At 43.1% G+C, this 461,373-nt stretch carries 382 protein-coding genes, 82 tRNA genes, 16 rRNA genes, 2 other RNA genes, 2 pseudogenes and 1 riboswitch (1 of these 485 only partly in view); of the genes and pseudogenes, 219 read left to right on the plus strand and 265 right to left on the minus strand.

The window, feature by feature from the left end:
- Window positions 1-215 precede the first annotated feature (215 nt).
- The 31 genes from pth (at window position 216) to WAX86_RS11430 (ending at window position 5,633) form a co-directional block, all read left to right on the plus strand.
- Window positions 216-806, plus strand: coding sequence for an aminoacyl-tRNA hydrolase (gene pth, locus WAX86_RS11280; RefSeq protein WP_005298068.1), 591 nt, complete (start codon window positions 216-218; stop codon window positions 804-806).
- Between the two features lie 61 nt (window positions 807-867).
- Window positions 868-1,959 carry a redox-regulated ATPase YchF gene (ychF, locus tag WAX86_RS11285; RefSeq protein WP_044174787.1) on the plus strand — a complete coding sequence of 364 codons (1,092 nt, stop codon included), beginning with the start codon at window positions 868-870 and terminating at the stop codon, window positions 1,957-1,959.
- 332 nt (window positions 1,960-2,291) lie between these two features.
- Window positions 2,292-2,368 (plus strand) — tRNA-Met (locus WAX86_RS11290).
- Between the two features lie 41 nt (window positions 2,369-2,409).
- Window positions 2,410-2,494, plus strand: a tRNA-Leu gene (locus tag WAX86_RS11295).
- Window positions 2,495-2,514: 20 nt separating this feature from the next.
- A tRNA-Gln gene (locus tag WAX86_RS11300) sits at window positions 2,515-2,589 on the plus strand.
- 39 nt (window positions 2,590-2,628) lie between these two features.
- Window positions 2,629-2,705 (plus strand) — tRNA-Met (locus WAX86_RS11305).
- Window positions 2,706-2,730: 25 nt separating this feature from the next.
- A tRNA-Leu gene (locus WAX86_RS11310) sits at window positions 2,731-2,815 on the plus strand.
- Window positions 2,816-2,835: 20 nt separating this feature from the next.
- Window positions 2,836-2,910 (plus strand) — tRNA-Gln (locus WAX86_RS11315).
- A gap of 39 nt (window positions 2,911-2,949) precedes the next feature.
- Window positions 2,950-3,026: transfer RNA gene (locus WAX86_RS11320), tRNA-Met, on the plus strand.
- Between the two features lie 25 nt (window positions 3,027-3,051).
- Window positions 3,052-3,136: transfer RNA gene (locus WAX86_RS11325), tRNA-Leu, on the plus strand.
- Window positions 3,137-3,156: 20 nt separating this feature from the next.
- A tRNA-Gln gene (locus WAX86_RS11330) sits at window positions 3,157-3,231 on the plus strand.
- Window positions 3,232-3,270: 39 nt separating this feature from the next.
- A tRNA-Met gene (locus WAX86_RS11335) sits at window positions 3,271-3,347 on the plus strand.
- A gap of 25 nt (window positions 3,348-3,372) precedes the next feature.
- Window positions 3,373-3,457: transfer RNA gene (locus tag WAX86_RS11340), tRNA-Leu, on the plus strand.
- Window positions 3,458-3,477: 20 nt separating this feature from the next.
- Window positions 3,478-3,552, plus strand: a tRNA-Gln gene (locus tag WAX86_RS11345).
- Between the two features lie 39 nt (window positions 3,553-3,591).
- A tRNA-Met gene (locus WAX86_RS11350) sits at window positions 3,592-3,668 on the plus strand.
- Between the two features lie 25 nt (window positions 3,669-3,693).
- Window positions 3,694-3,778 (plus strand) — tRNA-Leu (locus WAX86_RS11355).
- 47 nt (window positions 3,779-3,825) lie between these two features.
- Window positions 3,826-3,910 (plus strand) — tRNA-Leu (locus WAX86_RS11360).
- Between the two features lie 44 nt (window positions 3,911-3,954).
- Window positions 3,955-4,029: transfer RNA gene (locus WAX86_RS11365), tRNA-Gln, on the plus strand.
- A 35-nt stretch (window positions 4,030-4,064) separates the two neighbouring features.
- Window positions 4,065-4,149: transfer RNA gene (locus tag WAX86_RS11370), tRNA-Leu, on the plus strand.
- A gap of 47 nt (window positions 4,150-4,196) precedes the next feature.
- A tRNA-Leu gene (locus tag WAX86_RS11375) sits at window positions 4,197-4,281 on the plus strand.
- 44 nt (window positions 4,282-4,325) lie between these two features.
- A tRNA-Gln gene (locus tag WAX86_RS11380) sits at window positions 4,326-4,400 on the plus strand.
- A gap of 35 nt (window positions 4,401-4,435) precedes the next feature.
- Window positions 4,436-4,520 (plus strand) — tRNA-Leu (locus WAX86_RS11385).
- Between the two features lie 47 nt (window positions 4,521-4,567).
- Window positions 4,568-4,652, plus strand: a tRNA-Leu gene (locus WAX86_RS11390).
- Window positions 4,653-4,696: 44 nt separating this feature from the next.
- Window positions 4,697-4,771, plus strand: a tRNA-Gln gene (locus tag WAX86_RS11395).
- Between the two features lie 35 nt (window positions 4,772-4,806).
- Window positions 4,807-4,891 (plus strand) — tRNA-Leu (locus WAX86_RS11400).
- Window positions 4,892-4,938: 47 nt separating this feature from the next.
- Window positions 4,939-5,023: transfer RNA gene (locus WAX86_RS11405), tRNA-Leu, on the plus strand.
- 44 nt (window positions 5,024-5,067) lie between these two features.
- A tRNA-Gln gene (locus WAX86_RS11410) sits at window positions 5,068-5,142 on the plus strand.
- A gap of 35 nt (window positions 5,143-5,177) precedes the next feature.
- Window positions 5,178-5,262 (plus strand) — tRNA-Leu (locus WAX86_RS11415).
- Between the two features lie 47 nt (window positions 5,263-5,309).
- Window positions 5,310-5,394: transfer RNA gene (locus tag WAX86_RS11420), tRNA-Leu, on the plus strand.
- Window positions 5,395-5,439: 45 nt separating this feature from the next.
- A tRNA-Gln gene (locus WAX86_RS11425) sits at window positions 5,440-5,514 on the plus strand.
- A 34-nt stretch (window positions 5,515-5,548) separates the two neighbouring features.
- Window positions 5,549-5,633: transfer RNA gene (locus WAX86_RS11430), tRNA-Leu, on the plus strand.
- 319 nt (window positions 5,634-5,952) lie between these two features.
- Here WAX86_RS11430 and WAX86_RS11435 read toward each other — a convergent pair.
- Entirely contained in the window at window positions 5,953-7,113 is a 1,161-nt protein-coding gene (locus WAX86_RS11435) for a 2-octaprenyl-3-methyl-6-methoxy-1,4-benzoquinol hydroxylase (RefSeq protein WP_341488829.1), read from the minus strand.
- A gap of 140 nt (window positions 7,114-7,253) precedes the next feature.
- Between WAX86_RS11435 and mtgA the strand changes: the two genes are divergently transcribed.
- The 7 genes from mtgA to WAX86_RS11470 all read left to right on the plus strand — a co-directional run bounded on the left by mtgA (window position 7,254) and on the right by WAX86_RS11470 (window position 14,562).
- A complete protein-coding gene (gene mtgA / locus WAX86_RS11440; RefSeq protein WP_341488830.1) occupies window positions 7,254-7,946 on the plus strand; it encodes a monofunctional biosynthetic peptidoglycan transglycosylase in 693 nt (230 codons plus the stop codon).
- A gap of 164 nt (window positions 7,947-8,110) precedes the next feature.
- The gene (gene miaB / locus WAX86_RS11445) at window positions 8,111-9,535 is read left to right on the plus strand and encodes a tRNA (N6-isopentenyl adenosine(37)-C2)-methylthiotransferase MiaB (RefSeq protein ID WP_005298064.1); all 1,425 of its coding nucleotides are present in this window, start codon (window positions 8,111-8,113) and stop codon (window positions 9,533-9,535) included.
- Window positions 9,536-9,657: 122 nt separating this feature from the next.
- A complete protein-coding gene (locus WAX86_RS11450) occupies window positions 9,658-10,776 on the plus strand; it encodes a PhoH family protein (protein ID WP_065171583.1) in 1,119 nt (372 codons plus the stop codon).
- A complete protein-coding gene (gene ybeY, locus WAX86_RS11455) occupies window positions 10,776-11,240 on the plus strand; it encodes an rRNA maturation RNase YbeY (protein WP_036763359.1) in 465 nt (154 codons plus the stop codon). Before WAX86_RS11450 ends, ybeY begins: the two co-directional genes overlap by 1 nt.
- A 77-nt stretch (window positions 11,241-11,317) precedes the next feature.
- Entirely contained in the window at window positions 11,318-12,190 is an 873-nt protein-coding gene (gene corC / locus WAX86_RS11460) for a CNNM family magnesium/cobalt transport protein CorC (protein ID WP_065171582.1), read from the plus strand.
- 6 nt (window positions 12,191-12,196) lie between these two features.
- Entirely contained in the window at window positions 12,197-13,750 is a 1,554-nt protein-coding gene (lnt, locus tag WAX86_RS11465) for an apolipoprotein N-acyltransferase (RefSeq protein WP_065171581.1), read from the plus strand.
- 116 nt (window positions 13,751-13,866) lie between these two features.
- A complete protein-coding gene (locus tag WAX86_RS11470; RefSeq protein WP_341488831.1) occupies window positions 13,867-14,562 on the plus strand; it encodes a lipid-binding SYLF domain-containing protein in 696 nt (231 codons plus the stop codon).
- Window positions 14,563-14,666: 104 nt separating this feature from the next.
- On the opposite strand, the gene WAX86_RS11475 is transcribed toward WAX86_RS11470, so the two are convergent.
- On the minus strand, window positions 14,667-15,149 hold the full coding sequence (locus WAX86_RS11475) for a zinc ribbon-containing protein (protein WP_044174772.1): 483 nt from the start codon (window positions 15,147-15,149) through the stop codon (window positions 14,667-14,669).
- Between the two features lie 359 nt (window positions 15,150-15,508).
- On the opposite strand from WAX86_RS11475, the gene leuS reads away from it, so the two are divergent.
- The 12 genes from leuS (at window position 15,509) to lipA (ending at window position 28,487) form a co-directional block, all read left to right on the plus strand.
- A complete protein-coding gene (leuS, locus tag WAX86_RS11480; RefSeq protein WP_239974039.1) occupies window positions 15,509-18,085 on the plus strand; it encodes a leucine--tRNA ligase in 2,577 nt (858 codons plus the stop codon).
- A gap of 127 nt (window positions 18,086-18,212) precedes the next feature.
- Window positions 18,213-18,914, plus strand: a complete 702-nt coding sequence (gene lptE / locus WAX86_RS11485) for an LPS assembly lipoprotein LptE (RefSeq protein ID WP_036763355.1) — start codon at window positions 18,213-18,215, stop codon at window positions 18,912-18,914.
- On the plus strand, window positions 18,911-19,939 hold the full coding sequence (gene holA / locus WAX86_RS11490; protein WP_044174766.1) for a DNA polymerase III subunit delta: 1,029 nt from the start codon (window positions 18,911-18,913) through the stop codon (window positions 19,937-19,939). The genes lptE and holA overlap by 4 nt, the downstream gene beginning before the upstream one ends.
- Window positions 19,940-20,122: 183 nt before the next feature.
- On the plus strand, window positions 20,123-20,440 hold the full coding sequence (rsfS, locus tag WAX86_RS11495) for a ribosome silencing factor (RefSeq protein WP_005298041.1): 318 nt from the start codon (window positions 20,123-20,125) through the stop codon (window positions 20,438-20,440).
- Between the two features lie 6 nt (window positions 20,441-20,446).
- Complete coding sequence (rlmH, locus tag WAX86_RS11500) at window positions 20,447-20,917, plus strand: 23S rRNA (pseudouridine(1915)-N(3))-methyltransferase RlmH (protein ID WP_036763353.1); 471 nt, start codon at window positions 20,447-20,449, stop codon at window positions 20,915-20,917.
- Between the two features lie 6 nt (window positions 20,918-20,923).
- Window positions 20,924-22,885: a penicillin-binding protein 2 gene (mrdA, locus tag WAX86_RS11505; protein WP_237033419.1), complete on the plus strand. Its 1,962-nt coding sequence runs from the start codon at window positions 20,924-20,926 to the stop codon at window positions 22,883-22,885.
- Window positions 22,882-24,003, plus strand: coding sequence for a peptidoglycan glycosyltransferase MrdB (gene mrdB, locus WAX86_RS11510; protein ID WP_005298036.1), 1,122 nt, complete (start codon window positions 22,882-22,884; stop codon window positions 24,001-24,003). Before mrdA ends, mrdB begins: the two co-directional genes overlap by 4 nt.
- Entirely contained in the window at window positions 24,004-24,873 is an 870-nt protein-coding gene (locus tag WAX86_RS11515; RefSeq protein ID WP_341488832.1) for a septal ring lytic transglycosylase RlpA family protein, read from the plus strand. It abuts the gene before it with no gap.
- Between the two features lie 235 nt (window positions 24,874-25,108).
- On the plus strand, window positions 25,109-26,284 hold the full coding sequence (locus tag WAX86_RS11520) for a serine hydrolase (RefSeq protein ID WP_065171576.1): 1,176 nt from the start codon (window positions 25,109-25,111) through the stop codon (window positions 26,282-26,284).
- A 195-nt stretch (window positions 26,285-26,479) separates the two neighbouring features.
- The gene (gene ybeD / locus WAX86_RS11525) at window positions 26,480-26,752 is read left to right on the plus strand and encodes a DUF493 family protein YbeD (protein ID WP_005298032.1); all 273 of its coding nucleotides are present in this window, start codon (window positions 26,480-26,482) and stop codon (window positions 26,750-26,752) included.
- Between the two features lie 119 nt (window positions 26,753-26,871).
- Complete coding sequence (gene lipB, locus WAX86_RS11530) at window positions 26,872-27,519, plus strand: lipoyl(octanoyl) transferase LipB (protein ID WP_086367374.1); 648 nt, start codon at window positions 26,872-26,874, stop codon at window positions 27,517-27,519.
- Window positions 27,519-28,487: a lipoyl synthase gene (gene lipA / locus WAX86_RS11535; RefSeq protein WP_036763347.1), complete on the plus strand. Its 969-nt coding sequence runs from the start codon at window positions 27,519-27,521 to the stop codon at window positions 28,485-28,487. The genes lipB and lipA overlap by 1 nt, the downstream gene beginning before the upstream one ends.
- 82 nt (window positions 28,488-28,569) lie before the next feature.
- On the opposite strand, the gene bamC is transcribed toward lipA, so the two are convergent.
- Window positions 28,570-29,583, minus strand: coding sequence for an outer membrane protein assembly factor BamC (gene bamC / locus WAX86_RS11540; RefSeq protein WP_005298028.1), 1,014 nt, complete (start codon window positions 29,581-29,583; stop codon window positions 28,570-28,572).
- 31 nt (window positions 29,584-29,614) lie between these two features.
- Complete coding sequence (gene dapA / locus WAX86_RS11545; RefSeq protein ID WP_044174750.1) at window positions 29,615-30,493, minus strand: 4-hydroxy-tetrahydrodipicolinate synthase; 879 nt, start codon at window positions 30,491-30,493, stop codon at window positions 29,615-29,617.
- 303 nt (window positions 30,494-30,796) lie between these two features.
- On the opposite strand from dapA, the gene WAX86_RS11550 reads away from it, so the two are divergent.
- From WAX86_RS11550 to WAX86_RS11565, 4 genes and pseudogenes are all read left to right on the plus strand, one after another.
- Window positions 30,797-31,354: an ACT domain-containing protein gene (locus WAX86_RS11550; protein ID WP_065171574.1), complete on the plus strand. Its 558-nt coding sequence runs from the start codon at window positions 30,797-30,799 to the stop codon at window positions 31,352-31,354.
- 27 nt (window positions 31,355-31,381) lie between these two features.
- Window positions 31,382-31,849 carry a thioredoxin-dependent thiol peroxidase gene (gene bcp / locus WAX86_RS11555; protein WP_284647993.1) on the plus strand — a complete coding sequence of 156 codons (468 nt, stop codon included), beginning with the start codon at window positions 31,382-31,384 and terminating at the stop codon, window positions 31,847-31,849.
- Window positions 31,850-32,258: 409 nt separating this feature from the next.
- Window positions 32,259-32,594, plus strand: coding sequence for a hypothetical protein (locus tag WAX86_RS11560; RefSeq protein ID WP_341488833.1), 336 nt, complete (start codon window positions 32,259-32,261; stop codon window positions 32,592-32,594).
- Window positions 32,595-32,754: 160 nt separating this feature from the next.
- Window positions 32,755-32,895 (plus strand): annotated as a pseudogene (locus WAX86_RS11565) (helix-turn-helix domain-containing protein); the annotation flags it as partial.
- A 131-nt stretch (window positions 32,896-33,026) separates the two neighbouring features.
- Here the strand turns inward: WAX86_RS11565 and WAX86_RS11570 are convergent.
- Window positions 33,027-34,106, minus strand: a complete 1,080-nt coding sequence (locus WAX86_RS11570) for an AI-2E family transporter (protein WP_341488834.1) — start codon at window positions 34,104-34,106, stop codon at window positions 33,027-33,029.
- A gap of 2 nt (window positions 34,107-34,108) precedes the next feature.
- Entirely contained in the window at window positions 34,109-34,333 is a 225-nt protein-coding gene (locus WAX86_RS11575; RefSeq protein WP_157132356.1) for a sulfurtransferase TusA family protein, read from the minus strand.
- A gap of 208 nt (window positions 34,334-34,541) precedes the next feature.
- Between WAX86_RS11575 and WAX86_RS11580 the strand changes: the two genes are divergently transcribed.
- From WAX86_RS11580 to WAX86_RS11595, 4 genes are read left to right on the plus strand one after another with little or no spacing between them, the layout of a single operon-like run.
- A complete protein-coding gene (locus WAX86_RS11580) occupies window positions 34,542-36,005 on the plus strand; it encodes a M48 family metallopeptidase (RefSeq protein WP_341488835.1) in 1,464 nt (487 codons plus the stop codon).
- Window positions 36,006-36,013: 8 nt separating this feature from the next.
- Complete coding sequence (arsC, locus tag WAX86_RS11585) at window positions 36,014-36,364, plus strand: arsenate reductase (glutaredoxin) (RefSeq protein ID WP_044174739.1); 351 nt, start codon at window positions 36,014-36,016, stop codon at window positions 36,362-36,364.
- Window positions 36,365-36,940 (plus strand): NAD(P)H:quinone oxidoreductase, encoded by a 576-nt coding sequence (wrbA, locus tag WAX86_RS11590; protein WP_068946190.1) that lies wholly within the window; start codon window positions 36,365-36,367, stop codon window positions 36,938-36,940.
- A gap of 39 nt (window positions 36,941-36,979) precedes the next feature.
- The gene (locus WAX86_RS11595; RefSeq protein ID WP_341488836.1) at window positions 36,980-37,411 is read left to right on the plus strand and encodes a DUF2069 domain-containing protein; all 432 of its coding nucleotides are present in this window, start codon (window positions 36,980-36,982) and stop codon (window positions 37,409-37,411) included.
- 122 nt (window positions 37,412-37,533) lie between these two features.
- Here WAX86_RS11595 and WAX86_RS11600 read toward each other — a convergent pair whose 3' ends face one another.
- Entirely contained in the window at window positions 37,534-38,658 is a 1,125-nt protein-coding gene (locus WAX86_RS11600) for a DUF2066 domain-containing protein (protein WP_341488837.1), read from the minus strand.
- Window positions 38,659-38,947: 289 nt separating this feature from the next.
- On the opposite strand from WAX86_RS11600, the gene WAX86_RS11605 reads away from it, so the two are divergent.
- Window positions 38,948-40,213, plus strand: a complete 1,266-nt coding sequence (locus WAX86_RS11605; protein ID WP_044174729.1) for a uracil-xanthine permease family protein — start codon at window positions 38,948-38,950, stop codon at window positions 40,211-40,213.
- A gap of 107 nt (window positions 40,214-40,320) precedes the next feature.
- Here the strand turns inward: WAX86_RS11605 and WAX86_RS11610 are convergent, their stop codons facing one another.
- Complete coding sequence (locus WAX86_RS11610; RefSeq protein ID WP_065171562.1) at window positions 40,321-43,431, minus strand: efflux RND transporter permease subunit; 3,111 nt, start codon at window positions 43,429-43,431, stop codon at window positions 40,321-40,323.
- A 16-nt stretch (window positions 43,432-43,447) separates the two neighbouring features.
- The gene (locus WAX86_RS11615; protein WP_065171561.1) at window positions 43,448-44,644 is read right to left on the minus strand and encodes an efflux RND transporter periplasmic adaptor subunit; all 1,197 of its coding nucleotides are present in this window, start codon (window positions 44,642-44,644) and stop codon (window positions 43,448-43,450) included.
- Window positions 44,645-44,811: 167 nt separating this feature from the next.
- On the opposite strand from WAX86_RS11615, the gene WAX86_RS11620 reads away from it, so the two are divergent.
- The gene (locus tag WAX86_RS11620; RefSeq protein WP_065171560.1) at window positions 44,812-45,246 is read left to right on the plus strand and encodes a MarR family winged helix-turn-helix transcriptional regulator; all 435 of its coding nucleotides are present in this window, start codon (window positions 44,812-44,814) and stop codon (window positions 45,244-45,246) included.
- A 62-nt stretch (window positions 45,247-45,308) separates the two neighbouring features.
- Here WAX86_RS11620 and upp read toward each other — a convergent pair whose 3' ends face one another.
- Window positions 45,309-45,935 carry a uracil phosphoribosyltransferase gene (gene upp / locus WAX86_RS11625; protein ID WP_005298011.1) on the minus strand — a complete coding sequence of 209 codons (627 nt, stop codon included), beginning with the start codon at window positions 45,933-45,935 and terminating at the stop codon, window positions 45,309-45,311.
- A 196-nt stretch (window positions 45,936-46,131) separates the two neighbouring features.
- Here upp and purM point away from each other — a divergent pair, with 196 nt between their 5' ends.
- Together purM and purN are read left to right on the plus strand one after the other, a co-directional pair.
- Window positions 46,132-47,172 carry a phosphoribosylformylglycinamidine cyclo-ligase gene (gene purM / locus WAX86_RS11630; RefSeq protein WP_341488838.1) on the plus strand — a complete coding sequence of 347 codons (1,041 nt, stop codon included), beginning with the start codon at window positions 46,132-46,134 and terminating at the stop codon, window positions 47,170-47,172.
- A gap of 3 nt (window positions 47,173-47,175) precedes the next feature.
- Window positions 47,176-47,823: a phosphoribosylglycinamide formyltransferase gene (purN, locus tag WAX86_RS11635; RefSeq protein WP_341488839.1), complete on the plus strand. Its 648-nt coding sequence runs from the start codon at window positions 47,176-47,178 to the stop codon at window positions 47,821-47,823.
- Between the two features lie 127 nt (window positions 47,824-47,950).
- Here purN and WAX86_RS11640 read toward each other — a convergent pair whose 3' ends face one another.
- The 3 genes from WAX86_RS11640 to dauA all read right to left on the minus strand — a co-directional run bounded on the left by WAX86_RS11640 (window position 47,951) and on the right by dauA (window position 51,151).
- A complete protein-coding gene (locus WAX86_RS11640) occupies window positions 47,951-48,730 on the minus strand; it encodes a class II glutamine amidotransferase (protein WP_005298005.1) in 780 nt (259 codons plus the stop codon).
- Between the two features lie 56 nt (window positions 48,731-48,786).
- Window positions 48,787-49,365, minus strand: a complete 579-nt coding sequence (lpcA, locus tag WAX86_RS11645; protein WP_005298003.1) for a D-sedoheptulose 7-phosphate isomerase — start codon at window positions 49,363-49,365, stop codon at window positions 48,787-48,789.
- Window positions 49,366-49,444: 79 nt separating this feature from the next.
- Entirely contained in the window at window positions 49,445-51,151 is a 1,707-nt protein-coding gene (dauA, locus tag WAX86_RS11650; RefSeq protein ID WP_376788104.1) for a C4-dicarboxylic acid transporter DauA, read from the minus strand.
- A 522-nt stretch (window positions 51,152-51,673) separates the two neighbouring features.
- Here dauA and fadE point away from each other — a divergent pair.
- Window positions 51,674-54,124 carry an acyl-CoA dehydrogenase FadE gene (gene fadE, locus WAX86_RS11655; protein ID WP_341488841.1) on the plus strand — a complete coding sequence of 817 codons (2,451 nt, stop codon included), beginning with the start codon at window positions 51,674-51,676 and terminating at the stop codon, window positions 54,122-54,124.
- A 28-nt stretch (window positions 54,125-54,152) separates the two neighbouring features.
- Here fadE and WAX86_RS11660 read toward each other — a convergent pair whose 3' ends face one another.
- Both WAX86_RS11660 and dnaQ read right to left on the minus strand, forming a co-directional pair.
- Window positions 54,153-55,388, minus strand: a complete 1,236-nt coding sequence (locus WAX86_RS11660; protein WP_341488842.1) for a TIGR03503 family protein — start codon at window positions 55,386-55,388, stop codon at window positions 54,153-54,155.
- A 1-nt stretch (window position 55,389) separates the two neighbouring features.
- Window positions 55,390-56,115, minus strand: a complete 726-nt coding sequence (dnaQ, locus tag WAX86_RS11665; RefSeq protein ID WP_005297995.1) for a DNA polymerase III subunit epsilon — start codon at window positions 56,113-56,115, stop codon at window positions 55,390-55,392.
- Window positions 56,116-56,166: 51 nt separating this feature from the next.
- Here dnaQ and rnhA point away from each other — a divergent pair, with 51 nt between their 5' ends.
- Window positions 56,167-56,628 (plus strand): ribonuclease HI, encoded by a 462-nt coding sequence (rnhA, locus tag WAX86_RS11670; RefSeq protein WP_044174711.1) that lies wholly within the window; start codon window positions 56,167-56,169, stop codon window positions 56,626-56,628.
- On the opposite strand, the gene WAX86_RS11675 is transcribed toward rnhA, so the two are convergent.
- Window positions 56,629-57,420: a methyltransferase domain-containing protein gene (locus tag WAX86_RS11675; RefSeq protein ID WP_341488843.1), complete on the minus strand. Its 792-nt coding sequence runs from the start codon at window positions 57,418-57,420 to the stop codon at window positions 56,629-56,631.
- Window positions 57,421-57,461: 41 nt separating this feature from the next.
- On the opposite strand from WAX86_RS11675, the gene gloB reads away from it, so the two are divergent.
- From gloB to WAX86_RS11690, 3 genes are all read left to right on the plus strand, one after another.
- Window positions 57,462-58,220, plus strand: a complete 759-nt coding sequence (gene gloB / locus WAX86_RS11680) for a hydroxyacylglutathione hydrolase (protein WP_005297992.1) — start codon at window positions 57,462-57,464, stop codon at window positions 58,218-58,220.
- 70 nt (window positions 58,221-58,290) lie between these two features.
- The gene (locus WAX86_RS11685) at window positions 58,291-59,841 is read left to right on the plus strand and encodes a LysM peptidoglycan-binding domain-containing protein (RefSeq protein WP_341488844.1); all 1,551 of its coding nucleotides are present in this window, start codon (window positions 58,291-58,293) and stop codon (window positions 59,839-59,841) included.
- 15 nt (window positions 59,842-59,856) lie between these two features.
- The gene (locus WAX86_RS11690; RefSeq protein WP_005297990.1) at window positions 59,857-60,549 is read left to right on the plus strand and encodes a YIP1 family protein; all 693 of its coding nucleotides are present in this window, start codon (window positions 59,857-59,859) and stop codon (window positions 60,547-60,549) included.
- On the opposite strand, the gene WAX86_RS11695 is transcribed toward WAX86_RS11690, so the two are convergent.
- The 15 genes from WAX86_RS11695 to WAX86_RS11765 all read right to left on the minus strand — a co-directional run bounded on the left by WAX86_RS11695 (window position 60,546) and on the right by WAX86_RS11765 (window position 73,972).
- Window positions 60,546-61,409 carry an endonuclease/exonuclease/phosphatase family protein gene (locus tag WAX86_RS11695; protein ID WP_065171552.1) on the minus strand — a complete coding sequence of 288 codons (864 nt, stop codon included), beginning with the start codon at window positions 61,407-61,409 and terminating at the stop codon, window positions 60,546-60,548. The genes WAX86_RS11690 and WAX86_RS11695 overlap by 4 nt on opposite strands.
- A 130-nt stretch (window positions 61,410-61,539) precedes the next feature.
- The gene (locus WAX86_RS11700) at window positions 61,540-61,875 is read right to left on the minus strand and encodes a DUF1904 domain-containing protein (RefSeq protein WP_188007738.1); all 336 of its coding nucleotides are present in this window, start codon (window positions 61,873-61,875) and stop codon (window positions 61,540-61,542) included.
- A 353-nt stretch (window positions 61,876-62,228) separates the two neighbouring features.
- Window positions 62,229-62,305, minus strand: a tRNA-Trp gene (locus tag WAX86_RS11705).
- Between the two features lie 35 nt (window positions 62,306-62,340).
- Window positions 62,341-62,417 (minus strand) — tRNA-Asp (locus WAX86_RS11710).
- Between the two features lie 42 nt (window positions 62,418-62,459).
- Window positions 62,460-62,575: ribosomal RNA gene (gene rrf / locus WAX86_RS11715) — 5S ribosomal RNA — on the minus strand.
- Between the two features lie 168 nt (window positions 62,576-62,743).
- A 23S ribosomal RNA gene (locus tag WAX86_RS11720) occupies window positions 62,744-65,635 on the minus strand.
- Window positions 65,636-65,890: 255 nt separating this feature from the next.
- Window positions 65,891-65,966 (minus strand) — tRNA-Ala (locus WAX86_RS11725).
- A 24-nt stretch (window positions 65,967-65,990) separates the two neighbouring features.
- Window positions 65,991-66,066 (minus strand) — tRNA-Val (locus tag WAX86_RS11730).
- Window positions 66,067-66,093: 27 nt separating this feature from the next.
- Window positions 66,094-66,169, minus strand: a tRNA-Glu gene (locus tag WAX86_RS11735).
- Window positions 66,170-66,267: 98 nt separating this feature from the next.
- Window positions 66,268-67,819, minus strand: a 16S ribosomal RNA gene (locus WAX86_RS11740).
- The 16S, 23S and 5S rRNA genes sit together here with 5 tRNA genes alongside, the layout of an rRNA operon.
- Before the next feature lie 485 nt (window positions 67,820-68,304).
- Window positions 68,305-70,134 carry an extracellular solute-binding protein gene (locus WAX86_RS11745; protein ID WP_341488845.1) on the minus strand — a complete coding sequence of 610 codons (1,830 nt, stop codon included), beginning with the start codon at window positions 70,132-70,134 and terminating at the stop codon, window positions 68,305-68,307.
- 24 nt (window positions 70,135-70,158) lie between these two features.
- On the minus strand, window positions 70,159-70,989 hold the full coding sequence (locus tag WAX86_RS11750; RefSeq protein WP_341488846.1) for an ATP-binding cassette domain-containing protein: 831 nt from the start codon (window positions 70,987-70,989) through the stop codon (window positions 70,159-70,161).
- 13 nt (window positions 70,990-71,002) lie between these two features.
- On the minus strand, window positions 71,003-71,890 hold the full coding sequence (locus tag WAX86_RS11755) for an ABC transporter ATP-binding protein (RefSeq protein ID WP_065171670.1): 888 nt from the start codon (window positions 71,888-71,890) through the stop codon (window positions 71,003-71,005).
- Window positions 71,891-71,900: 10 nt separating this feature from the next.
- A complete protein-coding gene (locus tag WAX86_RS11760) occupies window positions 71,901-72,944 on the minus strand; it encodes an ABC transporter permease subunit (RefSeq protein WP_341488847.1) in 1,044 nt (347 codons plus the stop codon).
- On the minus strand, window positions 72,941-73,972 hold the full coding sequence (locus WAX86_RS11765) for an ABC transporter permease subunit (protein ID WP_044174693.1): 1,032 nt from the start codon (window positions 73,970-73,972) through the stop codon (window positions 72,941-72,943). The genes WAX86_RS11760 and WAX86_RS11765 overlap by 4 nt, the downstream gene beginning before the upstream one ends.
- A gap of 341 nt (window positions 73,973-74,313) precedes the next feature.
- Here WAX86_RS11765 and WAX86_RS11770 point away from each other — a divergent pair, with 341 nt between their 5' ends.
- Window positions 74,314-75,321 (plus strand): DUF6929 family protein, encoded by a 1,008-nt coding sequence (locus WAX86_RS11770; protein ID WP_068968389.1) that lies wholly within the window; start codon window positions 74,314-74,316, stop codon window positions 75,319-75,321.
- Window positions 75,322-75,394: 73 nt separating this feature from the next.
- On the opposite strand, the gene gmhB is transcribed toward WAX86_RS11770, so the two are convergent.
- On the minus strand, window positions 75,395-75,949 hold the full coding sequence (gene gmhB, locus WAX86_RS11775; RefSeq protein WP_044174691.1) for a D-glycero-beta-D-manno-heptose 1,7-bisphosphate 7-phosphatase: 555 nt from the start codon (window positions 75,947-75,949) through the stop codon (window positions 75,395-75,397).
- Between the two features lie 347 nt (window positions 75,950-76,296).
- Here gmhB and metN point away from each other — a divergent pair, with 347 nt between their 5' ends.
- The 3 genes from metN to WAX86_RS11790 all read left to right on the plus strand — a co-directional run bounded on the left by metN (window position 76,297) and on the right by WAX86_RS11790 (window position 78,900).
- Window positions 76,297-77,331, plus strand: a complete 1,035-nt coding sequence (gene metN, locus WAX86_RS11780; RefSeq protein WP_065171673.1) for a methionine ABC transporter ATP-binding protein MetN — start codon at window positions 76,297-76,299, stop codon at window positions 77,329-77,331.
- Window positions 77,321-78,007 carry a methionine ABC transporter permease gene (locus WAX86_RS11785; RefSeq protein WP_005297974.1) on the plus strand — a complete coding sequence of 229 codons (687 nt, stop codon included), beginning with the start codon at window positions 77,321-77,323 and terminating at the stop codon, window positions 78,005-78,007. Before metN ends, WAX86_RS11785 begins: the two co-directional genes overlap by 11 nt.
- Before the next feature lie 68 nt (window positions 78,008-78,075).
- The gene (locus WAX86_RS11790; protein WP_005297973.1) at window positions 78,076-78,900 is read left to right on the plus strand and encodes a MetQ/NlpA family lipoprotein; all 825 of its coding nucleotides are present in this window, start codon (window positions 78,076-78,078) and stop codon (window positions 78,898-78,900) included.
- Window positions 78,901-78,981: 81 nt separating this feature from the next.
- On the opposite strand, the gene ykgO is transcribed toward WAX86_RS11790, so the two are convergent.
- Window positions 78,982-79,125, minus strand: coding sequence for a type B 50S ribosomal protein L36 (ykgO, locus tag WAX86_RS11795; RefSeq protein ID WP_036763324.1), 144 nt, complete (start codon window positions 79,123-79,125; stop codon window positions 78,982-78,984).
- Window positions 79,125-79,385, minus strand: coding sequence for a type B 50S ribosomal protein L31 (locus WAX86_RS11800; RefSeq protein ID WP_036763322.1), 261 nt, complete (start codon window positions 79,383-79,385; stop codon window positions 79,125-79,127). The genes ykgO and WAX86_RS11800 overlap by 1 nt, the downstream gene beginning before the upstream one ends.
- 122 nt (window positions 79,386-79,507) lie before the next feature.
- On the opposite strand from WAX86_RS11800, the gene tsaA reads away from it, so the two are divergent.
- From tsaA to WAX86_RS11825, 5 genes are all read left to right on the plus strand, one after another.
- A complete protein-coding gene (gene tsaA / locus WAX86_RS11805; RefSeq protein ID WP_237029748.1) occupies window positions 79,508-80,206 on the plus strand; it encodes a tRNA (N6-threonylcarbamoyladenosine(37)-N6)-methyltransferase TrmO in 699 nt (232 codons plus the stop codon).
- A 131-nt stretch (window positions 80,207-80,337) separates the two neighbouring features.
- Window positions 80,338-82,056, plus strand: coding sequence for a proline--tRNA ligase (locus tag WAX86_RS11810; RefSeq protein ID WP_044174680.1), 1,719 nt, complete (start codon window positions 80,338-80,340; stop codon window positions 82,054-82,056).
- 196 nt (window positions 82,057-82,252) lie between these two features.
- Window positions 82,253-83,113 carry a GGDEF domain-containing protein gene (locus WAX86_RS11815; protein ID WP_044174678.1) on the plus strand — a complete coding sequence of 287 codons (861 nt, stop codon included), beginning with the start codon at window positions 82,253-82,255 and terminating at the stop codon, window positions 83,111-83,113.
- A 140-nt stretch (window positions 83,114-83,253) separates the two neighbouring features.
- Window positions 83,254-83,457, plus strand: coding sequence for a YaeP family protein (locus WAX86_RS11820; protein WP_044174675.1), 204 nt, complete (start codon window positions 83,254-83,256; stop codon window positions 83,455-83,457).
- A 3-nt stretch (window positions 83,458-83,460) separates the two neighbouring features.
- On the plus strand, window positions 83,461-83,649 hold the full coding sequence (locus WAX86_RS11825) for a DUF4250 domain-containing protein (protein ID WP_065171675.1): 189 nt from the start codon (window positions 83,461-83,463) through the stop codon (window positions 83,647-83,649).
- 83 nt (window positions 83,650-83,732) lie between these two features.
- Here WAX86_RS11825 and WAX86_RS11830 read toward each other — a convergent pair whose 3' ends face one another.
- The 20 genes from WAX86_RS11830 to rpsB form a co-directional block, all read right to left on the minus strand.
- The gene (locus WAX86_RS11830) at window positions 83,733-84,944 is read right to left on the minus strand and encodes an aromatic amino acid transporter (protein ID WP_341488848.1); all 1,212 of its coding nucleotides are present in this window, start codon (window positions 84,942-84,944) and stop codon (window positions 83,733-83,735) included.
- A 203-nt stretch (window positions 84,945-85,147) separates the two neighbouring features.
- A complete protein-coding gene (locus tag WAX86_RS11835; RefSeq protein ID WP_065171677.1) occupies window positions 85,148-86,059 on the minus strand; it encodes a D-alanine--D-alanine ligase in 912 nt (303 codons plus the stop codon).
- A gap of 151 nt (window positions 86,060-86,210) precedes the next feature.
- Window positions 86,211-87,518, minus strand: a complete 1,308-nt coding sequence (gene tilS, locus WAX86_RS11840; protein ID WP_341489382.1) for a tRNA lysidine(34) synthetase TilS — start codon at window positions 87,516-87,518, stop codon at window positions 86,211-86,213.
- A gap of 160 nt (window positions 87,519-87,678) precedes the next feature.
- Window positions 87,679-88,638, minus strand: coding sequence for an acetyl-CoA carboxylase carboxyl transferase subunit alpha (gene accA, locus WAX86_RS11845; RefSeq protein ID WP_005297959.1), 960 nt, complete (start codon window positions 88,636-88,638; stop codon window positions 87,679-87,681).
- 65 nt (window positions 88,639-88,703) lie between these two features.
- Window positions 88,704-92,183, minus strand: coding sequence for a DNA polymerase III subunit alpha (dnaE, locus tag WAX86_RS11850; RefSeq protein ID WP_068968383.1), 3,480 nt, complete (start codon window positions 92,181-92,183; stop codon window positions 88,704-88,706).
- Window positions 92,184-92,300: 117 nt separating this feature from the next.
- Window positions 92,301-92,906 (minus strand): ribonuclease HII, encoded by a 606-nt coding sequence (gene rnhB / locus WAX86_RS11855; protein WP_341488849.1) that lies wholly within the window; start codon window positions 92,904-92,906, stop codon window positions 92,301-92,303.
- A gap of 5 nt (window positions 92,907-92,911) precedes the next feature.
- Window positions 92,912-94,054 carry a lipid-A-disaccharide synthase gene (gene lpxB, locus WAX86_RS11860; RefSeq protein WP_044174661.1) on the minus strand — a complete coding sequence of 381 codons (1,143 nt, stop codon included), beginning with the start codon at window positions 94,052-94,054 and terminating at the stop codon, window positions 92,912-92,914.
- A complete protein-coding gene (gene lpxA, locus WAX86_RS11865; protein ID WP_065171680.1) occupies window positions 94,054-94,842 on the minus strand; it encodes an acyl-ACP--UDP-N-acetylglucosamine O-acyltransferase in 789 nt (262 codons plus the stop codon). Before lpxA ends, lpxB begins: the two co-directional genes overlap by 1 nt.
- On the minus strand, window positions 94,839-95,294 hold the full coding sequence (gene fabZ / locus WAX86_RS11870; RefSeq protein WP_036763313.1) for a 3-hydroxyacyl-ACP dehydratase FabZ: 456 nt from the start codon (window positions 95,292-95,294) through the stop codon (window positions 94,839-94,841). Before fabZ ends, lpxA begins: the two co-directional genes overlap by 4 nt.
- Before the next feature lie 99 nt (window positions 95,295-95,393).
- Window positions 95,394-96,422, minus strand: a complete 1,029-nt coding sequence (lpxD, locus tag WAX86_RS11875) for a UDP-3-O-(3-hydroxymyristoyl)glucosamine N-acyltransferase (RefSeq protein ID WP_068968382.1) — start codon at window positions 96,420-96,422, stop codon at window positions 95,394-95,396.
- Between the two features lie 104 nt (window positions 96,423-96,526).
- A complete protein-coding gene (locus WAX86_RS11880; RefSeq protein ID WP_044174650.1) occupies window positions 96,527-97,036 on the minus strand; it encodes an OmpH family outer membrane protein in 510 nt (169 codons plus the stop codon).
- Between the two features lie 20 nt (window positions 97,037-97,056).
- Complete coding sequence (gene bamA / locus WAX86_RS11885) at window positions 97,057-99,480, minus strand: outer membrane protein assembly factor BamA (protein ID WP_065171681.1); 2,424 nt, start codon at window positions 99,478-99,480, stop codon at window positions 97,057-97,059.
- A gap of 36 nt (window positions 99,481-99,516) precedes the next feature.
- Complete coding sequence (gene rseP / locus WAX86_RS11890; protein ID WP_341489383.1) at window positions 99,517-100,872, minus strand: sigma E protease regulator RseP; 1,356 nt, start codon at window positions 100,870-100,872, stop codon at window positions 99,517-99,519.
- Entirely contained in the window at window positions 100,869-102,065 is a 1,197-nt protein-coding gene (gene ispC, locus WAX86_RS11895; protein WP_065171683.1) for a 1-deoxy-D-xylulose-5-phosphate reductoisomerase, read from the minus strand. The genes rseP and ispC overlap by 4 nt, the downstream gene beginning before the upstream one ends.
- A 62-nt stretch (window positions 102,066-102,127) precedes the next feature.
- Complete coding sequence (locus WAX86_RS11900) at window positions 102,128-102,976, minus strand: phosphatidate cytidylyltransferase (protein ID WP_065171684.1); 849 nt, start codon at window positions 102,974-102,976, stop codon at window positions 102,128-102,130.
- 105 nt (window positions 102,977-103,081) lie between these two features.
- On the minus strand, window positions 103,082-103,846 hold the full coding sequence (locus WAX86_RS11905; RefSeq protein WP_065171685.1) for an isoprenyl transferase: 765 nt from the start codon (window positions 103,844-103,846) through the stop codon (window positions 103,082-103,084).
- 80 nt (window positions 103,847-103,926) lie between these two features.
- Window positions 103,927-104,484 carry a ribosome recycling factor gene (gene frr, locus WAX86_RS11910; RefSeq protein WP_005297920.1) on the minus strand — a complete coding sequence of 186 codons (558 nt, stop codon included), beginning with the start codon at window positions 104,482-104,484 and terminating at the stop codon, window positions 103,927-103,929.
- Window positions 104,485-104,543: 59 nt separating this feature from the next.
- On the minus strand, window positions 104,544-105,272 hold the full coding sequence (gene pyrH / locus WAX86_RS11915; protein ID WP_005297918.1) for a UMP kinase: 729 nt from the start codon (window positions 105,270-105,272) through the stop codon (window positions 104,544-104,546).
- A gap of 92 nt (window positions 105,273-105,364) precedes the next feature.
- A complete protein-coding gene (gene tsf / locus WAX86_RS11920; protein WP_044174635.1) occupies window positions 105,365-106,210 on the minus strand; it encodes a translation elongation factor Ts in 846 nt (281 codons plus the stop codon).
- Window positions 106,211-106,323: 113 nt separating this feature from the next.
- Window positions 106,324-107,049, minus strand: coding sequence for a 30S ribosomal protein S2 (gene rpsB, locus WAX86_RS11925; protein WP_005297915.1), 726 nt, complete (start codon window positions 107,047-107,049; stop codon window positions 106,324-106,326).
- A gap of 324 nt (window positions 107,050-107,373) precedes the next feature.
- On the opposite strand from rpsB, the gene map reads away from it, so the two are divergent.
- Together map and glnD are read left to right on the plus strand one after the other, a co-directional pair.
- On the plus strand, window positions 107,374-108,201 hold the full coding sequence (gene map / locus WAX86_RS11930) for a type I methionyl aminopeptidase (protein ID WP_065171687.1): 828 nt from the start codon (window positions 107,374-107,376) through the stop codon (window positions 108,199-108,201).
- A gap of 79 nt (window positions 108,202-108,280) precedes the next feature.
- Window positions 108,281-110,902 carry a bifunctional uridylyltransferase/uridylyl-removing protein GlnD gene (gene glnD, locus WAX86_RS11935; protein ID WP_237033400.1) on the plus strand — a complete coding sequence of 874 codons (2,622 nt, stop codon included), beginning with the start codon at window positions 108,281-108,283 and terminating at the stop codon, window positions 110,900-110,902.
- 128 nt (window positions 110,903-111,030) lie between these two features.
- Here the strand turns inward: glnD and WAX86_RS11940 are convergent, their stop codons facing one another.
- From WAX86_RS11940 to WAX86_RS11950, 3 genes are all read right to left on the minus strand, one after another.
- Window positions 111,031-111,492 carry a flavodoxin gene (locus tag WAX86_RS11940; protein WP_341488850.1) on the minus strand — a complete coding sequence of 154 codons (462 nt, stop codon included), beginning with the start codon at window positions 111,490-111,492 and terminating at the stop codon, window positions 111,031-111,033.
- 97 nt (window positions 111,493-111,589) lie between these two features.
- A complete protein-coding gene (truC, locus tag WAX86_RS11945; RefSeq protein WP_341488851.1) occupies window positions 111,590-112,369 on the minus strand; it encodes a tRNA pseudouridine(65) synthase TruC in 780 nt (259 codons plus the stop codon).
- A gap of 1 nt (window position 112,370) precedes the next feature.
- On the minus strand, window positions 112,371-112,688 hold the full coding sequence (locus WAX86_RS11950) for a YqcC family protein (protein ID WP_341488852.1): 318 nt from the start codon (window positions 112,686-112,688) through the stop codon (window positions 112,371-112,373).
- A gap of 149 nt (window positions 112,689-112,837) precedes the next feature.
- On the opposite strand from WAX86_RS11950, the gene WAX86_RS11955 reads away from it, so the two are divergent.
- The gene (locus WAX86_RS11955) at window positions 112,838-113,878 is read left to right on the plus strand and encodes a DUF3549 family protein (protein ID WP_151182222.1); all 1,041 of its coding nucleotides are present in this window, start codon (window positions 112,838-112,840) and stop codon (window positions 113,876-113,878) included.
- 3 nt (window positions 113,879-113,881) lie between these two features.
- A complete protein-coding gene (locus tag WAX86_RS11960; RefSeq protein ID WP_065171692.1) occupies window positions 113,882-114,205 on the plus strand; it encodes a DUF3301 domain-containing protein in 324 nt (107 codons plus the stop codon).
- Here the strand turns inward: WAX86_RS11960 and norR are convergent.
- Window positions 114,191-115,711 (minus strand): nitric oxide reductase transcriptional regulator NorR, encoded by a 1,521-nt coding sequence (norR, locus tag WAX86_RS11965; protein WP_068968375.1) that lies wholly within the window; start codon window positions 115,709-115,711, stop codon window positions 114,191-114,193. The genes WAX86_RS11960 and norR overlap by 15 nt on opposite strands.
- A gap of 190 nt (window positions 115,712-115,901) precedes the next feature.
- Here norR and WAX86_RS11970 point away from each other — a divergent pair, with 190 nt between their 5' ends.
- The 3 genes from WAX86_RS11970 to WAX86_RS11980 all read left to right on the plus strand — a co-directional run bounded on the left by WAX86_RS11970 (window position 115,902) and on the right by WAX86_RS11980 (window position 120,874).
- Window positions 115,902-118,166, plus strand: coding sequence for a nitric-oxide reductase large subunit (locus tag WAX86_RS11970; protein WP_341488853.1), 2,265 nt, complete (start codon window positions 115,902-115,904; stop codon window positions 118,164-118,166).
- A 2,191-nt stretch (window positions 118,167-120,357) separates the two neighbouring features.
- Entirely contained in the window at window positions 120,358-120,588 is a 231-nt protein-coding gene (locus WAX86_RS11975; RefSeq protein ID WP_036763299.1) for a DUF2789 family protein, read from the plus strand.
- 16 nt (window positions 120,589-120,604) lie between these two features.
- The gene (locus tag WAX86_RS11980) at window positions 120,605-120,874 is read left to right on the plus strand and encodes a hypothetical protein (protein WP_068968374.1); all 270 of its coding nucleotides are present in this window, start codon (window positions 120,605-120,607) and stop codon (window positions 120,872-120,874) included.
- A 25-nt stretch (window positions 120,875-120,899) separates the two neighbouring features.
- Here WAX86_RS11980 and WAX86_RS11985 read toward each other — a convergent pair whose 3' ends face one another.
- Entirely contained in the window at window positions 120,900-121,673 is a 774-nt protein-coding gene (locus WAX86_RS11985; protein ID WP_065171723.1) for a Zn-ribbon-containing protein, read from the minus strand.
- Between the two features lie 2 nt (window positions 121,674-121,675).
- Window positions 121,676-122,230, minus strand: coding sequence for a SecY-interacting protein (syd, locus tag WAX86_RS11990; RefSeq protein WP_065171722.1), 555 nt, complete (start codon window positions 122,228-122,230; stop codon window positions 121,676-121,678).
- Between the two features lie 132 nt (window positions 122,231-122,362).
- Here syd and queF point away from each other — a divergent pair, with 132 nt between their 5' ends.
- The 5 genes from queF (at window position 122,363) to xni (ending at window position 129,722) form a co-directional block, all read left to right on the plus strand.
- Entirely contained in the window at window positions 122,363-123,211 is an 849-nt protein-coding gene (gene queF, locus WAX86_RS11995) for an NADPH-dependent 7-cyano-7-deazaguanine reductase QueF (protein WP_065171721.1), read from the plus strand.
- Window positions 123,212-123,329: 118 nt separating this feature from the next.
- Complete coding sequence (locus WAX86_RS12000) at window positions 123,330-125,606, plus strand: GGDEF domain-containing protein (protein ID WP_341488854.1); 2,277 nt, start codon at window positions 123,330-123,332, stop codon at window positions 125,604-125,606.
- Window positions 125,607-125,755: 149 nt separating this feature from the next.
- Window positions 125,756-127,306, plus strand: coding sequence for a diguanylate cyclase (locus WAX86_RS12005; RefSeq protein WP_138240685.1), 1,551 nt, complete (start codon window positions 125,756-125,758; stop codon window positions 127,304-127,306).
- 191 nt (window positions 127,307-127,497) lie between these two features.
- Window positions 127,498-128,874, plus strand: coding sequence for a nucleotide 5'-monophosphate nucleosidase PpnN (ppnN, locus tag WAX86_RS12010; protein WP_065171718.1), 1,377 nt, complete (start codon window positions 127,498-127,500; stop codon window positions 128,872-128,874).
- Between the two features lie 71 nt (window positions 128,875-128,945).
- A complete protein-coding gene (xni, locus tag WAX86_RS12015; RefSeq protein WP_044174599.1) occupies window positions 128,946-129,722 on the plus strand; it encodes a flap endonuclease Xni in 777 nt (258 codons plus the stop codon).
- A gap of 56 nt (window positions 129,723-129,778) precedes the next feature.
- Here xni and rlmM read toward each other — a convergent pair whose 3' ends face one another.
- From rlmM to WAX86_RS12035, 4 genes and pseudogenes are all read right to left on the minus strand, one after another.
- Entirely contained in the window at window positions 129,779-130,867 is a 1,089-nt protein-coding gene (gene rlmM, locus WAX86_RS12020) for a 23S rRNA (cytidine(2498)-2'-O)-methyltransferase RlmM (protein ID WP_341488855.1), read from the minus strand.
- A gap of 9 nt (window positions 130,868-130,876) precedes the next feature.
- Window positions 130,877-131,281: pseudogene (locus tag WAX86_RS12025) on the minus strand (DUF423 domain-containing protein).
- A 4-nt stretch (window positions 131,282-131,285) separates the two neighbouring features.
- On the minus strand, window positions 131,286-131,984 hold the full coding sequence (locus WAX86_RS12030; protein ID WP_341488856.1) for an alpha/beta family hydrolase: 699 nt from the start codon (window positions 131,982-131,984) through the stop codon (window positions 131,286-131,288).
- The gene (locus WAX86_RS12035) at window positions 131,974-132,885 is read right to left on the minus strand and encodes a transcriptional regulator GcvA (RefSeq protein WP_005297886.1); all 912 of its coding nucleotides are present in this window, start codon (window positions 132,883-132,885) and stop codon (window positions 131,974-131,976) included. Before WAX86_RS12035 ends, WAX86_RS12030 begins: the two co-directional genes overlap by 11 nt.
- Before the next feature lie 371 nt (window positions 132,886-133,256).
- On the opposite strand from WAX86_RS12035, the gene csdA reads away from it, so the two are divergent.
- From csdA to WAX86_RS12050, 3 genes are all read left to right on the plus strand, one after another.
- Window positions 133,257-134,477, plus strand: coding sequence for a cysteine desulfurase CsdA (gene csdA / locus WAX86_RS12040; RefSeq protein ID WP_341488857.1), 1,221 nt, complete (start codon window positions 133,257-133,259; stop codon window positions 134,475-134,477).
- Between the two features lie 17 nt (window positions 134,478-134,494).
- Window positions 134,495-134,920 carry a cysteine desulfurase sulfur acceptor subunit CsdE gene (gene csdE, locus WAX86_RS12045; protein WP_069530921.1) on the plus strand — a complete coding sequence of 142 codons (426 nt, stop codon included), beginning with the start codon at window positions 134,495-134,497 and terminating at the stop codon, window positions 134,918-134,920.
- Window positions 134,921-135,020: 100 nt separating this feature from the next.
- The gene (locus tag WAX86_RS12050) at window positions 135,021-135,197 is read left to right on the plus strand and encodes a hypothetical protein (RefSeq protein ID WP_153274593.1); all 177 of its coding nucleotides are present in this window, start codon (window positions 135,021-135,023) and stop codon (window positions 135,195-135,197) included.
- Window positions 135,198-135,285: 88 nt separating this feature from the next.
- Here the strand turns inward: WAX86_RS12050 and tcdA are convergent, their stop codons facing one another.
- On the minus strand, window positions 135,286-136,089 hold the full coding sequence (gene tcdA, locus WAX86_RS12055; protein WP_005297881.1) for a tRNA cyclic N6-threonylcarbamoyladenosine(37) synthase TcdA: 804 nt from the start codon (window positions 136,087-136,089) through the stop codon (window positions 135,286-135,288).
- Window positions 136,090-136,193: 104 nt separating this feature from the next.
- A complete protein-coding gene (gene mltA, locus WAX86_RS12060) occupies window positions 136,194-137,336 on the minus strand; it encodes a murein transglycosylase A (protein WP_081282997.1) in 1,143 nt (380 codons plus the stop codon).
- A 414-nt stretch (window positions 137,337-137,750) separates the two neighbouring features.
- On the opposite strand from mltA, the gene argA reads away from it, so the two are divergent.
- From argA to WAX86_RS12075, 3 genes are all read left to right on the plus strand, one after another.
- On the plus strand, window positions 137,751-139,076 hold the full coding sequence (gene argA, locus WAX86_RS12065) for an amino-acid N-acetyltransferase (protein ID WP_044174585.1): 1,326 nt from the start codon (window positions 137,751-137,753) through the stop codon (window positions 139,074-139,076).
- Window positions 139,077-139,181: 105 nt separating this feature from the next.
- Window positions 139,182-139,337, plus strand: a complete 156-nt coding sequence (locus tag WAX86_RS12070) for a DUF5993 family protein (protein WP_169303451.1) — start codon at window positions 139,182-139,184, stop codon at window positions 139,335-139,337.
- 10 nt (window positions 139,338-139,347) lie between these two features.
- Window positions 139,348-139,899 carry a disulfide bond formation protein B gene (locus WAX86_RS12075; RefSeq protein ID WP_341489384.1) on the plus strand — a complete coding sequence of 184 codons (552 nt, stop codon included), beginning with the start codon at window positions 139,348-139,350 and terminating at the stop codon, window positions 139,897-139,899.
- Window positions 139,900-139,967: 68 nt separating this feature from the next.
- Here WAX86_RS12075 and recD read toward each other — a convergent pair whose 3' ends face one another.
- The 4 genes from recD to WAX86_RS12095 form a co-directional block, all read right to left on the minus strand.
- Window positions 139,968-142,091: an exodeoxyribonuclease V subunit alpha gene (gene recD / locus WAX86_RS12080; RefSeq protein WP_341488858.1), complete on the minus strand. Its 2,124-nt coding sequence runs from the start codon at window positions 142,089-142,091 to the stop codon at window positions 139,968-139,970.
- Window positions 142,084-145,749, minus strand: a complete 3,666-nt coding sequence (gene recB / locus WAX86_RS12085; protein ID WP_341488859.1) for an exodeoxyribonuclease V subunit beta — start codon at window positions 145,747-145,749, stop codon at window positions 142,084-142,086. The genes recD and recB overlap by 8 nt, the downstream gene beginning before the upstream one ends.
- A gap of 293 nt (window positions 145,750-146,042) precedes the next feature.
- Window positions 146,043-149,498 (minus strand): exodeoxyribonuclease V subunit gamma, encoded by a 3,456-nt coding sequence (gene recC, locus WAX86_RS12090; protein ID WP_341488860.1) that lies wholly within the window; start codon window positions 149,496-149,498, stop codon window positions 146,043-146,045.
- Window positions 149,499-149,699: 201 nt separating this feature from the next.
- Window positions 149,700-150,686: a TDT family transporter gene (locus WAX86_RS12095; protein ID WP_044174574.1), complete on the minus strand. Its 987-nt coding sequence runs from the start codon at window positions 150,684-150,686 to the stop codon at window positions 149,700-149,702.
- A 153-nt stretch (window positions 150,687-150,839) separates the two neighbouring features.
- Here WAX86_RS12095 and WAX86_RS12100 point away from each other — a divergent pair, with 153 nt between their 5' ends.
- Window positions 150,840-151,727, plus strand: a complete 888-nt coding sequence (locus WAX86_RS12100; protein ID WP_044174572.1) for a LysR substrate-binding domain-containing protein — start codon at window positions 150,840-150,842, stop codon at window positions 151,725-151,727.
- On the opposite strand, the gene WAX86_RS12105 is transcribed toward WAX86_RS12100, so the two are convergent.
- Entirely contained in the window at window positions 151,724-152,413 is a 690-nt protein-coding gene (locus tag WAX86_RS12105; protein WP_148109522.1) for a DNA-3-methyladenine glycosylase I, read from the minus strand. The two genes, WAX86_RS12100 and WAX86_RS12105, sit on opposite strands and share 4 nt — an antisense overlap.
- Before the next feature lie 81 nt (window positions 152,414-152,494).
- Between WAX86_RS12105 and WAX86_RS12110 the strand changes: the two genes are divergently transcribed.
- The 6 genes from WAX86_RS12110 to WAX86_RS12135 all read left to right on the plus strand — a co-directional run bounded on the left by WAX86_RS12110 (window position 152,495) and on the right by WAX86_RS12135 (window position 159,435).
- The gene (locus WAX86_RS12110) at window positions 152,495-152,797 is read left to right on the plus strand and encodes a YebG family protein (protein WP_005297868.1); all 303 of its coding nucleotides are present in this window, start codon (window positions 152,495-152,497) and stop codon (window positions 152,795-152,797) included.
- 335 nt (window positions 152,798-153,132) lie between these two features.
- Window positions 153,133-154,164, plus strand: a complete 1,032-nt coding sequence (gene dapD, locus WAX86_RS12115; RefSeq protein ID WP_005297867.1) for a 2,3,4,5-tetrahydropyridine-2,6-dicarboxylate N-succinyltransferase — start codon at window positions 153,133-153,135, stop codon at window positions 154,162-154,164.
- A gap of 546 nt (window positions 154,165-154,710) precedes the next feature.
- Window positions 154,711-156,237, plus strand: coding sequence for a putative glutamine/gamma-aminobutyrate antiporter GadC (gene gadC / locus WAX86_RS12120; RefSeq protein ID WP_075984885.1), 1,527 nt, complete (start codon window positions 154,711-154,713; stop codon window positions 156,235-156,237).
- Between the two features lie 10 nt (window positions 156,238-156,247).
- Complete coding sequence (gene glsA, locus WAX86_RS12125) at window positions 156,248-157,207, plus strand: glutaminase A (RefSeq protein WP_044174569.1); 960 nt, start codon at window positions 156,248-156,250, stop codon at window positions 157,205-157,207.
- An 11-nt stretch (window positions 157,208-157,218) separates the two neighbouring features.
- Window positions 157,219-158,619 (plus strand): glutamate decarboxylase, encoded by a 1,401-nt coding sequence (locus WAX86_RS12130; RefSeq protein ID WP_005297864.1) that lies wholly within the window; start codon window positions 157,219-157,221, stop codon window positions 158,617-158,619.
- Window positions 158,620-158,820: 201 nt separating this feature from the next.
- Entirely contained in the window at window positions 158,821-159,435 is a 615-nt protein-coding gene (locus WAX86_RS12135) for a trimeric intracellular cation channel family protein (RefSeq protein ID WP_005297863.1), read from the plus strand.
- An 818-nt stretch (window positions 159,436-160,253) separates the two neighbouring features.
- Here the strand turns inward: WAX86_RS12135 and WAX86_RS12140 are convergent.
- From WAX86_RS12140 to rluD, 9 genes are all read right to left on the minus strand, one after another.
- Window positions 160,254-160,330: transfer RNA gene (locus tag WAX86_RS12140), tRNA-Asp, on the minus strand.
- A 42-nt stretch (window positions 160,331-160,372) separates the two neighbouring features.
- Window positions 160,373-160,488 (minus strand): 5S ribosomal RNA (gene rrf, locus WAX86_RS12145).
- Window positions 160,489-160,598: 110 nt separating this feature from the next.
- Window positions 160,599-163,491, minus strand: a 23S ribosomal RNA gene (locus WAX86_RS12150).
- A 236-nt stretch (window positions 163,492-163,727) separates the two neighbouring features.
- Window positions 163,728-163,803: transfer RNA gene (locus WAX86_RS12155), tRNA-Ala, on the minus strand.
- 44 nt (window positions 163,804-163,847) lie between these two features.
- Window positions 163,848-163,924, minus strand: a tRNA-Ile gene (locus WAX86_RS12160).
- Window positions 163,925-163,995: 71 nt separating this feature from the next.
- Window positions 163,996-165,547 (minus strand): 16S ribosomal RNA (locus WAX86_RS12165).
- Between the two features lie 470 nt (window positions 165,548-166,017).
- Window positions 166,018-168,591 (minus strand): ATP-dependent chaperone ClpB, encoded by a 2,574-nt coding sequence (gene clpB / locus WAX86_RS12170; RefSeq protein WP_065170627.1) that lies wholly within the window; start codon window positions 168,589-168,591, stop codon window positions 166,018-166,020.
- 167 nt (window positions 168,592-168,758) lie between these two features.
- Window positions 168,759-169,490: a peptidoglycan editing factor PgeF gene (pgeF, locus tag WAX86_RS12175; protein WP_237035076.1), complete on the minus strand. Its 732-nt coding sequence runs from the start codon at window positions 169,488-169,490 to the stop codon at window positions 168,759-168,761.
- A gap of 2 nt (window positions 169,491-169,492) precedes the next feature.
- On the minus strand, window positions 169,493-170,467 hold the full coding sequence (gene rluD / locus WAX86_RS12180) for a 23S rRNA pseudouridine(1911/1915/1917) synthase RluD (RefSeq protein WP_005297860.1): 975 nt from the start codon (window positions 170,465-170,467) through the stop codon (window positions 169,493-169,495).
- A gap of 168 nt (window positions 170,468-170,635) precedes the next feature.
- Here rluD and bamD point away from each other — a divergent pair, with 168 nt between their 5' ends.
- From bamD to pheA, 3 genes are all read left to right on the plus strand, one after another.
- Window positions 170,636-171,364: an outer membrane protein assembly factor BamD gene (bamD, locus tag WAX86_RS12185; protein WP_044174557.1), complete on the plus strand. Its 729-nt coding sequence runs from the start codon at window positions 170,636-170,638 to the stop codon at window positions 171,362-171,364.
- 404 nt (window positions 171,365-171,768) lie between these two features.
- Window positions 171,769-172,128, plus strand: coding sequence for a ribosome hibernation-promoting factor, HPF/YfiA family (gene hpf / locus WAX86_RS12190; RefSeq protein ID WP_005297857.1), 360 nt, complete (start codon window positions 171,769-171,771; stop codon window positions 172,126-172,128).
- Window positions 172,129-172,205: 77 nt separating this feature from the next.
- Window positions 172,206-173,378 (plus strand): prephenate dehydratase, encoded by a 1,173-nt coding sequence (pheA, locus tag WAX86_RS12195; RefSeq protein WP_341488861.1) that lies wholly within the window; start codon window positions 172,206-172,208, stop codon window positions 173,376-173,378.
- Window positions 173,379-173,428: 50 nt separating this feature from the next.
- Here pheA and tyrA read toward each other — a convergent pair whose 3' ends face one another.
- Both tyrA and WAX86_RS12205 read right to left on the minus strand, forming a co-directional pair.
- A complete protein-coding gene (gene tyrA, locus WAX86_RS12200; protein WP_005297855.1) occupies window positions 173,429-174,559 on the minus strand; it encodes a bifunctional chorismate mutase/prephenate dehydrogenase in 1,131 nt (376 codons plus the stop codon).
- Between the two features lie 20 nt (window positions 174,560-174,579).
- Entirely contained in the window at window positions 174,580-175,647 is a 1,068-nt protein-coding gene (locus tag WAX86_RS12205; protein WP_005297854.1) for a 3-deoxy-7-phosphoheptulonate synthase, read from the minus strand.
- A gap of 200 nt (window positions 175,648-175,847) precedes the next feature.
- Here WAX86_RS12205 and WAX86_RS12210 point away from each other — a divergent pair, with 200 nt between their 5' ends.
- On the plus strand, window positions 175,848-177,554 hold the full coding sequence (locus WAX86_RS12210) for a sensor histidine kinase (protein WP_068946615.1): 1,707 nt from the start codon (window positions 175,848-175,850) through the stop codon (window positions 177,552-177,554).
- Window positions 177,547-178,260, plus strand: a complete 714-nt coding sequence (gene btsR, locus WAX86_RS12215) for a two-component system response regulator BtsR (protein WP_341488862.1) — start codon at window positions 177,547-177,549, stop codon at window positions 178,258-178,260. The genes WAX86_RS12210 and btsR overlap by 8 nt, the downstream gene beginning before the upstream one ends.
- A gap of 3 nt (window positions 178,261-178,263) precedes the next feature.
- Here btsR and WAX86_RS12220 read toward each other — a convergent pair whose 3' ends face one another.
- Window positions 178,264-178,647 carry a DUF2799 domain-containing protein gene (locus WAX86_RS12220; RefSeq protein ID WP_044174546.1) on the minus strand — a complete coding sequence of 128 codons (384 nt, stop codon included), beginning with the start codon at window positions 178,645-178,647 and terminating at the stop codon, window positions 178,264-178,266.
- Window positions 178,648-178,881: 234 nt separating this feature from the next.
- Here WAX86_RS12220 and WAX86_RS12225 point away from each other — a divergent pair, with 234 nt between their 5' ends.
- Window positions 178,882-180,360 carry a carbon starvation protein A gene (locus WAX86_RS12225; RefSeq protein WP_341488863.1) on the plus strand — a complete coding sequence of 493 codons (1,479 nt, stop codon included), beginning with the start codon at window positions 178,882-178,884 and terminating at the stop codon, window positions 180,358-180,360.
- 115 nt (window positions 180,361-180,475) lie between these two features.
- Here the strand turns inward: WAX86_RS12225 and WAX86_RS12230 are convergent, their stop codons facing one another.
- The 6 genes from WAX86_RS12230 to ffh form a co-directional block, all read right to left on the minus strand.
- Entirely contained in the window at window positions 180,476-180,952 is a 477-nt protein-coding gene (locus tag WAX86_RS12230) for a glycine zipper 2TM domain-containing protein (RefSeq protein WP_069107426.1), read from the minus strand.
- Window positions 180,953-181,127: 175 nt separating this feature from the next.
- Window positions 181,128-181,478 carry a 50S ribosomal protein L19 gene (gene rplS / locus WAX86_RS12235; RefSeq protein ID WP_005297849.1) on the minus strand — a complete coding sequence of 117 codons (351 nt, stop codon included), beginning with the start codon at window positions 181,476-181,478 and terminating at the stop codon, window positions 181,128-181,130.
- A gap of 36 nt (window positions 181,479-181,514) precedes the next feature.
- Complete coding sequence (gene trmD, locus WAX86_RS12240) at window positions 181,515-182,261, minus strand: tRNA (guanosine(37)-N1)-methyltransferase TrmD (protein ID WP_005297848.1); 747 nt, start codon at window positions 182,259-182,261, stop codon at window positions 181,515-181,517.
- Between the two features lie 26 nt (window positions 182,262-182,287).
- Window positions 182,288-182,821 (minus strand): ribosome maturation factor RimM, encoded by a 534-nt coding sequence (gene rimM, locus WAX86_RS12245; RefSeq protein ID WP_036763274.1) that lies wholly within the window; start codon window positions 182,819-182,821, stop codon window positions 182,288-182,290.
- Window positions 182,822-182,847: 26 nt separating this feature from the next.
- A complete protein-coding gene (gene rpsP, locus WAX86_RS12250; protein ID WP_005297846.1) occupies window positions 182,848-183,099 on the minus strand; it encodes a 30S ribosomal protein S16 in 252 nt (83 codons plus the stop codon).
- Between the two features lie 171 nt (window positions 183,100-183,270).
- Entirely contained in the window at window positions 183,271-184,638 is a 1,368-nt protein-coding gene (ffh, locus tag WAX86_RS12255) for a signal recognition particle protein (protein WP_005297844.1), read from the minus strand.
- A gap of 201 nt (window positions 184,639-184,839) precedes the next feature.
- Here ffh and WAX86_RS12260 point away from each other — a divergent pair, with 201 nt between their 5' ends.
- Window positions 184,840-185,637: an inner membrane protein YpjD gene (locus WAX86_RS12260; protein ID WP_065170633.1), complete on the plus strand. Its 798-nt coding sequence runs from the start codon at window positions 184,840-184,842 to the stop codon at window positions 185,635-185,637.
- Between the two features lie 42 nt (window positions 185,638-185,679).
- Window positions 185,680-186,957: an HlyC/CorC family transporter gene (locus WAX86_RS12265; protein ID WP_065170634.1), complete on the plus strand. Its 1,278-nt coding sequence runs from the start codon at window positions 185,680-185,682 to the stop codon at window positions 186,955-186,957.
- Between the two features lie 105 nt (window positions 186,958-187,062).
- Here WAX86_RS12265 and luxS read toward each other — a convergent pair whose 3' ends face one another.
- The 29 genes from luxS to pncC all read right to left on the minus strand — a co-directional run bounded on the left by luxS (window position 187,063) and on the right by pncC (window position 204,525).
- Window positions 187,063-187,578 (minus strand): S-ribosylhomocysteine lyase, encoded by a 516-nt coding sequence (gene luxS, locus WAX86_RS12270; RefSeq protein ID WP_107200499.1) that lies wholly within the window; start codon window positions 187,576-187,578, stop codon window positions 187,063-187,065.
- A gap of 38 nt (window positions 187,579-187,616) precedes the next feature.
- Window positions 187,617-188,228, minus strand: coding sequence for a hypothetical protein (locus tag WAX86_RS12275; protein WP_341488864.1), 612 nt, complete (start codon window positions 188,226-188,228; stop codon window positions 187,617-187,619).
- 123 nt (window positions 188,229-188,351) lie between these two features.
- Window positions 188,352-189,917, minus strand: a complete 1,566-nt coding sequence (gene gshA / locus WAX86_RS12280; protein WP_065170636.1) for a glutamate--cysteine ligase — start codon at window positions 189,915-189,917, stop codon at window positions 188,352-188,354.
- Window positions 189,918-190,071: 154 nt separating this feature from the next.
- On the minus strand, window positions 190,072-192,918 hold the full coding sequence (locus WAX86_RS12285; RefSeq protein ID WP_341488865.1) for a pitrilysin family protein: 2,847 nt from the start codon (window positions 192,916-192,918) through the stop codon (window positions 190,072-190,074).
- Between the two features lie 12 nt (window positions 192,919-192,930).
- On the minus strand, window positions 192,931-193,377 hold the full coding sequence (locus tag WAX86_RS12290; protein WP_036763265.1) for a YqaA family protein: 447 nt from the start codon (window positions 193,375-193,377) through the stop codon (window positions 192,931-192,933).
- 20 nt (window positions 193,378-193,397) lie between these two features.
- A complete protein-coding gene (locus WAX86_RS12295; RefSeq protein ID WP_341488866.1) occupies window positions 193,398-194,351 on the minus strand; it encodes an NADP-dependent oxidoreductase in 954 nt (317 codons plus the stop codon).
- A gap of 395 nt (window positions 194,352-194,746) precedes the next feature.
- Window positions 194,747-194,823: transfer RNA gene (locus WAX86_RS12300), tRNA-Arg, on the minus strand.
- Window positions 194,824-194,865: 42 nt separating this feature from the next.
- A tRNA-Arg gene (locus WAX86_RS12305) sits at window positions 194,866-194,942 on the minus strand.
- 42 nt (window positions 194,943-194,984) lie between these two features.
- Window positions 194,985-195,061 (minus strand) — tRNA-Arg (locus WAX86_RS12310).
- A 42-nt stretch (window positions 195,062-195,103) separates the two neighbouring features.
- A tRNA-Arg gene (locus tag WAX86_RS12315) sits at window positions 195,104-195,180 on the minus strand.
- Between the two features lie 43 nt (window positions 195,181-195,223).
- A tRNA-Arg gene (locus WAX86_RS12320) sits at window positions 195,224-195,300 on the minus strand.
- Window positions 195,301-195,342: 42 nt separating this feature from the next.
- Window positions 195,343-195,419: transfer RNA gene (locus tag WAX86_RS12325), tRNA-Arg, on the minus strand.
- 42 nt (window positions 195,420-195,461) lie between these two features.
- A tRNA-Arg gene (locus WAX86_RS12330) sits at window positions 195,462-195,538 on the minus strand.
- A 42-nt stretch (window positions 195,539-195,580) separates the two neighbouring features.
- Window positions 195,581-195,657 (minus strand) — tRNA-Arg (locus WAX86_RS12335).
- A 43-nt stretch (window positions 195,658-195,700) separates the two neighbouring features.
- Window positions 195,701-195,777, minus strand: a tRNA-Arg gene (locus WAX86_RS12340).
- A 93-nt stretch (window positions 195,778-195,870) separates the two neighbouring features.
- Window positions 195,871-195,947: transfer RNA gene (locus WAX86_RS12345), tRNA-Arg, on the minus strand.
- Window positions 195,948-195,990: 43 nt separating this feature from the next.
- Window positions 195,991-196,082, minus strand: a tRNA-Ser gene (locus WAX86_RS12350).
- Between the two features lie 10 nt (window positions 196,083-196,092).
- Window positions 196,093-196,169 (minus strand) — tRNA-Arg (locus WAX86_RS12355).
- Window positions 196,170-196,226: 57 nt separating this feature from the next.
- Window positions 196,227-196,303, minus strand: a tRNA-Arg gene (locus tag WAX86_RS12360).
- Between the two features lie 44 nt (window positions 196,304-196,347).
- Window positions 196,348-196,439: transfer RNA gene (locus WAX86_RS12365), tRNA-Ser, on the minus strand.
- Window positions 196,440-196,450: 11 nt separating this feature from the next.
- A tRNA-Arg gene (locus WAX86_RS12370) sits at window positions 196,451-196,527 on the minus strand.
- A gap of 63 nt (window positions 196,528-196,590) precedes the next feature.
- Window positions 196,591-196,667: transfer RNA gene (locus WAX86_RS12375), tRNA-Arg, on the minus strand.
- Window positions 196,668-196,681: 14 nt separating this feature from the next.
- Window positions 196,682-196,773 (minus strand) — tRNA-Ser (locus WAX86_RS12380).
- Between the two features lie 216 nt (window positions 196,774-196,989).
- Entirely contained in the window at window positions 196,990-197,187 is a 198-nt protein-coding gene (csrA, locus tag WAX86_RS12385) for a carbon storage regulator CsrA (protein WP_005297826.1), read from the minus strand.
- Between the two features lie 83 nt (window positions 197,188-197,270).
- Entirely contained in the window at window positions 197,271-198,467 is a 1,197-nt protein-coding gene (locus WAX86_RS12390; RefSeq protein WP_065170639.1) for an aspartate kinase, read from the minus strand.
- A gap of 57 nt (window positions 198,468-198,524) precedes the next feature.
- The gene (alaS, locus tag WAX86_RS12395; RefSeq protein WP_237029723.1) at window positions 198,525-201,146 is read right to left on the minus strand and encodes an alanine--tRNA ligase; all 2,622 of its coding nucleotides are present in this window, start codon (window positions 201,144-201,146) and stop codon (window positions 198,525-198,527) included.
- Window positions 201,147-201,422: 276 nt separating this feature from the next.
- Window positions 201,423-202,655, minus strand: a complete 1,233-nt coding sequence (kch, locus tag WAX86_RS12400) for a voltage-gated potassium channel protein (RefSeq protein ID WP_005297823.1) — start codon at window positions 202,653-202,655, stop codon at window positions 201,423-201,425.
- A 188-nt stretch (window positions 202,656-202,843) separates the two neighbouring features.
- A complete protein-coding gene (gene recA, locus WAX86_RS12405; protein WP_138222828.1) occupies window positions 202,844-203,899 on the minus strand; it encodes a recombinase RecA in 1,056 nt (351 codons plus the stop codon).
- Between the two features lie 137 nt (window positions 203,900-204,036).
- Window positions 204,037-204,525 carry a nicotinamide-nucleotide amidase gene (gene pncC, locus WAX86_RS12410; RefSeq protein WP_044174512.1) on the minus strand — a complete coding sequence of 163 codons (489 nt, stop codon included), beginning with the start codon at window positions 204,523-204,525 and terminating at the stop codon, window positions 204,037-204,039.
- A 245-nt stretch (window positions 204,526-204,770) separates the two neighbouring features.
- On the opposite strand from pncC, the gene mutS reads away from it, so the two are divergent.
- Window positions 204,771-207,341, plus strand: coding sequence for a DNA mismatch repair protein MutS (mutS, locus tag WAX86_RS12415; RefSeq protein ID WP_376788114.1), 2,571 nt, complete (start codon window positions 204,771-204,773; stop codon window positions 207,339-207,341).
- 149 nt (window positions 207,342-207,490) lie between these two features.
- On the opposite strand, the gene rpoS is transcribed toward mutS, so the two are convergent.
- From rpoS to mazG, 10 genes are all read right to left on the minus strand, one after another.
- On the minus strand, window positions 207,491-208,492 hold the full coding sequence (gene rpoS, locus WAX86_RS12420; RefSeq protein ID WP_065170657.1) for an RNA polymerase sigma factor RpoS: 1,002 nt from the start codon (window positions 208,490-208,492) through the stop codon (window positions 207,491-207,493).
- Window positions 208,493-208,545: 53 nt separating this feature from the next.
- A complete protein-coding gene (locus tag WAX86_RS12425) occupies window positions 208,546-209,382 on the minus strand; it encodes a peptidoglycan DD-metalloendopeptidase family protein (RefSeq protein WP_107200416.1) in 837 nt (278 codons plus the stop codon).
- Between the two features lie 3 nt (window positions 209,383-209,385).
- Window positions 209,386-210,015 (minus strand): protein-L-isoaspartate(D-aspartate) O-methyltransferase, encoded by a 630-nt coding sequence (locus WAX86_RS12430; RefSeq protein ID WP_005297770.1) that lies wholly within the window; start codon window positions 210,013-210,015, stop codon window positions 209,386-209,388.
- A gap of 116 nt (window positions 210,016-210,131) precedes the next feature.
- The gene (gene truD / locus WAX86_RS12435) at window positions 210,132-211,187 is read right to left on the minus strand and encodes a tRNA pseudouridine(13) synthase TruD (RefSeq protein WP_065170658.1); all 1,056 of its coding nucleotides are present in this window, start codon (window positions 211,185-211,187) and stop codon (window positions 210,132-210,134) included.
- 3 nt (window positions 211,188-211,190) lie between these two features.
- The gene (gene ispF / locus WAX86_RS12440; protein ID WP_044174505.1) at window positions 211,191-211,664 is read right to left on the minus strand and encodes a 2-C-methyl-D-erythritol 2,4-cyclodiphosphate synthase; all 474 of its coding nucleotides are present in this window, start codon (window positions 211,662-211,664) and stop codon (window positions 211,191-211,193) included.
- On the minus strand, window positions 211,664-212,371 hold the full coding sequence (ispD, locus tag WAX86_RS12445) for a 2-C-methyl-D-erythritol 4-phosphate cytidylyltransferase (protein ID WP_044174503.1): 708 nt from the start codon (window positions 212,369-212,371) through the stop codon (window positions 211,664-211,666). The genes ispF and ispD overlap by 1 nt, the downstream gene beginning before the upstream one ends.
- A 42-nt stretch (window positions 212,372-212,413) precedes the next feature.
- Entirely contained in the window at window positions 212,414-212,701 is a 288-nt protein-coding gene (gene ftsB / locus WAX86_RS12450; RefSeq protein WP_036763251.1) for a cell division protein FtsB, read from the minus strand.
- A 304-nt stretch (window positions 212,702-213,005) separates the two neighbouring features.
- A complete protein-coding gene (eno, locus tag WAX86_RS12455; RefSeq protein ID WP_065170659.1) occupies window positions 213,006-214,307 on the minus strand; it encodes a phosphopyruvate hydratase in 1,302 nt (433 codons plus the stop codon).
- An 83-nt stretch (window positions 214,308-214,390) separates the two neighbouring features.
- Window positions 214,391-216,031, minus strand: a complete 1,641-nt coding sequence (locus WAX86_RS12460) for a CTP synthase (protein ID WP_065170660.1) — start codon at window positions 216,029-216,031, stop codon at window positions 214,391-214,393.
- A 232-nt stretch (window positions 216,032-216,263) separates the two neighbouring features.
- The gene (mazG, locus tag WAX86_RS12465; RefSeq protein WP_237029718.1) at window positions 216,264-217,070 is read right to left on the minus strand and encodes a nucleoside triphosphate pyrophosphohydrolase; all 807 of its coding nucleotides are present in this window, start codon (window positions 217,068-217,070) and stop codon (window positions 216,264-216,266) included.
- 95 nt (window positions 217,071-217,165) lie between these two features.
- On the opposite strand from mazG, the gene WAX86_RS12470 reads away from it, so the two are divergent.
- Window positions 217,166-217,369 (plus strand): hypothetical protein, encoded by a 204-nt coding sequence (locus tag WAX86_RS12470; protein ID WP_237035070.1) that lies wholly within the window; start codon window positions 217,166-217,168, stop codon window positions 217,367-217,369.
- Between the two features lie 156 nt (window positions 217,370-217,525).
- Here WAX86_RS12470 and WAX86_RS12475 read toward each other — a convergent pair whose 3' ends face one another.
- The 3 genes from WAX86_RS12475 to rlmD form a co-directional block, all read right to left on the minus strand.
- Window positions 217,526-217,723: a hypothetical protein gene (locus WAX86_RS12475; RefSeq protein WP_065170662.1), complete on the minus strand. Its 198-nt coding sequence runs from the start codon at window positions 217,721-217,723 to the stop codon at window positions 217,526-217,528.
- A 736-nt stretch (window positions 217,724-218,459) separates the two neighbouring features.
- Complete coding sequence (gene relA / locus WAX86_RS12480) at window positions 218,460-220,679, minus strand: GTP diphosphokinase (protein ID WP_065170663.1); 2,220 nt, start codon at window positions 220,677-220,679, stop codon at window positions 218,460-218,462.
- A gap of 62 nt (window positions 220,680-220,741) precedes the next feature.
- A complete protein-coding gene (gene rlmD, locus WAX86_RS12485; RefSeq protein ID WP_065170664.1) occupies window positions 220,742-222,067 on the minus strand; it encodes a 23S rRNA (uracil(1939)-C(5))-methyltransferase RlmD in 1,326 nt (441 codons plus the stop codon).
- A gap of 121 nt (window positions 222,068-222,188) precedes the next feature.
- Between rlmD and barA the strand changes: the two genes are divergently transcribed.
- Window positions 222,189-224,954, plus strand: coding sequence for a two-component sensor histidine kinase BarA (gene barA, locus WAX86_RS12490; protein WP_138240492.1), 2,766 nt, complete (start codon window positions 222,189-222,191; stop codon window positions 224,952-224,954).
- Between the two features lie 113 nt (window positions 224,955-225,067).
- On the opposite strand, the gene acpS is transcribed toward barA, so the two are convergent.
- From acpS to rpoE, 11 genes are all read right to left on the minus strand, one after another.
- On the minus strand, window positions 225,068-225,448 hold the full coding sequence (gene acpS, locus WAX86_RS12495) for a holo-ACP synthase (RefSeq protein WP_065170666.1): 381 nt from the start codon (window positions 225,446-225,448) through the stop codon (window positions 225,068-225,070).
- Window positions 225,448-226,179 carry a pyridoxine 5'-phosphate synthase gene (gene pdxJ / locus WAX86_RS12500; protein WP_065170667.1) on the minus strand — a complete coding sequence of 244 codons (732 nt, stop codon included), beginning with the start codon at window positions 226,177-226,179 and terminating at the stop codon, window positions 225,448-225,450. Before pdxJ ends, acpS begins: the two co-directional genes overlap by 1 nt.
- Window positions 226,176-226,886, minus strand: coding sequence for a DNA repair protein RecO (recO, locus tag WAX86_RS12505; RefSeq protein WP_005297751.1), 711 nt, complete (start codon window positions 226,884-226,886; stop codon window positions 226,176-226,178). Before recO ends, pdxJ begins: the two co-directional genes overlap by 4 nt.
- A 9-nt stretch (window positions 226,887-226,895) precedes the next feature.
- The gene (era, locus tag WAX86_RS12510) at window positions 226,896-227,801 is read right to left on the minus strand and encodes a GTPase Era (protein ID WP_036763249.1); all 906 of its coding nucleotides are present in this window, start codon (window positions 227,799-227,801) and stop codon (window positions 226,896-226,898) included.
- Window positions 227,798-228,472 carry a ribonuclease III gene (gene rnc / locus WAX86_RS12515; RefSeq protein WP_036763248.1) on the minus strand — a complete coding sequence of 225 codons (675 nt, stop codon included), beginning with the start codon at window positions 228,470-228,472 and terminating at the stop codon, window positions 227,798-227,800. Before rnc ends, era begins: the two co-directional genes overlap by 4 nt.
- 10 nt (window positions 228,473-228,482) lie before the next feature.
- Window positions 228,483-229,373, minus strand: a complete 891-nt coding sequence (gene lepB / locus WAX86_RS12520) for a signal peptidase I (RefSeq protein WP_005297748.1) — start codon at window positions 229,371-229,373, stop codon at window positions 228,483-228,485.
- A gap of 148 nt (window positions 229,374-229,521) precedes the next feature.
- Window positions 229,522-231,318, minus strand: a complete 1,797-nt coding sequence (lepA, locus tag WAX86_RS12525; RefSeq protein ID WP_068968300.1) for a translation elongation factor 4 — start codon at window positions 231,316-231,318, stop codon at window positions 229,522-229,524.
- Window positions 231,319-231,395: 77 nt separating this feature from the next.
- Window positions 231,396-231,893 (minus strand): SoxR reducing system RseC family protein, encoded by a 498-nt coding sequence (locus WAX86_RS12530; protein ID WP_065170669.1) that lies wholly within the window; start codon window positions 231,891-231,893, stop codon window positions 231,396-231,398.
- Window positions 231,894-231,907: 14 nt separating this feature from the next.
- Window positions 231,908-232,888, minus strand: coding sequence for a sigma-E factor regulatory protein RseB (rseB, locus tag WAX86_RS12535; protein WP_005297745.1), 981 nt, complete (start codon window positions 232,886-232,888; stop codon window positions 231,908-231,910).
- On the minus strand, window positions 232,888-233,538 hold the full coding sequence (locus WAX86_RS12540) for an RseA family anti-sigma factor (RefSeq protein ID WP_005297743.1): 651 nt from the start codon (window positions 233,536-233,538) through the stop codon (window positions 232,888-232,890). The genes rseB and WAX86_RS12540 overlap by 1 nt, the downstream gene beginning before the upstream one ends.
- A 23-nt stretch (window positions 233,539-233,561) precedes the next feature.
- The gene (gene rpoE / locus WAX86_RS12545; protein WP_005297741.1) at window positions 233,562-234,140 is read right to left on the minus strand and encodes an RNA polymerase sigma factor RpoE; all 579 of its coding nucleotides are present in this window, start codon (window positions 234,138-234,140) and stop codon (window positions 233,562-233,564) included.
- Window positions 234,141-234,553: 413 nt separating this feature from the next.
- On the opposite strand from rpoE, the gene nadB reads away from it, so the two are divergent.
- Window positions 234,554-236,170 carry an L-aspartate oxidase gene (nadB, locus tag WAX86_RS12550; RefSeq protein WP_237029714.1) on the plus strand — a complete coding sequence of 539 codons (1,617 nt, stop codon included), beginning with the start codon at window positions 234,554-234,556 and terminating at the stop codon, window positions 236,168-236,170.
- Window positions 236,171-236,217: 47 nt separating this feature from the next.
- On the opposite strand, the gene WAX86_RS12555 is transcribed toward nadB, so the two are convergent.
- On the minus strand, window positions 236,218-236,604 hold the full coding sequence (locus WAX86_RS12555) for a protein YgfX (protein ID WP_341488867.1): 387 nt from the start codon (window positions 236,602-236,604) through the stop codon (window positions 236,218-236,220).
- A 34-nt stretch (window positions 236,605-236,638) separates the two neighbouring features.
- Window positions 236,639-236,899 (minus strand): succinate dehydrogenase assembly factor 2, encoded by a 261-nt coding sequence (locus WAX86_RS12560; protein ID WP_044174469.1) that lies wholly within the window; start codon window positions 236,897-236,899, stop codon window positions 236,639-236,641.
- Window positions 236,900-237,167: 268 nt separating this feature from the next.
- Here WAX86_RS12560 and ygfZ point away from each other — a divergent pair, with 268 nt between their 5' ends.
- The 4 genes from ygfZ to WAX86_RS12580 all read left to right on the plus strand — a co-directional run bounded on the left by ygfZ (window position 237,168) and on the right by WAX86_RS12580 (window position 240,181).
- Window positions 237,168-238,139, plus strand: a complete 972-nt coding sequence (ygfZ, locus tag WAX86_RS12565) for a tRNA-modifying protein YgfZ (protein ID WP_341488868.1) — start codon at window positions 237,168-237,170, stop codon at window positions 238,137-238,139.
- Window positions 238,140-238,145: 6 nt separating this feature from the next.
- Window positions 238,146-238,613: an aminoacyl-tRNA deacylase gene (locus WAX86_RS12570; protein WP_036763236.1), complete on the plus strand. Its 468-nt coding sequence runs from the start codon at window positions 238,146-238,148 to the stop codon at window positions 238,611-238,613.
- A gap of 177 nt (window positions 238,614-238,790) precedes the next feature.
- A complete protein-coding gene (locus WAX86_RS12575; protein ID WP_341488869.1) occupies window positions 238,791-239,162 on the plus strand; it encodes a hypothetical protein in 372 nt (123 codons plus the stop codon).
- An 86-nt stretch (window positions 239,163-239,248) separates the two neighbouring features.
- Window positions 239,249-240,181 (plus strand): LysR family transcriptional regulator, encoded by a 933-nt coding sequence (locus tag WAX86_RS12580; protein ID WP_005297735.1) that lies wholly within the window; start codon window positions 239,249-239,251, stop codon window positions 240,179-240,181.
- Window positions 240,182-240,272: 91 nt separating this feature from the next.
- Here the strand turns inward: WAX86_RS12580 and nqrM are convergent, their stop codons facing one another.
- From nqrM to WAX86_RS12595, 3 genes are read right to left on the minus strand one after another with little or no spacing between them, the layout of a single operon-like run.
- Window positions 240,273-240,467 carry a (Na+)-NQR maturation NqrM gene (nqrM, locus tag WAX86_RS12585; RefSeq protein ID WP_036763231.1) on the minus strand — a complete coding sequence of 65 codons (195 nt, stop codon included), beginning with the start codon at window positions 240,465-240,467 and terminating at the stop codon, window positions 240,273-240,275.
- Complete coding sequence (locus tag WAX86_RS12590; RefSeq protein ID WP_238071319.1) at window positions 240,464-240,937, minus strand: NifB/NifX family molybdenum-iron cluster-binding protein; 474 nt, start codon at window positions 240,935-240,937, stop codon at window positions 240,464-240,466. The genes nqrM and WAX86_RS12590 overlap by 4 nt, the downstream gene beginning before the upstream one ends.
- The gene (locus WAX86_RS12595; RefSeq protein WP_036763230.1) at window positions 240,938-241,231 is read right to left on the minus strand and encodes a DUF134 domain-containing protein; all 294 of its coding nucleotides are present in this window, start codon (window positions 241,229-241,231) and stop codon (window positions 240,938-240,940) included.
- Between the two features lie 541 nt (window positions 241,232-241,772).
- Between WAX86_RS12595 and WAX86_RS12600 the strand changes: the two genes are divergently transcribed.
- On the plus strand, window positions 241,773-241,976 hold the full coding sequence (locus WAX86_RS12600) for a DUF1107 domain-containing protein (RefSeq protein ID WP_044174458.1): 204 nt from the start codon (window positions 241,773-241,775) through the stop codon (window positions 241,974-241,976).
- A 71-nt stretch (window positions 241,977-242,047) separates the two neighbouring features.
- Here WAX86_RS12600 and gcvH read toward each other — a convergent pair whose 3' ends face one another.
- From gcvH to WAX86_RS12620, 4 genes are all read right to left on the minus strand, one after another.
- On the minus strand, window positions 242,048-242,434 hold the full coding sequence (gcvH, locus tag WAX86_RS12605) for a glycine cleavage system protein GcvH (RefSeq protein ID WP_341489385.1): 387 nt from the start codon (window positions 242,432-242,434) through the stop codon (window positions 242,048-242,050).
- Between the two features lie 136 nt (window positions 242,435-242,570).
- Window positions 242,571-243,776, minus strand: a complete 1,206-nt coding sequence (locus WAX86_RS12610) for an FAD-dependent 2-octaprenylphenol hydroxylase (protein ID WP_065170676.1) — start codon at window positions 243,774-243,776, stop codon at window positions 242,571-242,573.
- Window positions 243,777-243,778: 2 nt separating this feature from the next.
- Entirely contained in the window at window positions 243,779-244,966 is a 1,188-nt protein-coding gene (ubiH, locus tag WAX86_RS12615) for a 2-octaprenyl-6-methoxyphenyl hydroxylase (protein WP_341488870.1), read from the minus strand.
- 43 nt (window positions 244,967-245,009) lie between these two features.
- Complete coding sequence (locus tag WAX86_RS12620; protein WP_036763222.1) at window positions 245,010-245,585, minus strand: YecA family protein; 576 nt, start codon at window positions 245,583-245,585, stop codon at window positions 245,010-245,012.
- Between the two features lie 326 nt (window positions 245,586-245,911).
- Here WAX86_RS12620 and zapA point away from each other — a divergent pair, with 326 nt between their 5' ends.
- From zapA to serA, 5 genes are all read left to right on the plus strand, one after another.
- Window positions 245,912-246,214, plus strand: a complete 303-nt coding sequence (gene zapA / locus WAX86_RS12625) for a cell division protein ZapA (protein ID WP_036763220.1) — start codon at window positions 245,912-245,914, stop codon at window positions 246,212-246,214.
- Window positions 246,215-246,222: 8 nt separating this feature from the next.
- Window positions 246,223-246,405: non-coding RNA, 6S RNA (ssrS, locus tag WAX86_RS12630), on the plus strand.
- A 133-nt stretch (window positions 246,406-246,538) separates the two neighbouring features.
- A complete protein-coding gene (locus WAX86_RS12635; protein WP_138242691.1) occupies window positions 246,539-247,120 on the plus strand; it encodes a 5-formyltetrahydrofolate cyclo-ligase in 582 nt (193 codons plus the stop codon).
- 201 nt (window positions 247,121-247,321) lie between these two features.
- On the plus strand, window positions 247,322-247,981 hold the full coding sequence (gene rpiA / locus WAX86_RS12640) for a ribose-5-phosphate isomerase RpiA (protein WP_005297720.1): 660 nt from the start codon (window positions 247,322-247,324) through the stop codon (window positions 247,979-247,981).
- Between the two features lie 290 nt (window positions 247,982-248,271).
- On the plus strand, window positions 248,272-249,501 hold the full coding sequence (gene serA / locus WAX86_RS12645) for a phosphoglycerate dehydrogenase (RefSeq protein WP_005297718.1): 1,230 nt from the start codon (window positions 248,272-248,274) through the stop codon (window positions 249,499-249,501).
- A 72-nt stretch (window positions 249,502-249,573) separates the two neighbouring features.
- Here the strand turns inward: serA and WAX86_RS12650 are convergent, their stop codons facing one another.
- The gene (locus tag WAX86_RS12650) at window positions 249,574-250,302 is read right to left on the minus strand and encodes an oxidative stress defense protein (protein WP_238071315.1); all 729 of its coding nucleotides are present in this window, start codon (window positions 250,300-250,302) and stop codon (window positions 249,574-249,576) included.
- Window positions 250,303-250,548: 246 nt separating this feature from the next.
- On the opposite strand from WAX86_RS12650, the gene WAX86_RS12655 reads away from it, so the two are divergent.
- On the plus strand, window positions 250,549-251,079 hold the full coding sequence (locus tag WAX86_RS12655) for a YbaK/EbsC family protein (protein ID WP_107200415.1): 531 nt from the start codon (window positions 250,549-250,551) through the stop codon (window positions 251,077-251,079).
- Between the two features lie 86 nt (window positions 251,080-251,165).
- Here the strand turns inward: WAX86_RS12655 and mscS are convergent, their stop codons facing one another.
- The 5 genes from mscS to tkt form a co-directional block, all read right to left on the minus strand.
- Window positions 251,166-252,050 carry a small-conductance mechanosensitive channel MscS gene (gene mscS / locus WAX86_RS12660; protein WP_005297712.1) on the minus strand — a complete coding sequence of 295 codons (885 nt, stop codon included), beginning with the start codon at window positions 252,048-252,050 and terminating at the stop codon, window positions 251,166-251,168.
- A 348-nt stretch (window positions 252,051-252,398) separates the two neighbouring features.
- Entirely contained in the window at window positions 252,399-253,475 is a 1,077-nt protein-coding gene (fbaA, locus tag WAX86_RS12665) for a class II fructose-bisphosphate aldolase (protein WP_044174442.1), read from the minus strand.
- Window positions 253,476-253,615: 140 nt separating this feature from the next.
- The gene (locus tag WAX86_RS12670) at window positions 253,616-254,779 is read right to left on the minus strand and encodes a phosphoglycerate kinase (RefSeq protein WP_065170679.1); all 1,164 of its coding nucleotides are present in this window, start codon (window positions 254,777-254,779) and stop codon (window positions 253,616-253,618) included.
- A gap of 74 nt (window positions 254,780-254,853) precedes the next feature.
- Complete coding sequence (gene epd / locus WAX86_RS12675) at window positions 254,854-255,894, minus strand: erythrose-4-phosphate dehydrogenase (RefSeq protein WP_341488871.1); 1,041 nt, start codon at window positions 255,892-255,894, stop codon at window positions 254,854-254,856.
- A 287-nt stretch (window positions 255,895-256,181) separates the two neighbouring features.
- A complete protein-coding gene (gene tkt / locus WAX86_RS12680; RefSeq protein ID WP_005297704.1) occupies window positions 256,182-258,194 on the minus strand; it encodes a transketolase in 2,013 nt (670 codons plus the stop codon).
- A 417-nt stretch (window positions 258,195-258,611) separates the two neighbouring features.
- Between tkt and metK the strand changes: the two genes are divergently transcribed.
- The 7 genes from metK (at window position 258,612) to ruvX (ending at window position 264,156) form a co-directional block, all read left to right on the plus strand.
- Entirely contained in the window at window positions 258,612-259,766 is a 1,155-nt protein-coding gene (metK, locus tag WAX86_RS12685; RefSeq protein WP_069531140.1) for a methionine adenosyltransferase, read from the plus strand.
- 102 nt (window positions 259,767-259,868) lie between these two features.
- Complete coding sequence (locus WAX86_RS12690; protein ID WP_341488872.1) at window positions 259,869-260,351, plus strand: SprT family zinc-dependent metalloprotease; 483 nt, start codon at window positions 259,869-259,871, stop codon at window positions 260,349-260,351.
- Between the two features lie 130 nt (window positions 260,352-260,481).
- Window positions 260,482-261,186: a deoxyribonuclease I gene (gene endA / locus WAX86_RS12695; protein ID WP_005297700.1), complete on the plus strand. Its 705-nt coding sequence runs from the start codon at window positions 260,482-260,484 to the stop codon at window positions 261,184-261,186.
- 131 nt (window positions 261,187-261,317) lie between these two features.
- Entirely contained in the window at window positions 261,318-262,049 is a 732-nt protein-coding gene (gene rsmE / locus WAX86_RS12700; protein ID WP_044174434.1) for a 16S rRNA (uracil(1498)-N(3))-methyltransferase, read from the plus strand.
- Between the two features lie 20 nt (window positions 262,050-262,069).
- Window positions 262,070-263,017 (plus strand): glutathione synthase, encoded by a 948-nt coding sequence (gshB, locus tag WAX86_RS12705; RefSeq protein ID WP_341488873.1) that lies wholly within the window; start codon window positions 262,070-262,072, stop codon window positions 263,015-263,017.
- Window positions 263,018-263,170: 153 nt separating this feature from the next.
- Window positions 263,171-263,734 carry a YqgE/AlgH family protein gene (locus tag WAX86_RS12710; protein WP_341488874.1) on the plus strand — a complete coding sequence of 188 codons (564 nt, stop codon included), beginning with the start codon at window positions 263,171-263,173 and terminating at the stop codon, window positions 263,732-263,734.
- Window positions 263,731-264,156 (plus strand): Holliday junction resolvase RuvX, encoded by a 426-nt coding sequence (gene ruvX, locus WAX86_RS12715; RefSeq protein WP_005297693.1) that lies wholly within the window; start codon window positions 263,731-263,733, stop codon window positions 264,154-264,156. Before WAX86_RS12710 ends, ruvX begins: the two co-directional genes overlap by 4 nt.
- 327 nt (window positions 264,157-264,483) lie before the next feature.
- Here the strand turns inward: ruvX and WAX86_RS12720 are convergent, their stop codons facing one another.
- Together WAX86_RS12720 and WAX86_RS12725 are read right to left on the minus strand one after the other, a co-directional pair.
- Window positions 264,484-265,590: a PilT/PilU family type 4a pilus ATPase gene (locus WAX86_RS12720; RefSeq protein ID WP_005297691.1), complete on the minus strand. Its 1,107-nt coding sequence runs from the start codon at window positions 265,588-265,590 to the stop codon at window positions 264,484-264,486.
- 11 nt (window positions 265,591-265,601) lie between these two features.
- Window positions 265,602-266,636, minus strand: a complete 1,035-nt coding sequence (locus WAX86_RS12725; protein ID WP_005297689.1) for a type IV pilus twitching motility protein PilT — start codon at window positions 266,634-266,636, stop codon at window positions 265,602-265,604.
- Between the two features lie 22 nt (window positions 266,637-266,658).
- Here WAX86_RS12725 and WAX86_RS12730 point away from each other — a divergent pair, with 22 nt between their 5' ends.
- From WAX86_RS12730 to hemW, 6 genes are all read left to right on the plus strand, one after another.
- A complete protein-coding gene (locus WAX86_RS12730; protein WP_341488875.1) occupies window positions 266,659-267,360 on the plus strand; it encodes a YggS family pyridoxal phosphate-dependent enzyme in 702 nt (233 codons plus the stop codon).
- Window positions 267,361-267,375: 15 nt separating this feature from the next.
- The gene (gene proC / locus WAX86_RS12735) at window positions 267,376-268,194 is read left to right on the plus strand and encodes a pyrroline-5-carboxylate reductase (RefSeq protein ID WP_005297684.1); all 819 of its coding nucleotides are present in this window, start codon (window positions 267,376-267,378) and stop codon (window positions 268,192-268,194) included.
- A gap of 11 nt (window positions 268,195-268,205) precedes the next feature.
- Window positions 268,206-268,763 (plus strand): YggT family protein, encoded by a 558-nt coding sequence (locus WAX86_RS12740; RefSeq protein WP_005297682.1) that lies wholly within the window; start codon window positions 268,206-268,208, stop codon window positions 268,761-268,763.
- On the plus strand, window positions 268,760-269,059 hold the full coding sequence (gene yggU / locus WAX86_RS12745) for a DUF167 family protein YggU (protein WP_036763214.1): 300 nt from the start codon (window positions 268,760-268,762) through the stop codon (window positions 269,057-269,059). The genes WAX86_RS12740 and yggU overlap by 4 nt, the downstream gene beginning before the upstream one ends.
- 101 nt (window positions 269,060-269,160) lie before the next feature.
- A complete protein-coding gene (locus tag WAX86_RS12750; protein WP_044174415.1) occupies window positions 269,161-269,754 on the plus strand; it encodes an XTP/dITP diphosphatase in 594 nt (197 codons plus the stop codon).
- Complete coding sequence (hemW, locus tag WAX86_RS12755) at window positions 269,754-270,914, plus strand: radical SAM family heme chaperone HemW (RefSeq protein ID WP_341488876.1); 1,161 nt, start codon at window positions 269,754-269,756, stop codon at window positions 270,912-270,914. Before WAX86_RS12750 ends, hemW begins: the two co-directional genes overlap by 1 nt.
- Window positions 270,915-270,986: 72 nt before the next feature.
- On the opposite strand, the gene WAX86_RS12760 is transcribed toward hemW, so the two are convergent.
- The 3 genes from WAX86_RS12760 to trmB form a co-directional block, all read right to left on the minus strand.
- A complete protein-coding gene (locus WAX86_RS12760) occupies window positions 270,987-271,391 on the minus strand; it encodes a DUF2884 family protein (protein ID WP_050787742.1) in 405 nt (134 codons plus the stop codon).
- Between the two features lie 45 nt (window positions 271,392-271,436).
- Complete coding sequence (gene glsB / locus WAX86_RS12765) at window positions 271,437-272,357, minus strand: glutaminase B (RefSeq protein WP_065170687.1); 921 nt, start codon at window positions 272,355-272,357, stop codon at window positions 271,437-271,439.
- Window positions 272,358-272,475: 118 nt separating this feature from the next.
- Window positions 272,476-273,213 carry a tRNA (guanosine(46)-N7)-methyltransferase TrmB gene (gene trmB / locus WAX86_RS12770; RefSeq protein WP_005297673.1) on the minus strand — a complete coding sequence of 246 codons (738 nt, stop codon included), beginning with the start codon at window positions 273,211-273,213 and terminating at the stop codon, window positions 272,476-272,478.
- A gap of 207 nt (window positions 273,214-273,420) precedes the next feature.
- Here trmB and mutY point away from each other — a divergent pair, with 207 nt between their 5' ends.
- From mutY to WAX86_RS12875, 21 genes are all read left to right on the plus strand, one after another.
- Entirely contained in the window at window positions 273,421-274,491 is a 1,071-nt protein-coding gene (gene mutY, locus WAX86_RS12775) for an A/G-specific adenine glycosylase (protein ID WP_341488877.1), read from the plus strand.
- Between the two features lie 113 nt (window positions 274,492-274,604).
- Complete coding sequence (locus WAX86_RS12780; RefSeq protein WP_005297669.1) at window positions 274,605-274,877, plus strand: oxidative damage protection protein; 273 nt, start codon at window positions 274,605-274,607, stop codon at window positions 274,875-274,877.
- A gap of 211 nt (window positions 274,878-275,088) precedes the next feature.
- Window positions 275,089-275,164 (plus strand) — tRNA-Phe (locus WAX86_RS12785).
- Between the two features lie 40 nt (window positions 275,165-275,204).
- A tRNA-Asn gene (locus tag WAX86_RS12790) sits at window positions 275,205-275,280 on the plus strand.
- 52 nt (window positions 275,281-275,332) lie between these two features.
- Window positions 275,333-275,408, plus strand: a tRNA-Thr gene (locus tag WAX86_RS12795).
- Between the two features lie 57 nt (window positions 275,409-275,465).
- Window positions 275,466-275,541 (plus strand) — tRNA-Phe (locus WAX86_RS12800).
- A gap of 4 nt (window positions 275,542-275,545) precedes the next feature.
- Window positions 275,546-275,621, plus strand: a tRNA-Asn gene (locus tag WAX86_RS12805).
- Between the two features lie 52 nt (window positions 275,622-275,673).
- Window positions 275,674-275,749 (plus strand) — tRNA-Thr (locus WAX86_RS12810).
- A gap of 57 nt (window positions 275,750-275,806) precedes the next feature.
- Window positions 275,807-275,882: transfer RNA gene (locus WAX86_RS12815), tRNA-Phe, on the plus strand.
- Between the two features lie 4 nt (window positions 275,883-275,886).
- A tRNA-Asn gene (locus WAX86_RS12820) sits at window positions 275,887-275,962 on the plus strand.
- A gap of 52 nt (window positions 275,963-276,014) precedes the next feature.
- Window positions 276,015-276,090 (plus strand) — tRNA-Thr (locus tag WAX86_RS12825).
- A 249-nt stretch (window positions 276,091-276,339) separates the two neighbouring features.
- A complete protein-coding gene (locus tag WAX86_RS12830; protein ID WP_341488878.1) occupies window positions 276,340-276,819 on the plus strand; it encodes a hypothetical protein in 480 nt (159 codons plus the stop codon).
- Window positions 276,820-277,176: 357 nt separating this feature from the next.
- Window positions 277,177-277,252, plus strand: a tRNA-Phe gene (locus WAX86_RS12835).
- 40 nt (window positions 277,253-277,292) lie between these two features.
- Window positions 277,293-277,368: transfer RNA gene (locus tag WAX86_RS12840), tRNA-Asn, on the plus strand.
- Window positions 277,369-277,420: 52 nt separating this feature from the next.
- Window positions 277,421-277,496, plus strand: a tRNA-Thr gene (locus tag WAX86_RS12845).
- A gap of 57 nt (window positions 277,497-277,553) precedes the next feature.
- Window positions 277,554-277,629 (plus strand) — tRNA-Phe (locus WAX86_RS12850).
- A gap of 4 nt (window positions 277,630-277,633) precedes the next feature.
- A tRNA-Asn gene (locus WAX86_RS12855) sits at window positions 277,634-277,709 on the plus strand.
- Window positions 277,710-277,761: 52 nt separating this feature from the next.
- Window positions 277,762-277,837 (plus strand) — tRNA-Thr (locus WAX86_RS12860).
- 57 nt (window positions 277,838-277,894) lie between these two features.
- Window positions 277,895-277,970: transfer RNA gene (locus WAX86_RS12865), tRNA-Phe, on the plus strand.
- A 4-nt stretch (window positions 277,971-277,974) separates the two neighbouring features.
- Window positions 277,975-278,050 (plus strand) — tRNA-Asn (locus tag WAX86_RS12870).
- A gap of 52 nt (window positions 278,051-278,102) precedes the next feature.
- Window positions 278,103-278,178 (plus strand) — tRNA-Thr (locus WAX86_RS12875).
- 256 nt (window positions 278,179-278,434) lie between these two features.
- Here WAX86_RS12875 and mrcB read toward each other — a convergent pair.
- Both mrcB and hrpB read right to left on the minus strand, forming a co-directional pair.
- Window positions 278,435-280,978 (minus strand): penicillin-binding protein 1B, encoded by a 2,544-nt coding sequence (mrcB, locus tag WAX86_RS12880; RefSeq protein WP_341488879.1) that lies wholly within the window; start codon window positions 280,976-280,978, stop codon window positions 278,435-278,437.
- 181 nt (window positions 280,979-281,159) lie between these two features.
- Window positions 281,160-283,652: an ATP-dependent helicase HrpB gene (hrpB, locus tag WAX86_RS12885; protein WP_341488880.1), complete on the minus strand. Its 2,493-nt coding sequence runs from the start codon at window positions 283,650-283,652 to the stop codon at window positions 281,160-281,162.
- Window positions 283,653-283,875: 223 nt separating this feature from the next.
- Here hrpB and sfsA point away from each other — a divergent pair, with 223 nt between their 5' ends.
- The 7 genes from sfsA (at window position 283,876) to panC (ending at window position 290,031) form a co-directional block, all read left to right on the plus strand.
- Entirely contained in the window at window positions 283,876-284,589 is a 714-nt protein-coding gene (gene sfsA / locus WAX86_RS12890) for a DNA/RNA nuclease SfsA (RefSeq protein ID WP_341488881.1), read from the plus strand.
- Between the two features lie 129 nt (window positions 284,590-284,718).
- Window positions 284,719-285,168 (plus strand): RNA polymerase-binding protein DksA, encoded by a 450-nt coding sequence (gene dksA / locus WAX86_RS12895; protein ID WP_005297660.1) that lies wholly within the window; start codon window positions 284,719-284,721, stop codon window positions 285,166-285,168.
- A gap of 265 nt (window positions 285,169-285,433) precedes the next feature.
- Complete coding sequence (gene gluQRS, locus WAX86_RS12900) at window positions 285,434-286,324, plus strand: tRNA glutamyl-Q(34) synthetase GluQRS (RefSeq protein ID WP_341488882.1); 891 nt, start codon at window positions 285,434-285,436, stop codon at window positions 286,322-286,324.
- Window positions 286,325-286,380: 56 nt separating this feature from the next.
- The gene (pcnB, locus tag WAX86_RS12905; protein WP_080551703.1) at window positions 286,381-287,829 is read left to right on the plus strand and encodes a polynucleotide adenylyltransferase PcnB; all 1,449 of its coding nucleotides are present in this window, start codon (window positions 286,381-286,383) and stop codon (window positions 287,827-287,829) included.
- Window positions 287,826-288,311: a 2-amino-4-hydroxy-6-hydroxymethyldihydropteridine diphosphokinase gene (folK, locus tag WAX86_RS12910; RefSeq protein WP_065171755.1), complete on the plus strand. Its 486-nt coding sequence runs from the start codon at window positions 287,826-287,828 to the stop codon at window positions 288,309-288,311. The genes pcnB and folK overlap by 4 nt, the downstream gene beginning before the upstream one ends.
- A gap of 25 nt (window positions 288,312-288,336) precedes the next feature.
- Window positions 288,337-289,131 (plus strand): 3-methyl-2-oxobutanoate hydroxymethyltransferase, encoded by a 795-nt coding sequence (gene panB / locus WAX86_RS12915; RefSeq protein WP_065171756.1) that lies wholly within the window; start codon window positions 288,337-288,339, stop codon window positions 289,129-289,131.
- A gap of 9 nt (window positions 289,132-289,140) precedes the next feature.
- Window positions 289,141-290,031: a pantoate--beta-alanine ligase gene (gene panC, locus WAX86_RS12920; RefSeq protein ID WP_005297652.1), complete on the plus strand. Its 891-nt coding sequence runs from the start codon at window positions 289,141-289,143 to the stop codon at window positions 290,029-290,031.
- Window positions 290,032-290,146: 115 nt separating this feature from the next.
- On the opposite strand, the gene WAX86_RS12925 is transcribed toward panC, so the two are convergent.
- Together WAX86_RS12925 and WAX86_RS12930 are read right to left on the minus strand one after the other, a co-directional pair.
- The gene (locus tag WAX86_RS12925; protein WP_065171758.1) at window positions 290,147-290,917 is read right to left on the minus strand and encodes an ABC transporter permease; all 771 of its coding nucleotides are present in this window, start codon (window positions 290,915-290,917) and stop codon (window positions 290,147-290,149) included.
- Entirely contained in the window at window positions 290,914-291,837 is a 924-nt protein-coding gene (locus WAX86_RS12930) for an ABC transporter ATP-binding protein (protein ID WP_237033358.1), read from the minus strand. Before WAX86_RS12930 ends, WAX86_RS12925 begins: the two co-directional genes overlap by 4 nt.
- A gap of 98 nt (window positions 291,838-291,935) precedes the next feature.
- On the opposite strand from WAX86_RS12930, the gene can reads away from it, so the two are divergent.
- Window positions 291,936-292,607 carry a carbonate dehydratase gene (gene can, locus WAX86_RS12935; RefSeq protein WP_005297646.1) on the plus strand — a complete coding sequence of 224 codons (672 nt, stop codon included), beginning with the start codon at window positions 291,936-291,938 and terminating at the stop codon, window positions 292,605-292,607.
- Window positions 292,608-292,681: 74 nt separating this feature from the next.
- On the opposite strand, the gene hpt is transcribed toward can, so the two are convergent.
- Window positions 292,682-293,218: a hypoxanthine phosphoribosyltransferase gene (gene hpt, locus WAX86_RS12940; RefSeq protein ID WP_005297644.1), complete on the minus strand. Its 537-nt coding sequence runs from the start codon at window positions 293,216-293,218 to the stop codon at window positions 292,682-292,684.
- A 220-nt stretch (window positions 293,219-293,438) separates the two neighbouring features.
- Here hpt and WAX86_RS12945 point away from each other — a divergent pair, with 220 nt between their 5' ends.
- On the plus strand, window positions 293,439-294,035 hold the full coding sequence (locus WAX86_RS12945) for a TetR/AcrR family transcriptional regulator (RefSeq protein WP_151171339.1): 597 nt from the start codon (window positions 293,439-293,441) through the stop codon (window positions 294,033-294,035).
- A 72-nt stretch (window positions 294,036-294,107) separates the two neighbouring features.
- On the opposite strand, the gene WAX86_RS12950 is transcribed toward WAX86_RS12945, so the two are convergent.
- From WAX86_RS12950 to WAX86_RS12975, 6 genes are all read right to left on the minus strand, one after another.
- Complete coding sequence (locus tag WAX86_RS12950; protein WP_238071158.1) at window positions 294,108-295,145, minus strand: ABC transporter ATP-binding protein; 1,038 nt, start codon at window positions 295,143-295,145, stop codon at window positions 294,108-294,110.
- Window positions 295,146-295,147: 2 nt separating this feature from the next.
- Window positions 295,148-296,773, minus strand: coding sequence for an iron ABC transporter permease (locus WAX86_RS12955; RefSeq protein WP_284647943.1), 1,626 nt, complete (start codon window positions 296,771-296,773; stop codon window positions 295,148-295,150).
- A gap of 156 nt (window positions 296,774-296,929) precedes the next feature.
- Window positions 296,930-297,943, minus strand: coding sequence for a Fe(3+) ABC transporter substrate-binding protein (locus WAX86_RS12960; RefSeq protein WP_065171762.1), 1,014 nt, complete (start codon window positions 297,941-297,943; stop codon window positions 296,930-296,932).
- A 190-nt stretch (window positions 297,944-298,133) separates the two neighbouring features.
- The gene (locus WAX86_RS12965; RefSeq protein ID WP_044174376.1) at window positions 298,134-299,363 is read right to left on the minus strand and encodes an ammonium transporter; all 1,230 of its coding nucleotides are present in this window, start codon (window positions 299,361-299,363) and stop codon (window positions 298,134-298,136) included.
- A gap of 63 nt (window positions 299,364-299,426) precedes the next feature.
- Entirely contained in the window at window positions 299,427-299,765 is a 339-nt protein-coding gene (locus WAX86_RS12970) for a P-II family nitrogen regulator (protein WP_005297633.1), read from the minus strand.
- A gap of 182 nt (window positions 299,766-299,947) precedes the next feature.
- A complete protein-coding gene (locus WAX86_RS12975) occupies window positions 299,948-300,316 on the minus strand; it encodes a YacL family protein (protein ID WP_068969023.1) in 369 nt (122 codons plus the stop codon).
- 55 nt (window positions 300,317-300,371) lie between these two features.
- Between WAX86_RS12975 and WAX86_RS12980 the strand changes: the two genes are divergently transcribed.
- The 3 genes from WAX86_RS12980 to WAX86_RS12990 all read left to right on the plus strand — a co-directional run bounded on the left by WAX86_RS12980 (window position 300,372) and on the right by WAX86_RS12990 (window position 304,070).
- Window positions 300,372-301,529: a sugar diacid recognition domain-containing protein gene (locus tag WAX86_RS12980; RefSeq protein WP_341488883.1), complete on the plus strand. Its 1,158-nt coding sequence runs from the start codon at window positions 300,372-300,374 to the stop codon at window positions 301,527-301,529.
- A 131-nt stretch (window positions 301,530-301,660) separates the two neighbouring features.
- The gene (locus tag WAX86_RS12985) at window positions 301,661-302,926 is read left to right on the plus strand and encodes a GntP family permease (RefSeq protein WP_036763204.1); all 1,266 of its coding nucleotides are present in this window, start codon (window positions 301,661-301,663) and stop codon (window positions 302,924-302,926) included.
- Between the two features lie 10 nt (window positions 302,927-302,936).
- The gene (locus WAX86_RS12990; protein ID WP_341489386.1) at window positions 302,937-304,070 is read left to right on the plus strand and encodes a glycerate kinase; all 1,134 of its coding nucleotides are present in this window, start codon (window positions 302,937-302,939) and stop codon (window positions 304,068-304,070) included.
- 109 nt (window positions 304,071-304,179) lie between these two features.
- Here the strand turns inward: WAX86_RS12990 and acnB are convergent, their stop codons facing one another.
- Window positions 304,180-306,777, minus strand: a complete 2,598-nt coding sequence (gene acnB / locus WAX86_RS12995) for a bifunctional aconitate hydratase 2/2-methylisocitrate dehydratase (RefSeq protein WP_341488884.1) — start codon at window positions 306,775-306,777, stop codon at window positions 304,180-304,182.
- A 400-nt stretch (window positions 306,778-307,177) separates the two neighbouring features.
- On the opposite strand from acnB, the gene WAX86_RS13000 reads away from it, so the two are divergent.
- The 3 genes from WAX86_RS13000 (at window position 307,178) to WAX86_RS13010 (ending at window position 311,901) form a co-directional block, all read left to right on the plus strand.
- Complete coding sequence (locus WAX86_RS13000; protein WP_341488885.1) at window positions 307,178-309,091, plus strand: methyl-accepting chemotaxis protein; 1,914 nt, start codon at window positions 307,178-307,180, stop codon at window positions 309,089-309,091.
- Between the two features lie 191 nt (window positions 309,092-309,282).
- Window positions 309,283-311,349 (plus strand): LruC domain-containing protein, encoded by a 2,067-nt coding sequence (locus WAX86_RS13005; protein ID WP_341488886.1) that lies wholly within the window; start codon window positions 309,283-309,285, stop codon window positions 311,347-311,349.
- 12 nt (window positions 311,350-311,361) lie between these two features.
- On the plus strand, window positions 311,362-311,901 hold the full coding sequence (locus WAX86_RS13010) for a hypothetical protein (RefSeq protein ID WP_341488887.1): 540 nt from the start codon (window positions 311,362-311,364) through the stop codon (window positions 311,899-311,901).
- A gap of 83 nt (window positions 311,902-311,984) precedes the next feature.
- On the opposite strand, the gene lpdA is transcribed toward WAX86_RS13010, so the two are convergent.
- The 5 genes from lpdA to ampD form a co-directional block, all read right to left on the minus strand.
- The gene (gene lpdA / locus WAX86_RS13015) at window positions 311,985-313,415 is read right to left on the minus strand and encodes a dihydrolipoyl dehydrogenase (RefSeq protein WP_005297617.1); all 1,431 of its coding nucleotides are present in this window, start codon (window positions 313,413-313,415) and stop codon (window positions 311,985-311,987) included.
- 177 nt (window positions 313,416-313,592) lie between these two features.
- On the minus strand, window positions 313,593-315,467 hold the full coding sequence (gene aceF / locus WAX86_RS13020; protein ID WP_341488888.1) for a pyruvate dehydrogenase complex dihydrolipoyllysine-residue acetyltransferase: 1,875 nt from the start codon (window positions 315,465-315,467) through the stop codon (window positions 313,593-313,595).
- Between the two features lie 12 nt (window positions 315,468-315,479).
- Window positions 315,480-318,140, minus strand: coding sequence for a pyruvate dehydrogenase (acetyl-transferring), homodimeric type (gene aceE / locus WAX86_RS13025; RefSeq protein WP_044174350.1), 2,661 nt, complete (start codon window positions 318,138-318,140; stop codon window positions 315,480-315,482).
- 80 nt (window positions 318,141-318,220) lie between these two features.
- Window positions 318,221-318,994, minus strand: coding sequence for a pyruvate dehydrogenase complex transcriptional repressor PdhR (pdhR, locus tag WAX86_RS13030; RefSeq protein WP_005297609.1), 774 nt, complete (start codon window positions 318,992-318,994; stop codon window positions 318,221-318,223).
- A gap of 359 nt (window positions 318,995-319,353) precedes the next feature.
- Window positions 319,354-319,932, minus strand: a complete 579-nt coding sequence (gene ampD / locus WAX86_RS13035; protein WP_086367527.1) for a 1,6-anhydro-N-acetylmuramyl-L-alanine amidase AmpD — start codon at window positions 319,930-319,932, stop codon at window positions 319,354-319,356.
- Window positions 319,933-320,386: 454 nt separating this feature from the next.
- Here ampD and WAX86_RS13040 point away from each other — a divergent pair, with 454 nt between their 5' ends.
- The 8 genes from WAX86_RS13040 to mutT all read left to right on the plus strand — a co-directional run bounded on the left by WAX86_RS13040 (window position 320,387) and on the right by mutT (window position 326,927).
- Window positions 320,387-320,782, plus strand: a complete 396-nt coding sequence (locus tag WAX86_RS13040) for a prepilin-type N-terminal cleavage/methylation domain-containing protein (RefSeq protein WP_138241975.1) — start codon at window positions 320,387-320,389, stop codon at window positions 320,780-320,782.
- Entirely contained in the window at window positions 320,782-322,473 is a 1,692-nt protein-coding gene (gene pilB / locus WAX86_RS13045) for a type IV-A pilus assembly ATPase PilB (RefSeq protein WP_341488889.1), read from the plus strand. Before WAX86_RS13040 ends, pilB begins: the two co-directional genes overlap by 1 nt.
- A gap of 65 nt (window positions 322,474-322,538) precedes the next feature.
- Window positions 322,539-323,765: a type II secretion system F family protein gene (locus WAX86_RS13050; protein ID WP_341488890.1), complete on the plus strand. Its 1,227-nt coding sequence runs from the start codon at window positions 322,539-322,541 to the stop codon at window positions 323,763-323,765.
- 182 nt (window positions 323,766-323,947) lie between these two features.
- On the plus strand, window positions 323,948-324,826 hold the full coding sequence (locus tag WAX86_RS13055; RefSeq protein WP_065170821.1) for an A24 family peptidase: 879 nt from the start codon (window positions 323,948-323,950) through the stop codon (window positions 324,824-324,826).
- Between the two features lies 1 nt (window position 324,827).
- Window positions 324,828-325,430, plus strand: coding sequence for a dephospho-CoA kinase (coaE, locus tag WAX86_RS13060; RefSeq protein WP_341488891.1), 603 nt, complete (start codon window positions 324,828-324,830; stop codon window positions 325,428-325,430).
- 67 nt (window positions 325,431-325,497) lie between these two features.
- Entirely contained in the window at window positions 325,498-326,235 is a 738-nt protein-coding gene (gene zapD, locus WAX86_RS13065) for a cell division protein ZapD (protein WP_005297594.1), read from the plus strand.
- Between the two features lie 8 nt (window positions 326,236-326,243).
- Entirely contained in the window at window positions 326,244-326,453 is a 210-nt protein-coding gene (gene yacG / locus WAX86_RS13070; RefSeq protein ID WP_005297592.1) for a DNA gyrase inhibitor YacG, read from the plus strand.
- A gap of 66 nt (window positions 326,454-326,519) precedes the next feature.
- Window positions 326,520-326,927 carry an 8-oxo-dGTP diphosphatase MutT gene (mutT, locus tag WAX86_RS13075; RefSeq protein ID WP_188007686.1) on the plus strand — a complete coding sequence of 136 codons (408 nt, stop codon included), beginning with the start codon at window positions 326,520-326,522 and terminating at the stop codon, window positions 326,925-326,927.
- A 196-nt stretch (window positions 326,928-327,123) separates the two neighbouring features.
- On the opposite strand, the gene secA is transcribed toward mutT, so the two are convergent.
- Window positions 327,124-329,844, minus strand: coding sequence for a preprotein translocase subunit SecA (gene secA, locus WAX86_RS13080; protein WP_065170824.1), 2,721 nt, complete (start codon window positions 329,842-329,844; stop codon window positions 327,124-327,126).
- Between the two features lie 470 nt (window positions 329,845-330,314).
- On the opposite strand from secA, the gene WAX86_RS13085 reads away from it, so the two are divergent.
- Entirely contained in the window at window positions 330,315-330,785 is a 471-nt protein-coding gene (locus WAX86_RS13085) for a DUF721 domain-containing protein (protein ID WP_065170825.1), read from the plus strand.
- A 103-nt stretch (window positions 330,786-330,888) separates the two neighbouring features.
- On the opposite strand, the gene lpxC is transcribed toward WAX86_RS13085, so the two are convergent.
- From lpxC to rsmI, 16 genes are all read right to left on the minus strand, one after another.
- Complete coding sequence (gene lpxC, locus WAX86_RS13090; protein WP_036763200.1) at window positions 330,889-331,806, minus strand: UDP-3-O-acyl-N-acetylglucosamine deacetylase; 918 nt, start codon at window positions 331,804-331,806, stop codon at window positions 330,889-330,891.
- A gap of 274 nt (window positions 331,807-332,080) precedes the next feature.
- Window positions 332,081-333,229, minus strand: a complete 1,149-nt coding sequence (gene ftsZ, locus WAX86_RS13095; RefSeq protein ID WP_005297584.1) for a cell division protein FtsZ — start codon at window positions 333,227-333,229, stop codon at window positions 332,081-332,083.
- A 35-nt stretch (window positions 333,230-333,264) separates the two neighbouring features.
- Window positions 333,265-334,524: a cell division protein FtsA gene (gene ftsA, locus WAX86_RS13100; RefSeq protein WP_005297582.1), complete on the minus strand. Its 1,260-nt coding sequence runs from the start codon at window positions 334,522-334,524 to the stop codon at window positions 333,265-333,267.
- A complete protein-coding gene (locus tag WAX86_RS13105) occupies window positions 334,524-335,315 on the minus strand; it encodes a cell division protein FtsQ/DivIB (RefSeq protein ID WP_065170826.1) in 792 nt (263 codons plus the stop codon). Before WAX86_RS13105 ends, ftsA begins: the two co-directional genes overlap by 1 nt.
- Before the next feature lie 272 nt (window positions 335,316-335,587).
- Window positions 335,588-337,048 carry a UDP-N-acetylmuramate--L-alanine ligase gene (gene murC, locus WAX86_RS13110; protein WP_036763197.1) on the minus strand — a complete coding sequence of 487 codons (1,461 nt, stop codon included), beginning with the start codon at window positions 337,046-337,048 and terminating at the stop codon, window positions 335,588-335,590.
- Window positions 337,049-337,063: 15 nt separating this feature from the next.
- Window positions 337,064-338,128: an undecaprenyldiphospho-muramoylpentapeptide beta-N-acetylglucosaminyltransferase gene (gene murG, locus WAX86_RS13115; RefSeq protein ID WP_237030053.1), complete on the minus strand. Its 1,065-nt coding sequence runs from the start codon at window positions 338,126-338,128 to the stop codon at window positions 337,064-337,066.
- Window positions 338,115-339,419, minus strand: a complete 1,305-nt coding sequence (ftsW, locus tag WAX86_RS13120) for a cell division protein FtsW (RefSeq protein ID WP_065170828.1) — start codon at window positions 339,417-339,419, stop codon at window positions 338,115-338,117. Before ftsW ends, murG begins: the two co-directional genes overlap by 14 nt.
- Entirely contained in the window at window positions 339,413-340,756 is a 1,344-nt protein-coding gene (gene murD, locus WAX86_RS13125) for a UDP-N-acetylmuramoyl-L-alanine--D-glutamate ligase (RefSeq protein WP_341488892.1), read from the minus strand. The genes ftsW and murD overlap by 7 nt, the downstream gene beginning before the upstream one ends.
- Window positions 340,757-340,759: 3 nt before the next feature.
- Complete coding sequence (gene mraY / locus WAX86_RS13130; RefSeq protein WP_065170830.1) at window positions 340,760-341,842, minus strand: phospho-N-acetylmuramoyl-pentapeptide-transferase; 1,083 nt, start codon at window positions 341,840-341,842, stop codon at window positions 340,760-340,762.
- A complete protein-coding gene (gene murF / locus WAX86_RS13135) occupies window positions 341,839-343,221 on the minus strand; it encodes a UDP-N-acetylmuramoyl-tripeptide--D-alanyl-D-alanine ligase (RefSeq protein WP_065170831.1) in 1,383 nt (460 codons plus the stop codon). Before murF ends, mraY begins: the two co-directional genes overlap by 4 nt.
- On the minus strand, window positions 343,218-344,735 hold the full coding sequence (gene murE, locus WAX86_RS13140; RefSeq protein WP_341488893.1) for a UDP-N-acetylmuramoyl-L-alanyl-D-glutamate--2,6-diaminopimelate ligase: 1,518 nt from the start codon (window positions 344,733-344,735) through the stop codon (window positions 343,218-343,220). Before murE ends, murF begins: the two co-directional genes overlap by 4 nt.
- A gap of 24 nt (window positions 344,736-344,759) precedes the next feature.
- On the minus strand, window positions 344,760-346,490 hold the full coding sequence (locus WAX86_RS13145; protein WP_065170833.1) for a penicillin-binding transpeptidase domain-containing protein: 1,731 nt from the start codon (window positions 346,488-346,490) through the stop codon (window positions 344,760-344,762).
- Between the two features lie 2 nt (window positions 346,491-346,492).
- The gene (gene ftsL / locus WAX86_RS13150; RefSeq protein ID WP_044174309.1) at window positions 346,493-346,816 is read right to left on the minus strand and encodes a cell division protein FtsL; all 324 of its coding nucleotides are present in this window, start codon (window positions 346,814-346,816) and stop codon (window positions 346,493-346,495) included.
- On the minus strand, window positions 346,813-347,760 hold the full coding sequence (gene rsmH / locus WAX86_RS13155) for a 16S rRNA (cytosine(1402)-N(4))-methyltransferase RsmH (protein WP_065170834.1): 948 nt from the start codon (window positions 347,758-347,760) through the stop codon (window positions 346,813-346,815). Before rsmH ends, ftsL begins: the two co-directional genes overlap by 4 nt.
- Window positions 347,761-347,984: 224 nt before the next feature.
- Window positions 347,985-348,412, minus strand: an RNA gene (gene rnpB, locus WAX86_RS13160) — RNase P RNA component class A.
- Between the two features lie 113 nt (window positions 348,413-348,525).
- Window positions 348,526-349,386, minus strand: coding sequence for a 16S rRNA (cytidine(1402)-2'-O)-methyltransferase (gene rsmI, locus WAX86_RS13165; RefSeq protein WP_237029683.1), 861 nt, complete (start codon window positions 349,384-349,386; stop codon window positions 348,526-348,528).
- Window positions 349,387-349,447: 61 nt separating this feature from the next.
- On the opposite strand from rsmI, the gene WAX86_RS13170 reads away from it, so the two are divergent.
- A complete protein-coding gene (locus WAX86_RS13170) occupies window positions 349,448-351,361 on the plus strand; it encodes a penicillin-binding protein activator (RefSeq protein WP_341488894.1) in 1,914 nt (637 codons plus the stop codon).
- Between the two features lie 49 nt (window positions 351,362-351,410).
- On the opposite strand, the gene nadC is transcribed toward WAX86_RS13170, so the two are convergent.
- Window positions 351,411-352,298, minus strand: coding sequence for a carboxylating nicotinate-nucleotide diphosphorylase (gene nadC, locus WAX86_RS13175; protein ID WP_341488895.1), 888 nt, complete (start codon window positions 352,296-352,298; stop codon window positions 351,411-351,413).
- A 236-nt stretch (window positions 352,299-352,534) separates the two neighbouring features.
- Between nadC and WAX86_RS13180 the strand changes: the two genes are divergently transcribed.
- The 3 genes from WAX86_RS13180 to WAX86_RS13190 are packed head-to-tail and all read left to right on the plus strand — an operon-like array spanning window position 352,535 to window position 354,043.
- Window positions 352,535-352,909: a YraN family protein gene (locus WAX86_RS13180; protein ID WP_086957281.1), complete on the plus strand. Its 375-nt coding sequence runs from the start codon at window positions 352,535-352,537 to the stop codon at window positions 352,907-352,909.
- Window positions 352,910-352,912: 3 nt separating this feature from the next.
- Window positions 352,913-353,503 (plus strand): phosphoheptose isomerase, encoded by a 591-nt coding sequence (locus tag WAX86_RS13185; RefSeq protein ID WP_005303734.1) that lies wholly within the window; start codon window positions 352,913-352,915, stop codon window positions 353,501-353,503.
- A 3-nt stretch (window positions 353,504-353,506) separates the two neighbouring features.
- Window positions 353,507-354,043 carry a BON domain-containing protein gene (locus WAX86_RS13190; protein WP_036764777.1) on the plus strand — a complete coding sequence of 179 codons (537 nt, stop codon included), beginning with the start codon at window positions 353,507-353,509 and terminating at the stop codon, window positions 354,041-354,043.
- Window positions 354,044-354,095: 52 nt separating this feature from the next.
- Here the strand turns inward: WAX86_RS13190 and sspB are convergent, their stop codons facing one another.
- From sspB to zapE, 8 genes are all read right to left on the minus strand, one after another.
- The gene (sspB, locus tag WAX86_RS13195; protein WP_044174296.1) at window positions 354,096-354,599 is read right to left on the minus strand and encodes a ClpXP protease specificity-enhancing factor; all 504 of its coding nucleotides are present in this window, start codon (window positions 354,597-354,599) and stop codon (window positions 354,096-354,098) included.
- Between the two features lies 1 nt (window position 354,600).
- Window positions 354,601-355,239 (minus strand): stringent starvation protein SspA, encoded by a 639-nt coding sequence (gene sspA / locus WAX86_RS13200; RefSeq protein ID WP_005303729.1) that lies wholly within the window; start codon window positions 355,237-355,239, stop codon window positions 354,601-354,603.
- Window positions 355,240-355,324: 85 nt separating this feature from the next.
- Complete coding sequence (locus WAX86_RS13205) at window positions 355,325-356,062, minus strand: cytochrome c1 (RefSeq protein ID WP_341488896.1); 738 nt, start codon at window positions 356,060-356,062, stop codon at window positions 355,325-355,327.
- Window positions 356,059-357,324, minus strand: coding sequence for a cytochrome bc complex cytochrome b subunit (locus tag WAX86_RS13210; RefSeq protein ID WP_005303725.1), 1,266 nt, complete (start codon window positions 357,322-357,324; stop codon window positions 356,059-356,061). Before WAX86_RS13210 ends, WAX86_RS13205 begins: the two co-directional genes overlap by 4 nt.
- Complete coding sequence (gene petA / locus WAX86_RS13215) at window positions 357,324-357,917, minus strand: ubiquinol-cytochrome c reductase iron-sulfur subunit (RefSeq protein ID WP_005303722.1); 594 nt, start codon at window positions 357,915-357,917, stop codon at window positions 357,324-357,326. The genes WAX86_RS13210 and petA overlap by 1 nt, the downstream gene beginning before the upstream one ends.
- Before the next feature lie 414 nt (window positions 357,918-358,331).
- Complete coding sequence (gene rpsI, locus WAX86_RS13220; protein WP_005303719.1) at window positions 358,332-358,724, minus strand: 30S ribosomal protein S9; 393 nt, start codon at window positions 358,722-358,724, stop codon at window positions 358,332-358,334.
- A gap of 15 nt (window positions 358,725-358,739) precedes the next feature.
- Window positions 358,740-359,168, minus strand: a complete 429-nt coding sequence (gene rplM / locus WAX86_RS13225) for a 50S ribosomal protein L13 (RefSeq protein WP_005303716.1) — start codon at window positions 359,166-359,168, stop codon at window positions 358,740-358,742.
- 268 nt (window positions 359,169-359,436) lie between these two features.
- Window positions 359,437-360,540 (minus strand): cell division protein ZapE, encoded by a 1,104-nt coding sequence (zapE, locus tag WAX86_RS13230; RefSeq protein WP_154139553.1) that lies wholly within the window; start codon window positions 360,538-360,540, stop codon window positions 359,437-359,439.
- A gap of 155 nt (window positions 360,541-360,695) precedes the next feature.
- On the opposite strand from zapE, the gene zapG reads away from it, so the two are divergent.
- The 3 genes from zapG (at window position 360,696) to degS (ending at window position 363,901) form a co-directional block, all read left to right on the plus strand.
- The gene (zapG, locus tag WAX86_RS13235) at window positions 360,696-361,157 is read left to right on the plus strand and encodes a Z-ring associated protein ZapG (protein ID WP_065170873.1); all 462 of its coding nucleotides are present in this window, start codon (window positions 360,696-360,698) and stop codon (window positions 361,155-361,157) included.
- Window positions 361,158-361,270: 113 nt separating this feature from the next.
- Window positions 361,271-362,638: a Do family serine endopeptidase gene (locus tag WAX86_RS13240; protein WP_171027371.1), complete on the plus strand. Its 1,368-nt coding sequence runs from the start codon at window positions 361,271-361,273 to the stop codon at window positions 362,636-362,638.
- Window positions 362,639-362,785: 147 nt separating this feature from the next.
- Window positions 362,786-363,901 (plus strand): outer membrane-stress sensor serine endopeptidase DegS, encoded by a 1,116-nt coding sequence (gene degS, locus WAX86_RS13245; protein ID WP_065170839.1) that lies wholly within the window; start codon window positions 362,786-362,788, stop codon window positions 363,899-363,901.
- A 106-nt stretch (window positions 363,902-364,007) separates the two neighbouring features.
- On the opposite strand, the gene murA is transcribed toward degS, so the two are convergent.
- From murA to mlaF, 7 genes are read right to left on the minus strand one after another with little or no spacing between them, the layout of a single operon-like run.
- Window positions 364,008-365,264 (minus strand): UDP-N-acetylglucosamine 1-carboxyvinyltransferase, encoded by a 1,257-nt coding sequence (gene murA, locus WAX86_RS13250; protein ID WP_065170840.1) that lies wholly within the window; start codon window positions 365,262-365,264, stop codon window positions 364,008-364,010.
- A gap of 10 nt (window positions 365,265-365,274) precedes the next feature.
- Window positions 365,275-365,529 (minus strand): BolA family iron metabolism protein IbaG, encoded by a 255-nt coding sequence (gene ibaG, locus WAX86_RS13255; protein ID WP_005303697.1) that lies wholly within the window; start codon window positions 365,527-365,529, stop codon window positions 365,275-365,277.
- Between the two features lie 19 nt (window positions 365,530-365,548).
- Window positions 365,549-365,860, minus strand: coding sequence for an STAS domain-containing protein (locus WAX86_RS13260; protein ID WP_341488897.1), 312 nt, complete (start codon window positions 365,858-365,860; stop codon window positions 365,549-365,551).
- Between the two features lie 2 nt (window positions 365,861-365,862).
- Entirely contained in the window at window positions 365,863-366,498 is a 636-nt protein-coding gene (mlaC, locus tag WAX86_RS13265; protein WP_065170841.1) for a phospholipid-binding protein MlaC, read from the minus strand.
- 9 nt (window positions 366,499-366,507) lie between these two features.
- On the minus strand, window positions 366,508-366,987 hold the full coding sequence (mlaD, locus tag WAX86_RS13270; protein ID WP_036764769.1) for an outer membrane lipid asymmetry maintenance protein MlaD: 480 nt from the start codon (window positions 366,985-366,987) through the stop codon (window positions 366,508-366,510).
- A 25-nt stretch (window positions 366,988-367,012) separates the two neighbouring features.
- A complete protein-coding gene (gene mlaE, locus WAX86_RS13275) occupies window positions 367,013-367,795 on the minus strand; it encodes a lipid asymmetry maintenance ABC transporter permease subunit MlaE (protein ID WP_005303692.1) in 783 nt (260 codons plus the stop codon).
- A gap of 28 nt (window positions 367,796-367,823) precedes the next feature.
- Window positions 367,824-368,636 carry a phospholipid ABC transporter ATP-binding protein MlaF gene (gene mlaF / locus WAX86_RS13280; RefSeq protein ID WP_068945523.1) on the minus strand — a complete coding sequence of 271 codons (813 nt, stop codon included), beginning with the start codon at window positions 368,634-368,636 and terminating at the stop codon, window positions 367,824-367,826.
- A 442-nt stretch (window positions 368,637-369,078) separates the two neighbouring features.
- Here mlaF and WAX86_RS13285 point away from each other — a divergent pair, with 442 nt between their 5' ends.
- The 12 genes from WAX86_RS13285 to mgtE all read left to right on the plus strand — a co-directional run bounded on the left by WAX86_RS13285 (window position 369,079) and on the right by mgtE (window position 378,455).
- Window positions 369,079-370,044, plus strand: coding sequence for a calcium/sodium antiporter (locus tag WAX86_RS13285; RefSeq protein WP_115426302.1), 966 nt, complete (start codon window positions 369,079-369,081; stop codon window positions 370,042-370,044).
- 16 nt (window positions 370,045-370,060) lie between these two features.
- Window positions 370,061-371,029, plus strand: coding sequence for a KpsF/GutQ family sugar-phosphate isomerase (locus WAX86_RS13290; RefSeq protein ID WP_005303683.1), 969 nt, complete (start codon window positions 370,061-370,063; stop codon window positions 371,027-371,029).
- Window positions 371,029-371,586: a 3-deoxy-manno-octulosonate-8-phosphatase KdsC gene (gene kdsC / locus WAX86_RS13295; RefSeq protein WP_068968345.1), complete on the plus strand. Its 558-nt coding sequence runs from the start codon at window positions 371,029-371,031 to the stop codon at window positions 371,584-371,586. Before WAX86_RS13290 ends, kdsC begins: the two co-directional genes overlap by 1 nt.
- A complete protein-coding gene (lptC, locus tag WAX86_RS13300) occupies window positions 371,583-372,146 on the plus strand; it encodes an LPS export ABC transporter periplasmic protein LptC (RefSeq protein ID WP_068968344.1) in 564 nt (187 codons plus the stop codon). The genes kdsC and lptC overlap by 4 nt, the downstream gene beginning before the upstream one ends.
- Window positions 372,127-372,633, plus strand: a complete 507-nt coding sequence (gene lptA / locus WAX86_RS13305) for a lipopolysaccharide transport periplasmic protein LptA (protein WP_036764766.1) — start codon at window positions 372,127-372,129, stop codon at window positions 372,631-372,633. Before lptC ends, lptA begins: the two co-directional genes overlap by 20 nt.
- 9 nt (window positions 372,634-372,642) lie before the next feature.
- The gene (gene lptB, locus WAX86_RS13310; RefSeq protein ID WP_005303670.1) at window positions 372,643-373,368 is read left to right on the plus strand and encodes an LPS export ABC transporter ATP-binding protein; all 726 of its coding nucleotides are present in this window, start codon (window positions 372,643-372,645) and stop codon (window positions 373,366-373,368) included.
- 113 nt (window positions 373,369-373,481) lie between these two features.
- Complete coding sequence (locus WAX86_RS13315; protein ID WP_376788115.1) at window positions 373,482-374,903, plus strand: RNA polymerase factor sigma-54; 1,422 nt, start codon at window positions 373,482-373,484, stop codon at window positions 374,901-374,903.
- A gap of 36 nt (window positions 374,904-374,939) precedes the next feature.
- Window positions 374,940-375,227 carry a ribosome hibernation promoting factor gene (hpf, locus tag WAX86_RS13320; RefSeq protein WP_036764763.1) on the plus strand — a complete coding sequence of 96 codons (288 nt, stop codon included), beginning with the start codon at window positions 374,940-374,942 and terminating at the stop codon, window positions 375,225-375,227.
- 2 nt (window positions 375,228-375,229) lie between these two features.
- The gene (ptsN, locus tag WAX86_RS13325; RefSeq protein ID WP_036764760.1) at window positions 375,230-375,679 is read left to right on the plus strand and encodes a PTS IIA-like nitrogen regulatory protein PtsN; all 450 of its coding nucleotides are present in this window, start codon (window positions 375,230-375,232) and stop codon (window positions 375,677-375,679) included.
- 36 nt (window positions 375,680-375,715) lie between these two features.
- A complete protein-coding gene (rapZ, locus tag WAX86_RS13330) occupies window positions 375,716-376,567 on the plus strand; it encodes an RNase adapter RapZ (RefSeq protein ID WP_005303663.1) in 852 nt (283 codons plus the stop codon).
- The gene (locus WAX86_RS13335) at window positions 376,564-376,836 is read left to right on the plus strand and encodes an HPr family phosphocarrier protein (RefSeq protein ID WP_065170847.1); all 273 of its coding nucleotides are present in this window, start codon (window positions 376,564-376,566) and stop codon (window positions 376,834-376,836) included. The genes rapZ and WAX86_RS13335 overlap by 4 nt, the downstream gene beginning before the upstream one ends.
- Before the next feature lie 260 nt (window positions 376,837-377,096).
- A complete protein-coding gene (gene mgtE / locus WAX86_RS13340; RefSeq protein ID WP_036764754.1) occupies window positions 377,097-378,455 on the plus strand; it encodes a magnesium transporter in 1,359 nt (452 codons plus the stop codon).
- Between the two features lie 95 nt (window positions 378,456-378,550).
- On the opposite strand, the gene pmbA is transcribed toward mgtE, so the two are convergent.
- Window positions 378,551-379,894 carry a metalloprotease PmbA gene (gene pmbA / locus WAX86_RS13345; protein WP_065170848.1) on the minus strand — a complete coding sequence of 448 codons (1,344 nt, stop codon included), beginning with the start codon at window positions 379,892-379,894 and terminating at the stop codon, window positions 378,551-378,553.
- Between the two features lie 111 nt (window positions 379,895-380,005).
- Between pmbA and yjgA the strand changes: the two genes are divergently transcribed.
- A complete protein-coding gene (gene yjgA, locus WAX86_RS13350; protein ID WP_044174256.1) occupies window positions 380,006-380,530 on the plus strand; it encodes a ribosome biogenesis factor YjgA in 525 nt (174 codons plus the stop codon).
- 98 nt (window positions 380,531-380,628) lie between these two features.
- Here yjgA and tldD read toward each other — a convergent pair whose 3' ends face one another.
- The 26 genes from tldD to WAX86_RS13480 all read right to left on the minus strand — a co-directional run bounded on the left by tldD (window position 380,629) and on the right by WAX86_RS13480 (window position 412,020).
- Window positions 380,629-382,077 carry a metalloprotease TldD gene (tldD, locus tag WAX86_RS13355; protein WP_005303649.1) on the minus strand — a complete coding sequence of 483 codons (1,449 nt, stop codon included), beginning with the start codon at window positions 382,075-382,077 and terminating at the stop codon, window positions 380,629-380,631.
- A gap of 12 nt (window positions 382,078-382,089) precedes the next feature.
- Entirely contained in the window at window positions 382,090-382,911 is an 822-nt protein-coding gene (locus WAX86_RS13360) for a carbon-nitrogen hydrolase family protein (protein ID WP_005303645.1), read from the minus strand.
- 27 nt (window positions 382,912-382,938) lie between these two features.
- Window positions 382,939-386,823 carry a YhdP family protein gene (locus WAX86_RS13365; protein ID WP_341488899.1) on the minus strand — a complete coding sequence of 1,295 codons (3,885 nt, stop codon included), beginning with the start codon at window positions 386,821-386,823 and terminating at the stop codon, window positions 382,939-382,941.
- Between the two features lie 13 nt (window positions 386,824-386,836).
- Window positions 386,837-388,306: a ribonuclease G gene (gene rng, locus WAX86_RS13370; RefSeq protein ID WP_005303638.1), complete on the minus strand. Its 1,470-nt coding sequence runs from the start codon at window positions 388,304-388,306 to the stop codon at window positions 386,837-386,839.
- Window positions 388,307-388,314: 8 nt separating this feature from the next.
- Window positions 388,315-388,896 carry a nucleoside triphosphate pyrophosphatase gene (locus WAX86_RS13375; RefSeq protein WP_005303635.1) on the minus strand — a complete coding sequence of 194 codons (582 nt, stop codon included), beginning with the start codon at window positions 388,894-388,896 and terminating at the stop codon, window positions 388,315-388,317.
- 70 nt (window positions 388,897-388,966) lie between these two features.
- Window positions 388,967-389,455 carry a rod shape-determining protein MreD gene (gene mreD / locus WAX86_RS13380; protein WP_044174248.1) on the minus strand — a complete coding sequence of 163 codons (489 nt, stop codon included), beginning with the start codon at window positions 389,453-389,455 and terminating at the stop codon, window positions 388,967-388,969.
- Complete coding sequence (mreC, locus tag WAX86_RS13385) at window positions 389,445-390,407, minus strand: rod shape-determining protein MreC (protein WP_005303632.1); 963 nt, start codon at window positions 390,405-390,407, stop codon at window positions 389,445-389,447. Before mreC ends, mreD begins: the two co-directional genes overlap by 11 nt.
- A 41-nt stretch (window positions 390,408-390,448) precedes the next feature.
- Window positions 390,449-391,492 (minus strand): rod shape-determining protein MreB, encoded by a 1,044-nt coding sequence (gene mreB, locus WAX86_RS13390; protein ID WP_005303629.1) that lies wholly within the window; start codon window positions 391,490-391,492, stop codon window positions 390,449-390,451.
- A gap of 359 nt (window positions 391,493-391,851) precedes the next feature.
- Window positions 391,852-396,135 carry a DUF6701 domain-containing protein gene (locus WAX86_RS13395; protein ID WP_341488900.1) on the minus strand — a complete coding sequence of 1,428 codons (4,284 nt, stop codon included), beginning with the start codon at window positions 396,133-396,135 and terminating at the stop codon, window positions 391,852-391,854.
- Window positions 396,135-396,560 (minus strand): MshP protein, encoded by a 426-nt coding sequence (locus WAX86_RS13400; RefSeq protein ID WP_341488901.1) that lies wholly within the window; start codon window positions 396,558-396,560, stop codon window positions 396,135-396,137. The genes WAX86_RS13395 and WAX86_RS13400 overlap by 1 nt, the downstream gene beginning before the upstream one ends.
- A complete protein-coding gene (locus tag WAX86_RS13405; RefSeq protein WP_341488902.1) occupies window positions 396,550-397,275 on the minus strand; it encodes a prepilin-type N-terminal cleavage/methylation domain-containing protein in 726 nt (241 codons plus the stop codon). Before WAX86_RS13405 ends, WAX86_RS13400 begins: the two co-directional genes overlap by 11 nt.
- Entirely contained in the window at window positions 397,275-397,931 is a 657-nt protein-coding gene (locus WAX86_RS13410; RefSeq protein WP_341488903.1) for a prepilin-type N-terminal cleavage/methylation domain-containing protein, read from the minus strand. Before WAX86_RS13410 ends, WAX86_RS13405 begins: the two co-directional genes overlap by 1 nt.
- Window positions 397,921-398,424: a prepilin-type N-terminal cleavage/methylation domain-containing protein gene (locus WAX86_RS13415; RefSeq protein WP_341488904.1), complete on the minus strand. Its 504-nt coding sequence runs from the start codon at window positions 398,422-398,424 to the stop codon at window positions 397,921-397,923. Before WAX86_RS13415 ends, WAX86_RS13410 begins: the two co-directional genes overlap by 11 nt.
- A 92-nt stretch (window positions 398,425-398,516) precedes the next feature.
- The gene (locus tag WAX86_RS13420; protein WP_158135370.1) at window positions 398,517-399,032 is read right to left on the minus strand and encodes a type II secretion system protein; all 516 of its coding nucleotides are present in this window, start codon (window positions 399,030-399,032) and stop codon (window positions 398,517-398,519) included.
- 23 nt (window positions 399,033-399,055) lie between these two features.
- Window positions 399,056-399,658 (minus strand): prepilin-type N-terminal cleavage/methylation domain-containing protein, encoded by a 603-nt coding sequence (locus tag WAX86_RS13425; protein ID WP_065170856.1) that lies wholly within the window; start codon window positions 399,656-399,658, stop codon window positions 399,056-399,058.
- A gap of 28 nt (window positions 399,659-399,686) precedes the next feature.
- The gene (locus WAX86_RS13430) at window positions 399,687-400,157 is read right to left on the minus strand and encodes a hypothetical protein (RefSeq protein ID WP_341488905.1); all 471 of its coding nucleotides are present in this window, start codon (window positions 400,155-400,157) and stop codon (window positions 399,687-399,689) included.
- Window positions 400,147-401,364: a type II secretion system F family protein gene (locus WAX86_RS13435; protein WP_341488906.1), complete on the minus strand. Its 1,218-nt coding sequence runs from the start codon at window positions 401,362-401,364 to the stop codon at window positions 400,147-400,149. The genes WAX86_RS13430 and WAX86_RS13435 overlap by 11 nt, the downstream gene beginning before the upstream one ends.
- 9 nt (window positions 401,365-401,373) lie before the next feature.
- Window positions 401,374-403,089 (minus strand): GspE/PulE family protein, encoded by a 1,716-nt coding sequence (locus WAX86_RS13440; RefSeq protein WP_065170859.1) that lies wholly within the window; start codon window positions 403,087-403,089, stop codon window positions 401,374-401,376.
- 4 nt (window positions 403,090-403,093) lie between these two features.
- On the minus strand, window positions 403,094-404,260 hold the full coding sequence (locus tag WAX86_RS13445; protein ID WP_341488907.1) for a tetratricopeptide repeat protein: 1,167 nt from the start codon (window positions 404,258-404,260) through the stop codon (window positions 403,094-403,096).
- Window positions 404,257-405,105, minus strand: a complete 849-nt coding sequence (locus WAX86_RS13450) for an AAA family ATPase (protein WP_341488908.1) — start codon at window positions 405,103-405,105, stop codon at window positions 404,257-404,259. Before WAX86_RS13450 ends, WAX86_RS13445 begins: the two co-directional genes overlap by 4 nt.
- Before the next feature lie 3 nt (window positions 405,106-405,108).
- Window positions 405,109-406,803 carry a pilus (MSHA type) biogenesis protein MshL gene (gene mshL, locus WAX86_RS13455; RefSeq protein WP_065170862.1) on the minus strand — a complete coding sequence of 565 codons (1,695 nt, stop codon included), beginning with the start codon at window positions 406,801-406,803 and terminating at the stop codon, window positions 405,109-405,111.
- A 13-nt stretch (window positions 406,804-406,816) separates the two neighbouring features.
- Window positions 406,817-407,140, minus strand: coding sequence for a hypothetical protein (locus WAX86_RS13460; RefSeq protein ID WP_065170863.1), 324 nt, complete (start codon window positions 407,138-407,140; stop codon window positions 406,817-406,819).
- The gene (gene pilO / locus WAX86_RS13465; RefSeq protein ID WP_065170864.1) at window positions 407,133-407,768 is read right to left on the minus strand and encodes a type 4a pilus biogenesis protein PilO; all 636 of its coding nucleotides are present in this window, start codon (window positions 407,766-407,768) and stop codon (window positions 407,133-407,135) included. The genes WAX86_RS13460 and pilO overlap by 8 nt, the downstream gene beginning before the upstream one ends.
- Entirely contained in the window at window positions 407,765-409,216 is a 1,452-nt protein-coding gene (locus WAX86_RS13470) for a PilN domain-containing protein (protein ID WP_068968327.1), read from the minus strand. Before WAX86_RS13470 ends, pilO begins: the two co-directional genes overlap by 4 nt.
- A 164-nt stretch (window positions 409,217-409,380) precedes the next feature.
- Entirely contained in the window at window positions 409,381-411,321 is a 1,941-nt protein-coding gene (gene csrD / locus WAX86_RS13475; RefSeq protein WP_341488909.1) for an RNase E specificity factor CsrD, read from the minus strand.
- Between the two features lie 150 nt (window positions 411,322-411,471).
- The gene (locus WAX86_RS13480) at window positions 411,472-412,020 is read right to left on the minus strand and encodes a single-stranded DNA-binding protein (protein WP_044174221.1); all 549 of its coding nucleotides are present in this window, start codon (window positions 412,018-412,020) and stop codon (window positions 411,472-411,474) included.
- 266 nt (window positions 412,021-412,286) lie between these two features.
- Between WAX86_RS13480 and uvrA the strand changes: the two genes are divergently transcribed.
- Together uvrA and WAX86_RS13490 are read left to right on the plus strand one after the other, a co-directional pair.
- Complete coding sequence (gene uvrA, locus WAX86_RS13485) at window positions 412,287-415,112, plus strand: excinuclease ABC subunit UvrA (RefSeq protein ID WP_341488910.1); 2,826 nt, start codon at window positions 412,287-412,289, stop codon at window positions 415,110-415,112.
- Window positions 415,113-415,264: 152 nt separating this feature from the next.
- The gene (locus WAX86_RS13490) at window positions 415,265-417,016 is read left to right on the plus strand and encodes a PglL family O-oligosaccharyltransferase (protein WP_115426285.1); all 1,752 of its coding nucleotides are present in this window, start codon (window positions 415,265-415,267) and stop codon (window positions 417,014-417,016) included.
- Between the two features lie 53 nt (window positions 417,017-417,069).
- Here WAX86_RS13490 and WAX86_RS13495 read toward each other — a convergent pair whose 3' ends face one another.
- Entirely contained in the window at window positions 417,070-418,188 is a 1,119-nt protein-coding gene (locus tag WAX86_RS13495) for an alanine--glyoxylate aminotransferase family protein (RefSeq protein WP_069530784.1), read from the minus strand.
- 245 nt (window positions 418,189-418,433) lie between these two features.
- Window positions 418,434-418,619, plus strand: a riboswitch (Lysine riboswitch).
- 119 nt (window positions 418,620-418,738) lie between these two features.
- On the opposite strand from WAX86_RS13495, the gene lysC reads away from it, so the two are divergent.
- The gene (gene lysC / locus WAX86_RS13500) at window positions 418,739-420,118 is read left to right on the plus strand and encodes a lysine-sensitive aspartokinase 3 (RefSeq protein ID WP_341488911.1); all 1,380 of its coding nucleotides are present in this window, start codon (window positions 418,739-418,741) and stop codon (window positions 420,116-420,118) included.
- Between the two features lie 60 nt (window positions 420,119-420,178).
- Here lysC and metH read toward each other — a convergent pair whose 3' ends face one another.
- Entirely contained in the window at window positions 420,179-423,844 is a 3,666-nt protein-coding gene (metH, locus tag WAX86_RS13505) for a methionine synthase (protein ID WP_341488912.1), read from the minus strand.
- Between the two features lie 196 nt (window positions 423,845-424,040).
- Here metH and WAX86_RS13510 point away from each other — a divergent pair, with 196 nt between their 5' ends.
- A complete protein-coding gene (locus WAX86_RS13510) occupies window positions 424,041-425,321 on the plus strand; it encodes a sodium:proton antiporter (RefSeq protein ID WP_005303562.1) in 1,281 nt (426 codons plus the stop codon).
- A 125-nt stretch (window positions 425,322-425,446) separates the two neighbouring features.
- On the opposite strand, the gene metA is transcribed toward WAX86_RS13510, so the two are convergent.
- From metA to WAX86_RS13615, 21 genes are all read right to left on the minus strand, one after another.
- Complete coding sequence (metA, locus tag WAX86_RS13515) at window positions 425,447-426,388, minus strand: homoserine O-succinyltransferase (RefSeq protein ID WP_238071156.1); 942 nt, start codon at window positions 426,386-426,388, stop codon at window positions 425,447-425,449.
- Between the two features lie 171 nt (window positions 426,389-426,559).
- A 5S ribosomal RNA gene (gene rrf / locus WAX86_RS13520) occupies window positions 426,560-426,675 on the minus strand.
- A gap of 9 nt (window positions 426,676-426,684) precedes the next feature.
- A tRNA-Thr gene (locus tag WAX86_RS13525) sits at window positions 426,685-426,760 on the minus strand.
- 54 nt (window positions 426,761-426,814) lie between these two features.
- A 5S ribosomal RNA gene (gene rrf, locus WAX86_RS13530) occupies window positions 426,815-426,930 on the minus strand.
- Window positions 426,931-427,090: 160 nt separating this feature from the next.
- Window positions 427,091-429,982: ribosomal RNA gene (locus tag WAX86_RS13535) — 23S ribosomal RNA — on the minus strand.
- A gap of 236 nt (window positions 429,983-430,218) precedes the next feature.
- A tRNA-Val gene (locus WAX86_RS13540) sits at window positions 430,219-430,294 on the minus strand.
- Between the two features lie 29 nt (window positions 430,295-430,323).
- Window positions 430,324-430,399: transfer RNA gene (locus tag WAX86_RS13545), tRNA-Lys, on the minus strand.
- Window position 430,400: 1 nt separating this feature from the next.
- Window positions 430,401-430,476, minus strand: a tRNA-Glu gene (locus WAX86_RS13550).
- A 98-nt stretch (window positions 430,477-430,574) separates the two neighbouring features.
- Window positions 430,575-432,126: ribosomal RNA gene (locus WAX86_RS13555) — 16S ribosomal RNA — on the minus strand.
- 386 nt (window positions 432,127-432,512) lie between these two features.
- Window positions 432,513-432,628 (minus strand): 5S ribosomal RNA (gene rrf, locus WAX86_RS13560).
- A 111-nt stretch (window positions 432,629-432,739) separates the two neighbouring features.
- Window positions 432,740-435,632: ribosomal RNA gene (locus tag WAX86_RS13565) — 23S ribosomal RNA — on the minus strand.
- 255 nt (window positions 435,633-435,887) lie between these two features.
- Window positions 435,888-435,963, minus strand: a tRNA-Val gene (locus tag WAX86_RS13570).
- A 29-nt stretch (window positions 435,964-435,992) separates the two neighbouring features.
- Window positions 435,993-436,068: transfer RNA gene (locus WAX86_RS13575), tRNA-Lys, on the minus strand.
- Between the two features lies 1 nt (window position 436,069).
- Window positions 436,070-436,145: transfer RNA gene (locus WAX86_RS13580), tRNA-Glu, on the minus strand.
- Between the two features lie 98 nt (window positions 436,146-436,243).
- Window positions 436,244-437,795 (minus strand): 16S ribosomal RNA (locus WAX86_RS13585).
- A 387-nt stretch (window positions 437,796-438,182) separates the two neighbouring features.
- A 5S ribosomal RNA gene (rrf, locus tag WAX86_RS13590) occupies window positions 438,183-438,298 on the minus strand.
- A 111-nt stretch (window positions 438,299-438,409) separates the two neighbouring features.
- Window positions 438,410-441,302, minus strand: a 23S ribosomal RNA gene (locus WAX86_RS13595).
- Between the two features lie 236 nt (window positions 441,303-441,538).
- Window positions 441,539-441,614: transfer RNA gene (locus WAX86_RS13600), tRNA-Val, on the minus strand.
- Between the two features lie 29 nt (window positions 441,615-441,643).
- Window positions 441,644-441,719, minus strand: a tRNA-Lys gene (locus tag WAX86_RS13605).
- Between the two features lies 1 nt (window position 441,720).
- Window positions 441,721-441,796 (minus strand) — tRNA-Glu (locus tag WAX86_RS13610).
- Between the two features lie 98 nt (window positions 441,797-441,894).
- Window positions 441,895-443,445: ribosomal RNA gene (locus WAX86_RS13615) — 16S ribosomal RNA — on the minus strand.
- A gap of 502 nt (window positions 443,446-443,947) precedes the next feature.
- Here WAX86_RS13615 and WAX86_RS13620 point away from each other — a divergent pair.
- From WAX86_RS13620 to WAX86_RS13680, 13 genes are all read left to right on the plus strand, one after another.
- Entirely contained in the window at window positions 443,948-445,084 is a 1,137-nt protein-coding gene (locus WAX86_RS13620) for a glycosyltransferase family 4 protein (RefSeq protein WP_239974414.1), read from the plus strand.
- Entirely contained in the window at window positions 445,081-446,430 is a 1,350-nt protein-coding gene (locus WAX86_RS13625) for a polysaccharide biosynthesis family protein (protein ID WP_341488913.1), read from the plus strand. Before WAX86_RS13620 ends, WAX86_RS13625 begins: the two co-directional genes overlap by 4 nt.
- Window positions 446,427-447,749 (plus strand): O-antigen ligase family protein, encoded by a 1,323-nt coding sequence (locus tag WAX86_RS13630; protein ID WP_341488914.1) that lies wholly within the window; start codon window positions 446,427-446,429, stop codon window positions 447,747-447,749. The genes WAX86_RS13625 and WAX86_RS13630 overlap by 4 nt, the downstream gene beginning before the upstream one ends.
- A complete protein-coding gene (locus WAX86_RS13635; RefSeq protein WP_341488915.1) occupies window positions 447,750-448,853 on the plus strand; it encodes a glycosyltransferase family 1 protein in 1,104 nt (367 codons plus the stop codon).
- Between the two features lie 99 nt (window positions 448,854-448,952).
- Complete coding sequence (locus WAX86_RS13640; RefSeq protein ID WP_065171802.1) at window positions 448,953-449,303, plus strand: hypothetical protein; 351 nt, start codon at window positions 448,953-448,955, stop codon at window positions 449,301-449,303.
- Window positions 449,303-450,742: a sugar transporter gene (locus WAX86_RS13645; RefSeq protein WP_341488916.1), complete on the plus strand. Its 1,440-nt coding sequence runs from the start codon at window positions 449,303-449,305 to the stop codon at window positions 450,740-450,742. The genes WAX86_RS13640 and WAX86_RS13645 overlap by 1 nt, the downstream gene beginning before the upstream one ends.
- A gap of 3 nt (window positions 450,743-450,745) precedes the next feature.
- The gene (locus WAX86_RS13650) at window positions 450,746-451,816 is read left to right on the plus strand and encodes a glycosyltransferase (RefSeq protein ID WP_065171800.1); all 1,071 of its coding nucleotides are present in this window, start codon (window positions 450,746-450,748) and stop codon (window positions 451,814-451,816) included.
- The gene (locus WAX86_RS13655; protein ID WP_341488917.1) at window positions 451,813-453,591 is read left to right on the plus strand and encodes a sugar transferase; all 1,779 of its coding nucleotides are present in this window, start codon (window positions 451,813-451,815) and stop codon (window positions 453,589-453,591) included. The genes WAX86_RS13650 and WAX86_RS13655 overlap by 4 nt, the downstream gene beginning before the upstream one ends.
- Window positions 453,592-453,648: 57 nt before the next feature.
- Entirely contained in the window at window positions 453,649-453,957 is a 309-nt protein-coding gene (locus WAX86_RS13660) for an STAS domain-containing protein (protein ID WP_044174190.1), read from the plus strand.
- A gap of 47 nt (window positions 453,958-454,004) precedes the next feature.
- Window positions 454,005-454,739: an OmpA family protein gene (locus WAX86_RS13665; RefSeq protein WP_237029657.1), complete on the plus strand. Its 735-nt coding sequence runs from the start codon at window positions 454,005-454,007 to the stop codon at window positions 454,737-454,739.
- Window positions 454,736-457,414 (plus strand): SLBB domain-containing protein, encoded by a 2,679-nt coding sequence (locus WAX86_RS13670; protein ID WP_341488918.1) that lies wholly within the window; start codon window positions 454,736-454,738, stop codon window positions 457,412-457,414. The genes WAX86_RS13665 and WAX86_RS13670 overlap by 4 nt, the downstream gene beginning before the upstream one ends.
- Entirely contained in the window at window positions 457,414-458,097 is a 684-nt protein-coding gene (locus WAX86_RS13675; RefSeq protein ID WP_068969051.1) for a tyrosine-protein kinase family protein, read from the plus strand. Before WAX86_RS13670 ends, WAX86_RS13675 begins: the two co-directional genes overlap by 1 nt.
- Window positions 458,094-459,566, plus strand: coding sequence for a response regulator (locus WAX86_RS13680; protein ID WP_341488919.1), 1,473 nt, complete (start codon window positions 458,094-458,096; stop codon window positions 459,564-459,566). The genes WAX86_RS13675 and WAX86_RS13680 overlap by 4 nt, the downstream gene beginning before the upstream one ends.
- On the opposite strand, the gene WAX86_RS13685 is transcribed toward WAX86_RS13680, so the two are convergent.
- The 3 genes from WAX86_RS13685 to WAX86_RS13695 form a co-directional block, all read right to left on the minus strand.
- Window positions 459,540-460,514 (minus strand): glycosyltransferase family 4 protein, encoded by a 975-nt coding sequence (locus tag WAX86_RS13685; protein ID WP_068969049.1) that lies wholly within the window; start codon window positions 460,512-460,514, stop codon window positions 459,540-459,542. The genes WAX86_RS13680 and WAX86_RS13685 overlap by 27 nt on opposite strands.
- A 91-nt stretch (window positions 460,515-460,605) precedes the next feature.
- Window positions 460,606-460,992: a 50S ribosomal protein L17 gene (gene rplQ, locus WAX86_RS13690; RefSeq protein WP_044174177.1), complete on the minus strand. Its 387-nt coding sequence runs from the start codon at window positions 460,990-460,992 to the stop codon at window positions 460,606-460,608.
- Window positions 460,993-461,025: 33 nt separating this feature from the next.
- A protein-coding gene (locus WAX86_RS13695) for a DNA-directed RNA polymerase subunit alpha (RefSeq protein WP_005303523.1) crosses the window boundary here: on the minus strand, window positions 461,026-461,373 show its 3' portion. The gene runs 642 nt beyond the window's last position; only the last 348 of its 990 coding nucleotides appear in the window; its start codon lies beyond the right edge, outside the window; the stop codon is at window positions 461,026-461,028.

Here is a 461,373-nt window from a genome sequence, read left to right on the forward strand (position 1 = left end):
TCTGAATTTGGTATAACATATCGCCCGTTTTCGCCCCTTATCATGGGCAATACAGCTGGTAATTACCTTTTGTTTTTGAATATCAAGACAAGGTAACGCATTATTTTTTATCTATTTTCGATTAGATAATGTTTGATATACCCAAACGACTTCGAGAGAAGAAATGGCTCTTTATTCTTTAAGCCGCTTGGGTATATATAACAAGAGAGACAAGTGTGAGTAATAATATTCGTCTACTTGTTGGCTTGGCAAATCCAGGCCAAGAGTATGCCAAAACCCGTCACAATGCGGGTGCATGGGTTGTGGAAGAGTTAGCGCGAGTTCATAACGTAACGCTACGTGAAGATGCAAAATATTTTGGTTTAACGGGTCGAATTACGACTAATGGCCAAGATCTGCGTCTTTTAATTCCAACAACTTTTATGAATCTGTCAGGTAAATCTGTTGCAGCGCTCGCTAAATTCTTCCAAATCCAACCGGAAGAGATCTTAGTGGCTCACGATGAATTAGATTTACCACCAGGTGTTGCTAAATTTAAGAAAGGTGGCGGTCACGGAGGCCATAATGGTCTGCGAGATATCATCAGTAAAATGGGCAACAACAAAGATTTCTATCGCCTGCGTATTGGTATTGGCCATCCAGGGGATAAAAACAAAGTCGCAGGTTTTGTATTAGGCAAAGCTCCAGCCAAAGAACAAGAACTTATCGATGCAGCGGTAGATGAAGCCGTTCGCTGTATGGATATCTTATTGAAAGATGGTTTGAGCAAAGCGCAAAATCGCCTCCATTCATTTAAGGCAGAGTAAGATTTATATCTATACTGTTTTAAATTGTTACATAGAATAATCACCAAAAGGGTTTCAAACCATGGGTTTTAAATGCGGTATCGTAGGCCTACCAAACGTTGGTAAGTCAACTCTATTCAATGCCTTAACTAAAGCAGGTATCGAAGCAGCGAACTTCCCGTTCTGTACTATCGAACCAAACACAGGTGTTGTACCTGTGCCAGATCCACGTATGGATGCATTAGCTGTTTTTGTTAAGCCAGAGCGCATTCTGCCAACAACAATGGAATTCGTTGACATCGCAGGTCTTGTAGCTGGCGCGTCAAAAGGTGAAGGTCTAGGTAACAAATTCCTAGCCAACATCCGTGAAACAGATGCAATTGGTCATGTTGTTCGTTGTTTTGAAAATGAAAATATCGTTCACGTTGCAGGTCGTATTGATCCATTAGAAGATATGGACATCATCAACCTAGAGCTTGCAATGGCTGACCTTGATACGTGTGAGCGTGCTCTTCAGCGTCTGGCTAAACGAGCTAAAGGTGGTGATAACGAAGCAAAATTTGAGATCAAAGTTCTTGAGAAAATGCTTCCTCACCTAACTGAAGGCGGCATGCTACGTGCACTTGAGCTAACAAAAGAAGAAAAAGTAGCTATCGACTACCTACACTTCCTAACGCTTAAGCCAACCATGTACATTGCAAACGTGAACGAAGATGGTTTTGAAAATAACCCATTCTTAGACGCAGTAATGGAGCGTGCAGCACAAGAGAACGCAGTTGTTGTTCCTGTTTGTGCCGCAATCGAGTCTGAAATTGCTGAACTTGATGATGCAGACCGCGAAGAGTTCCTAGCAGATCTTGGTATCGAAGAACCAGGTCTAAACCGTGTAATTCGTTCAGGTTACGAGCTACTGTCTCTACAAACTTACTTCACTGCAGGTGTTAAAGAAGTTCGTGCATGGACTATCCCTGTTGGTGCAACAGCACCAAAAGCAGCAGGTGTTATCCACACTGACTTTGAAAAAGGTTTCATCCGTGCAGAAGTTATCGGCTATGACGACTACATCGAGTGTGGCGGTGAAGCTGGTGCGAAAGAAGCAGGTAAGTGGCGTCTAGAAGGTAAAGAATACATCGTTAAAGATGGTGACGTTGTTCACTTCCGCTTTAACGTATAAGATTTAAGCAAAATCGACTGACTCGTTATTTGCTTCGAGATCAATATTATAAGCCAGCCGTAAGGTTGGCTTATTTTTTTGATATTTATCTAAAATCCAGCCATAATCTCTGCCTAGTTATTGCGCAGCAAAAAATGCGTAAATATCCGAAAAACAGTCATTTCAGTTTGTCGAACATGCACATCGCCCAAATAACAATCGAACAAACGAATTTTCTGAATATATTCAAAAAAACTATTGACGGTCATAGTTCTGATAAGCATAATGCGCCCCGTTCCCGACACAACGGCTCACTAAGAGCGCTGGTTGATGAACTGAAAAAACTTAAAAATGGCTACGTAGCTCAGTTGGTTAGAGCACATCACTCATAATGATGGGGTCACAGGTTCGAATCCCGTCGTAGCCACCATTTCTATTTCTCCTTGAAGAAATACGAAAATTAAGTATTATGCGGAAGTGGCGAAATTGGTAGACGCACTAGATTTAGGTTCTAGCGCCGCAAGGTGTGAGAGTTCAAGTCTCTCCTTCCGCACCATATTCTCTTTATGAGACTGTAGGTCTATCGCCAAGCGGTAAGGCAACGGGTTTTGATCCCGTCATCCCCTGGTTCGAATCCAGGTAGACCTGCCATTATTTCTGATAACGATCTATTTCGGTATCACACAAGTTGGCTACGTAGCTCAGTTGGTTAGAGCACATCACTCATAATGATGGGGTCACAGGTTCGAATCCCGTCGTAGCCACCATCTTCTTTTGAAGATAACAAAATTTGCGGAAGTGGCGAAATTGGTAGACGCACTAGATTTAGGTTCTAGCGCCGCAAGGTGTGAGAGTTCAAGTCTCTCCTTCCGCACCATATTCTCTTTATGAGATTGTAGGTCTATCGCCAAGCGGTAAGGCAACGGGTTTTGATCCCGTCATCCCCTGGTTCGAATCCAGGTAGACCTGCCATTATTTCTGATAACGATCTATTTCGGTATCACACAAGTTGGCTACGTAGCTCAGTTGGTTAGAGCACATCACTCATAATGATGGGGTCACAGGTTCGAATCCCGTCGTAGCCACCATCTTCTTTTGAAGATAACAAAATTTGCGGAAGTGGCGAAATTGGTAGACGCACTAGATTTAGGTTCTAGCGCCGCAAGGTGTGAGAGTTCAAGTCTCTCCTTCCGCACCATATTCTCTTTATGAGACTGTAGGTCTATCGCCAAGCGGTAAGGCAACGGGTTTTGATCCCGTCATCCCCTGGTTCGAATCCAGGTAGACCTGCCATTATTTCTGATAACGATCTATTTCGGTATCACACAAGTTGGCTACGTAGCTCAGTTGGTTAGAGCACATCACTCATAATGATGGGGTCACAGGTTCGAATCCCGTCGTAGCCACCATCTTCTTTCGAAGATAACAAAATTTGCGGAAGTGGCGAAATTGGTAGACGCACTAGATTTAGGTTCTAGCGCCGCAAGGTGTGAGAGTTCAAGTCTCTCCTTCCGCACCATATTCTCTTTATGAGACTGTAGGTCTATCGCCAAGCGGTAAGGCAACGGGTTTTGATCCCGTCATCCCCTGGTTCGAATCCAGGTAGACCTGCCATTATTTCTGATAACGATCTATTTCGGTATCACACAAGTTGGCTACGTAGCTCAGTTGGTTAGAGCACATCACTCATAATGATGGGGTCACAGGTTCGAATCCCGTCGTAGCCACCATCTTCTTTTGAAGATAACAAAATTTGCGGAAGTGGCGAAATTGGTAGACGCACTAGATTTAGGTTCTAGCGCCGTAAGGTGTGAGAGTTCAAGTCTCTCCTTCCGCACCATCTTTCTTTATGTTGTTTCGTACAACTTAAAGTGACAATCTGAATACGCGGAAGTGGCGAAATTGGTAGACGCACCAGATTTAGGTTCTGGCGCCGCAAGGTGTGAGAGTTCAAGTCTCTCCTTCCGCACCATTCTCCAGGTTGTTTTAAATCTTAGTAATAACTAAGTACTCTGCAGGTCTATCGCCAAGCGGTAAGGCAACGGGTTTTGATCCCGTCATCCCCTGGTTCGAATCCAGGTAGACCTGCCATTATTTATGTTTAACGAGTTATCTCGGTAAGCATTGCGGAAGTGGCGAAATTGGTAGACGCACTAGATTTAGGTTCTAGCGCCGTAAGGTGTGAGAGTTCAAGTCTCTCCTTCCGCACCATCTTTCTTTATGTTGTTTCGTACAACTTAAAGTGACAATCTGAATACGCGGAAGTGGCGAAATTGGTAGACGCACCAGATTTAGGTTCTGGCGCCGCAAGGTGTGAGAGTTCAAGTCTCTCCTTCCGCACCATTCTCCAGGTTGTTTTAAATCTTAGTAATAACTAAGTACTCTGCAGGTCTATCGCCAAGCGGTAAGGCAACGGGTTTTGATCCCGTCATCCCCTGGTTCGAATCCAGGTAGACCTGCCATTATTTATGTTTAACGAGTTATCTCGGTAAGCATTGCGGAAGTGGCGAAATTGGTAGACGCACTAGATTTAGGTTCTAGCGCCGCAAGGTGTGAGAGTTCAAGTCTCTCCTTCCGCACCATCTTTCTTTATGTTGTTTCATACAACTTAAAGTGACAATCTGAATACGCGGAAGTGGCGAAATTGGTAGACGCACCAGATTTAGGTTCTGGCGCCGCAAGGTGTGAGAGTTCAAGTCTCTCCTTCCGCACCATTCTTTAGATTGTCTTAAATCTTAGTAATAACTAAGTACTCTGCAGGTCTATCGCCAAGCGGTAAGGCAACGGGTTTTGATCCCGTCATCCCCTGGTTCGAATCCAGGTAGACCTGCCATTATTTATGTTTACCGAGTTATCTCGATAAACATTGCGGAAGTGGCGAAATTGGTAGACGCACTAGATTTAGGTTCTAGCGCCGCAAGGTGTGAGAGTTCAAGTCTCTCCTTCCGCACCATCTTTCTTTATGTTGTTTCATACAACTTAAAGTGACAATCTGAATACGCGGAAGTGGCGAAATTGGTAGACGCACCAGATTTAGGTTCTGGCGCCGCAAGGTGTGAGAGTTCAAGTCTCTCCTTCCGCACCATTCTTTAGATTGTCTTAAATCTTAGTAATAACTAAGTACTCTGTAGGTCTATCGCCAAGCGGTAAGGCAACGGGTTTTGATCCCGTCATCCCCTGGTTCGAATCCAGGTAGACCTGCCATTATTTATGTTTAACGAGTTATCTCGATAAATATTGCGGAAGTGGCGAAATTGGTAGACGCACTAGATTTAGGTTCTAGCGCCGCAAGGTGTGAGAGTTCAAGTCTCTCCTTCCGCACCATTTTTCTTTATGTTGTTTCATACAACTTAAAGTGACAATCTGAATACGCGGAAGTGGCGAAATTGGTAGACGCACCAGATTTAGGTTCTGGCGCCGCAAGGTGTGAGAGTTCAAGTCTCTCCTTCCGCACCATTCTCTAGATTGTTGAAGAAATCTTAGTTATACTAAGAATTCGTTAGGTCTATCGCCAAGCGGTAAGGCAACGGGTTTTGATCCCGTCATCCCCTGGTTCGAATCCAGGTAGACCTGCCATATTTAAGTTTAACGAGCTATCTCGGTAGACATTGCGGAAGTGGCGAAATTGGTAGACGCACTAGATTTAGGTTCTAGCGCCGCAAGGTGTGAGAGTTCAAGTCTCTCCTTCCGCACCATCTTTTAAAACCCACCTTCTGGTGGGTTTTTTATGACCTGTCGATAATTCGATATGGCATTTATTGTTTAACAGCCTTTATATGATCGTATCTCTCTGGTTGTTAGCCGATGGTGTAAACCCTCGGCTTTTTCTTTATCTCCACTCTCAAATCCAATCTTAATTCTTTTCGACCTATCACTACCTATTGCTCTGGCTATATTGCACTACTTTAGGCATACAATAACTAGTCACAAAAAACGGGTGAGCGTTCTACCCAAATTATTAGGTATCCCATTCACCCGCTTTAATCGTGCGATTATTTGCCAAGTTTTGCCGTACTAAATGCCCATTGCATACTTAAGTACTTGTTTTTTGATTGGCCCAGCTTTATCAGCAAGTCGCAATCCCACATTTCGCAACAGTTGTAATGGCGGTAATGTGTTACTAAAGACGGTATAAAATAAATCCATACCTGACTGCATTAATAAATTATCAGGTCGGCGACGACGTTCATAACGTTGATAGGTTGTCGCTTGAGCCCAATTTGCCCCCGCCTTTTCTACTTCCTCAAGCAGAACAAGCACATCTTTAAAGCCTAAATTAACCCCCTGACCCGCTAGTGGGTTTATGGTATGAGCTGCATCACCAAGCAAAACAACACCCGATTGTGCGTAACACTGAGCATGGCGACGAGTCAGAGGGAAAGATCCTCGATTAACAACCGTCACTTTGCCTAACTCAGCAGGGAAATGACGATAAATTTCTTGCTCTAGCTGCTCGGCAGGCATATGACTTAACTTTCGAATACGTTCTGGTGCGTCGTACCAAACAAGTGAGCCTTGGTGCCCTGATAATGGAAGAAAAGAACGTGGTCCTTGAGGCGTAAATTGCTGCCAAGTAATGTCTTGTTGTGCTAATTCAGTTTCAACATGAATCAACATACAGTGTTGGCGATAATCCCACGCAGTGATCCCGATCCCCGCTTGCTGGCGTACAAATGAATTAGCCCCATCAGCACCAATTAGAATCTTCGTTGAGAGTTGCAGCTCATTATCTAGTAACAATTGGTAACCATTATCGACCGATTGCATCGTAACAATCTTATTTGGACACAATAGCGTTATATTCGGATAAGACTCAAATTGCTGCCATAACGCTAGCTGGATCACTCGATTCTCGACGATGTATCCAAGCCAAGGGACATTAAGCTCATCAGCATGAAAGCGTGTACGGCATTCAGGAGCATCCCACGTTTCTAAGCGTTTAAAAGGACAAACTCGCATGGCCATCACTGTGTCCCAAGCTTCTAGCTGTTGTAATAACGAGATAGAGTTAGGTGAGATTGCAGAGACTCGGAGATCGGCAGGCTGAGAGGAATGAAATGGGACAGGTTGATGACTTTCCACCACTGCTACACGAAAACCTTGTTGAGCTAGCCCTATTGCCGTTGCAGCGCCAACCATGCCGCCACCTGCAACAACAAAATCAAATGGTTCCATACTTTTACCTTTCTGTTATGCTCGGCAAATAAGAAATCTATCTAAAATTTTGAGAACAGACTCAAAGTCAATAATAGATAGAATACATTTTATCTGGTGCTATTTTACGAGAAATTATCGACTAAGGAATCATTTGTCGCATGCTGGATCGCATTAAACGTTATCTTCTCATTTTGCTGCTTAGCCTTCTGACCATTCCTGTTATTCAAATTGCGAGTCTAAAATATATCGATCCTCCATTTTGGGGCTGGCAAATTCACCGCAGCTTATTTCCACCTAAAGGCTATCCAACACATCGACAACACACTTGGGTCGACCTTAATCGAATTTCAAAGAATATGCACCTGGCGGTTATTGCCTCAGAAGATCAACTGTTTCCCTCTCATTATGGTTTTGATATCAACGTCATTTTGACGGTAATTAAACAAACAGGAGCCAATGGTCCCAAACGAGGCGCCAGTACGATTACGCAACAAACCGCTAAAAATGTCTTTTTATTTCCAGCCCACTCAATGATTCGAAAAGCAATTGAGCTCTATTACGCTATTTGGATGGAAGTTATCTGGGGAAAACAACGCATTTTGGAAATGTATTTAAATGTCATTGAATTTGGTCCCGGTATTTTCGGAGTTGAAGCGGCAAGCCAACACTTTTTTAATACTAAAGCTCGCTATCTGACGGCTCAACAAGCTGCACAATTAGCCGCAGTTCTGCCCAACCCATATAAGTTAAAAGCCAATCCACCAAGTCGCTATGTTCTTGAACGTAGTCGCTGGATTCGCAAACAGATGCGTCAATTATCTATGGCAGCAGTGAACAAACTCAGTCAATAAACGAATACCCACAATTTATTCGGGGTGGTGATGATCTAGTCATAGTCGGCGTAAAGCAGTACAATACGCGGCTTGCTACAGGTCGCGGCCTTCTATGGGCTAAAAATCCTGTAAAATTGGCAATATGAATGCAATGTTAAACCACGATTAGTGAAGAGTTAGAGATGGCAAAGAAACTGCTTATTAAAACCTGGGGCTGCCAGATGAACGAATACGATTCATCAAAGATGGCGGATCTTCTTAATGCGGCTAACGGCTTCGAATTAACAGAAGACCCAGAAGAAGCAGATGTACTACTGCTTAATACCTGCTCTATCCGCGAAAAAGCACAAGAGAAAGTTTTCCACCAGCTTGGTCGTTGGAAAACGCTAAAAGATAAGAAGCCAGGTCTTGTAATTGGTGTGGGCGGCTGTGTGGCAACCCAAGAAGGTGACTCTATTCGCCAACGCGCACCTTATGTTGATGTAATCTTTGGTCCTCAAACCCTACACCGTTTACCAGAGATGATTAAGCAGTCGCAATCAACTGAAGCTCCAGTAATGGATATCTCTTTCCCTGAGATTGAGAAGTTTGATAGCCTGCCAGAACCTCGCGCTGAAGGCCCAACAGCATTCGTATCTATTATGGAAGGCTGTTCAAAATACTGTACTTACTGCGTAGTACCATATACTCGTGGTGAAGAAGTTAGCCGTCCTTTAGATGATGTTCTATTTGAAATTGCACAACTTGCAGCACAGGGCGTACGTGAAGTAAACCTACTAGGTCAAAACGTAAACGCATACCGTGGTGCAACTTATGATGGCGAAATCGCAACATTTGCAGAGTTACTGCGCCTTGTCGCGGCAATTGATGGTATTGACCGTATTCGTTATACCACAAGCCACCCAATTGAATTTACAGACGATATCATTGAAGTCTACCAAGACACACCTGAACTAGTAAGCTTCCTACACTTACCAGTACAAAGTGGTTCAGACCGTATTCTAACTATGATGAAGCGTCCGCATACAGCAATTGAATACAAATCAAAAATTCGTAAGCTACGTAAAGCACGCCCTGATATCACTATCAGCTCAGACTTTATCGTCGGTTTCCCAGGTGAATCAGATCAAGACTTCCAAGATACTATGAAGCTGATCCGCGATGTTGATTTTGATATGAGCTTTAGCTTTATCTTCTCACCACGCCCTGGTACACCTGCAGCAGACTACCCATGCGATCTGACTGAAGAAGTGAAGAAAGAGCGTCTATACGAGCTACAACAGCAAATTAACAGCCAAGCAATGCGTTTCTCTCGTCAAATGCTAGGCACTGAGCAGCGTATTCTTGTTGAAGGTCCATCGAAGAAAAACGTTATGGAGCTTCGCGGTCGTACTGAAAACAACCGTGTAGTAAACTTCGAAGGCTCAGCAGACCTAATCGGTCAATTTGTTGATGTTAAGATTACCGATGTTTTTGCTAACTCACTACGTGGTGAACTGATTCGTACCGAAGCTGAAATGGATCTTCGTGTCGCGATGTCACCAACAGAAGTGATGGAAAAAACACGTAAAGAAGATGATTTGGGTGTTGGCGTATATACACCTTAGTCGTTGCTGCTAACCTAATGTAGCAATAATTAAGTGGTGCCCAAGCAATTTGGGCACCATACGCTTGCCCAACAATTGGTTTTTGATCATAGTTATGAAAAACCCCTTGATGAGAGGCAACCTTGAGTAAGATTATTACAGAAGAACTGACTCTGGAACCCGCTAACAATCAGCGCCTTTCCAGCCTTTGTGGCCCTTTCGACGACAATATCAAACACCTTGAGCGCCGTTTGGGTGTAGAAATAAATCACCGTAGCAATTTATTTACTGTAGTGGGCCAGCCTCATACGGTAGCTGCAACAATCAACATCATAAAAGATCTGTATGTTGATACGGCTCCAGTACATAACAATATTCCAGATATTGAACCTGATGCCATTCACCTTGCAATTAAAGAATCAGGAGTCTTGGAACAAAATGTGGAATCTTCTATTCCGTACGGTAAAGAAGTTCACATTAAGACTAAAAAAGGCATCATCAAGCCCCGCACACCGAATCAAGCGCAATACATTACCAATATGGTCACTCATGACATTACATTTGGTATTGGTCCTGCCGGTACGGGTAAAACCTACTTAGCCGTTGCTGCTGCTGTTGATGCGTTGGAGCGTCAAGAGATTCGCCGTATCTTACTGACTCGTCCTGCGGTAGAAGCGGGAGAAAAGCTTGGCTTCTTACCGGGTGATTTAAGTCAGAAAGTGGACCCTTATTTACGACCACTGTATGACGCCCTGTTTGAGATGCTCGGTTTTGAGCGAGTTGAAAAATTAATTGAACGAAATGTCATTGAAGTTGCCCCATTAGCATATATGCGTGGCCGAACTCTTAATGATGCTTTTATTATTTTGGATGAAAGCCAGAATACGACTGTTGAGCAAATGAAAATGTTCCTAACTCGTATTGGTTTTAATTCAAGAGCCGTTATTACTGGCGACGTGACTCAGATCGACTTACCTCGTGGTGCTCGTTCAGGTCTACGTCATGCAATTGAAGTATTATCGGAAGTTGATGATATAAGCTTTAACTTCTTCCAGGCTAACGATGTTGTCCGCCACCCTGTCGTTGCACGAATCGTACAAGCTTATGAAGTCTGGGAAAGCGAAGATCAAAAACAGCGAAAACTTGCCGAGCAGCGTCGTCGCCAAGAACAAGAAGCCAAGCAAGCAGAGCAATTAGCGGTTGCTATGGCAAATATCCAGAATCCGGCTACTAAGCCAACAGAACCACAACAGAGTAACTAATGGCAATTTATCTCGATTTACAATATGCCACTGAAAGCGAAACAGGCTTACCAACAGAAGCTGATTTTCAATCTTGGTTAGAAGCGGCAATTACTCCGTTCCAAGCCGACGCTGAAGTGACCATACGCTTAGTTGATGAAGCAGAGAGTCACCAGCTCAACTTAGAGTATCGAGGCAAAGATCGCCCAACCAATGTGCTCTCCTTTCCTTTTGAAGCCCCTCCAGGCATGGAAATGGATCTCCTTGGTGATTTAGTTATTTGTCGTCAAGTCGTTGAACGTGAAGCACCAGAGCAAAACAAAACGCTCACAGCTCACTGGGCACATATGGTTGTTCATGGTAGCTTACACCTACTGGGTTATGACCATATTGAAGACGATGAAGCCGAAGAAATGGAAGCATTAGAGACGGAAATCATGGAAAAAATGGGTTTTCCTGATCCTTATGCAGCCGAAAAGCAGTAATATAGCTAACAGCGCCACTTGCCAAGGAGGTGAGTGGCATTTCCGTGGCACAGACCACATACTTTTGAAACTGAATAATGAACGACGATAACACGCAAAATTCTGAAGGTCCGAGTAGAAAATCCTTCTTTGAACGTATTGGCCAACTATTTCAAGGCGAACCACAAAATCGTGAAGAATTAGTTGAAGTATTCCGTGATTCAGAAGAAAACGCTTTAATTGATCACGATACCCGTGACATGCTTGAAGGCGTAATGGAGATTTCTGAAATGCGAGTTCGTGACATCATGATCCCGCGCTCACAGATGACTACCATTGAACGTTCTCAGAAGTTAGAAGATCTAGTAGATCTTATTGTTGATGCTCAACACTCCCGCTACCCAGTTATCAGTGATGATAAAGATCATGTTGAAGGTATTTTACTTGCCAAAGATCTTCTTCGTTATCTTCTTCCTGATAGTGACGCTTTTGATATCGATAAAGTCTTGCGCCCTGCTGTTGTTGTACCAGAGAGCAAGCGTGTGGACCGCCTATTAAAGGAGTTCCGCGAAGAACGTTATCACATGGCTATTGTAGTCGATGAGTTTGGTGGAGTATCAGGTGTTATTACCATTGAAGATATTCTTGAGCAAATCGTTGGTGAAATCGAAGACGAATTTGACGACGATGAAGAACAAGATATCCGTCAGCTAAGCAAGCATACCTATTCGGTGAAAGCGCTTACTACCATTGAAGACTTCAATGAGCTGTTCCATACCAACTTCAGTGATGAAGAAGTGGACACCATTGGTGGTTTAGTGATGACAAGCTTTGGTCATTTACCAAGTCGAGGTGAAGTGGTAGAGCTTGATGGTTATGCATTTAAAGTAACAGCTGCTGATAACCGTCGCGTTATTCAATTACAGGTTACTGTACCTAATGACGCGCAATTACCGACAACGTCTGCATAACAAAGAATGACAACAAAAAAATTTAATCTTCTGGGACGGCTGATTGCAGCTGTCCCTGCTGGTGCCCTAGCCACCTTCTCATTTGCGCCTTATAGCCACTGGTATTTGGCTCCTATTTCACTGATTTTATTTTTCCTATTGCTGCAAAAACAAACAATTAAACAGTCAACTTTGATTGGTTTTTTTTGGGGATTAGGAATCTTTGGTACTGGAATCAGCTGGGTTCACGTCAGTATTGATAATTTTGGTGGTATGCCTAAAATTGCCAGCGTATTCTTAATGACGCTGCTTATTAGTTATCTTGCCCTCTATCCAGCCATCTTTGCCAATCTTTACCACCGATTTTTCCGTCAAAAACCTGTGCTGCAGTTACTTGTTTCAGGCCCAGTTCTTTGGCTCTTGCTCGATTGGTTTAGAGGTTGGTTCTTAACAGGATTTCCATGGCTGTGGATGGGCTATAGCCAAATTGAAAGCCCCCTAAGAACCATTGCGCCAATTCTTGGAGTAGAAGGCATTACTTTAGCTCTGGTACTGATCAGTGGTGCCATTGTTGCAACTCTGTATTATCGAGCATGGAAAACCCTCCTAATCCCAGTGGTTATCGTCGCAAGCTGTCTTGCTCTTAAACCTATCCAGTGGGTTAAGCCAGATCCTTCTCGAACTGTCTCGGTTGCTCTTATCCAAGGTAATATTCCTCAAGAGCTAAAATGGCTACCAAGTCAACGATGGCCAACCTTGATGAAGTATATGGACCTGACCGAGCAAAACTGGGATGCCGATATTATTATTTGGCCAGAAGCGGCAATTCCGGCTCTAGAAGAGCAGATCCCAACGTTTCTTGAAAATCTGGATAAAACCGCTCGTGAGCATCACACTACGTTGTTAACAGGCGTGTTGGATCAAAAAGCTGACGGTGAGTTTTTCAATAATATTCTCACTCTTGGCGTCAATCCAGCAGGCCCTTATAACTACGCAACCGCTCACCGTTATAGCAAACATCACTTGCTGCCTTTTGGTGAATTTGTTCCATTTGGTGATTTACTAAGACCGATTGCGCCGTTTTTCAATCTGCCAATGTCATCGTTCAGTCGTGGAGCTTATATTCAACCGAACTTACAAGCTCATGGATTATCGATAGCGCCAGCACTTTGCTACGAAGTTGCTTTTAGTGAACAAGTTAGAGAGAACGTTCATCCTAATACTGAACTACTGTTGACCTTATCCAATGACGCATGGTTTGGCCGATCTATCGGTCCATTCCAACATATGGAAATTGCTCAGATGCGCTCGCTGGAATTAGGTAAACCTCTGCTACGTGCAACCAATACGGGTATCACCGCAGTGGTAGATGCTGATGGTAATATCACTAAAAAGATCCCGCAGTTTGAGACTGCAGTATTGCGAGATAAAGTGGTCCCGACCTTAGGTACAACGCCTTACGGTCATATGGGTAGCTGGCCTCTCTATGTATATTGCGCCTTAATCAGTGTTATCGCCCTATTGTTTGGCCGAAAATACAGCCAGAAAAAAGCAGCGAAAGTGACAACGGAAGCTGAATAAAATCTGAAAAGGCGAAGTTTAACACTTCGCCTTTTTTATTTGTTATGATAAAAAACAGTATTGAATTGGAATAATGGAGCATTCAACCAGCTCCATAACAGTAAGGAATCGCCCAAATGAAACCAGTTTATCGACTCTTTTCTATGTTATGTGCAGCAGCTCTGTTGTGTATCTCATCACTCTCTCACGCCAGTAGTGACCCAGACACGGAAGCAGCATTAAATAAATTTAAACAAGCGCCGCAAACCTGGCCTTTATTTCATTCATCTTACGGCTATGCGATTTTCCCAAGCGTTGGTAAGGGTGGATTCTGGATTGGTGGAGCATACGGCTCTGGTACGGCCTATCGTGGAAATACCATTACAGGTTATGCCAAATTATACCAAGTCTCTATTGGCCTTCAGTTTGGTGGGCAAGCTTACAGTGAAATTATCTTCTTCCAAGACAAACGTGCTTACGACCGTTTTACCAGTGGTAGCTTTGAGTTAGATGCTCAAGCCTCTGCCGTTGCCATTACAGAAGGCGCTCAAGCCAAAGCGGGAACCACAGGTGTGAACGCAAGTGCTGGTAATGACTATGCTAATGCCAGCTATGTTAATGGCGTTGCTATCTTTACTCTGGCAAAAGGTGGCTTAATGCTAGAAGCCTCAATTGCAGGACAAAAATTTGATTATGAACCAATTTCAGACATCACTCGAAAAGTAAAAGGTTTAGATGCACCATCGCCAGCAAAAGCTGCAAAACCAACCGCTCCGGTAGAGAAAAAATCGGAAGCTGCTGTGATTGTCGATACGGTAGAAGAGCTGCAATAAGTTATTGATAATAAAAACATCTAGTATGAAAACAAAAAACGCAGCGAAATCATCGGCTGCGTTTTTTATTGACTCTAATCAGAGATAGGTACTTTTCTCAATCGTTATGGCGCCAGTGGTTTACGAGTAAATTCAATGCCACCACATTTAATACAAGGCTCGATACGGGTTACATGAGTAATAACCTGTTTATGGCCACATTTTTGGCAAACCAACTCACCTAATCCAATTAGCTCACCGGCTTTATACACGCCATGATGCTCAAGGTCGGCCGTGACTTCATGCCATTCAACTTGAGTTTTATCGGTAATATCTGCCAAGCCTTGCCAGATAGATTCAGAAACCAACTTATAGAATGGGCTCTCGGCAAAAGGCTCAGAGCTTTTTTCAACGTTATCAGCAAATTCTTTCATATCAGACTTTAGATAAGCTTTAATTAACGCCAACTCATCTTTGGTCATATCACTTGCCGCTTCACCATATTTTTCGGTGACTTCAAGAAACTCTTTGAGCTTTTCGGGGCTATGCTTAAGCGCCTCGGTAGCTTTATCCAGTAATAGCTCATATTCAGCTTTTTGTTTTGGCATAGCATTTCTCCTTCGGCTATGGGCTGTTACGTTTTCACCGCCATATTTTGTTGTTACGTATGTAATAACATCGATTCACGGCTAAGCATACGATTTTTCGCTGTGAGTAATGCAATCTGAATCTGCCTTTTTGCAATAGAATCGCCATTGACTTAAACAGACCTTCAAATAGCTGGAGCAATGAAAAATCGTGCTACTCGCTTAAGTATCGCTCTAAATTACGACTTATATCCGGTTTATCGCTACAATTAATTGGGTGATTTGCCATCAGCTATTGTTGACACACCTCCCTTTCGCTATTCTATGTCGATTCTAAGTAATGTGTTTGTACTTAACTCACAAAATCCCGGATGTCATCGATGCAAGAACAATATCGTCCACAGGACATTGAACAGAAAGTTCAAGAACATTGGGACAACAACAAAACGTTTGTTGTTAGCGAAGATCCTAATAAAGAAAAATTCTACTGTCTCTCTATGTTCCCGTACCCAAGTGGTCGACTGCACATGGGTCACGTGCGTAACTACACCATCGGTGATGTAATTTCTCGTTACCAGCGCCTACAAGGTAAGAACGTAATGCAACCAATCGGTTGGGATGCATTTGGTCTTCCTGCAGAGAACGCAGCCGTTAAAAATAAGACTGCGCCAGCGCCTTGGACTTACGAAAACATCGAATACATGAAAAACCAGCTTAAACTGCTAGGTTTTGGTTACGATTGGAACCGTGAATTCGCAACATGTACCCCTGAGTACTACCGTTGGGAACAAGAGTTCTTCACTAAGCTGTATGAAAAAGGCCTAGTGTATAAGAAGACCTCTTCTGTGAACTGGTGTCCAAACGACCAAACCGTTCTTGCTAACGAGCAGGTAGAAGATGGTTGTTGCTGGCGTTGTGATACTCCAGTTGAACAAAAAGAGATCCCACAGTGGTTCATTAAGATCACTGAATATGCCGAAGAGCTACTAAACGATCTTGACCAACTAGATGGTTGGCCAGATATGGTGAAAACCATGCAACGCAACTGGATCGGTCGTTCTGAAGGTGTAGAGCTTGAATTTAATGTGGTTGGTCAAGACAAACCACTAGAAGTGTACACAACACGTCCTGATACACTAATGGGTGTAACATTCGTTAGTATCGCAGCAGGTCACCCTCTTGCGGCACAGGCAGCAGAAAACAATCCAGCACTTGCTGATTTCATCCACGAATGTCGTAACAACAAAGTGGCAGAAGCTGATCTTGCGACCATGGAAAAGAAAGGCATGGATACAGGTCTTACGGCTATCCATCCACTAGACGGTCGTGAAGTTCCAGTTTACGTTGCTAACTTCGTACTTATGGATTACGGCACAGGTGCGGTAATGGCGGTTCCTGCTCACGATCAGCGTGACTTTGAATTTGCAACTAAGTACGGCATCGACATCATGGCGGTTATCAAGCCAGAAGATGGTAGCGAGCTAGATATTTCAGAAGCAGCTTACACAGAGAAAGGCATTCTATTTAACTCTGGTGAGTTCGATGGTCTGGATTTCCAAGGCGCATTTGATGCTATTGCAGCAAAACTAGAAGCAGAAAACAAAGGCAAGAAGACTGTTAACTACCGTCTACGTGACTGGGGTGTATCTCGTCAACGTTACTGGGGTGCTCCAATCCCAATGCTAACTACTGAAGATGGCGAAGTACATCCAGTACCTGCTGATCAGCTACCAGTTATCCTACCAGAAGATGTGGTAATGGATGGCGTAACTAGCCCAATCAAAGCAGATAAAGAGTGGGCGAAAACAACCTTTAACGGTGAACCAGCACTACGTGAAACCGATACGTTTGATACCTTTATGGAATCATCTTGGTACTACGCTCGTTACTGTAGCCCACAAGCTGACGATATTCTTGATCCAGAAAAAGCGAACTACTGGCTACCTGTAGATCAGTACATCGGTGGTATCGAGCATGCTTGTATGCACCTACTATACTCTCGCTTCTTCCACAAACTGCTTCGTGATGCAGGTTATGTGACTTCTGACGAACCATTTAAGCAACTACTATGTCAAGGCATGGTATTGGCTGATGCCTTCTTCTACACCAATGAAAAAGGTGGTAAAGAGTGGGTTGCACCAACAGAAGTAACGGTAGAACGTGACGGTAAAGGTCGCATCACTAAAGCAGTAAACACTGAAGGTCGTGAAGTTGAACACTCAGGCATGATTAAGATGTCTAAGTCGAAAAACAACGGTATCGACCCACAAGAGATGGTTGAGAAATACGGCGCAGATACAGTACGTCTATTTATGATGTTCGCATCACCTGCTGATATGACACTTGAGTGGCAAGAGTCTGGTGTTGAAGGTGCTAACCGCTTCCTAAAACGTGTTTGGAAACTGGTTCACGAACTAACAGCTAACGGTGCAATTGAAGCTCTTGATGTTGCTGCGCTAACAGGCGATCAAAAAGCACTTCGTCGCGATGTTCATAAGACTATTGCTAAAGTAAGTGATGATATTGGCCGTCGTCAAACATTCAACACAGCAATTGCTGCGATCATGGAGCTAATGAACAAGCTAACTAAAGCTTCTCTAGAATCAGCTCAAGATCGCGCTCTAATGGATGAAGCATTAAAAGCTATCGTTCGTATGCTTTACCCTATCACTCCACACGTATGTTTCACTATGTGGGAAGCATTAGGTGAATCAGATATCGACCACGCTGTATGGCCTCAAGCTGACGAAAAAGCATTGGTTGAAGATGAGAAGCTAATCATTGTTCAGGTTAATGGTAAACTACGCGCTAAACTGACTGTTGCAGCAGATGCAACTAAAGAGCAAGTAGAAAATCTAGGTCTTAACGATGAGAACGTAACGAAGTTCACTGATGGTCTAACTGTTCGTAAAGTAATTTACGTACCAGGTAAACTACTGAACATCGTAGCAAACTAATCTTTTAGCTACTGTAATACCCAAATCCCTGCCTAAGTGCGGGGATTTTTTTTATGTGCTCGGTTGGAACTCGCATCTTGAACAGGTTTGGGTATAATCACAACTATACCCATTTTATATACTATTCATGGAGCTGACTTCAGTGACACGCTATTTCTCAATGAAACAGGCCAGCCGCTTTTTAATGGTAACGCTACTAGCTCTGGCTACGGCTTCTTGTGGTTTTCACCTTCGTGGTAACTATATGCTGCCAGAAGGTATTGCGAAGCTATCACTAACAAGTTTTGACCCATACGGCCAACTGACTCGACAAGTGAAATCTCAATTTAAGATGCACGGTATTCAGCAGGTAACTCCTGCTAAAAACGTACCAAACTTAAATATTGTTAGTGAATCAGATGGCGACCGCACTCTTTCTCTCTATCAAAATAATGGCCGAGCAGAATACGAACTGACTTATAGTGTGAACTACAGTGTATCAATTCCAAATCATGGCGTTGAAAACTTCACCACTCGTGTCACTCGTACTTTCCTTGATAACCCATTAACTGCTCTTGCTAAATCGGTAGAAGAAGACGAATTAAAACAAGTTATGCGTCAACAAGCGGCACAACAAATTATGCGCCAACTTGCTCGCTTAACGGTGACTTTCAATAAGATTGCCGAAGAAGAACACAACGACGCACTTGCTGACACTCTACCTGGTAAATCAAGCGTCACAACCGAGAAACTGTCAGATAAACAAGCTGCTGATACTATGTTCGCTCAGCCGCAATCGCAGTCACTACCACAAATTAATAGTATCTCCGAAGGCACCAACCTAGAATGAGAATCTATCCTGAACAACTGACGCAAACCTTAAATAAAGGCTTGCGTCAGGCCTTCTTATTATTTGGCAATGAGCCGCTACTCAAACTGGAATGCAGTGATGCCATTCGTCAATGTGCTGAGCAACACGGCTTTTTAGAACGACATAGTTTCACCGTTGATAATCAGCTCGATTGGAATCAGGTACTCGACTGCTGCCAAGCGCTCAGCCTTTTTTCCAGTCAGCAACTAATTGAGCTAGATATTCCAGAAACAGGGTTAACGCCGACTCAAACCAAAGCATTGCAGCAAGTTACCGCAGCGCTAAATCCTGATATTTTATTGGTATTAACCGGGCCGCGTTTAAACAAAAAACAAGAAGCGGCAAAATGGTTTAAAGAGCTAGAGCCAAATGGTGTTTATATTCCATGTAATACACCAGAAGCAAAGTTCTTACCCCGCTTTATTCAAGGTCGCTGCCAGCAATTGGGGCTCAAACCCGATCACGAATCGGTACAATTATTGGCCCAGTGGCACGAAGGTAATTTACTGGCTTTAGCGCAAAGTCTGCAAAAATTAACGTTACTCTACCCAGATGGTGAGTTAACCGTTATTCGATTGCAAGAAGCGTTAAGTCGAAATAATCACTACACCCCGTTTCAGCTAGTAGATGCATTACTTGCAGGTCAAGCCAAGCGTAGCCAGCGTATTTTACGCCAGCTCCAAGGTGAAGGTGTTGAGCCAACGATTTTGCTGCGAACCATTCAGCGTGAACTGACCCAGCTTTACAAAATGCAGGAGCTGGGGAAAAAAGGCACCTCATTGAATGTGATTTTTGAGCAGTTTCGAGTCTGGCAAAATCGTCGTGAAATTTATATTGGTGCATTTCAGCGCTTACCACTAACAACACTTATGCTATTGATAAAACGCCTAAGTTTGCTAGAAATAAAGGTAAAGACCGATTTTGATACCAATCCATGGCCTGAGCTAAGTGCGTTATGTGCTGAAATGTGTGGCATCAAGACGGTTATTTTTCATAACTCATAATGGCGCAGCTAACATTTTTTCATTTTGATGGTCGAAGAGAGAGAAAGCGATAAAATCCCATGAGATTTGCGCCTATTTGACTAGCAGCAGCCATAGAGCGTGATATACTGCGCCGCTCATAATTCCTTGCTTATGATTTGACATAAGCAAACCTAGTAACAACATCCAACTGAGGGAAATCCTTTGCAGGTTCAAGAATTACACGACTTCATCGTAGACAAAGTTGATGACATCAAAGCACAAGATATCGTGACTGTTGACGTACGCGGAAAATCTAGCATCACGGATATGATGGTTATTTGTACGGGTACTTCGAACCGTCACGTTGCATCTATTGCCGATCACGTGAAAAAAGAGTCAAAACTGATCGACTACCCTCCTTTTGGCATTAGCGGCGAAGAAGATGGCGAGTGGGTTATTGTTGATATGGGCAACGTAATGCTGCACGTAATGCAAGAAGACGCACGTCAGCTGTACCAACTGGAGAAACTTTGGGGCTAAGTTACGATGAAGCTTCAATTAATCGCCGTTGGCACCAAAATGCCCAAGTGGGTTGAAGAAGGCTACAAGGAATACAGTCGTCGCTTCCCGAAAGATATGCCACTAGAGCTTGTTGAAATTACAGCAGGTAAACGTGGCAAAAATGCTGATATTGCTCGAATTCTGCAAAAAGAAGGCGAAGCGATGCTGGCTGCTGTACCAAAAGGCAATCGCATTGTAACGCTAGATATCCCAGGTAAACGCTGGGATACCGAGCAACTTGCTGAACAGCTAGAGAGCTGGAAGCTTGATGGTCGTGATGTGTCTATCTTAATCGGTGGACCTGAAGGACTGGCTCCGGCTTGTAAAGCGGCAGCTGATCAGAGCTGGTCTCTATCGCCACTAACTCTGCCACACCCTCTTGTTCGAGTGGTTATGGCTGAGAGCTTATACCGTGCATGGAGTATCACAGCTAACCATCCGTATCACAGGGAATAAGTCACAATGAGACAAAAGCGAACCCAGATCCGCGATCATCGGGCTGAGTCGGCTCTTTTCTTTCGTCGAGCTCTTGTCTCATTTATCGGCATCGCTGTGCTGGTAGGTGTTCTACTGACTAATCTTTACCATATTCAAGTTCAAGAACACGAAGACTACCAGACACGGTCGAACGATAATCGTATCAAGATCGTTCCAGTTTCCCCTAACCGCGGTTTAATCTACGACCGTAACGGGGTATTACTGGCAGAAAACCGTCCAGTCTACTCACTCGAAATCACTTCAGAAAAAGTTCCAAATCTTGAAGAAACATTACTGGCACTTCAAGAGATTATGGGCGTAACTGAAGACGATATCACCAAATTCCAAAAAGAGCGCCGTCGTACCCGTCGTTTTAAATCGGTTCCAATTTTAGACCAATTAAACGAAGAGCAAGTGGCACTTTTTTCTGTTAATCAACACCGTTTCCCAGGGGTTGAAGTAAAAGCATACCTAAAACGTCACTACCCATACGGTGATGCGCTTACACACGTATTAGGTTATGTAGCGAAAATTAATGACCGCGATATTAAACGGTTAGAAAAAGCAGAAAAACTCAGTAATTACAAAGCGACCCGAGACATTGGTAAGCTGGGTATAGAGCGCTATTACGAAGATCAACTGCATGGCACTTCAGGCTATCAAGAAGTGGAAGTCAATAGCCGTGGTCGTGTGATCCGAACCCTTAAATATGTACCACCTATTCCAGGCCAAGATCTTAAGCTCAATATAGACATTGCGCTGCAACTGTATGTGCAAGAATTACTGACCGAGCGCTCTAAGGATCCTGCAACAGGCGAAGAGGTGGTAAAACACAAACGCGGCTCTGTTGTGGTTCTTGATCCAAAAGATGATTCAATCTTAGCCATGGTATCGAGCCCAAGCTACGACCCGAACCTGTTTGTAAAAGGTATTTCAGGGAAAAACTACCGAGAACTGCTCAATAACCCAGATCGCCCTCTGGTAAACCGAGTCACTCTTGGTATCTACCCACCCGCATCAACAGTTAAACCTTTGATCGCGGTTGCTGCATTAACCGAGGGGGTTGTGACCACCAAAACCACTCGAAATGACCCGGGTTGGTGGGTGATCCCAAATTCAACCAGTCGTAAATTCCGAGATTGGCTACGTTGGGGTCATGGCTCAGTAAATATCTATAAAGCGATTGAAGAGTCAGTGGATACTTACTTCTATCAAGTGGCCTATGATATGGGTATCGACCGCCTATCGACTTGGATGAATAAGTTTGGTTATGGCGAATACACAGGTGTTGATATTCACGAAGAGAGTAAAGCCAATATGCCAACTCGTGAGTGGAAACAAGCTCGTTATCGTCAACCTTGGTATCAAGGCGACACCATTCCTGTCGGTATTGGCCAAGGCTATTGGACTGCAACGCCACTGCAAATAGCGAAAGCAACATCAGTTTTGGTTAACAATGGTGTCGTTCATCGCCCGCACTTATTGCAAAGTACTATAGAAGATGGCGTTGAAACAAAAACCGAGTTTAAAGATTTCCCACCTATCACAGGGGTAAAACAGTCTACTTGGGATGTCGCCAAAGAAGGTATGCATCGAGTGCTTTACGGTCATCGTGGTACGGCGCGTAAAGCCTTCTATCACACCCCCTATCAAGCTGGCGGTAAATCAGGTTCAGCTCAGGTATTTGGTCTGGCTGAAAACCAAAAATATAACGCAGATGAGTTAGAAGAGCGCTTGCGTGACCATGCGCTATTTACTGCTTTTGCGCCATTTGAAGATCCAAAAGTTGTGGTTTCTATGGTTTTAGAGAACGCAGGTGGCGGTTCAAGTAATGGTGGTCCGATTGCTCGTAAGATATTTGATCACATGTTATTGGAACCAAGTGCCGTAAATGATCTCTCAAAGACTGAGAATAATAAAACCGCAAGTACTGAGGAGACTCAATGAGTATCATGGCGGAAACGGGTAACAAGCGCACACTAAGTGATCGCTTACATATTGATGTCCCGTTACTTCTAGGACTTTTAACATTAATGGGTTTTGCCCTTGTGATCATGTGGAGTGCCAGTGGGCAAAACTTGCCGATGATGGAACGCCAAGGGATGCGTATTTTGCTCTCTCTTGCCATTATGTTTGCTTTGGCTCAAGTGCCACCTCGTCATTATGAGGCTTGGGCTCCCTATCTGTTTGGTGTCGGGCTTGTACTCCTAGTCGGGGTATTGGCCTTTGGTGAAGTATCCAAAGGGGCACAACGCTGGTTAAACTTAGGATTTGTTCGCTTTCAACCATCAGAACTGATCAAACTGGCTGTCCCCTTGATGGTGGCACGATTTATTGGTAACCGACCGCTACCACCGAGTTTTCGTAACTTAGTGATTGCGCTGGTTATGATTTTTGTACCCACTATTTTAATCGCAAAACAGCCCGATTTAGGTACCTCGATTCTAATTGCCGCATCCGGTATTTTTGTGCTGTTTTTATCAGGCATTAGCTGGCGCATTATTTTAGCGGCCTGCTTACTGCTTGGTGCCTTTGTGCCAATTTTATGGTTCTTCTTAATGCACGATTATCAGCGAACCCGTGTTATGACGCTGTTTAATCCAGAATCAGACCCCTTAGGTGCCGGATACCATATTATTCAATCCAAAATTGCGATTGGCTCAGGTGGATTACATGGCAAAGGTTGGCTACATGGTACTCAGTCACAATTAGAATTTGTGCCAGAGCGACACACTGACTTTATTTTTGCCGTAATTGCTGAAGAATGGGGCCTATTAGGGGTGCTATTTTTACTTGGCGTTTACCTATTTATCATAGGTCGTGGGTTATTATTGGCAAGTCGAGCTCAAACTGCATTCGGTCGAATGATGGCAGGTAGTATCGTCTTAAGTTTCTTTGTTTATGTTTTTGTAAACATTGGTATGGTAAGTGGCATTTTACCCGTAGTAGGTGTCCCACTGCCGTTGGTAAGTTATGGGGGGACATCCATGGTGACCCTTATGGCGGGATTTGGCATCTTGATGTCGATTCACACTCATAGAAAAATGCTGTCTAAGGCAACATAAATGCGTTCAATATTTTTAATTTTCCTTCTTATTTTGGCAGGTTGTAGTTCATCACCAGAGACTACCGAACAGTCAAAAGCCAATAAACCTGAAGTGACTCAGCCGCCGAAAAAGCATGATCCGGATAATATGGATCCCAATGCAGGTCGCTACTCCTTAGAGCATGATAAAGCACCAGATGTTATTCCAGTGTTGAAAAACATCAAAGATGCAGTACCACGTTATGAACCACGTAGTTTAGCCGGAAATAAAGACTATACGCTTCGTGGTAAGCGCTATCACATCATTAAAAATCCAAAAGGCTTTACTCAAACGGGTTATGCTTCTTGGTATGGTATGAAGTTCCACGGCCATAAAACAGCCAATGGTGAAACATACGATATTTATGATATGACAGCAGCGCACAAAACCTTGCCGATCCCAAGTTATGTCAAAGTGACCAATACTCGTAATGGCAAAACCGCGATTGTTCGCATTAATGACCGTGGTCCATTCCACGATGGTCGTATCATCGATTTAAGCCTTGCTGCGGCAACAAAGTTGGATGTGGTAAACCACGGTACAGCACCCGTTAAAATCGAAGTGATTTCAGTACCAAAACCGACAACAGTTCAAGGTTGGCATGCAGTAACACCACATTACTATTATGTTCAACTTGCGGCAGTAGCAGGTGAAAGCAAAGCTGAAGAAATGAAGGCAAACCTACGTAAAAAGTATGGTGTGCCAGTAAATACTCAACGTGTTAATACCTCAACAACATATCGTGTACGCTTAGGCCCTTACTTGGATCACGATGCGGCACAACATATGTTAGATCGCGTTAAAGTGAACCAATATCCAAAAGCATTCATCACTACAGTGAATCGCTAGCAGGGAACAAAATACGTTTCTACTGCTCTAACTAACCGACTTATATTGTGCTGCAATATTAAGTCGGTTTTTTTGTATCCGAATCACTTGGATATCTATGTCGCCTATGCACGCTATTTATGCGCATTTTATGTCAAGATTTGGGAATCTTCTCTGCCCTCGGGTGGCTGATATTTTTCAATCTGTTATAGTGTGTAAGAATTTTTCACCTTTAAACCGATTAAGTTACAACACCATGAAAAAATCTGCTGCACTTTTATGTTCTGTTGCCGTTTCAGCATCTTTGCTGGCTTCAGCTACTGTTGCTGCTTCTCCAGCTGTAGTACCTGAAGCACCACAAATCGCAGCCAAGGGCTATGTTCTTGTCGACTATAACTCTGGCAAAATCATCGCAGGTCATAATGAGTATGAAAAACTGGCTCCGGCAAGTTTAACAAAAATGATGACCAGCTATGTAATTGGCCAAGAGATTAAAAGTGGCAATATCTCACCTGATGATACGGTTGTTGTAAGTAAAAATGCGTGGGCTAAGAATTTCCCAGGCTCATCCAAGATGTTCCTTGAGGTGGGCAAAACAGTTAAAGTTTCTGACCTTAACCGCGGTATTATTGTTGATTCAGGTAACGATGCCTGTGTTGCAATGGCAGAGCACGTTGCTGGCTCTCAAGAGTCATTTGTTGACCTAATGAATGCATGGGCAAAAAATGTTGGCATGAAGTCAACTCACTATGCAAATGTCCACGGTTTAGATAATCCAGATCTTTACACAACGCCGTACGACCTATCACTGCTGGCTCGCGCTATTATTCGTGATACACCAAACGAATTTAAAATCTACAGCGAAAAATCATTCACCTACAACGGCATTACTCAATACAACCGTAACGGCCTATTGTGGGATAAAAGCCTTAACGTAGATGGCATGAAAACTGGCCATACCAACAATGCAGGCTACAGCCTAGTTAGTACAGCAACCGAAGGCAAAATGCGCCTGATCTCTGTTGTTATGGGTACTAAGAGTCCAAATGCACGTAAAGCTGAGAGCAAAAAGCTCCTCAACTACGGCTTCCGTTTCTTTGATACTGTTTCACCAAACAAAGCTAATGCCCCACTAGTATCAGAAAAAGTGTGGATGGGTGATACCGATACCGTTGAGCTAGGTGTAACAAAAGATACCTATGTGACACTGCCTCGTACTCAAACCAAAGATCTAAAAGCAAGCTTTGTGATCAACAAAGAGCTACGCGCACCCATTAAGAAAGGTGAGCAGCTAGGTACACTATACTACCGCGTTGGCGATCAAGATGTGGCTCAATACCCATTGGTTGCACTTAACGATGTCAATGAAGGTAGCCTATTTAGCCGTCTTGTTGACTATGTGATGATGCTATTCCAAAGCTGGTTCAACTAAGCCCACAGCTTAACAAAATCTCACCAAAAGGCAGCCATTGTGCTGCCTTTTGTTTTTTTATCCATCGGCAACGAACGGTTTATACGGTCTAAACTTGTTTTGCGGCTTACAACCCATTAATATTCAGCCATTGATGCAAATCATTTTTTGATGAGTTTGTATTATTGCTAATCTCAACGAACCTTGGAGTTCACGATGCAAAACGAACAACCAAAACTACGAGATCTTCTGGAATTCCCTTGTAAGTTCTCATACAAAGTCATGGGTGAAAACAAGCCAGAACTTGCTGATCTTGTTGTTGAAGTAATTCAACGCCATGCACCAGGTGATTACCTACCAACGGTTAAGCCAAGTGCAAAAGGCAACTACAGCGCTGTGTCTGTAACCATTAATGCAACTCATATCGACCAAGTTGAAACGCTATACAAAGAATTAGCTGAAATCGACATCGTTCGCGTTGTATTATAATCCTCATAAATTTAGCGGCTGAATACTTAGCCGCTAAATTTTATGTCGCAGCAAAGATAATCTAGGCTGCACCGCTCTTCGAGCACACCAGGATAACCCAATTTATCAAGGTGATAATTTTGCAAACATCTCTAATCGTTAGAAACCTAGGTCGCCAAGATTACGCGACTACGTTTCAAGCTATGCATACTTTTACTAATGAACGTTCATCAGAAACGACCGATGAAGTATGGCTAGTTGAACACAATCCTGTTTTTACTCAAGGACAGGCAGGCAAAGAAGAACATCTGCTCAACACAGGTGATATTCCTGTAGTTCAAAGTGACCGAGGTGGACAGGTAACTTACCATGGTCCAGGTCAACAAGTTGCTTATGTGTTAATCGATTTGAGAAGGAAAAAACTCGGTGTTCGTGATTTAGTCACTCACATTGAAAACACAATAATCAACACCCTATCCCGCTTTGGAATTACGGCAGTTTCGCGCCCTGATGCACCAGGAGTGTATGTGAACGGAAATAAAATCTGTTCACTTGGACTTCGCATTCGCCGCGGATGTTCATTCCATGGGCTGGCACTCAATATTAATATGGATCTCGCTCCATTTTTGCGAATTAACCCATGTGGTTATGCGGGTATGAATATGACTCAAACCGCGCAATTAAATGGTCCAACGACACTTACGGAAATACAGCCAGTACTCGTTGAAGAATTAACTAAACTACTCGACTACCAAAATATCGAGTGGCAGACGGAAAGCAAAGAATAATGAGCAAACCAATTAAAATAGAGCAAGGCGTCAAATACCGCGATGCCGACAAAATGGCGTTAATCCCAGTACGCAACGTTGCAGAAGAAGCACCAAAAGAAGTGTTACGTAAGCCAGAATGGATGAAAATCAAACTTCCATCTGATAGCCAGCGAATCCAAGATATTAAAGCGGCTATGCGTAAAAACAAACTCCACTCTGTGTGTGAAGAAGCCTCTTGCCCTAACCTTGCAGAGTGCTTTAACCACGGTACTGCAACCTTTATGATCTTAGGTGCTATCTGTACCCGCCGTTGCCCATTTTGTGATGTAGCCCATGGCCGCCCACTGCCTCCTAGTGCTGAAGAGCCAAGTCATCTAGCACAAACTATTGCGGATATGAATCTTCGCTATGTTGTAGTGACATCGGTTGACCGTGATGACCTTCGTGATGGCGGAGCAAAACACTTTGCCGATTGTACTCGTGAAATCCGAGCGAAAAGCCCTAACATTCGCATCGAAACTCTAGTACCCGATTTCCGTGGCCGTATGGATCGCGCCCTAGAAGAGTTGCAAGACAATCCACCGGATGTGTTTAACCACAACTTAGAAACGGCTCCGCGCCTATACCGCAAAGTGCGCCCAGGTGCGAACTATCAGTGGTCGCTTGATCTGTTGAAAAAATTCAAAGAGCAACATCCTGAGATCCCAACTAAATCGGGACTAATGATGGGCCTTGGTGAAACCAAAGAAGAGATTGTTGAGGTACTTAAAGACCTTCGCGCTCATGGTGTAACTATGCTAACTCTAGGTCAGTATCTTGCTCCTAGCCGTCACCATCTGCCTGTTGAACGTTATGTTCCACCAGAAGAGTTTGATGAACTAAAACAAATTGCCCTTGATTTAGGCTTTACTCACGCAGCATGTGGTCCATTTGTTCGTTCGTCTTACCATGCCGATCTTCAGGCTCAAGGTGTTGAAGTTAAGTAATCCTTAGCAAAACACAATTGACGAGATATAAAAAAACCGCTGTGTCACTGACAGCGGTTTTTTATTATCTCAATAGCGCTTATTAGTTTGAGTGAGCTAATTGCGCAGCAAGAACAGGTGCTAATGATTGTAACGCTTGAGCTGTTACTGGCTTACCGTCATCATCATTCACGCTGATAGAAGTACGATTACCTAGATCACCTACCTGAATCTTGTAAGTGTCATTATCCAAGTTGATTGGCTGCACACCGAGTTTTTCCCAATAATCATCATCTGGTGCACTGTACTTAACGGTCATAGTGCCTTGTGATTCGTTTTTATCTTCCACACTAAAGCCTAGTTGCTCTAATACTGTTGGAAGTCGATCCCAGAATAGATTGTATGGCGCACGAGCGATAATTACAGGAAGACCTGCGTTATCGGTACTCATTGTAATTGGTACGTGTTTTAGCATTTCCTGTGCACGTGCAGCAGCTTCATCGCGTAGCTGTTGATCGTATGCTACAGACACAATGTTCGCTACCGTAATACTTGAACGAGCTTGAATTGCTGGAGTAATCGCAACATCTTTACCGTCTTGTTGCATTGCCGCTAGCTTAACTCGGAAACTGTTTTCAGCTGGTGAACGAACAATATCAAAACGGCTACTGATCTTGGCATCTTTTTCTTCATCGGTCCAAGATACCCAATCGGTCTTGATTTCGTTGGTTGTATCAGACAATAGCTTCACATCACGCTTGGTGATCATCTGCTTTGTTACATTCCACAAACGATTCATTTCCGCAGAACTTGGTAACAACATAGTTACCCCTTCCTGATCGTGGAAACTACGAGCACCAGGGATCAGATTCAAAATTTCAGCTGGCGGACGAATATCCACTTGCGAGCCGATCTCACCAGAAAATGACTGAGTTGGGATAGCATAAACATTAGTGTCAAACGCTCTTGCCCCTTCAGGCTGGGTCCAACTTTCTAACGGTTGTGTGTCCAAGTAATTAAAGTCGTTATTTGCCTGACGGCGACGATCTGCGCTTGAACACGCAGTCAAAGTGGTAACAATAACAGCTGCGATTGCTAGCTTATAATTATGATTCATTTATGCTCCTGCGCTCCTACGCTTTAGCAGTTTACAGCAAGTTGGCATCCTTAAGAGCCTGTTTCACAACAGGTTGCGCTGTTGCACTTAATTCGGTTAACGGTAGACGAAGTGTACCATTATTAATCATTCCAAGCTGCAATGCTGCCCACTTAACTGGAATTGGGTTAGCTTCTACAAACAACTTTTCATGAAGAGGCATTAACTGTTGGTTGATGTGCTGAGCTTGCTCAAAATCACCATCTAGAGCAAATTGGTACATTGCAGCCATTTCTTTCGCTGCAATATTGGTTGTCACAGAAATCACTCCATGACCGCCTTCAGCCATAAACTCAATACCAGTCGCATCATCGCCGCTTAGTTGGATAAAGTCCGGGCCACAAAGTTCCCGAGTTTTCTTCACTCGCGCTAAATCAGCGGTTGCATCTTTAATGCCGATAATATTATCTAACTTAGCTAAACGTGCAACGGTTTCAGGTAATAGGTCAACTCCGGTACGGCCCGGTACATTATAAAGAATTTGCGGAATCTCTGTTGCTTCAGCAATCGCTTTATAATGCAGATACAAACCTTCTTGAGTTGGCTTATTATAATATGGTGTCACGCTTAGGCACGCAGCAACGCCTGTACCAGCGAACAGTTTCACCATAGTAACAGCTTCATGAGTTGCATTAGCGCCAGAACCTGCAATAACAGGGATTCGACCATTGGCAAACTCGATAGTTTTTAATACAACTTTAATGTGCTCATCAACGGTTAATGTTGCTGACTCACCTGTTGTACCGACAGCTACAATGGCGGTAGTGCCTGCTGCAATATGATATTCAACCAATGACCTTAAATTGTCATAGTCAACTTCACCTGCCGCATCTAATGGCGTAATAAGCGCTACTATGCTTCCTGAAAACATGACTATTTATCCCCTTTGACTGATACCCAAACCATTCTCAGTTTGAACTTGTGTTTATAAAAATACTTTGGGTATATCCCATCCATGGTACTTTTGCCTGTAGATAAACTCAAGCATACAAGGAGGTTAACGATTTGATGAACCATGTTTATCGAAATTACACCACTTTTTGGCTTATTCTTTAATCACATCACAAATTTTAAGCTCATTCTCTTAGCTCTTGATAAGATGCTAAATACCTCTTTCTCATCGGCTTGTCTGTGCTACCATGACAAAATAAGTCAATAACATATGTGTATTAGTATGGAACATTACCTTGTTATCACTGCCGTGGGTACCGACAGACCGGGAATCACAAATGAAGTGACCCAGCTCGTAACTCAATGCGGCTGCAATATTGTCGATAGCCGAATTGCTTTATTTGGTTCCGAATTTACGCTTATCATGCTGTTATCTGGCAACAACAATGCAATAACTCGGGTCGAATCAACTTTACCGCTTAAAGGCCAAGAGCACGATTTGATCACGGTCATGAAGCGAACTAATAAGCACAAGCCCCGCTTTTTCCCTTATACCGCCGATTTCTATATTGAAGCCCGCGATACTCCGGGGCTCATTGAGCACTTTACCAAGTTTATGGCTTCTCGCCAGCTTGATATCTCATCATTGAGTGCTCATACCCAAGAAAATCAAGATCCTAGTTGCGATTTTGATACGCTCATTCTACAAATTAACTCGAATCTGCCAGAGAGCTGTAACACCGAGTTTCTTGAGCAAGAATTTCAAGCGCTATGCCACCAACTAGAGGTGATCGGTTCCATTAATATTACCGAGCACCAACAAATTCATAGCGATAATTAAAAAGTCAAAGAAAGGAAGTTTTCCACCATGCAAACATTAACCGCAGGTACTCCAGCGCCGCAATTTAGTTTACCTAATCAAGATAATGAGATGGTGAGCTTAAGTGACTTTAAAGGCAAAAAAGTCTTAGCTTATTTTTACCCAAAAGCGATGACTCCGGGCTGTACGGTGCAAGCTTGTGGACTGCGTGATAGCAAGAGTGAACTGGATGCTCATAATGTTGTGGTTCTTGGTATCAGCATCGATCCCGTTAAGCGCCTACCTAAGTTTATTGAACGAGACCAGCTAAACTTTACCCTGCTTTCTGATGAAGACCATGCAGTTGCCGATCAGTTTGGTGTCTGGGGTGAGAAGAAGTTCATGGGCAAAATATACGATGGTCTACACCGCATCAGCTTCTTAATTAATGAAGATGGCGTGATTGAGCATGTGTTTAATAAATTTAAAACCAAAGATCACCATGAAGTGGTTTTGAATTACCTAAACAATAAATAACCGGCCTTGAAGAATTAACTCTTCAACTTGGGGCAGGCATAATTGGTTACATTCGAGTCTCAGATAAAATCGAAGAACATGTGTCTGCCACCAAACCAAAACAGAGTAAACAAAAGTTATCTTTCCTTATTCCCCGCCCAACAAAGCATCATTTTAATTTCCGGTTAATATATTCTTTGAAGTGCTTTTAGAGTCGCAACTTGGTGATCAATATACAACTATTCACCTACTCTCTTTACAAGATATTTTTAGTTATTCGGAAAATTACTTATCAGTATCGGCTGATATCCCACCTCATGAGGGCGGTCAGATTAATTGGAATAGGTTTTTTGTTTAATTACAATTGTGGCTAACAAGAAAATTCAGGTGATGCCTACGGTGCACCTGATTTAAGCATTAGGGAACAAGTATGTCGAATGTGATTGTGCTAGAAACTGAGTCAAAACAAATGATTGGTTTCTTACTATTTGCTTCAAATAAGCCTATTTTTACCAATTTAGGATGGGAAGGTGATTGCATATTTACTGGTGTACCAAAAGATCCAATCGTGTTTGATAATGCACTGTGCGAATACTTACAAGACAACAAGAACATCGAATTCAGTGCAAAGATTACCAGCACTGACGAAGGTTACTCTTTAACAATTAATAAATTACTCTCTGCTGAGTTATCGAAAAGCTTAGAGGGCATTTGGTTGCCAATTGATAAAAAAATGAAAGGTTGTTGTTTTGTTCCCAGCGAATAACCCCCTAACAAGAGAATAAATGAAGACGTTTACTCGTGGCGCATTTTTTCAAGGAAATGCTGTGATTCAGGCGTTTAAATCAGTTTGGGCTAGTAAACGCCTATTATTCAAATATTATGTGCTTGGATGCTTAAAAAAGGCGTAGTGATTACGTTTTGATGAAGTTGCTGCAAAAATAGGAACAAAAGCCCCAAACATTTCACGCTTAGAATCTGGACGCTCAAACCCTAGTCTAAAAACATTAATCAGTTATGCTCGAGCATGTGGGTTTAAACTCAATCTTGGTTTTAAACATGTCTAATAAACTTACCTTCAAAAGGTAAAACGAGCGACATGACACAATCACCACACAAAAAAACCGAGGGATCTCATCAATCCTCTCGGTTCTTTGTTCGCTATTGATCACCTACAAGCGTAATCAAATATTGAAAATCACGACTTAGCGGAAGAGTCAGAACTTATAGGTTCAAGATCAGGCAATGCGCCCCACACAGCTTTCACCAATGTTGCTAATGGAATGGCAAAGAACACACCCCAGAAGCCCCACAAGCCACCGAACACAAGTACTGCTACAATAATTGCAACAGGATGTAGATTCACCGCTTCTGAGAACAAAATCGGCACTAATACGTTACCATCTAGAGCTTGAATGATGCCGTAAGCGACCAGCAACCACCAAAACTCTGGTGTTAGTCCCCACTGAAATAACGCCACCATCGCCACAGGTACGGTAACTGCTGCTGCACCAATGTAAGGGATCAGAACCGATAAGCCCACCAGCACACCCAGTAATACCGCATACTGCAAACCAAGCAGAACAAAAGTGATATAACTAACAATACCAACAATAAAGATTTCGGTTACTTTACCACGAATATAGTTTGAGATTTGCTCATTCATCTCAACGCCCACTTTACTGGCAAGACGACGGTTTTTAGGTAACAGGCCACGCAGCATATTGAGCATTTCATCTTTATCTTTTAATAAGAAGAACACCAACAGCGGCACTAAAATTAGGTACACCCCTAACGTTGCCAAACTCACTAAAGAAGAAAGAGAACCTTTAACTACGCTTTCACCCAAGCCGAGCACTTTACCTTTTAGGGTATCCATAAACATACCAACCTGGTGCGGCTGCACAAATTCAGGATAGCGTTCAGGCAAGCTTGAAATATAGTTTTGGAAACCGTTAAACATATTCGGTACATCTGCCAGTAAGTTACTGACCTGATGCCAAATAGTTGGAACCAAACCGAAGATTGCCATTACCATAAGGCCAGCAAACAGAACGAGCACCACAGCCACGGCAATGGTTCTTGGCATACCCAAACGGTTTAAGCGCATTACCGGCCATTCAAGCAGATAGGCAAGCACAATCGCAACCAGTAAAGGCGCAATTAAATGGCCGAAAAAGTAGATAGTTAAAAAACCACCTAGAAGAATCATCACCAGACTGACAGCATGTGGGTCTGAGAATCGGCGCTTATACCAGCGATTAAGCATGTCGAACATAGTTAGGAGTTGTCCTTTGAAACTTGAATAATGAGCTTATCTTGAGTGTCCGTTATTATCGTCACTACAACTTGTTGTTCCGTTAAGAAGCGCAGGATATCGCGCCTTGAACCAGAATCAGCAATAGAAAGTTGTAAAGATTGATGAATGCCTAAGGTATGGAGAGCACGTTTAGCAAGTAAAAGTGCCATAGGACAAGAAGTTGTCGTCAGATCTAACTCTTCCATTTGCATACTGACAATTAAGATTCATCGGGTTATTGTATACTTAAATGGCTGCAATAAGCGAGATGTAAGCCAAATCGCAGCTTAACAAAAGCGTGTTTTTGCGGGTAAGCTCGGAAACCTGTTCTGTATTTTGTTGTCTTAATTTTAATTAATAATAAAAATCAACAAAATCAATACACTATTATTTTTAAGGCGGTTTATAGGGATCATGTTTCGATTAAAGAAAGCTCCAGTGTACACCCTGATCACCAGCTTACTATTAGGCTCTGTACCCAATATTGCGCTGGCAAGTAACAGCATCATGCTGCCAGACATGGGGACAACTGCCGCCTCAACCTTAACCATAGATAAAGAACTTGAGTATGGCGATGCGTATATGCGGATGCTGCGCTCAAGTAAGCCTATTATTAACGATCCGGTATTAACTGAATATGTGCAGGATCTCGGTCATAAGTTAGTGGCCAATGCCAGCGATGTGCGCACCCCATTTACTTTCTTTTTAATTCGCGACAAAGAAATTAACGCCTTTGCTTTTTTTGGTGGTCACGTAGCCATTCATTCTGGCCTATTTCTTTATGCGCAAAACGAAAGTGAATTGGCCTCGGTTCTGGCACACGAAATTGCTCACGTTACGCAGCGTCACTTAGCCCGTAGTATGGAAGAGCAAGCCAAACGCTCTCCTGCTACGATGGCGGCGTTAGTCGGTTCATTAATGTTAGCCATAGCCTCACCAGAAGCAGGTATTGCGGCAATGCAGGCAACCACAGCGGCATCAATGCAGGGGCAGATTAACTATACCCGTAGTAACGAAAAAGAAGCGGATCGAATCGGAATTGCTACGCTGGCAAAAGCAGGATTTGATCCTAAAGCCATGCCACGATTTTTCGAGCGACTAGCCGATCAATATCGCTATGTCAGTAAGCCACCACAAATGCTACTGACTCACCCATTACCAGAGTCACGTATTACCGATAGTCGTCAACGCGCCAGCCAATATCCTACGGTTCGTCTGCCACCATCAGAAAACTATCTATTGGCTCGATCACGCATTGTCGCCCGCTACGCTAATTTTAGTGAAAATGCAGCACTTGCTTGGTTTGCTCATCAATTGAAAAAATTCCCCACTCAACGAAAAGAGCTCAATTATGGTAAAGCGCTCGTCTATATTGATAACGGCAAATACAAAGAAGCAAACGGATTGCTCACCCCACTGCTTGCCGCAGAGCCTAATAATCCGTTTTATATTGATGCCATGACAGACCTTGACCTGTATCAGCAGAAGTTTACCCCTGCGATTCAACGTCTAAAAACAGCCATTGAGCAAAATCCAGATAGCACAGTGCTGCGCTTAAATTATATTAATGTGTTGCAAGAACAAGGCAAATATCAGCAGACCATTCCGCTGTTAGTTCGCTATACCTATGACCAACCTGACGATATTAACGGTTGGAGTATGCTAGCCAAAGCCTTTGCCAAAACACGTCAGCGTCCAAGCGAACTTGCAGCCTTAGCCGAAATTTATGCTCTGCGAGCGCAGTGGGATAAAGCCATTACGAACTATATGCAGGCCAGCCAATTGGCTCCGCTCAACTCTATGGATCAAGCGCGCTTTGATGCCAGAATTGACCAATTGCGCCGTGCCAAAATGACATTTGATAATTTAAAAAACTAAGGAAATGTATGTCAGTTACTATTTATCATAATCCTCGTTGTTCTAAGAGCCGCCAAACTTTAGCATTACTGGAAGAACAAGGCGTAACCCCAGATGTTGTCAAATACCTTGAAACACCACCGAGCGTTGATGCCTTAAAAGCTCTATTTACTCAACTGGGTTTTGCTCAGGTTCGCGATATGATGCGCACCAAAGAAGATATCTACAAAGAACTCAATCTGGGTGATGCAAGTGTTACCGATGAGCAATTGTTTGAAGCAATGCATAGTCATCCGAAACTGATTGAACGTCCAATTGTGGTGAACAACAACCAAGCGGCAATGGGCCGTCCACCCGAGAACGTATTGAGCGTACTATAGATGCTAAAAATTCTGATCTTGTATTACAGCCAACACGGTAACACACGTCAGTTGGCACGACATATCGCCCGCGGCGTTGAACAGATTGCAGAGTGCGAAGCTGTTTTACGCACTGTTCCGACGTTAGAAAATGGTCAACTGCAACAACAGAGCACTACCGACCCTTTTGTCTGTAAACAAGATCTAGAGCAGTGTGCAGGGTTAGCCTTAGGCAGCCCTGTCCACTTTGGTAATATGGCAGCGCCACTGAAATGGTTTATCGACTCCACCAGCAGCCAATGGTTAGCTGGCACCTTAATTGATAAGCCAGCCTGTGTTTTTACCTCATCCAGCTCTCTTCACGGAGGGCAAGAAACCACACTGCAATCTATGATGTTACCGCTGTTTCATCACGGAATGATGGTATTAGGATTACCTTATAGTGAGCCCGCCCTGCATCATACACAAGCAGGTGGCACGCCTTATGGTTGCTCTCATGTTAATCATGGGGTTCGTCAATTGGATTCTAGCGAAATAGCACTAGCACAAGCGATGGGAAAACGTCTGGCTCAAACAGCGAAAAAACTGGCTTCATAATTACTGTTATTTTGATCAACCAGCAACAAGGAGTGTTTGATGGTTAATCTTACTGATTCAAGTCGCCGTTGGTACTACCTTGCCTTTAGTACCCATTTGGGATTGCTTCTTTGGGTGATCATTTGGCAATTCTGGCTCTCACCTCATCCTCATTTCAATGCCATCACTATGACTTTGCTTTGGGCCGCTCCACTATTACTACCGATAAAAGGTATGCTAAAAGCTCAACCTTATACCTTTGCTTGGGCCAATTTCATTTTGATGCTCTATTTTCTTCATGCTCTCATTTTACTGACATTAGCAGGAGAGCAAATTTTTGCGGCTGTTGAATTAGGATTATGCTTAGGGGCTTTTGTCGCCAATATTGTCTTTGCCCGCATCCGTGGTCGAGAGTTGAAAACCCACTTACCGCGCCTATCTCAAGTTGAGAAAGAAGAACAAGAGCGCTTTTCAAATCACTCAAAGTACTAACGGTCTGTACGAACAAATAGAAATATAGAAATCGTTGATACAAAAATGGCTTGCGATATCACAAGCCATTTTAATATTTGAACTCTATTTACTGTAAAAATCCTTTATTACAGTTGATATAACTAGTTCCAAATAAAGGTATTTTCAGGCGCTATCTGTAAAGTCGATGCAGTTTGAGTCGCCGTTACATCTACCTGATTAGGATCGGTTGCAGTATCTACCAGAGTAGGTGCTTGAGTATTAGCTTGATAAGCTTGCACGTGACGATTATTCATCAGCTCACGGCGAAATGCATCTTCAGAGCCCAATAGATTCACATCAAAGATAACCTCATCACCCTTTAGTTGCACAACATTAGCAGAACCTACCGTGGTCATTTGCTCAAGCAGACGCTCTAAACTGAAGAAATCGTCGCTGCTGCGAATATTATGTACCGCAATATCAAAATCGCCCGCCGCTTTGGTACCTGACTGTACAGCGTATTTCTGAGCTAAAGCATCGGCAACTTGGTTGATCATTTTATTAGCTGCCCCGCTATCACTACCGATAGCCGTACCAGCTAAAGGCGCAGAAGTATTTGCTGCAAGATTATTGATATTTTGTGTAAATAGCTGCCATTTCAGTGCAATTTGACCATTATCAGCGGCTTGTTCTTGCACTAATAAAATCGCATCAGGGTGATAACGTTGACTGGCTTTGGTTATTGGATCAGCAAATCCACCCCAAAGATCCGATGCGCTAATAGCAGTCACATCGTCAAAATCGCCAATCGGTAGAGTCAACGGAAGACCGCGTTCTTTCGCCATTTGACGCATATCGGTAAGTGCCGTATTCGAGCTTTGATCCCAAACAATTTGACGATCTTGGTGCGCATCATCAACCATCCAAACCAACACATTTGGACGCTGATTCCAGATAGGAGCACGAGCACTACTTAATAACTTTTGAATATCACTCTGACTAAAAGCCAGATTTAACACTCGTTGCCCTTGCTGTTGAGCGTAACCGTACTGGCTAATATAGCTGTCAGGCTTTGCCATTGCTTTTTTGATATAGCTATTTTTTGCAATATCACGCTGGCCCGATACCTTAATCAAAACCTGCTCTAACCCCTGCTGGCGTGCTTGAGTATCGGCTTGCTGATCATTACTTGGCAATACTACCTGTGCGTTATACAGATCAGTTACTGTTGCAGCTTTTAGCGGAAGTGCGATTACCGCAAGCAACAGAAATAAAATTCGCAACATATATTTTTCACTTCTTATAATGATAGACAGCGCTAACGCCATCCTAACCTTTTATCACTGGCGCTAATCATACCAATAGCGTCGCTTGGTGTAATCGGACAAATAAAAATAAATCATACAAGTTAAACAAAGGTTGAATTTCATCCCATTACTATATCTATTTAATTGCATACAATTTACAAAACAACTTTCGTGCCAGTATCCAAATTTTTTTACTTTTCACCCTAGGTAATCGATTGCATCTGTGATAGCATTCCGCGATTTTTATTTTTGATAGGTGGAAAACGACATGTTGCAGGTCTTACAAGGCGCACAGATGCTATTCGTCGCATTCGGTGCATTGGTTCTTGTCCCTCTTTTAACCGGACTCGATCCTAACGTTGCCCTCTTTGGTGCTGGTGTAGGCACCCTCCTTTTCCAACTTATTACTAAACGTTCTGTTCCTATCTTCCTCGCTTCTTCCTTCGCTTTTATTGCTCCTATTCTTTACGGTATTCAAACTTGGGGTGTTCCTAGTACCCTTGGCGGTTTAATGACTGCAGGTGTGGTTTACGTCATTCTTGGTGGAATCATCAAAGTACGAGGCGTAGGTTTTATTCATAAACTATTACCGCCTGTCGTTGTTGGGCCAGTCATTATGGTGATCGGTCTAGGTCTTGCCCCTTCTGCTGTCAATATGGCAATTGGTAAAACAGGTGATGGTGCAGCTCAACTAATTAACCACGATACCGCTCTTTGGATCTCCGCTATTTCCCTTCTTGTCACAATCACTTTAAGCGTATTTGCCAAAGGCATGCTGAAGCTAGTACCAATTATGGGCGGCATCGTTGCCGGCTATGTAACCAGCCTTTTCTTCGGGGTCGTTGATTTTGCTCCAGTTCGTGAAGCCAGTTGGTTAGCACTTCCTAACTTCACCTTCCCAGAATTTAACATCAATGCGGTGCTATTTATGATTCCGGTTGCGATTGCTCCGGCGGTTGAGCACGTTGGCGATATGTTGGCTATTTCGAATGTGACCGGAAAAGATTATCTGAAAAAACCGGGCCTACACCGTACTATGGCGGGTGATGGTGTTGCGACAATCTTTGCATCTATGTTTGGTGCACCGCCAAATACCACTTATTCAGAAGTAACAGGTGCGGTAATGCTAACTCGCGCATTTAACCCTGTAATCATGACTTGGGCTGCAGTAACTGCGTTAGTTTTAGCTTTTGTGGGCAAACTTGGCGCTATCTTACAAACTATTCCTGTCCCTGTAATGGGTGGCATCATGATCTTACTGTTTGGCTCAATTGCCACAGTTGGTCTCAATACTCTGATCAAAAACCAAGTGGATCTGCACAAAGCACGTAACCTTGTTATTGTGGCGGTAACTTTGGTATTTGGTATCGGTGGTATGGCATTTGGTATTGGCGAGTTTAGCCTACAAGGTGTTAGCCTATGTGGTATCGTTGCGATTTTGCTAAACCTTGTACTGCCACACGATTTAGGTGAAAACCACGTGGTAGATAATGCTCAGATGGAAGAAGCAGCTATCGAGCCAGAACACAAATAATTGAGTCATCACTCGGCTATTTATAGTTATAGCAACTTATAGCAGCGCGTTATATAAAAACGGCAACCATTTGGCTGCCGTTTTTGTTATCTATCGTCTGTTATTAATTACTGTTCTGCTTTTTTACGAGTAAACAGTTTGGTAATTAAAACAAAGAATAACGGCACGAAGAAAATAGCCAGCACAGTGGCCGAAATCATACCACCCATTACCGATGTACCAATCGCATGACGTGAATTAGCACCTGCACCAGAACTCATAACCAGAGGTAATACCCCTAAAATAAAGGCAAGAGAGGTCATAATAATCGGACGTAGACGCATACGACACGCTTCGACCGTTGCCTCAATTAGCCCCATTCCTTTCTCATGCAGTTCTTTAGCAAACTCCACAATCAAGATGGCATTTTTCGCCGACAAACCAATTGTGGTTAACAAACCAACTTGGAAATAGACGTCGTTTTCAAGTCCTCTAAACATAGTGGCAGCAAGTGCACCAAGCACACCTAGCGGAACAACTAAAATAACCGCAATCGGCACTGACCAGCTCTCATATAACGCGGCAAGACAGAGGAATACAACCAGCATTGATAGTGCATACAACATTGGCGCTTGAGAACCAGCTAAACGTTCTTGGTAAGACATACCCGTCCAACTCACAGTGATACCTTCTGGTAACTTAGAGGCGATTTGTTCAATTGCCGCCATCGCTTCACCTGTACTGTAACCAGGTGCTGCTTCACCTAAGATCTCAAATGCTGAGTTACCGTTATAGCGGGCAAGCTGAGGAGAACCAAAGCCCCAATGCGACTGGCTAAAGGCACTAAATGGCACCATTTCACCTTTATTATTTCGCACATACCAATCACTGATGTCTTTTGGTGACATGCGATAGGGAGCATCAGCCTGAACATACACTTTCTTAATACGACCACGATCAATAAAGTCATTGACGTAACTTGAACCCCAAGCAATCGACAATGTTTTATTAATATCATTAATATCAATACCTAGTGCTTTGGCTTTTTCATAGTCTAAATCGATAAAAAATTGCGAGTTATCTTCAAGACCATTTGGACGCACTTTTTGTAACGCAGGATTTTGATTAGCCATACCAAGTAACTGATTACGGGCTTGTAACAGCTTCTCATGACCAAGGCCGGCGCGATCTTCTAAGAAAAAGTCAAAACCAGAAGCCTGACCCAGTTCTCGAATAGCGGGTGGGTTAACGGCAAAGATCATCGCATCTTGATTGTCTTTAAAATGGATCATTGCACGTTTAATAATGGAATTTACATCGGTTCCGGGCGCTGTTCGCTCAGACCAATCTTTTAGCCCAACAAACGCCATACCCGCATTTTGCGCCTGACCAACAAAACTAAAACCAGATACAGTAAATACAGACTCTACAGTTGATTTTTCTTCTGTTTCGAAATAATGCGTCACCTCATCCATAACCTTTTGCGAACGCTCTAAAGAAGCGCCAGGTGGTAACTGCACCATTACCATAAAGTTACCCTGATCTTCATTAGGTAAAAATGAACTTGGAATAGATTTAAACATCCAGCCAATCACAGGTAACAAAAGCAAGTAGACAATGACAAAGCGGCCTGAGCGTTTTAGGATCCCGGCAACAGAACCTTGATAACCATCGGCTGTACGATCAAAGATACGGTTAAACCAACCAAAGAAACCTTTTTTCTCTCCATGATCCGCATCTCCAGCTTTTAGCATCGTCGCACACAGAGCTGGAGTTAAAATCATCGCAACAATAACAGACAGCACCATGGCTGCTACGATGGTTAACGAGAACTGACGATAAATCGCACCTGTTGAACCTGTCATAAAGGCCATAGGTACAAATACCGCCGAAAGAACCATAGCAACACCCACTAGTGCGCCACTGATCTGTCCCATGGATTTCTTGGTCGCTTCAACGGGTGATAAGCCCTCTTCACTCATCACACGTTCAACGTTTTCTACCACAACGATGGCATCATCCACCAGCAAACCAATGGCCAACACCAAACCAAACATAGTTAGGGTATTAATGGTGAAGCCACAAGCGGCCATAACACCAAAAGTACCTAACAACACAACAGGTACTGCGATGGTTGGAATTAAGGTAGCTCGGATATTCTGTAGGAACAGGTACATAACTAAGAATACCAAAACAATAGCTTCAAACAGGGTTGAAACCACTTCTTCAATCGACAGCTTCACAAATGGATTGGTGTCCATTGCCTTATACATTTTAAGGCCCTGTGGGAAGTTAGCCGAAAGTTCTTCCAATTTCGCATCAACCGCTTTTTGGGTATCGAGCGCATTGGCACCTGTTGCTAATTTAATACCGATACCAGAGGCTGGTTTTCCATCAAAGCGGGTAATAAAGTCCGAACTTTCACCGCCAAGTTCAACACGAGCGACATCTTTAATGCGAATTTGAGAACCATCTTTGTTTACTCGCAATAAGATGTCTTTAAATTGCTGAACGCTTTCAAGACGGTTACGAGCGGTGATCGTTGCATTGATCATCTGCCCTTTTACCGCTGGCGCACCACCAATTTGGCCCACAGTTACCTGCGTATTTTGCTGTTTAATTGCGTTTACAATATCGATAGGTGTTAAGTTATAACTGTTCAGTTTGGCAGGATCGAGCCATATACGCATCGCATATTGAGTACCGAACACCATTACATCACCAACGCCTGCAACACGGCTTATAGGATCTTTCACTCGTGAACTTACATAGTCCATGATGTCTTGACCTGTCATGCTGTTATCGGTCGACACAAAGGCCGTCACCGACATAAAGCTTGAAGTACTCTTACGCACACTGATACCCAACTGTTGTACCTCTGTTGGTAACTGGCTAGTTGCGCGTTGTAAGTTATTTTGTACTTGTACTTGAGCAATATCAGGATCGGTTCCAGCTTCAAAGGTTAGAGTGATTGATGCATTACCCGATGAATCACTGGTTGAAGACATGTACATTAAGTTATCAAGGCCTGTCATGTTCTGCTCAATAACCTGAGTCACACTGTCTTCTACAGTTTTTGCTGATGCACCTTGATAAGTCGCACTAATTTGGATTGCTGGTGGAGCAATGGTTGGATACTGGGCAACAGGCAATGTTAAGATCGCCATCGTACCTGCCAACATAATAATAATCGCGATCACCCAAGCAAAAATTGGGCGTCCGATAAAAAATCTGGACATACTATTCCTACTGGGATTAACCGTGATTTACTTTAGCTTGAGAAGGTGCGGATGTTTGAGTCGTAGCCGCTTGGGTATCATCTGCCGTAATAGCCACTTTCATACCCGGTTTAATACGCATTAGGCCACGCGAGATCACTTGATCACCAGCATTTAGACCGCTAAGTACTAACCAATCACTTTTGATCGACTGACCCACATTAATGGCTCGACGCTCTACTTGGTTTTGTGGATTAACAACATAAACAAAGGCTTTACCCTGCTGATCACGTTCGACACTTTGTTGTGGAACCAACAGGCTTGTTTGTGCCATAGGCTGAGGAAGTTGAGTACGAACAAACATACCCGGCAATAATTCATTATCTGGATTTGGCACAATGGCGCGCAGGGTTACGCTGCCTGTTGATTCATCAACAGTAACACCAGAAAATGCCAATTTACCTTTATGGCCATAGACTGAACCATCTTCTAACTTCACAGTGACGGGTAATTTACCGTTATCATCAAGTTTATTGGCCATGCCTCGCTTGAGTTTGATCATTTGCGTTGACGATTGCGTCATATCAACGTAAATAGGATCTAACTGCTGAATTGTAGTTAAGTAATTAGCTTGATTTGCAGTAACCAATGCCCCTTCTGTGACTTCAGATAAGCCGATACGACCAGAAATAGGAGCCTTTACTTTAGTATAAGAAAGCTGGATTTTTGCGTTATCTAAATTTGCTTGAGCAACACCAACCTGAGCCTTTGCTTGCTGCCACTTTGAATAAGCGGTATCAAAATCTTGTTGACTGATCAGTTTACGTTTCACCAAGTCTGCATAGCGTTGCTCAGTTTTATAAGCACTAGAAGCATCAGCTTTCGCTTTATTCACTTCAGCAACGGCACTATTAACAGCGGCTTTGTACGTAGCAGGATCAATTTGATATAGCACATCGCCTTCTTTTACATCACTACCTTCGGTAAAAAAGCGATGCAAAATAATGCCTGAAACCTGAGGACGAACTTCTGCAATCTTATATGCAGAGGTACGACCCGGCAGTGCCGATGATAACTGGATTGACTGTGGCTCCATGGTTACCACACTCACTTTTGGTGCATTTCCCGCCATGGCTGCTTGCGGATTAGCGCCTGTATTTGATTCATTACACCCTGTTAGCGCCAAAGCAACGCACAAGGACACACAACGCAACGAGATATTGGGTTTGCGCATAAAGACTTTCACCATTTTAAACTGTTTTGTGATCTATTTATGATTATTCCCGCACCTTATACTATATAAGCCAAACCAATACTTAACAGTGTTAACAAAAAATGATGCATACAGACATATACCCATTAGGTAAAATGATTTAAAAACATAAACCATTAAATACAATAATGAATGATGAGAAGAAAATTGAGTTAGTCAAAGAGCTGGCTCGACTAATGATGATGACTCGTTCACAAATTCAGCAGCAGATGAAACGTCATGATCTTCCTTGTAATGTTGAATCTGTTCGAACGCTTGATGAGCTACTCAACCATCCGGGGATTAATAGCCATCAACTTTGTCAATTAACAGGATTTGATAAAGCGCACATAGCAAGAAAAGTAACTGAATTTGAACAGAAGCAGCTGGTATATCGCCAAAAAGATCCTAAAGATAAACGGATAACCCAACTTTATCTGACGGCGGAAGGAATGGATGTTGCGCGCTGTTGTATTACGTTGAGAAACCAGACTGTTTTAGAGTTAATGGCAGGTATTCAACCTAATGCGTTAGAAAGCTTAAATATTTTTCTTGAAAGTTTTAAAGCAGAAAATCAAAAGTGAAACCAAGAAAAAAGCCGAACCTCAATAGGCTCGGCTTCGAAAATTAAATCGGTAGTAATAACTTATTTAGTACCAAAGATCTTATCGCCTGCGTCACCAAGACCAGGAACAATATAACCTTTGTCGTTTAACTTCTCATCAATCGCTGCTGTGTATAGCTCGATATCTGGGTGTGCTTTTTCAAGCGCAGCAATACCTTCAGGGGCTGCAACAAGAACAAGAACTTTAAACTGTTTACAGCCGTGCTCTTTTAGTAGATCTAGTGTTGCGATCATTGAGCCACCCGTTGCTAACATTGGGTCAACAACCAGAGCAATACGCTCATCAATATTTGAAGCCAGCTTGTTAAAGTATGGTACAGGCTCTAGAGTCTCTTCATCACGGTAGATACCAACAACGCTGATACGTGCACTTGGCATATGCTCAAGTACACCATCCATCATGCCTAGACCAGCACGTAGAATTGGCACTACAGTTACTTTTTTACCTTTGATCTGATCAATTTCAACTTGACCATTCCAACCTTCAATAGTAACCTTTTCCGTTTCGAAGTCTGAAGTCGCTTCATAAGTCAGCAAGCTACCTACTTCCGTTGCTAGTTCACGGAAACGCTTAGTGCTGATATCGCCTTCGCGCATAAGACCAATCTTATGTTTAACCAGTGGGTGTTTAACCTCAACGACTTTCATGCCTGACTCCTAAGCAAACTCTGTATAAAAAAATCGCGACATTGTATACCAATTTATCACTAGACTGGTAGCCCGATTTAATCGTTTGCTTAACTTTTGCACAACTAAAAAAATTGACGCAAACGTTTTCCTTTACGCCACATCTGCTGTTATCATACCGCCAGATTTTTTCTTTAATACGTTGAGGGACCTTCCTGTGAGCGACAAAAACTCTTCTCTTAGTTACAAAGATGCTGGTGTTGATATCGATGCAGGCAATGCATTAGTGGATCGTATTAAAGGCGTAGTTAAGCGCACCCACCGTTCGGAAGTGATGGGAAATATAGGTGGTTTTGGTGCTCTGTGTGCCCTACCAACTAAATATAAAGAGCCTGTTTTGGTATCAGGCACCGATGGGGTTGGCACAAAACTTCGTCTCGCAATGGATCTAAAACAACATGACACCATTGGTATCGATCTAGTGGCAATGTGTGTAAACGATCTGATTGTTCAAGGTGCTGAGCCACTCTTTTTCTTAGATTACTACGCAACAGGTAAATTAGATGTTGATACGGCAGCAAGTGTTGTAACAGGCATCGGTGAAGGTTGTTTGCAATCTGGTTGTGCTCTTATCGGTGGAGAAACGGCAGAAATGCCAGGCATGTATCATGGTGAAGACTATGATGTCGCTGGTTTTTGTGTTGGTGTAGTCGAGAAAGCTCACATCATTGATGGTACAAAAGTTGCCGCGGGTGATGCGCTAATTGCAGTAGGTTCTAGTGGCCCTCATTCTAATGGTTATTCATTAATTCGTAAGATTATTGAAGTATCACAAGCCGATCTTAACCAAGAGCTACATGGTCGCACTTTGGCTGAGCACCTACTTACTCCAACAAAAATCTATGTTAAATCAGTCCTTAACCTGATGGAAAAGTGCGATATCCATGCGATTTCTCATATTACAGGCGGTGGCTTCTGGGAAAATATTCCACGAGTACTACCTGACAATACGAAAGCGGTCGTTGATGGCAGCAGTTGGCAATGGCCGGCAATCTTTAATTGGCTACAAGAAGCTGGTAATGTTGATACTTACGAAATGTATCGTACCTTTAACTGCGGCGTAGGTTTAGTCATTGCTCTTCCACAACAACAAGCACAACAAGCGATTGATATCTTAAATGCACAAGGTGAAAACGCTTGGCTATTGGGCCATATCGATCAGGCCACTGATGGTGAAGAGCAGGTGGAGATTCGCTAAGCCATGAAAAATATTGTGGTCTTGATTTCAGGTAATGGCAGTAATTTACAAGCGATTATGGACAGTTGCGCCAATGGCACGATTAAAAATGCTCGTGTTGCAGCCGTAATTGCCAATAAAGCCGATGCCTATGGTTTAACACGCGCCCAGCAAGCAAATATTGATGCTATCACTTTGTTGGCTTCAGATTTTGCCGATCGCCAAGCTTATGAGCAAGCATTGGCAAAGACCATCGATGGTTATCACCCTGATGTAGTGGTGCTCGCAGGATTTATGCGAATATTAGATTCTGCGTTTGTTCACCATTATCAAGGCCGCATATTTAACATCCACCCTTCACTCTTACCCAAATATCCTGGGCTTAATACCCACCAGCGAGCTCTGGAAGCCGGTGATAGTGAACATGGCACTACAGTTCATTTTGTGACCCCGGAGCTTGATGGAGGCCCTGTTGTATTGCAAGCCAAGGTCCCCATTTTTCCACAAGATAGTATTGCGGAAATTGAACAGCGAGTTCAACAGCAAGAATATGCTATCTATCCATTGGTTATTAATTGGTTTTTAAGCCAACGGTTAGTAATGGATGAAGCGGGAAAAGCGCTATTAGATGGGCACAACTTACCTCTAAACGGCTATGCCAGTGATGACTGATGTAAACATAACTGTCATCAAAGATAAGCATCAAGAGCAAGCCTAAAAAGTGGCGTAAAGAACCAATAATATAAATAAAAACGGCTGAGTTTGTGCTCAGCCGTTTTTCATTCTTTCGATTTTGCCATTAAGCTTGGGCTTGATAAACAACTTCACCAAAATAGAAGACGTTAAACTCACCTGGTTGCATTTTATGCCACTGCTCATTATTGGTTAGAGGCTGAGTAGCAATCACGGTTACCACATCATTTGGCGTAGTCTCTTGCTGAAAATCAATCGTAACATCTTCATCAATTAATGATGCACAACCAAATGGTGCCCTACGGGTAATGCTATGTAAGTTGTTAGTACAAAAAGTAAGTACATACTCACCATCACTCAACAACATATTATAAACGCCTAATTGGCGTAGTCGCTCACAGCATTGATGAATAAACGCAAACGCCTCCGCCATATCCTGAGGTGGTTTAGGATATTTAGCTTCAACTTGATTAAGCAACCAACAAAATGCAATCTCACTGTCGGTATCGCCTACCGCCTGAAAGCGCCCCGTATCTAAAGCATCATATCCTGTTAATTGACCATTATGAGCAAAAGTCCAATAACGCCCCCATAACTCGCGGGTAAAGGGGTGGGTATTTTCAAGATTGACGCCACCACGGTTCGCTTGACGAATATGGCTGATCACAGCACAGCTTTTTATCGGATATTCTTGCACTAATTCGGCAATACGAGACTGACAACTTGGGTTTGGATCTTTAAAGGTACGGAAACCCTTCCCTTCATAAAATGTAATACCCCAACCATCCCGATGTGGGCCAGTATTACCACCACGCTGCATTAACCCAGTAAAACTAAAACAAATATCCGTTGGAACATTGGCACTCATGCCAAGCAATTCACACATAATAAGCGATACCTACAACTTACTTTGCCCTTTGGCTTAACGAAGAAATAACGAGCTTACTTAGCCATCTCTTTTTCAACTAACATAATAAGGATATGGATAATCTTAATATGCACTTCTTGAATGCGGTCTGCATAACCAAAATGAGGAACCCGAATTTCCACATCAGCCAATCCTGCCATTTGACCGCCATCTTTACCCGTTAAAGCAATCACCTTCATATCTTTTGCACGAGCAGCTTCAATGGCTTTAAGAATATTGCCTGAATTGCCAGAAGTAGAGAGACCAAAGAGAACATCGCCTTCACGACCTACAGCTTCAAGATAGCGCGAAAATACGTACTCATAACCGAAGTCATTACTTACACACGATAAATGGCTTGGGTCTGAAATCGCAATACCAGCATAACCTGGGCGATTATCACGATAGCGACCTGTCAGCTCTTCCGCAAAATGCATTGCATCACAGTGAGAGCCACCATTACCGCACGATAAAACTTTACCGCCTTGCTTAAAAGACTCAGCCAGTAATTTTGCGGCCGCTTCAATATCAGCAAGGTTTTTATCATCGCTAAGAAAACGATTAAGAACCTCTGCAGCCTCAGTCAGTTCAGCTCGAATCAAATCCTGATACATAAGTCTTTCTCACTTTATAGTTAATAGATAAAAAACAAGCGGGTATATTACCCGCTTGTTTTTTGATTATCTGTGCAGTTTACATAGAAACTGGAGAAAGTGTCGACTTATCTGCAGAGTTATTTTCATGGCTCAAGGTTAAATGACTACGCAGTGCCTCAGTTGATGAGAACACGCTGACATTTTGAGCATTGAAGATACCTGCATTACGTAATTTCTTCTCAACATGAGGAGCAACACCAAGTAAACACACAGGGAAATCACTTAGACGATCCAATGCAGCTTCAAAAGCATGAATCGCAGTAATATCAATCGTAGTAACATCACTAAAATCTAATACCACGGCACGAGTGTCAATAGTTGAGTGCTCAATTGCAGAGAATGCACGCTCACTGGCCGCAAAAAATAGTGGGCCATTAATATCGTACACCACTACATCGGGGCCAAAATCTAAATGCTCTTGCTTATCTTGAACCACGGTAACCGTAGTCAAACTTGCAATACGCTGAATAAATAGCAGGCCAGCTAACAATAGACCCACAACCACAGCAACCACCATATCAACCACAACAGTCAAAATGAAACAGGTTAATAGAACCGCAACATCACGACGAGGGGCAACTTTTAATGTGTGAACAAAGTGAGGGGCTTCAGACATGTTCCAAGCCACCATAATTAGCAAACCAGCTAGTGCACACATAGGTACATAAGAGAGCACTGGTGCTAACGCAATCATTGCCGCAAGTACAAAGAGTGAGTGTACGATTGCAGAGATTGGAGAGAATGCACCAGCACGAATATTGGTTGCTGTACGTGCAATTGCTGCTGTTGCTGGAATACCACCAAAGAACGGCACGATCATATTCGCCAAACCTTGACCAACTAATTCCGCATTAGGGTTATGCTTAGTACTGGTCATACCGTCAGCAACAACCGCACACAATAATGACTCAATACTGCCTAGCATTGCGATAGTGAAAGCTGCAGGTAATAGCTCAACAATTAACGACCAATTAAGACCATCGTGTTGCCATAATGGTACAAACTGAGGTAACACCTGAGGAATACCATGGCCAACTAAATCGCCAATGTGGTAACTGAATTTCTCACCTAAAAGGCTAACATGCACAGGACCAAACTTATTAATAGCAAGCGCTAACACTGTACCCACAACCAAAGCCACAACGTGTGGTGGAATACGGTTTTTCAACTTAGCCCAACCAATAAAAGTAAAGATAGTTACCAAACCTACCGCAGCATCAGCATAGTTAATAGATGGTAGTGCATCGGCATATGCCATTACTTTTTCTGGAAAATGAATTGGACTGGTTAATACATGTAGTCCTAGTAAATCTTTAAGCTGCAGAAAAGCAATAACAAAACCTACACCCGCGGTAAAACCGGTTGTTACTGGATAAGGTACATATTTTACTAATTGGCCTAAACGAAAGACCCCCATTAGTAACAGAATAATACCCGACATCATGGTCGCAACCATCAAGCCTGTTAAGCCATACTTTTGTGTAATCGGTAATAAGATAACCACAAAAGCCGCCGTTGGCCCAGTAATATTAAAGCGAGAACCACCTAATAATGCAGCTAAAAAGCCCGCAATAATTACGGTATAAAGACCATGCTGAGGAGGAACCCCAACCGCAATAGCCAACGCCATACCAAGAGGGATCGCTACGATACCAACGGTAATACCTGAAATAATATCAGAACGAAATTTTGAGAAGGAATAACCATCCTTCCAGGCTTCAGATAAAGCTTGAAATAACAACACGACAAACTCCTGCACTTTACGTACATACAAAAACAGGAATAGCTGTCATCCCGAATGAGGGATCCGGCGGGCATGTGTCAGTCGGAGATCGGGAAAGGCAACAAATGAATAACGACCATCCACGGCATGATTGCTCAAAAATCCATCAGAGCAATTACGTGAACTATATCACAATGGGGCCCTATGTTAATCACATTTCATAAATTCGCAACAATAAATATGTCTGTGCCTGATCTTGATCAACCATAGAGATTTCAAGGCGTCTCACGCAATTGGTCATTAACCAAGAAATTTCATGCGAGAAAATCATTTTACATTTTATTAAAAAAAGAATTACACTTGTAACAAGTGGTAAGACCTCTTACCTAATAAAAATGTACCCAACTTATTACAATAAAGCATCAAAGCGATAACCAAATAAAAGCGGAAACAATTGCATTGGATGAAAAGCGATTTATTGGTGTGGAGTTGAAACAATAAATCAGGTGTCCAGTTTGGTTATCCCCGACAAGGAGAATCAACATGGTCACGCTCGCGTATTTATTAGGGTGTATCTTGGCTATCGCAATATTGGCTTATCATCGCGTTGGCCTAAAGATATTTACCGCAGCCATTACATTGCTTCTGGTATTAGGGACGGCTTTGTCTATCACTGGAGTAATGAGTTGGATCATTTTTGCTGCTATTGCGCTTCCCCTTAATCTACCGAAAATCCGTAAGCCTTATTTGACAGCCCCTGCTCTGCGCGCTTTTCAAAAAGTCATGCCTGAAATGTCCTCTACAGAAAAAGAAGCCATTGATGCAGGTACCGTGTGGTGGGAAGCCGATCTCTTTCAAGGTCAGCCTGATTGGCGCAAACTCCATGATATCCCAGCTCCAAGTCTCACTATAGAAGAACAAGCCTTTCTTGATGGCCCCGTAAATGAAGTCTGCCGCATGGTAAATGATTACCAAGTCACTCATGAACTTGCCGATCTCCCCCCTGAAGTATGGCAATATTTAAAAGATCATAAGTTCTTCGCCATGATCATTAAAAAGCGCTACGGCGGGCTCGAATTTTCCGCTTATGCTCAATCTCTCGTACTACAAAAACTAACAGGGGTGTCTGCTGTACTCTCTTCCACTGTTGGCGTACCTAACTCTCTTGGCCCAGGCGAACTCCTGCAACACTATGGTACGGAAGAGCAAAAAGATTATTACCTGCCTCGCCTTGCTCAAGGATTGGAAATTCCCTGCTTTGCGCTAACCAGCCCAGAAGCGGGATCCGATGCTGGAGCGATTCCTGATTTTGGCGTGATAAAAACGGGTTTATGGCAAGGAGAAGAAGTGCTGGGTATGGAATTAACTTGGAACAAACGCTACATAACCCTAGCCCCTATCGCCACCGTGCTTGGATTAGCTTTTAAACTTTACGATCCAGATCATCTATTGGGCGATCAAGAAGAGCTTGGGATCACCTGTGCTCTGATCCCAACCGATCTTGATGGTGTGATCATTGGTCGTCGTCATTTCCCTCTAAATGTGCCTTTCCAAAATGGTCCAACTCAAGGCAACAAAGTTTTTGTACCTCTCAGCTTTATCATCGGTGGACAAGAGATGGCAGGACAAGGTTGGCGCATGCTGGTTGAGTGTCTCTCCGTTGGCCGAGGAATTACACTGCCTTCCAACTCAACAGGTGGGTTAAAAACCGCAGCACTTGCTACAGGGGCTTATGCTCGCATTCGTCGTCAGTTCAAAATGCCAATTGGTAAAATGGAAGGAATAGAAGAGCCGCTAGCTCGTATCGTGGGTAATGCATATGTTATAGATGCTGCGAGTGCTTTCACCGTAACTGGTATCGACCTTGGACAAAAACCTGCAGTGATCTCTGCCATTGTGAAATACCATTGTACCCATCGTAGCCAACGTGGTGTTATTGATGCGATGGATATTGTTGGCGGTAAAGGAATCTGCATGGGGCCTAGCAACTTTTTAGCTCGCGGTTATCAAGGAGCACCGATTGCAATTACTGTAGAAGGGGCCAATATTCTTACCCGCTCTATGATTATATTCGGTCAAGGGGCTATTCGCTGTCACCCTTATGTATTAGATGAAATGGCAGCAGCTTATAATCCAGACCAAAAACAAGCACTCGATCAATTTGATCAAGCCTTGTTTAAGCATATTGGTTTTGTGATCACCAATATGACTCGATCTTTCTGGCTTGGCTTAACCGATGGCCGAGGATCGTCTACTCCACACCAAGATCCTACCGCTCGTTATTATCAGCAACTCAATCGTTACAGTGCCAACCTTGCGCTACTGGCTGATATTTCTATGGCAGTCTTAGGCGGCTCACTCAAACGTAAAGAACGTCTTTCTGCTCGCCTTGGTGATGTATTAAGTCAGCTTTATTTAGCCTCTGCGACACTAAAACGCTTTAGTGATGAAGGCCGACAAGTTCATGATCTGCCATTAGTACATTGGGGGATGCAAGATGCGTTATACCAAACAGAACAAGCGTTACTGCAGTTTTTGGCTAACTTTCCAAATGCCATCATTGGAAGCACATTAAAATGGTTAATGTTCCCACTTGGAAGTTGCCGCCACCAGCCAAGTGATACCTTAGATCATCAATTGGCACGCATTGCACAAACCCCATCAGAAACACGCTCTCGCCTCGGTCGAGGACAATATCTTGAAGCGCAGCCAAATAACCCTGTCGGTATGATTGAACAAGCTCTTCAGGATATTCTCGCCGCCGAGCCGATTTACGATAAGCTCTGTCAGCATGTAGGGCATAAGCTTCCTTTTATGCAGTTAGGTAAAATTGCCCAATGGGGATTGGATGAGCAGGTTATTTCAGAACAAGAAGCACAAGTTCTTCGCCAAGCAGAAGAGAGTCGTTTACGAACCATTAATGTCGATGACTTTGAGCCAGAAGAGCTTGCGGCAAAACCAACATCTAAATTGAATATGGGTAATGCCGCTTAAGTCGATATAGCGTAAAAATTAAGGGAAACTAAGGCAGCATTAAATCATCTGATTTGTGCTGCCTCTTCTTTTTCCACCAACGAAGTCCATACCAACCAATCAGTATCACAAGCACCATCACGCTATTACCAACAATCAACCATAACAACGCATCATCTCGTTGTTTTGCTTCAGCCAATTGTTGCTGCTTTATCTTCTCTTGCTGCTGTTTTACTAACTCTTCTTGTTTGAGCTGTTGCAAATCTTTTGTCAGTTGCATTTGAGCGGCAAGGGCAAAACTACGCTCTGGCAGAGAAAATATGAGTTCTCGTTGGTTAAAATTATCCGTTGCGTACAGCCAGCCATACCAACGATAACGCCCAACCTTATCCATTGCAGGAAACGTCAAGTTCAGTTGCTTCTCTTCATCCTGAGTGGTCCCTTGAACTATATATTCTTTACCACTAGGACCTTTTACCGCGATATGCCCAGCAAGAGAACCGGCTTGAAGCTGATCATCTGTTACTTTTGCAACAAATTCACTGTTGTCTTTGACCGTCTCTCCTGCCATAAAGCTGTAAGTTAACGGGGTTGGATATACTAAAACCGTTTGTTCTAACTGACGTAAAAATACCCCATTCTCGGTCGCTATCGTTGCTTGATAACGGCCAGGGGGAATATCCACTTTAAGATTGGCGGTAAAAATACCATCTCCAGCTCGTTCATCTCTTTTCTGACCATCATCGAAGAACTCAGCCAAAACAATTGCGGGAAGAATCTGCCCATCTTTGGGTTTTGAAGTTAGATCGGTAAAACTGATTTTTAATTTAACGTGGGATAAATACGCAGCCAATTGTAGAGGTTCGTTTCCTTGCCAAAGTTGCGCACTAAATTTGAGGGTTTCCCCTTGATATAAACGCTCGGGTAACTGCTGAGCACTGAGGTGAACATCAGATAATACCGTAATGCTATTATGAGGCGAAATCTTGCCTAACGCCTGCCATGGACCAGCCATTGGCTTTTCTATAGAAACGATATCTAAATCAGGCTGCTGATACCAAGTGACATTATTGGGATGACGCCATGCATAGTATTTTTGACCATCAGGACGCACTAAGATGGCCGCTTCACTTGATTTCTGGCGATGAATAATAAAAGAAACCGATTGCACATCTTGATCAATACGAAAGCGATTATCCAGCAAACTCATGCTTGTGCTATCTTGAGCCCAAGAAAATGGGGATATCCATATTAATAACAGCAATAACCGCTTAAGTACGCTCATATTATATTCGCCAAATTACGTCCGCTTTTTTACCAATAAGATCCAATCTATCTTCATGGGCTGCTATTTCATCGGCCGATGCACGAATAACCTTTAGCGCTTTTCGTCCAGAAGTTAAACGACGGATCTCATTTTCTGCCCCAGCAGCACTCGATTCACCAGAACTTAATTGCAACGATGTCTGGCCACCGGTCATCATTAAGTAAACGTCGGCAAGGATCTCGGCATCGAGTAATGCCCCGTGGAGAGTACGGTGTGAGTTATCAATGCCATAACGGGAACACAAAATATCTAAGTTATTGCGTTTACCCGGGAACAGACGTTTCGCCATGTCTAAGGTATCGGTAACCTTACACATCTCGTCAGTCTTAAGATCTTTGAGTCCTAGTTTACGAAACTCATAGTCCATAAAACCGATATCGAAGGGCGCGTTATGAGCAACAAGCTCAGCCCCTTGAATAAAGTCCATAAACTCCTGATGAATCTCAGCATAAGTAGGTTTACCCACTAAGAACTCATCAGTGATACCATGGACTTCAATCGCTTCAGGATCAATGGCACGATCTGGTTTAATATATACGTGGAAGGTGTTTCCCGTTAATTTTCGATTGATGATTTCCACGGCACCAATTTCAATAATCCGGTGCCCCTCATAATGAGGACCGGACATATTCATACCCGTGGTTTCTGTATCGAAAACAATAATTCGTTCGTTAGTGGCTTTCATAGTGGCTAATATGTGAGACAAACAGTTAATTAAAGGTTAATACTACCAAATATGATGAAACAGGTAGAAATTTTCACCGATGGTTCTTGCTTAGGGAATCCAGGTCCAGGTGGCTATGGCGCGGTATTACGCTATAAACAACACGAAAAAGAACTCAGCGCAGGCTTCTATCGTACCACGAATAACCGGATGGAGTTATTGGCAGCTATCGAAGGTTTGGCAAGTTTAAAACAATCTTGTCAGGTGGATCTTACCACCGATAGCCAATATGTTCGTCAGGGTATTACCCAATGGATCCATAATTGGAAAAAACGGGGCTGGAAAACCGCAGATAAAAAGCCTGTTAAAAATGCCGACTTATGGAAGCGCTTAGATACAGAAACCCAACGCCATCAAGTAAGTTGGCATTGGGTTAAAGGGCACGCTGGACACCCTGAAAATGAGCGCTGTGATGAGTTAGCACGCACCGCTGCCGAAGCACCCACTCAAGATGATATTGGTTATCAAGAATAGCTAGCTTGATGCTTTTTTAGAATCAGATGAAAGTGACGATTGAGGTAATAATTCATTCGTCATTTCTTTTACTTGGGTTCGACAATTCACCCCAATTGGTGCCAAGTGACGACGTAATTTCCAGGTCGGTTTAATCGGCTTCAATGGACATGTCCGCTTTCGGGCTACCATAAAATAAAAACTACTGAACGCATTTAATGGTTCAGCAATCATATTTTCAAGCCATGCAGCACACGCACTATGTCGAGCAGAAGGCAAGATAGCAAAATCATCATGATAGATGACTTCATAATTGAGCAAAGCCAACCAATCTTGCACCCTCGAGGGTAAAAACATCCGTCCTAACCATGGGTTCTTCTTTCGATTCCATGGTAATAAACCTTGAAAGCCAAGCAAACTTAATGGGTTACTACCACTTAAGATTAAATAACCATCATCGACCATCACTCTGTCAATTTCTCGTAATAATCGATGTGGATCGGTGCAATAGTCTAGCTGATGCAGCAAAATACAGGCATCAAACGACTTTTCAATAAATGGCAACTGGAAATAGTCAGCCACGAGCGTTCGATAATCACTGCATTTATCAATACATACTTGATGTTGAATGCTACAATGCTGGCTAGAAACTTCACCACTTAAGCCACCCAGCTTTAACATATGATAACCAAAAAGCTTGGGACTCCACTCATCAAGTCGAGTCTGAAGCAATTCAGCTACCCATGTCCCATTGGTCACATCAGACCAAGAATGTGGTGGCTCGATATGTTCTAATGTACGTGCTGGTTTCATAAGTCAATGCTCAACACCTAACCTAGGCTGGAGACAACAATATGCTAACGGTTCAAAGCATACCCGCATTTAAGGACAATTACATCTGGCTACTTCAAAGTCCAGAGAAACATTGCATCGTTATTGATCCAGGGGATGCCAAACCTGTTATCGAGGCTATCGAAAAACAACAACTCACTTTAGATGCCATCCTAATCACTCATCACCATAATGATCATTGTGGCGGTATTAGCGAGCTAAAACGTCGTTATCCATCAATTAATGTTGTCGGCCCTCAAAACGATCCCATTCCTGGCCTCACCCAATCGGTTGAAGATGGCGATCAGGTCGATATCTTTGGTGAACGTTTTATGGTGTTAGCGGTACCAGGTCATACTCATGGCCATGTCGCTTATGTTGGTGACGAAAAACTGTTTTGTGGTGATACATTATTTTCTGCAGGTTGTGGACGTATATTTGAAGGCACACCAGAAGAGATGTACGCCTCTTTACAAAAAATTGCTGCTCTGCCCGATGAAACCGAAATTTATTGTGCCCACGAATATACCGCAGGCAACATCGCTTTTGCCTTAGTTGCAGAACAAGATAATCCTCATCTTCAACGTTACCGAGAAGAAGTTAATCGCTTACGTGCTAATGGCGAAAGCACCCTTCCATCTACGCTGGGTAAAGAGAAATTGGTTAATCCATTTTTACGATGTGATCAGCCAAGTATTAAAAAAGCGGTGGCAGATAAAGCAACAGATAGCTCAGATCTTGCAACTTTTACCGCTCTAAGAAGCTGGAAAGACGATTTTTGACCTAGGTCACTTGTAACAACTGTGGTTGGGCAAGTATTATCAGCAGCTATTTTGGCTAAAGACAGACCTTATGAAATCGCGAATTTTATTAGCGAGTGCGCTATTACTGGCTGGTTGCCAAAGCACGCAACAAGTTAATGCCCCAAGCACAACGACAAAAAAGACCATAATTATTGAGAAGCCGGTAGCAACAGTACCGACTTCTCCTTCTTCAGTACTTGAAACACAACCACATCAAGTGCCAAAGCAAACAAAATCTCAGCTATCACCACAACAACAGCAAGATTTGTGGGATCGCATTGCAATGCAAATCGACACTCCTATCCCAGAGAATAAACGCATTCGTTACTACCGTAATTGGTACTTAAAGCATCCTCGTAACTTACAAATTATTGCAGAGCGTTCTAAGCCTTTCTTGTATTACATCACACAAGAAGTCGAAAAACGCAATATGCCATTGGAACTTGCGCTTCTTCCTATTGTTGAAAGTTCGTTTGACCAATACGCTTATTCATCAAGTGCCGCAGCAGGGCTATGGCAGATTATTCCCGATACAGGTCGCCGCTTTGGGTTAACCATTAACTCATGGTATGACGGGCGTCGTGATATCGTAAAATCAACTCAAGCGGCTCTAAACTTATTAGAGTATCTTCATAACAAGTTTGGTAACTGGCAATACGCTCTTGCAGCTTACAATACAGGTGAAGGCCGGGTATTTAATGCCATAGACAAAAATAAGCGCCTAGGTAAATCGACCGATTATTGGAATCTTGACCTACCAGATGAAACCAGTGCTTATGTACCAAAACTGTATGCAGTTGTAGATATCCTTCGCGATCCACAAAAGTACGGTATTCGTATTCCTGCGGTAGCCAATAAACCTGTACTGCAAGAGATCAATCCTGGTGTTCAAATGGATCTGGCCGTAGCTGCACGTTTTGCTGGAATTTCAACGCAGGAACTCAAAGATCTCAACCCGGCATATCATAAGTGGGCAACAGCGCCGAATGGTCCATATCACCTATTATTGCCAATCAATAAAGTGAAAAGCTTTAAGGTTGCATTAGCCAATAATAAACGTGAAAACTTACGCACTGTTCGCCATACAGTTCGAAGCGGAGATACTCTTGGCGCCCTTGCAGTTAAATACAACACCACGGTTAAAGACATTCAGCGGGCTAACAACTTAAAATCGACTCAATTGCGCATTGGACAGCACCTCTCTATCGGCGTTAAAGGTGCCAGTTTAGTCTCTAAGCCCAAGGTTTCGCCTTCTCATATATCTTCACAAACTCATACCGTGAAATCTGGTGAGTCACTGTGGAATATTGCGAAGAAATACAATACAAATGTAGCGAACTTGCGCCGTTGGAATAACTTAAGCGCAAATTCAACACTGCGTATCGGTCAGAAATTAACGGTAAAACACTCTGTATCTAACACCTCTACGAAACAGAGCAGTGTGCGTTGGACACAATACAAAGTGCGTTCTGGGGACAGTTTAAGTGTTATTGCTCAGCGCCACGATGTCAGCGTTTCAGAACTTATGAAATGGAATAACATCAGTAAACGCCACTACATTAAACCTGGACAGACGTTAAAGTTACGTACAAAAGCTTAAGGGAAAAGTATCACCATGACGCCATCTAAAAATCCATTAATTGCTGTATTGGATTTATTTCGCTCTCCTATCGACTGTTTTGCTGCAGTTTATGAGCGACCTAAATGGGCATTTTTTGCTTATTTGATCATTATTTTTGGCCCATTTATTTTATGGGGCGGCTATTTTGACCATGTTGATATGCCATGGCTACAACAATCGCTGGCAGCCCAACTCAGTAATGTTGACCATGAAATTCAACAAGCTTGGATGACAAAAGAAGTTTTATTAGCAGGAGAAGTGTTTAGTGATGTGCTAGGCCGAACCGCGATGATTTTTTTGTTAGCGTTATGGTTGTACTTTTCAACAAAAGCAAGCACCTACTCACATGGATACGGTAAGTGGTTAGCAGCATCATGTTTTATCATGCTGCCAGCATTTTTAGGTGATATCGCAAGTTATGTGAATATTCTATTCAATACTCACAATATCCTACCAAATGCTGCAGATCTAAACAGTTTAAATGGTTTACTTAAGTTACCACTAAACAGCCCATGGTCACCATTTGCCACCACAATACCACTCTTAACCCCTTGGTACATTGCACTCACCTATGCTGCAATCACCGCTTGGACCGACTATGACCGAGCCAAAGCAGTGATTGTAGCGCTGTTACCTTGGGTTATGACCATTATTATTTGGCCAATTATGATTTTAGTTAGCCGTTAATGTGTTGTTGCAGCGCTTCTTAGGCGAAACGTTGCAATAATTGGATTATGATCAGAGGCATCAGTTTTGGGTGCCTCTGCTGTTTCTAAAACAAGCCCACGATAGAATAGGTGGTCTAACGGTTTACCAAAAACTTTAATTCTCTGATCTTGTCTAAATTGGACTTCTTTTAGCCCTAATTGATGAGCAAATTGCTTTACCACATCCATTCGGCCTTTACGCCAAGTATTAAAGTCACCCGCCAAAATAACAGGCCCAACATGCTTTTGTAAGGCCGAAGCTAAGCTTTTAAACTGCGCCTTATACTCTTCTAGCCCCATTGCAAAGTTAACCCCGTGTAGGTTCACTACGGCAAGAGTCTGACCATTAGACAGCGCAAATTGTGACAATAATGCAGATTTAGGCAAACGTAGCCAAGGTTCCATTGCCAGATAAGCACAAGTCTTCATTGCCTCAACTTTAGACAAGTTCATAACGCCTGCTGGTGTATCTAAAAATCGGAAAGCGTTAGCCATTCGAACTTTCCATGGCTTGTCTTGTAGATACTGTTTTAACTCAGGCTTTAATGTTGCTTCTTGTAATAGCACCAATTCACTATGTTGAGAAATATTATCCAGTGCTTGCTGCCAGTTTGGTCGCTGCTGCTTATAAATATTCCATACTGACACGGTCAATTGCCCATCATGATCCAGAGGCTGAACACCATGAGCTTCCATACAGTGGTAAGAAAACTTAGGAGCGATGATTTCGTTGGTCACTTCAGGTTCTGGAGCTACATCAAAAGTGGAATTAAATGCGGTAAAGCCCAGAGCACCAGCAACCACGCTGATCCCTGCAACAACCTTTGCATAACGAGCCATATATTATTTATACCCTTAAACAAAAACAGCCCATTCTTAGAATCGGCTGTCCATAACACTTCATACTATTCCACAGTTTGAAACAGTATCTCATTCCCAGTTTTAAATTTTAAACTCTGGTACTTATCAATTAATAATGTTCACCATTATCGTAATAAGCGGCAGGCGTTAGGGCTGTAAATATAACCGCTACGTCTTGCTCTGGCGCGTCCATGGCTTTACGTACTGCTGCTGTGATTACTTTAGCTACGCTATCTTGGATCTCTTGACCTCGATGAAACCAAAACACCTCAACAAATGGATAAGCTTCAGAAACGTCTCCATCAAAGATAAAAGAAGCTGGAATATGCTCTAGAGTAAAGTCTTCGCGAGGGCAGTCCATTAATGGTTGCAACTCATCAACAAGCTCAGTAGAAAGCGCTTTTACTGTATCAAAGTCAATGGCGCGAAAACGAAGGTGAGGCATATTAACTCCTATAATTTCTGAATATTTAACCTAACTACCATACCACTGTTCCCTGTTTAGGTGCAGTATTTTATTCATCAATTGTCAGAAATGATTCAGTATTTACATACCATCACCATCAAAATAGAGGTAAAAAGGGCATCGATAAAAACTAAAAGAGAAAGTGATAAGCAATTACCAAACTAGAGCAAATTTGATAAGTAAGAGTCAGTTACGAAAAGAAAGTTAAGATTAAACAGCACATCTGCAGTAATCATTATCTGCATAATGCTATTTTTAATGACAAGTATTAAGATGATTTTTACACCTATAGCAAAAAGGCCCATATCTTTCGATATGAGCCTTTTTAAAGATGGCAGGGGTGGAGAGATTCGAACTCCCAACACGCGGATTTGGAATCCGCTGCTCTGCCAATTGGAGCTACACCCCTGTTGTTCGTATTTAATGAGACGACTCTCAAATAAGTGGCGGAGCGGACGGGACTCGAACCCGCGACCCCCGGCGTGACAGGCCGGTATTCTAACCAACTGAACTACCGCTCCACTCAAACTACCGTATGTTCAGTACGATAGTTTAAATTGGGCGCTTGGCGATGTCCTACTCTCACATGGGGAGACCCCACACTACCATCGGCGCTGCTGCGTTTCACTTCTGAGTTCGGCATGGATTCAGGTGGGACCACAGCGCTAAGGTCGCCAAGCAAATTCTTTTTCGTTACGAGTGTCGAGATTTCTCGATACGAGACTCCTAACGTTACAATCTTAAAAACTGACTATCGCGATACTCGATAACTCGATAACTCGATTCTCGCGCTCTCAAACTTACATTCAAGTGTTTGTGGAGTCCGATAAAACCCCTTGGGTGTTGTATGGTTAAGCCTCACGGGCAATTAGTACAGGTTAGCTCAACGCCTCACAGCGCTTACACACCCTGCCTATCTACGTCGTAGTCTCCAACAACCCTTTAGGATACTTATAGTATCAGGGATGACTCATCTTGAGGCTCGCTTCCCGCTTAGATGCTTTCAGCGGTTATCGATTCCGAACTTAGCTACCGGGCAATGCGTCTGGCGACACAACCCGAACACCAGAGGTTCGTCCACTCCGGTCCTCTCGTACTAGGAGCAGCCCCTCTCAATCATCCAACGCCCACGGCAGATAGGGACCGAACTGTCTCACGACGTTCTAAACCCAGCTCGCGTACCACTTTAAATGGCGAACAGCCATACCCTTGGGACCGACTTCAGCCCCAGGATGTGATGAGCCGACATCGAGGTGCCAAACACCGCCGTCGATATGAACTCTTGGGCGGTATCAGCCTGTTATCCCCGGAGTACCTTTTATCCGTTGAGCGATGGCCCTTCCATACAGAACCACCGGATCACTATGACCTGCTTTCGCACCTGCTCGAACCGTCATTCTCGCAGTTAAGCGGGCTTATGCCATTGCACTAACCTCACGATGTCCGACCGTGATTAGCCCACCTTCGTGCTCCTCCGTTACTCTTTGGGAGGAGACCGCCCCAGTCAAACTACCCACCAGGCACTGTCCTCACCCCAGATGATGGGGCTAAGTTAGAACATCAACACTACAAGGGTGGTATTTCAAGGACGACTCCACGCAAACTGGCGTCTGCGTTTCAAAGTCTCCCACCTATCCTACACATGTAGGGTCAATGTTCAGTGCCAAGCTGTAGTAAAGGTTCACGGGGTCTTTCCGTCTAGCCGCGGGTACGCTGCATCTTCACAGCGATTTCAATTTCACTGAGTCTCGGGTGGAGACAGCATGGCCATCATTACGCCATTCGTGCAGGTCGGAACTTACCCGACAAGGAATTTCGCTACCTTAGGACCGTTATAGTTACGGCCGCCGTTTACCGGGGCTTCGATCAAGAGCTTCGACTTACGTCTAACCCCATCAATTAACCTTCCGGCACCGGGCAGGCGTCACACCGTATACGTCATCTTTCGATTTTGCACAGTGCTGTGTTTTTAATAAACAGTTGCAGCCACCTGGTATCTGCGACTCTCGACAGCTCCATCCGCGAGGGACTTCACCGTTAAGAGCGTACCTTCTCCCGAAGTTACGGTACCATTTTGCCTAGTTCCTTCACCCGAGTTCTCTCAAGCGCCTTGGTATTCTCTACCCGACCACCTGTGTCGGTTTGGGGTACGATTTCTTACTATCTGAAGCTTAGAGGCTTTTCCCGGAAGCATGGCATCAATGACTTCGCTACCGTAGTAGCTCGACATCGTATCTCAGTGTTAATGATGAACCGGATTTGCCTAATTCATCCACCTACGTACTTGGACCTGGACAACCGTCGCCAGGCTCACCTAGCCTTCTCCGTCCCCCCATCGCAATAGTAAGAAGTACGGGAATATTAACCCGTTTCCCATCGACTACGCCTTTCGGCCTCGCCTTAGGGGTCGACTCACCCTGCCCCGATTAACGTTGGACAGGAACCCTTGGTCTTCCGGCGAGGGAGTTTTTCACTCCCTTTGTCGTTACTCATGTCAGCATTCGCACTTCTGATACCTCCAGCATGCTTTACAACACACCTTCAACGGCTTACAGAACGCTCCCCTACCCAATGTGCAAAGCACATTGCCGCAGCTTCGGTGTATAGCTTAGCCCCGTTAAATCTTCCGCGCAGGCCGACTCGACCAGTGAGCTATTACGCTTTCTTTAAATGATGGCTGCTTCTAAGCCAACATCCTGGCTGTCTGAGCCTTCCCACATCGTTTCCCACTTAGCTATAACTTTGGGACCTTAGCTGGCGGTCTGGGTTGTTTCCCTCTTCACGACGGACGTTAGCACCCGCCGTGTGTCTCCCGGATAGTACTTACTGGTATTCGGAGTTTGCAAAGGGTTGGTAAGTCGGGATGACCCCCTAGCCTTAACAGTGCTCTACCCCCAGTAGTATTCGTCCGAGGCGCTACCTAAATAGCTTTCGGGGAGAACCAGCTATCTCCGAGTTTGATTGGCCTTTCACCCCTAGCCACAAGTCATCCGCTAATTTTTCAACATTAGTCGGTTCGGTCCTCCAATTGATGTTACTCAATCTTCAACCTGCCCATGGCTAGATCACTCGGTTTCGGGTCTAATCCTAGCAACTATGACGCCCAGTTAAGACTCGGTTTCCCTACGGCTCCCCTAGATGGTTAACCTTGCTACTAAAATTAAGTCGCTGACCCATTATACAAAAGGTACGCAGTCACAGGACAAGCCTGCTCCTACTGCTTGTACGTACACGGTTTCAGGTTCTATTTCACTCCCCTCACAGGGGTACTTTTCGCCTTTCCCTCACGGTACTGGTTCACTATCGGTCAGTCAGGAGTATTTAGCCTTGGAGGATGGTCCCCCCATATTCAGACAGGATAACACGTGTCCCGTCCTACTCGATTTCACTGATAAAGCGTTGTTGGTTACGGGGCTATCACCCTTTATTGCCATGCTTTCCAGCATGTTCACCTAACGCAAGATTAGCTTAAGGGCTAATCCGGTTTCGCTCGCCGCTACTGCCGGAATCTCGGTTGATTTCTCTTCCTCGGGGTACTTAGATGTTTCAGTTCCCCCGGTTCGCCTCACAATGCTATGAATTCACATTGAGATAACTGCTTATGCAGTTGGGTTTCCCCATTCGGAAATCGTAGACTCAAGTGGCTCTTACTGCCTCATCTACGCTTATCGCAAGTTAGTACGTCCTTCATCGCCTCTGACTGCCCAGGCATCCACCGTGTACGCTTAGTCACTTAACCATACAACCCCAAGAGGTTTCGTATGTTCAAACAACCAAGGTTGTCTATCTGAGTTGTGATAGACGTTGTTTCGCCGGACTCTTACACAAGACACTTGAATGTGTTTGTTTTGAGAACTCGTTTTTATCTTTCGATAAAAACTTAAAATAAATCAATCATTCGATTGAATTTACTAGTCAGCTTTCCAGATTGTTAAAGAGCATTGTGTTTCTTTCGAACCACTTCTTAAATACACTAGGTAGTGTGTTTAAGAAGTGGTGGAGCTATGCGGGATCGAACCGCAGACCTCCTGCGTGCAAGGCAGGCGCTCTCCCAGCTGAGCTATAACCCCATCGAAAAACTTCTTAATAAAGAATGGTGGGCGATACCGGGCTCGAACCAGTGACCCCCTCCTTGTAAGGGAGGTGCTCTCCCAACTGAGCTAATCGCCCATAACTTTTACTTCTTTATGGTAGAAGTGGCGTCCCGTAGGGGAGTCGAACCCCTGTTACCGCCGTGAAAGGGCGGTGTCCTAGGCCTCTAGACGAACGGGACACTGTTCGTACTTAATGTTGTTGGGCAACACTAAGTGGCTCTTTTACATTTCAACCAAGCAATCTGTGTGGACACTACGCAAAGCGCAGTCTTTTTTGTAAGGAGGTGATCCAGCCCCAGGTTCCCCTAGGGCTACCTTGTTACGACTTCACCCCAGTCATGAACCACACCGTGGTAAACGCCCTCCCGAAGGTTAAGCTATCTACTTCTGGTGCAGCCCACTCCCATGGTGTGACGGGCGGTGTGTACAAGGCCCGGGAACGTATTCACCGTGGCATTCTGATCCACGATTACTAGCGATTCCGACTTCACGGAGTCGAGTTGCAGACTCCGATCCGGACTACGACATACTTTCTGGGATTCGCTCCACCTCGCGGTCTTGCTGCCCTCTGTATATGCCATTGTAGCACGTGTGTAGCCCTACTCGTAAGGGCCATGATGACTTGACGTCGTCCCCACCTTCCTCCGGTTTATCACCGGCAGTCTCCCTGGAGTTCCCACCCGAAGTGCTGGCAAACAAGGATAAGGGTTGCGCTCGTTGCGGGACTTAACCCAACATTTCACAACACGAGCTGACGACAGCCATGCAGCACCTGTCTCAGAGTTCCCGAAGGCACACTCGAATCTCTTCAAGCTTCTCTGGATGTCAAGAGTAGGTAAGGTTCTTCGCGTTGCATCGAATTAAACCACATGCTCCACCGCTTGTGCGGGCCCCCGTCAATTCATTTGAGTTTTAATCTTGCGACCGTACTCCCCAGGCGGTCTACTTAACGCGTTAGCTCCGAAAGCCACGGCTCAAGGCCACAACCTCCAAGTAGACATCGTTTACGGCGTGGACTACCAGGGTATCTAATCCTGTTTGCTCCCCACGCTTTCGCATCTGAGCGTCAGTCTTTGTCCAGGGGGCCGCCTTCGCCACTGGTATTCCTTCAGATCTCTACGCATTTCACCGCTACACCTGAAATTCTACCCCCCTCTACAAGACTCTAGCCTGCCAGTTTCAAATGCAATTCCGAGGTTAAGCCCCGGGCTTTCACATCTGACTTAACAGGCCACCTGCATGCGCTTTACGCCCAGTAATTCCGATTAACGCTCGCACCCTCCGTATTACCGCGGCTGCTGGCACGGAGTTAGCCGGTGCTTCTTCTGTAGGTAACGTCAAATAATGCAGGTGTTAACTACACTACCTTCCTCCCTACTGAAAGTGCTTTACAACCCGAAGGCCTTCTTCACACACGCGGCATGGCTGCATCAGGGTTTCCCCCATTGTGCAATATTCCCCACTGCTGCCTCCCGTAGGAGTCTGGACCGTGTCTCAGTTCCAGTGTGGCTGATCATCCTCTCAGACCAGCTAGGGATCGTTGCCTTGGTGAGCCATTACCTCACCAACAAGCTAATCCCACCTGGGCTAATCCTGACGCGAGAGGCCCGAAGGTCCCCCTCTTTGCTCCGAAGAGATTATGCGGTATTAGCTATCGTTTCCAATAGTTATCCCCCACATCAGGGCATATTCCCAGGCATTACTCACCCGTCCGCCGCTCGCCGCCCTTAACGTTCCCCGAAGGTTCAGTTAAGTCGCTGCCGCTCGACTTGCATGTGTTAGGCCTGCCGCCAGCGTTCAATCTGAGCCATGATCAAACTCTTCAATTAAAGTTTTGTTGTATCTAACGATACGGCTCAATGAATACTGTTAATTCATCATAAATGATGAATGAATTGACTGTGCTGATACTTACGTATCACTTGGTCACTCAGTTTCATTGATTAAATCTTTTAGACTAAATCATTTCACGAGTGCCCACACAGATTGCATGGTCAAATTGTTAAAGAACAATATTATCACAACAGCTCTTAATTCAGTGCTTTGTCGTGACAACGAGAGCGGATTATAGAGATTAAATTTTTACTGGCAAGCCTATTTTTATAGTTTTTTCTCTTTTTTGATTTGAATGCTTATTTTTTAATCCATCTTGAGTTTTTATGCTTAAAAAACGAAAAGGTGCAGCCCACGCTGCACCTTTTATACCGATTAGAAAGCATCTATTCTTAGCCCATGCTACTTTTCAAAAGCTTTAATGGATAACAACGCTTTTCATCTCGTCTCTTAAAATAACCTAAGACCATAAAATGAGGCTTTACTTATAAGATTCATCCACGATGACTTTAGGTTTAAAGCTCTTATTTTGTTTTATTGCAGCTAGAGTCTCTTTCTTTATCTTTTCATCAATCCAATAGGTACCCAAATCACTGTTCATCCCAACACTAAACAGTTGTTCAGTCTTCTTCGTCATCGCAGGGGTCGGATATTTCATCCAGCGCCAATAACCAACACGGGTATAAGGCACCATATAGCCAGGTATAATTAACGCCTCATCTGCCACTATTTGTTGAATCTCTTTTGATAAAGCCTTTTTCTTGCTGACATCAAATTCATTGCGATAGGCCATAATCAAGGAATCCATATCACGGGATGCATAGTTGGTAAAATTATTGGTTTGAGGTTGATTGGCATTACTACTGTGAAGATATTCCCAATAGGCAGGAATTTCGCTCGACCCCATTGTATGGAAAGAGAGTTGATGCTTATTTTCTAATACATACTTAAACGCAGAAGAGCCATCGACTAAGTTGAGTGTGTATTCCACCCCAGCCTGTTTTGCCTGCTCTTTAAGATAAGCTAAACGTGGTGTGTGCTCAGCATAAGCATAGGTAATGGCAAAAGATAAGCGCTCACCTTTCTTATTCATTCGAATACCTTGCACATCGAACTGATCAAATCCTGCTTTAATAAAATATTCATTGGCTTTTGTTAAATCAAACTTAGGTGCTTGAATATCTTTATTAGTGTAATCACCCTGTCCAACTCCCATACCATTGGCTTGACGTACGTAATCACCTCGCAACACTTTTTCGATCATGCCATCAAAATCTGTAGCGTATCCAAGACCTTTTCGTACATCAATATTGTTCAACAATGGTTTTTGAGTATTGATCCAAATACCACCAGCCCCTTGTAAGGTTTGGTTATAGCCCCAGAATTTTTCTATATATCCTTTTTGATACGGCTCAGTATTCGACTTATCGTGCCACAATGACGGCATAACCAGATTAAACGCATCAAGTGAGCCTTTTTCATAATGCTTACGGGCAATATCATTATCACGAATAACCGTTAAACGAATTTTTTCAACATTATAACGGTGCTTATAATATGGGTTTTGATACCCCCACCAATCTTGCCCTACGTGCCGAAAAGTGACAGATTTCCCTTTCTTAACTTTATCTAAATAATAAGGACCTGTGACAGGTTCTGGTTTGAAGTTATAACGTCGAACATAATTATCATCGATTCCATCACTGTTTTTATCCGTTTTTACTTTATAAAAGTGCTTAGGTCTGGGCTGAAGGTTACTGTAATACAAAAGATCATCTGGATTTTTGGGCTCAGCTTGCTTAACCGCAATAGTGTGATCATCAAATTTCACAATATCGACAATCTGCTTACTGTAATATTCATTATACCAAGGCGCGACAATGTCTTTTGAACGCATCATTTGCAGCATAAAAAGATAGTCATCTGCAGTAACTGGTTTTCCATCAGACCATTTTGCTGCCGGGTTCAAACGAAAATACACCGTTTTATGATCGTCTGCTAATGCCCAGTGGGTGGCTAAATTTGGCAGCCAAGCTTCAGTATTTGGATGTTTAGCAACTAAAGCGGGTTGATAATCGACTAACCAGCCACGAAAAGAACCGTTAGAATCAGGACCAACAACTCGAAACGTTTGGGGAAAGCTCGCAATATAAGTGCGAAATGTTCCACCAAACTGAGCGTCAGGTGAGGCAAAAAGTGGCTCATCTAAATTGGTTTGCCATTTAAGATCATCAGGCAGTGTTGTAGCCCAACTTGGCGCTATCATTAACCATCCTAGCGCAGCTACCGTCATTACAATGGGTTTCATCATCTAACATCCTTGTTATCTATTTAATTACGCCACTTGATCTCGTTGCAATCTTCTTTTTTTGCGATCGCGTGGATGAGTAACGGGAATGGCTGCTAACAACTGTTTGGTATAACTGGCTTTGGGTCGGAGGAATACCTGTTCAGCTGGGCCTGTTTCCACTATTTTGCCAAAATACATCACAGCAACTCTGTCGGAAATATGCTTAACCACAGAAAGATCATGGGAGATAAAGATCATGGCTAAATTCATCTCCTGCTGTAGCTGTAACAGTAAATTTAAGATCTGAGCTTGCACCGAGACATCTAAGGCTGAAACAGATTCATCACAAATAAGTAATTTAGGTTTCAAAGCAATGGCTCGTGCAATACCGATACGTTGTCTTTGTCCACCTGAAAATTCGTGGGGATATCGTTCTTTTGCTGAAATGGGCAGTCCAACCTTAACCAATAATTCATCAACCCATATTTGCCGCTCCGCTTTGGTTCCTAACTTATGAATAATAAACGGCTCTTCTAAAATCATTTCAACGGTATGGCGAGGGTTTAGAGACTCCATAGGGTCTTGAAACACAATTTGCATCTCTTTTCGCAGTGGGCGCATCTTTTTCACACTGAACTGAGTAATATTCTGACCTTGGAAAAATATCTCACCGCGACTGGGCTGGTATAGTTTGAGTAAAGCCCGTCCTAAGGTACTTTTACCACAGCCAGACTCACCCACTAAGCCCAAAGTTTCTCCCGCATTAACAATCAATGACACGCCATCAACGGCTTTGATTTCCTCACCTTTACGAAAGAAACCACCTCCGCTGTAAAAATATTGGCAAAGATCTGTTGCTCGTAATACTTCACTCATACCTTCTCCTTGCCTATCCTTGGAACTCAGGAAATAACGTAGTATCAATCGGCTTAATATCAATAAGTTGTTTAGGTTTATCCGTAAGTTTAGGCATTAATCCTAATAAACGCTTAGTATATGGGTGTTTAGGGTGATCAAAGAGCTCAAAAACATCTGAATATTCAACAATTTTCCCACCATACATCACAGCAACATCATCACAAATTTCAGCGACTACGCCTAAGTCATGAGTAATAAAGATCATCGCCATTTGAGTCTCTTGCTGTAGATCGTGCATTAAATCCAAGATAGAGGCTTGAACTGTCACATCAAGGGCTGTGGTTGGCTCATCGCAAATTAAAATATCAGGCTGACAAGCTAACGCCATAGCGATCATCACTCGCTGACGCATACCACCCGAAAGATGGTGCGGGTATTCACGAATGCGTAATTGAGGATTGGGAATTTGGACCTTTTCCAGCAACTCTATCGCATGATGCCAACGCTGCTTTTTCGCTAATTCTGGCCGATGCAGAGCTAAGACTTCGCAAATTTGTTGACCGATAGTCTGAACAGGATTGAGCGCTGTCATTGGATCTTGGAAAATAATTGAAATTCTATCGCCACGTAGTTGATATCTTTGCTGAGATGGTAACTGAGTCAGTTCTTGATTCTGATAAACAATAGAGCCCGAGGTGATTTTACTGTAAGGCTGAGGTAATAACCCCATTATAGACAACGCTGTAATGCTTTTCCCACAGCCTGATTCCCCAACCAACCCAAGAGTTCGGCCTTTATAGACGGAGAAACTGACACCATGCAGTATTTGCTGCCACTGGTTCTGCTTATCACCACTTTCATTAGCAAAAGCGACTGTTAAGTTTTTTACCTCTAATAAAGGTGATTGCAAATCGTTCATAAGCAGCCTCTCATTGGTACCGAGTCAAACGTTTAGGATCAAAAGCTGCACGAATCGCTTCACCAATAAAAGTAACCATAACAAGTACTAACACAATGGCGGTAACAACTGAGGTAGCGATCCAAGGTGAATCTAGATTTGACTTACCTTGCTGTAATAGCTCCCCCCAACTTGGGGTTGGTGGCATAAGACCAAGTCCAAGGTAATCCAATGCCGTTAAAGCAGTGATATTGGCAGCAATCGTAAAAGGGGCCAGAGTTACTATCATAACCATAGTATTAGGCAATATATGGTGGCTGATAATACGCCACGTTGAGGCTCCTAGAGCTTTGGCTGCAAGTACATATTCTCGGGCAGATTCTTTGTAGGTCATAGTACGCATATACCAAGTCATCCCCATCCAGCCAAATAACACATTAATTGCGACAAAGAGGGCAAAGGTTGGTTGAGTGATAGAGACCAAAATCATAATGACGTAAAGAAAAGGCACCATAGACCAAATCTCAATCAAGCGATGAACAATCAAGTCAAACTTGCCACCAAAAAATCCCATTGCACAACCAACCACCGCCCCTATCGCATAAGAGATTGCCATCGTTATTAAAGCAAACCCCATTGCAGTGCGAAAACCATAAACCAAACGAGCCAATATATCGCGCCCAATAACATCCGTACCTAGATAATGCTGATCGGCAATACTGGGCGGTGTCGGAGGATAAGCACCTGAAAAATCTTGTTCATATGGGTTCCATGGCACCAGCGGCATAATGACAAAATCCCCCACATCTTGTTGACGAAACTTTTGTTGCAATAAGCGATAATCCGTCTCACCATGGGTTGCTAAACCAAACTTTTGTCCTTGAATTACCTGTGAAAAAACGGGAAAAAAATACTCACCTTGATAGCGAACTACCAAGGCTTTGCTGTTAATTAAGACTTCTGCCATCAGCGAGAGCAACAGACATAGACTCAATAAACAAAAAGAGAAATACCCTCGTTTAAGAGACTTAAAGCGGTCAATTTTTTTCTTGGTTAAGGGATTGAGTTTTATCATGCTGGCGCTCCAAATCTTACCCTAGGATCCACCATGGCCACGCACATATCCGATAAGATATTGCCCACTAGCAACATGGCCGCATTAATGGCGACAATTCCCATCACTACAGGATAATCACGCTCCATAACCGATTCATACCCCAATAACCCAATACCATCGATGTTGAAAATCACTTCGATAAGAAAAGAACCACTCATGAAAAAAAGTAAAGAATTACCAAAATGACTGGCAATGGGAATTAAGCTATTTCTTAGGGCATGTTTACGTACCGCTGTTCGAAACGGCAATCCTTTTGCCATAGCAGTGCGAAGATAATCGGCCGATAGGTTCTCCATCAAATTGTTTTTCATCGTCATAGTTAAAGTTGCAAAGTCACCGATGAGATAACAAATAAGAGGTAGTACCGCATGCCACATAAGATCTTTAATTTGAGCCCACAAAGACAGATGATCATCAAAATCATCACTCACAAAGCCCCCCATCGGAAACCACTCTAAGTGATAACTAAACCAAGTAATTAATAGCACTCCAACAACATAGCCAGGTAAAGCAAAGCCTAAAAAAATTAAAATAGAAGAGCTGGAATCAAACCAAGAGCCATGTTTAAGTGCTTTGTAATAGCCAAGTGGGATCGATATGAGATAACTAATGACAAATGTCATTGCACCATAAAAGAGAGAGACAGGAAGGCGCTCAGCAATCATCTCTGTGACAGGTTCATAATAGCGGGTCGATTCACCCAAATCTAATGTAACTAATTTGGTGAGCCAATTGATATAAGCAGTCGTAACAGGCTGATCAAGACCATAAAAAGCATTGAGTTCAGCCAATTGATCTTGTGACAGAGCAGAACTCTCGCCCGATTGAGATAACGATACTCCGCCATCCATCTGACTGTGCATGGATGCTAGCATTCGTTCAACAGGACCACCGGGAACCAAACGGGTGATCGCAAAGATAAGCAAGGTAATACCCAAAAAGGTTGGTATCACCAAAAATAAACGCCGAATAAAATAGTGCAACATTACTAGACAGCTCCTTGTCTTATCGCAACCTAGCCAAAAAACTCGTTACCAACGACGAATCCGTTTCACCGCTCTATTTTTAGAATCAAATAGCAAATTTAGTAACAACTACAACATTAACACAACCGTTTTAAATTAACTGGACTATATCGTTACCAATTTTTCATTCAGTCAGCGGTATATAAATATAGGCAAAAAAAGTACCAATTTTACAAAAAACACCGACAAACATTAATTCCAAAAAGGAATATAAAGTATCCTGATTAAGCACTTTCTGTTTATTTAGGATAAGAGTAGGATGCTCGCCACGTTGAATACGTACTAATCATTTAGGAATAAAAATGAAAATAAAAAAACAGCATGTCGTTGGTCTAGTAAGCTCATTAGCATTAGTGATTGCTGGTATTGCTAATGCTCAAGTGAATAATCATGGCTTTTCACTTGAAGTCACTCATGAGGGAATTAATAAGCAACTTTCTTCTGGCTCGGCAATGGTAATCAATCAAAATCATTTAATGGTTGTTGGCGATGACTCTCCTTATTTATTCACCGTTTCGCCTGATTACCATATTCTTCATAAACAAACTATCGCACATTTCCCTACCCAGAAAAACGGTCGCATTGACTACCACATTAAACCTGATTTTGAATCCATGACTTTGTTAAACAATCACAACCAAATGGATTATCTGATTTTAGGTTCTGGCAGTAAAAAAACCGTTCGTGAACATGCTTATTTAATTCCAGTTGATGGCAGCCAAATACACACTTATTCACTATCTCAGCTCTATCACTATTTGCATAAAGCTGCAGGTTTTACCTCAGAGCAAAAAATTAATATTGAAGGCTTAGCAAATACAGCAACAGAAACGTTTATTTTTAACCGTGGAAATGCGGGTAAAAACGCAATATTTGCTATGAAAACTTCTGATTTACTAAATTATCTGCAACAAAAACAAGAGTCTCTTCCTTCTCTTCATGTTTACCAAGCTCATTTACCATCACTAAATGGTGTTCAAGCTTGCTTCTCTGGTGCAGATTATTGGCAACAGGGAAACAGCCTACTCTTTACAGCATCGGTAGAAGGCAGCAGTAATCACAGTATCAAAGATGGCGCGGTACAAGGCAGTTATATTGGCGTACTTCCATTACAGGATTTACAAGGGGTAAAAAGTATAGACCTAACGCCTTATAGTGAAGAAATTGGTAATCACGGAAAGCCTATTATTACCAAAGCAGAATCTATTGCTATTACACACCAGACAACAAAACAAGCAAAGGGTTACATCGTTAGCGATAATGACAATGGAACAAGCCAATTTTTCCAATTTGCAATAGATAAACAATAACTCATCCCTACTGATACAAAAAAGCCGAGATCATCATAAATCTCGGCTTATTCTATTAGGCTTAGGTAAAATGTTATTTTTGACTCGCCAACCAAGCAGGAACATCTGCCACACTGTCTAGCACAACATCAGCAAGTTGCTCACCAACTTCAGTAACAGGCTTACCAGTGCGAACTAAAATTTTCGTTCCAACTTCAGCCGCTTTTGCTGCTGTCATATCATCTGCTTTATCACCGATCATAACAGATTGTGTCATATCGATTTTTAAGTAATCGCGTGCTGAAATTAACATACCAGGCTTAGGCTTACGACAATCACACTCCTGGCGATAGTCCCCTTGACCTTCCGGATGGTGTGGACAGTAATAGATACCATCAAATTCCACGCCATTATCAACAAAGTTCCAATCCATCCACTCGGTTAGAGACAAAAATTCATCTTCAGTGAACATACCACGAGCAATGCCCGATTGATTAGTTACTAAGACTAAAAGATATCCCATCTCTTTTAGTTTTTTACACGCAGCAAAAACACCTTCTACGTATTCAAAATCATCCGTAGTGTGAACATAGCCGTGATCGACATTAATAACGCCATCACGATCAATAAAGACAGCAGGTTTGGCCAAAACTTAGCCCTCAAAATTATCGGTTTGCTAGATTATGGCACGACAGCCCCCAAAAGAGCAGTGCTTCTGACGATTTATCCAAATCACAATCAATCCAATAATGGTATTTTAACGCATAAAGACATATGGACGTCTAGACGTAAAAATATCTATTGACTTAAAAACAGAGAGACCATAGCATGATTGTTACAGCGAGCGACATTTCTTAACGTATCAGCTCGTACAATTAGCAAATTAATACAATAACAACACCGTAAACACCACTATTTTGTTACAAGCCATAACATTTTTGGCATAAGAAAAAGCAAAGAGAACAATTAACGCTCTCCCAAGGATTAGGAAGTACGATGATAGAAATCAACAATGTTAATAAAATATTCTATCAGGGTGATAAAGCGATAAGCGCACTCCGTGATATTAATTTAACCATAGAACAGGGCAACATCTTTGGGGTTATTGGCTCATCGGGCGCAGGAAAAAGTACTCTCATTCGCTGTGTCAATTTGCTTGAGCGACCAACCAGTGGCGATATTATCGTTGATGGAGTCAAGCTAACCCAATTATCCAATCAACAATTAACACTTGCTCGACGCAAAATCGGCATGATCTTTCAACATTTTAACCTACTGGCTTCTCGCACCGTTTTTGCCAATGTGGCCCTCCCTCTAGAGCTTGCTGGGGTTAAGAAAAATCAGTTAGAAAATAAAGTTAATGAATTGCTTGAATTGGTTGGATTAAGTGAGAAAAAACACAGTTTTCCCGCCAATTTAAGCGGTGGACAAAAACAGCGTGTGGCTATCGCAAGAGCACTGGCTTCCGATCCTAAAGTTTTGCTATGTGATGAAGCAACCAGCGCACTCGATCCAGCAACAACACAATCAATTTTACAGCTACTAAAGAAAATCAACCGCCAGCTTAATATCACCATTCTTCTTATTACCCATGAGATGGATGTCGTAAAAAGTATCTGTCATCAAGTTGCCATTATTGGTGATGGTGAATTAGTAGAAAAAGGCCCTGTTGGTGATATCTTTGCGCACCCTAAAACAGAGTTAGCAAGAAACTTTATCCGCTCAACTCTCGATCTCTCTATTCCGGAAGATTATCAGGCCAGAATGAGCTTAGAACAACGCGAAGGCAGTTATCCATTAGTTCGACTTGAATTTACAGGTGATTCTGTTGATGCACCATTAATTAGCCAAGTAGCCCGTGAATTTAATATTGATATCAGCATCTTAAGCGCCGATATGGATTATGCTGGCGGGGTAAAGTTTGGCTTAATGTTAGCTGAATTTTTTGGTACTGAAACCGCGGCCAACAAAGCGATTGCTTTCTTACGAGATCACAAAATAAATGTAGAGGTGCTGGGCTATGTCGCTTAATTCTATTTCATCTTGGTTTGCTAACAATGAACGCCTAACAGCCCTCTTGATTGAAGCATTAGGTCAAACCTTGGTTATGGTTCTCGTTTCAGGACTCATTGGTTTTATTATTGGTATTCCTCTTGGCGTAATGCTGCACCTTAGTAAAAAAGGCGGATTATTAGAGAATAAAGCACTCAATAAAAGTTTGGGATTTATCGTTAATATAGGTCGTTCTATCCCATTTATTATTCTGTTAGTTGCCATTATTCCATTTACTCGTTTTGTTGTTGGCAGCTCAATTGGCACTGCAGCCGCAATAGTGCCACTCACAGTCGGAGCCATTCCTTTTATTGCTCGCTTAGTTGAAGGCGCATTACTTGAAGTGCCAGCAGGACTTGTTGAAGCAGCACAAGCTATGGGAGCGACACCAAAGCAGATCATTACCAAAGTGCTACTACCTGAAGCATTACCCGGCATCATAAATGGTGTGACCATCACTCTTGTTACTCTCGTTAGCTATTCGGCGATGGCTGGCACCGTGGGCGGTGGAGGTTTAGGTGATGTAGGAATTCGTTATGGCTATCAACGCTTTGATGGCACAGTGATGGCAATTACTGTTGTCATGCTCATTATTCTTGTGCAATTAATTCAATCTATTGGTGATTACTGTGTAAAACGTGTCGATCATCGATAACTAAAAGCAGCAAAAATATTAAAAAAGACCAAACACAACATCTGGAAATATCGTCAAGGAGACACATTATGGCAGTATCATTAAAACACCTTTTTGCCGTTGCTGGCATCGCCTCTACATTGGTACTCACAGGCTGTGGCGAAAAAGAAACGGCAACAACTGCAGTAGATCAAAATAAAGTAAAAATTGGGGTAATGGCTGGGGCTGAAGAGCAAGTCGCTGAAGTGGCCGCAAAAGAAGCAAAGGAAAAATATGGCTTAGATGTCGAATTGGTCACCTTTACTGATTATGTTTCGCCTAATGCCGCTCTTGCTGATGGTTCTATTGATGCCAATGCTTTTCAGCATAAGCCGTATCTCGATCAGCAGATCAATGACCGTGGCTATAAGTTCACAGTAGCAGGTAATACCTTTGTTTATCCAATTGCTGCTTATTCAAATAAAATTAAATCGTTAGATGAGCTAAAAGATGGCGCGATTGTTGCCGTGCCAAATGACCCAACTAACTTAGGCCGTTCTCTACTGTTATTACAACAAAAAGGGTTACTTAAACTGAAAGAGAATTCAGGGTTATCAGCAACGGTACTTGATATTGTAGAAAATCCAAAGAACCTACAAATCAAAGAGCTTGAAGCCGCGCAACTACCGCGCTCATTAGATGATGTTGATTTTGCAATTATCAATACAACTTACGCGAGCAGTTTAAACTTAACGCCAGAAAAAGACGGATTGTTTGTAGAAGATAAAGAGTCGCCATATGTAAACCTAATTGTGGCTCGTACCGATAATGTTAACGCTGAAAACGTACAGAAATTCGTTAAATCTTATCAGTCAGATACCGTTTACAACTCAGCTAAAGACATCTTTAAAGGTGGTGTAGTAAAAGGTTGGTAATCTCATAGATAAATTCATTTAGTAGCAAGCCCCCGTTCATTATCTTTTCGCAACGATAAAGTTCGGGGGCTTTATTGATCCTTAAGATTTCTTTTTCACCCGTCCTTGCACAGCTTTAAATCTTGGGTTTGATTTACAAATCACATATAAGCGCCCTCGACGTTTAACAACCTGACAATCTCGATGTCGTAATTTGGCGCTCTTTAATGAACTTAACACTTGCATTAGCGTGCTCCTTTCGCAAATTGTTTATAGCGACGATTGAAGTTCGCCATTTGTCCTTCTGTTTTCACAATGCGCTGTTTCCCGGTATAGAACGGATGAGAATCTGATGATACATCCAATGTGACATAAGGATATTCTTGGCCATCTTGCCAAACTTTAGTTCTCTCAGTTTTTATTGTTGAACCAACTAAGAAGTAGCTATCTGCACTCGTATCGTGAAACAAAACTGGTCGATAATGAGGATGGATTCCTGGTTTCATTGGCTTACCTTTATAGCTCAAACGAAATGTTATAACATAACAAATGATAATAATTCTCAAACTTACGTCAAGCTATTTTTTTATGCTAAGGTAATACCATTCTCAGACGGCGTTCATTTATCATGTCTTATCAAATTGATCCTATTGGTATTATCCACTCTCCTTATAAAGAAAAATTTGCTGTTCCTAGACAACCGGGACTTGTACCCAGTGCTCGTTCTGAAATCTATTTACAAGGTGATGCAAACGCTATGGAGGCGGTTCGAGGTATTGAGCAGTTTAGTCATTTATGGCTGCTGTTTTTGTTTGATCAAAATCTTGAAGCAGGTTGGCGTCCAACGGTTCGCCCTCCTCGGTTAGGTGGAAATGAGCGAGTTGGTGTTTTTGCAAGCCGAGCGACCTTTAGACCTAATGGTATCGGTATGTCGGCCGTTGAACTTAAAGGGGTTCGACAACAGGACGGGCAGGTAATTTTAGAGCTTGGTGGTGTTGATCTGGTTGATGGCACCCCGATTATAGATATTAAGCCTTATATACCTTACTCCGACAGTATCGCCGATGCCTGTGGCGGCTTTGCCAGTGAAGAGCCGACTAAACTTGAAGTTATCTTTACTCCACAAGCACAAGCTCAACTCGCAGGGCCTCGTTCTGCAGAATATCAAGCCGTGATCAGTGAAGTCTTAGCCCAAGATCCTCGTCCTGCATATAAAAAGAATAAAGCAGACAGTAAAGAATATGCGGTTCATCTTTACCATTTTAATGTCAAATTCACAGTTCAAGACTCACAAGTTACCGTCACAACGGTGGAAACTGACCAATAAATCGCTATTTATGACCAGTTCTTTTTGGCTAAAACTTGATTGACTGGTAATATACACGGTTGCCGCACTCTTGCGGCAAGAGAGTTTTCTCTCTTTACTTTTCCTATTTCACTAATCAACGGATACCATCAATGCGTACCAGTAACTATCTTCTTTCTACTCTGAAGGAGACTCCAAACGACGCAGAAATCATTAGCCACCAGCTAATGCTTCGTGCAGGTATGATCCGTAAGCTGGCTTCAGGTCTATACACCTGGCTGCCTACAGGTCTGCGTGTTCTGCGTAAGGTCGAAAACATCGTTCGCCAAGAAATCGACAATGCAGGTGCAGTCGAAACCTTGATGCCCGTTGTTCAGCCGTTTGAACTATGGGAAGAAACAGGACGCTCAGAAAAAATGGGCCCTGAACTACTTCGCTTTACTGACCGTCACGCGCGTCCGTTTGTACTGAGCCCGACAGCAGAAGAAGTTATCACTAGCTTAGTGCGTAACGAAGTAAGCTCTTACAAACAACTTCCGTTGAATCTGTACCAAATCCAGACTAAATTCCGTGATGAGCGTCGTCCTCGTTTCGGTGTAATGCGTGCACGTGAATTCTGCATGATGGATGCTTACAGCTTTGACATTGATAAAGAAGGTCTACAAAAATCTTACGATGCAATGCACGATGCTTACTGTAAAGCATTCGATCGCATGGGTCTTGAGTACCGTCCAGTATGGGCTGACTCTGGCGCAATCGGTGGTAATGGCTCTCAAGAGTTCCACGTACTGGCTGAAAGCGGCGAAGATTTAATCGCATTCTCAACAGAATCTGACTACGCAGCAAACATCGAAAAGGCAGAAGCACTAGCTCCAGCTCACGATCGTGCAGCACCAACTGTAGAGCTTTCTGTTATCGACACACCAAATGCAAAAACTATCGATGAGTTAGTTGAGCAACACGGTATCGCTATCGAGAAAACAACTAAGACGCTATTTGTTAAAGCTTCTGATGAAATCGATGCGCCTATCGTAGCGCTATTGGTTCGTGGCGATCACGAGTTAAACGAAATTAAAGCAGAAAACCTAGACTGGGTTGCTTCTCCACTAGAAATGGCAACAGAAGAAGAAATTCGCCAGTTCGTTAACGCCGGTCCAGGCTCACTAGGTCCTGTAGGTCTTGAACTGCCATTTATCGTTGACCGTACTGTTGCTGTAATGAGTGACTTCGCAGCGGGTGCAAACATCGATGGCAAGCACCATGTTGGCATCAACTGGGATCGTGACGTTGCACTAGGCCGTGTTGAAGATCTACGTAACGTAGTTGAAGGCGATCCAAGCCCATGTGGTCAAGGTACGCTAATGCTTAAGCGTGGTATCGAAGTAGGTCATATCTTCCAACTAGGTACTACGTACTCTGAAAAGATGAACTGTGGCGTTCTCGATTCAAACGGTAAAAACGTTATCCTAGAGATGGGTTGTTACGGTATTGGTGTATCTCGTGTTGTTGCTTCTGCTATTGAGCAAAATAACGATGAAAACGGCATTATCTGGCCTGATGCTATTGCACCGTTCCAAGTGTCTATCGTTCCTATGAACATGGCTAAATCAGAAGAAGTTAAAGAAGCTGCAGAGAAACTGTATGCCGACCTAACTGCTGCTGGTATTGATGTCCTGTTTGATGACCGTAAAGAACGCCCTGGTGTTATGTTTGCAGATCACGAATTGATCGGTATTCCACACACTATCGTTATTGGTAACCGCAGTCTTGAAAACGGTGAGATGGAATATAAGAACCGTCGCACTGGTACAAAAGAAAATGTTGCAGTTACTGATATTGTAGAGTTTGTTACAAACAAGCTAGCAAACTAATTGTCAGTAATTTGATGATTTATAAAGCCTCGTGATAAACGGGGCTTTTTTTTTGACTACAGATCACAAAAAAACGAGACGTAACGCAAAATTTGACACATTTTACGCCATAAAGCCGACAAATAAGTAACTTAACATTGATTCACAAGACAAATTCCATATAGTTATCCATCCTGTTCATCAATAAGCATAATGTATGGATTCAAAGCTAAGGGATTACACCACAGCCCCTCTCTTTACCCATCAAAAATCGTCTTTTCTTGGCGCAGATACGCGACTGTTATTTTTACAACAGCTGCAAGGAAAACTCGACTTATATGATGTATTTCAGATATTTACTCAAGAAATCGATAAATATATTGATGTATCAAAGTTAAGTTGGCACTTCGATAATGAGTGCGCCTTAATTAAATCAACAGATATGCCAAAATATCATACTTACTGCTTTTCTCTCTCCTTTGATGAACGAGTATTAGGCGAATTACATTATCAAACCCCTTATACCCTAGAGCCTGAAGAACAGACGCTGCTTCACCATTATCATCGTTTATTTGCAGGCACTTTAAATAATGCTCTAGAGTTTCGCCGCATAAAAAAAATGGCTCTACGCGATCATCTCTCTGATCTTGGAAACCGTGCTTGTTTCGAACAAGATATTCATCACGCACTGGCTATTAGTGAACGCCGTACTATTGGCCTTACCTTAGTTATTTTTGATCTCGATAACTTTAAACAGGTCAATGATCAACATGGTCACCTAAATGGTGATAAGGTTATTCGGAGTTTTTCAAAAGCATTGAAAGAGTCGGTGCGAGCCTCTGATCGCTGTTATCGTTTAGGTGGCGATGAATTTATTGCTCTTCTACAACCATCAACAGAGCAATCAGCTGAAAAGGTCACCTTACGAGTCATTGAAGCACTGTCGAGCCACCCTATTCTCCAACATTTTAATATCGGAACATCTTTTGGTTACGCCAATTACCATAATGGTGATACTTCTGCATCTTTGATTGAACGAGCAGACCGAAGACTCTACTATCACAAGCGCAATAAATAATCATTTAACTCCTTATCTGATGTTATTTATTCTTAATTAATCAGTAACTCGTTATAGTGTTCTTTAAGAATAGTTCTCATCCAATTATCTCGTTATCCATAATAGATAATCGAATGAGTTTAGACTGAAGGATAAGTACGATGAAAATTTATGATTGCTGTGAGCTAGTTCGAATGAGTTACGCTCAAATCGGTAGTGGTGATCTGGGCTATATTCCTAAAGCTATTACCTGTGCGGTAAAGACACTAAATCACATAGCAGCTGATGAATCTCTACCTATGGAGACTCGCGAAAGAGCTGCTTTTGCTGTTGCAAACTTATTAATGAGTGATCACGAGGATTAAATAATGGATTTAAGTAAATTTGAAGCCATGGACCCTATCATGTTAATGAGTATCGTTAATATGAAAATCCGTGATGAATTTGGTGATTTAGAGAACCTAGTAAAGTTTTACGATATTGATAAAGACAAACTAATCGAAAAGTTAGCAAACGCAGGTTTTGACTACCTTCCTGAAGCAAACCAATTTCGTTAATACAATCTGTAAGACAACAAAATAACAAAGGCGGCCTTTTTATCTTAAGGCCGCCTTTTTCGTAACAAATCGCAATCTTTTACTTATCCTTTAAAGACAGGCAATAAATTGGCCATGGCAAGTAGATGGAATGCTGCAGTTAGGACACCAAAACCAATTACTACATAAATCGTGATATTACCGCCAGGTACAACAAATCCTTGCTGGACAGGCTCTCGATTACGCAGCTTTTTAGCTAACATAGCAGGAATAATACAAGCCCAAATTGTCGCAGCAGCACCCGCTAAGCCAATAGCAGTAACAAAACCAAATGGCGCAATAAGAGAAAAGATTAATGGTGGTAAAAATGTCACAGACCAGGTTTTTAATCGACCTTGCTTAGTATCGGCAAAACCAAAAAAGTCCGCTAAGTAATCAAAAACCCCTAATCCCACACCGATAAACGATGAAACTACAGCTGCAATAGAGAAAATATGTAAAGCTTGTTTTATGCTGTTTGAATCAATGGCGCTATTAAGTGCAGACATTAAGACATCAACTCCACCACCAGCACTAACAACTGGACCAAACGAATCGCGTGGTAAGTTACCAAAAATACAGATAACCCAAACCAAATAAAAAGTCAGAGCAATCATGGTTCCACCCAAAATGGCTTTCTTTGCTCGATGCTCATCTTGGTAATAATCACGCATAGTACTAACAGAATGATGATAGCCAAACGAGGTTAATGCGACAGGTAACAACGCTAAAGCATACGCAGAATAATGCGTTTCGCCTTTTGCATTATCGAGTAAAACCGGAACACTGACATGTGAAGCAAGTCCTGAGATCCCTAAAATAAAACTGATGATCATAAATAAGATCAATACAATAGAGATACGATCAACGGCTCGTGTTGAATGCAAAACAAAGGCTGAACAGATAGCGACAAAAATAACGGATGCTACCTGACGACTAACACCAATAATCTCACTGAAAATCATGCCCGATGTTGATATATAAGCATACAGTAAAATACCACCAACAAAATAAAGTGACAGATTATTGATAAAGTTTACTTTTTTACTTAATACATCTTTTGCGACCGTATTAAATGAAGATTTAAATTCATAATGTTTTAAAGCTTCTAATAACAACCAACCTGATAGTGTCATCATGATCATGGTAAAAGAGATGGCAGCCATACTCCATAATGTCCATGCACCCGCCCCAGCACTTGGTAAGCCAAGCATGCCTGCTCCAACACAAACACTGGCAATAATACACGCTCCTCCGAGGGTGGATGGTTTACTCATGATAACTCCTTACGACTCTCTGTATCAGCAGACTAGTACACTAATATGTTTTATATAATGTCGCAATAAAAAATTGCTAAGCAGAGTAAAAAAACAGCAAAAGAGCACAGAACAAAAAAATACGTTAACCATTCATGATTTTTAAGCATAAAAAAACACCACGTTAGACAAGCTACCCGTGGTGTTTTATAAACGCTTATACTTTAAAATGTATCGAATTTAGCGTGATCTAATAATTGTTCAATCAATGCTTCATAGCTTAGCCCTGCTTGAGCTGCTGCCATTGGAAATACACTACGCTCAGTCATACCTGGGATGGTATTCATCTCAATTAAGTAAACGTCATTATGCTCTGTTAGTAACACATCAATGCGTCCCCAACCTCGACAGCCTAATGCTTGGTAAGCTGCCTGTATTGTCTCTTGCATTGCTTGTTCTTCAATCGCGGTTAAATCGGATGGGCAGTGATAAGTTGCACTCTGAGTACCAAATTTTGCATTCCAGTCAAAAAATTCTTCAGAGCAAATTTGAACAACAGGTAGAGCCTCGCCATTTAACACAGCGCAGGTATATTCTCGGCCAACAATAAACTGCTCAACCAAAACCTCAGTATCATATTCAAAGGCCGCTAATAGCGCATCCCATAGCTGAACGTCATTGTCCGCTTTTGCAACACCAATACTGCACCCTTGATTTAAAGGTTTCACCACAACAGGGAAAGTAAGCTCAGAGCAAAGGGTCATAATATCCACTTGCGACATCGTTTTTTGGATTAAAACCCAAGGCGCAGTGATAAGACCATTTGCTTGCCATATTTCTTTAGTCTTTAGCTTATTAAGAGAAATAGCAGAAGCCAGTACGCCGCTGCCAATATAAGGAATTTGTAGAATATCTAATAAAGATTGGACATGGCCACTTTCTCCCATGCCGCCATGTAAAGCAATAAAGACCTTATCCAGTTTGTAGAACCCAAGCATTGATAAATCAATATAGCGAGGATCTAAATGAATGGCCTCATGCCCTAATGATTCAATTGCCGCTATGATTCGAGTTCCAGATTTCAATGACACCTCACGTTCACTGGAATCACCACCATATAAGACGCCAATTCTCATGCACCTTCCTCTATATATTGCCCATAATTGGACATAAAAATGGAAGGCAATTTTTAGCTAAGATCGAAAAAACACATACAGCAAAAATATAACTTTGCGTGATAAGTCACTAGTCACATATTAGCAATGTGATCAAATCGACAAATATGGCTCAAAACTCATTTTCTAGAGCAATAGTGATATCAGATCCAGAAAATTCAGCCACAACAAAGATACCAACAACAGCAACTAATTTGTCATTATAAAAAATCAAAGGCGTTCGGTTTCTCATCCAACTTGGTACTTGATACTCTTGGTACAGTTTTTTGATTTTTCGACTACCACTACGACCTAAAGGTTTAATGGCATCCCCTTGATAATGAAAACGAACAGAGACGGTTTCATCAGGTTTAGGTTGTCTTAATAATGGTTCTTCACCTTGCAAAGTTAAGGTTAGCTTTCCTAAATTTTGTGGCAGTTGATAAGTTTGCTCTAGTGCTATCGTTTGCTGCCATGAACTAATATCATCCCACTGCTCTAAGACATACAAACGACCTTGATAACGTCGTATTTCATATTGGCTCCAACACAATTTCGGATTAGCATCTTCTTTAGCATGCACTACAGAAGACCAAATTTGTTGCAACTGTGCAAGAGATGGCATAACAACGGCTAACGATTTTAACCATTGGCGAATCAAAGCAAACCCTAGAGATTTACTGCAAGGCGATGGTAATAACAAGCTTTTATCACTCTGAATCGCTTGGTTAAGTGTTTGCCCTAACAGTTCAGCAAGTAACCCTTCTTGTTCACCACATAATTGAGCGCTGCGACTGACTGCTGCAACCACACCAGGCCAACGTTGTTCTAATTCAGGTACGATTTGATGACGAAGAAAATTACGATCATAACGAGTATCTTGATTACTTTCATCTTCGACCCAATCGAGCTGATGAGTGAGAGCAAACTGAACAATCTCAGCCCGACGAGTAGTCAATAATGGTCTGGCATGAAAACCCTGCTCAAATGCGTGCCACTGTGGCATCGCGGCAAGTCCTGCAGGACCACTTCCGCGCTTAAGAGCCAGCATAAACGTTTCAATTTGATCATCAGCATGTTGCGCAGTTAACAAAGTATCACCCGTATTCATATGGGTAGATAAAGCATGATAACGAGCTTGTCGAGCCGCTTGTTCAACACTTACTCGCGATCCTGTTTCTAACTGAACATGCTCAAGTGTAAATGAGATACCATAAGATTCAGCCCACTGTTGACACTTTATTCCCCACTCATCCGCATGGGCACTTAGTCCATGATGAACATACACAGCATGAGCTTGATAGTCTGGATGTTCTGCAATAAAACGAGCTACTAATTCAAGGAGAACCCGAGAATCAACGCCGCCACTAAAAGCAACAATCAACCGCTTTGAGTGATGAGGATAAGCTAATAAGGTCTGAGCAAAAGAGGGATACAGCATGATAGTTAGACAGTTAAATGCAACAACGGTTTTTGAGTATATACCCAAACGGTACTGATTCCCAAGCAGGCTCTCGGTTGATAGAAATCGAGCTAATAAAAAAGGATAGCTCTCGCTATCCTTTTATTATTGATACTTTTATTTGGTTAAAAATCTAGGATTAACAGTAACCGTAGCTCATTAGGCGCTGATAACGACGCTCTAATAACTCTTCAGTATCTAGCTGATCTAACTCTTCTAATTTAGCCACAATTTGAGCTTTTAGATTATCAGACATCATAGCAACATTACGGTGAGCACCACCTAGCGGCTCATCAACAATATTATCGATTAGCTCGAGCTCTTTTAGACGTTGTGCCGTCATCCCCATAGCTTCAGCTGCTTGTGGCGCTTTATCTGAATCACGCCATAAGATAGAAGCACAACCTTCTGGTGAGATAACCGAATAAGTAGAGTATTGCAGCATATTTACGCAATCACCTACGCCGATAGCTAATGCACCACCAGAACCACCTTCACCAACAACGTTACAAATAACAGGCACTTTCAGACCTGCCATCACTTTTAAGTTAGTTGCAATTGCTTCAGATTGTCCGCGCTCTTCTGCACCAACACCTGGGTATGCACCCGCTGTATCAATAAAGGTAATAATTGGCATCTTAAAGCGCTCAGCCATTTTCATTAGGCGTAGGGCTTTACGATAACCTTCAGGCTTAGGCATACCAAAGTTACGTAGTACCTTCTCTTTGGTTCCGCGACCTTTTTGGTGGCCAATAACCATCACAGGACGACCATCCAAACGTGCAATACCGCCTACTAATGCTTTATCATCAGCAAAAGCACGATCTCCTGCTAGTTCATCGAACTCATCAAACATGTGTTCAACGTAATCAAGCGTATATGGGCGCTGTGGGTGGCGAGCGAGTTGTGCCACCTGCCATGCGCCAAGATCACCAAAAATCTTTGTTGTTAGCTCAAGGCTCTTCTTTTCTAGTGATGCAATTTCTTTTTCAAGATCAACAGACTCAGAGCCTTCGCGACGAGAGACATCACGTAATGCTTCAATTTTTGCTTCTAGTTCTGCAATCGGTTGTTCAAAATCAAGGAAGTTCAGGCTCATACCACTTTAAATCCTTTTGCTTATGGACCCTCTAGCCTACCACTAGATAAGCCCTATAAGCTAAATTAATTAAACTCAAGCTCGACCTGCTTCTCACCCAGTAGGATTTTTAGATCCGATATCAGTTGATCGGCAGGCGTAATACGCCACTCTGTTCCTAAAGTAAGTTTGGCACGGGCATTCGAGCGCTGATAATACACATTAACAGGTACAGTTCCTGCTTTGTGTGGTTCCAGTATTTCACTGAAACGGGCAAAAAATTTGTCATCAATTTGCTGTTCGGTTACCGAAATGGCTAATCCCCGCAAATGTTTTTCACGTGCATCGGAAATATCGAGCACTTCACGGGCAGACATTCTAAGTCCCCCGTTGTAATCATCAAAGCTGACCTGTCCGGTTACAACAACAATTCGGTCAGTTTCAATCAAATCAAGATAACGTTCTAACGCCTCAGAGAATAACATGACTTCCATTCGACCTGAACGATCATCTAAGGTTAAAAGTCCAATTCTCGTTCCACGCTTAGTCGTCATCACACGAGCGGCTATCACCAGGCCTGCAACCGTTGCCGCCCCATCGCGACGAGTTGGCTGGGCATCTTTCAAACGCCAAGTCGTATAGTGCTTCAGCTCCGATAGATACGCATTAATAGGGTGACCAGTTAGGTATAGTCCTAAAGTCTCCCGCTCGCCTTCCAACCAAACTTTATCTGGCCATTCTGGAATATTTGCGTATTTGTGTTCAACCTCTTCAGGTGCTTCAGTCAACACGCCAAACATATCAGTTTGACCAAATGCTTCTGCTTGATGGTGCTGACTGGCGGCTCGAATAGCATCATCAAGCGAAGCCATCATTGAGGCACGGTTTGGCCCCAATCGATCCATTGCTCCTGATTTTATTAGACGCTCAAGAACACGTTTGTTCACTTTTTTAGTATCGATGCGAGCACAGAAATCAAATAAATCTTTAAAGTGCCCACCTGCTTCACGTGCTGCAATGATGTTTTCAATAGGTCCTTCACCAACACCTTTTACTGCGCCAATACCATAAACAATGGCACCTTGGTCATCAACGTTGAAACGATATAGACCTTTATTTACATCTGGTGGCAGAAGTTTTAGCTTCATACGGTGACATTCATCAACCAAGCCAATGATCTTATCGGTATTATCCATATCCGCAGTCATAACCGCAGCCATAAATTCAGCTGGATAATGCGCTTTTAGCCACAAGGTTTGATAAGAAACCAAAGCATAAGCTGCTGAGTGGGATTTGTTAAAACCATAACCGGCAAATTTCTCTACCAGGTCAAAGATCTTCATCGACAGTTCACCATCGACGCCATTCTTAATCGCACCAGCTTCAAAAACAGCACGCTGTTTCGCCATCTCTTCTGGTTTTTTCTTACCCATCGCACGACGAAGCATATCGGCGCCACCAAGAGTATAACCAGCCAAGACCTGCGCAATCTGCATTACCTGTTCCTGATACAAGATGATGCCATAGGTTGGATCTAGAATGTCTTTTAGTGACTCATGTTGCCACTTTTCATCGGGATAAGAGACCGCTTCTCGACCATGCTTACGGTCAATAAAGTTATCTACCATGCCCGATTGCAAAGGACCAGGACGGAACAAGGCCACAAGTGCGATCATATCCTCAAAACAGTCTGGTTGAAGACGTTTGATCAGATCTTTCATACCACGAGATTCAAGCTGGAACACCGCGGTAGTTTCTGAACGCTGCAGCATAGTAAATGACTTCTGATCCGCCATTGGAATTGCTGCGATATTAACGGGGTCTTTACCTTGAGCTTCTAGGCGTGGGTTGATCATACCCAATGCCCAGTCAATGATGGTTAATGTTCGTAGACCCAAAAAGTCAAATTTAACTAGACCGGCACTTTCAACGTCATTCTTATCAAATTGGGTAACCGGATGATGACCTTCTGCATCACAATACAGTGGAGCAAAATCTGTAATGGTCGTTGGTGAGATAACCACACCACCTGCGTGCTTACCTGCGTTTCGGGTCACACCTTCAAGGATACGGCACATATCAATCAGATCTTTGACTTCTTCATCAGAATCATAAGACTGTTGAAGTTGAGGTTCGGCATCAAATGCTTTTGCCAGCGTCATACCCGGTTCTGCTGGTACTAGCTTTGAAATACGATCAACAAAGCCGTATGGGTGCCCAAGAACACGACCGACATCTCGAATTACCGCCTTCGCCGCCATGGTACCAAAGGTGATAATCTGAGATACCGCATCTCGACCATACATATCCGCAACGTGATCGATAACCTGATCACGCTTATCCATACAGAAATCGACGTCGAAATCGGGCATGGATACACGCTCAGGGTTTAGAAATCGTTCGAACAGCAAATCAAATTCAAGTGGATCAAGGTCAGTGATCTTAAGTGCATAAGCCACTAAAGAGCCCGCACCTGAACCACGACCTGGACCTACTGGTACCCCATTATCTTTTGACCATTGGATGAACTCCATTACGATCAAGAAGTAACCGGGGAATCCCATTTGGTTAATTACTTCCAGTTCAATATCCAAACGCTCATCATATTCAGGACGGCGCTCAGCACGAATATCAGGATCTGGGAAAAGAAACTCTAAACGCTCTTCTAAGCCTTCTTTTGACTTAACAATAAGGAAGTCTTCTGTGCTTAGCTCACCAGTTGGAAAGTTGGGCAGGAAGTACTCACCAAGACGTACAGTAACATTACAACGCTTAGCAATTTCGACACTATTTTCAAGCGCTTCTGGAATATCAGCAAACAGCTCACACATTTCTTCTTCACTGCGAAGATACTGTTGAGCACTGTAGTTTTTAGGGCGGTTTGGATCGGCTAGCGTGTAACCATCGTGAATGGCAACTCGAATTTCATGGGCTTCAAATTGATCAGCCGACAATAATCGAACATCATTGGTTGCTACAACAGGTAATTGTGCTTTTTCTGCTAACTCAATAGCAAAATGCAAATACGCCTCTTCATCTGAACGACCAGTTCGTACTAATTCAAGATAGTAACTGTCTGGGAAATAGGTCTGATAAAACGCCACACACTGCTCAACCATATTCTGGTTACCTTTGAGCAGGGCCTTACCAACATCACCGGTTTTACCACCTGATAAAAGAATTAAGCCATCTTTATGCTTAATCAACCACTCTTTATCAATCACAGGTTGATGTTGAACATGACCACGTTGATAAGCTTCTGAAATAAGTAGAGTTAAGTTTTTATAACCCTCGTTATTAGCAGCAAGGATTGTTAAATCAAAAAGTTCATCACCTAACTCTTCACTCTGAACCTTAAAGTCAGCGCCGATAATTGGCTTAATGCCCGCATCATGCGCAGCATAATAGAACTTCACTAAACCACATAAGTTAGTAAAGTCAGTTATAGCCAAGGCTGGCATCTGAAGTTCAGAGGCTTTTTTGATAATTGGTTTGACTTTCGCCAGACCATCTATCATCGAGAAATCACTGTGTACTCGAAGGTGAATAAAACGTGGTTCTGCCATGATGACCTAAATCAGTTTTGTTACATAATGGGAAAGATTATACCTGAGAATGCGTAATCTATGGATGGTATAAGAAGAAATAGCCGCAAGGATGCCGTATCTTGCGGCAAGGAGTGTTTAATCGAGACCTAAAATACGCTTAACAGGCTTAAAGCTTTTGCGATGCTGTTCGATAACGCCATGCTCTTCTAGGGCAGCAAAGTGCGCCTTAGTTGGGTATCCTTTATGTTTGGCAAAACCAAATTGAGGATATTGAGCATCCAACTCATCCATTTCACGATCTCGTGTTACTTTGGCTAAAATAGAAGCGGCACTGATCTCAGCAACTCGCAAATCCCCTTTCACTACAGCCTGTGCTGGCATAGGTAATTCAGGAGTCTTATTACCATCAATCAACACAAAATCAGGAGCAATATTCAATCCAGCGACAGCACGCTGCATAGCCACCATTGTCGCTTGTAAAATATTGAGCTCATCAATTTCATCAGCTTCACAGCGACCTAACGACCATGCCAACGCTTTTTCTTTGATTTCATCAAACAGTGCGTTACGTTTTTTTTCTGATAATTTTTTAGAATCTGTTAACCCTTCAATTGGGTTATTGGGATCTAAAATCACAGCGGCGGTAACTACTGCGCCAACTAAGGGCCCTCGACCCACTTCGTCTACGCCAGCAATCAAGTTCGCTGTTGGATATACAAATGGCTCTAGTTCTTTTGTCATTACGATTACGCTTTGTCTATTAATTTAAGCACCGCTTGTGCTGCTTGTTTATCCGCATCACAACGAATCCACTGATGCATTTGGTTAAATTCTGCAATCAGGTCTGAATTATCTTGAGCTAAAAAGCGATTTACTTGTTCAGCCAATTTGGCCGGTTCACACTCTTCTTGCAGTAATTCAGGAACCAGCTCTTTATCCGCTAAAATATTTGGCAATGAAACATACTTGGTCTTAAGCATTCGTTTCGCAAGCCAAGCGGTTAACGGTTTCACTTTGTATCCCACTACCATTGGGCGCTTAACTAGCATGCACTCTAATGCAACTGTACCCGAAGCAAGCAGTACCGCATCAGAGGCAATCATAACATTTCGCGCAGTGTCATCCACTAACACAAAATCAAGCTCTGGAGCAATGCTTTGCCACGCTTGTTCAAACTGTTCTCGGCGCTTTTGATTCACCAAGGCAACCACAAATCCCAAATCAGGATGTTGCTGTTTCAACAAGCGACAAGTCTCAATAAATGGCGGAGCAATGAGCTCCATTTCTCCACCTCGGCTACCGGGTAATACTGCGAGATAGCGCTGATTAGGATCAAGATTGAGTAATTGACGTGCAGCTAATTTATCGGTTTCAAGAGGAATTGCATCAGCCATGGTATGGCCAATAAATTCACACGGAACATTAAATTTATCGTAAAACGCTTTTTCAAATGGCAGAAAAGCCAACACTAAATTTGTCGCTTTCTCTATTTTAAAAATACGTTTCTGTCGCCAAGCCCAAACAGATGGACTAACGTAATGAACAGTTTTAATACCGTGATCTTTAAGATCGCGTTCAAGGCGTAAATTGAAATCAGGAGCATCAATACCGACAAACACATCTGGTGGGTTGTCTGTAAAATAGCGAACTAACTCCGCCTTAATTTTAAACAGACGAGGCAAGCGACCTAAAACTTCAACAATACCCATTACTGCCAACTCTTCCATATCAAAAAGAGCCTGACAGCCAGCAGCCTGCATTCGAGGCCCTGCAACACCAACAAATTCAGCATCTGGATATTGAGCTTTAATGGCTTCAATAAATCCAGCACCTAAAATATCGCCGGAGATTTCCCCGGCGACAATTCCTATACGAAGTGGTTTCGTCATTAGCGAATAATACCGCGACTTGAGTTATCTAAAATTTCGATAAAACGAGACACTGATGGCCACTCTTGCGCCATCTCTTCTAGCACTGGCTTCACTTCAGCCAACGTTTTACCTGAACGATAAATTTCTTTATAGGCACGACGTAGAGCATGCAGCTCTTTTTTCTCAAAACCATTACGCTGTAGGCCAACTAAGTTCAGACCAAATGGTGACGCATGGTTACCTTGAGCAAGGACATAAGGTGGAACATCTTGCACAACAGCAGAACAACCACCAATATAACTGTATGCGCCCACTCGACAAAATGGGTGCACTGCTGATAACGCCATAACACCAGCATAGTCATCAACAGTAACATGGCCACCTAAAATAGAGTTGTTACCAATGTGAGTATTGTTACCAACAACCACATCGTGTGCAATATGAGCACCAACACACAATAGGTTGTCGTCACCAATAACGGTTACGCCTTTATCTTGTGTCGTACCACGGTGGATCTGAACGCTTTCACGAATAACGTTGCGATCACCGATTTCAAGGCGCGTCTGTTCACCTTGATATTTCTTGTCTTGGCACTCTTCACCAACAATAGCAAATGGGAAGATACGGTTATCTTTACCAATTACTGTTGGGCCTTTAATTACAACATGTGACATAACTTCGGTGCCATCACCGATCTCAACATTTGTTGCAATATAAGTGAAAGGGCCAACCGTTACATTCGCACCAATCTTAACACCATCTTCAATAACGGCTGTTGGGTGGATATTTGCGGTTTCGTGGATCATGAGAACTCTCGTCTTGCACATTTCAGTTCAGCAGAACAAACAACATCGCCATCAACTTTAGCAACGCCATTAAACATCGCAATACCGCGACGCTCTTTTAGAAATTCAACTTCTAAAACTAGCTGATCACCTGGCATTACAGGCTTACGGAATTTTGCGTTATCGATACTTGCAAAGTAGTACAATTCGTTTTCTTTTGGTGCACCAAAGGTTTTAAATGCTAGTAAGCCAGTTGCTTGAGCCATTGCTTCTAGAATAAGAACACCAGGGAAAACAGGCATGTTAGGAAAGTGACCAGTGAACTGAGGTTCATTGATTGACACATTTTTGATCGCAGTTAAAGTTTTACCTTCTTCGTAATTTACCACGCGATCGATCATCAAAAATGGGTAACGGTGTGGAAGAAGTTGTTGAATTTCTGTGATATTCAGTGTTTTATTTTCACTAGTCAAAACTGAATTCCTGTTTGATATAGTTAAAAAATAGCGTTCAGTTAAAAGACAAAACGACCTACACTAAGGTAGGCCAGTTTTCTTATTTCAGCAATAAACTTACTTGCTTGGTTCTTCGAGTTTTTTCTCGACTGCTTTAAGGCGCTTATTCATCTCATCAATTCGATGAACACGGGTTGCCGTCTTACGCCACTCTTTATTTGGCTGCAATGGAATGCCCGAAGAATACATACCTTTCTCTTCGATGCTGCGCATAACCATACCCATTCCTGTGATAGTAACACCATCAGCAATTTCGATATGACCATTAAGAACGGACGCACCACCAATAATACAATACTTACCAATTTTCGTACTGCCAGCGACAATAGTACCACCAGCCATTGCTGTACCATATCCGATCTGCACGTTATGCGCGATTTGCATTTGGTTATCAATAATCACGTTATCTTCAATAATCGTGTCATCCAATGCACCACGGTCGATCGTTGTACAAGAACCAATTTCAACACGGTTACCAATACGTACGGTACCTAGCTGCGGGATCTTAACCCACTCACCTTTGTCGTTAGCATAACCAAAACCATCAGCACCAATCACGGTGTTAGATTGAACTAAACACTGCTCACCTAATACGACTTCATGATAAATGGTGACATTAGCCCACAATTTTGTGTTTGCACCAATTTGGGCATTTTTACCAATAAAACAGCCAGCGCCAATTTGTACGTTATCGCCCAACACGACACCCGATTCAATAACCGCATTATGACCAATACAGACACCTTGGCCTAGTGTTACATCGGTAGCAATTTGTGCAGTGGCTGCAATTTCAGTCGCAGCGGCAGGTGTTGTATCTAGCTCTTGCGCAGTTAAGGCGTAAGCTAAATAAGGGTCGTTGACAATCAGCTTATTACCAGCGAAATACTCAGCATCGCCAGCACGTAAAATCACAACAGAAGCTTGGCAGTCTGCTAAGTGCTTACGGTATTTGCTATTTGATAGAAAAGTTAATTGGCCTGATGCCGCTTTTTCCATATTAGCAATTGAGGAAACCTTTACAGAACCGTCTCCTTGTAGTTCTGCACCTAATTTTTCTGCTAGTTCAGCCAGTGTGATTACAGCCATTGTTAACCTTATATCTTTATGCAACTACAGCCACACTAGGTGGCTGTGATGATCATTAGGCTGTATTGTAAACGATACAGCCTATTTGATAATAGCAGTTTAGATTATTTAACTGCTGAGATAACTTTCTGAGAAAGGTCATCTTTCTTGCTTGCAAATAGTACCGCATTTGCATCAAGAACTAAGTTGTAACCTTCTTTCTTCGCTACAGAATCGATCGCTGTACGGATCTTCATAACAAGTTTTTGCTCTTCTTCTTGACCACGACGACGTTGATCTTCTGCTAGAGCTTGTGCTTTTAGCTTGTAATCAGATTCAAGAGAAGCTAGTTCACGCTGTAGTTTAGTACGATCGCTATCGCTCATTACTGCACCATCACGCTTTAGCTTGTCGATCTTAGCTTTCATTTTTTTCTCAAGAGAACGAAGCTCGTTTACACGACCGCTGAACTCTTTACGAAGCTTATCTTGTACATTGTAGCGTTTAGCTAGCTGAGCCATAGCCTGACCAGTTGCTACATAGCCAATCTTTTGTGCAGCTTCCGCTGCATTGGCATACATAGATGAAGAAAGAATTACTAGGCTTAGACCTGCTGCTTTAACCCACTGTTTCAAAAGATATCTCCTTAAATTTCTTAGAATGTTTGACCAATGGTGAATGTGAATAGTTCTTCATCATCCCCATCATATTTCTTAATTGGCTTAGCCAACGAGAATACAAGTGGACCCATTGGAGACATCCACTGTAGCGCTGCACCATATGACGCACGGATCATACCTGGATCAGAGTAATCATATAGGTACTTACCACTTGAATCTTTCAGATCGTATTCAGTATCCCAAACCGTACCTGCATCAACAAAGATACTTGTGCGGATCTGGTTGCGGAACTCTTCTGATACAAATGGTGTTGGAACAATCAGCTCCATACTTGCTAGAGCCTGGGCGTTACCACCGGCTGCATCATCAGTACCAGTATAACAATCATTATTACCACTGATACCGCCACCAGCAGGACAACCGCCAACATAAACAGCTTTCGGACCTACGGTATTAGAACGGAAACCACGTAAGGTAGAGAAGCCACCTGCATAGAAGTTCTCATAAAATGGTAATAACTGATCACTGCCGTTATCTGTCTTACCATAACCGTTACCGTAACCTAGACGGCCACGCAGTAATAAACTGAAATCTTGCGATTGAGTTAATGGAATATACTGGCGAACATCGTATTGAGCTTTGTAGTACTGAGCATCAGAACCAGGAATGGTCATACGAAGTGACGCACGCTGGTAGTTACCTGATGTTGGGAAGTAGCCACGGTTTAGATTATTACGAGTCCAAGATGCTGACCAGTAAAAATCATCCAGTACAATCGAACCGTCATCACGGTCAAAGCCATGAGCTTGCTTAAACTTCTCGATCTGATAATACTCTTGAGTATTGGAGATCTTGTTATGGTCATAGCCTAGACCAAAATCAAAGAAGTTCAGCTCATTAAATGGGAAACCCCACGTTAGGCTTGTACCATAACTCTGGTTGGTATAGTCAGAGATGTTCGCATTCGATGCTTCAAACTCGTTGTAATAAACCTTACCACCTAAGCTGATGCCATCAATGGTGAAGTACGGGTCTTTATATTCAAGACTTATGTTCTTCTGGTAATCGTTCATCATGGCATTAATACCAAAACGGTTACCAGTACCTAAGAAGTTATCTTGGGTTAAACCAGCTTGGAAACTAATACCTGATTCGGTACCGTAACCAACACCAAAGTTCACGCTACCCGCATTCGCTTCTTTAACTTTATAGCGAACATCAACCTGATCGTCAGAACCAGGTACTCGTACTGTTTCTACATCAACATTTTCAAAGAAACCCGTACGATTTAGACGTTGTTTACCGGTTTCAATGTTCTTCGCATTAAGCCAAGTACCTTCCATCTGACGCATTTCACGACGCAGTACTTCATCTTTTGTCGATGCGTTACCAGCAAACTCGATCTTACGTACATAAACACGTTTACCAGGATCGATGTTAACTACTAAAGAAACTTCTTTGGTTGCATCATCAAATTCAGGGATAGTTTGAACTTGAGGATACGCGTAACCAGCTTCACCCAGTTTACGTTTTACCGCTTCTTCAAGTGCCGTTACTTTCGCGCCGTTATAAACATCACCCGCTTTAAAGTCGACCAGTTTATCAAGCTCTGCCTGACTGTTTACCGTATCACCACGGAACTGAACGCTTTTCACTTTGTATTGCTCACCTTCGTGAACCTTCAATGTGATGTATACGCCTTTTTTATCAGGTGAAATCGATACTTGCGTTGAGTCTAAACGATACTTTAAATAACCATCATTTAGATACATAGTACGCAGAGCTTCAAGGTCACCAGCCAGTACTTGTTTCTGATACTTTTCATTAGCCATGAAGTTCCACCATGGCACATTCGCTTTAAGATTAAACTTACTACGAATATCAGCATCACTAAATACATGGTTACCTAAGATGTTAATCTGCTTAATTTTCGCTGATACACCTTCGGTAAAGACAAATTTAAGATCAACACGATTACGAGGCAGAGGCGTCACAACGGCTTCTACTGTTGCATTGTACTTACCAACGCTATAGTAGAAGTCCTCTAACCCCTTCTCGATTTTACTCAGTGTTGTGCGGTCTAACGCTTCACCAACACGTAAGTCTGCCGAGTTTAGATTCTCTTTAAGCTGATCTTCTTTGATCGCCTTATTACCTGCAAAAGTAATACTTGCGATAGTAGGACGCTCATGCACTTGAATAATAAGTGTATTGCCATCACGGTAAACTTGAACATCTTCAAAGTTACCAGAAGCATATAAAGATCGGATAAGCGATGATACGTCTTGGCTATCAACCGTGTCACCCACACGTACCGGCATTTTTAACAATGCAGCACCTAATGTGACACGCTGAAGGCCTTCAAAGCGAATATCATCGACAACAAAATTTTGTTCCGCACTATGCGCAACGCTACTACCTAAAAGTAGGGATGCAACCAACAGTTTTTTCATCGCCATTACTGTTCTGATTATTCCTTGCTAAAAATGCATTTATTAAAGGCGGGTAAAATCATTGAATAGCGCAATGGCCATTAACGCAACCAAAATGGCTGATCCCACTCTATAGCCTATGTCCTGAATCTTTTCTGATACAGGACGACGAGTTACCGCTTCAATGGCAAAAAACATCAAATGTCCACCATCAAGCACTGGCAGCGGCAATAAGTTTACAATACCTAAGTTCACACTGATCAATGCTAAAAAGCCAAGGAAATAAACCAAACCAAAATCGGCGGTCATACCAGCACCTTTTGCAATTGAAATAGGACCACTTAGGTTCTTAATTGCTACATCACCCGTCACTAACTTAGTTACCATGTCAAAGGTGAGTGTCACCAATTGCCATGTTTTCTCTGTCGCCTTAGCCACAGATTCGATAGGTCCAAATTGTAAGTTAATTCGGTAATCTTCAGGCCAAGCATCAACTTTTGGCGCGATACCGACATAACCTACTTTTGAACCATCTTTTAAATCTTTTACTGCTGGTGTTAGCGCTAAGGTTAAAGGTGCATTATCTCTTAACACTTCAACATTTAGCGTCTTACCTGGATTTTCTCTTACAAGATCTGCAAAAGTTTGCCACTGTTTAATTGGCTCTCCATCGACCGCAATAATTTTATCATTTAACTGGAATCCTGCATTAATTGCAGCGCCATTATCTACAAGTTGTGAGATAACTAGCGTTATTGCTGGCGTATATGGCGTTAAACCCAAAGTCGTTAAAACATTTTCACGCTCAGGATCATAAGACCAATCAGTCAAATTAAGCGTACGCTTTACATCAATATTGGAGTGAGGCTCTGTGAGCGTCACTGCCATTTGCTTATCGCCAATATGAGATATCATCGCCATATTAACAGATTCCCAATCAGGGGTTTCGATTCCTGAAATAGATTTTAGTTCCATTCCAGGCGCAATTCCGCCCTGTGCAGCAATAGATTGTGGCGCTACTTCACCGATGACAGGCTTAACCGCGGGAACACCAATAAGGTACACCACCCAGTAAGCAAAAACGGCAAAGACAAAGTTTGCAAAAGGACCAGCGGCAACAATCGCGCTACGTTGCCATAGCTTTTTGTTATTAAACGCCATATGACGCTGGTGCTCGGGAACGGCTTCAACGCGCTCATCGAGCATTTTAACGTATCCACCCAGTGGAATCATTGCAAGAGTATATTCGGTGCCATCTTTCCCTTTTCGTTGCCAAATTGCTTTGCCAAAACCAATAGAAAAACGTTCGACATAAACACCACAGCGACGAGCAACCCAAAAATGACCAAACTCATGCACGGCAATAAGAATGCCAAGAGCCAATAAGAATGCCCCTAGATTCCACAAAAATCCCATTATGCTAATACCTTTTTAATTTCATCCAGAGCTAACTGACGTGCTTGACGATCCAATTCAAGCACATCATCAATATCCTTAGGCTCTTCCTTGCTCGCTACCGCTAATACAGCAGCATTAATTCGAGCAATGTCGGTAAAACCAATTTCGTTATCTAAAAATGCCCCTACGGCAATTTCATTTGCAGCATTTAACGCGGTTGTAGCAGCCTGCCCCTGATAACACGCATCCATTGCCAGTTTCAAACAAGGATAACGATCATAATCAGGCTTCAAGAATGTAAACTCACCTATCTGACTAAAATCAAGAGGTGCAACACCAGCATCAACACGATTAGGATAAGCCATCGCACAAGCAATCGGCGTGCACATATCAGGCATACCCATCTGAGCAATCACAGAGCCATCTTTATATTGCACCATAGAGTGAATAACAGATTGAGGATGAATGATCACTTCCATCTCTTCGCGGCTAGCATTAAACAGCCATCGAGCTTCAATATACTCAAGACCCTTATTCATCATAGTTGCTGAGTCGACTGAGATCTTTGGCCCCATAGACCAATTAGGGTGAGCAATTGCCATCTCAGGCGTTACGGTTTCAAGTTCTGCAATGTCCGTATAGCGGAATGGACCACCAGAACCGGTCAGTAATACTTTACTTACTCCGTGCTTTGCTAAATCACAACGGCCCATACGAACCTGAATATCTACCGGTAAAGACTGAAAGATAGCATTATGTTCACTATCAACCGGCAGTAATTCTGCACCATATTGCTCACAAGCATCAATAAAGATTTGCCCTGTCATTACCAAAGCTTCTTTATTGGCCAGTAAAATGCGCTTACCCTTTTTAACCGCAGCCATCGTTGGAACTAAACCAGCAGCACCAACAATTGCAGCCATTACAGTATCAACTTCTTCTAATTCAGCAACTTGGCACAATCCTTTTTCACCAGATAATACCTTTGTCGTGAGTCCTTGCTCAATTAATTTTTCAGTCAGTTCATTTGCGGCTGTCTCTGATGCCATTGCCGCAAACTTTGGCTTCCAATAACAACACAATTCCAACATTTTTTCTACATTGGAACCTGCAGCAAGCGCTGTAACTTCAAATTGTTCAGGATTTTTTGCAACTACAGCTAAGGTACTGCTACCGATTGAGCCAGTTGCTCCAAGAATCGTCAACTTACGCATAAAATCACTTTATTTAACTAAAAGGGCCGCCAATATGGCCGCCCTTAAAAAAAGAAGAGAGCTTACATCCACCATAAGTAGAGTAAAGCAAAAACAGGGAAGGCTGCGGTTAGGCTATCGATACGATCTAATATTCCGCCGTGACCAGGAAGAATATTACCACTATCTTTAATGCCAGAAACACGTTTGAACATGCTCTCAACAAGGTCACCCAAAACAGATGAAATCACTGTAATTACCGCAATGGTCAGCAAGCTAGCAACAGAATGGAATGGAATACTCATAATATGAGCGCCTCCCCATGCAACAAATACGGCTAAAATTACGCCACCAGCTAAACCTTCTAAAGTTTTATTCGGGCTAACAGCGGGAGCCATTTTATGTTTACCAAAACGCTTTCCGCTAAAGTAAGCACCAGTATCTGCTGCCCATACAATCAAACACACAAGTAGAACTAATTTCGCCCCATGGGTTGAATCGACTTCATAGTTCACCGCTCGAAGCAGTAAAATACTCCAAAAAAATGGAATTAAGGTCAATAAGCCAAAAAGGTGTTTTAAAGGGGGGGTCTTCGACCAAAGTGATGTGCTAGATGGATATGTTAGCGCTAATATCGACGCAACCAACCACCAGATCCCACCAATAAGTAACATTCCATGATGAGATGCACTTAACGTTGCCATCGATTGATAATTTATTGGCAAGGCTAACATGCTCAATCCAAGTGCAACAACTGGAACAATCATCGCCTGAATACGTGACTTGGCCTCAACAAATTGAGTCCACTCCCAAAAACCTATTAGGCTAATTGCCGCAATCGCAATCATAAATGCTGAGAACGGTAAGAAAAAAATTCCAGCAATAACTAAAGGTGCGAGGATCAATGCGGTAATGATTCTTTGCTTTAACAAGCTGCTTCCTCTCGTATATCAAACATTATTGTTTAGATATATTTCTCATATGACCTAAACAATAATGCCAATGCAGCAGATTCGCCACATTGGCTTCTATTTATATTATTTTTGCATTAATGCTTTAATTTGTTCACCTGTACAACCAAAACGGCGTTCACGTGTAACAAACCAAGCAATAGCATCAGTCAAACTTTGTTCATCAAAATCAGGCCAGTGTTGCTCGGTAAAATACAGCTCGGCATAAGCCGTCTGCCAGAGCATGAAATTACTGATTCGGCATTCGCCACTGGTACGAATAAGTAAATCAACATCAGGCTCCCCTGCTGTTGATAGTTCCGCAGAAATCATATCTTCAGTCATAGAGTCAGGATCTAATCCTTGCTCTATTAATTTCTGCATCGCCTTTTTAGTCGCTTGGAGAATATCCCACTGACCGCCATAGTTTGCAGCGACATTTAATACCATTCCAGTATTATTTTCAGTAAGAGCTTCTGCGGAAGCTATTTTATCTTGAAGGCGCTGACTAAAACGGCTTTTATCACCAAGAATCTTTAACTTAATGTTATTTTTGTGCAGACGTTTAACTTCGCGACCAAGTACAGTGATAAAGAGTTCCATCAATAGAGAAACTTCATCTTCTGGTCGACGCCAATTTTCGCTACTAAATGCAAATAAGGTTACAGCCTTAATACCAAGACGATTTGCAGTAGAAACGGCTTTACGAACCGCTTCGACTCCCGCCTTGTGGCCAAATACTCGAGCTTTACCCTTGGCTTGAGCCCAACGGCCGTTACCATCCATTATTATGGCAATATGCTTAGGCAAACTGTCTGCACAAAGTCCAGTTTCGATCATTTGCTCTGCCATATTTCTCCCTCAAAAAAAAAGCGCTGTACTGCACGCACAGCGCTTCAAATTTCAAAAAGCTAAAGCGCTAATAGAATGGATTATACTTCCATTAACTCTTTTTCTTTAACTTCTAGAACTGCTTCAATTGACTTGATAGCGTCATCTGTCAGTTTCTGAATTTCGTCTTGTGCACGACGATCATCATCTTCTGAGATTTCTTTGTCTTTTAGTAGAGCTTTAACATTCGCGTTAGCATCACGACGAATATTACGTACAGCTACACGACCTTGCTCAGCTTCTGCGCGAACGATCTTAACAAGATCACGACGACGCTCTTCTGTTAGTGCTGGCAATGGAACGCGAATTACTGTACCTGCAGACATTGGGTTTAAACCAAGGTCTGACATCATGATTGCTTTTTCTACTTTAGGAGCAAGCTCACGGTCAAATACAGTAATAGCAAGAGTACGAGAATCTTCAGCAACTACGTTAGCTACTTGATTCAACGGAGTGTTTGCACCGTAGTACTCAACGTAGATAGTATCCAATAGGCTTGGGTGCGCACGACCAGTACGAACTTTAGCTAGTTGGCTCTTAAGCGCATCAACGCTTTTTTCCATACGCGTTTTAGCGTCTTGTTTGATTTCATTAATCACGATTAATACCCTTGATCATTCGGTCAACAATAGCATGTCATCCAACATGCTAGCTTGAATTAGTCGTTTGAAATTAGTGTGCCTTCTTGCTCACCCATCACCACGCGGCGAAGAGCACCTGGCTTGTTCATGTTAAATACACGAATTGGCATGCCATGGTCACGAGCAAGAGTAAATGCAGCAAGATCCATTACTTTCAGTTCTTTTTCAAGAACATCTTGATAGCTTAGCTGAGTATATAGCGTTGCTTCTGGGTTCTTAACCGGATCGGCTGTAAATACACCATCAACTTTTGTCGCTTTTAATACTACATCGGCTTCGATTTCAATACCACGTAAACACGCCGCAGAATCGGTTGTAAAGAATGGATTGCCTGTACCTGCCGAGAAGATCACCACGCGACCTTGACGAAGCTGGCTAATTGCATCAGCCCAGTTATAGTTGTCACACACACCATTTAAAGGAATTGCAGACATCACTCGAGCGTTCACATAGGCACGGTGTAGTGAATCACGCATAGCTAAGCCGTTCATCACAGTTGCTAGCATACCCATGTGGTCGCCCACAACTCGGTTCATACCTGCTTCTGCAAGGCCTGCGCCACGGAATAGGTTACCACCACCAATAACAAGACCGACTTGAACACCTAGCTCAACAAGCTCTTTAATTTCTTGCGCCATACGATCAAGTACATTCGCATCGATACCAAAGCCTTCTGCACCTTGTAGTGCTTCACCGCTTAGCTTTAAAAGAATACGTTGGTAAGCTGGTTTTGGGTTTGTGGTCATAAATTTTACCTTCCAGGGTTACTTAAGAGATATGGAGTTGTAAAAAGACCGTAGCCATGGCCACGGTCTTCTATCAGCAATTCACTCAGGAATTAACCTTTCTGAGCTAGTGCAACTTCTTCAGCGAAGCTTAGGCCTTCTTGTTTCTCGATACCTTCACCAACTTCTAGGCGAACGAAACCAGAAACAGTAGCGCCAGCTTCTTTAAGCACTTCACCTACAGTTTTCTTAGGTTCCATGATGAAAGCTTGACCAGTTAGAGAAACTTCGCCAGTGAACTTCTTCATGCGGCCTTCAACCATCTTCTCAGCGATAGCTTGTGGCTTGCCTTCGTTCATTGCGATTTCTACTTGAACTTCACGCTCTTTAGCAACAACTTCAGCTGGTACATCTTCAGGAGTTACGTACTCTGGGCGAGATGCAGCAACGTGCATTGCGATGTGCTTAAGAGTTTCTGCATCACCGTTACCAGCAACAACAACACCGATACGTGCGCCGTGGCTGTAAGTTGCGATGTTTTCGCCTTTGATGTACTCAACGCGACGGATAGAAACGTTTTCACCGATCTTAGCAACAAGAGCTACGCGAGCTTCTTCGAACTTAGCTTGTAGTTCTTCAACAGAAATTTGCTCAGCTAGTGCAGCTTCAGCTACTTCGTTTGCAAAACCAAGGAAGTTGCCATCTTTAGCAACGAAGTCAGTTTGGCAGTTCACTTCTACAAGTGCAGCTACACCTTCACCTTCTTTGATGATGATGATGCCTTCAGCAGCTACGTTACCTGCTTTCTTAGCAGCTTTAGCAGCACCGCTCTTACGCATGTTTTCGATTGCTAGCTCGATGTCAGCGTTAGCTTCAACTAGCGCTTTTTTACATTCCATCATGCCTGCGCCAGTACGTTCACGCAGTTCTTTAACTAGGGCAGCTGTAACTGTTGCCATTGTCATATCCTCAGATTGAATTCTTTTATTAAAAATCAGGGGCCATTAGCGGCCCCTGGTAACCATTCTTAGTTTACACAAGGTAACTTAAGATGCTCAAATGGAGCTGGCTATTATTCAGCTTCTACGAAACCGTCTTCAGCTTGAGCAACGATGTCTTGGTTACGACCTTCGTTAACAGCTTGTGCTACTGCACCAGTGTATAGCTGGATAGCACGGATCGCGTCATCGTTACCTGGGATAACGAAGTCAACACCGTCAGGATCTGCGTTAGTATCAACTACTGCGAATACTGGGATACCTAGGTTGTTAGCTTCTTTAATTGCGATGTGCTCACAATCTGCACCAACTACGAAGATAGCGTCTGGTAGGCCACCCATGTTTTTGATACCACCAAGAGATTTCTCTAGCTTCTCCATTTCGCGAGTACGCATTAGAGCTTCTTTCTTAGTTAGCTTATCAAAAGTACCGTCAGTAGATTGAGTTTCAAGATCTTTTAGACGCTTGATTGATTGACGAACTGTTTTGTAGTTAGTCAACATACCACCCAACCAACGGTTGTTCACGTAGTACTGATCACAGTTGATAGCAGCTTCTTTAACTGCTTCGCTTGCTGCACGCTTAGTACCAACGAAAAGAACTTTACCTTTGCGAGCTGCAATCTTGTTGATTTCAGCTAGCGCTTCGTTGAACATTGGTACAGTTTTCTCAAGGTTGATGATGTGTACACGGTTACGAGCGCCGAAGATGAATGGCTTCATCTTAGGGTTCCAGTAACGAGTTTGGTGACCGAAGTGTACACCAGCCTTAAGCATGTCGCGCATTGATACAGTTGCCATTATAAATTCCTCTATGGGGTTAGGCGTCCACATATCCCATTCAGCCGACCCCACTAAAGCTTTGCGAAAGCTAAGGAGCACCCCGGAGAATGTGACGATATGTGTGAATGATTAAAAATAGTTTAGTTAACTCACCAATAAGTTCCTACTTTTAAAAGGTAAGAGACAAATTAGCGAATTACGGCGCGCTTTATACCATATATTGCTACCAGTAATCCAGCTTAATATGCATATGAGAACGAATCTTACTTTCCATAACCTAGCTTGGACTGGTAAGATAGTGGCAGGAGCAATTCCATTAAATAACGCTTAAGAGACGATTATATGAGCATTAAGATCAAGACGGCTGAAGAAATTGAAAAAATGCGCGTCGCAGGCCGTTTGGCTGCTGAAGTGCTGGAAATGATCGAACCACACGTTAAAGCCGGTGTGACCACGGAAGAATTGGATCGTATTTGTCACGATTACATCACCAAGGAACAAGGTGCGATTCCAGCGCCACTGAACTACCATGGTTATCCAAAATCTGTTTGTACTTCTATCAACCATATTGTATGTCATGGTATTCCAAGCGAAATTGATGAAAACATGGGTAGCAAATACAGCAAACCAGCTGTATTACAAGATGGTGATATCATCAATATTGATGTAACTGTTATTAAAGATGGTTACCATGGTGATACATCTCGTATGTTCGAGGTGGGTGAAGTATCAATGGAAGATAAGCGTCTTTGTCGTGTTGCTCAAGAAAGCTTATACATTGGTATGAAGAAAGTGAAACCAGGTGCTACAGTTGGTGATATTGGTACTGCAATCCAAAAATTCATCAAAAATGGTACAAGTCGCTTCTCTATCGTAAAAGACTACTGTGGTCATGGTATTGGTGACGAGTTCCACGAAGAACCTCAAGTTGTTCATTACAAAAACAACGACCGTACCGTACTTAAAGAAGGTATGTGTTTTACCATTGAGCCAATGATCAATGCTGGTAAATTTGGCTGTGTAACAGATGATGATGATGGTTGGACTGTTTACACTGTTGATGGCAAAAAATCAGCACAGTGGGAACATACTCTACTTGTGACTAAAGACGGTTGTGAAGTGCTGACTCTTCGTTCAGATGAAAGCATTCCTCGTCTAATGCATAACTAATTCTAGTTACAATGATAAGGCCGGCTATGATGCCGGCTTTTTATTATCTTGCGCCACCTTTGCACGGACAGCCTATATTATGGAATCATTAATCTCTGCAGTTGCTCACTACACCCCCTCTCAACTCAATCAAGATTCTCTTCGTCAAGCTTTGGAACAATTTGGCGAACAACAGAAAATCTTATTTAAGCGCCATCACTCAATTGCAGATCTGGTTCATGCCCGAGCAAAATTTATCGATCAGTTACTGATTAGACTGTGGCATCATTTTGATTTTGCAAAACACCAAGATTTAGCGTTAGTCGCAGTAGGCGGATATGGTCGAGGTGAGCTACATCCCCTCTCTGATATTGATTTATTAATTCTTAGCCACCAGCCTTTAAGTGATGAGCTTGGTGAACAGTTGTGTCAATTTCTCACACTACTGTGGGACTTAAAACTTGAAATTGGCCATAGTGTGCGTACCGTTGATCAGTGTATTGATATCGGTAGAGAAGATCTCACTGTTGCAACCAATTTAACCGAATCAAGATTACTATTTGGAAATCCTTCAGCATTTGAACAACTCAAACAACGCATATCGCTACCAGATTTCTGGCCCAGTGAACCTTATTATCGAGCCAAAGTAGACGAACAAATAGCCCGCCACGCTCGCTATCACGATACTACGTACAATTTAGAGCCCGATATTAAGTCTAGCCCTGGTGGTTTAAGAGATATTCATACGTTAGGTTGGGTTGCTCGTCGCCACTTTGGTGCAACAAACCTACTTGAAATGAGTCGGTTTGGATTTCTAACCGATGCTGAGTATCGAGAGTTAGTTGAATGCCAAAATGCTTTATGGCGTATCCGCTTTGCCTTACACATTGAGCTCAGACGTTATGATAATCGCCTGACCTTTGCTCACCAACCCTCTGTCGCCGAAAACCTAGGGTACAAAGGTGAAGGCAACCAAGCCGTTGAAATGATGATGAAAGAGTTCTATCGCACCTTACGTCGTGTAGTTGAACTGAACAAAATGTTATTGCAACTGTTTGATCAAGCAATCTTAAATAATGGTTTAGAAATTGAACCCACCCCACTTGATGATGATTTTCAATTACGCGGCCATTTAATTGAAGCAACTAAACCGGCACTGTTTCAAGCTCGACCTGAAACCATCTTAGATATGTTTCTCCATATTGCTAAAAACTCAACCATTGATGGTATTGCGGCACCAACGCTAAGACAATTGAGAACAGCAAGACGTCGACTTAACCGCTTCTTAGTTGAAATCCCCGCTGCTCGTGAAAAATTTATGGAGCTGGTTCGCCAACCGAATGCTCTGCAAAAAGCGTTTCGTCTGATGCATCGTCATGGTGTATTAGCCGCGTATCTTCCTCAATGGAGCCAAATAGTCGGTCAGATGCAATTTGATCTGTTCCATGTTTATACCGTTGATGAACACAGTGTGCGACTTCTAAAAAATCTGAATAAATTTAATGATCCTGAAAATCGCACACGCCATCCTATTTGCTGCGAAGTCTTTCCTCGTATTATCAAGAAAGAAATTTTAATCCTTGCTGCTATCTTTCACGATATTGCCAAAGGTCGCGGAGGCGATCACTCTGAATTAGGTGCGATTGAGGCTCATGATTTTTGTCTGCAACACGGCTTATCACGACCAGATGCAAAGTTAGTCGCTTGGCTGGTACAAAAGCATTTATTAATGTCTGTCACCGCTCAACGACGAGACATCTATGACCCAGAAGTGATCACCGAATTTGCGAAAGAAGTTCGGGACGAAGAGAGATTGGATTATCTGATCTGTTTAACGGTGGCTGATATTTGCGCGACGAACCAAGAGCTATGGAATAGTTGGAAGCGAACTTTATTGGCAGAGCTTTATTACGCCACGCAAAAGTCCCTTCGTCGCGGATTAGAAAATCCACCTGATATGCGAGAGCGAATTCGTCACAATCAGCAAATGGCCTCAGCATTATTACGAAGCCAAGGATTCGCTCAGCGTGATATTGATGTGTTATGGCAAAGATTTAAAGCTGATTATTTTTTACGTCATACCCATAAGCAGCTGGCCTGGCATGCTGAAGCTTTATTGAATCATGACCATGAAAAACCGCTTATATTAATCAGTAAAAAGCCAACTCGAGGTGGAACAGAGGTTTTTGTTTACAGTAAAGACAAAGCCAAACTGTTTGCGATTGTTGTGGCTGAGCTAGATAAGAAAAATCTTAGCGTTCACGATGCGCAAATCATGAATAGCAAAGATGGCTATACCTTAGATACCTTTATGGTGCTCGATCCTAATGGTAAAGCGATCAGTGAAAACCGTCATGCTGTTATCAGTAAAGCCCTGAAAAAAGCCTTAACAGAGATGAAGTTTGAGCGTAAAAAACGCCGAGCTCGACGCCAGTTACTACACTTTAACGTGAAAACCCGGGTCGATTTCTTAGCGACCAAAAATGGTAAAAAGACCATGGTAGAACTGGTTGCTCTTGATACCCCTGGGCTATTGGCAACGGTAGGTTCGGTATTTGCCAATCAAAACCTAAGCTTGCAAGCGGCAAAGATAACAACAATCGGTGAGCGCGCCGAAGACTTCTTTATACTGATCAATGAACATGGCCAGCAATTAACCGAAGAAGAACAGATATTATTGCGCAATGAACTAATCGATAAAATTAACCAAATTCAGCAATAGTTATCCAACCACTAAGTTTATAACCAAATAGAAAGCCAAACCCTCAGACCATACAGATATTAATTATGGTCTGGTTTGGCTTTTTAAGCTTTAGCTAATTGAACTACAGCAAACGGGTAATAATGGCTCTACTTTAGAAGTTGCTGCTGCCATTTGGCTAACCAAGGCTCGGCCACTACTAAAGGGTCAAAGTGTATACAAGCATCAACATCCAGTCTTGGTATTAACTCTTTGGCTTGTAGCTCTTGCAACAGCGCCTCAAACTGACGTCCACCACCACAAAAGCGCTCTTCCCCATAACTTGCATCTCCTAACGCAATCACTCCATAGCTTAAATTAGGAAGCAAAGGAAATGCCTCGCGCAGATGAACAAACAGAGGCAATAACGTTTCAGGGATCTCTCCCTGCCCTGTGGTCGACGTTACGACCAATACCACATCATTTTGATAAGAGAGAAATGACTCAAGTGTGCTCTCATCAATAAAACATTCGGCTTGATGGCCTGCTTGCTGTAATTGCTCTTGAGCCCACAGCGCCACATCTTCTGCCCCACCGTATACAGTACCAACAAAAATTCCAATCTTAGCCATAGTACATCCTTGTCTATTTAATTACATTTACTGTGGCACAGATAAGGAAATTTACAATAAGATCCAAGGTATTACACAATACAGAGCACAATTTCCCTTAAGCTTGTGGTTGTAACAAAGCGACATCCCAATTAAAAGCGGCCATAACTCGTAACCAGGTTTCATCAACCTGAGCTCGAATATCAAGCATCTGTTTTGTTATAGGATGCTCAAATTGAATTCTTGAAGCGTGCAACATTAGACGATGGCAATCATAGTTATCTCGGAACATTCGATTATGACGACCATCACCATGGTTTACATCACCAATAATATGATGACTTAAATGGTGCATATGACGACGCAACTGATGTTTGCGGCCGGTCTCAGGCTTCATTTCAACTAGGCTATAACGACTACAGCTATAACGCCCAACAGCAATAGGTACTTCAACTTTAGCAATCGGCGCATAAGCTGTAACTGCAGGCTGGGCTTCCTGTTCTTTGTTGGCATTTTTATCTGCAATTTTATCGAGCTCTTTTTTAAGCGGATAATCCAGAACTGCCGCCTCTTTTACCCAACCTCGAACGACAGCGTGATATGTTTTATGAACATCGCGACCTGCAAACTTAGGCATCATCTCCGCAGCCATTTCACTTGAAAGGGCAAACAGTAAAACACCCGATGTTGGTCGATCCAAACGATGGAGTGGAAAAACATGCTGGCCAATTTGATCGCGCAGCGTCTGCATCACAAATACCGTTTCATGACTATCTAACCAAGAGCGGTGCACTAACATACCCGATGGCTTATTAACAGCAACGAGATACTCATCTTGATACAAGATCTCAAGTTCTATTTTTGGAATTAGTGGTGTATCTAGCGTGGCATCATGCATCTTAGGAACCTAATATCTGTTCAATTTGACGAGTAATAGTTAACAATTCGCTTTGGCCCGGCTCGGATTTCATCGCTTCTTCAATATAAGGGGAGATTTCAAATCCAGTTGGTAGTGGCCATTGTTCTAAGATAAGTTGGTTAAACTTGGGAATAAAAATCCACTGCAGCCACTGGGAGCAAGAGAGCGTATCAACGGCAAAAGGCAAGGTACTCGCCAGAGCTTGTGCATCCGGACTTTGCGGTTGCCAATGGTTGTGTTCTCGCAATACCGCTTCTAATGCGCTCAGTAACTCAGCTGTCTGATGATAACAATTCATAGTCAATCCAACCTTCTATATTAAGGTGCGCAAGAATACCTTGCCTAAAAGAGAGACTCAATCAACCCCGGTGTGAAAAAGTGAAAAGGTGGGATTTCACGTTTCCTCTCGCTATACTGATCTCCTTGTTTGCAGTTCGGATATTTTCCATGGATCAATTTCATACTCTTACCCAGCTACTGGATAACGCTCAATGCCAGTACGCAATTTATGATTTAGGCCGTCGAGTGACTCAGCTTGATGTCGACCAATTTAAAGCGGTTGAAGAAAACCGTCAGCCTTACCCATGGCCGCTGCAACAGCATGCAAATTTAGCTCTTTCGTTTTGGCAACCCAACCACACACCGTGGATCTGGTTTTTACGCTTACCGTTAGATGAGAGAGGCTTATTAAAACAGGCCGCTGTTGGCGATTTTATTAAATATGTCATCGAAGCGATGGGGGCTACGCTCAACCGCACACCAAGCGAAGAAGAGCAGAAAAAGCTGGCCAATAACCCTTATACCTTTAAGCCTAATGACGACAAAATGGCGATGTTTCATGGCAAGTTGCGATCTCAACTACAATTAGAGCCTAGTCAATATTATGCAGGAGCGCAGCAATATTTAACCGGTGAGTTAGGTTGGGATAATTGGCAACAACTAGGGTTACAGGGCCTTGCAGATGTCTGTTCGCGCTTATCTCAAGAAAATAACGCCACTTTAGTTCGTAAGGCAATTAATCATCTGCCTATGACACCATTGTATGCACTATTGGGTTGCCTCGAGCACATTGAGTTACCTGATAATTTAACGTCAAGAATAAGTGAACGCCTTGCCACAGAGATGGCTCAATCTGCTCCTGATATTTTTCTTATTTCGGCGTTAATCAGAGCGCTATCAGGTAGCAACGAAACTGTACTCCAAGGTGAAATTGCTCAACTATTGGCGCAACCGCATTTATGTCACCCTGAGATTCTAATTGCGATTGCAGGTCGATGCTGGCAAGGGTTAAACCAGCCTAATAATGCAGAATTATTCTTGCTACGCCTTGCCCAAAGCCAAAACCAAGCACTATTTAACCAACTCTTTAGTGATCTGGTGATGCTCCCTATGCTAAGAGGCATTATGCTCCAACTCTTGCATGGTCAAGCCAATCCCGAATTGATCCAAGCGATTGCTGAACTGCAGCAACATGCTAGAGGTCAATAAATAATGAGTAATTTGCTATGGATTTTCATTGTTGCTCTCTTTGCCTTTTTGTTTTTTCAGCAAAGAAAGCAGACAGAGTTAGCCCAACAGTTTGTTGAACAACGCTGTAATACAATGGGATTGCAGCTGCTTAGTGTGGCAAGAGGCAGCCATAAACTTAAAGATCATAATGATGAGTGGGGCTGGCGTACGCTGTATCACTTTGAGTTTTCGACCAATGGCATTGACCACTACCAAGGCTTTATTGAAATGAAACGATTTAGAGCCAGTTATTTTTATCTACCGCCTCACCATATGCCTGAAATAGACTCATCATTTGAGCCCTAGTCGTTTTGCTAATCGGTGTAAGTTAGCGCGATCCAACTGCAAAGCTTGCGCCGTTTTAGCCCAATTACCTTGTAGCTCTGTGAGTTGTTGCTCGATTAACTGACGCTGAAATTGATCAGTATTTTCTCGTAAAGAACCCATAATAGTCACCTTGCCTCCCCTATTTGGCGTTTGCCTTGTCTTTTCAGTTACCGATGGTTGTTGAGTAAAATTAAAGTATTCAGGTTGAATGGTCACATAATCTACGCCTTGTTCAGAGCGTGCGATTAAGGCCGCTCTACGCAATTGATGTTCAAGTTCTCGAATATTCCCCGGCCACGAATATTGCTCAAGAAGCGGCAAACAACTGGGAGCAAGGCGTAAAACAGATAAACCTAATCGGCAACGGGATAACTCTAAAAAATAACCTGCCAATAGCACAATATCACTTTGTCTATCTCGCAGTGGCGGTACTTCAATCGGATATACACTCAAGCGGTGGTATAGATCAGCACGAAAAGTCTGATCTTGTACAGCTTGAGCTAATCGCTTATTTGTTGCGGCAATAACTCTAACATCCACGACTCTATGTTGATCATCACCCAGACGCTGTAAGTCACCATACTGTAATACACGCAATAATTTAGCTTGTAAGTTTAAAGATAATTCGCCTATCTCATCTAAAAAGAGCGTACCACCATCAGCTTGCTCGAACTTCCCTTTTCGATTTTGGATAGCCCCGGTAAATGCTCCTTTTATATGCCCAAACAACTCACTTTCTGCTAAGTTTTCTGGCAATGCAGCACAATTTAGATACACCATAGGCTGCTGATTACGATTGGAGTAGCGATGAATTTTTTCAGCTACCAACTCCTTACCTACCCCTGTTTCACCTTCAATTAATACGTTTAATTCTGATTGAGCGACCACTTGAATAGAATGTTTAAGTTGTTGAATGGCATCTGACTCTCCAACCATCTCTTTAACCATCTGCTTTGAAATAGGCTTTGATTTTCCACCAAAGACTTGAACTTCCAATAGTTGCTGCTGTTGGTAACAGTACAAGGCTAAAGCAAAAGTAGACATTAAGACTCGCAGTGAATCTTGCGAAAAACGATGAAAATAATTGGGTTGTAAAGCTTCAAGAGATAAAACCCCAATAAACTCACGCCCATACAAAAGAGGCAGTCCCAGACAGGCATGTATATGAGGCTCAGGGCAATTTAATAATAAGCCATCAAAAGGGTCTGGCAATTCATCAGCGGCATGAAAACAGATAAGATCTTGAACCTTAGCAACAATCTCAAATCTGGGATGTTCCGACAATTTAAACTGGCGGCCCATCACATCTTGATTCAATCCCACTGTCGCCACTGGGATCAACCGATCCTGGCGATAAAGCAACAAAGCCGCCGCATCACAACCCAATATATTAGTAAGGTGATATAAACAGGTCTGCAGGCCATGCGCATGAGAGCTATGTAAAGTAACAAGACGAGCAATTTGGGCTAATTCAATCGAATTCATAACAACCAAGTTTTATTGCGTTCAATAACATGTATTTATGATGTCACATTAACACACTCGTTGTCATTTTAACGCCTTACCAAGAGGTCAAATTAACAACATCACAAAACAAAATGCTTAAAAATCATAATATTAATTATTGGCACGATATCTGCCTTTAAGGAGCGAATTTATTTTACAAGGACATACTGTGAGCAAATTAAAACTCAGTGCACTGGCACTACTGATTGTTTGCTTCGCGTCATTTACTGTCTTACTGAGTTTAGGCAGTGATATCTACCGCGAAGCGCCACCGATTCCAACTCAAATAAAAACAACCTCAGGTCAGATCATTTTTACTCAGCAAAATATTGAACAGGGTGAGATGGTATGGCGTTCTATGGGTGGACACCAATTAGGGTCTATTTGGGGTCATGGCTCTTATGTCGCTCCCGATTGGACCGCAGATTGGTTACACAGAGAAAACCAAAACTGGTTAAATTTATTAGCGCAAAAGCAATTTTCATTACCTTATTCAGCGTTAACTCGACCACAACAAGCGGCTTTGCAACAACAAGTCACTGATGAGATGCGTAAAAACACTTATAACCCGCAAACAGGGGTTATTACTCTGTCTCCACTTCGAGCACAAGCCATTGCTCAGCTTGAGCAGCATTATATTGCGCTATTTGGCGATGATTCGTCACTTAATCAGTTGCGCGAAGATTACGCGATAAAAACCAATACATTGCCATCATTAGAGCGTCGCCAAGAGCTGAATGCGTTCCTATTTTGGGGGGCATGGGCTGCAATCACTGAGCGTCCTGATCAAAATTACACTTATACTAATAACTGGCCTTATGATCCGGCACTGGGTAATACGCCAACCTCTGATAATGTTGTTTGGTCTATTTTAAGTATTGTGGTACTGCTTGCAGGTATTGGGGCATTAGCGTGGTACCAAGCAGCACAACGCCACGATCCATTACCAAAATTACCAGCACAAGATCCATTATTTGGTCAAAAGCCAACGCCATCACAAAAAGCGGTTGGTAAATATTTTATTACTGCTATTGGTCTATTTTTATTGCAGATCGTATTAGGCGGTATTACTGCCCATTACGGTGTTGAAGGGCAAGATTTTTACGGTATTCCTCTAGCTAAAATTTTACCTTACTCATTAACCCGTACTTGGCATACTCAACTGGCTGTCTTTTGGATTGCAACTGCTTGGTTAGGTACTGGCCTTTATATTGCGACATCACTATCAAAGCATGAGCCTAAATACCAAAAACTTGGAGTTAATTTACTTTGGGTTGCTCTCGTCTTTGTTGTATTAGGGTCTATGGCAGGTGAATGGCTCGCTATTCAACAATACTTTGACCTTGATACTAGCTATATCTTTGGCCATCAAGGTATGGAATATATCGACCTTGGTCGTCTATGGCAGGTACTGCTGCTTATTGGTCTTTTACTCTGGCTCACTCTAGTGACAACAGCAATTCGACCAGCACTGTCAGAACGTAGTGATAACCGTCCAGTAATTTGGGTGCTGTATGCTTCTTGTGTGGCGATTGGTCTGTTCTATGGTGCAGGCTTATTCCAAGGCAAACATACCAATCTAGCTATGGCCGAATACTGGCGTTGGTGGGTGGTACATCTCTGGGTTGAAGGCTTCTTTGAAACCTTTGCAACTTCAGTTATATCTCTAATGTTTGTTCGTCTAGGTTTGATTCGTGCGAAATCTGCAAACAGTGCGGTTTTATTTACGACCGTTATTTTCTTAACTGGCGGCTTGCTCGGTACGCTACACCACTTATACTTCACCGGAACTCCAACAGCCGTTATCGCTTGGGGTGCAATCTTCTCTGCGCTTGAAGTTGTACCATTAGCATTAATTGGTTTTGAAGCCGTTGAAAGTTACCGCTTACGTAAAGCAACACCTTGGATGCAGCGTTATCATTGGGCAATTATGTTCTTCGTTGCCACTGCATTTTGGAACCTTGTTGGCGCAGGTATTCTAGGTTTCTTAATCAATCCACCTATTGCCTTATATTATATTCAAGGTTTAAACACGACAGCGACTCACGCTCATGGCGCCTTTATGGGTGTATACGGTATGTTGGGTATTGGCTTAATGTTAACTTGTCTTCGTGGACTTGCAGGCCAAAACAAGGCTTGGAACGATAAAACCTTAAAATATACATTTTGGTGTTTAAATATCGGTTTGGCAGCTATGATTTTCTGTTCGTTACTGCCGGTTGGTTTAACGCAATTTTTTGCTGTTATCGAACATGGTTACTGGTATGCCAGAACGCCAGAAGTTCTACACAGCCCATCAGTTCAAGATCTTATTTGGGCAAGAATGCCAGGTGATATGCTATTTGGTCTAGGTGGGGTATTGATGGGATGGTTCTTACTTCAGCTTATCGTATCAAAGGTCAAACACAATTCGACCGTAACAAATAACCAATAAAAGAACGGGGGCAACTTTCGTTGCCCCCTTAGGTCTTACTTGCAGCATTCCCGCTACTATGGTGCTCCCTGCATCATTCCTTTGACTGCTGTAATCCGTCAGCAATTGTCCTTTATACTTCGTCCTGAAGTTATTCCTATGGTCATCCTAACCCGTCACCGCTTCCTGCTATGACTCTCATTCTCCATCCTGGAGGTGTCCCTTGCTTTATCCTTAAAGCGTTCCTTTATGCCCCTATCCTAGAGGTGTTCCCTGACTTCTTCCTGAAGTTGTCCTTTGTCTTCCTGACCAGTAAACATCCTATTTACTGCTACTACATCCTGTAGTTATCCCTTCACAGTCCTTGTTGATATACCATCCTAGTACATCATGTCTCATCCTAAGACTCACCGTAATCCTTGGTGATAATTCCTGTTCCGTTTGTCAGTTCCCTTCCGACATGATTAATAATACGCGACACCCAATAAAAAAGAATTAGGTAAAAATGAATTGTTTTGCCATCTGTTTATTTCCACAAAAAAACAGAAACAAAAAACACATATAAAACAATAAATTAAAATTAATATATGACTGATTTTCTATAACAAATAACGCTATATCCCACAATCTTGTAAGAGATATCGCACAAGACGATCAGCATAAAATACATCACAAGATGTGCAGCTAAAAATTTAAAGTTTAATTGCATGATTTGTAATGATTTTTAAAAGAGGTGCGAGGTGCGAGGTGCGAGGTGCGAAAAAAAATACTACAAAAAAGAACGGGCGCAACATCCGTTGCGCCCTTAGGTCTTACTTGCAGCAATCCAGCTACTACTGTGCTCCCTGCTATCAATCCATGACTTGCTTAATCCCAGCGTAATCCTAAACTCTTTCCTAGAGTAGTCCTTTGGTTATTCCTTAACCCATCAAGCCATCCAAGCTTAATTCTCTCGACCATCCAGTGGCGGTGTCCCTGACCTATCCTTAGGCTGTTCCCTTTACTTCGTCCTGAAGCTATCCATTCACATCATCCTGATGTCAGTCCTACTAAATCCTTTTCTGTAAACATCCTATTTACAGTCTGCATCCAGCAGTGTTCCTCTCTGTCCCTAAAAGCAAGTCTACCCTAACTTACTTCCTCTAATCCTTAGAGTTCCAACTGGTGTCGCCATCCGTTCGACAGGATTAATATTACTGATATTTTCTGTTCTCACAATCGATTACATGACCATAAATTCATGCAAATACAATTTAAATATTAATAGAAAATATAAATATATGAACAAACAATGAGTTACAGAACAATGATTCAATTTGTCGCAAAAACGAATAGCATAACTCTTACAGGTTTGTAAGAGATCTCTTACAAGACGATCAGAGAAGTAGAGAATAGAGCAAACCAAAGACGGTCTAACACCATGAAAACAAAATGAATCTATACTAGAAAGGGATGAAATAACGAGAAGAGAAAAAGGTTGGGAAGAACCAATAAAAGAACGGGGGCAACTTTCGTTGCCCCCTTAGGTCTTACTTGCAGCATTCCCGCTACTATGGTGCTCCCTGCATCATTCCTTTGACTGCTGTAATCCGTCAGCAATTGTCCTTTATACTTCGTCCTGAAGTTGTTCCTATGGTCATCCTAACCCGTCACCGCTTCCTGCTATGACTCTCATTCTCCGTCCTGGAGGTGTCCCTTGCTTTATCCTTAAAGCGTTCCTTTATGCCTCTATCCTAGAGGTGTTCCCTGACTTCTTCCTGAAGTTGTCCTTTGTCTTCCTGACCAGTAAACATCCTATTTACTGCTACTACATCCTGTAGTTATCCCTTCACAGTCCTTGTTGATATACCATCCTAGTACATCATGTCTCATCCTAAGACTCACCGTAATCCTTGGTGATAATTCCTGTTCCGTTTGTCAGTTCCCTTCCGACATGGTTCATATTACCGTTTTCATAACTTATCACAAGCGTTTAAATTCACATTATTTTTGCGCAATAAATGAATAACTAAGCAAAAAACAATTAAATCATTAAATATCAAATAGATAATAAAAATGATGTCGATTACACTGACAAGATAGAGTGAATATCTCTCACTTTCTTGTAAGAGATCTCGCACAAGGTGAAAAGATATTTCCCATTATGAAGGATTTTTAATAAAAGAATCTATACTCAATAGAATACCAATATACTCAATATGGGGATGAGACTATGGAGCCATTTAGCCATGATATTTCGCATTTATTCAAACAGTTAGGAATGCAAAGTTCCCAAGAATTTATTGAAGAGTTTATCGCTACACATCACTTATCAGCCTCTGAACAATTGAGTGATGCTTCTTTCTTGCATCCAGCCCAAAAAAGATTTATCAAAGAAGCTCAAGAACAAGATGCTGACTGGTGCGAAGTGATCGACCAGTTAGATGCATTACTTAGAAAATAATAGGATCCAAAAAGTTATGACATCCGCTATAAGCCAAGACTTGCAACAAGCTATTCAATCTTTAGTGTCAGAGGGAAAGCAACCTAGTGTGGCTCTTGTGAAAGCTCGTCTGGCGCAAAATGTTCCAATGCCCATAATTATTCAAGCACTACAGAGTTGGAAAAAGAACGCAAAAGTACCCAAGATTACCGAACATAAAAGAGAGATCAGCTTAGAGCAAAGAATCGAACAATTAGAGCAGCAAGTTGCGATATTGACACAACGCTTATCGCAACTTGAATCATAAGAAAGGCGAATTCAGATTTCGAGAACTAAATAAATTCCCAAGAAATATTAGAGACAATTCGGCATTGGTCACACTTAAAATGGAAAATTCCGTGGATTGCCTCCCCCACAAACCATTGGCCACCACAACTTGGGCATAAACGCAGCCGTTCTTGCTCAAGTGATTCACCACCCACTTGATATTGATAATAGTAAGTAGGAACTTCACTTAAGGTTTCGATCTGACTACGCAGCATCATACCGCGTTGAAAAAGATCACTATCAATATCTCGGATCTCATGAACCACCGCTTGCTCTACCTGGCTACTGCCTGCCATTTGAATTTCATCACAAGCTTGCCATTCAGTTTGCCATTTCACTGCCGTTTTATGATCCCCTTCTAGCGTTTTTCCTAAACGGTAAAGAGGAATAGGCATCAATGTTTCCCCACATCGTAGAGGAGAACAGGTATGAACATAGGTGGTATAAAGCACTTGCCAGCTAGGTTGGAAATCTTCTGCTGCCGCTTCTGAATTGAGATCTCGCCCCAGTATTTTAATCTTTGGCGTTAATAGACCAGCAGCGGCTAATTTATCTAATCGAGCGCTAACTTGCGGACTATGAAATTGAGGATGCAAACTCTCTTTTTCAGGACAAACGGCACGGACACGAAAGATAGCATCATCAATTATGGCGGGAAACTCACGCCCAATGACTTGTCCATTGTAGCGAAAAGCATCCATTAATCCGTTAATAGCACCATCAACGGCAGAAATAGTAGTATCAGTAAAGCATTCAAAACTCAGTTCAACAACGTACACGGCTATACCTCACGTACAATGGGTTGTAACTGAGTCAAGAAATGCTCTACATCAGCAGCCAACACTTGATGATCGAGTTTACCTAATGTCTCTAACACGACCTGTCCGGTCAGATTACAAATCGAAATAACCTTAGACTCATCCTCAACAGTAGCAATAAAAACAGTCGGTTTTAATTTGAGACGACGCTGTGTGACTAAATGGCCTAAAATATTTTCTTGTAAGCGCTTTGCATCTGATTCACAAAATACTTGCAGCAGATCAAGCTCTAACTCACCAAAACAAGCACTCATATCACCACTAAATTGGGAACCATAAAACGCAACAATATCTTCATGTAAACGTAATTCGATACCACGCTCTACCGCAGATAATGGCTGTATAGTTTGATGTTGAACCGGTTTCCAACTCACCCAGTGTGAATTTTCTTCAACAACACATGGCGAATCTAAACCAATCAGATCCTCACTTTTTGGCAAACCGAGATCTGCATCACACCATGTTTGTAAAAAACGAGAAGAAAAGTCAGATAAAGCTCGACTAACAGGATGATTCATTCGCAACCTCTAAAAAGATTCAGTAAACTTTAGGTAAACCATAAACGGTTCAACTCAATACCTATTGTTGTTTATCACTAAGTATTGAGTTGAGTCGTTTTCCTATTCTAATCCAAGAGTGTCATAGACAGTATGAGTAAATATCAAGGCGCTAAAGAATTAGCCGGTTTAACCTTAGGCCAAAAAACCGAGTATAAAGATCAGTATGACCCTTCGCTACTGCAACCTGTTCCTCGCAGTCTAAACCGCGATGATCTCCATATTACTGACGATAACCTACCTTTCACAGGTTATGATATCTGGACGTTGTATGAACTGTCTTGGCTAAATAGCAAAGGACTTCCTCAAGTGGCGATTGGTGAAGTACGTCTACCAGCATCGAGTCCAAACTTAATCGAATCAAAGTCATTTAAACTTTACCTAAACAGCTTAAATCAAACACGTTTCGCTAGCTGGCAAGAAGTAGCTGATGTACTACAAATTGATCTTTCAGCTTGTGCAGGTCAAGACGTTGATGTAACGATTCAACCGCTGAGTGATTTTACTGAAGAACAAATCGTCGCTTTCTCTGGACACAATATTGATGATCAAGATATCGAAATTGATGATTACCAATTTAATCCAGCATATCTTGAAGATGCGATCGATGATGAGATTGTTACCGAAGAGCTAAACAGTAATTTGCTAAAATCAAACTGCCTGATCACTAGCCAACCAGACTGGGGCAGCGTACGTATTTCCTACAAAGGGAAACGTATCAATCGTGAAAAATTATTGCGTTATATTATTTCATTCCGTAACCATAATGAGTTTCACGAACAGTGTGTTGAACGTATCTTCACCGATATTATGAAGTACTGCCAACCTGAACTATTGACAGTTTATGCGCGTTATACTCGTCGTGGTGGTCTAGACATCAACCCATATCGTACAAATCAGGGCAAAACACCAAGCAATAATTTCCGTATGGCTCGCCAATAAAATTAGATAAATCTAGCTATTTAGATAATTAGTCCAGCAAAAATGCCCTCTTTGCTGGACTTACCTTTCCAAGCCAGTAATATTAGACGTCTGTTTTTTTTGTGGTACGAATAAAAAAATGAAGCTGCGTCGCTGGGTTCTAACTGGTTTACTTCTGTCCTCTTTGTCTTTTTCAACTCAGGCTAAACTTTACTCTACGCCAATTTTAGGCGAAGCCAGCGATCTTCTGCAAACCAACCCAGAACAGTCTCTTGTCATTACTAAACGGTATTTATCTCAACGCCGTCTTAGTGAGCCAAGTGAGCAGTCTCGTGTTCATACCAATAATGAAGTCGACCACACTATTCGAACCCCTCTAAATACCATCAATGCCATTCAAATCGAGGCTCAAGCTTATTCTGAACTAAATCAGCCGCAAAAAGCGATCAGTCGAATCAAAGAAGCGGAAAAAATGGCGGAAAAAAATGGCTTAACCTACTCGGTTTTTGAAAGTCGTTTGCTCCAAGCTAAATTTTACTGGGTGAACTTACGAAATAGTGCTATCGCGCTTAAAATGCTAGATGGTATTGATCAAGATATTAGCCATTCTGAACAATTAAAGATGACCAAACAGGTTAAATACCTGCAATATGAGTCTTTAATGCAACGTGCGATCATCGAATCTCAATTAGGTGATGATGACAAAGCAACAAAGCTGTTCTTAAAAGCCAAACGTTATTTAGTCTCAATAGATGACCAAGTAGAACTGATTAACTATCAACTTACTGTTGGTCAGCACTATTTACTGCATCATCACTATGATTTGGCACTAGATCGACTATTGAGTGGTTATTGGCTTGCGGTTGAAAAAGAAAATAGTGCCAAGATTGCTCTTGCAAATTATCACTTAGCCCTTCTGTTTGAAGAACGTAAAGTTTATGACAAAGCATTAGAGCACGCGACTCAAGCTGGTGATTTTTTTGAACGCTATAAACGCAGCCAGATGTTAGCAAAAACCTTAACACTTATTGCCTCAATTTATGAAAAAGAAGGGCGCTACAACCTAGCTCTCGTTCACTACTTTAATGCGTTAGACCAAGAAAATCAGATGCTACACTATACACGTTCAGCACGCTTGCGCCTGAATATCGCCCGTGTATACCTGCATTTGTATAACTATGACAAAGCGGAACAGTACCTAACCCAAGCTCGAAAATTAGCTCAACAAACTGGTAATGAAACCATTCTTGCAGAGTCGCAAATTATTCAAGGTCAACTTGATCTTGCTGAAGGTCATAGCGATCAAGCCATCACTCACCTTCAATCTGGATTAATTGCAGCCAGCCGCATCGGTAAAGTGAACTTACAACTTGATGGCGAATCACTTCTTTCTGAAGCGTTTGAAAAACAAAATGATTATTACAATGCACTACTTAGCCAACGTCGTTATGAACAGCTCTTTGCCGCCCAACAAGAAAGCCAAGTTCGTAGTAATGTAGAGGTGTTTAAACAACAACAACGCATGCTAGAGCGATCCCTTCGTTTAGAAGAGATGGAACGGCAACAATTTGAGAGTCAAACAGCGCTCTATAAGCAGCAAAAAGTTAGCTTAGCAATGCTGGCGCTGTTTATTTTTACCTTGCTCTTGCTGGCTCGTCGTTACAAGATTTCTAAACAATTACAAAGCCGTTTAACCCGTTTACGTAGTGAATTTTACACTCATCCTCGCAGCGGCTTACGTAATTTACGCATGCTCAATGCACGACTACCTAACTCTTTACAACAGAGTAGTGCTAACTTTGAGCAATGGCATCTTGGCGAGATTATCAATGAACCATTGAGTGATCGCCTCCGTTTTGCTCTGTTTGAAGTGCCATTTTTAAAACATATTTATCTGGAGCGTGGCTACCAATTTGGCCTTGAGATTGAACGTAAGTTTGGTGATTACTTACAACAACAAGTTTGTGAACCTGCTCGGGTTTACCACTTCTCCGATGCGATGTTCTTATACATTGAACCTAATTCACGTCTCAATGGTGAACCAAATTCATTGGCAGATTCAATTCAGCAACTGGTTGATGAGTTTGCACAACAAAATGGATTAGATAATAGCATTCGCATTGGTATGGCAGAATATCCATTTTTACCAAGAGCTTACACTGCAATTAATGACCAAGAGCTTATCGATATTTTATTGATGGCCACCAACACAGCTCGTTTAAATAGTAAGTTACAGCCAGGCAGTCAATGGGTTCACCTCAGTGCGATTGATGCGGCACCAGCGGCTAGTTTTGCTTGTGACAATATTCGCATTGCCTGCATTCAAGCAATCAAAAATGGTTTAGTCAAAGTTCAAACCAGTTACGTTGGCGAAATCAAATGGAATGCAGATCACGAATTAGAATCGAAAAAATAATAAAACCTTCGAGTTATATCGATTGGTGACGATATATAATCAAGAAACTTTTTTAGCGCTGCATATTATGCAACTTGCTTTTTATTGCTATTTTTTAACTAAGCCTATATTTTTAAAGGCTTATTTTAAAGATCAGGTATAATAACGACGTGACTAACTTGCTCAATGTTGCTTCAGAAATCAGTGAACTGAAACAACGCTTAGATCAGGCTCAGCTAAACTATCGAGATCAAACCTTTAAATCTCGTCGTGAGTTGACGATCCTAAAACGCCTGATTTCACGTCTTATTGCAGTTTGTATTGGCCTTGATAGCGAATTAGATAGCAAACTATTAGAGCTAAAAGCCGAACTTGAACAGCCCAAAGAGATAACTCAACTTATCCCTCGCCTCGCTATCATCGAACGCTTAGTTATACTCCAAGCCGAAAAAAATAAAAAATCATCACACCAACTACAACAACAGTTTCAACACAGTGGTGAAGCACTCACCCGATTTGGCGGACTACCAGCACCTCTTAAACGTGATGTCCTTGAGTTAATGCAGCAATCGACTCAGGATAGACATGGTTTGCGTTTACATGTTTCTCAGCTCCTTGCGCTTTATCAACGAGCATTGACGCTAAAAGCGACCACAAAGCAAAATAGTGAACTGTCTGTAAGCTATTGCCAACAGTTGCAACAGCTATCTGCAGAACTAATGCAGCTGACAACCGAAGTCGATGTATCAGGAGAAACATTTCAACAATTGCAAACGATCCAGCATCAATTATTGCAAGATGTTGAACCTGATAAGCTAATTGAAATGGCTCTTACTGTCTTACAGATGGAGCTCAAACATAACAAACAACAACGCAAACAATCACAGCACTTTATAAATCAACTGCACGGAGATCTGGCTGCGGCACAAAAAAATACTCAGCATAGCCATGAACAATTTCATTATCTTCATCAACAACGTCAAACGGTTAATGTTGAGCTAAGCGATATCACGACAACACTAACAAATAACTTACAACAGCAAAATTTAGAGACCTTAAGGCCTGTATTTGAACAATTAGCTCAAGAGTTAAAAATCTTAACGGAACGTAATCAAGCGCTCGAAAAGCGAGAACAAACGATCATTGAGCAACTCAATTACAGCGGTAATAAGCTACAACTGGTACTCGATCAAACCGAAACCTATCACCAACAGCTTGAAGATGAAGAGCAACGCCTTTATCTTGACCCGCTCACTCAACTGCATAACCAAGCAGCACTGCGCCACCGACTGGAGCAAGAGTTTCAACGTTGGATTCGCTATAAAAATACGACAGTTGTGGCCATCATTGATCTTAATCGGTTTAGAAAAATCAATGAACTATATGGTTATGGTGCAGGTGATAAGGCTCTAAAAATTATCGCAAAATCATTACGTAGCCATTTGCAATCAACCGATTTTATTGCTCGTTCACATGGCGATGAGTTTGTAATTATTTTACCCGATACCACAAAAGATCAAGCGCATAAGATTTTGGAGCAGATTCAGAATAACACTCAAAATCTACCATTTCGTTTTCGCCAACAAGGGGTCACAATTACAACTACGGCATGTGCTAGTATTATTTCAGCACAATACTCTCCTGATGAGTTATTACAACAACTCAAACTGACAGTTATACAACACAACAGTGATGCCTCTACTGCGCTTACTTGGCTCTAAGTAAAAAACTGCCAGTAACGTCATCTTTCTCACTTAATCTGGCGATGTCGCTTTATTTGACACTGGTAAAACAACTCAACTCTGTGTATGGTGAAATAACCATCCCAATCAACCTATTGGGCTAAAACATCAACAATAATGAAGAGTTAGCACCAACAAAAACACATCAGATTGGGATTAAGAGAGGTTGTATGATTACACACATTAGTCCTGTTGGAACTATGGCTTTGCTCTCTCAATTGGAAGTTGATCGTCTTAAAGCGACTGCTTCTAGCGATCTCTATCGCTTATACCGTAACTGCTCACTTGCGGTATTAAATTCAGGAAGTCATACCGACAGCTCAAAGGAACTACTTGAGCAATACAAGACATTTGATATTAATGTTCAACGCCGTGAACGTGGCATTAAACTGGAGTTAGTTAACCCACCCGAGCACGCTTTTGTCGATAAAAAACTGATCCGTGGTATCCAAGAACATATGTTTTCGGTATTACGAGATATTGTTTACGTCAATATGCATCTAGAGCTTCATAAAGAGCTCAATCTTACCAGTAGCACTCATATCACAAACTTTGTCTTTAGTATTTTACGCAATGCCAAAGCGCTGCATGCAGGGGAAGATCCCAATATTGTGGTGTGCTGGGGCGGGCATTCCATTAACCCAACCGAATACCAATATACTCGCGAAGTAGGTAACGAATTAGGGCTTCGCGAGCTGAATGTCTGTACGGGTTGTGGGCCAGGCGCGATGGAAGGTCCGATGAAAGGAGCCGCTATTGGCCATGCGAAGCAACGCTATCCAAGCAGTCGATTTATTGGGTTAACCGAACCATCCATTATTGCAGCGGAGCCACCAAATCCCATTGTAAATGAATTGGTTATCATGCCAGATATTGAAAAGCGGCTTGAAGCCTTTATTCGCCTAGGAGATGGGATTGTTATTTTCCCGGGAGGGGCAGGAACTGCAGAAGAGTTTTTATATATTCTCGGAATTTTAATGGATCCAAGTAATGCTGACCAACCAATGCCAGTCGTATTAACCGGACCAAAAGAGAGTGAAGAGTATTTTAGAACCTTAGATTCATTCATTCGCGATACTCTAGGTGAAGCGGCAACAAAACATTATCAGATTATCATTGATGATCCTGCAGCCGTTGCCAAAGTAATGAAAAAAGCCATGCCAAAAATTAAAGCGCATCGCCAAGAAAAAGAAGATGCTTATTGCTTTAATTGGTCTTTGAATATTCCATCGGATTTTCAGCACCCATTTGAACCAACCCATGAAGCAATGGCCAGCTTGGATCTTCATACCAACCAAAAGCCAGAGCAATTAGCCGCTAATTTACGTCGTGCTTTCTCTGGTATTGTGGCGGGTAATGTTAAAGAAGAAGGCATTCAAGCAATAGAAAAATACGGTAAGTTTCAAATCAATGGCGAAGCTTCACTCATGAAACGAATGGATAAACTTCTGCAAAGCTTTGTCGATCAGCAACGAATGAAACTGCCCGGTTCTAAATACGAACCATGCTATGAGATCATCACAGAAAGTGAACCTACAGCTCACTAGCACTTCACACGATTATCAGTACAATAAGGAGCCATTGCGCTCCTTATTTTTTTGAACCAAAGTGATTATTTATGGCTATTCATCTTGTTGTGATTGACGCACTAAATCTAATTCGCCGAGTCCACGCCGCCCAACATGGCGAACCAAACGTGGAAAATACCGCTCAAGTGTGTTGTCAGGCACTAACGAAGATCATTGCGATGTCACAGCCAACTCACATTGTTGCTGTCTTTGATCACAACGGTGAAGATCGTGGCTGGCGAGCTGAGTTATTGCCAAAATACAAAGAAGGTCGAAAACCTATGCCTGAAGAGCTTGCTCAAGGTATGGATAAGATCCAAGATGCGTTTATGGCGATGGGAATAGACTCTCTATTATCCAGCGGTGATGAAGCAGATGATTTAGTCGCGACTTTAGCGATTAAAGTCGCCTCTCATAATGAACAAGTGACGATTATCTCAACCGACAAAGGATACTGCCAACTGCTGCAGCCAACCTTACGCATTCGTGACTACTTTCAAGAGCGTTGGCTAGATAGTCCTTTTATTGAACAAGAGTATGGTGTAAAACCAGAGCAATTACCCGATTACTGGGGCTTAGCAGGAATAAGTTCAAGCAAAATACCAGGGATTCCAGGAATTGGCCCGAAAGCTGCGGTTGAACTACTTTCTCAATATGGTGATTTAGAGTCGGTTCTATCTGCCGATGATTTGGCTGAAAAATGGCAGAAAAAAATCCTAGGTAATGAAGATTTGGCTCGAGCTTGTAAACAGGTTGCCAGCTTAAAAACAGATCTAGAATTAGGCTTTAATTTACAAGATATCCGTTACACTTCACCCACAGAATAACCCCTTATAAAAAATGCCACTATCGTCTGATAAGTGGCATTTTTACAATATTTATCTTAGTTGATGTGCAGACGGTTATCTAAACAACGAAGATGAACTGTAATCTCTTCACGGTCATGATATAAGTGCTTAGCCTGTAGTGAAAACTTCACACCGTTTTTAATTAAAAATAGCTTTAGATTTTCAATGTCTTGCAGCACTTCATCATAACGGCCTTTCATTGGCAATTTTAGGTTAAAGATCGCTTCACGCGCCCAACCTTTACAGATCCACTCACCCATCAAATGCGCAACACGAGCTGGTTTTTCTACCATGTCACAAACAATCCAAGTCACGTTTTTACGTGGTGGCTCAAACTTAAAGCCATCTACTTCATGGTGACGAACTTGTCCGGTATCCATTAGGCTTTGAGCCATCTGGCCATTATCAATTGAGTGAACGAACATTGATCGCTTCACTAACTGATAAGTCCAACCACCTGGACATGCACCTAAGTCAACACCCCACATACCAGGAGCTAGACGCTCATCCCACTCTTCACGAGGAATAAAGACATGAAATGCCTCTTCCAGTTTTAGTGTTGAACGGCTTGGCGCATCTGCTGGGAACTTAAGACGAGGGATCCCCATAAAGAATGGCGAGTTATTGTTTGAGTATGAGTAACCAACATAACAACAGCCAGGCGCAATAAAGCAAACATGCAGTACAGGCTTCTTCGGATTATCTTTCGTGTATAGAACATCCGCTTTTCGCAGAGCCGCACGCAATGGCACAGTAAACTTACGACAGAACTTTGATAGCTCTTTTGCATCATTAGTATCTGGTGTCTCGATGCGGATATCGCCACAACGAGGAAAATCATCGCTGATTGCAGACAAAATAGGACTGATACGATCATCGGCAGGAAGATCAGCCAACAATGGTGAAACTGCAATCATTTGACGAGCAAAGATCAACTCAGAAAACGGTTGAAGTTGGATAAACTTATCGCCATCACCTTGCTGATAAAATTCAAAAACTACATAGCCGGTATTGTTTTTTACCCGAGGGAAACCATACAACTCCAGTTTATTCGCTTTGTCTTGAACTTCACCGGCACATTCTTTTTCAAAGCCTGGACGACAGTACAATAGAACTTGATTCACGTTGAACCCTCAAGCAGAACGCCAAGCAGCCACAGCAAGGACTACCCAGCCAATAATAAAACATATTCCCCCCATCGGAGTGATGGGGCCAAACCACTTAACACCTGTTAAAGCAAGGGCATAAAGACTGCCACTAAAGAGTACAATACCAAGTGCAAATAACAGGGCCGCGTATAATACCTGTTTTACAGGAAAAAATCGTGCCCATAATCCACATCCAAGTAAAGCGAGCGTATGCCAAGCCTGATATTGCACGCCAGTCTAAAAAACATCGAGTAAATATGGCGACAAATGATGGCTCAATCCGTGGGCTGCAAAAGCACCTAAAGCCACAGTCACCGCACCACTGATTGTGGCAAAGAGTAAAATCGCCCGAGCATAAGATGAAGATGATGATACCGTAAAATCTGACATCTTATTATTGCTCCTCATTTTGCAGGGGATTCCAACACGCACCAACACATTGATATATAAACTGAGCTAATCCATTAGCAGCTTGAGCCATATTTTGTTGCAACGTATATCCAGACGCTTTTCTTGGCTTAAAGCTGTGATCACCATCGGGCAAATATTGAATGCTCACATGTGAAGAGAAAACTATCGTATCCACTTCAGTGCGCGTCCCAAACGTATCACGCTCACCTTGTAAAATCAGAGTAGGTGTTTGCATATTGGCAAAATGGTCACCGCGAAAGTTATCAGGCTTGCCGGGTGGATGAAACGGAAATCCAAGACAAGCAACACCTTTAACAATGTCACAGCAGTTAGCAATATTTGCAGCTTGTGTTGCTGTATCGGTTACCATCAAGCTTGCCATTCGCCCTCCCATGGATTTACCGCCAATCACTAACTTGCCATTATCAACAGCGTCAATGTGCTGTTTAAAATCATGTAAAAGTTTAGGCTGACGATCTGGTGGGCGCTTTTTACCATCTTCAGCCCGCTTCACCATGTAAGGAAAATTAAAGCGAATAACCTGAATACGGTATTTAGCAAGTTCTACAGCCATCTCAGTCATAAACTCATGGTCCATACCAGCTCCGGCACCATGAGCAAATAAGAAGGTTGCAACAGCATCAGAGCTTTCAGGACCACAGATTAGATACTCACTCGACATCAGGCATATCCTCTTGCTCACTGCGAGCTTTTGCTAATACCCAATCTCGAAATGCTTGAATACGTCCACTATCGGCTTGTTTTTCTTGGCATACTAAATAGAAAGCATTTTTACTCATCAAGACCTCATCAAATGGGCAAACAAGTCGTCCTGCTTCTAATTCTGGCTGAGCTAACACATTGTTTCCTAATGCGATACCCTGCCCATGTGCTGCAGCCTGTAACACCATAGTTGAATGGCTAAAAATAGGTCCCTGGTTAACATTAACGCCTTTAATATCGTACTGACGAACATAGTTTTTCCACTCTTTACGAGAAGTATCGTGCAATAGCGTATGATTTTTAAGGTCGTCTAATGTTCGTAGTGGCTTAGGTCCTGTTAGCACCATTGGTGAACAAAGAGGCATCATAAACTCTTGGTATAATTTATCCGCGCGCAGACCTGACCAGTTACCACGGCCATAATAAATAGCAACATCGACATCATCGGTAAGAGAGCCTTCATCCAAATCTACCGCTTTAATACGCACATCAATGTCAGGATGTTGCTCATTAAAATCAATTAAGCGCGGCACTAGCCATTGAATGGCAAAGCTTGGTGGTAAACTAATGGTTAATGCCCCTTTAGCTCCACGCTCTAATACTTTGTCTGTCGCATCAGCAATGGATGAAAAAATGTCCTTAATGTCGAGAAAATAACTCTGCCCTTCTTCTGTTAGCAAAAGAGAACGGTTGCGACGTCGGAATAATTTAAGACCTAGAAATTCCTCTAATGCTTTGATTTGATGGCTAACTGCGGCTTGGGTCACAAAAAGCTCTTCTGCCGCGCGAGTAAAGCTTAAGTGGCGAGCAGCCGCCTCAAAAACTTTTAATGAATTCAATGGTGGTAAACGTCTAGACATACTTATTCAAACTTATTTATACATTAGTTTTTTTTATGGTGAACATTATAAATTGTCCATTGTTCAAGTGCCACAGAAAACCTATGATTCGACTCGCAACGCAGGCTAATGTGTCTCGATGATTTCAATTTGGAATCCCATAAGCCTACGCTGCGATGTTGTGTTTGCATATTGTCCGAACCCTGTCGGACTGGTAGATGATTCTACCGATTTACTTCCTGTATTTTTGACCTGTCTGTCAAAGTTTCTATTGTTAGCACTGCGCCCCAACGCAGTGCTATTTTTTTATCTCTGAGCCAGAAAATATTCGCGTTCTTTGGTAACATAGCAGATATACCCAATAACACCGTTCCTTTTTAACAGTATCTGCCATGACCTCTCAATTTAATGTCGACGCTATTGTTGCTCAATTTCCTGCTCTTAATGACAGCAGTAATTCGCACGCTATGGTTTATCTAGATAGCGCTGCAACGGCCCAAAAACCTCAGGTTGTTATCGATACCCTGACACGCTATTACAGTGGTCATAATGCCAATGTGCATCGGGGCAGCCACAGTTTAACGGCAAATGCTACGGCACTCTTTGAACAAGCAAGAACAAAGGTCCAACAATTCCTTCATGCCCAAAGTAGTAAAGAGATCATCTGGACTCGTGGAGCAACAGAAGCTCTAAATTTAATTGCGCAAACCTATGGTCGCCAGAATTTACAAGTGGGTGATGAAATCTTAGTCAGCGAATTAGAGCATCACGCTAATATCGTTCCATGGCAGATGATTGCAGAGCAAACTGGCGCGGTCGTAAAAAAAATTCCAATGCATTCAGATTGCACATTAGATATGGATGCTTATAACCAACTTCTGAGCCATAAAACCAAAATCGTTGCTGTTGCTCATATGAGTAATGTCACAGGGACTCGCAATCCTATTGAGCAGATGATTCAATTAGCTCATCAATATGGTGCTGTTACGGTTATTGATGGGGCTCAGGGTATTGCTCATGAAGCTGTCGATGTTCAAACATTAGATTCTGATTTTTATGTGTTCTCTGGACATAAAATTTATGCCCCAGCAGGAATTGGGGTTCTTTATGGCAAACAAGCTCTACTGGAAGCGATGCCCCCTTGGCACGGTGGCGGCAAAATGGTGGAAAAAGTCTCATTTGATGGCACAACTTACGCCCAATTACCCGGTAAATTTGAAGCGGGCACTCCTAATGTTGCAGGCAGCTTAGCCCTTGCAGCAGCGATTACTTGGTTACAATCTTTAGATCGAGAAGCCGCTGAAGCGTATGTGCTGCAATTACGTCAAAAAGCCATCAATGGTATTAAAGAGATCGAAGATCTACGTATTATTGGCTTACAACCTAACGCGAGCCTTTTCTCATTTGTTGTCGATGGTGTCCATCACCAAGATATTGCAACACTACTGGATCAACAAGGTATCGCGCTTCGTGCAGGTCATCACTGTGCACATCCAATGCTTGATGCTTTAGGTCTAAGTGGCACATTACGTGTTTCTTTAGCTATGTATAATACAGAACATGATGTTGAACGCTTTATTGCAGCGCTGAAAAAAGCCTGTGATCTTCTTTAATTATGAGTAATCGATAAATGACTTTTCCAACACACCCTTTTGGCTTAGAAATTACGGCAGAAGATATTGCTGCTATGATGCAAAATGCAACAGGCTGGGAAGATCGCTACCGCACCGTGATTCAGCTAGGTAAAAAACTGCCTGTACTTGGTGATGAATTTAAGCAAGAACAAGTAAAGGTCAGTGGCTGCGAATCTCAAGTATGGTTACACCATGAGGTAAGAGATCAACACTTTTACTTTATTGCTGATTCTGATGCTCGTATTGTGCGAGGCTTAATTGCTCTTGTATTAGCCGCATTTAATGGTAAAACCGCAGTACAAATTCAGCAATTTGATATTGATGCCTATTTTGATCAATTAGGTTTAATCAATCATCTAAGTCCTTCTCGTGGTAATGGACTCAAGGCAATTGTTGAAGAGATAAAAGACTTAACAAAATAGCAAAATACTTATCCGATAATTCTGATATTTTTGCCTGTAATACGAAATGTCCTTTGTTTATCAAAAAACTACACTAACAGAGATAACAAAGGACAATAATATGCATGAGTTTTACATCGGAATGAAATTATTGGCAGCCTATTTACTGGTAATGGCAGCCATCTTTCTCCTCTTTAAACCTGTTTTTCATTACTCTCTGGGCTCTATCATCAACAAAACCTTACTCTCTATTCCATTTGGATTTCTGGTTCTCATCGCCCTTTCTATCGCTTTTTAATTGATTTTTTCTTAATTAATTTCATCCAATAAAAAGCCCAGAACAATCGTCTGGGCCCAATCAATCTTATTGTTTGTATAACGGATACTTAATTTCGTTTTTGTTCAGTTAATTTTTGAATAATGCGCGATACTGCTACAAAACCAAATGTTGCAGTAACAACCGTAGCCGCACCAAAACCGCTGGCACAGTCCATTCTCTTAGGGCCTTCTGCCGTTGCTTTTGCATTACAGACTGAACCATCCGCTTGAGGGTACTTTAGTTGCTCAGTTGAAAACACACACTCAATACCAAACTTACGAGTTTTGCTGAAATTATAAAAACGACGTAATGTATCACGTAGCTTTTTCGCCAACGGATCTTGAATCGTTTTTGTCAGATCAGCAATTTGAATTTGAGTTGGATCTGTTTGACCACCAGCACCACCAGTTGTAATCACTTTTATTTTATGGCGCTTACAGTAAGCCAGAAGTGCTGCTTTTGGCTTCATGCTGTCAATAGCATCTAACACATAATCAAACTGAGGCCCAATGTATTCAGCTAGGTTTTCTGGCGTAATAAAGTCATCAATAAGATTAACTTTACACTCAGGGTTAATCAAAGCAATACGCTGTGCCATCACTTCAATTTTGCTCTGTCCGACGGTACCTGTCATCGCATGGATTTGACGGTTAATGTTCGTTACACACACATCATCCATATCAATTAAGGTAATTTCTCCAATACCAGAACGAGCTAACGCTTCAGCAGCCCATGAGCCTACACCACCAACACCGATAACGCAGACATGAGATGCACGTAAGATCTCAACTTCGCTGTTACCATAAAGTCGACGAGTGCCACCGAAACGTTGGTTATAACTGTCAGATGCTGGAGTGTCTAATTCACGCATGCTTTACGCCTGTTTAAGTCGATTCAAAAAGAAAGAGTGCGTTTTTATACGCACTCTTATCGTTGTTGTCCAGTCACTCGCAATAATACGAATCTGAAATTAATTTAGTCAGAAAGTCGACCATTAGCCATCAGCCAAGGATCTTGAGTCGCTGTACCTTTTAAACCCAGCTTCCATACGCGACCAAAATGCTTGTAGTGACCCGCGGCAATACCCGCTTTTTCGCCTCGACCATGGTAAATATCAAAGTGATTACGTTTTACTGCACCACCTGTATCTAACACAATAAATAGCTGTAGCTGATGCTTACCCGTCCAGTGACCAGCTTCATTCAATTTTGGAACTTCAGCTAAAATGACACTACCCATTGGGAAATATTTACGATCACCGGCCACTGCTGAATCTGCCAGTAGAGGAATACCAGCACTGCCCTTAACATCTAAACTTGGGCGACGCTCAAAGAAGACATACGATGGGTTTTGTTCCAATAGCTCACGAAGCTTAGCTGGACTCTGTTTTTCGGCCCAATCGTGGATTGCTTTTAATGACATTTTATCACGAGGCACTTCACCACGGTCGATCAGTACCTTACCAATACTGACATAGCGATGGCCGTTCTTACCTGCATAGCCAAAGTACTGCATTTCATCGTTATCACCATAATGAACAAAACCGCTACCCTGAACTTCCATCATAAAGACGTCAATCATCGACTTACTATAACCAAGTTCAAGTCCCTGACCTTTTAGCGCACCAGCATAAATTTGGGCACGAGATGGGCAACGACCTTTACATTTAGGCATTGCGTATACTGGGTATTTATATTCAGCATCTGGGTAGTGACGGATCTCTAATACAGGAGAGTAGTAACCAGTAAACATTACGTTACCACGATCATCACTGCCACCTAATTGAGCAGCTTGAATGCCGTATTTAGTTAAGTCTTGTACCTTACCATCGGTCTTGATCCACTTTTCAAGCTGACGATAAAGAGGACCATATTTGCGATCCATTGAGGATGAATTTACTGTTACTTCATCTGCTTGATCGGCAAAATTACTGTAATCAGAAGGCTTATTCGACGTCACATGGCTGACACGGTTTAATACTCGACTAAAGTAATTACCCGTATATTGATGACCAAATTCATTTGGACGGGAAGTTGAGACTTGTTGTTGCTTTTCTGGTGCAGATGAACACCCCACCAAACCAAGCATAATCATTGCAATAGTAGCTTTACGTAACACAGTAAAATAAGCCTTAAATAAAAACAGCGAAAACCGATCTTCCAATGGTAGCAAAAACTTACTGACCCAATGGAGTATAATTACTTTTTAAATTGTTTCTGAATATCAACGCTCATCAAAACAAGAAAAAACGACAGTAGCTTACCGTAACCTAGAGAAATTCCGATAATACCAAGCAAAAATATTCATTTTACGAATGATAAAATATGCTCAAAATGATAAACAAAAACAGTGTACAGCAGAGACAATCATAGAATATAAAAGTTTCATCACCATACTATTTATCAGCAGAGTTTGACTGAAACCTAACACAATCCCCATGATTAAGATCCAATAAAATTTCTTGTTTACCCTCTGTACAAATCAGAAAAATCATTTAACTTAAATGAATAAATATTGATATGGACATCAATCATGAAATTAAGAAGTATGGCTCTGGTCAAAGGATTTCGCCAATCAGCCCCTTATCTCAATGCTCATATTGGCAAAACCATGGTGATAATGTTAGGTGGTGAAGCCATTTATGACCGCAATTTTAATCATATCGTTAATGACTTAGCACTTCTCAATCGACTCGGAATCAAATTGGTGATTGTGTATGGTGCTCGACCTCAAATATCCGATCTCCTTGCGCAACATGATTATGCAACGCCGTATCATAAAGGGATTCGAGTTACCGATAATCGAGCCCTTGAAATCGCAAAACAAGCCGCTGGACAATTACAACTCGATATTACGGCTCGTTTTTCTATGGGGCTGAATAATACCCCTATGGCGGGTTCACAAATTAACGTTATTAGTGGGAATTTTATTATTGCTCAGCCTCTTGGAATCGATGATGGCGTTGATTACTGTCATAGTGGTCGTATTCGCCGAATCGATATTACGGGTATTGAACGCCAGTTAACCCAAGGATCTATTGTTCTTCTCGGTCCCATTGCCAGTTCGGTAACTGGAGAATGCTTTAATCTTATGTCAGAAGAAATTGCCACTCAGCTTGCTATTCGTCTGCGAGCCGACAAGTTAATCGGCTTTTGCTCTGAACAGGGGGTACTCAACAGCCAAGGAGAGGTTCATTCCGAACTGCTACCTAATGAAGCTGAATATTGCCTGGAACAATTAACCCAACAACAAGCAGATAATACAGGAACCGCCCGCTTTCTTCGTGGAGCCATTACTGCATGCCGAGCCGGCGTTCCCCGTAGTCACCTCATCAGTTACAAAGAAGATGGTGCATTAATTCAAGAGCTGTTTTCTTTGGACGGAATTGGAACCCAAATAGTAATGGCCAGTGCAGAGAAGCTTCGGAGTGCAAGTATCGATGATATTGGTGGTATCTTGGATTTAATTCGCCCATTAGAGCAAGAAGGAATTTTGGTCCGACGCTCTCGTGAACAACTGGAGCAAGAGATCAACCAATTTACCATTATAGAAAAAGATGGTTTGGTTATTGGCTGTGCTGCTCTATACCCTTTTCCTGATGAGCAAATGGCAGAAATGGCATGTGTTGCTATTCACCCTGACTATCGTGATGCAGATCGTGGCGTTGTACTACTTCAACGGTTATGCCAACAAGCCCGCAGACAGCAACTAAAACATTTATTTGTATTAACAACCCGTAGCCTGCACTGGTTCTTAGAGCAAGGTTTTGTTGAATCGAATATCGATGCATTACCTGTAGCTAAAAAGGCTCTGTATAACTTTCAGCGTCGATCTCAGGTCCTCATGATAAAGCTGTAAATAAACTGAACAAAATGTAACAAAATTAGCAATATATTATTAATACGCATACACTCATAATCATCAGCTTTAACATTAAATAATAATTAAGGTTACAAAACTGCTATGATGAGCTTAATTCTATTGGTTGTATTTTGCGCAATGCTCAGCGCTTATCGCCACAAAAAATCACTGAGCTATATTTTGTTTACCCTTGCTGTAGTTTTAGGTCTGTTCTGGTTCCATCACCATGCAACAGATTCACTCAGTATCTTACTTTAAGGAGAGCATGATGAATCATAAACATATCACTCTCCTTAATATTTTGGGTCTGCTGGGTATTACTGCGATACTCTTTGGCGGTGTAATTTTACAAGTTGCATGGAATGAACTTCCTTGCCCGCTGTGTTTATTACAACGTATTGGATTTGGTTTAGTCATGTTTGGCTTCATGCTTAACGTTATTTATGGTACTCAACAGCGCCATTATGGGATTATTCTAATTGGAGCCCTCTTTGGTGCCGCGACAGCCCTACGCCAAGTATCCTTACATGTTATCCCAGGTACGCCCCCCTTTGGTTCAGCCATTTTAGGTTACCATTACTACACATGGGCATTTATTATTTTTGCACTTACTGTGTTTGGTGTTGCTGTCCTACTCCTACTTTGGAAGAAAGAGTGGCAACAAGATAACTATCAGATATCAGCTTTAGGCCGCACAGCCTGCTTATTAGCAATGGCAACGGTATTGATTAATGTTATTTCAACCTTTATTGAGTGTGGTCCATATCAGTGCCCAGATAACCCGGTTAGCTACTGGCTCCTAAATCTACTCAACTCATAGATAATAAAAACGTCAACTTCATCGCTGACAGTTGACGTTCTTTTCACAATCCTAAAATCAAACCATAGTTAGCTAAGTAGATGACTCAATCCACTGGCTCGCAAGGTTTTCGTACGAATACCCCGAGCCATCACCTCTTGTTGGCCATACAGATATAAACGCGCTTTTGCACGGGTCACTCCGGTATAGACTAATTCTCGAGTTAAAATAGGACTGTAATCTTTCGGTAAAACCATCACAGTATCAGCAAACTCCGAGCCCTGTGACTTATGAATGGTCATAGCATAAACCGTTTCATGCTCAGGTAAACGACTAGGTAAAAAGCCTTTTACTTCGCCATCTGACATTTCAAAGTAGACTTTCATTCTTGGGGTTGAACCCGGTGCAATATCTGTATTTGGTTCAAGCATCGCAATACCAATATCACCGTTATATAAACCTAAACCGTGATCATTTTGACTGATCATAATAGGTCGGCCAATGTACCAAGTTTCATCACTTTGCTTAATCTTACCAATACGACCTAATTCATGCTCAATCCGTTGATTTAAGCCAACAACACCGAAGTCCCCTTCCCGTAATGCGCACAGCAGGCGAACTTGAGCAAAGGCTTGTAAAACCTCTCGAGGTGATTGTGATTGCTCTATGGCATCGAGATAATTTCGATAAAACATCACAATTTGATTGATCATACTTTTGTAACTGTCAGTCGATAATGGATAAAAATTAATATCTTTAAATCCTTGCTGCCACACTGCTTGAACTTTATTTTCTCGACCACCATTGATCGCTTTTGCTAACTGGCCAATGCCCGATAAAGCATGGAAACGATAACTTTTTTGTAGCATACAGAGACAATCAGCAACCACATTCGTCTTGCTGGTATTGCTGGAAAGATCAAAGCCCGTTAACTGACTCAACACCTCAGCTTGTTGCTTGCTATAACTTAGAGCCGAGAAAGAGCAGATATCCCCCAGTACCGCACCCGCTTCAACAGACGCTAGCTGATCTTTATCGCCCAATAAAATTAATTTAGCGTGAGCTGGCATCGCTTCTAACAATCGAGCCATCATAGGTAAATCTACCATTGAGGCTTCATCTACTACTAGCACATCTAAGTGAAGCGGATTACCTTTATGATGACGAAAATCCACACGCCCAGGAATCGCCCCAAGTAAGCGATGAATCGTACTTGATTGGGTTGGAATATGCGCTTTTATCTCATCGGTCACAGGCAGTGATTTCACCGCATTGGTAATCGACTCGGTCAAACGAGCCGCAGCCTTACCCGTAGGAGCCACCAGCATAATATTAGGAATATGCTGCGGATTTTCCATCACCAAAGCCGCCAACAGCTTGGTTACCGTAGTTGTTTTACCCGTACCTGGGCCACCAGAAATAACCGCAAACTGTCGGGTTAATGCTACCGCAGCCGCTACTTTTTGCCAGTTTAAACAAAACGAAGATGGCACAAGCGTATCAAGAACCTGTAGATCCGAGATAGTTTGGGCTTGAGCTAAAACGGAATCAATCTGCTTCCAATCTAGCTGTGATATTTTATCGGCAACGATATCGAGCTTATCGATCACTTCCAATCGACGGGCTTCTTCACTGTCTACTCTTGTTGTTTCACCCAAGCGTAATGCTTGTAAACTGCTAAGTAGATAGTGATAAACTCGAGGAAACAATTGATCTAAGTTCTGCTGCAGTTGATCAATATGATGTGATGATAACGCTTGAGCTGCAGTATCCACTCCCTTAGCCGTTGCCATGGCTAAGATTCGCCCAGCGACACTCTGTTCAAACTGCCAATAGCGATTAAGATACAAACGTCCGTCACTTAATACTAATGGCGTTGGCTGACTACCATCAGACACGGCATGGGATTGAATCAGCGCTTCTGGCCAACATTGAGGATGATGTAATGCCTCAGGTAACAGTTGAACCACCTGCTGCGCCAACTCACCATGTAAACCAAACATTCCCATACTTTGCTGATCTTCTGCCGTTAGCGGCAAACAGACATGACCTCGTCCCAACTCACTACTGAGCCAAGCTGAAGCAAGTGAGACTAATTGTACTACCTCTGGCGTATCAATATTGGTCACTGAACGAGCCATAAATTTGGCAAATTGAGAATCTATCGCTCGAAGCACACCCTGCTCAGTTAAACGATCCAACATATTAAGCATGGGATGACTCCTGTTTGTTCTCAATTAACTGCTCAAGCTCAGTAAGCAGTTCCAGACTTGGCTTGGCGTGAAAAATACCACTATCTTCATTGGCTTTCACTCCACGTAAAAAGAGATAATACACGCCACCAAAATGCTGCTCATAATCGTAATCCGACAAGCGATTTTTTAAGAAACGGTGTAACGCTAGTGCATAAATTTGATACTGAAAATCATAGCGGTGATCGCGCATCGCCTCTTTTAGCATCTCACCTCGATAAAGCTCTGGATCATCACCTAAGTAATTAGATTTCCAGTCTAAAACGTAATACTTTCCTTGGTATTCAAACACTAAATCGATAAAACCTTTTAACATACCGCTAACAGTCGCAAATCCTAATTCGCCTGCTTTGGCTGATAATTCATCATGACGAGCTAGTGCTTTATTAACCAAACGAGATGAGAGTAACTCAATCGGCAACATAAACTCCATCTCGGCTAAACGACGGTTAGCACCAATTTGCCCCAATCGCAGCGCTTGTCCATCTAAAGGACACTGCATAACATCCACAATTAGTTGCTGCAAAATAGGTAACCATTCCGGCTCTAGATTTTCTAACCGTAATAGCTCCAACAAAATCTGTCGCGTCTCATCACTATCAGCAGATGTTGTAAATTCGATCTCTTCAAAAATGGTGTGTAAAAACGTACCCGGACGCGCCCCTTTCGGGAAGGTATAGATAGAACGCTCAGGCACTAACACAGGTTCGTCATCGGCTTTATCTTGCGACGAATCAACGTCAAATCCCGGCGCTTCAAACGAGGCGTCATGGTGCTTGTTACCTTGTTTTACCAACCCTGAATAACTTGTGATCCACCAGTTACGTTCAATATCACGCTGAAAACGACTTGCAACTAACTCTTGAGGAATTTCTTCATCAGCTTGCCAAAGCTCTGAGCTACACTTAGGAGGTTCTGCTATGGTCATCACTTGGGCGTTAGTTTGCAGCAGATTCAGAGCCGCAGTAAGATCGGCAACACCGCCTTCTTTACCATTTTGAACTAACCAGCCAATGGCACAATGGTGTAATCCGGTTGGATCTTTACGACTCATGCCATTACGAACAGGAGCCATTCCAATATAACAACCATACACTGCTCGGGTTAGGGCTACATAAATCAAACGTAAATCTTCAGCCAAACGTTCTTGTTCAGCTAAAGCCATGCTCGCCTCATCCCCTTTTACATCGAAAATTGCCTGCTGGGTTTCTTCATCATGATATAACGCACGATCAACGGCTCGATAACCACAAACAAAGGGTAAAAAGACTAAATCATATTCCAACCCTTTGGATTTATGGATAGTAACAATTTGAACTAAATTACGGTCTGACTCTAAGCGCAATTGCTCTTCATCCAGATTACCATTAGGCGATTCAATGCGCTCAGCCAACCAACGAATCAAGCCATAGTCACTATCAAGCGTTTGGCTGGCTTGTTGCAATAACTCACCAATATGCAAAATATCAGTCAGTGAACGTTCACCACCATTATGAGTGAGTAACCGCTCAGCTATTTGATGCTTTGCAATCACATGGCGTAACATCGGCAATACCCCACGGTTTTGCCATAAGGTACGATAATCACGGAAAGCCCCAACCCAGCGTTCCCATTCATCTTCTTCTTGGTTTAATCGATCAAGTTCGGTTGCGGTTAACGCAAAAAAGCTTGATGCTAAAGCCGCACGTAAGGTTCGCTCATTTTCCGGCAATAAAACCGCTTGTAGTAATCGCTCGATATCTGCCGCTTCAATCGATGAGAAAACACTATCACGATTAGAAAGATAGACACTGGCAATACCTTGTTGAGCTAATACTTGGCGGATCATTGCGCCTTCACTGCCCGTTCGTACCAATACCGCAATATCGCCAGCTTGAATTTTGTTTTGCTTACTGCCATTAACAAAATGGGCTTTATCTTGTTGCGCCAAAGTCAAAATACGCTGAATTTCGCTCGCGGTTGCTTCAGCCATTTGCTTGTTGTAATCCCCTTTACTGATAGGGGCAGTTGGCGCTTCCTCTTGCGCGAGCCAAAACGTCAGAGCTTTTTGGTCTACGCCATCGAGTATCCAACCTCGTTCTGTTGCCTTAGAGCTATGATTTACAGCAGCAAATGGAATATCGCTATCATAAATAAAGGGTCTATCTGGTGTTGCAAAAATAGTGTTCACCGCCGCGATCATATCGGCACTGGAACGCCAGTTCGTCGCCAATGTGTAATGAGCACTAACCTGACGACGAGCTTGAATATAGGTAAAAATATCGGCACCACGAAACGCATAAATTGCCTGTTTCGGATCACCAATCATAAACAGACCAGATGGTCCCCTTGCTGCATCACTGTCAGAACCCTCAGATAAATTCTCATCTTCTACAAGAGAGCTATGGCCATAAACCGTATTAAAAATATAGTATTGCAATGGATCCGTATCTTGGAATTCATCGATCATGGCAACTGGATATAACGTCCGGATTCGCTGTGCTAATGTGGATGCTGAAGCGTTATCATTGGCTTGCAGAGCTGCGGCTAATTGGGTTAAGAGATCATCAAAAGAGAGCCATCCTTTGCGCAATTTCGCTTCTGCTAACAGTTCGCGGCACGACGTAATTGCATCAGCTAAAACAGGGTCTTTAATATTCGGTGGATTTTGTAATAGCTCCCCAATAGCTCGAAATGCTTCATGCTCTGGCACTTCACCTTTGCTGGTTTTTTCACGCAATACCGTTTGATCAAATTTCTCTAACGATTTCGGTAATTGATAACCGTAAGTCGCACTTTGTGCCCATTCACCTACCTCTGCTAATGCCTTTGGTAAACTGGTTTTGGTATAGCTACGTTTATTAACCCCAGAATTGGCAATCAGATCATGAAAATCCCCTTCGCCCTCACGCCACAATTTTTTAATGTGCTCAATTCGACGAATATTTTCTTGATGTACATTTTCTAAATTATCACTCAGCGTTGGAGCCACAATCTTAACCGGCGCTCCAGATAAAAATGGATTGATCTCTTTTAATAACGCCTGTGGAGTTTGCCAAAAGCTACGAATCTCTCCAGCTAAAGAGCGTGAAAGAGGATAGAACTGACGACGCCAATAGTCAGCCACTACCTGTGCTCGTAGTTGACTCTCTTCAGTGACAAACTCATTGGTAAATAGACTGCCCGACTCAAAGGCATTTTGTGTCAACATTCGTTGACAGAAACCGTGAATGGTATAGATCGCAGCCTCATCCATCTGACGTTCTGCTTGCAATAAGGTAGCTGCAGCCGCTTTATGATCAGCAATATCTTCTAATAAAGGAGCAATTACAGGGTCTGAACTGTTTCCGCGAGCAAACGCAATACGAGCATCATGAATACGACGACGAATACGGTCGCGCAGCTCAGCCGTTGCCGCTTCGGTGAAAGTTACCACCAAAATTTGATCGACCGTCAACGGATAAGGAAATCGACTCTGCTCATCACCGTGGCCCAACAGTAAGCGCAAATATAAGCTGGCAATGGTAAAGGTTTTTCCTGTACCTGCTGAGGCTTCAATTAAGCGACTACCATGTAGAGGAAAGCTCATTGGATGGAGCACTTGCGGCTCTATAGTGGTTAATAGATTGTCTGGCGTCATGACGTATGCTCTAAATTAGGAGATCAAATCGATGCTAAAAATTCGCAGCGAAAAATAAATCAGTTTTGTGATCAATAGCTTATAACGTTAAATTGATAGAATAAGCCAAGCAAGATGAGAGATCTTTCACGGTTTACAATCGTGCTATTGCGTACTATTCGCGGCACGAAATCAAGGTCACCTCTGGACCTGTGGCCGTACGGCGAACACCCTACATCAATAATGATTTGCCGGCGGCCACCCTACATTCAACTCCAATCTTACTTGCTTATCCCCTTGGTTATATGGCTGTTTTATTTAACTTCACTCAATTGTGAAATAGCAGGCTTTAACAGTTTCTCCGCCATTTCATACACTTCTTGAGCAAGTTCTTGTGACCATTCAGGCCATACACGGGCGATATAATGGTTGATCCCTTCACCATCAAACATATAGCCACCGTTAAACCCTTCTGCCATTTTATTAAATATTTTCTCAATGCTGGCTTCGTCAGTTAACCAATTTCCTTGCTTATCTCGCCCCGCTTCAAGTCCAGCTAATATTGTGCGAGGGAAATACGGCAACGGTTGTACAAGTCCTTGGAAATAGTGCTCTAACAAAGCTTCAAGTTGCGGCATTGCGACTTCACGAGAGAGTGGATTAAAAACCAGATGCTGATCGACACCGATCAAATGCGTTGACTTTTCGATCCCTGCACAAGCTAAACAAAGGTGCTCGATCCAACCACTTAAAATATCGTTGCTGCGGATCTTACCAGGGCGATAGCGAATTAATCCTTGTTGATAATATTGCTTTAACCACCCTTGAAGTTGCACTTGTCGCCCTGCTATTGATACCAATAGATTCACTTCTACATCAGGTTGCTCATGATCCATCAACTGAACCACTTTCTCTGCTAATTGCTCTATCTGCGCTCGCTCTTCCAATAAGGTTAATTGGCCAAACTCAGCTAACGGTAAGCCACCAGCAGCATTTTGATAAGCAGTAAAGCGTTCAAACAATTGGTCTTTAGTCAGTTGCCCTTGAGAAACTTGGGTCATTACTTGATGATTTAAAAATTCACTTAATAAAGCTTCACGTACCTGATAACGTCCTAACCCATCTAAAGAGAACGGCTCATCATCAGCTAATGCACCTTGGCTTGGGTCAAAGAAGACTTTTAACCTGCGATTAAAGAAATATTGCACTGGTAAGCGCCAAAAACGCACTAACTCCGATAGCTCAAGTAGTTGAGGTATATGCGGTGTCACCAATTCGGGTTCCAGTGGTTGCTGATAAAAGTGAGAGGTTATTATCTGCTCACGATTTGCAGCGGGTAACCACTCAGCAGCAAAGCTTGGTTGCTCCCCTAAAAAGGCTTGAGGGCTAAACGGTGTAAGTGGATGCGTATAAATACGTGATTTAACTAAGCGCTCTGCGGAATCATCAGCAGTTAAGGCTTCATCACCTTCTAAACAGTAACCTTGACCGCAATATTCAAGTAACTCACTAACCAAAACTGATGGCATTTTTTCACTATTATCTTGAATTGAACGGCCCACATAGCTGATATAAAGCTTCTGCTGCGCCGATTGAATCGCTTCTAAAAATAGGTAACGGTCATCATCACGACGAGAACGATCCCCAGCTCTATGATCATGACTCATTAAATCAAAACCTTCAGGCGCAATAGAGCGTGGGTAAACACCATCATTCATCCCAAGTAGACACACCACTTTAAAAGGGATTGAACGCATTGGCATCAAGGTACAGAAATTCACTTGTCCGGCAAGAAAACGTTGACTAACTCGCTCACCAGATAACTTACCCATTAAATAATCGCGCATTACAACGGGGGTGATCTTTTCACCAAATCCCGCATCATCAAGCTGTTGTTCAAGTTGCTGCAATTTATCACGGATAAGATGAAGAACTCGCTCACCTTCTAACTCAACGCTAAAGAAATCATCCAACAACTGATTAAGTATTAAGGTCCACTCGGTAACACCTTGCTCTTGAGCTAACTGCATCCGGTAATGCATTAACTTTTCAATAAACAAGCCTAATTGTCCTGCAAGAACCGCATCCATTCCTTGTACTTCATCATAGGCCAGTGTGCCTTGATAAAGCCCTAATTCTTGCGGCATTGCATAACCTAATAGCATGCGTTGCAAACCAAAAAGCCACGTATTTTGTTGCTGTTTCGGTAAAGAGAACTCACAAGCGGTACTGTCGTCCAATCCCCAACGAATTCCGACTTCTTCAATCCATTGTTTAATCTGCTCAAAGCTATCGGCATTAAAACCAAAACGAGCCATTACAGCGGGAACTTCAAGTAGTTCTAACAATTCAGAAGCTTGGCAACGACTTTCCGGCAAGGCAATAAGTTTTAAAAACGCCAGTAGTATCGGGTTTTCTTGGTCAGCACTGCGGTCAGAAATAGAAAATGGAATATAGCGATCGCCTGGAGCATTACCAAATACGGCCTGAATATACGGACTGTAGTTATTGATATCTGCCACCATCACCACGATATCGCGAGGCGTCAAACTTGGGTCCTGCTCCAACATAGCCAAAATATTATCGTGTAATACTTCAACTTCACGCATTGCAGAATGACAAGCGTGAATGGTCAAAGAGTGATCTTGGCTATTAATTGCAAGTTTATGGTGACTGTTTTCAGTTAGATGATCTTGAATACGATCTTCAAGATTTAAAATATCAGCCTGAATGGCATGGAGCAGTGAGTCATGCTCAATATCAACAAAGGCTTCAACGTCAAACGCTTCCAGTTCTGACATAAGATATAAGTTATCTCGTCCCAACTTACCTAACGAGGCCAACAAAGTATTGCCAACCGATGCTTCTTGGGTTTCATCAAAGACATTGTCATCCACCGAGCCTTTTAATGGGCTAACTTGAGCACCTAGCTCACTGTGTTCCCCTTGAACCTGTAATTGCTGACGGTGTTTGGCCGCCAAGCGTGCAATATATTTACGATCGCGAACATCGCCCCAGTAATGACGACAAGGATTAGTAAACATCAGATGAACATCAATGTGTTTGCCAAGTGCTGCTAATGCGTCCAAATAACGTGGCGGTAATGCAGAAATACCAAAGACAAAAAGACGCTTTGGTAAGCCTTGCGGTAATGCTGTACCCGTTTGACTGTAATTCTCTAAGGTCTCAATAAAATGTTGGTACAAGTTAGCACGGTGATATGGCGACTGCCCCAAGCTTAAGGTGTGATCGTACAGAGCTTGCCACAATAAGGGTTGCCACGGATGATCTGCACAAATCTCAGGGTCTATCTCGCCCCCTTCCCAAGCTTGAATCCATTCTGGGCGATATACCAAATATTGGTCAAAGATATCGGCTATCTTTTCAGCCAATTGATAACGCTTTTGTCCTTGCGCATCTTGTTCTAAGTAGCGTTGTAGTGGCTCAAATTCTGGTCGTTCAAGTTGATCAGGAAGAATTTGCATTAACTTCCAAGTCATGGACTCTTTGTTAAAAGCACTGCGTTTAGGTACATCACTCAAGACTTGGGTAAACATATCCCAAATAAATGTCGCAGGTAGCGGAAAAGTAATATTGGCAGCAATACCCATAGACTGAGCCAGCTCTAATTTTAACCACTGAGACATACCTGGGCTTTGCACTAAGATTTGCTCTGGTGTGAAAGGATTATCGAGCGGATCGAGGCGAATAAGCTCAACGAGGAGGGATTTTAGCAAATCTAACTGGTTAGAGTGATAAATGGTAAACACACAGAATTCTCAATCGCTTGAAGACAATAAATAAATTGTCTACCAAGCCATCGAGAGTGTAAACCTATCTTATGTATATCGGCTCAAAATTTAGAACGAAAAAAGGCCCAAGTTACCTTGGGCCAACACACTAAATCTTTACAACATTCTAATTGGTATTACCCGGTACACAGTGTGCAACCCAATCAGATGCTATCGCCATTAAAGATTCTGTGGGCTGTTTGGACAGCGAGTAAATAAACGTGATAATGGGCGGTAGAACATTTTGTAACGAAGAGCCACATAACCTACCACAACAGTTGCCACGTAAAGTTCAATTGTTGCAAGAGTATGAACCTGATTTACATATTGTTCTGCAAAGCCGTAATGAGTCATCCAAGCCGCTGTTTTAAATAGTGCAGTAGAACCAATAACCATAGGGAAGGTAAAGGCTGCGTAACCTGGGCTAAACTCTAAACGCATTAAGCGGATGAACGCTAAGTAAATAATAAATGTCATCAGAACTGCAATACCACCAAGTAGGGCAATAATTACAGGTGATGGCGTTTGACATACAGTTAAGTAACCAGCCAAAGAGAGACTTGCAGGTGCTGCTAAGATTGCAATAGTTGGTTTTGCAGCATCAGGTACTTCATGACTGAAAATAAGGCGGTAAATCATAATTGGTAACATGATTGCGTAAGCGACCATACCAAAAATTAATAGACCTTCCGCTAATGGACGTAGTGCACCACCAGGGAAAGCAACGTCCGCCACAATAATACCAACTGGTGGTACGAACCAACTTGGAACCATGTGGTGTAATTCAAATTCAATAACACGGTGGTAGGTAAATAAAGTTAGGAATACAAGATGTAAAATTACCGCAAAGAGCCAAATCGCTTGAGCTAGTACCGGAAAGTACATACCCACAGCCTTTGACACCACCATTAATGCCATTGCAAAAGTAGGAACAACACTACCTACAACATGATGACGTAAATCACCCAACAATAGATTAGGATGAAGAACGAACTTAACAACGAGAATGGCTAATAATACCGCCGCAATCGATGCACCAATAATCTGTCCAGTGCCGTGTAATGAGGCACCATTTTCCCAACACCAACCAAGGCTACCAATCCCTAGTGCCAAACCAGCCATTGGCGTTGGCGCTCCTGCAACTTTTCTTTTAGTAGCTTGAATCATTTTTTTCTCTCCACTTCTATTTCTAGAAGGTATTCTTAATTTGCGATAGCTGTTATTTCTTGGAATAGGTGTAGTGTATTAGGTTTGTATGATTTATCATAATTGAATATATTTAAATATAGATTCAATTAATGTGAACATTTGACTATGAGAATGAATATAGCCCTTAAGCAACTGAATGTCTTTGTGACCGTTGCCCAAGAAAGAACCATCACAGCCGCAGCTGAAAAGCTATTTTTATCTAAACCCGCCGTCAGCATGGCATTATCAGAATTGGAAAAACAGCTCGATCATAAATTGTTTGATCGTAATAACAACCGATTGATTATTAATGAACAAGGAAAGCGCTTACTGCCTCTTGCGGATGAGCTACTTGCCCGATCTCATGCCATTGAGCAGCTCTTTGATCAAGATAGCGTCGTTACAGGAAAAATTCGTATCGGTTCTAGTGACACCGTTGGTAACCAGGTAACGCCTTTTCTTCTTCGCGATTTTCGCCAACATACCGACCATAAAGAACAATCCTTATTTATTTCCAATACCGCGCAAATCTGTCAAAAATTATGTGAATTTGAACTGGATGTAGGCTTGGTCGAAGGTAACGTACAAGATCCAGAGCTAGAAGTTATCCCGTGGCTAGAAGATGAAATGGTGATAGCTTGCCATCCAAATCATCCCCTAGCGCAACAAGATCATGTGACATTAGCGGATCTAGAAAATTATGACTGGGTATTACGCGAAACCGGATCTGGTACCCGTGAATTTTTCTTAAATCGAGTGGCACCAAGGCTGAATAAATGGCGTCCAGCTTTTGAGCTCAATACAACGGAAGCGATCATCAATTGCATTGCCGCTGATCTAGGCATTACCTGCATTTCAAAGCGTGCGGTTAAATACGCCGAGATGGATTATCGGGTTCATACGCTTTCACTTCCATTGGATATGCATCGCCAATATTGGCTACTGTTCCATAAAGAAAAATATCAAAGCCCACTGCTTACATTATTTATCGATTTTTGTAAGCAGTGGCAACAGCCTTAAAATACATGATTATCGCCGCAACTAAACGAAATAATCTGGCTTACTTGACACATTGGTCGGCCAGATTCTTGTTGCCAATCATTAAATGCTTTTTGAGTCGCTTTTAATGATTTTAGTGATGATTTTCCACCTTCAATCACCCCTATATTACGTAAATAAGCTTCAACATCTTGGCTAATAATAAAAGTATCTTTTCCCATGGTTCGCAGCGCATAAGGCCCTGTATTTCCACCTAGTCGAGCCCCTTTTTTCTTAAGGTATTGCCACAACCCAATAATATCTTCACAAGGCCAATCAGCAACCATCTGAGCGAAAGAACCATATTCAACTGCAGCTCGATGAATCATGTCAGCATTAGCAGGAATGGTCATCACCTTACCCAAATGACGAATAATCGCCGGATCCGTGGCTTTTCTTTCCCACATTTCATCAGGTACTAACAACATCTTTTCAATGTTAAAGCCAAAGAAAACATCTTCAAAATTTGGCCATTTATTACGAACAACTTGCCAGGTCATTCCCGATTGAAAAATACGTAATGTAAATGTCGCTAACCAGCGGTCATCCGTTATAAGAGCCAACTCTTGCTGACTTTTAGGAACGACTAATAATTTTTCAAGAGCTTGTATCCCCCCTTTTCGCTCTGCTGCACGATCGTATATTTGATTAAATTTTTCTCTTACCATCACAGAAACTCGCTTATCACTGGACGAACCGTTTAGGGTACTGTATAAACAACCAGTTTATCACTTTGGGAGAGGATGACCATGGCAGTTATCGTCAAATATGTTGTTGAGCGAAACGGAGAAGAGAAAATGACTTTCACCTCTAAGTCAGAAGCCGACGCATACGACAAAATGCTTGATATGGCAGATGAGATGTTTGAGCTGTTAAGCACAAGCGACCTGTTTGCCGAAGATGAAGCAAAACAAGAAGAGCTATCATTGTTCTTAGCACAAAAGCGCGAAGAAGTACTTGTTGCTCTTGGTGCTAAAAAAGCAAAACCAGCAGCCAAGAAAAAGGCAACAAAGCCAGAACTTGTTGCTGATGAACAAGAAGAAGCAGCTTAATTCTGTTTTGCGAAGCCTCCTACTAGGGAGGTTTCTTTTTCGCTCACCTTTTTACCTCAACCATCCTCACTTCTTTTATCTTGCAACAATCTAAGCGACTCAGCCCTTTTATCCCAGTTTAACATGCTGCTATTGGTAAGTTTTGCGTCAATATTTCATGATTTTAAACGGATTCTGATATCTAACCTTGCTATCTGTTTCGAACTGCTTTTATGATGGGAGCATCTTACTCATTGAAAAAACCAATGGGTTAATCGATTTTTATCAGCTGACCCTAATTCACTTTTATGGTTTTATGTCAGCTGTATTTATTTTGACACGGAGAACCAAGAATCATGGCTCGCTTTTCTCTTGCCCTAGGCACTGCAACTAAAAACCGCGATGGAAAAATCATTGAAGCTTACTTCCCAACGCCAATCCTAAACCCATCGGATGCATTGGTAGATGAGATTGCAGCCGTTGTTACTTACAAAGAAGGTAATCAAGCTGTTGAAGTAACCTCTGAGCAATGTGTCGCGCTTGCCTCTATTTTTGCTGCTCATGATCAAGCAGAAAGTGCACTATTTGCATCTAAAGCGGTAAATTCAGCTCAACCGCTTGTTTTAGTGATTCTTGCTAATGATGAAACACCGGTTTCTGTGGCTGAAGCATTTTTAAAACTGCAACTTATTTCTCACCGTTTAGTAAAACCTCATGGTCTAGTATTAGATGGTATTTTTGGTCTACTTCATAATATTGCATGGACCAACAAAGGTGCGATCGACCTACCTGAGCTTGCAGAACGTCAAATGGAAGCTCGTTTAAATGGCGAAACCATTATTGTCGATTGTGTGGATAAATTCCCTAAAATGGTTGATTACGTTGTCCCAACAGGCGTTCGTATTGCTGATACATCACGTGTACGTCTTGGTGCACATGTTGGTGAAGGCACAACCGTTATGCACGAAGGCTTTATTAACTTCAACGCAGGTACGACTGGCGTAAGCATGGTAGAAGGTCGTATTTCTGCTGGTGTGGTTGTTGGCAATGGTTCAGATATTGGTGGTGGTGCATCTATTATGGGTACCCTATCTGGCGGTGGTAAAGTGGTTGTCTCTATTGGTGAGAACAGCTTACTAGGTGCTAACGCAGGTCTTGGTTTCCCAATGGGCGATCGTTGTACTATCGAATCAGGCCTATACGTAACAGCAGGCTCAAAAGTTCAGATGCTCGATGCTTCTGGAAAGCCGGTAGAAGTCGTTAAAGCTCGCGATCTAGCGGGTAAACCAGACCTTCTATTCCGTCGTAACTCAATGACAGGCCAAATCGAATGTTTAACGAACAAAACTGCGATTGAGCTAAACAGCGAACTGCATAAGAACAACTAATCACTTATTCTCATTGTGATTAGACTGTGATTTGCATAAATGCCGCATAATATTTGCGGCATTTTTATATTCATTCGCTATATTTGAGCACATAAATGCGTCCATTTAGCCCTCTACTTTTAATGCATATTTTTTGCATAATCCATTAATTTATGCAATTTCAATAAAAGCTTAAATCTACTAGCAAATTTAATTCCAACTCTTCACAAAATACCTTATTAGCAATTCTGTGATCCCTATCTCATACCACGTAAATATTCTATTTATCACAATAGAACAATTTACAGGCTAAATAAATCAACAATAAAACATAAGAAAAACAACATAAGATCATGCTAAATGCAAATAAGATCAAATATGGAATGTTATATAACCATATTGAGCATACCTTATACAAAACCATGGTGCTACTTTTTGTCCACTGTTCAATTTAACTAAAAATTCATTCGGTTAAATAACATAACATTCGAAAAAAAGGGAAAGTTGACTTCAAGCAGTACTGTGGAGCCGCTTTGTTTAGCGCACTATGTATAAGGGTTTTAAATTATGGCAAATTTAAACTCAGCGAATAAAAAAGGGATCAGTATCTTTGCCCTTGCGATGTTGAATATTGTCGCTGTGGTAAGTTTACGTGGATTACCAGCCGAAGCTGAATATGGTTTAAGTTCGATCTTCTACTATATTTTTGCAGCAGTGGTATTCCTCGTTCCGGTATCTCTTGTTGCCGCTGAATTAGCAACTGGTTGGTCAGAAAAAGGCGGTGTTTTCCGCTGGGTTGGTGAGGCGTTCGGTCCCCGTTTTGCTCTTATCGCTATGTTTATGTTATGGATTGAAGTTACAGTTTGGTTTCCAACCGCTCTAACATTCGGTTCTGTTTCTCTTGCTTTTGTTGGCCCAGATCAAACTTGGGACCAAGCCCTATCTCAGAATAAATTCTTTGTCTTAGGTATTGTGTTAGCCATCTATTGGATAGCAACCTTTATTGCCCTTCATGGTACAGCAGCTTTCTCAAAAGTGGCTAAATGGGGCGGCATGATTGGTACTGTAATTCCAGGTATCATTCTGATTGTTCTTGGCTTTTCTTATGTCTTTGCCGGAAATACGCCACAGATTGATTTAAGCTGGGATAAAGTGATTCCAGACTTTACCAACTTCAATAATGTGGTTCTCGCTGCCAGTATCTTCTTGTTCTATGCCGGTATGGAAATGAACGCCATCCACGTAAAAGAAGTTGATAATGCACCTCGAAACTACCCTATCGCTATCGCTATTGCAGCCATTGGTACCGTTTGTGTTTTCGTATTAGGTACATTAGCCATCGCTTTTGTTATCCCACAAAAAGACATCAACTTAACTCAAAGCCTATTAGTTGCATATGATGATATGTTTGCTTGGGCGGGTATCAGCTGGGCCGCACCAATTATGGCGGCATGTTTGGCTCTTGGTGTTCTAGCAGGTGTTGTTGGCTGGGTTGCAGGTCCTTCATCTGGTCTACTTGTGGTCGCAAAAGGTGGTTATCTTCCACGTTTTTGGCAATACACTAACAAACACGGTATGGCAACTCACATCATGCTTGCTCAAGCTCTATTGGTTACCTTGATTTCAACCGTATTTGTTGTCTTACCATCAGTACAAGCGGCTTACCAAATCCTTAGTCAGTTAACGGTTGTTTTATACCTCATCATGTATCTATTGATGTTTGCAGCGGCGATTCACCTTCGTTATAGCCAACCAAACCGTCCACGTCCATACCGTATCCCAGGTAAAGAAAACTCAGGTATGTGGTTAATTGGTGGTCTTGGCTTTATTGGTTCATTAACCGCGTTTCTATTCTCATTCATCCCACCAAGCCAAATCTCTGTTGGTAGCCCTGCAGAATATGTTGGCTTCTTAGTGGTACTAACTGTTGTCTTTGTTTCTGTTCCACTATTTATTTACAAAGCTCGTAAACCACACTGGAAAGATCCCGAAGTCACCGACTTTGCACCATTTACGTGGGAAATTGAAAATATCCACCCAGGGGTGATTAACCCTTCTGATAAAGCAACTCATACACTACATAATGCAAAATAAGGAGTGGAGTATGTCCAGTTGTCAGCATGATATTAGAACAGTAATGGAACAAGCGTTTGAACACTATAAGGATAACCATGAAGGTAAAAATGCCTCTTATATTCCTTATTTAGATTCCGTACCCAGTAATCTTGGTGGTATTGCGTTTGTTTCCGTAACCGGTGAAATCATTGATCTTTACGATGCTCATTACCCATTTGCCATAGAGTCAATCTCAAAAATTATGACAATGGGTCTAGCATTAGAACAAGTTGGTGCCCATTCAGTTCAAAGTAAAATTGGGGCAGATCCAACAGGGTTACCTTTTAATTCAGTTTTAGCTTTAGAACTGCATAAAGGTAAACCACTGACTCCATTGGTCAATGCAGGTGCAATTGCAACTGCAAGTCTTATCGATGCATCAGATAAAGAAGATAGATGGCAACAAATTATTGAGTTCCAAAGCCGATTAGCTGCGACTCAAATCCTACTCTCTGAAGAAGTGAATAATTCAGAACAAACAACAAATTTACATAATAGGGCAATAGCTTTACTGCTAGCTTCATCAAATCGAATCTATTCCGATCCATTAGAAGCTTGTGAAGTCTATACCCGTCAATGTTCAACCCTATTTGATTGCGTCAGTCTAGCAACAGTAGGTGCAACATTGGCAAATGGTGGTGTAAACCCTATCAGTCAAGAACAAGTATTACATCAAACTAACGTTCCCCATATTCTTGCCGAAATGGTTATGGAAGGTCTTTATGATACTTCTGGTGATTGGGCATATAGCGTTGGTTTACCAAGTAAAAGTGGTGTTGGCGGTGGATTACTTAGCGTGATTCCAAATGTTGGTGCAATCGCCGCATTCTCACCTCGATTAGATAAATATGGCAATAGTGTTCGAGGCCAGTTGATGATTAAGCAAGTTGCTAAAACCATGGGCTGGAATCTATTTAACTGTACTCAACACTTCGCAACAACCAAATAGGACACATAATTATGGCTATTCATGAAGTTAACCGTGAACAAGGCGCAGACCCTATTTTTGGATCCGATGCACTTTCTCATATTGCCTCTAGCAAAAAAATGCCTCAGCAAGAGCAATCACCACAAGCTATCTATCAAATGATTCGAGACGAACTCTATCTTGATGGTAATGCTCGTCAAAACCTAGCAACCTTCTGCCAAACTTGGGAAGAAGATGAAGTACATAAATTGATGGATCTTTCTATCGACAAGAACATGATCGACAAAGATGAATACCCTCAATCTGCTGAAATTGAAAACCGCTGTGTTCATATTCTAGCGGATTTATGGAATTCACCTGATTCAGTTACGACCATTGGTACTTCAACAACCGGTTCAAGTGAAGCGTGTATGTTAGGTGGTTTGGCCGCTCTTTGGCGTTGGCGTGCAAAACGTCAGGCTGAAGGTCAACCAACTGATAAGCCAAATATGGTATGTGGCCCAGTACAAGTCTGTTGGGAAAAATTTGCCCGTTACTGGGATATTGAAATGCGTCAAACCAAAATGGATGATGGTCACTATATGATGACACCTGAAGACATGTTGGAGCTGGTTGATGCCAATACTATTATGGTTGTCCCAACCTTCGGTCAAACCTTTACGGGTCTATATGAAACTGTAAAACCATTGTCTGATGCACTTGATACTTACGAGCATGATACTGGTAACTCTATTGATATTCACGTTGATGGTGCCAGTGGTGGTATGTTAGCACCATTCTGCGCGACTGATATTGAGCCATGGGATTTCCGTCTAGAGCGTGTGAAATCTATCAGTACCTCAGGCCATAAGTTCGGTTTAGCTCCTGTCGGTTGTGGTTGGGTTGTTTGGCGTAGTAAAGAAGATCTTCCTGAAGGTTTGATTTTCCACGTGAACTATTTAGGCGGAGACATGCCAACTTTCGCATTGAACTTCTCTCGCCCTGCAGGACAAATCATTGCTCAATACTATGATTTTCTTCGTCTAGGCTACGAAGGTTACCAACGTATCCACAATTCAAGCTATGACGTATGTCGCTACCTAGTACAAGAGCTCAATAAATTCGATCTCTTTGAGTTTATTTTTGATGGTAACCCTAAAAAAGGTATTCCTGCTATCTCGTGGCGATTAAAAGATCATGCGAATGTTTCATTTAGCCTATACGATCTTGCAGATCGACTACGTACCCGTGGTTGGTTAGTGCCTGCTTATAGCTTACCTGCCAACGCACAAAATATTGTGGTGCAACGTATTTTGGTTAAACAAGGATTCTCACAAGACCTTGCAAATCTACTCATTAAAGACTTCACTCGCAGCATCGAGTTTCTACAAACTCACGGTACAACTAAATGCAGTGAAGCCGATGTAAAATCATTTGATCATAGTGGTCGCTAAGACTTCTTACTGCTCTTTAAAAAACCTAACTTATTTATTAAATTAGGGTAATTGAAAGGCCAATTGTCTCTACAGTTGGCCTTTAGCATTATAAAAACAACATATTGTTTATCACTAAATTGTGAGGTGGTATCTCATAAAACGTAGATAGAGCAGGTTTAGTTCTATTTCTGTCTTGAAATTTTCCATGAGATCTCAACTATGTTTGTCCATATCATAGAACTTATCTGTATTTGCGCTTTTGCACTGAGTGCTGTGATCAGTGAAGCCAATCGGGGAAAAGATATCATCAGTGTTTTAGTGCTGGGATGGGTAACGGCATTAGGTGGCGGTACAGTTCGCGATGTTATCTTATCGACTGACCAAGTTTTCTGGATCAAAGATCCTTCGTATTTTTGGGCCGCTTTAATTAGCTCTTTAATTGGCTTTTTTATTGCAGGATCCTTACGGAAATTAAAAGCTGAGCGTCTTATCATCGTCTTGGATGCGATTGGTATTTCGATGTTTTCAGTACTTGTAACAAAAAACATGATTCATCAAGATTATGCCGCTTATGTCGCAATAACTATGGGTATGGTAACAGCCGTATTTGGTGGTGTTGTCAGAGACATTATTGTTAACCGCCCCACCATGTTTAATAACACTGAGTTTTATGCCACTCCTGTTATCTTAGGCTGCACCTTATTTGTGGTGTTCTCTCATTTGGGGATGAATGCTGATATCAATACCATTATCTGTATTGCTCTCATTATTTTCTTACGTATGTATATTGTGGTTAAGAAAAAAACGTTTCCAAGTTATCTACTATTGAAATAAAACTGAACTACCGCTCAGCTTTTATCTATCTTTTATTTCTAAAGCATATAACGAAAAAAAGCCTGACTCTTTCGAATCAGGCTTTCTCTAAATAAGTGGCGGAGCGGACGGGACTGCTATACCGAACATCAGCGCGTCCCCCTGCGTGACAGGCCGGCTTGCTCTTAAACAAAAAGCAAACCAACTGAATTACCGCTCAACTTTTATCTATCTTTATTTCTAAAGCATATAACGAAAAAAACCTGACTCTTTCGAATCAGGCTTTCTCTAAATAAGTGGCGGAGCGGACGGGACTGCTATACCGAAAATCAGCGCCCCCCGGCGTGACAGGCCGGCTTGCTCTTAAACAAAAAGCAAACCAACTGAACTACCGCTCAACTTTCATCTATCTTTTATTTATAAAGCATATAACGAAAAAAAGCCTGACTCTTTCGAATCAGGCTTTCTCTTAATAAGTGGCGGAGCGGACGGGACTGCTATACCGAACATCAGCGCGACCTCCGGCGTGACAGGCCGGCTTGCTCTTAAACAAAAAGCAAACCAACTGAACTACCGCTCAACTTTTATCTATTTTTATTTCTAAATCAATATAACGAAAAAAAGCCTGACTCTTTCGAATCAGGCTTTTCTAAATAAGTGGCGGAGCGGACGGGACTGCTATACCGAACATCAGCGCGACCTCCGGCGTGACAGGCCGGCTTGCTCTTAAACAAAAAGCAAACCAACTGAACTACCGCTCAACTTTCATCTATCTTTTATTTATAAAGCATATAACGAAAAAAAGCCTGACTCTTTCGAATCAGGCTTTTCTAAATAAGTGGCGGAGCGGACGGGACTCGAACCCGCGACCCCCGGCGTGACAGGCCGGTATTCTAACCAACTGAACTACCGCTCCACTCAAACTACCGTGTGTTCAGTACGATAGTTTAAATTGGGCGCTTGGCGATGTCCTACTCTCACATGGGGAGACCCCACACTACCATCGGCGCTGCTGCGTTTCACTTCTGAGTTCGGCATGGATTCAGGTGGGACCACAGCGCTAAGGTCGCCAAGCAAATTCTTTATTTCAAGCAGCGCTTGAAATAGCAATCTGGGAAAGTTAACTGGTTCTTAAACTTACATTCAAGTGTTTGTGGAGTCCGATAAAACCCCTTGGGTGTTGTATGGTTAAGCCTCACGGGCAATTAGTACAGGTTAGCTCAACGCCTCACAGCGCTTACACACCCTGCCTATCTACGTCGTAGTCTCCAACAACCCTTTAGGATACTTAAAGTATCAGGGATGACTCATCTTGAGGCTCGCTTCCCGCTTAGATGCTTTCAGCGGTTATCGATTCCGAACTTAGCTACCGGGCAATGCGTCTGGCGACACAACCCGAACACCAGAGGTTCGTCCACTCCGGTCCTCTCGTACTAGGAGCAGCCCCTCTCAATCATCCAACGCCCACGGCAGATAGGGACCGAACTGTCTCACGACGTTCTAAACCCAGCTCGCGTACCACTTTAAATGGCGAACAGCCATACCCTTGGGACCGACTTCAGCCCCAGGATGTGATGAGCCGACATCGAGGTGCCAAACACCGCCGTCGATATGAACTCTTGGGCGGTATCAGCCTGTTATCCCCGGAGTACCTTTTATCCGTTGAGCGATGGCCCTTCCATACAGAACCACCGGATCACTATGACCTGCTTTCGCACCTGCTCGAACCGTCATTCTCGCAGTTAAGCGGGCTTATGCCATTGCAACTAACCTCACGATGTCCGACCGTGATTAGCCCACCTTCGTGCTCCTCCGTTACTCTTTGGGAGGAGACCGCCCCAGTCAAACTACCCACCAGGCACTGTCCTCACCCCAGATAATGGGGCCAAGTTAGAACATCAACACTACAAGGGTGGTATTTCAAGGACGACTCCACGCAAACTGGCGTCTGCGTTTCAAAGTCTCCCACCTATCCTACACATGTAGGGTCAATGTTCAGTGCCAAGCTGTAGTAAAGGTTCACGGGGTCTTTCCGTCTAGCCGCGGGTACGCTGCATCTTCACAGCGATTTCAATTTCACTGAGTCTCGGGTGGAGACAGCGTGGCCATCATTACGCCATTCGTGCAGGTCGGAACTTACCCGACAAGGAATTTCGCTACCTTAGGACCGTTATAGTTACGGCCGCCGTTTACCGGGGCTTCGATCAAGAGCTTCGACTTACGTCTAACCCCATCAATTAACCTTCCGGCACCGGGCAGGCGTCACACCGTATACGTCATCTTTCGATTTTGCACAGTGCTGTGTTTTTAATAAACAGTTGCAGCCACCTGGTATCTGCGACTCTCGACAGCTCCATCCGCGAGGGACTTCACCGTTAAGAGCGTACCTTCTCCCGAAGTTACGGTACCATTTTGCCTAGTTCCTTCACCCGAGTTCTCTCAAGCGCCTTGGTATTCTCTACCCGACCACCTGTGTCGGTTTGGGGTACGATTTCTTACTATCTGAAGCTTAGAGGCTTTTCCCGGAAGCATGGCATCAATGACTTCGCTACCGTAGTAGCTCGACATCGTATCTCAGTGTTAATGATGAACCGGATTTGCCTAATTCATCCACCTACGTACTTGGACCTGGACAACCGTCGCCAGGCTCACCTAGCCTTCTCCGTCCCCCCATCGCAATAGTAAGAAGTACGGGAATATTAACCCGTTTCCCATCGACTACGCCTTTCGGCCTCGCCTTAGGGGTCGACTCACCCTGCCCCGATTAACGTTGGACAGGAACCCTTGGTCTTCCGGCGAGGGAGTTTTTCACTCCCTTTGTCGTTACTCATGTCAGCATTCGCACTTCTGATACCTCCAGCATGCTTTACAACACACCTTCAACGGCTTACAGAACGCTCCCCTACCCAATGTGCAAAGCACATTGCCGCAGCTTCGGTGTATAGCTTAGCCCCGTTAAATCTTCCGCGCAGGCCGACTCGACCAGTGAGCTATTACGCTTTCTTTAAATGATGGCTGCTTCTAAGCCAACATCCTGGCTGTCTGAGCCTTCCCACATCGTTTCCCACTTAGCTATAACTTTGGGACCTTAGCTGGCGGTCTGGGTTGTTTCCCTCTTCACGACGGACGTTAGCACCCGCCGTGTGTCTCCCGGATAGTACTTACTGGTATTCGGAGTTTGCAAAGGGTTGGTAAGTCGGGATGACCCCCTAGCCTTAACAGTGCTCTACCCCCAGTAGTATTCGTCCGAGGCGCTACCTAAATAGCTTTCGGGGAGAACCAGCTATCTCCGAGTTTGATTGGCCTTTCACCCCTAGCCACAAGTCATCCGCTAATTTTTCAACATTAGTCGGTTCGGTCCTCCAATTGATGTTACTCAATCTTCAACCTGCCCATGGCTAGATCACTCGGTTTCGGGTCTAATCCTAGCAACTATGACGCCCAGTTAAGACTCGGTTTCCCTACGGCTCCCCTAGATGGTTAACCTTGCTACTAAAATTAAGTCGCTGACCCATTATACAAAAGGTACGCAGTCACAGGACAAGCCTGCTCCTACTGCTTGTACGTACACGGTTTCAGGTTCTATTTCACTCCCCTCACAGGGGTACTTTTCGCCTTTCCCTCACGGTACTGGTTCACTATCGGTCAGTCAGGAGTATTTAGCCTTGGAGGATGGTCCCCCCATATTCAGACAGGATAACACGTGTCCCGTCCTACTCGATTTCACTGATAAAGCGTTGTTGGTTACGGGGCTATCACCCTTTATTGCCATGCTTTCCAGCATGTTCACCTAACGCAAGATTAGCTTAAGGGCTAATCCGGTTTCGCTCGCCGCTACTGCCGGAATCTCGGTTGATTTCTCTTCCTCGGGGTACTTAGATGTTTCAGTTCCCCCGGTTCGCCTCACAATGCTATGAATTCACATTGAGATAACTGCTTATGCAGTTGGGTTTCCCCATTCGGAAATCGTAGACTCAAGTGGCTCTTACTGCCTCATCTACGCTTATCGCAAGTTAGTACGTCCTTCATCGCCTCTGACTGCCCAGGCATCCACCGTGTACGCTTAGTCACTTAACCATACAACCCCAAGAGGTTTCGTATGGCTCAACAACCAAGGTTTTTATGTTTTCGCCGGACTCTTACACAAGACACTTGAATGTGTTTGTTTTGAGAACTCGTTTTTATCTTTCGATAAAAACTTAAAATAAATCAATCATTCGATTGAATTTACTAGTCAGCTTTCCAGATTGTTAAAGAGCATTGTGTTTCTTTCGAACCACTTCTTAAAGACACTAGGTAGTGTGTTTAAGAAGTGGTGGAGCTATGCGGGATCGAACCGCAGACCTCCTGCGTGCAAGGCAGGCGCTCTCCCAGCTGAGCTATAACCCCATCGAAACAAAAGACTTAACCATCACTTTCTCTGGGAGAGAAAGTGGTGGGTCTGAGTGGACTCGAACCACCGACCTCACCCTTATCAGGGGTGCGCTCTAACCACCTGAGCTACAGACCCAAGTCTTTTTGCGTTCTTTACTATTAACCAAGCAATCTGTGTGGACACTGCGTAAAACGCAGTCTTTTTTGTAAGGAGGTGATCCAGCCCCAGGTTCCCCTAGGGCTACCTTGTTACGACTTCACCCCAGTCATGAACCACACCGTGGTAAACGCCCTCCCGAAGGTTAAGCTATCTACTTCTGGTGCAGCCCACTCCCATGGTGTGACGGGCGGTGTGTACAAGGCCCGGGAACGTATTCACCGTGGCATTCTGATCCACGATTACTAGCGATTCCGACTTCACGGAGTCGAGTTGCAGACTCCGATCCGGACTACGACATACTTTCTGGGATTCGCTCCACCTCGCGGTCTTGCTGCCCTCTGTATATGCCATTGTAGCACGTGTGTAGCCCTACTCGTAAGGGCCATGATGACTTGACGTCGTCCCCACCTTCCTCCGGTTTATCACCGGCAGTCTCCCTGGAGTTCCCACCCGAAGTGCTGGCAAACAAGGATAAGGGTTGCGCTCGTTGCGGGACTTAACCCAACATTTCACAACACGAGCTGACGACAGCCATGCAGCACCTGTCTCAGAGTTCCCGAAGGCACGCTCGAATCTCTTCAAGCTTCTCTGGATGTCAAGAGTAGGTAAGGTTCTTCGCGTTGCATCGAATTAAACCACATGCTCCACCGCTTGTGCGGGCCCCCGTCAATTCATTTGAGTTTTAATCTTGCGACCGTACTCCCCAGGCGGTCTACTTAACGCGTTAGCTCCGAAAGCCACGGCTCAAGGCCACAACCTCCAAGTAGACATCGTTTACGGCGTGGACTACCAGGGTATCTAATCCTGTTTGCTCCCCACGCTTTCGCATCTGAGCGTCAGTCTTTGTCCAGGGGGCCGCCTTCGCCACTGGTATTCCTTCAGATCTCTACGCATTTCACCGCTACACCTGAAATTCTACCCCCCTCTACAAGACTCTAGCCTGCCAGTTTCAAATGCAATTCCGAGGTTAAGCCCCGGGCTTTCACATCTGACTTAACAGGCCGCCTGCATGCGCTTTACGCCCAGTAATTCCGATTAACGCTCGCACCCTCCGTATTACCGCGGCTGCTGGCACGGAGTTAGCCGGTGCTTCTTCTGTAGGTAACGTCAAATAATGCAGGTGTTAACTACACTACCTTCCTCCCTACTGAAAGTGCTTTACAACCCGAAGGCCTTCTTCACACACGCGGCATGGCTGCATCAGGGTTTCCCCCATTGTGCAATATTCCCCACTGCTGCCTCCCGTAGGAGTCTGGACCGTGTCTCAGTTCCAGTGTGGCTGATCATCCTCTCAGACCAGCTAGGGATCGTTGCCTTGGTGAGCCATTACCTCACCAACAAGCTAATCCCACCTGGGCTAATCCTGACGCGAGAGGCCCGAAGGTCCCCCTCTTTGCTCCGAAGAGATTATGCGGTATTAGCTATCGTTTCCAATAGTTATCCCCCACATCAGGGCATATTCCCAGGCATTACTCACCCGTCCGCCGCTCGCCGCCCTTAACGTTCCCCGAAGGTTCAGTTAAGTCGCTGCCGCTCGACTTGCATGTGTTAGGCCTGCCGCCAGCGTTCAATCTGAGCCATGATCAAACTCTTCAATTAAAGTTTTGTTGTATCTGACGATACGGCTCAATGAATACTGTTAATTCATCATAAATGATGAATGAATTGACTGTGCTGATACCGAAGTATCAATTTGGTCACTCAGTTTCATTGATTAAATCTTTTAGACTAAATCATTTCACGAGTGCCCACACAGATTGCATGGTCAAATTGTTAAAGAACAATACTGACTTTCGGTAACCGCTTGCGCCGTCGTCCGTGTCAGTGAGGTCGCATTATAGGGAGATTTTCTTTTCTGACAAGCATAAAAACCAAATAATTTACCAACCGCTTAAGATGCAACCAAGATTGCACTAATTTGCAGAATATCCGCCCTATTCGACGATAATTATCAAGTGAAGCATTCAAATGAAAGCATCAAAACCGACTTCAAATATTACTCAACCGCAATAAAAAAGCGCCCTACTCCATATGAATAAGGCGCTTTTCCAGATGACATTAATTAAAGATTACTGTTTAGCGACAATCTGGCCGTCTTCAGCACTCACCACAATCACTTTACCAGGAAGTAATTTACCGGAAAGAATATCTTGTGCTAATGCATTCTCAATATATTGCTGAATCGCACGTTTAAGTGGACGAGCACCATATACAGGGTCAAAACCAGCTTCAGCGATCAAATCTAAAGCACTTTCATCAACATCAAGGCGGTAATCTTTTTCCGCTAAACGTTTCTGTAAACGTGCCAACTGAATATTTGCAATATGCTTAATATTGTCCTGACCCAATGGGTGGAATACAACAGTCTCATCAACACGGTTAATAAATTCTGGACGGAAATGTTGACCAACAACATCCATAACCAATGCTTTTAAGCCTTCATAATCCAAGCTACCAAAATGCTCTTGGATACGATCTGAACCTAGGTTTGACGTCATAATGATCACCGTATTACGGAAATCAACAGTACGACCTTGACCATCAGTTAGACGACCATCATCTAATACCTGAAGTAAAATATTAAATACATCAGGGTGTGCTTTTTCAACTTCATCAAGTAGAACAACAGAATAAGGGCGACGACGAACCGCCTCGGTTAAATAACCCCCTTCTTCATAACCCACATAGCCTGGAGGCGCACCAACAAGACGAGATACAGAGTGTTTCTCCATAAACTCAGACATATCAATACGAACCATGGCATCTTCACTATCAAATAAGAAGTTAGCCAGTGACTTACACAGTTCGGTTTTACCAACCCCTGTTGGACCTAAGAATAAGAAAGAACCAATTGGACGATTTGGATCAGCAAGACCCGCTCGACTACGGCGAATCGCATTGGCAACCGCATCTACCGCTTCATTCTGACCAATGACTCGACGGTGCAACTCTTCTTCCATACGAAGTAACTTATCACGCTCACCTTCCAGCATTTTAGCCACAGGAATACCCGTTGCTTTTGATAGCACATCAGCAATTTCAGTATCCGTTACTTTATTTTTCAGTAACGTCATCTCCTGCATTTCTGCTTGAGCGGCTAAATCAAGTTGCTTCTCTAATTCAGGAATACGTCCATATTGCAATTCGGACATACGATTTAGATCGCCTGCACGTCGTGCGATTTCAACATCGGTACGAGCCTGTTCAAGTTCAGCCTTAATATGTTGAGTACCAGATAGTGCAGCTTTTTCAGCATTCCACACTTCTTCAAGCTCAGCATATTCACGCTCTTTAAGATCCAGCTCTTCTAGCAAATCACTCAAACGTTTTTGACTTGCTTCATCACTCTCTTTTTCTAACGCCTGTTGCTCTATCTTAAGTTGAATAATACGACGCTCAAGACGATCCAAAGACTCAGGCTTAGAGTCAATCTGCATACGAATACTTGATGCAGCCTCATCAATTAAATCAATCGCCTTATCAGGTAACTGTCGATCTGAGATATAACGATGAGACAGTGTTGCCGCAGCAACGATTGCAGGATCCGTAATTTCAACATGGTGATGAAGCTCATAACGCTCTTTCAAACCACGTAAAATTGCAATGGTATCTTCAACACTTGGCTCTTCCACCAGCACTTTTTGGAAACGACGCTCAAGAGCTGGGTCTTTCTCTACGTACTGACGGTATTCATCAAGCGTTGTAGCACCGACACAGTGAAGTTCACCACGAGCTAGCGCAGGCTTTAACATATTACCTGCATCCATTGAGCCTTCGCCTTTACCCGCACCAACCATAGTATGGATCTCATCGATAAAGAGAATCACACTACCGTCTTCTTGCGATAGCTCATTGAGCACGGCTTTTAAACGCTCTTCGAATTCACCACGGAACTTAGCACCAGCAATCAGTGAACCCATATCAAGGGAAAGAACACGTTTATTACGCAATCCTTCTGGTACTTCACCATTGACGATACGTAAAGCCAAACCTTCAACGATGGCTGTTTTACCCACACCTGGTTCACCAATAAGAACCGGGTTATTTTTAGTACGGCGTTGCAACACCTGAATAGTACGACGAATTTCTTCATCACGACCAATGACAGGATCTAACTTACCTTGTTCAGCTCGCGCAGTTAAATCAACAGTGTATTTCTCTAACGCTTGGCGGTTCTCTTCTGCATTAGCATCATCCACTTTTTGACCACCACGAACTTTATCTATCGCCTGCTCTACTGTATTGGCAGTAAGGCGGAATTCTTTCAGTAATTGACCAAGCGGCCCTTTATCTTCAACTGCAGCTAAAATAAACAACTCAGAAGAGATAAACTTATCTTGTCGCTTTTGTGCCAATTTATCGCACATATTAAGCAGTGCGCCCAAGTCACGAGATAACTGAACCTCACCGCCAATGCCTGTTACTTTTGGCATGCGATCTAACATTTCAGCAAGACGAGAGCGAAGCTGGGTAATATCTACCCCCAACATGGTTAGCAATGGACGAATCGTGCTGCCATCTTGGTTAAGAAGAGCCACCATAAGGTGAGCAGGTTCGATATACTGATGGTCGCGGCCAAGAGCTAGCGACTGCGCATCAGAGATCGCTGTTTGAAACTTGCTAGTAAATCTATCTAGACGCATAAATGTCCTCCAGTATTGGAAATCTTGTATCGAAATAATTTCGTTATATTTCTTATATGGATTCGGAGAAGGTATTTTTCAAGCGTAATAATCGATAGAAATTAAAAATAAAAAAAGGCGTACATAATCCGGTACACCCTTTGAGATTTTCGCAATGTTATGAGCGGTTAACGCAACCAAATTAAGGAAGCCTGACGACCCGTTCTTGCAGCCCTACGATAAGAAAAGAACTGCGGGTCTTGGTAAGTACAATATTCCCCACCATAAACCTGAGTAACACCATGACGAGCCAGACGTTGACGAGCTAATTGGTAAAGATCGGCAAACCATTTACCTTCAACAGCAGGATTTGCTACAAAAGCAAGATGTGCTTGAGGATCTTCAGCCATAAATTGCTCTCTTACCTCTCCTCCAACTTCAAAAGCTTGAGGGCCAATAGCAGGGCCTAACCACGCCATTATCTGCTCTGGTTCAGAACTAAATTGCGCTATTGCATTATCAATCACACCACCAGCAAGCCCTCGCCATCCAGCATGAACCGCAGCGACTTCAGTCCCTTCGCTATTACACAACAAAACAGGTAAACAATCTGCGGTCATTACTACACAAGCAAGTCCTGATACTCGGGTAAAACTCCCATCAGCATCAGGCGTCTCGGTTAATGGCTGTGATAAGTTTAACACTGTCGGGCTATGGATCTGATTTAACCATGCTGGTGTTTGTGTTAATTGACAACTTTGCATTACCCGTTGACGGTTTTGTTCAACCGCTAACGGGTTATCATCAACATGAAGACCAAGATTTAACTGATCAAATGGTGCCAAACTTACACCACCAACTCGTGTTGTGCTTATTGCTGCGACATTTGTTGGCGCGGGCCAGTTTGGTTTAATCCACATAATCAGTAATCATCCTCATCGTTGAGCTCTTTGTCTTTACGAAGAATATCAATCATCGCCACCATATCATTTGGTAACGGAGCGTGCCATTCCATTAACTCACCAGTAATTGGGTGAGTTAGACGTAACATACGAGCATGAAGCGCCTGTCGGTCAAATGCGCGCAATGCTTGGATTAACTCATCAGAAGCGTTACGCGGCGGACGTGGACGACCACCATAGGTAGCATCACCAACTAACGGGTGAGTCAGATATGACATATGAACACGGATCTGGTGCGTACGACCTGTTTCCAGACGCAGAACAATACGAGTGTGCTCACGGAAATGCTCTGCAACACGGTAATGGGTGATTGCAGGCTTACCCAATTCGTGGACTGCCATACAAGTACGCTTAGTTGAGTGACGACCGATCGCCTTTTCAACCGTACCACCACCTGTCATCTTGCCCATTGCAATGGCTTCATACTCACGGGTGATATTGCGTTTTTGTAGTGCACGAACCAAACGAGTTTGTGCCTGAACGGTTTTCGCAACCACCATCAGACCCGTAGTATCTTTATCTAGACGGTGAACGATACCCGCACGAGGCACTTCAGCAAGAGAAGGACAGTGCCATAATAAAGCATTAAGTACCGTACCATCTGGCGTACCAGCACCAGGGTGTACAACGAAGTCACGAGGTTTGTTAATAACAATGATATCGTCATCTTCATAAACAATATCAAGCGGGATATCCTGAGCTTCCCAACGAACTTCATCTTCGATTTCAGCGTTAATAACAAGTTGCTCACCACCCATCATTTTGATACGAGGTTTATCGATGATTTCGCCATCGACCGCAACTTTGCCTGCTAAAATCCAATCTTTAATGCGCGTTCGCGAATAATCTGGATATAATTCAGCGATAACCTGATCGAGACGCTTGCCTAGTTGGCTATCATTTACTGTATTTGTTAATTCTATTTGCTGTGCCATAGAGAACTTTTTCAAAAAGCGTGAGACTAATTGCCATACGCTGCGTAAAATATATCAACCCAAACGACTGCTTGGTGTTAACCTAATAGTAGTATTGTATCTGTTAACGGGTCAGACCGTAATGGATCCGTAGAAATAAAATTTTCAAACAAGGAAACTGACGCCGCAATGAAACGCCTGACACTGACGACTCTTCTTGCCGTAGCCATTCTTTCAGGCTGTTCTAGCACTGAAGAAGTTGTGCCGGATGTACCACCTTCAGAACTATACGCTACTGCGCAAGAATCACTGCAAAGCGGTAACTGGTCGCAAGCGATTGAACGCCTAGAAACTCTAGACTCTCGTTATCCATTCGGTGCGTATTCAGACCAAGTTCAATTGGATCTGATTTATGCATACTACAAAAATGACGATCTTGCTATGAGTGAGGCTACCATAAATCGATTTATGCGCCTAAACCCAATCAATCCAAAATCGGATTGGGTATTATACATGCTTGGCCTAACTCATATGGCACAAGATCGCAGTTTTATGCATGATCTGTTTAATGTTGACCGTAGCGATCGCGATCCAACCGCAGCTCGCCAAGCATTCCGCGACTTCCAAGTCTTATTACAGCGCTACCCTAATAGCGAATATTCTGCCGATGCTAAAGCTCGTATGGTGTTCTTGAAGAACCGTCTAGCAAACTATGATCTTGCTGTTGCCGATTTCTACATTCGTCGTGGCGCATGGATTGCGGCGATTAATCGCTGTGAACAAGTCCAACGTCTATACGATGATACAGAAGCGGCTCGTAAATCACTGCTACTAGAAAAGAAAGCTTACGAAAAACTGGGAATGCAAAAAGAAGTCGAGCGTACACAAAAGTACATTGACTTAAACCCGGTCAAATAAGTGTTCTCAAGAAATAAAAAATGGCAGTGATAAGTTCACTGCCATTTTTATATCTGTAACAATCAGAGATGAGATATCTCATTAAATTGAGATTTTTATTTAAAAAAACGAAAGTTAAGCCTGAATAAAATCTGCATATTTTTCATACAAGCTTTTGTTTTAAATCGGATAAAATCCCTAGTCAGCACCAGCCGCTAGCAATCTTGATTCCTCCATACTGCCTCAAAATCAAATCTAAACTCAAGAACTTTTTATCAACTTTTTTGCTACATTATTGAATGAGTCACAGAATTTTCGGTTTAAATTTATTAAAAACCAAAATGTGATCTACATCACATTATTAAAGCCTAATTTTAGTAATCTGAACTCAACCCAACGGAGGGTAGCAATAGAGGAAGTTACTTATGACACTAGAAATTACTGGCAAAAACATTGATGTTACCCCTGCTATCCGTGAGCGCTTTGAGTTTAAGTTTAATAAACTAGAAAAATTCCAAGTGCCATTTATTAAGAAACATGTGGTAATTGGACAAGAGCCGAACAAGCTATTTAAAGTAGAAGTGACTACTGCAATTCCAGGCGGCCAACTTGTAGCTTCAGCTGAACACGAAGACCTATTTGGTGCAATCACCGAGGTATACCAAAAACTAGAGCGTCAGCTTAAAAAGCAAGCTCATAAACCAACAGCTCGTCGCGCAAGCCACAGTGAGAAACCAGAACTAGCAGAAGAAGAAGTAGATCTGACTGAAGAGTTCGAAGAATAATCGTATAGATAAAGGAATTTAATAATGACCCCGCCATTGAGCGGGGTTGTTTGTATTGGAAACAGGGAACAATGACCATGACTGAACCGACCTACTCTCTTGATGAAATTCGCTTGCGTGTCAGCCAGATCGATAACCAATTGCTAGAATTACTTGCTCAACGACGTCAACTCAGCTTAGAAGTTGCGAAAAGCAAAATAAGCACGGCGAAACCTGTACGAGACAAAGCGAGAGAGCATGATTTACTACTTAAACTGATCGAAACAGGAAAAGAAAAACAGCTCGATCCTCAATACGTGACTCAACTGTTTCATACCATCATTGAAGATTCTGTCTTATACCAACAAGGCTTTTTGCAGCAGTTGATCAATCCAGAAAATGCACAGCCATCAGCACGAATAGCCTTCTTAGGCAGTAAGGGCTCATACTCACACTTGGCTAGCTTAAATTATTTTAGCCGTAAGCAAACTCAACTATTAGAGATGAGCTGCTCCTCATTTCGAGATGTGATTAATGAAGTTGAGTTGGGCCATGCCGATTACGGTGTTCTTCCAATTGAAAATACTAGTTCAGGTTCGATTAACGAGGTATACGATCTCCTGCAACATACTAGCTTATCGATTGTTGGAGAAATTACTCAACCGATAGAACATTGCTTATTAACAGCCGTCGAAACTCAATTAGAGGCTATTGATACGCTCTATTCTCACCCACAACCCCATCAACAGTGCAGCGAATTTGTCCACCAGCTCGGTGAGATCAAACAAGAATATTGCTCAAGTACAGCCGATGCGATGAAAATTGTCGCCGAACTGTCTCAGCCCAATATTGCAGCAATAGGTAACGCTACCAGTGGTGAGATGTATGGTCTTTACTCATTAACCGAACACATCGCCAATCAAGAACAAAATTTTACCCGCTTTATTGTGGTTGCTCGTAAAGCCATTGATGTGACACCGCTAATTCCTGCAAAAACCACTTTTATTATGTCTACAGGTCAAAGCGCAGGTTCTTTAGTTGAATGCTTACTGATCTTGAAAAATCATAATATCAATATGGCCAAACTTGAATCTCGCCCAGTGATGGGAAATCCATGGGAAGAGATGTTCTATGTTGATGTAGAAGAAAATATAAAATCAGAGATGATGCAACAAGCAATGGAAGAGTTAAGTCAGGTCACTCGATTTATTAAGGTACTGGGGTGCTACGCCACAGAAAACGTGAAGCCAACAGAAGTGACTATCGACTAAGCCCCATAAAACAAACCCGCAACTTCTCAACGAAATTTGCGGGTTTTTCTTTATGCTTTTCTATGAGTAGAATCGTTCGCCTGCCGCAGCAATCCTTGGCTCTCTAATAAAAAATGTTCAGCGTAATCACCAAACCAATTATCGACTTGAGTAAATGCCTGAGTAAACATTGCCTTGTCTTTATTTTCTAACATAGCAATCGCCTCACCAAAGCGTTGGTGGAAACGTTGGATCATCGCTAAGTTTTGCGGTGACGACATAATAATATCGGCATACAGTTCCGCATCCTGAGCAAACAAACGCCCAACCATGGCCAATTCAAGACGATAAATCGGTGAACTTAACGATAGTAGTTGATCAAGGTTTGGATCTTCTTCTGCCAAATGAACCCCATAAACAAATGAAGTAAAGTGGCGTAGAGCCTGGATCAATGTCATCCCTTGGTCATGTTCAATGGCACTGATGCGATTTAAACTCGCGCCCCAAATCTGAAACTGTTCCAGTAGCCATTGATACTCTTCAGGATTGCGACCATCACAATACACAATAACCTGTTTCGCTAAACTTGAGATATCAGGACCAAACATCGGATGTAAACCTAAAACAGGCCCGGAGTGCACCTCTAACATTGCCTGTAACGGTTCACTTTTAATCGATGTCAAATCAGCCAAAATACAATCATCAGGCAAAGCATTTAATTTACTAATAACATCAACAGTTAGGTTAATTGGCACCGTTACCACAACCATACCCGCATCACTTAATAGTTCATCAGCCCGATCCCAATCTTGTGAACCAAGCTTACGAACTTGATAACCTGATAACTCAAACAAACGGCAGAATAAACCACCTAACTGACCATAACCGCCCACAACCACAATAGGACGCAGTGTCGGTTTTAGGCACTTAAACCCCGAGTCATTTTCACTAGAATACGACTCTCGCATTGTGCGACGTAAAATATCTTCAATGAGATCTGGCGGAACACCCTGACTTTCAGCTTCTGCTCGACGTGAGGCTAACATTGCCGCTTCGCGATCAGGAGCATAAATAGGCAGACCGTGTTGGCTTTTAACGTGACCCACTTCTTCAACTAAAGCCAGACGACGCGCCAATAATGCCACCATCTGCTGATCAACCTCATCGATTTGATCTCTTAATTTGCTCAGTTCAGCAACCATGGTTTTACTATTTCCATCTATTAAATTCGATTTTGTAAAAACGGAACTAACTCTTGTTTAGCATGACGCAATAGCTGTTCCGTTGTCTGCCAGCCGATACAGGCATCCGTTATGGATTGACCATACACCATATCTGCTCGTGGCAGGTCTGCGCTCTGATTCCCTTCTTGCAGATGACTTTCTATCATCAAACCTATGATGGAACGATTCCCCTCTCGAATTTGGTGAATCACATCTTCAGCAACCAAAGGCTGACGACGAAAATCTTTACGCGAGTTGGCATGACTGCAGTCTACCATTAAGGATGGTGAAAGACCCGAAGCAATCATCTCTTGTTCACACTCCGTAACCGATACTGAATCATAATTAGTTTGCTTACCACCACGCAAAATAATATGCCCATCAGGATTTCCCTGAGTGCTCAGCAGTGCAACCTGACCATCTGGGTTGATCCCCATAAACTTATGACCAGATGCCGCAGCTTCCATCGCATTAATAGCCGTTGCTAAGCTACCGTCGGTCCCATTTTTAAATCCAACAGGAAGTGATAAGCCACTGGCCATTTCACGATGGGTTTGTGATTCGGTGGTACGAGCACCAATTGCAGCCCAACTAAACAGATCGCCTAAATACTGAGGACTAATAGGATCTAACGCTTCAGTCGCTAATGGGATGCCCATTTCCACTAAATCAATCAATAACTGACGCGCAATATGCAGCCCTTCTTCGACTTCAAACGAACCATCTAAGTAAGGATCATTGATTAGCCCTTTCCAGCCAACTGTTGTTCGAGGCTTTTCAAAATAGACTCGCATTACAATATACAGTTGATCCGATAATTCCTCGGCTAACGCTTTTAGTTTTTTGCCATACTCTTTTGCCGCTTCCACATCGTGTATTGAACAAGGTCCACAAACAACCAATAAACGGTGATCTTTTTTATGAATAATATTGGCAATGGTTTGACGGGACTGTTGAATAAAAGATAATGCTGATGCGCTAACGGGTAACTTACTTTTTAGCTGGGTTGGTGTGATTAATACCGACTCATCTTGAATATGTATATTATTAAGTTGATCTTTATGCATAATACTTCCCTGTGCTCTAGCTGGCTTTTTGTTTATTATTTCAACGTAATTTAGCCATAAATACAATTTAGCGATGAATTCAACATACCAATCTCATTTGACCAAAATCAAGCCAATGTAAACAAAAAACACCATATGTAAAAATATATTTACACTAAGTGATAGTGAATTCATCATCGCAACAGGATCTAATCGAAATCATGGAATTGATTTTTTCATTGCTACAACAGCTCAGCGTCTACTTAGTTATCGCTTATCTACTGAGTAAAACCCCGCTGTTTATGCCCATTACCACCATTTCAGGACGACTTTCTCAACGCTTCTCCTGCTATATCTTGTTCTCTTTATTTTGTATTTTAGGCACCTATTTTGGTCTCAACATTGATGATGCTATCGCAAATACCAGAGCCATTGGCGCGGTAATGGGCGGCGTTTTGGGGGGGCCGATTGTAGGTTTTGCTGTTGGCTTAACAGGCGGGTTGCACCGTTACTCCATTGGGGGTTTTACTGATCTAGCCTGTGCTATTTCCACCACCGCAGAAGGCATTTTAGGTGGCTTAGTTCATAGTTACTATGTTCGGCGTAATCACATTGACCAACTTTATCGGCCCAGTATTGTTTTTGGTATTACTTTAATTGCTGAAGTGCTGCAAATGGCCATCATTTTGTTAGTTGCTAAACCCTTTGATCAAGCTTTAGAACTGGTCAATGCCATCGCCCTTCCCATGGTGATTGCCAATTCAGCAGGCGCAGCTCTTTTTATGAGTATTATTCATGACCGAAAAACCATTTATGAAAAGTACTCAGCTGCTTTTTCTAGCCGAGCGCTTACCATTGCTCAGCGAACCGTTGGCATCATGAGTAAAGGTTTTAATGAGCAAAGTGCCAAGAAAATTGCTCGGATTGTTTATGAAGAAACTGAAGTGGGTGCCGTTGCGATTACTGATAGAGAAAAGATCTTAGCCTTTATTGGAATTGGAGATGATCATCATTTACCTGGAACGCCAATATCATCCATGCATACCTTACGTTCGATTAATCGCAGCGAACTGGTCTATGCCGATGGTTATGATATTCCGTATTGTTGTTCGATTCATGATAAGTGTAAATTGGGTTCGGCTTTAGTGATCCCGTTATTGGGGGGAAATAACGAAGTGCTGGGCACCATAAAACTCTATGAGCCAAAGCACAAACTCTTCTCAACCGTAAATGTCACACTCGGTGAAGGGATCGCAAAACTGCTTTCTAACCAAATACTAACGGGTCGTTACGCCCAGCAACAAGCTCTGTTACTCCAAGCAGAACTCCGTCTATTACAAGCACAAGTTAACCCACACTTTTTATTTAATGCCCTCAATACCATCAGCTCAGTGATTCGTCGCGATCCAACTCGTGCCCGACAGTTAATACTGCATCTATCTCAATTTTTTCGCTCTAATCTCAAACAAGATATTGAGCAGGTTACGCTTGCAGAAGAACTTAACCACGTAAAGGCTTACTTAGAAATTGAATTAGCACGATTTTCAGATCGACTGAATGTTGAGATAGATATCCCAGATACCCTACTCAGTCTCAAATTACCCACTTTTACCCTACAGCCACTGGTTGAAAATGCGATCAAACATGGCACCGCTCACTTGCTTGAAAATGGTAAGATCACTATTTATGCAACAGAGACCCAAGATTACATTGAGTTAGTAGTCGAAGATAATGCAGGAAACTATCAAGTTACGCATGAGTCTACTGGGCTTGGCATGAAGATTGTCGATAAGAGATTACGTAATAAATTTGGTCAAGAATTTGGATTAATAATGCAGTGTCAGCCACAGCAATGGACCCGAGCCACGATCCACTTACCTCATATAATAGCCCCGTTAACCCGCAATGGAGAGCAGACAAATGCTTAAAGCCCTGGTCATTGATGATGAACTTTTTTCCCGCGAAGAGCTAATCGATCTACTCGAAGAAAGTCAGCAAGTTCAGGTACTCGATAGCAGTCACAATGCCATTGACGGACTAAAGAAGATCCATAGTTTAAAACCTGATGTCGTTTTTCTTGATATTGAAATGCCACAAATATCAGGCATTGAGCTTTTGACTATGCTCGATCCTGAAACCATGCCAAAGATCGTTTTTGTTACTGCCTATGATGAATATGCTCTGCAAGCGTTTGAAGACAATGCCTTTGACTATCTACTAAAACCCGTTGAGCCTCAGCGTCTAACAAAAACATTAACCCGTTTAACCAGAGAGCTTGAGCCCAAAGATTACAGTCCTTTGATCCAAGAGCAGCTTGAACTGATCCCGTGTTGTGGTCATAACCGTATTTTGTTATTGAATATCAAAGAAATTGAGATCGCCTTTTCCGATTTATCTGGCGTTCATATTGTTACGAAAGAGACCAAGGCCAGTTCTCAGCTTTCGCTTAAAATTTTAGAGCAAAAAAGTTTACTGATGCGCTGTCATCGACAATACCTGATCAACCCAACCGCGATCAGAGAAATTCGATTGTTGGAAAATAATCTGGCTGAAATCATCACCATTAGCGGCCACTCAGTACCTGTTAGTCGCCGCTACCTTAAAACCCTCAAAGAGCGTCTTCAGATCAATTAAACCTTATAGATTGGGCTCTTTACCAAAGCGTTCAAAACCGCGCTGCCAGTTCAGTAAATAGAGCCCATCTTGTTCTCGACGATACTCACAAACGCCCCAATTAACTTTACCTTGTTCTCCTAAGGCAAATAGATGCTCAGTTGTGCAATATTGGTCTCTTCCTTGCACATACCCAGTTTGATAGTCGACAAAAGCTGTCGTAACTGGCTTTCCTTTTGCGGAATCAATCAAATGATTAAACTGTGGCTCAGTTAGGCTGGTACTGCCATTTAGCCCATCGTAATAGCCCAGCTTTTCATAATTACCTTGGCTGATGAGATCGGTTTGCGTTACACAACCACTTAATATTCCGACACTTAATATCGCAGCAAAAGACTTACGTTTCATGTTATCTCCCTTAAACATCGTGTAGTTATAATGATTAATAGACAATATCTTAGATAATTCCTAATTTACTGAAGCTACTGCACAAAAACTAAAACCACTAAAATAGCCACAGAAACCACTTATCTCACTATATAACCACTGAGCTTATCCGTTACTGAATCTTGTCTTAAAAGATCTATGATGTAGCAGTGAAATTCCCTACATTTTTTATTTACGGACAAGAGAGAAAACAAAATGACTTGGTTTCTATTCTGCGTAGCGGCATTGATTGGCGGCTATTTTATTTACGGAACATTTATTGAAAAAATCTTTGGCATTAATGAAAAACGTCAAACACCCGCTTTTACAAAACAAGACGGTGTTGATTACGTACCAATGTCAAATAAACGTGTCTATCTTGTACAACTACTCAATATTGCAGGCGTGGGTCCTATCTTTGGCCCAATCATGGGTGCCCTTTATGGCCCAGCGGCAATGCTATGGATTGTCTTAGGTTGCATTTTTGCAGGTGCAGTACACGACTATTTCTCAGGAATGCTCTCTATCCGTAATGGTGGTGCATCTGTCCCAACAATTACTGGACGCTATCTTGGCAACGGTGCAAAACATTTTATGAACATTTTTGCTATCGTACTGTTGCTGCTTGTTGGTGTGGTCTTTGTTTCGGCCCCTGCTGGTATGATCACTAACCTAATCAATGAACAAACCAGCTTCAACGTTACCATGACTTCAATGGTGGTGGTGATCTTTGCTTATTACGTACTTGCGACCATTGTACCAATTGACACCATCATTGGTCGTTTCTATCCATTATTTGGCGCATTACTGATCTTCATGTCAGTTGGTCTTATCACCGCAATTGCTTTTTCTAGTGAACATACTTTACTTGGCAATTTTGAAGTAAGCCAAATGTTCTCTAATCTTAACCCGAATGACATGCCACTCTGGCCAGCTCTATTTATTACTATTGCTTGTGGTGCTATCTCAGGTTTCCATGCAACACAGTCACCACTTATGGCTCGCTGTCTTGAAAATGAAAAGAATGGCCGCTTTGTTTTTTATGGAGCGATGATTGGTGAAGGTATTATTGCTCTTATTTGGTGTGCAATTGCGCTCTCTTTCTTTGGTTCTCTAGAAGAGTTGTCAAATGCCGTCAGCAATGGCGGTCCTGGTAATGTCGTTTACAGTGCTTCATTTGGCTTATTGGGTCTATTTGGTGGTGTGATTGCATTCTTAGGCGTAGTTATCTTACCGATAACCTCTGGTGATACTGCGTTCCGCTCAAGCCGTTTGATCTTAGCAGAATACTTTAATATGGAGCAGAAAACGCTTCGCAATCGCCTACTAATTGCCACCCCACTGTTTATACTAGGAGGCATCTTAACTCAAGTAGACTTTGGTATTATCTGGCGCTACTTTGGCTTTGCTAACCAAGTCACTGCCGTAATGATGTTATGGACTGCATCGGCATATTTACTGCGTCATAATAAGCTACATTGGATCACAACAGTTCCAGCGTTATTTATGACGACCGTATGTATTACCTTTATCTTAAATAACCATCAATTAGGCTTTGGTCTACCGATGGGGGTCTCAACCGGGCTTGGAGTTACAGGTGCTATTGGTGCCATGTTTATGGTGATTAAACGAGCCAAAGCATCTGCAAATACTGATGATGCAAAAGAAGAACAAGAAAGTTTTGAGACCGTATAACCGCTCTAAACGCAAGTGAGTTATAAACTAAAAAACCAGCACATATGAACTGCCCCCCAATAGTTGGACACCAATTATTGGGGGTCTTTTTATTTATTCGTTATCAATCTAACGATTAACTTGCAGGGACTACTCGCGTTGTTGAACCTTGCTGATAAATATCAACTCGCTCACCAACTCGGAAGATCACATTTGGATCAACTTGCTGAACAACAGCAATAGTACGGCCACTATCTAGTTTAATAACAATGTTTACGCCCTGACGAGTATCCGCAGCTTGTCCAGCTTTACTACCCACCATACTACCAACAACACCGCCACCAATTGCAGCAATATCAGAACCTGTACCACCACCAATTTCAGAACCCAATAGTGCACCAATTGCACCACCAGCTAATGTACCGATGGTATTACCTGCATCACCTTGAATGGTTACCGCATCCAATTTAGTAATAGTACCGGTTAAAACGGTTTGTACTTGACGAGCATCACCCACACTGTATGCATTACCATAAGGGTTTTGAGCACAACCAGTTAACCCCAACCCCAGTGTTGCAACAACAAGTAGAGGTGCAATCATTTTGTTATTCAAAGTAGCCTCCAATGAGCAACTAATCAGCATAATGCTTAGAGTATAAATTCAACGCACTAAATTACAATGATTTTCTACACTGTTTTATATCTGTTCAGCATAGATTCACTTTTATTTAGCACAAAAAAAGCCCACCAAACGGTGGGCTTTTTCAATAAACGTCTTAATGACGCTATTACTTAGCAAGCTTCTCGCGAATACGCGCAGCTTTACCAGAACGGTCACGTAGGTAGTACAGCTTGGCACGACGTACTGCACCACGACGTTTAACAGTAATGCTGTTAACAACTGGAGAGTGAGTTTGGAATGCACGCTCAACGCCTTCACCGTTAGAGATCTTACGAACAGTGAATGCAGAATGTAGACCACGGTTACGCTTAGCGATTACAACGCCTTCGAACGCCTGTAGACGCTCACGGTCACCTTCTTTTACCTTAACCTGAACAACAACAGTGTCACCTGGTGCGAATGCAGGTAGGTCTTGTTTCATTTGCTCTTGCTCAAGAGCTTTGATGATATTACTCATTGGTTAATACCCTAGAATAAACTGATACTAAATAAATTAATTGCTTGCTTTATATTCGCGAATAAATTCTGCGAGCAAGAATTCCTGATCGTCAGTCAGAGCTAGGTTTTCCAGGAGCTCCGGTCTTCTTAACCAGGTCCGGCCTAGCGACTGCTTAAGTCGCCAACGACTAATGTCCTTATGATTTCCAGACAACAGTACTTGTGGCACTGTTTGACCGTCTAATACTTCAGGACGCGTGTAATGGGGACAATCTAACAAACCATTGGCAAAAGAATCTTCTTCTGCCGACGCAAAATCACCCAGAACGCCCGGAACAAACCGAACAACTGCATCAACAAGCGTCATGGCTGGTAGTTCACCACCCGTTAGCACAAAATCTCCGATAGACCATTCTTCGTCTACCTCTTGTTGGATAATGCGCTCATCTACCCCTTCATAACGACCACAAATAAGAATCAAATTCTCATTTTGTGCTAGTTCCTCAACACCAGCCTGATCGAGCTTACGGCCCTGAGGAGAGAGATAAATCACTTTAGCCTTACCTTTTGCCGACTGTTTGGCTGTATGAATAGCATCGCGCAGAGGCTGTACCATCATTAACATGCCAGGTCCGCCACCGTATGGTCGATCATCTACCGTACGATGTTTGTCGAGCGTGAAATCACGAGGATTCCATGTTTCGACAGTCAAAAGGCCTTTTTTTACTGCCTGACCTGTAACCCCAAAGTTAGTAATGGAGTCGAACATCTCAGGAAAAAGGCTGATAACACCAACCCACATTGTTCGCCTCACTTGATTACTGGAGGTTAAAATCCAGGATCCCAGTCAACTTCGATCCGCTGAGCAGTGCGATCAATCGACTTGATGACCTGCTCATCGAGGAACGGGATTAAGCGTTCCTTTTGCCCGAAAGCATCTTTCAGGTTAGCTTTCACAACCAGAACATCATTAGAACCTGTTTCCAGGATCTCAGTAACTACACCAAGGTCGTAACCTTCGGTAGTCACTACAGACATTCCATACAGCTCACGCCAGTAGAACTCGTCATCTGACAGTGCTGGAAGTTGTTCGGCTTGTACGGCTACTTCAGCGTTAGTAAAAATCTGAGCGTCCTCACGAACATCCAAACCTTCTAACTTCACAACCATACCCTGACCATGGCGTTTCCACGATTCAACGTTGAACGCCTGCCACTCACCTTTCACTTTGATAAGCCAAGGAGAGTAAGCAAAGATGTTTTCCGACTGTTCGGTGTAGGAAAAAACTTTGAGCCAACCTTTGATACCATAGGAGGCACCCAGTTTACCGACAACAATAATGTCTTGGTTATCTGTACTCATCGCTTTTCTCTATAACCCAAATCTAATTAAGCCGCTGCTTTAGCTGCGTCTTTGATTAGCTTAGCTACGCGGTCAGATACTGCTGCGCCTTGACCAACCCAGTGATTAACACGGTCTAGGTCTAGACGTAGAGCTTCTTCTTGACCCTTAGCTAGTGGGTTGAAGAAACCTAGTTTCTCGATGCTACGACCTTCGCGAGATACGCGAGCGTCAGCAACAACGATGTGATAGAATGGACGCTTTTTAGCGCCGTGACGTGCCAAACGAATGGTTACCATATCGTCCTCTTTGCATTACTGTAAATTAAATTGGCCCCGCCAAAATAACGGGGCCCGTGCCAAAATAAAGCCCCGGAATTTTACTCTTTAAACCGACGAATGCAACCGCTTTAGTTAATTTTTCGCCGATAAAATAAAATCTGAGCTTTAATATCTATATTTATTAAGGTATTAACGACCTGGGAACATACCGCCACCAGGCATCATGCCTTTCATCTGACGCATCATATTCTTAATTCCACCCTTTTGCATCTTTTTCATCATCTTCTGCATCTGAGTGAACTGCTTCAATAGGCGGTTAACATCTTGTACTTGAGTACCAGAACCGGCAGCAATACGCTTTTTACGTGAACCCTTAATCAGATCTGGACGCTCACGTTCACCTGGTGTCATCGAGTTAATGATAGCTTCCATTTGGACAAAAATTTTATCATCAACTTTATCTTTTACATCACCAGGAAGTTGTGACATACCAGGTAGCTTATCAAGCATACCCATCATGCCACCCATTTTCTTCATCTGCTGTAGCTGAGAACGGAAGTCTTCAAGATCAAAACCTTTTTTCTCTTTAAACTTCTTAGCCAGCTTTTCTGCTTCATCTTTATCTACGTTACGTTCGATATCTTCAATTAATGAAAGAACATCGCCCATACCTAAGATACGAGAAGCAACACGGTCTGGATGGAAAGGTTCTAGGGCGTCGGTTTTCTCACCCACACCTAAGAATTTAATTGGCTTACCTGTGATATGACGAACAGATAGTGCCGCACCACCACGAGCATCACCATCAACTTTAGTCAGGATTACACCCGTTAAAGGTAGAGCATCGTTGAATGCTTTTGCCGTATTTGCCGCATCTTGACCTGTCATTGCATCGACAACAAACAGAGTCTCAACTGGGTTTAGCACCTGATGAACGTCTTTGATCTCATCCATCATTTCACTGTCAACATGCAGACGACCTGCTGTATCGACAATTAGAACGTCATAGAACTTCAACTTAGCATGAGCAACGGCCGCTTTTGCAATATCGACCGGCTTTTGATCTGGCGTTGAAGGGAAGAAATCCACTCCAAGATCAGTCGCTAACGTTTCAAGCTGCTTGATTGCCGCTGGACGATAAACGTCGGCAGAAACAACCAATACTTTCTTCTTGTTACGCTCTTTTAATACTTTACTTAACTTACCGACACTGGTGGTTTTACCTGCACCTTGAAGACCGGCCATTAAGATCACAGCTGGCGGCTGACTTGCAAGATTCAGCTCTTCATTTTGCTCACCCATAACCGCTTCAAGTTCAGCTTGAACAATTTTGATGAACTCTTGACCAGGGGTTAAACTTTTAGATACTTCAGTACCAACAGCGCGCTCTTTAACGCGGTTAACGAACTCACGAACAACTGGAAGCGCAACATCGGCTTCGAGTAACGCCATGCGGACTTCGCGCAGTGTATCTTTGATGTTATCGTCTGTTAGGCGACCACGACCGCTGACATTTTTCAGCGTTCGCGATAGACGCTCGGTTAAATTTTCGAACATGTGCTACTCGCTTGTTACGCAACTAAATCTTTATATTGAATATGAATTATTGAAGACAGTATACCGCAATTTTGTGTCTTCTTTCATGTTATCCCGGATGTTATTGGCTTTACATTGGCGACACTGGTGTCTGCAAGGTATAATTGCCACTCCAGATCATCGAAAACTAGCTATGTTTGCTATGGAGTCTTCTCAGTAATTATGGATATCTTAATCGCTGTTGCAGCTATTGGCTGCTATATCGCTGCCCTCGTCTTTATTATTCCCGGGCTGAGCAACAGTAATGGCATCAAAACACGACCTGTGTTTATTTCGGCATTGCTAGCGATTGCCTTACATATCTTATTGCTAAAAGATCTCATATTAGGTGTTCACGGCCAAAACTTAAGTATTCTCAACGTCGCATCGTTAATCAGTGTGATCATTGCGATTATCACCACTTTTGCGATGTTGAAAATGAGAATATGGTTTGTCTTACCTGTGGTTTATAGCTTTGCTGCCATCAATCTTGCAGCGGCAACCCTGTTACCAGGTGCCTTTATTACCCATTTAGAGGCCAATCCGCAAGTATTGCTCCATATTTCTCTTGCGTTGTTCTCATATTCCACCCTAATGATTGCTACTTTATATGCAATTCAGCTGGCGTGGCTAGATAACAAACTAAAAAGTAAGAAAAGCCTACAACTCAATCCTAACATTCCCCCATTAATGATGGTGGAGAGGCAACTTTTCAAGCTTATTTTAGTCGGTAATGGTTTATTAACCGTAACTTTACTTACTGGCCTGCTGTTTTTACAGGATATGTTTGCCCAAGGAAAGACACATAAAGCCGTGCTCTCTATTCTGGCATGGCTGGTTTATAGTGTGCTGCTTTGGGGCCATTATCGCCAAGGGTGGCGTGGTCGTCGTGTGATTTGGATCAGCCTTGTAGGTGCATTTTTATTAACACTAGCCTACTTTGGCAGCCGATTTGTAAAAGAAATTATTATTGGTGGGTAATTTGCTCGCCATTTACAGCTTGTCATTTAAAGGAAACAATTTTTGGAAGATATATCGACTGGCGTCTTATTTGCGCTATTGATTTTAATGCTCGTTCTCTCAGCCTACTTCTCAGGTTCTGAGACGGGTATGATGGCGCTCAACCGCTACAAACTGCGCCACTTAGCCAACCAAGGACATAAAGGAGCACAGCGAGTAGAAAAACTATTAGCTCGCCCAGAACGCCTTATTGGCCTAATTTTAATTGGTAATAATCTGGTTAATATTCTTGCCTCTGCCATAGCAACCATTTTAGGTATGCGACTCTATGGTGATGCTGGAGTTGCTATTGCAACAGGTGCTTTAACTTTAGTGGTACTGGTATGCTCTGAAGTCACACCAAAAACCTTAGCCGCTCAATATCCAGAACGTATCTCTTATGCCAGTAGTATCTTACTTAACGCATTAATGAAGATACTCTACCCTCTGGTATGGATTGTTAATGGTATTACAGCATCTTTTCTCTTCTTATTTGGCCTTCGCAATAAAAACGACGGTGGTAATCCACTTACATCAGAAGAGTTACGAACAGTAGTTAACGAAGCAGGCAGTCTTATTCCACGCCGTCACCAAGATATGCTGTTGTCCATTTTGGATTTAGAGAATGTCACCGTAGTTGATGTAATGATCCCTCGCAATGAAATCGCGGCGATTAACATCAATGATGACTGGAAATCCATTGCTCGCCAACTCAGTCACTCAGCTCACGGCCGTATCGTTTTATATCGCGATACCATTGATGAAGTCGTTGGTATGCTTCGAGTCCGTGAAGCTTATCGCATGATGCTAGATAAAAACGAATTCAGTAAAGAGAACCTGTTGCGCGCAGCCGATGAGGTGTATTTCATTCCCGAAGGTACTCCGCTTAATATCCAGTTGCTCAAGTTCCAACGCAATAAAGAACGCATTGGTCTTATTGTTGACGAATATGGTGATATTCAAGGATTGATTACTTTAGAAGATATTCTTGAAGAGATTGTAGGAGAATTTACGACTTCTATCGCACCAACGTTAGCTGAAGAGATTACTCCGCAAAGCGACGGGAGCTTATTGATAGAAGGCAGTGCCAATATTCGAGATCTGAACAAGAGCCTGAAATGGAAACTACCTACCGATGGACCGAGAACGCTAAACGGACTTATTCTAGAATACTTAGAGTACATCCCCGATAGTCCAATCAGTTTCCGTATCGGTAATAAAAAAATGGAAGTAGTCGAAGTCTCAGACAACATGATTAAATTAGTTAAAGTGTTGCCAATGAGCCGTAAAAACGACAAATAACAGGTTCGGTAATCATCACTATTAAACAGAACGATAAAGCCAGCGATAATAGCTGGCTTTATTTTTGGCGCTCTCAATAAGTTTTATCTAGAGATCCCACGCAAACTACACTTTTAGCTGAACTAACATCTCAGCGGGCAGAGCCAAATCATCATTTTGATTTACCCCCACACCAGCAGTAACAATACTTTGCGCAATAGCTTGTGCCTCTGCAAGTGAATGCATCGCATACGTACCACACTGATATTCATTAAGCTCTGGAATTTTATCTTGAGAGTCCACCGATAACACATCTTGCATAGCATCAAGCCAAGCCTGTGCCACAACTGTCTCTTGCGGCTCACCAATTAGGCTCATATAAAATCCCGTTCGACACCCCATCGGTGAAATATCAATAATTTCAACTGTATCTGAATTAAGGTGCTGACGCATAAACCCTGCAAATAAGTGCTCTAGAGTATGAATTCCGCGCTCAGATAAAATCTCATTATTTGGGCGACAAAAACGTAAATCAAACACAGTAATCGTATCGCCTTTTGGGGTCTGCATGGTTTTTGCCACGCGAACGGCGGGAGCCTGCATCTTAGTATGATCTACGGTAAAACTGTCTAATAGTGGCATAACATCTCCTTGTTATTTCAATAGCCTATTACTGGTAATTAAAAGGGCCACCAGCTACGTTTAGATTCCAACTCCTGACGACACTGCTTCAATTGCCAGCCATACTCTTTTGAGTAGCGGTCAACTTTACGAGCCACTTGCATCAAATTAGGTTTACGACGGTATGTACCACGCTGATATCCACCTCTCCCCTCGTGATAGGCTAAATACTGGCGATAAGCATCCCATTTTGAAATACCCAATTGACGTTGAGTTTCATAAGTATACCAACCCACAAATTGCAATGAATCGTAAAAGTCGGTTCGTGAGCCACCATTATTGGTCGCGCGTTGGAAATCTTCCCAAGCAGGGTCTTGTGCCTGAGCATAACCGTATGCGCTACTCACACGTCCCCATGGAATAAAGCCTAAAACATAATCTTTAGGGGGGCGAGCATCATGACGAAAGCTACTTTCTTGTTTAATAATAGCCATTGCGACATGAATTGGTGTTCCCCATTTATTTTCCATCTTAACGGCATCTTTGTACCAATCAGGATTTTCCCGGAAGATGCTGCAAATATTAGACTGATTCTTAGGTGGCGGAGTGGCGCAGCCTGTTAATGCTAAAGCTAGTGCGATAAATACAATCAAGCGTGGTGGTGAAATCATCTTCTCTCTTGCTCATCTGGTCATCAGGGCAAAACCGTGTCCCTACATACGAAAAAAGGTGATCCTAAGATCACCTTATCTACTCTAACATGACCTTCCGTAATAAGATCAAGCAATCATCAATTATTTGATATCAGCAAAGTACGCCGCTAAATAATCATCAAAAGAGACCGTATCATTGGCTTCAATTTGCTGCTGTTTTGCAATTGACTCCTTCGCTTCAGTTTCAAACTGGGCTTCGTTATAGAATTGATACTGACGATGAGCCATATATTCAGCATGCTGTTTTGCTAATTCATCACCCACTTTACCAATCCCATCAAACTGTTTAATTTGCTCTAGCAGTTGGGCCGATAGCGTACGCTCAGGGTGTTCAATCCAACCAAGTAAACGCTCACAAGTCTCTTGATAAGCCGTGGTACCATTAGCTTCATCTAACATTTTCGCAACTTGGGCAAAGTCAGCAAAGACACGAGAGCCCCACTCTTTAAGCGTCAATTGCTCACCATGACAACCAATAGTCAGAACTAGATCTGGGTTACGACCATCTAAGATCACTTTACTCCAGTTTTCACGCCAGCAGCCAAGTTCACAATCGGTCATATCACTCGATGGCGACAGCACCGCCCAAGTTAAGAATATATCCAAGAAACGAATTTGATCTTCAACCACACCAATTGGGCTAAATGGGTTAACATCAAGTGAGCGAACTTCAATATATTCAACACCAGCACGTTTCAATGCCTCTGATGGTTTTTCACCACTTTTTGCTACACGTTTAGGACGAATTGGGGCATAAAGCTCATTTTCGATCTGTAACACATTGCTATTAAGCTGACGGTATTCATCCCCCACCTTAACACCAATATCAGCAAATTCTGCTGACGGCGTACGAATGGCTTTATTTAATCCATCAAGATACTGCTCTAAGCTATTAAAACCAATTTTAAGGCCACTTTGGGCATTATTGGTATAGCCTAAATCACTCAAGCGTAGTGCCGTGGCTTTCTCTAAATAATAGGTACCTTGGCCAATTTTGCTGAACTTATCTTTAATTGGCTTCCCTTGTAAGAAAGAACCACATAGAGCAGGTGAAGATCCAAATAGATATGGGATCAACCAGCCAAAACGGTAGTAATTTCGGATCAAGCCAAAGTAAGCCGCCGAACGAGATTCTTGACGCTCTTGTTCGTTTTGCGGGCCAAATAATTGATCCCAAAACTCATCAGGGAATGAAAAGTTAAAATGCACACCAGAGATGATTTGCATCACGCTACCATAACGACGCTTCAAACCTTCGCGATACAAGGTTTTCATCCGGCCCACATTCGATGAACCATATTGCGCTAAAGTAATATCGTCCTGGTCACCGACAAAACAAGGCATTGACATCGGCCATAGACGCTCGCCATCCATCTTGCTGTAGGTAAACTGGTGGATATCACTAAGTTGAGCAAGAAGATCATCAACAGAGCGAGAAACTGGTGTAATAAACTCTAATAGGGATTCCGCAAAATCTGTCGTGATCCACTTATTTGTTAGTGCAGAACCGAGCTGTACGGGATGAGGTTGATCCGATAATTGGTGATCTGTGGTAATACGCAGAGCTTCGCGTTCCAGACCACGACCAAACTTTTTCAGAGCATCTTTATTGGCTGAAACTTGCTGCAACCTTTGTGAAAAATCCATCAAGGTCATTCTCGTCATTATCAAAATTAGAAAATAGAGTAATCATAATTGATTCTGATTACCATGTTTTATTATTGCATCAAATCGATAAACAGTTTTACGAGACAGAAAAAACCGACGCAGTGATACGTCGGCTTTAATCTATAAACACTCGTTATTGTTGTGGCTTAATCACATGGATTGGTAAGCCTAACGTTGCAAATTGAGGCTTTAATTTTGCCACATCACCCACCACAATAATCTGATAATCTTGTGGGTTAAACCACTTCTTAGCAAGCTTATCTAATTCTGACTTAGAAATTGTCGCTGCAATCTTATTTCGCTGCTCAACAAAATCTTTTGGCAAAGAGTAGGTTAACATTTGTCCCAATAACTGAGCTTTTTTCGCTGGCGTCTCATATTTCAATGCATCTTGTTGACCGACGGCAAGGCGCATAAATTTCATTTCTTTATCAGTTAATCCACCTTGGCTTATTTTTTTCAGTTCCGCGAGAAATTCTTTGGTTGCAGCCAAACTTGCATCAGCACGTACCTGAGCATAGAAAGTAGCTAAACCAAGCTCTTTTCCTCCCGTTAGGTAGCCTCCGGCACCATAGGTATAGCCTTTATCTTCACGCAAATTTAAGTTAATGCGACTGTTAAAGTTACCCGCCAGATTAAAGTTAGCTAATTGAGTTTTGTAGAGCTCACCAGTTGCATCATAAGGTAGACCTTGACGAACTAGGCGAATGATAGTTTGTGGTGCTCCTGGCTTATCAACCATCCAAATTGCCGGCTTCTCTATGCTTGGTAATTTTGGTGTGTGATATGTTGGAGCCGCCTGTCCTTTCCACTGACCCAAAGATACAAGATCTTGCTGTAGTGTCTGTGGTTTAATATCACCAACAACAACCATATCAGCCCCATTAGGCGTGTAATAGCGCTGATAAAAATCTTTCACATCCGCTAACGTTATGCTCTCAATTGATGCCTTGGTACCTTCTGGTGCCTGACTAAATACGGTGCCTTTAAACATCACATCACGAGTAGCTTGTCCTGCTAACCACTCTGGACGTTGATGTTCATACACAAGACCTTCTAACGCCAATTTCTTTAAACGATCAAAATCGGCTTGAGCAAATGCCGGATGGAACAATCGCTGCTCTAGTATTGCTAACGTTGGCTTAAGGTTTTTCGCAAGAGAAGACAAGGTGATGGTTGTGCCATATAGACCAGCATCAAAACTCACACTAGAACCCAATTTATCCAATTCTGAAGCAATGTGTTCAGCAGAAGCTTTTGTGGTTGCTTCATTCATCATCGCAGCAGTTAACTGAGCTAGACCTGCTTTACCTTCAGCTTCATATCGACGACCAGCAGGAACCACAAGTTGAAGCTCAACAGTAGGCGTTTCATCATACTGAGTACCAAGGAGCTTAATGCCATTTGCCAACGTTACGTCATACAAACTTGGCATCATTGCTTCAACGGGCTTTGATGGCTGAGGCATAACACTACGATCAAAATTATCTTTTGCCGTGCGAAGCGTCAGTTGATCATCGTTAATCTTTTGATGTTCAGGGATCTTACGCGGCTCGGGAGTAAAGTTCGTTTTTGCGGCAACCAAATCTAACTTACCTTGAGGCACCACACTTAAAGTGACATTGGGATGCTGATAAATATATTGATTGTATGCCGCTTCAATACTACTTGGTGAGACTTTGCGAATATTATCAAGCTCAACACCAAGATGATTTGGATCGCCATAAAATGTTTGATAAGCCGCTAACTGGGCAACCTTACCACTGACACTCTGTAAGCCAAAAATGGCACTCGATTCTGCCACACCTTTAATTTCATCTACGGCCTGTTGTTTCACACCCTGCTTTTCCAGACTGTTCACTATCTCCATCACTTTGCCACGAATCGACTTTAAGTTGCCTTTTTCACCGCTAGGACCAATTGCGTAGACATACATGGTACATGCAAGCTCTGCACAATCATTAAAGGCACCTGCATCAACCACTTGTCCAGTCTTAACCAGTTTTTGATACAACAAGCTATTGGTACCATCACCAATAATTTGAGCCAGCATATCTAATGAAGCTTCATCTTTTGCACCACGATAAGAGGTTGGCCACCCCATCATCAACATTGGCTGCTGAACTTTATCTTCTAGAGTGATATAGCGATCAGCCTTAAGTGTTACTGGCTGTTTTGGTGCATTGTTAACCTCAGGACCTCGTGGAATAGAACCAAAATATTTCTCTACCCAGTCTAAGGTTTGCGCGATATCTATATCACCACCAATAGTAAGCGTGGCATTATTCGGGCCATACCAGCGGAGGAAGAAAGCTTTAAGATCATTAACATCAACACGATCTAGATCGGCAACATATCCGATTGTCTGCCATGAGTATGGATGGTTACGAGGAAACAGCGCTTCTCCCATACGCTCATACACTAAGCCATAAGGTCGGTTTTCATAACGCTCTGCTCGTTCATTTTTGACCGTTGAACGTTGGATCTCAAATTTTTTCTGGGACACGGCATCAAGCAAAAAGCCCATTCGATCCGATTCAAGCCACAGTACTTTTTCTAATTGGTTGGCAGGTACGGTTTCGTAATAGTTCGTGCGGTCTCGGTTAGTTGAGCCATTTAAAGTACCGCCTGCTTCTGTAATTAAACGAAAATGCTCTTGGTCACCTACGTGTTTTGAGCCTTGAAACATCATGTGCTCAAAGAAATGTGCAAAACCTGATTTCCCGACTTCTTCTCGTGCCGAGCCTACATGGTAGGTCATATCAACATGAACTAAAGGATCTGACTTGTCTTGATGCAGAATAACGGTTAAACCATTGCTTAATTCGTATTTGCGAAAAGGAATAACCGCCTTTCCATGCTCTGGCTTAACTTGTTCAATAAAAGAGACACCTTTCGGCAAGGGAATATCGCTCTGTTTTGCAGCCCATGTTGTATTAGTTACAGACAATAGAGCAAGGGGGAGAATCCACTTTTGCACAAATACATTCCTTTAGTGAGAAAACGTTGGGAAAAGACCTAACACGATCACAGCCAGCACGCTATAACGCGCAGCCTTACCAACCACAATAATAACAAAGCTCAGCCACGGGCGAAGTCGAAGCCAGCCGGCAGCTAAACACAAAGGATCGCCGATGATGGGCAACCAGCTAAAAAAGAGACTCCAGTAGCCATATTTTTTCACCCATCTAATAGCTTTATGACCATGTTTTTCTTGAGAAGTTTTATCAGGTATCAGACGACCTAACCAATAGTTAGTCATGCCGCCTAAACTATTACCTAACGTAGCAACCAGCACCAACAACCAGGGTGCATTGTCACCTAAGTTTAAACTGGCAATCAGATTGGCTTCAGAGCCACCAGGGAGCAGTGTGGCACTTAAAAACCCAGTTGAAAATAATACCCATAAACCCGATTGCCCATTAACTAAATCTAGCATTTATTTATCTTTTTCTACCATTAACTCAAGGTTGCAAGAACCAACTTTCCTCGCGTACGTCCCGACTCAATGTGCTGATGCGCTTGAGCGACAGAAGAAAAATCAAACTGTTGATCGATATGAACTCGAAGTTTCTTCTCTGCAATAAGCTGCAATAACATATCTTGCTGAATCTTATCTGGCTGCACCACCATACCTTGAGCATAAAAACCAAGATCTTGAGCTTGAGCGATGATCTCAGCCTGAGTCACTGTTGGTACTGTAATGATACGGCCAGACGGTTTCAGTGCAGCTAATGCCGCAAGTCCTGTTTTCCCACCAACCAAATCAATAATGACATCTACTGGTTCAAGTGAAACAAAATCTACGTTGTCATAATCAATTGCCTCTGCACCTAAAGAAGCAATAAAGGCTTGATTAGTTGAGGAGCCAGTTGCTAATACCTGACACGGCAATGCCTTAAGAAGTTGTAATGCTAAATGGCCAACCCCACCGGACCCAGCTAGCACTAAAACACGTTCTTGCGGTTGAATATCTGCAAGCTCGATAGCCTGCATTGCAGTAAGTCCGGCCAATGGAACGGCTGCGGCTTGGCGTAAGTCAACCTGTTCCGGTAATACCGACAACGCTTGCCAATCCACTACACAATATTGGGAATAGCCTCCACCTTGTAGCGGAAAACCTATTAACCCCGCAACTCGTTGGCCCGTTTTAAGAGCTGAAATCGTTGAACCTACAGATACCACTTTACCCGCGATGTCATAGCCTAAGCCCCACGGTAAAACATCTTGAATTTGCTGAGCGACAAAGTTACTGCCTTGACGAATTTTGGCATCAATAGGATTTACTGCGCAGTAATCTACTTTGACTAATACTTGATGAGGCTCTAATACAGTTGGAAGCTCTGTTAACTGGCACTGAAGCACATCAACGCCACCAAATTGTGAAATTACGACCTGCTGATATGTACTCATCGCGTCACCTCTTATTTGATATAAAAAAACGGGTCACTTCACGCAACCCGTTTTCTTTTAATAGCAATATGTTAGGTTGCTATCCTCACCATACATCAGCTTCCGACTCGAGCCAACAAAATACCCGCAGCAAATAAGCCCTAGCCCTTCAAGATTATTGTTACAAAACTTATCAACGGATTTTGTATCGTTCTGAGTAATAGTAAAAACGTGAGCAAACACCGCACCCAAAAACAGCAAGATATATAGACAACTATTTAATTTTAAATAGAAAAAATAATTAGAGTAAAAAGAGAAAGTAATAAATATAGATAAAGCAGAGGGTGGAATATCAAATAACAGGCAGAAACAACAGATAGAAAAAAAGCCCAGCAATAAGCTGAGCTTTTAAATAATGGCGCGCTCGGGAGGATTCGAACCTCCGACCGCCTGGTTCGTAGCCAGGTACTCTATCCAGCTGAGCTACGAGCGCGCAGAGTTGTTTGACAATTTTATCTTCATCAAACTTGAAGAATGGCGCGTCCGGGAGGATTCGAACCTCCGACCGCCTGGTTCGTAGCCAGGTACTCTATCCAGCTGAGCTACGGACGCGCAGGCTAATATCAATCGGTTAGATCAATACTATTTAAATAATGGCGCGCTCGGGAGGATTCGAACCTCCGACCGCCTGGTTCGTAGCCAGGTACTCTATCCAGCTGAGCTACGAGCGCGCAGGGTTGTTTGACAATTTTATCTTCATCAAACTTGAAGAATGGCGCGTCCGGGAGGATTCGAACCTCCGACCGCCTGGTTCGTAGCCAGGTACTCTATCCAGCTGAGCTACGGACGCGCAGGCTAATATCAATCGTTTAGATCAATACTATTTTAAATTATGGCGCGCTCGGGAGGATTCGAACCTCCGACCGCCTGGTTCGTAGCCAGGTACTCTATCCAGCTGAGCTACGAGCGCGCAGGGTTGTTTGATAATTTTATCTTCATCAAACTTGAAGAATGGCGCGTCCGGGAGGATTCGAACCTCCGACCGCCTGGTTCGTAGCCAGGTACTCTATCCAGCTGAGCTACGGACGCGCAGGCTAATATCAATCGGTTAGATCAATACTATTTAAATTATGGCGCGCTCGGGAGGATTCGAACCTCCGACCGCCTGGTTCGTAGCCAGGTACTCTATCCAGCTGAGCTACGAGCGCGCAGGGTTGTTTGATAATTTTATCTTCATCAAACTTGAAGAATGGCGCGTCCGGGAGGATTCGAACCTCCGACCGCCTGGTTCGTAGCCAGGTACTCTATCCAGCTGAGCTACGGACGCGCAGGCTAATATCAATCGTTTGGATCAATACTATTTTAAATTATGGCGCGCTCGGGAGGATTCGAACCTCCGACCGCCTGGTTCGTAGCCAGGTACTCTATCCAGCTGAGCTACGAGCGCGCAGGAGTTTAAACAACAATAAAATCACTAACCCTACCAATATCGAATTCGATATCAGTATAAGTAGCAATCCATTGTTACTTAAAGAAATAATGGCGCGTCCGGGAGGATTCGAACCTCCGACCGCCTGGTTCGTAGCCAGGTACTCTATCCAGCTGAGCTACGGACGCGCAGGCAATTCTGACTCAAGAATTGATCTTGGGGGAGAATAAATGGCGGTGAAGGAGGGATTCGAACCCTCGATACGGGATAAACCGTATACTCCCTTAGCAGGGGAGCGCCTTCAGCCTCTCGGCCACCTCACCACTCAAATTATGGCGCGCTCGGGAGGATTCGAACCTCCGACCGCCTGGTTCGTAGCCAGGTACTCTATCCAGCTGAGCTACGAGCGCACACTTAATTCGGTTTGTACTATACCACTTGAAGAACAAGTCGTACATTTTAAATAATGGCGCGTCCGGGAGGATTCGAACCTCCGACCGCCTGGTTCGTAGCCAGGTACTCTATCCAGCTGAGCTACGGACGCGCAGGCTATTCTGATTTAAGACAGCAGTCTTAAAGAAGAATGAATGGCGGTGAAGGAGGGATTCGAACCCTCGATACGGGATAAACCGTATACTCCCTTAGCAGGGGAGCGCCTTCAGCCTCTCGGCCACCTCACCACACAAATTAATGGCGCGCTCGGGAGGATTCGAACCTCCGACCGCCTGGTTCGTAGCCAGGTACTCTATCCAGCTGAGCTACGAGCGCACACTTAATTCGGTTTTTATACACCGCTTTGAACAAAAAGCAAAGCCATGTATTTAAAAATAATGGCGCGTCCGGGAGGATTCGAACCTCCGACCGCCTGGTTCGTAGCCAGGTACTCTATCCAGCTGAGCTACGGACGCGCATTGTGCAAGAATGGCGGTGAAGGAGGGATTCGAACCCTCGATACGGGATAAACCGTATACTCCCTTAGCAGGGGAGCGCCTTCAGCCTCTCGGCCACCTCACCGTCTTGCGGGGGCTCATATTACTGTTAAGCAAAAATAAGTCAAACACTTTATTGCTAAAAAATGAGGTTTATTGCACACATGAACACTTAATAAACAATACGATAAATTATGCAACGTACCCGTTGAAATATTTAATTGTTTTTATAATTTGCTCACAAATAAATTCCAAATTTTAGGCATAAAAAAGCCAGCTATCAAAGCTGGCTTTTTCGCGACTAGTAGTTACCAGTACTTGGAGTACCAGTTTCTTTTTCCGCTTGAATTCGCATATAAATTTCTTCACGGTGTACAGAAACTTCTTTAGGTGCGTTAACACCAATACGTACTTGGTTACCTTTAACACCTAGTACAGTTACTGTAACTTCATCACCAATCATAAGGGTTTCACCTACGCGGCGAGTCAAAATTAGCATTCTTGTGCTCCTTGAGTAATCTCTGTCTTATCTTTCTTTAAAACTATTATCCCTTAAAAGCAATAATTCCGTAAACACAGGATTTAAGAAACCACGACTTTTTGTGGATCTTTTTGCTTCACATTAGCTAAAACATAGTGTTCATGAATTATATTTGCTGCTTTATTGACCGAGTCAGGTTCGAACAACATTAATAGGCACTGAATACCAGGTTCGGTTGCTAATACACTAATGTTATATTCACCAAGCAATTGATTCGCTTTGGTTATAACTGATTCGACGTTATTACCAACACAAGTCAACGAGCTAACATCAACACTATTACGAATTTTTTCAGCAAATACCAGATTTAACTTAGCATAAGCATCTTGTTTGATCACAACTCCGGCACGTTCTGCCTCAGAGATCACAGTCCAAACTTTAATACCTAATAAATAGCACTGTTTTTCCAGTGCTGCTAAATCTTCGTGAGCAACCTGAACATGAAGCAAATCACGCTGTAGCGCAATACCACTAATATCATGGATACACTCTTCTCCTGTGACAAGGGTTCCCCCTTGCTTGGTAAAAGAAGATAGCACACGTAGTGGCACTCGGTTTTTCCATGCAAATTGAACAGAAGGTAAATGCAGTACTTTAGCACCCTGCTTTGCCATTGCTTCCATCGTTGGAAAATCGATAGTATGCAAACGACACGCCTCAGGTACGACTCTAGGGTCACAGCTGTATACGCCATCCACATCAGTAAAGATTTGGCATTCAGTCGCGTTTAACGCTCCAGCTAAAGCCACTGCCGTGGTATCGGAACCGCCACGACCTAATGTCGTAATGTCACCTTCATCAGTAATACCTTGAAAGCCTGCAACAATAACAATTTTATCTTGTTCAAGTAACGACTGAATACGCGTGGTATCAATCGAATCGATGCTCGCATTATTAAATTGCTGGTTGGTAACAATACCCGCCTGCCATCCAGTTAGCGACACCGCTTCATGACCAAGTTTATTTAATGTCATTGCCAACAGCGCCATCGACATCTGTTCGCCAGCCGATAACAAAACATCCAGTTCACGATCGGTTGGAACCGAATCTATCTTCTGCGCTAAATCAAGTAATCGATTGGTTTCCCCTGCCATAGCAGAGACCACAACAACCAGCTGTGATCCTGCTTCTTTAGCTTCGATAACTCGTTCAGCAACAGCGTGAATGCGCTCAATTGAGCCTACTGATGTTCCGCCAAATTTTTGCACTATTAGCGACTTACACGCTTTTTGCGTCACGTTACTTTACCTTCCTAAGGCCTAAGCCTATTGCTTTGCAATGCCGATGAGAGCGCCTTACAGACGCTCTTCAATCCATGCTTTAGCTGATTCTAGCGCTGCAGGAAGTGCACTTGCGTCAGTACCGCCTGCTTGAGCCATATCAGGACGACCGCCGCCTTTACCGCCAACTTGTTGTGCAACCATATTAACAAGCTCACCCGCTTTTACTTTGCCGATAAGATCTTTAGTTACACCAGCGATTAGACCAACTTTGTCATCACTCACATTGCCTAACACCACAATACCGCTTGATAGCTGATTCTTAAGTTCATCTACCATTCCGCGTAATGCTTTGTTATCTGCACCATCTAGCTTAGCAATAAGAACTTTAACGCCGTTAATTTCTTGTGCCTGATTGATAAGACCTGCGCCCTCTTGAGCTGCAAGCTTATCTTTTAGCTGTTGGATTTCTTTTTCTAATTGCTTGCTATGAGAAACAAGAGCTTCAACCTTGTTCACCACAGAAGCAGTATCAGATTTCACTAAACGAGCCGCTTTTGCTAATTGCTCATCTTGTGCGTGTAGAGCTTCGATTGCCGCAGCGCCTGTTACCGCTTCAATACGACGAATACCAGCTGCGATACCACCTTCAGATACAATCTTAAATAGACCGATATCACCAGTACGTTTAGCGTGAATACCACCACATAGCTCAGTTGAGAAATCGCCCATGCTTAACACACGAACTTGATCATCATATTTCTCACCAAATAGTGCCATTGCGCCTTTTTCTTTCGCCGCTTCGATATCCATAATTTCAGTATCGATAGCATGGTTTAAGCGAATTTGGTCGTTCACCATACGCTCAACTTCACGAAGTTGCTCTGGCTTAACCGCTTCTAGGTGTGAGAAGTCAAAACGTAGGCTATCTGGCTTAACTAGAGAGCCTTTCTGAGCTACGTGCTCACCTAATAACTTGCGAAGTGCTGCATGCATTAAGTGCGTTGCTGAGTGGTTTAGGCTAATCGCGCCACGACGAACATGGTCGACAGTAGCAGCTAACTTATCGCCAACTTTTAGTGCACCTTCAGTTAGCGTACCTTTGTGACCAATTGCATGGCCAAACTTCTGAGTATCAGCAACAGTAAATGCAACACCCGCTGCAGCTAATGCGCCTGTATCACCACATTGACCACCTGATTCTGCGTAGAATGGTGTTTGGTCAAGTACAATAATCGCTTCTTCACCTGCTGCTAAAGCGTCAACTTCTTCACCATCACGGTAAATTGCAACAATAACACCTTCGCCATCAGTTGCTTCATAACCTTTAAATTCAGTGTTTGCATCAACTTTAATTACGTTGTTGTAGTCCACACCAAACTGGCCAGCATCACGAGCACGTTGACGTTGCTCTTCCATTGCAGCTTCAAAGCCTTCTTCGTCAATGGTAAAGCCACGCTCACGCGCAACGTCATTAGTTAAGTCAGCTGGGAAACCGTAAGTATCGTATAGTTTAAATACTGTTTCGCCATCTAAAATAGAACCGTCTAGGTTATCTAGAGCTTCATTTAGAATTGTCAGACCACGGTCAAGTGTACGACCAAAGTTTTCTTCTTCGATCTTAAGTACTTTCTCAACCATCTCTTGCTGTTTCTTCAACTCACTACCCGCGGTACCCATAACATCAGCTAAAGGACCCACTAGTTTGTAGAAGAATGCACCTTTTGCACCTAGCTTGTTGCCATGACGAACTGCACGACGAATGATACGACGAAGTACATAGCCACGACCTTCATTAGATGGCATTACACCGTCTGCGATTAGGTAAGCACATGAACGGATGTGGTCGGCTACAACACGTAGCGATTGGTTAGAAAGATCATCATAACCAATGATGTCAGCCGCATCTTTAATCAGTGTTTTAAAGATGTCGATTTCATAATTAGAGTGAACACCTTGCATGATTGCAGCAATACGCTCAATACCCATACCTGTATCAACAGATGGCTTAGGTAGTGGTTCCATAGTACCGTCAGCTTGACGGTTGTATTGCATAAATACGTTGTTCCAGATCTCGATGAAACGGTCACCATCTTCTTCTGGTGTGCCAGGACGACCACCCCAGATGTGATCACCATGATCGAAGAAAATTTCAGTACATGGACCACAAGGACCTGTATCACCCATCTGCCAGAAGTTATCTGAAGCAAAAGGCGCGCCTTTGTTATCACCAATGCGAACGATACGATCCGCAGGGATACCTACTTCTTTATTCCAAATTTCAAATGCTTCATCATCAGACTCATAAATAGTTACAAGTAGACGATCTTCTGGTAGCTCAAGAACCGTTGTTAAAAACTCCCAAGCATATTTAATAGCATCATGCTTGAAGTAATCACCGAAACTAAAGTTACCTAGCATTTCGAAGAAAGTGTGGTGACGAGCAGTAAAGCCCACATTTTCAAGGTCGTTATGCTTACCACCAGCACGTACACAGCGCTGTGCGGTTGTCGCTCGCGTGTAGCTGCGCTTTTCTAAACCTAAGAAAACATCTTTAAATTGGTTCATACCCGCATTGGTGAACAACAGCGTTGGGTCGTTCGCAGGAACTAGAGATGAGCTTTCCACGATTTGGTGGCCTTTGCTCTCAAAAAACGCAAGATACGCACGGCGGATCTCATCAGTGCTCATGTACATTGGCAAATCCTGAAATTAATGCTTTTTGTAAAAAACGAAAATGACACTTAGTCAATCGGCTAGAGTTCGGCTTCCCTACCCTAGCTAGCTTAGTGCGACGTGATCAGACTAAGATAAATATTTTGGGCGTAATTGTAAAACAACGCCCCTCATTTGGTGAAATGTTATATACAGAAATTCAGCAAATAATAAGTTATAAGCTCAACATCACCACAAAACCAAGGATAAGAAAGCCATTTTAGTTAAAACTTTTAACCTATACTGACTAACTCACCCTTAATCTTTGCTGATCTGCTTTTCATTTAACCCTTGAACCGAATTAAGTAGTGATGAAACAATCGACTCGCTATCGATAGTTTCGCCATTTAGAACTCGCGCTAAGATATCACTCGCAAACTGCTGGGGTGAAATTACGATGTCAGGATTAACACTTTTTACTTTGTTGATATTTTTACTGTCGTTCACTAACGCGACATTATGGGCGTCAGTTTTTAATTCAATGGCAGATAACACAATAAAAGCATTATCAGCATCATCATCACTAAGAGCTAATAGTGCTTTGGCATCCATAACACCTGCTTGTTTTAAAACACTGCCATCACTGTAATCACCAACAACCACATCCAAGTCTTCAAGTAAATCTTTTGCCGCCTGCTGTGTTCGCGGAGAAACAATCACAGTCACTGGTTGTTTTCTTTGTATTAGCTGTTGAATGGTATTGAGCGCAAGACTCGATAAGCCGCAGATAATAAAATGGTTTTTACGCTTCATTTTCTTCGTTTTTCCCTTTGTTAATCGCTCATAACCACTTTGCACCGCAGGACCTAACACCGAGGTAAGTGAGGTTGCAAATACAGTAATACCCGCAATGATAACGGAAATTGTAAATAATCGAGCGGGCTCAGAAACAGGAACAATATCGCCATAACCGACTGTTGTCATGGTTTCGATGGCGTAATAAAGTGCGGTTGATAAATCGTTAATCGGAGGCTTATAACCATCACCAAAATACAATGCCCCATACGTCGACGTCAGCATTAAGGAAATCATACTGATTAAGGCAAAAATGGTACCTGCCGCAACGCTGCTTTTGGAAAAATGTTTTCGATTAAGAAATAGTACCGCTATCGTAAAGAGGCTGTAATGAAAATTATACTCTTCTGACGGCCTTAACTGCATTGCATAAAAGGCATTAATAATCAGCAAGGTAAAACATATTACCCAGGATATTCTGGCTCGAAAAAACAAACCAATCGTACTCATTGCAATAAATACACCTAACATAAAATACGGTGCGTTTATTAAAAAAGTGAGATTGAGGTCTTCGTAATTCTTAACATTAAAAATCGAGACTAGATCGATTGGTAAGCCATATATTACATGTAAAATGAATGCACTATTACCTAAAACAAGCAGCGCAATAAAAATATGTCTAATGGCATATAACGTCGTAAAACTTTCCCTGATAAAGCGCCAACATCGGTGCCAAAACGTACGGCATGAACTCATATAATGTAACTTCGCAATAGTATTAGTTGTCTGTTTATGTCTAGTTATATCTAGAGATAACCATAAGTTTATATACTAATTGCACATATAGCGATAATGAATCATTAAACATAATAAATTTTGCTAAAAATGAAAAAACCCAACACTTAGGTTGGGTTTTGATTCAATCTTGTTATCAGCAGCAATGCTTAAAATGCTTTATCTTCACCAGCTTCGATAGCATCAAGAGAAGCATCTTCAGTTGTTTCTTCTTGCGGTGGTGTTAATAACAACTCACGAATTTGTTTTTCGATCTCATCGGCAATAGCTGGATTCTCGGTTAAGAATTTACCCGCATTTGCTTTACCTTGACCAATCTTATCGCCTTTATAACTGTACCAAGCACCAGCTTTTTCAATTAGCTTTTGCTTAACACCAAGGTCAATCAGCTCACCAACACGGTTAAAGCCTTGTCCGTACAGAATTTGCGTTTCAGCTTGCTTAAATGGTGCAGCGATTTTGTTCTTCACCACTTTAATACGAGTTTCATTACCAACAACTTCTTCGCCATCTTTGATTGAACCTGTACGACGGATATCAAGACGAACAGAAGCGTAAAACTTAAGTGCATTACCACCAGTTGTTGTTTCTGGATTACCGAACATCACACCGATCTTCATACGGATCTGGTTGATGAAAATACACATACAGTTAGACTGCTTTAGGTTACCCGTTAGCTTACGCATTGCTTGAGACAGCATACGAGCTTGCAGACCCATATGTGAGTCACCCATTTCGCCTTCAATTTCTGCTTTTGGTGTTAATGCAGCAACGGAGTCGACAACAATAAGGTCAACAGCACCAGAGCGTGCTAATGCATCACAAATCTCTAACGCTTGCTCACCAGTATCTGGCTGAGAAACCAAAAGTTGGTCAATATCTACGCCTAATTTCTTAGCATAAATAGGATCCAGTGCGTGCTCGGCATCAATAAAGGCACAAGTTTTACCTTGGCGCTGAGCTGACGCGATGGTTTCTAATGTTAATGTTGTTTTACCTGATGATTCAGGACCAAAAATCTCAACGATACGGCCCATAGGTAAACCACCAGCACCCAATGCGATATCAAGAGCTAACGAACCAGTTGATACGGTTTCGATATCCATAGTACGGTTATCGCCAAGCTTCATGATAGAGCCTTTACCGAACTGCTTCTCAATTTGGCCTAACGCAGCGGCAAGAGCCTTTTGTTTATTCTCGTCCATTCGACTCTCCATCGGATGCTAATGTGTGAAAATCTGAATTTATTTAACTGGGTTTAGTATACTGTTTATTCATACAGTGTCTAGCACTGAATAAAAATTTTTTTGAAACAGGTATCAGTTCTGACGTAACTTTTGTTTTAAAGTTCAGCCAAGTGGTGAAGCATGCCTAAGATTGCTTGTGTGATAGCCTGATAACGTACTTGACTACGGTTACCGCTAAACTGACAAACCATCGTCTTACGCCAGCCCTGCTTATCAGCCCATGCAAACCAAACTGTACCAACTGGCTTTTCTTCTGTTCCACCCGTTGGTCCTGCAATACCACTAATCGCGACACTAATATCGGCCAACGAGTTTGTCAGCGCCCCTTCAGCCATTTGTTCTACGACAGGTTCACTGACCGCGCCATGGTTTGCTAATGTCTCAGCTTGCACACCCAGCATCTGCATTTTCGCTTCATTACTGTAGGTGATAAATGCTCGATCAAACCATTGAGAGCTTCCCGCTATATCTGTGATAGCTGTTGCAACTCCACCACCGGTGCAAGATTCTGCCGTTGTGGCAACCCACTGCTGTTTTGCTAGCGCGTCTCCCAGTTGATTTGCTAGCGCTTGAATGTGTTCCATAACTGATTCCTCACGGCCATAGTGGATAACTGATCCAATATTTTCTTCTCTCTAGTTATGGGGGTTTTGCGCACAATAAACAAGTTTCGCAAATAAAATTGTGGTCGCCACTTTGCCCAATGACCCGATTCACGTATCCTAAGCAACCAGAATTTTATACCTCAGAAACAACTTGGTTGCTGAGTCATTCATTAGCGAAAGCAGGCGTAATCGTGACAGTACAAGGCTTAGAAAAACATACACCAATGATGCAACAGTATCTAAAAATCAAGGCGGAAAACCCTGATGTACTGTTGTTCTATCGCATGGGCGACTTTTACGAACTTTTTTATGATGATGCAAAACAAGCGTCGCAATTGCTGGATATCTCACTCACTAAACGTGGTGCATCCAATGGTCAGCCAATTCCTATGGCAGGAGTACCACATCATGCTGCTGAAGGCTATTTAGCCAAGTTAGTACAGCAAGGTGTTTCTGTTGCGATCTGTGAGCAAATTGGGGATCCAGCAACCAGCAAAGGCCCCGTTGAGCGTCAAGTTGTTCGCATTGTTACGCCTGGTACTGTGAGTGATGAAGCCTTACTTAATGAACGCCGCGATAATCTCATTGCTGCCATTTTTGCGCACAATAATGGTTTTGGTTATGCCACATTAGATATTACCTCTGGTCGCTTTATGTTGACCGAACCGAGTACAGAAGAGGAAATGCAGGCAGAACTACAACGAACAATGCCTGCAGAACTGCTTTATCCTGAAGACTTTACTTACCTTCATTTAATTGAAAGTTTTAAAGGTAAACGACGTCGCCCAGTATGGGAATTCGAACTTAGTACAGCGCGCCAACAATTAACCATGCAGTTTGGCACTCGCGATCTGGTTGGTTTTGGTGTTGAACACGCTGAACGCGGCCTATGTGCAGCAGGCTGCTTACTGCAATATGTGAAAGATACACAGCGTACCGCGTTACCTCATATTCGAGCGATTACATTAGATACTAAAGATCATGCTGTTATCTTAGATGCAGCAACACGTCGCAACCTAGAGCTGACCCAAAACCTTGCTGGCGGCTTTGATAACACACTGGCTTCTGTTTTAGACCAAACGGCTACACCCATGGGTAGTCGCTTATTAAAACGTTGGTTACATCAGCCTATTCGTGATCCTAAACAGCTTAATGGTCGATACAACGCTATCGGTGCGTTTAAAGATAGCGGCCTATTTAGTGAGCTAGCTGGCGTATTACGTCACATGGGGGACTTAGAGCGTATTCTTGCCCGTCTAGCACTGCGCTCAGCTCGACCTCGCGATTTGGCTCGTATGCGTATCGCGCTACAAAATCTACCAGAGCTTGCAGATCTTTTAGCAGAAGTTTCTGACCCTCGTATTGGTGAGTTAGCAGCTCTTGCCGCTCCAATGGATGAGGTATGCCAACTTCTTGAACATGCCATTATCGAGAATCCGCCAGTTATTATCCGTGACGGTGGCGTACTAGCTCCTGGATATAATGCCGAATTGGATGAGTGGCGTGACCTTGCCGATGGCGCAACAAAATACTTAGAAGAGCTAGAGGCCCGCGAACGTGAGCGCCATGATATCGATAGCCTTAAAGTAGGATTTAACCAAGTACATGGCTTCTATATTCAGGTAAGCCGAGGCCAAAGCCATCTGGTACCGAGTCACTATATCCGTCGTCAAACCCTAAAAAATGCTGAACGCTATATTATCCCAGAGCTTAAAGAGCACGAAGATAAAGTGCTTAACTCCAAATCAAAAGCGTTAGCTCTTGAGAAGAAACTGTGGGATGAACTGTTTGATCTGCTAATGCCAAACCTTGAGCAATTGCAGAATATGGCTAACTCGCTATCGGAATTAGACGTACTTGCCAACCTTGCCGAACGTGCCGATACACTTAACTATTGCCGCCCTCAGTTGATGGATGAAACCGGTATCGAGATTGAAGCTGGTCGTCACCCTGTTGTAGAACAAGTACTGAGTGAACCGTTTATTGCTAACCCAATTTCGCTCAATCATGATCGCCGTATGCTGATCATTACAGGTCCGAATATGGGTGGTAAATCAACCTATATGCGCCAAACCGCACTTATCGCTCTACTGGCACACGTAGGATCATTTGTACCCGCAGACAGCCTTAAGATTGGACCGCTAGATCGTATCTTTACTCGTATTGGAGCATCTGATGATTTAGCTTCTGGCCGTTCAACTTTTATGGTCGAAATGACAGAGACGGCAAACATTCTTCATAATGCGACTCAACACAGTTTAGTCTTAATGGATGAAATTGGCCGAGGCACCAGTACTTATGATGGTCTCTCTTTAGCTTGGGCAAGTGCCGAGTGGTTAGCGGATAAAATCGCGGCTATGACGCTGTTTGCTACCCATTATTTTGAGCTTACAGAACTGCCAACCTTAATGAGTGGACTTGCTAATGTTCATTTAGATGCGGTTGAACATGGGGATGAAATCGCCTTTATGCATGCCGTACAAGAAGGGGCAGCAAGTAAATCCTATGGTTTAGCCGTTGCCTCATTAGCTGGCGTACCAAAATCTGTTATCAAGCGTGCGAAAATTAAATTACAGCAACTAGAAGCATCGGGCCATCAACAAGCAACTGATGCCCCGAACCCAACAACTACTGATACCCCAGCATCAGCAAAAGCGGTTCGTCAGGAACATCAACTTAGTCTGATCCCTGAATCAAGCGAAGTAGAAGAAGCGGTTGCTCGTCTCAACCCCGATAACATGACACCACGAGAAGCATTAGATGAGCTTTATCGCCTTAAAGCCCTGCTAAACTAAGTTCTCGTAACTTTTCATGAAAAATAAAAAAGACGCTTATATTATGCGTCTTTTTTACTACCTGCTTATTATCGACTTTATGGCTTGTTATAATGTCTCAAGCAATGAACTCACTGGATACGGAGTGAAATAAGAAGTGACTTAAAAAGTTAGTTTTCATCCGGATCAAATAAAGATTCAATGCTCAACCCCTCATGGGTTAACATATCTCGCAAGCGACGTAAGCCTTCAACCTGAATCTGCCTCACTCGCTCTCGCGTCAGTCCTATCTCACGTCCAACATCTTCTAGTGTAGATGCCTCGTAGCCTAACAAGCCAAAACGTCTTGCTAACACCTCTCGTTGTTTTGGATTTAACTCATCTAACCAATCAACAATAGAGGACTTAATATCATCTGTTTGTGTCGAAACCTCAGGAGTACCACCTTTTTCATCAGGAATAATATCAAGCAGAGCTTTGTCTGCATCTCCACTTATCGGGTTATCAACAGAGCTGACTCGCTCATTGAGACGCAACATACGATTGACATCATCAACCGGTTTTTCCAATTGAATCGCAATATCTTCAGCGGTCGGTTCATGATCGAGCTTTTGTGCTAACTCACGGGCAGTACGTAAATAAACATTAAGTTCTTTTACAACGTGGATGGGTAAACGAATGGTGCGGGTTTGGTTCATGATGGCACGTTCGATGGTCTGTCGAATCCACCATGTCGCGTAAGTAGAAAATCGGAAACCTCGTTCGGGGTCAAACTTCTCAACCGCTCGAATAAGACCAAGGTTTCCTTCTTCGACCAGATCGAGCAGAGCCAGTCCTCGATTACTGTAACGGCGAGAAATTTTCACCACTAAACGTAAGTTACTTTCAATCATACGTTTACGGGCAACATCATCGCCGCGTAGTGCTCGCCTTGCATACAGCACTTCCTCTTCGGCTGTAAGTAAAGGAGAAAACCCAATTTCACCTAAATAAAGTTGGGTTGCATCGAGAACTTTTTGAGTCTGGTTATTACTTCCAGTACTCAATTCTTCTGCTGAGTCATCATCTGCCGTTGCGGTATTTTTAGCATTTACCGCATCGCCAGTATCTAACTCTATCTCGTCATCGAAATCGAATGAATCAAGGTTTGTGACTGTACTGCTTTTACTCATAGCGCCTCCCAGATGGCGAGTTAGCAAGACATTACAACTGTTTCATGTCGTCTCTATTGTCGAGGTAAATAGCGTAGTGGATCGACTGATTTACCTTTATAACGAATTTCAAAATGCAATTTAACGCTATCGGCACCCGTATCCCCCATCAGAGCGATCTTCTGGCCAGCGGTAACTTGCTGTTGTTCCTTCACCAATAACTTATCGTTGTGAGCATAAGCACTTAGGTAATCGTCATTATGCTTAATAATAACTAAGTTACCGTAACCACGTAAGGCATTACCGGCATAAACGACTTTACCAGCAGCGGTTGCATTAACTGCTTCACCACGACTACCTGCAATATCGATACCTTTATTGGTAGAAGAGAAGCGTGAGATCACTTTTCCTTTTGCAGGCCATAACCAACCAGTGACGGCTGGCGCAACCGGTTTTGGCACTGGTTTTGTTACAGGTTTGTTATCAGTTGCTTTTTGAGAGTACTCTTTTGCTTGATTCTGATCAACTTTTTTATTGTTCGTTTTTTGCTCTGTTGGTTTCGATTGTGTCGTTGGCTTAGTTACAGTCGTACTTGTTGAGCGAGAAGCCGTACTATAACTGTTTGAACCACGAACATTTAATCGCTGTCCAGGATAGATAGTATAAGGTGGAGTCAAATTGTTATAAGCAATAAGATCTTTCACATCTTGACCAGCAATATAGGAAATAAAATAAAGTGTATCCCCTTTTTGCACTACATAATCACTACCGTGAAAACTGCCGCGAGCAAGTTGCGAATAATCTTTAGTTAAACTGGTGACAGGTGCAGGTGTATGACTACTACAACCTAAGATCACACTGCTTAGTGCAATCAGACCAACGGGCTTTACTATCTTTTGAATGACACTCATTACTTATGCTAACTCCCCTGCAATTAACGGCACAAATCGAACGGCCTCAATAGAATGATGAACAAAGCGATCACCAATACGGACAATTTTCTTTAATACCTGTGAGTCTTCACCAACAGGTAATACTAAACGTCCTCCATCAGCTAATTGAGCAAGCAAATCTGATGGAACACATTCAGGCGCAGCAGTCACAATAATGGCATCAAAAGGACCACGATTAGCCCATCCTTGCCATCCATCACCGTGCTTAGTTGAGACATTATGCAGATCTAAACTCTTTAAACGTCGTTTGGCTTGCCACTGCAGCACTTTAATGCGCTCAACAGAACAAACGTGATCAACCAAATGCGCTAACACGGCAGTTTGATATCCACTTCCTGTGCCTATTTCCAATACACTAGAGCTAGGCTCTAACTCTAACAAAGACGTCATTCTCGCCACCATATATGGCTGCGAGATTGTTTGACCATGTCCAATTGGTAACGCATTATTTTCATAGGCTTGATAAGAAAATGCTTCGTCCACAAACCGCTCTCTGGGAACAGCAGCAATGGCATGAAGAACACGTTCGTTATCAATCCCTTTGTTTCTTAGAAATGCCACCAAGCTATGTCGCTCACTTAAATAGCGCATCTTGATGTTGTCTCCACTTATTGTTATACGCATCAACTCTACAATAAAATTGATGCGTATAAGAATGCCCAATAACAGGAAGAGGTCAACATATTCACCTCTTCCTATTTCACATATTAATCGTGAGAAAACTCACGCTCAGGTTCACGAGCATCAAGTAATTCACGAACAACAGCAGTTGCAAATGCTCCAGCTGGTAAGCTAAATGATAGTGTCAGTGTATTTTCATCAAACTGCCAAGTCATTTGTTCAGGAACAAGCAGTAACTCACGGCGCTCATGGCGCATACGATTGTCACGCACAAGCTTAACTAAGGCTGGTTCTTGCTCAACAATAGTCAACTCAAACGCTTGAGCATCGGCCTTAGTTGGTAATTCATTATCACCAAGTAGTGGCGCTGAAATAGCAAGTTCACCAGATGCTACTTGCTGTTCTAACTCAGGCGTTATCTCTGTCACAACCATAGGACGGCTATCGTTAGCAGCAAGTAGACAATCGCCTAACATCAGTTGGCTAACTTTACCTTGTTCAATACGCTGTGATAGCACCTGATTAAACATCCATGAACGGGCAGCAGACAGATAAAAACTGCGTTTGCTTTTATCACGAACACGAAATTCATCATTACCCCATGCACGAGCTTTCACTACGTTATTACCATTATGGCCAAAACGCTGCTCACCAAAATAGTTTGGTACGCCGCCTTGAGCAATTTGCTCCAAGCGAGCGTTTAATTCATCACAGTTTTCTAATTCGGTAATACGCAAAGTGAAGCGGTTACCCTGTAAATCGCCTGGGCGCAGTTTCTTATCATGTCGGGCTGTTGCTAACACCTCAATACCTGGGTGTTCAGCAACAAAGTCAGTCAGATCCGGATCACTTTTGCCAGGTAGTTGTACACTGAGCCATTGTTCAGTTACCGCATGACGATCTTTAAGACCTGCCCAGCTCACATCACGAGATTTGACACCGCATGCTTTTGCCAGTTCATTTACCACATATTTGGTGTTTTCACCGCTCTTGCGGATCAGCACCATAAAATGCTCACCGTGGCCGGCAAAGTCATAACCTAATTGTTCAACAACTTCAAAATCACTGTCTTGTGCTTTTAAAAGACCTTTCGCTTCTGGCTTACCGTAAAGATAAGCAAAAGAATCCATAATATCAGCCATCTGTTATGCCTTTTTAATTAATACAACCGCTTCGCACGCAATGCCTTCTTTACGGCCTGTAAAACCTAAACGTTCTGAAGTCGTTGCTTTCACATTCACGTTGCTTATCTCGGTTTCAAGATCGTCGGCAATAGCCTGACACATAGCTTCAATATGAGGAGCCATTTTAGGTGCTTGAGCAATAATGGTGACATCCACATTACCTAACACATAACCCTTTGCTTTTACTTTCTTATATACATCACGCAACAAAAAGCGACTGTCTGCCCCTTTCCATTCAGCGTCTGTATCAGGGAAATGACGGCCAATATCACCAGCCCCAATAGCACCCAGTAATGCATCACAAACAGCGTGTAAAGCGACATCACCATCAGAATGAGCAATTAAACCTTGTTCGTAAGGAATTGCTACTCCACCGATAATGACCGGACCTTCGCCACCAAACTTATGTACATCAAAGCCATGACCTATACGCATTATGGCAATTCCTTCATGAGTTGTTCTAAATAAAAACCGGCAAGAGCAAGATCTTCTGGCTGAGTCACTTTCAAGTTATCAGCTCGACCTTTTACCAGTAAAGGAGCATAGCCGCAGAACTCTAAAGCCGAAGCTTCATCAGTTATTGTTGCGCCTTGCTCTAAAGCATAGGTTAATGCTGCTTTTAATTGTGCAGCTTTAAACATTTGAGGGGTTAAGGCATGCCATAAATTATTACGATCCACAGTCGAACATATCGTACCGTGCTCGCTATCTGAGGCCGCCCCTCTTTTCATCGTATCACGGACCGGTGCCGCTAAAATGGCACCCGATTCACTTAATAGTGCAGCATCAATCAATTGGGAGAGATCAGAGGTTCGCACACATGGGCGAGCCGCATCATGAACCAATACCCAATCATTATCATCCACTACAGCGAGGGCTGAAAAAACAGAATCTGCACGCTCTGCCCCACCATCCACAACGGTGATACGAGGATCTGACGCCAGCGGTAATGTCGGGAAATAAGGATCCCCTGCACTAATTGCAATGACGATTCGACCAATACTTGGGTGGCTAAACAATCTATCTACTGTATGCTCTAAAATTGTTTTACCTGCAATTTCAAGATACTGTTTCGGTCGATCTGCTGCCATTCGGCTACCAACACCAGCGGCGGGAACAATTGCCGTTAAAGAGAGAGTCATATTAAATACGATTATTATTTGATGATAAATACATGACGGCGATTAAGAATCGTCATTGTCATCGCCTACAATTCGGAAAAAGGTCTCATTGGGCTTAATTAATCCCAGATCACTACGAGCTCGCTCTTCAACAGCTTCATTACCGCCATGAAGATCGTTGATCTCTGCATACATCTGCTGGTTTCGTAGCTCTAATTCCGCATTCGCACGCTCTTGGATTTGAATGTTATTTTGTACTGAACGATATTCATCCATACCATTTTTTCCAGTCCAAAAATCATATTGAAGCCAACACAATAACCCCAGCAGTACAATTGTCAGCAAACGCATGCGTCTTCCTAATATCCGCGAAATTTAAGAATAAAAAATGGTTTTGTCTCGCAATGAGCAACATGATGAGCGTCGATTGATAGATAAAACCACTCTTAGTCAGGTGAGTAATAATCCCATAAACGAAGTTATGTGACCACAATTATAAGGGGTTAGTTCCTTTGATTGTCAGAGATCCCCTGCAATTAGGTTAAATATCAGCAAAATTATGTTGATAACAATAAGTAGTAAGAATAAAAAAACCGCCTCTGTTGAGGCGGTTTATTAATAACTAGAGAATAAATCTCTTAAGCTAAGCTAAAAATTAAGCTTGGCCTTTAACTTCTTTAAGACCGTTGAAAGGAGCACGCTCACCTAGTGCTTCTTCGATACGGATTAGCTGGTTGTACTTAGCAACACGGTCAGAACGGCTCATAGAACCAGTCTTGATTTGGCCTGCAGCAGTACCAACAGCTAGGTCAGCGATAGTTGCATCTTCAGTTTCACCAGAACGGTGAGAGATAACTGCAGTGTAACCAGCGTCTTTAGCCATCTTGATTGCAGCTAGAGTTTCAGTTAGAGAACCGATTTGGTTGAACTTGATAAGAATAGAGTTAACGATATTCTTCTCAATACCTTCAGCTAGGATCTTAGTGTTAGTAACGAATAGATCGTCACCTACTAGTTGGATCTTGTCGCCTAGAAGTTTAGTCTGGTGTGCGAAACCATCCCAATCAGACTCGTCTAGACCGTCTTCGATAGAAACGATTGGGTACTGATCAACTAGCTCAGCTAGGAAGTGGTTGAATTCTTCAGAAGTGAATTTCTTACCTTCACCCTTAAGATCGTAGATGCCTTCTTCTTTGTTGTAGAACTCAGAAGCAGCACAGTCCATAGCTAGAGTTACGTCTTTACCTAGCTCGTAACCTGCAGCTTCAACAGCTTCTTTGATTACTGCTAGTGCTTCAGCGTTAGAAGAAAGGTTAGGAGCGAAACCACCTTCGTCACCAACAGCTGTGCTCATGCCCTTAGCTTTAAGAACTTTAGCTAGGTTGTGGAATACTTCAGCACCGATACGTAGAGCTTCTTTAAGAGTCTTAGCGCCAACTGGCTGGATCATGAACTCTTGGATGTCAACGTTGTTGTCTGCGTGCTCACCACCGTTTAGGATGTTCATCATAGGTAGAGGCATAGAGAACTGACCTGCAGTACCGTTTAGCTCAGCGATGTGCTCGTATAGAGGCATGCCTTTCGCAGCAGCAGCAGCTTTTGCGTTTGCTAGAGATACAGCTAGGATTGCGTTAGCACCGAAGTTAGATTTGTTTTCAGTACCGTCAAGGTCGATCATGATCTGGTCGATTGCAGCTTGATCTTTCGCATCTTTACCTAGTAGAGCTTCAGCGATTGGGCCGTTAACAGCTGTAACAGCTTTAAGAACGCCTTTGCCTAGGAAACGAGACTTGTCACCGTCGCGTAGCTCAAGAGCTTCACGAGAACCAGTTGATGCACCAGATGGCGCAGCAGCCATACCTACGAAACCGCCTTCTAGGTGAACTTCTGCTTCAACTGTTGGGTTACCACGTGAGTCAATGATTTCACGACCTAGAATTTTAACGATCTTAGACATTGTGTTTCCTCTTTGCTTTATCTTCAAATTAAAAGCTAAAAAAATAGCTGCGGCTAAGTCGCTACAGCTATTATCCGTAATCCTTACTTGTTAAGCTCACCACGCTGGTGTTGACCAGCCGCCTTCACAAAGCCCGCAAATAGAGGGTGGCCATCGCGAGGCGTTGAAGTGAACTCAGGATGGAACTGAGCAGCCACAAACCAAGGGTGGTTAGGGATCTCAATGATTTCAACCAGTTTCTTGTCTGCAGATAGACCTGAAACTTTAAGGCCTGCTTTCTCTAGCTTAGGAAGCAGACTGTTATTCACTTCGTAACGGTGACGGTGACGCTCATAGATAGAAGGCTGAGCATATAAGTCACGAGCTTTTGTGCCATCTTGTAGATGACAAAGCTGTGCACCTAGACGCATTGTACCGCCTAGATCAGACTTTTCACTACGCTCTTCAACGTTACCTTCATTATCAACCCATTCTGTGATTAGACCAACAACTGGGTGAGTTGTATCTTGACTAAACTCAGTAGAGTGCGCGTCAGTCATACCCGCTACATTACGAGCGTATTCAATTAACGCTACTTGCATACCTAGACAAATACCTAGGTAAGGAATCTTGTTTTCACGAGCGTACTTAGCCGTTAGGATCTTACCTTCTACACCACGGTTACCAAAACCACCAGGTACAAGGATTGCATCTAGACCTTCAAGGATCTCAGTGCCTTTTGACTCAACATCTTGAGAGTCGATGTACTTAATCTTAACAGATAGGCGGTTCTTAAGACCTGCGTGCTTAAGCGCTTCGTTTACTGATTTATAAGCATCTGGTAGTTCAATGTACTTACCAACCATACCGATAGTTACTTCACCGGTTGGGTTCGCTTCTTCATAAATCACTTGTTCCCACTCAGCTAGGTTTGCTTCTGGAGCTGTAATACCAAAGCGCTGACATACAAGATCATCTAGACCTTGAGCTTTAATTAACTGAGGGATTTTGTAAATAGAATCTACGTCTTTCATTGAGATAACAGCTTTCTCTGGAACGTTACAGAATAGTGCAATCTTCGCACGCTCGTTCGCAGGGATCATACGATCTGAACGACAGATCAATACGTCAGGCTGAATACCGATAGACAGTAGTTCTTTAACAGAGTGTTGAGTTGGCTTAGTTTTCACTTCGCCCGCAGCTGCAAGGTAAGGAACTAGAGTAAGGTGCATAAACATCGCACGCTCACGGCCTAGCTCAACTGCTAGCTGACGAATAGCTTCCATAAATGGTAGAGACTCGATATCACCTACAGTACCGCCCACTTCCACGATAGCCACATCGTGACCTTTCGCACCCGCGATAACGCGAGATTTGATTTCGTTAGTGATATGAGGAATAACCTGAACTGTAGCACCTAGGTAATCACCACGACGCTCTTTGCGTAGTACGTCTGCATACACACGACCAGCAGTAAAGTTATTACGCTTAGTCATCTTAGTGCGGATGAAACGCTCGTAGTGACCTAAGTCAAGGTCGGTCTCTGCACCGTCTTCCGTAACGAATACTTCACCGTGCTGAATTGGGCTCATAGTGCCTGGATCAACGTTGATGTAAGGATCTAGTTTCATCATAGTCACGTCTAGACCACGTGCTTCTAGAATAGCCGCAAGAGATGCTGCAGCAATACCTTTACCTAGAGAGGAAACAACTCCGCCCGTAACAAAAATGTAATTCGTTGTCATGTTTAACCTGGAAGATTGGTGTAGAGGAATTAAAAAGTATCTGGACGGGAAATTAGTATACCAGACACCTTTTATTGCTACAACGTGAAAACTATCACAGCTACCCACGTTTTTTTTTGTTTCAAATCAATTAAGCTAACTAGTCACTCTAATTGCTTATTTTTGCAGCCATTAACCAATAAAAATTGGCAAATTAGCCTCAACCAAATTCTTTATTACGACCTGTGAAAAATCATTTTAGTTCCATTTTTTTCACTATATTCCACTCTTGGTCTAACTGCTCTAGTGAACAATTTGAAATTTCCATACCTTGTTCTAGCACATTTTTTTCAACTTTGCGAAATCTGCGCTCAAATTTTTTATTGGCTTTTTGCAGTGCTCGTTCCGGATTCACATTAAGGTGACGACTTAAATTCACCACTGAAAATAGGAGGTCGCCCATCTCCTCTTCAATTCGATTTTGATCAAGGGTGACTTGCTGAAATTCATCCATCACTTCATCTAGCTCTTCGACAACTTTTTCAGCAACAGGAGCTACACTATCCCAATCAAAGCCAAATTGGGCACATCGTTTTTGAATTTTATCGGCACGAGTAAGAGCAGGCATCGCCAACGGCACATTAGCCAATATACTATTATCGACCGCTTTATCTGCTCGCTCTTTGGCTTTTTCAGCCTCCCAATTAGCTTTCACTTCGGCTTCTGATGCAAACTGTTTATCGGCAAAGACATGAGGATGACGACGAGTAAGCTTTTCACAAATTCCGGCAACGACCTCATCAAAATCAAACAAATCTTGCTCTTTTGCCATTTGGCTATAGAACACGACTTGAAATAATAAATCCCCCAACTCTTCTTTTACATCGAGCCAATTTTGTTTTTCGATCGCATCAGCCACCTCATACGCCTCTTCAAGAGTATAAGGGACAATAGAATCAAAGCTCTGCTTAATATCCCAAGGGCAACCACGTTCTGGATCTCGCAATTGAGACATAATCACTAATAATTGTTCCATTTGAGATGATTTTTTATTGCCCATACCATTCACATTCTAAAAGGGCGCTTGCAATACTAGTTGCAAGCGCCTAAACATCGATAGTTAATACTAGAAAACTAATCTAGAAATTCATAGCGATGATCAATCATCATGGTGGCAATAGTCATTTTGATTACGTTCTTGACTATGATGGCAATGTTGATGATGGCTATTATTCTGATCATGGTGATGTTCACATGGATTTTGATGTGAGTGGTGATGGCCTCTACATCCTTGATGATGTGAATGATGATATTGGCAATCAGAATCATGTTCACAGTCAGAATCATATCGACAGCTAGAGTGATGGGAACAGGTATAACTATCATCGTTAGATGACTGAGCTAATGCATAGTGCGGCATAAGCAGTGATACAAGCAGCAACAAAGAACTTGTAAGACGCTTTTCAATCATAAGATTAAACAGTTTCGACTTCATAATATATCCTTTCATATTCATTATTTTGCTTGCTCCGCCATAAAAATATCGGACCCATTTTTCATCCCTTGCACACATAAAATAAAGGCCAATAACTGCTTTATTTCATGAGTTGGTATATTCATAAAATTATTATCAGGGATAAGAATTACCGAAATAAGTAAAAAAACACTTACAACGTTATTTTTTGCTAATAATTTAAATGGTGATTTTTTCATAATAGTTCTCTTGCAGCCTTATGAATAAGGTCACATTATTAATTCATCTTAATTATTACCCATGAATATAATTCATTAGAGTAACATTCTAAAACTAATCCTTATTCTGAACGTAAGAACACTCAGAAATAAATGAACTATTCTATTATTGGGGGGCGATATATTGATTTTATTACCGCAACTACAAGTGGTTCTTGAAGATATTCAATCGGTAAAAGATCACTGATCATCGCAATAACTAATGGAGGAAAATACAAGAGATGAAAGACATTACTACTAGAACGAGGCAATACGTGGCAACATGGGCAGTTTGCACAATCATGGCAACCATTGTCACACTGTAAGCAACAATGATCAGATTGTTGAGTCACATTCTGTTTTATCTGCTGTATATTTTTTATATTGAAGGAAGAAGAGACTAGATTATCAATTGAAAAATTTTGACTCATATATACAGAACTCACACTACTACTTAACAGTAATATTGCTGTAAATAATGCATAGAATATTTTATGTGAATTTGAAAAATACATATTGAGTCTTTATTTTTAAGTCAATCAAATATTATAGAGCTTATATATATGAGTCAACATCAAAAATTATTTAAGATCATTTAGTAATGATATTTATTTAACTAATAAATTAATACTATAATTTAATATTTTATAATAATCATTATGTTGTATAAAAAAACGGGTAGCACTGTGGCTACCCGTTATCTAATTATTGTGATGTTCTAGTATAGACGTTTAGCTTCTGCTACATCTTTAACTTGTTCGATTCGCTTTAAGACTCGACCAAGCACTTCTAGATCGGTTAATTCAAGTTCAAAGTCCATAATCGACATCTGTTTCTTAAAGTCAATTCGGCTCTTCATCCCAGAAACTTTCACCTTTTCATTAGAAAACGTATTGGTTAAATCTTTAATTAAACCGTTTCGCTCAGAGGCCGTCACTCGAACCGTGATGGTGTAGTTACCGGCATAACCGCCACCCCATACGGTATCAATGATTCGTTCTGGTGCATGATGGCGTAACTCATCTAACTGTTCACAATCACTACGGTGTACTGAAATACCTCGACCTTGAGTGACAAATCCTTGAATATCATCACCAGGAATTGGCTGACAGCAACGCGCTAAGTGCGTCATTAGGTTATCAACCCCTTCGACAACCACCGCATCACGTTGTGGTTTCTTGGCGGTTCGAGCTTTTACCTCGGTCAATTTCTCCAACAATTGCTGATCTTCTTCTTCAGCAGTTGGTTTATTTACCAGGGCATTAATATGGTTGATAACTTGGTTGATTCGGACATCACCACTACCGATGCCGGCAAACAGTTCATCTGGCGTTTTCACATTAAAGCGCTTAATCGCATACGCTTCCGCATCTTTTAATGTTGCACCAATTTTGGCTAACTCTTGCTCAAGAATTTCACGGCCAGCAATGATGTTTTTATCGCGATCTTGTTTACGGAACCAAGCATGAACCTTAGCTCGGGCACGACTCGAATTAACAAAGCCTAAGTTAGGGTTTAACCAGTCGCGCGATGGGTTGGGCTCTTTTTGGGTGATAATTTCAACCTGATCCCCCATCTGTAGGTGATATGTGAAAGGTACAATACGCCCTTCGACTTTAGCACCAATACAGCGGTGTCCCACTTCAGAGTGGATGTGATAAGCAAAATCTAATGGCGTTGCATTAAGCGGTAAGTCAACGACATCTCCCTTGGGAGTAAAAGCATACACGCGATCATCAAACACCTGGCTGCGTAACTCATCAAGCATTTCACCAGAGTCTGACATCTCCTCTTGCCATGCTAGAAGCTTACGTAGCCAGTTAATTTTTTCATCATACGCCGACTTAGCACCCGAAGAGGATCCTTCTTTGTATTTCCAGTGTGCCGCTACACCCAATTCAGACTCTTCATGCATCTGTTTAGTACGGATCTGAATCTCAATGGTTTTGCCTTCTGGGCCTAACACTACCGTATGAATTGATTGGTAACCATTTGGTTTTGGGTTAGCCACATAGTCATCAAATTCTTTTGGTAGATGACGATATTTGGTATGAACAACCCCGAGCGCGGCATAACAATCTTGCAATTGATCAGCAATAATACGCACCGCACGAACATCAAACAGTTCATCAAAGGCCAAATTTTTCTTCTGCATCTTACGCCAGATACTATAGATATGCTTAGGTCGGCCTTGTACTTCGGCTTTAATATTTGAAGCTTTCATGGCTTCAGATAAATCAGTCACAAAATGAGTAATGTAGTTTTCACGATCGATACGGCGCTCAGATAACTGCTTTGCTATCTGCTTATAGGTATCTGGGTGTTGATAGCGAAAAGCGTAGTCTTCAATTTCCCACTTGAGCTGACCGATACCTAAACGGTTTGCTAGCGGCGCATAGATATTGGCACACTCTTGTGCTGCAGTACGACGAACGGCATCTTCTTCATCTTTAACTTCGCGAAGATGACAAATACGTTCGGCTAATTTAATCACTACGCAGCGGAAATCATCCACCATCGACAGCAACATGCGACGAATATTATCAACTTGTCCAGGTTGCGCCGTTTCTTCGGTAGTTGATTTTAGTTGGCTAATGGCACACATCTGCTCAACGCCAACAACCATATGAGAAATTGTAATGCCATAGTCTTCAGTTAAAGCTTCGTGGCTATATAACCCCGCTTCAACCAAAGGAAATAGCATCGCAGCGACCAGTGTATCGGTATCCATACTTAGGGTAACTAAGATTTCCACCATCTCGCGACCGCGCCATAACAATAACGCGGCTGACTCTTCCTCTGTCACCAAGCTTAAACATCGCTCATAGGTAGACTTAATTTGCTCTGCCGTTGCCGACTCTTGCTGCAAACTATCAACCCATACAGCTAATTCAAACTTGGAATTTTCCTTTAAATGCGCCCCACGAACTGCGACCATTTTTCTATCCTGCTATCTTCTAAAATAGTGAAAACACGCCGTTCTGATACTGTTGTTTATTATTACTTAGAACGAACAAATAACGCCATTGACTCTAAATGTCCGGTATGAGGGAACATGTCCATCATACCCAATTGAGTTAGCTGATACCCTTTATGCAAAAGTATCTGACTATCACGAGCCAATGTGGCTGGATTACATGACACATAGACCACTTTTTCTGGAGCAAGTTTAACTACGTGTTCCATTACACCTGCAGCGCCAGCACGAGCAGGGTCAAGTAAAATCTTGTTAAATGGCTTCTTTGCCCAACTAAACTCAGTCACATCCTGTTCTAAGTTAGCTTGGAAAAACGCCGCATTATTAATTTGATTATATTGAGCATTGTCTTGTGCACGATGAACCATTTCATCAACACCTTCAACACCTACCAGTGTGTTTGCTCGTTTTGCCAGCGGTAAACTAAAATTACCTAAGCCACAAAATAGATCTAACACACGGTCATCAGCTTGAACATCTAGCCAATCTATTGCTTGCTTAACCATGGCAATATTGACGTCACGATTGACTTGAATAAAGTCTTTTGGTGAAAAATATAACTTTTGGCAGTCTAATTCATAATACGGGCGATCACCAAAAATCTGCTCAATTGAGTCTGCTGTTGGGGCCATAAACAACATAATTTGCTGGGATTTTGCAAACTCAAGTAGCTTACTCATATCAGCATCAGAGAAAGGTTGCAGATGACGAATCATCACCACTCGACCATTATCCGCTTCTACCAATTCCACATGGCCTAAGTGTTTGCGCCCTTTTAAACTGTTTAATAGCTCGCGCAATACAGGTAACAGTTCATTCAGTGATTGAGCAAGAACCATGCATTGCGGCACATCTACAATCTCTTTACTCTGCTTTTTACGGAAACCAAACTGCAATTGACCGCGATTATCTAACCGGATACCAAATCGAGCACAGCGGCGATAGTGCGTATCGGGACCGACAATCGGTTCAGCTTGAGTAATTGCTTGATCAGCCCCGGCAAACTTAGTCATTAACTCAGTCAACGACTGCTGCTTGGCCGTAACCTGACCTTGATGAGATAAATGCTGCAAGTTACAGCCACCGCACTGGTCATAGATAGGACATTGAGGTTTAATACGCGCCTGACTATCAGTTAAACGCTTTATCACGCGGGCACGCGCATATTGCTTTTTATCTTCAGTGAACTGAACAACCGCACTTTCACCTGGAAGTACTCCCTCAACAAAAACAGGTTTATTGTTGAGATGGCCGATACCCGCTCCTAGATGGTCAAGGCGAGTAATGGTAATTTCCTTATGTTTAGTATCGGTAATTTTACGTTTTTGAGGCTTAAAAAAGCGTGCCATAGTGTTTTGCTCACTGTTCAGACATTGAGTGTTTGTCGAATGGCCCTTGATTCTTTAAGCTAAGGGCCTCTAATGGGCGACAATTCTCCCACAGAATCGCATTCTTGTAATTAAGAGAACCATGACCAGATACGGACTTCGTGCTCGGGTTTTTACCCTAACATTAGCACCCACACTGATTATAGGCTTGTTATTAAGTGCCTTTTTTACCCTGAGTCGCTATCAGGATCTTGAGCACCAATTAATATCAACAGGCACCAGTATTATTGAGCCGTTGGCGATCTCCGCAGAATATGGCATGACAGACAAAAACCGCGAAGCAGTTCGTCGTCTGATCAGCTATGCCCATCGCAAACATTCTAACATAGTCCGCAGTATTGCGGTGTTTGATGCGCATAATCAGCTCTTCGTCACGTCTAATTTCCATCGCAATTTTGAAGCGCTGATGTATCCACCTGATAAACCGATCCCCCCGTTATTGGAAACGGAGTTGCGCGACAATGCTTTAATTATGCGAGCCCCGATTCTAACCGAAGGGCAATTTGGTCCCCATGCAGACCCTAGCTTACGAGGTACACCACTTGGCTATATCTCGCTTGAATTAGATCTTAGCGCACTACGATTACAACAATATCAAGAGGTCTTTACGGCTTTAATGGTCTTGTTATTAGGACTAACCTTATCATCGTTATTTGCCTATCGTTTGATGCAAGATGTGACTCGCCCTATTTCTCATATGGTTAGTGTGGTTGACCGTATTCGTCGCGGCCATTTAGATATTCGAATTGAAGGCCGATTATTGGGTGAATTAGACACACTAAAAAATGGCATCAATGCAATGGCAATTTCATTGTCTGAATATCATGTAGAGATGCAACAAAGTATCGATCAGGCAACATCCGATCTTCGAGAAACCTTAGAGCAGTTAGAAATCCAAAACGTTGAGCTTGATATTGCGAAAAAACGTGCGCAAGAAGCGGCCCGAGTAAAATCAGAATTCTTGGCCAATATGTCACACGAACTTCGAACTCCACTCAATGGTGTGCTGGGCTTTACTCGCCAGATGCTAAAAACACGGCTCAACCCAAGTCAGCAAGACTATCTGCTTACCATTGAAAAATCGGCCAATAATCTCTTAACCATCATTAATGATATTTTGGACTTCTCTAAGCTCGAAGCCGGTAAACTATTACTGGAAAATATCCCATTTGATTTTGCTGAATCCTTAGATGAAGTCATGCGCCTTCTGGCCCCAACAGCCCATGAGAAAGGATTAGAGCTTACCTTAAAAGTCGATGATCGCATTCCACCAAGTCTTATTGGTGATGCCCTACGTATTCAGCAAGTGTTGACCAACTTAATTGGCAATGCGGTGAAGTTTACCGAACGTGGCAATATTGATGTCACAGTAGAGCTCAAATCAGACAAAGATGATGAAGGGATTGAGCTGCAGTTTATGGTGCGAGATACCGGTATTGGTATTTCTGAACGACAGCAAGCGCAACTGTTCCAAGCCTTTAGCCAAGCAGATGCCAGTATTTCACGTCGCTATGGCGGCACAGGATTAGGACTGGTTATTACTCAAAAACTGGTCTCTCAAATGGGTGGTGAAGTGAGTCTAACCAGTCGTTTGCATCAAGGATCAACCTTCTGGTTTACTGTCCGCCTAACCAAAACTGATTTGCCTGTATCACAACTTATTGATACTTCATCACTTAGTGGTAAAAAAGTACTACTGATTGAGCCGAACATGCAGGCAGCATCTGTGATTCAACAGCGCTTAATTAATGTGGGAGTTCATGTTACCTACCGCTCTGTTATGCCAGAAGATGTGGAACGCCACGATTACACCCTATTGTGTTTATCACCTGGTGAACAACCACCGATTGCAACATTAATCGACCAGGTCTTTAAGGCCGAACAAATGACCGATAACGTCATTGTCTGCTTACCAACAACAGAGCTGGCGCTATCTGAACGTTTGGTGAACGCGGGAGTGAGCGCCTGCTTAGGTAAGCCATTAAGTCAGCGCCGACTGTTTGAAGTGATGTGTGGTGATAATGAGCAGATGGAACCTGAACAGCCACTACTTCCAGAACCGGCTAGCCCAATTCAACCTCTTACTGTGATGGCTGTGGATGATAACCCAGCTAACCTTAAGCTGATCTCTGCCCTTTTGTGTGAACGAGTAGAAACCGTCATTACCGCAACAGGTGGTCGCAAAGCTGTTGAGTATGCAAAACAGAAAGCCTTTGATCTTATCTTTATGGATATTCAAATGCCTGAAATGGATGGGGTTACCGCATGCCAGCAGATTCACGATACCGAACTCAACCGCACCACGCCAGTTATTGCAGTAACGGCCCATGCAATGGCTGGTGAAAGAGAGCGCTTAATTAACGCTGGAATGGATGACTACCTCACCAAGCCGATTGAAGAGCACATTCTACAACAAGTATTGGGACGCTGGATTGCTCCTATTGAATCTCAAATAGAGCCTCAAGCTTTAATTGCGCCATTACCGACATCGGTTGAGTCAGTACCCAAACAAGATGTCAGTTTTGATTGGGATCTGGCTCTAAAACAAGCAGCAGGCAAAGAAGATCTTGCTCGCGATATGATTCAGATGCTGCTTGATTTTATGCCTGAAGTTGAAATGTTGGTTAATGAAGCCTTAGATGGCAAAGAGGTCGATCTCTGGCCTCCAATTCATAAATTGCACGGCAGCTGTGCCTATAGTGGTGTGCCACGCTTAAAAAATCTCTGTCACACCATAGAAACAGCCCTTAAAGGCAACGCATCGAATGAAGATATTGAACCAGAGCTGTTTGAGTTAGTCGATGAAATGGAAAATGTGGTCCGCGCTTCCAAAGCTTATCGGACTTAATTCTAATTTATTGTTTTAATAGCTTAACAACAAAAAAACGAGTACTTACCGATAATAGGAAGTACTCGTTTTTTATTGGCTGGGAACAAAAAGCGCAAACTAACCGGGAAATTTCAGCACTCTAAAATAACCGTTGCTACCGCATAATGACGCTCATCAGCAATGGTTAAATGAACGTGGTTAACCAAACGTTGTCGAGCAAACTTCTGTGCTTGCCCGGTTAGGTTTAGTAACGGCTTACCGAACTCATCATGACCAACTTCAAAGTCTTGAAAACTCACGCCCGCGGCAATACCCGTTCCTAACGCTTTAGCCGCCGCTTCTTTTACCGCAAAACGTTTAGCAAGAAATCGTTCTGGACGTTTGGTTTGACTCAGCTCGATTAATTCACTGGCAGTTAGAATGCGCTCAGCAAAGGCCAGCCCCTGTCGTTGCCATACTTTCGCCACTCGCTCAATTTCAGCGATATCGGTTCCCAGTCCAACAATAGCCATTAGCGACGTGCATCCAACATCAATTGACGCATATCAGCAACCGCGGTGCTTAAACCATCAAACAGAGCTCGTCCCATAATAGAGTGACCAATATTAAGTTCATATAGCTCAGGAATTGCAGCAATGGCCGATACATTATGATAAGTAAGACCATGCCCAGCATTGACTTTAATACCGAGATCAGCGGCATAACTGGCAGCTGCAGCTATCTTTTTCAACTCAGCTAACTGCTCACATTCATTGGTTGCATCGGCATAATGGCCAGTATGAAGCTCAATAAATGGCGCACCACACGCTTTTGCCGCATCAATTTGCAAACGATCTGCGTCGATAAATAGAGAAACTTTAATACCGGCTGCGGTTAGTTTTTCTGTCGCAGATTTCACTTTATCAAGTTGGCCAGCAACATCTAATCCACCTTCGGTTGTCAACTCTTCACGTTTTTCTGGGACGAGACAGACATATTCAGGCTTTATTTCTAATGCAATGGCAACCATCTCATCGGTAACCGCCATTTCAAGATTCATGCGAGTCTGAATGGTTTCTCGTAAAATACGCACATCGCGATCGGTAATATGACGGCGATCTTCTCGCAAGTGAACGGTAATACCATCGGCGCCAGCACGCTCTGCAATTTCCGCTGCATGAACTGGATCTGGGTAACGTGTACCGCGGGCATTACGAAGAGTGGCGACGTGATCAATATTAACGCCAAGAAGAATGTGGCTCATGTTCTGGTACTCCTTCCTCGCGGGATAAACAGCTCCCGACTTTTTAACGGCTTCGACCCTAAATAAGGTTTTAAAGCAATCCGTGTAAAACGTTTAGCCGCTCGCAACTGTTCTGGGGTTTCAAAGCGTCTTGCATCAATGGCTTTAAGTTGCTCACCGGTAAAAGTGAGTTGACCCATTTTAATCGATGCAATGAATCCCTGCTGCTCACGGTAGTTATAAGTCATATTATCTTCGACAGGCAATCCGCTGCCTGCACAATGAAGAAAGTCGATACCATAACCGAGATGTTGTAATAATGCTAATTCAAATCGGCGCAGAGCAGGTTCTGGATTATCAGCTTGGGCAAGCTCACGCAATACATTGAGATAATCCAGAAACAGCACAGGATAAGGGGTTTGTGCTTCTAAAACTCGACACAAAACCTCATTAACATACATAGCAGAATAGAGAATATAGCTGCGCATCGGCAGACCGATACTGATAGGTTCAGCATGGGTGAGGACAGGCATACTTCCTTTACCCGACCATTTCATAAATAGTGGTGTAAAAGGTTGCAAAGCCCCTTTAAGATTAGAACGCTTACGTCGCGCCCCTTTTGATAAGATAGAGAGACGGCCTGAATCTTCACTAAAGACATCAAGAATCAAGCTCGTCTCACTGTAAGGACGAGAATGAAGGACAAAACAGCGTTGAAGCCCTTCCATTAAAGCCCCTTATAGATCGTCGATATAACCTAGACTGCGAAGTGCTCGCTCGTCATCAGCCCAACCAGATTTCACTTTAACCCAAAGTTCTAAATACACTTTGCGTTCAAAAAGCTCTTCCATATCGATACGAGCTTCGCGACCAATCACTTTGATCTTTTGGCCCGCTTTACCGATCACCATCTTCTTCTGACCAGTACGCTCAACCAAGATCAGACCGTTAATATCAAAACCGTCAGTTTCTGGGTTGTAGTCAAAGCGCTCAATTTCTACGGTAACTGAGTAAGGAAGCTCATCACCAGTAAAACGCATCAGCTTTTCACGAATGATTTCTGATGCCATAAAGCGCTGAGAGCGATCTGTTACATACTCTTCTGGGAAGTAGTAATCACACTCTGGCAGATGATTGCGAACGATTTTTTCTACCACCTCAATGTTAGTACCGTGCTTAGCAGATACTGGAACTACATCAACAAAATTCATTTTGCTGGCAATTTCTTGCATATGAGGGAATAGATCGTATTTCTCTTTTACGTTGTCGACTTTGTTAACCAAAAGAACCGTTGGTAGCTGAGCTTTTTCAAGCTTACGCAGTACCATCTCGTCATCTTGTGTCCACACAGTGCCGTCAACAAGAAACAGTACTAACTCAACATCGGTTAATGAACTGCTTGCTGCACGGTTCATTAAACGGTTGATAGCACGTTTTTCTTCAATATGAAGTCCTGGAGTATCAACATAAACCGCTTGATAACCATCGCGCGTATCCACCCCCATAATACGGTGGCGGGTCGTTTGAGGCTTACGCGAAGTAATAGACAATTTCTGTCCTACTAAGCGGTTTAAAAGTGTCGATTTACCTACATTTGGGCGACCGACAATGGCGATAAAGCCACAATGTTGTTTATCTGTCATGATTCCAACTGTTGAAGAGCTAATTCTGCCGCAGCCTGTTCAGCCTTGCGTCGACTGCCGCCTTTACCGACAACAGGCTTATCCAAACCTGTTACTTCACATTGTACTGTGAACTCTTGGTTATGAGCTTCACCATGTACCTTAGTTACAGTATATGCAGGTAATGGTAGACGGCGACCTTGCAGACACTCTTGTAAACGTGTTTTAGGGTCTTTTTGGTTTACACCCGGCTGGATGGTTTCCAGACGAGACTGATACCAATCCAGTACGATGTTGCGTACTTTTTCAATATCACTATCCAAATAAATCGCGCCAATGATTGCTTCAACACAGTCAGCTAGGATTGAATCACGACGGAAGCCGCCACTCTTTAGCTCACCAGGGCCTAGCAGTAAATGATCGCCTAGTTCGAATTCACGACCTAATTCGGCAAGTGTTTTACCACGGACCAGTGTTGCACGCATACGGCTCATATCACCTTCATCCACATTAGGAAAACGGTGATATAAGTCATCAGCAATTACAAAGCTCAAAATCGAGTCGCCAAGAAATTCTAAACGCTCGTTGTGAGTACCATTAGCACTGCGATGTGTCAGTGCTAATGTCATCAACTCACTCTTGTTAAATTGGTAACCCAGCTTGCGCTGAAGTCTATTCGCTGGAGTTGTCATTTTATCTCAATTAAATAATTTTACCGATGCGGTTAAAACGCACACCTGTAGGAATCCAAGATGGCAAAATACTATCTGGACTACGATCAAATTCGAAACTGATCCAAATTGCGACCGCCTTACCTACTAAGTTTGCCTCCGGTACAAAGCCCCAATAACGGCTATCTGCACTGTTATCGCGGTTATCACCCATCACAAAGTATTCACCCTCAGGTACGACCCATTCAGCCACACCAGGACGAGGTTGATACGCTAGCGTACGATCTCGACGTAGTGGGTTGATCAGAATATTGTGGCTCACATTACCTAACTGTTCTGTTAACTCAATCATACCCGGCATTGGCGGATACTGACGAGGATCAGTTTGAGGTACTGGAGTACAAACATCTGAACCCTTAGGCGCAATACACAGCTGCTTATTGCCATTGTAACGTACGGTATCGCCAGGAAGGCCAACAACACGCTTAATGTAATCAATTTTAGGCTGTGGTGGATATTTAAATACTACTACATCTCCACGCTTTGGTTCACCTAAGCTTAGGAACTTATCGTGGAAAACAGGATCGCGTAAACCATACACATGTTTATCAACCAAAATAAAGTCACCCACCAACAGAGTTGGCATCATAGACTCAGATGGAATCTGAAATGGCTCATAAACAAATGAACGGAAGATCATGATTAATGCAATAACCGGGAACATTGAGCTTGCCGATTCAACCCAACTAGGTTGTGGGGCAATTTGCTCTAGGGTTTTAGCATCTACTTGATCGCCTGCATTAGCCGCCGCAGCTTCAATCTTTGCTCGTCGTTTTGGCGCCCAAACAAATTTATCCAACGCCCAGATGATTCCGGTAACTAAGGTTGCTAACACCAGAATAATCGAAAAAGTATTTGCCATATGTTTCCCTAATTAATGTAACGGGCAGAGCACGATACTCTACCAAACTTATTTCCGTTTAGAGCGCTTAAGAGAAAGAAAGTGCCATTTAATAAATTAAATAAGCACTTTCTTGAGTCTTTATTCCGCAAAAACAGAAGTAAGGTTACTACTTATCTTTACCTACATGCAAAATTGCAAGGAACGCTTCTTGAGGCAGTTCAACGTTACCGATCTGCTTCATACGTTTCTTACCTTCTTTCTGCTTCTGTAGCAGTTTCTTCTTACGACTTACGTCACCACCGTAACATTTTGCGATAACGTTCTTACGTAACTGTTTCACCGTAGAACGCGCAATGATGTGGTTACCGATTGCCGCTTGAATTGCGATATCAAACATCTGACGAGGAATGAACTCTTTCATCTTCTCAACTAAATCACGACCACGACCTTGAGAGTTATCTTTGTGGGTGATAATAGCAAGAGCATCAACACGCTCGCCGTTTAGAAGAATATCAACACGAACCATGTCGGATTCTTCATAACGTTGGAAGTTATAATCTAGTGATGCATAACCACGAGAGGTTGATTTTAGACGGTCAAAGAAGTCTAGAACCACTTCAGACATTGGAATGTCATAAGTTAGAGCGACTTGATTACCGTGGTAAACCATATCAACCTGTACGCCACGTTTTTCAACACACAGAGTAATTACGTTACCTAGGTAGTCACTTGGAACCAGAATATTACAGCGCGCAATTGGCTCACCAATCACTTCAATGTCGTTTACTGCCGGCAATTTTGCTGGGCTATCAACATACAGAGTCTCACCACTGGTCTTCTTCACTTCGTACACTACTGTTGGTGCCGTTGTGATCAGATCAAGGTCGTACTCACGCTCTAGACGCTCTTGGATAATTTCCATGTGCAGCATACCCAAGAAGCCACAACGGAAACCAAAGCCAAGTGCACTTGAACTTTCTGGTTCATAAAATAGCGATGCGTCGTTTAGGCTTAACTTACCTAGTGCATCACGGAAGTTTTCATAATCATCAGATGATACTGGGAACAGACCGGCATAAACCTGAGGCTTCACTTTCTTAAAGCCAGGAAGCGCAGTTTCACAACCGTTTTTAGCCAGTGTTAAGGTATCACCTACTGGTGCACCTAGGATATCTTTGATACCACAAACAACCCAGCCCACTTCACCAGTATTCAGTACTGTTTTATCAACCTGTTTTGGTGTGAAGATACCTAAACGGTCTACACCCCAAGTTTGGCCAGTACTCATTACTTTGATCTTGTCATTTTTCTTTAGTTGACCGTTTTTAATACGTACTAAAGAAACAACACCTAAGTAGTTATCAAACCATGAGTCGATGATTAGAGCTTGCAGCGGCGCATCAGGATCACCTTCAGGAGATGGGATCGCCTCTACAATTTTTTCTAATACCTCATCAACACCTAGACCTGTTTTCGCAGAACAGCGAACAGCATCAATAGCGTCGATACCAACAATATCTTCAATTTCTTCTGATACACGCTCTGGTTCTGCAGCAGGTAAGTCAATCTTGTTTAAGATTGGCACTACCTCTAGATCCATTTCAATAGCGGTGTAACAGTTCGCTAGAGTCTGAGCTTCTACACCCTGACCAGCATCAACCACCAGCAATGCACCTTCACAGGCTGCAAGAGAACGAGATACTTCGTAAGAGAAGTCTACGTGTCCTGGAGTATCGATAAAGTTTAATTGATAAGTTTCACCATCTTTTGCCGTATAGTCGAGCGTCACGCTCTGGGCTTTGATGGTGATACCGCGTTCGCGTTCAAGATCCATGGAGTCTAGAACCTGTGCGGCCATTTCGCGATCAGAAAGGCCACCACAAACTTGGATTAGACGGTCGGATAAGGTCGACTTACCATGGTCGATATGTGCAATAATCGAAAAGTTACGAATGTGCTTCATGAATTGGCGTGACTAACTCGTAATTAAAATGAATGGGATCGTAAGATCGAGTGGGCGGATTCTACCGAATTTCACCGCTAGTCGCTATCTTTCAATGCAGCATTTATCAGATTATCGGTAGAAATAGGTTGTCCCAGTACTCGAATCAAACTTGGTTTATAGGCGGAATTCCCTTCCAGCTGCTTCGCATAATAGCGTGCAACTGCCAATCCCACCCCAGTACTAACTATGGCGCAAAGTATAACACCGAGCTCACCTTGATAGTGAACAGTATTAAGTACCCACTGACTAAACACCGTACCTAGCACCAAAAATAACAGCGGCAGCATATAAACCAGCAAGGCTGAACTTAACATACTGCGCTCTGATAGGCCGATTTCAACCACCTGACCTATCGATACTTTTTCATTGCTATTTAATGTAATCGAGTGAGCTCGGCCCGGAATGGCTTTGCTCACAATCCCCGTACCGCAACTGTCTCGCGAGGCACAATGACCACAGCTAGTTTGTTGCTGACAACTGACGGTGATTTTTCCCGGTTCAACGGCAACCACCGTTGCAAGTGTTTGCATCATAGGACTATCGTCTCTTACTTGGTTGTATCTTGTGCACTTGTGGCATTAAACACAACTGAATCGGCAACACGACGTGCTGTTGATGGCGGAATATCGCCGACAACCGTCACTTCCTTATTACCCATTGCTACGCTGGTGAGAGTACGTCTTCCTTGGCGAACCAATTGTTCTCTTACAGTATAGTTATCAATACTTGATACATAGACTGAAAAGCTAAATAAGCCATCACTGAACATCTTACTTTCAACAGGACGTTCAGTCAGCATTAAACGGTGACGACTGCCAGACATCGCCTCAAACCCCTGAGGAAGCCAATCAACTTTCCAATCTAGGTTTTGTTTTTGCTGTGGCGGTAAATGTACCACGGCTGGCAATTCTACCGTTTGGAGCTGCTTTAAGATCTGCTGGACTCTTGAATTAATCACAAAAGCAACCACTCGATACTGTTCCAGTGGTTCACCATCGCGATCTAAGAGATCAGCTCGCATCACCAAATGATTTTTCTGGTCAATCCAAAGTAGATAAGAGTAACGCAAACCATCTTTAGGTGCGATACGAACCACATCACAGGCCACACCGGCTTCGCGTGCTTTTCCCATCGAAATAAAGTCGTAAGATTGCGCTAAGCTTTTCAAATCTGTTCCCATCACAGGAGGCAGAGGCGCAACCATTTTATTACTTTCAATGGTAAAAGGATCAATCCCTGGTTCAAAATAGCTTACTTCGTTACCACGTTGAATCACTTCTCGTGGTGGTCCACTTAAATACATCAAGTGAGCATACGGTTCGCCATTTTCTAAAGCATGGCGATAGCGAAGCGGTTCTATACTATTTTTCTTAATTAGGATGTATGACAGTTCATAGTTAAGGTTTTGGCTAGCCTCGTCCATTTGATGCAACAAAGCCTCTGACGAGGCTGTTATACCTTCGGCAGAGGCTTGCAATGGCATCGCGAGACTGACCAGTGCAAATGCACCGACCAGAAATTTTTTCATTAATGAGCCACTGTATTATCAGTTTCAAGCTTAGTTTTATCGATGCTACCATCTTCTGCATTAAAGCGTAACTGCAATTCATAATCTTGCAACATCGCATTAATTCGGCGGCGCTGTTCCATTAATTGAGCTTCACTTGGTGCACTGCTATGCGAGTTACGCAAAGAGTCACGAGTAAAGCTTACTGGTTCAGCTTTGCCTGCAAATGGAATAGTCTGCAATACAGGCATAGTTTCTGGCGCATTGGTTGCGTTCGAATCGGAGCCATTGTATTGCTGAACACCAACAATAACCGCAAGCGATACACAAGCTGCAACGGCAACTTGACCAAATTGAGTAAGCCATGCAGGCAGAAAACGTTTTGCTTGTTGCGGTGTTGGTTGAGATTCAACGATATCTTTAGCAACTTGAATGTCAACAACCTCAGCAGTAGATACTGAATGTGCAGGTTCAGCGTCTAGTGCTAATGCGACATTAGCAGCAATATCCCATTCCTTGCATTGTGGCGCATCACCTCGCATAACATCACCAATTAGGTTGTAGTCATGCCAGCTTAATTCGCTTTCCTTATCAACTGTCAGGGCATTAATGATGCTCTGATCAAGATCTTCGCCATCCAATAACGCCGAAATCTTTTCTTTATCAGCCATTTTATTCACCGTAAGGCTAAACATTATCGCTGCAAGAGAGGTTGAATGCGTTTTTCAACAGCTTCTCGAGCTCGGAAAATACGAGAGCGTACTGTACCTACAGGACACCCCATAACTTCGGCAATTTCCTCGTAACTAAGTCCATCTAGCTCACGCAGTGTAATCGCCATTTTTAAGTCTTCAGGTAAAGATTCGATGGTACTAAAAACCACCCTCTTCAGTTCATCAGACAACATTTGGTTCTCAGGGTTCGAAATTTCTTTCATTGCACTACCGGTTTCGTAGTACTCCGCATCATCGGCATCAATATCGGATGCAGGCGGACGGCGGCCCTGAGCAACTAAGTAATTTTTTGCTGTATTAACGGCAATACGATAAAGCCAAGTATAAAAAGCACTGTCGCCTCGAAATGTTGGAAGCGCACGGTAAGCCTTTATAAAAGCTTCTTGGGCAACGTCGGGTACATCACCTGAATTACTCACATAACGTGAGATCAGGTTACAAACTTTATTCTGGTATTTTATGACCAATAAATTAAAAGCTTGTTTATCTCCTCGCTGCACTCGTTCGATTAATACCTGATCGGTTTGCTGCTCGCTCATTCGAGCGTGTACTCCTATAATCTGTGTTCACTCGTGATTTCACTATTACTGAGTTCGCTTATGGGGTTACATCGTAATAAAAGCAACGCCTTGCTTGATAACTCATGCTTTTGCAGTCTTAGTTTTCAAAAATTTAGAACGTAAAACTTTGCAATAAAAACAGTGTAATATGAAACGGTTATGAGCTTGAGCACTATTTAAGACTCAGGAAAAAAGACAAAGTTCCTGACAAGAGCGATTTTTTTTGTATTAATAGTGCTCAATATGACTAACGCTAATTCGGATTATATAGCGTTAGCATGCATTATGGTGATAGTCCTAGCATACATTTGCTAACTATCACGCGAATTTGCCTCATAATGACAAATTCCGCGCAAAATGGGAAACAACAACCACAGGGACTGGGAATAAATATGACCGACACTCCCCAACATCAGTGCGATGTACTCGTCATTGGTAGCGGCGCAGCTGGCCTATCTTTAGCACTTCGTTTAGCCTCAATTGGTAACATTACAGTTTTAAGTAAAGGCCCGCTTAGCGAAGGGGCAACCTATTACGCACAAGGTGGAATTGCCGCTGTTTTTGATGAATCAGACAGCATAGACTCTCATGTACAAGATACCTTAGTCGCCGGAGCTCACCTTTGTGATGAAGCCGTAGTGCGTTTTATCGCTGAAAATGCAAAAAATTGTGTTCAATGGTTAATTGACGGTGGCGTTCCATTTGATCAAGAAGAAGCCAGTGATGAGCAATCTCCTCGTTATCATCTCACCCGAGAAGGCGGTCACAGCCATCGTCGAATTTTACATGCGGCAGATGCCACCGGAATGGCGATGCAGAAATCACTGCAAGAAAATGTGATCGACCATCCCAATATCAATTTGTTAGAAAGACACAATGCGCTCGATTTAATCACCACACACAAACTGGGACAAACGGATAAGCCCAATCGTGTTCTTGGGGCCTATGTATGGAATCGAAATCAAGAGCAAGTGGAAACCATTCGCGCACGTTTTGTTGTTCTGGCAACGGGCGGAGCATCCAAAGTCTATCAATATACCTCCAATCCAGACGTCTCTTCAGGTGATGGTATTGCAATGGCATGGCGCGCAGGATGTCGTGTTGCTAACTTAGAGTTCAATCAGTTCCATCCAACATGTTTATACCACCCTGATGCTCGCAACTTTCTGTTGACCGAAGCACTTCGTGGTGAAGGGGCCTATCTTCGCCGACCAGATGGCTCCCGCTTTATGCTTGAGTTTGATGAGCGAGCAGAGTTAGCCCCACGAGATATTGTTGCCCGAGCTATCGACTATGAAATGAAACGTCTAGGCGCCGATTGTATGTACCTAGATATCAGTCACAAACCGGCTGATTTTATTATTAAGCATTTCCCGACCATCTATGAAAAACTGCTGACCTTTGGCATTGATATCACCCAACAACCCATTCCTATTGTGCCAGCGGCTCACTATACTTGTGGTGGTGTGGTCGTTGACACCGAAGGTCATACCGATCTGGCTGGTCTTTATGCAATTGGCGAAGTCAGTTATACCGGTCTACATGGCGCCAATCGCATGGCATCAAATTCATTACTTGAGTGTGTGGTTTACGCCTACGCCGCAGCACAAAGTATCGGAGAGCAATGGTCTGAAATTGCGATGCCAGATTCTTTGCCAACTTGGGATGAAAGTCAGGTTTCTTGCTCCGATGAAGAAGTGGTTATTCAACATAACTGGCATGAACTTAGATTATTTATGTGGGACTATGTGGGTATTGTCCGCTCAACCAAACGGTTAGAACGGGCGATGCGGCGTATTCAGCTCCTTAAACAAGAGATTGACGAATATTACGGTAATTTCCGGGTATCTAATAACCTATTGGAGCTACGTAACTTAGTTTTGGTTGCCGAGTTAATTGTTCGCTGTGCCATGGAACGAAAAGAGAGTCGAGGCTTGCACTATACGCTAGATTATCCTGATCTTGAGCCTAACTCACGCCCAACGATTCTAACGCCACACCAAGAGTAATACTGCACCAGCCGCTAGCTAAATGGCTTATACGTAAGTGTATTGAGCTAGCGGTAGTGCTGATTAAGCCATAATGCTAAAGTTCGATACTGCTCATCGGTTGTCATGCTTGGATCTAGCCAGAGCCAACCTTGAGCACATTCAAATAGTTCGATCTTCAATAAATAGCCCCATCGAGAACGAAAGCGAACCTCAATAATCGTCCCCCAATACCCTTGCCAGCAGATACTCTGATCCATAGAGATAATAAGTACCCCTTGCTGAGACATAATGGCCTGATAACGTCGCCACCACTCGCACAATAGGTACTCTCCCCACAGCCACAGTAATGCAATAGTTAAGTAGGAAAATAGATAACGGTGATCTGAGAAAAGCAGAAAATAGGCAGATAAAAAAAGAGCAAAAGCAACGCTCAAATAACCGAGGTTGAGCATTACTTTTGCGCGATAAGAGGGCGTAAAGTGAAGACTAGCGAAGCTTACTGTTGTTATGGGCGACAATTTTATCCACCATTGCAGCAAGAGCAGGATCTTCACTGCGACCATGATTCATAACCCACTTAAAGAGATCTGGATCATCACAACCAAGTAATGCAATAAAGTCTTGCTGTTCTTGCTCCGATAAACCATCGAAACACTCTTCAAAAAACGGCATGATGATCACATCAAGCTCTAACATACCACGGCGACATGCCCATTTTACGCGCGCTTTATCATCGGCACTTAACATACAAAACCTCAGTTCATCCCTGCGAAATATTCTGCTGCAGGCTTATTTTTTCTAAGTGCTCATAGTAGCAAGAGCTATCATTTTCGACCATGAGATAGCTCAAGCAATCGACTAAGTTGCGATCTTAGATCAATTTTATTCAAGAAAGTCTTAATGTCGCGTTTCTTAAAAAGGTTTGTTCATTCTTAATCTCTACCTCGATACTCGCATCTAATAGGGGTTTAGGTATAACATAACGCATAACTGATTTAATTTAGAGAATACCCTTATGAGCACTCCGTTTAATTTCTCATCATTAGCCTTGAGCTCGCAAGATGCTCTACCGTCATTGGCAGTGATCGATTTACACGATTGGGCAGCGGTTACCTTAGTTGGCCAGGATGCTAAGTCTTATTTGCAAGGTCAGGTAACCTGCGATGTGGTTTCATTACCTGAGCAAGAATCAACGCTTGGCGCTCATTGTGATGCCAAAGGAAAAATGCGTACTATATTTCGTCTTTTCCACCACCAACAAGGCTATGCCTATATTCAACGTCAAAGTGTGATGGATTCACAACTGCCTGAATTAAAAAAATATGCGGTATTCTCCAAAGTAGAGATCAAGCCTAGCAATGAGGTTATTTTAGGTATTGCGGGCAGTGATGCTCAAGCCTTTATTGATCAACACTTTAATGGCACGAGCAATGTACGCCATCATGACCAAGGCAGTGCCATCAAAATTGATGAACAGCGCTGGCAATTACTGATCAGTTCGGAACTGGCCGAGCAACTGATCCACGCTCTACCAGAAGAAGCCACTTGTTGTGATAGCACGCTATGGGATCTTTATGATATTCGCGCCGCTCTTCCTCGTATTGATAGCGCGATCGAATTAGAATTCATTCCTCAAGCACTTAATCTACAAGCGGTCGATGGCATAAGCTTTAAAAAAGGCTGCTATGTGGGGCAAGAAACCGTGGCTCGAGCAAAGTATCGCGGTATTAATAAGCGTGCCATGTTCATTGTTACTGGCCATGCCGACCATGCGCCTCAAGCTGGCGATAGTATTGAACGTCAAGTCGGTGAAAACTGGCGTAGCGGTGGTACTGTTATTGCAGGCTATCGCTTTAGCGATAATCATGCTCTTGCGCTTGTGGTTTTACCCAACGATCTAGAGCCTGAAACCTCACTACGTTTTGCAAGTGATGAGAATGCCCATTGGCAGTTAGCACCACTACCATATTCATTGGCTGATGCCTAATCAAACATGAAGACTACCGTAACGCAATTGCTTGAGCTAGAAGGGGTTAATTACCGTCTTCTACCCCATAGCAAACCAGCAAAAACCATAGCAGAAGCGGCAACAGAGCGAGGCGTTGCCGCAGAACAAATGGTCAAATCGATTCTATTGCGCGATATGTCTGGCTTTCATGTCTTAGCTTGTGTGCCAGGCCCTTGCTCGGTCGATCCCAAAAAAGTTCGAGCACTCCTTGGTTGTCGTAGAATGACCTGTGCTGATGCCACCGATGTTGAGAAAATTACAGGCCTGGTCATTGGTACCGTTGCTCCTATCGGCCTTAAATCGCCCCTACCTATTGTGTTTGATCACCAGATAAAACAGCACAACTTGGTTAATATTAGTAGCGGTGATCGTATGGCGGGAATTGAACTTGAAATGGATGATTTAGAACTGCTATGTGATCCTATTTTTGCTGATATTTGCCGCGACGAATAACCCATTGTAGATCACATTTTAACTAAACCTCTCTAAGGTGATTTCATCCTATTGTGAAGTCACCTTAATTTTAGTCTCAAGTTTCAACTGGGATCGTAATTACAGTTTTGCATAGAGTTGCATTTATGTAGAATATCCTTTCAATAATCATTTGCTTGTATTATTGAGGAAACCATTATGAGCCACCATTGCAACCACTGCGACTTTCAAACTGAACAACTGCTTCCCCAAGATTATGTCATTACCCCACAAGGGAAAAGAGTTACCACCCAGTCTGTTACTTCTACCTTTTCTTCTCTCTACCACATCAACGATCAGCAACTCCATCAAGCGTTAAACCATCAAACCCCAGAAGCGACAATTATTCAGCAAATGCTAAACCAGCTAACGGGCCAACTCCACCCTCACCATTGCCACCAATGTGCTCGTCCATTTAGCTTAGATTTACAACGAGATAAACATGCTTGCCCACACTGTTGGTCACAAGATATTAGCTCTACCAATATGGATAATACTTGCCCGAAATGCCATCAAGGCCAAATCAGTTGAGTAAAGCTGTTGGTCTAATAATCGGTTGTTTCGTACAATCATATTACCGTTACATGGCAAACTAACTGATTATGGCGCAAGGAAAAATGCAACGAATTAACTGGCGAGGAGTTGATCTTAATTTACTCATCGCCTTTTCTGCTTTAATGGAAACCCGCAGTGTCACCAAAGCGGCGCAAAAGCTATCGATTGGTCAGTCAGCAATGAGTCATAATTTGGCTCGACTGCGAGAATTGCTCGATGATCCTCTGTTTGAACGACAGGGGCACTCTATGTTGCCAACGCAAAAAGCCTTAGAGCTTATCACCAGTGTTGAAAACGTACTGAATATTATCACTCAAGATATTTTACGACCTGATGATTTTGAGCCTTTGGACTATGAGGGAATTTTTAAGATTGGTTTGACCGATTATGCCGAATTGCTATTTGCCCCGGCCCTATTTGATGCGATCCATCAAGCAGCACCGCACTGCCAATTGAGCTTTTTTAATATCGACCGCCATAACTACCTAGATCGTTTTAACCAAGATAATCTGGATCTAGTAATCGGTTCGATGACTCAGATACCAAAAGAGATTGAGTATCACCATCTTTATACTGAAGATCACGTCTGCTTATTTGACCAAGGGGCAACCCAAATTCAACCGCCGATCAGTATTGAACAATACGCGGCCATTCCTCACGCTCTTGTTAGCCCTGATGGTCAGCTTTTTACTCAAGTTGATAACCAGCTACATGAGCAAGGTCTGAAACGACAAATTGCGGTAGGTTCCCGGAATTTTCTGACCATTCGTCATCTGCTTAGTCATCGCCGATTGATCTGTGTAGTATCGCGACTTATGGCGCAGTTGGATATTTTTAACGACAAACTTACGCAGTGCCCACCGCCGGTTCATATCGCTGATTTTGATATCAATCTGCTCTGGCTCAGACGTAATGCCCCCCATCCTCGTAATAGTTGGCTACGAGAGACTGTGACAGGCGTTATTACAGAACAAGTTAGGTTGCTACGGGGCTAACTAACAAAACAAGCAGAGATTTATCATCAGTAAAAACTAAGATAAATTCTGCTTGTCGGTGGTATATAACCAGATTTGTTAAAGCGTTTGTTTACTTCTGACCAGGTTCTTGGATTTGATACAACTTGTGCTCATCACAAGGTTTATCGCAATCACACTCTTTTTCGATACCAACACCCGCCAAACCGCCACAACTGCCGGCAATGGTCTTTTTCTTTAGAATCCAACCAATTGCCATCGCAATCATCACAATAAAAAATACTGCTGCAGTGAGTAAATATGTCATAGCTTAAATCCTCCTAATGTTTTTAGCCCACGGATTACACCTTGTGGTTGCATAACCGTCCCTATTTTAGGTGCAGTCTCTTTTTTCGAACCACAACCACAGCCGCACTCCCCTTTCTCACGCTTACAAGGGCGACCTTGCTCCGGAGCTAATAATGGAACCTTTGCCACCTGTTCATTTAAAACATCAGAAAGCTCACTACGATTAGGAACCTGGTAGACAGCAAAACCCGCATTAAGTAATCGAGCCAATGAGCGTTGACCAATGTTACCCAATACAATTTGAGTAACACCGAGATCGCTTAATTGACGTTGAATACGTTTTTTATGTTTACAGCCAATGGCTTTGGTATTGTGATTTTCAACCAAGGCCACTTGCTGACCTTGCTCATCAAACACCACAAATGCTGCTGCCTTACCAAAATGGCCAGCAACTTCATGACGCCCAGTTACCGCAACTGCCATCATCATTTACTTATCCTCTATCACGGGTTTGGCCATTTCTAGTGCCATTCCCTCAACTAATGCTTGCGCTACTTTTTGTCGTGCTCTTGCGACCGTATTACCGAGAGTTTGTCGAGAGACACCAAGCTCTTTTGCCGCCTCTATTTGCTGGAGCTTTAGATGATCGACCAAGCGTAGTGCTTCTAATTCATCAGGCTCTAATACTAATGACTGTAATTGTGTCATCGGCACTCCATTCGGTTTAAAACAGCTATATGGAGGGCGGCAACAAATTCGACGAGCAATTTTTGGTCTAGCCATATCAACTCATTTTTAGCTTATGCCAATAACTACATTATTAGCCTATGCCAAAAACAGATCTTTGATCTTGTACAAGATGCATAAATAAAAGTGAAAATTAAAAATTTTTTGCTATCAATGAAAGAGGAAGAAAAAAGAAAGGTCTCAAGGAAGAAGGCGACCAATGTAGGAAGACATCTTTTCACAAAATATCTTCATCCATGTGGTCGCGAATGACGTGTGTCAAAATAGGCGTAATGGCCTAAAATACAATCATTAAACAGGCTTAGCTATTGTATTACAAATGATTTGTAATACAAACCAAAGCCTTGGTTATAAAGAAAAATAAAATAATACCCTGTAAATTAACTATTAATAGAATAATCAACTAACATTTAATTGGATAATTCAATTCGCTGCTATAACTATCACAGAAGCGTCATAAAGGTTCTGTTATAATAGAGCTCAGATTGGATTATAAGAATTGGATTCCGATACCGATCTGCTACATCAGATTGGTGTAACAAGTAGTTTTACCTAGCAACAAGGACTCAGTGTAATTATGCGCATGTTCAAACACTACCTGCCGAAGCTTATTGCCAAGCATGTCAGTCGTTTATTTAGTGGAAGGATCTACATCAATGGTCGAGGTGGATATCATTTTGATAATGGCCTACTTCTCGTACCCATAAAAGCTCAGCAACAACATTTTGATACGGTTAATGAAGTCAATCAGGAGATTCGTCGCTTACGTCAATTTGATTAAAATTTCATTCAATACGTTATCAATAAGCCCATCTTGCCATGGGCTTATTAGAATCGAGCTTATATCCTCACTTAATCGTCATCGTCGGCAATTGCTTCTAAGTAATCCTCGCCATCGAGTAACTCACCAAGTTCAATATCATCCTCTACCTGTAATTGAAACAACCATCCATCGCCATAAGGATCACTATTAACTAATCCTGGCGCGCCATCTAAATCTTCATTGATCGCAACGACTACACCTGTTAACGGCGCATAAATATCGGAAGCCGACTTTACTGATTCCACAACCGCACAATCATCCCCAGCTTCTAGCTCATCTTCTAACTCAGGTAGATCAATAAAAACCATATCACCTAATAAAGACTGGGCATGTTCGGTAATACCGATTGTATATATCCCATTACCTTCATCCCTTACCCATTCGTGGCTATGGGTAAATTTCAAATCAGATGGCACATAACTCATAACGACGCTTCCTAATCATTGATGGATGTTTTAAAAATAGCAGAGGATTTCAGGGATGAAAAAAATAAAAAACCACCAATTTCAATCGATGAAAATGGTGGTTTTTTGTGGTCAATACGTGACTCAATTATTTGGCAAGTTCTGGCAGTTCTCCTGATAAGCCGAGTGCTTTTCGCATTAACTCATCTTTGAGTCCTGGAGCCTTATCAGCCACTAGCATACCAATATCACGTAATAGTTTTTTCGCCGGATGAGAGCCAGCAAATAAATCTCGAAAACCCTGCATTGCAGCAATCATTTTGGCCGCTTCAGCTTTACGCCAACGTTCAAAATGACGAAGATTGGCTTTACTTCCAATATCCTTTTGCTCTAGCCACAACTGTTTTAATTCTTGAGCCAAGGCGACTGCATCCAATAAACCGAGATTAACACCTTGCCCTGCTAATGGATGGATGGTGTGGGCCGCATCACCAATTAATGCCACTCGATCTTTAACAAAATCACGAGCGTAGCGCATTCGTAATGGAAATGCTTGACGTTGACCTTCAATTTGACAAAGCCCTAAGCGGCCATCAAATGCAGTAGTTAAATACTGATTAAATTGTTCATCAGACATCGCACATAAACGCTCTGCTTCTTTTGGCTCGGTAGACCAAACTATAGAACATAAATTTGGCTCAGATAATGGCAGAAAAGCTAATGGTCCTTGCGGGCGAAAAATCTGGCGTGCCGTTGCTAAATGAGGTTCACCGCAACGAATATTTGCCACAATAGCACTGTGACCATAATCCCAATGAGTCAATGGAATGTTTAACGTATTGCGTAACCAAGAATTTGCCCCATCAGCCCCAACAACCAATTTAGCAGTTAAATGCTTGCCAGAGCTTAAAGTTAACCAGGCTTCTGATTCACCAAACACAATGTTATCACAGCGTTCTGGAGCTAATAATGTCACATTATGCTGCTTTTTCACCTGCTCTAGCAGTGCTAATTGAATCACTCGATTCTCAACGATATGGCCGAGATTTGGCTGTGCTAATCGCTCTGCACTGAACTGAATATTGGCAAAGCTATCTTGCTCCCACACTTCCATATGTTGATATGGACTTAAACGACGAGACTCGATTCCAGACCAAGCACCAACTCGACGTAAAATACGCTCGCTAGCACGACTTAACGCCGATACTCGAAGATCGGGCAATTCTGCTAATGTTTCATCGGGTAATTGGCCTTCAATAACTGCGATGCGTAATTCAGTGTCAGCCAAAGCCGCTGCAAGAGTCAGCCCAACCATACCGCCACCAATAATGGCTATGTCTACATTTTGCATCATAATTATCGTTCTACCTGTCCCATCGCACGACGCAGCAGCGGTGCTTGTAATGAATGAAAAGCGTTCATTGCCATCAATCCTAAATTTCGACCAACAACTAATGGTGCATAGTGATTAGCAAAGAGATGAACCAAACCTGTTGTCATCATAACAGTTTGTTGTCTATCGTTTTCTCGACGCTGACGATAGCGACTCAGTACACTTTGACTACCCACATCATGATGATGACGATATTGATACGCGACTTCCTCAGCAAGCGAAATCACATCACGAATACCTAGGTTAAATCCTTGCCCGGCAATTGGATGAAGCGTTTGAGCCGCATTACCAACCACAGCGACACGGTGTGAGGTTATTTGACCGCTTTGCCGCAACAACAGAGGATAACAGGCGCGTTTTCCTGTGTGTTGAAGCTTTCCTAATCGCCAACCGAATGCAGCTTGTAACTGAGAAAGAAAATCATCATCAGACCAACTCATAACTTGATGTTGTTGTTCAGGATTAATACACCACACTAATGAACTGCGTCCTTGAGACATTGGCAGTAATGCAATAGGCCCAAACTCGGTAAAACGTTCAAACGCTTGCCCTTGATGTGCTTGCTCAGTTGTGATGTTGGCAATAACCGCTAGCTGATCAAAATCATGCTCCGTACGCCCTATATGGACCATGTCACAGCAGTGAGAAAGCGCACCATCGGCGGCAACCAATAATTGCGTACGAAGTTGCTGCCCCGAAGATAATGTGATCGTACAACCTTGAACATCACGCTCAATCTCAGCAACAGAGTCGGGACAATAGAGTGTGACAGAGCTAAGTTGAGCTAATTTGTGATGGAATATTTGGCCAATATCCGCTAATTCCACCACATAACCTAAGGCATCGACGCCCTGCTCTTGAGCCGACATATCAACTCGTCCTGCATGACCTCGATCAGAAACATGAATATCTTTAATTGCAGTGGCGACAGGAGCAATCTCCGCCCACATTCCCAACTGCTGTAAAATCTCACTTGAGCCGTAAGATAATGCAATCGCCCGAGAATCAAAGCCCGGATGCTGATCTAACTGAGGAGCAACAGCTTCAACGACAGCAACCGATAACCCTTGGCTACTTAATTTATCCAGTGCGATGGCTAAGGTTGCACCAGTCATTGCACCACCAGCAATAACCACATCAAACTGCTTCACTTTCTATCCTTCTTAAATGACCAACACCGCTCTATTTTTATTGTTAGTGTAGCGTCGGCTTAGAGTCGTTTTCATCAACTACGGATTGACCTAATTCCGCATGACAGGTCAGCACACACATACGAACATGCTCTGTCACTTGTTCAAATAATGCCGCTTGCTCTTCCATATCATCATCTTCATCAATACCTAGCTGAGTAATATCACGTAAATCAGCCAGAGCTTCTGTTACGGCCTCAGGAAGCTGGCTAGTATTAACGCCAACTAAGCCAAAACCTGACATAAAGCTGCTGACCCACTCAGTTAATGCTTCAGCACGTTCAAACAGATCAGCTTCATCGCTAGGAAGTAGTAACGTAAAGTCAAAATCGCCACCAACCAGTTCTTGAGAGGTTGTCGCAAATAGGGTTTCAGTAAAGGTTTTCGCCCCATCAGTTAAAGGCTCACCTTCATTAGCATAATCACACACAGGACCTAACCACATTTGATTATCAAGCGCCAAGCCACCACAGATCATACCCGTGAGTAAACCATGAAGTTCAGCTGGAGAAACCGCAAGCTGATAAGATTTTAATGTTGCTGCTGCCGTTTCGTACGAGGGTAATGTCATGTCTGTCATTTTCTTTACCTTTTACACTAACTGGATGTTTGAAGTTCCAGCATCGAAATGAATGCCTCCATGCTACCATTAGAGAGCGAAAATCCCCAACCAAGCCGATGGGTATTTTTAGCAAGGTAAGCTAAGTAGCGGGCTGTAATTGCCTAATGATTAGACAATATGAAAGCAATATAAAATAACCACTGTTTAAGAACTGTTAAGTCAGTATCGAATCCTCGTCAAGCCTTGGTCAGGATACTTGATTGTTGCATAGGCTTTTTCTATAGTTAGAGCCAATTACAAGCCAAATGATTACCCATTATGGCAGGAGCTAAACAAGATTTTTTATGAGTACTCAGGCAATTGAAATTCAAGTAATGGGCCGTAAGCTAAAGGTGAATTGCCCTGCAGGTCAAGAAGAAGCGTTACATGCTGCAGCAGCCGATTTTGATCAGCGCTTGAAGGATCTGTCGGATCGTACCCGTTTGACCAATGTTGAGCAGCTATTACTGTTTACAGGTCTTAATATTTGCAATGAATTGCATTTAGAGCGCCAGCAAAAGCAACTAGGTGATTCAAATTTATCCAATCGTATTACCGCGCTCACAGATTTTTTAGATAAAGCATTGCAAAATCAACCAAAGCGTTGATAATGGAATTAACCCTGGGGTGTGCGTCAGCGGATTAACGTCCCCGAGCCGATAAGCAAATACCCAGGATCTACTTTTATTAGCTACTGAGCATGCTCAGCTCGTACTGAGAAGCCTACGGTTAGTGTTGTAGATCCACCTTGAACTTCTGGTTCAAGGGCCACAATTCGCAACGGCACCCTGGGGTACACCTTTCTTATTACTTTTCTGTTACTGCTTTCCCTGCTATTTTTCTTTGATCTCTAATCATTATTATTAGATCCAAGCAAATTCTATTTTAAGCGCTAGTTGTATGAATCTGTGCGCAATCAGGGATGAATTATCATGTTATTACGGCAACAACTTCGCCAACAAATACGGCAAAAGCGACGTCAATTGTCCACCCAACAGCAACAAGAAGCAGCACAACAACTGTTGCAACAGTGCCAAAATGCATCTTGCTTTAGCCAAGCTCAACATATTGCTTTATACCTGTCTAATGACGGTGAGATTGATACTACCCCACTCATTCATTGGCTATGGCAACAACACAAACAAGTTTACCTTCCGGTGCTACACCCTTTTTCTAAAGGACACTTACTGTTCTTACACTATTCGCCTCACAGCCAGCTTATTTGCAATAAATACGGCATTTCCGAGCCTAAACTCAATATTGAGCATGTTATTCCAACTCAGCAACTGGATCTGATTGCGACCCCTTTAGTGGCTTTTGACCAGCAAGGACAACGATTAGGAATGGGGGGCGGCTACTATGATCGAACTTTGCAACATTGGCATACCCATAAAGAGGGCCCTATGCCAATCGGGTTAGCACATCATTGCCAACAAGTTCAAGCCCTTCCCTCTGAAGTGTGGGATGTTCCCTTACCTCAAATTATTACACCCACACAACACCATATTTGGTAATCAGGGTATTATTTAACGCCTTTACGCAAACGTTTGTATTTTTTTGTGCCACAAACAAATTCTTAAGTTTATGTTATTAAAAAGATTATGTTTTTTAGCAAGATTATGTTTTGCGAAAAGCGCAATTTATCTCCTGACGTAGTGCTTACTCTTAGTTATAATTGCTACTTCGCATATATGGGTCATCACTAGGAGAAAAGCATGACACAAGATGAAATGAAAAAAGCTGCTGGCTGGGCTGCACTGGAATACGTTAAGAAAGGCAGCATTGTCGGTGTAGGTACAGGCTCAACCGTCAATCACTTCATCGATGCTCTTGCCACTCGTAAAGAAGAAATTAAAGGTGCTGTATCAAGTTCAGTTGCATCAACCGAGCGCCTTAAACAAATTGGTATTCCAGTATTTGATGCAAATGAAGTTGCAAGCCTAGATATCTATGTTGATGGTGCCGATGAAATCAATGGCGAATTTGACATGATTAAGGGCGGTGGCGCAGCGTTAACTCGTGAGAAGATCGTAGCAGCCATTGCGAAAACATATGTATGTATCGTAGATAACACCAAGGAAGTAGACGTACTTGGTCAATTTCCCCTACCTGTAGAAGTGATCCCAATGGCTCGTTCTTATGTTGCGCGCGAATTGGTAAAACTAGGTGGTGATCCAGTTTACCGTCAAGGTGTTACAACCGATAACGGTAACATTATTCTTGATGTTCATAATATGCAAATTACCAATCCAAAAGCGATGGAAGATGCAATTAATGGTATTGCAGGTGTAGTAACTGTCGGTTTATTTGCTCATCGTGGTGCTGATATCTTATTAGTTGGCGCACCTGACGGTGTAAAAAAAGTAGAAAAATAAGCTAACAAACGAGCACAATCCTGCTCATCATGTTGCTTAATTACAAAACGGCATAGTTTTATCACTAAAGATATTGCTTATGCCGTTTTTTATACTCTTTTTTGTAATGTTCTTACCCTAGTTGATTATTTTTTGATACCTTAGTTAGCAACAGCGATCACAGTTTTAATCGATATGGACGCTAACCGGGTTTGCCAATCTCACAAGATTTCCGATACACCGACTAAACGATCAAACTCGATTGAATCTATGATGCTTTCATACTTTATGTTTTTAAGGATAAGAACAACATGGTTAAAGTATCTCTCAATAAAGATAAAATAAAGATCCTCTTATTAGAAGGATTGCACCCATCAACAGTTGAGGTTTTTAAACAAGCAGGTTACAACAATATTGAATATCATAAAGGCTCTCTTGCTGACGATGAGTTACGCGAGGCGATTAAAGATGCGCACTTTGTCGGTATTCGTTCTCGTACTCAACTTAGCGATGATGTTTTTGCCATTGCTAATAAACTAATAGCTGTTGGCTGCTTCTGTATCGGTACCAATCAAGTTGATCTCAAATCCGCAACCCGCCGCGGCATCCCCGTTTTCAATGCCCCGTTTTCCAATACTCGCAGCGTGGCCGAATTAGTCTTAGGTGAAATCCTATTACTGCTTCGAGGCATTCCAGAGAAAAATGCTAAAGCCCATCGAGGTGAATGGTTTAAGTCTGCCGATGCATCCTTTGAAGCGCGCGGTAAACGCCTTGGTATTATTGGTTATGGTCATATTGGTACTCAGCTTGGTATCTTGGCTGAAAATCTTGGTATGCGCGTCTACTATTACGACATTGAAAATAAACTGTCACTAGGTAATGCAACTCAAGTGCTTTCTATGACCGAGCTGCTAAATAAATGCGATGTGATCAGCCTTCATGTACCAGAAACGCCAGAAACCAAAAATATGATGGGAGCCGATGAATTTGCCCGCATGAAACCAGGAGCGATTTTCATTAATGCAGCACGAGGTACAGTCGTTGAAATTGATGCATTATGCTCGGCTCTAGAAAGTAAGCATATTGCAGGTGCGGCTATTGATGTATTCCCAGTTGAGCCGAAAACAAACAATGACCCATTTGAGTCACCTTTAATGCAATATGATAACGTATTGCTGACACCTCATATTGGCGGTTCAACTCAAGAAGCACAAGAAAACATCGGCTTGGAAGTCGCTGGAAAACTGGTGAAATACTCTGATAACGGCTCAACCCTATCTGCAGTTGGTTTTCCTGAAGTATCTCTACCCGAACAGCGTGAATGTTCTCGCTTGCTACACATTCATCAAAATAGACCTGGAATCCTAAATCAGATCACAGCTATTTTTGCCGATGATGGTATCAATATCGCAGCACAGTTCCTGCAAACAGGCCCTGAGATTGGCTATGTTGTTATCGATGTAGAAACCGAACATGCACCGCAAGCACTACAAAAACTAAAGGCTATTGAAGGAACCATTCGCGCTCGAATTCTTCATTAAGTGCCAGACAGACACAAATAGAAAAGGGAGAGCATCAACTCTCCCCCCCCCCTTTATCTTCGCGCTATATAATTATTGAGCACTATCTTTAAGCTTAAAGATCACATTGACTTCATCACGGATCTTAATGGATGCGTCGTTATAACTGGCATTGACCGCAGCTTCATCGGCCATTGCACTACGAGGCGCAGCAGCAAAATTCACCATATATGGTTGAGGTCGATAGTCATTACGATATGAGATCTGCCATACCCCATCTAAGCTATCACCAAAGCCCTGAGCTAAAGACTTAGCGGTTGAGATCGCATCTTTGATTGCAGCCTGACGAGCTTGTTCTTGATACTTAGCTTCATCAGCCACTTTTAGCTGAATATTATCGATACGGTTAATACCATCACCTAACGCATCATCTAAATAGGTATTGAGCTTATCAAGCGCATGAACTGTCACGGTAACTTGGCGCGATGCTTTATAGCCTGTTAACTCAGGCTTAGCGTCTTTAGGATATTTATATTGTGGTGTTAGGTTGATATTAGCGCTGTTGATATCGCTACGTTCAACGCCAACTTGAGTTAAACGCTCTACAAATTTAGCGACAGCACTGTCTGCAGCTTCTTTCGCTTCTTTTGCTGTTGCTTTGGTCTCAACCACACGAACAGAAAAAATAGCCATATCTGGCTGAACTACAATTTCACCCGATCCTTGAGTTTCAAGATGAGGAAAGGACAGATCCGCAGCCATTGTATTAATAGATAGCAAAGATGACATACTTAATACGGCAGCAAGTACTGTTTTTTTCATATAAATATCCTCTATATCCTAATGTTATTTCCACAGTCTTGTTATAAGTGGAAGGTAGGTAAACCATCAATAAAACTGCTTGATACCTCCTCAAACTAACAAAAAAATTTCTTCTACGCAAAGAAATTATGAACATTGTTCAGTTTTGATTTAGGAATGGATCACAGATACCACTTAGATACTCAAGGTAAGATATATTTGAAATTACTTGGGTATACATTAGGGTTAATCACAGGAGGATAGATTTTGCCTACAGAACAGCAAAAAAAACTTGATACTCTATATCAAGCAAACTGGACGCTATTTAATCAAGCGGGTATCCCATACCAAGAATGGCAACATGAAGATATCTTAGACTTTACAACCGATGCTATTGTAGCAGAGCGTTTAGGCTGGACAGCGGCACCAACCAAAAGCTTATTCCTAAAAATAAAAGGCGGAGGCTATTGCCTTTTGCTGACCCATAGAGATAACCGCCTCAATAGTAAGCAAATTAAACAAGCCATTGGCAAGCGTGTTTCTGTGTGCAGTGATGAAGAAATGATAGAACAAATCCATTGTGTACCGGGTGCTGTTTGTCCGTTTGCCCTACCTCAACATATCACGTTACTGGTTGATCCTGATATCTACAATTATCAAGAAATTATGTTTACTCCAGGAAAACCTGATCATACTTTTGCCTTTGCAACCGAGCAACTTCCTCTACTTTTAGGTCAACTAAACAATCCTGTCGTATTACTTACACCCGATAAATCAGAATCAATAACAACGCTCTAAATCCTGTAACTTGAATTTACCGGATACATAGTAAAGATCAAAAAAAAGGAGCTGAAATCAGCTCCTTTTTTATTAACTAATTAGAATTAGCCTTCAATTTTATTTAGGTGTACATCCATTTGTGGGAATGGAATTTCAATGCCTTCTTTATCAAGCTCTTCTTTAATTGCTTGAGTTAGGTCGAAGTATACAGCCCAGTAATCAGCAGTTTTCACCCATGGACGAACCACAAAGTTTACAGATGAGTCAGCAAGAGCAACCACACCGATTGTTGGTTCTGGATCTTGAAGTACACGCTCATCTGCTTTAACTACGCGAGTTAATACTTCTTTAGTCTGCTGAAGGTCGGCCTTGTAAGACACACCAATAGTTAAATCAACACGGCGAGTCGCATTACGAGAGTAGTTAGTGATTGGGTTGCCAATAATTGAGGAGTTTGGCACCACTACCGTCTTGTTATCAGGAGTGCGAAGTTCAGTTGAGAAAATTTGGATAGATTCAACAGAACCAGAAACACCTGCAACTTCAACAAAGTCACCTGATTTAAATGGACGGAAAGCAACAATCAATACGCCAGCAGCAAAGTTAGATAAAGAGCCTTGAAGAGCAAGACCCACAGCAAGACCTGCTGCACCGATCACCGCAACCACAGATGCAGTTTGAACACCAACTCGGCTAAGTGCTGCAATCAGAACGATCACAAATAAAGTGTAGCGAACTAGACCATGGATAAACTCAACAACAGCATTATCCATATCTTTTTTACGTAGCATTTTAGCTACACCGCCAGCGATCATTTTCACTGCGATGTTACCAATAAATAGGATCAGCAATGCTGAAACTAGGTTTACTGCGTATTGAATTAGTAGATCTTGGTTATCAGCAATCCAATTGCCCGCGTGCATTACGCCATCAGTTAGCGAATTATCAGTGATTTTATCTACCACTTTTTCTGCAACGTTCTCACTCATTGATCATTACTCTCTAAAAATTATAGTTAGTTAAGAAAGCATCGCTAGTGATAGTCAATCATCCTACTGTGGCAATCAGAGTGATGAGGACTATAGCCAGCGGAAGGCTCGTCCTAATATAACAGCGTTTTTTTCAACGACTGTCAAATATCTGTCATAGATCACTATTATTGATATTTTGCACGATCAAGGGTAGTAAAAAATTCAGTAGATTTGATAAATTAAAATAAAAATAGTGATATTTACTGATTAAATGTTTTTAAGCTTTTGTTTTAGATATAAAAAAAGGCTCATCTTTACGATGAGCCTTTTTCACGTTTTCGATTATATAATCAGCAAGAAGCTAAATTATAGTACGTCGATTGCGTTAAGGTCTGCAAATGCTTTCTCAAGACGAGCAACCATAGAAGCTTGACCTGCACGTAGCCATACGCGTGGATCGTAGTACTTCTTGTTAGGAGCGTCAGGACCAGTTGGGTTACCGATTTGACCTTGTAGGTAGTCGTGGTTTTCAGCTTCGAACTTACGAACGCCATCCCAGCTTGCCCACTGTGTATCAGTATCGATGTTCATTTTGATAACACCGTAACCGATAGACTCTTGGATTTCAGCTTCAGTAGAACCTGAACCACCGTGGAATACGAAGTTTAGAGAGTTAGCAGGTAGGCCGAACTTCTCTGAACAGTATGCTTGAGAATCACGTAGGATAGTTGGAGTAAGAACAACGTTACCTGGCTTGTAAACACCGTGTACGTTACCGAAAGATGCAGCGATAGTGAAACGTGGGCTGATAGCGTGTAGTTTCTCGTATGCGTATGCAACGTCTTCTGGAGAAGTGTAAAGCTCTGACTGATCCATGTGAGAGTTGTCAACGCCGTCTTCTTCACCACCAGTACAACCTAGTTCGATTTCTAGAGTCATGTTCATCTTAGCCATGCGCTCTAGGTACTTAGAAGAGATTGCGATGTTATCTTCTAGAGACTCTTCAGAAAGGTCGATCATGTGAGAAGAGAATAGAGGCTTACCAGTTTGAGCGAAGAACTCTTCACCAGCGTCTAGTAGACCGTCGATCCATGGAAGAAGTTTCTTAGCAGCGTGGTCAGTGTGAAGAATTACAGGCACACCGTAAGTTTCAGCGATAGCGTGAACATATTTAGCACCAGCTACAGCACCTTTAATTTGTGCTTCTTGACCTTCAAGTTTTAGACCTTTACCAGCGAAGAATGCAGCACCACCGTTAGAGAACTGAACGATAACTGGAGCTTTAACTTTAGCAGCAGCTTCTAGAACACCGTTGATTGTATCAGTGTTAACTACGTTTACAGCTGGAAGAGCAAATTTGTTTTCTTTTGCTACTTCAAATACTTTCTGAACGTCATCGCCAGAAATAACACCAGGTTTTACGAAATCGAAGATCTTAGACATAACAATAGTCCTATTTGCCTTGTTGTCTGTTTAAAATAAAAATCTGTGCAATCGTTTGCGATAGGCTCCTATTTTAGTCGAAGCCGATATGATTCACAAACGATTAAAGCGCGAAAGACTAAGCTTTCGCGCCAGAATCATTATGCTTTAGCGCGAGTCTCAAGCATTTCAACTGCAGGAAGTTTCTTGCCTTCAACGAACTCAAGGAACGCACCGCCACCAGTAGAGATGTAAGATACTTGATCTTTAATACCGTACTTGTCGATAGCTGCTAGAGTATCACCACCACCTGCTACAGAGAAACCTTCAGATTCTGCGATTGCTTTAGCAACAACTTCAGTACCTTTACCAAATTGGTCGATTTCAAATACGCCTACAGGGCCGTTCCATAGGATAGTTTTTGCATCTTTGATGATACGAGCAAGTTCTGCTGCAGAGTCAGGACCGATATCTAGTACCATGTCATCAGCGGCAATTTCAGTTGCTGCTTTTACTGTCGCTTCTGCAGACTCAGAAAACTCTTTTGCACATACAACGTCAGTTGCAACTGGGATGCTAGTTTGAGCCATAAGCTCTTTAGCTGTGTCGATAAGATCTGCTTCGTATAGAGATTTACCAACATCGTTGCCTTCTGCTGCGATGAATGTGTTTGCAATACCACCACCAACAACGATCTGGTCAGCAATCTTAGATAGAGACTCAAGAACAGTTAGTTTAGTAGAAACTTTAGAACCACCAACGATAGCAACCATTGGGCGAGCTGGGTTATCCATTGCTTTGCCAAGTGCTTCTAGTTCGTTAGCTAGTAGAGGACCAGCACACGCGATTGGCGCGAACATACCAACACCGTAAGTTGATGCTTGTGCACGGTGAGCAGTACCGAATGCATCCATTACGAATACATCACAAAGAGCTGCATATTTCTTAGATAGCTCGTCTTCGTTCTTCTTCTCGCCTTTGTTAAAACGAACGTTTTCAAGAACAACTAGCTCACCTGCGTTTAGCTCTAGGCCGTCTAGGTAATCTTTAGCTAGTTTAACGTCACAATCTAGTGCATCGTTTAGGTAGTTAACTACTGGCTGTAGAGAGAACTCTTCTGCATATTCACCTTCAGTTGGGCGGCCTAGGTGAGAAGTAACCATTACTTTAGCGCCCGCTTCTAGGCAGTGCTTGATAGTAGGTAGAGATGCAAGAATACGAGCATCAGAAGTTACTTTGCCATCTTTTACTGGCACGTTAAGGTCAGCACGGATGAATACACGTTTACCTGCTAGATCCAGGTCAGTCATCTTGATTACAGACATGGTTTGTCCTCTCAACATTATTAAAGTTAAAGTTTTGTCGGTTTAGCGTCACTGCCAAACCCTATAATCCTTCGTTAGCTGTCCAAATAGCCGACAGCGTGCATTGCTAACGCAGTATCTAACATACGATTAGCAAAGCCCCATTCATTATCACACCACACCAGCACTTTAACTAAATGCTGATTACTGACACGGGTTTGAGTACCGTCAACAATCGCGCTATGGGGATCGTGATTGAAGTCAATCGAAACCAGTGGTGCTTCTGTATAATCGATGATGCCCTCTAATGTACAACGAGAAGCATTTGATAGTGATTGATTTATGTCATTAACTTTCAAATTTGTTTTAACAGTAACGCTTAAATCCATTGCGGTCACGTTAATTGTGGGCACTCTCACAGAGATCGCCTCAAATTTGTCAGAAAATTTCGGGAAAATACGGCCAATTCCAAGATGAAGTTTAGTATCAACTGGAATAATAGACTGACTTGCAGCTCGAGTTCGGCGCAAATCTGGATGATATGCATCAATCACTTGTTGATCATTCATTGCCGAATGAATCGTGGTAATAGTTCCTGATTCAATGCCAAAGGCTTTATCAAGAACATCAATAATTGGAACAATACAATTGGTGGTGCAAGAACCGTTAGAAACAATACGCTGCGATGGCGTTAGAGAGTCATGGTTAACACCATAGATAATGGTATTGTCGATATCATGAGTAGCAGGATGAGAAAAAAGAACTTTGCGCGCGCCAGCATCAATATGAGCTAAGCCATCAGGACGTGAACCGTAGACACCGGTACAATCTAAGACAATATCGACATCCAATTGATGCCAAGGAAGTTGTTCTATCTGATCATGATGGAGAATAGCGATACGGTCTTGTTGACCATTTTCATGAGTGACAACAAGATGCTCCCGGTCGTATGAGACAGGCTTTGTAAATCGTCCATGGCTGGAATCATATTGTAAAAGGTGAACCATAGCTTCTGGCTCAGCCAATTCATTGACTGCCACGACGTTGATATGTCGGTATTTGTCACTTTCGTACAGTGCTCTTAATACACTGCGACCAATGCGACCAAATCCGTTAATTGCGACTCTTAGTGTCATATCCGTGCTACAAAAATACCAAGCGGCGTTAGTGTATAACATCGAAAAGAGATTATCACTTAAATTGTGAACTAATGATTATTTATTGTAACAACAGATAAGAATCAATAAGTTATAGTTTAAAAATATGTAAAAAATGCAATTTCAGTGACCAATTATGTCTTTTATTTCTACAAATAGATAAAAAAAGGGCCCATTCTCAGGCCCTTTTTTTCACTCAGCGAAATAAATCGTATCACTTTTGAGACACAGATCTCGCCTTGGTCAACAATTTAAGTGCGATTTAATTAAGCAAGTAGCTCTTTTGCAGTATCAACCACGTTTTCTACGGTAAAACCAAATAGCTTAAACAGTTGATCGGCTGGCGCTGATTCACCAAATGATGTCATACCAATGATGCGGCCTTCAAAACCAACATATTTGTACCAGAAGTCTGCAATGCCAGCTTCAACAGCGATACGGGCAGTTACATCAGATGGTAGTACAGATTCACGGTAAGCAGCATCTTGCTTGTCAAATACATCGGTTGCTGGCATAGAGACAACGCGTACTTTACGACCTTCAGCAGTAAGTAGAGCATAAGCCTCTGTTGCAAGTTCAACTTCAGAACCCGTTGCAATCAGAATTAACTCTGGCTTGCCATCACAATCTTTAAGCACATAACCGCCTTTTGTGATGTCTGCTAATTGCTGAGCATCACGCTCTTGTTGAGCTAGGTTTTGGCGAGAGAAGATAAGTGCAGTTGGGCCATCTTTACGCTCGATAGCAAATTTCCAAGCAACAGCTGATTCAACTTGGTCACACGGACGCCATGTGCTCATGTTTGGTGTTAAACGCAGAGAAGCAATTTGTTCAACCGGTTGGTGTGTTGGGCCATCTTCGCCCAAACCGATAGAGTCGTGTGTGTAAACTTGGATGTTTTGCACTTTCATTAGTGCAGCCATGCGCATTGCGTTACGAGCGTATTCCATGAACATTAGGAATGTTGCACCGTATGGTACGAAGCCACCGTGCAGAGCCATACCATTGATAATCGCAGTCATACCAAATTCACGCACACCGTAGTGAATGTAGTTACCCGATGCATCATCAGCGGTTAAAGCTTTAGAGCCCGACCACATAGTTAGGTTTGATGGTGCAAGGTCAGCCGAACCACCCATAAATTCTGGCAGTAATTTACCAAATGCTTCTAGTGCGTTCTGTGATGCTTTACGAGAAGCAATATTCGCTGGGTTTGCTTGCAGATCAGCGATGATTGCCGAGGTTGCTTCTTCCCAGTTTGCAGGTAGTTCGCCATTAACACGACGCTTAAACTCAGCCGCTAATTCTGGGTATTGTGCAGCATATGCCGCAAATTTTTCATCCCAAGCAACTTCTTTTGCACTACCCGCTTCTTTTGCGTCCCACTGAGCATAAATATCAGCAGGAATTTCAAATGGGCCGTGTTCCCAGCCAAGGAATTCACGAGCCGCTTTAATCTCTTCAGCGCCTAGTGGTGCACCGTGACAGTCGTGAGAACCTGCTTTATTTGGTGAACCAAAGCCGATGATGGTTTTCGTACAAATCAGTGTTGGACGTGTAGTTTCTGCTTTTGCCGCTTCAATTGCAGCATTGATTGCTTCAGCATCATGACCATCAACAGCAGGGATAACATGCCAGCCGTATGCTTCAAAACGTTTTGGCGTATCGTCAGAGAACCAACCTTCAACATGACCATCGATAGAAATACCGTTGTCATCCCAAAATGCGATCAATTTACCAAGACCTAGAGTACCTGCTAGAGAACACGCTTCATGAGAAACGCCTTCCATCATACAACCGTCGCCCATAAACACATATGTGTGGTGGTCAACAATATCATGACCTTCGCGGTTAAATTGTGCAGCCAATGCTTTTTCAGCTAATGCCATACCTACAGCATTAGTAATACCTTGGCCTAGAGGACCTGTTGTTGTTTCAACACCTGGTGCATAACCGTATTCTGGGTGACCAGGCGTTTTTGAATGCAGTTGACGGAAGTTTTTCAGATCATCGATAGCTAGATCGTAACCTGTTAAATGAAGCAGAGAGTAGATAAGCATAGAACCATGACCGTTTGATAGGATAAAACGGTCGCGATCAGCCCAATTTGGGTTTTGCGGGTTATGGTTCATATGACCACGCCATAAAACTTCAGCGATATCAGCCATACCCATAGGCGCACCAGGGTGACCAGAATTTGCCTGTTGAACCCCATCCATGCTCAATGCGCGGATTGCATTAGCCAACTGTTTACGAGAAATCGCGTTGCTAGAAGTCATGTCTGCTCCAAGAAATACCTAGACTTATATAAAAGAAGAAAAATGATCTTATTTCCCTTCATCAACGGTGCAATATTGTCGCAAACCCATTTCACCACTGCAAACGATTTCCTGTAAAAAATCGGTACATTTTCAGACAACTAGCAACATTTTTATTAAATTAGCGCGAATAACCAAACAGTTAAGTAATCGTTTGCTTTTATCTATTGGAAACTAAACCTGACACTTATTCCTACTCCTTTCTCTTTTCCCCACAGTTTGTGTTGTTGATTTTATCTCGATTCTGCGTATTATAGACGTCTAGACGGAGGTAGCTCTAAACGTATAACCATACATACGTCACTACTGCTAAGTAAGAGTTCACAGTAAAACGCTACCTAGTTACCTTATTTAAGAAATAAAAAAGTGAGATCTTTCATGGCTAAACACCTGTTTACTTCTGAATCAGTATCAGAAGGTCATCCTGATAAAATCGCAGACCAAATCTCAGATGCGGTACTAGATGCAATTTTAGAACAAGACCCGAAAGCACGTGTGGCGTGTGAGACTTACGTAAAAACCGGTATGGTGATGGTTGGTGGTGAGATCACTACTTCTGCTTGGGTTGATATTGAAGAACTGACTCGCGAAACTGTTCGTGAAATTGGTTATGTTCATTCGGATATGGGCTTTGATGCAAACTCTTGCGCTATCTTAAACACCATCGGTAAGCAATCACCAGATATTAACCAAGGTGTTGATAAGACAGATCCTAAAGAACAAGGTGCTGGTGACCAAGGTATTATGTTTGGTTATGCAACTAACGAAACTGATGTGCTAATGCCAGCTCCTATTACTTATTCTCACCTACTAATGCAGCGTCAAGCAGAAGTACGTAAGAATGGTACCCTACCATGGCTTCGTCCTGATGCTAAATCTCAGGTAACGTTCCAATACGACAACGGTAAGATTGTAGGTATCGATGCAGTAGTGCTTTCTACTCAGCATAGCGATTCAATCTCAACACCGGATCTTCGTGAAGCGGTAATGGAAGAGATCATTAAGCCAGTCCTACCTGCTGAATGGTTAAGCCGTGATACTAAGTATTTCATCAACCCAACAGGTCGCTTCGTTATCGGTGGACCAATGGGTGACTGTGGTCTAACAGGTCGTAAGATCATCGTTGATACATACGGCGGTGCAGCTCGTCACGGTGGCGGTGCATTCTCTGGTAAAGATCCATCAAAAGTTGACCGTAGTGCTGCTTATGCTGCTCGTTATGTTGCGAAAAATATCGTTGCGGCAGGCATGGCAGATCGCTGTGAAATCCAGCTTTCTTACGCAATCGGTGTGGCAGATCCAACATCTATCATGGTAGAAACTTTTGGTACTGAAAAAGTAGCACAAGAGATCATCATCGAAGCAGTACGTCAGCACTTTGACCTACGCCCATACGGCCTACAAGAGATGCTAAATCTTCTTCAGCCTATTTATAAGAAGACTGCAGCATACGGTCACTTTGGCCGTGAAGAGTTCCCTTGGGAAAAAACAGATAAAGTTGCAGCGCTGCGTGACTTCGCTAAATTAAGCTAAGTCAGCCGTTAAAGACCCAAATTTAAAAGGGAGCTTGCGAGCTCCCTTTTTGCATTAAATTGATTTATTCTAATCAAGTGTCTCCCCTTTTCACTTCATCGTATGTCAGCTCTACAACAACAGATCATTGCCCAAGTTACTCATTGTATTCAGCACGCCAATACTCGATTGCAAAAGCATTTTTCAGTCCCTAAAGTCACCTTTACCCAGCGCGGTAAGATTGCCGGTAGTGCCCGACTGCAGAGCTGGGAAGTACGGTTTAATCCGGTGCTATTACAAGAAAATCCTGACGCTTTTATTAATCATGTTGTCCCCCATGAGATTGCTCACCTCATCGTATTTAAACTGTTTGGTCGAGTAAAACCCCATGGTCGAGAGTGGCAATTAATCATGACTCAAGTGTTTAATATTCCCGCTCAAGCCACCCACAGTTTTGATGTTTCTTCAGTTCAAGGTCGAATCTATCTCTACGATTGCCAGTGCCAAGAGCATCAATTGAGTATTCGTCGTCATAATAAAATTCAGCGCCAACAAGCGGTATATCACTGCCGAAGTTGCAAACAACCACTCAAAGCCCGCCAATAGAAATCACTAGAATAAATCGCAAACTTACTTATTTATAACGCGATCTATCCTCTTTTATGGTGTAATTGTGCTAACTCACAATACATCTTGATGTGATATCACTCGCATTAAATAAGTAAAAGGACCGGATATGAGACCATCCCTGCGCTTGTTGGTACTCGGCGCACTATTACCGCTTACAGCATTTGCCAAAGCACCCGCTAACTTCTCCAGCGCTAAGCGTGTCGCTTCTGAGCTATACCAAGAGCATCCCATTACGTTTTACTGTGGCTGTGATATTAAATGGCAGGGTAAAAAAATGGTGCCCGACCTTGAAAGTTGTGGCTATCAAGTCCGTAAACAGGAAAAACGAGCAAACCGAATTGAGTGGGAGCATGTTGTTCCAGCATGGCAATTTGGTCACCAATTACAGTGTTGGCAAAATGGCGGACGCAAAGAGTGTGGCAAAGATAAAACATTCAAAAAAATGGAGTCGGATCTGCATAACTTGACCCCAGCTATTGGTGAAGTCAACGGCGATCGTTCTAATTTCCAATTTATGCCGTGGAATGGCAATGAAGGCGCTTATTATGGTCAATGTGAAATGAAAATTGACTTTAAAGGTCGTCGAGCCGATCCACCAACACGAGCCCGTGGAGCCATTGCTCGTACCTATCTATATATGAACAACAAATACAAATTTAACCTATCAAAACAGCAACGACGCCTGATGGAAGCCTGGGATAAAATGTATCCAGTGACAGCGTGGGAATGCCAACGTGACCGTGAAATTGCAAAAATTCAAGGTAATCACAACCCATTTGTACACAACGCCTGTCAAACCGCTAAATTATAATTGAAACAACAACCCAGTGAGCCCCACACTCACTGGGTGTTTTATTCTTTACCATTACGATTTGATCTGTTGTGATTCGTGATACTATTTATCCCTTAACAAGATTATAAACATAGGTTGATCAGCGCCTCATGAGAATTCCACGTATTTACCACCCAGAATCGTTACCAAGCCAAGGCTCAGTTATGTTGAGTGACGATGCGGCAAACCATGTTGGTCGCGTTATGCGAATGCAAGCAGGTCAAGAAATCATGCTGTTTGATGGAAGTAATGCTGAATTTCCCGCGATCATCACCAATGCCAGTAAAAAGAACGTTGAAGTTGAAATCCAACAACGTATTGAATGCAGCATTGAGTCGCCACTGAATATCCATTTAGGTCAGGTTGTCTCTCGTGGCGAAAAAATGGAATTTACCATTCAAAAGTCGGTCGAATTAGGCGTAAATACCATTACCCCACTGATTTCTGAACGTTGTGGCGTAAAACTTAACGGCGAACGTTTTGATAAAAAACTGGCGCAATGGCAAAAAATTGCGATTGCTGCGTGTGAACAGAGTGGCCGTAATGTGGTCCCTGAGATCCGCCCAATTATGAAATTAGAAGACTGGTGTGCAGAAGAATTTTCCGGGTTGAAACTGAATCTTCATCCTCGAGCGAAATACTCAATTAATACTCTGCCAACACCTGTTACTGATGTTCGTCTCTTAATTGGCCCAGAAGGCGGCCTCTCTAGTGATGAAATCGATATGACAGAAAATTATAACTTTGATGAGATATTGCTAGGTCCTCGCGTATTACGAACTGAGACCGCAGCAATGACAGCCATCACCGCACTGCAAGTTCGCTTTGGTGATTTAGGCTAATCCACAACAAGGAGATACTAATGATCAAACTGGGTATTGTGATGGACCCTATCGAGTCTATCAATATCAAGAAAGATTCAAGCTTTGCTATGATGATGGAAGCTCAGCGCCGCGGCTGGGAAATCCACTACATGGAAATGAATGACTTGTCATTAGAGCAAGGTCAAGCGGTTGCGCGTACTCGTGTGGTTAGCTTAAAAGAAGATCCAAATGGTTGGTTTGAATTCCAATCAGAGCAAGAGATCGCGCTATCTGAACTAGATGCCGTTTTAATGCGTAAAGATCCTCCATTTGATACCGAATACATCTACGCAACATATATCTTAGAGCGTGCAGAAGTTGAAGGTACACTTATCGTCAATAAGCCTCAAAGCTTACGTGATTGTAACGAAAAACTTTTTACCGCTTGGTTCCCAGAGCTAACGCCAACCACTATGGTGACGCGCCGTGCCGATAAGATCAAAGCTTTCCACCAGCAACACGGTGATGTGATCTTAAAACCGCTTGATGGTATGGGTGGCTCTTCTATTTTCCGCGTAATGAATGGTGATCCAAACGTTTCGGTTATCATCGAGACCCTAACAAACATGGGACAAAATTACTGTATGGCACAAACCTTTGTTCCAGATATCAGTAATGGTGATAAGCGTATCTTAGTGGTTGATGGTGAACCAATGCCATACTGCCTAGCGCGTATTCCTGCTAAAGGGGAAACTCGCGGTAATCTAGCGGCTGGCGGTCGTGGTGAAGCTCGCCCACTGAGCGAAACAGATCGTCGTATCGCAGAAGCTGTAGCCCCAACACTCAAAGAAAAAGGCCTTATCTTTGTTGGCCTTGATGTGATTGGCGATAAGCTAACTGAAATCAATGTAACGAGCCCAACCTGTATTCGAGAAATCGAAGCGGCATTTGATATCTCAATTACAGGTAAATTGATGGATGCGATTGAACGCCGACTTGGCCGTTAATCTCTCATCAAAGTTTCGTAAATCAATCAAACGCAGCACTTATTGCTGCGTTTTTTATTCTTTATCGAAAACCAATACCAATTATGGCTAAGACTCGGCATACTAATAACACGGTAAGACAACTCTGTCTCATTTGTGTTTTGGGAAACCTTCATGAACCTCACCAACCATTTTTTAATTGCGATGCCATCGCTACAGCAGACACTGTTTGAAAAAACGGTTATTTATATTTGTGAGCATAATGAAGATGGGGCGATGGGCGTTATCATCAACCAACCTATCGATGTATCCATTGCTGAAATGTTCGAAAAGATCGAAGTAGAACCAAGTTATTTGATCACTCAGCCAAGTAAACTCACCGCGCAAGTCCTTAATGGCGGGCCTGTTTCCGAAGATCGTGGTTTCGTTTTGCATTCAGGCCATCACAACTATACTTCAAGTATTTTAATTACAGACCAACTTGCTCTTACCACATCGCTTGATGTGCTCTCTGAGTTAGGATCTTCTCAAGGTCCGCAACAATTTCTGGTGGCATTAGGTTATGCGGGCTGGGATGCGGGACAATTAGAGCAAGAACTGGCAGAAAATAGTTGGTTAACCGTTGAAGCCGATCCTGAGATCATTTTTAATACCCCACTTAATCAACGCTGGCAGCACGCCATTAGTAAAATGGGCTTTACTGCCAGTCAGCTTTCAACAGATGTAGGACACGCATGAGTCAATCTCGTACAGTATTAGCTTTTGATTACGGCACAAAAAGTATCGGTGTTGCTATCGGGCAAGAAATCACAGGTACCGCTCAACCATTAAAAGCCCTTAAAGCGCGCGATGGGATTCCAAGTTGGGAAGCCATTGAGCAAATTCTAAAAGAGTGGCAGCCAGATTTAGTCGTCGTTGGCCTACCGCTTGATATGTCTGGTCATGAACTCGAAACCATCACGCCACGAGCGAAAAAATTTGCCAATCGTCTGCATGGCCGTTTTGGTTGTCAGGTAGAACTCCACGATGAGCGTTTATCAACAGCAGAAGCTCGTGCTGAACTGTTTGAGTTTGGTGGTTACCGTAATCTAAGTAAAGGCAACATTGACTCACAGTCAGCGGTTGTCATTTTAGAAAGCTGGTTTGAAAACCAATATTAATCTGCAAATTTTTATCCGATCTTTTTCCTAAGCAGCAGATCTCTTTCTGCTGCTTAAATCCACTTTTGATCAACAAAGATCATCCTTTACAGCCAAAAGCTGACCACTCCTTAAACATTCTGAGTTGATCTTCCCCAAACCCGCAGCAGATCTATTGTGTACAGCTTGTACAGCTTTTAGACTATTTGTACTCAAAAACCCCATTTGCTGAACAATAAAAAAGGCATCGAACTTATACAATAATAAATTCAATACCTTATATCTTATTGTAAACTTATTTACTTTTTAGCCTATGATGACCTATTAGTAAGTAGATCATCATGAACCTTAATTAAAATCTACCGTAACCCCATCCAACGCATTGATCGCCGTTTTATCTTTACTCCCTACTTTGATCATTAAACGTAAATCATTTGGAGAATCCGCATGATGAAGAGCATCTTGTTCTGTAATGGCACCTTTAGTGAATAACTCATACAACGATTGATCAAAAGTCATCATTCCCGATTCACCTGATTTGGCCATCACATCTTTGATCTCATAAAGTTCACCACGACGAATAAGATCCGCCACTCGCGGTGTATTAATTAACAGTTCAAAGGCAGCATGCCGTCCTTGACCATGAGCATCAGGGATAAGTTGCTGAGCTAAAATGCATTTAAGGTTCAAGGATAAATCAAACAAAAACTGATGTTGCCGCTCTTTCGGTACCAGATGCAGAATGCGCTCTAACGCTTGGTTAGCATTATTGGCATGCAATGTGGCCATACATAAATGACCGGTTTCTGCAAAATTCATCGCATATTCCATCGTCTCTTGCGTACGAATTTCGCCGATTAAGATCATATCAGGCGCTTGTCGCAAAGAGTTCTTAAGCGCCACTTCATAACTCTCAGTATCGAGACCAACTTCACGCTGAGTCACTATGCATTTATCGTGTTTGTGGACAAATTCAATCGGATCTTCAACCGTTAAAATATGGCCACTGCGATTTTGATTTCGAAACCCGGTCATTGCCGCCATCGAAGTCGATTTACCCGACCCTGTTGCACCAACCACTAAAACTAAACCGCGTTTAGCTAGAGCCATTTTTTGCATATCCATCGGCAATTTCAGGCTAAAGATATCTGGAATATCGGTTTCAATCCGACGAACAACCATGCCGGGTAATTCTCGCTGCCAAAACGCACTAACACGAAACCGCCAATCGCCCCGAACTAAAGCAAAATTCGCTTCTCGGGTATCAACAAACTCTTGATATAAAGCACTGTCCATCGCCTCATCAAACAGTAAATCAACCCCAGTACGATCTAACGTATCGCCAATGGGATGCAACACACCATCCACTTTTAATAGGCACGGAGAATCCACGGTGATATAGAGATCCGACGCTTTACGTTCAACAACCTGATTTAAAATTTCTTGTAGTTTCATCCCATCAACTCTTAGATCTGTTGGGCACTGTCGACTATACGACGACCTTCTTCTGCTTCCACTAGTCCTTGGGCAACCAGCATCTTCACACTCTGTTCCATTGTCTGCATTCCCATTGCCGATCCGGTTTGGATCATGGAATACATCTGAGCAATCTTATCTTCACGGATCAAATTTCGAATCGCAGGGGTTGCCATCATGATCTCATGGGAAGCCACACGACCACCGCTAATGCATTTCAACAAACTTTGGGAAACCACTGCACGTAATGACTCAGATAACATGGAGCGAACCATGGATTTATCACTACCAGGAAATACATCGATAATACGGTCAATACTTTTGGCTGCGGAACTTGTGTGTAGCGTACCTAAAACCAAGTGTCCGGTTTCTGCAGCAGTTAACGCTAAACTGATGGTCTCTTGATCACGCAATTCCCCCACAACAATCACATCGGGATCTTCACGTAATGCCGAACGCAAAGCGGCTTGAAAACTGTGGGTATCACGATGCACTTCTCGTTGGTTAATCAAACAACGTTTACTGTGATGCACAAATTCAATTGGATCTTCAATCGTGAGGATATGACGATTGGTATGCTCATTAATATAATCAACCAATGCCGCAATGGTGGTGGATTTACCAGAACCTGTAGCCCCTGTAACTAATACCAATCCACGCTGACATTGTGCTATTTTGTAGAAAACATCGGGCACATTCAGAGATTCCAAGGTTGGAATGGTCATAGGGATAGTACGAAAGACCGCAGAACAACCTCGAGATTGGTGAAAGGCGTTAACACGAAAACGGCCAACATCGGGTAATTCAAATGAGAAGTCGACTTCCAACTCTTCTTCAAATTGACGACGCTGGGCATCATTCATGATATCAAAAATCAGACGATGAACCTCTGAGTGCTCTAATGCAGGTAAACTTAACTTGCGTACATCACCATCTACACGGATCATAGGTGGAACACCTGCTGAAAGATGCAGATCCGATGCGTTATGTTTTACACTGAAGTCTAATAATTCGGTGATATCCATACTTTTTCCTTAAGACGTAATTATGACTAGTATCAAACAAAATATTGAGCAGGTCATCAGTGAGATTGATGCTGCAGCAAAAAAATGCGGTCGAACCGCCGATTCTGTGCAACTTCTAGCCGTGAGTAAAACCAAACCAATCGCGGCGCTCGAAGAAGCAATTCAAGCGGGCCAATTTGCTTTTGGTGAAAACTACGTCCAAGAAGGTGTCGAAAAAATTGAACACTTCCGCGCTCATCCTCAAGCCGATGCGCTTACTTGGCACTTTATCGGCCCGCTACAATCAAATAAAAGCCGCCCGGTTGCAGAAAATTTTGATTGGGTTCATTCAGTTGATCGCCTTAAAATTGCTCAACGACTCAATGACCAGCGACCAACCGATCTGCCACCACTAAACGTATTACTGCAAATTAATACCAGCGGAGAGGCAAGTAAGTCAGGTCTGGACTTTGAACAAGTAGCAGAGCTGGCTAATCAAGTCGCTCAAATGCCAAATCTGGTTTTACGTGGTTTAATGTCGATTCCAGAACAAGCTGATGACTACGAGAGTCAATTGGCTGCTTTTCGCTCTCTGGCACAAGCACTAGAGCAACTTAAACCCCTGCACCCTCAACTGGATACATTATCTATGGGTATGAGTGGTGATATGGATGCCGCAATCGCAGCAGGTAGCACCATAGTTCGTATTGGTACGGCTATTTTTGGCGCTCGCAATTATAACTAAGTTAAGGATTAACTCATGACACAACGCTCTATCGCTTTTATCGGCGCGGGCAATATGGCTAAATCCATTATTGCCGGACTGGTAAATAGTGGTTATGACCCAAAGAAAATTACCGTAACAGCGCCAAGTGCGACACGTCGTCAGCCATTAGCAGAAGAATACGGTGTCCAAACCAGTAGCGACAACTTTGCTAGTGCAGCTGCCGCTGATGTGGTTGTTTTAGCCGTTAAACCTCAGCTTATGGCCGAAGTGTGTAAACCGCTACAAAAGGTAGACTTTAGCAATAAACTGGTGATTTCTATTGCCGCAGGTGTTTCATCAGCTCGCCTCAACGAAATGCTCGCTTGCCAATTAAATCTGGTTCGAGTAATGCCAAATACACCGGCTCTTATTGGCCAAGGCATGAGCGGCTTATTTGCTGTTGATGGATTAGCTCAAGCTGATAAAGCTTTTGCTGAGCAGCTACTGACTGCCGTTGGTAAAGTCTGCTGGGTTAGCCAAGAAGCTGACATTAATGGCGTGATTGCCGCAGCAGGTAGTGCGCCGGCTTATTTCTTCCTATTTATGGAAGCTATGGAACAAGAAGCGATACGCCAAGGGTTTGATCCAGAAACGGCTCGCCTACTCGTTCAACAATCAGCACTAGGTGCGGCACACATGGTAGAAGCAAACCCTGCAACTTCCCTTGCCACACTGCGAGAGCAAGTAACATCGAAAGGTGGAACTACCGCAGAAGCAATTGCTACTTTTAATCAACACCAGCTCAGTGATACTGTAGCGCAAGCTATGCAAGCGGCCGTCGCTCGCGCACAAGAAATGGAACAACTGTTTTAAGGTCTTATGCTATGAACTCAATTGGCTTTCTAGTCCAAACTGTATTTAATCTTTACATCATGGTGGTGTTGCTTCGTGTCTGGCTTCAATGGTCACGAGCAGACTTCTACAATCCGTTTTCACAATTTGTCGTAAAGGCTACTCAGCCTGTTATTGCACCGCTGCGCCGAGTGATCCCATCTATTGGCTCGGTTGATATGGCAACACTGCTATTTGCTTACGTGCTTAGTGTACTTAAATTTGTTCTGCTACAGATGATTTTCACTGGCGGCAACATGCTATTTAGTCCTGACTTCCTATGGATTGGTCTACTTTCTATGATCAAAGCCGCAGGTGGTTTACTATTTTGGGTACTATTAATCCGCGCTATTATGAGCTGGGTGAGCCAAGGCCGCAGTCCAATTGAATATGTAATGCATCAATTAACTGAGCCGCTAACAGCCCCTATTCGTCGCGTTATTCCTGCAATGGGTGGTCTAGATTTAAGCGTTCTTGTGCTCTTTTTAGCTCTGCAGTTTGCAAATTACCTAATGGGTGATTTAATTGGACCTATTTGGTTCCAGCTATGAGTTGTCCAGCGTTAAGTCTTATGGGAGACGATCTTATTATTCGTCTGTATATTCAACCCAAAGCCAGCCGCGATCAGATCGTCGGTATTCATGGTGAAGAGTTGAAAATCGCCATTACCGCACCACCGGTAGACGGAAAAGCGAATGCCCATTTGACCAAGTACTTATCAAAACAATTTAAAGTTGCTAAGGGTCATATCGTTATCGAAAAAGGCGAATTAGGTCGCCATAAACAAGTTCGAGTCGAAAGTCCAAGAGAGATGCCAGCCATAATAACTGAGCTTCTCAATAGCTAGATAAGTCACTTACCGCTATCTTACAAAAGCGAATCCCCACCTTGGGCATTCGCTTTTTTATTTGTATCATACCCATTCAATCGACATAACAAGGCTACCCCATGAGCAAACTAGTATTAGCAACGGGAAATCAAGGTAAAGTAAAAGAGATGGCCGATCTGCTGTCTGATTTTGGTTTCGATGTTGTGGCCCAAAGTGATTTTAATGTCTCTTCTGTGGCTGAAACCGGTACGACATTTATTGAAAATGCCATCATTAAAGCGCGTCACGCCGCTAAAGAGACCGGGCTTCCAGCCATTGCAGATGATTCAGGTTTAGAGGTTGACTACCTGCAAGGTGCTCCTGGTATTTATTCTGCACGCTATGCTGGTGAAGATGCCTCTGATAGTGCCAATATCGATAAGCTATTAGTTGCGATGGAGAATGTGCCAGAAGACCAACGCACCGCTCGATTCCACTGCGTATTAGTGATGATGCGCCATGAAAACGATCCAACCCCTTTAGTTTGTCATGGTCGTTGGGAAGGTCGTATTCTTACAGAACGTCTGGGTGAAAATGGTTTTGGTTACGATCCTATTTTCTGGGTACCAGAAGATCAGTGTTCATCAGCTCAACTAGAGCCTGCCCGTAAAAAGCAATTATCTCATCGCGGACAAGCACTACAGCAGTTATTTGCCGCTCTTAAGGACGCCTAATGTTAATACCACCACCGCTCAGTTTGTATGTCCATATTCCATGGTGCGTGCAAAAGTGTCCTTATTGTGACTTTAACTCTCACGCCCTAAAAGCTGAGATCCCAGAGCTCGATTATATTGATGCCTTACTCGATGATCTCAGCACCGATCTCCTTGCTTACCATTTAGAGCATGGCGAACGAAAACTACATTCGATCTTTATCGGTGGTGGTACACCAAGCTTGATCTCACCGGAGGAAATTGCTCGATTACTCCAAGGGATCGAAGCTCGCATTCCTTTTAGTGATGATATTGAAATTACGATGGAAGCCAATCCAGGTACAGTTGAAGCTGGGCGTTTCCAAGCTTATCAACAAGCTGGCGTTAACCGGATCTCAATTGGAATCCAAAGTTTTCAAGATGAGAAATTAAAACGTTTAGGTCGAATTCACGGCGCTCAAGAAGCGATTACAGCGGCAAAACTGGCAGCAGAAGCCGGACTCAATAGCTTTAATATTGATCTTATGCATGGCCTACCCGATCAAAGTATCAATGATGCTTTAGCCGATCTTGCTCAAGCCATTGGGCTAAATCCGCCACATTTATCTTGGTATCAACTGACTATTGAGCCCAACACCCTATTTTATTCTCAACCGCCAACACTGCCTGATGATGATGATCTATGGGATATCTTCGAGCAAGGCCATAAAATGCTCACCGATGCGGGCTACGTTCAGTATGAGATTTCAGGCTATAGCAAACCAGGCAAGCAGTGTCAGCATAATCTTAACTACTGGCGTTTTGGTGACTATTTAGGGATTGGGTGTGGCTCTCACGGCAAAATCAGCTTTGACGATGGACGTATCGTTCGTACCGTAAAAGTGAAGCATCCCCGTGGTTATTTAAATCCAGAAAAGGCCTATCTTGACCAAGAAACCGTAGTCGCTAATGACGAGCGTCCTTTTGAGTTCTTTATGAACCGTTTTCGTTTATTAGAAGCTTGTCCAAAGCAAGATTTTGTAGCGCGAACTGGCTTACCATTAACCCACATTCAAGGGGCTATAGAGTGGGCTTTGGCGCAAAATTATCTCACCGAAAGCGATACTCATTGGCAGATCACAGAGCATGGCAAACTATTCTTAAATGATCTTTTAGCAGCCTTTGTTGAAGATGATGAGTAATACTGCACGCTAGAACAAAGTAACAAATAAAAAGGCGAATCACCGTTCGCCTTTTTAATCAATCAAACCCAATTATAGAACTTGAACACTTTGCCACTGTTTAAGGGCTGGAATTAATTGCTGGATCTTATGCTCTTGCGCTTGTCTTTGCAGTCCAATATCACAGATTTTTTGATCTATCACTTGGCTACGCGACAATACATACGGCAGATCTTGCGCAATCAGATGATGATATTCACTCAATACCTGTTGCTGCTGTGAATTTAACTGAACCGGATGTACATCAAAGTATAAATGACCTTGTTCGGTGATCGAAAAAGACCCATTTCCGCCCTGCAGATTCACCCTTCCATCTTGCAAAGATATCTCATTTTGCCACTCAATTTGGCAAGGCTGAGCTTGTAACCATTTAGGAAACATCAAAATCGCAATGATTCCAATCTGAACGACGATGGCTTTTAGCGCAATAAATAACATGTCATACCCCTTATCATTATGGGCATGACAACCACAAATGCCCGATTAGAAAATAGAACGACCTGCACGCTCAGCAAACATCTCCAGTACTGCAGTCCCTGCTAAAGAGTTGCCCGAGTGATCCAATTCAGGAGACCACACAGCGACAGTCATCTCTCCAGGTACCACTGCAATAATCCCGCCACCTACGCCAGATTTACCAGGCATTCCTACTCGATAAGCAAATTCGCCAGCACCATCATAAAGCCCACAGGTTGCAAGTAATGCGTTCATCTGCTTACATTGAGTTTGGCTTATAATTCCCTGTTCTGCACCTAACGGTACCCCTTTATTGGCTAAATAACTAAAGGTTCGCGCCAAATCGACACAACTCATTTTAAGAGCACAATAGCTAAAATAGTTGGTTAAAACTGGCATTACTTCGTTGCTAAAATTACCAAAAGATCGCATTAAATATGCAATTGAGGCGTTACGATCACTGTGCTGCATCTCTGAACTGGCAACGATCTTGTCATAGATAATCGTCGGGTTTTGCGACAATTGACGCACCAGTTCAAGCATTCGATATTGAGGTGCTGATAATCGACTATGCAGCAAATCAGACACAATCAAGGCACCAGCATTAATGAATGGATTACGTGGAATGCCATTTTCTAATTCAAGCTGGATCATTGAATTAAAAGCATGACCTGAAGGCTCTTTACCCACTCGGGTCCAAATTTCTTCAGGCTCATACAAGGTCATTGCCAAAGTAAGTGCTAATACTTTAGAAATAGACTGAATCGAAAATCCTTCTTGGCTATCACCGGCTTCGATGATCTCACCATCGTTGTAACAAACCGCAATACCAAGTTTACTGGCCGGAACATTAGCAAGAGCTGGAATATAGTCGGCGACTTTTCCCTGGCCGATTAGCGGTCTTGCTTCATCTAAGATTTCATTCAGTAGCGCTTGAGTTGGCTTCATTGCATTTCTCCAAGGACAAAAAAGCCAACACTAAGGCTGGCTTTTCGTTAATTCTTGCTCTAACACAGCTAACGTTATATTCCCATACGAGATATCACGCAACCGTAATTTCGGCTAATTATTCTGTACGTGCGTACTTCATATCCCACACGCCGTGACCTAAACGGTGACCACGTGCTTCAAATTTAGTTAGCGGACGATCTTCTGGACGCTCAATGTATGGACCATCAGTCGCCGTGTTACGGTAACCTGGTGCAGCATCCATAACTTCAACCATATGTTCTGCGTAGTTTTCCCAGTCTGTTGCCATATGGAAAATACCACCAATTTTTAATTTGCTACGGATCATTTGAGCAAACTCTGGCTGTACGATACGGCGCTTATGGTGACGCGCTTTATGCCATGGGTCAGGGAAGAACAGTTGCAGTGTATCTAAGCTTTGCTCAGGTAGCATGTGTTCAAACACTTCAACTGCATCGTGGCACATTACGCGTAGGTTAGTTAAACCTTCTGCTTCTGCAGCCATTAGACATGCGCCAACACCTGGGCTATGTACTTCGATACCGATAAAGTTTTTCTCTGGTGCGTTTTTCGCCATCTCAACTAGCGATGCACCCATACCAAAACCAATTTCCAATACTACTGGTGCTTCACGACCGAACACTTCTTTTAAGTCTAGTAGCTCAGGTGCAAAGTCAATACCCATAGTAGACCAGTTATTCTCAAGAGCAGCTTCTTGCCCTTTAGTTAAACGGCCTTCACGACGAACAAAGCTACGAATCTTACGCTTTACTTTGCCATCATCGGTTAAATCCATCATGGTAACTTCACCAGACTTCTTTGTATCTTCGCACATGCTTTTACTATCCACACTAAAAAGAAATGAAGCGGCATTATCCAAAGTTACGGGCTAAGTGCAACCCCATCGATTGCGAAACAACCAACTTTATGATGCAATTTGGTCCCAGAACCTACAATAAATACCGACAAGAAAGCCTCAGTACCAACTGAGTCTTTCCATCATAGATAAGCCTTGCACGAATCGCAAAGTAAAGTGAGCCCCATGAGTCATAACTTCTCCACTGCCATTTTAACTTGGTACGATAAATTTGGTCGTAAAACCCTACCTTGGCAGCAAAATAAAACGCCATATAAAGTTTGGCTGTCTGAGATCATGTTGCAGCAAACCCAAGTCGCAACGGTTATCCCGTATTTCGAACGATTTATGGTGCACTTTCCTACCGTTCAAGATTTAGCTCAAGCCCCACAAGATGAGGTGCTTCACCTTTGGACAGGGTTAGGTTATTACGCCCGTGCCCGTAATTTACATAAAGCGGCCCAAGTAATTGTTGAGCAATATAATGGCATTTTCCCCACCGATATCGACCAAGTACAAGCTTTACCAGGTATCGGTCGTTCAACAGCGGGAGCCGTTTTATCGCTATCACTAAAACAACATCACCCCATTTTAGATGGCAATGTAAAACGTACCCTATCTCGCTGTTATGGTATTGAGGGTTGGCCTGGGCAAAAAGCCGTAGAAAATAAGTTATGGCAAATTGCCGAACAAAATACACCAAGCGATGGAGTTGAGCGCTATAACCAAGCCATGATGGATATGGGCGCAATGATTTGTACTCGCAGTAAACCCAAGTGCGAGTTATGTCCTGTTGCTGATATGTGTGTAGCAAAAGCGCAAGGTCGCCAAACCGATTTCCCGGGGAAAAAGCCCAAAACCACCAAACCAGAAAAGCAAGCGTGGTTCGCCATTATTCAATGTGGTGATAAAGTTTGGCTTGAACAACGACCACAAAGCGGTATTTGGGGCGGATTGTGGTGCTTCCCACAGCAAGATCATGAAGATCTAACCCCATTAATCGAATCTAGATTAGGCATGACTCTCGCACAGTTAGATGCTGATGGCATGGTTAAAAAAGAGCAACTAACCGCTTTTCGCCACACATTTAGTCACTATCATCTCGATATCATTCCTGTGCTCTTTACGATCCAACACCAGCCCAATTTGATCCGAGAAAATGGCCAATGGTATAGCCTCACTCACCCAGCTAAAGTGGGATTAGCCGCTCCAGTTCAGAAGATTTTGGACAGTTTAAGCTACGATTTGCCTCGATAACCCAATTAACTACGACGCTATAGTGAGCACCCAGTTTTCGCTATAGCCCATCGAACCTGACTCTGGTATAACTAGCATTATAAATACCAGATGTAGCATGTAAGGAATATCTTATGAGCCGTACTGTTTTCTGTACTCGTTTACAAAAAGAAGCCGATGGTTTGGATTTTCAATTTTACCCAGGTGAAATTGGTAAACGCATTTTTGATAATATCTCTAAAGAAGCATGGGCTCAGTGGCAAGCAAAACAAACCATGCTCATTAATGAGAAAAAGTTAAACATGATGAATCCAGAGCATCGTCAGCTGCTTGAAACAGAAATGGTTAACTTTTTGTTTGAAGGTAAAGACGTCGTTATCGATGGATACACCCCACCAAGCGAATAAATAATCAATAAAACGAGTTAATTCACTTATAACCAGTGATAAAATTAACTCGTTTTTTCGTTAGTCACTTAAGAACATGAAAAATCACCCGAGATATTTTCAGCGATTAAGTCAGTAATTGTTTAGTTTCTCAGCAACCAAATGAAAATCTGATTTTTTTCGAAAAAAAGGTTGACGAAAGGCCAGAAAATCCGTTTAATAGCGCTCCGTTGCCTCGATAGCTCAGTCGGTAGAGCAGGGGATTGAAAATCCCCGTGTCGGTGGTTCGATTCCGCCTCGAGGCACCATTACTTCCCTTTCGAAGTGATGTGTGATGCAACAAACTATTCCTCCTTAGTTCAGTCGGTAGAACGGCGGACTGTTAATCCGTATGTCGCTGGTTCAAGTCCAGCAGGAGGAGCCAAATTTGATTTTGTGATATCTCATTTGAGTATCTTGAAATCCACGAATTTTGTGCCGACTTAGCTCAGTAGGTAGAGCAACTGACTTGTAATCAGTAGGTCACCAGTTCGACTCCGGTAGTCGGCACCATTATTCTTCTTACTCTTGTAGTAAGAGCAAAATAGAGGACTTACCTCCCCTATTTTTGCCTCGATAGCTCAGTCGGTAGAGCAGGGGATTGAAAATCCCCGTGTCGGTGGTTCGATTCCGCCTCGAGGCACCACTATTCCTCCTTAGTTCAGTCGGTAGAACGGCGGACTGTTAATCCGTATGTCGCTGGTTCAAGTCCAGCAGGAGGAGCCACATTTGATTTTATGATATCTCATTTGAGTATCTTGAAATCCACGAATTTTGTGCCGACTTAGCTCAGTAGGTAGAGCAACTGACTTGTAATCAGTAGGTCACCAGTTCGACTCCGGTAGTCGGCACCATTATTCTTCTTACTCTTGTAGTAAGAGCAAAATAGAGGACTTACCTCCCCTATTTTTGCCTCGATAGCTCAGTCGGTAGAGCAGGGGATTGAAAATCCCCGTGTCGGTGGTTCGATTCCGCCTCGAGGCACCACTATTCCTCCTTAGTTCAGTCGGTAGAACGGCGGACTGTTAATCCGTATGTCGCTGGTTCAAGTCCAGCAGGAGGAGCCACATTCGATTTTATGATGTCTCATTTGAGTATCTTGAAATCTACAGATTTAGTGCCGACTTAGCTCAGTAGGTAGAGCAACTGACTTGTAATCAGTAGGTCACCAGTTCGACTCCGGTAGTCGGCACCATCTATTAAGAAACCTCATCATCTGATGAGGTTTTTTTTCATCTCAGCAAAATCCATTATGATGGTATATCCAAAATTACAGGGAAATATCAGTGCGAGCGAGATAACAATTACGGTGCTATCATACTCATCACCCACCCCATTGCTTCAAGCGACCTCTCAATTTAAATCTATATTGTTAAGCTAAGCTTCTAATTTCAGTACGTATTTGCAAACTGTCACCATCATTTATTCATCATAGACAACAGCTATGAACCTAACGACTTTACTCTGTTCTTTATTACTTATCTTAAATTCAACGGTAAGTAGGGCATTCTCGACTGAGATAAACATAGAAACGGATACCTTAAATCGCCATCAACTCCCCTCGCCCCCTTTGGCTCAACCGACCTACGGCCTGGAGTTCTTAGAGCCTAACTCCTTAGATCATAGTAATTCAGATCATGGCTACTTAATTGCCAGCAAACTCCAAACTTTTGCAGGAGATCGAATCTGGTTTCAAGTTCATAATTATTATCAGCAAGAAGTCATTTTTACTGAGTTAATTTTAACGGAGGATAATCACTTACCTGAGGTTTGGGGAGTAACATTGATCCGGCTGCTTCAACAGCAATACAGTCCATGGCTGACTATCCGCTCTTTTTCTCAACATGATGCAGCCAGCAATATCTATCAGGCCAAATTAATCCTTCCCGATCCATTTTACTCTTGGACTCTTTCGATTCATTAGCGACAGATAGGGCAATCTTTCTGCTTTTCGAGTTCAATAAAACAGACATTAAAAGCTCCCCGCCCAGTTATTTAACTGAGTTACGACTCTCAAAATAGATTTCTATTAGACTCTTTTTTCTATCCATCACCCGGCCTTAACGAAATCGGCTAAAAACTGGAAATAAAACACCCTATTTTCGATTAAATCCACCCTATAAAATCTCTTACAAATAAGGTTAACATTTTCAAATAGCAGTAATAAATCACGCAATTAAGTTTAAAATTCCAGCAAAAAGAGCAAAAAAACAAGCATTGAATTTTTTTTTCAAAAAAACCGTTGACGAAAAGACGGAAAACCTTTTTAATGCGCCTCGTTGCCTCGATAGCTCAGTCGGTAGAGCAGGGGATTGAAAATCCCCGTGTCGGTGGTTCGATTCCGCCTCGAGGCACCATTACTTCCCTTTCGAAGTGATGTGTGATGCAACAAACTATTCCTCCTTAGTTCAGTCGGTAGAACGGCGGACTGTTAATCCGTATGTCGCTGGTTCAAGTCCAGCAGGAGGAGCCAAATTTGATTTTGTGATATCTCATTTGAGTATCTTGAAATCCACGAATTTTGTGCCGACTTAGCTCAGTAGGTAGAGCAACTGACTTGTAATCAGTAGGTCACCAGTTCGACTCCGGTAGTCGGCACCATTATTCTTCTTACTCTTGTAGTAAGAGCAAAATAGAGGACTTACCTCCCCTATTTTTGCCTCGATAGCTCAGTCGGTAGAGCAGGGGATTGAAAATCCCCGTGTCGGTGGTTCGATTCCGCCTCGAGGCACCACTATTCCTCCTTAGTTCAGTCGGTAGAACGGCGGACTGTTAATCCGTATGTCGCTGGTTCAAGTCCAGCAGGAGGAGCCACATTTGATTTTATGATATCTCATTTGAGTATCTTGAAATCCACGAATTTTGTGCCGACTTAGCTCAGTAGGTAGAGCAACTGACTTGTAATCAGTAGGTCACCAGTTCGACTCCGGTAGTCGGCACCATTATTCTTCTTACTCTTGTAGTAAGAGCAAAATAGAGGACTTACCTCCCCTATTTTTGCCTCGATAGCTCAGTCGGTAGAGCAGGGGATTGAAAATCCCCGTGTCGGTGGTTCGATTCCGCCTCGAGGCACCACTATTCCTCCTTAGTTCAGTCGGTAGAACGGCGGACTGTTAATCCGTATGTCGCTGGTTCAAGTCCAGCAGGAGGAGCCACATTCGATTTTGTGATATCTCATTTGAGTGTCTTGAAATCTACAGATTTAGTGCCGACTTAGCTCAGTAGGTAGAGCAACTGACTTGTAATCAGTAGGTCACCAGTTCGACTCCGGTAGTCGGCACCATCTATTAAGAAACCTCATCATCTGATGAGGTTTTTTTTCATCTCAATAAAATCAATCCCCTACTCCATCACTCAATATTTACTACGCTACGTCCTTCAATATTTGTTTCCGTAGTAACGGTCCATCCCCGATGTGATTTTAGAGCTAGCCTTAGCAGACTCAGTACATCGCCCTATCCTTACGATACTGAAGATAAAAAAAATCCCCAGCATATTTCTATACTGAGGACCTCATTGACTCAATTAACGCGCAAATATTAATTTGCAAACATATTCTGAATCCATGCGGCAGGTTGCTTGCTGCCACCACCTAGGCACGCAGCTTTCAAACTGCCATTTTTATCCCACGCAGGAAGTGACACATTACCACCACAATCAAAACGTAATGTACCATTACTTAAGCGTTGATACTTCACCGTACGGATTTGTTGAGGCCAGGGTAAACGCAATGGCTCTGGTTTACGGCGTGTTAAATACTCACCATAAATACGCAGCGCTCCACTTGAGCCAGTTAAACGCACCGATTTGTTATCATCACGTCCAACCCAGATCGCGACCACTTCTCGTCCATCGGCCCCGGCAAACCAACTATCACGAGATTTATCCGTAGTACCAGTCTTACCCGCAAGTGAGGCATAGCCAAATTTACTCTGGAGATAGCGAGCTGTCCCTTCACTCACAACCCGCTTCATGGCATAGGTTGTAAGCCAAGCGGCCTGTAATGGCACTACCTGTTGATATTTAGGCACATGCTGATACACCACCTTCCCTTCTTTTGTCATCACAGCACGTAACGCAGATAACGGCGCTCGTTTTCCGCCACTGGTAATACTTTGGAACATCTGGGTCACTTCAAGCGGCGTTAAAGTAAATGAGCCCAAAAGAATCGATGGCACATGAGGTACTTCATCTGGATTCACGCCAAGTTCGCTTAATGTATGAATGACGTCTTTTAAGCCCACTTGCAAACCTAGATTCACTGTCGGTACGTTAAGAGATTTAGCTAAAGCCAAATACAGCGGTACAGCACCTCGGTATTTACGATCATAGTTACGAGGTTTCCAGTTATCCCCATTACTACCTCGCAGTACAATCGGCTTATCATCTAAAGTCGTTGCTAGGGTATAGCGATTCGGTTGACGCAGAGCAGAGAGATAAACCGCCGGCTTAACCAATGAGCCAATTTGACGACTTGCATCTAAAGCTCGGTTAAAACCAGCATATCCGGTGCGACTTCCTCCGATCATGGCACGGATCTCACCACTCATTCGATCTGCAGCCACCATAGCAGTTTCCACTTGCATCCCAGCTCGTTTATTTAGCTGCGGCACCATAGCCTCAACGGCATCTTCAGCATCTTGCTGGGAAACCGGATCTAAGGTACTAAAAATCTTCAAGCCATAACCTAATTGGTAAATATCACCAACACTGTCTCTTAGCTCTCGACGTAATAAATCAAAGTAAGCGGGCTGACGAGTGGCTATCTGTGGTGCTTTTTGTACTCCCAGCGGCTTGGACGCAGCAAGCTCATACTCTTGACCTGAGATAATGTCATTATCCATCAATAATCGTAGAACGAGGTCTCGGCGCTCTCTAGTACGCTCAGGGTGTCGCCAAGGGTTAAATTGTGATGGCCCTTTAACCATACCCACCAGCATAGCCAACTGCTCTGGTGCTAGCTCTTGTACTGGGCGACCAAAATAAAGTCGAGCACCTAACGCAAAACCATGGACCTCTTTGCCACCATTTTGCCCCATGTACACCTCATTTAAATACGCTTCTAAGATGCGATCTTTGCTATAGCGATAATCTAAAATTACGGCAATATACGCTTCTCGGATCTTACGCCATAAGCTTCGTTCACGACTTAGGAATAGGTTCTTTGCTAACTGCTGAGTTAAGGTACTGCCTCCTTGAACGGTTCGCCCTGCCCTTAGATTGACAAACAGAGCACGAGCAATCGCCATTGGAGAGACACCATCATGCTCATAAAAATCACGATCCTCGGTCGTAATTAAAGCCTGGCTTAATAACTTAGGAAATTGGTTTAATGGCAGGAACATACGCTGTTCATCGCTGGTAGCACCCAGCATACCAAGCATTTTGGGCTCTAAACGAACATAACCCAATTTGCGGTTATTGCTCATATCAACAATTGAGCTAATTTCACTGCCACTAAAATTAATTTTTACGTGACGGCGCCCTTCTTTTCCGGTTGGGAAATCAAAAGCACGACGAATAAACTCAATAGAATGGCTAGATGCGGCATACTCACCAATTTGACTTGGCTGAGCAACTTTATGGTACTGCAACACATCCAATTCGCGTTTTAAGGCAGGAAGAGAGAGCGTAAGTCCTGGCTCAAGAGTAAGTACTCGACCATAAACAACTGAAGGTAACTGCCATGTTTGACCGTCCATTTTGCTGCGTACCACATTATCAAGATAAATACCGATAACTAGCAAAATAGCCAATACAACTAGACCAATTTTAAAAGCAAGCCAAGCCAGTTTTTTCTGCCAAGTTGATACTTTTGCGGTTTTCGCTTTCTTCTTTTTTGATGAGGTTTTCTTACTTGGTGCTTTTTTTACTGCCGGCTTCTTTTCTGCCGTTTTTTTCGGTTCAGGCTTTTTTGCAGGCGCTTTCTTGGCTGGCGGTTTTCGGGTAGGCGTTTTTTTATCTTCACTCTCATCGCCCGTTTTTTTTCGGCGTGAGCTGGGTCTTTGGGCGCACTTTCGTTGAGAAAGAGACTGATTGTGAGCGCTAATATGGCTTATATTGGCAGGCAACTTAGTCATCATCCATCACTATTTGATTATCTAATTATCGATTCCTAAATACCATGATACCTGATTATGAATCCTGTTCATATATACAGGTATCATGGTTTGCGACAATTGACGCGAATCGATAACTCAAACCAGTGGGGAAATAGCTCAGCATAACGCCTGATATCTATTATTTATCTCAGTTATTAAATCCTTAAAGCTGGCGTTTAGTCTTTCGGGTTGGAATATGACTTGCTGGATCATCAGGCCACGGGTGTTTGGGATAGCGCCCTTTCATCTCTTTTTGTACCTCACGGTAAGAGCCTTGCCAAAAGGCCGCTAAGTCTTGAGTAATTTGTAACGGCCTTTGTGCAGGCGATAACAGCTCTAGCACCAATCGAACTTGACCATTAGCAATCGCAGGAGATGTTGGTTCGCCAAACATCTCTTGCAGTTTAACCGCAAGAACAGGCGGCTGATGTAACTCATAACGCAAACGAATATTCGATCCCGTTGGCACCTGATAGTGAGTAGGCAACCATAGGTTAAGTTGTTGCATCGCTTCCCAACCAATATACGCCTCTAGTGCTGCGACCAGATTAAGTTTGGCTAAAGCCTTAAAAGAATTTATGCCCTGTAGGTAAGGCGCTAACCACTGATCTAGGCCTTGTAATAAGCCATTATCACAGAGATCTGGTAAAGTCAGGTTAAGATTCCAATGCTGAGCATTTCGCGCTCGTACCAATAGATTTTGACTGGCTTCATTCCACGGCAGACAACTTAGCCCTTTACGGCGCACTGCATTTAGTAACGCTTCAGCCGTCTGATCGGCACTCGGTTCAGGTAACGCTTTTGTACTCACAATTAACTGACCACAATAGAGACGCTCTTCTGCGGTTAATCGCCCTTTTTTCTCATCCCAATCTAACCAAGATTTACGTTCAAACAGATAAGGCAAGTATTGCTCTAATAGCGCAATATCCGCAGCCACTGCGCTAAATATTCGACTATCACCTTGTTGTGTTCGCACTAAATCTGCCACCACTAAATAATCATTACCAGCAAGCTTCTCATCGTCATTAATCATGGCTCCTTGTCCATTTGCTAATCCATAACGGCCTAATTGAGCACGTGCTTTAGCAATGCGATCGGGATAACCGGCAGCAAGAATAACCGCTATCAGTTCAGGGTGGATCTGGCCTGGCTTGATCTTGTGGCCAAACTTAGTTGCGTACTGCTGAGCTCGTTGCAAATAGCTGCCTCCTTGAGTCAGTTTTTTTTCGTCCAGCAGATTAAGTGCAAAAGCTAAGTCTGGATTATTCACCCCTTTAGGTGGATTTTCTAGCAATGCCACTAATAGAGCTGCCGTTGCTACACCATGGTCATACCCTTGCTCAGTCAGTTGCTCGCCTTGCAATAGCATCAATCCATGACGAGGATCGGTCCCAAGTTGATAGAGTCGTTGTCCTAACTCGGTCAACTGTCTATCTATCTGACAAAGCCCAAGACGTGACAACAACTGATACGCCGCTTGCATGGATGATTTAGGCGGGAGAGTGAGCCATTTCAGGTCGCTGATATCACGACATCCCCACTGAGCTAATTCCAGCGCCAATGAGGTTAAATCAGCTCGTTGAATCTCAGGGATAGGTACAATAGGTTGACGACTTAATTGTTCTTCACTGTAAAGACGCACACAGATTCCAGGTTCTAATCGTCCTGCTCGACCAGCTCGTTGTTCTGCCGATGATTGGGCAATTTTGACCAATTCTAATCGGCTAATACCGCTACGACCGTCCCATTGTGCAATGCGCTCTAAGCCACAGTCGATGACTAACCGTATGCCTTCAATGGTTAAACTGGTTTCTGCAATATTGGTCGCCAGTACTACTTTTCGCTGCCCTTGTGCCGTTGGCATTATGGCTTGTTGCTGGGCAGATAAACTCTGTTGACCATATAAAGGAGCAATCACAACATTAGTACCAAGATCGTGCTGCTGTAATAGCTCCTCAACCCGTTTGATTTCACCAACGCCAGGCAAAAATACTAATATAGAGCCCGTTTCCGTTCGTAGCAGTTGCAGGATGGCTTTACTGCACTGCTCGGTCAAATCACGAATATTTCGCAGAGACTGATAACGGTACTCTATTGGATAGCAACGACCTTGAGACTCAATATAATGGGCCTCAGGCAGTAAATTTTGTAGTGCTTGTTGGTCTAAGGTTGCCGACATCAATAAGATCTTCAAATCATCTCGCAACGCTTCTTGAACTTCCAAAGCCAGAGCAAGTGCGGTATCGGCATGAATACTACGCTCATGAAACTCATCAAAAATCAGTAGCTCAATGCCATTAAGCTCAGGATCTTGCTGAAGCATCTTGGTCATCACTCCTTCAGTTACAATCTCTAACTGAGTTTGGCTGCTAACCTTATTTTCACCTCGCATGCGCAATCCCACCGTTTGGCCAACCTCTTCACCTAATTGAGTTGCCAAATAGCGAGCGATATTACGAGCCGCCAAACGTCTAGGTTCCAGCAAAATTATCTTTCCTGAACACTTTTCTGAACAAAATGCCGTTCTAAGCAAATGCAGCGGTAATTGCGTCGATTTACCTGCCCCTGGAGGCGCTTTTAAGATAAGTTGGGAGCCAGATTGCAATGCGTTTGTAATATCTGCTAATACTGCATCAATAGGAAGTTGAACCACAGCGGAGCCTTTTAATCATTAAATACGCCACTATTGTAACGGGCTTGGGATAAAACTTGCAGCCTCATCAAAAACGAACAGACCACAAAAACATCTTATTTTGTGTATATTTTTTGCTTATTAATGGCACCATTTGCAAAACCTATGGTCTGAATGCTGTTCAAAATAGCAGAAAACATGACAGATTCGCTATATTTGTACGTAAAACAAACAAAGAGGTTCTATGAAGTTTGCAAAACCACTACAACCTGCCACCCTCATTAAACGCTATAAACGTTTTTTAGCCGATGTGTCCTTACCAGATGGCCGTGAAATCACGATTCATTGCGCAAATACAGGGGCCATGACCGGTTGTGCGGAACCAGGAAGTACGGTTTGGTATTCCACCTCCGATAACCCAAAGCGTAAGTATCCCAACAGTTGGGAGCTCACTTACACTCAGCAAGGAAATTGGATCTGTGTAAATACCGCCCAAGCAAACCGTTTGGTAGAAGAAGCGATTAATAATCAAATCATTCCTGAACTCGCAGGCTACAGCACCCTGCGTACAGAAGTGAAATATGGCAGTGAAAACAGCCGAATTGATATCCTACTGCAAGATGAAGCGAAAGCGGATTGCTATATCGAAGTCAAAAGTGTCACATTGTTAGCAGAGCATGGGCAAGGTCTATTCCCTGATGCTGTGACGACTCGTGGTCAAAAACACCTTCGAGAATTGATGGAGATGGCACAACAAGGACACCGAGCTGTGCTTTTTTTCGCTATTTTGCATTCAGGGATTGAAAATGTCGCTATCGCACACCATATAGACCCGAACTATTACCATTTACTTAAACAGGCGGAACAGGCAGGCGTCGAGATCATCTGTTATCAAGCAAGTATTGCTACAGATGAAATGGCAATCAATAAACGGCTACAATTTCACCATTCAAACTGAAAAATGTTGAATTCTTCACATTGGTGTAAAATTGAAGATAAGCTGTAATTGCCACCAAAGAACCTTTCTGCTATAGATACCGCCCATTTTTAACCAGTGACGGTTATTAGGTATATTAGGAGATGCTATATGCCAGAGAGCAACGTTAAAAAATCACTAGGCATCCTGGCTATTGCTGGGGTACAACCTTACCAAGAAAAAGCAGGCGAAGAGTACATGGGTGAGGCTCAACTTGAGCACTTCCGTAAGATTCTCGATGCTTGGCGTAACCAGCTACGTGAAGAAGTTGGCCGCACAGTAAACCACATGCAGGACGAAGCCGCGAACTTCCCAGATCCTGTAGACCGCGCAGCGCAGGAAGAAGAGTTCAGCTTAGAACTTCGTAACCGCGACCGCGAGCGTAAGCTAATCAAGAAAATCGAAAAAACACTTCAGCGTATCGAAGATGATGATTTCGGCTTCTGTGATTCATGTGGTATCGAAATCGGTATTCGTCGTCTTGAAGCTCGCCCAACAGCAGAACTTTGCATTGACTGTAAAACTCTCGCTGAGCTAAAAGAAAAACAGATGGCTGGTTAATCCTTAACAAGGTATTATGCAGCAGCAAGAAAGAGGGAGCAGAGTGCTCCCTCTTTCTTTTGTCTCTATTTATGGCAATTGAAACCCAATTACGACATTAGAGACTCTTTATTATCGGATAGGCTGTTAATGATAGTTGCAGATCCATTGCACCCATATTCTTGACACCAAACTGATTAGCTTTCTGCTTAAGTGGGCTAATCAGTTTGGTTGCCCTATTCGATCCATTAACCGTAAGCCGTTTAACTTAACTGCCTTATTTGTTATGAGTACAGAACGCAATCATCAATATGTTGGCCGCTTCGCCCCATCACCATCAGGACCTCTCCACTTTGGCTCTTTGGTGGCGGCATTAGGAAGCTATTTACAAGCTAAGTCACAGCAAGGTCGCTGGATCGTTCGTATCGAAGATCTGGATCCACCTCGCGAAATGCCAGGTGCTGCCGATGATATATTGCGTACCTTGGATGCCTTTGGGCTACATTGGGATGGCGAATTGATGTATCAAAGTCAGCGCCTTGATGTATACCAAAGCCAAGTAGAACACTGGTTAGCAACAGGTGATGCCTACTACTGTCAATGTACTCGTAAACAGATCAAAGATGGCGGCGGCTACTATTTAGGAACTTGTCGCCACCTCAATCACGGTGCAGACCAAAGTTCAATCCGACTTAAAATAGATAATCCAATAACTCACTTTACCGACCAACTTCATGGCCGTATCGACATTCCAGCACGATTAGCCGCTGAAGACTTTATCATTCGCCGCCGCGATGGTCTGTTTGCTTATAATCTTGCCGTGGTACTCGATGATATTGAACAAGGTGTTACCGAGGTGGTTCGAGGTGCCGATTTGATTGAACCAACGGGTCGTCAAATTAGCTTGTACCAATTATTGCAACAACCTGAAGTGAGTTACTTACATTTACCATTAGCTACAATGGATAATGGTTGTAAGTTATCTAAACAGAATCATGCTCCTGCTATCAACAAACAGGATCCTAGACCGCAGTTATTGGCTGCAATGCATTTTCTTGCTATGCAGCCACCTAACGAATTAGCGTCTAATTCTATTGAAGAAATACTGAGTTGGGGCATCGCGCATTGGCAAGTAGATAACCTGCCACAAGCGACAGCCATCACTCTGGCATTCTAAAATGTGCAGCCGTGATATATCATATGCGGCTGTCTGTTGAACGATATATATGAAAAATGGGGTGTTTTATTTTTAGTCGAGTTGCCACTTTCTGCCGTAAGATATTGAATCGACAAGCTTCTGATGAGTTCACTGAGGATCAGAGTTTGCAAGTTTACCAACGTCAAGAACACGGAATTTCAAGAAAAGACATCAGCGAAAATGCGTTGAAGGTGCTTTATCGTCTAAATAAAGCGGGATTTGACGCCTACCTTGTTGGTGGTGGCGTCCGTGATTTACTACTCAATAAGCAGCCAAAAGACTTCGATATTGCAACCAATGCAACACCCGAAGAGATCAAAGCCCTATTTCGTAACTGTCGTTTAGTCGGACGTCGTTTCCGTTTAGCTCATATTTTATTTGGTCGAGATATTATTGAAGTTGCGACCTTCCGTGGTCATCACTCAGATCCTCAACCACTACCAAAAGAAAAAGAAGCTAAACAGAAACAGACTTCAGCACAAAACCAATCAGGCATGCTATTGCGTGATAACGTGTATGGCACCATTGATGAAGATGCTGAACGTCGCGATTTCACTATCAATGCGCTTTACTACAGCGTAAAAGATTTTACTGTGACCGATTATGCTCATGGTGTTGAAGATCTTGATGATGGCATCATTCGTTTAATTGGCGATCCTGAAACGCGCTACCGTGAAGACCCTGTACGTATGCTGCGTGCAGTTCGCTTTGCAGCAAAGCTTGATATGAACATCGAGCGTAATACTGAAGCACCAATCAAACAACTGGCTCACCTGCTGCAAGATATTCCAGCGGCACGCCTGTTTGAAGAGAGTCTGAAACTGCTGCAATCAGGTCAAGGTTTAGCGACTTATCATCTATTGCGTCAATACAATCTATTTGAGCAACTATTCCCACTGCTTGGCGAACACTTCACAGAAGATCGTAGCAGCCAAACAGAACTGATGCTTGAACACATTCTGCAAGCAACAGATGAGCGTATCGCTGAAGGCAAGCGCATTAACCCAGCCTTTATGTTTGCGGCTATGCTGTGGTATCCATTAATGACTCGTGCTGAAGAGATCACCTATGCTAGTGGCCTAACCTTCTATGATGCATTTATGGTTGCGGCGAACGATATCTTAGATGAACAGGTTCGTAGTATTGCTATCCCTCGTCGTCATACCACCACGATTCGTGATATTTGGATGCAACAATTACGCTTTAGCCGTCGTACCGGTAAACGCGCATTTAAGATGTTCGAGCATCCGAAGTTCCGTGCAGCGTTTGATTTCCTAGAGATGCGTAGCCACTTCGAACAAGACGACATCAAAGAACTGGCAAAATGGTGGCAAGACTTCCAAGCTGCTGATCGTTTTGTTCGCAGCAAAATGGTACAAGCGATCAACGACAATGGTGGTAATCCTCAACGTCGTCGTCCACGTCGCCGCCCTCGTCGTAATAATGGACCTAAAAAGCCACAGCAGACGAAAACGTCATCATGATCCGAGCTTATATTGCGATCGGCAGTAACTTGGGCGATCCTGTCGCCCAAGCAAAAAGTGCCATTGAAGCACTTAAAAACACACCTGATATTTATGTGGTTGCAGAGTCATCCCTCTACAGCAGTAGCCCGATGGGACCTCAAGATCAACCCGACTATATTAATGCGGTTGTTGCTATCGACACCCCATTAGCTCCATTAGACCTACTGGACAAAACTCAGGCGATTGAGCTTGAGCATGGTCGTGTGCGAAAGGATGAGCGTTGGGGCCCTAGAACACTGGATCTCGATATCATCTTATATGGCGATCTAGTGCACGATTGTGAACGTCTAACCGTTCCACACTATGGAATGAAAGTGCGTGAATTCGTACTTTATCCACTGGCCGAAATTACCCCTGATCTGGTACTGCCTGATAACACATCTTTGCAAGCGTTATTAACTCAGGTAGACCGTAACGGCTTAGCTATTTGGCATAAGTGAGTAAGATTAGGGCAAGGGAGAAGCTATGAAAAAAATTACTATTAACGATCTGATGACATGGAAGCGTGAAGGTCGTAAGTTCGCATCAATTACTGCATACGATGCGAGTTTTGCTCAACTTTTTGAGCAACAAGAGGTTCCAGTTCTACTGGTGGGTGATTCATTAGGTATGGTGCTACAAGGCAAACCCGATACCTTACCCGTAACAGTAGAAGATATTGCTTATCACACACGTTGTGTTCGTGCTGGCAATCAAAACTCCTTATTAATGGCAGATATGCCGTTTATGAGCTACGGCACCCCAGAACAAGCCTGCGATAATGCCGCGCAACTGATGCGAGCTGGCGCCAATATGGTGAAGCTTGAAGGTGGCGCATGGCTGGCAGAGACCATCACAAAACTGACAGAACGCGCAATTCCTGTTTGTGCTCACTTAGGGCTAACACCTCAGTCAGTTAACATTTTTGGTGGCTTTAAAGTGCAAGGTCGTGACGCAGACCGCGCTGAGCAGATGGTAAAAGATGCTATTCTACTTCAGCGTGCTGGTGCTCAAGTGATTCTGCTTGAATGTGTACCAGTTAGTCTAGCCGAGCGAATTACCAACGCGGTTGATGTCCCTGTCATTGGCATCGGTGCCGGTAATGTAACCGATGGTCAAATTCTGGTTATGCATGATGTGTTCGGTATTTCAGCTAATTACATTCCTAAGTTCTCCAAGAACTATCTAGCTGAAACTGGAGACATGCGTGCTGCAGTTCGTAAATTTTTAGAAGAAGTTGAATCAGGTGCATTTCCTGATGCTCAACGTACCTTTGAATAAGGAATAGAGATGCAAACATTCGCCGATATTGCCTCAATGCGAGAGCAAGTTCGCACTTGGCGCCGTGAAGGTCGCCGCATTGCTTTTGTTCCAACTATGGGCAATTTACACGACGGTCATATGCGCTTGGTACGTAAAGCGCGTAAATATGCAGATATTGTCGTGGTCAGTATTTTTGTCAACCCAATGCAGTTCGACAAACCAGAAGATCTACAAAACTATCCTCGCACTTTAGACGATGATCTAACTAAGCTAGATGCAGAACATGTTGATGTAGTCTTCACCCCAACACCTGAAATGATGTACCCGCAAGGTCTTGAATCACAAACTTTTGTTGAAGTGCCTATTCTTTCACAAATGCTAGAAGGTGCTCTACGTCCAGGTCATTTCCGTGGTGTAGCGACTATCGTTACCAAGCTGTTTAATATCGTGCAGCCTGATGTAGCTTGCTTTGGTGAAAAAGACTACCAGCAACTAGCATTAATTCGCCAGATGGTTAAAGACATGGCGATGGATATTGAGATCGTTGGTGTACCAACAGTTCGTGAGCTGGATGGCCTTGCGCTCAGTTCTCGTAATGGTTATCTAACCGTTGATGAACGCCAGCGTGCTCCTGTGTTAGCTCGCACTATGCGCTGGGTTAGTAGTCAGATGCGTGGTGGCCGTACCGACTATGATGATTTGATTGTTGATGCCAATGATCAGCTGCGTGCTGCGGGTTTACAGCCTGATGCTAGCTTTATTCGCGATGCTGTAACACTGCAACCAGTAAGTGAAACCAGCACTAAAGCGGTTATCCTTATGGCTGCGCAACTAGGTAAAGCTCGTCTTATCGATAACCAAGTTGTTGATCTTACGCCAATACAAACCACAACTGTCACCGAGGCAGTTGAAGAGTAATCATTCATTACTGAATATTAAAAAACGCAGCTTCTATGGTTATAGAGCGCTGCGTTTTTTTATATCACAAATGGACTGATATTAAGTTTGGATATATCGCTTTGGGATATCCTGCTTAAGATCGTAGACCAATACCTTTTGAAATTAAGTGATACGCCACCGCATAAAGTGCAGCAACAAGAACAACTAATACTGCAAACGAAGTCCCGATACCCACATCCGATACTCCTAAAAAGCCATAACGAAACGCATTGACCATATAGACAATAGGGTTAAGTTTTGACACGCCTTGCCAAAACTCAGGCAGTAGATCAATAGAATAGAAAACACCACCAAGATAGGTTAAAGGGGTTAACACAAAGGTGGGAATAATACTGATGTCATCAAAAGTACGCGCAAATACGGCATTAATCAAACCACCGAGTGAAAACACAATAGAGGTTAAGACAACCGTCGCAATCACTACGCCAATATGGGCAATAGAGAGTTTGACAAAGAAGAGTGACACCATAGAAACAATAAAGCCCACCCCAAGACCACGTAAAACACCACCACCGACATAACCTGCAATGATGATGTAATTAGGTACTGGCGCAACTAAAAGCTCTTCAATATTGCGCTGAAACTTCGAACTAAAAAAGGAAGATGCGACATTCGAATAGGAGTTCGTAATCACCGACATCATAATTAAACCCGGCACGATATACGCCATATAGCTAAAACCGTGCATCTCTCCGATTCGACTACCGATCAAATTACCAAAGATAATAAAATACAGGGTCATGGTGATCGCAGGTGGCACCAATGTTTGCACCCAAATACGGGTAAAACGATGAACTTCTTTGGTGATCAAACTCTTAAAGGCGATCCAATATTGGTGTCTCATGCCTTATCCTCTTTTGCTTGCGCCACCAATGTGACAAATAACTCTTCTAAACGGTTGGCTTTATTTCGCATCGATTGCACATTGATGCCCAGCTCTGACAATTGGGCAAAAACATGATTTAGGCTTTCACCTTTATTAATCTCAATCTCTAAGGTTGTGCTATCAAGCAAACGCCACACGACCTGTTCAAGTGCTACGGTTTCAACTGGCACACTGAGATCCAGAATAAAGGTCTCAGCTTCCAATTTGCTCAATAATGATTTCATCGTGGTGTTTTCGATTAACTCACCATGATTAATAATGCCGATATTACGACACAACATCTCAGCTTCTTCTAAGTAGTGGGTGGTCAAAATAATGGTCACCCCTTGTTCATTGATGCTACGTAAGAATGTCCACATAGAGCGGCGAAGTTCGATATCTACCCCCGCAGTTGGTTCATCTAAGATCAATAATTTAGGTTCATGCATCAAAGCACGAGCAATCATTAAACGGCGTTTCATTCCACCAGATAAATTACGAGCTCGCTCCCCTCGCTTACCCCAAAGATCCAACTGAGAGAGATATTTTTTAGCTCGCTCTTTAGCAACTGAGCGTTCAACTCCGTAATAACCCGCTTGATTCATCACAATTTGTTCTACGGTTTCAAAAGGATTGAAATTGAACTCTTGCGGTACGAGTCCAAGCTGATTTTTTGCTTCAACTTTTTGCTTATCTAAGTCAAAACCAAAAATACTAACCGAACCAGATGTTTTATTTACTAATGAACTTATGATACCGATTGTCGTCGATTTACCAGCACCATTAGGACCTAGAAGTGCAAAAAAGTCACCTTCCTTAACTTCTAAGCTCATGTTTTTAAGGGCATTTACTCCACCCTTATATATCTTATTTAAATTTTTTATTTCCAGAGCGTTCATAAAATGCGATCTTATTGTTAGAAAATTACATAACTAATCCGATTTGCTATCAGCTCAGCTTGTGTATATTAAGGGACATATCAACAAAAGGTATTATCATGGCAGATATAAAACAGTTATTCGCAAATAACCTAGCTTGGTCGGAAAACATCAAGGAAGAAACCCCTGAGTTTTTTTCCCACCTAGCAGAAGCTCAACACCCTCAGTACCTTTGGATTGGCTGCTCCGATAGCCGAGTTCCAGCTGAGCGCCTAACTGGATTAGATTCTGGTGAGCTTTTTGTTCACCGAAATGTTGCTAACCAAGTTATCCATACCGACCTTAACTGCTTATCAGTTGTACAATATGCAGTCGATGTTCTCAAGGTTCGCCATATTATTATTTGTGGTCACTATGGCTGTGGTGGTGTAACAGCAGCAATTGAGAACCCGCAGTTAGGCTTGATCAATAACTGGCTTCTACACATTCGCGATCTGTATCTTAAGCACCGTAGCGATTTAGGGGCTCTCGATCGCGAAGATTGGGATAATAAGCTCTGTGAAATCAATGTCGCTTCTCAAGTTTATAACCTAGGTAACTCAACCATTATGCAGCAAGCTTGGGAGCGTGGTCAGCAAGTGAAAATTCATGGCTGGATCTACGGTATTGGTGATGGCGTCCTCAGAGATCTTGGCGTCACCGCAACCAGCCGCGAAAGCCTCGAAGTTTCTTACCAAGCGGCTATGTCTGCTATTTTACCTGCGGTTGAAGCGTTAGAAAAATCACTGTAATTCATAATATTTATTTCAGTGATAAAAAAAGCGACTTCATTAAGTCGCTTTATCTTTCTAACTAAACCAAAGTCTTAGTCTTCAAGTAGTGTCACTTTACCAATGTAAGGTAAATGACGGTATTTTTGTGCGTAGTCGATACCAACACCTACCACAAACTCATCTGGAATCACAAAGCCATACCACTCTACAGGTACATTCACTTCACGACGTTCAGGCTTATCAAGCAGAGTACAAATGCGAATTGAGTTCGGTTCACGTAGCTCTAAAATCTCACGAACTTTACTTAGCGTATTACCTGTATCAATAATATCTTCAACAATCAGTACGTCTTTACCTTTAATGTCATCATCAAGGTCTTTTAAGATACGCACATCACGGCTACTTTCCATGGTATTGCCGTAGCTTGAAGCAGTCATGAAATCAACTTCATGAGTTAGATTAATTGCACGAGCTAAATCCGCTAAAAATACAAATGAACCACGAAGTAGACCAACCAACACTAAATCTTTTGAGTCTTTATAATGCTCAGTGATCTGTTGACCTAACTCTTTAATACGCTCTTGAACTTCTTGCTCACTAATCATCACTTCGATGGTGTGTTGTTTCATATTCCTCTCCACAAATACGATCGTACAGGCTATTTATCTAACCAAGTCCATTAAACATTGTACCACTCATTCTACGCAAACGTTATTTCTATCACACTATGTCAAAAAAATGACTCATCCAGTCAAGGTTCTGTTTGACACCTTTTATGGGTTAGGTAAAGTTATTCAGTACAAAAATAAATACTAATTAATACAAATAGGGCTAGGAATGAATAACAATATGGACATGGTGATTAAGCGTACTCGTACTCGCTTATCTCCAGAAAAACGTCGAGAGCAGCTACTCAATAGCGCACTGGATGTTTTTGCTCGTCGTGGTATTGGCCGAGGGGGCCACGCAGATATCGCGGAAATGGCAAATGTCTCTGTTGCGACCGTTTTCAATTATTTTCCAACTCGCGAAGATTTAGTAGAACAGGTATTAATTCACGTTGAATCTCGTTTCAATAAACTACTGACACACTCTCTCAACGATGAAATGCCAACCGCAAAAGCCAAACTGACTAACCTTACCGATTGCTTAATTAAAGCTGTTATAGAGCAGCACGATTGGCTAAAAGTCTGGTTTGAATGGAGTACATCAGTACGTGATGATATTTGGCCGCTGTTTATTAAAACCAATAAAAGTAACTTACAAAAGTTAACCGCGGTTTTTGAACAGGGATTAACAGCTGGAGAATTTAGTCGCTCTCAATCTGCATCAGATTTAGCGCATATGTTTCACGGTACCTGTTATGTGCTGTACTTACAAACGCACCTAACCTTAGACCCTGAAATCATGCAGCGACAAGCTGATAACTATTTACAGAGCCTATAAGATACAAGCTAAATAAAAAGACCTGTTCACAATACAGGTCTTTTTTTGTCTCATCGAGGCTGATAAAAAAGTTTAAACCGCCTTCGCAAAAACAACTGGTTCATGGGGTTCGATTGCAATATCAACTCGCTCCCCCACTTGTAAAATATGATGGGAATTGACCACCAACTGATGACCTAAATAATCAACTGTATAACGGCAGCAATCTCCCATAAACACCTGTTCAATGATGATCCCTTTACCATCAAAATTGGGGGCCAAACTAATATTTTGCGGTCGCAATAACCAATCAACTGAACTTCCCTGCTGCATTACAGCTAAAGAAGAAGTAGGAACATGACCAAATGGTGTCGTCAGCGTATCGGCTGTCACTTGAGCTGGTAGATATGACCCAGTCCCCAAGAACTCAGCCACAAATCGACTGCTTGGACGATAGTACAGTTCCGTTGCTGGGCCAAATTGCTCAATAATACCGTGGTTCATCACCGCCATACGATCAGCAAACGCAAAAGCTTCTTCTCGACTGTGAGTAACAAAAATCGCAGTCACCCCTTGCTGTTTGAAAATCTGGCGAATATCTCGAATCAAACCATGACGTACTTGCGTATCAATATTAGAAAAAGGTTCATCTAATAAGATTAAGTCAGGCTCTTGAGCCAAAGCACGCGCAATAGCAACACGCTGCTGCTGGCCACCAGAGAGTTGATGGGGATAACGGTTATCAAGTCCTTGCAAATGCACCAATTCCAGCATTTGCGCGACTTTATCAGCCACACGATCTTTGCTCCAGTCATGCAGGCCAAACGCAATATTTTGCGCCACGGTCAGATGAGGAAACAGCGCATAATCTTGGAAAATCATACCGATATTGCGTTGCTCAGGAGGAAGCCAAACCCCACTGTCTGCCACAACGGTATCACCAATCACCATACGCCCTGATGATAGCGGTAATAAGCCAGCAATAGACTTAAGCAGGGTTGTTTTACCGCAGCCAGAAGCCCCTAATAGACAGACAATCTCTCCTTGCTTTACCTCCAAAGAAAGCTGTTGCAACACAGCCTGACCATGGTAACAACAGGTTAAATTCTCAATAGTTAAGGCTGGATTTATCATCACTTCTGCTCCAGGGATCGATTAACTAAAATAAGCGGGACTAGCCCTACTAAAATTAACAAAATTGCAGGCAACGCTGCGAGCTCCAAATGTTCATCAGAAGCGTAGTTAAAGACATAAGTCGCCAAGGTTTCAAAATTGAAAGGACGCAGTAATAGTGCTGCATTCAACTCTTTCATCGACTCAATGAAAACCAAAATAACTGCAATCAAACAGCCGCGACGAACCAGAGGAAAATGAACACGTCGTAACATTTTAAACGATGCCACACCCATGGTTTTTGATGCCATATCCAAAGATGGTGAGATTTTCGTTAAGCTACTTTCAATACTGCCAATCGCCACCGCAGAAAAGCGCACCACAAAAGCAAAAATCATCGCAAACATGGATCCCGATAAGATAAGCCCAGGCCGTCCCCATTCTAGTGATTTTGCAACATCATTAATAAAATGATCCGCCCCTGTGAGAGGAATCATAACGCCGATGGCTAACACGGTCCCGGGTACAGCATATCCCATAGAAGCAAGACGAATTGGAACCGTATTGAATTTACTCGGTAGCAAACGATGAGAAAAGTTCACCAATAGAGCAAGAAACAGAGCTATCACTGCAGCCACAATCGAGACGACGAAACTGTTAATACTGTACTGTCGAAATGCTTCAGTCCAACTTTGACCGAAATAGGTCCATGCATAGTCTGCTAACTGTAGCATTGGCAGAATAAAAGCAACGGTGACCAATCCCCAACACCAAATAACCGCTAACCACTTCTTCCATCCGGTTAATGTGTAGCGAACACTATCACTACCATTTAGCTGCTGTTGAAATAGTTTTTGCTTACGACGACTAAAGCGCTCTGCACTGATCAAAATAAAAATAACCACCAGCATCAACGCTGAGATTTTTGCTGCCGCATGAAGATTTGAGTATCCCAACCAAGTGTCATAAACCGCAGTTGTTAATGTGTTAACCGCAAAGTAGCTAACCGTACCAAAATCCCCTAACGTCTCCATCGCAACTAAAGAAACACCAACAGCAATAGCAGGACGAACCAAAGGTAAAGAGACTCGACAGAAACTTTGCCACGGATTACAACGCAATAGGCGAGCAGATTGTAATAGGCTAACACTCTGCTCCATAAAAGCGGCGCGCACCAACAAATAGATGTACGGATACAGCACCAACGCTAGAACAAAACACGCCCCACCAATAGAGCGAAAATTTGGAAACCAATATTCAGTCGCGGTTTGCCAACCAAAGAGATCTCGTAAAAAGATCTGAATAGGTCCTGCGTAATCAAACCAGTCAGTATAAATATAGCCAACAATGTAGCCAGGCATCGCAAGCGGCAATACCAAAGCCCATTGCAGAATCTTTTCTGACGGCACCTTACACATTGCCATGATCCAGGCAGATGGCACGCTAAATAACAAAGCAAGAATAACAGTACCAACTACGACCCAAAACGTATTGGCAAGATAAGTTGGCATAACCGTATTTAGGAGATGAGAGAAAACTTGATCAGATTGACCCAGAGCGGTAAAAAAAATTGCCAAGATAGGCAAAACCAGCAGTAGAGATAAACTCCAACTGCTGGTCTGCCAGAATAAAAATTTTTCTTTCATTACAAACAACTTATGTCTTATTGAACCATCGCAGCACTAAACCTATCCCTTAGCTATGGCCACTTATCGCATGGATGACCCTATCATATTATTCTGTTTTTATAAGACTGAAAAAATGCAAAAGAGGAGCTAAACACTCCTCTTTTTTGTAACAAATTACAGATCGAACTTGGTTTCATCTAACAGCTTAATAGCACTGTTATGATATTTAGCCACTTTCTCTAACGGTAATGTATCCGCTGTAAATTCGCCCCAAGACTCAACCAACTCTGAACGCTTCACACCATTTTTAACTGGGTATTCATAGTTCACTTCAGCGTACATCTGCTGAGCTTTATCACCAGTTAAAAACTCCATTAGCTTGGTCGCATTGGCTTTGTTTGGTGCGTATTTCGCCATTGCCATACCGCTAACGTTAACATGCGTACCATTCGCTTTTTGACCTGGGAAATCAATGTATACCGCTTCTGCCCATGCTTTTTGCTCAGGATCATTGATCATCTTGCCTAGGTAGTAACTGTTACCAATCGCAAGGTCACACAAACCTTCTTTTACCGCTTTTACTTGAGCACGGTCATTACCTTGAGGTTTACGAGCAAGGTTTGCTTTTACCCCTTCTAGCCACTGCTTAGTTTCTGCTTCGCCATAATGAGCAATCATAGAAGAAACTAACGATACATTGTAAGGGTGCTTACCTGAACGAGTACAAATCTTCCCTTTCCATTCTGGTTTTGCAAGATCGAGATAATCAAAAGACTCAGGTAATTGACCTACACGATCTTTTGATGAATACACGTTACGAGCACGTAATGTAAGCGCAAACCACTCATCTTCAGAATCTCGGTATTGTGCAGGTACATTTGCTTCAATCACTTTATTATCAACCGCTTGAACTAACTTTTTGTCAGACAGTTCAACCAGACGACTAATATCAGTTGTTAACACCACATCTGCTGGGCTGTATTCACCTTCTTGCTGTAGTTTCTCTGCCAATCCTTCTTTCGCAAACTTAACATTAACTTTAATGCCCGTTTCCTTAGTAAATTCTTTAAACATTGGCTCAACCAAAAATGGCTGACGGTAAGAGTAAACATTGACTTCTTCAGCCGCTGTTGCCATTTGTGGTACAGCTAGACCAGCCAGAATCGCAGAAGCTAACAGTTTTTTCATTGAGAAATCCCTTAAATGCAAAATGTAATGATAATAGTTATCAATTTCCATCCGATTATACTTAGCCGATAATGCAAAACAATACTCTGAAACATTTAAACACAAAAAAGCGCCACCATTTAGGTCGCGCTTTTAAAAGTTGTGATCTTCATATATGTTATAGAGTGACTATAAGACCTTATTGTTTATACTATTTAACGCTAACAAACTCCGGATAAGCATCAATACCACAGTCATGAACATCCATACCTTCAAGCTCTTCATCTTCGGAAACTCGAATACCTAGAGTCAGTTTTAATATGCCCCATACAGCAAAGCTCGCCCCAAATACCCAGCCAAAGATAACAACAGCGCCAAATAGCTGAGTCATAAAGCTGGCATCAGCATTACTAAATGGCACAACTAACAGACCAAACAGACCACATACACCATGGACTGAAATAGCACCAACAGGATCATCTACTTTAACTTTATCAAGTGCCACGATACTAAAGACCACTAAAGCTCCTGCTGCTACACCTATGGCTACGGCAACCAATGGCGATGGCGACAATGGGTCGGCAGTAATAGCAACCAAACCTGCCAGTGCACCATTTAAAATCATGGTTAGATCTGCTTTTCCCCAAGTGGTTTTACACACTAATAGTGCCGCTATTGCACCAGCTGCAGCAGCTGCATTTGTATTTAAGAAAATTTGCCCTACCGCCGTTGCATTTTCAAAGTCGGAAATCATCAACTGAGAACCACCATTAAAGCCAAACCAGCCAAACCACAAGATAAAGGTACCCAATGTTGCTAATGGCATATTCGAACCGGGAATTGGATAGATTTCACCATTTTTACCGTATTTACCTTTACGCGCCCCTAGTAATAGTACCCCGGCTAAAGCTGCGGAAGCACCAGCCATATGCACAATACCAGAGCCGGCAAAGTCACTAAATCCAGCTTCAGATAAAAAGCCTCCGCCCCATGTCCAATAACCTTCTACCGGATAAATAAAGGCAGTCATCACCACGGAGAAAATTAAAAACGACCATAACTTCATACGTTCAGCCACTGCGCCAGAAACCACCGACATCGCGGTTGCAACAAACACAACTTGGAAGAAGAAATCAGATTCTAGCGAGTGATCAGCATCAGGAGATTGCGAACCTATTAACGTGCCAATCGATGGGAAAAAGCCTCCTTCGCTATTATTGACATACATAATGTTGTAGCCGACAACCAAAAAAGCGGTACAAGCAATGGCATACAAACAGATATTTTTTGTTAAGATTTCTGTGGTGTTTTTTGAACGAACCAGTCCCGCCTCCAACATGGCAAATCCTGCCGCCATCCACATCACTAATGCACCGGACATCAAAAAGAAAAACGTATCTAATGCATAACGCAGTTCGGTTACTGTCAGTGATAATTCCATAATACATTCCCTATTAACGGTTAATTCCAAAGTTAAATTGAGCTGAGCCAAATCTGTAACGACTTATAGCGCTTCCATATCAATTTCACCGGTTCGAATACGTACAGCATGTTCAAGGTCATAGACAAAGATCTTACCGTCACCAATTTTTCCCGTTTGAGCAGCCTTGGCTATGGCTTCGACAATGGCATCTAAATTGTCAGCTTGAGTGGCAATTTCTAGTTTTACTTTAGGTAGAAAATCCACTTGATATTCCGCCCCACGATAAAGTTCGGTATGACCTTTTTGACGTCCAAATCCTTTCACTTCAGTCACTGTCATGCCTTCAACTCCGACATCCGATAATGCTTCACGAACATCATCTAACTTAAATGGCTTAATGATTGCGTTGATGATTTTCATTGCTCGCTCCTTGACTGTTTTTGTTGTTTACAGTTATTTAACAAACAATGACTATGCCAAGTTTTTTTATTCTTATATTTCATTAATTTAGAAAAAATAGAGCTTTGAAACGAAAAAAGGGTGCACCATTACAGTGCACCCTTTTCCCTAAAATAACGCAGTATTAACGCGATAAGATGATATTAGAAACGCTTCACAAACGCCTGCCATGCCAATAGCACTTGCTCTAAATCTTCAAAGCCACAGACAGAAATATTCTCTTCATCATAAAAATTCATATCCTCTTCAAGCTCAGTGTCATCTTCTGAGAAGAGGTAATTAGCCTGAACCAAGGCTTCATTATCTTGCAAACTTAACGTTAACTCATCGCCAACCAGACGCCACTCTGTCGTGGTATTTTTTAGCTGATGGATCTGGGCGACGATTTCATCGATTTTATCGCAATCTTTTTCAATCTCTTCACTTAACCAACGTCCAAGTACTTCGTGCCCCATTGAGAACACGGCGTGATAGCTACCATCCAAGGTATTTTTTTTAAAGTCGTAATCCATAGCTATCCTCTTGTATTATCTTTATGCCCTACCTCAACCAGCAGGATCTTGTGCCATGCAACTAAATGCCACGATTGCACGACAAATTGTCGAACGTACGATGAAAATCATTCACCATTCCGTCAATGTAATGGACGAGCACGGACGAATTATAGGCTCAGGTGACCCATCTCGTCTCGCGCAACGACATGAAGGCGCAATTCTAGCACTGAATGATAATCGTGTGGTTGAAATTGATGCTCCCACGGCAATACAACTCAAAGGGGTCAAGCCGGGGATCAATCTGCCCATCTTATTTAAGCAACATGTCATTGGCGTGGTCGGCATTTCAGGTCAACCCGATGAAGTACGTAACTACGGTGAACTGGTTAAAATGACCGCCGAGTTGATTGTCGAACAAGCAGCATTGATGTCACAAATCCAATGGAATAAACGTCATCGTGAAGAATTTGTCTTACAGCTGATTCAGCAAACAGAGCTTAATGAAGAACAACTGCTCACTATCGCCGAACGCCTTGAACTGGATTTAAACCAGCCACGAATTGCAGCTCTTGTGAAAGTGGTTCCGCAAGCGGGGAAACAGCTCTCCCTTGAACACCTGCAACATCTGGTTCATCTTCTTGAATATCCAGAACGTGATAATCTGGTGGGGATAGCCTCAGTGTCTCGAAATGAAGTCGTTGTGCTAAAGCCAATCAAACTCGATAGTGATCACAAAGGTTGGTCGCGGGATCTCGAACAAAAACGAGTTGATAAGCTGATCCGTCGTATCGCCAAAGAAGGCAATTTTACTATTCGAATAGCTCTTGGTGATTATTTTGCAGGATTTAATGGGCTGGCAAAATCCTTTATGACAGCCAAAGCAACCATGGAAACAGCAGACTTTTCCCATAACAGTAACCAAGTGCTCTTTTACCAAGACAACATCCTGCCTGTATTACTCAGTGGGTTAATAGACGATACTTGGCGCTACCAACAGTTAAGCGCTCCGCTGGAATTATTAGCGCAACACGACCCTCGAGGAACTCTACTCAAAACGCTCAAGGTATATTTTGATCAAAATTGTGATTTAGCTCAAACCTGCCAAACGCTACATATTCACCGTAATACTCTTCGTTATCGCCTTGAAAAAATAGAACAAGAAACTAAGTTAAATTTCAATAACATAGCAGATAAGACTCGACTCTATTTGGCAACTTTGTCACAAGCGTAAAAACCACAAATTGTGCATATGCACAAAAATAGCTGCTTTCTCTGGGTTATTTTTGTTGTTTCGCCTAAAGCTTAATTTATCGATGCCAAGTACAGTCGCAGCCACTGAATCACCTCTGACTGGAAAGGACAATGGTAGAAGTATCCACATTAGGCGCAATCGCCGCATTAATTGTAGCTATCACTCTGATATTACGAAAAGTTCCACCTGCTTATGGCATGATTATTGGTGCCCTAGTAGGTGGTGTTATTGGTGGCGTTTCGTTAACCGATACCGTGTCCCTAATGATTGGTGGCGCACAAGGTATTGTCACTGCGGTATTGCGAATCCTTGCCGCTGGTGTACTGGCAGGCGTATTGATTGAATCTGGCGCTGCTACCTCAATAGCTGAAACCATTGTCAAAAAAGTAGGTGAGACTCGCGCTCTATTAGCTCTGGCTCTTGCAACCATGATTCTAACGGCTGTTGGTGTATTTGTTGATGTTGCTGTTATTACCGTTGCACCTATTGCTCTGGCTATTGCACGTCGTGCTGATATTTCAAAAATGGCAATCTTGCTGGCGATGGTAGGTGGCGGTAAAGCTGGTAATGTGATGTCACCAAACCCAAACTCCATTGCGGCAGCTGATGCCTTTAACGTTCCCCTAACTTCTGTGATGGCAGCAGGTGTTATCCCAGGCTTGTGCGGTATGATTTTAGCTTACTTTATTGCCAAAAAACTGGTGAACAAAGGCAGTAAAGTTCAAGAACACGAAGTAGTAGCAGTTGATATGAGTCGCTTACCGAGCTTTAAAGCCGCGATTGTTGCCCCATTAGTGGCTATTGCTCTGTTATCCCTTCGTCCTATTGCTGGTATTAATATCGACCCATTAATTGCACTGCCTCTAGGTGGTCTATTAGGTGCGATTGCCATGAAACGCCACCGTGATACCAACCACTTTGCGGTATCAGGATTAACCCGCATGGCACCTGTGGCCGTGATGTTACTCGGTACAGGTACACTAGCAGGTATTATTGCTAACTCAGGTCTAAAAAATGGCTTAATTGAAGTTCTGACGGCCTCTGGTTTGCCATCTTATTTATTAGCACCAGTTTCTGGTGCCATGATGTCGCTAGCAACCGCTTCAACAACGGCAGGCACCGCGGTGGCATCAAGCGTCTTTAGCCAAACGATTTTAGATTTAGGCGTTCCTGCCCTTGCTGGTGCTGCGATGATTCATGCTGGTGCAACGGTCTTTGACCACATGCCACACGGTAGCTTCTTCCATGCAACGGGTGGTTCTGTCCACATGGATATGAAAGAGCGTTTGAAATTAATCCCTTACGAATCGGCAGTTGGCTTAATGATTGCTGTCGTTTCAACCTTAATCTTCGGTGTATTCGGTCTATTTGTTTAAGAGGCTCATGATGAAAATTGTTATTGCTCCAGATTCTTATAAAGAAAGCCTAACAGCAATGGAAGTGGCTTGTGCGATTGAAGCGGGTTTTCGCAAAGTATTACCAGAGGCCGAATACATTAAGCTACCAATGGCCGATGGTGGCGAAGGTACGGTGCAATCCTTGGTTGATGCTACAGGTGGTGAAATTATTACCACCCGTGTAACGGGACCTCTAGGCGAACAAGTCGATGGATTTTACGGTCTTATGGGAGACGGTCATACCGCTGTAATTGAGATGGCGGCAGCATCCGGGTTGCACTTAGTCGCTCCCGAGCAACGTAACCCTCTGCAAACCACAACATTTGGTACTGGCGAATTGATTCTTGCTGCGCTTAATCAAGGAGCAAAACATATCATCGTTGGTATCGGTGGCAGCGCAACCAATGATGGCGGTATCGGCATGGCGCAAGCGCTTGGTATCCGTATGCTTGATAGCCAGGGTAAAGAGATTGGTTATGGCGGAGGTGCTCTGGCTCGTCTTGCTACTATTGATATGTCAGGCCTTGATCCTCGTTTAGCGCAAGTTGAATTAGAAGTTGCATGTGATGTGGATAACCCTTTGTGTGGTGAAAAAGGTGCATCGCAAGTCTTTGGACCACAAAAAGGCGCAACACCTGAGATGGTCGCTCAACTTGATGCCAACCTAGCCCATTATGCAGAACTTATCAAAACTCAATTAGGTGCCGATGTAAAAGAGATGGCCGGCGCAGGTGCCGCTGGTGGTTTAGGCGCAGCGCTACTGGGTCTACTGCAAGCTCGCTTACGTCCTGGGATTGAAATTGTGATGGATGCGGTTAATCTGGCTGACGTTGTTCAAGATGCTGATTTAGTGATCACAGGTGAAGGTCGTATCGACAGTCAAACTATTCACGGAAAAACCCCTATTGGCGTTGCACGTACAGCAAAGCGCTTCAATAAATCAGTGATTGGTATTTCAGGCTGTCTATCTAATGATTGCGATGTGGTCCATGATCACGGTATTGATGCCGTATTTAGTGTTGTTCCTCGCTCTGTGACTTTAGCTGAAGCTCTGCGCGATGCGGCATTTAATGTGGAATTAACGGCTCGTAATGTGGCTGCTATGTATCGCCTGAGTCGCTAATAACAAAAAGTAACAGCTAAACAGATAAAACAAACGCCTTGGTTTAAATGAAAACCAAGGCGTTTTCTATAATGAGACTGAAACGATTAATTGGAACTCACGCCTTAAGTTAGGCTGGTTGAACCATAATCACTTCTGCCGCAGGTTTAGTGTACTGTTCCATACGGTGGAAATTCAGATAACGATAAGTATCTGCTGCCGTCGCATCAATCTGCTTAGCAAACTCAAGATACTCTTCAACCGTTGGAATTCGACCTAATACGGCACCCACAGCGGCTAACTCTGCCGATGAAAGATACACATTGGCTCCCGTACCTAAACGGTTAGGGAAGTTACGCGTTGATGTTGACATTACAGTAGCATTATCAGCTACGCGTGCTTGGTTACCCATACAAAGTGAACATCCCGGCGTTTCAATACGAACCCCAGCACGACCGAAAATACCGTAGTAACCTTCTTCGGTTAGTTGGTCTTTATCCATCTTAGTTGGTGGTGCAACCCACATTCGAGTATTGAGCTGTCCACCAAATTTTTCTAACAGTTTACCCGCAGCACGGAAGTGGCCAATATTGGTCATACAGGAACCGATAAAGACTTCATCAATTTCCGTACCTTGTACTTCTGATAGCAGACGCGCATCATCGGGATCGTTTGGTGCACACAAAATAGGTTCTTTGATCTCAGCAAGATCTATTTCAATAATATGCGCATACTCTGCATCCGAATCGGCTGTCATTAAGCTTGGATTATCCAACCACTCTTGCATCGCAGTAATACGGCGCTCTAGCGTACGGCGATCGCCATAACCCTGTGAGATCATCCATTTTAGCATCACGATATTAGATTCAAGATATTCACTTACCGATTGTTGTGACAGTTTGACCGTACAGCCAGCGGCACTTCGCTCAGCAGAGGCATCAGAGAGTTCAAACGCTTGTTCAACCGTGAGGTGCTCGACCCCTTCGATCTCTAACACTCGACCAGAAAACTCGTTGATCTTACCTGCTTTCTCAACGGTTAAAAGCCCCTGCTGAATCGCAAAATACGGAATCGCATGAACCAAATCACGCAGAGTAATACCCGGTTGCATCTCACCTTTAAAGCGAACCAAAATAGATTCTGGCATATCCAGAGGCATCACCCCAGTTGCAGCGGCGAAAGCCACTAAGCCGGATCCGGCAGGGAAAGAAATGCCAAGCGGGAAGCGTGTATGAGAATCACCACCGGTACCGACCGTATCAGGAAGCAACATACGATTAAGCCAAGAGTGGATCACACCATCACCCGGACGTAATGACACCCCACCTCGATTCATAATGAAATCAGGCAGCGTATGGTGAGTATTAACATCAATGGGTTTCGGATAAGCCGAAGTGTGACAGAAGGACTGCATGGTCAAGTCGGCTGAAAAGCCTAAACAGGCAAGATCTTTAAGCTCATCTCGGGTCATAGGTCCGGTAGTATCTTGCGAACCAACCGTTGTCATCTTAGGCTCACAATAGGTTCCCGGACGAATCCCTTCGACACCACAGGCCTTACCTACCATTTTCTGAGCTAATGTATAACCTTTACCAGAATCTGCAACAGGCGCTGGACGACGGAACACATCCGATGCAGGTAGACCTAAAGATTGGCGGGCACGATCAGTTAGTCCACGACCAATGATCAATGGAATACGGCCACCAGCACGAACCTCATCAATTAAGACATCAGTTTTTAACTTAAAGGTGGCGACCAACTCATCACTATCATGACGACGCACTTCACCTTTAAATGGGTAGACATCAATCACATCGCCCATGGCTAATTGACTGACATCCACTTCAATCGGTAGTGCTCCTGCATCTTCCATTGTATTAAAGAAGATAGGCGCAATCTTGCCACCTAATACATAGCCACCTGCACGTTTATTTGGCACATAAGGAATATCATCCCCCATAAACCATAAGACTGAGTTAGTGGCTGATTTACGCGATGAACCGGTACCGACCACATCACCAACATAAACCAGTTGATGGCCTAAAGCTTTTAGCGCTTCAATTTGTGCAATCGGCCCTACCGATCCCACCTGATCCGGCTCGATCCCTTCGCGGGCATTTTTTAACATAGCTAAAGCATGAAGCGGAATATCAGGACGTGACCAAGCATCAGGAGCCGGAGACAAATCGTCGGTATTGGTTTCACCGCTGACTTTAAATACGGTCAAGGTGATCTTTTCAGCTAGCGCAGGTTTTTGTAAGAACCAATCGGCATTTGCCCATGATTGAAGGACTTGTTGTGCAAACTCATTACCTGCTTTTGCTTTCTCTTCAACATCATAGAAAGCATCAAACATAAGTAAGGTGTGCGACAATGCTGTTGCAGCAATAGGCGCTAAACTTGGATCGTCAAGTAAACGAATAAGCGGTTCAATGTTATAACCGCCCTGCATTGTACCTAATAACTCTGCGGCTTTTTCTTTACTGACTAAAGGAGATTGAGCTTCACCTTGAGTAATGGCCGCTAAGAATCCAGCTTTCACATAAGCGGCTTCATCGACACCCGGTGGAATGCGATTTTCCAGTAGATCGACTAAAAACGCTTCTTCATCTGCGGGGGGATTTTTTAATAACTCAATTAATGCGGCCACGTGCTCTGCATTAAGTGGTTGAGGTACGACCCCTTCAGCGGCACGCTCTGCGACGTGTTTACGGTAGGCATCTAGCACGACAAATTCCTCATTCTTCGGTTCGGTTGCAATAACCAAACATCCTTGGAAAGCTTTGCTCTCTGCTCAATACCAAAACCCTTTTGTTATTGAGGTGCTCACAGCAGATAGAGAGAACAAACTGTAACTACACCATACCACTGTTAACTTAAAATTAAAATCCACCCTATTTTTACAACATTCACATTTTAATAAATTTTTTACTACCAGCCCCAACTTTGTAAACCAGTGAGAAAAATGTCAATAAATCATTCAACTGAGGCTAAATACGCTTATTTTGTGACGAGCATCACTCAAGAATGTATACCAACGGCAGATAACCTACACATCCTTGCGATATTAATCTTATTCATTTCACCTTCTATCGCATTTAGCTCATTTATTGCAAAAGCATGACGCCATGAATTTAAATCACTTAAGTATTAAGAAAAAGCTGATCCTCGCCATGATCAGTGCGGTATTATTTTCTACGACTCTTGTTGGTATTTTAAGCCAACAGCAAGCACGAAAAGTCATTGAAACTCGCTTACTTGAATCGGAAATTCCTGCGACTTTGCTGCAGATTCGTAACCAAATCGATAAAGAAGTTTCCTTGTTGCAAGCGGCGGCACAACAACTAGCAACCAACCCACTAGTGATTGATTCTCTCACCGCAACACTACCTCAAGATAACACTCAGATCGTTACCTTACTTAACGAGATCAAACAGCAATATCATCTATTTGACGCCTCTATTGCGGATCGAAATACAGGAAATTATTGGAATCAAGACGGTTTTTTACGCCAGCTCAACCATCAACAAGATAGCTGGTTCTACAACTTTGTCCGCAGTGGTAACGCCAAGATGCTCAATGTCTTTCGTGAAGCTAATGGTGATGTAAAACTGTTTGTTAATTACCAACAACTCAATGGCAAAGGACTAGCTGGGTTGTCTAAATCTTTAGATGAAATGGTGCAATTTATTAATCAATTTAAACTTGAGCAAACAGGCTTTGTTTATCTGGTTGATGATAAAGGTATTGTGCGAATTCATCATGATAACCAATTGATGGGGAAAGCAAGCTTAACCGATTTATACGGTAGCAAAGTGGCAAACCAACTGCTAAAAAGAGGCAAAATCGAAATCGTGGATCTTGATCTTGCAGGCCAAGAAAATCTTGTTGCTTCAAGTTATATTCCAACGATGAATTGGTATGTCATCGCCCAATTACCTAAAAATGAAGCGTTTGCGAGCCTCAACCATGCCCGTAATCAAATTTTAATCTGGACTGCCATCATTGCGCTTGGCTTTACTGCGTTAGCGATTTGGCTTGCGAGCTCCATTACCCGTCCAATTGCTCGTTTAGCCGAGATGTTTAAAGATCTGGGTGAAGGTGAAGGCGATCTACGTCACCGTCTAGACATTCAAGGTAACGATGAAATTGCCCAACTGTCCCAAGGCTTTAATGGTTTTATTAGCAAAATCCATAACTCGGTAAAAGAAGTTGCGGAAACAGGAAATGCCCTACGTCACGCCTCTCAATCGGTAGCGGAACAAGCACAAACGACCTTAGATAACAGCCAAAGCCAACGCGATCGCACCATTCAAGTGGTAACCGCGATTAATGAGATGGGGGCAACCGTCAATGAAATTGCAGGTAATGCAGCTCAAGCCGCTGACGCCACTCATCTAGCAGAAACTGAAGCACAAAGTGGTCAACAGGTTGTTGGGCAAGCAAGAGAAACTATTTCACAACTGTCTCATGATGTGGCCCAAGTAAGTGAAGTAATTGAATCTTTGGCCCATAACACCCAAGCCATTGGCAGCATTTTAGATGTTATCCGTGGTATTTCAGAACAAACGAACTTATTGGCATTGAACGCAGCCATTGAAGCAGCTCGTGCTGGTGAGCAAGGTCGTGGTTTTGCCGTTGTTGCTGATGAAGTGCGCAGTCTTGCTAGTCGAACAGCGGCTTCAACTGATGAAATCCAAACTATGATCAACCGTTTACAGCAAGAGGCCAGCAATGCCGTAGCGGCTATCGAGCAAAGTCGCCTGTTAAGTTCTAATGGGGTTTCAGCCTCTGATGAAGCTAGCAGCGCGTTGATTTCTATTGCCGAACGTATCACCTTAATTGCAGATATGAATACGCAAGTTGCAACGGCAACAGAAGAACAATCAACGGTGGTTAACGATATCAACTGCAATATCGAAGTGATCAACGAAACCACTCAGCGTACAGCGACTACGGCCGAAGATCTTGCGCAAGCGAGCCTTGAACTGCAGCAATTATCTCATCGATTAGAAGTTATGGTCGGAAGTTTCAAGCTTTAAGCCATATTTCTCATTGTACGATGGAACTAAATACTGATAGAGAGCTTCGGCTCTCTATTTTTGTATTGTGCGATGCAATCTTGCAGAATCCATTCTTAAATTTGCAACATAGCAGTTAGAACTCGTTTTTTTCACTATAAATTTTGGCACTAAAATTGATGGATTTTCCTTAACCAAAGGGAGATGCATTTATGTCAAAATTACATATCGCACTACTATTTGGGCTAGGGAGTATTGCACAAACCAGTTATGGTGAAGCTTTTGACTCATGCCCCGGTACTGCTTTTCTTATGCAAGGTACCCCAACCACAGTCTATGGTATCAACCTCACCACAGGTTCTAGCCAAACGCTACAAACCGATGTTGGAATGACAGGTAACCTTAATGCGGTTGGATTCAATGAAACTGATAACTATATTTATGCCTTTAATACCACTAACAAAAAAGTGGTTAAAGTCGACAAAAACTTTAATGCTCAAGAGCTTGCTGTAACAGGTATTGGCACCCAATCTTTTTATGTCGGTGATGTCAGTAATAACACGTTATATCTCTATCGCTATGGTGCTGGGCTATACAAAGTTCCTCTCGATAGTACCGATCCTAACTATCTGGCTTTAACGGCTGTTGGTGGCACAACCAATATGCGAATCTATGATTTTGCCTTCCATCCAAGTGATGGCAATATTTACGCCGTTGATGGCAAGTTTGGTACTCTTTATCGAATAGACCCAGCAACAGGTATACGGACCAGTCTGGGGAATACCGGCATCAAAGGAACCTTTGGCGCCGCTTATTTTGAAAGTGACGGCATGTTTTATTTAAGCCGAAATCAAGATGGTCATATCTTTAAAATAGACATTACCGATCCTAACAACATTATCCCCATCGCCACCCTATTTGCCGTAGGTCCTCTATCTGGACAAAACGATGGCGTTCGCTGTGCATCTGCCGCAGCTCAACTTGATGCACTTGATCTTGGTGACGCCCCTAACACCTATAAAACCACCATCGCCAGTAATGGTCCCCGTCACGATCTCACCAATACCGACTACTACTTAGGAGCCATTCCTGGTGATGCCGAAACGGCTCCTGCTGCCAGTGATGATGGTGATGGTTTTGATGATGAAGATGGCATTATTTTCACCTCTCTAGAAAAAGGTCAAACATCTCTTATCGCCATAACGGCTAGTACTTCAGGTTATCTCAATGGTTGGATTGACTGGAATAAAGACGGGGATTTTGCTGATAACGGAGAAAAAGTATTTAGCGGAACGAGTCTCTCTGCAGGCATGACCACTGCTTATATTTCAGTGCCAGATTACATATCAGAAGGAGATACTTGGGCTCGATTTCGTTTTAGTAGTACTCAAAATCTTGATTACTACGGAGGCGCCTCAGATGGTGAAGTCGAGGATTATCAGGTTACCTTAGAAAACAGTAATCTTAGCACTTATAACTATGGTCCTTATACGGCAGCATTTGAAGATAGTTGGCCAAAAACAGGGGATTATGACCTCAATGATGTGGTCGTTGAATACAATATCGTGGTCAAGGCTGCGGTCAATTATGATGTTAAGCAGGTCCAAATTAGCGGGTCTTTAAAAGCCATGGGAGCTGATTATCGTAATGGCTTTGCAATTCATCTTCCGGGATTGGCACGAGAGAGTGTCGACGAAAGCAATATTGTCTTTGTGAAAAATAACGAACTGCAAACCAGCTCGCCGTTAGAAGCAGGACAAACCAATGCTGTGCTGATGATCTCACCAGATCTTTATTTAGATGTCGGATCGGATTGTCCTTACTATCGCACCAAAGAAGATTGCCAAGAAGTCGACCTCTTTAGTTTCTCAATTACGGTTCCTTTAGTTGATGGTACCAAACTATGGGCCCTACCTGCTGCACCTTATGACCCATTCATTTTTGCAGCAGAAGGCCAATACCATGGCGACGGTGCGGTGACGGGTCGAGCATTAGAAATCCATTTGGATGATTACGAGCCTACCGATTTGGGTAGTGACAGTTTAACCTTGATGGGAACGGTCAATGACGGTAGTGACTTAGCCTCAGGTAGTGTTTATCGAGCATCCAGTGGCTTACCATGGGGATTACTCATCTCTGATACTTGGATCCATCCTCGTGAGCGAACCGATGTATTAAATGCTTACCCTAAATTCTTCGATTACGCCACCCAAGGTACTCACAATGATTGGTTCACCCCAGGTAAGCGCGTTAACAGTTTCCTATTTGCAGTGGAATAATCAGGAGGATTTATGAAATATCTTATTTTACTACTGTCACTTTCACTGCTGATGCTCAATGTGCAAGGTTGTGGTGGTGGCGGAGGCGATGATAATGCACCGCCATCGACACCATCTGCTCCTGCAACACCACCTGCAGATGATCCACCAGCAACAGATCCTCCGACAGATAATGATCTTGATGGTTTAACCGACGGTGAATTTGCCGATGACCCTAGTCCTTACAAGATGTCAGATATTAGCGTCGATAAAAATTACGACTTCACCACAAATTATCAGATCAACACCGCCATCGATCTTGGTGGAATTACCAGTCAACGTGCATTTATTGGCTTATATGAAGAATGGAGTAATAAGTCTGGCGATTTAGTACCCAATCCAGCCAGCCAATTACTACTACAAGCGGTTGATGATGGACTCTTTAATCAACCTCTAACGATTGGTAAGCATCAAACTCAGTTACTGATGGTGGTGTTATTTATGGACCCAAGTTTAAAGCCAATTAAACACGTCTTTGATCTTGCTCCAGATACGACGCTAAGCTACCCATAACAATATTTTCTCTTTGGTTATAAAAGAAAAAACGCCAACTTGAAGCCCAAGTTGGCGTTTTCATTATTCAGTTTTTATCGTAATTATTTACGCTTTACCGCTTTTGCATTTGGTAGGTCAGTAACAGAGCCTTCAAATACTTCAGCAGCCAAACCTACAGATTCGTGTAGCGTTGGGTGAGCGTGAATAGTTAGAGCGATATCTTCTGCATCACAACCCATTTCGATAGCAAGACCGATTTCACCCAGTAGCTCACCACCGTTAGTACCAACGATAGCACCACCAATAACGCGGTGAGTATCTTTGTCGAAGATCATCTTAGTCATACCATCTGAACAGTCAGATGCGATTGCACGACCAGAAGCTGCCCATGGGAATGTAGCAACTTCGTAGTTGATACCTTCTGCTTTCGCTTCTTTCTCAGTCTTACCAACCCAAGCCACTTCTGGCTCAGTGTAAGCAATTGAAGGAATAACTTTGGGGTCAAAGTAGTGCTTCTTACCAGAGATAACTTCTGCCGCTACGTGACCTTCATGCACACCTTTGTGCGCCAGCATTGGTTGACCAACGATATCACCAATCGCATGGATATGTGGTACGTTTGTACGCATCTGCTTATCAACGTGGATAAAGCCGCGCTCATCAACTTCAATACCCGCTTTTTCAGCATCCAGTAATTTACCGTTAGGTACACGACCGATAGCAACAAGAACCGCATCATAACGAACTGGTTCTGCAGGCGCTTTCTTGCCTTCCATTGATACATAGATACCATCTTCACGCGCTTCAACAGCGGTTACTTTAGTTTCTAGCATCAGGTTGAATTTCTTCTCGATACGTTTAGTAAAGATCTTAACGATATCTTTATCGGCAGCAGGAATCACTTGATCGAACATCTCAACAACGTCGATCTGAGAACCTAGTGCGTGGTATACCGTACCCATTTCAAGGCCGATGATACCGCCACCCATAACCAACAACTTCTCAGGAACTTCTTTTAGTTCAAGCGCGTCTGTTGAGTCCCAAATACGTGGGTCTTCATGTGGAATGAATGGTAGTTTAATTGGACGAGAGCCAGCAGCAACGATTGCGTTATCAAAGTTAACAGTCGTTTGTTCGCCGTCAGCACCTTCAACAAGGATCGAGTTAGGACCTGTGAATTTACCGTAGCCATTTACTACTGTCACTTTACGCATCTTAGCCATACCGCCAAGACCGCCTGTAAGTTGAGTGATAACTTTATCTTTCCACAGACGGATCTTAGTGATATCAGTTTGTGGTTCACCAAAGACCACACCGTGAGCTGCCATCGCTTTTGCTTCTTCAATCACTTTAGCTACGTGAAGAAGCGCTTTAGATGGAATACAACCCACGTTTAGACATACACCACCTAGTGTGCTGTATTTTTCAATAAGAACAGTGTCTAGACCTAAGTCAGCGCAACGGAACGCCGCAGAGTAACCAGCAGGGCCTGAACCCAACACCACTACCTGGGCTTTAATTTCTTTACTCATCATGACCTCTTGTAAGTCTTTTATCCCTAACAGGCTAACGTGTTGCTTTCTCTCTTTGATTCAACAACTATGTTACATTTTCACTAACAAACTGAAAAGTTAAATGCCTTAGCCTGTGAGCTACACAACAATTCCATGCCTAGTAAGCAACTAGGCATGGCGTTGCGGATATAAACCTTATAGTACTAAACGACGGATATCAGATAGACAGCCGTTTAGGTAAGTGATGAAACGTGCACCTTCTGCACCATCGATCACACGGTGGTCGTATGATAGAGAAAGTGGCAGCTGTAGGCGAGCTTCAAACTCTTTACCATTCCATACTGGCTTCATTTCAGACTTAGATACACCAAGGATACCTACTTCTGGTGCATTCACGATTGGAGTGAACGCAGTACCACCGATGCCACCAAGGCTTGAGATGGTGAAACAGCCACCCTGCATATCTGCAGCAGTTAGCTTACCAGCACGTGCTTTCTTCGATACTTCAGCAAGTTCTGCTGATAGCTCGTAGATACCTTTCTTGTTTACGTCCTTAAATACAGGAACCACAAGACCGTTTGGTGTATCTACTGCAATACCGATGTTTACGTACTTCTTCAGAATTAGGCTTTCACCGTCTTCTGATAGAGAAGAGTTAAATGCAGGGAAAGCTTCTAGTGCTTTTGCCGCTGCTTTCATGATGAACACAAGTGGTGTGATCTTCATGCCAGTATCTTTCTTCGCTTCGATAGCATTCTGCTCTTTACGGAATGCTTCAAGCGCGGTGATATCTGCGTTATCCCACTGAGTAACATGCGGGATCATTACCCAGTTACGGTGTAGGTTAGCACCAGAGATCTTCTTAATGCGAGATAGTGGCTGAACTTCAGTTTCACCAAACTTGCTAAAGTCAACTTTTGGCCAAGGTAGTAGACCCAGAGCGCTGCCGTCACCTTTACCAGATGCCGCACCAGACTCAAGACGCTTAAGTGCATCTTTAACAAAGTTCTGTACGTCTTCTTTTAGGATTCGGTTCTTACGGCCAGTACCTTTTACTTTCGCAAGATTTACACCAAATTCACGCGCAAGACGACGAACTACAGGTGATGCGTGTGAGTATTCGTTGTTCTCAACAAACTCACTGCTTGCCGCTGGAGCTTCTGCTTTTGTTGCAGCAGGAGCTGGTGCAGCCGCTGGCGCTGGAGCCGCAGCTTGTGCAACCGGTGCAGCTACTGGTGCAGAACCTGCTACTTCAAAGATCATGATTAGAGAGCCAGTTGATACTTTATCGCCTGTTGCAATCTTGATCTCTTTTACTGTACCTGCAAATGGAGCTGGTACTTCCATTGATGCTTTGTCGCCTTCAACAGTAATTAGAGATTGCTCTTCTTCTACTGTATCGCCAACTGCAACCATGATTTCAGTAACTTCTACTTCGTCGCCACCGATATCTGGAACGTTCACTTCTTTTGCTGCTGATGCCGCTGCAACTGGAGCCGCAGCTTGTGCAACAGGAGCCGTCGCAGGTGCAGAGCCAGCAACTTCAAAAATCATAATTAGCGAGCCAGTTGATACTTTATCGCCAGTTGCTACTTTGATCTCTTTAAGCGTACCTGCAAATGGTGCCGGTACTTCCATTGATGCTTTATCGCCTTCAACAGTAAGTAGAGATTGCTCTTCTTCGATGCTATCACCGATAGATACCATGATTTCAGTAACTTCTACTTCATCACCACCGATATCTGGAACATGAACTTCTTTCAACTCAGCCGCTGCTGGAGCTGAAGCTGCTACTGGAGCCGCCTCTGCCGCAGGAGCAGGTGCTGCAGTTGCAGCACCCTCGGCTTCGAAGATCATGATTAGAGAACCAGTAGAAACCTTGTCGCCTTCAGCGATTTTGATTTCTTTAACGATACCCGCCTGAGAAGCTGGTACTTCCATAGAAGCTTTATCGCCTTCTACAGTAATTAGAGATTGCTCTTCTTCAACCTTGTCACCAACGCTAACAAGGATCTCAGTTACTTCAACCTCATCGGCACCAATATCAGGAACATTAATCTCGATTGCCATTTTTATTGCCTCTTACGCGTATAGCGGGTTCATCTTTTCAGTGTCGATATCGAATTTCTTAATAGCATCAGCTACTACAGATTTCTCAATATCACCACGCTTAGCTAATTCATTTAGTGCAGCTACTACAACATAGCTTGCATTGACTTCGAAGTGACGACGTAGGTTCTCACGGCTGTCTGAACGACCGAAGCCATCAGTACCAAGAACTTTATAAGATTCGCTTGGCATAAATGCGCGAACTTGCTCTGCGTAGTTCTTCATGTAGTCAGTTGCAGCGATTGCAGGTTCAGTACCCATCACTTGAGTGATGTAAGGAACTTGCTGCTCAGCTTCTGGGTGAAGCATGTTGAAACGCTCAACATTTTGACCATCACGAGTCAGTTCGTTGAATGATGTTACAGAGTAAACATCAGACGCTACGCCATATTCTTCACTTAGAATTTGCGCTGCTTTACGTACTTCATTCATGATAGTACCAGAGCTCATTAGCTGAACTTTGTTGTTACCAGCGTAAGATTCTAGCTTGTAGATACCCTTACGAATGCCTTCTTCAGCGCCTTCTGGCATTGCTGGCATTGCGTAGTTTTCGTTCATCGTAGTTAGGTAGTAGAACACGTTCTCTTGTTCACCGTACATACGACGAATACCGTCTTGCATGATAACCGCTAGTTCGTAAGCAAACGTTGGGTCGTAAGAGATACAGTTAGGAACTGTGTTAGCAAGAACGTGGCTGTGACCATCTTCGTGCTGTAGACCTTCACCGTTAAGCGTTGTACGACCTGCTGTAGCACCTAGTAGGAAACCACGAGCTTGTTGGTCACCCGCCATCCACGCCATGTCGCCAACACGTTGGAAGCCGAACATTGAGTAGTAGATGTAGAATGGGATCATTGGAAGATCGTTAGTGCTGTATGATGTTGCCGCAGCAACCCATGAAGACATAGCACCAAGTTCGTTGATACCTTCCTGAAGAACCTGACCTGAAGTTGCTTCTTTATAGTAAGACACAACACCACGGTCTTCTGGAGTGTATTCCTGACCATGTGGATTGTAGATACCTACTTGGCGGAATAGACCTTCCATACCGAAAGTACGCGCTTCATCAGCAATGATTGGTACGATGTTCTTACCAATACCCTTATCTTTAAGAAGGATATTAAGGATACGAACAAACGCCATTGTTGTTGAGATATCACGCTTTTGCTCATCCAATAGCGGCTTAAATTCATCAAGAGCTGGAATTGCTAGCTCGTTAGTGAAGTTACGTAGACGCTTAGGAGTGTAGCCGTGCAGTGCATCACGACGAGCGTGTAGGTAGTTGTATTCCGCAGAACCTTCTTCTAGTTTTAGATATGGAAGAGTCTTCATATCTTCATCAGAAACAAGATCTTGTAGACCTAGACGATCACGTAGGTGTTGAACATGAGTCATGTCCATTTTCTTAACACCGTGCGCAATGTTCTTACCTTCTGCTGCATCACCCATGCCGTAACCTTTGATGGTCTTAGCTAGGATTACAGTTGGCTTACCTTGAGTTTCTTTTGCGTTATTAAATGCAGCAAATAGCTTAGATGAGTCATGACCACCACGCTTAAGAGCGAAGATTTCGTCATCAGTCATATCAGCAACAAGCGCTGCAGTCTCAGGGTATTTACCAAAGAAGTGTTCACGAACGTAAGCACCGTCTTTAGACTTAAATGTTTGGTAGTCGCCGTCGATAGTTTCATTCATAAGCTGAAGTAGCTTACCTGAAGTATCTTTTGCTAGTAGAGAATCCCAGTTGTTACCCCAGATAACTTTAACTACGTTCCAACCAGCACCTTTGAATAGACCTTCAAGCTCTTGAATGATCTTACCGTTACCCATTACAGGGCCATCTAGACGCTGTAGGTTACAGTTGATTAGGAAACATAGGTTGTCCAGTTTTTCACGAGCAGCGAAGGAGATCGCACCACGTGATTCTGGCTCATCCATCTCACCATCACCTAGGAAGGCATAAACACGCTGGCTTGAAGTGTCTTTTAGACCACGGCCTTCTAGGTACTTCAAGAAACGAGCTTGGTAGATAGCAGAGATTGGACCTAGACCCATAGATACTGTTGGGAACTGCCAGAACTCAGGCATTAGTTTAGGGTGTGGGTACGATGGGATACCTTTACCATCAACTTCTTGACGGAAGTTATCAAGTTGCTCTTCAGTTAGACGACCTTCAACGAAAGCACGAGAGTAAATTCCTGGAGAGATATGGCCTTGATAGTAAACTAGGTCACCACCGTCTACGTCGTTCGCAGCACGGAAGAAATGGTTAAAACATACTTCGTAGAAAGCAGATGCAGACTGGTAAGAAGCCATATGGCCACCTAGGTCTAAGTCTTTCTTCGAAGCACGCAATACGATCATGATTGCGTTCCAACGGATGATAGAACGAATACGGCGCTCAAGTGTTGTGTCACCTGGGTACGCTGGTTCTTTATCTGCAGGAATAGTGTTGATGTAGTTAGTAGTGATGCCAGTTGGCATATCTACACCGTCTAGGCGAGCTTTGTCTAGTACTTGCTCTAATAGGTATTGTGCGCGCTCTAAACCTTCTTCACGAACGACTGACTCTAGGGCTGCTAGCCACTCTTGAGTCTCAAGTGCGTCCACGTCATGCTTCATGACTTCAGACATGCGATCTATCCTTTCGTTGATAATCTACAAAACTAACAATGGTCGCGGCCGTCTAATTACTTCGGGCTGACTTGAAGTAATTAATCCAGCCTCTCCTTGCGTTGTTGGATCCGACGAAGAGAGCGTTCACGTCTGCTTTCCTGTCGAGTTAGCTCCAACAAGGTTTCCTCGATGTAAGCTAAATGTGCATGAGATGCTTCCCTTGCTTGCTCTGGCAAACCAGAAACGATCGCATGCACAATGTTAGCTCGATGATTTCGCACCTTTTCGACAATCTTTGGATCTCGATTAAGGCGCTCAAAGTTTTGTAATACGTTTTGCTCTAGTAATGGGGCAAGGCTACGAATGATGTGCAGTAACACCACATTGTGGGCTGACTCGGTGACCGTTATCAGGTACTGCATCACTGCGCTCGCTTCGGCAGGTAAATCGCCTTGCTGCTGAGCTTCCTGTATCCGCTGATGGCAGTGGCGAATACGGTTAAAATCTTCTTCATTACCACGTAGAGCGGCGTAATAAGCGGCAAGCCCTTCTAGTGCGTGGCGTGACTCAAGTAAATCCAGTTGAGCCTCTGGGTGTGATGCCAATAAATCTAATAATGGCTCAGAGAAGCTCTGCCATAACTTCTCACTCACAAAAGTGCCGCCACCTTGACGGCGAGTCAGTAAATGTTTTGCTTCCAGTCGCTGAATCGCTTCGCGTACTGATGGTCGGGAAACTTCGAATTGCTTAGCCAACTCACGCTCCGGCGGCAACTGTTGGCCCGGCGATAAAATACCGTCGAGAATCAGTTGCTCTATCTCCTGCTCTATCGCATCAGACAGCTTAGGTTGGCGAATTCGTTTATAAGTCATCGTTGGTTATTATTCGTTATTATCACTTATTTAAGTTCCCGCAAATGGTCATAAGACGCTTTTGCAAATGCGGATAATTGGTATTACCAATTTACTGACTAAGGCAAATTCTACAGAAATAATTATAGAAGTCCACACGCAACTTGATTGAAATCATAGAATGAATATCGATTTAACAATTATTTCAACTTATGAAAACTTATTTAAACAATTACCGTTTATTTTTTGAAACATGGAAAAGCAACGAAATGCTCAAAAAAGCTTCATTGGTACAACCAATTTGTTGTAGTAAATTTATGCAAAACTTGCCCAACTTTTTGCTTATTAAGACATTTCATTGTGAGTTCGCGATGAGATTTTTATGACAATTCGTTGTCTTGATCGCTTACCAGCAGCGCTGATTTATATTTCACCCAATCAAATACCAAACCAGGGTCGGTTTTACGGCCAGGCGCTATAAACTCATGCCCGGTGATGGTGGATGTATCAATCGCTGGATAGGTTTGCATTATTACCCGAGTCAGCTCAATCAAAGAGTCGTATTGAGCTTGGGTAAATGGGAGGGTATCCGTTCCTTCCAATTCAATCCCAATTGAGAAATCATTGCACTTATCTCGCCCTGCAAACTGAGAAACGCCAGCATGCCAAGCGCGGCCATTAAACGGCACAAACTGAATGATACTGCCATCACGGCGAATGAAACAGTGAGCTGAAACACGTAACTTATAAATCGTAGCGAAATAAGGATGTGCTTCAGGATCCAGTTGTCCGGTAAAGAGTTGTTCAACATAAGGACCACCAAATTCACCCGGTGGTAAACTGATGTTGTGAACCACCAACAAGGAGATATCAGCGTCATCGGGGCGTGTGTCATAAAATGGCGAAGGCAAATGTTGTGCCTCATTGAGCCAATGGGTTGAGTTGATTGAAAGCGACATGGGGATCTCGTTTAGTTTAGGTTTCGAGGTTTCGAGGTTTCGAGGTTTCGAGGTTTCGAGGTTTCGAGGTTTCGAGGTTTCGAGAAAATCTTGCCCCATTTAGATCTGATGTCAAGTTCCAGCTAGAAATAACGCACCTAGCACCTAGCACCTAGCACCTAGCACCTAGCACCTAGCACCTAGCACCTAGCACCTAGCACCTAGCACCTAGCACCTAGCACCTAGCACCTAGCACCTAGCACCTAGTATCCTCCTCCCTTGAACCATTTCCAAATTTCTCCTGCAACCTCTGCAACTTAAAGCAAATTTTTATCGAGTGCGCCGAGCAACCTATTGTTCCCCATTTGCCCACTGACAAACTCCATTATCCTAATATGCACCAAGTATATATGGGTCATCACAGATACTGACTCACCCCATTTTATTGCGCTATTTGTTAAAGGATAAAAGAGAGATGAAAGGACAAAAGGGTTTTACCTTAATTGAATTGATGATCGTAGTGGCGGTCATTGGCGTGTTATCTGCGATTGCTATACCTAAGTACCAACAATACGTAGAAAAAGGAGCATTAGCCTCTGCATTAGCTACTGCTACTGCATTAAAAACTAATTATGAAGATTATATTGCTGTTAGCGGTGCAGCACCAACAACATCCGCTGCTATTGGCGCAACAAATTTTGAACTAGGTACAGTGACAGTCACATCTGGAGCTATTGAAGTTATAGTAACAAAAGGAGGTGGTTCAGGTAGTGGAGTAACATTAGAAAGATCTTCTGATTCATGGTCCTGTGAAGTAAGTGCTTCAAGTGACACCATTAAATTGAATGGTTGTACTACAAAGTCAAGTTAATGCACACCACTCTCGCCTCGATTCTGCACCAGGCTGATCTGATCAGCTCGGTGCAGCAGCAACAAGTCGAAGACAGTGTCAGTATGGAGGGGATCACGGTTCCCTCCGCACTGATCCATCTGGGTATATTTAGCGATCGCGAACTGGCCCAACACCTTAGCCACATTTTTGGTCTCACCCTCGTTTCAGTGCATGACTACGACTTTGAAGCTTGCTGTAAAGCGGTCTATCAACGCGATTTGGTATTACGTCATCGCGCGCTACCGTTATACCAAAGCGCCAATACGTTATTTTTAGGGGTCAGCGATCCATGCAATATCGACGGACAAGATGAGTTCCGTTTTGCCACTGGACGCAATATTGAACCACTACTGCTGGAAAATAAGCAGCTCGAATCGGCTATCCGTCGTATTTATGGTCGTGAGTTGGGCGAAACCACCAATATGGCCAGTCGTGACGTCAGTGACGATGATCTAAATAACTTAGTCGATATTGGTGATGAAGAGCGGGATCAAGCTACAGATCTAGGTCAAGAAAACGAACCTGTTACTCGCTATATCAATCAAGTGCTGCTCGATGCGGTACGTAAAAAAGCCTCCGATATCCATTTTGAACCTTATGAGACCAGTTATCGGATCCGCTTTCGTTGTGATGGCATCTTACACCAACACGCAACACCACCAGCCCATCTTTCTCGTCGTCTCTCTACCCGACTCAAAGTGATGTCGCGCCTAAATATTGCCGAACGACGCCAACCGCAAGATGGACGCATAAAACTCAAGCTCACAGCCAATTTAGCCGTAGACCTCCGTGTTTCTACCCTGCCCACTTTATGGGGTGAAAAAGTGGTGCTGCGTATTTTAGATAGCTCCAGTGCCAACTTAGACATTGATATTTTAGGTTACAACCAACAACAAAAAGCCGCTTATCTTAATGCTCTGCAACAACCGCAAGGGATGATCTTAATGACAGGGCCTACGGGTAGCGGCAAAACCGTTTCGCTTTATACCGGCCTTAGCATTTTAAATACCGAAGAGCGCAATATTTCTACCGCAGAAGATCCGGTAGAGATCAACTTACCTGGCATTAATCAGGTTCACATTAACAATCAAGCAGGACTGGGGTTTGCTGAAGCGCTGCGCTCATTTTTACGTCAAGACCCTGATGTAGTGATGGTAGGTGAAATCCGCGATCTGGAAACCGCCTCTATAGCCGTTAAAGCAGCGCAAACTGGACATTTAGTACTATCGACCTTGCACACCAATTCTGCTGCCGAAACCATCACCCGCTTAACCAATATGGGTATTGAAGACTTTAACCTAGCCTCATCACTGACACTGATTATTGCTCAGCGCTTAGGTCGCCGGCTCTGCCCTCACTGTAAACAAGCAGATGAAATTGAGGGCTTTATGCAAGACAAACTGCGCATTCCAGCTGGCACTACCTTGTATAAAGCCAATCCAGAAGGGTGTGATGACTGCAATAAAGGCTATTTAGGTCGTGTCGGTATCTATGAGGTGATGCCGTTTAGTCGCCGTCTTGCTCAAGCTCTGGTTGATGGTGCTACCACCTTAGAGCTGGAAAATATCGCAGTAGAAGAAGGGATGCTAACGCTACAACAATCGGGAATAGAAAAGCTCTGTCTTGGTATCACCAGTTTAAAAGAATTACAGCGCGTCCTGCATTTTTAATCTTGCTAAAAAGAACTGTATTGCAGGAAGCCAATCTCTATTGAATATCGTTAGGAAGGAGCGCTATGGCACAGTTAGCCGCTAATAAAATCCGTTATTATCGCTGGCGAGGGGTAAACCAAGGCGGCAAGAAAATCACAGGCGTAACCTTAGGTTTTCAAGAACAAGAAGTGCGAGCGCAACTGACCGAGCAGATGATCCAAGTAAAAAAGATCAAGCGCACCAACCCTTCTACGCTCGATAAAATCCGCAATCAGATGAAAAGCAGCGATGTAACGGCTATTACTCGCCAACTTGCGACCATGATCGAATCTGGAGTTCCGATTGTACAAGCTCTGAAGCTAATGGCCAGTAGCCACCATAAAGCAGAAGTGCGTGCGGTATTAACTCAGGTCAACACCCAAGTAGAAGCCGGAGCCTCACTGTCAAAAGCACTAAAATCAAGTTCGCCGCTGTTTGATAATTTCTACTGTGACTTAGTCGCAACCGGGGAAGAAACCGGGTATCTTGGTCAGGTATTTGTTCGCTTAGCCACGTATCGAGAAAAAAGCGAAGCGATGCGAAAAAAAGTGATTAAGGCGATGATTTACCCATCCATGGTGATGCTAACGGCCATCAGTGTCACTATCTTAATGCTGGTCTTTGTTATCCCTCAATTTGCCGCTATTTTTGGCAGTTTTGGCGCAGAACTCCCTTGGTTTACTCGCCAAGTATTAAAAGCCTCGGATTTCCTAATTAACTATGGGGGATACTTAGCTGTAGGTTTGCTGCTTGTACTTGTGCTTTATCGTTATAGCTATAAACGGTCCTATTCGTTTCGGTTACGTATGGCTCGGTTAAGCTTACGCCTGCCCATTATCGGTAACGTTGTACTCAAAGCAACTATTGCCCGTTTTGCTCGAACCCTTGCGACCACTTTTAGTGCCGGTATTCCCCTATTAACAGGGCTACAGTCGGCTGGTAAAACCGCAGGCAACTTACATATTGAAGAAGCTATTATGGAGGCGCATACCAGTGCAGCGGCGGGGATGCCACTCTATTTATCTTTGCGCCAATGCAATGTTTTTCCAGAGCTTATGTTGCAGATGACCATGATCGGGGAAGAGTCCGGTTCTCTTGACGATATGCTCAATAAAATGGCAAGCCTATATGAAAACGATGTCGATAATATCGTTGATAACCTCGGCCAAATTTTAGAGCCTTTGATCATCATTGTGCTTGGCGTTCTGATCGGTGGTTTACTCGTGGCAATGTATATGCCGATCTTCACCCTAATGAGCGTGATTGGTTAATTCCTATTCCTTCTTGTTCTACCTAGTATTGCGGCAAACACGGTTATTTCTGTTTTGCCGTATTTTTTTATTTTATTTCAGCCAGTAAGCAAGCATTGAGATAAGAAAAACCCCCGCCATTGCTAGGCAGCTTGCAAGATTTTTCTTACAATGTTCCATTCACCGTTAATGAGATTTTTTCCATGGCTATTTTCAGTTACTACCCTTGGCTATTTCCTGTTTTTGCTACCATTTTTGGCTTATTGGTAGGCAGCTTTCTCAATGTGGTGATCTACCGCTTACCCATTATGATGGAGCGTCAATGGCGTAACGAATGTATTGAAGCGTTTCCGGATTTAATCAAAGCCGATGCGAAGTTAAATACCGACACATTTAATTTAAGCGTGCCACGTTCTCGTTGTCCTCATTGTGGTCATCTCATTAGTGCTGTAGAAAATATCCCTGTTATTAGTTGGCTGGTATTAAAAGGGAAGTGTAAATCTTGTCACGCACCGATTAGCCGACGTTACCCGATGATTGAACTATTAACTGCAGCATTGTGTGGAACGGTTGCGATCCTATTTCCACCAACTTGGTGGGCGATTGCCGTCATCTTTTTCACTTTTGCCTTAATTGCTCTAACTTTTATCGATATTGATAAGATGCTACTGCCCGATCAAATCACCCTACCACTACTTTGGGCTGGTATTTTTCTCGCTCTATTAGGCATTAGTCCTGTATCGCTACAAGATTCTGTGATTGGTGCAATTGCGGGTTATCTCTGTTTGTGGAGCGTCTTTTGGGTCTTTAAATTATTAACCAAAAAAGACGGTATGGGTTATGGCGACTTTAAACTGTTAGCCGCTTTAGGAGCATGGCTTGGCTGGCAAATGCTGCCTGTTGTGGTTCTGCTATCCTCTCTTGCTGGGGCTATTTGTGGCATTATCTTATTGAAAGTACAAAAAAGTGATCACCAAACCCCATTTTCCTTTGGTCCTTATCTTGCGATTGCTGGCTGGATCAGTCTATTGTGGGGACACTCGATCATCACTTGGTATGTCAGTAATATTTTAGGAATGTAGTATGAGTTTTGTGGTTGGTTTAACAGGCGGGATCGGCAGCGGTAAAACCACGGTTGCCAATCTGTTTGCCCGCTATGGTGTTGATTTGATTGATGCCGATATAATTGCCCGAGATGTTGTTGCACCTAACAGTGCCGGTCTAGCGGCTATTATCGATAAATTTGGCGCTGATATTACATTAGAAAATGGGGAGCTTGATCGAGCCCAATTGCGCCAATTGATCTTCAGTAACCCCGAACTAAAAGAGTGGCTAAACCAGCTGTTGCATCCCATGATTCGGCAACAAATGCTGACTCAAATCCAAGCCTCGACCTCGCCATACTGTTTATTGATTGTGCCGTTGATGGTAGAAAATAATTTACAAGCACTGACTCAGCGTTTGTTGGTTGTTGATGTTGATGAGCAAGTTCAAATACAACGCACCCAGCAACGTGATAAAGTGCCATTGGAACAGGTGAAAAAGATCTTCGCCTCACAAGCCAGTCGCAGCGAACGATTAGCGGCAGCCGATGATGTGATCACCAATAATGACGATGAACAAGCCCTGTATCCACAAGTAGAAAAACTACATCAATATTATTTAGCTCTGAGCCAGTCACAGTAGGATTTCGTGACTGAGCTTAGTCTCTTTTGTTTATATCACTATGGTCTCATGACCTGATGGCAATAGTATGCAAAATACCCGATTTGAACACCCTCTTAATGAAAAAGTACGCATCTATTTACGCCTTGAGTTTTTGCTTCATCAAATGACTCATAGCTGTCAATTGCATGACCCATGGCAACACCAAATTTTCTTTCGCGCCCTATTTGAGTTACTTGAAATTTTAGATCAAGTACAAGTCAAAGCTGATCTCGCTAAAGATCTGGAAAAGCAACGTAACAAATTCAAAAACTGGCTGAATCTCGATGGCGTTGATCAACAAGCACTGCAAAATGTGATCGATGAAATGGAGCAGATCCAACGCAAATTACTGGCATCCTGTCGTTTAGGCCAAGAGCTTAGAGATGACCGTTTCTTAAGTGGTATTAAGCAGCGTTTTTCTATTCCCGGTGGTAGCTGTAGCTTTGATCTGCCAACACTGCACCATTGGCTTCATCTACCATTAGAGCGTCGCCAACAAGATTTAAAACAGTGGTTAGGTCATCTCTCTTGTTTAAGCCAAGCTCTTAACCTGTGGCTGCGCCTAATTCGAGATTCAAGCCAATATAAGCCACAAGTATCTCGTAATGGTTTTTTCCAGTACGACACCTCAGATGCAAACTTACTTCGCTTAGAAATTTGCCCAAGCTATGATGTTTACCCTATGATATCGGGTCATCGTAGCCGCTTTGCTATCCGCTTTCTACCATTTACAGAAGAGGGAAAAGTGGCCGAAACTATCGAATTTAAACTCGCCATCTGCTGAGGAAAACCATGACAGAGAAAAAAGAAGCACCCGTCACTGTGGTGAAATGCCCAACGTGTAAAGAAGACGTGGTTTGGGGTGAGCAAAGCCCTTTCCGCCCGTTCTGCTCTAAGCGCTGTCAGTTGATTGATCTTGGTGAATGGGCTGATGAAGAAAAAGCAATTCCTGGTGCGCCAGATATGTCGGACTCAGACGGTTGGTCTGAGGATATGTATTAGAGTAGCGAGTAGCGAGTAGCGAGATTTTCACGCGATATCTCGCAATCTCAAACATCAGGACCTTTTATGACAGATAAAAAACGCGTTTGGATTGCAGCGGGCATCATCTTAAATCCAACAGGCGATAAGATCTTTATTACTCGTCGCGCAGCCAATGCCCATCAAGGTGGTTTTTGGGAATTTGCAGGCGGTAAAGTAGAAGCCAATGAAACGGCAGAACAAGCGGTAATTCGAGAGCTACAAGAAGAAGTAGGTATCACGGCAACCCATATTGAGCCTTTTATTGCCTTAGAACATGACTATCCCGACAAAGCGCTCACTTTTGATTTCTTTGTGATCCGCCAGTTCAGCGGAGAAGCATTTGGTAAAGAAGGCCAACCGGGACAGTGGGTTGCCATTTCTGAGCTTAAAGACTACCCGTTCCCAGCGGCAAATGATGTGGTGTTGGAGAAGATTCTAGCCGTATTGAGCTAAGGTTAAAGGTCATTCCCTACCGCGAGTGCAAACGAGTGAGATAGGGAATCTCTTATTTCAATACCCCTAGTTATTATCAATTTCGCTTTACTACGCGCTGAATGAGATTCCGGATATTTCGTCCCTCAATTCCGGAATGACAATAGATAAAGACAAAAAAGGCCGCGTAAGCGGCCTTTTGTTTGTTCACTCGATCTTAGTTGATCTTACCGTGACACTGTTTGTACTTTTTACCAGAACCACATGGGCAAGGCTCATTACGACCTACTTTGCGCTCTTCACGCTCGTAAGTACCCTGAGTACCTTCTTCTTCATCAGCTAATGCTTCATCTGAAGTTTGGTGATGGAATTGCTGCTTTTGCGCTAGTGCTTCTGCCATTTGGCGACGCTCTTCTTCCATACGTTCAACTTCTTCTTGCTGCTGAACGCGAACCTTACTAAGGATAGAGATCACATCACTCTTCAGGTTATCAAGCATCTCTTCAAACAGTTCAAACGATTCACGCTTGTATTCCTGCTTAGGGTTCTTCTGTGCATAGCCACGTAAATGGATACCCTGACGTAGGTGATCCATTGCTGCTAAGTGTTCTTTCCACAGAGTATCTAAGTTCTGTAGCATCACAGTCTTCTCGAAGTTACGTAGAACTTCAGGACCAACAACAGATTCTTTCTCACGGTATAGCTCAACCGCTTTCTCAACGATACGCTCACGAAGTGCTTCTTCATACAACTTATCTTCTGTCTCTAGCCAGTGTTTAATTGGTAGATCCAGATCGTAATCTGTACGTAGACGATCTTCTAGGCCATCAATATCCCACATTTCTTCTAGAGATTGCGGTGGAATGTAAGCGTCAATGATCGCATTCAGTACGTCTTCGCGGTTATGCTCGATCATGTCACTGATATCATCAGCAAACATTAGTTCATCACGAAGTTCGTATACAACTTTACGCTGATCGTTGGCAACGTCATCAAATTCAAGTAGCTGTTTACGGATATCGAAGTTACGACCTTCAACTTTACGCTGTGCGTTCTCGATAGCTTTAGTTACCCATGGGTGCTCAATCGCTTCGCCTTCTTCCATACCTAGCTTCTTCATCATGTTAGATACACGATCAGAAGCAAAGATACGCATTAGAGCATCTTCCATTGATAGGTAGAAACGAGAAGAACCGGCATCACCCTGACGACCAGAACGACCACGTAACTGGTTATCGATACGACGAGATTCATGACGCTCAGTACCGATGATGTGTAGACCACCAGAAGCGAGTACTGCATCGTGACGTACTTGCCAATCTGCTTTTAGTTTCGCAATCTGCTCATCTGTTGGATTATCTAACTTTTCAGCTTCTGCCTTCCAAGAACCACCAAGCATGATATCGGTACCACGACCCGCCATGTTGGTTGCAATCGTTACGGCACCAGGGTAACCCGCTTGAGCAACAATTTCCGCTTCTTTTTCGTGGAATTTAGCATTCAAAACGTTGTGCTTAATACCCGCTTTTTTCAGCGCGTTAGACAGTAGCTCAGATTTTTCAATCGATACAGTACCCACTAGACATGGCTGACCGTTGGCTACACGTTCTTTGATATCTTCAGCAATTGCCGCAAATTTTTCCGCTTCGGTCATGTACACCAAGTCACCATGGTCAATACGAGCCATTGGACGGTTGGTTGGAATAACCACGGTATCTAAACCGTAAATTGACTGGAATTCGAACGCTTCAGTATCTGCTGTACCTGTCATACCAGATAGCTTCTCGTATAGACGGAAGTAGTTCTGGAATGTAATAGATGCCAAAGTCTGGTTTTCGTTTTGGATCTTAACGCCTTCTTTTGCTTCTACGGCTTGATGAAGACCTTCAGACCAACGACGACCCGGCATAGTACGACCAGTATGTTCATCAACAATAACCACTTCGCCATCTTGTACAATGTAGTCAACATCACGTTCAAATAGAACATGTGCACGCAATGCTGCATTAACGTGGTGAAGCAAACTGATGTTAGCTGGTGAATACAGTGTATCGTTTTCAGCCATTAGACCATTTTTGATCAATAGCTCTTCAACGTATTCTTGACCGTTTTCAGTTAAGTGCGCTTGTTTTGATTTTTCATCTACTGTGTAGTGACCTTCTCCGCGGTACTCTTCACTGTCTTCTTTATCTTGTTTTTCCAAGTTAGGGATCAGTGTGTTCATGCGGATGTACAGCTCAGAACTGTCTTCAGCAGGACCTGAGATGATCAAAGGAGTACGAGCTTCATCGATAAGGATGGAGTCCACCTCATCGACTACGGCAAAGAAACGCTCACGTTGAACACGATCTTCTGGACGGAATGCCATGTTGTCACGAAGGTAGTCAAAACCAAATTCGTTGTTTGTTCCGTATAAAACGTCTGCTTCATACGCTTCTTTTTTCGCATGAGGAGGCATGTTTGGCACGTTTACGCCAACAGTCATACCAAGGAATTCAAATAGTGGACGGTTAGTTTCGGCGTCACGTGAAGCAAGGTAGTCGTTCACTGTTACGATATGAACGCCTTTGCCTGTTAGCGCGTTAAGGTAAGCAGGCAATGTTGCCGTTAGAGTTTTACCTTCACCTGTACGCATCTCGGCAATTTTACAATCGTTAAGAACCATACCGCCAATAAGCTGCACATCAAAGTGACGCATGCCATATAGACGCTTAGAACTCTCACGTACCGTCGCAAAGGCTTCAGGCAGTAGTTGGTCTAAGGTTTCACCTTGTTCAAGACGAGAACGGAATTCAGCAGTCTTTGCTTTTAATTCTTCATCTTGTAGGCTTTCAAATTGAGGTTCTAGCTTATTGATTTGATCAACAATTTTGCGCATACGACGCAGAGTGCGGTCGTTACGGCTACCGATAATTTTTGTCAGTAGTTTTGATAACATGGCGATGCCGTTTTCTCTTTGTTATGTCAGCGTTATATTGCTGAGTCGCTAAATAAGGTTTCATTCATTCGGGACAATAAATCCATATCCCACAAAATCGGCATTAATAAATCCGAGGCTTATACCTGAAACAAGTGTGTATACCCGAGCAACTTCAAGATACAAGGTTCATATTGAATAATTGCATCTTGAAGCAGCTTAGACAATTAAAAATTGATATTGTGCCTATGCCCCCTATTTTCAAGGGGATTGACCACAATATCACAGAGAAAATCGCTTCAATGGCTTGAAATCTTATCTTTCACCTTGGTGTTCGGTATCCGAGTCCAATAAGAATTAACAGCAGGTTTTCTCTTAAACCGTTATGATAAGGCAAATTCATTATATCGACTATGATAAAAGCAACTGACTTGCTTAATGTCACGAAAAATTAGAGCCTATCCTCGTTTTCATTCAGGAATGACCTATCAATGAGAGATCACCGCCCGCAAACAGCCGCCGACTTACTTGATAGCAACCAACTGGTTGGCAATATTCAAGAACGAGCCCTTGCATTAAGTCGCTTAAATAATGCCGTTAAAGCTCATTTAAATTGTGCCGAGCACTGCCGAGTCAGTAATTATCGCCAAGGGATACTCATTATAGAAATCGCCTCTGCGGCTTGGTCGATGCGTCTTAATTACGAGCGTAATAGCCTCATCACTAAATTACGTGAAAAGCTGCTGCCCAACTTGGTTGATATTCAAGTTAAGGTCAACCCTAACCTTGCGGCAGTTCAAGTTGCTAAGCAAAATAAAACGCCAGATATTGTTCAAAAACCCATTAGTGATGTGGCTGCTAGTCATCTGTTACAAGCCGCAGTACATGCGCCAGATAAAGTAAAAGCACGCTTAGAAAGGTTGGCACAATTGGCTAAGAAAAATAAAGAAAGTTCTAACTAGGTTATCGCAATAAGAGTGATAGCGACAAAGTAACTTGGCAAGAGATACAGGTAGAAACAAAAACGCCGAGCTAAGCTCGGCGTTTTTTAATTCTGCATTACAGTTATGCTAATACCATTCCTGGTTGAGCAAACGTAACTGGCACTTCTTTTTCGTCTTCGAATGTTGTCCACTCATAAGCTTCTTGGTCAGCTAATACTGCACGAAGGAGCTTATTGTTTAGTGCATGACCAGACTTATAAGCGCGCATTTCACCGATAATGTTATGACCACACATATAAAGGTCACCAATGGCATCCAATACTTTGTGAGTCACTAATTCATTATCAAAACGCAAGCCATCATCGTTTAGAATGCGATATTCATCTAATACGATAGCGTTATCGAAACTACCACCTAGGCACAAGTTTTGTGACTGTAAGTACTCGATATCTCGCATAAAGCCAAAAGTACGTGCACGACTGACATCTTTTGCAAAAGACTTGCTTGAGAAATCAAACGTTAAACGCTGCTGATCTGTTCCAATCGCAGGGTGATTAAAATCGATAGCAAAATCTAAGCGGAAACCGTTATGAGGAACCAATTCCGCCCACTTATCGCCATCTTCAACGCGAACAGGTTTTTTGATACGAAGAAAACGTTTTGGCGTATTCAACGCTTCAATACCTGCAGATTGCAACAAGTAAATAAATGGGCTTGCGCTACCATCCATAATTGGAATTTCTGGAGCATCAACCTCGATAATCACGTTATCGATACCCATACCAGCAAGTGCCGCATTCAAGTGCTCAACAGTTGAGATGCGAACGCCTGCTTCGTTAACCAATGCCGTACATAGCATAGTGTCACGAACAGAGTCAGCATTTGCAGGAAAGTCTACTGGTGGATTTAAGTCGGTACGACGGTAGATCACGCCAGTGTTAGCTGCTGCTGGGCGCAGAATTAGCGTAACTTTACGTCCAGAGTGGAGACCCACACCAGTCGTTTGCACAATGCTTTTAAGTGTACGTTGTCTAATCATTTGCCTTTTCTCAACGGTTATAAGCTGACTTCTATTTAGCTTATTCTGTGGTAATACAACTTCGACCTAACATAGGTATTATGTTAAGTGGACGAAAACTATACCACGACTCTAGAAATAACCCAAACAATTTGTTTTATCAATTGATAACACTATTTTAATAGCGCAAAACAAGTGAAATAAAAATAAATTCAAATTAGTTCTAGCTGCCGTTTTTCTTTAAAGCAAGAAAAACGGCATATCCTCAATCTTTCGTTTATAGCCGAGCTAAAAATTAGTCTGCTTGTTTACGAAGGAATGCTGGAATATCTAAATAGTCGTGTTCAGCCTGTGGTTTCTTCTGAGCTGCTGCTTGACCTTCAACGGCTGGCTTCTCTTCAACAACAGGAGCCGCTGTTTGAGCTGGACGCTCTTGAACAACTGGCTGCGGCTTAGAAGATGTCACTAGCGTAATATCAGGCTTAGTATCTTTACCAATACCTGTAGCAACAACAGTTACACGTAGCTCATCAGTCATGTCTGGATCTAGAGATGTACCGATAACAACAGTTGCGTTATCAGAAGCGAACGCTTTAACCGTATTACCCACTGTCTCAAACTCATCTAGACGCATATCTAGACCAGCGGTGATGTTAACCAATACGCCACGAGCGCCAGCAAGATCGATATCTTCTAGAAGTGGGCTTGAGATAGCCATCTCAGCAGCTTCTTCAGCACGATCATCACCAGATGCCATACCACTACCCATCATTGCGTGGCCCATTTCAGACATCACAGTACGAACGTCAGCAAAGTCGACGTTGATCATACCAGGACGAGTGATTAGCTCAGCAATACCTTGAACAGCGTTCTTCAGTACGTCGTTTGCTTTAGCAAAAGCATCAAGTAGGGTGATACCACGACCAAGTACTTTAAGTAGCTTCTCGTTTGGAATCGTAATTAACGAGTCCACATGCTTAGAAAGCTCTTCAATACCTTGCTCAGCAAAAGCCATACGCTTTTTGCCTTCAAAACTAAATGGCTTAGTGACAACTGCAACAGTTAAGATACCAAGCTCTTTAGCAATTTCAGCAATGATAGGTGCTGCACCAGTACCTGTACCACCGCCCATACCGGCAGCGATAAATACCATGTCAGAACCTTCAAGTTCTTTTTTGATCGCTTCACGATCTTCTAACGCAGAGTCACGACCCACTTGAGGGTTTGCACCAGCACCCAAACCTTTAGTGATATCACCACCGATCTGAATAACTGTACTTACACTGCTTTTACGAAGAGCCTGGGCATCAGTGTTAACACTGATAAACTGCACGCCTTCGATTGATTCACGTACCATGTGATCGACAGCATTACCGCCACCGCCGCCAACGCCAACGACTTTAATTACTGCCTCGTCAGAGATGTCCATCATCGGTTCAAACATTTGTTCTCTCCGTCTATCCTGTTCGCATCAGGTATTTAAAATTCTTTTCGTAGCCAACCACTGAATCGTGAGAAGAAACCGGTCACTGAGCGCTTAGTTTCAACATCACTATCATCAAATGTCTGACTGTCCTTTCCGTAATGCAGTAAACCTACTGCAGTCGCAAAATGCGGAGACTGAACATAATCAGTCAACCCGTGTATTTCAAGAGGTTGACCAATACGTACTTGATTACGGAAAACCCGTTCAGCACATTCAATCAAGCCTTCCATCTGAGCAGCACCGCCTGTTAATACGATACCAGCTGCAAGATGGTGCTTTACACCCGTTTCTCGCAATTGTTCTTGTATTACAACGAGCTTCTGATTAACTAACCCCAACAGCTCAGTGTATCGAGGTTCGATTACTTCCGCTAGCGTTTGGCTTTGCAAGCTACGAGAAGGTCGACCACCCACACTTGGGACATCCACCTTCGCATCTTTGCTCACCAACTCACTTAGTGCACAGCCGTATCTCACTTTAATTTCTTCAGCGTCACCCGGCGGTGTACCAAAAGCATAAGCAATATCACTGGTGACAACATTACCAGCATACGGAATTACTTCTGCATGACGTAATGCACCACCTGACCAAACAGCAATATCCATCGTGCCGCCACCGATATCAATCACGCAAACACCCAGTTCGCGCTCATCCGGCGTTAACACCGCATGGCTTGCTGCAAGGCCTGAAAAAATCAATTGTTCCACTTTAAGACCACAACGCTCTACTGCTTTCACAATATTACGCGCCATATCATTATGGCAGGTGATCATATGAACACTGGCTTCCATTCGAACGCCAGACAAACCAACAGGGTTTTTAATACCCTCTTGATAATCAATAGCAAATTCTTGAGGAATTACATGTAAAGTTCTATGTTCATCGCTGATTTTGACCGATTTTGCCGTATGAATAACATTATCGACATCATCTTGGGTCACTTCTTTATCAGAGATCGGCACCATACCTTTCTCTGTCTGACAACGAATATGCTTACCTGATAGAGATAGATAAACCGAAGATATCTGGAAGTCATCGATCATCAACTCAGCTTGATCAATTGCTCGCTGAACTGATTTCACCACAGATTCAAGATCGTTTACACCACCTTTATCCATGCCTTTAGATGGGCTATTACCCACCCCAATAACATTCACATTACCATCAGGTAGAATTTCTCCCACCAAAGCGCATACTTTGGAGGTACCAATATCAAGACCAACGATGAGTTTTTTATCTGCCGCCTTAGTCATTAGCGCACGCTCTCATTCCGTTTCGGAGATTCTTGATCCGAAGTCATTTTCCAACCGACTGCTGCGCCTGTATCGTAGCGCAAATCAATGTACTCGATATCCTTACCCTGTTTCTCTATGGTTGGGTAAAGACGAATAAATCGTTCAAGTCGCTCCATTCGAGCTTCACGCCCTAACTTGAGCTGAATACCATTTGATAACAATATTTGCCATGCTCGACGTTTATTAAGCGAAATCTTAACAACATCAAACCCAGCATGTTGTAATTCTGGTTGCATTTCCCGAAGTCCAGCTAGCATTTCTTCACTGCTACCTTCCGGGCCGACCAGATCCACTAACGTTTTATCCTTGATTGTAGAGGCTAACGCTTTAAATACTACGCCATGCTCATCAACCAGATATTTGCCATCCCATTCAGCTACAGGTTGGCGCTCAATAACAAACGTCTTAATGGTATCGGGCCATTGTTTTCGTACTGTTGCTTGCTCAACCCATGGTTGCTCTTCAACAGCATGCTGTAAACTGTCTACATTCTGAGTCATAAAGCTTCCCATATGACCCATTTGCAAAATCGCTTCTCTAACATCATTTTTGGTTAGATACTTCAAATCCCCTTGCACAACTAGCTGTGAAAGAGGAAGGCGGTTTGCATCTGTCATCCAATCTTTAGTTGCTGTGACCAGCCAAATCGTAAACGCAATGACAGAAATAAAGAAAGCCAAACCCCCAAAGCGCTTTAATAACGTTTTTGGCGATTTTAGCGAAATTCTTTTCACGACTGCTGCCGTCATAATATCTCTACTTGCCCTGTCGATTTATCGCTAGCAAGCATGTTCTGCTCTTAAACTCTTGCTATAGACTCAAATGAAGAAGTATCAAGCAAAGTTAGTGGATTATAACCGAGCAACCCGCTTCAAACCAATACTCATCAGAGCATTTCTTGATACTAGCTAACAATTAATTGTTCATTTTTCCCGAAAGAAAGCGATAAGACACCTGTATTACCGCTTAATTCAGATTAAAACCGATAAATATTGAGGTTTACTCTCCTCAACAAGCGAAGTTATTCACCTTGCATTGCAGCGATATCGAGCTTTAATTCAGCTAACTGACGAGCTATTTTGCCAACATCGCCCGCACCTTGTGTCAAAACCAAATCATCATTTTGAATAATATTGGCAAGGGCGGCGGGTAATGCTTCTTTGTTAGCAACAAAAATCGGATCTAATTTACCACGGCCACGAATCGTTCGACATAGCGCACGACCATCGGCACCAGCAATCGGTGCTTCGCCCGCAGCATAAACATCTAACATCAAGAGAACGTCAACTTGCTCAAGAACATTAGCAAAATCATCGTAGAGATCGCGAGTTCGGCTATAACGATGTGGTTGGAACACCATCACTAAGCGCTTATCAGGCCAGCCAGCACGAGCAGCTTGAATCGTAACATCCACTTCACTTGGGTGATGACCATAATCATCCACCAGCATTGCAGTGCCGTTACCCGTTTCAAACTCACCAAGATGGTCAAAACGACGACCTGTACCTTGGAACTCAGCCAAAGCTCGGATAATTGCATCATCATCAACCCCTTCTTCTGTCGCAACAGCAACAGCAGCAGTGGCATTTAATGCATTATGACGGCCTGGAACATTTAGCGTAACTTTAAGCTCCGGCTTATCTTTACGAACAATAGTAAAGAAACCTTGCTGACCGCACTGCTGATAATCCATTAGACGAACATCAGCATCTTCAGAGAAACCATAAGTCAGCATTGGACGACCAACACGTGGTAGCAGTTCACGAACCACAGGATCATCAATGCACATCACAGCTAAACCATAAAATGGTAGATTATGAAGGAAATCAATGAAGGTCTGCTTAAGCACTTCAAAATCACCGCCATAGGTATCCATATGGTCTGCTTCAATGTTAGTGACTACACACACCATTGGCTGCAGATGTAAAAATGACGCATCACTTTCATCGGCTTCGGCAATTAAGTAGCGACTACAGCCTAAGCGAGCATTAGTACCCGCACTTTTTACTAAACCGCCATTCACAAATGTTGGATCTAAACCGGCTTCAGAATAAATTTGTGTCACTAGAGCCGTTGTTGTTGTTTTACCGTGGGTACCGGCAATCGCAATACCGTGGCGATAGCGCATCAGTTCAGCCAGCATCTCAGCTCGACGAACAACAGGAATACGTAATTCACGCGCAGCGACTAATTCAGGGTTCTCTTGTGAGATAGCAGTTGAAACGACAACAACACTGGCACCTTCAACATTGCTTGCCGCATGGCCAAAGAAAATCTGTGCACCCTTGCCACTTAAACGATCTGTTACTGGATTAGCCGACAGATCTGAGCCACTAATACAGTAGCCTTCATTAAGTAATACTTCAGCGATGCCACTCATACCCGCACCACCGATACCAACAAAGTGAATACGCTCCACACGGCGCATCTCTGGTACCATAGTTCGAATTTTTGCTAATTGTTGGTTATCCAGTTTACCCATCACTCTGTTCTCATCTTAATTTTTTGCTAGGGATTTAATTACATTTGCGACACGGATATCAGCATCTAAGATGGCAGCATCACGAGCAGCTTGCGCCATTTGCTCTAGGGCTGGGCGATCAAGTTGTTCAAGTTGCTGAGCCAATCCTTCTGCGGTCAGATCCATTTGCTCAATCATTTTTGCTGCGCCACATTCTACCAGATGTTCAGCATTAAGCGCTTGCTGACGATCTTTGTGCATAAACGGTACGAAGATAGCACCAACGCCTGCAGCAGAAAGCTCTGAAACAGTAAGAGCTCCAGAGCGACAAACGACAATATCTGCCCAAGAATATGCAGCAGCGACATCATCGATAAACTCTGTGACTTTATGTGAGCCGGCATTATTGGCTTGATAATCAGCTTCTGTTTGCTCAGCAGCGCCTTTGCCGGCTTGGTGCCAGATAGTTACTTTATCACCTAATAGCGCCGCAACTTTTGGCATAGTTTGGTTCAGAATTCGGGCACCTTGACTGCCACCCATCACCAAGATACGAATAGGTCCTTGATGCTCACTAAAGCGTTCAGCTGGCGGCGGTAGAACAGTCACATCATGACGGACCGGGTTACCCACAACTTCTTTATCTTTAAAGGCACCAGGGAAAGCTTGCAGCACCGCACTGGCAATCTTAGATAACCACTGGTTAGTTAAACCGGCTACTGCATTTTGTTCATGCAGTACAACAGGTACACCCGATAGCCATGCCGCGACACCACCTGGGCCACTTACATAACCACCCATGCCAAGAACCACATCGGGTTGCCAAGCTTTAATGTATTTGCGCGCTTGCAAAATAGCACCAATGATTTTAAATGGTGCGGTAAGTAAACGGGCAATACCTTGACCACGAAGGCCTTTTACCTTAATAAAATCAATTTCAATACCGTGTTTAGGTACTAAATCAGCTTCCATTCGATCTGCGGTGCCTAACCAACGGATCTCCCAACCTTCTTGTTGTAAGCGTTGGGCAACAGCTAATCCCGGAAATACGTGACCGCCAGTACCACCAGCCATCACTAATAAGCGTTTATTTTTTTTCATCATTCTTCTTTAATTGCTGGTCTTCAGACTTGGTTTCAGATTCATCTACGAGCACTAAATTATTATCAGCAATTTGCGGATTGTCTTCTGAAATTATCTGATCATCTTCTTCAGTGTCTTCTGGCGATAGGCGCTCTGCTAAACGTTGCTCATGATCAATTCGAATCAAGATAGCAACCGCTGCCGCCATAATAAACAGACTCGAACCACCATAACTGATAAGCGGTAAGGTTAGACCTTTAGTTGGTACCATACCTGCGGCTGCGCCAACGTTAACTAAGGTTTGGAATGCAAACCAAAACGCAAAGCCAAAGGCAAGATAACCACCAAATAACTGGCCAGACTTAAGACACTTTCGACCGATAATCAGTGCCTTTGCAACCAATGCAAATAGCAGGAGCAAGACCACAATAACGCCCGCAAGACCTAACTCTTCAGCCAAAACAGCAAATACAAAGTCGGTGTGTGCTTCTGGTAAATATTCAAGCTTCTGAATTGAGTTACCAAGGCCTTGGCCCCACCACTCACCACGACCAAATGCCATCAAAGATTGTGTCAGCTGGTAACCACTACCGAAAGGATCTTGCCATGGGTCAAGAAACGAGGTGACGCGTCGCATACGATACGGTTCAAAGGCAATCAACAAGCCAATACCAACTAAAGCTGATGCGATCATTACCAAGAACTGCCATAGCTTAGCGCCGGCAATAAATAGCATACCAACGGTACCGACAAACATTACCACAAACGAACCTAGGTCAGGCTGTTGCAGCAATAGGAAACCGAGAATACCGAGAACCAGTAAGGGTTTAAGGAAACCAAGGAAAGTCTCTCGCACTTGTTTATTTTGTCGGACCAGATAGCCAGAGACAAACATAAACAAAGAGAGTTTTGCAACTTCGGCAGGCTGTAAGTTAAAGATACCCAATGGGATCCAACGGGCGGCACCGTTTACAGAGCGACCAATAGCCAATACAACGATAAGAAGGAAAATTGAGGTTAACAGCATAGGAATACTGTATTTATGCCAACGCTCAATAGGGATTTGCATAACAACCGATGCGATAGCTAACGAACACGCTAAGAAGAAAGCATGACGAAATGCAAAGTAAAAAGGCATCCCAGTTAGACGAGTTGCAACGGGTACGGAAGCGGATGTTACCATGACCAAACCTGTGATCATCAATGCGATAGCAATCCACACTAATTGACGATCATACAGGCATGGTTTTGCCGGTTTGACAAACCAATCACCGACAGAGGAGATCCCATTACGGATCATATTTAGCATGAAGCGGCTCCTGCTACTTTATCTTGCAGCTCAGTGGCAAGTTCAATAAAGGCATCACCTCGGGCCATGAAATTTGCAAACTGATCCCAACTTGCACAGGCAGGAGAAAGCAAGATCATATCGCCAGATTGTGCGGTAGATGCAGCGAGCTCCATAGCTTGAGCCATAGTTTCAACCAAGATTGCGTTATCAACAAGCTCTGCAAATTGATAGCCATCACGGCCGAAGCAATAAAGTTGTACATTTAAGTCAGCGAGAACCGTTTTTAGTTCCGAAAAATCAGCGCCTTTACCATCGCCACCCACCAATAGGTGCAGCTTACCAGCTAAGTTTAAGCCGTTAAGTGCCGCTTCAGTGCTGGCAACATTAGTCGCTTTGGAATCATTTACCCAACGAACGCCATGCTTAGTTACGGCAAGTTGGCAACGATGAGCTAAACCAGTATAACGGCGAAGAGCACGACAAGCGGCCTCGCGATCAATTCCTGCAGCATCGGCCAGAGCTAATGCTGCAAGACTGTTTGCCACATTATGACGACCAACCAGAGCAATCTCATCGGCTGGCATCAAAGGCTGCTGATTGATTGCCAACCACTCACGGTCATCAATCAGTACCAAACCATAATCTTGATCATCAAAACCAAAACTGGTCATAGCCCCCGTGAAATCAGTTGGCTTGGTCGCTAAGTCATTTCGATTATAAACGGCTAGATTAGCGTGATGGAAAATACGCATCTTAGCCTGACTGTAATCCTCTAAACCTTGATAACGATCCATATGATCTTCAGAAAGATTTAGATAAACAGCGGCTGCAAGGTGTAATGAAGAGGTTGTTTCTAACTGAAAACTGGATAATTCAAGAACATAAAGCTCATGATTTTGAGCCAGCATATCAAGCGCAGCAAAACCGATATTGCCACCAACACCGACATCAATGCCCGCTTCTTTTGCCATCTCACCTACAAGGCTAGTTACCGTGCTTTTACCGTTAGAACCAGTAATCGCAACTACAGGTTTTGTCACCTCACGGGCAAACAGCTCAATATCACCCACAATCTTAACGCCTGCTTGAGCCGCTGCGACCAATTCAGGTGTTGCCAATGCAATACCAGGGCTGGCAACAATCAGATCGGCAGCCAATAGCCATTCCATATTCCATTGACCACAGCACAACTCAACATCGGCAGGCAGTTGATCATGACCTGGTGGTGTGTTTCGCGTGTCGATCACTTTGATATCAAGTGATTGCGGCAACCTTAACAGATGATTTACCACCGACAGTCCTGTCATACCAAGACCGATAACAACAACCTTGTTCACATCCACCAAGCCTTTCATTTTTTAACGTACCTTCAAAGTAGCAAGCGCAATTAATACTAACATCAGAGTGATGATCCAAAAGCGAACGATAACTCGTGGCTCTGGCCAACCTTTTAATTCGTAGTGGTGATGAATCGGAGCCATACGGAAAATACGCTGACCACGAAGTTTGTATGAACCGACCTGAAGAATGACCGATACGGTTTCCATAACAAAGACACCACCCATTAGTACTAGTAGGAATTCTTGGCGGATAAGTACCGCAATTGTACCTAAAGCACCACCCAATGCTAATGAGCCTACATCGCCCATAAAGACTTGCGCTGGATAGGTGTTAAACCACAAGAAACCAAGACCTGCACCAACAATCGCAGTACATACGACAACCAGCTCACTGGCATCTTTAACATAAGGGATATGAAGGTATTCTGCGTAGTTGTAGTTACCCGTTGCCCATGCAATAAAGGCCATACCACCTGCAACCATAACAGTTGGCATAATTGCAAGACCATCAAGACCATCCGTTAGGTTCACCGCGTTACTAGTACCGACGATAACGAAATAGGTCAAAATGATATAGAACAAGCCTAATTGCGGCATAATATCTTTAAAGAAGGGAACCACTAACTGAGTTGCTGCGGTATCTTTACCGTAGGCATATAGTGCAAACGCTACAATAATCGCAATCAGCGACTGCCAGAAATATTTCCAGCGTGCGATCAGGCCATCGGTATTTTTACGAACAACTTTACGATAGTCATCGACAAAACCAACAGCACCATAGCCAAGCAGAACAAATAGAACGGCCCAAACATAGGGATTACTTAAATCCGTCCACAATAAAACCGTAATGGTAATTGCGGCCAGTATCATGATCCCGCCCATTGTCGGGGTACCACGCTTACTAAAGTGAGACTCAGGACCTTCATTACGAACAACCTGGCCAATTTGTAGCATTTGTAAACGAGCAATCAGGCGCGGTCCCATCCATAGCGATAGAACAAGAGCCGTCAAGATGCTCATAATGGCGCGGAAAGTTAAGTATTCAAAAAGTCGAAAAAACGGGAACGTAGACTCAAGTACGTGCGCTAACCAATAAATCATTGTTTATATTCCTGCAGTGCGGCAACCACTTCTTCCATGCGAGAACTGCGTGCTCCTTTCACTAGCACTGTAACCTCTAAAGGGTTTTGTTGATTGATTTGATCATTAAGTAATTCATTAACCATAGCGATTAATGGTTGTTTATCAGCAAAATGCTGGCCGTGATTTAACTCACTCACAACGGCACTTGCTTTACCAAAGGTCATTACCTTATCCAACCCTTTAGTTTGCGCATATAAACCAACCTCACGATGAAGATTTTCACTCTCTTCACCCAGCTCAGCCATATCACCCAAAATAAACCAACGTTGGCCTTGATAACTTGCTAATAAATCAATGGCAGCTTTTACCGATGCGACACTGGCATTATAGGTATCATCGATAACACGTAAACCCACCATTGGTTGAGAAACCGCCACTCGACCTTTAACATTAGTCGCAGTTTCTAATCCTTGCTTAATTTCTGCAAGCGTAGCCCCCAAAACTGAGGTTAGTGCGGCAGCAGCAAGCGCATTAGATACATTGTGCAATCCTAACTGTGATAAGTGAATGGCAACCGAACCTTGCGGGGAGTGGAGCTCAAAATGCGGATAGCCGTCACTATCAAGCTCAATATCACTAGCAAAAAAGTCAGCTTGCTCTTCTGATGAAAAGGTAATGACATTTTTATCAGCCAATAACGGGGCCCAAAGCTCACGGTCGTTAGATGCTAAATTGATCACCGCCGTTGCACCTTTTGCTAATCCTTCAAAGATTTCACCCTTAGCTTTTGCTACACCTTTTAATGAGCCAAAACCTTCTAGGTGTGCGGCGGCAAGATTGTTAATCAACGCAACATCAGGCTTAACCAAATTGGTGGTATATGAGATCTCACCAAGGTGATTTGCGCCTAATTCAATAACGGCGTACTGATACTCAGGCGTTAAACGAAGTAACGTTAGAGGGGCTCCAATATCGTTATTAAAGTTACCCGCCGTTGCCAGTACCTTTCCTTTGGTTGCTAAAATAGCAGCACACATCTCTTTTACCGTGGTTTTACCACAACTTCCTGTTAAGGCGAGAGTTTGTAGTCCGCACTGTTGGGTTAATTGTGCTTTTAGCCAAGCCCCCAGTAAACCTAACGCAATGCGAGTATCCTTAACTAGGATCTGAGGCAGCTCAACAGGTAAGTGACGACTAACTAATAATGCGACAGCACCGTTATCTTTTGCTGTTTGACAAAAATCATGAGCATCAAAACGCTCACCTTTTAACGCAACAAATAAGGTCTGAGCTGCAATATTACGGGTATCGGTTGATACTTCTGAAATAGTGGTATCAGAACCGATTAATTGCCCCTCAACCGCTTGAGCGAGAGAGGCAAGAGAAACAGAGATCATAGCGGTAATCCAATCAATTCAGCCACAGTTTCACGATCTGAGTAATGAATCGTGCGATCTGCAAGAATTTGGTAATCTTCATGGCCTTTACCAGCCACTAAGATAATGTCATTTGTCTGAGCCTGCTCAACAGCAAACGCAATAGCGCTGCGACGATCATGAATAATATGAGCTTGTTCAGGTTGAGTTAACCCAGCTACCATATCTTTCATAATTGCACTTGGCTCTTCACTACGCGGGTTATCATCGGTCAATACCGCAATATCCGCTAAACGTTCTGCCGCTTGTGCCATCATCGGGCGTTTACCAGCATCACGATCGCCACCACAGCCAAAAATTGCCCACAGTTTGCCATCACAATGCACTCGTAATGCTTGAAGTGCTTTTTCTAAAGCATCAGGTGTATGAGCATAATCAACTACAACCATTGGCTTGTCAGATGATTGAAAAACTTCCATTCGGCCAATCACAGCACTTAGCTCTGCAGCTGTTGCTAAAAGTTTTGCCAAATCATGTCCCGTTGCCAGTAACGTTGCCAACGCCAACAATAGATTAGATGCGTTAAATGAACCAACTAGAGGGGCGGTAAATACGCCGGCACCCCAGCTTGAGTCAAAACTAACCGTTACGCCCTGAGTGCTATAAATAACGTCTGTCGCCCAAAGCTTAGGCCCTGCGTGTGCTACAACAGCTTCAGCATCCGTTGCGACAGCTACCGCATCAGGCAGAGAAAGTAACCACTCACGGCCAACGGCATCATCGGCATTAATGATCGCTTTACCACAATCATGCTGGGTAAACAGAGATTGCTTCGCTTGTGCATAACTTGCCATATCACCATGATAATCAAGATGATCTCGGCTCAGGTTGGTAAAAATACTCGCTTTAAAGTGCAGATCTGCTACGCGATGCTGCACCAAGCCATGAGAAGAGACTTCCATTGCAGCAAAATCAGCACCAAGGTCGACCAGCTGAGCTAAGGTTTGCTGAATTTCAATCGCACTGCCTGTTGTATTTGCCGCTGGCTGAAGGTTATTGAGTAAACCATTACCCGTTGTGCCCATCACTCCTGCTTGATAGCCGAGCAAATTAGCCCATTGCGCCAATAGCTGACTGATGGTGGTTTTACCATTTGTCCCTGTAACAGCATAAAGTGCTAACTGTTGATCCGGATGGTGATAAAAACGGCCTGCTAATTGAGATAGCATAGCGTTTAGCTGGGTAAGATAAATCACATACGCTTGCTGATTACGAGTAATCGTACCGTGCTCGGCAACCCCATCCGCTTCAGCCAATACCAGTGATGCACCCGAGGCAATAGCATCATCAATAAAACGACGACCATCAACTTGATGACCTTTTACCGCAACAAAGACTGAACCTATGGTCACTTTACGACTATTAAGTGTAAGTTCAGTCACATCCAAAAGCTGAAGTGCTTCTGGTAAGTCAGATTCTGCAATCCATGGAGACAACAAGGTGCTAACTCGAACACCTGAACAAATCGTTGTCATACCCTCTGCTCCTAATAATTAATTCTATTTTGTATCCGCATCTGGCGGCACATTTAAAATATGCAGAGCACTACCAAGAACCTTAGACAAAATAGGAGCGGCAACCGCACCACCATAGAATTTGTCACCTTTAGGTTCGTTAACCAGTACTACAACTGCTAAACGAGGATTACTGATCGGTGCGATACCTGCGGTGTAGGCGAAGTAGTCATTACCATAACCACCTGCAATAGCCTTTTTCGCGGTACCGGTTTTTACCCCGACGCGATAACCTGGAACCGAAGCTCGCCAGCCACCACCGCCACCCGCTTTATCGGCAACGCCTTCTAGCATCAGCAAGACTTTTTTCACCAGATGAGGGTCAACAACTTGCTTACCCGGTACCACTTTCTCGGTTTTCAAGATAGATAATGGACGCTTAATACCATAAGCCCCCAGTGTCGCGTAGGCATGAACCAGCTGAATTGGAGTTACAGACAAACCATAACCATAGGCAAAAGTTGCACGTTCAATATCAGACCAACGTCGGCGATTTGGGAAGTGACCTACAATTTCACCTTCAAGGTTGATACCTGACGGCTCATCTAAACCGATGCGACGGTACATGCTAATTAAGTTCTCAATCGGCATTGCCAAAGAAAGCTTAGTCATACCGATGTTACTGGATTTCTGAAGGATACGCGCCATAGTAGCCTGATGCTCAATGCGCGATACGTCAGTAATGGTTTTACTACCAAGACGGAAATGTTTACCTGGAATATTTATCAAGGTATGTTCGTTGGCAATACCAGCTTCTAAAGCGGTTAACACCCCAAGTGGTTTTACCGTAGAACCTGGCTCAAAGGAGTCAGTAATTACACGGTTACGCATCTTGTACGATTCACGATCGTTGCGATTATTGGGGTTAAAGGACGGTGCGTTGACCATGGCAAGAATTTCGCCAGTACGCACATCAACCATAACGACACTGGCCGATGTTGCGGGAAGATCTCGAACGGCTTCTTTTACTGCTCGGTAAGCAACAGCTTGAATTCGTTGGTCAATACTCAGTTGCAAAGACTTACCCGGCTGGCGTTTTTCTACCGAGATATTCTCAACTACGCGGCCATAACGGTCTTTACGAACAGTACGACGACCCGGTTCACCTGTTAGCCAACCATCATAAGATTTCTCAATCCCTTCTAGGCCATGACCATCAATACCCGTTACACCAATTAACTGAGCACTAACTTCACCCGATGGGTAAAAACGACGAGATTCATCTTTTAGACCAATACCAGGTAACTTCAGTTTATTAACATAGTTTGCCATGGCTGGGCTAACTTGGCGCGCAAGATAAATAAAGCGACGCTTCTTGTTTTTATCTATGTAATGGATCAGTTCTTGTCGATTCCAATCCAGAACATCAGCAAGGGCATGCCAACGGTCGACATCGCTTAGTCCACCGTGTTTAAAAATATTAACCGGATCGGCCCACACCGCTTGCACCGGTACACTAACAGCAAGAGGTTCACCATTTCGATCGGAAATAATGCCACGGGCAGAAGGGAGAGGTTTGACACGAAGTGAGCGCATATCACCTTCTTGGATCAGGCGACCTGGCTCTAAAACTTGAATGTATGCGGTACGGGCAATCAATGCCGCTAAACCTAAAATTACGAAGCCGCAAATAACACCAAAGCGCCATGGAATAAATGCCGATGACGCTTTCTTTGCTTTCGAATTTTTTCTCGTTGAGCGTTTAAAAAACTTCATACTTATTTAATAACTACTTCATTGGTGGTAGTTGGACGCTCCATTTTTAGCTCTTGCTCAGCTAAACGCTCAATACGACTGTGCTCAGCCAAAGCATTTTCTTCTAGTAACTGGTTACGCCATTCGATATCCAACTGATCTCGCTGGATCAAGAGTTGCTCTTGCTGCGAGATCAATTGACGAGATTGGTGCGTGATTAATACCACGCCCAATGCAGAAGCTAGGATACAAATGGCTAAAACCAGAGGAACACATCCAACTGTGATTAAATCTTTACCGATAAGTTTGGATAGATTTATTGAGGCTTCAGTCTCTTTCTTATTCATAGACGCTCAGCTAAACGTAACACTGAACTGCGGGCACGGGCATTGTAACCGAGTTCATTTTGCGATGGTTTGATCGCTTTACTTGCTAATTTAAGATCGGCACTACCTAGTGCTTTGATCTGCTCTTCAGTAAGCGGTAAACCTGCTGGGATCTCTGGGCCTTTGCTCTTATTTCGCATAAAACGCTTAACCATACGATCTTCTAGCGAATGGAAGCTGATTACCGATAAACGACCACCTGGAGCAAGAATATTCACCGCACCATTTAAGGCTGTTGCAATCTCATCCAACTCACTATTGATATAGATACGAATGGCTTGGAAACTGCGGGTTGCAGGATGCTTATGCTTATCTTTAAATGGAGAGACCTGAGCAATCAAATTCGCCAGCTGTAATGTGCGAGTTAAAGGCTCTTTCTCTGGATCTTCACGATGCTCAACGATGCCACGGGCAATACGTTTTGCAAAACGCTCTTCACCAAACTCTTTAAGTACCCAAGCAATATCAGATGCATCTGCTGTTGCTAGCCACTCAGATGCTGGTTGACCCGAAGTTGGATCCATACGCATATCAAGAGGGCCGTCACGCATAAAGCTAAAGCCACGCTCAGCATCGTCCAGCTGGGGAGATGACACCCCAAGATCGAGTAAAATGCCGTCAACACGACCAATAAGATCACGCTCTTCCATATACTTTTCCATGCCCGAAAAAGGACCGTGGATAATATTGAAGCGAGGATCATCGATCTTCTGAGCTTCAGCAATCGCTTGAGGATCGCGATCGATACTATAAAGACGACCATTTTCGCCCAATTTAGATAAAATCAGACGGCTGTGACCACCTCGGCCAAAAGTACCATCGATATAGATTCCATCAGGTTTAATTGCTAATCCGTCTACTGATTCGTGAAGTAAGACAGATACATGCTCAAATTGTTCAGACATATAAGTAAATTCTGCAAAAGTGAAGTCTTACTAAGACACCTAAGGCCCTAGCCAGAAATTGTATTGAAGTGTACGTATCCGATAAAAAATTTGTCAAGTATATGACAGTATTTCCCACAGAGATATAACATCGCTCTGATATTTCTAGCAGAATAAGTACAGTATTGAAATTTCAGATAGAAAAAAAGCGGTGCTTGTAAATACAAACACCGCTTTTCATGAATGAAGGGAGTCGGCCTATGAGCCGGGTTCTGTTCTGCTTACGCAGTGGTAATCATTCATCTAGGCCTGCAATTGCTCACAGGCTCAAGCAACCTACCCGTCCCCAAACGCGGGCCGCGCTATGTAGGGACCTATTTGGTCTTGCTCCGGGTGGAGTTTACCGTGCCACGAACTATTACTAGACGCGCGGTGCGCTCTTACCGCACCCTTTCACCCTTACCTGTGCCTAAAGGCCATCGGCGGTTTACTCTCTGCTGCACTGGTCGTAGGCTCACGCCCCCCAGACGTTATCTGGCACCCTGCCCTATGGAGCCCGGACTTTCCTCCCCTTTGTTCGTCTCCCATCGGACTTCAACATCAGTTTCCTTGCGGACCTCAATGTCAGTCTCCTGAAGGACGGCAACAAAGCAGCGATTACCCAGCCAACTCCGGAGCGCTATTGTATAAGACTTAGTTCACACTTGCTAGTGAAAACCGAAGCAAATCCACAGTAAGAGCAAAAAACACCCAACTGATTTGAATTTGCACAAAACAGCGACATATTTACTCGAGGTTTTCTAAACCCCACTTATACAGCGCATTCTTCTTCACGTTATGGATTTCTGCCGCCAATGCCGAAGCTTTTTTAAGTGGCAGTTCTTTCACTAACAAACCTAGCGTGCGCAAAGCATCGGCCGGTAAATCGTCTTTTTGAGGACGGTGTCCTGCAACCAATAACACCATTTCACCACGAAGACGGTTGGTATCTTGATTTAGCCACTCAATTAACTCACCTAGTGGCGCACCATAAATCGTTTCATACGTTTTTGTTAACTCTCGCGCTAACACTACTTGGCGTTCAGGGCCTAACACAGCTAACATATCAGCTAAAGAATCAGTGATTCGGTGTGGTGACTCATAAAAAATCAATGTTCGTTCATCATCAGCCAAGTTTTGGAAGCAATCGCGACGGCCTTTGCTTTTTGGTGGGAGAAAACCCTCAAAACTGAAGCGATCTGATGGTAAACCTGCGCCACTTAATGCTGTAATAACGGCGCATGGTCCAGGAAGTGGGACAACTTTAACACCCGCTTGACGACAACGATTGACAAGATGGTATCCTGGATCGCTGATTAATGGAGTGCCTGCATCCGATACTAATGCAATGCTTACTCCTGATTGAAGCTTCTCAATTAAAAAGTCAGCTTTTTGCTGCTCATTATGATCGTGAAGTGCAAAGGTGCGGGTTGAGATAGAAAAATGGGACAACAACCGCGAAGTATGACGAGTATCTTCTGCTGCAATTAGGTCTACGTTAGCCAATACGTCAAGAGCTCGCTGTGTAATATCAGCTAAGTTACCGATTGGCGTCGGCACAATGTACAAGGTAGCAACATCTACCGAGCATGAAGTGGTTTCGCTCATTTGTCTAGAATCTCATCTGCAATTAATATAAAGAGTAATGTGTCACAGTTGAATGAACTCAATGATCAAGTTTACCCATAAGCGTAAGAGTGTAACACGACTGATGGCTCCTGTAGCCTTTGCTGTATTAATGGCAGGCTGTAGTAGCAATCCTTATTTCCATCAGACGCCGAATACCGATATTACTGCCGCAGCTACATTGAGCTCTGCGGATTACCTAAGTAAAGCTCAAGCCAGCGAAGGTGCGGACCGCATTAACTGGGATCTTTTAGCCTTAAAAGCACTCATTAAAGAAGGCCGTTACCCTCAAGCTGAGCAGCTTACAGACCAACTTTCTCGTCAAACGATGAGCCCAATGCAAATTGCAGAATGGCAACTGGCACGAGCAGACCTGCGTAATGTTCAAGGTAATGCTCAATTAGCACTGTCTGGTCTCCAATTTCAGCCATCTTGGAGTTTAGCTACCAGCCAATATCGCCGTTATTACCAGCTACGCGCAAAACTGCTGGAACAATTAGACCAAGGTTTTGCCGCAGCACGTGAACGCACCAAACTTGATCTGTACCTTAGCCCAGAACAAAAACAAGCTAACTGGCAAGCCCTATGGCAAGATCTATCGCCATACAGCAATGAGCAGTTAAGCCAAGCTCGTATTGGTAAAGATGAAACTGTTCTTCAAGGTTGGGCTCAACTTGCAATGCTCAAAAATAGCTACGGTTATAATCCAGAGCAGCTAAAAGAAAAAGTAAACCAGTGGCTTGATATGAACCCGTATCATCCAGCTAATGCTTACTTACCAGAGCAACTTGATAACATCATGAACATGAAGGCGCCTCAGCTTAATAAGGTTGCGCTATTGCTACCATTAAGCGGTCGTTTCTCTGCACAAGGCCAAGCCGTTCGTGATGGTTTTATGAATGCGATCTTAGATGATCCAAATCGCAATCCTAACGCCGTACTTAATGTTTATGATACTGATGCCGAATCCATTGCGAGTATCGTAGGTAAACTGCAACAAAATGGCACTGAGTTTGTCGTTGGTCCGCTTCGTAAAGATAAAATTGTTGAGTTCCAAAAAGCCAACAGTGCAAATGTTCCTATGTTGGCCCTTAATGAGCCAAGTGTGATTACAAGCAGTCAGCCAACAGCGTGCTACTACTCATTGTCACCAGAACAAGAAGCTGAGCAAGCAGCGGAGCATATCTACCAAGAAGGTAAGCACTACCCAATCGTACTATTCCCAGATAGTAGCTATGGTCAACGTGTTAGTGCCGCTTTTGTTAATCAGTGGAAAGAACTCACTGGCTATGCTCCATTTACCGGTTCATTTGGTTCGAAAGCTCAGATCCAGCAACAAATCAGCCAGATCTTTGGGCCAACAGCTCGCCGTTCTCGTGCTAACCAAATCGCTCAGATTTCAGCATCAACGGGAATCGAAGGAAGTCGCGCTGTCGATGCAATCTACATTATCGGCAGTAAGAGCGAACTGACGCTAATTAAGCCATTTATCGAACTTAACATCGATCCAAGTATTGCCCCACCAGCTATGTATGCAAGCTCTCGCAGTAACTCAGACTCGAAAAGCTTTGAGTTAAATGGTGTGGAATACAGCGACATCCCGCTACTGGTAAGCCCAGACCCAAGCTTTATGGCACACTTTAACCAACTGTGGCCAAATCAAGGTAAAACCAGCGTTCGCCTTCATGCATTTGGTATGGATGCGTACAAAGTGGCCACAGAGCTTCCTCAACTTCGAGCAATTCCAGGTTTCACTGCATCGGGAGCAACGGGTAAGCTAAGTGTTGATAGCCAGTGTGTGGTTCAGCGTCAATTGGACTGGGGCACATTTGGTAGTACCCCAATTACAGAAGAGGCTGTAACGGATCAAACAGATACAACAGCCACTGATGATGCTTCTGATACCCCAGACAGTACAACCTCAGTATCAGAGCAAGATAGCTCAAATACGCTTTAAATAAAAAATCCCCAGACTGCAAAGTACTGGGGATTTTTGTATCTAGTGGTTATTGAAAACGCATCGATAAGTCCATTGCTCGAATATGCTTGGTTAATGCGCCAACAGAAATATAGTCCACCCCAGTTGCTGCACATTCCGCCAATGTTTCTAACGTGACATTACCAGAGTTTTCAAGTACAGCCCGTCCGGCATTTAAAGCCACCGCTTCTCGCATCATGGCAAAACTAAAATTATCAAGCATGATGATATCCGCACCTGCCTCTATCGCTAGCTCTAATTCAGCAAGACTTTCGGTTTCAACTTCAACTGGCTTATTGGGATTTAGTTGTTTGGCTTGAGATATGGCTTGTTTGATCCCACCACAAGCGGCGATATGGTTTTCTTTAATTAGATAAGCATCAAAAACGCCCAGGCGATGATTATATCCCCCTCCGCAAGCGACCGCATATTTTAAAGCGCTACGTAGCCCTGGAATCGTTTTACGGGTATCTAATAAACGGGTATGAGTTCCCGCTAATTGAGCGACATAACGGGCCGTTTCAGTAGCACAACCAGAGAGTGTTTGAATAAAATTCATTGCATTGCGCTCTCCGGTTAGCAGCAAACGCGAAGGGCCAGTTAAACGACATAAGACTTGATTTGCCGTTACCGCTTCACCGTCTTGAACTAGCCATTCAATTACCACCTTTCCTCCTAGCTGACGAAAAACTTCATCAGCCCATAACTGACCGCAAAAAATACCATCTTCTCGTGTAATAATAGTTGCTGTGCTTATGCTTTCTTGCGGAATCAGTGCTGCGGTAATATCACGCTCAGCATCAATCACGCCACCTAAATCTTCTCGCAATGAATCTCGTACCGAACGCTCAATATCTGCAGGTAAATACTGTTGAAGTAAGGCAAAGCGAGCCGCACTATCGTGATTTTTTTCCATGGTAAATTTTAATCCTATTGATTTACAAGGCGTGAAGTCAGCCAATCTGCTTAAGAATAATACATGGCCATAAAGGGGGAATCCAGCCAATGTCAAAATTCAGCTTAATCCATAATTCTATGCCTCAGATAGCTGTTGTTGCAGGCAAAATAACATCGAGGACTACCCAATAGAGCATCGCAAAGGTACACTAGCGATATAACGATTTTATTCATCTCCCTCAAGGAATGAGGCTCATGAATCAACCATCATTTAATACGCGACAACAAGGTCAAGCTTTCGAAGCCTTGGCTGAATCTTATCTATGCCAACGACGTCTGGTTCCTATTATGCGGAACTTTCAATGCCGAAGTGGTGAGATAGACTTAATAATGAAAGACGGCTCTTGCATCGTATTTATTGAAGTTAAATACCGCACAAAAAGTCGTTATGGTTCAGCCGTAGATGCTGTTACCTATCATAAGCAACGAAAGCTAAAACGTACGGCACTGTTCTGGTTACAAAAAAATGGACTCTCAACCGAGCACACCGAATTTCGTTTTGATATAGTCGCTATTCAAGGTTCTGCTCATACAATTGAGTGGTTTACAAATACCCTAGTGGAAGGTTAATCCATGCTAGATAGCATCCGTGAAAGTTTTACCGAAAGTATTCAGACCCAAATTGCAGCTGCAGAAGCTCTGCCTGATGCCATTGCAAAAGCGGCTCAAGTGATGGTTCAAAGCTTACTTAACGGCAATAAAATTCTCTGTTGTGGTAATGGCGGCTCAGCAGCTAACGCTCAACATTTTGCATCTTGTTTGATCAACCGCTTCGAAACTGAGCGACCTAGCCTACCAGCCCTTGCATTAACTGCGGATACCACTATTTTAACCGCTGTAGCAAACGACTACTCCGGTGATCAAGTTTTTTCAAAGCAAGTTCGCGCACTAGGCCAAGCAGGTGATGTTCTTTTTGTTCTATCCACTAGTGGTAACAGCAAAAACATCATCAAAGCGATGGAAGCTGCATTAACTCGTGATATGACGATTATTGCGCTAACAGGTAAAGATGGCGGCGAAATGGCAGGTCTTCTTGGCACTCACGATGTAGAGATTCGCATCCCATCCCAACGAACAGCACGTATTCAAGAAGTTCACTTGTTAACAATTCATACTCTGTGTGATCTTATTGATCGAGTTCTCTTTCCGTATCATGAGGGCTAAATAATGCGTTGGAAAAATGGTGTTCTGGGGCTACTTCTCTTAACTCTTTTTGGTTGTTCAACTATTACGGGGACCGATCCTCGAAGCTTAGAACAACAGTGGCAAGATGAGCGGATTGCCATGGATATTTCAGGTCTTGCCAATAGCCGAGCTTACTATCAAAAGGTCAGTGTGACAGCCATTGCCCTCTCAGGCAAAGTGCTACTTATTGGACAGGTGACCAATCCGGCAACTCAGCACGAGTTTTTAAACCAAGTTAAAAAGCTTAATAATGTAAGAACGGTATATAACCAAACCCAAATTGGGCCATTGCTTGGTGTTGGCCAAATTAGCTCTGACAGTTGGCTAACCACCAAAGTTAAAAGCCAATTGATTGGTAGTAAACGACTTTCTGATGCCGCTATTGAGGTCTACAGTGAAAATGGAACTGTCTATTTAGTGGGATATGTCACATCAGGACAAAGAGAGCTCGCAACAAATGTCGCTCGAAATGTATCGGGAGTCAAACGCGTTGTGACCATGTTTGAAGAACCCAAATAGAACTATCAAAATAAAATTCAGATAATAAAAACGCAGCCTAGGCTGCGTTTTTTTATTTTACGACACGTAATGTTGGTCGACCACGAGGCTTTGGTGGCTCATCATCAGGATGATCATCATCACCCACTGATTCTAGCTCACCTTCTTCAACAGCAGATAAAGTCGCTTTCGGAGCTACCGTATCTTCTGCATCAAAAATACCTTCGCCATTTTCTAGCTGTGCATCATAAGCAGGTTCTGGCTCAAACATTGTGCCAGCACCGTTCTCACGAGCATAGATCGCCAATACTGCGTAAAGAGGTACGATAACTGAATGAGGACGACCGCCAAAGCGAGCATTAAAGCTAACCGCTTCATTACCCAACTCTAAGTTACCAACAGCTCGTGGAACCACATTCAGAACAATCTGACCGTCGCTCACAAAATCCATTGGCACTTTTACTCCTGGCAAAGTCGCATCAACGACCAAGTGCGGAGTAAGTTCGTTATCCACTAGCCAATCATAAAACGCACGCAGTACATAGGGACGACGTGGCGTCATTTGTCCTACATCCATATTACTGACCAGCTAGACGCATTTCACGCTCAGCTTCAGTAAGAGAAGCAAGGAATGAATCACGTTCAAATACGCGAGTCATGTATGCTTTCACTTCTTTAGAACCTGGACCGCTTAACTCAATACCCATGGTAGGAAGACGCCATAAAAGTGGAGCTAAGTAACAGTCAACTAAGCTGAACTCATCGCTCATGAAATATGGGTATTCAGCAAATACAGGTGCTAGTGCCAGCAGCTCTTCACGAAGTTGTTTACGTGCTTTATCTGCATCATCCAATGTGCCGTTGTTAACCTTTTCAGCTAAGGTGTACCAGTTACGCTCAACACGGTACATCATTAGACGGCTATTACCACGAGCTACCGGGTAAACAGGCATTAGAGGTGGGTGAGGGAAACGCTCATCCAAGTACTCCATAATGATGTTTGCCTGATACAACACGAGTTCACGATCAACAAGAGTTGGTACAGAATGATATGGGTTTAGGTCTAGTAGATCTTCTGGTAAGTTATTTGGCTCAACTAACTCAGTTTCAAAACTAACACCTTTCTCTGCTAGTACAATTCGTACTTGATGGCTGTAGATGTCTGAAGCATCAGAGTACAGAGTCATCACAGAGCGTTTATTGGCAGCAACAGCCATTCACCCCTCCAGTATATTCAATACATAAAAGGCAATGGAGGCACCAGCCCCCATTGCGAGATTCTTAACCCACTAGATTACCTTACTAATGGACATCACGCCAATATTCTTTCTTCAACAGTATGGCTAAAATAAAGAAAATTGCGATAAATCCCATTACCCACCAGCCCAATCGCTGACGTTCGAGTTTCATAGGTTCACCAGAATACTCAAGGAAATTTACCAAATCGCGAATCGCTTGATCATACTCTTCTTGATTTAACTCTCCTGTGCCATCTGACTCAATTCCAACAAATTCTTGAACTTCTTCACCATCAATCAGCTTAGTTTCATAAATTTTATTTGGCACACCTTGTAGCTCTTCTAGAACATGAGGCATGCCTACGCTTGGAAAGACTAAGTTATTCACCCCAAATGGACGAGATGGATCGGCATAAAACGACCGTAAATAAGTATAGAGCCAATCTGTTCCCCGAACCCGAGCAACCATAGTTAAATCAGGAGCTGGCGCACCAAACGATGCTGCAGCGTAATCAGGAGAAATGCTGTTTGTCATCAGATCACCAATTTTGGCATTTTTATCAAAAACCAAATTCTCCATCATAAGATCAGGCGGGATCGCTAAATCATTCGCCACTCGCTCATAGCGTTGATACTGCATTGAGTGACAGGCTAAACAGTAATTAACAAATAATTTAGCCCCCTTTTGTAACGATGCTTTATCTCGAAGATCATTGTTTGGTTGATCCAGCGGAACATTGGTTCCAGCAGCTAGTACCAATGAAGGAATAAATGCAAAGAAAACTATTAACCATTTTTTCATTTGTAATTCACCCTCTCTGGTAATGGTTTGGTCGCTTCATTTTTGCTGTAGAAGAACAACAAAACAAAAAACATGAAGTAAGCAAAACTAAAGATTTGGGCAAGCAAGGTATAGGTTGGAGTTGCCGGTAATGCACCTAAAATACCTAGCGCAACAAAGCTTACGGTAAATTGGGCAATATTGGCTAAATGCAGCTTACTGCGGTAACGGAAAGAGCGAACTTTACAGCGATCAAGCCAAGGTAATAAAAATAGCATGATAATAGAAAGCCCCATCGCCGCTACACCCAATAGTTTATCCGGCACGGCTCGCAGGATGGCGTAAAATGGTGTGAAATACCAAACGGGTGCAATATGCTCAGGTGTTTTTAACGGGTTAGCAGCTTCAAAGTTAGGTGGCTCAAGGAAATAGCCCCCCATCTCAGGATTAAAGAAAATGACATAGCTGAATAAGAAAGCAAATACCGCCACACCAATAAGATCTTTTACTGTGCCATAAGGGTGAAATGGGATCGAATCAATGATGTCGTACTTTTTGGTGTAGTACTTATGGAACTTAAATTGAGGACTATACCCTTCTCCTTTGCTTCCTTTAGGCAGTTTAGTCTCGATACCATCAGGGTTATTAGATCCCACTTCATGCAATGCTAAAACATGGAGAACCACAAGTAGTAGTAAAACGATAGGCAAGGCAATAACATGAAGCGCAAAGAATCGGTTGAGCGTTGCTCCAGAAATAACATAATCTCCGCGGATCCAAAGGGTCAAATCATCACCAATGACAGGGATCGCACCAAAAAGAGAAATGATAACTTGTGCTCCCCAGTACGACATTTGCCCCCATGGTAGTAAATACCCCATAAAAGCCTCAGCCATTAAGACTAAGAAAATCAGCATACCAAATAGCCATAACAGCTCTCTAGGTTGCTGATACGAGCCGTAAATCAAGCCCCGATACATATGGAGATAGATCACCACAAAAAATGCTGACGCACCGGTAGAGTGCATATAACGTAATAGCCAACCATAATCAACATCACGCATAATATATTCAACCGATGCAAACGCCCCTTCTCCAGAAGGAACATAGTTCATCGTAAGCCAAATTCCGGTAATAAGCTGGTTAACCAAGACCAACATCGCAAGGGAACCAAACAGATACCAGAAGTTAAAATTCTTTGGCATTGGGTATTCTGACAGATGCTTTTTGTAAGCATTCATCACAGGAAGGCGTTTTTCAAGCCAAGCAGAAAATCCAGACATTAGGCAACCTCCTCCCCATCAACACCGACTAAAATCGTATTATCATCAAGAAATGTATGAGGTGGCACCACAAGGTTTAAAGGGGCTGGAACACCAGAGAAGACTCTGCCCGCCATATCAAATTTGGAACCATGACACGGACAAAAAAATCCAGATGCGATACCACTGACTTGTTCACTAAAAGTATTGGGTAAATAGGTTGGCGAACAACCAAGGTGAGTACAGATACCAACCGCTAAGAAAATTTCTGGCTTAACAGAGCGATAAGCATTTTTTGCATAATCAGGTTGTTGAGGTTCATCCGATGCAGCATCTCGTAATTGTTCATCGTGTCCTTCTAATTGCTTTAATACCGCGTCGCTGCGACGAACCACCCAAACAGGCTTACCTCGCCACTCAACTCGGATCATCTGACCCTCTTCTAGCTTGCTGATATCAACTTCGACTGGGGCTCCAGCGGCTTTTGCTTTTGCACTTGGGTTCCACGATTTAATAAATGGAACCGCAATAGCTGCAGCACCTAAACCGCCCACAACCGAGGTGGTAACGGTAAGAAACCGACGTCTGCCACTACTGATCGGCGTATTGCTCATTCAACATTCTCCCTTGTACTCCTGTACGGATTATTGTTATGTCCCTATTAGTTCCGGAGTGTTAACGACTTTACCTCATATGTTACGTCCTGTATGGCTGTTAACTGCTGGCATCAGCACGCAAAAGAAGCGTATTAGCGAACGGTTACAACCATCATTTTTGTCACTTTATTATCAATAGTTATTACAATATTAAACTATTGATAACATAAAAGGATAAAGAAAAGACCTGTTAATAACAAGTTATAGACTAGGGTTTGCCATAAATGTGAGAGATAGGTGGGCTTTCAGATAAGAATGATAAATGACGTTACACAATGCCATTAAAATAAAAACAATAGATAAAGAAAAAGCCCAACCCGAAGGTTGAGCTTTTCTGTACACAGTTCCAGATATAAAATCTGAAAAGCGATATTAACGCTTAGAGAACTGTGGACGACGACGTGCTTTACGTAGACCAACTTTCTTACGTTCAACGCGACGTGCGTCACGAGTAACATAACCAGCTGCACGTAGAGCAGGACGTAGAGTCTCATCGTACTCCATAAGAGCGCGAGTGATACCGTGACGGATTGCACCTGATTGACCAGTGATACCACCACCTTTAACAGTGATGTATAGGTCAAGTTTCTCAGTCATTTCAACTAGCTCAAGAGGCTGACGAACAACCATACGAGCTGTTGGGCGACCGAAGTACTCTTCGATGCTACGCTTGTTGATTACGATGTTGCCTGTGCCTGGTTTAATGAAAACGCGAGCAGCTGAGCTTTTGCGACGGCCAGTGCCGTAGTATTGATTCTCTGCCATTGTCATAATCCCCAATTAGATGTCTAGAACTTTAGGCTGCTGTGCAGCGTGATTGTGCTCAGTACCTGCGTAAACTTTAAGCTTACGGTACATAGCACGGCCTAAAGGACCTTTAGGAAGCATGCCTTTAACAGCGATTTCGATAACCATTTCTGGTTTCTTCGCAATTAGCTTCTCAAAGCTGATTGACTTAAGACCACCGATGTAACCAGTGTGGTGGTGGTACATCTTGTCAGTCTTCTTAGCGCCAGTTACAGCAACTTTTTCTGCGTTGATAACTACGATGTAGTCACCAGTGTCAACGTGTGGAGTGTACTCCGGCTTATGCTTACCACGTAGACGAGATGCGATTTCAGTTGCTAGACGACCAAGAGTTTTACCTTCAGCGTCAACAACATACCAGTCACGTTTTACAGTTTCTGGTTTAGCAACGAAAGTTTTCATGCTAATTCTTACCCAATAATTTAAATAGTTTCACTTTCATAGGACCACCGATTGATGGCCCCTCTGTAAGAGCCCAATCATCACCCCTTCGAGTGGTTGGCACTCACGACAATTTGCCGTTACAGGTACGGTGGGTCGCAAGATTATAGAGAAGGGTGGAGAAAAAATCACCTTTTTTCCAAAAAAAAATCTAATTTTTTCTTTCTCGCTAATTTTCTCACCGTAAACACTACTTTTTCGACATTTTCATACTCACCCGATTTGAGGTTTATGGGCGGTGTTGTTGCGCCAGATAATCATGACTTTGCATTTCAATTAGTCGTGAGCAGCAGCGTTCAAACTCAAATCGCAATAACGTACCTTGATACATATGCTCTATTGAAATTTGAGATGAAATCAGTAACTTAACTCGTCGCTCATAGAATTCATCCACTAATGCGATAAAACGCCGCATCGCATCATTTTGACCATCATCCATCACCGGGATCCCTTCAACTATCACCGTATGATATAAACGTGCAATTTCAATGTAATCATTAGCACTACGAGCGGTTTGACACAGAGCTGAAAATTGACAATGCAACACATCACTCGCCTGCCCTAATGTAGCGATCGCTCTATTGTTAATATGGATCGGTTGCCCATAAATCCGAGGTTCTCTCGATAACGAAATAAAAGCCTGTTGTAACTGCTCTGCAACCACATCGGTTAATGGATAATAAAAAAGCTTAGCTTGCTCTAATTGACGCAATCGATAATCAGTCGGGGAATCTAAATGAATCACCTGACAATGTTGCTCAATCAGTGCGATAGTCGGTAAAAAACGGGCTCTTTGTAGGCCATTTCGATAAAGATCATGCGGAGGAATATTCGACGTTGCCACCAAAATAATCCCCTGTTCAAATAAGGCTTCAAACAGGTTAGCCAATATCATGGCATCGGTGATATCCGAGACAAAAAATTCATCAAAGCACAACACATCTATCTGTTTATTTAAGGTCTTCGCAACCTCTTTTAATGGATCAACTTGTTGCTCTAGCTGCCCTAGCTGGCGATGAACATAGTGCATGAAACGATGGAAATGGATTCTCTGTTTACGTTGAGTAGGTAACGTCTCAAAAAACAGATCCATTAAGTAAGTTTTCCCTCTTCCAACCCCACCCCATAAATATAAGCCTTTAATTGGCACGCTCTTCGCTTGTTGTGATGGGGGGAACCATTGATGCCAAAATGAAACTTTAGCTTGCTCTGGTTTTTGCTGAAGTAAATTTTGGTATAACTCATCAAATTGTTCTATTACGGCCGCTTGGTACGGATCTGCAACAAAATCGGGTTGTTTCAGATCCAACTGATATTTTTCTATTGGCGTCATCCTTAACCTTACTTATTATCAATTTGGTGAATTTGAAAGAAGAAACACGACTCCTTTCACACAAATAGAAAATCATTATGACGGCTGGCCTGGTTTTGAGTAAATAGGACAGCGAAAGATAAATATTATTGAAGTCACAAGGAGCATGTATGGCTATGACTTGGATTCCTGCGCTATTAATTTTTGTAGTCGGCGCATTGATCGGTGCATTCGTCGCTCGATTAGGTAATAAAAACGTAAAGCAACAAAAAGAATTAAAGAAAGACTTAGACAAATCACGTTATGAATTGGAGCAATATCGTCAAGAATTGGTTGATCATTTTGCTCGTAGCGCTGAGCTACTCGATAACGTCGCAAAAGATTACAGCAAACTGTATGAGCATATGGCAAAAACCTCCACAGAGTTAATGCCAAACCTACCAGCTCAAGATAACCCATTTGCTCATCGTATTAGCAACTTAACAGCAGTTAAAGCCGAACATAGTGATGATGAGACCCAGGACCAGCCACGTGATTATGCCAATGGTGCAACTGGCTTGTTTAGCGGTAAAACTGAAGACAAATCAGAAGTTGCTTCAGAGCCAGAAAAAGCCCCTGAAGCCAAAGTTGCGAGCTAGGACACACTTTTAATGACTCTTATCACAATTTCATGGAATAAATAATTGTGACTAGGAACTTCACTCCAGACTATCAGTCTTATTGGGACAGATATTACTGGAGTGAAGAAATAATGAGAAAACCTCTGCTTGTTTTAAGTGCACTGGCTTTAGGTATTAGTTCAGTTGTCACCCCGATGACGGCAACTGCGGCGTTACCTACCGCCGTTAATAATCAACAAGTACCTAGCCTTGCGCCAATGCTTGAGCAAGTAACACCAGCTGTAGTAAGCATTGCAGTTGAAGGTAAACACGTTTCCAAACAGCGCCTACCTGAGGCTTATCGCTTTTTCTTTGGTCCAGATTTTCCTACCGAGCAAGTACGAGAACAACCATTTAGGGGGTTAGGCTCGGGGGTTATCATTGACGCTAAAAAAGGGTATGTCGTTACCAATAACCATGTTGTTGATGGCGCAGATACCATCAAAGTACAGCTTTCTGACGGACGTGAGGTAAAAGCAAAGCTGCTTGGTACCGATAAAATGTCTGATATTGCGTTGCTGCAATTAGAAGATGCCAAAGATCTTACGGCTATCAAACTCGCTGATTCTGATAATCTTCGCGTAGGCGATTTCGCCGTTGCTATCGGTAACCCATTTGGCCTAGGACAAACAGTAACATCAGGTATTGTTTCCGCTCTTGGTCGTAGTGGTTTAAATATCGAGAACTTCGAAAACTTTATCCAAACTGATGCGCCAATCAATAGCGGTAACTCAGGTGGTGCCTTAGTAAACTTAAACGGTGAGTTGATTGGTATTAATACCGCGATTCTTGGCCCTAACGGTGGTAACGTCGGTATCGGTTTTGCAATCCCTGCTAATATGGTGAAAAACTTAACAGATCAACTTATCGAATTTGGTCAAGTTAAGCGCGGTGTTCTGGGTGTTACTGGTGGTGAGCTAACCTCTGAGCTAGCTGAAACCTTTGGTTATAAGACGAATCACGGCGCGTTTGTAAGCCAAGTACTTCCTGAAGGCTCTGCGGCAAAAGCAGGTCTAAAAGCAGGTGATATTATTGTTTCAGTCAATAATAAGCCGATTCGTACTTTCAGTGAATTACGCGCAAAAATTGCAACTCTAGGTGCTGGTAAGAAAGTAACACTAGGCCTAATTCGCGATGGTAAAGAGCTGAATGTTCCTGTGACTTTAGAAGCAGCAAAACAGACTCAAGTTAAAGCTGATGATCTGCATGAAAGCTTAGCCGGTGCTGAATTTGCTAATACTAGCCCAGAAGATAAAGTTCACGGAGTTAAAGTAACCGAGCTGAACAAGCAATCTATTGCGGCTCGCTATGGCTTGAAGAAGGGCGATATCATTATTGGTCTAAACCGTCAGCCAATTAAAAACCTTGGCGAACTTCGTAAGGCACTTGAGAAAAAACCAAACGTACTTGCAATGGAAGTTAAACGTGGTGATAGCGTACTGTATTTAATCATGCGTTAATCATACTCTAATCCCCATTGATTGAGCCTCAGTTCACGTAAACTGGGGCTTTTTTATGGATTCAATTTGGTTATCTCTTCGCTGTAATGCTATTCTTGAGCACCTTTTGTAGATTTTATTTTCCGAGCTTTTTTCAGAGGAACTTTAATGCTGGCTTTTCTTGGGCGTTCAGTTTTGCTAGGCCTTGCCACTGCTGCAATTTTACTGCTAGCTGTTCCTGATTTACGTCAAAATATAATCTCTACTCCAACGGTCTCTATTAGTGATGACGACTCAAGTTCACAGTTATCTTTTAACTATGCGGTTCGTCGCGCATCACCAGCTGTTGTTAATATTTATAACCGTCGCTATAACACCGAAGATCGCCTTAAGCTTACCACTCAAGGCTTAGGTTCAGGCGTTATCATGAGCGATAAAGGTTATATTTTAACAAACTACCATGTTGTCGCTCAGGCAGACCAAGTTATTGTCGCCTTACAAGACGGTCGTTTCTTTACCGCTCAACTGATAGGTAAAGATCAAGAAACCGATCTTGCCGTCTTAAAAATTAATGCCGAAAATTTACCTGTAATTCCCGTTAATCCAAACTATAAAGCGGCGGTTGGTGATGTTGTTTTGGCTATAGGCAACCCATATAACCTGGGCCAAACCACAACCTTTGGTATCATTTCAGCAACAGGACGCTCTGGAGTCAGTTTTTACGGCCATCAGGACTTTTTACAAACCGATGCAGCAATCAATGAGGGTAACTCAGGGGGGGCTCTGGTTAATACTAAAGGTGAACTGGTCGGTATCAATACTGCATCCTTCCACCCTGCCAATATTGAAACATACGGTATTTCCTTTGCCATACCTTATGAATCAGCGATTAAGATCATGAAAAAACTGATTGCAGATGGTCGTGTGATTCGAGGCTATATCGGCATTGATGGCAGTGAAATAAACCCAGTAATGGCGCGCTTATATGATGCAGATCAGATCAACGGGATCTTGGTTCTGGGCATGAATCCAGATGGACCGGCCGCAAAAGCCGGGATTCATGTTCGTGATATCTTGGTCGAAATTGATGGCAAACCGGTTAAAGATATGCTCAGTGTTCTTGATATTGTTACCGACATTCGCCCTGGTACTCATGTCAAAGTGAAAGTACTGCGAAATGGTAAGCCAATGATTTTAGATGTATTAATTGGTAATAAACCAGAGAACTTAGGGACTAAACCTGAGCCGCCAGTACAGCAACTTCCCCCAGTACCACCAAGCTAGATAATGGCATAAATAACCATTAACAAATATTAGCTCTTAAGATTCTGAGATATAAAAAAACCTCGCACATTGGCGAGGTTTTTTATATCAAGCAATTAAGAGTCTCTTATTCGCTGATACGTTCGATATTCATGCCAAGCGCACTAAACTTATCTTCAATACGCTCATAACCACGATCGATATGGTAGATACGATCAACGATAGTTTCGCCTTTTGCAATGCTACCCGCAATTACTAAGCTTGCTGATGCACGAAGGTCTGTTGCCATTACCTGAGCACCACTTAGACCCTCGGTATCACCACAAATAACTGTGTTACCTTCGATCTCAGCATGAGCGCCCATACGGATCAACTCAGGAATATGCATAAAGCGGTTTTCGAAAATGGTTTCCGTAATAATACCAGTGCCTTTCGCCATTAAGTTCAGTAAAGAGAACTGAGCTTGCATGTCTGTCGGGAAGCCAGGGTGTGGAGCAGTACGAATATTTACTGCTTTAAGTTCACGATCAGTCATATCTAAGCTAATCCAATCGTCACCAGTTTCTACCTTAGCACCCGCCTCTTCAAGCTTAGCTAATACCGCATCCATTAGACTTGCTTTCGTATCACGGCATACAATTTTACCGCCAGATACAGCCGCGGCTACAAGGAAAGTACCAGTCTCAATACGGTCTGGAACCACACTGTGATAACCACCACCTAAACGCTCAACACCATCAATGATAATAGTATCTGTACCAGCACCTGTGATTTTCGCACCAATCGCTTTTAAGAAATCAGCAGTATCAACAATTTCTGGTTCACGTGCTGCGTTTTCAATGATGGTTTGGCCTTCAGCTAATGTTGCTGCACACATAATCGTTACTGTCGCACCAACACTCACTTTATCCATCACGATATGAGCGCCTTTTAGACGACCATCAACATGCGCTTTTACATAGCCCTCTTCTAGAGTAATGGTCGCACCTAATTGCTCAAGACCTGTAATATGCAGATCAACAGGGCGAGCACCAATCGCACAACCACCTGGAAGAGAAACCTGACCTTGACCAAAACGAGCCACTAATGGACCTAGAGCCCAGATAGAAGCACGCATTGTTTTTACTAAATCGTAAGGTGCGCAATACTCATTCACGCCACTTGCGTCGACATGAACAGAGCCATTACGGGAAACCTTTGCACCAAGACGGCTTAACAGTTCCATTGTTGTATCGATGTCGCGTAACTTTGGTACATTTGCTACTTCAACCGGTTCTTCTGCTAATAGCGCAGCAAAAAGAATAGGTAATGCGGCATTTTTAGCACCAGAGATAGCAACCTCACCACATAGCGGACCACCGCCTTGAATACGAAACTTCTGCATTTTCTACCTCTTATAGCGACATCAATTTACGATCACGCGCCCACTCTTGAGGAGTAAACGTTTTAATACTTAACGCGTGAATGTCATTAGCCGCAATATGTCCCATCAGAGGGCCATAAATTGTTTGTTGTTTTTTTACTCGGCTCATACCATCAAAGATTGCACCTACCGCAATCACTTCATAATGGCTACCTTCACCCTTTACGATCACTTCGTCTAGTTCAAGGGCACTTTCCAGAATGGCTTTGATCTCTGAAATTTCCACAAGCTGTCCTCTTAACGACTTACTCCATGCAAGCCGTAAACATTGATTCTACATGGCTTAATCGCAGCAACGTCATTAATTGCTGCGGAACATGACACAGGGAAACCGTGCTCCCTGCATGTTGTAACTGTTGGATTAAATGCAGCAGCATAACCATACCGGCAGAATCGATACGTGCTAGCTCAGCCAGATCGATTCGAACTGTTTCCTGCTGAGGCATCCAATTCTGACGGTTTTGCCAAAGGTCGGGCACTGTGTCACGATCTAGCGCACCTGACAAGGAGTAATCCCCATTTTCATGCGCCTGCCACACAATCTTTTGTGCCGTCATGCTTACTTATCCTCGAAATGAATTGGCTTCGCAGCTAAATCTTGTAGCGATTTAGTTACTGCATCAATGCCTTTAGTTCGTAGCTGACCACTCCATTCGCTCTGCTTAGTCGAGATCATACTCACTCCTTCAGCAACCATGTCAAATCCTTGCCATTCTTTTGTCTTTTTGTTCAAACGAAGCTTAAAGTCCAAACGAATTGGTGGACGAGATTGATCAATAATATCTACTCGAACGGAAATAATAGAGCGATCAGCTGGAATGGCTTTTGCTGGCTCTATTTCAATTTTCTGATCGCTGTATTGAGTCAATACTTGAGCATACGACGCCACTAAATAATCAGAAAAGGCAGCAACAAAAGCATTACGCTGCTCTTTAGTGGTATTTTTTAAATTCGAACCCAATACTTTATATGCTGCGTAACGAACATTGATGTATGGCAATAATTCTTGCTTAACAATCGTACGTAGCTCTTCAGGGTTTGAGCGAATTTGCTTTTGTTCTGCTTTTAGACGCGCGAACATCGTGCTTGAGACTTTATCCATCATAGTGTACGGATTAGTCTGATCTACTGTTGCTGCTTGTGCCAACATCGGCAGAGCGAGCAAACACATAAGTAGAGAACGGAAAAGTTTCATATCTAACTCCTACTTTTTACTATCGCCACCAATGCTATATAGCACTTGGCCAATCATATCTTCTAGAACTAATGCTGACTTGGTGTCTTCAATTAAACCGCCATTTTTCAACATATCGACATCATCATCGACAAATCCTGGTGAGATCCCAACATACTGCTCACCTAATAACCCTTGCGTTAGAATAGAAGCCGATGTTGTATCAGGGAAATAACCAAATTGTTTATCAATCGCCAAAGTTACAACCGGTGTATATGAGTGTTCATCAAGGTTGATTGCTGTAACACGACCAATGGTTACCCCGCCAATTTTAACGGGTGAGCGTACTTTTAAACTGCCAATATTATCGAAGTGGGCTTTTAAGGTATAAGTCTCATCACTACCAAAGCTTTTGACATCAGCGACCTTAAAAACAAGCACTAACAGCGCAGCAATTCCTGCTAAGACAAATGCGCCAACCCAGAGCTCCAAACGTTTGTTCTGTTGCATCTATATATTCCAATCAATGACTGCGTTAGTTACCAAACATCAACGCGGTTAATACAAAATCTAGACCTAAAACGGCCAACGACGAATTTACGACCGTACGAGTCGTTGCTCGGCTAATACCTTCAGATGTTGGTACAGCGTCATAACCGTTAAAGACAGCAATCCAAGTTACAGTAATAGCGAAGACAACCGCTTTTAATAATCCGTTACCAATGTCATACCACACATCAACTGATGACTGCATAACAGACCAGTAACTACCGTAATCAATCCCTTTCCAGTCCACACCAACAAGTTGACCACCCCAAATGCCTACCGCTGTAAACATCATGGCCAATAATGGCATAGAGATAACGCCAGCCCAAAAACGAGGGGCAATAACACGACGTAACGGATCTACCGCCATCATCTCCATACTGGATAACTGCTCGGTTGCTTTCATTAGACCAATTTCAGCCGTTAATGCCGAACCTGCTCGACCAGCAAATAATAATGCTGTGACCACAGGGCCTAGCTCTCGTAGCAACGATAAGGCAACCATTTGCCCCAGACTGGTTTCAGCACCAAAATCCACTAATACAATATAACCTTGTAGGCTCAGAACCATGCCGATAAACAGGCCAGAGACAAGGATAATGGCAATGGAAAGAACCCCAACCGAATAGAGCTGCTTTAATAATAGCGGAAACATTTTCCGAGGCTGCGGTTTACAAATAAGCGCGCCATATAACATCAAACTTGCACGACCAACCGTTTTGCAAAGATTTAATGTTCGACGTCCAATCGCAGCAATAAAATCTGTAATCATAAATTCATTCTAATCCTTTATACGGATTTCACGCATTGGATGAACCAAAGAGCTCCTGCTGTAAATCTTGAGCAGGAAACTGGAAGCGAACCGGACCATCAGCATCACCATCAAGGAACTGACGGACCCGAGGATCATTATTAGCCTGAAGTTCTTGTGGACTTCCGCTGCCAATCACTTTGCCTCCAGACAACAAATAGACATGATCAGCAATACTCATTACCTCTGGTACATCATGAGAAACAATAACAGAGGTAATACCTAATGCCTGATTAAGACTGCCAATTAGCTCAACCAACACCCCCATAGTAATAGGATCTTGGCCAACGAAAGGCTCATCATACATGATCAACTCTGGATCTAGAGCAATAGAACGAGCTAATGCTGCACGCCTTGCCATACCACCAGAAAGTTCGTTAGGTTGCAGATGTGCAGCCCCTCGTAATCCTACCGCTTCCAACTTTAGTAGTACCAAAGTACGAATCAACTCTTCTGGCAGCTGAGTGTGTTCTCGTAGTGGAAAAGCAACATTATCAAATACATCCATATCGGTAAAAAGTGCACCAGATTGAAAGAGCATGCTCATTCGCTGACGTACTTGATACAAGGCACTGCGACCTAAAGTAGGAATATTGTGGCCATCGAACCACACTTCTCCTTCATCCGGAGCGATTTGCCCGCCAATAAGACGTAATAATGTTGTCTTACCAATTCCCGATGGCCCCATGATCGCAGTCACTTTACCTTTAGGAACAGTTAAAGAAACATTATCAAAAATCTTGCGCTCTCCTCGGCTAAAGGTCATATTTTTAACCGAAATCAGAGCTTCTTGTTTATCCATGGCCAACAAGTCTCCGCTTACAATCTGCCCAATGAAGAAAATAAATAGGCGCAATTCTACCTAGTTATTGAATGAAGTAAAAATTTTCACAACAAAAGTCATGCATTTAATTGCAATTAGCTATTTTACGTTAATGTAAAACAATATTGAACAGTGTTTACAATTCTTCTTAGGATAGCAAATTTAAACTAAACCCATCCTTGATAGACTAGAAAAAATCGCGGCGAATACATCATTAAAGAGGATTTATTTACTTAATAACTTCCCTTTTGCAGCTCATACCGTCAAAATTAAAGACTTACATTTAATGACAGATATTCACCTTAACTAACATAATGACCGAGATAAGCTCTGAAAATGACGAGCCCAAAGCATTATTTGGCTAAATCTCACGTTATGATTAGTTTAAATACCAAATTACTTGCTGTTTAAAGGGATAAAAATGCTTGAAGCCGTTGTTCTACTCTGTGTTGGATTAGCTCTACTTGTTTGGAGTGCAGACCGTCTTGTATTCGGTTCTGCGGCACTTGCAAGAAATATGGGCGTTGCTCCTCTTGTCATCGGTATGACCATCCTAGCTATGGGCTCTTCTGCTCCTGAAATGATGGTGTCAGCAACAGCTGCTCTTGCAGGTAAAACAGATACTGCAGTAGGAAACGTTTTAGGCTCTAACATTGCTAATATCGCCCTGATTTTAGGTGTAACAGCGATGCTAAAACCTTTGGCTATCGGCTCAACCATTATCCGTCGTGAGTTACCACTTATGTTAGTGGTTACTTTGATTGCAGGTGCTTTGCTGTGGGATAACTATCTGGGTTTTGCTGAAGGCGTATTACTTCTTGTTCTATTTGTGCTATTTCTTTTAGCGATGCTTTACATCAGCAAAAAAGCAAAACAAGAAGGCGATGTAATGGCTGAAGAGCAAGAGTCTGAAATTCCACAAGGAGTGAGTAATACAGCCTCAATTATTTGGATTGTTATTGGTTTAGCACTACTCCTTTACTCTTCAGATATGGTTGTTGAGTCAGCGGTTACTATCGCAAAATACTATGGTATGAGCGATCTAGTTATCGGTTTAACTATTATTGCCGTCGGTACTAGCCTACCAGAGTTAGCAGCCTCTGTAGCCAGTGTGCTAAAAGGTGAAGATGATATGGCAGTAGGTAATATCATTGGCTCTAACGTATTTAATATTTTAGCCGTAATGGGTATTCCTGGTATTTTAAACCCTTCAGCAATCAGTCCATTAGCTATGGGACGTGATTTCTATGTTATGTTAGGGGTATCGGTTCTACTACTGATTATGGCGCTAGGGAAAAACCGTCGTATTAATCGTGTAGAAGGCGGTATCCTATTGATCTGCTTTATCGCCTATCAAGCATATCTGTTCTATAATCTTGCCGCTTAATAATAAGAGAGGACTTATGCCCAAATTCGACTTTTGTGCAAATGGCCTACGTGTGATCGAAACTGAAATTCACGCGTTGAATAATATTCGCCAATATATTAACCAAGATTTTGCTAATGCTTGTGAGCTCATATTGAACTGTAGCGGCAAAGTAATTGTTATGGGTATGGGTAAATCAGGTCATATTGGTAATAAAATAGCAGCAACACTTGCCAGTACAGGAACCTCTGCATTTTTTGTTCATCCAGGCGAAGCCAGCCATGGTGATTTAGGAATGATCAAAAAAAATGATGTTGTCATTGCGATTTCAAATTCAGGGGAAGCCTCTGAAATATTAGCTTTGCTGCCTGTAATTAAACGTCTTGGAATCCCTCTTATTGCTATGACGGGTAAACCCGAATCTAGCATGGCAAAATTGGCTCAATACCATTTGCAAATCACTGTCGATAAAGAAGCATGCCCTCTTAATCTTGCACCAACTTCCAGCACAACGGCAACGCTGGTTATGGGAGATGCACTGGCTATTGCGATTATGGAGGCACGAGGGTTTACTGCCAACGATTTTGCCCTGTCTCATCCTGGTGGGGCATTAGGTAGAAAGCTATTGATGCGAATCTCAGATGTCATGCACAGTGGTGATGATCTGCCTATAGTTACAGAACACGCAACCATTAAAGATGCCCTGCTAGAAATTTCTCGTAAGGGTCTGGGTATGACTGCGATTGTGGATAATGAACAACAGCTCATTGGGATCTTCACCGATGGCGATCTACGCCGTTTACTGGATGATCATATTGATATTCATAACACCACCATTGGTACCGTTATGTCTCGTAATCCAAAAACCATTTCACCTCAGCTTTTAGCCGCTGAAGGTCTAAAATTAATGGAAGATAAAAAGATTAATGGATTACTAGTCACCGAACAAAGCTGCTTAGTCGGCGCACTCAATATGCATGATTTACTTAAGGCTGGAGTTATCTAATGTCACAACTTGTTGAAACCATTTATGGCTCTGTCAGTCAAAATGTCTTTAACCAAGCAAAACAAATCCAACTGCTGATTTGTGATGTTGATGGTGTCTTTTCCGACGGCCGTATCTATATGGGCAACAATGGTGAAGAGCTGAAAACTTTCCATACCCGAGATGGCTATGGGGTTAAGTCTCTAATGAATGCAGGGATCCAAGTTGCAATCATCACGGGTCGACGTTCAAATATCGTTGAAAACCGCATGCAAGCACTAGGGATTGAACATATTTATCAAGGACAAGATAATAAATTAGCAGCCTATCAAGATATTATCGATAAGCTCGCAATCGAACCTCAGCATATTGCCTATATCGGTGATGATCTAATCGACTGGCCTGTTATGGAAAAAATAGGCCTCTCAGTTTGTGTTGCTGATGGACATCCCCTTCTTGCTCAGCGTGCTGATTTTATCACTCGAATTCAAGGCGGCTATGGCGCAGTACGAGAAGTTTGTGACCTCATCTTGGAAGCAAAAGGCGAACTAGATAAACATAAAGGTTTAAGTATATGACCTTAAAAAGGTTGTGCTATCTACTGGTTGTATTAGTCGCTGCATGGTCTGGTTATTACTTGCTGCAAAAACACTGGCAGAGTGATGACCAAGTAACTATTGATAGCGAAAAACCGGTATTTACAGGCGATGTGGTTAGCAATACGTCGTATAACGAAAAAGGAATACGTAGCTACCAAATTGACTCTGCTCATATTGAGCACTTTAGTATTAGTGGCAACACCACCTTCAGCAAACCTGTTCTTTGGGTCTACCAAGATGGCAGTAAAACTGAATGGCGAGTCAGTGCAAATGATGCCCTATTAACTCAAGATCAAGTGCTAGAAATGAAAGGTAATGTGCGTATTTTTAACTTATTACCTGAATCTGCGATCCAAGTGATCAGCACAGATAATCTACGCTTAAACTTGGTCAATAAAGATTTCGATACTCAAGATCACGTTGTTATTACTGGTACTAGCTTTGAGAATGAAGGCGATGGTTTAAAAGGTAATATGGATCGCAATGTGGCAACACTACTTAATAATGTGAAAGGTATATATGAAACACCTAAAGATTAGTACTTTACTGTGCCTGCTATGCCTAAGTACATCAAGCTGGGCTCTAAGCACAGATACAGAAAAACCGATTCATATCAGCTCAGATAACCAAGAGCTAGATATTCAGAAAAACATTGTAACGTTCACTGGTAACGTTGTATTGCGTCAGGGTTCTATTGATATTCGAGCAAACAAAGTGGTTGTGACTCGCCCACAAGGCAAAGAAGGTCAAGAAACTATTGATGCTTACGGTACACCAGCAACATTCCACCAAGTTATGGACGATGGTAAGCCTATTGATGGTAGTGCTCGCAAGATGCGTTATGAAACTGCAACAGAATTTCTAAAAATGTCTGACCATGCAGTTCTTACTCAAGACGGCAGTGAAATCAAAGGTAATGTCATCACCTATAAAATTGATGAACAACGTCTAATGGCGAAAAGTGGTAGCAAAGAGCGTGTAACAACGATTTTGCAACCAAACCAATTCAACAATAAGAAGAAATAACACTCTGTTATGGCAATTTTAAAAGCGGAACACTTAGCAAAAAGCTACAACGGTCGTAAAGTCGTCTCCGATGTAAGCTTACAAGTTGAATCGGGTAAGATTGTTGGTCTACTCGGCCCAAATGGTGCAGGTAAAACCACCTCTTTTTATATGATTGTCGGCCTTGTTGCCCGTGATGAAGGTGCCATCACCATTGATGACACTGATATCAGCTTACAACCGATGCATAACCGCTCGCGTATGGGTATTGGTTACTTGCCACAGGAAGCTTCAATTTTTCGTCGATTGAGCGTCCACGATAACTTAATGGCGGTATTACAGACCCGTAAAGAATTGACCAAACAAGAGCGTCAAGATAAGTTGGAAGAACTGCTTGATGAGTTCAACATTCAACATATCCGTAATAGTATGGGTATGGCGCTATCAGGTGGTGAACGTCGTCGTGTCGAAATTGCACGAGCTTTAGCGGCTAATCCGAAATTTATTTTATTAGATGAGCCTTTTGCAGGTGTTGACCCAATTTCGGTCATTGATATTAAGAAAATCATTGAGCATCTGCGCGATCGTGGTCTAGGCGTCTTAATTACCGACCATAACGTTCGTGAAACACTGGATGTTTGTGAACATGCTTATATCGTAAGTCAGGGGCAACTTATTGCAAATGGTACGCCAGAACAAGTACTTAACGATGAACATGTGAAACGAGTGTACTTAGGTGATCAATTCCGTTTATAAAAACAATAAATAATCGTCTAATATCATATACAACCATACCAATAAAAATAACGACAGGTGAAGATAGCGACATGAAGACATCTCTCCAGCTCAAGCTTGGCCAACAATTGGCAATGACGCCACAATTGCAGCAAGCCATTCGCCTGTTGCAACTTTCGACCTTAGATCTGCAGCAGGAGATCCAAGAAGCTCTCGATGCCAATCCCCTGCTTGAGTTAGAAGAGAATCTTGCTGAGAACGAAGATAATAAATCTTCCGACTCTGATTATTCAGACTCTCACGATGAGATCAAAGACAGTGAATCTTTTGATACCTCAGAAGTGATTGAACAACAAGAGATGCCGCAAGACTTGCCTGTCGATACAACTTGGGATGATGTTTACAGTGCCGGAACCGGTAGCACAGGTATAGCCCTTGATGACGATATGCCTATCTATCAAGGGGAAACGACCGAATCACTGCAAGACTATCTGATGTGGCAAGTTCAATTAACCCCATTTAGTGACACCGATCTGGCTATCGCTACTGCTATTATTGATGCGGTTGACGATCAAGGTTACCTAAGTTGTTCAAGCCAAGATATTCTTGAAAGCTTAGGCGATGATGAAGTAGAGCTTGACGAGGTTGAAGCTGTTCTTAAACGCATTCAACAATTTGACCCGCTCGGAGTTGCCTCCCGTAACTTACAAGAATGTCTTCTGCTACAACTTGCGACCTACTCACCAGAAACCCTCTGGCTTAATGAAGCCAAAATGTTACTATCTCAACATATCGATTTATTAGGCAATCGCGACTTTCGCCAATTAATGCGAGAAACTAAGCTCAAAGAAGCAGAACTTAAAGAAGTAATGCAACTGATTCATGGCTTAGACCCTCGACCTGGCAATAGAGTGGTTGCAACGGAAACCGAATATGTGGTACCAGATGTATCAGTCTTTAAAGACAACGGAAAATGGGTCGTAACCATCAATCCAGATAGCGTGCCACGAATTAAGGTTAATGAGCAATATGCCGCACTGAGTAAACAGACGCGCAATAGTGCTGATAGCCAATTTATTAAAACCCATTTGCAAGATGCTAAATGGTTAATTAAGAGCTTAGAAAGCCGCAACGAGACATTACTAAAAGTAGCTCGTTGTATTGTTGAACACCAACAGGACTTCTTCGAATATGGTGAAGAAGCAATGAAACCTATGGTGCTTAACGATATCGCCTTAGCGGTTGATATGCATGAATCAACCATTTCTCGAGTTACGACTCAGAAATACATGCATACACCACGCGGTATTTTTGAACTGAAATATTTCTTCTCCAGTCATGTCAGCACGGATAGTGGTGGTGAATGTTCATCAACAGCCATTCGTGCTTTAGTAAAGAAACTGGTTGCCGCTGAGAATCAAAGCAAACCTCTTAGTGACAGCAAGATTGCAACATTACTGGCAGAGCAAGGGATCATGGTCGCACGACGGACTATTGCTAAATATCGTGAATCTCTTGGTATTCCGCCTTCGAATCAGCGAAAACGTCTGATCTAGAAGCCCTAGTTCGGACCCAACAAAAGGAAGATGTCTATGCAAATTGTAATTACTGGACACAATGTTGAAGTGACTGACGCTCTTCGTGAATACGTAACAACTAAGTTCGATAAACTGGATCGCTTTTTCGATAAAATAAACCACATTCACGTGATCCTTAATGTGGAAAAATTACAGCAAGTGGCTGAGGCGACTTTGCAGGTAAATGCGGGAGATATCCACGCAAAAGCGGATTCAGATAACATGTATTCCGCCATTGATGCTCTGACGGATAAACTGGTTCGTCAGTTAAATAAACATAAAGAGAAACTCAATAGTCATTAACCATGCAACTGAGTAATGTATTAAGCATAGACTGCACCAAAAGTGCAGTCTCATGCTCAAGTAAAAAACGCGCCCTAGAGATCATCAGTGAAATCGCTGCTGAACATTTAGATCAAAATCCTCAACCCCTATTTGATTGCATGCTCAATCGTGAAAAAATGGGTACAACGGGGATTGGTAATGGTATTGCAATACCTCATGGGCGTATCAATAACAGCGATAAAGCTATTGCAGTGTTTATTCAATCGCAAGAACCCATTGAGTTCGATGCTATTGATAATCAACCTGTCGATCTGCTTTTTGCCCTACTTGTTCCTGAAAATCAGTGCTCTGAGCATCTAAAAACACTCTCTGCCATTGCTGAAAAACTCAGTGATAAACAGCTTTGTAAACAACTACGTTGCGCGCAAAGCGATGAAGAGTTATACCAACTCATCACCCATGAATCATAACCCTCTCATCCAGACCACCATTGAGGTAATCGCACCATGAGATTAATGGTTGTTAGCGGCCGCTCCGGATCAGGGAAGTCTGTTGCATTACGCGTATTAGAAGATTTAGGTTATTACTGTGTTGATAACCTTCCTGTAAACCTACTTACCCAATTTATCGAAACCATCGGCGATGAGCAGCAAGATGTCGCTGTCAGCTTAGATGTTCGTAATATGCCAAGCGACACCCAGGCATTGGAAATGATCCTTAATGACCTGAGTAATAAAGTTGATCTTAATATCCTCTTCCTTGATGCCGATAACAAAGAGCTCGTTAAACGCTATAGCGAGACTCGCCGATTGCATCCCTTGTCTCGTGATAATATGAGCTTAGAACAAGCCATTTTATCTGAATCTAAAATCATGGAAGTGATTAAAGAGCGAGCAGATCTGGTTGTTGATACCACGGGGAAATCAATTCACGATCTCAGTGAAACTGTTCGTAGCCGAGTTCTAGGCCGTGAATCTCGTGAGTTAATCCTTGTATTTGAATCATTTGGATTTAAATATGGATTACCAACAGACGCTGACTATGTCTTTGATGTTCGATTTTTACCAAACCCTCATTGGGTGCCAGAATTAAAGCCCCAAACAGGATTAGATGAAGGCGTAAAAACTTTCTTAGCCAGTCATGCAGAAGTGAATCAGTTGATCTACCAAGTCCGTAATTTCATTGAAACTTGGTTACCTATGCTAGAAAAAAATAACCGCAGCTATGTCACTGTAGCCATTGGTTGTACTGGCGGTCAGCATCGCTCGGTTTATATAGCGCAACAGTTGGCAGAGTATTTCCAGCGTAGTGGCCAGCAAATTCGCATTCGCCACCGTACTTTGGAAGGTAAAAAATGACGGCCAGTCGCCAAGTCTATATTAAGAATCGACTCGGTTTACATGCTCGCGCAGCCATCAAAATTGTAGAAACGGCACAAAGCTATCAAGCAACGATTACACTCTGTAATGGTGAAAAGTGTGCAACCGCTGACGGAGTGATGGGCTTATTGATGCTAGAGTCAGCTCAAGGCCAACAAATTACCGTTTCAGCTCAAGGTGAGCAGAGTGAACAAGCTCTTGCTGCCATTTGCCATCTAATTGAAGCTGGATTTGACGAAGAAAGCTGATCTTCTGGAGCTCTTAATATCAAACTCTGACTAAAAAGACTGCAAAATAGAAATGTAGCGAAAATCGTTAATTTTGCCGATAAATGCAGAGAAAGTTATTACTTATTGGTATAACTTTCTCTTTTTTATTCTTATCATAAAACACCATTCAAAATTTTTATGCGCTTGTCTTGATTTCTAATGAGACAAGCACTCATTTATTACGTTAAAATTCAGATTATTGCGCCATTAATTTAAAAACAACAGTGGGCCTAATACCTATGGCGGACGTATTAGAACAAGATCAAACCCATCAAACATTACAAGAAGTTAATAAAGCTCTTGAAAGCGGGATGTTTGTCCATGTACGCCGAATGCTTCAGGATATGGAGCCGGAGGACATTGCTCACCTTTTAGAAGCCTCTCCACCAAAAGAGCGTCAAGTGCTGTGGCAGTTGACGGATCCGGAAGAGCAAGGTGACATCCTAGAAGAGCTATCTGAAGATGTAAAAGATGGTATCGTCTCACAAATGGATCCAGAGAAACTGGCAGCCGTTACTGAGGGGATGGAAAGTGATGACATCGCATACGTATTGCGTAGCTTACCTGATGATAAGTATCAGGAAGTATTGGCGCAAATGGATGCAACAGATCGTCATCGAATCGAAAAAGCACTAGCCTACCCTGAAGATAGCGCTGGCGGCATCATGAGTACTGACTTCATCACAATTCGTGGTGATGTCTCAACCGATGTTGTATTGCGTTATCTTCGTATGCGAGGCGAACTTCCAGAAGCCACTGATACTTTGTATGTGGTTGATGAAGAAGAAAAACTGATTGGTCATATCTCGCTATCAACTCTGGTTACCACACAACCTGATGTTGAAATTAAAGATGTGATGGACGATACCGATGAAGCCATTCCTGTGGATATGGACGATGGTGAAATCGCCAATCTGTTTGAACGTCGTAACTGGTTATCTGCTCCGGTTGTTGATGCCAATAATCAACTGGTTGGCCGTATCACCATCGATGACGTAGTTGACGTAATCCGTGAAGATGCTGAGCACTCAATGATGAGTATGGCGGGTATGGACGATGACGAAGATACCTTTGCCCCAGTATTAAAATCGGCAAAAAGTCGTAGTATCTGGCTTGGTGTTAACGTATTAACCGCTCTAGCTGCCGCATCTGTCTCCAATATGTTTGAAGACACGCTATCAAAAATGGCTGCTATTGCTGTTTTAATGACCATTGTTCCTTCAATGGGTGGCGTTGCTGGTAACCAAACTGTCGCACTGGTAATTCGTGGTTTAGCTGTTGGTCATATCGGTGATTCCAACACTCGTTGGCTACTAAGTAAAGAAGCACGAGTTGGCCTTATTAATGGTCTTCTATGGGCATTAATTATCGGTGGTGTCGTGGTCCTGTGGAAAGGCAATCTGATTCTCGGAGCCATTATTGCAGGTGCAATGCTTACCAACCTTTTCGTGGCAGGTGTTGCTGGTGTGGTTATTCCAATCATGCTTAAGAAGCTAAAAATCGACCCAGCGCTTGCGGGGGGAATGGCTTTAACAACCTGTACCGATATTGTCGGCTTATTTGTATTCTTAGGTCTTGCGACCGTATTTTTACAATAATCTAGACCCAATCAAGTTGTTAAAAAGGCCCAAAGAGAATACTCGTTGGGCCTTTTGTTTAATTCCATCACAGAAAGTTTTTCGAACAGCTTCTGCTACTCACCAGCAATCTTCATCGAGTCTAATAAGATAGAACCCGTTTGGATTTGGCTGCGAGTTTCAATATCTGAACCAACCGCTACGATATTTTTCATCATGTCAGCTAAGTTACCAGCAATGGTTATCTCAGAAACAGGGAATTGAATTTCACCATTTTCAACCCAAAAACCTGCCGCACCACGAGAATAATCGCCAGTAACAATATTAACGCCCTGTCCCATAAGCTCGGTAACCAACAGACCTCGATCCATTTTTTTCAGCATTTGAGTAAAGTTTTCACCCGTAGAGCTTACTAACCAGTTATGAATACCACCAGCATGGCCGGTTGGCTGACGATTCATTTTACGAGCTGCATAACTGGTTAATAGATAGGTCGCTAACTGACCATCTTTAATGATCTCTAAATCTTTAGTTGCTAAGCCTTCGCTATCAAACGGCGTACTTGCCATACCACGTAAGATATGTGGACGCTCACTGATATTTAGCCAATTAGGGAAAATTTCTTCACCTAACTTATCCAATAAAAAAGACGACTTACGATATAGGTTCGCACCACTGATACCCATCACTAAATGACCAAATAGGCCCGTTGCGATATCGGCAGCAAACATTACAGGAGCTTCGCGTGTTGATAATTTTTGTGCATCAACGCGACCCACAGTACGCTCAGCTGCGTGGCGACCCACTTTTTCAGGCGTCCACATATCGCAAGCACGACGAGCTGTGGTATAGCTATAGTCGCGCTCCATTTCACCATTTTGACCTTGAGCAATCACACAACAACTGATGCTATGACGGCTAGAGGCATAACTGGCTAACATGCCATGGCTATTACCATAAACACGAATACCATAATGGCTGTCATAGCTTGCGCCATCGCTCTGCTTAATTCGAGGATCATAAGCCATCGCAGCTTCTTCTGCGGCAATGGCGATTTCAGCTGCGTGATCCGGTTCAGGCTCATCTGGGTGGAACAGATCTAAATCTGGAATATCTTTTGCCATCAACTCTTTTGGGCCTGGTCCTGCAAAAGGATCTTCCGAGGTGTAGCTGGCAATATCTAATGCTGCAGCGACAGTTTGAGCAATAGCATTTTCACTAAGATCAGAGGTGGATGCGCTGCCTTTACGCTGACCGCGGTACACTGTAATACCTAAAGCACCATCGCTGTTAAACTCAACATTTTCCACTTCACTCAAACGAGTTGAAACGCTGATGCCTGTTGTTTTATTAATTGCAACTTCAGCGGCATCGGCTTTTTGTCCAGCCATTTCAAGGGCTTTGGCAACAGCAGCTTCAAGCTCAACACGCTGCTGAGCTACCTGTTCTCTTACGTCCATACTTTTCTTTTCTCGGAATTGGCATTATTAGTTATAGAATAATGGAATTTACGCCCAAAATCGTTATTAAACTGATAAAATAGAATCATTAACCCCCTTAGTGAGCCCATTATGAGCCGTAAAAACAAAAAAGCCCCTTGGGAAGAAGAAGAGGAAATCATCTGGGTAAGTAAATCCGAGATGAAGCGCGACATGGAAGAGCTGCAAAAAATTGGTGAAGAGCTAGTAGAGCTTAAGCCTAATGCCCTTGCCAAAATGCCTCTTGATGAAGATATGATGGACGCAATTAAAGACGCACAACGCTTTACGAAAGAAGCTCGCCGTCGTCAGTTGCAGTACATCGGTAAGCAGATGCGTTTTATTGATATTGAGCCAATTGAAGCAGCTCTAGATAAACTACGTAATAAGCACTCTCAACAAACCGTGATGTTGAAAAAGCTTGAGCAAAAACGTGATAAATTGATCGAAAACGGAGACAGCATGATCAATGCTATCTTAGTTGATCACCCTCACGCAGATCGCCAGCACCTACGTCAATTGGTTCGCCAAGCAGGTAAAGAGAAGGCACAGCAAAAACCAGGCAAAGCATTTAAAGAGATCTTCCAGTACCTAAAAGAGTTGTACATTCAAGACTAATTAAATGTTGAATCTGTAGTGTTTACCTATTCAAAAACAAAAAATGCCAGTATCCAATAAGGAGCCTGGCATTTTTTTATTTAGAAGTTAACTCGCAACTATTGAGTGCCACCCACAGTCATGGAATCTAACTTCAAGGTTGGTTGACCAACGCCGACAGGAATACTTTGCCCAGCTTTACCACACACACCAACCCCTTTATCGATCTGCAGATCATTACCGACCATAGAAACTTGCTGCATGGCTTCAATACCACTACCTACAAGCGTTGCGCCTTTAATAGGGGTTGTGATCTTACCATTTTCAATTAAGTAAGCTTCTGATGCTGAGAACACAAATTTACCGGAAGTAATATCAACCTGACCACCACCAAAGTTCGGGGCATAGATACCTTTTTTCACACTAGCAATGATTTCTTCTGGCGAGTGCTCACCTGGTAACATGTAAGTATTGGTCATACGAGGCATTGGAAGATGTGCATAAGACTCACGGCGACCATTACCTGTTGGAGCAACACCCATTAAGCGAGCATTGTGCTTATCTTGCATGTAACCTTTAAGTTTACCGCCCTCAACCAACACATTGTATTGGCCCGGAGTACCCTCATCATCGACATTAATAGAGCCACGCAGATCCGGTAGTGTGCCATCATCAACAATAGTACATAGTGATGATGTGACTTGCTCTCCAAGCTGTCCACTGAACATAGAAGAACCTTTACGGTTAAAGTCCCCCTCTAAGCCATGACCAACCGCTTCATGCAACAATACGCCAGGCCAACCAGCCCCTAATACCACTGGCATAGTTCCAGCTGGTGCGGCTTGTGCTTCTAAACTTACTAATGCTTGACGAATCGCTTCATCGGCAAAATGTAACGCAACACTCTTACCGTTTTCATCTTCTGCTAAGAATGCTTGATAGCCATAACGACCACCGCCACCAGCACTACCACGTTCGCGTTTGTCGCCACGCTCAACTAATACGCTAATTGATAGGCGAACCAATGGGCGAACATCCGCAGCATAAGTACCATCAAGGCCTGCCACTAAGATTTGCTCATTAACACCATTAATGCTAACTGAAACCTCAGTCACCAAAGGTTCTTTAGTGCGAATATAGCTATCAATTTGCTGCAATAATTCAATTTTCTGCTGCTTATCCATCGTTGTTAATGGATCGACAGGTGCATAAATACCACTCGCTGTAACGGGAACAAAAGCTTGTACCTGAGCACTACGACCTTGACGCGCAATACCACGAGCCGCTTTTGCACTTTGCTCTAGAGCTAACAGATTGATCTGATCAGAATAAGCAAAACCTGTTTTCTCACCAGAAATCGCTCGAACCCCAACACCACGGTCAATATTAAACGAACCGTCTTTAATGATGCTGTCTTCAAGAACTAACGATTCATGCCAACAAGATTGGAAATAGATATCAGCATAATCCACATCTCGAGTAGCAATCTTAGCTAGAATAGCTTGTAACTCGTCTTGACCCATGTCAGCCTGAGCCAACATGGTCTTTTCTACTGTGTTTAGGGTCATTCAATAACTCTTTTAATTGAGAGGCTGAAGATGCAAACGGGCATGATCAACCACAGGCATATTAGTTCGAATTGTTTTTGTTAGCTGCGGATCAACATGTGCCGTAATGACACCCGTTCCTTGTTGCTGACACACGACAACTTGTCCCCATGGATCAATCACCATTGAATGACCCCAGGTTTCTCGGGATTCGTTATGTTCACCCCATTGTGCAGCAGCGATTACCCAACATTGGGTTTCAATCGCACGCGCTCGTAATAAGACTTCCCAGTGCGCTTTTCCTGTTACACGAGTAAAGGCCGCTGGTACCACAATAATATCAGCACCTTGCTCTCGCAGTGCTGTATATAACTGTGGGAAGCGCACATCATAGCAGATACTCATGCCAATGTTGCCAAATGGCGTACTGACTACTTTGATTTCATCACCAGGCTTAAAGGTATCTGATTCTCGATAGCTATGGTGTTGATCGGCCACTTCAACATCAAACATATGCAGCTTATTGTAATGTTCGTGTAATCGACCCTGATCATCATAAAGTAAAGCAGTGGCTGTTACCGCACCATCTTGCTGACGAATAGGCATAGAGCCAATTAATAACCAGATACCTAATTGTTTTGCAAAGTGAGCAAGTTCAGTTTGAATAGGGCCATCATTGAGTGGCTCTGCAACTTTGTGATAATCCTCTTTGCTACCAAAGACAACTGTATTTTCGGGTGTCACGATCAGTTTGGCACCTTGCAGTTGTAAGCCTTTCAATTTTTTCTTTAGCTTTAATAAATTATGCTCAGGATCTGCCCCTGAGTTCATCTGCACAATCCCAACTTTAGTCATGGCTAATATCCTTTCCAACTTTACTTTCTACTGTTTGGTTTCCGGAAGTTTATACTCCCCTTGAAAACGTGAGCGTTCGGTAACAACAGGATCATCTATTTTTCCGTGAACATAGTAATTCACTTGGGTAAAGACATCTAACACAGGTGATAGTGCAGTTGAGATAGCAAATACATACAGTGCAGTTTGTGGTGCAACAGCAAATGCCGTCAGCACAGGAATACCCGAAGTAAAGTCAGGTATGAATTTCACATTCGCATCAACGGTTTCTTTCACTAAGTTCGCTTGACCTTTAATCGTCATATCGCCAGCTAACGCCTTCATGGTCAAATCTTTCGTGGTAAAAATACCGTTCTTAATATCACCAGAGCCTTTGATATAGTCAAAAGCCAAACCATTTTCAAAAATGCCAGAGAAATCGAGCTGCATTTTGCGAATAATGGAATCAATACTAAACAAACCGAGTAAGCGACCTGCGCCACCTACACCACTAATAATGCCTTTACCCGTTTTCGTTTTAACTTGTCCTGTTAATGTTTCTCGTCGAATCTGCCATGGCGTACCTTGCCATGACGCTGATAAATTGGTTTTAAATGAAGCATCTTGAATACCCCCAGAGATACCTAATCGCCCCATTAAATCTGTACTGTCTTCCCCTTTAATTTTTGCACTCAACTGGGTCGTACTCGTATTTCCTTTAATCTGCCATGCACCTTGCATATTCAAAGCCATGGCTCCTGTTGTTACTGATAATTTAGGGAGCGTTAAACTACTGCCATTCTTGAGCAATTGACCTTCGACTTTACCTAAGCGATACCCTTGCAGCCAAGCATCGGCTATGGATAAGTTGATATTAGGCATCGCTCTCATTACCGCTCTATCTTGAGCTGATACTTGAAACGGCTGTGATGTGATTTTGTAAGGCTCGCGAAACAGTTTATGAGACTTATCTAATCCTGGAATAGTTAAAAACAACCGTTTTAGATTAATATTTAATTGATTAGGTGCGTACCAATTTACTGTGCCTGTCGCTTCTCGGCTGGCAAGATTTCCATGCCAATTAGTGCCGCTTCTTCGTGCCGTAAGCGTGACATCATGCCACGGCATTTGACCAACAATCAGTTGTTTTACCTGCCCATTAATCTGTGTTGGTAAGGGAATTGATGGCACAGCTCTTGGTTCACCCTGCTGTTTTGCTTGGACAAAAGAGCGATTAATACTAGATAGCACATCAAGCCAATCATCCAAATTCACCTGCTCACTATTAATATCAATGCGCTGACCCAATAACGGCCAAGGCAGCAGCTGCTTCTTACCAATGGCCGCATAACTGGCAACAATGTGTGGTTCATTGGTTTGTAAATTAAGTCGCATCTGATAGTTCATATCTGGCAACTGCGCCGTTACATCCACTTTTTCTTTGTCACCTTGTGCTTTTACTGTGACATATTGCTGCTGTTTTGGAGCGGCAATGTAGGCTAATGGATACGGTAACTTACTAATAATATTAGCTAAGCCAGCTTTCAGATCAACATCATAACCAAACCCTGTGTCATTTAGATGAACTGCAACATGAGATTGCCACTGACTACGACCAGAAACTTGTTCAAGTAAAGGATCTTGCCATTGCTTTTGCAGTGGAGATAGTTGCCAGTCGCCAGCCAAATCAACTAATACTTGATAGCCTTCATCTTGATTGGCACCACTAAAACTCAAATCAATCGGCTGTTGCAATAAACGTCCACTGAAGCCTTGAGCTAAGATCTTATCATCATGAAAATTAAGCTTGCCCGATACGTTATCAAGTTCGATATTTGGCGTTTGCAAAGCAACTCGGTTCTTATTCAACAACGCATAGCCCGTTACACCGACTTGGCTACCATCATAAGGAATATCCAAACTAAATTGAGAACTGACCGGCCCACTAACTTGCACTGTTGTTAAGGCGGCACCAACAGAATCAACTAAAGGTGTAGCCAACATATAATCTCGAACAGCACGGCCATCAGCAGCCACATCAATATCTAGTTTTAAATGGCCATCACTGGCAAGCTTAGATGCTCCCGTAACACGGCTTCCAACTGCTCCCATTGTTTTGACATGATGAGAATCGAGATACATCCAATCATTTTTAAAGACTAAATCCAGCTGCAAATCTGTCAATTCTGGCCACGCAGTATCGAAAATAAAACGAGCCTTTTTAAGGGGAACATCAACCTGAAAAATACCATTATGGTGGCTGTATGGAAAATCTTGTAGCGCGCCATACCACAGTAGTTTCGCCCCTTTTGCCTCCCCGCCCCGGATCGCTCGTGAAAGGTAATCAGTGAGCTCACTACCAAGTGCTGGAATAGGTAAATAACGCCATGTTGCCCCCGCATTTTTAACATCAACATCGCCATAAAATGACAACCATGCAGGCTGTTGATAAGGAAAATCAAGGCGAAAAACACCGTTGGCAGCAAGATCCGGAGTCGTTACGGCAAGATGATCACTCCATAACCGCCAACTTCCGTCCTTATCAATTTGCCAATAGCCCGTCACATTAGCTTGTTTAATATTAAGAGGAGCTTGAAAGACCCCTTGATAAGGCAGTTGATCATCAGTCAGGCTCAATTGCACTTTGCCTTGCTGCAAACTACCAGACACTTGTCCATTAAGTTTGTGAATTTCGGGGATCAATTGCCACTGCTTAATTGCGACATGGGAGAAATCAGCAGAAAATTGCGGTTGCTGACCTGGTTTATCCGATACTCGTAGTTGAGAGATCAAACCTTGAGGCTTCATTGCGGTAACCGTTTTGATCGCAGGCAGCTCTTGAGGAAATAAACCGAGTAAAGGCCGTAGCCGAGCTAAATCAAGATCGGCAATTTGCAACTTCCAATCTTGAAGCTGGTATTGACGATCAAGATTCACATTAGCTTGAAGATTCAATTGCGGCCAAGATTGACCATTGGTAGTAACAGCAAAATCATGTGTTGAGATATACCACTGATTACTGCTTGGCTCTGCGTTTAATGGCGCTAAAGAAACCACACCTCGCTTGAGTTTAAACTGATGGGAGACTTGATTTTGCTGCCATGCAATATCGATTGGACCTAACGCCAGCGTGCTCTGTTCGATAAGACCTTGCTTAACATTAATCCAACTTTCAAAGCTCACTTCACTGTTTTTGATATCCGCAATGTTAGCAAATGTCTGGTGCAACCAAGGTGTCACCGCCAACTTTGAAGCTTGAACGTAGAACTGCCCAGTTATCGAAGACAAATCACCTTGCTCAGAGAAATCAGCCATGACTTTTAATCGACTCAAATGGCTGTTAGCAATACTAACAGTACCTTCCGCTAAGTGATGACCTGCGTTATTGCGCCAATTAAGATCAGATATATCCAGTTGCTGCGATTTGCCCGATGGGGTGTATAAGGTAATTTGTGAATGCTGGAGAGTAAAACGGTCAAGGCGCACTAAAAATAGCTGTTCTAACTTTTCAGCCCAGCTTTTAGTTTGCTTTTTTTGCGTCTTTTGTTGTTTAGGCAGTTGAGTAAGATCAACCTTGAGTTGATTGATTTCAATATCTTTAAATACAGGTTTGGCTTGAAGTAGACTTTGCCAAAAGTTAAGTGCAACAGAAACTTGCCCAATCGAGACAATTTGTTGCGTCGAATCTTCGCGGTAAAGAGCGACATTTGATAACGTAAATTCAGGGCCGGCATTAAACCAGCGACCGTTGACTGTCCCGACCGAAATAGGCAAGCCAATCTGCTGCTCAGCCCATGCGGTTAATTGCTGCTGATAACGGTCAATATAAGGAAGCGTGACTCGCAACCCAGTAATAGTAATGGCGGAAAAAACAGCTCCGCCAACAATTAGCCACAACAAGGCTCGGGCTAACTTAGTGGGTATGCTTGTCACGCAAAGAATCCTCTTACATCATCACGACATCAAACTGCTCTTGAATATAAAGAGGCTCGGCTTTAATTTTCACTTCTTTACCAATGAAAACTTCTAGCTCAGCAAGTGCATGATATTCATCACCTGATAATGCATCTGCAACAACAGGTGAAACATAAACAACAAAACGATCGGCGTCATAAGCGCGGTTAACACGAGTGACTTCACGTAAAATCTCGTAACAAACACTCTCAACTGTTTTCACAGTGCCTCGACCTTTACAAGTTGGACACGTACCACATAGAACATGTTCAATGCTTTCACGAGTTCTTTTTCGTGTCATCTCAACTAAACCAAGCTGAGTAAAGCCATTAATGTTGGTTTTTACCCGATCGCCGGATAATGCTTGCTCTAATGCTTGTAGAACTCGACGCTGATGATCTTCGCCTGCCATATCGATAAAGTCGATAATGATAATGCCGCCAAGGTTACGAAGACGCAGCTGACGTGCAATAGCTTTGGTTGCCTCAATATTGGTGTTAAAGATCGTTTCTTCTAAATTACGACGACCAACGAACGCTCCCGTATTGATGTCGACCGTTGTCATGGCTTCGGTTTGATCAATAATAAGGTAGCCACCTGATTTCAGTTCAACCTTACGATCTAAAGATCGCTGGATCTCATTTTCAGTGTCATACAGATCAAAAATAGGTTGGTCGCCCGAGTAATACTCAATATTTTCCGTTACTTCAGGAACAAATTCGTCTGTAAATTCTTTTAATTTATCAAAGGCTAAACGAGAGTCGACTTTAATATTATGAATTTCAGTTCCCACGAAATCACGTAGAATACGCTGAGCTAACCCCAGTTCACCATAGAGCATTGAACGCGTTTTATATTTTGCACGACGCTCAATCACTTTACGCCATAAATGCTTTAAAAAGGCTGCATCTTGGCTGAGTTCTTCATCCGATGCTCCTTCAGCAGCAGTACGAATAATAAAACCACCCAAATCATCGCAATGTGGCATAACGATTTTTTTCAGACGCTCTCGTTCATGTTCACTTTCAATACGTTGTGAAACACCAACATGACTCGCCCCAGGCATAAAGACCAAATAGCGCGATGGCAACGTCACATCTGTTGTTAAACGTGCGCCTTTGGTACCTAAAGGATCTTTGACTACTTGAACCACAAGATCTTGGCCCTGACGCACTAGCTCAGAAATATCACGAACCTGAAACTGCTGTTTTTCGTTCTCTGCTACACATTCAGTATGAGGAACGATATCAGAGGCATGCAAAAACGCCGCTTTATCTAAACCAATGTCGACAAATGCCGCCTGCATACCGGGAAGAACTCGGCTCACTCGACCTTTATAAATATTGCCAACAATACCGCGTTTAGATTCACGTTCAATGTGGATCTCTTGCAAATTGCCATCTTCAATCATAGCGACACGAGTCTCACTCGGTGTCACGTTTATTAGCAGCTCAGTGCTCATGGTTGCCTCTATTTTGATAAACTTAAAAATTCTTGCACCATGATGTCGGTTTCCACTAAAGGTAGCCCCATCACAGCATAATAACTGCCATCAATTCGTTCGATAAACTTACCGCCAATCCCTTGGATACCATAACTGCCCGCTTTATCTTGTGGCTCTCCACTTTGCCAATAATTTTTAATTTCGTTGTCAGACAAAGTTTTAAACCACACATCAGTGATAACGAGGCGAGTTTGTTGGCGCTCTTGTGTTGCAACCGTTACCGCGGTCATAACTTGGTGTTTACGACCCGATAATAGCTCCAACATCCGTTTTGCATCATTAAAATCAATGGGCTTTTCAAGGATTGTATCATCAACCACAACAATAGTATCGGACCCAATCACAGGAGTGTGACCATCTGTAACAGCAACTCCGGCCAAAGCTTTATCCTTTGCCAATCGTTGTACATATTGCTCTGGTGTTTCACCCGCTTGATGGCACTCTTCTACATCAACAACCGCACGTTCAAATTGGTATCCCAACTGAGTTAATAGCTCTTGTCGACGAGGAGAACCTGATGCTAGGTAGACTTGAATGGTTGATGACATTGTTAGAATTCCTTAAATAACAAAAAGGGAAGCCAATACCAGCTTCCCCTTTAAAATTTCAATGTGTTAACTAGCGTATTGCCAATTTACGTCTAACTCGACGCAGTAGCAAGAACAGCCATGGCCAGAGTAAAAAGTTTAAGACAACGGCCCATAACTGCTGTGGATCAAATGTAATATCTGAGACTAAATATTCAGCCCAGAACTCAATCAGTTTACCTGCAACACTAAGTAGCGCCACAATAACCGCTTGCTGCCACAACGACAAATTTCGTAATACTTGAAAGTTAAGCGCCACAATATAGCACAGGATTGACATCATCAACCCTCGAACACCTAACGTAGAGCCCAACATCAAGTCCCACAGCAAACCAACGATTAACGCTGTTCCCACATTCACACGATGAGGCAAAGCCAGCACCCAATAAAAGGCAACTAACATAACCCAAGAAGGACGAAACGGTTCAAACGGTCCCGGCCAAGGTGCTGTTTGTAGGATCAGAGCCAGAATAAAAGAGATCCAAATCCAAATTCGGCCATGAGCATAACTAGTGGACATTGGTCACCTCTTTTTTTGCTTTTGGCTTATTCGGTTCTGTTGGAATTGGCTCAACTTTTGGCGATGCTACTTGAGCTGCAACGGTTGGAATAACTGTTGATGCCGCCACATCTTGGTCTGTCTCTTTATGTTGAGGCGTTGGCCATACTAAGAGTAGATATCGTAAGCGATCAAAATTCACACTTGGACGAGCTTTTACTTGTGCAAACGGACGTTTGTTATCAAAAGAAAACTCCGTTACATAACCAACAGGATATCCTTCAGGGAAACGACCACCGAGACCTGAAGTCACTAGCTTATCGCCCACTTGGATATCGGTACTACTTGGAACATGCTCAAGCTGAATTTCATTCGACTGTCCGGTACCAGAGGCAATTGCTCGAATATCATTACGAACCACTTGAACTGGAATGGCATGCATAGGGTCAATCAACAACAATACCCGGCTGTTATGTGCGCCAACGTAAGAGACTTGACCAACAACGCCGTTTTCATTGATAACAGGCTGACCTTCATACACACCATCGATACGACCTTTATCTATCATCACCTGATGACTGTACGGATCGGAATCAACGGCCATAACTTCGGTAATCATCTTGCGCTCATCTCGCACAAATGGAGAACCGAGTAAATCACGTAATCGCTTGTTTTCTTGCTTTAATTGATCGAGCAATAAGACGTTACTTTGCATCACCAACAAGTCACGTTTTAGGGCTTTATTTTCTACCAATAGGGTTTGGCGAGAGCTAAATTGGCCTGACATGCTATCAAGCAACTCTCGTGGCAGATTCGCGGCATACTGTAACGGGGCTATTGCAGAGTTTAAAAAGTAACGAACATTTGCAAAGGCATCAAGACGACTATCGGCTAGCATCAAGCCAGCCGATAGTAATATGGCAAGAAACAGGCGTAATTGCAGAGATGGGCCTCTGCCAAAAATAGGTTTCATCTAACACTATCACCTGTTTTTTTGTGCGCTGGGGTTGGCATTTATTCCTCGCTGAAGAGGTCGCCACCATGCATATCAATCATTTCTAGGGCTTTACCGCCACCACGAGCTACACAAGTTAGAGGATCTTCGGCAACAACAACAGGAATACCTGTTTCTTCTGTTAGCAGACGATCAAGATCGCGTAATAGTGCACCACCACCGGTTAGTACCATACCACGTTCAGAAATATCAGAAGCAAGCTCTGGTGGACACTGCTCTAGTGCAACCATAACTGCAGAAACGATGCCAGTTAGCGGCTCTTGCAGTGCTTCTAAGATTTCATTTGAATTTAGAGTAAAGCTACGAGGCACACCTTCTGCTAGGTTACGACCACGAACTTCAATTTCACGAACTTCATCACCAGGATAAGCAGAACCGATCTCATGCTTAATGCGTTCAGCCGTTGCTTCACCGATTAGGCTGCCGTAGTTACGACGTACATAGTTGATGATCGCTTCATCAAAACGGTCACCACCAATACGTACAGAAGATGAGTACACAACACCGTTAAGGGAGATAACTGCAACTTCTGTTGTACCACCACCGATATCGATCACCATAGAACCTGTAGCTTCAGATACTGGCATACCAGCACCGATAGCCGCAGCCATTGGTTCATCGATAAGATAAACTTCACGAGCACCAGCACCTTGAGCTGATTCACGAATCGCACGACGCTCAACCTGAGTAGAACCACATGGAACAGCAACAAGCACACGCGGGCTTGGGCGTAAAATACTGTTGTCGTGCACTTGCTTAATAAAGTGCTGTAGCATTTTTTCAGTCACGTAGAAATCGGCAATTACACCATCTTTCATTGGACGAATCGCAGCAATATTGCCAGGCGTACGTCCTAGCATTTGTTTTGCATCATGACCAACAGCCGCAACACTCTTTGTTGCACCGGCGCGGTCCTGGCGAATTGCTACTACTGATGGTTCATCAAGAACGATGCCCTGTCCTTTGACATAAATAAGGGTATTGGCTGTACCCAAGTCAATAGACAGGTCATTAGAAAACATGCCACGAAGTTTTTTAAACATAGTCTTCGGCTAATCCTGCAAGCTCAAAATTCGGTAAATTGCGCTAAATGTATCAAGTGGAGTTAGTTGAAACAAGGCAAGGATTGTCAAACCTGCCACAAGATCCGCAATTTCTTTGTCAAAATGTCCAGAGAGCGGGAATTCGGCTCTCTAAACTGAAAAATTCTACCTTTCATCGTTGGTCGGGGCGGTTAATTACCTTGCTTAATCTGCCCACATACCAACTCAAGGCTACTCAAATACTGACGTCCATCATTGAGAAGGACAAAGAACCGAGTTATAGGACAAAGTATCCATAAAAACGTTCATTTTCTATCAGCGTGACCTAGTATAACGAGATCTCAATTTTGTGCTGAACTTTATTGATAGTTACTTGATGCAACTCCCGCTTCAGCACGATAAATAATACGCTTATTTCCCTGATACACACCAAATGTCACTACAGCAGATGGATCCTCATCGCCCTGTTTTCGCCAGTTATAAGAGAGCCATGGCTGTAATGATGTAGATCCAAAACAGGATATCGCAGCATCAGTAGGTTTCGTTGAATTTGACAATCGTTGCCAAAAACGCACCTGCTGCTTAAACGGCTCAAGAGCAGAAACATCAGGATACGCGACTAACTTTTCATTACTTGCAACGCCTTGGTCAACATTACCGATACCTGATGTGCTTGGAGAATTTCCTTTATCAGGTTGAGGATACAAAATCTGACGGCAGTAATTTCGACCATCAAAATGTGAGCTTGAGTCATCGGTATTGGTTTCAAAGGCCGCACCATTCCAATACTCAACACGAAGTGGAATGGCTACCGGACCTCGAATATCACCAGCGGCATCTTGGAGAACCATGCGGCCATAGCGAAGATCATTACTCCCAACTAAGACCCCCTGACTATTTGACTTAACTCCTAATTGCCGCCACGTTACTCCATCAGGTTTAGTGGTTTGTTCAACTCGTAGCTGCCAATCAAAAAACGGCCCATCAGGCTCTGTCGTAGTTATGAGCTGATTACGAACTTGGTCTCGCATTACTACATATGGGGCTAATGGCCAATCAATTTGGCTTAATGTCCCCTTAGTAAAATTAGGCCAACTCAACTTTTGAGCGACATCTATTCTGGATAAACACTCTGGATCACTGATATCGCCACATCGCTTTAATCGACTATCTAGTGGTGTATACTCTGACTTAACATAGTTACCAGAATTAACTTTAAATGTAGCTTTAAGATCATCCGCAAAGCTTAGATAATTATGAACTAAATATCCCTCTTTATCTCCACTTCGGTTATAAGCCCCTAGTTTAAAGCCGACTTTAAACGGTTGCTGCAGATAAGTGAAAGAACTATTTTCATTTGTGTTTGCATACGTAACCTGAGGGTTTGTTAAAGCAAAATAAGCTGGATAAAAACGACCTATATGGCGTTGGCTTTTATCTATGTTCATCCCTAGGTAATCATCTAGCCCCACTTGATACCAGATACTACCAACTTCGTCCCAAGTATTTCCTGTAATTAATAGCCCTTTTAAATCAGAACGAACAGTCATTTGACCAGATTTAAAGTTACCTTCATTACCATCTTTCGGGGTGTCTAACTGGTAGTGAATGGATAACTTCCCATTAATACTTGGGGCCCCAGTAGCAAGGAAATTATTTGTAACTGAGTACCCACAATAGTTTTGATTTGAAACATTGATGATATCAGTTCTTGACGACTTACTACTCTGCCAAACTAAAGGCTTAAGTAATACATCAAATGGCTTACCTGCACTAGCATACCCCTCACCAGAAGAAATATTACCATTAGCTAAGCGATATTGATTTTTTCCATTAAATGTCAAAGGACATATAGCAAAAGTCCATGGACGAGCATTAATGGACATAGAGCCAACAAGACCTTGAGATAATGCCTGTCTCAGTTTTTTTACTTGTTTCGATTGATTATTTTCAATAAATGGACAGCTATCAGGTGTACAAGTAGGATCAGTAACTTGCCATTTTAAGACTCCAGCCTCTCGATAACGCAATGTTAACTTTTCAGATTTACCATTAGTAAATTGAATATTTGCCAGATCTGTTGATCCTTGATGATTCATAATCTCCACCTTTATCGGACGGTTATGATCTAAAGAGCCATCTTTATTTTCTTCATAGGCTGGTGTAGCAGGCTGATTATATTGTGTTGAAAATTTTAGCGGTTTAAAACCATTATAATTGGTTATTACTTTAGCCAAGTTATCTGCTGGACAAGCAACGGCGGTAATAGTAGCACTAAAAGGTTTACCCGCAATGATATTGGCACTTTGCGGTGTTATTTTAAATCCACCGGGAATAAAAGAATACTCACCGACGGGAGCGGCCCCTTCCATTCTATCAATGGAGCCTGAAACTGTAATTTTTTCAGCATCATTTGCTCGAAGCCAAAACTTAGCTTGGTTATTTTTAACATTGAGTTGAAACGACGCTGTATTATCAAATGGTTCTGTATCAGAAAAACTCGCATTGTTAGCCCATTGACCACCAAATCGAGAAGAAATAGTAACGCGGATTTTACCTGTATAATTTGATGAACTACCGTCTGATGCTTGGACGTTAAAGGCTATAGGTTGATCATCACACAGGGTATTTGTTTTGATTTTTGGTGTAATAGTTAAGCTGTAGTTTGGCTCTGATTCAAAACAGGCACTTTGGCCATGAATATAGCTTTTAGGTGATAATGAATCCTGGCCAATTAAATCAATATCTAAAGCAGTTACAGCTCCTGTTATTCCAGTTAATTCACTACCATAACTACTCGAAATAGATACTTTTTGTTCAGAATATAATAATGCAGTTAACTGAGAACCATTTGTAATAGTAGCAATATAATTAGGGTTGTTATGTACATAAATAATCAAATCATCTGCTTTACCCGATGCTGATCGTAATATCGAACCACCCAAATTACCGCCGGCCATATCTAAAGCTTTTGTGTGTATAACAGTTCCATTTGGGAAAACTACATGTTGACCTTGATGTAAATATAAACTTGAAAACCAATATTCTTTCTTTGCACTGTTAATCTTCGATGGATCAAAAGCGCCATCATCATTTTGAGGCCAATCATCTAACTTTAACTTTCTTGAAAATGTGCCATTAGAAAAACATCGACTACCACTACAAGTAACAAATTTATATTGATTAACACCATAGTAAAAAACATGCTGAAAACCAACTCTACGCTGAGAGTTTACCAGTGGAGTTCCAGTAACCACTGTATGATTATTTATTGAAAAAATACCTTTTTTATTACTTTCCCACGTTTGAACAGGCCCTGGAAATAATTCACATGTTTCAGAATCCACTGCTTGTTGAAACGCCATAAAACCAAAACTCTCATTAGCATGGCGTCGTTCAATACAATCTTGTCCACCACATGCTTCAGTATCATTACCTCGGCGAGGCTCATTAAGATCTTCATCAGTCACAAAACTTACTTTTAATGGGTTCGACTGAAGCTGACATAATCGTAATATTCCACCATCTGAACCATTTCGACTATTTTTAGATGCTATCATTAAAGGTAAGCCACTAAACTGACTACTATTAGGGACTGGAACTAAATATTCACACTGCCGTTTAGAAGGCAATGTAACATTACTGAATCCTTTATATAAGCTATTGTTTCCTAATGTATTAGGAGTACTATCGCCGCCAAGTGAAAATAACAACCCTTTATATTGGCCCGAACCGTAGACCGTCAAATACGCAACTTCTTGTGGAGATGTAAGCCAAGAATATACTTGTTCATTTTTATGAGATAAAACTGTTTCACCACGATCTAAAGATAGGTAAATATTATTTTCATCTTTTTTAAGTGCTACTGCAGCAGTAAACCATTTATATTTATAACGGCCATTAAATACACCTGAACTAGGTAAATCATCTGAATTATTAGGAGCCTGTGTATTAACAATAACACCATAATTTAAACTTTTACTGAGAGGACTTTTTACGATAACAGCATTATCGTATATATTATCTTTATATTTAATATATTTATTAACGTTTATTTTTCTGGCTACAATACGACCTTTAGAGCCTAAATTAATATCAGCACCATTTTCAATAACAAAATAGCTAATATTTGTCATCGGTTTCTTTTCTATACACCAATCTTCACCTTCACATTCACCAAACGACTTTAATTCCAAGCCTTTATCATCATGTTCTGGTGTATATGGTGCAAAATATTGCCGGAATTTAACAATACCATCTTTAACACTAACCACTCTAAGAGTAGAGGGGGCATCATTCCATAGCATATTTTTTAATTCGTGTTCTTTTTTATCCAGTTCATTTTTTAATCTTCGACAATATCGACTATTCTGCCCCCAGCAACGTCTATTAATCTCTTTTTTTATTTTATCTATATCATCTTGTAAATCATCTAAATCATCTAAATCATCAGGAGCAACCTGATAAGAAAATGACGGCATCAAAAATACCAGAGGATCCTGATATTTATTTTTTAAGCTAATTGAGCATGTGTCATCAATACAAGGACCAGCAACACTACCAAATTCAAACTGATCTTGAGTTGTAGCAAAAACATTATTACTACTCAATAGCAACCATAACAAAATAATAAAATAACGCATTATCTTACCCCTCGCGCCCATACTTCTTGTGTACGTGTCATTGTTATATTTTTGCTGCCACATGTCGCTGTACTAGTTAATTTATATTCGGTGATTTGTTGATGATTATGCGAGATCTTTCGACTTTCGCAACTCACTTTAGCTTCACAGTTAAACCAATCTTGAGGTTTAAACAATAATGCTTTACATGCTGTTTCATCACTGCTGTGAGGCTGTCCCAGAGGAAATATTTGTGTCAGTAAAACCTCATTGGCTGAGTGGGCCGTTAGCCATGCACGTTCTGCTAGCACTTCTTTGGTTGTGGTATTTTGACTCGACCAGCCTATTTTAGTCATAGCAGCCGCCATCAGTCCCATCACAATAATGACAAAGAGTGCAATCATAATACCGCTGCCTCGTTGGGCTCGAATACTGTTATAACGCATTAAGCACCTGCACACTGTGATTATAATTAGCAACTTCTTGTGAGCTTGGATCTTTAAACTGTAATCCGATCAAAGCGATCGCATTACTACTTAACCCAGCTACTTCAACTCCAGGTTTAAACTGGCTAACATTCTGAGCCATTACAATTGGTGTTTTATTATCCGTCATTCGTACTATTGTTGAATTAAGTAAACAATAGCTGATCTTATTTTTATACAGATATAATCGGTTCGCCGGAGATGAGGTGGTAATCGGTGATGATACAGTTAAAGACCATAAATTATCTTTGCCGTTAGAAAGAGTCGCAAAATTAATATCTGATTTTTCGTATTGTTGAGGATCAATAAATCCAACCGCTATTTTGTCACTACTATTCCACTTTTTAGCATCATCAAACGTTGAGATATTTAAGCTATGACTGTTATTGGGCAAGTTATCGTAATAAGCCGCAGAGCCTACAATAGGATAAAAACTTAAGCATTTCGAACCTGATGTATCAGATACAGAAAGGCTATTTGGCGCAGCATGACGAATCTCTTTAGTCATTCGAGCCAATAGAAAGCGAGCTTCAGATTGTAAACGTTCACGATCAACAGTACTGGAATACCCTTTAATACCAGCTTCAATATAACTGCCAATCCCGACCATAATAATGGCAAGAATGACCATTGCGATAACCATCTCCATTAAGGTAAAACCCTGAAGTTTCTTCATCAGTAATTACCTCGCAACGCTTTATATTGATACGAGCCATAACGACCTGCATCTACCGTGACCGAAATCTGCTTAAGCGGCACTAATTCTGCGGCGGCTTTAGGAGCAGAAACAAGTTTGAATTGACCATGATTATTATCGACATAATTAACGTTAACAATAACGGCAATATGCTTGTATTCAGACTGAGAGACACCGGGAATTAACCCAACTAAACTGTTCTCTTTATCTTTAATAGCTCGATACTCTACACCTTGATGAGTCTTACACTGACTAAGTACCCCCCAGCAACCGATAAAATCATCCACATCATTAGAGTATTGAGGCTGATCTTTTTCTAACTCATCATCAGGCCCAAGTACTTTCGAACAAAGATTAGAGGTCATTGCACCAGAAACTGCAGATGGATAAGCTTCACCACAACGATAAACACTATCACCCAGCGGATCGGAGTGTTGGTCGAACTGGCGCGATAATATTTCATTGAAAACCGCATCTGCAATGGCAGCCGATTTGGCCTGATACATAGGAATCGCAGAGCGCTCTAACTGAGGAAAGAGAAAACTGGTTAAGGTAATCATTGCAATAGCAAGCAAGACTATCGTGATAATCCCTTCTATTAACGTAAAACCACGAGATTTTAAGTTAGTACTCACTAGCACAAACTCCTGCTGATATATAACCTTGACTGTTGATACAGATATGAGTTGTTTGCTGATTTTTAGCCGTAATCGTTATCTCACAGCCATTATTTGTACAGATACGTTCACCTTGAGCAGAAACAGGCTGGCCCAATAAATTGAAAGCAATAAAACTCGAGGTGCTAGAAAACTTGGTATGTGTATCTTGTTGCCATAGCGCATCGGGAGTTTGCGCGCGAAATTTCTGACTGCAGATATTTGCCGCCCCTAAGCAACTTGGCACAATAAGCAGAGAGCTGGTCACATTTTGGTTATTTGAGCTAACGCCTTGTCCTTGCATGGCTGCTATTTGAATTTGGCGCATAATAGATATCGCCTGATCGCGAGTAATATAGGCATCAAAGCCACTTCGCCCTGAAAAACGCGATGCTGCTGTAACCGATATAATGCCAATAAGAATAATGACAACGATCAGCTCGACGAGCGTAAAGCCTCGCTGATGGTTCATAGTAAGCCTCGGGATTGGATATTTAACCAAAATCCACCAGCAGGTACATTTTGGTTAAATAGCGCTCCGAAGAGCGCTATTTCAACTAAGGTTTAGTTTGTTTTACAAGCATTGCCAGTAGCAACTACTGTAGTTGTAGCAACTGCACCAGATGCCGCTTGAGTATACTTAACGTAACAATTACCAGAAGCATCATTAGCAAAATAGCTATCTTTACCTTTGAAAGTACACTGAAGTGCTGTTGGATTACTACCGTTAACTTCTTGACATGTCCAATCACCATCAGTACTGCTCAAACCGTTAACAGCTTTCTGAATACCAGCTGTATTAGCTGTAGGGTAACCATACGCAGTGGTTAATAGAGTTCCATCTGCAGCACTAACACCTACTTTAGATCCTGCCGCAGTGGCTTCAATACCTTTAATTGCCGCTTTACCATAAACAATACCAGCAGCGCCTTCGATAGCACCTTTTAGACCTTGTAGTGACGCATTACGTGCATCATTCTGTAGGTTCATAAACTTAGGTGCTGCAGTTACTGCAAGAATGCCTAGGATTACAATCACAACCACTAATTCAATTAGCGTAAAACCGCCTTGACGTTTCATAAAAACAACTCCAATTAATTTACTTAATTATTAATATTTACTTCAACGCGGCCGGTTGCCGGTGTATACGTAAAATAATGACCTGTAGTGATATCCGCGATACCACTACTATTTTTCGCTGATGTTGTTTGATAATAACGGCAAGCTTTTTCACTGCCCGAACCCAACATCGATACAAAAAATACGTTATTACCCGACGGAATCGACTGCTGATCCAGTGATGCACGCGGCGGGTTTTGTAATAAATTCTCTAATAAGTCGACACAATCTTGAGGAGCCATAGCTGAAAAAGGCTTAGAACTCCCATCAATGGATAGTGCATACGGGTAACCCATACGAATACCATCTTGATTAGACTCTTTAGTTAGTAGGAACTCACTACCATCATAATCCACACTGTTTACCGCCCCACTGACACCTTGCATCGTTGGACGGCCATATGCTTCCCACTGAGCACGAGCAGAAATCACTGCGGTTGCATAACCACCAGCCATACCTTCTACTGCGGCTTTCTTTGCTTGCTCAGTAATATTTAAAAATCGAGGCATTGCTGTGGCAGCCAAAATACCCACCACAATAATGACAATGACTAACTCGATTAACGAGAAACCCTGCTGCTTATTCATTGCACTGTCCTATAACAGAAATTGAAATTCATTCTGTTGTGCTGAAACTACCGACATATAATATCTCATTACTATAACCTAATCCTAGCCATTTATTTGGCGAAATAAGGTAATAGCAGGTGTCATATTTCAGTCGATTATGAATCTCATTGCGTTTTAACGCTAAATATTTCAGATCTGCCTTCTTACCAGCCAATAGTTGCCACATCTCTTGGCATCCACTATCACTATTTGACGATAATTTAGGCCAACCACGTTCTGTAAATTGGACTAAATATCCATCAATTATAGTTTGCTGAGGTCGATTGTTGAGTTCCCAATACTGCTTCAGTTGCGCCGCATTTTCTTGAAACTGTCCAACTAACATGTGCAAATGAGCCTCACGAGCACTACGCTCAATTTTGGCCCAATACATCATCATGATAGCGATAACGAGCAAAACTAAAGCAACAGTGACACTCCGGCGAACCCATAAATAATGACGAGTTTTAACCACCACGAGCCAAGTCCAACATGCCCCACATCGGGAGGAAAATACCTAACGCCAGCAGCAATACCATGCCAGCAACCACTAATAATAAAATGGGTTCAATACGCGTTGTCAGAGTTTTTAGATCATAGTCCACTTCGCGGTCATAAAAATCGGCAACTTCCATTAAAAGATCGTCAACTTGACCGGTCTCTTCACCAACAGCAATCATCTGCAACACTAACGGAGGGAAAATACCACTACTAACCGCAGTACTCGCGATACTTGCGCCCCCTTCAATGCCACTTTTCATTTCAATCAAACGGTTCTCTAAATAGCGGTTACCCAATGCCTCGGCAGACATCTGCAATGCGGTATTAAGCGGAACACCAGCACGAATCATTAACGCAAATGTACGAGAAAAACGGGCCATCTGAGCACGAGTCACAATACTGCCCGTGACCGGAACTTTAAGACGCCAGTTATCCCACGTCTCTTGCCCTTTGACGGTATTGCGCCAAACTCGTAACCCAATCCAAGTGGCCAATGAAGCCCCTAGTAATAACGGCCAGTAATGTACAAAGAAATTTGAAGTGCCAATTAAAATTCGAGTCGGCAGAGGTAACTCCATACCAAATCGAGAAAACATCGAAGCAAACTGTGGAATAACTTTGATATTCAGTACCACCATAGCCAAACCAATCGAGGTTAAAACAAACATGGGATAACGCATGGCAGAAGCTATTTGGCGACGGGTTTCCATCTCCTGCTCATAATAATTGGCTAACTGAAGCAAAGAGCTGTCTAAACGACCTGTGTTTTCACCCACATTGATCATTGAAACAAACAGTGGCGTAAATACTCGTGGATGTTGCTTCATTGAGACCGATAACGGACTACCATTGGTTAAATCGGCAATAACCGCTTCTAAAGTTTCACGTAGTAGTGGATGGCTAGTACTTTGTGCCAAACCTTTAATCGCACGCAGTAATGGGATCCCAGCTTTGGTTAAGCTATAGAGCTGACGACAAAAAATCACCAAGATCTCTAGCGGCAAAGGAGCCTTAAACAGCACCATTAAGTCGAAGTTAAGTGGAGACTCTGAGTACGGCTTTAGATCGAGCGGAATGATCCCTTGTTGCAGCAAAAGATCAGCGGCGGCATCACTGCTGGCAGCCTCTATTTTGCCTTGTCGGATCGCCCCTTGATAACGACCTTTATATTGAAACATCGCCATAAACTAGACTCACACCACCAAATCAACGTTGTCGCTTTCACCTAAGATCAGCACTTCATCAATACTTGTTGTACCGGCCATAGCCAGCTCCATCGCAGATTCAATCAACGGTTTATAACTTTGACTATTCCGTGCTAACTGACCAAATAGCACCGCATTATTATCTCGCAGTGCATCCATCATCGGCATATCAATTTCAAGCAGTTCAAACACACCGATACGACCTCGATAGCCAGAGAAATTACAGTTTTGACAGCCTCGACCATAATGAAAAGTATGCTGACTCAATTGCGGATAACGACTTTCCAACCACACTTGCTGCTGAGGTGCTAATGCCACAGGCTCTTTGCATTCTGGACAGATACGACGCACCAAACGCTGAGCGAGCACCGCACGTACCGCACTTGCCACTAAGTAGCCAGGAGCTTCCATATCAATCATACGAAGCGCACTATCAATGGCATTATTAGTGTGCAGTGTCGACAGAACTAAGTGGCCAGTTAGAGCAGAACGCAAACCAATTTCAACCGTCTCATGGTCACGCATCTCACCCACTAAGATCACATCGGGGTCTTGACGAAGTACCGTACGGAGAATCGAAGAAAACGACAGACCAATCTTACTATTGACTTGAACTTGGTTAACACGAGGCAAGCGATATTCCACCGGATCTTCTGCGGTGATCAATTTTTTACCCGGCAAGTTTAATTCATTAAGCGCACCGTATAAGGTGGTGGTTTTACCCGAACCTGTTGGGCCTGTTACTAAAATCATACCGTGTAAACGCTTAAGCTGACGGCGGAAACGGGTTAGGATCTCTGCCGGCATACCTACCTGCTCAAGACTTAAAATCCCGGCAGATTGATCCAATAGACGCATTACAACCGATTCACCGTGCTGTACTGGCATGGTTGATATACGGATATCGACTGAATGATCTTTTACTTTAATATTAAAGCGTCCATCTTGTGGCAGACGTTTTTCTGAAATATCCAGACCGCTCATCAGCTTCAAACGCAGCACCAATGCCGAAGCAATACTTTTCTCTTGTAATACCGTTTCGTGTAATACCCCATCAATACGCTGGCGGATACGTAAGACATCTTCATCAGGCTCAATATGAATATCAGAGGCCCCGACTTGGATCGCATCTTCAAATAACGTATTGATCAGCTTAACGACTGTAACTTCATCATTATCAACCGCTTCATCAAAACCAAAAGAAAAGGGATTTTGTACCTGATGTTCCGCTTTAAGTTGCTCGGCAAAAGAGGCGATCTCTTTAGTGCGGCGATAGTAGCGATCAAATGCAGCTAACAGTTGAGTTTCAGAAGCAATCACCAGCTCAACTTGATAGCCATGAAGCTGATCGTAAACGGCTTCCTGCGCGGTCAGATCGGCAGGATCACTCATAGCAACACGTACGGTATCGCCATTGCGACCAATTGCTAACGCACGTAAACGACGAGCATGAACCTCAGATAGTAGCGATACTGCATCACTATCGATCTTAATTCGGCTCAAGTTAACCAGCGGGATCCCTAACTGACGCGATAAGAATTCCAACATCTGTTGCTCGGAGATAAAGCCCATACTGATCAACGTATCACCCAACTTACGCCCGGTATTATGTTGTTCAGCCAGCGCTTGTTCTAACTCACTTTGCGCAATAATATTCTCTTCAACTAGAAGATCCCCAAGACGTTTTCTTAATCGCAGAGACATACACTTAACCTCGAGTTTTTGTTAATAACGCTAAACGTTGCTGAGCAAACTGAATTGACTGCTGAGAAATATGGCCATACTTCAATGCTTGCTGATAAGCCATGGTTGCTTTGGCTTTGTTATTGCTACGTTCTGCGGCAATAGCCAGACCTAGCCACCAGCGGCCATTTTGAGGTTGACGGTTAAGCAGTTGCTGATAAGAATTTAAAGCAATCGCGTTATTTTTAACTTCTTGAGCAAGGGCACCACGCATCACCAAATAAGGCATAGGCGCATTCGTAGGCACAGAATTTAAGATAGCCAGTGCCGCTTCTGGTTGAGATTCTTGTGCTAATAATTTCGCTAACGTTAAACGCAATACCGGCTGCTGAGGCGCAAGTTCCAAGCCCTCTTCCAAGGTTGCGATGGCACCGCGAACACTGCCTTGACCATATAAAGTAGCCGCTAGCTTTTGTCTTGCTTCAATCCAGTCTGGTCGATACTTAACGGCCTTTTGTAAACTGATGATCGCTTGTTGACTGTCAGCTTGTGCTAGTGCTTTTTCCGCTCGGTTATATTCAAGATCAGCCAGCTGGCGATTATTTAACGTAACGGTTTTAATCGACAATTGCTCAGGCTCATGACTCTCTTCAACAACATGGCGAGGCGCTGCTCTAACTTGAGCAATATGTACTTCTGGCTCAGATTCAAATTCCGGCTCAGATGTACTGTCATATTCTGCAACTACTGGCTTTATCGCTTGATGCTTCAGTTTAATCGGTGTGGTTTTAGGTTCTTCTACTTGAGCAATTGCCGCAGTAGAAATAGAACGAGGTTCCGCTATTATCTCGTTATCTTCTTCACTTGAAGTCTTTAATTCTTGACTGTGAAGTACCGGCAGAGAGTCACTCTTTACCTTAACCGTCACCTGATGATTAGAGACAGGATTAGACGCGGCAACCGCTGGAGTGACAACATGAAACCCGGCACCAGACTCATCGGCATCAATATAAGATGAACGAATGATCCAACCGCTAGCAAATACCCCCATCGCACAAAGAGCCACGGCAATACGAGATGGCCATACCGATTGAGCAACAGGTTTTATTTGCGCCATCTTAAGCGGAGGTAAATCACCAGATAGCGCTTGTTTTTGTGCTAAAGCATCTAATTTTTTATTAATAGAACTCATGCTTTACTCCACCCCCATGGAACGGGAAACAGCCATCGTGGTTGTCTCGCACCAGGTGTGTCTTGAATAGCCATTAGAATTTCACGTTGGCCAACCATCTGTAATTGGCTACTGCTTGCTGCAATTAACGCCTTATGACAAAGCTGGTTAATTAAACGCGGAATACCGTTACTGGCCTGCCAAATAAGTTTAGATTGAGGTAAAGAAAACAGTGGTAGACGACATCCTGCCTGATAAAGACGATGCTCAATATAGGCCACGGTTTCAGCCAAATCTAAAGCTCGCAGTTGTGCTCGAAACGTTATACGCTGCTGTAATTGCCGTAAATGATACTGTTGCAAACGCTGATCCAACTCAGGTTGACTCAACAGCACAATCTGCAACAGTTTCTCAAATTCGGTTTCCAGATTACCAAGCAGCCGAATTGTCTCTAAACAATCATCCGATAACGCTTGAGCTTCATCTAATACCACCACCACAGAACGACCTAACTCTTTTCTTCGAATCAGTTCATGTTGCAATTGTGACGTTAAAGCGATGCGATCTTTTGGCGGCTCCAACCCCAACTCGATTGCCAATGCGATTTTAAGTTCATCGCCCTCTTTTGGTGGTGTTGGGATGTAAGCTAAATCACAATGAACGGGCAAACGCTGAATGAGCATGCGACACACTAAAGTTTTACCCGTCCCAACTTCACCAGAGATATGAATGATCCCTTCCCCCATAGTTAAAGCAGCCAATGTGGTTTGGATAGCTTCAACATGGGGCGGCAACGCATGAAATAACTCCGTATTTGGCGTTAGAGCAAAAGGTGCCTGATGGAAACCAAAATAAGCCTGATACATGACTTATTTATTCTCTGGGAACCACTCATTAAGCAGACTTTGGGAGCGTTCTAACTGCTGCTTCCAAGTTTGCTCACCAACAACGGTTGGCTTAAGTAAAATCACCAACTCGGTTTTTTGCTGTACTTTATTGATATTACGGAACAGATTACCAAGGCCGGGAATATCGCCAAGTAACGGTACTTTTGATACTTGATCATGGGTTGATGTCTTCATCAGGCCACCAATCACCACCACATCACCGGAATGAGCATGAATGATAGAATCAGATTCACGAATAGAGCTTTTCGCCAGTGGTAATTGGTAGGTACCAAACTTATCGCCAAGATCGATGGATTTCACTTCATCTGTTACATCAACCACAGCTGGGTGAACATGCAGTAACACACCACCTTGATCATCAATTTGCGGAGTCACATCAAGAGAAATGCCAGAGAAGAACGGCGTTAAATTAATATCTGGAGCTGCCGTACTGTTATCACCTGAAACATTACTGCTCGATACGTTAGTGACAAAGTACTCATCACCACCCACTTTGATAACCGCTTTTTGGTTATTCGCCGCCGTTACGCGAGGGCTTGATAGCACATTAAGATCACCTTGAGTCGACAGAAAACGCATCACTGCACTGAAGTTGCCATCGGTGATTGTAATATTGGTTTGACCGCCAAGCAGCTCAGAAATATCGTTACCACCAGGGAGTGTGTTAATCAGCCCGGTAACAGGATTCACCACGGAAGGCTGACCAATAGTAACGCCACCACTGCCAATACTACGAGTAATATTGCTCCAATTAATTCCTTGCTGGTAACTGTCGTTTAACGTTACTTCAAGTATTTTGGCTTCTAAGATAACTTGACGCTTTAATCGCTGCTCAGACATTCCAAGGAACTTCTTCACTTCACGCAATTCATTAGGATACGCACGTACAGAAATTAAGCTCGCTTGTGGAGAAACCACGACACTACGGCCATCACCAGCACCAATCATAGCTTGAACGGCTTTTTGCAACTGCCCCCAGAAATCACTCTTAGATGTTGTTTCAATGGTGGTGCCGCCAGTCGTTGTACTATCACCTGAATTTAGATTATTGTCGTTGTTATCACTACTGTTGTTGTCATCATCATTATTGTTACTATTACTAGAACCATTTGATGAATCATTATCAGTCACAGAGCCTGTTGTGATCGAGGTTAAGGAAACCCCACGACGCTGCAATTGCAAATAATCAACGGGAATGATTTCAGTACGTAATGTGGCAGGAAAGACCTGAATGATATTATCAGCACGCGTGATCTCATAACCGTACATATCAGAGACCACTTTTAAGACTTCACTTAACGTTACATCTTTTAATTTTAGTGTTATTCGACCTGACACATTCGGTGCAATCACCATATTAAATGGCGTACCTTTCACAAGGCTGGTGAAAAACGCTTTCGCTTCAACATTACGAGCATTCACTTGAAAACGCTTTTCTACCACGTGCGATGGTACGGTAGAAGATCCTGACATAGGATCCATATTCGGCATTAGATCCGCACTTACCCCTTCAGGAAGATCCGTTAATGATGTATTATTAGCATCATTAACCGCTTGATTTAATGCTTGTTTTATTTCAACAGGATCGCGGTGCCCCATATTGGTTGAACAACCAACCAGTGACGCAATAGCTAAACCTACAGCGACTCGACGCATACTAACCATTCCCTCAATATTTTATTGTTATATTGTCTGCAAATAATGCTAAGCGCGACTGCTTACCACCACGCGATACCACAACAGAATCTGGATAAATTTTTATAACTCTATAGCCACTCACGCTTTGACCAACAGAAACATTACGGTCATTTATGATCGCACTACAACGGCTATATTCATCACATAACACACTTTGTAGTACTGGCTTATACACCTTTTGCGTCCGACTTTTTTGCGTTGGAGCTTGCCATCCCAATGGGGCTGTTGGATCTTGGGCTGCAAAAACAGATCCACCCATAAGAAAACCAAGTACTAGCAATAAATATTTAGCCACCAATAAAGTCCTTACTTTCACCTAAGGTATACACCTCTAAACTGATCGTTGCTTCAGGATATTTCTCTACGCGATAGTCTAAAAAGCGCCAGTAATATTTCACAGGAAGCGCTTCAAGTTGAGCCAAATAGCCAATAACATCAAAATAGCGTCCAGTAAAAGTCAAACGTACTGGATGAATGTAATACCCTACATCTTTGCCAGCAGTTAATTGAATCGGTGACAATGACTCCATACTCACTAAATGCAAACTGGCACTTTGCTGTAAAACATGTTCAAGCAAAGCGGGCATTTGTTGTGGCGTTATTAAACTGTCTATTTTCTTATCCAGTTCGAGCTTTAACTGTGTTTCCTGATGCTGTAATTTAGCGATATTCGCATTAATTTTCGCATCGGGATCTGCCTTTAATTTATGATTTAAAACAATGACTTGATTATTTGCTGCAATAACTTGATTTTTCACATCAAGCGTTGATAAGTGTGCGCTATCAGCGTCAGCCATCAAAGGTTGAATAAACGTAAAAATACCAACGAAAAAAATCGCGACAAAGCCACAACCTGTAATCAGCCATTTTTCTCGCAGACTTAACGCTGCAAATTTTTGATCTAATTGCTGCCACTGAATCATGGATTAACCTTCTCTTCCCGTTTTGCAGTTAGGCTAAACGTCACTTGCTTTTGTTCATTACGGCCCAGTTTCATCGACTCGAATTGACGCTGATTCAATGAAGAATATTGCCCAAATTCTTTTAACCATTGCGGTACAGAACTAGGTTGACGAGCAATCCCAGACAGATTTAAATTCTTTCCTTCCACATGAATATTAAGCAGTTGGATATTACCATTTGCAGCATCAGCGAGTTGCTGCAACATACTGGAATACCCCACTTTTAGACTATCGTCATGATTCGCTATCGCTTTAAGTGTTGCTTGCGTTTTTGCTATTTTCTGCTCAAGTTCACTTTCAAATGTCACTTTTGCAGGACTTGGGATCTTCAAAGCAAGTTCAGCTTTAATTGCCTCTATCTTTGCTTGCTCAGCATCGAGTTTTTCTTGCTGCAAGGCCAACTGCTCTTGAGCTAATTTATTGCTCCATGCACTCCAACCCCATATAGCTGCAAGTAACACCGCAGAAATAGTCCAACCTAAAACCACATTGGTCAGTGTTAACCACTCTTTTTTAGGGCGAAACTCATCACGATAAAGCTCAATAGAAACAGGAAGATGTTGAGTCAGCATCGCCCAAGCTAAACGTAAGCTATTTGTTTTTATAATCGGATCTGGATCGACAATAGGCTCAACCAGAAGATTAAAGTTAGCCTTTAATTGTTGAGCTAAAACCGAATTATCGTCACCATCACAGGCAACCATAATTTTAGAAATAGTACTGCCGCGAAATTGGGTACTTAAAAAGTCTAACGAGCGCTGTAACTCCAAAGTTAAGTTATCTATTTGCTCATTGTTTGAAGCTACAATTGGGGTAGAAAAGCCGCGTAATTGACGCTGAAAGCAGAGCACTTGTTGCTTAAATGCGCTCAATGCCAGTCCTTCATTTTGACGACAATGAACAATAAGCTGATTCGCTTCTAAATTTGAGTATTGGCCCCACAATACATCTTCAACGCCAATGGATATCACCTTGCACCCTTTTAATGCGCAAGCTTGTACCATAGTTTCGACTTGGCGTTTATTGGCAACAAACACTTGTAATCTGTCTTTGGTTGCGGCAGGAAATGCATCGGCCAATATTTCCATTGGCGACTCATTTAAAAGATCTTTGACTAAGAAAGGCAGAACTGTTGGCCATTCTTGTTCTGGAACATCCGGCTTATCTATAAGTAATGTTTTAAATAAGCCATGCCCAAGAGCGAGTTTGAGGTTTTGTTTCTGCAGATGATGCTTTTCAATTAGAGCAATTAGAGCACTTTCTAACTGTTCTTTCTTCTCTAACACATAGGTATCAGCACACCATTGTTGTTCAGAGTTTTGATAAAGCAACGCGACTTCATCAGTAAATATAGCCAAACAAGCAGAGCATCCCTCTGTGCTTTTGCCAAACCATCGACCAAAATTCATAAAAGTGCAATGTCCCAACGGATCTTTATATAAACGAATAATCGCCTAATGTTATTACTGTTATGAGGCGTGCGTGCATTCTACATCAAATAAAACCCGATGCACATAACTTACCAATTTGGAGGTATTTTATATAACAGTTATCTATATAGATATTCCATTGATCACTTTTTAATTCTCTTTACCGATAATTCAGCAGCAAAAAGGCGCCCTTGCCCGGCATAAACACCCAATTGTTTAAGTACTTGCCACTCTTTATCACTTTCAACCCCAACAGCAATTAATTTTGCTTTGGTGATTTCACAAGCCCCAAGCATACTGCGAACAAACAGTTGATTTTCTTGCCGTTGATGAATGTCACGCACCAAACCACGGTGCAACTTGATGTAGTCGGCTTTGATATCTTTTATATAGTGGGTACTAACAATCGTTTTGCCTGCTTGATCGATAACTAACTGACAACCTAACCCTGCAACCATTCGCAAAATAGGACGCATGGCATCGAGATGTTTTACTAACTGACTTTCAGGTACTTCAAAAGAGAGGCGGTTAAGAACAGTTCTTGGTGTTTGTAACAGTTGATCACGTAGCCAACGCGAGAAGTTTTTATCCAGCAAGGCTTCAACGCTGAGATTAACAGATAGCGCTTCTTGAGCAGATAAGGTTTGCAGTAAAGCTAAAGCTTTGGTTACCACACTACGGTCAAAGCGAACATTAAATCCAACCATATTAACCGCAGGGATAAATCCGGACGCTTTCATTAAGATCCCATTTTCATCTTGAATTCGAGCCAATAACTCGCGGTGCAATATTTGATCTTTGTCAGCGATAAATACGGCCTGCTGGAATAATAGAGGTCCACCCTGATTTAAAATGGCATCCAGTAATGAGCGCCAACGAACACTACCGCGCCCTTCTGCAAATTGCTGATCCTTTTTAAAGGTGCACCAACTATTACAACGTTGCAATTGAGCACTGCGTAACGCCATATCTGCTTCATCCATGATACGACCACGACGTTCACCAGTTTGATAGTAAGTCACACCAATATGAAACCAATTATCTAACTCCATTGGAGCACTTGGCTTAATACGCTCTAAAGCATGAAGCATCTGGTTGGTAAACAGTTTAATTTCTTTTGCTGATTGTTGCGGAATTAACATCGCAAATTCAGCATCAAAGTAACGGGCCAATAATGTATCTGGATATCGTTGTGAGAAGTTGGTAAGTACTACGCCGACATCTTGAATAAACTCATCGGCAATGTCTTTTCCGCGCTCATTTTGCAGCTCATCCCAATCATCAATTCGAATTAATATCACCACACCTTGGCTATCTGGCTCTTGCACCATAGATTGCAAACGACTATCAAAAAGCACTCGGTTAGCCGCCCCCGTTAATTGATCCAAAAAGGTGTGGGTGCGGATAAAAGTATCAAATCGACTGCGCTCTTGGCGGGCATCTTTTAACTCAGCAATTAATTGATCTAAGGCTAAACTTGCCGTTCCCGGCCACTCTTGATCCTGTCCAATGGCATATTGATCCACTCGTCCAGCAAGGATCATTCGCCCCCGCTCTTCAAGCATTTCAGATCCGGAAAGTTGGCGTCTTAACCAATTCACGCCACGAGCTAACCCAATAATAATGATTAAAATGGCGAGGCTTATCGATGACATTGGCCCAATTGAATAGGTTAACTCGGTATAGGGAGGAATGGAGGCAATATTAACAATAACGCTCCCCGTTTTACCTAAGGTGTAATGGGTACGATAAAGCAAGTTGGGATCGGCTAAAGGGTCGGGCTGAGTATAGTGATAGTAAATTTGATTATTGTGCTCGACGGTTAAATCGATCACTTTACTGGCCTCAAGCAGTTTAGGTAACCAGCGCGCTAAATGTTCTTGCCCATGGCTATCGCTGGTATCATTTACCTCTTGCTCAATCACATCCACAATTCCCTGTAGATAATGGTCTTGGTAGCTTAATCCAAGTGTTCGAAAGCTAAGTGCTCCGCCAATGAAAATAACGAAAATAGCACTTAAAACAATTACAGTAACAAACGCAACCAGTCGATTGCTTAACTTCATCCCTGAGGCTCTGCGCATTGAGTATCTCGATTAACTTAAGATTTGATTCATCATAGCGGATTTGGCTGCACTCTCTGCAACATTTTTGCAATAACAAGCTAGCCTTATCACAAAAAAAGCAGCGTTAGACGCTGCTTTCTTAATATTGAACGCTTTTAACAGGCTCGATTAGAATGGAATATCGTCGTCGAAGTCCATTGGTGGCTCATTGTACTGCTGCTGAGGTGCAGGTTGTTGAGCTGGAGCTTGTTGCTGCTGTTGTTGTGGAGCAAAGTTTTGTGCTGCAGGCTGTTGTGGTTGACCCCAACCGCCTTGCTGCTGTTGACCGCCCATAGGAGCGCCCATACCTTGACCACCTTGGTTTTGACGGCCACCCAACATTTGCATAACGCCGTTAAAGCCTTGTACTACGATTTCTGTAGTGTACTGATCTTGGCCCTGTTGGTTCTGCCACTTACGAGTTTGTAGCTGACCCTCAATGTATACTTGAGAACCTTTACGTAGGTATTCACCAGCAACTTCGGCTAATTTGCCAAATAGAACCACACGGTGCCATTCAGTTTTTTCACGATTTTCGCCGGTTGCTTTATCACGCCAAGTTTCTGAAGTTGCAATAGTAATGTTTGCAACCGCACCGCCATTTGGCATGTAACGAACTTCAGGATCATTTCCTAGGTTACCCACTAGGATAACTTTGTTTACGCCACGACTGGCCATAGTTCACTCCAAATCTAATGGCGTACAAATAAAATGTATCGCCCTAAGCTAAGTTTACACTTAATCGTGCAGTTTATCATGGCAATGCTATTCAATGACAGAGCCAAGTCTGCAATAAAAGAAAGAAATATTCGTTTATGATTTACGAAAAAATTGCGTTTAATTCTTAACCTATACACTGTATCTTTATACAGGTCATTCTTTCAAGACTTTTGTCTCTGTGTCATAATCATTTTTAATTAGTCAGCAGAATAAGCTTACAACAAATGGATAAAATCGAAGTCAGGGGTGCAAGAACCCATAATCTAAAAAATATTAATCTCACTATTCCTCGCGATAAGCTCATTGTCATTACAGGCTTATCTGGCTCTGGTAAGTCATCTTTGGCTTTTGACACCCTGTATGCCGAAGGTCAACGCCGCTATGTTGAATCATTATCAGCTTATGCTCGTCAATTTTTATCCTTGATGGAAAAACCTGATGTTGACCATATTGAAGGCTTATCTCCTGCGATCTCGATTGAACAAAAATCCACATCGCATAACCCTCGCTCGACCGTCGGCACCATTACCGAGGTCTATGACTACCTTCGTTTGTTATATGCCCGAGTTGGTGAACCTCGCTGTCCTACGCATAACGTAACGCTTGCCGCTCAAACCGTCAGTCAAATGGTCGATCAAGTACTGTCTCTTCCTGAAGGCAGTAAACTAATGATGCTGGCGCCTATCATCAAAGAACGTAAAGGCGAACACGTAAAGACCTTGGCAAATCTGGCCGCTCAAGGCTATATCCGAGCCCGTATTGATGGTGAAGTTTGTGATCTTTCCGATCCTCCAACACTCGAATTACACAAAAAACACACCATAGAAGTTGTGGTTGATCGCTTTAAAGTTCGAGACGATCTGCAACAACGTCTGGCTGAGTCGTTTGAAACGGCATTAGAGTTATCTGGTGGTAATGTGGTTATTAGCCCAATGGATGGCGATGGTGAAGAGCTTGTCTTTTCTGCAAACTTTGCCTGCCCACACTGTGGCTATAGCATGCAAGAACTTGAGCCTCGCCTATTTTCTTTTAATAACCCAGCTGGAGCTTGTGGAACCTGTGATGGTCTTGGAGTACAGCAATACTTTGATCCCGAACGCGTGGTTCAAAATGGCGAATTAAGTTTAGCCGGAGGTGCTATTCGAGGTTGGGATAAGAAAAACTTCTATTACTTTCAAATGCTCAAGTCTCTTGCTGAACATTATGATTTTGATGTCGATGCTCCATTTAATAGCTTATCAAAGAAAGTTCAAAACGTAGTACTTAATGGTTCTGGCACAACCAATATCGAATTTAAATACATCAATGATCGCGGTGATATTACGGTTCGCCGTCACCCATTTGAAGGTATTTTAAATAATATGGAACGCCGCTATCACGATACTGAATCTAACTCTGTACGTGAAGATCTTGCCAAGTTTGTCTCAACCAAACCTTGTGCGAGCTGTCATGGTTCTCGACTCCGCCAAGAAGCGCGTCATGTTTTTATTCATGAAACGAACTTGCCGCAAATTTGCGAAATGAGCATCAATGAAGCGCTAGCGTTCTTTACCCAGCTAGAACTGACGGGGCAACGCGCTCAAATTGCCGAGAAAGTATTAAAAGAGATACAAGAGCGTTTAAGTTTCTTAGTTAATGTTGGTCTAAATTATCTTAACTTATCACGCAGTGCCGATACTTTATCAGGCGGAGAAGCACAACGAATTCGTCTTGCAAGTCAAATTGGTGCAGGCCTCGTTGGGGTTATGTATGTACTGGATGAGCCATCGATTGGTCTTCACCAACGTGATAACGAACGCCTTCTTAACACACTCACTCACTTGCGAGACCTAGGTAATACCGTGATTGTGGTCGAACATGATGAGGATGCAATTCGAGCGGCAGACTACATAATCGATATTGGCCCTGGTGCTGGTGTTCATGGCGGTAATATTATTGCTGAGGGCACATTAAAAGATATTTTAAAATCCAAACAGTCTCTTACTGGTCAATATCTCAGTGGCAAAAAGTCTATTGCTGTCCCTGAGCAACGCATCCCATTTGATAGCAAGAAGACAGTAAAACTGCTTGGCGCAACAGGTAACAACCTAAAAAATGTCGATCTTGAAATACCGGTAGGCTTATTTACTTGTATCACTGGGGTATCAGGTTCCGGTAAATCAACTCTGATTAATGATACTTTCTTTGAAATTGCTCATCATAAGCTAAATGGTGCCACCAGCGGCGATCCAGCTCCTTATAAAGAGATCCAAGACCTTGAGCATTTTGATAAGGTGATCGATATTGATCAAAGCCCTATAGGTCGTACACCTCGTTCTAATCCTGCTACCTATACTGGGATCTTTACCCCTATTCGTGAGCTATTTGCAGGTACTCAAGAGTCTCGTTCTCGTGGTTATAAACCAGGACGATTTAGCTTTAACGTTCGAGGTGGTCGATGTGAAGCATGTCAAGGTGATGGCGTTATTAAAGTGGAAATGCACTTCTTGCCAGATGTGTATGTCCCTTGTGACTCTTGTAAAGGCAAACGCTATAACCGCGAAACATTAGAAGTGCGTTACAAAGGTAAAACCATTGATGAAGTATTAGAGATGACAGTGGAAGATGCCCGTGAGTTCTTCGATCCGGTTCCCGTTATTGCACGAAAACTGCAAACCTTAATGGATGTCGGCCTCTCTTATATTCGTTTAGGCCAAGCTGCAACAACCTTATCTGGTGGTGAAGCACAGCGGGTTAAATTAGCTCGTGAACTGTCAAAAAGAGATACAGGAAAAACCTTATATATTCTCGATGAGCCAACGACAGGTCTGCATTTCCATGATATCCAGCAGTTACTTACTGTACTGCATCAATTACGAGATCGTGGTAATACGATTGTGGTCATTGAGCATAACTTAGATGTGATTAAAACCGCAGACTGGATCGTTGATTTAGGTCCTGAAGGTGGTAGCGGTGGTGGACAAATTATTGCAACCGGAACACCAGAGCAAGTCGCACAAATTGAAGGCTCCCATACAGCCCGATTCTTAAAACCACTGCTTACATCCTAATGTGAATTGACTCGCTTTTTTATCAAAATCAACAGGCTGGCACTACCCCAGCCTGTTTTTGTAGTAATATGCACAACCATTACTATTTTCTCTTCAATTTCAATCTCAAATGGGCTTGATAAAATTGAAATAAAACTGCTCTAGGATTGCTGATGGCCGTTGTACAACTACAAGGAACCCGTCTAGAACCCCAACAAATTAGTAAACCGTTGGTTCGTTACTTTTTGGTTTCTATTGCTGCTCTCTTTTTGCTAGCAATGCACTATTTCCAACACAATCCTGGAGGTTCAGGTCTTGAACTCTCTTTTAACGTTACCAGTTGGATCCCTTTTAGTATTGCCATTGCTTTAGGATTGGCTGAGATCTGTCGACAGAAAATTTGGCGTTACTCCAAGCTAACCCTAATTCTACTGCTGTGCTGCGTTTTGCTCTCACTGCCCGTGTTCTACCCCAATGCCGATGCAAGTCAGGTCAGTTTTCGTCTTTTTACTCTCTGGAGTGGCTGGCTCTTTTTTGTCGCCTTACAACAATTTACCTTTACCCATAAGCAACGCCAGCGCATCTTATGGTTTATCTTAGCTGGTATTTTAATTGAGACCCTCTTTGCATGGGTACAATTTCTCTATCTAAAACCAGGCAACCCTTTTGGCTACGATACCTTAGCTAATCGACCATACGGCATTTTTCAACAGCCTAATGTTATGGCTAGCTTTCTTGCGACAGGACTGGTTTTATCAGCCTATCTGCTTGCTCGTGTGCCGATGTATCGTGGAAAGTGGAACTGGCAGCATCTTATTTTACAGCTCACCCCTGTGCTCATCATTCCTATCTTAGTCGTCTTAAGTTCTCGCACTGGATGGCTTGGCGCAATCGTTGGTGTTGGCCTGATGATACCTTACCTCCGTCGCTTTGCACCCAAGAAACTATGGATAGGTTGGCTATTAATGGTAGCCGCTGGTTTAATGAGTGCTTGGGGGCTTACCGCAGAACGCTCATGGGCTCCAGCTGATGGTCGAGTTAGCTTACAGAGTTTACGCTCAGTACATATTCCACAAGCTTTTGATATGTTTAAAGCAGAACCCATGACAGGCTATGGTTATGGACGCTTTGAAACCGCTTACATAACTCAAACTGCTATCTGGCATCACGACGATCCAAAGCTACCCGCAGGAGTACCAAGTTTAGATCATCCCCATAATGAATTGGTCTTTTGGGCAGCAGAAGGCGGTATTATTCCATTACTTGGCCTCTTGATTGCAGCAGCGGCAGTCTTCCTTAAAATCAAAAAAGCACGCCAAGGCACCCAACTTGCACTGATTGGATTATTTTTTCCTATCACCTTGCACACCCAGCTGGAATATCCGTTTTATCACTCGCTGATCCATTGGATCGTCTTTATTATTTTTATTTACTGGGTCGATAATCTAACCGCCAAATACTATCGTTATCAGGCAACTTATGTTTTAACGCTAAAGGTCTTTAGTATTGCGCTACCTATTGTGATCACCAGCTTTATGATCACCACACTCTATTCCGGAGCTCAATTAACAAAATTTGAAACCAGTAAGCCGATTAACGTCGATTATTTAATGAAAGTGAATAACCCATGGGCATGGCAAAATCGCTTTGAATGGGATCTTCATGTCACGCAATTACAAATAGGTATAGCGACAGAAAAGCCGCAACTTATTGAAGATTATATTAACTGGGCAACCATTAAGGCTCAAACTTGGCCTCGTCCAGCTCTGTATCAAAATCTGATCTTGGCTTATAACCAACTCAATAATCACAAACAAGCCAAACAGATAGAACAAGAGGCCCAATTTCTTTTTCCGAATATGAGCTTCAGCCACTCTCAAGCAGTAACAACTCAAGCGAAGCCTCAATTGAGTCAAGCTAAATAGCAAAAACGGCGATAGTGATATCGCCGTTTTTTATTACCCAACCTGATAGCGACTCATCGCAAAGTTTGGGCTAATGCCTTAACACACAGAGCGACATTTTCAGCTCTAGCGCCATAACCCATCAAACCAATACGCCACGCTTTACCTGCAAGATCTCCTAACCCAGCACCAATCTCTAAGTTATATCGCTCCAACAATGTTTGCCTTACCGCAGCATCATCAACCCCTTGCGGTATATAAACAGCATTTAACTGTGGCAAGCGATATGCCTCATCGACCACAAACTCAATCCCTAATTCCATTAAGCCAGCTTTAAGCTCTTGATGCATCTCTTGGTGTCGTTGCCAAGCGTGCTCTAATCCTTCTTGCTGCAATAACAACAAAGCTTCATGTAAGGCATAAAGGCTGTTAACAGGAGCAGTATGATGATAACTGCGTTTTGCCCCACCATTCCAATAACCCAGAACAAGACTTTGATCCAAAAACCAACTCTGTACTTTGTGCTGACGCGAAGCGATTTTCTCTAATGCTTTAGCCGAAAAAGTTAAAGGAGCAAGACCCGGCACACAAGATAGACACTTTTGACTACCAGAGTACACAGCATCGAGTTGCCATTCGTCCACCAGCAATGGCACACCACCGAGCGAAGTTACGGCATCAACAATGGTCAAGCAATCAAATCGGCGAGCAATTTCAGCCAAGGTTTTGGCATCGCTTAGTGCTCCCGTTGAAGTTTCAGCATGCACAAAAGCCACAATCTTAGCATCTGGATGTTGGTTCAAGGTTTGTTCTAATAATTCAGGAGAAACAGGTTCCCCCCAAGTATTATCAACCGTCACAGCAACCCCACCACAACGCTCAACATTTTCGACCATGCGTTGACCAAATACGCCATTACGACATACCACCACTTTATCGCCAGGCTCAACTAAATTAACAAAGCACGCTTCCATTCCTGCGCTACCAGGGGCTGAAACAGCAATCGTAAATGGATTTTGCGTTTGAAAGGCATACTGTAATAGCGCTTTTAACTCATCCATCATGGTGATAAATAAGGGATCTAGATGACCAATAGTGGGACGACTTAATGCTTGTAATACTTGCGGATAAATATCAGAAGGGCCGGGACCCATTAACACTCGACGAGGTGGCTGAAATGAGGTGATCGCCATAGACTTCACTCCTTGATTATTATGGTGTATTTCACGTTATCTTTGACAGAGTATGATGCAGCCAATCAGAAAACAAATTTATTTCCCATCTTAATTTTATTTCTCTCCGTTTTATTTCGTCCATTGCCCCTGTTGCAATAATTTTTCTTTTTCTGCATAAATATTTAGATTAGCCATTGACAAGGGTATGCCAAATCCTATTCAATGAGATTGTTTTTTGTTCATGTGAGATAAGTATTTCGCATTGCAGCAGAAGAGGAGCGTTACCCAGGCAGCAAAATTACGGAGCCCCACTCCTAGGTGATTTTGTCAGGGGGAGTAACGCCGAGATAGCATCAATTGGGGATTGTTGTTATCGGCCTTAAAGGTTGAATCCTTTGGGCTGTCACCTAATAGCCACGGTTTGGCTTAGGTGGAGAGCTTCTGATCACCATAGATCCCATTAGCATTCTGGCTAGGTCTCTGATCGGCTCTCCTGACAATTGGATGTTGGGAATATCCCTCCCGATAAATGTTTATTCATTATTGTTTTACTAAGGGGGATTCATTTATGAGTCTTGAACACAACGGAACTGCCTCTCACCCATCACTGACCGTCGCTAAGTTTGGCGGAACCAGTGTTGCCGATCACCACGCAATGCAACTTAGCGCTCTGGTTGTTAAAAATAATCCAGCAACCAAAGTCGTACTTATTAGTGCCTGTTCCGGTGTGACCAATATTTTAGTGGAATTAGCGGCAGGAATTAGCGATCTATCACTTCGAGAACAACGTTTAGAACAGCTGCGCACAATTCATCACAATATCGCTCAACAACTTCAATCACCTCAGCTTGTAGAGCCTCAACTAGAACTATTGCTGGCACAAGTTACTCAATTATCACAACAAGCAGCAACTCACCCAACACTGGCTCTAACTGATGAATTAGTCGCACATGGCGAATTACTCTCAACCTACTTATTTACTCAAGTTCTCAATGAGCTCGATGCCCCTAGTATTCGTTGTGATATTCGTCCGATCATGCGAACTAATGATCAATTTGGTCGAGCAACTCCAGATATTGCGGTATTACGTCAGCAAACCCAACAACATCTCATCCCGTTACTAGAGCAAGGTATCGTCGTATCTCAAGGCTTTATTGGCTCTAACGAAGCGGGGCAAACCACAACCTTAGGTCGAGGTGGTAGCGATTATAGTGCCGCCCTTATCGCAGAAGCGCTTGATGCTGAGACCTTAGAGATCTGGACTGATGTCCCGGGGATTTACACCACAGATCCACGAATTACGGCAGCAGCAAAACCGATCCAAGAGATCAGTTTTACTGAAGCGGCAGAAATGGCAACATTTGGCGCCAAAATACTGCATCCATCTACGTTATTACCAGCCATTCGTCAGCAAATACCAGTATTTATTGGCTCATCAAAACAGCCTGAGTTAGGGGGAACATGGATCCGCCAGCATGTTAGCGAAGCGCCTCTATTTCGCGCTTTAGCCCTACGTTGTAATCAAACTATGGTGACACTCACTAGCTTAAATATGTTTCAAGCTTACGGATTTCTTGCCGAAGTCTTTCGCATTTTGGCCGCTCACAAGATCTCAGTCGATCTGATCACAACATCAGAAGTCAGTGTGTCACTCACCTTAGATAAAACCGATACCAGTGGTGGCGCACCTACCTTACCAGAAGCTGCTATTGCAGAATTAAGCCAACTTTGTCGAGTCGATATTGAACAAGGCCTGTGTTTGGCGGCGCTGATTGGTAATGGGATGAGTGAAAGTAAAGGAGCAGCAAAACAAGTCTTTGGCGCATTAGCTGACTTTAACCTTCGCATGATCTGTTATGGTGCAAGTGCCCACAACCTCTGCCTTTTAGTCCAAGAACCAGATGCCAAAGAGATCATTAAAGTCTTGCATCAACAGGTAATCGAATAAAAAAAGAGATGAGATAAAAAAGGCGCTTTCAACAAAAGATAAGCGCCTTTTTCATATTGATTAATTTAAGTTAGGTCCAAGCCACTTTTCGATTTCTCGCTCATTCCACCCTTTACGGTTAGCATAATCCAACGCTTGATCTTGCTGGATCTGAGCCACTGCGAAATAACGCGCCTCTGGATGCGAAAAATACCATCCCGATACAGATGCGCCCGGCCACATGGCATAACTTTCGGTCAAACTCATCCCCGTTCGTTCTTCAACATCAAGCAACTGCCACAATGTTCCTTTCTCCGTATGTTCTGGGCAAGCAGGATAACCGGGAGCTGGACGGATCCCCTGATACTTTTCTCGGATCAAATCGTCATTAGAGAGATCTTCATTCGGGCTATATCCCCACAACTGAGTTCGCACTTGTTGGTGAAGATATTCAGCAAATGCTTCGGCCAATCGATCTGCCACCGCTTGAATTAAGATCGCATTATAATCGTCACCTTGAGCTTTAAATTGTGCTGCTAATTCACTCTCTCCAATTCCTCCTGTCACAGCAAAAGCCCCAATCCAGTCAGGATGTTGTGAGGATTTAGGCGCAATAAAATCTGATAAACAGTAGTTGGCCCCTTTAGGTTTTGCGGTCTGTTGACGCAAATGATGCAAACGAGTTAAGACATGCTGGCGTGATTCATCGGTGTAGACTTCAATATCATCACCAACACTGTTGGCAGGGAAAAAACCGCAGACACCGTTTGCCTTGATGATTCCCTCTTGTTCAATCTTATCTAATAGAGCATTGGCTTCATTAAACAGTTTCGTGGCCTCTTCACCAACCACTTCATGACGTAAAATCGTAGGATACTTACCACTTAATGACCAAGTCATAAAAAATGGAGTCCAATCGATATATTGTCGTAATGTGGCAACCGAACAATCAATAATGGTATGTATTCCCTTGCTTTTCGGCTGTGGCGGTTGATAGGCTTGCCAATCGATGTGAGCACAATTCTCCCTTGCTTGTTCCAGCGTAATCGGGGCTGAACGCGGCTTTTTCCTACTGTGTTGATCGCGCACAACCTCATACTCTTTATCTAAACGAGCAATAAAATCTTCTCGTTGAGTCTCGGATAACAGAGCAGAACAAACACCTACCGCTCTTGAGGCATTAGAGACATACACCACAGGAGCGTGATAGTTTTGTTCAATTTTTACCGCAGTATGCGCTTTTGAAGTAGTCGCTCCACCAATCAATAACGGAAGCTCAAAACCTTGGCGCTCCATCTCTTTGGCAACATGAACCATTTCATCCAACGAAGGTGTGATCAAGCCACTTAATCCAACAATATCAACCTGCTCTTCTTTGGCAACTTTTAAGATCTGTTCACACGAAACCATCACGCCTAAATCGATAATTTCATAGTTATTACACTGCAATACTACACCCACAATATTCTTGCCAATATCATGAACATCCCCTTTTACCGTTGCCAATAAAATCTTGCCGTTTGAACTTCCAGCCTGTTTTTCAGCATTAATAAAAGGTTCGAGGTAAGCAACCGCTTGTTTCATCACTCGGGCAGATTTCACCACCTGAGGCAAGAACATACGCCCTTCACCAAAGAGATCCCCTACCACATTCATTCCTGCCATTAAAGGCCCTTCGATGACTTCTAACGGTTTAGCGGCTAATGCTCGGGCTTGCTCGGTATCTTCAACAATAAATTCAGTTATGCCTTTTACCAAGGCATGCTCTAATCGTTTTTCAACAGGCCAACTGCGCCACTCTTGGGCCGAGCGATCTTCCTCTACTTTACTTGTACCGCGGTATTTCTCAGCAATATCCAATAAACGCTCAGTACTGTCTTCACGTAAATTAAGGACAACATCTTCTACCGCTTGACGTAACTCTTGTGGCAGATCGTCATAAATAGCCAGTTGCCCTGCATTAACGATCCCCATATCCATGCCTTTTTGAAAGCAGTAATACAAGAAAACAGCATGGATCGCCTCACGAACAGGATCATTTCCACGAAAAGAAAACGACACATTCGACACGCCCCCTGAAATCATCGCATGGGGTAGTGTTGCTTTTATCTCACCAACGGCTTCAATAAAATCAACCGCATAATTGTTGTGTTCTTCAATACCCGTAGCAACAGCAAAGATATTAGGGTCAAAAATAATATCTTCAGGCGCGAACCCAACTTCATCAACTAAGATACGATAAGCCTGAGTGCAAATCTCAACTTTACGCTCACGGGTATCAGCTTGCCCTTCTTCATCAAACGCCATCACAATCACAGCGGCGCCATAACGCTGAATCAGCTTAGCTTGCTCAATAAACTTCGCTTTACCTTCTTTTAATGAAATGGAGTTAACAATTGGCTTACCCTGTACACATTGAAGTCCAGCCTCAATCACCTCCCATTTAGATGAATCGACCATAATAGGAACTTTGGCAATTTCAGGTTCTGTCGCACAGAGGTTAAGAAAACGCACCATGGCCGCTTTAGCATCTAGCATTCCCTCATCCATATTGATATCGATAATTTGAGCGCCAGCTTCAACCTGCTGACGCGCAACTTCTAGTGCTTCATCGTATAGCTCTTCTTTAATTAAACGTTTAAAGCGAGCAGAACCGGTCACATTGGTACGCTCACCAACATTAATAAACAAGGAGTTCTTTTCTATATTGAGAGGCTCTAAACCAGATAAACGACAAGCTACAGGTATGCTAGGTGGTGTACGCGGTTTAATATTCTGAGTAACTGCTGCCATCTGTCGAATATGCTCAGGTGTAGTACCACAACACCCACCCACTAAATTTAAAAAGCCACTTTGCGCCCATTCTGCGATATGTTCCGCCATCTCTTCTGGTTCAAGATCATATTCACCAAAGGCATTAGGCAGTCCTGCATTAGGGTGAGCAGATACCGAGCACTCTGCTAGTCGAGAAAGTTCCGCCACATACTGTCGCAGTTCGTCTGGTCCAAGCGCACAGTTAAGGCCAAAGGAGATCGGTTTAACATGTCGTAAAGCGTTATAAAAAGCTTCGGTTGTTTGGCCTGATAATGTTCGGCCTGAGGCATCGGTTATCGTTCCTGAAATCATTATCGGAAGTTGATAACCCAATTCATCAAATACACTTTCAACCGCAAAGGCACATGCTTTGGCATTCAGCGTATCAAATATGGTTTCAATCAAAATTAGATCAACACCACCTTTAATTAGAGCTCGTGTTGATTCACTGTAAGCAATAACCAATTGCTCAAAGGTGATATTACGAAATCCAGGATCATTAACATCAGGAGAGATTGAACAAGTGCGATTAGTTGGGCCAAGAACACCGGCTACAAATCGAGGTTTATCTGGAGTACTCCATTCATCGGCCGCTTGGCGAGCCAACTGTGCAGCAACCAAATTTATTTCAGCACTAAGATCTGCCATGTCATAATCGGCCATTGCGATTGTCGTAGCATTGAACGTATTGGTTTCTAAAATATCCGCACCTGCGGCCAAATATTGTTGATGAATATCAGTAATAATTTGCGGTTGGGTTAATACCAGAAGATCGTTATTACCTTTAACATCACAATGCCAATTAGCAAAACGTTCACCTCGATAATCCGATTCCGTTAATTTATACCCCTGAATCATGGTGCCCATACCACCATCAATAATCAGGATTTGTTCGGCTAAACGTTGCTGCAGTAAGTTAAGTCCTTTTACCACGCTCACATATCCTTATCGTTTTCTTATTAACATCATCCTAACACAGTTAATGTGGAAATCTAGACGTCTAAAACAATTTCAATTAACAGTTTTTTGACCAACTAACTGAAACTTTTTTAAACAAAACCCTAGGCTCAGCTAGGATATTTTGTGACAATTTACATCTTAATTATTCACTCTCATTTAGAGGTTATGCATGTCGGTCTACAGTACCCTGTGCTATCTTGCCGCAGCTGCAATGTTGATTGCTTTTGTGAACAGTAAGATAGGTAAGATGCAAACCACCATTGCAATTACTGCTGGCTCTTTGATTCTGTCTCTTGGCATTATCATTGCGGGCCATAATGGTTGGTTTCATTTAGAAGATATTGCGGCAACACAGTTAAGCGAAATCAATTTTGAAGATTTTCTTCTAAAAGGTATTTTAGGTTTTCTACTTTTTGCCGGTGGTCTGGGTATTAAATTACCTCATCTTGAAGATCAGAAGTGGGAAATTACCCTACTCGCTCTTGGCGCAACGCTCTTTTCTACGTTCTTTATTGGCGCCAGTCTGTGGGGGATCTGTCAACTATTGGGAATTGGCTTAGATCTGATCTATTGCTTACTGTTCGGAGCCCTAATCTCTCCAACCGACCCAATTGCTGTATTGGCGATTGTGAAAAAGCTCAATGCGCCTCGTCGTATCTCAACTCAAATTGAGGGCGAATCACTATTTAACGATGGCTTCGGTCTGGTTATTTTCGTCACACTATTTACCATTGCCTTTGGTAGTGAAACACCAACAGTTTTAGGCGTAGGTCATCTATTTGTTCAAGAAGCACTAGGTGGTATCGCTTATGGCTTTGCTCTTGGTTTGATCTTCCACTATCTGATCAGCTCAACCAATGACCATTCAATGGAATTACTGTTAACTTTAGGTATTCCAACAACAGGCTATGTCTTCGCTCAATATCTGCATGTATCAGGCCCTCTAGCGATGGTTGTTTCCGGTATCATGATTGGTAACTGGACTCGTTACATTGGCTTTTCTAAAGAAAGTGAAGAACACTTAGATCATTTCTGGGAGCTGGTTGATGAATTCTTAAATGGCGTACTATTCCTATTGATCGGTATGACCATGCTGCAATTTAGTTTCCACCAAGAAGATTGGGTATTAATGGCAATTGCTGTTCCACTGGTACTTTTAGCTCGTTTCTTAAGTGTGCGTTTGTCTTACGTTGCTTTTAATCGCTACCGTACTTACAACCCATTTTCAGTGAAAATCTTAACTTGGGGTGGCTTACGTGGAGGCCTAGCTCTAGCAATGGCGATGGCAATTCCAGCGGGAACATTAGTCATCCCAGAAAAAAATATTGATGTAAGAGAAATTATACTGGTCATGACTTATGCCGTTGTAGTTTTCTCTATCTTAATTCAGGGCTCGACTATTACCCCGTTAATTCAAAAAGCTAAAGCTTGGGAAGCCGCCCAGAAATAATAATTCGATATACGATAGAGAGAAAAATTTAAGACCTGTATCTTCGGATCCAGGTCTTTTTTTATCGCTGAGTATTTTCGATTATGCGTATCACAACAAGATGATTGCACTATCGCCTTTAGCTCTTATTCATCTCGAGTAAAATTCGCTTCAGAGAAGTTATCTAAATCATATGGCGTTTGCTGGTAAACACAGTAATTAAGCCAATTGGAAAACAGCAGATGACCATGACTTCGCCAGCTGGCTCTAGGAGGATTTCTAGGATCGTCTTCTGGATAATAATTTAGTGGCAGGTTCGGCTCTAACCCTTGCTCGACATCGCGAACATATTCGTTATGTAATGTATCAACTTCATATTCAGGATGACCAGTAACAAAAACATTTCGCTTATCAGGGGTCGCCGCCATATAAACCCCAGCAATTGATGAAGTTGCAAGGATATCTAAGTTGGTATGTTGGGATAAAAAAGTAGGTGAAAAGTCAGCATAGCGAGAATGAGGAGCGAGAAAAGTATCATCAAACCCCCGCAGAAGTGGATGATGATGGTCATGTATTTGATGTTGATAGACCCCAGAGAGTTTCTCTTTACGCGTTCGTTTCGGCAAATCGTACAACAACTTTAACCCGGCTTGAGCAGCCCAACAGATAAATAAAGTTGAAGTCACATGATCTTTGGCCCAGTTCATAATAATCTGAATCTCTTCCCAATAAAGAACATCTTCAAATTGCACTAAACCTAATGGTGCTCCGGTCACAATTAATCCATCAAAATTTCGCCCTTTGACCATTTCAAACTGACGATAAAAGGTATCTAAATGCTCTTGAGGGGTATTTTTTGTTGGTCGATTGTCTATACGCAATAGTTCAATATCAACTTGTAGCGGACTATTAGAGAGCAAACGTAAAAATTGGGTTTCCGTCTCGATCTTTTTCGGCATCAAGTTAAGTAATAATACCTTCAGTGGACGAATACCTTGGCTTGCAGCTCGTGCCTCCGTCATAACAAAGATATTTTCACTTCTCAGAATATCTGTCGCCGGTAATTGATCTGGGATCTTTATTGGCATCGCGGTTTACTCCTTTAACCTTTATATTTTAGCCATCCAGACAGCTAAAGTATAAAAATCTATCGTAAGGAGCAAGTGCTTTACTGAGAAATCATTTATTTTGTACGTGATTAACCATTTCATAGGGCAGAAACGAGAAAACCCAGCCATTAGGCTGGGTTTTGAAAGGGTGTTTAGCGATGTCCTACTCTCACATGGGGAGACCCCACACTACCATCGGCGCTGCTGCGTTTCACTTCTGAGTTCGGCATGGATTCAGGTGGGACCACAGCGCTAAGGTCGCTAAACAAAATAGATGGTGCTAGTACCCAGATTTGAACTGGGGACCTCACCCTTACCAAGGGTGCGCTCTACCAACTGAGCCATACCAGCACACTAATTTGTTTTTATTCTAGATAACTAACAATCTAAAATAAGAAATTGGGCGCTTGGCGATGTCCTACTCTCACATGGGGAGACCCCACACTACCATCGGCGCTGCTGCGTTTCACTTCTGAGTTCGGCATGGATTCAGGTGGGACCACAGCGCTAAGGTCGCCAAGCAAATTCTTTTTCGTTACGAGTGTCGAGATTTCTCGATACGAGACTCCTAACGTTACAATCTTAAAAACTGACTATCGCGATACTCGACAACTCGATTCTCGCGGTCTCAAACTTACATTCAAGTGTTTGTGGAGTCCGATAAAACCCCTTGGGTGTTGTATGGTTAAGCCTCACGGGCAATTAGTACAGGTTAGCTCAACGCCTCACAGCGCTTACACACCCTGCCTATCTACGTCGTAGTCTCCAACAACCCTTTAGGATACTTAAAGTATCAGGGATGACTCATCTTGAGGCTCGCTTCCCGCTTAGATGCTTTCAGCGGTTATCGATTCCGAACTTAGCTACCGGGCAATGCGTCTGGCGACACAACCCGAACACCAGAGGTTCGTCCACTCCGGTCCTCTCGTACTAGGAGCAGCCCCTCTCAATCATCCAACGCCCACGGCAGATAGGGACCGAACTGTCTCACGACGTTCTAAACCCAGCTCGCGTACCACTTTAAATGGCGAACAGCCATACCCTTGGGACCGACTTCAGCCCCAGGATGTGATGAGCCGACATCGAGGTGCCAAACACCGCCGTCGATATGAACTCTTGGGCGGTATCAGCCTGTTATCCCCGGAGTACCTTTTATCCGTTGAGCGATGGCCCTTCCATACAGAACCACCGGATCACTATGACCTGCTTTCGCACCTGCTCGAACCGTCATTCTCGCAGTTAAGCGGGCTTATGCCATTGCACTAACCTCACGATGTCCGACCGTGATTAGCCCACCTTCGTGCTCCTCCGTTACTCTTTGGGAGGAGACCGCCCCAGTCAAACTACCCACCAGGCACTGTCCTCACCCCAGATGATGGGGCCAAGTTAGAACATCAACACTACAAGGGTGGTATTTCAAGGACGACTCCACGCAAACTGGCGTCTGCGTTTCAAAGTCTCCCACCTATCCTACACATGTAGGGTCAATGTTCAGTGCCAAGCTGTAGTAAAGGTTCACGGGGTCTTTCCGTCTAGCCGCGGGTACGCTGCATCTTCACAGCGATTTCAATTTCACTGAGTCTCGGGTGGAGACAGCGTGGCCATCATTACGCCATTCGTGCAGGTCGGAACTTACCCGACAAGGAATTTCGCTACCTTAGGACCGTTATAGTTACGGCCGCCGTTTACCGGGGCTTCGATCAAGAGCTTCGACTTACGTCTAACCCCATCAATTAACCTTCCGGCACCGGGCAGGCGTCACACCGTATACGTCATCTTTCGATTTTGCACAGTGCTGTGTTTTTAATAAACAGTTGCAGCCACCTGGTATCTGCGACTCTCGACAGCTCCATCCGCGAGGGACTTCACCGTTAAGAGCGTACCTTCTCCCGAAGTTACGGTACCATTTTGCCTAGTTCCTTCACCCGAGTTCTCTCAAGCGCCTTGGTATTCTCTACCCGACCACCTGTGTCGGTTTGGGGTACGATTTCTTACTATCTGAAGCTTAGAGGCTTTTCCCGGAAGCATGGCATCAATGACTTCGCTACCGTAGTAGCTCGACATCGTATCTCAGTGTTAGTGATGAACCGGATTTGCCTAATTCATCCACCTACGTACTTGGACCTGGACAACCGTCGCCAGGCTCACCTAGCCTTCTCCGTCCCCCCATCGCAATAGTAAGAAGTACGGGAATATTAACCCGTTTCCCATCGACTACGCCTTTCGGCCTCGCCTTAGGGGTCGACTCACCCTGCCCCGATTAACGTTGGACAGGAACCCTTGGTCTTCCGGCGAGGGAGTTTTTCACTCCCTTTGTCGTTACTCATGTCAGCATTCGCACTTCTGATACCTCCAGCACACTTTACAATGCACCTTCAACGGCTTACAGAACGCTCCCCTACCCAATGTGCATAGCACATTGCCGCAGCTTCGGTGTATAGCTTAGCCCCGTTAAATCTTCCGCGCAGGCCGACTCGACCAGTGAGCTATTACGCTTTCTTTAAATGATGGCTGCTTCTAAGCCAACATCCTGGCTGTCTGAGCCTTCCCACATCGTTTCCCACTTAGCTATAACTTTGGGACCTTAGCTGGCGGTCTGGGTTGTTTCCCTCTTCACGACGGACGTTAGCACCCGCCGTGTGTCTCCCGGATAGTACTTACTGGTATTCGGAGTTTGCAAAGGGTTGGTAAGTCGGGATGACCCCCTAGCCTTAACAGTGCTCTACCCCCAGTAGTATTCGTCCGAGGCGCTACCTAAATAGCTTTCGGGGAGAACCAGCTATCTCCGAGTTTGATTGGCCTTTCACCCCTAGCCACAAGTCATCCGCTAATTTTTCAACATTAGTCGGTTCGGTCCTCCAATTGATGTTACTCAATCTTCAACCTGCCCATGGCTAGATCACTCGGTTTCGGGTCTAATCCTAGCAACTATGACGCCCAGTTAAGACTCGGTTTCCCTACGGCTCCCCTAGATGGTTAACCTTGCTACTAAAATTAAGTCGCTGACCCATTATACAAAAGGTACGCAGTCACAGGACAAGCCTGCTCCTACTGCTTGTACGTACACGGTTTCAGGTTCTATTTCACTCCCCTCACAGGGGTACTTTTCGCCTTTCCCTCACGGTACTGGTTCACTATCGGTCAGTCAGGAGTATTTAGCCTTGGAGGATGGTCCCCCCATATTCAGACAGGATAACACGTGTCCCGTCCTACTCGATTTCACTGAAAATGCGTTGTTGGTTACGGGGCTATCACCCTTTATTGCCATGCTTTCCAGCATGTTCACCTAACGCAAGATTAGCTTAAGGGCTAATCCGGTTTCGCTCGCCGCTACTGCCGGAATCTCGGTTGATTTCTCTTCCTCGGGGTACTTAGATGTTTCAGTTCCCCCGGTTCGCCTCACAATGCTATGAATTCACATTGAGATAACTGCTTATGCAGCTGGGTTTCCCCATTCGGAAATCGTAGACTCAAGTGGCTCTTACTGCCTCATCTACGCTTATCGCAAGTTAGTACGTCCTTCATCGCCTCTGACTGCCCAGGCATCCACCGTGTACGCTTAGTCACTTAACCATACAACCCCAAGAGGTTTCGTATGGCTCAACAACCAAGGTTTTTATGTTTTCGCCGGACTCTTACACAAGACACTTGAATGTGTTTGTTTTGAGAACTCGTTTTTATCTTTCGATAAAAACTTAAAATAAATCAATCATTCGATTGAATTTACTAGTCAGCTTTCCAGATTGTTAAAGAGCATTGTGTTTCTTTCGAACCACTTTTTAAAAACTCTCGCAAGAGTGCTTAAAGAGTGGTGGGCGATACCGGGCTCGAACCAGTGACCCCCTCCTTGTAAGGGAGGTGCTCTCCCAACTGAGCTAATCGCCCTCCGAAGTTTTACATCTTCGAGGAGAAGATGGTGGGTCGTGCAGGATTCGAACCTGCGACCAATTGATTAAAAGTCAACTGCTCTACCAACTGAGCTAACGACCCGTGGCGTCCCGTAGGGGAGTCGAACCCCTGTTACCGCCGTGAAAGGGCGGTGTCCTAGGCCTCTAGACGAACGGGACACTGTTCGTACTTAATGTTGTTGGGCAACATTAAGTGGCTCTTTTACATTTCAACCAAGCAATCTGTGTGGACACTGCGTAAAACGCAGTCTTTTTTGTAAGGAGGTGATCCAGCCCCAGGTTCCCCTAGGGCTACCTTGTTACGACTTCACCCCAGTCATGAACCACACCGTGGTAAACGCCCTCCCGAAGGTTAAGCTATCTACTTCTGGTGCAGCCCACTCCCATGGTGTGACGGGCGGTGTGTACAAGGCCCGGGAACGTATTCACCGTGGCATTCTGATCCACGATTACTAGCGATTCCGACTTCACGGAGTCGAGTTGCAGACTCCGATCCGGACTACGACATACTTTCTGGGATTCGCTCCACCTCGCGGTCTTGCTGCCCTCTGTATATGCCATTGTAGCACGTGTGTAGCCCTACTCGTAAGGGCCATGATGACTTGACGTCGTCCCCACCTTCCTCCGGTTTATCACCGGCAGTCTCCCTGGAGTTCCCACCCGAAGTGCTGGCAAACAAGGATAAGGGTTGCGCTCGTTGCGGGACTTAACCCAACATTTCACAACACGAGCTGACGACAGCCATGCAGCACCTGTCTCAGAGTTCCCGAAGGCACACTCGAATCTCTTCAAGCTTCTCTGGATGTCAAGAGTAGGTAAGGTTCTTCGCGTTGCATCGAATTAAACCACATGCTCCACCGCTTGTGCGGGCCCCCGTCAATTCATTTGAGTTTTAATCTTGCGACCGTACTCCCCAGGCGGTCTACTTAACGCGTTAGCTCCGAAAGCCACGGCTCAAGGCCACAACCTCCAAGTAGACATCGTTTACGGCGTGGACTACCAGGGTATCTAATCCTGTTTGCTCCCCACGCTTTCGCATCTGAGCGTCAGTCTTTGTCCAGGGGGCCGCCTTCGCCACTGGTATTCCTTCAGATCTCTACGCATTTCACCGCTACACCTGAAATTCTACCCCCCTCTACAAGACTCTAGCCTGCCAGTTTCAAATGCAATTCCGAGGTTAAGCCCCGGGCTTTCACATCTGACTTAACAGGCCGCCTGCATGCGCTTTACGCCCAGTAATTCCGATTAACGCTCGCACCCTCCGTATTACCGCGGCTGCTGGCACGGAGTTAGCCGGTGCTTCTTCTGTAGGTAACGTCAAATAATGCAGGTGTTAACTACACTACCTTCCTCCCTACTGAAAGTGCTTTACAACCCGAAGGCCTTCTTCACACACGCGGCATGGCTGCATCAGGGTTTCCCCCATTGTGCAATATTCCCCACTGCTGCCTCCCGTAGGAGTCTGGACCGTGTCTCAGTTCCAGTGTGGCTGATCATCCTCTCAGACCAGCTAGGGATCGTTGCCTTGGTGAGCCATTACCTCACCAACAAGCTAATCCCACCTGGGCTAATCCTGACGCGAGAGGCCCGAAGGTCCCCCTCTTTGCTCCGAAGAGATTATGCGGTATTAGCTATCGTTTCCAATAGTTATCCCCCACATCAGGGCATATTCCCAGGCATTACTCACCCGTCCGCCGCTCGCCGCCCTTAACGTCCCCCGAAGGTTCAGTTAAGTCGCTGCCGCTCGACTTGCATGTGTTAGGCCTGCCGCCAGCGTTCAATCTGAGCCATGATCAAACTCTTCAATTAAAGTTTTGTTGTATCTACCGATACGGCTCAATGAATACTGTTAATTCATCATAAATGATGAATGAATTGACTGTGCTGATACTTACGTATCACTTGGTCACTCAGCTTCATTGATTAAATCTTTTAGACTAAATCATTTCACGAGTGCCCACACAGATTGCATGGTCAAATTGTTAAAGAACGTTGACTATTCAATGCCTTAGCGTTTTGCGCTTCAGCAAGTCAGGTGGCGTATAATACGCTTTTCTGATATTCAGTCAAGATAAAATTTTCAACTTTTTCACCAAGTGGTTAAAAAGTAAAAACCTTATATTGACGTCGCTCACATTCCAATCAGTTGGAGCGAAATAAAAGCCCGCTCAGCAAAGCGGGCTTTCAAAATGGGCGCTTGGCGATGTCCTACTCTCACATGGGGAGACCCCACACTACCATCGGCGCTGCTGCGTTTCACTTCTGAGTTCGGCATGGATTCAGGTGGGACCACAGCGCTAAGGTCGCCAAGCAAATTCGTTTATTTCAAGCAGCGCTTGAAATAGCAATCTGGGAAAGTTAACTGGTTCTCAAACTTACATTCAAGTGTTTGTGGAGTCCGATAAAACCCCTTGGGTGTTGTATGGTTAAGCCTCACGGGCAATTAGTACAGGTTAGCTCAACGCCTCACAGCGCTTACACACCCTGCCTATCTACGTCGTAGTCTCCAACAACCCTTTAGGATACTTAAAGTATCAGGGATGACTCATCTTGAGGCTCGCTTCCCGCTTAGATGCTTTCAGCGGTTATCGATTCCGAACTTAGCTACCGGGCAATGCGTCTGGCGACACAACCCGAACACCAGAGGTTCGTCCACTCCGGTCCTCTCGTACTAGGAGCAGCCCCTCTCAATCATCCAACGCCCACGGCAGATAGGGACCGAACTGTCTCACGACGTTCTAAACCCAGCTCGCGTACCACTTTAAATGGCGAACAGCCATACCCTTGGGACCGACTTCAGCCCCAGGATGTGATGAGCCGACATCGAGGTGCCAAACACCGCCGTCGATATGAACTCTTGGGCGGTATCAGCCTGTTATCCCCGGAGTACCTTTTATCCGTTGAGCGATGGCCCTTCCATACAGAACCACCGGATCACTATGACCTGCTTTCGCACCTGCTCGAACCGTCATTCTCGCAGTTAAGCGGGCTTATGCCATTGCACTAACCTCACGATGTCCGACCGTGATTAGCCCACCTTCGTGCTCCTCCGTTACTCTTTGGGAGGAGACCGCCCCAGTCAAACTACCCACCAGGCACTGTCCTCACCCCAGATGATGGGGCCAAGTTAGAACATCAACACTACAAGGGTGGTATTTCAAGGACGACTCCACGCAAACTGGCGTCTGCGTTTCAAAGTCTCCCACCTATCCTACACATGTAGGGTCAATGTTCAGTGCCAAGCTGTAGTAAAGGTTCACGGGGTCTTTCCGTCTAGCCGCGGGTACGCTGCATCTTCACAGCGATTTCAATTTCACTGAGTCTCGGGTGGAGACAGCGTGGCCATCATTACGCCATTCGTGCAGGTCGGAACTTACCCGACAAGGAATTTCGCTACCTTAGGACCGTTATAGTTACGGCCGCCGTTTACCGGGGCTTCGATCAAGAGCTTCGACTTACGTCTAACCCCATCAATTAACCTTCCGGCACCGGGCAGGCGTCACACCGTATACGTCATCTTTCGATTTTGCACAGTGCTGTGTTTTTAATAAACAGTTGCAGCCACCTGGTATCTGCGACTCTCGACAGCTCCATCCGCGAGGGACTTCACCATTAAGAGCGTACCTTCTCCCGAAGTTACGGTACCATTTTGCCTAGTTCCTTCACCCGAGTTCTCTCAAGCGCCTTGGTATTCTCTACCCGACCACCTGTGTCGGTTTGGGGTACGATTTCTTACTATCTGAAGCTTAGAGGCTTTTCCCGGAAGCATGGCATCAATGACTTCGCTACCGTAGTAGCTCGACATCGTATCTCAGTGTTAGTGATGAACCGGATTTGCCTAATTCATCCACCTACGTACTTGGACCTGGACAACCGTCGCCAGGCTCACCTAGCCTTCTCCGTCCCCCCATCGCAATAGTAAGAAGTACGGGAATATTAACCCGTTTCCCATCGACTACGCCTTTCGGCCTCGCCTTAGGGGTCGACTCACCCTGCCCCGATTAACGTTGGACAGGAACCCTTGGTCTTCCGGCGAGGGAGTTTTTCACTCCCTTTGTCGTTACTCATGTCAGCATTCGCACTTCTGATACCTCCAGCACACTTTACAATGCACCTTCAACGGCTTACAGAACGCTCCCCTACCCAATGTGCAAAGCACATTGCCGCAGCTTCGGTGTATAGCTTAGCCCCGTTAAATCTTCCGCGCAGGCCGACTCGACCAGTGAGCTATTACGCTTTCTTTAAATGATGGCTGCTTCTAAGCCAACATCCTGGCTGTCTGAGCCTTCCCACATCGTTTCCCACTTAGCTATAACTTTGGGACCTTAGCTGGCGGTCTGGGTTGTTTCCCTCTTCACGACGGACGTTAGCACCCGCCGTGTGTCTCCCGGATAGTACTTTACTGGTATTCGGAGTTTGCAAAGGGTTGGTAAGTCGGGATGACCCCCTAGCCTTAACAGTGCTCTACCCCCAGTAGTATTCGTCCGAGGCGCTACCTAAATAGCTTTCGGGGAGAACCAGCTATCTCCGAGTTTGATTGGCCTTTCACCCCTAGCCACAAGTCATCCGCTAATTTTTCAACATTAGTCGGTTCGGTCCTCCAATTGATGTTACTCAATCTTCAACCTGCCCATGGCTAGATCACTCGGTTTCGGGTCTAATCCTAGCAACTATGACGCCCAGTTAAGACTCGGTTTCCCTACGGCTCCCCTAGATGGTTAACCTTGCTACTAAAATTAAGTCGCTGACCCATTATACAAAAGGTACGCAGTCACAGGACAAGCCTGCTCCTACTGCTTGTACGTACACGGTTTCAGGTTCTATTTCACTCCCCTCACAGGGGTACTTTTCGCCTTTCCCTCACGGTACTGGTTCACTATCGGTCAGTCAGGAGTATTTAGCCTTGGAGGATGGTCCCCCCATATTCAGACAGGATAACACGTGTCCCGTCCTACTCGATTTCACTGATAAAGCGCTGTTGGTTACGGGGCTATCACCCTTTATTGCCATGCTTTCCAGCATGTTCACCTAACGCAAAATTAGCTTAAGGGCTAATCCGGTTTCGCTCGCCGCTACTGCCGGAATCTCGGTTGATTTCTCTTCCTCGGGGTACTTAGATGTTTCAGTTCCCCCGGTTCGCCTCACAATGCTATGAATTCACATTGAGATAACTGCTTATGCAGTTGGGTTTCCCCATTCGGAAATCGTAGACTCAAGTGGCTCTTACTGCCTCATCTACGCTTATCGCAAGTTAGTACGTCCTTCATCGCCTCTGACTGCCCAGGCATCCACCGTGTACGCTTAGTCACTTAACCATACAACCCCAAGAGGTTTCGTATGTTCAAACAACCAAGGTTGTCTATCTGAGTTGTGATAGACGTTGTTTCGCCGGACTCTTACACAAGACACTTGAATGTGTTTGTTTTGAGAACTCGTTTTTATCTTTCGATAAAAACTTAAAATAAATCAATCATTCGATTGAATTTACTAGTCAGCTTTCCAGATTGTTAAAGAGCATTGTGTTTCTTTCGAACCACTTTTTAAAAACTCTCGCAAGAGTGCTTAAAGAGTGGTGGGCGATACCGGGCTCGAACCAGTGACCCCCTCCTTGTAAGGGAGGTGCTCTCCCAACTGAGCTAATCGCCCTCCGAAGTTTTACATCTTCGAGGAGAAGATGGTGGGTCGTGCAGGATTCGAACCTGCGACCAATTGATTAAAAGTCAACTGCTCTACCAACTGAGCTAACGACCCGTGGCGTCCCGTAGGGGAGTCGAACCCCTGTTACCGCCGTGAAAGGGCGGTGTCCTAGGCCTCTAGACGAACGGGACACTGTTCGTACTTAATGTTGTTGGGCAACACTAAGTGGCTCTTTTACATTTCAACCAAGCAATCTGTGTGGACACTACGCAAAGCGCAGTCTTTTTTGTAAGGAGGTGATCCAGCCCCAGGTTCCCCTAGGGCTACCTTGTTACGACTTCACCCCAGTCATGAACCACACCGTGGTAAACGCCCTCCCGAAGGTTAAGCTATCTACTTCTGGTGCAGCCCACTCCCATGGTGTGACGGGCGGTGTGTACAAGGCCCGGGAACGTATTCACCGTGGCATTCTGATCCACGATTACTAGCGATTCCGACTTCACGGAGTCGAGTTGCAGACTCCGATCCGGACTACGACATACTTTCTGGGATTCGCTCCACCTCGCGGTCTTGCTGCCCTCTGTATATGCCATTGTAGCACGTGTGTAGCCCTACTCGTAAGGGCCATGATGACTTGACGTCGTCCCCACCTTCCTCCGGTTTATCACCGGCAGTCTCCCTGGAGTTCCCACCCGAAGTGCTGGCAAACAAGGATAAGGGTTGCGCTCGTTGCGGGACTTAACCCAACATTTCACAACACGAGCTGACGACAGCCATGCAGCACCTGTCTCAGAGTTCCCGAAGGCACACTCGAATCTCTTCAAGCTTCTCTGGATGTCAAGAGTAGGTAAGGTTCTTCGCGTTGCATCGAATTAAACCACATGCTCCACCGCTTGTGCGGGCCCCCGTCAATTCATTTGAGTTTTAATCTTGCGACCGTACTCCCCAGGCGGTCTACTTAACGCGTTAGCTCCGAAAGCCACGGCTCAAGGCCACAACCTCCAAGTAGACATCGTTTACGGCGTGGACTACCAGGGTATCTAATCCTGTTTGCTCCCCACGCTTTCGCATCTGAGCGTCAGTCTTTGTCCAGGGGGCCGCCTTCGCCACTGGTATTCCTTCAGATCTCTACGCATTTCACCGCTACACCTGAAATTCTACCCCCCTCTACAAGACTCTAGCCTGCCAGTTTCAAATGCAATTCCGAGGTTAAGCCCCGGGCTTTCACATCTGACTTAACAGGCCGCCTGCATGCGCTTTACGCCCAGTAATTCCGATTAACGCTCGCACCCTCCGTATTACCGCGGCTGCTGGCACGGAGTTAGCCGGTGCTTCTTCTGTAGGTAACGTCAAATAATGCAGGTGTTAACTACACTACCTTCCTCCCTACTGAAAGTGCTTTACAACCCGAAGGCCTTCTTCACACACGCGGCATGGCTGCATCAGGGTTTCCCCCATTGTGCAATATTCCCCACTGCTGCCTCCCGTAGGAGTCTGGACCGTGTCTCAGTTCCAGTGTGGCTGATCATCCTCTCAGACCAGCTAGGGATCGTTGCCTTGGTGAGCCATTACCTCACCAACAAGCTAATCCCACCTGGGCTAATCCTGACGCGAGAGGCCCAAAGGTCCCCCTCTTTGCTCCGAAGAGATTATGCGGTATTAGCTATCGTTTCCAATAGTTATCCCCCACATCAGGGCATATTCCCAGGCATTACTCACCCGTCCGCCGCTCGCCGCCCTTAACGTTCCCCGAAGGTTCAGTTAAGTCGCTGCCGCTCGACTTGCATGTGTTAGGCCTGCCGCCAGCGTTCAATCTGAGCCATGATCAAACTCTTCAATTAAAGTTTTGTTGTATCTACCGATACGGCTCAATGAATACTGTTAATTCATCATAAAATGATGAATGAATTGACTGTGCTGATACCGAAGTATCACTTGGTCACTCAGTTTCATTGATTAAATCTTTTAGACTAAATCATTTCACGAGTGCCCACACAGATTGCATGGTCAAATTGTTAAAGAACGTTGACTATTCAATGCCTTAGCGTTTTGTGCTTCAGCAAGTCAGGTGGCGTATAATACGCTTTTCTGATATTCAGTCAAGATAAAATTTTCAACTTTTTCACTAAGTGGTTAAAAAGTAAAAACCTTATATTGACGTCGCTCACATTCCAATCAGTGGGAGCGAAATAAAAGCCCGCTCAGCAAAGCGGGCTTTCAAAATGGGCGCTTGGCGATGTCCTACTCTCACATGGGGAGACCCCACACTACCATCGGCGCTACTGCGTTTCACTTCTGAGTTCGGCATGGATTCAGGTGGGACCACAGCGCTAAGGTCGCCAAGCAAATTCGTTTATTTCAAGCAGTGCTTGAAATAGCAATCTGGGAAAGTTAACTGGTTCTCAAACTTACATTCAAGTGTTTGTGGAGTCCGATAAAACCCCTTGGGTGTTGTATGGTTAAGCCTCACGGGCAATTAGTACAGGTTAGCTCAACGCCTCACAGCGCTTACACACCCTGCCTATCTACGTCGTAGTCTCCAACAACCCTTTAGGATACTTAAAGTATCAGGGATGACTCATCTTGAGGCTCGCTTCCCGCTTAGATGCTTTCAGCGGTTATCGATTCCGAACTTAGCTACCGGGCAATGCGTCTGGCGACACAACCCGAACACCAGAGGTTCGTCCACTCCGGTCCTCTCGTACTAGGAGCAGCCCCTCTCAATCATCCAACGCCCACGGCAGATAGGGACCGAACTGTCTCACGACGTTCTAAACCCAGCTCGCGTACCACTTTAAATGGCGAACAGCCATACCCTTGGGACCGACTTCAGCCCCAGGATGTGATGAGCCGACATCGAGGTGCCAAACACCGCCGTCGATATGAACTCTTGGGCGGTATCAGCCTGTTATCCCCGGAGTACCTTTTATCCGTTGAGCGATGGCCCTTCCATACAGAACCACCGGATCACTATGACCTGCTTTCGCACCTGCTCGAACCGTCATTCTCGCAGTTAAGCGGGCTTATGCCATTGCACTAACCTCACGATGTCCGACCGTGATTAGCCCACCTTCGTGCTCCTCCGTTACTCTTTGGGAGGAGACCGCCCCAGTCAAACTACCCACCAGGCACTGTCCTCACCCCAGATAATGGGGCCAAGTTAGAACATCAACACTACAAGGGTGGTATTTCAAGGACGACTCCACGCAAACTGGCGTCTGCGTTTCAAAGTCTCCCACCTATCCTACACATGTAGGGTCAATGTTCAGTGCCAAGCTGTAGTAAAGGTTCACGGGGTCTTTCCGTCTAGCCGCGGGTACGCTGCATCTTCACAGCGATTTCAATTTCACTGAGTCTCGGGTGGAGACAGCGTGGCCATCATTACGCCATTCGTGCAGGTCGGAACTTACCCGACAAGGAATTTCGCTACCTTAGGACCGTTATAGTTACGGCCGCCGTTTACCGGGGCTTCGATCAAGAGCTTCGACTTACGTCTAACCCCATCAATTAACCTTCCGGCACCGGGCAGGCGTCACACCGTATACGTCATCTTTCGATTTTGCACAGTGCTGTGTTTTTAATAAACAGTTGCAGCCACCTGGTATCTGCGACTCTCGACAGCTCTATCCGCGAGGGACTTCACCGTTAAGAGCGTACCTTCTCCCGAAGTTACGGTACCATTTTGCCTAGTTCCTTCACCCGAGTTCTCTCAAGCGCCTTGGTATTCTCTACCCGACCACCTGTGTCGGTTTGGGGTACGATTTCTTACTATCTGAAGCTTAGAGGCTTTTCCCTGAAGCATGGCATCAATGACTTCGCTACCGTAGTAGCTCGACATCGTATCTCAGTGTTAGTGATGAACCGGATTTGCCTAATTCATCCACCTACGTACTTGGACCTGGACAACCGTCGCCAGGCTCACCTAGCCTTCTCCGTCCCCCCATCGCAATAGTAAGAAGTACGGGAATATTAACCCGTTTCCCATCGACTACGCCTTTCGGCCTCGCCTTAGGGGTCGACTCACCCTGCCCCGATTAACGTTGGACAGGAACCCTTGGTCTTCCGGCGAGGGAGTTTTTCACTCCCTTTGTCGTTACTCATGTCAGCATTCGCACTTCTGATACCTCCAGCATGCTTTACAACACACCTTCAACGGCTTACAGAACGCTCCCCTACCCAATGTGCATAAGCACATTGCCGCAGCTTCGGTGTATAGCTTAGCCCCGTTAAATCTTCCGCGCAGGCCGACTCGACCAGTGAGCTATTACGCTTTCTTTAAATGATGGCTGCTTCTAAGCCAACATCCTGGCTGTCTGAGCCTTCCCACATCGTTTCCCACTTAGCTATAACTTTGGGACCTTAGCTGGCGGTCTGGGTTGTTTCCCTCTTCACGACGGACGTTAGCACCCGCCGTGTGTCTCCCGGATAGTACTTACTGGTATTCGGAGTTTGCAAAGGGTTGGTAAGTCGGGATGACCCCCTAGCCTTAACAGTGCTCTACCCCCAGTAGTATTCGTCCGAGGCGCTACCTAAATAGCTTTCGGGGAGAACCAGCTATCTCCGAGTTTGATTGGCCTTTCACCCCTAGCCACAAGTCATCCGCTAATTTTTCAACATTAGTCGGTTCGGTCCTCCAATTGATGTTACTCAATCTTCAACCTGCCCATGGCTAGATCACTCGGTTTCGGGTCTAATCCTAGCAACTATGACGCCCAGTTAAGACTCGGTTTCCCTACGGCTCCCCTAGATGGTTAACCTTGCTACTAAAATTAAGTCGCTGACCCATTATACAAAAGGTACGCAGTCACAGGACAAGCCTGCTCCTACTGCTTGTACGTACACGGTTTCAGGTTCTATTTCACTCCCCTCACAGGGGTACTTTTCGCCTTTCCCTCACGGTACTGGTTCACTATCGGTCAGTCAGGAGTATTTAGCCTTGGAGGATGGTCCCCCCATATTCAGACAGGATAACACGTGTCCCGTCCTACTCGATTTCACTGATAATGCGCTGTTGGTTACGGGGCTATCACCCTTTATTGCCATGCTTTCCAGCATGTTCACCTAACGCAAGATTAGCTTAAGGGCTAATCCGGTTTCGCTCGCCGCTACTGCCGGAATCTCGGTTGATTTCTCTTCCTCGGGGTACTTAGATGTTTCAGTTCCCCCGGTTCGCCTCACAATGCTATGAATTCACATTGAGATAACTGCTTATGCAGCTGGGTTTCCCCATTCGGAAATCGTAGACTCAAGTGGCTCTTACTGCCTCATCTACGCTTATCGCAAGTTAGTACGTCCTTCATCGCCTCTGACTGCCCAGGCATCCACCGTGTACGCTTAGTCACTTAACCATACAACCCCAAGAGGTTTCGTATGGCTCAACAACCAAGGTTTTTATGTTTTCGCCGGACTCTTACACAAGACACTTGAATGTGTTTGTTTTGAGAACTCGTTTTTATCTTTCGATAAAAACTTAAAATAAATCAATCATTCGATTGAATTTACTAGTCAGCTTTCCAGATTGTTAAAGAGCATTGTGTTTCTTTCGAACCACTTTTTAAAAACTCTCGCAAGAGTGCTTAAAGAGTGGTGGGCGATACCGGGCTCGAACCAGTGACCCCCTCCTTGTAAGGGAGGTGCTCTCCCAACTGAGCTAATCGCCCTCCGAAGTTTTACATCTTCGAGGAGAAGATGGTGGGTCGTGCAGGATTCGAACCTGCGACCAATTGATTAAAAGTCAACTGCTCTACCAACTGAGCTAACGACCCGTGGCGTCCCGTAGGGGAGTCGAACCCCTGTTACCGCCGTGAAAGGGCGGTGTCCTAGGCCTCTAGACGAACGGGACACTGTTCGTACTTAATGTTGTTGGGCAACATTAAGTGGCTCTTTTACATTTCAACCAAGCAATCTGTGTGGACACTACGCAAAGCGCAGTCTTTTTTGTAAGGAGGTGATCCAGCCCCAGGTTCCCCTAGGGCTACCTTGTTACGACTTCACCCCAGTCATGAACCACACCGTGGTAAACGCCCTCCCGAAGGTTAAGCTATCTACTTCTGGTGCAGCCCACTCCCATGGTGTGACGGGCGGTGTGTACAAGGCCCGGGAACGTATTCACCGTGGCATTCTGATCCACGATTACTAGCGATTCCGACTTCACGGAGTCGAGTTGCAGACTCCGATCCGGACTACGACATACTTTCTGGGATTCGCTCCACCTCGCGGTCTTGCTGCCCTCTGTATATGCCATTGTAGCACGTGTGTAGCCCTACTCGTAAGGGCCATGATGACTTGACGTCGTCCCCACCTTCCTCCGGTTTATCACCGGCAGTCTCCCTGGAGTTCCCACCCGAAGTGCTGGCAAACAAGGATAAGGGTTGCGCTCGTTGCGGGACTTAACCCAACATTTCACAACACGAGCTGACGACAGCCATGCAGCACCTGTCTCAGAGTTCCCGAAGGCACACTCGAATCTCTTCAAGCTTCTCTGGATGTCAAGAGTAGGTAAGGTTCTTCGCGTTGCATCGAATTAAACCACATGCTCCACCGCTTGTGCGGGCCCCCGTCAATTCATTTGAGTTTTAATCTTGCGACCGTACTCCCCAGGCGGTCTACTTAACGCGTTAGCTCCGAAAGCCACGGCTCAAGGCCACAACCTCCAAGTAGACATCGTTTACGGCGTGGACTACCAGGGTATCTAATCCTGTTTGCTCCCCACGCTTTCGCATCTGAGCGTCAGTCTTTGTCCAGGGGGCCGCCTTCGCCACTGGTATTCCTTCAGATCTCTACGCATTTCACCGCTACACCTGAAATTCTACCCCCTCTACAAGACTCTAGCCTGCCAGTTTCAAATGCAATTCCGAGGTTAAGCCCCGGGCTTTCACATCTGACTTAACAGGCCGCCTGCATGCGCTTTACGCCCAGTAATTCCGATTAACGCTCGCACCCTCCGTATTACCGCGGCTGCTGGCACGGAGTTAGCCGGTGCTTCTTCTGTAGGTAACGTCAAATAGTGCAGGTGTTAACTACACTACCTTCCTCCCTACTGAAAGTGCTTTACAACCCGAAGGCCTTCTTCACACACGCGGCATGGCTGCATCAGGGTTTCCCCCATTGTGCAATATTCCCCACTGCTGCCTCCCGTAGGAGTCTGGACCGTGTCTCAGTTCCAGTGTGGCTGATCATCCTCTCAGACCAGCTAGGGATCGTTGCCTTGGTGAGCCATTACCTCACCAACAAGCTAATCCCACCTGGGCTAATCCTGACGCGAGAGGCCCGAAGGTCCCCCTCTTTGCTCCGAAGAGATTATGCGGTATTAGCTATCGTTTCCAATAGTTATCCCCCACATCAGGGCATATTCCCAGGCATTACTCACCCGTCCGCCGCTCGCCGCCCTTAACGTTCCCCGAAGGTTCAGTTAAGTCGCTGCCGCTCGACTTGCATGTGTTAGGCCTGCCGCCAGCGTTCAATCTGAGCCATGATCAAACTCTTCAATTAAAGTTTTGTTGTATCTAACGATACGGCTCAATGAATACTGTTAATTCATCATAAATGATGAATGAATTGACTGTGCTGATACTTACGTATCACTTGGTCACTCAGTTTCATTGATTAAATCTTTTAGACTAAATCATTTCACGAGTGCCCACACAGATTGCATGGTCAAATTGTTAAAGAACAATACTGACTTTCGGTAACCGCTTGCGCCGTCGTCCGTGTCAGTGAGGTCGCATTATAGGGAGATTTTCTTTTCTGACAAGGGTAAATTTAAAAAAAAATCACAAGCGGATAAAAATAGAACAATTGATGTTGTTTTGCTTATTTTTCCATTAATACAATGAATATCGGCGTCTATTTTTCGACCTACATCACATTTATATCTTCTAAATTCCCATCGATTAAAACTGTAATTCTAACAAACCAGCCCATGCGACATGTTTTGGCATCATCTTTGCGAGTATTAATCCATATTGTCTAATAACGATAAAAGGAAGGATATATGAAAAAAAAGATAGCTTATGTGCTGCCATCCTTCCCAACCTTGTCTGAAACCTTTGTTGGTGTAGAAATGAGGGCAATGGAGAGACAAGGACATAGCATTCAGCCGTTTGCTTTTTCTAAAGCGCAAAAAGGACAGCAAGCAGATAGGGTTTTACAAAGGAAATGCATCTATCTTGATTCTTCTCCTTATGTTTCACTTATGCCATTGTGCTTTAGTTATAGAGCTCATCGTTTTTTAATTCGTCAACAAGGATTTAGTTATTTAGGTCTTTTAAGACAAGGGGGCCAACTAGCACAACGAGTTAAAATGACGCAATGCCAACATATTCATGCTCACTTTGCATGGCACAGTGCAGCCATTGCTATTACAGCAGCTAAGTTACTGAACATTTCAGTCTCTTTTGTTGGTCATGGTGCTGATATCTATGCTTCACCTCAAGATTTAGAGCATAAATTACAACACGTTGATTTTGCCTGTGCTGTTACTGCACAAATGGCAGATGAACTCAAAGCACAAACCCATAAGCCAATTCATCATATTGCTTGCGGTATTGAATACGAACTTTATCCTGCTTTGCTCGACACTTTCGCTCCTACCAAACAATTACTTTTCATCGGGCGGCTTGTTGAGAAAAAAGGACTGCATATTTTAATCGAGGCATTAGATGGGACAGGTATTACCCTCGACATTGTAGGGGATGGACCATTACTGCCTGACCTACAAAATGAAATCCACCAGCGCCAATTAACTTCTCAAGTCCGTTTTTTAGGTTCTCAAGACGCCTCGTGGTTTCGCCATCATGCTAAAGATTACTCGGCACTTGCCGCCCCATTTCTTATTGCACAAAATGGAGACCAAGATACTGGCCCTCTCGTTATCAAAGAAGCGATGGCTTTAGGGCTGCCCGTTATTACATCAGACTTATCAGGTTGCAATGAGATCCTAACTGATCTTACTGGTGTACAGGTTAAGATGGGAGAACCTCGCCTATTTAGGCAAGCCATACTTAATCATTTCAAGCGCTCCCGTAATGAGTTAGAACAGCAACGACAATCTGCGTACCAGCATGTTATGACTCATTTTAATGCGGGCACCCAAGCACACAAACTCTCTCAGTTCATCGAGGCGCTATGAGTTATGCATCAGCAATACTCATTTATTCCTTTGGCTTAATCATCAGTAAGCTTATCGGATTATTAATGCAGCCTTTTGTCACATCACAACTCGGTATTGAGAATTATGCTCGACTCGATATTTTAATTGTTACCTCATCCATAGCTTCAATCGTAGTAACCTTTGGGTTGATTGATGGGATCTGCCGCTTTGCTCATGATAAAAAGTATCACCAAGATGATTGCCTTTCTACTGCTATGGGATTGGTATTTTGGGGTGGGGGGATCTTTACCAGTATCGCACTCTTAAATGGTCATGTGATTCAACAATTACTCCCAGGGTCTCCCCCTTTATGGGCCCTCTATTTGACCTTTATTAATCTTTACTTAAATGCGTTAGCTGCCATACCATTAACTAAATTAAGAATGCAGCACCGCCCTATCAAATTTGCCATTGCACAAGCTGTATTTGCAATAACTCAAGCTATCGGCATTATTGTACTTATCCCTCGTTTTCAAGTAACAGGTATCTTTATTGCAGCAGTTGCTAGCCAACTATTACAACTCATCATCTTGTACCGCGACTTACCAAACTTAAAATTAATCTATTCTAGCATCTTTATACGCTATGGCAGCTCTATCATGCTATCTGGAGTATTAGGTTTTATTTGTTTAGGGGCTGAGCGCTGGGCAATAGCCTATTATCTTGGCTTAGAATTTTTAACGCCTTATGCCATTGCTATGCAGTGGGCAATTGCTGCATCTCTCTTACTAGAACCATTTTCTCTATGGTGGTTCCCTAAGCGGTTTAATTTATTAAAAAATGAAAAGCTATTAGCTGATATCACTATCTTAGGCTGCCAGATCTGTGTCTTAATTTGCGCGATAGTCACCATGCTTGGACCTCTCTTTTTGCGCTTCTGGTTATCGGCCAGCTTTTCGCAAAGTGCAAACCTTATTGGCCTGATTGCGATTATGGTCATGTTCAAAGGGATCAGTACGCTTCTTAATATTGGTTGTTATTATCAAGCTTCGGGCCAACGTATTGTCCAAATTAACTTAGTGGCGACAGGTCTATCTATTATCAATATTTTTATAATTTTGCCGGTATTTGGTCTACTTGGAATTATTTGGGGCAGTATTGTTATTCAAGCGATTAAAGTCTTCGCCTTTTATTACTGGAGCCAAAAAGAGCTTCCTTTACCTTATCCTTTATATCGGCTCTTTATTGCTCTGATGTTATTAGCCGGTATTTTTGCCTCATCAACACTAATCCTTATTCAAGCCCTGTTGCTAATACTGCTTATCGGTCTAATTATTACTCCATTTTTTTTTACAAGAACCTCTTATCGGAGTAATGCCGCATGACACGCGAACGCCAACTCATGATTGCAGTATTGTTGTCGCTGGCAATTACAGTTGGCTGGTATTTTGAACCGTTACCAGCAATCGCTCTATGCTTACTCCCATTACTACCTTGGCTTTTAACTAACGCTTTTTATCTTTGTGTTGGCTTTATCTTATTTTCTTACTTTCGAATACATGAAGCCTTTCCCGTATTAATACCTTTTAAGATTCCACAGCTATTGGCACTACTCAGCCTGCTAGGGCTAGGTTGGCAACTCTGGCTCCAAAGAGCTCAGTTGCACTATCATCCTCTGTTAGCTAAATTTCTAGCTTTTGTATTTTGGATTGTATTATGCAGCGTACTTGGAACCAATAGAGCCGAGTCCTTCACTACGCTCTCCGACAGCTTCAGCAAAATAATCATTATGGTTTTTGCCATTAGCTGGCTTCCACAATCTATCAAGCAATTAAACAAAATTCCTATCTTGCTAATTATTTCAGGCTTAGCCATTGCCACTATTGCTCTTGATAATAAATTCCACGGTATTGGCTTAGTCGAAGAGACCCGTGTCACCATAGGTCGAGATATTGGATCAATGCTGGGTGATCCTAATGATCTATCTCTGATCCTCTTGTTTCCTTTCTCATTTTGTTTAGCTCGATTCTTTTCCGCTCATCCCCTACATAAACTTATTTATTTAATCTCAGGAGGAGTGTTATTAGCCGGAATTATTGTGACAGAAAGTCGAGGAGGATTACTGGGAATTACCAGTGCAATTTTGACAATTGGCTATCTAAAAAGTCGCTCAAAAGTTTTACCCCTAGTACTTAGTGGCGGAGGGCTGTTATTACTAGCTTTAATTGCGGGTATTTCAGAACGAGTATCAGGAGGAGCTCACGAATCTGGAATTGATGAATCAGCAATGGGAAGGCTATTTGCATGGGAAGCCGCCTTTAAAATGGCTTTAGCTAATCCAATTACAGGTGTTGGTTTGACAAATTACTACAACAACTATTTTTTCTACTCTAATTATTGGGATGGCAAAAATCATGCAGTACATAGCTCATGGTTTGAAATTCTGGCTGAGAATGGATTTATTGGTCTTTTCCTTTTTGTTGCTCTTATTACCGCAACTTTAAAAGTGACGCACTATCTTCGACTTCATTATCAACAAACTCCTTACCAATCATTGGCAGAAGGACTTTGGATTGGGCTTATTTCGTTTTGTGTTAGTGGAACTTTTTTAACACAAGGCATGACTTGGCCTTTTTACATATTATTGGGACTTATTATGGCCTTAGATCGTTTAACGCCGAGCTCAAAATATCAGGAGAGCTAAATGGAATTTCTTGTTTTTGGTGAAGATTGGCAGAGACATCCCTCAAGCACTCAACATTTGTTTGCTTTATTTAACCAACAACACCCAGTGTATTGGATTAATTCCATTGGCCTGAGACAACCATCTCTATCATCGCAAGATATCTTTCGAGTTGTCGAAAAAATCAAAGCATTTAGCCCGTTCTCAGAAACGGATAAAAAAACATCTGCTCCACTAATAAAGACTATTGCCCCTTTAGTTTGGCCGCTCCCCCAAAACAAGCTTATAAAAAAAATCAACCAGCAATTGCTTAAACACCAGCTGCCTATCAAGCAAGAATTTCGTGTTATTTGGTGCAGCTTACCCAGTGCCGTAGATTATCTCGATATCTGCGATGGAGATATTGTGGTGTATTATTGCGGCGATGATTTTTCGGCGTTAGCTGGAGTCGACCATCACAAGGTCGAAATATTAGAGCAACAATTGGTCCACAGAGCAGATGTTATTTTTGCTGCCAGTCCATCATTACAGCAAAAATTCCCATCAGAAAAAACGCACCTTTTACCACATGGCGTCGACCTAGACCTTTTTAAGCCACCAGCATTGCCTACCGATACAGATCAAATAAAAACAGTTGGCTTTTACGGTAGCTTAAATACCTGGCTCGACTATGACCTCATCATTAAGCTTGCTCAGCAATGCCCTGAGATCACCTTTCATTTGGTTGGCAAAAAAGAGTGTCCCGCCAGCCATACTTTAATTCAGCAAAATATTCAGCTTCATCCTCCTTGTTCTCATTCCGAACTCATCACTCATCTGGCTCACTGGGATTGTGCCATCATGCCTTTTGTTAATAACCGACAAATTCAGCATTGCAATCCATTAAAACTACGGGAATATTTAGCTTCAGCCCGCCATATTATCTGCTCTGATTTCCCGGCGGCACAACAATACTCATCCCATATAACCATCGCCAGTACCTTACAACAGTGGCTTAAAGCATTAACCTCACCATCACCAATAACTGAACAAAAAATTACTATAAGACGAAAAATATTAAGTACTGAAAGTTGGCTAGCCCGACAACAGCAAGTCACCGAACAACTACAGCGTTTTTTAGTTTAATAACTTCTGCCTACCTACTTTTATGAGCAGTACTGTATTTGCGGACAAGGCATCGATATTGCACAAATAAAGAAAATGAAGCGATTTCGGAGTATTGTTATGAGAGTCATCTTATTAATCATTTGCTTAAGCCTGCTCAACGGATGCTTATCAACCAGTGCCAATCGAGACGCTGCGGTTCAACCGTTAGAGTTATTTTTTAGTCCAGAACAAACCACATTAACCGCCAAGCAACAACAAGCTCTTCAGCAATTTTTTACCACTTACTCCTATCACCAATTAGAGGTGTCGATAGGCCCTGCAGATTTATCTGACCGATTCCAAGCTCTATTGCAGGGACAAAAAAGAATTGCAGCTATCGAGCAATTATCTCAGCAAAAGCAAATTCCACTGCATTTTACTTTTGCGCCACAACAAACTGCCGATACGCTCATTATTAGGCAACGGTAATGCGCCAACTGATTCTAGCCAAGCTCTATGCCTTTTGCTGTGCATTATGGATGTACCGTTATATGGTGCTTGTTCCTATGATCACCTTGCCGATTCTATTACCCGTTGGCAGCTTATTTAAAACGAAGATGTATTACTCTCAAACCACTATCTTGGTTCAAGAAGCTGCAATGCTAAACCCTTTTCTTGGCGATCTTTCGATTTCAATGAATCTACAGCAACGAATGAAAGCGCTTACAATTTTACTTCACAGTCAATCGACTCTAGAACAAGTGGTTATTGATTTAGAATTAGCAACCAAAGAAGACCGAGGACAAGTGGCCGTTCGAGTTGGAGAACTCAAACAACATCTTAATTTATCGCTACTCAGTGATGAACTAGTCTCGATTGGATTAACGTGGAAATACCCATCTGAAGTTCCAGTTATCCTCAATGCTGTGTCCAATATATTCTTAGATAAACTACGCGCACCAGGGCGTGCCTCAATCGATAATTCTGAGCAGTTTTTACAGCAGCAATTAACCATTACTCAACAAGAATTAGAGCAAGCAGAAACGGAACTCGCCGCATTTAAAATGCAAAATGCAAATGATCTCCCGCATTTGCGAGGAATGAATGAACAAGCCAATATAGAACTCAATCGACAACTTCATGAAACAGAATTAAATCTAATGGCGGCCAAAAGTAGTCGAGATAACCTCTATCAACGGCTTGCGAGAACAAACCCATTAATTGGTATGCTAGAACAGGAAATCGTTGATTCAGAAAGCAGATTGGCGCTATTACGTGCCAGTTATACCGATAAGCATTCCAAGATACGCTCAGAACTACGTAAGCTCTCACGTCTACAGCAAAAAAGAGCACAGTTGCTTGAATTACAGCAATCATTAACCCCGGAGCAAATTAATCAATTATGGCAACGTATTGCTAATGAGACCCAGGCTCAAGCCTCTACAAGCCACCCCTTATTGCTGAGTCAGTTTGAAAAGTTGCAAGATGCGGATGAACAGATTGCTGCATTAACTAATGAACTCAATCTGTTACAACAAAAAGCGACCTACTTAAGTGAAAAAAGAAACGTATTTACTCGGTTAGAAAAACAGCTCACCGCATTAGAGCGCAACTATAAAGTCAAAGCTAATATCTATGACCAGTTATTAGAGCGATTCGAGATGGCAAAAGTCACCGGTCAACTCGGGCGTTTTGAAGATCCAGATAAATTAAAAGTCATTGATAAACCCTCAATACCGACTCAACCACTCAATTGGCCTTGGTGGCTTAATATGATGATCGGTTTCATTCTTGGCATCATTCTTGGGTTATCAACTACAGCCTTATTAATGTTACTCGATAGCCGCATCTATCAACGCGAGCAACTACAACGGATCTCAGATATTCCAACACTGACTGAAATCCCTAACTTTCATATCACGAGGTAATCTATGAATGGTGCTCAGATAGTACAACACCTTCAGCCTGGAGGTATCGAAAGGTTGGTATTGAATCTGCTGCGTTTTACTTCATCACACTTTAATCTCAAAGTAATCGCATTAGAAGGAAGCTATAAACAAGCTCTACAACATTGGCCTGAACTGCGTCAATTTCAAGATAAGCTTATCTTTCTCAATAAACCTACAGGCTTTAAGCCTCACATATTTTTCCAACTCAGACGTATTGTAAAACAGCACCAGATTCAGTTTATCCATAGTCATCACCTTGGCCCTCTTTTTTATAGTCGGCCAATCTCACGATTTATGGGGCTTCAACATGTCCATACTGAACACGATAGCTGGCACTTAGAAAATCCAAAAGCTCGAAAACAAACTCAGCTACTTGCCACAGGCAAACACTTTTCTCTCATTGCAGATGCTAATCATATAGCCAAAGACTTACATCGCTATTTAAACCGGGATGTTGATTCCGTTATTTTAAATGGCATTGATAGCAAAATATTTACGTTAGGCGATCCCGTCTCAGCCAGAGCACAATTGCAGTTACCATCAGACTGTTTTTTACTTGGTGCTGCGGGGCGTTTAGTTGCAGAAAAAGGGATGGGGCTATTATTACAAGCTCTAGCTCAGCTGCCTCTTCACTACCATGTCGCGATTGCAGGAATAGGCCCTCAACAAGTAATCCTAAAACAACAAGCAAAAGAGCTAGGTATTCAGCACCGTGTCCATTGGCTTAACCTTGTTGATGATATGCCGATTTTTTATCAAGCCATCGACCTATTTTGTCTACCATCTGTTAATGAAGGGCTGCCTCTTAGTCTCTTAGAAGCTCAATCGTGTGGCAAATGGGTGATAGCAACCGATGTTGGTGCAGTTAGAGAGGTCATTACCTCAGATTCAGGTCATATTATTGCCGACCATTCGGTGAAGAAATTAGTCAATGCCATACTCAATGCCCCACATCAACCTCCAGCGGCAATGATAAGAAAGCACATAATAAAAAATACAGATGTTCGCATCATGGTCGAACAATATGAAAAAATCTGGAGTTCAGCCCTATGATAACACTCACACTGCTACTCACTTTTCTTATTATCTACCATCATGTTATTTACAGCGTTGGCTTGCTCTGGTTTGCCAAACATCTACCGCATCCCACAGAGTCTGCACAGACTCATTTGACCCAACCAACCATTGCATTTGTACTGCCCATACATAATGAGGCTGATTATATCGAGCAGAAACTGGCAAATATTCTCATGCTCGATTATCCCGCCGATAAGTTATCACTTTATATTTTTAATGATGGCAGTGATGATGCAACACTTACCCAAATAACCCACTGGCAAACTAAGTTTAAAGAGCAAGGTATCGCATTACATTTGGAGCACGAAGAACATAATAGCGGTAAAGTGGTTCGTCTTAATAGCTTAATTTATCTAGCCCAACAAAGTGATTTCATCGCTTTTACGGATGCTTCAGCATTACTTTCCATCGATGGTTTGCAACAAGCGGTTATGCAATTTCAATCCCCCAGCATTGGCGCTCTAACTGGAAATTATCTACTACAAAACGGTGGCACAGGGGAAAAGCAATATTGGCAGTGGCAAAACCAATTACGTTATGCAGAATCTGAACTGGGTAGTGTTATGGGAGGAAATGGTGCCTTTTACATGGTGCGTTCACATCTAGTTGAAACCCTACCCGAAGATACCATTAATGATGATTTTATTTTACCTATGAATGTTCTCAAAGATGGATATAAAATTGTCTTCAATGCCCATATCAATACCGTAGAAATAGCACCCACTAGCCAAAGCCAAGACTATCATCGCCGCCAGCGTATTGGTGCCGGAAACCTGCAGCAATTGATCCGATGCCGCTTTATATTAAGGCAAAAAAACTATGGCGCACTATGGTTATTTCTCTCAGGTAAAGGGTTAAGAACTGTGATGCCCTTTATTTTAATTGCCTACTTTTTTATTACTTTAATGCTCACTCTTACTGGATCCATTCTGGGTTCAATTTTGTTTACAGGTCAGTGCCTTGGCTACAGCTTAGCACTGCTACCATCTTTAGGCTTTAAAAATAAATACCTAATCAAACTGCACTATTTTGTTGCTAGTTACTTTGCCTCTCTGATTGGAATGCTACGTTACAGCGTTGGACAATTTAAGCGAGGATGGCGACATATCCCCCCTATTGACTCCTATCAACCGCAAATAACATCCGGCTGCAAACGTCTCTGTGATATTGTATTGAGTCTACTTGGGCTTGGACTTACCCTGCCTTTTTGGCCTCTCATCGCGTTAGCCATAAAACTCAACTCAAAAGGGCCTGTTTTCTATCGTCAATTACGGGTAGGAAAGATTGAACAAGAGACAGTTGATCTGTTTGAGATCATTAAATTTCGGACCATGTACCATTCCGAGAAAAACCAAGCAGATCTGTCATGGGCAAAAAAAGCAGATCCTAGAGTGACCTCTGTGGGGCGTTTTTTAAGAGATACTCGGATTGATGAGATTCCACAGTTTATTAATGTACTAAGAGGTGATATGTCATTAATTGGTCCAAGACCTGAGCGGCCTGAACTTTGCGGCTCCTTGCAAAATGCATTGCCTTTTTATCTAGAGAGGACTGCCGGATTAAAACCAGGACTCACAGGACTGGCTCAAGTCAATCATGGTTACGACAATACCATTGAAGATGTAAAAGAAAAAATAGGCTGGGATCATGCCTATGCCGTCACTCTTGGCTCTCCCTGGCAGTGGCTCAAAATGGATACTTATATCTTGATTAAAACCATCAAAGTTATGTTAACCCGTAAAGGGCAATAATTGGCACATCCTTTGAATTAGTTTACTTATCCTTTACCACTCTGGGATAAATAAACTATGACAACACAAACTTCCACCATACATAGCTTAACCGATGATTTTGACGCTCAATCTGCTCGTCAGCTAGAAACGATGTTCAGTACGCTCAGTCTCTGTGACAGTCATGAGCTCATTTTGGACATGACTCAAGTGACCTTCATTGATTCGTGCGGTGTCGGTGCCATTGTTTTTCTTTATAAAAGATTAAAAGCACGACAGAGAAGCCTCAAACTGCTCAATGTTAATGGCCAAGTCAGGGAGCTGCTATTAATGCTTCGAATAGATAAAGTCATCCCTTTCATAACATCAGCAGACTTATCGTCATGAAGTCGGTCATAATAAAGTATCTCTTATCAACGGTATGGTGCAGTGTTTTGACCGCTTGTACCCTTTGGCCCGAACCCAAGCCATTACCGCCAATTACCAAAGAGCAACAACACCAGCTAGAGCACTACTCATGGGAACTTAAGCTGCTAGAAGCACGAGGGGTAAAACTCTGCTTACCAGCCCAGTATCAAAAACTTGATTGGTTATATCAACAAGCCTATCAAGAGTTCGTTGCTGGTTTTCCTCATGATGCGGAACTCACTCTGCAAAAATATCAATTTACAGCCGATATGATAGATCGCCAAATGGACTGGCTAGAATTTCATACCCATTGTTTTAATCACTATTCTGAGGTGGAGCTACGAGAACAACTAGAACTCTATTTTGCGGTCGATAATCAATTTGCTCTCAATCGCAGTGAACTTCTTCCCGCTTATCAACAAGCATTAACTCAAGCTGCAGCAATCCTTAAACGTCATCGTCATTGGCACGTTAAACTGGTTGGGCATACTGATACTCAGGGGCAAATACAGGATAACTATCACCTCGGACTTACCCGAGCAAATAATGTAAAACGTTTTTTGTTGGAGCATGGGGTTAATGGTCATCAAGTTTCGGTGCTAAGTGCAGGAGAATCTCAAGCAGTTCCAGATACACACTCTCGCACAATGCAATTGGCTAACCGTCAAGTTGCCGCTGAAATTTTAGTATCAGCTCATGATAAGTCACCTCATCGCCACTTTTCATTAAAAGATTGGCCAGCAATGAGGACCACACCATGAAAATCGTGATCGCCTTATTTCTTTTCACTTTATCCTTTGCATGCTGGGGAGAAATACTCACACCAGGCGATCGTATCTTCTTACAAATTCCCGGAGAAAGCGATTTTGAACAACCATTTACTATTAACGATCAAGGCCTCTTACTCTTACCTGAAATTGGCCCAATTAAAGTAGCAGGCCTTAAAGAGTCAGAGGCTGAAGAGCTGATATTCCAAGCCCTTTCAGAACTCTATCGTAACTTAGATGCATTTAAACTCAGTGTGATAGAACAGCTTATTCGAGTCCAAGTGCTCGGTTATGTTGAAAAACCAGGAGCCATATCCCTACAGCCGGATAGTAATGTACAGATGGCTTTAACCAAAGTAGGAGGAGCTCGCCCTGGAGCGCAATTGGACCAATTTCAACTACAACGCCAAGGAAAAACCAAACTCTTTAACTACAAAAACTATCTCGATTCTGGCAATCCATCTTTACTCCCAATTTTGCAAGATGGCGATATTTTGTTTATTCCAGCTTCCCCATTATTAGGCAATATCGAAGTCAATTTTGATGCCGCCTCATTAATAAATTCTGGTGACGCCGGAGAAAAACATGAAGCTTTAACGATTTTTGGTGAGTTAAGAAATCCGGGACTTTTTAGCTACAAAAAAGGAATGACGGTCATTGATGCTTTAATGCGCGCTGATGGCGTTACCCGTTTTGCCGATGTAAGCAAAATACGAGTAATCACTGACAATAAACCCTATATTTTTGATTTAAAATACTATTTAGACACCAGCGATGCCAGTAACCTACCTCCCATAAAACCGGGAACAACAATCTTCGCTCCCATTGAAGTAGAAGATATTGGCACTTCAAAGCGCTCTATTTATGTGATGGGAGAAGTGAAGAATGCGGGAGTTTTTGAAGCGACAACAGAGACTTCATTTATCGATGCCTTAGCCAATGCAGGGGGCCCCACTCGTTTTGCAGATACAACCCATATAAAGTTATTACGCACAACAAAGCCCCCAATTACCATAAATTTAGTTGCTTATACTAAAAATCCACAGAGTATTAATCTTCCTCCGCTAGAGTCAGGCGACGCTATTTTTGTACCAGAAAAACTTGATCTAAATGAAAAGTCTTGGCTCAAAGTCACCGATGAGCGCGCGATTAAAATTATAGGAGCGGTCAAAAAGCCAGGGCGTTATGAATGGAATCAAGACATGGATTTTATGGATCTATTGGCTCATGCCGGGGGGCCAAATCAACAAGCAAACTTAAGTAGCATTCGAATCATCAAAGAAAGTAAAAACACCGGTCACCAAGTACTGTTTTTTGATTTTGATAGCTTTATCAAACGAGGGAGCCCTGCAAGTTTACTCCCAAACCTAGTTGCTGGTGATAGCGTAATTATTGATGAACTTCCTCACGACCCTTCAGATAATAAATCCAGTTGGGTTCGACAATCTGCTAAAGACTCTATTTATATTTTTGGCTCTGTTGGGGCTCCAGGACGTTATGCTTTTAATAGCGAGCAAGGCTTTTTAGATATCTTATCCGCCGCCGATGGACCTGTTGCTCAAGCCGATTTAAAAGAAGTCTTGATCACTCATCGCAATGGGCAACAACGAAAAATCACCCGGCTTGATCTCGCCAGATATTTTGAAACTGGTAATGAAAAGTTATTGCCTAAAGTTTTACCTGGTGATGTTATTTATGTACCACCAGTTAGCAGCGATGCCGATGATAAAGCAGTTAAAGTAATGGGGGCGGTAAAAAATCCAGGTCGTTTCAAGTGGAACAATAAAATGACCTTTCTTGATTTACTTGCCGTTGCAGGAGGGCCAACCCAAAAAGCGAATATCAGTAAAATACGCATTATTAAAGAACGCAGTAACCGAGCGGATGGCAATGTTTTATATTTTGACTTAGAGCGTTTTATGGATGAAGGAGGAAACTTTAATGAACTCCCTAATTTATTAGCTGGAGACAGCATTATTATTGATGAACTGCCCCATGACCCAACCGATAATAAATCGACATGGTTACGCCAATCAGCCCAAGATTCTATCTACATTTTCGGTGCTATTGGTGCTCCAGGACGTTACGCTTTTAATCAACAAATGGGATTTCTCGATATTCTTTCTGCTGCCGATGGGCCGACCAATGACGCCGATTTGCAAAATGTCCGAATCAGCCACAGAAATGGTAATCACAGTACCGTTACTCAACTTAACCTCACCCAATATTTTGAAACCGGTGATGAGACCATTATTCCTAAAGTTGTTCCTGGGGATGTTATTTATATCCCTCCACAAGACAGATTATGGCTCGATAAGTCACCTCAGAAAATGGTGCGATTGATGGGCTCTGTTCATAAGCCAGGTCGTTACGATTTTAATCAGCAGATGTCACTGTTAGATTTATTAGCAGAAGCAGGAGGACCAACTGATAAAGCTTATATCGAGCGAATCATGATAGTTAATTCATCCTGTTGTGGTGATAAGACTCAAGCGTTTAACTTACGCGATTATATTAATGACCCGCAAAAATACCCACTGCCTTTACTTCGCCCGGGAGATACGGTTTACGTTCCCGATGAGAGAGAATCAACAAGCCAACAAATCCGCCAAGTATTTCAAGATGCACTTGGGATCTTTAGCTTAATCGCATTAGGAGCGGCATTATAATGACCAATCCGTGGCTCAGTCATGAGTATGAACAAATATTCCAACACATCTATCGTACTCATGCTCGGGTTATTATTATGTGTAGTGCAACTAAACAAAGTGGGTGCAGTACGATTGCGCTCTGGCTTGCTCAGCGATGTGCCAACCAACAAAACACACTACTGGTTGAATTGGATCTTTGCGGCGCAGGACTGGGATATTCTCCCGTAGAATGGCAGCTTGCGACCGAGCACCATGTCCTTCATTCAGATAATCTTTTTATACTTCCACAACCTGACTCAGCCCAATCTATTTTACAACTACGCCAACAAGATAAATTGCAACAGTATTTAAATTTATGGCAGCAATATTATGAGTTTATCGTGATCGATCTTGGCGCTGTAAATCATAAGCACTGGCGACAACTTTCAGCGTGTAATTTAAGCAAAATCAGCGACATCGCAATACTCTCTGTGGCATTGGGAAAAACAACTCAAGAAGAACTTCACGAAGCAATTGAGCTACTAAAAAAAGGACAGTTACCACTGGCAGGATGCATCGCAAATCAATTTTATAATCCATCTCTACAGCAACAATTACTCAATAGTTTACAACGCTACAAAAAAATCATTCCTACCAAGTTATTTTTGTTTTTAGAACGCAAAATTAAACATAACCAATTTTTACAGGGGACTGAGCTATGAATTATCCTTTGTATCAACAACAGTTTACGCTCACCATTGATAACCTAAAACAAATACGTAAATGGATTAATGATAAGCATAAACGCCTATCCTTTTGCCCAACAATTACCAAAAAGTTGCAGCTCATTATTTCAGAGTATTGTACCAATCTTCTCAACTACCAAAGTGTTACTGCAAGCCATATTCAGCTAATCAGTAACCAAACCTCAGGTGAGTATCAATTTACTATCTTAGATAATGGAACCTTTTGGCTGGCATTTGAAGATCAATTAAACCAAGCACAATTACCAAAGCAGCCCTGTACAAGTCATATGGGCCTGGCCTTACTCAATTCCATTCTTGATAGTTATCAATACACCTTAACAGAGCAAGGTAATGCTTTTTCTTTTACAATTCATAAAAACCAAGAAAAACCAAGACTGCTATTAATCGATGACAGCAGTAGCCAACTAAACTATTTAGCCTCACTATTGCAGCGAGATTATCAATTAACCTTATTTAGTTCTTCAGCTGAGGGGCTAAACTGGCTAAAAGATCATTCGTGTGAGTTAGTGATAACAGATATTCATATGCCTGAGATGGATGGCTTTCATTTCCGGCAACAAGTTGCTAAGCAGTCTTGCCATAGCCTATTGCCTTTTATTTTTCTCACAGGTGATCTTAATCGTTCAACGCAGTCTGCAGCCTCGCAGTTAGAAATTGATGATTATTTAAAAAAACCTATCGATAAAGAGACATTATATTCTGTGATTGAACGAGTACTTAAGCGACATCGAAGGCTACAAAGTCATTTAGAACACGCTTTATCACAACATATTTCACCTCAAGTACAGCAAGAAAACGATCATAGAAAGAGTCATAATCTACAGATAGAGTATCATCAAGATCCTCAGGACAGTGGTGATTTTCTTTTAACTCATTACTGCCAAGATGAACGCGAATTGATTGTTGTCGGCGATCATATGGGATCCGGATTGATCGCTAGAACAAATGGCTCTGGTTGGATTAGCTTTATACGAGGACTTTTCTGTGCTGGCATTGAATCTCCACAACAGCTGCTGACCTTACTCAATCAAGAGATCTATCAAACCTCACACAGCCAATTGATCTGTTTAATGATCATAGAGATCCAGCAAGATAGCCAAATCACTATTTATAATTCCGCGATGCCGGCCCCTTTATTAGTGGGCTTAGAACACAGTGAATATCAACAAGAGCATATTTCATTACTGGGGCTCAATGAGCAGATAACAATAGAGGGTAAAGATTACTATCTATCATCAGAACAGAGCTTACATATTGCCAGTGATGGAATTTTTGAGCAGAAGTTATCACAGCGGCAACAAAAGCAAATACAAAACCAAGAGAAAACAACAAGAGGCACCTATTTATGGGAATCCTCACTAAACATAAAAGATGATAAAACGCTGGTTAATATCTACCTAGCAGACCCCATAAGTGAGCTTTAACTGTTTTAGTGCTTGCTGTTCAGAGTAATCACGCTGAATTTTATAATAATTATCATCACAGATTTTTTGCCACTCACATTGTGATAACTTGTTGAGCAAATTAAGCAGAACACTAAGTTGTTGCCAGTTTGAGTTTGGAACCAGAAACTCTGGCTCCAGTAATTTAGCTAAGTCTCCGACATCTGTGGCAATAACAATCACCCGATTGGCCATCGCTTCAATTGCGGCCATTGGTAGTCCTTCAGCACGAGAGGGGATCAATAACACATCTAATTGTGACCAGTAGCTATCCATTGCAGAGACCATACCATGATAATGAATATGCTGAGGTATTAACTCATGCAATACTCCATCACCAAAGACATGAAATTGGTATTGCGGTAGTGTATTAGCAATGACACAGAAACGATCAAAGCCTTTTACTTGTTCTAACCGACCCACGAAAGCAACATTCATTATCTTATTTGGTTTAGCTAACTTCGATGGCAATTTCGGTAATGATATAAAATTATGCCAATAGTCATATCTAGTTGATATTTTCTGACCTATAGCTTGACTAATAACTATATTTTTTGACAAGAAGGCACTAGAACGATTTAGCCATTCATAGAAGGCAACTTTTCCCGTTGCTATTTCACCGGCATGAAATGTAGTGATGACCTTAGCGCGACTAAACAAGCCATAACTTCTGACAAACAAGCTTGCTTTATAACCATGACCATGAAGAATATCACCTTGTTTTAAATGATAAAAACTAGGTAATTGAGCAGTAGTTAAAACTGGAATTTTTGCACTTTCTGCTTGCTGTCGTAGAGGATGGGTTAGATTGTAATGCCGCATAAAGACAATAGTCACAGGATAATTGTGACGCTGCAAAAGGCAAGCTAATTGCAAAATGTGGCTTTCTATCCCGCCAAAGTTACGAGAATCAATCACTTGATAAATCATAAGCTACTCCTAGTTAACTCATGATTTAGATGCAAAAAAAAAGCCGAATCTTTTCAGACTCGGCTTCTTTTTGCTATTTCAAAACTATTGCTTATTCAGCAGCAGCTTCTTCTTTAGCTTCAGAACGATCTACAAGCTCAATGTAAGCCATTGGAGCTTTATCGCCAGCACGGAAACCACACTTGATAATACGAGTGTAACCACCTGGACGCTGAGCGAAACGTGGACCTAATTCATTAAATAGTTTCGCAACTACTTCGTTATCACGAGTACGAGCGAATGCAAGACGACGGTTAGCAACGCTGTCAGTCTTAGCTAGGGTAATCAAAGGCTCAATTACGCGACGTAGCTCTTTTGCTTTAGGCAGGGTAGTCTTGATTAATTCGTGACGTACCAGAGAGCTAGCCATGTTGCTGAACATCGCTTTACGATGGCTGCTGTTGCGGTTGAGTTGACGACCACTCTTACGATGGCGCATGACCTAATCCTTCTAACTAGATATCAGTAACTATTAATCTTCAGCGATAGACGCTGGCGGCCAGTTTTCTAGACGCATGCCTAGAGACAGACCACGAGAAGCAAGAACGTCTTTAATTTCAGTTAAAGACTTCTTACCAAGGTTTGGAGTCTTAAGAAGCTCAACCTCAGTACGCTGAACAAGATCACCGATGTAATGGATCGCTTCTGCTTTTAGACAGTTTGCAGAGCGAACAGTTAGTTCAAGATCGTCTACAGGACGCAGTAGGATCGGATCGAACTCCGGCTTCTCTTCTTTTTCTTCAGGAACACGTACATCACGAAGATCTACGAATGCATCTAGTTGTTCAGCAAGAATTGTTGCTGCACGACGGATAGCTTC

The sequence above is a fragment of the Photobacterium damselae subsp. damselae genome (assembly GCF_038086725.1).
In the GTDB taxonomy this organism is placed as follows: Bacteria; Pseudomonadota; Gammaproteobacteria; order Enterobacterales; family Vibrionaceae; genus Photobacterium; species Photobacterium damselae.

Bases quoted from the DNA above. Each gene is read 5' to 3' on its own strand.
- tilS (WP_341489382.1), bottom strand. From the start codon at position 87,518: ATGCTGTATCCCTCTTTTGCTCAGACCTTATTAGCTTATCCTCATCAC.
- dnaQ (WP_005297995.1), bottom strand. From the start codon at position 56,115: ATGAAAGCCACTAACGAACGAATTATTGTTTTCGATACAGAAACCACG.
- WAX86_RS12575 (WP_341488869.1), top strand. From the start codon at position 238,791: ATGAGCCACCATTGCAACCACTGCGACTTTCAAACTGAACAACTGCTT.
- WAX86_RS13625 (WP_341488913.1), top strand. From the start codon at position 445,081: ATGAGTTATGCATCAGCAATACTCATTTATTCCTTTGGCTTAATCATC.
- uvrA (WP_341488910.1), top strand. From the start codon at position 412,287: ATGGATAAAATCGAAGTCAGGGGTGCAAGAACCCATAATCTAAAAAAT.
- WAX86_RS11955 (WP_151182222.1), top strand. From the start codon at position 112,838: ATGGATCAATTTCATACTCTTACCCAGCTACTGGATAACGCTCAATGC.
- WAX86_RS11685 (WP_341488844.1), top strand. From the start codon at position 58,291: ATGAAATCGCGAATTTTATTAGCGAGTGCGCTATTACTGGCTGGTTGC.
- murG (WP_237030053.1), bottom strand. From the start codon at position 338,128: ATGAAAAAAAATAAACGCTTATTAGTGATGGCTGGTGGTACTGGCGGT.
- rpoS (WP_065170657.1), bottom strand. From the start codon at position 208,492: ATGAGTAAAAGCAGTACAGTCACAAACCTTGATTCATTCGATTTCGAT.
- WAX86_RS12135 (WP_005297863.1), top strand. From the start codon at position 158,821: ATGTTTGTCCATATCATAGAACTTATCTGTATTTGCGCTTTTGCACTG.
- lptB (WP_005303670.1), top strand. From the start codon at position 372,643: ATGGCAATTTTAAAAGCGGAACACTTAGCAAAAAGCTACAACGGTCGT.
- purN (WP_341488839.1), top strand. From the start codon at position 47,176: ATGAAAAATATTGTGGTCTTGATTTCAGGTAATGGCAGTAATTTACAA.
- pdhR (WP_005297609.1), bottom strand. From the start codon at position 318,994: ATGACTTATAAACGAATTCGCCAACCTAAGCTGTCTGATGCGATAGAG.
- WAX86_RS13440 (WP_065170859.1), bottom strand. From the start codon at position 403,089: ATGTCTCTGCGATTAAGAAAACGTCTTGGGGATCTTCTAGTTGAAGAG.
- WAX86_RS11610 (WP_065171562.1), bottom strand. From the start codon at position 43,431: ATGTCCAGATTTTTTATCGGACGCCCAATTTTTGCTTGGGTGATCGCG.
- pilB (WP_341488889.1), top strand. From the start codon at position 320,782: ATGCACACCACTCTCGCCTCGATTCTGCACCAGGCTGATCTGATCAGC.
- WAX86_RS13685 (WP_068969049.1), bottom strand. From the start codon at position 460,514: ATGATTTATCAAGTGATTGATTCTCGTAACTTTGGCGGGATAGAAAGC.
- WAX86_RS12750 (WP_044174415.1), top strand. From the start codon at position 269,161: ATGAGCAAACTAGTATTAGCAACGGGAAATCAAGGTAAAGTAAAAGAG.
- WAX86_RS12570 (WP_036763236.1), top strand. From the start codon at position 238,146: ATGAAGACTACCGTAACGCAATTGCTTGAGCTAGAAGGGGTTAATTAC.
- bcp (WP_284647993.1), top strand. From the start codon at position 31,382: ATGCAAACATTAACCGCAGGTACTCCAGCGCCGCAATTTAGTTTACCT.
- WAX86_RS11660 (WP_341488842.1), bottom strand. From the start codon at position 55,388: ATGAGCGTACTTAAGCGGTTATTGCTGTTATTAATATGGATATCCCCA.
- murF (WP_065170831.1), bottom strand. From the start codon at position 343,221: ATGATCTCTGTTTCTCTTGCCTCTCTCGCTCAAGCGGTTGAGGGGCAA.
- dksA (WP_005297660.1), top strand. From the start codon at position 284,719: ATGCCAGAGAGCAACGTTAAAAAATCACTAGGCATCCTGGCTATTGCT.
- tkt (WP_005297704.1), bottom strand. From the start codon at position 258,194: ATGACTTCTAGCAACGCGATTTCTCGTAAACAGTTGGCTAATGCAATC.
- WAX86_RS11475 (WP_044174772.1), bottom strand. From the start codon at position 15,149: ATGCCAAAACAAAAAGCTGAATATGAGCTATTACTGGATAAAGCTACC.
- WAX86_RS13650 (WP_065171800.1), top strand. From the start codon at position 450,746: ATGAATGGTGCTCAGATAGTACAACACCTTCAGCCTGGAGGTATCGAA.
- WAX86_RS11470 (WP_341488831.1), top strand. From the start codon at position 13,867: ATGAAACCAGTTTATCGACTCTTTTCTATGTTATGTGCAGCAGCTCTG.
- yggU (WP_036763214.1), top strand. From the start codon at position 268,760: ATGAGTTGTCCAGCGTTAAGTCTTATGGGAGACGATCTTATTATTCGT.
- fadE (WP_341488841.1), top strand. From the start codon at position 51,674: ATGGTCACGCTCGCGTATTTATTAGGGTGTATCTTGGCTATCGCAATA.
- tldD (WP_005303649.1), bottom strand. From the start codon at position 382,077: ATGACCCTAAACACAGTAGAAAAGACCATGTTGGCTCAGGCTGACATG.
- murD (WP_341488892.1), bottom strand. From the start codon at position 340,756: ATGAAAGGCTTGGTGGATGTGAACAAGGTTGTTGTTATCGGTCTTGGT.
- WAX86_RS12690 (WP_341488872.1), top strand. From the start codon at position 259,869: ATGTCAGCTCTACAACAACAGATCATTGCCCAAGTTACTCATTGTATT.
- kdsC (WP_068968345.1), top strand. From the start codon at position 371,029: ATGTCACAACTTGTTGAAACCATTTATGGCTCTGTCAGTCAAAATGTC.
- WAX86_RS12110 (WP_005297868.1), top strand. From the start codon at position 152,495: ATGGCAGTTATCGTCAAATATGTTGTTGAGCGAAACGGAGAAGAGAAA.
- rapZ (WP_005303663.1), top strand. From the start codon at position 375,716: ATGAGATTAATGGTTGTTAGCGGCCGCTCCGGATCAGGGAAGTCTGTT.
- WAX86_RS12470 (WP_237035070.1), top strand. From the start codon at position 217,166: ATGATCAATCATCATGGTGGCAATAGTCATTTTGATTACGTTCTTGAC.
- WAX86_RS13185 (WP_005303734.1), top strand. From the start codon at position 352,913: ATGCTAGATAGCATCCGTGAAAGTTTTACCGAAAGTATTCAGACCCAA.
- mrcB (WP_341488879.1), bottom strand. From the start codon at position 280,978: ATGATGACTAAGTTGCCTGCCAATATAAGCCATATTAGCGCTCACAAT.
- WAX86_RS11755 (WP_065171670.1), bottom strand. From the start codon at position 71,890: ATGAACGATTTGCAATCACCTTTATTAGAGGTAAAAAACTTAACAGTC.
- WAX86_RS13620 (WP_239974414.1), top strand. From the start codon at position 443,948: ATGAAAAAAAAGATAGCTTATGTGCTGCCATCCTTCCCAACCTTGTCT.
- WAX86_RS12610 (WP_065170676.1), bottom strand. From the start codon at position 243,776: ATGATGCAAAATGTAGACATAGCCATTATTGGTGGCGGTATGGTTGGG.
- tsf (WP_044174635.1), bottom strand. From the start codon at position 106,210: ATGGCAACAGTTACAGCTGCCCTAGTTAAAGAACTGCGTGAACGTACT.
- WAX86_RS13180 (WP_086957281.1), top strand. From the start codon at position 352,535: ATGAATCAACCATCATTTAATACGCGACAACAAGGTCAAGCTTTCGAA.
- WAX86_RS12000 (WP_341488854.1), top strand. From the start codon at position 123,330: ATGAAGCTGCGTCGCTGGGTTCTAACTGGTTTACTTCTGTCCTCTTTG.
- WAX86_RS13360 (WP_005303645.1), bottom strand. From the start codon at position 382,911: ATGACTAAAGTTGGGATTGTGCAGATGAACTCAGGGGCAGATCCTGAG.
- lptC (WP_068968344.1), top strand. From the start codon at position 371,583: ATGACCTTAAAAAGGTTGTGCTATCTACTGGTTGTATTAGTCGCTGCA.
- panC (WP_005297652.1), top strand. From the start codon at position 289,141: ATGCAAACATTCGCCGATATTGCCTCAATGCGAGAGCAAGTTCGCACT.
- WAX86_RS12965 (WP_044174376.1), bottom strand. From the start codon at position 299,363: ATGGAATTATCACTGACAGTAACCGAACTGCGTTATGCATTAGATACG.
- WAX86_RS13670 (WP_341488918.1), top strand. From the start codon at position 454,736: ATGAAAATCGTGATCGCCTTATTTCTTTTCACTTTATCCTTTGCATGC.
- WAX86_RS13190 (WP_036764777.1), top strand. From the start codon at position 353,507: ATGCGTTGGAAAAATGGTGTTCTGGGGCTACTTCTCTTAACTCTTTTT.
- rpiA (WP_005297720.1), top strand. From the start codon at position 247,322: ATGACACAAGATGAAATGAAAAAAGCTGCTGGCTGGGCTGCACTGGAA.
- WAX86_RS11960 (WP_065171692.1), top strand. From the start codon at position 113,882: ATGAGTAATTTGCTATGGATTTTCATTGTTGCTCTCTTTGCCTTTTTG.
- WAX86_RS12260 (WP_065170633.1), top strand. From the start codon at position 184,840: ATGGATATCTTAATCGCTGTTGCAGCTATTGGCTGCTATATCGCTGCC.
- truC (WP_341488851.1), bottom strand. From the start codon at position 112,369: ATGCATGATGCCACGCTAGATACACCACTAATTCCAAAAATAGAACTT.
- ftsZ (WP_005297584.1), bottom strand. From the start codon at position 333,229: ATGTTTGAACCGATGATGGACATCTCTGACGAGGCAGTAATTAAAGTC.
- csrD (WP_341488909.1), bottom strand. From the start codon at position 411,321: ATGCGCAGAGCCTCAGGGATGAAGTTAAGCAATCGACTGGTTGCGTTT.
- WAX86_RS13640 (WP_065171802.1), top strand. From the start codon at position 448,953: ATGAGAGTCATCTTATTAATCATTTGCTTAAGCCTGCTCAACGGATGC.
- mgtE (WP_036764754.1), top strand. From the start codon at position 377,097: ATGGCGGACGTATTAGAACAAGATCAAACCCATCAAACATTACAAGAA.
- lysC (WP_341488911.1), top strand. From the start codon at position 418,739: ATGAGTCTTGAACACAACGGAACTGCCTCTCACCCATCACTGACCGTC.
- WAX86_RS13005 (WP_341488886.1), top strand. From the start codon at position 309,283: ATGTCAAAATTACATATCGCACTACTATTTGGGCTAGGGAGTATTGCA.
- WAX86_RS12975 (WP_068969023.1), bottom strand. From the start codon at position 300,316: ATGGATTACGACTTTAAAAAAAATACCTTGGATGGTAGCTATCACGCC.
- eno (WP_065170659.1), bottom strand. From the start codon at position 214,307: ATGTCTAAGATCGTTAAAATTCTAGGTCGTGAAATCATTGACTCACGT.
- sfsA (WP_341488881.1), top strand. From the start codon at position 283,876: ATGAAGTTTGCAAAACCACTACAACCTGCCACCCTCATTAAACGCTAT.
- corC (WP_065171582.1), top strand. From the start codon at position 11,318: ATGAACGACGATAACACGCAAAATTCTGAAGGTCCGAGTAGAAAATCC.
- tyrA (WP_005297855.1), bottom strand. From the start codon at position 174,559: ATGGTTGCTGAACTGAGCAAATTAAGAGATCAAATCGATGAGGTTGAT.
- gloB (WP_005297992.1), top strand. From the start codon at position 57,462: ATGCTAACGGTTCAAAGCATACCCGCATTTAAGGACAATTACATCTGG.
- lptA (WP_036764766.1), top strand. From the start codon at position 372,127: ATGAAACACCTAAAGATTAGTACTTTACTGTGCCTGCTATGCCTAAGT.
- rpsI (WP_005303719.1), bottom strand. From the start codon at position 358,724: ATGGCAGAGAATCAATACTACGGCACTGGCCGTCGCAAAAGCTCAGCT.
- ruvX (WP_005297693.1), top strand. From the start codon at position 263,731: ATGAGTCAATCTCGTACAGTATTAGCTTTTGATTACGGCACAAAAAGT.
- murE (WP_341488893.1), bottom strand. From the start codon at position 344,735: ATGACAACGATTTGTTCAGGTGTTCGAGTTAGCACCTTGTTGTCTCCA.
- rluD (WP_005297860.1), bottom strand. From the start codon at position 170,467: ATGGCACAGCAAATAGAATTAACAAATACAGTAAATGATAGCCAACTA.
- WAX86_RS13010 (WP_341488887.1), top strand. From the start codon at position 311,362: ATGAAATATCTTATTTTACTACTGTCACTTTCACTGCTGATGCTCAAT.
- WAX86_RS11940 (WP_341488850.1), bottom strand. From the start codon at position 111,492: ATGGCTAAGATTGGAATTTTTGTTGGTACTGTATACGGTGGGGCAGAA.
- wrbA (WP_068946190.1), top strand. From the start codon at position 36,365: ATGCTAAAAATTCTGATCTTGTATTACAGCCAACACGGTAACACACGT.
- hpt (WP_005297644.1), bottom strand. From the start codon at position 293,218: ATGAAACAACACACCATCGAAGTGATGATTAGTGAGCAAGAAGTTCAA.
- arsC (WP_044174739.1), top strand. From the start codon at position 36,014: ATGTCAGTTACTATTTATCATAATCCTCGTTGTTCTAAGAGCCGCCAA.
- WAX86_RS12740 (WP_005297682.1), top strand. From the start codon at position 268,206: ATGAACTCAATTGGCTTTCTAGTCCAAACTGTATTTAATCTTTACATC.
- gadC (WP_075984885.1), top strand. From the start codon at position 154,711: ATGGCAAATTTAAACTCAGCGAATAAAAAAGGGATCAGTATCTTTGCC.
- can (WP_005297646.1), top strand. From the start codon at position 291,936: ATGGCAGATATAAAACAGTTATTCGCAAATAACCTAGCTTGGTCGGAA.
- WAX86_RS12760 (WP_050787742.1), bottom strand. From the start codon at position 271,391: ATGTTATTTATTGCGCTAAAAGCCATCGTCGTTCAGATTGGAATCATT.
- WAX86_RS12635 (WP_138242691.1), top strand. From the start codon at position 246,539: ATGTTATTACGGCAACAACTTCGCCAACAAATACGGCAAAAGCGACGT.
- ampD (WP_086367527.1), bottom strand. From the start codon at position 319,932: ATGTCGCTTTCAATCAACTCAACCCATTGGCTCAATGAGGCACAACAT.
- WAX86_RS12290 (WP_036763265.1), bottom strand. From the start codon at position 193,377: ATGCTAGATTTAGTTAATGGGCAATCGGGTTTATGGGTATTATTTTCA.
- sspB (WP_044174296.1), bottom strand. From the start codon at position 354,599: ATGGATGTAGGACAAATGACGCCACGTCGTCCCTATGTACTGCGTGCG.
- WAX86_RS11620 (WP_065171560.1), top strand. From the start codon at position 44,812: ATGAATGATGAGAAGAAAATTGAGTTAGTCAAAGAGCTGGCTCGACTA.
- hpf (WP_005297857.1), top strand. From the start codon at position 171,769: ATGACACTAGAAATTACTGGCAAAAACATTGATGTTACCCCTGCTATC.
- mtgA (WP_341488830.1), top strand. From the start codon at position 7,254: ATGCTGGATCGCATTAAACGTTATCTTCTCATTTTGCTGCTTAGCCTT.
- rnhB (WP_341488849.1), bottom strand. From the start codon at position 92,906: ATGACAAAAGAACTAGAGCCATTTGTATATCCAACAGCGAACTTGATT.
- ftsB (WP_036763251.1), bottom strand. From the start codon at position 212,701: ATGCGTTTGCTGACAATTGTACTGCTGGGGTTATTGTGTTGGCTTCAA.
- mreD (WP_044174248.1), bottom strand. From the start codon at position 389,455: ATGTCCACTAGTTATGCTCATGGCCGAATTTGGATTTGGATCTCTTTT.
- mlaF (WP_068945523.1), bottom strand. From the start codon at position 368,636: ATGGATAAACAAGAAGCTCTGATTTCGGTTAAAAATATGACCTTTAGC.
- tsaA (WP_237029748.1), top strand. From the start codon at position 79,508: ATGTCTTATCAAATTGATCCTATTGGTATTATCCACTCTCCTTATAAA.
- rnhA (WP_044174711.1), top strand. From the start codon at position 56,167: ATGATGAAACAGGTAGAAATTTTCACCGATGGTTCTTGCTTAGGGAAT.
- era (WP_036763249.1), bottom strand. From the start codon at position 227,801: ATGACAGATAAACAACATTGTGGCTTTATCGCCATTGTCGGTCGCCCA.
- clpB (WP_065170627.1), bottom strand. From the start codon at position 168,591: ATGCGTCTAGATAGATTTACTAGCAAGTTTCAAACAGCGATCTCTGAT.
- WAX86_RS13415 (WP_341488904.1), bottom strand. From the start codon at position 398,424: ATGAACCATCAGCGAGGCTTTACGCTCGTCGAGCTGATCGTTGTCATT.
- WAX86_RS13660 (WP_044174190.1), top strand. From the start codon at position 453,649: ATGACAACACAAACTTCCACCATACATAGCTTAACCGATGATTTTGAC.
- WAX86_RS12475 (WP_065170662.1), bottom strand. From the start codon at position 217,723: ATGAAAAAATCACCATTTAAATTATTAGCAAAAAATAACGTTGTAAGT.
- WAX86_RS11810 (WP_044174680.1), top strand. From the start codon at position 80,338: ATGCGTACCAGTAACTATCTTCTTTCTACTCTGAAGGAGACTCCAAAC.
- WAX86_RS12945 (WP_151171339.1), top strand. From the start codon at position 293,439: ATGGACATGGTGATTAAGCGTACTCGTACTCGCTTATCTCCAGAAAAA.
- WAX86_RS11515 (WP_341488832.1), top strand. From the start codon at position 24,004: ATGCGTTCAATATTTTTAATTTTCCTTCTTATTTTGGCAGGTTGTAGT.
- mrdA (WP_237033419.1), top strand. From the start codon at position 20,924: ATGAGACAAAAGCGAACCCAGATCCGCGATCATCGGGCTGAGTCGGCT.
- panB (WP_065171756.1), top strand. From the start codon at position 288,337: ATGAAAAAAATTACTATTAACGATCTGATGACATGGAAGCGTGAAGGT.
- WAX86_RS13000 (WP_341488885.1), top strand. From the start codon at position 307,178: ATGAATTTAAATCACTTAAGTATTAAGAAAAAGCTGATCCTCGCCATG.
- lpcA (WP_005298003.1), bottom strand. From the start codon at position 49,365: ATGTATCAGGATTTGATTCGAGCTGAACTGACTGAGGCTGCAGAGGTT.
- bamC (WP_005298028.1), bottom strand. From the start codon at position 29,583: ATGAATCATAATTATAAGCTAGCAATCGCAGCTGTTATTGTTACCACT.
- WAX86_RS13510 (WP_005303562.1), top strand. From the start codon at position 424,041: ATGTCGGTCTACAGTACCCTGTGCTATCTTGCCGCAGCTGCAATGTTG.
- WAX86_RS12710 (WP_341488874.1), top strand. From the start codon at position 263,171: ATGAACCTCACCAACCATTTTTTAATTGCGATGCCATCGCTACAGCAG.
- zapE (WP_154139553.1), bottom strand. From the start codon at position 360,540: ATGACGCCAATAGAAAAATATCAGTTGGATCTGAAACAACCCGATTTT.
- rlmD (WP_065170664.1), bottom strand. From the start codon at position 222,067: ATGGCACGCTTTTTTAAGCCTCAAAAACGTAAAATTACCGATACTAAA.
- WAX86_RS12830 (WP_341488878.1), top strand. From the start codon at position 276,340: ATGAACCTAACGACTTTACTCTGTTCTTTATTACTTATCTTAAATTCA.
- WAX86_RS13445 (WP_341488907.1), bottom strand. From the start codon at position 404,260: ATGAGTTCTATTAATAAAAAATTAGATGCTTTAGCACAAAAACAAGCG.
- WAX86_RS12100 (WP_044174572.1), top strand. From the start codon at position 150,840: ATGAATATAGCCCTTAAGCAACTGAATGTCTTTGTGACCGTTGCCCAA.
- WAX86_RS11770 (WP_068968389.1), top strand. From the start codon at position 74,314: ATGAAAATAAAAAAACAGCATGTCGTTGGTCTAGTAAGCTCATTAGCA.
- map (WP_065171687.1), top strand. From the start codon at position 107,374: ATGAGCATTAAGATCAAGACGGCTGAAGAAATTGAAAAAATGCGCGTC.
- WAX86_RS12955 (WP_284647943.1), bottom strand. From the start codon at position 296,773: ATGAAAGAAAAATTTTTATTCTGGCAGACCAGCAGTTGGAGTTTATCT.
- WAX86_RS11785 (WP_005297974.1), top strand. From the start codon at position 77,321: ATGTCGCTTAATTCTATTTCATCTTGGTTTGCTAACAATGAACGCCTA.
- ispD (WP_044174503.1), bottom strand. From the start codon at position 212,371: ATGACTCTCTCTTTAACGGCAATTGTTCCCGCCGCTGGTGTTGGTAGC.
- WAX86_RS13420 (WP_158135370.1), bottom strand. From the start codon at position 399,032: ATGAAACGTCAAGGCGGTTTTACGCTAATTGAATTAGTGGTTGTGATT.
- WAX86_RS13470 (WP_068968327.1), bottom strand. From the start codon at position 409,216: ATGAATTTTGGTCGATGGTTTGGCAAAAGCACAGAGGGATGCTCTGCT.
- tcdA (WP_005297881.1), bottom strand. From the start codon at position 136,089: ATGCGTGAATTAGACACTCCAGCATCTGACAGTTATAACCAACGTTTC.
- csdE (WP_069530921.1), top strand. From the start codon at position 134,495: ATGACTTTTCCAACACACCCTTTTGGCTTAGAAATTACGGCAGAAGAT.
- ykgO (WP_036763324.1), bottom strand. From the start codon at position 79,125: ATGCAAGTGTTAAGTTCATTAAAGAGCGCCAAATTACGACATCGAGAT.
- rpoE (WP_005297741.1), bottom strand. From the start codon at position 234,140: ATGAGCGAGCAGCAAACCGATCAGGTATTAATCGAACGAGTGCAGCGA.
- WAX86_RS11580 (WP_341488835.1), top strand. From the start codon at position 34,542: ATGTTTCGATTAAAGAAAGCTCCAGTGTACACCCTGATCACCAGCTTA.
- WAX86_RS12720 (WP_005297691.1), bottom strand. From the start codon at position 265,590: ATGAAACTACAAGAAATTTTAAATCAGGTTGTTGAACGTAAAGCGTCG.
- WAX86_RS11905 (WP_065171685.1), bottom strand. From the start codon at position 103,846: ATGGCAGAGCAAATGATCGAAACTGGACTTTGTGCAGACAGTTTGCCT.
- recB (WP_341488859.1), bottom strand. From the start codon at position 145,749: ATGACGCCAGACAATCTATTAACCACTATAGAGCCGCAAGTGCTCCAT.
- gshA (WP_065170636.1), bottom strand. From the start codon at position 189,917: ATGGATTTTTCACAAAGGTTGCAGCAAGTTTCAGCCAATAAAGATGCT.
- dapA (WP_044174750.1), bottom strand. From the start codon at position 30,493: ATGTTTTCAGGAAGCATAGTAGCGCTTATTACGCCATTAGATGCGGCA.
- rplS (WP_005297849.1), bottom strand. From the start codon at position 181,478: ATGAGTAATATCATCAAAGCTCTTGAGCAAGAGCAAATGAAACAAGAC.
- btsR (WP_341488862.1), top strand. From the start codon at position 177,547: ATGCTTAAAGCCCTGGTCATTGATGATGAACTTTTTTCCCGCGAAGAG.
- WAX86_RS12620 (WP_036763222.1), bottom strand. From the start codon at position 245,585: ATGACAGACATGACATTACCCTCGTACGAAACGGCAGCAGCAACATTA.
- recA (WP_138222828.1), bottom strand. From the start codon at position 203,899: ATGGACGAGAATAAACAAAAGGCTCTTGCCGCTGCGTTAGGCCAAATT.
- mutS (WP_376788114.1), top strand. From the start codon at position 204,771: ATGATGCAACAGTATCTAAAAATCAAGGCGGAAAACCCTGATGTACTG.
- csdA (WP_341488857.1), top strand. From the start codon at position 133,257: ATGACCTCTCAATTTAATGTCGACGCTATTGTTGCTCAATTTCCTGCT.
- bamA (WP_065171681.1), bottom strand. From the start codon at position 99,480: ATGGCGATGAAAAAACTGTTGGTTGCATCCCTACTTTTAGGTAGTAGC.
- WAX86_RS12990 (WP_341489386.1), top strand. From the start codon at position 302,937: ATGAAAATTGTTATTGCTCCAGATTCTTATAAAGAAAGCCTAACAGCA.
- proC (WP_005297684.1), top strand. From the start codon at position 267,376: ATGACACAACGCTCTATCGCTTTTATCGGCGCGGGCAATATGGCTAAA.
- xni (WP_044174599.1), top strand. From the start codon at position 128,946: ATGGCTATTCATCTTGTTGTGATTGACGCACTAAATCTAATTCGCCGA.
- WAX86_RS11605 (WP_044174729.1), top strand. From the start codon at position 38,948: ATGTTGCAGGTCTTACAAGGCGCACAGATGCTATTCGTCGCATTCGGT.
- lipA (WP_036763347.1), top strand. From the start codon at position 27,519: ATGAGCAAACCAATTAAAATAGAGCAAGGCGTCAAATACCGCGATGCC.
- secA (WP_065170824.1), bottom strand. From the start codon at position 329,844: ATGTTATCAAAACTACTGACAAAAATTATCGGTAGCCGTAACGACCGC.
- WAX86_RS11595 (WP_341488836.1), top strand. From the start codon at position 36,980: ATGGTTAATCTTACTGATTCAAGTCGCCGTTGGTACTACCTTGCCTTT.
- WAX86_RS13170 (WP_341488894.1), top strand. From the start codon at position 349,448: ATGATCAAGTTTACCCATAAGCGTAAGAGTGTAACACGACTGATGGCT.
- recD (WP_341488858.1), bottom strand. From the start codon at position 142,091: ATGCTTAATATGTTGGATCGTTTAACTGAGCAGGGTGTGCTTCGAGCG.
- pheA (WP_341488861.1), top strand. From the start codon at position 172,206: ATGACTGAACCGACCTACTCTCTTGATGAAATTCGCTTGCGTGTCAGC.
- nadC (WP_341488895.1), bottom strand. From the start codon at position 352,298: ATGGAAAAAAATCACGATAGTGCGGCTCGCTTTGCCTTACTTCAACAG.
- queF (WP_065171721.1), top strand. From the start codon at position 122,363: ATGAGTAAATATCAAGGCGCTAAAGAATTAGCCGGTTTAACCTTAGGC.
- WAX86_RS11675 (WP_341488843.1), bottom strand. From the start codon at position 57,420: ATGAAACCAGCACGTACATTAGAACATATCGAGCCACCACATTCTTGG.
- zapD (WP_005297594.1), top strand. From the start codon at position 325,498: ATGCAAAATACCCGATTTGAACACCCTCTTAATGAAAAAGTACGCATC.
- mutT (WP_188007686.1), top strand. From the start codon at position 326,520: ATGACAGATAAAAAACGCGTTTGGATTGCAGCGGGCATCATCTTAAAT.
- WAX86_RS13400 (WP_341488901.1), bottom strand. From the start codon at position 396,560: ATGCGTTATAACAGTATTCGAGCCCAACGAGGCAGCGGTATTATGATT.
- rsmH (WP_065170834.1), bottom strand. From the start codon at position 347,760: ATGTCTGAACAATTTGAGCATGTATCTGTCTTACTTCACGAATCAGTA.
- WAX86_RS12275 (WP_341488864.1), bottom strand. From the start codon at position 188,228: ATGATTTCACCACCACGCTTGATTGTATTTATCGCACTAGCTTTAGCA.
- fbaA (WP_044174442.1), bottom strand. From the start codon at position 253,475: ATGTCTAAGATCTTCGATTTCGTAAAACCTGGTGTTATTTCTGGCGAT.
- WAX86_RS11600 (WP_341488837.1), bottom strand. From the start codon at position 38,658: ATGTTGCGAATTTTATTTCTGTTGCTTGCGGTAATCGCACTTCCGCTA.
- glnD (WP_237033400.1), top strand. From the start codon at position 108,281: ATGGAATCATTAATCTCTGCAGTTGCTCACTACACCCCCTCTCAACTC.
- WAX86_RS11830 (WP_341488848.1), bottom strand. From the start codon at position 84,944: ATGAGTAAACCATCCACCCTCGGAGGAGCGTGTATTATTGCCAGTGTT.
- WAX86_RS12595 (WP_036763230.1), bottom strand. From the start codon at position 241,231: ATGGCTAGACCAAAAATTGCTCGTCGAATTTGTTGCCGCCCTCCATAT.
- WAX86_RS13240 (WP_171027371.1), top strand. From the start codon at position 361,271: ATGAGAAAACCTCTGCTTGTTTTAAGTGCACTGGCTTTAGGTATTAGT.
- WAX86_RS13285 (WP_115426302.1), top strand. From the start codon at position 369,079: ATGCTTGAAGCCGTTGTTCTACTCTGTGTTGGATTAGCTCTACTTGTT.
- csrA (WP_005297826.1), bottom strand. From the start codon at position 197,187: ATGCTAATTTTGACTCGCCGCGTAGGTGAAACCCTTATGATTGGTGAT.
- mutY (WP_341488877.1), top strand. From the start codon at position 273,421: ATGAGTCATAACTTCTCCACTGCCATTTTAACTTGGTACGATAAATTT.
- WAX86_RS13085 (WP_065170825.1), top strand. From the start codon at position 330,315: ATGAGAGATCACCGCCCGCAAACAGCCGCCGACTTACTTGATAGCAAC.
- ybeD (WP_005298032.1), top strand. From the start codon at position 26,480: ATGCAAAACGAACAACCAAAACTACGAGATCTTCTGGAATTCCCTTGT.
- WAX86_RS12095 (WP_044174574.1), bottom strand. From the start codon at position 150,686: ATGATTCAAGCTACTAAAAGAAAAGTTGCAGGAGCGCCAACGCCAATG.
- mraY (WP_065170830.1), bottom strand. From the start codon at position 341,842: ATGATTTATTGGTTAGCGCACGTACTTGAGTCTACGTTCCCGTTTTTT.
- WAX86_RS11570 (WP_341488834.1), bottom strand. From the start codon at position 34,106: ATGTTCGACATGCTTAATCGCTGGTATAAGCGCCGATTCTCAGACCCA.
- pcnB (WP_080551703.1), top strand. From the start codon at position 286,381: ATGGGGTGTTTTATTTTTAGTCGAGTTGCCACTTTCTGCCGTAAGATA.
- murA (WP_065170840.1), bottom strand. From the start codon at position 365,264: ATGCAGAAGTTTCGTATTCAAGGCGGTGGTCCGCTATGTGGTGAGGTT.
- rsmE (WP_044174434.1), top strand. From the start codon at position 261,318: ATGAGAATTCCACGTATTTACCACCCAGAATCGTTACCAAGCCAAGGC.
- ffh (WP_005297844.1), bottom strand. From the start codon at position 184,638: ATGTTCGAAAATTTAACCGAGCGTCTATCGCGAACGCTGAAAAATGTC.
- lnt (WP_065171581.1), top strand. From the start codon at position 12,197: ATGACAACAAAAAAATTTAATCTTCTGGGACGGCTGATTGCAGCTGTC.
- nqrM (WP_036763231.1), bottom strand. From the start codon at position 240,467: ATGACATATTTACTCACTGCAGCAGTATTTTTTATTGTGATGATTGCG.
- mlaD (WP_036764769.1), bottom strand. From the start codon at position 366,987: ATGCAACAGAACAAACGTTTGGAGCTCTGGGTTGGCGCATTTGTCTTA.
- WAX86_RS12725 (WP_005297689.1), bottom strand. From the start codon at position 266,636: ATGGATATCACCGAATTATTAGACTTCAGTGTAAAACATAACGCATCG.
- WAX86_RS12980 (WP_341488883.1), top strand. From the start codon at position 300,372: ATGCAACTAAATGCCACGATTGCACGACAAATTGTCGAACGTACGATG.
- WAX86_RS13050 (WP_341488890.1), top strand. From the start codon at position 322,539: ATGGCACAGTTAGCCGCTAATAAAATCCGTTATTATCGCTGGCGAGGG.
- ftsL (WP_044174309.1), bottom strand. From the start codon at position 346,816: ATGAATAAGAAAGAGACTGAAGCCTCAATAAATCTATCCAAACTTATC.
- WAX86_RS11825 (WP_065171675.1), top strand. From the start codon at position 83,461: ATGGATTTAAGTAAATTTGAAGCCATGGACCCTATCATGTTAATGAGT.
- WAX86_RS13655 (WP_341488917.1), top strand. From the start codon at position 451,813: ATGATAACACTCACACTGCTACTCACTTTTCTTATTATCTACCATCAT.
- WAX86_RS11550 (WP_065171574.1), top strand. From the start codon at position 30,797: ATGGAACATTACCTTGTTATCACTGCCGTGGGTACCGACAGACCGGGA.
- pyrH (WP_005297918.1), bottom strand. From the start codon at position 105,272: ATGACCACAAACCCAAAACCAGCTTACCAACGTATTCTTTTAAAGCTA.
- WAX86_RS12205 (WP_005297854.1), bottom strand. From the start codon at position 175,647: ATGCATAAAGATCAACTTAATAATATACATATTCAAGATGAGTCGGTA.
- WAX86_RS11520 (WP_065171576.1), top strand. From the start codon at position 25,109: ATGAAAAAATCTGCTGCACTTTTATGTTCTGTTGCCGTTTCAGCATCT.
- murC (WP_036763197.1), bottom strand. From the start codon at position 337,048: ATGGGTAAACTGGATAACCAACAATTAGCAAAAATTCGAACTATGGTA.
- WAX86_RS13495 (WP_069530784.1), bottom strand. From the start codon at position 418,188: ATGGCGATCACCTCATTTCAGCCACCTCGTCGAGTGTTAATGGGTCCC.
- trmD (WP_005297848.1), bottom strand. From the start codon at position 182,261: ATGTGGGTTGGTGTTATCAGCCTTTTTCCTGAGATGTTCGACTCCATT.
- mreB (WP_005303629.1), bottom strand. From the start codon at position 391,492: ATGTTTAAAAAACTTCGTGGCATGTTTTCTAATGACCTGTCTATTGAC.
- rng (WP_005303638.1), bottom strand. From the start codon at position 388,306: ATGAGCACTGAGCTGCTAATAAACGTGACACCGAGTGAGACTCGTGTC.
- WAX86_RS13105 (WP_065170826.1), bottom strand. From the start codon at position 335,315: ATGACGGCAGCAGTCGTGAAAAGAATTTCGCTAAAATCGCCAAAAACG.
- mrdB (WP_005298036.1), top strand. From the start codon at position 22,882: ATGAGTATCATGGCGGAAACGGGTAACAAGCGCACACTAAGTGATCGC.
- WAX86_RS12985 (WP_036763204.1), top strand. From the start codon at position 301,661: ATGGTAGAAGTATCCACATTAGGCGCAATCGCCGCATTAATTGTAGCT.
- dnaE (WP_068968383.1), bottom strand. From the start codon at position 92,183: ATGGCAGAACCACGTTTTATTCACCTTCGAGTACACAGTGATTTCTCG.
- argA (WP_044174585.1), top strand. From the start codon at position 137,751: ATGAAATTAAGAAGTATGGCTCTGGTCAAAGGATTTCGCCAATCAGCC.
- WAX86_RS11765 (WP_044174693.1), bottom strand. From the start codon at position 73,972: ATGTTGCACTATTTTATTCGGCGTTTATTTTTGGTGATACCAACCTTT.
- WAX86_RS13055 (WP_065170821.1), top strand. From the start codon at position 323,948: ATGGCTATTTTCAGTTACTACCCTTGGCTATTTCCTGTTTTTGCTACC.
- WAX86_RS13395 (WP_341488900.1), bottom strand. From the start codon at position 396,135: ATGCGTTATTTTATTATTTTGTTATGGTTGCTATTGAGTAGTAATAAT.
- miaB (WP_005298064.1), top strand. From the start codon at position 8,111: ATGGCAAAGAAACTGCTTATTAAAACCTGGGGCTGCCAGATGAACGAA.
- mshL (WP_065170862.1), bottom strand. From the start codon at position 406,803: ATGCGTCGAGTCGCTGTAGGTTTAGCTATTGCGTCACTGGTTGGTTGT.
- rseB (WP_005297745.1), bottom strand. From the start codon at position 232,888: ATGAAAAAATTTCTGGTCGGTGCATTTGCACTGGTCAGTCTCGCGATG.
- gluQRS (WP_341488882.1), top strand. From the start codon at position 285,434: ATGAGTACAGAACGCAATCATCAATATGTTGGCCGCTTCGCCCCATCA.
- leuS (WP_239974039.1), top strand. From the start codon at position 15,509: ATGCAAGAACAATATCGTCCACAGGACATTGAACAGAAAGTTCAAGAA.
- ispC (WP_065171683.1), bottom strand. From the start codon at position 102,065: ATGCGTAAGTTGACGATTCTTGGAGCAACTGGCTCAATCGGTAGCAGT.
- yjgA (WP_044174256.1), top strand. From the start codon at position 380,006: ATGAGCCGTAAAAACAAAAAAGCCCCTTGGGAAGAAGAAGAGGAAATC.
- gshB (WP_341488873.1), top strand. From the start codon at position 262,070: ATGATCAAACTGGGTATTGTGATGGACCCTATCGAGTCTATCAATATC.
- WAX86_RS11560 (WP_341488833.1), top strand. From the start codon at position 32,259: ATGTCGAATGTGATTGTGCTAGAAACTGAGTCAAAACAAATGATTGGT.
- coaE (WP_341488891.1), top strand. From the start codon at position 324,828: ATGAGTTTTGTGGTTGGTTTAACAGGCGGGATCGGCAGCGGTAAAACC.
- WAX86_RS11615 (WP_065171561.1), bottom strand. From the start codon at position 44,644: ATGCGCAAACCCAATATCTCGTTGCGTTGTGTGTCCTTGTGCGTTGCT.
- WAX86_RS12925 (WP_065171758.1), bottom strand. From the start codon at position 290,917: ATGAGACACCAATATTGGATCGCCTTTAAGAGTTTGATCACCAAAGAA.
- ychF (WP_044174787.1), top strand. From the start codon at position 868: ATGGGTTTTAAATGCGGTATCGTAGGCCTACCAAACGTTGGTAAGTCA.
- rimM (WP_036763274.1), bottom strand. From the start codon at position 182,821: ATGAGTACAGATAACCAAGACATTATTGTTGTCGGTAAACTGGGTGCC.
- WAX86_RS11695 (WP_065171552.1), bottom strand. From the start codon at position 61,409: ATGGCTCGTTATGCAAAGGTTGTTGCAGGGATCAGCGTGGTTGCTGGT.
- hemW (WP_341488876.1), top strand. From the start codon at position 269,754: ATGTTAATACCACCACCGCTCAGTTTGTATGTCCATATTCCATGGTGC.
- WAX86_RS12105 (WP_148109522.1), bottom strand. From the start codon at position 152,413: ATGGTAAGAGAAAAATTTAATCAAATATACGATCGTGCAGCAGAGCGA.
- WAX86_RS12035 (WP_005297886.1), bottom strand. From the start codon at position 132,885: ATGTCTAGACGTTTACCACCATTGAATTCATTAAAAGTTTTTGAGGCG.
- WAX86_RS12730 (WP_341488875.1), top strand. From the start codon at position 266,659: ATGACTAGTATCAAACAAAATATTGAGCAGGTCATCAGTGAGATTGAT.
- mreC (WP_005303632.1), bottom strand. From the start codon at position 390,407: ATGAAACCTATTTTTGGCAGAGGCCCATCTCTGCAATTACGCCTGTTT.
- recO (WP_005297751.1), bottom strand. From the start codon at position 226,886: ATGGAAGGGCTTCAACGCTGTTTTGTCCTTCATTCTCGTCCTTACAGT.
- WAX86_RS11750 (WP_341488846.1), bottom strand. From the start codon at position 70,989: ATGAGTGAAGTATTACGAGCAACAGATCTTTGCCAATATTTTTACAGC.
- WAX86_RS13315 (WP_376788115.1), top strand. From the start codon at position 373,482: ATGACGCCACAATTGCAGCAAGCCATTCGCCTGTTGCAACTTTCGACC.
- WAX86_RS12070 (WP_169303451.1), top strand. From the start codon at position 139,182: ATGATGAGCTTAATTCTATTGGTTGTATTTTGCGCAATGCTCAGCGCT.
- WAX86_RS13645 (WP_341488916.1), top strand. From the start codon at position 449,303: ATGCGCCAACTGATTCTAGCCAAGCTCTATGCCTTTTGCTGTGCATTA.
- pilO (WP_065170864.1), bottom strand. From the start codon at position 407,768: ATGATTCAGTGGCAGCAATTAGATCAAAAATTTGCAGCGTTAAGTCTG.
- WAX86_RS13635 (WP_341488915.1), top strand. From the start codon at position 447,750: ATGGAATTTCTTGTTTTTGGTGAAGATTGGCAGAGACATCCCTCAAGC.
- WAX86_RS13450 (WP_341488908.1), bottom strand. From the start codon at position 405,105: ATGTATCAGGCTTATTTTGGTTTCCATCAGGCACCTTTTGCTCTAACG.
- WAX86_RS13290 (WP_005303683.1), top strand. From the start codon at position 370,061: ATGCCCAAATTCGACTTTTGTGCAAATGGCCTACGTGTGATCGAAACT.
- bamD (WP_044174557.1), top strand. From the start codon at position 170,636: ATGAAACGCCTGACACTGACGACTCTTCTTGCCGTAGCCATTCTTTCA.
- WAX86_RS12670 (WP_065170679.1), bottom strand. From the start codon at position 254,779: ATGTCTGTAATCAAGATGACTGACCTGGATCTAGCAGGTAAACGTGTA.
- serA (WP_005297718.1), top strand. From the start codon at position 248,272: ATGGTTAAAGTATCTCTCAATAAAGATAAAATAAAGATCCTCTTATTA.
- lpxB (WP_044174661.1), bottom strand. From the start codon at position 94,054: ATGACGAAACCACTTCGTATAGGAATTGTCGCCGGGGAAATCTCCGGC.
- WAX86_RS11820 (WP_044174675.1), top strand. From the start codon at position 83,254: ATGAAAATTTATGATTGCTGTGAGCTAGTTCGAATGAGTTACGCTCAA.
- WAX86_RS13375 (WP_005303635.1), bottom strand. From the start codon at position 388,896: ATGTCATCAACCATTCAAGTCTACCTAGCATCAGGTTCTCCTCGTCGA.
- WAX86_RS12970 (WP_005297633.1), bottom strand. From the start codon at position 299,765: ATGAAAATCATCAACGCAATCATTAAGCCATTTAAGTTAGATGATGTT.
- lpxD (WP_068968382.1), bottom strand. From the start codon at position 96,422: ATGGCTGTAATCACACTGGCTGAACTAGCAGAAAAATTAGGTGCAGAA.
- syd (WP_065171722.1), bottom strand. From the start codon at position 122,230: ATGAATCATCCTGTTAGTCGAGCTTTATCTGACTTTTCTTCTCGTTTT.
- WAX86_RS12030 (WP_341488856.1), bottom strand. From the start codon at position 131,984: ATGTCGAGTGAGTATCTAATCTGTGGTCCTGAAAGCTCTGATGCTGTT.
- acpS (WP_065170666.1), bottom strand. From the start codon at position 225,448: ATGGCTATTGTTGGACTGGGAACCGATATCGCTGAAATTGAGCGAGTG.
- aceF (WP_341488888.1), bottom strand. From the start codon at position 315,467: ATGGCAATCGAGATTAATGTTCCTGATATTGGTGCCGATGAGGTTGAA.
- lpxC (WP_036763200.1), bottom strand. From the start codon at position 331,806: ATGATTAGACAACGTACACTTAAAAGCATTGTGCAAACGACTGGTGTG.
- WAX86_RS12225 (WP_341488863.1), top strand. From the start codon at position 178,882: ATGACTTGGTTTCTATTCTGCGTAGCGGCATTGATTGGCGGCTATTTT.
- WAX86_RS12075 (WP_341489384.1), top strand. From the start codon at position 139,348: ATGAATCATAAACATATCACTCTCCTTAATATTTTGGGTCTGCTGGGT.
- relA (WP_065170663.1), bottom strand. From the start codon at position 220,679: ATGGTCGCAGTTCGTGGGGCGCATTTAAAGGAAAATTCCAAGTTTGAA.
- alaS (WP_237029723.1), bottom strand. From the start codon at position 201,146: ATGTACATGAGCACTGATGAGATCCGCCGTGCGTATCTTGCGTTTTTT.
- hpf (WP_036764763.1), top strand. From the start codon at position 374,940: ATGCAAATTGTAATTACTGGACACAATGTTGAAGTGACTGACGCTCTT.
- folK (WP_065171755.1), top strand. From the start codon at position 287,826: ATGATCCGAGCTTATATTGCGATCGGCAGTAACTTGGGCGATCCTGTC.
- WAX86_RS11950 (WP_341488852.1), bottom strand. From the start codon at position 112,688: ATGAATTGTTATCATCAGACAGCTGAGTTACTGAGCGCATTAGAAGCG.
- metK (WP_069531140.1), top strand. From the start codon at position 258,612: ATGGCTAAACACCTGTTTACTTCTGAATCAGTATCAGAAGGTCATCCT.
- WAX86_RS13040 (WP_138241975.1), top strand. From the start codon at position 320,387: ATGAAAGGACAAAAGGGTTTTACCTTAATTGAATTGATGATCGTAGTG.
- WAX86_RS12580 (WP_005297735.1), top strand. From the start codon at position 239,249: ATGCAACGAATTAACTGGCGAGGAGTTGATCTTAATTTACTCATCGCC.
- pmbA (WP_065170848.1), bottom strand. From the start codon at position 379,894: ATGGACGTAAGAGAACAGGTAGCTCAGCAGCGTGTTGAGCTTGAAGCT.
- ptsN (WP_036764760.1), top strand. From the start codon at position 375,230: ATGCAACTGAGTAATGTATTAAGCATAGACTGCACCAAAAGTGCAGTC.
- WAX86_RS11790 (WP_005297973.1), top strand. From the start codon at position 78,076: ATGGCAGTATCATTAAAACACCTTTTTGCCGTTGCTGGCATCGCCTCT.
- ftsW (WP_065170828.1), bottom strand. From the start codon at position 339,419: ATGCTAAATATGATCCGTAATGGGATCTCCTCTGTCGGTGATTGGTTT.
- WAX86_RS12930 (WP_237033358.1), bottom strand. From the start codon at position 291,837: ATGAACGCTCTGGAAATAAAAAATTTAAATAAGATATATAAGGGTGGA.
- WAX86_RS12050 (WP_153274593.1), top strand. From the start codon at position 135,021: ATGCATGAGTTTTACATCGGAATGAAATTATTGGCAGCCTATTTACTG.
- glsB (WP_065170687.1), bottom strand. From the start codon at position 272,357: ATGAAGCCAACTCAAGCGCTACTGAATGAAATCTTAGATGAAGCAAGA.
- nadB (WP_237029714.1), top strand. From the start codon at position 234,554: ATGACCGACACTCCCCAACATCAGTGCGATGTACTCGTCATTGGTAGC.
- WAX86_RS13675 (WP_068969051.1), top strand. From the start codon at position 457,414: ATGACCAATCCGTGGCTCAGTCATGAGTATGAACAAATATTCCAACAC.
- WAX86_RS11975 (WP_036763299.1), top strand. From the start codon at position 120,358: ATGGAGCCATTTAGCCATGATATTTCGCATTTATTCAAACAGTTAGGA.
- WAX86_RS12220 (WP_044174546.1), bottom strand. From the start codon at position 178,647: ATGAAACGTAAGTCTTTTGCTGCGATATTAAGTGTCGGAATATTAAGT.
- luxS (WP_107200499.1), bottom strand. From the start codon at position 187,578: ATGCCACTATTAGACAGTTTTACCGTAGATCATACTAAGATGCAGGCT.
- WAX86_RS11690 (WP_005297990.1), top strand. From the start codon at position 59,857: ATGACGCCATCTAAAAATCCATTAATTGCTGTATTGGATTTATTTCGC.
- pdxJ (WP_065170667.1), bottom strand. From the start codon at position 226,179: ATGAGCCACATTCTTCTTGGCGTTAATATTGATCACGTCGCCACTCTT.
- trmB (WP_005297673.1), bottom strand. From the start codon at position 273,213: ATGTGCGAAGATACAAAGAAGTCTGGTGAAGTTACCATGATGGATTTA.
- WAX86_RS13210 (WP_005303725.1), bottom strand. From the start codon at position 357,324: ATGTCTGGATTTTCTGCTTGGCTTGAAAAACGCCTTCCTGTGATGAAT.
- WAX86_RS11815 (WP_044174678.1), top strand. From the start codon at position 82,253: ATGGATTCAAAGCTAAGGGATTACACCACAGCCCCTCTCTTTACCCAT.
- lpdA (WP_005297617.1), bottom strand. From the start codon at position 313,415: ATGAGTAAAGAAATTAAAGCCCAGGTAGTGGTGTTGGGTTCAGGCCCT.
- WAX86_RS13630 (WP_341488914.1), top strand. From the start codon at position 446,427: ATGACACGCGAACGCCAACTCATGATTGCAGTATTGTTGTCGCTGGCA.
- mlaC (WP_065170841.1), bottom strand. From the start codon at position 366,498: ATGAAACTTTTCCGTTCTCTACTTATGTGTTTGCTCGCTCTGCCGATG.
- rsmI (WP_237029683.1), bottom strand. From the start codon at position 349,386: ATGAGCGAAACCACTTCATGCTCGGTAGATGTTGCTACCTTGTACATT.
- WAX86_RS12430 (WP_005297770.1), bottom strand. From the start codon at position 210,015: ATGCGCTATTTAAGTGAGCGACATAGCTTGGTGGCATTTCTAAGAAAC.
- mazG (WP_237029718.1), bottom strand. From the start codon at position 217,070: ATGGGCAATAAAAAATCATCTCAAATGGAACAATTATTAGTGATTATG.
- WAX86_RS11435 (WP_341488829.1), bottom strand. From the start codon at position 7,113: ATGGAACCATTTGATTTTGTTGTTGCAGGTGGCGGCATGGTTGGCGCT.
- barA (WP_138240492.1), top strand. From the start codon at position 222,189: ATGACCAGATACGGACTTCGTGCTCGGGTTTTTACCCTAACATTAGCA.
- rlmH (WP_036763353.1), top strand. From the start codon at position 20,447: ATGAAGCTTCAATTAATCGCCGTTGGCACCAAAATGCCCAAGTGGGTT.
- WAX86_RS11700 (WP_188007738.1), bottom strand. From the start codon at position 61,875: ATGCCTCACCTTCGTTTTCGCGCCATTGACTTTGATACAGTAAAAGCG.
- pncC (WP_044174512.1), bottom strand. From the start codon at position 204,525: ATGGAACACATTCAAGCGCTAGCAAATCAACTGGGAGACGCGCTAGCA.
- ispF (WP_044174505.1), bottom strand. From the start codon at position 211,664: ATGCGTATAGGTCATGGCTTTGATGTACATAAGTTTGGTGGCGAAGGT.
- WAX86_RS11760 (WP_341488847.1), bottom strand. From the start codon at position 72,944: ATGATAAAACTCAATCCCTTAACCAAGAAAAAAATTGACCGCTTTAAG.
- WAX86_RS12530 (WP_065170669.1), bottom strand. From the start codon at position 231,893: ATGATGCAAACACTTGCAACGGTGGTTGCCGTTGAACCGGGAAAAATC.
- WAX86_RS13435 (WP_341488906.1), bottom strand. From the start codon at position 401,364: ATGGCGATGTTTCAATATAAAGGTCGTTATCAAGGGGCGATCCGACAA.
- truD (WP_065170658.1), bottom strand. From the start codon at position 211,187: ATGGCTGATATTATGGATTCTTTTGCTTATCTTTACGGTAAGCCAGAA.
- WAX86_RS13480 (WP_044174221.1), bottom strand. From the start codon at position 412,020: ATGGCCAGTCGTGGCGTAAACAAAGTTATCCTAGTGGGTAACCTAGGA.
- rnc (WP_036763248.1), bottom strand. From the start codon at position 228,472: ATGACAACTCCAGCGAATAGACTTCAGCGCAAGCTGGGTTACCAATTT.
- rplQ (WP_044174177.1), bottom strand. From the start codon at position 460,992: ATGCGCCATCGTAAGAGTGGTCGTCAACTCAACCGCAACAGCAGCCAT.
- WAX86_RS13205 (WP_341488896.1), bottom strand. From the start codon at position 356,062: ATGAAAAAATGGTTAATAGTTTTCTTTGCATTTATTCCTTCATTGGTA.
- WAX86_RS12590 (WP_238071319.1), bottom strand. From the start codon at position 240,937: ATGATGATGGCAGTTGCGGTAACTGGGCGTCATGAAGTTGCTGGCCAT.
- WAX86_RS13260 (WP_341488897.1), bottom strand. From the start codon at position 365,860: ATGACGGCACAAAAGATTGTGTGGCAGGCGCATGAAAATGGGGATTAC.
- holA (WP_044174766.1), top strand. From the start codon at position 18,911: ATGAGAATCTATCCTGAACAACTGACGCAAACCTTAAATAAAGGCTTG.
- WAX86_RS12780 (WP_005297669.1), top strand. From the start codon at position 274,605: ATGAGCCGTACTGTTTTCTGTACTCGTTTACAAAAAGAAGCCGATGGT.
- mlaE (WP_005303692.1), bottom strand. From the start codon at position 367,795: ATGATTACAGATTTTATTGCTGCGATTGGACGTCGAACATTAAATCTT.
- WAX86_RS12560 (WP_044174469.1), bottom strand. From the start codon at position 236,899: ATGTTAAGTGCCGATGATAAAGCGCGCGTAAAATGGGCATGTCGCCGT.
- kch (WP_005297823.1), bottom strand. From the start codon at position 202,655: ATGAGTTCATGCCGTACGTTTTGGCACCGATGTTGGCGCTTTATCAGG.
- WAX86_RS13425 (WP_065170856.1), bottom strand. From the start codon at position 399,658: ATGAATAAGCAGCAGGGTTTCTCGTTAATCGAGTTAGTCATTGTCATT.
- WAX86_RS11800 (WP_036763322.1), bottom strand. From the start codon at position 79,385: ATGAAACCAGGAATCCATCCTCATTATCGACCAGTTTTGTTTCACGAT.
- rplM (WP_005303716.1), bottom strand. From the start codon at position 359,168: ATGAAAACTTTCGTTGCTAAACCAGAAACTGTAAAACGTGACTGGTAT.
- petA (WP_005303722.1), bottom strand. From the start codon at position 357,917: ATGAGCAATACGCCGATCAGTAGTGGCAGACGTCGGTTTCTTACCGTT.
- sspA (WP_005303729.1), bottom strand. From the start codon at position 355,239: ATGGCTGTTGCTGCCAATAAACGCTCTGTGATGACTCTGTACTCTGAT.
- pgeF (WP_237035076.1), bottom strand. From the start codon at position 169,490: ATGTGGATTAAACCAAACTGGCCCGCGCCAACAAATGTCGCAGCAATA.
- accA (WP_005297959.1), bottom strand. From the start codon at position 88,638: ATGAGCCTGAACTTCCTTGATTTTGAACAACCGATTGCAGAACTAGAA.
- WAX86_RS13405 (WP_341488902.1), bottom strand. From the start codon at position 397,275: ATGAAGAAACTTCAGGGTTTTACCTTAATGGAGATGGTTATCGCAATG.
- WAX86_RS12960 (WP_065171762.1), bottom strand. From the start codon at position 297,943: ATGAAAAAACTGTTAGCTTCTGCGATTCTGGCTGGTCTAGCTGTACCA.
- WAX86_RS13145 (WP_065170833.1), bottom strand. From the start codon at position 346,490: ATGAAGTTTTTTAAACGCTCAACGAGAAAAAATTCGAAAGCAAAGAAA.
- WAX86_RS12555 (WP_341488867.1), bottom strand. From the start codon at position 236,604: ATGCTCAACCTCGGTTATTTGAGCGTTGCTTTTGCTCTTTTTTTATCT.
- norR (WP_068968375.1), bottom strand. From the start codon at position 115,711: ATGAATTCGATTGAATTAGCCCAAATTGCTCGTCTTGTTACTTTACAT.
- dapD (WP_005297867.1), top strand. From the start codon at position 153,133: ATGGCTCGCTTTTCTCTTGCCCTAGGCACTGCAACTAAAAACCGCGAT.
- metN (WP_065171673.1), top strand. From the start codon at position 76,297: ATGATAGAAATCAACAATGTTAATAAAATATTCTATCAGGGTGATAAA.
- degS (WP_065170839.1), top strand. From the start codon at position 362,786: ATGCTGGCTTTTCTTGGGCGTTCAGTTTTGCTAGGCCTTGCCACTGCT.
- metA (WP_238071156.1), bottom strand. From the start codon at position 426,388: ATGCCAATAAAGATCCCAGATCAATTACCGGCGACAGATATTCTGAGA.
- WAX86_RS12600 (WP_044174458.1), top strand. From the start codon at position 241,773: ATGCGCATGTTCAAACACTACCTGCCGAAGCTTATTGCCAAGCATGTC.
- WAX86_RS13680 (WP_341488919.1), top strand. From the start codon at position 458,094: ATGAATTATCCTTTGTATCAACAACAGTTTACGCTCACCATTGATAAC.
- yacG (WP_005297592.1), top strand. From the start codon at position 326,244: ATGACAGAGAAAAAAGAAGCACCCGTCACTGTGGTGAAATGCCCAACG.
- WAX86_RS12210 (WP_068946615.1), top strand. From the start codon at position 175,848: ATGGAATTGATTTTTTCATTGCTACAACAGCTCAGCGTCTACTTAGTT.
- WAX86_RS11575 (WP_157132356.1), bottom strand. From the start codon at position 34,333: ATGGAAGAGTTAGATCTGACGACAACTTCTTGTCCTATGGCACTTTTA.
- zapG (WP_065170873.1), top strand. From the start codon at position 360,696: ATGACTTGGATTCCTGCGCTATTAATTTTTGTAGTCGGCGCATTGATC.
- rpsP (WP_005297846.1), bottom strand. From the start codon at position 183,099: ATGGTAACCATTCGTTTGGCACGTCACGGCGCTAAAAAGCGTCCATTC.
- WAX86_RS11745 (WP_341488845.1), bottom strand. From the start codon at position 70,134: ATGATGAAACCCATTGTAATGACGGTAGCTGCGCTAGGATGGTTAATG.
- WAX86_RS12425 (WP_107200416.1), bottom strand. From the start codon at position 209,382: ATGAGTGTCATTCAAAAGATAGTAAAGCCCGTTGGTCTGATTGCACTA.
- upp (WP_005298011.1), bottom strand. From the start codon at position 45,935: ATGAAAGTCGTTGAGGTTAAACACCCACTGGTTAAACATAAGATTGGT.
- ybeY (WP_036763359.1), top strand. From the start codon at position 10,776: ATGGCAATTTATCTCGATTTACAATATGCCACTGAAAGCGAAACAGGC.
- mscS (WP_005297712.1), bottom strand. From the start codon at position 252,050: ATGAGTGAGAACGTTGCAGAAAAAGTGGTAGATAAAATCACTGATAAT.
- endA (WP_005297700.1), top strand. From the start codon at position 260,482: ATGAGACCATCCCTGCGCTTGTTGGTACTCGGCGCACTATTACCGCTT.
- WAX86_RS11835 (WP_065171677.1), bottom strand. From the start codon at position 86,059: ATGAGAATTGGCGTCTTATATGGTGGTGATTCCAGTGAACGTGAGGTG.
- ftsA (WP_005297582.1), bottom strand. From the start codon at position 334,524: ATGACTAAGGCGGCAGATAAAAAACTCATCGTTGGTCTTGATATTGGT.
- lepA (WP_068968300.1), bottom strand. From the start codon at position 231,318: ATGAAGCACATTCGTAACTTTTCGATTATTGCACATATCGACCATGGT.
- WAX86_RS12540 (WP_005297743.1), bottom strand. From the start codon at position 233,538: ATGGCTGATAAAGAAAAGATTTCGGCGTTATTGGATGGCGAAGATCTT.
- WAX86_RS13490 (WP_115426285.1), top strand. From the start codon at position 415,265: ATGGCCGTTGTACAACTACAAGGAACCCGTCTAGAACCCCAACAAATT.
- glsA (WP_044174569.1), top strand. From the start codon at position 156,248: ATGTCCAGTTGTCAGCATGATATTAGAACAGTAATGGAACAAGCGTTT.
- zapA (WP_036763220.1), top strand. From the start codon at position 245,912: ATGAGTACTCAGGCAATTGAAATTCAAGTAATGGGCCGTAAGCTAAAG.
- lepB (WP_005297748.1), bottom strand. From the start codon at position 229,373: ATGGCAAATACTTTTTCGATTATTCTGGTGTTAGCAACCTTAGTTACC.
- WAX86_RS12295 (WP_341488866.1), bottom strand. From the start codon at position 194,351: ATGAGTACATATCAGCAGGTCGTAATTTCACAATTTGGTGGCGTTGAT.
- lptE (WP_036763355.1), top strand. From the start codon at position 18,213: ATGGAGCTGACTTCAGTGACACGCTATTTCTCAATGAAACAGGCCAGC.
- WAX86_RS12460 (WP_065170660.1), bottom strand. From the start codon at position 216,031: ATGACAACGAATTACATTTTTGTTACGGGCGGAGTTGTTTCCTCTCTA.
- rpsB (WP_005297915.1), bottom strand. From the start codon at position 107,049: ATGGCAACTGTATCAATGCGCGACATGCTTAAGGCTGGTGTACACTTC.
- WAX86_RS11980 (WP_068968374.1), top strand. From the start codon at position 120,605: ATGACATCCGCTATAAGCCAAGACTTGCAACAAGCTATTCAATCTTTA.
- ppnN (WP_065171718.1), top strand. From the start codon at position 127,498: ATGATTACACACATTAGTCCTGTTGGAACTATGGCTTTGCTCTCTCAA.
- ygfZ (WP_341488868.1), top strand. From the start codon at position 237,168: ATGAGCACTCCGTTTAATTTCTCATCATTAGCCTTGAGCTCGCAAGAT.
- WAX86_RS12650 (WP_238071315.1), bottom strand. From the start codon at position 250,302: ATGAAAAAAACAGTACTTGCTGCCGTATTAAGTATGTCATCTTTGCTA.
- epd (WP_341488871.1), bottom strand. From the start codon at position 255,894: ATGACACTAAGAGTCGCAATTAACGGATTTGGTCGCATTGGTCGCAGT.
- WAX86_RS13335 (WP_065170847.1), top strand. From the start codon at position 376,564: ATGACGGCCAGTCGCCAAGTCTATATTAAGAATCGACTCGGTTTACAT.
- WAX86_RS11640 (WP_005298005.1), bottom strand. From the start codon at position 48,730: ATGTGTGAATTGCTTGGCATGAGTGCCAATGTTCCAACGGATATTTGT.
- WAX86_RS12130 (WP_005297864.1), top strand. From the start codon at position 157,219: ATGGCTATTCATGAAGTTAACCGTGAACAAGGCGCAGACCCTATTTTT.
- aceE (WP_044174350.1), bottom strand. From the start codon at position 318,140: ATGTCTGAAGTCATGAAGCATGACGTGGACGCACTTGAGACTCAAGAG.
- lpxA (WP_065171680.1), bottom strand. From the start codon at position 94,842: ATGATCCACGAAACCGCAAATATCCACCCAACAGCCGTTATTGAAGAT.